Annotated in this window: 417 protein-coding genes, 8 tRNA genes, 1 other RNA gene, 4 pseudogenes and 1 riboswitch (1 of these 431 only partly in view); of the genes and pseudogenes, 228 read left to right on the forward strand and 202 right to left on the reverse strand. The window is 59.5% G+C overall.

All coding sequences use genetic code 11. From position 1 onward, the window contains the following. Positions 1-370: 370 nt before the first annotated feature. Positions 371-442: pseudogene (locus tag D3870_RS21935) on the forward strand (integrase core domain-containing protein); the annotation flags it as partial. 115 nt (positions 443-557) lie between these two features. Here D3870_RS21935 and D3870_RS04365 read toward each other — a convergent pair. The 5 genes from D3870_RS04365 to D3870_RS04380 all read right to left on the reverse strand — a co-directional run bounded on the left by D3870_RS04365 (position 558) and on the right by D3870_RS04380 (position 8,178). Continuing rightward, positions 558-2,003 carry a competence protein CoiA family protein gene (locus tag D3870_RS04365; RefSeq protein ID WP_147375702.1) on the reverse strand — a complete coding sequence of 482 codons (1,446 nt, stop codon included), beginning with the start codon at positions 2,001-2,003 and terminating at the stop codon, positions 558-560. Between the two features lie 80 nt (positions 2,004-2,083). Then, the gene (locus D3870_RS04370) at positions 2,084-2,626 is read right to left on the reverse strand and encodes a DUF4357 domain-containing protein (protein WP_119736977.1); all 543 of its coding nucleotides are present in this window, start codon (positions 2,624-2,626) and stop codon (positions 2,084-2,086) included. 1 nt (position 2,627) lies between these two features. Continuing rightward, entirely contained in the window at positions 2,628-3,005 is a 378-nt protein-coding gene (locus D3870_RS21940) for a hypothetical protein (RefSeq protein ID WP_147375703.1), read from the reverse strand. A gap of 80 nt (positions 3,006-3,085) precedes the next feature. Further along, positions 3,086-3,703 carry a J domain-containing protein gene (locus D3870_RS04375; protein WP_119736979.1) on the reverse strand — a complete coding sequence of 206 codons (618 nt, stop codon included), beginning with the start codon at positions 3,701-3,703 and terminating at the stop codon, positions 3,086-3,088. Continuing rightward, the gene (locus D3870_RS04380) at positions 3,703-8,178 is read right to left on the reverse strand and encodes an AAA domain-containing protein (RefSeq protein ID WP_119736981.1); all 4,476 of its coding nucleotides are present in this window, start codon (positions 8,176-8,178) and stop codon (positions 3,703-3,705) included. Before D3870_RS04380 ends, D3870_RS04375 begins: the two co-directional genes overlap by 1 nt. A gap of 433 nt (positions 8,179-8,611) precedes the next feature. Between D3870_RS04380 and D3870_RS04390 the strand changes: the two genes are divergently transcribed. The 4 genes from D3870_RS04390 to D3870_RS04405 all read left to right on the forward strand — a co-directional run bounded on the left by D3870_RS04390 (position 8,612) and on the right by D3870_RS04405 (position 13,401). Continuing rightward, positions 8,612-9,502: a BRCT domain-containing protein gene (locus D3870_RS04390; protein ID WP_119736983.1), complete on the forward strand. Its 891-nt coding sequence runs from the start codon at positions 8,612-8,614 to the stop codon at positions 9,500-9,502. Positions 9,503-9,615: 113 nt separating this feature from the next. After that, positions 9,616-10,914 carry a dsDNA nuclease domain-containing protein gene (locus D3870_RS04395; protein ID WP_119736985.1) on the forward strand — a complete coding sequence of 433 codons (1,299 nt, stop codon included), beginning with the start codon at positions 9,616-9,618 and terminating at the stop codon, positions 10,912-10,914. After that, positions 10,904-11,458, forward strand: coding sequence for a hypothetical protein (locus D3870_RS04400; RefSeq protein ID WP_119736986.1), 555 nt, complete (start codon positions 10,904-10,906; stop codon positions 11,456-11,458). Before D3870_RS04395 ends, D3870_RS04400 begins: the two co-directional genes overlap by 11 nt. Then, complete coding sequence (locus D3870_RS04405; RefSeq protein ID WP_119736988.1) at positions 11,455-13,401, forward strand: ATP-binding protein; 1,947 nt, start codon at positions 11,455-11,457, stop codon at positions 13,399-13,401. Before D3870_RS04400 ends, D3870_RS04405 begins: the two co-directional genes overlap by 4 nt. A gap of 765 nt (positions 13,402-14,166) precedes the next feature. Here the strand turns inward: D3870_RS04405 and D3870_RS04415 are convergent. After that, complete coding sequence (locus D3870_RS04415; protein WP_119736990.1) at positions 14,167-14,451, reverse strand: DUF6471 domain-containing protein; 285 nt, start codon at positions 14,449-14,451, stop codon at positions 14,167-14,169. Between the two features lie 112 nt (positions 14,452-14,563). Here D3870_RS04415 and D3870_RS04420 point away from each other — a divergent pair, with 112 nt between their 5' ends. The 4 genes from D3870_RS04420 (at position 14,564) to D3870_RS04435 (ending at position 20,475) form a co-directional block, all read left to right on the forward strand. Then, a complete protein-coding gene (locus D3870_RS04420) occupies positions 14,564-17,251 on the forward strand; it encodes a Mu transposase C-terminal domain-containing protein (RefSeq protein ID WP_119736992.1) in 2,688 nt (895 codons plus the stop codon). Between the two features lie 12 nt (positions 17,252-17,263). Continuing rightward, entirely contained in the window at positions 17,264-18,280 is a 1,017-nt protein-coding gene (locus tag D3870_RS04425; RefSeq protein ID WP_119736994.1) for an ATP-binding protein, read from the forward strand. After that, positions 18,277-19,557, forward strand: a complete 1,281-nt coding sequence (locus tag D3870_RS04430; RefSeq protein ID WP_119736996.1) for a TniQ family protein — start codon at positions 18,277-18,279, stop codon at positions 19,555-19,557. Before D3870_RS04425 ends, D3870_RS04430 begins: the two co-directional genes overlap by 4 nt. Before the next feature lie 92 nt (positions 19,558-19,649). Further along, positions 19,650-20,475 (forward strand): IS5 family transposase gene (locus tag D3870_RS04435; protein ID WP_199710509.1). Its coding sequence is split into 2 segments (ribosomal slippage): positions 19,650-20,018 and positions 20,020-20,475, totalling 825 coding nucleotides; the frame shifts between segments, so codons are not numbered across the junction. A gap of 227 nt (positions 20,476-20,702) precedes the next feature. Here the strand turns inward: D3870_RS04435 and D3870_RS04440 are convergent. Further along, positions 20,703-20,778: transfer RNA gene (locus D3870_RS04440), tRNA-Ala, on the reverse strand. A 176-nt stretch (positions 20,779-20,954) separates the two neighbouring features. On the opposite strand from D3870_RS04440, the gene D3870_RS04445 reads away from it, so the two are divergent. The 5 genes from D3870_RS04445 to D3870_RS04465 all read left to right on the forward strand — a co-directional run bounded on the left by D3870_RS04445 (position 20,955) and on the right by D3870_RS04465 (position 23,195). Further along, positions 20,955-21,209 carry a DUF904 domain-containing protein gene (locus D3870_RS04445; protein ID WP_422879639.1) on the forward strand — a complete coding sequence of 85 codons (255 nt, stop codon included), beginning with the start codon at positions 20,955-20,957 and terminating at the stop codon, positions 21,207-21,209. Continuing rightward, entirely contained in the window at positions 21,206-21,517 is a 312-nt protein-coding gene (locus D3870_RS04450) for a cell division protein ZapA (protein WP_119737002.1), read from the forward strand. Before D3870_RS04445 ends, D3870_RS04450 begins: the two co-directional genes overlap by 4 nt. Before the next feature lie 45 nt (positions 21,518-21,562). Beyond that, positions 21,563-21,745: non-coding RNA, 6S RNA (gene ssrS, locus D3870_RS04455), on the forward strand. A 63-nt stretch (positions 21,746-21,808) separates the two neighbouring features. Continuing rightward, positions 21,809-22,264 (forward strand): EVE domain-containing protein, encoded by a 456-nt coding sequence (locus D3870_RS04460; RefSeq protein WP_119737004.1) that lies wholly within the window; start codon positions 21,809-21,811, stop codon positions 22,262-22,264. A gap of 127 nt (positions 22,265-22,391) precedes the next feature. Next, positions 22,392-23,195 (forward strand): sulfite exporter TauE/SafE family protein, encoded by an 804-nt coding sequence (locus D3870_RS04465; RefSeq protein WP_119737006.1) that lies wholly within the window; start codon positions 22,392-22,394, stop codon positions 23,193-23,195. Positions 23,196-23,203: 8 nt separating this feature from the next. On the opposite strand, the gene D3870_RS04470 is transcribed toward D3870_RS04465, so the two are convergent. The 3 genes from D3870_RS04470 to D3870_RS04480 are packed head-to-tail and all read right to left on the reverse strand — an operon-like array spanning position 23,204 to position 26,409. Beyond that, the gene (locus D3870_RS04470) at positions 23,204-24,712 is read right to left on the reverse strand and encodes a malonate--CoA ligase (protein WP_119737008.1); all 1,509 of its coding nucleotides are present in this window, start codon (positions 24,710-24,712) and stop codon (positions 23,204-23,206) included. A 2-nt stretch (positions 24,713-24,714) separates the two neighbouring features. After that, complete coding sequence (lgt, locus tag D3870_RS04475) at positions 24,715-25,512, reverse strand: prolipoprotein diacylglyceryl transferase (protein WP_119737010.1); 798 nt, start codon at positions 25,510-25,512, stop codon at positions 24,715-24,717. Beyond that, a complete protein-coding gene (locus D3870_RS04480; RefSeq protein ID WP_119737012.1) occupies positions 25,513-26,409 on the reverse strand; it encodes a LysR family transcriptional regulator in 897 nt (298 codons plus the stop codon). A 104-nt stretch (positions 26,410-26,513) separates the two neighbouring features. Here D3870_RS04480 and ilvD point away from each other — a divergent pair, with 104 nt between their 5' ends. Further along, complete coding sequence (gene ilvD / locus D3870_RS04485) at positions 26,514-28,187, forward strand: dihydroxy-acid dehydratase (RefSeq protein WP_119737014.1); 1,674 nt, start codon at positions 26,514-26,516, stop codon at positions 28,185-28,187. A 75-nt stretch (positions 28,188-28,262) separates the two neighbouring features. On the opposite strand, the gene D3870_RS04490 is transcribed toward ilvD, so the two are convergent. Continuing rightward, positions 28,263-28,481: a TIGR04438 family Trp-rich protein gene (locus D3870_RS04490; RefSeq protein ID WP_119741668.1), complete on the reverse strand. Its 219-nt coding sequence runs from the start codon at positions 28,479-28,481 to the stop codon at positions 28,263-28,265. Positions 28,482-28,656: 175 nt separating this feature from the next. Between D3870_RS04490 and D3870_RS04495 the strand changes: the two genes are divergently transcribed. Then, a complete protein-coding gene (locus D3870_RS04495) occupies positions 28,657-28,965 on the forward strand; it encodes a c-type cytochrome (protein WP_119737016.1) in 309 nt (102 codons plus the stop codon). A 129-nt stretch (positions 28,966-29,094) separates the two neighbouring features. Here D3870_RS04495 and D3870_RS04500 read toward each other — a convergent pair whose 3' ends face one another. Further along, positions 29,095-30,240 carry a branched-chain amino acid ABC transporter substrate-binding protein gene (locus D3870_RS04500; protein ID WP_119737018.1) on the reverse strand — a complete coding sequence of 382 codons (1,146 nt, stop codon included), beginning with the start codon at positions 30,238-30,240 and terminating at the stop codon, positions 29,095-29,097. A 146-nt stretch (positions 30,241-30,386) separates the two neighbouring features. Between D3870_RS04500 and D3870_RS04505 the strand changes: the two genes are divergently transcribed. Then, positions 30,387-30,896: an Lrp/AsnC family transcriptional regulator gene (locus D3870_RS04505; RefSeq protein WP_119737020.1), complete on the forward strand. Its 510-nt coding sequence runs from the start codon at positions 30,387-30,389 to the stop codon at positions 30,894-30,896. An 84-nt stretch (positions 30,897-30,980) separates the two neighbouring features. Here the strand turns inward: D3870_RS04505 and D3870_RS04510 are convergent, their stop codons facing one another. The 6 genes from D3870_RS04510 to folD form a co-directional block, all read right to left on the reverse strand. After that, positions 30,981-32,297, reverse strand: coding sequence for a D-amino acid dehydrogenase (locus D3870_RS04510; RefSeq protein ID WP_119737022.1), 1,317 nt, complete (start codon positions 32,295-32,297; stop codon positions 30,981-30,983). 135 nt (positions 32,298-32,432) lie between these two features. After that, positions 32,433-32,810, reverse strand: a complete 378-nt coding sequence (locus D3870_RS04515; RefSeq protein WP_119737024.1) for a hypothetical protein — start codon at positions 32,808-32,810, stop codon at positions 32,433-32,435. Then, positions 32,807-33,232: a DNA polymerase III subunit chi gene (locus D3870_RS04520; protein WP_119737026.1), complete on the reverse strand. Its 426-nt coding sequence runs from the start codon at positions 33,230-33,232 to the stop codon at positions 32,807-32,809. Before D3870_RS04520 ends, D3870_RS04515 begins: the two co-directional genes overlap by 4 nt. A gap of 48 nt (positions 33,233-33,280) precedes the next feature. Further along, the gene (locus tag D3870_RS04525; RefSeq protein WP_119737028.1) at positions 33,281-33,913 is read right to left on the reverse strand and encodes a glutaredoxin family protein; all 633 of its coding nucleotides are present in this window, start codon (positions 33,911-33,913) and stop codon (positions 33,281-33,283) included. Between the two features lie 32 nt (positions 33,914-33,945). Further along, complete coding sequence (locus D3870_RS04530; protein ID WP_119737029.1) at positions 33,946-36,024, reverse strand: M3 family metallopeptidase; 2,079 nt, start codon at positions 36,022-36,024, stop codon at positions 33,946-33,948. 4 nt (positions 36,025-36,028) lie between these two features. Then, positions 36,029-36,874, reverse strand: a complete 846-nt coding sequence (gene folD, locus D3870_RS04535; RefSeq protein WP_119737031.1) for a bifunctional methylenetetrahydrofolate dehydrogenase/methenyltetrahydrofolate cyclohydrolase FolD — start codon at positions 36,872-36,874, stop codon at positions 36,029-36,031. A gap of 254 nt (positions 36,875-37,128) precedes the next feature. Between folD and aceE the strand changes: the two genes are divergently transcribed. The 4 genes from aceE (at position 37,129) to lpdA (ending at position 44,122) form a co-directional block, all read left to right on the forward strand. Further along, entirely contained in the window at positions 37,129-39,825 is a 2,697-nt protein-coding gene (gene aceE, locus D3870_RS04540; protein WP_119737032.1) for a pyruvate dehydrogenase (acetyl-transferring), homodimeric type, read from the forward strand. A 140-nt stretch (positions 39,826-39,965) separates the two neighbouring features. After that, a complete protein-coding gene (aceF, locus tag D3870_RS04545; protein ID WP_119737034.1) occupies positions 39,966-41,630 on the forward strand; it encodes a dihydrolipoyllysine-residue acetyltransferase in 1,665 nt (554 codons plus the stop codon). A gap of 113 nt (positions 41,631-41,743) precedes the next feature. Beyond that, the gene (locus tag D3870_RS04550) at positions 41,744-42,313 is read left to right on the forward strand and encodes an Ntn hydrolase family protein (RefSeq protein ID WP_119737036.1); all 570 of its coding nucleotides are present in this window, start codon (positions 41,744-41,746) and stop codon (positions 42,311-42,313) included. 45 nt (positions 42,314-42,358) lie between these two features. Then, positions 42,359-44,122: a dihydrolipoyl dehydrogenase gene (gene lpdA, locus D3870_RS04555; RefSeq protein ID WP_119737038.1), complete on the forward strand. Its 1,764-nt coding sequence runs from the start codon at positions 42,359-42,361 to the stop codon at positions 44,120-44,122. An 85-nt stretch (positions 44,123-44,207) separates the two neighbouring features. On the opposite strand, the gene D3870_RS04560 is transcribed toward lpdA, so the two are convergent. The 3 genes from D3870_RS04560 to D3870_RS04570 all read right to left on the reverse strand — a co-directional run bounded on the left by D3870_RS04560 (position 44,208) and on the right by D3870_RS04570 (position 48,284). Next, positions 44,208-45,530: a DUF1835 domain-containing protein gene (locus D3870_RS04560; RefSeq protein ID WP_119737040.1), complete on the reverse strand. Its 1,323-nt coding sequence runs from the start codon at positions 45,528-45,530 to the stop codon at positions 44,208-44,210. A 269-nt stretch (positions 45,531-45,799) separates the two neighbouring features. Beyond that, positions 45,800-47,002, reverse strand: coding sequence for an acetylornithine transaminase (locus D3870_RS04565; protein ID WP_119737042.1), 1,203 nt, complete (start codon positions 47,000-47,002; stop codon positions 45,800-45,802). Between the two features lie 253 nt (positions 47,003-47,255). Next, positions 47,256-48,284, reverse strand: a complete 1,029-nt coding sequence (locus D3870_RS04570; protein WP_119737044.1) for a CDP-6-deoxy-delta-3,4-glucoseen reductase — start codon at positions 48,282-48,284, stop codon at positions 47,256-47,258. Positions 48,285-48,320: 36 nt separating this feature from the next. Between D3870_RS04570 and D3870_RS04575 the strand changes: the two genes are divergently transcribed. The 6 genes from D3870_RS04575 (at position 48,321) to D3870_RS04600 (ending at position 57,940) form a co-directional block, all read left to right on the forward strand. Continuing rightward, on the forward strand, positions 48,321-49,226 hold the full coding sequence (locus D3870_RS04575) for an SDR family oxidoreductase (RefSeq protein ID WP_119741670.1): 906 nt from the start codon (positions 48,321-48,323) through the stop codon (positions 49,224-49,226). Positions 49,227-49,685: 459 nt separating this feature from the next. Continuing rightward, positions 49,686-51,566: a sensor histidine kinase gene (locus D3870_RS04580; RefSeq protein ID WP_119741672.1), complete on the forward strand. Its 1,881-nt coding sequence runs from the start codon at positions 49,686-49,688 to the stop codon at positions 51,564-51,566. Continuing rightward, positions 51,563-52,282, forward strand: coding sequence for a response regulator transcription factor (locus tag D3870_RS04585; RefSeq protein WP_119737046.1), 720 nt, complete (start codon positions 51,563-51,565; stop codon positions 52,280-52,282). Before D3870_RS04580 ends, D3870_RS04585 begins: the two co-directional genes overlap by 4 nt. A 214-nt stretch (positions 52,283-52,496) precedes the next feature. Further along, positions 52,497-56,132 carry an autotransporter domain-containing protein gene (locus D3870_RS04590; RefSeq protein ID WP_119737048.1) on the forward strand — a complete coding sequence of 1,212 codons (3,636 nt, stop codon included), beginning with the start codon at positions 52,497-52,499 and terminating at the stop codon, positions 56,130-56,132. 210 nt (positions 56,133-56,342) lie between these two features. Next, the gene (locus D3870_RS04595; RefSeq protein WP_147375705.1) at positions 56,343-57,119 is read left to right on the forward strand and encodes a glycosyltransferase family 25 protein; all 777 of its coding nucleotides are present in this window, start codon (positions 56,343-56,345) and stop codon (positions 57,117-57,119) included. 59 nt (positions 57,120-57,178) lie between these two features. Continuing rightward, on the forward strand, positions 57,179-57,940 hold the full coding sequence (locus D3870_RS04600; RefSeq protein WP_119737052.1) for a glycosyltransferase family A protein: 762 nt from the start codon (positions 57,179-57,181) through the stop codon (positions 57,938-57,940). A gap of 14 nt (positions 57,941-57,954) precedes the next feature. On the opposite strand, the gene D3870_RS04605 is transcribed toward D3870_RS04600, so the two are convergent. The 9 genes from D3870_RS04605 to D3870_RS04645 all read right to left on the reverse strand — a co-directional run bounded on the left by D3870_RS04605 (position 57,955) and on the right by D3870_RS04645 (position 68,662). Beyond that, the gene (locus tag D3870_RS04605; protein ID WP_158590380.1) at positions 57,955-58,803 is read right to left on the reverse strand and encodes a glycosyltransferase; all 849 of its coding nucleotides are present in this window, start codon (positions 58,801-58,803) and stop codon (positions 57,955-57,957) included. Continuing rightward, positions 58,800-59,645, reverse strand: a complete 846-nt coding sequence (locus D3870_RS04610; RefSeq protein ID WP_119737055.1) for a glycosyltransferase — start codon at positions 59,643-59,645, stop codon at positions 58,800-58,802. The genes D3870_RS04605 and D3870_RS04610 overlap by 4 nt, the downstream gene beginning before the upstream one ends. Before the next feature lie 65 nt (positions 59,646-59,710). Then, the gene (locus tag D3870_RS04615; protein ID WP_147375706.1) at positions 59,711-60,916 is read right to left on the reverse strand and encodes a glycosyltransferase family protein; all 1,206 of its coding nucleotides are present in this window, start codon (positions 60,914-60,916) and stop codon (positions 59,711-59,713) included. Between the two features lie 112 nt (positions 60,917-61,028). Then, entirely contained in the window at positions 61,029-62,213 is a 1,185-nt protein-coding gene (locus D3870_RS04620; RefSeq protein ID WP_119737059.1) for a glycosyltransferase family 32 protein, read from the reverse strand. 47 nt (positions 62,214-62,260) lie between these two features. Further along, on the reverse strand, positions 62,261-64,768 hold the full coding sequence (locus D3870_RS04625) for a tetratricopeptide repeat protein (RefSeq protein WP_119737061.1): 2,508 nt from the start codon (positions 64,766-64,768) through the stop codon (positions 62,261-62,263). A gap of 392 nt (positions 64,769-65,160) precedes the next feature. After that, a tRNA-Lys gene (locus D3870_RS04630) sits at positions 65,161-65,236 on the reverse strand. 50 nt (positions 65,237-65,286) lie between these two features. After that, the gene (tfpB, locus tag D3870_RS04635; protein ID WP_119737063.1) at positions 65,287-67,068 is read right to left on the reverse strand and encodes a type IV pilus assembly ATPase TfpB; all 1,782 of its coding nucleotides are present in this window, start codon (positions 67,066-67,068) and stop codon (positions 65,287-65,289) included. 66 nt (positions 67,069-67,134) lie between these two features. Further along, positions 67,135-67,956, reverse strand: a complete 822-nt coding sequence (locus tag D3870_RS04640; protein WP_119737065.1) for a spermine/spermidine synthase domain-containing protein — start codon at positions 67,954-67,956, stop codon at positions 67,135-67,137. Positions 67,957-68,152: 196 nt separating this feature from the next. Further along, positions 68,153-68,662 (reverse strand): DNA-deoxyinosine glycosylase, encoded by a 510-nt coding sequence (locus tag D3870_RS04645; RefSeq protein WP_119737067.1) that lies wholly within the window; start codon positions 68,660-68,662, stop codon positions 68,153-68,155. 278 nt (positions 68,663-68,940) lie between these two features. Between D3870_RS04645 and D3870_RS04650 the strand changes: the two genes are divergently transcribed. The 5 genes from D3870_RS04650 (at position 68,941) to D3870_RS04670 (ending at position 73,890) form a co-directional block, all read left to right on the forward strand. Beyond that, positions 68,941-69,690, forward strand: a complete 750-nt coding sequence (locus D3870_RS04650) for an SDR family oxidoreductase (protein WP_119737069.1) — start codon at positions 68,941-68,943, stop codon at positions 69,688-69,690. Positions 69,691-69,696: 6 nt separating this feature from the next. Further along, entirely contained in the window at positions 69,697-70,452 is a 756-nt protein-coding gene (locus D3870_RS04655; protein WP_119737071.1) for an AraC family transcriptional regulator, read from the forward strand. Positions 70,453-70,519: 67 nt separating this feature from the next. Continuing rightward, positions 70,520-70,963 (forward strand): Mpo1 family 2-hydroxy fatty acid dioxygenase, encoded by a 444-nt coding sequence (locus D3870_RS04660; RefSeq protein ID WP_119741674.1) that lies wholly within the window; start codon positions 70,520-70,522, stop codon positions 70,961-70,963. A 10-nt stretch (positions 70,964-70,973) separates the two neighbouring features. Continuing rightward, positions 70,974-72,008, forward strand: coding sequence for a 2-dehydropantoate 2-reductase (locus tag D3870_RS04665; protein WP_119737073.1), 1,035 nt, complete (start codon positions 70,974-70,976; stop codon positions 72,006-72,008). Positions 72,009-72,528: 520 nt separating this feature from the next. Next, on the forward strand, positions 72,529-73,890 hold the full coding sequence (locus D3870_RS04670; RefSeq protein ID WP_119737074.1) for a pyridoxal phosphate-dependent decarboxylase family protein: 1,362 nt from the start codon (positions 72,529-72,531) through the stop codon (positions 73,888-73,890). Between the two features lie 158 nt (positions 73,891-74,048). Here the strand turns inward: D3870_RS04670 and htpG are convergent, their stop codons facing one another. Then, positions 74,049-75,962, reverse strand: coding sequence for a molecular chaperone HtpG (gene htpG / locus D3870_RS04675; protein ID WP_119737076.1), 1,914 nt, complete (start codon positions 75,960-75,962; stop codon positions 74,049-74,051). A 217-nt stretch (positions 75,963-76,179) separates the two neighbouring features. On the opposite strand from htpG, the gene D3870_RS04680 reads away from it, so the two are divergent. The 5 genes from D3870_RS04680 (at position 76,180) to D3870_RS04700 (ending at position 83,073) form a co-directional block, all read left to right on the forward strand. Continuing rightward, complete coding sequence (locus D3870_RS04680; RefSeq protein ID WP_119737078.1) at positions 76,180-76,557, forward strand: hypothetical protein; 378 nt, start codon at positions 76,180-76,182, stop codon at positions 76,555-76,557. Positions 76,558-76,629: 72 nt separating this feature from the next. Continuing rightward, the gene (locus tag D3870_RS04685) at positions 76,630-77,940 is read left to right on the forward strand and encodes a TolC family protein (protein WP_119741676.1); all 1,311 of its coding nucleotides are present in this window, start codon (positions 76,630-76,632) and stop codon (positions 77,938-77,940) included. Further along, positions 77,937-79,475 (forward strand): efflux RND transporter periplasmic adaptor subunit, encoded by a 1,539-nt coding sequence (locus D3870_RS04690; RefSeq protein ID WP_119737080.1) that lies wholly within the window; start codon positions 77,937-77,939, stop codon positions 79,473-79,475. The genes D3870_RS04685 and D3870_RS04690 overlap by 4 nt, the downstream gene beginning before the upstream one ends. Further along, positions 79,472-82,636: an efflux RND transporter permease subunit gene (locus D3870_RS04695; RefSeq protein ID WP_119737082.1), complete on the forward strand. Its 3,165-nt coding sequence runs from the start codon at positions 79,472-79,474 to the stop codon at positions 82,634-82,636. The genes D3870_RS04690 and D3870_RS04695 overlap by 4 nt, the downstream gene beginning before the upstream one ends. 47 nt (positions 82,637-82,683) lie before the next feature. Next, positions 82,684-83,073, forward strand: coding sequence for a copper-binding protein (locus D3870_RS04700; RefSeq protein ID WP_119737084.1), 390 nt, complete (start codon positions 82,684-82,686; stop codon positions 83,071-83,073). Between the two features lie 48 nt (positions 83,074-83,121). On the opposite strand, the gene D3870_RS04705 is transcribed toward D3870_RS04700, so the two are convergent. Beyond that, entirely contained in the window at positions 83,122-84,600 is a 1,479-nt protein-coding gene (locus tag D3870_RS04705) for an aminotransferase-like domain-containing protein (RefSeq protein ID WP_119737086.1), read from the reverse strand. A gap of 97 nt (positions 84,601-84,697) precedes the next feature. On the opposite strand from D3870_RS04705, the gene D3870_RS04710 reads away from it, so the two are divergent. From D3870_RS04710 to D3870_RS04735, 6 genes are all read left to right on the forward strand, one after another. After that, positions 84,698-85,003, forward strand: a complete 306-nt coding sequence (locus D3870_RS04710) for an NIPSNAP family protein (protein ID WP_119737088.1) — start codon at positions 84,698-84,700, stop codon at positions 85,001-85,003. Between the two features lie 17 nt (positions 85,004-85,020). Then, a complete protein-coding gene (locus D3870_RS04715) occupies positions 85,021-85,611 on the forward strand; it encodes a LysE family translocator (RefSeq protein ID WP_119737090.1) in 591 nt (196 codons plus the stop codon). Between the two features lie 74 nt (positions 85,612-85,685). Further along, positions 85,686-86,318, forward strand: a complete 633-nt coding sequence (locus D3870_RS04720) for a LysE family translocator (protein ID WP_119737092.1) — start codon at positions 85,686-85,688, stop codon at positions 86,316-86,318. A 36-nt stretch (positions 86,319-86,354) separates the two neighbouring features. Next, positions 86,355-87,224 carry a DMT family transporter gene (locus D3870_RS04725; RefSeq protein ID WP_119737094.1) on the forward strand — a complete coding sequence of 290 codons (870 nt, stop codon included), beginning with the start codon at positions 86,355-86,357 and terminating at the stop codon, positions 87,222-87,224. Between the two features lie 117 nt (positions 87,225-87,341). Further along, positions 87,342-87,800 carry a RidA family protein gene (locus tag D3870_RS04730; protein WP_119741678.1) on the forward strand — a complete coding sequence of 153 codons (459 nt, stop codon included), beginning with the start codon at positions 87,342-87,344 and terminating at the stop codon, positions 87,798-87,800. Between the two features lie 100 nt (positions 87,801-87,900). After that, positions 87,901-89,094 (forward strand): aminotransferase-like domain-containing protein, encoded by a 1,194-nt coding sequence (locus tag D3870_RS04735; RefSeq protein WP_119737096.1) that lies wholly within the window; start codon positions 87,901-87,903, stop codon positions 89,092-89,094. Positions 89,095-89,186: 92 nt separating this feature from the next. Here D3870_RS04735 and D3870_RS21945 read toward each other — a convergent pair whose 3' ends face one another. The 7 genes from D3870_RS21945 to D3870_RS04770 form a co-directional block, all read right to left on the reverse strand. After that, a complete protein-coding gene (locus tag D3870_RS21945) occupies positions 89,187-89,642 on the reverse strand; it encodes a hypothetical protein (RefSeq protein WP_147375707.1) in 456 nt (151 codons plus the stop codon). Positions 89,643-89,707: 65 nt separating this feature from the next. Next, positions 89,708-90,829: a DUF6745 domain-containing protein gene (locus tag D3870_RS04745; RefSeq protein ID WP_147375708.1), complete on the reverse strand. Its 1,122-nt coding sequence runs from the start codon at positions 90,827-90,829 to the stop codon at positions 89,708-89,710. A 313-nt stretch (positions 90,830-91,142) separates the two neighbouring features. Next, the gene (gene parC, locus D3870_RS04750) at positions 91,143-93,455 is read right to left on the reverse strand and encodes a DNA topoisomerase IV subunit A (protein WP_119737102.1); all 2,313 of its coding nucleotides are present in this window, start codon (positions 93,453-93,455) and stop codon (positions 91,143-91,145) included. A 17-nt stretch (positions 93,456-93,472) separates the two neighbouring features. Beyond that, complete coding sequence (locus D3870_RS04755; RefSeq protein WP_119737104.1) at positions 93,473-94,240, reverse strand: lytic transglycosylase domain-containing protein; 768 nt, start codon at positions 94,238-94,240, stop codon at positions 93,473-93,475. Then, a complete protein-coding gene (locus tag D3870_RS04760) occupies positions 94,240-96,222 on the reverse strand; it encodes a DNA topoisomerase IV subunit B (RefSeq protein WP_119737106.1) in 1,983 nt (660 codons plus the stop codon). The genes D3870_RS04755 and D3870_RS04760 overlap by 1 nt, the downstream gene beginning before the upstream one ends. A gap of 284 nt (positions 96,223-96,506) precedes the next feature. Next, positions 96,507-97,409 carry a diguanylate cyclase domain-containing protein gene (locus D3870_RS04765; RefSeq protein ID WP_199710516.1) on the reverse strand — a complete coding sequence of 301 codons (903 nt, stop codon included), beginning with the start codon at positions 97,407-97,409 and terminating at the stop codon, positions 96,507-96,509. 102 nt (positions 97,410-97,511) lie between these two features. Next, on the reverse strand, positions 97,512-97,616 hold the full coding sequence (locus D3870_RS04770) for a universal stress protein (protein WP_199710518.1): 105 nt from the start codon (positions 97,614-97,616) through the stop codon (positions 97,512-97,514). A gap of 414 nt (positions 97,617-98,030) precedes the next feature. Between D3870_RS04770 and D3870_RS04775 the strand changes: the two genes are divergently transcribed. Then, positions 98,031-98,858 (forward strand): response regulator, encoded by an 828-nt coding sequence (locus D3870_RS04775; protein WP_119737110.1) that lies wholly within the window; start codon positions 98,031-98,033, stop codon positions 98,856-98,858. Positions 98,859-98,882: 24 nt separating this feature from the next. Here the strand turns inward: D3870_RS04775 and D3870_RS04780 are convergent, their stop codons facing one another. From D3870_RS04780 to D3870_RS04790, 3 genes are read right to left on the reverse strand one after another with little or no spacing between them, the layout of a single operon-like run. After that, positions 98,883-100,052, reverse strand: coding sequence for a vWA domain-containing protein (locus D3870_RS04780; RefSeq protein ID WP_119737112.1), 1,170 nt, complete (start codon positions 100,050-100,052; stop codon positions 98,883-98,885). 1 nt (position 100,053) lies between these two features. After that, positions 100,054-100,662 (reverse strand): GNAT family N-acetyltransferase, encoded by a 609-nt coding sequence (locus D3870_RS04785; protein ID WP_119737114.1) that lies wholly within the window; start codon positions 100,660-100,662, stop codon positions 100,054-100,056. Between the two features lie 6 nt (positions 100,663-100,668). Continuing rightward, positions 100,669-101,523, reverse strand: a complete 855-nt coding sequence (locus tag D3870_RS04790; protein ID WP_119737116.1) for an AAA family ATPase — start codon at positions 101,521-101,523, stop codon at positions 100,669-100,671. On the opposite strand from D3870_RS04790, the gene D3870_RS04795 reads away from it, so the two are divergent. From D3870_RS04795 to D3870_RS04805, 3 genes are read left to right on the forward strand one after another with little or no spacing between them, the layout of a single operon-like run. Beyond that, entirely contained in the window at positions 101,522-101,857 is a 336-nt protein-coding gene (locus tag D3870_RS04795; RefSeq protein ID WP_119737118.1) for a hypothetical protein, read from the forward strand. The two genes, D3870_RS04790 and D3870_RS04795, sit on opposite strands and share 2 nt — an antisense overlap. Next, complete coding sequence (locus D3870_RS04800) at positions 101,854-102,174, forward strand: c-type cytochrome (RefSeq protein ID WP_119737120.1); 321 nt, start codon at positions 101,854-101,856, stop codon at positions 102,172-102,174. The genes D3870_RS04795 and D3870_RS04800 overlap by 4 nt, the downstream gene beginning before the upstream one ends. Positions 102,175-102,185: 11 nt before the next feature. Continuing rightward, positions 102,186-102,539, forward strand: a complete 354-nt coding sequence (locus D3870_RS04805; protein WP_119737122.1) for a c-type cytochrome — start codon at positions 102,186-102,188, stop codon at positions 102,537-102,539. 91 nt (positions 102,540-102,630) lie between these two features. Here D3870_RS04805 and D3870_RS04810 read toward each other — a convergent pair whose 3' ends face one another. From D3870_RS04810 to rsxB, 3 genes are read right to left on the reverse strand one after another with little or no spacing between them, the layout of a single operon-like run. Beyond that, entirely contained in the window at positions 102,631-103,053 is a 423-nt protein-coding gene (locus D3870_RS04810; RefSeq protein WP_119737124.1) for a DUF1841 family protein, read from the reverse strand. Positions 103,054-103,084: 31 nt separating this feature from the next. Further along, positions 103,085-103,735 (reverse strand): endonuclease III, encoded by a 651-nt coding sequence (gene nth / locus D3870_RS04815; RefSeq protein ID WP_119737126.1) that lies wholly within the window; start codon positions 103,733-103,735, stop codon positions 103,085-103,087. Then, the gene (rsxB, locus tag D3870_RS04820) at positions 103,732-104,526 is read right to left on the reverse strand and encodes an electron transport complex subunit RsxB (RefSeq protein WP_119737128.1); all 795 of its coding nucleotides are present in this window, start codon (positions 104,524-104,526) and stop codon (positions 103,732-103,734) included. Before rsxB ends, nth begins: the two co-directional genes overlap by 4 nt. Positions 104,527-105,008: 482 nt before the next feature. On the opposite strand from rsxB, the gene D3870_RS04825 reads away from it, so the two are divergent. Further along, the gene (locus tag D3870_RS04825) at positions 105,009-106,025 is read left to right on the forward strand and encodes a LacI family DNA-binding transcriptional regulator (protein WP_242489865.1); all 1,017 of its coding nucleotides are present in this window, start codon (positions 105,009-105,011) and stop codon (positions 106,023-106,025) included. A gap of 14 nt (positions 106,026-106,039) precedes the next feature. Here the strand turns inward: D3870_RS04825 and D3870_RS04830 are convergent, their stop codons facing one another. The 9 genes from D3870_RS04830 to D3870_RS04870 all read right to left on the reverse strand — a co-directional run bounded on the left by D3870_RS04830 (position 106,040) and on the right by D3870_RS04870 (position 115,729). Beyond that, entirely contained in the window at positions 106,040-107,140 is a 1,101-nt protein-coding gene (locus tag D3870_RS04830; RefSeq protein ID WP_119737132.1) for a glycerol dehydrogenase, read from the reverse strand. Positions 107,141-107,152: 12 nt separating this feature from the next. Next, on the reverse strand, positions 107,153-107,923 hold the full coding sequence (locus tag D3870_RS04835; protein ID WP_119741682.1) for an SDR family NAD(P)-dependent oxidoreductase: 771 nt from the start codon (positions 107,921-107,923) through the stop codon (positions 107,153-107,155). Between the two features lie 2 nt (positions 107,924-107,925). Then, positions 107,926-108,762 carry a carbohydrate ABC transporter permease gene (locus D3870_RS04840; protein ID WP_242489866.1) on the reverse strand — a complete coding sequence of 279 codons (837 nt, stop codon included), beginning with the start codon at positions 108,760-108,762 and terminating at the stop codon, positions 107,926-107,928. Next, positions 108,759-109,646 (reverse strand): carbohydrate ABC transporter permease, encoded by an 888-nt coding sequence (locus D3870_RS04845; protein WP_119737134.1) that lies wholly within the window; start codon positions 109,644-109,646, stop codon positions 108,759-108,761. Before D3870_RS04845 ends, D3870_RS04840 begins: the two co-directional genes overlap by 4 nt. Before the next feature lie 242 nt (positions 109,647-109,888). After that, complete coding sequence (locus D3870_RS04850; RefSeq protein WP_199710520.1) at positions 109,889-111,247, reverse strand: ABC transporter substrate-binding protein; 1,359 nt, start codon at positions 111,245-111,247, stop codon at positions 109,889-109,891. Between the two features lie 63 nt (positions 111,248-111,310). Continuing rightward, positions 111,311-112,420: an ABC transporter ATP-binding protein gene (locus D3870_RS04855; RefSeq protein ID WP_119737136.1), complete on the reverse strand. Its 1,110-nt coding sequence runs from the start codon at positions 112,418-112,420 to the stop codon at positions 111,311-111,313. A gap of 5 nt (positions 112,421-112,425) precedes the next feature. After that, a complete protein-coding gene (gene xylB / locus D3870_RS04860) occupies positions 112,426-113,964 on the reverse strand; it encodes a xylulokinase (RefSeq protein ID WP_242489867.1) in 1,539 nt (512 codons plus the stop codon). Beyond that, positions 113,957-114,241: a hypothetical protein gene (locus D3870_RS04865; RefSeq protein ID WP_119737137.1), complete on the reverse strand. Its 285-nt coding sequence runs from the start codon at positions 114,239-114,241 to the stop codon at positions 113,957-113,959. Before D3870_RS04865 ends, xylB begins: the two co-directional genes overlap by 8 nt. Before the next feature lie 9 nt (positions 114,242-114,250). After that, on the reverse strand, positions 114,251-115,729 hold the full coding sequence (locus D3870_RS04870; RefSeq protein ID WP_119737139.1) for an FAD-binding oxidoreductase: 1,479 nt from the start codon (positions 115,727-115,729) through the stop codon (positions 114,251-114,253). 724 nt (positions 115,730-116,453) lie between these two features. Between D3870_RS04870 and D3870_RS04875 the strand changes: the two genes are divergently transcribed. Further along, positions 116,454-118,760 carry an NHL repeat-containing protein gene (locus D3870_RS04875; protein WP_158590381.1) on the forward strand — a complete coding sequence of 769 codons (2,307 nt, stop codon included), beginning with the start codon at positions 116,454-116,456 and terminating at the stop codon, positions 118,758-118,760. Between the two features lie 719 nt (positions 118,761-119,479). On the opposite strand, the gene D3870_RS04880 is transcribed toward D3870_RS04875, so the two are convergent. The 6 genes from D3870_RS04880 to D3870_RS04905 form a co-directional block, all read right to left on the reverse strand. Then, positions 119,480-119,914, reverse strand: a complete 435-nt coding sequence (locus D3870_RS04880) for a hypothetical protein (RefSeq protein ID WP_119737144.1) — start codon at positions 119,912-119,914, stop codon at positions 119,480-119,482. An 81-nt stretch (positions 119,915-119,995) separates the two neighbouring features. Further along, positions 119,996-123,181 (reverse strand): CusA/CzcA family heavy metal efflux RND transporter, encoded by a 3,186-nt coding sequence (locus D3870_RS04885; RefSeq protein WP_119737146.1) that lies wholly within the window; start codon positions 123,179-123,181, stop codon positions 119,996-119,998. Positions 123,182-123,199: 18 nt separating this feature from the next. Next, positions 123,200-124,774, reverse strand: a complete 1,575-nt coding sequence (locus D3870_RS04890) for an efflux RND transporter periplasmic adaptor subunit (protein ID WP_119737147.1) — start codon at positions 124,772-124,774, stop codon at positions 123,200-123,202. Positions 124,775-124,783: 9 nt separating this feature from the next. Then, complete coding sequence (locus D3870_RS04895; RefSeq protein ID WP_119737149.1) at positions 124,784-126,076, reverse strand: TolC family protein; 1,293 nt, start codon at positions 126,074-126,076, stop codon at positions 124,784-124,786. 87 nt (positions 126,077-126,163) lie between these two features. Then, the gene (locus tag D3870_RS04900) at positions 126,164-126,580 is read right to left on the reverse strand and encodes a hypothetical protein (protein ID WP_242489868.1); all 417 of its coding nucleotides are present in this window, start codon (positions 126,578-126,580) and stop codon (positions 126,164-126,166) included. A 199-nt stretch (positions 126,581-126,779) separates the two neighbouring features. Continuing rightward, positions 126,780-128,015, reverse strand: coding sequence for a polyhydroxyalkanoate depolymerase (locus D3870_RS04905; protein WP_119737151.1), 1,236 nt, complete (start codon positions 128,013-128,015; stop codon positions 126,780-126,782). Between the two features lie 463 nt (positions 128,016-128,478). Between D3870_RS04905 and D3870_RS04910 the strand changes: the two genes are divergently transcribed. The 5 genes from D3870_RS04910 to D3870_RS04930 all read left to right on the forward strand — a co-directional run bounded on the left by D3870_RS04910 (position 128,479) and on the right by D3870_RS04930 (position 133,456). Next, positions 128,479-128,847, forward strand: coding sequence for a DUF2946 domain-containing protein (locus tag D3870_RS04910; protein WP_119737153.1), 369 nt, complete (start codon positions 128,479-128,481; stop codon positions 128,845-128,847). A gap of 133 nt (positions 128,848-128,980) precedes the next feature. Further along, positions 128,981-131,389 carry a TonB-dependent receptor gene (locus D3870_RS04915; RefSeq protein ID WP_147375710.1) on the forward strand — a complete coding sequence of 803 codons (2,409 nt, stop codon included), beginning with the start codon at positions 128,981-128,983 and terminating at the stop codon, positions 131,387-131,389. Then, on the forward strand, positions 131,376-132,614 hold the full coding sequence (locus D3870_RS04920; RefSeq protein WP_119737156.1) for a sialidase family protein: 1,239 nt from the start codon (positions 131,376-131,378) through the stop codon (positions 132,612-132,614). Before D3870_RS04915 ends, D3870_RS04920 begins: the two co-directional genes overlap by 14 nt. Continuing rightward, a complete protein-coding gene (locus D3870_RS04925; protein ID WP_242489869.1) occupies positions 132,614-133,099 on the forward strand; it encodes a TlpA family protein disulfide reductase in 486 nt (161 codons plus the stop codon). The genes D3870_RS04920 and D3870_RS04925 overlap by 1 nt, the downstream gene beginning before the upstream one ends. A gap of 72 nt (positions 133,100-133,171) precedes the next feature. Beyond that, the gene (locus tag D3870_RS04930) at positions 133,172-133,456 is read left to right on the forward strand and encodes a putative quinol monooxygenase (protein WP_119737160.1); all 285 of its coding nucleotides are present in this window, start codon (positions 133,172-133,174) and stop codon (positions 133,454-133,456) included. Between the two features lie 397 nt (positions 133,457-133,853). On the opposite strand, the gene D3870_RS04935 is transcribed toward D3870_RS04930, so the two are convergent. The 4 genes from D3870_RS04935 to D3870_RS04950 all read right to left on the reverse strand — a co-directional run bounded on the left by D3870_RS04935 (position 133,854) and on the right by D3870_RS04950 (position 141,055). After that, positions 133,854-135,296, reverse strand: coding sequence for an efflux transporter outer membrane subunit (locus tag D3870_RS04935; RefSeq protein WP_119741692.1), 1,443 nt, complete (start codon positions 135,294-135,296; stop codon positions 133,854-133,856). A 35-nt stretch (positions 135,297-135,331) separates the two neighbouring features. After that, positions 135,332-138,505 (reverse strand): efflux RND transporter permease subunit, encoded by a 3,174-nt coding sequence (locus D3870_RS04940; RefSeq protein WP_119737162.1) that lies wholly within the window; start codon positions 138,503-138,505, stop codon positions 135,332-135,334. A 176-nt stretch (positions 138,506-138,681) separates the two neighbouring features. Beyond that, a complete protein-coding gene (locus D3870_RS04945) occupies positions 138,682-139,908 on the reverse strand; it encodes an efflux RND transporter periplasmic adaptor subunit (protein ID WP_119737163.1) in 1,227 nt (408 codons plus the stop codon). Between the two features lie 283 nt (positions 139,909-140,191). Then, a complete protein-coding gene (locus D3870_RS04950) occupies positions 140,192-141,055 on the reverse strand; it encodes an alpha/beta hydrolase (RefSeq protein WP_119737165.1) in 864 nt (287 codons plus the stop codon). A gap of 163 nt (positions 141,056-141,218) precedes the next feature. On the opposite strand from D3870_RS04950, the gene D3870_RS04955 reads away from it, so the two are divergent. Further along, complete coding sequence (locus D3870_RS04955; RefSeq protein ID WP_119737167.1) at positions 141,219-142,208, forward strand: LysR family transcriptional regulator; 990 nt, start codon at positions 141,219-141,221, stop codon at positions 142,206-142,208. Positions 142,209-142,271: 63 nt separating this feature from the next. Here D3870_RS04955 and D3870_RS04960 read toward each other — a convergent pair. The 3 genes from D3870_RS04960 to fdxA form a co-directional block, all read right to left on the reverse strand. Next, positions 142,272-143,097 (reverse strand): IS5 family transposase gene (locus tag D3870_RS04960; RefSeq protein ID WP_199710509.1). Its coding sequence is split into 2 segments (ribosomal slippage): positions 142,272-142,727 and positions 142,729-143,097, totalling 825 coding nucleotides; the frame shifts between segments, so codons are not numbered across the junction. A gap of 82 nt (positions 143,098-143,179) precedes the next feature. Continuing rightward, positions 143,180-144,280 carry an NAD(P)/FAD-dependent oxidoreductase gene (locus D3870_RS04965; RefSeq protein WP_242490038.1) on the reverse strand — a complete coding sequence of 367 codons (1,101 nt, stop codon included), beginning with the start codon at positions 144,278-144,280 and terminating at the stop codon, positions 143,180-143,182. A 140-nt stretch (positions 144,281-144,420) separates the two neighbouring features. Beyond that, positions 144,421-144,744, reverse strand: coding sequence for a ferredoxin FdxA (gene fdxA / locus D3870_RS04970; RefSeq protein WP_119737169.1), 324 nt, complete (start codon positions 144,742-144,744; stop codon positions 144,421-144,423). A gap of 511 nt (positions 144,745-145,255) precedes the next feature. On the opposite strand from fdxA, the gene D3870_RS04975 reads away from it, so the two are divergent. From D3870_RS04975 to D3870_RS04990, 4 genes are all read left to right on the forward strand, one after another. Continuing rightward, positions 145,256-145,918 carry a LutC/YkgG family protein gene (locus D3870_RS04975; RefSeq protein WP_119737171.1) on the forward strand — a complete coding sequence of 221 codons (663 nt, stop codon included), beginning with the start codon at positions 145,256-145,258 and terminating at the stop codon, positions 145,916-145,918. An 85-nt stretch (positions 145,919-146,003) separates the two neighbouring features. Next, entirely contained in the window at positions 146,004-147,410 is a 1,407-nt protein-coding gene (locus D3870_RS04980) for a sodium:proton antiporter (RefSeq protein WP_119737172.1), read from the forward strand. A gap of 21 nt (positions 147,411-147,431) precedes the next feature. Continuing rightward, positions 147,432-148,415: a 2-hydroxyacid dehydrogenase gene (locus D3870_RS04985; protein WP_119741696.1), complete on the forward strand. Its 984-nt coding sequence runs from the start codon at positions 147,432-147,434 to the stop codon at positions 148,413-148,415. Then, on the forward strand, positions 148,415-148,699 hold the full coding sequence (locus D3870_RS04990; protein WP_119737174.1) for a polyhydroxyalkanoic acid system family protein: 285 nt from the start codon (positions 148,415-148,417) through the stop codon (positions 148,697-148,699). Before D3870_RS04985 ends, D3870_RS04990 begins: the two co-directional genes overlap by 1 nt. A gap of 57 nt (positions 148,700-148,756) precedes the next feature. Here D3870_RS04990 and D3870_RS04995 read toward each other — a convergent pair whose 3' ends face one another. The 3 genes from D3870_RS04995 to D3870_RS05005 all read right to left on the reverse strand — a co-directional run bounded on the left by D3870_RS04995 (position 148,757) and on the right by D3870_RS05005 (position 149,818). Then, entirely contained in the window at positions 148,757-149,011 is a 255-nt protein-coding gene (locus D3870_RS04995; RefSeq protein WP_119741698.1) for an acyl-CoA-binding protein, read from the reverse strand. A 205-nt stretch (positions 149,012-149,216) separates the two neighbouring features. Beyond that, the gene (locus D3870_RS05000; RefSeq protein ID WP_199710522.1) at positions 149,217-149,456 is read right to left on the reverse strand and encodes a hypothetical protein; all 240 of its coding nucleotides are present in this window, start codon (positions 149,454-149,456) and stop codon (positions 149,217-149,219) included. A gap of 5 nt (positions 149,457-149,461) precedes the next feature. After that, positions 149,462-149,818 (reverse strand): FKBP-type peptidyl-prolyl cis-trans isomerase, encoded by a 357-nt coding sequence (locus D3870_RS05005; protein ID WP_119737176.1) that lies wholly within the window; start codon positions 149,816-149,818, stop codon positions 149,462-149,464. 483 nt (positions 149,819-150,301) lie between these two features. Between D3870_RS05005 and D3870_RS05010 the strand changes: the two genes are divergently transcribed. From D3870_RS05010 to D3870_RS05045, 8 genes are all read left to right on the forward strand, one after another. Next, positions 150,302-151,270, forward strand: coding sequence for a YVTN family beta-propeller repeat protein (locus D3870_RS05010; protein ID WP_119737178.1), 969 nt, complete (start codon positions 150,302-150,304; stop codon positions 151,268-151,270). Next, the gene (locus D3870_RS05015) at positions 151,270-152,070 is read left to right on the forward strand and encodes a polysaccharide deacetylase family protein (protein WP_119737179.1); all 801 of its coding nucleotides are present in this window, start codon (positions 151,270-151,272) and stop codon (positions 152,068-152,070) included. Before D3870_RS05010 ends, D3870_RS05015 begins: the two co-directional genes overlap by 1 nt. Then, the gene (locus D3870_RS05020; RefSeq protein WP_119737180.1) at positions 152,067-153,053 is read left to right on the forward strand and encodes a sterol desaturase family protein; all 987 of its coding nucleotides are present in this window, start codon (positions 152,067-152,069) and stop codon (positions 153,051-153,053) included. Before D3870_RS05015 ends, D3870_RS05020 begins: the two co-directional genes overlap by 4 nt. Beyond that, complete coding sequence (locus D3870_RS05025; protein ID WP_119737182.1) at positions 153,053-153,889, forward strand: EI24 domain-containing protein; 837 nt, start codon at positions 153,053-153,055, stop codon at positions 153,887-153,889. The genes D3870_RS05020 and D3870_RS05025 overlap by 1 nt, the downstream gene beginning before the upstream one ends. A gap of 77 nt (positions 153,890-153,966) precedes the next feature. Continuing rightward, positions 153,967-154,767, forward strand: a complete 801-nt coding sequence (locus tag D3870_RS05030; RefSeq protein WP_119741701.1) for a competence/damage-inducible protein A — start codon at positions 153,967-153,969, stop codon at positions 154,765-154,767. Between the two features lie 297 nt (positions 154,768-155,064). Further along, the gene (locus tag D3870_RS05035; protein WP_242490039.1) at positions 155,065-155,661 is read left to right on the forward strand and encodes a PadR family transcriptional regulator; all 597 of its coding nucleotides are present in this window, start codon (positions 155,065-155,067) and stop codon (positions 155,659-155,661) included. 5 nt (positions 155,662-155,666) lie between these two features. After that, complete coding sequence (locus D3870_RS05040) at positions 155,667-156,497, forward strand: siderophore-interacting protein (RefSeq protein ID WP_119737186.1); 831 nt, start codon at positions 155,667-155,669, stop codon at positions 156,495-156,497. Positions 156,498-156,501: 4 nt separating this feature from the next. Next, complete coding sequence (locus D3870_RS05045; protein ID WP_147375711.1) at positions 156,502-156,720, forward strand: hypothetical protein; 219 nt, start codon at positions 156,502-156,504, stop codon at positions 156,718-156,720. A 158-nt stretch (positions 156,721-156,878) separates the two neighbouring features. Here D3870_RS05045 and D3870_RS05050 read toward each other — a convergent pair whose 3' ends face one another. The 15 genes and pseudogenes from D3870_RS05050 to D3870_RS05120 form a co-directional block, all read right to left on the reverse strand. After that, positions 156,879-157,574: a hypothetical protein gene (locus tag D3870_RS05050; RefSeq protein ID WP_119737189.1), complete on the reverse strand. Its 696-nt coding sequence runs from the start codon at positions 157,572-157,574 to the stop codon at positions 156,879-156,881. 373 nt (positions 157,575-157,947) lie between these two features. Next, positions 157,948-158,190, reverse strand: a pseudogene (locus D3870_RS05055) (FAD-dependent oxidoreductase); the annotation flags it as partial. Positions 158,191-158,223: 33 nt separating this feature from the next. Then, positions 158,224-158,853: an urease accessory protein UreG gene (ureG, locus tag D3870_RS05060; protein ID WP_119737191.1), complete on the reverse strand. Its 630-nt coding sequence runs from the start codon at positions 158,851-158,853 to the stop codon at positions 158,224-158,226. 19 nt (positions 158,854-158,872) lie between these two features. Continuing rightward, entirely contained in the window at positions 158,873-159,553 is a 681-nt protein-coding gene (locus D3870_RS05065; protein WP_119737193.1) for an urease accessory protein UreF, read from the reverse strand. 1 nt (position 159,554) lies between these two features. Then, positions 159,555-160,079, reverse strand: a complete 525-nt coding sequence (gene ureE / locus D3870_RS05070) for an urease accessory protein UreE (RefSeq protein ID WP_119737195.1) — start codon at positions 160,077-160,079, stop codon at positions 159,555-159,557. A gap of 68 nt (positions 160,080-160,147) precedes the next feature. Continuing rightward, the gene (gene ureC, locus D3870_RS05075; protein WP_119737197.1) at positions 160,148-161,848 is read right to left on the reverse strand and encodes an urease subunit alpha; all 1,701 of its coding nucleotides are present in this window, start codon (positions 161,846-161,848) and stop codon (positions 160,148-160,150) included. Beyond that, on the reverse strand, positions 161,845-162,153 hold the full coding sequence (locus D3870_RS05080) for an urease subunit beta (protein WP_119737199.1): 309 nt from the start codon (positions 162,151-162,153) through the stop codon (positions 161,845-161,847). Before D3870_RS05080 ends, ureC begins: the two co-directional genes overlap by 4 nt. Positions 162,154-162,163: 10 nt before the next feature. Then, the gene (locus tag D3870_RS05085; protein WP_119737201.1) at positions 162,164-162,466 is read right to left on the reverse strand and encodes an urease subunit gamma; all 303 of its coding nucleotides are present in this window, start codon (positions 162,464-162,466) and stop codon (positions 162,164-162,166) included. 139 nt (positions 162,467-162,605) lie between these two features. Beyond that, entirely contained in the window at positions 162,606-163,484 is an 879-nt protein-coding gene (locus D3870_RS05090) for an urease accessory protein UreD (protein WP_119737203.1), read from the reverse strand. Between the two features lie 7 nt (positions 163,485-163,491). Continuing rightward, positions 163,492-164,190, reverse strand: coding sequence for an urea ABC transporter ATP-binding subunit UrtE (urtE, locus tag D3870_RS05095; RefSeq protein ID WP_119741703.1), 699 nt, complete (start codon positions 164,188-164,190; stop codon positions 163,492-163,494). Between the two features lie 25 nt (positions 164,191-164,215). Continuing rightward, positions 164,216-165,052 (reverse strand): urea ABC transporter ATP-binding protein UrtD, encoded by an 837-nt coding sequence (gene urtD, locus D3870_RS05100; RefSeq protein WP_422879663.1) that lies wholly within the window; start codon positions 165,050-165,052, stop codon positions 164,216-164,218. A gap of 5 nt (positions 165,053-165,057) precedes the next feature. Next, on the reverse strand, positions 165,058-166,143 hold the full coding sequence (gene urtC / locus D3870_RS05105; RefSeq protein ID WP_119737207.1) for an urea ABC transporter permease subunit UrtC: 1,086 nt from the start codon (positions 166,141-166,143) through the stop codon (positions 165,058-165,060). Beyond that, entirely contained in the window at positions 166,140-167,753 is a 1,614-nt protein-coding gene (gene urtB, locus D3870_RS05110; RefSeq protein ID WP_119737209.1) for an urea ABC transporter permease subunit UrtB, read from the reverse strand. Before urtB ends, urtC begins: the two co-directional genes overlap by 4 nt. A gap of 151 nt (positions 167,754-167,904) precedes the next feature. Continuing rightward, positions 167,905-169,158, reverse strand: a complete 1,254-nt coding sequence (urtA, locus tag D3870_RS05115) for an urea ABC transporter substrate-binding protein (protein ID WP_119737211.1) — start codon at positions 169,156-169,158, stop codon at positions 167,905-167,907. A gap of 566 nt (positions 169,159-169,724) precedes the next feature. Then, positions 169,725-170,822 (reverse strand): ABC transporter ATP-binding protein, encoded by a 1,098-nt coding sequence (locus D3870_RS05120; RefSeq protein ID WP_119737213.1) that lies wholly within the window; start codon positions 170,820-170,822, stop codon positions 169,725-169,727. Positions 170,823-170,910: 88 nt separating this feature from the next. Between D3870_RS05120 and D3870_RS05125 the strand changes: the two genes are divergently transcribed. Beyond that, positions 170,911-172,575 carry an ABC transporter permease gene (locus D3870_RS05125; RefSeq protein WP_119737215.1) on the forward strand — a complete coding sequence of 555 codons (1,665 nt, stop codon included), beginning with the start codon at positions 170,911-170,913 and terminating at the stop codon, positions 172,573-172,575. 110 nt (positions 172,576-172,685) lie between these two features. Here D3870_RS05125 and phaP read toward each other — a convergent pair whose 3' ends face one another. Then, a complete protein-coding gene (gene phaP / locus D3870_RS05130; protein WP_119741705.1) occupies positions 172,686-173,258 on the reverse strand; it encodes a TIGR01841 family phasin in 573 nt (190 codons plus the stop codon). A gap of 282 nt (positions 173,259-173,540) precedes the next feature. Between phaP and D3870_RS05135 the strand changes: the two genes are divergently transcribed. The 4 genes from D3870_RS05135 to D3870_RS05150 all read left to right on the forward strand — a co-directional run bounded on the left by D3870_RS05135 (position 173,541) and on the right by D3870_RS05150 (position 176,507). Next, a complete protein-coding gene (locus D3870_RS05135; RefSeq protein ID WP_119737217.1) occupies positions 173,541-174,440 on the forward strand; it encodes a histone deacetylase family protein in 900 nt (299 codons plus the stop codon). Positions 174,441-174,529: 89 nt separating this feature from the next. After that, positions 174,530-175,375 (forward strand): DMT family transporter, encoded by an 846-nt coding sequence (locus tag D3870_RS05140; protein WP_242490040.1) that lies wholly within the window; start codon positions 174,530-174,532, stop codon positions 175,373-175,375. Further along, positions 175,375-175,815, forward strand: coding sequence for an acyl-CoA thioesterase (locus D3870_RS05145; RefSeq protein WP_158590507.1), 441 nt, complete (start codon positions 175,375-175,377; stop codon positions 175,813-175,815). Before D3870_RS05140 ends, D3870_RS05145 begins: the two co-directional genes overlap by 1 nt. Beyond that, on the forward strand, positions 175,812-176,507 hold the full coding sequence (locus D3870_RS05150; protein ID WP_119737223.1) for a nitroreductase: 696 nt from the start codon (positions 175,812-175,814) through the stop codon (positions 176,505-176,507). The genes D3870_RS05145 and D3870_RS05150 overlap by 4 nt, the downstream gene beginning before the upstream one ends. Here D3870_RS05150 and D3870_RS05155 read toward each other — a convergent pair. Next, positions 176,497-177,408 (reverse strand): LysR family transcriptional regulator, encoded by a 912-nt coding sequence (locus D3870_RS05155; protein WP_119737225.1) that lies wholly within the window; start codon positions 177,406-177,408, stop codon positions 176,497-176,499. The two genes, D3870_RS05150 and D3870_RS05155, sit on opposite strands and share 11 nt — an antisense overlap. Positions 177,409-177,502: 94 nt before the next feature. Here D3870_RS05155 and D3870_RS05160 point away from each other — a divergent pair, with 94 nt between their 5' ends. The 3 genes from D3870_RS05160 (at position 177,503) to pbpG (ending at position 180,798) form a co-directional block, all read left to right on the forward strand. Beyond that, complete coding sequence (locus tag D3870_RS05160) at positions 177,503-178,384, forward strand: alpha/beta fold hydrolase (protein WP_119737227.1); 882 nt, start codon at positions 177,503-177,505, stop codon at positions 178,382-178,384. Between the two features lie 2 nt (positions 178,385-178,386). Continuing rightward, positions 178,387-179,460, forward strand: coding sequence for a tartrate dehydrogenase (locus D3870_RS05165; RefSeq protein ID WP_119737229.1), 1,074 nt, complete (start codon positions 178,387-178,389; stop codon positions 179,458-179,460). 201 nt (positions 179,461-179,661) lie between these two features. Then, positions 179,662-180,798, forward strand: a complete 1,137-nt coding sequence (gene pbpG / locus D3870_RS05170) for a D-alanyl-D-alanine endopeptidase (protein ID WP_119741707.1) — start codon at positions 179,662-179,664, stop codon at positions 180,796-180,798. A gap of 134 nt (positions 180,799-180,932) precedes the next feature. Here pbpG and D3870_RS21950 read toward each other — a convergent pair whose 3' ends face one another. Further along, positions 180,933-181,133, reverse strand: coding sequence for a hypothetical protein (locus tag D3870_RS21950; RefSeq protein ID WP_147375712.1), 201 nt, complete (start codon positions 181,131-181,133; stop codon positions 180,933-180,935). Positions 181,134-181,222: 89 nt separating this feature from the next. On the opposite strand from D3870_RS21950, the gene D3870_RS05175 reads away from it, so the two are divergent. Continuing rightward, positions 181,223-182,494, forward strand: a complete 1,272-nt coding sequence (locus tag D3870_RS05175) for an ATP-binding response regulator (RefSeq protein WP_242489870.1) — start codon at positions 181,223-181,225, stop codon at positions 182,492-182,494. A 72-nt stretch (positions 182,495-182,566) separates the two neighbouring features. Here D3870_RS05175 and D3870_RS05180 read toward each other — a convergent pair whose 3' ends face one another. Continuing rightward, positions 182,567-183,358 (reverse strand): IclR family transcriptional regulator, encoded by a 792-nt coding sequence (locus tag D3870_RS05180; protein WP_119737231.1) that lies wholly within the window; start codon positions 183,356-183,358, stop codon positions 182,567-182,569. 205 nt (positions 183,359-183,563) lie between these two features. Between D3870_RS05180 and D3870_RS05185 the strand changes: the two genes are divergently transcribed. Genes D3870_RS05185 through D3870_RS05195 form a run of 3 tightly spaced genes read left to right on the forward strand, consistent with a single transcriptional unit; the run spans position 183,564 to position 186,096 of the window. Then, positions 183,564-184,295: a (Fe-S)-binding protein gene (locus D3870_RS05185; RefSeq protein ID WP_119741709.1), complete on the forward strand. Its 732-nt coding sequence runs from the start codon at positions 183,564-183,566 to the stop codon at positions 184,293-184,295. Continuing rightward, complete coding sequence (locus D3870_RS05190) at positions 184,295-185,701, forward strand: LutB/LldF family L-lactate oxidation iron-sulfur protein (protein ID WP_119737233.1); 1,407 nt, start codon at positions 184,295-184,297, stop codon at positions 185,699-185,701. Before D3870_RS05185 ends, D3870_RS05190 begins: the two co-directional genes overlap by 1 nt. Then, on the forward strand, positions 185,698-186,096 hold the full coding sequence (locus D3870_RS05195) for a diacylglycerol kinase (protein ID WP_119737235.1): 399 nt from the start codon (positions 185,698-185,700) through the stop codon (positions 186,094-186,096). The genes D3870_RS05190 and D3870_RS05195 overlap by 4 nt, the downstream gene beginning before the upstream one ends. Positions 186,097-186,338: 242 nt before the next feature. Here the strand turns inward: D3870_RS05195 and D3870_RS05200 are convergent, their stop codons facing one another. From D3870_RS05200 to D3870_RS05215, 4 genes are all read right to left on the reverse strand, one after another. After that, positions 186,339-187,427, reverse strand: coding sequence for a HupE/UreJ family protein (locus D3870_RS05200; protein ID WP_340638434.1), 1,089 nt, complete (start codon positions 187,425-187,427; stop codon positions 186,339-186,341). Between the two features lie 59 nt (positions 187,428-187,486). Beyond that, entirely contained in the window at positions 187,487-188,656 is a 1,170-nt protein-coding gene (locus tag D3870_RS05205) for a tetratricopeptide repeat protein (RefSeq protein ID WP_119737239.1), read from the reverse strand. A gap of 154 nt (positions 188,657-188,810) precedes the next feature. Next, positions 188,811-189,116, reverse strand: coding sequence for a hypothetical protein (locus tag D3870_RS05210; RefSeq protein WP_119737241.1), 306 nt, complete (start codon positions 189,114-189,116; stop codon positions 188,811-188,813). A 10-nt stretch (positions 189,117-189,126) separates the two neighbouring features. Further along, a complete protein-coding gene (locus D3870_RS05215) occupies positions 189,127-190,683 on the reverse strand; it encodes a DUF4331 domain-containing protein (protein ID WP_422879640.1) in 1,557 nt (518 codons plus the stop codon). A 703-nt stretch (positions 190,684-191,386) separates the two neighbouring features. On the opposite strand from D3870_RS05215, the gene D3870_RS05220 reads away from it, so the two are divergent. Then, on the forward strand, positions 191,387-192,193 hold the full coding sequence (locus tag D3870_RS05220) for a cystine ABC transporter substrate-binding protein (protein ID WP_119741713.1): 807 nt from the start codon (positions 191,387-191,389) through the stop codon (positions 192,191-192,193). A 495-nt stretch (positions 192,194-192,688) separates the two neighbouring features. Beyond that, the gene (locus D3870_RS05225) at positions 192,689-193,354 is read left to right on the forward strand and encodes an amino acid ABC transporter permease (protein WP_119737243.1); all 666 of its coding nucleotides are present in this window, start codon (positions 192,689-192,691) and stop codon (positions 193,352-193,354) included. Between the two features lie 114 nt (positions 193,355-193,468). Here the strand turns inward: D3870_RS05225 and D3870_RS05230 are convergent, their stop codons facing one another. Further along, a complete protein-coding gene (locus D3870_RS05230; protein WP_119737245.1) occupies positions 193,469-194,476 on the reverse strand; it encodes a sulfate ABC transporter substrate-binding protein in 1,008 nt (335 codons plus the stop codon). A 338-nt stretch (positions 194,477-194,814) separates the two neighbouring features. On the opposite strand from D3870_RS05230, the gene D3870_RS05235 reads away from it, so the two are divergent. Then, complete coding sequence (locus D3870_RS05235) at positions 194,815-196,728, forward strand: ShET2/EspL2 family type III secretion system effector toxin (protein ID WP_158590382.1); 1,914 nt, start codon at positions 194,815-194,817, stop codon at positions 196,726-196,728. Positions 196,729-196,987: 259 nt separating this feature from the next. Here the strand turns inward: D3870_RS05235 and D3870_RS05240 are convergent, their stop codons facing one another. From D3870_RS05240 to D3870_RS05250, 3 genes are read right to left on the reverse strand one after another with little or no spacing between them, the layout of a single operon-like run. After that, entirely contained in the window at positions 196,988-197,395 is a 408-nt protein-coding gene (locus D3870_RS05240) for an ExbD/TolR family protein (protein ID WP_119737248.1), read from the reverse strand. Continuing rightward, the gene (locus D3870_RS05245) at positions 197,395-198,102 is read right to left on the reverse strand and encodes a MotA/TolQ/ExbB proton channel family protein (RefSeq protein WP_119737250.1); all 708 of its coding nucleotides are present in this window, start codon (positions 198,100-198,102) and stop codon (positions 197,395-197,397) included. The genes D3870_RS05240 and D3870_RS05245 overlap by 1 nt, the downstream gene beginning before the upstream one ends. A 2-nt stretch (positions 198,103-198,104) precedes the next feature. Continuing rightward, on the reverse strand, positions 198,105-198,314 hold the full coding sequence (locus D3870_RS05250; RefSeq protein ID WP_119737252.1) for an energy transducer TonB: 210 nt from the start codon (positions 198,312-198,314) through the stop codon (positions 198,105-198,107). 576 nt (positions 198,315-198,890) lie between these two features. Here D3870_RS05250 and D3870_RS05260 point away from each other — a divergent pair. The 8 genes from D3870_RS05260 (at position 198,891) to D3870_RS05300 (ending at position 207,432) form a co-directional block, all read left to right on the forward strand. Further along, positions 198,891-200,528 (forward strand): FAD-dependent oxidoreductase, encoded by a 1,638-nt coding sequence (locus D3870_RS05260; protein WP_119741715.1) that lies wholly within the window; start codon positions 198,891-198,893, stop codon positions 200,526-200,528. Between the two features lie 22 nt (positions 200,529-200,550). Further along, complete coding sequence (locus tag D3870_RS05265; protein WP_119737256.1) at positions 200,551-200,730, forward strand: hypothetical protein; 180 nt, start codon at positions 200,551-200,553, stop codon at positions 200,728-200,730. 131 nt (positions 200,731-200,861) lie between these two features. After that, a protein-coding gene (locus D3870_RS05270) for an IS3 family transposase (RefSeq protein WP_242489871.1) occupies positions 200,862-202,048 on the forward strand; the annotation gives its coding sequence in 2 pieces (ribosomal slippage) (positions 200,862-201,138 and positions 201,138-202,048; 1,188 coding nt in all). A gap of 253 nt (positions 202,049-202,301) precedes the next feature. Beyond that, positions 202,302-203,270: a Bug family tripartite tricarboxylate transporter substrate binding protein gene (locus tag D3870_RS05275; RefSeq protein WP_242489872.1), complete on the forward strand. Its 969-nt coding sequence runs from the start codon at positions 202,302-202,304 to the stop codon at positions 203,268-203,270. Between the two features lie 63 nt (positions 203,271-203,333). Continuing rightward, positions 203,334-203,789 carry a MarR family winged helix-turn-helix transcriptional regulator gene (locus D3870_RS05280; RefSeq protein ID WP_119741717.1) on the forward strand — a complete coding sequence of 152 codons (456 nt, stop codon included), beginning with the start codon at positions 203,334-203,336 and terminating at the stop codon, positions 203,787-203,789. A gap of 386 nt (positions 203,790-204,175) precedes the next feature. Continuing rightward, positions 204,176-205,474 carry a homogentisate 1,2-dioxygenase gene (hmgA, locus tag D3870_RS05290; protein ID WP_119737260.1) on the forward strand — a complete coding sequence of 433 codons (1,299 nt, stop codon included), beginning with the start codon at positions 204,176-204,178 and terminating at the stop codon, positions 205,472-205,474. Beyond that, entirely contained in the window at positions 205,471-206,772 is a 1,302-nt protein-coding gene (gene fahA, locus D3870_RS05295; RefSeq protein WP_119737262.1) for a fumarylacetoacetase, read from the forward strand. The genes hmgA and fahA overlap by 4 nt, the downstream gene beginning before the upstream one ends. A gap of 195 nt (positions 206,773-206,967) precedes the next feature. After that, positions 206,968-207,432 carry a carboxymuconolactone decarboxylase family protein gene (locus D3870_RS05300; RefSeq protein WP_119737264.1) on the forward strand — a complete coding sequence of 155 codons (465 nt, stop codon included), beginning with the start codon at positions 206,968-206,970 and terminating at the stop codon, positions 207,430-207,432. A gap of 277 nt (positions 207,433-207,709) precedes the next feature. Here the strand turns inward: D3870_RS05300 and D3870_RS05305 are convergent, their stop codons facing one another. Genes D3870_RS05305 through D3870_RS05315 form a run of 3 tightly spaced genes read right to left on the reverse strand, consistent with a single transcriptional unit; the run spans position 207,710 to position 208,997 of the window. Next, positions 207,710-208,270: a DUF4865 family protein gene (locus tag D3870_RS05305; protein WP_119737266.1), complete on the reverse strand. Its 561-nt coding sequence runs from the start codon at positions 208,268-208,270 to the stop codon at positions 207,710-207,712. After that, positions 208,267-208,668, reverse strand: a complete 402-nt coding sequence (locus tag D3870_RS05310; RefSeq protein ID WP_119741721.1) for a tautomerase family protein — start codon at positions 208,666-208,668, stop codon at positions 208,267-208,269. Before D3870_RS05310 ends, D3870_RS05305 begins: the two co-directional genes overlap by 4 nt. Positions 208,669-208,688: 20 nt before the next feature. After that, positions 208,689-208,997: a carboxymuconolactone decarboxylase family protein gene (locus tag D3870_RS05315; protein WP_119737268.1), complete on the reverse strand. Its 309-nt coding sequence runs from the start codon at positions 208,995-208,997 to the stop codon at positions 208,689-208,691. Between the two features lie 113 nt (positions 208,998-209,110). Here D3870_RS05315 and D3870_RS05320 point away from each other — a divergent pair, with 113 nt between their 5' ends. Continuing rightward, positions 209,111-209,986, forward strand: a complete 876-nt coding sequence (locus tag D3870_RS05320; RefSeq protein WP_119737270.1) for a LysR substrate-binding domain-containing protein — start codon at positions 209,111-209,113, stop codon at positions 209,984-209,986. A gap of 176 nt (positions 209,987-210,162) precedes the next feature. Here the strand turns inward: D3870_RS05320 and D3870_RS22485 are convergent, their stop codons facing one another. From D3870_RS22485 to D3870_RS05340, 6 genes are all read right to left on the reverse strand, one after another. After that, positions 210,163-210,318: a hypothetical protein gene (locus tag D3870_RS22485; protein WP_199710526.1), complete on the reverse strand. Its 156-nt coding sequence runs from the start codon at positions 210,316-210,318 to the stop codon at positions 210,163-210,165. Beyond that, entirely contained in the window at positions 210,319-211,098 is a 780-nt protein-coding gene (locus D3870_RS05325; RefSeq protein WP_199710528.1) for an LLM class flavin-dependent oxidoreductase, read from the reverse strand. Between the two features lie 317 nt (positions 211,099-211,415). Further along, positions 211,416-213,620, reverse strand: coding sequence for an OsmC domain/YcaO domain-containing protein (locus D3870_RS05330; RefSeq protein WP_119737272.1), 2,205 nt, complete (start codon positions 213,618-213,620; stop codon positions 211,416-211,418). Positions 213,621-213,958: 338 nt separating this feature from the next. Further along, positions 213,959-216,913 (reverse strand): autotransporter outer membrane beta-barrel domain-containing protein, encoded by a 2,955-nt coding sequence (locus D3870_RS05335; protein WP_242489873.1) that lies wholly within the window; start codon positions 216,911-216,913, stop codon positions 213,959-213,961. Positions 216,914-217,169: 256 nt separating this feature from the next. Next, positions 217,170-217,325 carry a hypothetical protein gene (locus D3870_RS22490; protein WP_199710526.1) on the reverse strand — a complete coding sequence of 52 codons (156 nt, stop codon included), beginning with the start codon at positions 217,323-217,325 and terminating at the stop codon, positions 217,170-217,172. Continuing rightward, the gene (locus D3870_RS05340) at positions 217,326-218,066 is read right to left on the reverse strand and encodes an LLM class flavin-dependent oxidoreductase (RefSeq protein WP_199710530.1); all 741 of its coding nucleotides are present in this window, start codon (positions 218,064-218,066) and stop codon (positions 217,326-217,328) included. Positions 218,067-218,264: 198 nt separating this feature from the next. Between D3870_RS05340 and D3870_RS05345 the strand changes: the two are divergent. The 11 genes and pseudogenes from D3870_RS05345 to D3870_RS05400 form a co-directional block, all read left to right on the forward strand. Continuing rightward, positions 218,265-218,486: pseudogene (locus D3870_RS05345) on the forward strand (nitroreductase family protein); the annotation flags it as partial. Between the two features lie 4 nt (positions 218,487-218,490). Further along, on the forward strand, positions 218,491-219,000 hold the full coding sequence (locus tag D3870_RS05350; RefSeq protein ID WP_158590383.1) for a GNAT family N-acetyltransferase: 510 nt from the start codon (positions 218,491-218,493) through the stop codon (positions 218,998-219,000). A 541-nt stretch (positions 219,001-219,541) separates the two neighbouring features. Then, positions 219,542-220,549 (forward strand): sulfate ABC transporter substrate-binding protein, encoded by a 1,008-nt coding sequence (locus D3870_RS05355; RefSeq protein ID WP_119741723.1) that lies wholly within the window; start codon positions 219,542-219,544, stop codon positions 220,547-220,549. Positions 220,550-220,576: 27 nt separating this feature from the next. Next, on the forward strand, positions 220,577-221,167 hold the full coding sequence (ssuE, locus tag D3870_RS05360) for an NADPH-dependent FMN reductase (RefSeq protein WP_119737278.1): 591 nt from the start codon (positions 220,577-220,579) through the stop codon (positions 221,165-221,167). 289 nt (positions 221,168-221,456) lie between these two features. Then, positions 221,457-222,437: a sulfonate ABC transporter substrate-binding protein gene (locus tag D3870_RS05370; RefSeq protein ID WP_119737282.1), complete on the forward strand. Its 981-nt coding sequence runs from the start codon at positions 221,457-221,459 to the stop codon at positions 222,435-222,437. Positions 222,438-222,500: 63 nt separating this feature from the next. Next, entirely contained in the window at positions 222,501-223,655 is a 1,155-nt protein-coding gene (gene ssuD, locus D3870_RS05375; RefSeq protein ID WP_119737284.1) for an FMNH2-dependent alkanesulfonate monooxygenase, read from the forward strand. Between the two features lie 9 nt (positions 223,656-223,664). After that, positions 223,665-224,492 (forward strand): aliphatic sulfonate ABC transporter permease SsuC, encoded by an 828-nt coding sequence (ssuC, locus tag D3870_RS05380; protein ID WP_119737286.1) that lies wholly within the window; start codon positions 223,665-223,667, stop codon positions 224,490-224,492. A 27-nt stretch (positions 224,493-224,519) separates the two neighbouring features. After that, positions 224,520-225,359, forward strand: a complete 840-nt coding sequence (locus D3870_RS05385; protein ID WP_119741725.1) for an ATP-binding cassette domain-containing protein — start codon at positions 224,520-224,522, stop codon at positions 225,357-225,359. Positions 225,360-225,596: 237 nt separating this feature from the next. Next, on the forward strand, positions 225,597-225,812 hold the full coding sequence (locus tag D3870_RS05390; RefSeq protein ID WP_119737288.1) for a TOBE domain-containing protein: 216 nt from the start codon (positions 225,597-225,599) through the stop codon (positions 225,810-225,812). 150 nt (positions 225,813-225,962) lie between these two features. Further along, complete coding sequence (locus D3870_RS05395; RefSeq protein ID WP_119737290.1) at positions 225,963-226,829, forward strand: EAL domain-containing protein; 867 nt, start codon at positions 225,963-225,965, stop codon at positions 226,827-226,829. Position 226,830: 1 nt separating this feature from the next. Further along, entirely contained in the window at positions 226,831-227,397 is a 567-nt protein-coding gene (locus D3870_RS05400; protein ID WP_119737292.1) for an RBBP9/YdeN family alpha/beta hydrolase, read from the forward strand. Here D3870_RS05400 and D3870_RS05405 read toward each other — a convergent pair. Next, a complete protein-coding gene (locus tag D3870_RS05405) occupies positions 227,372-227,806 on the reverse strand; it encodes a response regulator (RefSeq protein WP_119737294.1) in 435 nt (144 codons plus the stop codon). The genes D3870_RS05400 and D3870_RS05405 overlap by 26 nt on opposite strands. 521 nt (positions 227,807-228,327) lie before the next feature. On the opposite strand from D3870_RS05405, the gene cysT reads away from it, so the two are divergent. The 4 genes from cysT to D3870_RS05430 are packed head-to-tail and all read left to right on the forward strand — an operon-like array spanning position 228,328 to position 232,125. Next, on the forward strand, positions 228,328-229,194 hold the full coding sequence (cysT, locus tag D3870_RS05415) for a sulfate ABC transporter permease subunit CysT (protein WP_119737298.1): 867 nt from the start codon (positions 228,328-228,330) through the stop codon (positions 229,192-229,194). A gap of 11 nt (positions 229,195-229,205) precedes the next feature. Beyond that, positions 229,206-230,108, forward strand: a complete 903-nt coding sequence (gene cysW / locus D3870_RS05420; RefSeq protein ID WP_119737300.1) for a sulfate ABC transporter permease subunit CysW — start codon at positions 229,206-229,208, stop codon at positions 230,106-230,108. A gap of 2 nt (positions 230,109-230,110) precedes the next feature. Further along, positions 230,111-231,178, forward strand: a complete 1,068-nt coding sequence (locus D3870_RS05425; protein ID WP_119737302.1) for a sulfate/molybdate ABC transporter ATP-binding protein — start codon at positions 230,111-230,113, stop codon at positions 231,176-231,178. A gap of 20 nt (positions 231,179-231,198) precedes the next feature. Continuing rightward, a complete protein-coding gene (locus D3870_RS05430; RefSeq protein ID WP_119737304.1) occupies positions 231,199-232,125 on the forward strand; it encodes a CysB family HTH-type transcriptional regulator in 927 nt (308 codons plus the stop codon). A 267-nt stretch (positions 232,126-232,392) separates the two neighbouring features. On the opposite strand, the gene D3870_RS05440 is transcribed toward D3870_RS05430, so the two are convergent. Next, positions 232,393-233,218 (reverse strand): IS5 family transposase gene (locus D3870_RS05440; protein WP_199710509.1). Its coding sequence is split into 2 segments (ribosomal slippage): positions 232,393-232,848 and positions 232,850-233,218, totalling 825 coding nucleotides; the frame shifts between segments, so codons are not numbered across the junction. Positions 233,219-233,594: 376 nt separating this feature from the next. Between D3870_RS05440 and D3870_RS05445 the strand changes: the two genes are divergently transcribed. Beyond that, positions 233,595-234,781, forward strand: a protein-coding gene (locus D3870_RS05445) for an IS3 family transposase (protein WP_242489871.1) whose coding sequence is annotated in 2 segments (ribosomal slippage) — positions 233,595-233,871 and positions 233,871-234,781 — 1,188 coding nt in all. Because the reading frame shifts where the segments join, the coding sequence is not laid out codon by codon here. Between the two features lie 141 nt (positions 234,782-234,922). Here D3870_RS05445 and D3870_RS21960 read toward each other — a convergent pair. After that, on the reverse strand, positions 234,923-235,402 hold the full coding sequence (locus D3870_RS21960; protein WP_147375716.1) for a hypothetical protein: 480 nt from the start codon (positions 235,400-235,402) through the stop codon (positions 234,923-234,925). A 418-nt stretch (positions 235,403-235,820) separates the two neighbouring features. Here D3870_RS21960 and D3870_RS05455 point away from each other — a divergent pair, with 418 nt between their 5' ends. The 3 genes from D3870_RS05455 (at position 235,821) to D3870_RS05465 (ending at position 241,229) form a co-directional block, all read left to right on the forward strand. Further along, positions 235,821-236,573 (forward strand): peptidylprolyl isomerase, encoded by a 753-nt coding sequence (locus D3870_RS05455; protein ID WP_119741727.1) that lies wholly within the window; start codon positions 235,821-235,823, stop codon positions 236,571-236,573. A 295-nt stretch (positions 236,574-236,868) separates the two neighbouring features. Further along, on the forward strand, positions 236,869-239,934 hold the full coding sequence (locus tag D3870_RS05460; RefSeq protein ID WP_119737310.1) for a peptidase domain-containing ABC transporter: 3,066 nt from the start codon (positions 236,869-236,871) through the stop codon (positions 239,932-239,934). Continuing rightward, complete coding sequence (locus D3870_RS05465) at positions 239,931-241,229, forward strand: sigma-54 interaction domain-containing protein (protein ID WP_119737312.1); 1,299 nt, start codon at positions 239,931-239,933, stop codon at positions 241,227-241,229. The genes D3870_RS05460 and D3870_RS05465 overlap by 4 nt, the downstream gene beginning before the upstream one ends. 91 nt (positions 241,230-241,320) lie before the next feature. On the opposite strand, the gene D3870_RS05470 is transcribed toward D3870_RS05465, so the two are convergent. After that, on the reverse strand, positions 241,321-241,680 hold the full coding sequence (locus D3870_RS05470) for a DUF1428 domain-containing protein (protein WP_119737314.1): 360 nt from the start codon (positions 241,678-241,680) through the stop codon (positions 241,321-241,323). A 516-nt stretch (positions 241,681-242,196) separates the two neighbouring features. On the opposite strand from D3870_RS05470, the gene D3870_RS05475 reads away from it, so the two are divergent. Next, positions 242,197-242,640 (forward strand): CBS domain-containing protein, encoded by a 444-nt coding sequence (locus D3870_RS05475; protein ID WP_119737316.1) that lies wholly within the window; start codon positions 242,197-242,199, stop codon positions 242,638-242,640. A 191-nt stretch (positions 242,641-242,831) separates the two neighbouring features. On the opposite strand, the gene D3870_RS05480 is transcribed toward D3870_RS05475, so the two are convergent. The 6 genes from D3870_RS05480 to D3870_RS05505 all read right to left on the reverse strand — a co-directional run bounded on the left by D3870_RS05480 (position 242,832) and on the right by D3870_RS05505 (position 250,639). Next, the gene (locus tag D3870_RS05480) at positions 242,832-245,183 is read right to left on the reverse strand and encodes a heavy metal translocating P-type ATPase (protein WP_119737317.1); all 2,352 of its coding nucleotides are present in this window, start codon (positions 245,181-245,183) and stop codon (positions 242,832-242,834) included. Between the two features lie 146 nt (positions 245,184-245,329). Further along, positions 245,330-247,987 carry a serine/threonine-protein kinase gene (locus D3870_RS05485; protein WP_119737319.1) on the reverse strand — a complete coding sequence of 886 codons (2,658 nt, stop codon included), beginning with the start codon at positions 247,985-247,987 and terminating at the stop codon, positions 245,330-245,332. Positions 247,988-248,652: 665 nt separating this feature from the next. Beyond that, positions 248,653-249,423, reverse strand: a complete 771-nt coding sequence (locus D3870_RS05490) for a PP2C family protein-serine/threonine phosphatase (RefSeq protein WP_119737321.1) — start codon at positions 249,421-249,423, stop codon at positions 248,653-248,655. Positions 249,424-249,623: 200 nt separating this feature from the next. Then, positions 249,624-249,917: a hypothetical protein gene (locus tag D3870_RS05495; protein WP_119737323.1), complete on the reverse strand. Its 294-nt coding sequence runs from the start codon at positions 249,915-249,917 to the stop codon at positions 249,624-249,626. Positions 249,918-250,087: 170 nt separating this feature from the next. Further along, positions 250,088-250,264, reverse strand: coding sequence for a hypothetical protein (locus D3870_RS22255; protein ID WP_158590384.1), 177 nt, complete (start codon positions 250,262-250,264; stop codon positions 250,088-250,090). 75 nt (positions 250,265-250,339) lie between these two features. Further along, the gene (locus D3870_RS05505; protein ID WP_119737326.1) at positions 250,340-250,639 is read right to left on the reverse strand and encodes a hypothetical protein; all 300 of its coding nucleotides are present in this window, start codon (positions 250,637-250,639) and stop codon (positions 250,340-250,342) included. A gap of 488 nt (positions 250,640-251,127) precedes the next feature. Here D3870_RS05505 and D3870_RS05510 point away from each other — a divergent pair, with 488 nt between their 5' ends. Continuing rightward, positions 251,128-252,213, forward strand: coding sequence for a GGDEF domain-containing protein (locus tag D3870_RS05510; protein ID WP_158590385.1), 1,086 nt, complete (start codon positions 251,128-251,130; stop codon positions 252,211-252,213). 188 nt (positions 252,214-252,401) lie between these two features. On the opposite strand, the gene D3870_RS05515 is transcribed toward D3870_RS05510, so the two are convergent. The 9 genes from D3870_RS05515 to D3870_RS05555 form a co-directional block, all read right to left on the reverse strand. Further along, on the reverse strand, positions 252,402-252,620 hold the full coding sequence (locus tag D3870_RS05515) for a hypothetical protein (RefSeq protein WP_242489874.1): 219 nt from the start codon (positions 252,618-252,620) through the stop codon (positions 252,402-252,404). Between the two features lie 227 nt (positions 252,621-252,847). Continuing rightward, positions 252,848-253,123, reverse strand: coding sequence for a hypothetical protein (locus D3870_RS05520; RefSeq protein WP_119737332.1), 276 nt, complete (start codon positions 253,121-253,123; stop codon positions 252,848-252,850). A gap of 74 nt (positions 253,124-253,197) precedes the next feature. After that, the gene (locus D3870_RS05525) at positions 253,198-253,479 is read right to left on the reverse strand and encodes a hypothetical protein (RefSeq protein WP_119737334.1); all 282 of its coding nucleotides are present in this window, start codon (positions 253,477-253,479) and stop codon (positions 253,198-253,200) included. 55 nt (positions 253,480-253,534) lie between these two features. Further along, positions 253,535-253,819 (reverse strand): hypothetical protein, encoded by a 285-nt coding sequence (locus tag D3870_RS05530; RefSeq protein WP_119737336.1) that lies wholly within the window; start codon positions 253,817-253,819, stop codon positions 253,535-253,537. Between the two features lie 404 nt (positions 253,820-254,223). After that, positions 254,224-254,577, reverse strand: coding sequence for a hypothetical protein (locus D3870_RS05535; RefSeq protein ID WP_199710532.1), 354 nt, complete (start codon positions 254,575-254,577; stop codon positions 254,224-254,226). Between the two features lie 123 nt (positions 254,578-254,700). Beyond that, entirely contained in the window at positions 254,701-255,216 is a 516-nt protein-coding gene (locus tag D3870_RS23210; protein ID WP_119737340.1) for a lysozyme inhibitor LprI family protein, read from the reverse strand. Beyond that, positions 255,104-255,514 carry a GFA family protein gene (locus D3870_RS05545; RefSeq protein WP_119737342.1) on the reverse strand — a complete coding sequence of 137 codons (411 nt, stop codon included), beginning with the start codon at positions 255,512-255,514 and terminating at the stop codon, positions 255,104-255,106. Before D3870_RS05545 ends, D3870_RS23210 begins: the two co-directional genes overlap by 113 nt. Positions 255,515-255,790: 276 nt before the next feature. Then, positions 255,791-256,201 carry a DUF2784 domain-containing protein gene (locus D3870_RS05550; protein ID WP_119737344.1) on the reverse strand — a complete coding sequence of 137 codons (411 nt, stop codon included), beginning with the start codon at positions 256,199-256,201 and terminating at the stop codon, positions 255,791-255,793. 150 nt (positions 256,202-256,351) lie between these two features. After that, entirely contained in the window at positions 256,352-256,834 is a 483-nt protein-coding gene (locus D3870_RS05555) for an ecotin (protein ID WP_119737346.1), read from the reverse strand. 346 nt (positions 256,835-257,180) lie between these two features. On the opposite strand from D3870_RS05555, the gene D3870_RS05560 reads away from it, so the two are divergent. After that, the gene (locus D3870_RS05560; protein ID WP_119737348.1) at positions 257,181-259,331 is read left to right on the forward strand and encodes a serine/threonine-protein kinase; all 2,151 of its coding nucleotides are present in this window, start codon (positions 257,181-257,183) and stop codon (positions 259,329-259,331) included. An 87-nt stretch (positions 259,332-259,418) separates the two neighbouring features. Here the strand turns inward: D3870_RS05560 and D3870_RS05565 are convergent, their stop codons facing one another. Together D3870_RS05565 and D3870_RS05570 are read right to left on the reverse strand one after the other, a co-directional pair. After that, positions 259,419-260,324, reverse strand: coding sequence for a c-type cytochrome (locus D3870_RS05565; RefSeq protein ID WP_119737350.1), 906 nt, complete (start codon positions 260,322-260,324; stop codon positions 259,419-259,421). Positions 260,325-260,501: 177 nt separating this feature from the next. Then, positions 260,502-262,379 carry an SUMF1/EgtB/PvdO family nonheme iron enzyme gene (locus D3870_RS05570; protein ID WP_119741728.1) on the reverse strand — a complete coding sequence of 626 codons (1,878 nt, stop codon included), beginning with the start codon at positions 262,377-262,379 and terminating at the stop codon, positions 260,502-260,504. 290 nt (positions 262,380-262,669) lie between these two features. Here D3870_RS05570 and D3870_RS05575 point away from each other — a divergent pair, with 290 nt between their 5' ends. The 6 genes from D3870_RS05575 (at position 262,670) to D3870_RS05600 (ending at position 271,154) form a co-directional block, all read left to right on the forward strand. Then, a complete protein-coding gene (locus D3870_RS05575; RefSeq protein ID WP_119737352.1) occupies positions 262,670-263,095 on the forward strand; it encodes a DUF4399 domain-containing protein in 426 nt (141 codons plus the stop codon). A 45-nt stretch (positions 263,096-263,140) separates the two neighbouring features. After that, positions 263,141-263,560: a DUF4399 domain-containing protein gene (locus tag D3870_RS05580; protein ID WP_119737354.1), complete on the forward strand. Its 420-nt coding sequence runs from the start codon at positions 263,141-263,143 to the stop codon at positions 263,558-263,560. 170 nt (positions 263,561-263,730) lie between these two features. Next, complete coding sequence (locus D3870_RS05585) at positions 263,731-265,677, forward strand: HD domain-containing phosphohydrolase (RefSeq protein ID WP_119741730.1); 1,947 nt, start codon at positions 263,731-263,733, stop codon at positions 265,675-265,677. A gap of 20 nt (positions 265,678-265,697) precedes the next feature. Further along, on the forward strand, positions 265,698-267,224 hold the full coding sequence (locus D3870_RS05590) for an efflux transporter outer membrane subunit (RefSeq protein ID WP_119737356.1): 1,527 nt from the start codon (positions 265,698-265,700) through the stop codon (positions 267,222-267,224). Positions 267,225-267,247: 23 nt separating this feature from the next. Beyond that, positions 267,248-269,815 (forward strand): FHA domain-containing protein, encoded by a 2,568-nt coding sequence (locus D3870_RS05595; RefSeq protein ID WP_119737358.1) that lies wholly within the window; start codon positions 267,248-267,250, stop codon positions 269,813-269,815. Beyond that, complete coding sequence (locus D3870_RS05600) at positions 269,781-271,154, forward strand: beta-barrel domain-containing protein (RefSeq protein ID WP_119737360.1); 1,374 nt, start codon at positions 269,781-269,783, stop codon at positions 271,152-271,154. Before D3870_RS05595 ends, D3870_RS05600 begins: the two co-directional genes overlap by 35 nt. Positions 271,155-271,384: 230 nt before the next feature. On the opposite strand, the gene D3870_RS05605 is transcribed toward D3870_RS05600, so the two are convergent. The 9 genes from D3870_RS05605 to D3870_RS05645 all read right to left on the reverse strand — a co-directional run bounded on the left by D3870_RS05605 (position 271,385) and on the right by D3870_RS05645 (position 281,163). Next, complete coding sequence (locus tag D3870_RS05605; RefSeq protein WP_242490042.1) at positions 271,385-272,497, reverse strand: M48 family metallopeptidase; 1,113 nt, start codon at positions 272,495-272,497, stop codon at positions 271,385-271,387. Positions 272,498-272,526: 29 nt separating this feature from the next. After that, on the reverse strand, positions 272,527-272,976 hold the full coding sequence (gene dut / locus D3870_RS05610; RefSeq protein ID WP_119737362.1) for a dUTP diphosphatase: 450 nt from the start codon (positions 272,974-272,976) through the stop codon (positions 272,527-272,529). A 74-nt stretch (positions 272,977-273,050) separates the two neighbouring features. Beyond that, positions 273,051-274,241 (reverse strand): bifunctional phosphopantothenoylcysteine decarboxylase/phosphopantothenate--cysteine ligase CoaBC, encoded by a 1,191-nt coding sequence (gene coaBC, locus D3870_RS05615; RefSeq protein WP_119737364.1) that lies wholly within the window; start codon positions 274,239-274,241, stop codon positions 273,051-273,053. A gap of 170 nt (positions 274,242-274,411) precedes the next feature. Further along, positions 274,412-274,909: a signal peptidase II gene (lspA, locus tag D3870_RS05620; protein ID WP_119737365.1), complete on the reverse strand. Its 498-nt coding sequence runs from the start codon at positions 274,907-274,909 to the stop codon at positions 274,412-274,414. A gap of 50 nt (positions 274,910-274,959) precedes the next feature. Further along, positions 274,960-277,809: an isoleucine--tRNA ligase gene (ileS, locus tag D3870_RS05625; protein WP_119741733.1), complete on the reverse strand. Its 2,850-nt coding sequence runs from the start codon at positions 277,807-277,809 to the stop codon at positions 274,960-274,962. A gap of 59 nt (positions 277,810-277,868) precedes the next feature. Further along, complete coding sequence (locus D3870_RS05630) at positions 277,869-278,846, reverse strand: bifunctional riboflavin kinase/FAD synthetase (RefSeq protein ID WP_119737367.1); 978 nt, start codon at positions 278,844-278,846, stop codon at positions 277,869-277,871. Positions 278,847-278,925: 79 nt separating this feature from the next. After that, a complete protein-coding gene (locus D3870_RS05635; protein ID WP_422879641.1) occupies positions 278,926-279,813 on the reverse strand; it encodes a M90 family metallopeptidase in 888 nt (295 codons plus the stop codon). A gap of 105 nt (positions 279,814-279,918) precedes the next feature. Next, on the reverse strand, positions 279,919-280,335 hold the full coding sequence (locus D3870_RS05640; RefSeq protein WP_119737372.1) for a YidB family protein: 417 nt from the start codon (positions 280,333-280,335) through the stop codon (positions 279,919-279,921). A 102-nt stretch (positions 280,336-280,437) separates the two neighbouring features. Next, entirely contained in the window at positions 280,438-281,163 is a 726-nt protein-coding gene (locus D3870_RS05645; RefSeq protein WP_119737374.1) for a 16S rRNA (uracil(1498)-N(3))-methyltransferase, read from the reverse strand. A 255-nt stretch (positions 281,164-281,418) separates the two neighbouring features. Here D3870_RS05645 and tkt point away from each other — a divergent pair, with 255 nt between their 5' ends. The 3 genes from tkt to lepB all read left to right on the forward strand — a co-directional run bounded on the left by tkt (position 281,419) and on the right by lepB (position 285,423). Then, positions 281,419-283,413, forward strand: a complete 1,995-nt coding sequence (tkt, locus tag D3870_RS05650; protein ID WP_119741735.1) for a transketolase — start codon at positions 281,419-281,421, stop codon at positions 283,411-283,413. Between the two features lie 146 nt (positions 283,414-283,559). Then, positions 283,560-284,570: a type I glyceraldehyde-3-phosphate dehydrogenase gene (gene gap, locus D3870_RS05655; RefSeq protein WP_119737376.1), complete on the forward strand. Its 1,011-nt coding sequence runs from the start codon at positions 283,560-283,562 to the stop codon at positions 284,568-284,570. 172 nt (positions 284,571-284,742) lie between these two features. Beyond that, positions 284,743-285,423: a signal peptidase I gene (lepB, locus tag D3870_RS05660; protein ID WP_119737378.1), complete on the forward strand. Its 681-nt coding sequence runs from the start codon at positions 284,743-284,745 to the stop codon at positions 285,421-285,423. A 75-nt stretch (positions 285,424-285,498) separates the two neighbouring features. Here the strand turns inward: lepB and glnE are convergent, their stop codons facing one another. After that, positions 285,499-288,162 (reverse strand): bifunctional [glutamate--ammonia ligase]-adenylyl-L-tyrosine phosphorylase/[glutamate--ammonia-ligase] adenylyltransferase, encoded by a 2,664-nt coding sequence (glnE, locus tag D3870_RS05665; protein WP_242490043.1) that lies wholly within the window; start codon positions 288,160-288,162, stop codon positions 285,499-285,501. Positions 288,163-288,400: 238 nt separating this feature from the next. Between glnE and D3870_RS05670 the strand changes: the two genes are divergently transcribed. The 4 genes from D3870_RS05670 (at position 288,401) to aroG (ending at position 296,388) form a co-directional block, all read left to right on the forward strand. After that, positions 288,401-292,591 (forward strand): YhdP family protein, encoded by a 4,191-nt coding sequence (locus tag D3870_RS05670; protein ID WP_119737381.1) that lies wholly within the window; start codon positions 288,401-288,403, stop codon positions 292,589-292,591. Positions 292,592-292,602: 11 nt separating this feature from the next. Next, entirely contained in the window at positions 292,603-293,409 is an 807-nt protein-coding gene (locus tag D3870_RS05675; RefSeq protein ID WP_119737383.1) for a carbon-nitrogen hydrolase family protein, read from the forward strand. A 135-nt stretch (positions 293,410-293,544) separates the two neighbouring features. Then, positions 293,545-295,005, forward strand: a complete 1,461-nt coding sequence (tldD, locus tag D3870_RS05680; RefSeq protein ID WP_119737385.1) for a metalloprotease TldD — start codon at positions 293,545-293,547, stop codon at positions 295,003-295,005. A gap of 321 nt (positions 295,006-295,326) precedes the next feature. Further along, a complete protein-coding gene (gene aroG, locus D3870_RS05685; protein ID WP_119737387.1) occupies positions 295,327-296,388 on the forward strand; it encodes a 3-deoxy-7-phosphoheptulonate synthase AroG in 1,062 nt (353 codons plus the stop codon). A gap of 192 nt (positions 296,389-296,580) precedes the next feature. On the opposite strand, the gene D3870_RS05690 is transcribed toward aroG, so the two are convergent. Beyond that, positions 296,581-297,213, reverse strand: coding sequence for a retropepsin-like aspartic protease family protein (locus D3870_RS05690; protein WP_119737389.1), 633 nt, complete (start codon positions 297,211-297,213; stop codon positions 296,581-296,583). A gap of 72 nt (positions 297,214-297,285) precedes the next feature. Next, positions 297,286-297,771 (reverse strand): YajQ family cyclic di-GMP-binding protein, encoded by a 486-nt coding sequence (locus D3870_RS05695; protein WP_119737391.1) that lies wholly within the window; start codon positions 297,769-297,771, stop codon positions 297,286-297,288. Positions 297,772-297,891: 120 nt separating this feature from the next. Here D3870_RS05695 and murB point away from each other — a divergent pair, with 120 nt between their 5' ends. Further along, positions 297,892-298,920, forward strand: coding sequence for a UDP-N-acetylmuramate dehydrogenase (gene murB / locus D3870_RS05700; protein ID WP_119737393.1), 1,029 nt, complete (start codon positions 297,892-297,894; stop codon positions 298,918-298,920). Between the two features lie 59 nt (positions 298,921-298,979). Here murB and ppnP read toward each other — a convergent pair whose 3' ends face one another. The 6 genes from ppnP to D3870_RS05730 all read right to left on the reverse strand — a co-directional run bounded on the left by ppnP (position 298,980) and on the right by D3870_RS05730 (position 304,282). Beyond that, complete coding sequence (gene ppnP, locus D3870_RS05705; RefSeq protein WP_119737394.1) at positions 298,980-299,300, reverse strand: pyrimidine/purine nucleoside phosphorylase; 321 nt, start codon at positions 299,298-299,300, stop codon at positions 298,980-298,982. 30 nt (positions 299,301-299,330) lie between these two features. After that, a complete protein-coding gene (gene argG / locus D3870_RS05710) occupies positions 299,331-300,668 on the reverse strand; it encodes an argininosuccinate synthase (RefSeq protein ID WP_119737396.1) in 1,338 nt (445 codons plus the stop codon). A gap of 78 nt (positions 300,669-300,746) precedes the next feature. Then, complete coding sequence (gene argF, locus D3870_RS05715) at positions 300,747-301,664, reverse strand: ornithine carbamoyltransferase (protein ID WP_119737398.1); 918 nt, start codon at positions 301,662-301,664, stop codon at positions 300,747-300,749. Positions 301,665-301,773: 109 nt separating this feature from the next. Continuing rightward, positions 301,774-302,658, reverse strand: coding sequence for a ribosome small subunit-dependent GTPase A (gene rsgA / locus D3870_RS05720; protein WP_119737400.1), 885 nt, complete (start codon positions 302,656-302,658; stop codon positions 301,774-301,776). Positions 302,659-302,661: 3 nt separating this feature from the next. Next, entirely contained in the window at positions 302,662-303,012 is a 351-nt protein-coding gene (locus tag D3870_RS05725) for a 4a-hydroxytetrahydrobiopterin dehydratase (protein ID WP_119737402.1), read from the reverse strand. Between the two features lie 10 nt (positions 303,013-303,022). Further along, positions 303,023-304,282, reverse strand: a complete 1,260-nt coding sequence (locus D3870_RS05730) for a M48 family metallopeptidase (RefSeq protein WP_119737404.1) — start codon at positions 304,280-304,282, stop codon at positions 303,023-303,025. 112 nt (positions 304,283-304,394) lie between these two features. On the opposite strand from D3870_RS05730, the gene orn reads away from it, so the two are divergent. The 4 genes from orn to D3870_RS05755 all read left to right on the forward strand — a co-directional run bounded on the left by orn (position 304,395) and on the right by D3870_RS05755 (position 309,180). Then, a complete protein-coding gene (orn, locus tag D3870_RS05735; RefSeq protein ID WP_119737406.1) occupies positions 304,395-304,982 on the forward strand; it encodes an oligoribonuclease in 588 nt (195 codons plus the stop codon). 162 nt (positions 304,983-305,144) lie between these two features. Beyond that, the gene (locus tag D3870_RS05740; RefSeq protein ID WP_119737407.1) at positions 305,145-306,809 is read left to right on the forward strand and encodes a peptide chain release factor 3; all 1,665 of its coding nucleotides are present in this window, start codon (positions 305,145-305,147) and stop codon (positions 306,807-306,809) included. A gap of 137 nt (positions 306,810-306,946) precedes the next feature. Then, complete coding sequence (locus D3870_RS05750) at positions 306,947-307,693, forward strand: hemerythrin domain-containing protein (RefSeq protein ID WP_147375717.1); 747 nt, start codon at positions 306,947-306,949, stop codon at positions 307,691-307,693. A 155-nt stretch (positions 307,694-307,848) separates the two neighbouring features. Beyond that, positions 307,849-309,180, forward strand: a complete 1,332-nt coding sequence (locus D3870_RS05755; protein WP_119741737.1) for a TAXI family TRAP transporter solute-binding subunit — start codon at positions 307,849-307,851, stop codon at positions 309,178-309,180. 61 nt (positions 309,181-309,241) lie between these two features. On the opposite strand, the gene D3870_RS05760 is transcribed toward D3870_RS05755, so the two are convergent. Then, positions 309,242-309,700, reverse strand: coding sequence for a rhodanese-like domain-containing protein (locus tag D3870_RS05760; RefSeq protein ID WP_119737413.1), 459 nt, complete (start codon positions 309,698-309,700; stop codon positions 309,242-309,244). Between the two features lie 403 nt (positions 309,701-310,103). Here D3870_RS05760 and glnA point away from each other — a divergent pair, with 403 nt between their 5' ends. The 4 genes from glnA to ntrC all read left to right on the forward strand — a co-directional run bounded on the left by glnA (position 310,104) and on the right by ntrC (position 314,982). Continuing rightward, positions 310,104-311,519 carry a type I glutamate--ammonia ligase gene (glnA, locus tag D3870_RS05765; RefSeq protein WP_119737414.1) on the forward strand — a complete coding sequence of 472 codons (1,416 nt, stop codon included), beginning with the start codon at positions 310,104-310,106 and terminating at the stop codon, positions 311,517-311,519. A 184-nt stretch (positions 311,520-311,703) separates the two neighbouring features. Further along, positions 311,704-312,198, forward strand: coding sequence for a DUF4124 domain-containing protein (locus D3870_RS05770; RefSeq protein ID WP_119737416.1), 495 nt, complete (start codon positions 311,704-311,706; stop codon positions 312,196-312,198). 75 nt (positions 312,199-312,273) lie between these two features. Further along, positions 312,274-313,347, forward strand: coding sequence for a nitrogen regulation protein NR(II) (gene glnL / locus D3870_RS05775; RefSeq protein ID WP_119741739.1), 1,074 nt, complete (start codon positions 312,274-312,276; stop codon positions 313,345-313,347). A 72-nt stretch (positions 313,348-313,419) separates the two neighbouring features. After that, positions 313,420-314,982, forward strand: coding sequence for a nitrogen regulation protein NR(I) (ntrC, locus tag D3870_RS05780; RefSeq protein ID WP_119737418.1), 1,563 nt, complete (start codon positions 313,420-313,422; stop codon positions 314,980-314,982). Between the two features lie 33 nt (positions 314,983-315,015). Here ntrC and D3870_RS05785 read toward each other — a convergent pair whose 3' ends face one another. Both D3870_RS05785 and D3870_RS05790 read right to left on the reverse strand, forming a co-directional pair. Continuing rightward, entirely contained in the window at positions 315,016-315,804 is a 789-nt protein-coding gene (locus tag D3870_RS05785; RefSeq protein WP_147375718.1) for a hypothetical protein, read from the reverse strand. A 135-nt stretch (positions 315,805-315,939) separates the two neighbouring features. After that, positions 315,940-316,131, reverse strand: a complete 192-nt coding sequence (locus D3870_RS05790; RefSeq protein WP_119737422.1) for a DUF1289 domain-containing protein — start codon at positions 316,129-316,131, stop codon at positions 315,940-315,942. Between the two features lie 37 nt (positions 316,132-316,168). Here D3870_RS05790 and D3870_RS05795 point away from each other — a divergent pair, with 37 nt between their 5' ends. After that, positions 316,169-316,810 carry a glutathione S-transferase family protein gene (locus D3870_RS05795; protein ID WP_119737424.1) on the forward strand — a complete coding sequence of 214 codons (642 nt, stop codon included), beginning with the start codon at positions 316,169-316,171 and terminating at the stop codon, positions 316,808-316,810. Here D3870_RS05795 and prpR read toward each other — a convergent pair. Beyond that, positions 316,802-318,421, reverse strand: a complete 1,620-nt coding sequence (prpR, locus tag D3870_RS05800; protein ID WP_242489876.1) for a propionate catabolism operon regulatory protein PrpR — start codon at positions 318,419-318,421, stop codon at positions 316,802-316,804. The two genes, D3870_RS05795 and prpR, sit on opposite strands and share 9 nt — an antisense overlap. A gap of 243 nt (positions 318,422-318,664) precedes the next feature. On the opposite strand from prpR, the gene prpB reads away from it, so the two are divergent. The 6 genes from prpB (at position 318,665) to D3870_RS05830 (ending at position 328,387) form a co-directional block, all read left to right on the forward strand. After that, positions 318,665-319,555 carry a methylisocitrate lyase gene (gene prpB, locus D3870_RS05805; protein WP_119737428.1) on the forward strand — a complete coding sequence of 297 codons (891 nt, stop codon included), beginning with the start codon at positions 318,665-318,667 and terminating at the stop codon, positions 319,553-319,555. A gap of 52 nt (positions 319,556-319,607) precedes the next feature. Then, on the forward strand, positions 319,608-320,762 hold the full coding sequence (gene prpC, locus D3870_RS05810; RefSeq protein ID WP_119737430.1) for a bifunctional 2-methylcitrate synthase/citrate synthase: 1,155 nt from the start codon (positions 319,608-319,610) through the stop codon (positions 320,760-320,762). 150 nt (positions 320,763-320,912) lie between these two features. Then, complete coding sequence (gene acnD, locus D3870_RS05815) at positions 320,913-323,507, forward strand: Fe/S-dependent 2-methylisocitrate dehydratase AcnD (RefSeq protein ID WP_119737432.1); 2,595 nt, start codon at positions 320,913-320,915, stop codon at positions 323,505-323,507. Between the two features lie 126 nt (positions 323,508-323,633). After that, complete coding sequence (gene prpF / locus D3870_RS05820) at positions 323,634-324,848, forward strand: 2-methylaconitate cis-trans isomerase PrpF (RefSeq protein ID WP_119737434.1); 1,215 nt, start codon at positions 323,634-323,636, stop codon at positions 324,846-324,848. Positions 324,849-324,883: 35 nt separating this feature from the next. Continuing rightward, a complete protein-coding gene (locus tag D3870_RS05825) occupies positions 324,884-326,326 on the forward strand; it encodes a bifunctional 2-methylcitrate dehydratase/aconitate hydratase (protein ID WP_119737436.1) in 1,443 nt (480 codons plus the stop codon). Between the two features lie 171 nt (positions 326,327-326,497). Next, entirely contained in the window at positions 326,498-328,387 is a 1,890-nt protein-coding gene (locus tag D3870_RS05830) for a propionate--CoA ligase (RefSeq protein WP_119737438.1), read from the forward strand. A 161-nt stretch (positions 328,388-328,548) separates the two neighbouring features. Here D3870_RS05830 and xth read toward each other — a convergent pair whose 3' ends face one another. Together xth and D3870_RS05840 are read right to left on the reverse strand one after the other, a co-directional pair. Next, on the reverse strand, positions 328,549-329,313 hold the full coding sequence (gene xth / locus D3870_RS05835) for an exodeoxyribonuclease III (RefSeq protein WP_119737440.1): 765 nt from the start codon (positions 329,311-329,313) through the stop codon (positions 328,549-328,551). Next, entirely contained in the window at positions 329,310-330,836 is a 1,527-nt protein-coding gene (locus tag D3870_RS05840; RefSeq protein ID WP_119737442.1) for a leucyl aminopeptidase, read from the reverse strand. The genes xth and D3870_RS05840 overlap by 4 nt, the downstream gene beginning before the upstream one ends. Before the next feature lie 255 nt (positions 330,837-331,091). On the opposite strand from D3870_RS05840, the gene lptF reads away from it, so the two are divergent. The 3 genes from lptF to D3870_RS05855 are packed head-to-tail and all read left to right on the forward strand — an operon-like array spanning position 331,092 to position 333,727. After that, positions 331,092-332,225 (forward strand): LPS export ABC transporter permease LptF, encoded by a 1,134-nt coding sequence (gene lptF / locus D3870_RS05845; RefSeq protein ID WP_119737444.1) that lies wholly within the window; start codon positions 331,092-331,094, stop codon positions 332,223-332,225. Beyond that, positions 332,222-333,349: an LPS export ABC transporter permease LptG gene (lptG, locus tag D3870_RS05850; RefSeq protein WP_119741741.1), complete on the forward strand. Its 1,128-nt coding sequence runs from the start codon at positions 332,222-332,224 to the stop codon at positions 333,347-333,349. Before lptF ends, lptG begins: the two co-directional genes overlap by 4 nt. Next, a complete protein-coding gene (locus D3870_RS05855) occupies positions 333,350-333,727 on the forward strand; it encodes a sirohydrochlorin chelatase (RefSeq protein ID WP_119737446.1) in 378 nt (125 codons plus the stop codon). It begins immediately after the preceding gene. 21 nt (positions 333,728-333,748) lie between these two features. On the opposite strand, the gene cobA is transcribed toward D3870_RS05855, so the two are convergent. From cobA to D3870_RS05890, 7 genes are read right to left on the reverse strand one after another with little or no spacing between them, the layout of a single operon-like run. Next, positions 333,749-334,504: a uroporphyrinogen-III C-methyltransferase gene (cobA, locus tag D3870_RS05860; protein WP_119737448.1), complete on the reverse strand. Its 756-nt coding sequence runs from the start codon at positions 334,502-334,504 to the stop codon at positions 333,749-333,751. 8 nt (positions 334,505-334,512) lie between these two features. After that, positions 334,513-335,853: a sulfate adenylyltransferase subunit 1 gene (locus D3870_RS05865; RefSeq protein WP_119737450.1), complete on the reverse strand. Its 1,341-nt coding sequence runs from the start codon at positions 335,851-335,853 to the stop codon at positions 334,513-334,515. Beyond that, entirely contained in the window at positions 335,853-336,800 is a 948-nt protein-coding gene (gene cysD / locus D3870_RS05870) for a sulfate adenylyltransferase subunit CysD (RefSeq protein ID WP_119737452.1), read from the reverse strand. The genes D3870_RS05865 and cysD overlap by 1 nt, the downstream gene beginning before the upstream one ends. Positions 336,801-336,804: 4 nt before the next feature. After that, complete coding sequence (locus D3870_RS05875; RefSeq protein ID WP_119737454.1) at positions 336,805-337,524, reverse strand: phosphoadenylyl-sulfate reductase; 720 nt, start codon at positions 337,522-337,524, stop codon at positions 336,805-336,807. Next, entirely contained in the window at positions 337,521-338,042 is a 522-nt protein-coding gene (locus tag D3870_RS05880) for a DUF934 domain-containing protein (RefSeq protein WP_119737456.1), read from the reverse strand. The genes D3870_RS05875 and D3870_RS05880 overlap by 4 nt, the downstream gene beginning before the upstream one ends. After that, positions 338,035-339,729: a nitrite/sulfite reductase gene (locus D3870_RS05885; RefSeq protein ID WP_119737458.1), complete on the reverse strand. Its 1,695-nt coding sequence runs from the start codon at positions 339,727-339,729 to the stop codon at positions 338,035-338,037. The genes D3870_RS05880 and D3870_RS05885 overlap by 8 nt, the downstream gene beginning before the upstream one ends. A 9-nt stretch (positions 339,730-339,738) precedes the next feature. Then, positions 339,739-340,512: a sulfite exporter TauE/SafE family protein gene (locus tag D3870_RS05890; RefSeq protein WP_119737460.1), complete on the reverse strand. Its 774-nt coding sequence runs from the start codon at positions 340,510-340,512 to the stop codon at positions 339,739-339,741. 140 nt (positions 340,513-340,652) lie between these two features. Here D3870_RS05890 and D3870_RS05895 point away from each other — a divergent pair, with 140 nt between their 5' ends. Continuing rightward, positions 340,653-341,594: a CysB family HTH-type transcriptional regulator gene (locus D3870_RS05895; protein WP_119737462.1), complete on the forward strand. Its 942-nt coding sequence runs from the start codon at positions 340,653-340,655 to the stop codon at positions 341,592-341,594. Positions 341,595-341,686: 92 nt separating this feature from the next. On the opposite strand, the gene D3870_RS05900 is transcribed toward D3870_RS05895, so the two are convergent. Beyond that, the gene (locus D3870_RS05900) at positions 341,687-342,553 is read right to left on the reverse strand and encodes an IclR family transcriptional regulator (protein ID WP_119737464.1); all 867 of its coding nucleotides are present in this window, start codon (positions 342,551-342,553) and stop codon (positions 341,687-341,689) included. A gap of 118 nt (positions 342,554-342,671) precedes the next feature. On the opposite strand from D3870_RS05900, the gene D3870_RS05905 reads away from it, so the two are divergent. From D3870_RS05905 to D3870_RS05915, 3 genes are all read left to right on the forward strand, one after another. After that, entirely contained in the window at positions 342,672-342,818 is a 147-nt protein-coding gene (locus D3870_RS05905; protein WP_158590388.1) for a tripartite tricarboxylate transporter substrate-binding protein, read from the forward strand. Positions 342,819-342,872: 54 nt separating this feature from the next. Further along, on the forward strand, positions 342,873-343,871 hold the full coding sequence (locus D3870_RS05910; protein ID WP_119737468.1) for a fumarylacetoacetate hydrolase family protein: 999 nt from the start codon (positions 342,873-342,875) through the stop codon (positions 343,869-343,871). A 207-nt stretch (positions 343,872-344,078) separates the two neighbouring features. Beyond that, the gene (locus D3870_RS05915; protein ID WP_119737469.1) at positions 344,079-344,657 is read left to right on the forward strand and encodes a VOC family protein; all 579 of its coding nucleotides are present in this window, start codon (positions 344,079-344,081) and stop codon (positions 344,655-344,657) included. A gap of 36 nt (positions 344,658-344,693) precedes the next feature. Here the strand turns inward: D3870_RS05915 and D3870_RS05920 are convergent, their stop codons facing one another. From D3870_RS05920 to D3870_RS05930, 3 genes are all read right to left on the reverse strand, one after another. Then, entirely contained in the window at positions 344,694-346,496 is a 1,803-nt protein-coding gene (locus D3870_RS05920) for a chemotaxis protein CheA (protein ID WP_199710534.1), read from the reverse strand. After that, positions 346,496-347,269, reverse strand: coding sequence for a protein phosphatase CheZ (locus tag D3870_RS05925; protein WP_119737473.1), 774 nt, complete (start codon positions 347,267-347,269; stop codon positions 346,496-346,498). Before D3870_RS05925 ends, D3870_RS05920 begins: the two co-directional genes overlap by 1 nt. A 193-nt stretch (positions 347,270-347,462) precedes the next feature. Further along, on the reverse strand, positions 347,463-348,338 hold the full coding sequence (locus D3870_RS05930) for an alpha/beta hydrolase (protein WP_242489877.1): 876 nt from the start codon (positions 348,336-348,338) through the stop codon (positions 347,463-347,465). Between the two features lie 120 nt (positions 348,339-348,458). Continuing rightward, a riboswitch (cobalamin riboswitch) is annotated at positions 348,459-348,715 on the forward strand. 163 nt (positions 348,716-348,878) lie between these two features. Here D3870_RS05930 and D3870_RS05935 point away from each other — a divergent pair. From D3870_RS05935 to D3870_RS05955, 5 genes are all read left to right on the forward strand, one after another. Beyond that, positions 348,879-350,771, forward strand: coding sequence for a TonB-dependent receptor domain-containing protein (locus tag D3870_RS05935; RefSeq protein WP_119737475.1), 1,893 nt, complete (start codon positions 348,879-348,881; stop codon positions 350,769-350,771). 154 nt (positions 350,772-350,925) lie between these two features. Continuing rightward, positions 350,926-351,672 carry a substrate-binding domain-containing protein gene (locus tag D3870_RS05940; protein ID WP_119737476.1) on the forward strand — a complete coding sequence of 249 codons (747 nt, stop codon included), beginning with the start codon at positions 350,926-350,928 and terminating at the stop codon, positions 351,670-351,672. 24 nt (positions 351,673-351,696) lie between these two features. Beyond that, entirely contained in the window at positions 351,697-352,713 is a 1,017-nt protein-coding gene (locus D3870_RS05945; protein WP_119741743.1) for a FecCD family ABC transporter permease, read from the forward strand. Continuing rightward, entirely contained in the window at positions 352,704-353,432 is a 729-nt protein-coding gene (locus tag D3870_RS05950) for an ABC transporter ATP-binding protein (RefSeq protein ID WP_119737477.1), read from the forward strand. Before D3870_RS05945 ends, D3870_RS05950 begins: the two co-directional genes overlap by 10 nt. A gap of 20 nt (positions 353,433-353,452) precedes the next feature. Further along, the gene (locus tag D3870_RS05955) at positions 353,453-353,986 is read left to right on the forward strand and encodes a hypothetical protein (protein WP_199710536.1); all 534 of its coding nucleotides are present in this window, start codon (positions 353,453-353,455) and stop codon (positions 353,984-353,986) included. Between the two features lie 44 nt (positions 353,987-354,030). Here the strand turns inward: D3870_RS05955 and panC are convergent, their stop codons facing one another. From panC to metG, 5 genes are all read right to left on the reverse strand, one after another. Then, positions 354,031-354,870 carry a pantoate--beta-alanine ligase gene (gene panC, locus D3870_RS05960; protein ID WP_119737479.1) on the reverse strand — a complete coding sequence of 280 codons (840 nt, stop codon included), beginning with the start codon at positions 354,868-354,870 and terminating at the stop codon, positions 354,031-354,033. A 39-nt stretch (positions 354,871-354,909) separates the two neighbouring features. Continuing rightward, a complete protein-coding gene (locus tag D3870_RS05965) occupies positions 354,910-355,755 on the reverse strand; it encodes a segregation and condensation protein A (RefSeq protein WP_242490044.1) in 846 nt (281 codons plus the stop codon). 34 nt (positions 355,756-355,789) lie between these two features. After that, a complete protein-coding gene (locus tag D3870_RS05970) occupies positions 355,790-355,996 on the reverse strand; it encodes a DUF3460 family protein (RefSeq protein ID WP_119737480.1) in 207 nt (68 codons plus the stop codon). A gap of 143 nt (positions 355,997-356,139) precedes the next feature. After that, on the reverse strand, positions 356,140-356,619 hold the full coding sequence (locus D3870_RS05975) for a GNAT family N-acetyltransferase (RefSeq protein WP_119737482.1): 480 nt from the start codon (positions 356,617-356,619) through the stop codon (positions 356,140-356,142). 12 nt (positions 356,620-356,631) lie between these two features. Then, positions 356,632-358,713 (reverse strand): methionine--tRNA ligase, encoded by a 2,082-nt coding sequence (gene metG / locus D3870_RS05980; RefSeq protein WP_119737484.1) that lies wholly within the window; start codon positions 358,711-358,713, stop codon positions 356,632-356,634. A gap of 190 nt (positions 358,714-358,903) precedes the next feature. On the opposite strand from metG, the gene gltX reads away from it, so the two are divergent. The 6 genes from gltX to efp all read left to right on the forward strand — a co-directional run bounded on the left by gltX (position 358,904) and on the right by efp (position 362,691). After that, positions 358,904-360,295: a glutamate--tRNA ligase gene (gltX, locus tag D3870_RS05985; RefSeq protein WP_119737486.1), complete on the forward strand. Its 1,392-nt coding sequence runs from the start codon at positions 358,904-358,906 to the stop codon at positions 360,293-360,295. 61 nt (positions 360,296-360,356) lie between these two features. After that, positions 360,357-360,432 (forward strand) — tRNA-Ala (locus D3870_RS05990). 46 nt (positions 360,433-360,478) lie between these two features. Further along, a tRNA-Glu gene (locus D3870_RS05995) sits at positions 360,479-360,554 on the forward strand. Between the two features lie 49 nt (positions 360,555-360,603). Then, positions 360,604-360,679 (forward strand) — tRNA-Glu (locus tag D3870_RS06000). A 162-nt stretch (positions 360,680-360,841) separates the two neighbouring features. After that, on the forward strand, positions 360,842-362,047 hold the full coding sequence (gene earP / locus D3870_RS06005) for an elongation factor P maturation arginine rhamnosyltransferase EarP (protein WP_119737487.1): 1,206 nt from the start codon (positions 360,842-360,844) through the stop codon (positions 362,045-362,047). Between the two features lie 86 nt (positions 362,048-362,133). Continuing rightward, positions 362,134-362,691 carry an elongation factor P gene (efp, locus tag D3870_RS06010; RefSeq protein WP_119737489.1) on the forward strand — a complete coding sequence of 186 codons (558 nt, stop codon included), beginning with the start codon at positions 362,134-362,136 and terminating at the stop codon, positions 362,689-362,691. A 75-nt stretch (positions 362,692-362,766) separates the two neighbouring features. Here the strand turns inward: efp and cydX are convergent, their stop codons facing one another. From cydX to D3870_RS22260, 3 genes are all read right to left on the reverse strand, one after another. Continuing rightward, positions 362,767-362,931: a cytochrome bd-I oxidase subunit CydX gene (cydX, locus tag D3870_RS06015; RefSeq protein ID WP_119737491.1), complete on the reverse strand. Its 165-nt coding sequence runs from the start codon at positions 362,929-362,931 to the stop codon at positions 362,767-362,769. 226 nt (positions 362,932-363,157) lie between these two features. Continuing rightward, entirely contained in the window at positions 363,158-364,261 is a 1,104-nt protein-coding gene (locus tag D3870_RS06020) for a dienelactone hydrolase family protein (RefSeq protein WP_119737493.1), read from the reverse strand. 134 nt (positions 364,262-364,395) lie between these two features. After that, the gene (locus D3870_RS22260) at positions 364,396-364,701 is read right to left on the reverse strand and encodes a hypothetical protein (protein WP_158590389.1); all 306 of its coding nucleotides are present in this window, start codon (positions 364,699-364,701) and stop codon (positions 364,396-364,398) included. Here D3870_RS22260 and D3870_RS06025 point away from each other — a divergent pair. Next, the gene (locus D3870_RS06025; RefSeq protein WP_158590390.1) at positions 364,673-365,326 is read left to right on the forward strand and encodes an IS630 family transposase; all 654 of its coding nucleotides are present in this window, start codon (positions 364,673-364,675) and stop codon (positions 365,324-365,326) included. The genes D3870_RS22260 and D3870_RS06025 overlap by 29 nt on opposite strands. A gap of 99 nt (positions 365,327-365,425) precedes the next feature. Continuing rightward, a complete protein-coding gene (locus D3870_RS06030; RefSeq protein ID WP_119737497.1) occupies positions 365,426-366,751 on the forward strand; it encodes a winged helix-turn-helix domain-containing protein in 1,326 nt (441 codons plus the stop codon). Between the two features lie 13 nt (positions 366,752-366,764). Here the strand turns inward: D3870_RS06030 and D3870_RS06035 are convergent, their stop codons facing one another. Next, positions 366,765-367,790, reverse strand: a complete 1,026-nt coding sequence (locus D3870_RS06035) for an NADP-dependent oxidoreductase (RefSeq protein WP_119737499.1) — start codon at positions 367,788-367,790, stop codon at positions 366,765-366,767. Between the two features lie 352 nt (positions 367,791-368,142). Here D3870_RS06035 and D3870_RS06040 point away from each other — a divergent pair, with 352 nt between their 5' ends. Beyond that, entirely contained in the window at positions 368,143-368,676 is a 534-nt protein-coding gene (locus D3870_RS06040; protein WP_119737501.1) for a bactofilin family protein, read from the forward strand. Positions 368,677-368,944: 268 nt separating this feature from the next. After that, the gene (gene purU, locus D3870_RS06045) at positions 368,945-369,811 is read left to right on the forward strand and encodes a formyltetrahydrofolate deformylase (protein WP_119737502.1); all 867 of its coding nucleotides are present in this window, start codon (positions 368,945-368,947) and stop codon (positions 369,809-369,811) included. Between the two features lie 74 nt (positions 369,812-369,885). Here the strand turns inward: purU and D3870_RS06050 are convergent, their stop codons facing one another. The 3 genes from D3870_RS06050 to yjgA form a co-directional block, all read right to left on the reverse strand. Next, on the reverse strand, positions 369,886-370,557 hold the full coding sequence (locus D3870_RS06050) for an alpha/beta hydrolase (protein ID WP_119737504.1): 672 nt from the start codon (positions 370,555-370,557) through the stop codon (positions 369,886-369,888). Positions 370,558-370,693: 136 nt separating this feature from the next. Beyond that, positions 370,694-371,311 (reverse strand): molybdopterin adenylyltransferase, encoded by a 618-nt coding sequence (gene mog, locus D3870_RS06055; RefSeq protein WP_119737506.1) that lies wholly within the window; start codon positions 371,309-371,311, stop codon positions 370,694-370,696. Then, positions 371,289-371,876 carry a ribosome biogenesis factor YjgA gene (gene yjgA / locus D3870_RS06060; RefSeq protein ID WP_119737508.1) on the reverse strand — a complete coding sequence of 196 codons (588 nt, stop codon included), beginning with the start codon at positions 371,874-371,876 and terminating at the stop codon, positions 371,289-371,291. The genes mog and yjgA overlap by 23 nt, the downstream gene beginning before the upstream one ends. A 161-nt stretch (positions 371,877-372,037) precedes the next feature. Between yjgA and pmbA the strand changes: the two genes are divergently transcribed. Then, positions 372,038-373,402, forward strand: a complete 1,365-nt coding sequence (gene pmbA / locus D3870_RS06065; protein ID WP_119737510.1) for a metalloprotease PmbA — start codon at positions 372,038-372,040, stop codon at positions 373,400-373,402. A 170-nt stretch (positions 373,403-373,572) separates the two neighbouring features. Here pmbA and D3870_RS22265 read toward each other — a convergent pair whose 3' ends face one another. Continuing rightward, a complete protein-coding gene (locus D3870_RS22265) occupies positions 373,573-373,716 on the reverse strand; it encodes a hypothetical protein (RefSeq protein ID WP_158590391.1) in 144 nt (47 codons plus the stop codon). A gap of 137 nt (positions 373,717-373,853) precedes the next feature. Here D3870_RS22265 and D3870_RS06070 point away from each other — a divergent pair, with 137 nt between their 5' ends. Both D3870_RS06070 and D3870_RS06075 read left to right on the forward strand, forming a co-directional pair. Beyond that, a complete protein-coding gene (locus tag D3870_RS06070; RefSeq protein WP_119737512.1) occupies positions 373,854-374,933 on the forward strand; it encodes a TRAP transporter substrate-binding protein in 1,080 nt (359 codons plus the stop codon). A 254-nt stretch (positions 374,934-375,187) separates the two neighbouring features. Then, entirely contained in the window at positions 375,188-376,270 is a 1,083-nt protein-coding gene (locus tag D3870_RS06075) for a TRAP transporter substrate-binding protein (RefSeq protein ID WP_119737514.1), read from the forward strand. A 150-nt stretch (positions 376,271-376,420) separates the two neighbouring features. Here D3870_RS06075 and D3870_RS06080 read toward each other — a convergent pair whose 3' ends face one another. From D3870_RS06080 to argH, 5 genes are all read right to left on the reverse strand, one after another. Further along, complete coding sequence (locus D3870_RS06080) at positions 376,421-378,169, reverse strand: TRAP transporter large permease (RefSeq protein ID WP_119737516.1); 1,749 nt, start codon at positions 378,167-378,169, stop codon at positions 376,421-376,423. After that, entirely contained in the window at positions 378,166-378,708 is a 543-nt protein-coding gene (locus D3870_RS06085) for a TRAP transporter small permease subunit (protein ID WP_119737518.1), read from the reverse strand. The genes D3870_RS06080 and D3870_RS06085 overlap by 4 nt, the downstream gene beginning before the upstream one ends. A 30-nt stretch (positions 378,709-378,738) precedes the next feature. Next, positions 378,739-378,948: a hypothetical protein gene (locus D3870_RS21970; protein ID WP_147375720.1), complete on the reverse strand. Its 210-nt coding sequence runs from the start codon at positions 378,946-378,948 to the stop codon at positions 378,739-378,741. Positions 378,949-379,118: 170 nt separating this feature from the next. Next, on the reverse strand, positions 379,119-379,415 hold the full coding sequence (locus D3870_RS06090) for a hypothetical protein (protein WP_119737520.1): 297 nt from the start codon (positions 379,413-379,415) through the stop codon (positions 379,119-379,121). After that, complete coding sequence (argH, locus tag D3870_RS06095) at positions 379,416-380,810, reverse strand: argininosuccinate lyase (RefSeq protein WP_119737522.1); 1,395 nt, start codon at positions 380,808-380,810, stop codon at positions 379,416-379,418. Positions 380,811-380,961: 151 nt separating this feature from the next. Here argH and D3870_RS06100 point away from each other — a divergent pair, with 151 nt between their 5' ends. Beyond that, the gene (locus D3870_RS06100; protein ID WP_119737529.1) at positions 380,962-382,008 is read left to right on the forward strand and encodes a sensor histidine kinase; all 1,047 of its coding nucleotides are present in this window, start codon (positions 380,962-380,964) and stop codon (positions 382,006-382,008) included. After that, a complete protein-coding gene (locus tag D3870_RS06105) occupies positions 382,008-382,796 on the forward strand; it encodes a LytR/AlgR family response regulator transcription factor (protein ID WP_119737531.1) in 789 nt (262 codons plus the stop codon). Before D3870_RS06100 ends, D3870_RS06105 begins: the two co-directional genes overlap by 1 nt. Before the next feature lie 62 nt (positions 382,797-382,858). Here the strand turns inward: D3870_RS06105 and ppc are convergent, their stop codons facing one another. After that, positions 382,859-385,720, reverse strand: a complete 2,862-nt coding sequence (gene ppc, locus D3870_RS06110) for a phosphoenolpyruvate carboxylase (RefSeq protein WP_119737533.1) — start codon at positions 385,718-385,720, stop codon at positions 382,859-382,861. Between the two features lie 131 nt (positions 385,721-385,851). Between ppc and hemC the strand changes: the two genes are divergently transcribed. From hemC to ppa, 5 genes are all read left to right on the forward strand, one after another. Beyond that, a complete protein-coding gene (hemC, locus tag D3870_RS06115) occupies positions 385,852-386,796 on the forward strand; it encodes a hydroxymethylbilane synthase (protein WP_242489878.1) in 945 nt (314 codons plus the stop codon). Continuing rightward, the gene (locus tag D3870_RS06120; protein ID WP_119737536.1) at positions 386,789-387,559 is read left to right on the forward strand and encodes a uroporphyrinogen-III synthase; all 771 of its coding nucleotides are present in this window, start codon (positions 386,789-386,791) and stop codon (positions 387,557-387,559) included. The genes hemC and D3870_RS06120 overlap by 8 nt, the downstream gene beginning before the upstream one ends. After that, complete coding sequence (locus D3870_RS06125; protein ID WP_119737538.1) at positions 387,556-388,728, forward strand: uroporphyrinogen-III C-methyltransferase; 1,173 nt, start codon at positions 387,556-387,558, stop codon at positions 388,726-388,728. Before D3870_RS06120 ends, D3870_RS06125 begins: the two co-directional genes overlap by 4 nt. Before the next feature lie 18 nt (positions 388,729-388,746). After that, positions 388,747-389,943: a heme biosynthesis protein HemY gene (locus D3870_RS06130; protein WP_119737540.1), complete on the forward strand. Its 1,197-nt coding sequence runs from the start codon at positions 388,747-388,749 to the stop codon at positions 389,941-389,943. Between the two features lie 197 nt (positions 389,944-390,140). Then, positions 390,141-390,680: an inorganic diphosphatase gene (gene ppa, locus D3870_RS06135; RefSeq protein WP_119737542.1), complete on the forward strand. Its 540-nt coding sequence runs from the start codon at positions 390,141-390,143 to the stop codon at positions 390,678-390,680. Between the two features lie 108 nt (positions 390,681-390,788). Here ppa and D3870_RS06140 read toward each other — a convergent pair whose 3' ends face one another. Next, positions 390,789-391,829, reverse strand: a complete 1,041-nt coding sequence (locus tag D3870_RS06140; RefSeq protein WP_119737543.1) for a serine/threonine protein kinase — start codon at positions 391,827-391,829, stop codon at positions 390,789-390,791. A gap of 109 nt (positions 391,830-391,938) precedes the next feature. After that, positions 391,939-393,093 carry a GNAT family N-acetyltransferase gene (locus D3870_RS06145; RefSeq protein ID WP_119737545.1) on the reverse strand — a complete coding sequence of 385 codons (1,155 nt, stop codon included), beginning with the start codon at positions 393,091-393,093 and terminating at the stop codon, positions 391,939-391,941. Between the two features lie 41 nt (positions 393,094-393,134). Here D3870_RS06145 and D3870_RS06150 point away from each other — a divergent pair, with 41 nt between their 5' ends. Both D3870_RS06150 and D3870_RS06155 read left to right on the forward strand, forming a co-directional pair. Then, positions 393,135-394,748: an NAD+ synthase gene (locus D3870_RS06150; RefSeq protein ID WP_119737547.1), complete on the forward strand. Its 1,614-nt coding sequence runs from the start codon at positions 393,135-393,137 to the stop codon at positions 394,746-394,748. Between the two features lie 31 nt (positions 394,749-394,779). Continuing rightward, positions 394,780-395,118 (forward strand): P-II family nitrogen regulator, encoded by a 339-nt coding sequence (locus tag D3870_RS06155; protein WP_119737549.1) that lies wholly within the window; start codon positions 394,780-394,782, stop codon positions 395,116-395,118. 111 nt (positions 395,119-395,229) lie between these two features. On the opposite strand, the gene D3870_RS06160 is transcribed toward D3870_RS06155, so the two are convergent. The 3 genes from D3870_RS06160 to trxB form a co-directional block, all read right to left on the reverse strand. After that, positions 395,230-395,832 (reverse strand): trimeric intracellular cation channel family protein, encoded by a 603-nt coding sequence (locus D3870_RS06160; RefSeq protein WP_119737550.1) that lies wholly within the window; start codon positions 395,830-395,832, stop codon positions 395,230-395,232. A 75-nt stretch (positions 395,833-395,907) separates the two neighbouring features. After that, on the reverse strand, positions 395,908-396,546 hold the full coding sequence (locus D3870_RS06165) for a Smr/MutS family protein (protein WP_119737552.1): 639 nt from the start codon (positions 396,544-396,546) through the stop codon (positions 395,908-395,910). Positions 396,547-396,627: 81 nt separating this feature from the next. Continuing rightward, positions 396,628-397,584 (reverse strand): thioredoxin-disulfide reductase, encoded by a 957-nt coding sequence (gene trxB, locus D3870_RS06170; RefSeq protein ID WP_119741747.1) that lies wholly within the window; start codon positions 397,582-397,584, stop codon positions 396,628-396,630. A gap of 251 nt (positions 397,585-397,835) precedes the next feature. Here trxB and D3870_RS06175 point away from each other — a divergent pair, with 251 nt between their 5' ends. The 4 genes from D3870_RS06175 to serS all read left to right on the forward strand — a co-directional run bounded on the left by D3870_RS06175 (position 397,836) and on the right by serS (position 403,644). Further along, entirely contained in the window at positions 397,836-400,172 is a 2,337-nt protein-coding gene (locus tag D3870_RS06175) for a DNA translocase FtsK (RefSeq protein ID WP_119741749.1), read from the forward strand. A 57-nt stretch (positions 400,173-400,229) separates the two neighbouring features. Further along, complete coding sequence (gene lolA, locus D3870_RS06180) at positions 400,230-400,856, forward strand: outer membrane lipoprotein chaperone LolA (protein WP_119741751.1); 627 nt, start codon at positions 400,230-400,232, stop codon at positions 400,854-400,856. A 69-nt stretch (positions 400,857-400,925) separates the two neighbouring features. Beyond that, on the forward strand, positions 400,926-402,221 hold the full coding sequence (locus D3870_RS06185; RefSeq protein ID WP_119737553.1) for a replication-associated recombination protein A: 1,296 nt from the start codon (positions 400,926-400,928) through the stop codon (positions 402,219-402,221). Between the two features lie 127 nt (positions 402,222-402,348). Next, positions 402,349-403,644, forward strand: a complete 1,296-nt coding sequence (gene serS / locus D3870_RS06190) for a serine--tRNA ligase (protein WP_119737555.1) — start codon at positions 402,349-402,351, stop codon at positions 403,642-403,644. A gap of 26 nt (positions 403,645-403,670) precedes the next feature. Here the strand turns inward: serS and D3870_RS06195 are convergent. Further along, positions 403,671-403,874: pseudogene (locus D3870_RS06195) on the reverse strand (diguanylate cyclase); the annotation flags it as partial. Between the two features lie 95 nt (positions 403,875-403,969). On the opposite strand from D3870_RS06195, the gene D3870_RS06200 reads away from it, so the two are divergent. Further along, positions 403,970-404,059 (forward strand) — tRNA-Ser (locus D3870_RS06200). A 106-nt stretch (positions 404,060-404,165) separates the two neighbouring features. On the opposite strand, the gene D3870_RS06205 is transcribed toward D3870_RS06200, so the two are convergent. Next, complete coding sequence (locus D3870_RS06205; protein ID WP_119737557.1) at positions 404,166-404,390, reverse strand: hypothetical protein; 225 nt, start codon at positions 404,388-404,390, stop codon at positions 404,166-404,168. Between the two features lie 253 nt (positions 404,391-404,643). Here D3870_RS06205 and D3870_RS06210 point away from each other — a divergent pair, with 253 nt between their 5' ends. Then, complete coding sequence (locus tag D3870_RS06210) at positions 404,644-404,856, forward strand: hypothetical protein (RefSeq protein WP_119741753.1); 213 nt, start codon at positions 404,644-404,646, stop codon at positions 404,854-404,856. Between the two features lie 38 nt (positions 404,857-404,894). Here D3870_RS06210 and phnN read toward each other — a convergent pair whose 3' ends face one another. From phnN to D3870_RS06225, 3 genes are all read right to left on the reverse strand, one after another. Continuing rightward, positions 404,895-406,166, reverse strand: a complete 1,272-nt coding sequence (gene phnN / locus D3870_RS06215; protein ID WP_119737559.1) for a phosphonate metabolism protein/1,5-bisphosphokinase (PRPP-forming) PhnN — start codon at positions 406,164-406,166, stop codon at positions 404,895-404,897. Positions 406,167-406,442: 276 nt separating this feature from the next. Beyond that, positions 406,443-407,138 carry an IS630 family transposase gene (locus tag D3870_RS06220; RefSeq protein WP_119737561.1) on the reverse strand — a complete coding sequence of 232 codons (696 nt, stop codon included), beginning with the start codon at positions 407,136-407,138 and terminating at the stop codon, positions 406,443-406,445. After that, positions 407,135-407,596, reverse strand: a complete 462-nt coding sequence (locus tag D3870_RS06225) for a helix-turn-helix domain-containing protein (protein ID WP_119737563.1) — start codon at positions 407,594-407,596, stop codon at positions 407,135-407,137. Before D3870_RS06225 ends, D3870_RS06220 begins: the two co-directional genes overlap by 4 nt. A 205-nt stretch (positions 407,597-407,801) precedes the next feature. Between D3870_RS06225 and D3870_RS06230 the strand changes: the two genes are divergently transcribed. The 8 genes from D3870_RS06230 (at position 407,802) to phoR (ending at position 416,004) form a co-directional block, all read left to right on the forward strand. Further along, the gene (locus tag D3870_RS06230) at positions 407,802-409,034 is read left to right on the forward strand and encodes a DUF445 domain-containing protein (protein ID WP_242489879.1); all 1,233 of its coding nucleotides are present in this window, start codon (positions 407,802-407,804) and stop codon (positions 409,032-409,034) included. Between the two features lie 294 nt (positions 409,035-409,328). Next, positions 409,329-410,372, forward strand: coding sequence for a phosphate ABC transporter substrate-binding protein PstS (gene pstS / locus D3870_RS06235; RefSeq protein ID WP_119737564.1), 1,044 nt, complete (start codon positions 409,329-409,331; stop codon positions 410,370-410,372). Between the two features lie 189 nt (positions 410,373-410,561). Next, on the forward strand, positions 410,562-411,506 hold the full coding sequence (gene pstC / locus D3870_RS06240) for a phosphate ABC transporter permease subunit PstC (RefSeq protein WP_242490046.1): 945 nt from the start codon (positions 410,562-410,564) through the stop codon (positions 411,504-411,506). Continuing rightward, entirely contained in the window at positions 411,506-412,351 is an 846-nt protein-coding gene (gene pstA, locus D3870_RS06245) for a phosphate ABC transporter permease PstA (protein ID WP_119737566.1), read from the forward strand. Before pstC ends, pstA begins: the two co-directional genes overlap by 1 nt. A 1-nt stretch (position 412,352) precedes the next feature. Then, a complete protein-coding gene (gene pstB, locus D3870_RS06250; RefSeq protein ID WP_119737567.1) occupies positions 412,353-413,135 on the forward strand; it encodes a phosphate ABC transporter ATP-binding protein PstB in 783 nt (260 codons plus the stop codon). A 46-nt stretch (positions 413,136-413,181) separates the two neighbouring features. Next, the gene (phoU, locus tag D3870_RS06255) at positions 413,182-413,889 is read left to right on the forward strand and encodes a phosphate signaling complex protein PhoU (protein WP_119737569.1); all 708 of its coding nucleotides are present in this window, start codon (positions 413,182-413,184) and stop codon (positions 413,887-413,889) included. A gap of 2 nt (positions 413,890-413,891) precedes the next feature. Next, complete coding sequence (locus D3870_RS06260; protein WP_119737571.1) at positions 413,892-414,581, forward strand: response regulator; 690 nt, start codon at positions 413,892-413,894, stop codon at positions 414,579-414,581. Positions 414,582-414,708: 127 nt separating this feature from the next. Further along, positions 414,709-416,004: a phosphate regulon sensor histidine kinase PhoR gene (gene phoR / locus D3870_RS06265; RefSeq protein ID WP_119737573.1), complete on the forward strand. Its 1,296-nt coding sequence runs from the start codon at positions 414,709-414,711 to the stop codon at positions 416,002-416,004. 80 nt (positions 416,005-416,084) lie between these two features. On the opposite strand, the gene D3870_RS06270 is transcribed toward phoR, so the two are convergent. After that, the gene (locus tag D3870_RS06270; RefSeq protein WP_119737574.1) at positions 416,085-417,125 is read right to left on the reverse strand and encodes a Fe(3+) ABC transporter substrate-binding protein; all 1,041 of its coding nucleotides are present in this window, start codon (positions 417,123-417,125) and stop codon (positions 416,085-416,087) included. A 180-nt stretch (positions 417,126-417,305) separates the two neighbouring features. Between D3870_RS06270 and D3870_RS06275 the strand changes: the two genes are divergently transcribed. Next, positions 417,306-418,220: a patatin-like phospholipase family protein gene (locus D3870_RS06275; RefSeq protein ID WP_119737576.1), complete on the forward strand. Its 915-nt coding sequence runs from the start codon at positions 417,306-417,308 to the stop codon at positions 418,218-418,220. An 11-nt stretch (positions 418,221-418,231) separates the two neighbouring features. On the opposite strand, the gene D3870_RS06280 is transcribed toward D3870_RS06275, so the two are convergent. Then, on the reverse strand, positions 418,232-418,780 hold the full coding sequence (locus tag D3870_RS06280; RefSeq protein ID WP_119741757.1) for a C40 family peptidase: 549 nt from the start codon (positions 418,778-418,780) through the stop codon (positions 418,232-418,234). Positions 418,781-418,905: 125 nt separating this feature from the next. On the opposite strand from D3870_RS06280, the gene D3870_RS06285 reads away from it, so the two are divergent. From D3870_RS06285 to D3870_RS06310, 6 genes are all read left to right on the forward strand, one after another. After that, positions 418,906-420,111: a response regulator gene (locus tag D3870_RS06285; RefSeq protein WP_119737578.1), complete on the forward strand. Its 1,206-nt coding sequence runs from the start codon at positions 418,906-418,908 to the stop codon at positions 420,109-420,111. A gap of 72 nt (positions 420,112-420,183) precedes the next feature. Next, on the forward strand, positions 420,184-420,591 hold the full coding sequence (locus tag D3870_RS06290) for a GlcG/HbpS family heme-binding protein (RefSeq protein WP_119737579.1): 408 nt from the start codon (positions 420,184-420,186) through the stop codon (positions 420,589-420,591). 232 nt (positions 420,592-420,823) lie between these two features. Next, entirely contained in the window at positions 420,824-421,978 is a 1,155-nt protein-coding gene (gene carA, locus D3870_RS06295) for a glutamine-hydrolyzing carbamoyl-phosphate synthase small subunit (protein WP_119737581.1), read from the forward strand. Next, on the forward strand, positions 421,971-425,201 hold the full coding sequence (gene carB / locus D3870_RS06300; RefSeq protein ID WP_119737583.1) for a carbamoyl-phosphate synthase large subunit: 3,231 nt from the start codon (positions 421,971-421,973) through the stop codon (positions 425,199-425,201). The genes carA and carB overlap by 8 nt, the downstream gene beginning before the upstream one ends. A gap of 97 nt (positions 425,202-425,298) precedes the next feature. Beyond that, entirely contained in the window at positions 425,299-425,775 is a 477-nt protein-coding gene (gene greA, locus D3870_RS06305) for a transcription elongation factor GreA (protein WP_119737585.1), read from the forward strand. 6 nt (positions 425,776-425,781) lie between these two features. Next, positions 425,782-426,231, forward strand: a complete 450-nt coding sequence (locus tag D3870_RS06310; RefSeq protein WP_119737586.1) for a DUF4149 domain-containing protein — start codon at positions 425,782-425,784, stop codon at positions 426,229-426,231. Positions 426,232-426,296: 65 nt separating this feature from the next. Here D3870_RS06310 and yhbY read toward each other — a convergent pair whose 3' ends face one another. Next, a complete protein-coding gene (gene yhbY, locus D3870_RS06315) occupies positions 426,297-426,773 on the reverse strand; it encodes a ribosome assembly RNA-binding protein YhbY (protein ID WP_119737588.1) in 477 nt (158 codons plus the stop codon). A gap of 32 nt (positions 426,774-426,805) precedes the next feature. Here yhbY and D3870_RS06320 point away from each other — a divergent pair, with 32 nt between their 5' ends. The 26 genes from D3870_RS06320 (at position 426,806) to D3870_RS06445 (ending at position 448,487) form a co-directional block, all read left to right on the forward strand. Beyond that, positions 426,806-427,450 carry an RlmE family RNA methyltransferase gene (locus D3870_RS06320; protein ID WP_119737590.1) on the forward strand — a complete coding sequence of 215 codons (645 nt, stop codon included), beginning with the start codon at positions 426,806-426,808 and terminating at the stop codon, positions 427,448-427,450. 134 nt (positions 427,451-427,584) lie between these two features. Beyond that, positions 427,585-429,471: an ATP-dependent zinc metalloprotease FtsH gene (gene ftsH / locus D3870_RS06325; protein ID WP_119737592.1), complete on the forward strand. Its 1,887-nt coding sequence runs from the start codon at positions 427,585-427,587 to the stop codon at positions 429,469-429,471. 92 nt (positions 429,472-429,563) lie between these two features. Beyond that, on the forward strand, positions 429,564-430,406 hold the full coding sequence (gene folP / locus D3870_RS06330) for a dihydropteroate synthase (RefSeq protein WP_119741758.1): 843 nt from the start codon (positions 429,564-429,566) through the stop codon (positions 430,404-430,406). Between the two features lie 44 nt (positions 430,407-430,450). Continuing rightward, entirely contained in the window at positions 430,451-431,788 is a 1,338-nt protein-coding gene (gene glmM, locus D3870_RS06335; protein WP_119737594.1) for a phosphoglucosamine mutase, read from the forward strand. Between the two features lie 88 nt (positions 431,789-431,876). Then, a complete protein-coding gene (locus D3870_RS06340; RefSeq protein ID WP_119737596.1) occupies positions 431,877-432,764 on the forward strand; it encodes a pseudouridine synthase in 888 nt (295 codons plus the stop codon). A gap of 112 nt (positions 432,765-432,876) precedes the next feature. Further along, positions 432,877-432,953, forward strand: a tRNA-Pro gene (locus D3870_RS06345). Between the two features lie 278 nt (positions 432,954-433,231). After that, positions 433,232-433,308: transfer RNA gene (locus tag D3870_RS06350), tRNA-Arg, on the forward strand. A 27-nt stretch (positions 433,309-433,335) separates the two neighbouring features. Further along, positions 433,336-434,082, forward strand: coding sequence for a DUF302 domain-containing protein (locus D3870_RS06355; RefSeq protein WP_242489882.1), 747 nt, complete (start codon positions 433,336-433,338; stop codon positions 434,080-434,082). 259 nt (positions 434,083-434,341) lie between these two features. After that, positions 434,342-435,334 (forward strand): MBL fold metallo-hydrolase, encoded by a 993-nt coding sequence (locus tag D3870_RS06360; protein WP_119741760.1) that lies wholly within the window; start codon positions 434,342-434,344, stop codon positions 435,332-435,334. A 55-nt stretch (positions 435,335-435,389) separates the two neighbouring features. Next, the gene (locus tag D3870_RS06365) at positions 435,390-435,818 is read left to right on the forward strand and encodes a DsrE family protein (protein WP_119741761.1); all 429 of its coding nucleotides are present in this window, start codon (positions 435,390-435,392) and stop codon (positions 435,816-435,818) included. A 31-nt stretch (positions 435,819-435,849) separates the two neighbouring features. Next, positions 435,850-436,233, forward strand: a complete 384-nt coding sequence (locus D3870_RS06370) for an ArsR/SmtB family transcription factor (protein ID WP_242489883.1) — start codon at positions 435,850-435,852, stop codon at positions 436,231-436,233. A 111-nt stretch (positions 436,234-436,344) separates the two neighbouring features. Then, complete coding sequence (gene soxC / locus D3870_RS06375) at positions 436,345-437,709, forward strand: sulfite dehydrogenase (RefSeq protein WP_119737598.1); 1,365 nt, start codon at positions 436,345-436,347, stop codon at positions 437,707-437,709. Further along, on the forward strand, positions 437,693-438,760 hold the full coding sequence (locus D3870_RS06380) for a c-type cytochrome (protein ID WP_119737599.1): 1,068 nt from the start codon (positions 437,693-437,695) through the stop codon (positions 438,758-438,760). Before soxC ends, D3870_RS06380 begins: the two co-directional genes overlap by 17 nt. 98 nt (positions 438,761-438,858) lie before the next feature. After that, positions 438,859-439,293 (forward strand): pseudoazurin, encoded by a 435-nt coding sequence (locus D3870_RS06385; RefSeq protein ID WP_119737601.1) that lies wholly within the window; start codon positions 438,859-438,861, stop codon positions 439,291-439,293. 62 nt (positions 439,294-439,355) lie between these two features. After that, positions 439,356-439,817 (forward strand): thiosulfate oxidation carrier protein SoxY, encoded by a 462-nt coding sequence (gene soxY, locus D3870_RS06390; protein WP_119737603.1) that lies wholly within the window; start codon positions 439,356-439,358, stop codon positions 439,815-439,817. 79 nt (positions 439,818-439,896) lie between these two features. After that, positions 439,897-440,208 (forward strand): thiosulfate oxidation carrier complex protein SoxZ, encoded by a 312-nt coding sequence (soxZ, locus tag D3870_RS06395; RefSeq protein ID WP_119737605.1) that lies wholly within the window; start codon positions 439,897-439,899, stop codon positions 440,206-440,208. A 100-nt stretch (positions 440,209-440,308) separates the two neighbouring features. Next, the gene (soxA, locus tag D3870_RS06400; RefSeq protein ID WP_119737607.1) at positions 440,309-441,115 is read left to right on the forward strand and encodes a sulfur oxidation c-type cytochrome SoxA; all 807 of its coding nucleotides are present in this window, start codon (positions 440,309-440,311) and stop codon (positions 441,113-441,115) included. A gap of 11 nt (positions 441,116-441,126) precedes the next feature. Continuing rightward, the gene (gene soxX / locus D3870_RS06405; protein WP_119737609.1) at positions 441,127-441,741 is read left to right on the forward strand and encodes a sulfur oxidation c-type cytochrome SoxX; all 615 of its coding nucleotides are present in this window, start codon (positions 441,127-441,129) and stop codon (positions 441,739-441,741) included. 214 nt (positions 441,742-441,955) lie between these two features. Then, on the forward strand, positions 441,956-443,668 hold the full coding sequence (gene soxB, locus D3870_RS06410; protein ID WP_119737611.1) for a thiosulfohydrolase SoxB: 1,713 nt from the start codon (positions 441,956-441,958) through the stop codon (positions 443,666-443,668). A gap of 53 nt (positions 443,669-443,721) precedes the next feature. Continuing rightward, the gene (locus D3870_RS06415) at positions 443,722-444,279 is read left to right on the forward strand and encodes a rhodanese-like domain-containing protein (RefSeq protein ID WP_119737613.1); all 558 of its coding nucleotides are present in this window, start codon (positions 443,722-443,724) and stop codon (positions 444,277-444,279) included. 80 nt (positions 444,280-444,359) lie between these two features. Continuing rightward, on the forward strand, positions 444,360-444,878 hold the full coding sequence (locus tag D3870_RS06420) for a TlpA disulfide reductase family protein (RefSeq protein ID WP_119737615.1): 519 nt from the start codon (positions 444,360-444,362) through the stop codon (positions 444,876-444,878). 12 nt (positions 444,879-444,890) lie between these two features. Continuing rightward, positions 444,891-445,376, forward strand: coding sequence for a thioredoxin family protein (locus D3870_RS06425; RefSeq protein WP_119737617.1), 486 nt, complete (start codon positions 444,891-444,893; stop codon positions 445,374-445,376). A gap of 115 nt (positions 445,377-445,491) precedes the next feature. Then, positions 445,492-447,030, forward strand: a complete 1,539-nt coding sequence (locus D3870_RS23020) for a methyl-accepting chemotaxis protein (protein WP_119737619.1) — start codon at positions 445,492-445,494, stop codon at positions 447,028-447,030. A gap of 264 nt (positions 447,031-447,294) precedes the next feature. After that, on the forward strand, positions 447,295-447,621 hold the full coding sequence (locus D3870_RS06435; RefSeq protein ID WP_119737621.1) for an ArsR/SmtB family transcription factor: 327 nt from the start codon (positions 447,295-447,297) through the stop codon (positions 447,619-447,621). Then, a complete protein-coding gene (locus D3870_RS06440) occupies positions 447,618-448,049 on the forward strand; it encodes a YeeE/YedE family protein (RefSeq protein ID WP_119737623.1) in 432 nt (143 codons plus the stop codon). Before D3870_RS06435 ends, D3870_RS06440 begins: the two co-directional genes overlap by 4 nt. A gap of 9 nt (positions 448,050-448,058) precedes the next feature. Further along, positions 448,059-448,487: a DUF6691 family protein gene (locus D3870_RS06445; protein ID WP_119737625.1), complete on the forward strand. Its 429-nt coding sequence runs from the start codon at positions 448,059-448,061 to the stop codon at positions 448,485-448,487. A gap of 76 nt (positions 448,488-448,563) precedes the next feature. On the opposite strand, the gene D3870_RS06450 is transcribed toward D3870_RS06445, so the two are convergent. From D3870_RS06450 to wrbA, 4 genes are read right to left on the reverse strand one after another with little or no spacing between them, the layout of a single operon-like run. Next, on the reverse strand, positions 448,564-448,986 hold the full coding sequence (locus D3870_RS06450) for a DUF4124 domain-containing protein (RefSeq protein ID WP_147375721.1): 423 nt from the start codon (positions 448,984-448,986) through the stop codon (positions 448,564-448,566). 11 nt (positions 448,987-448,997) lie between these two features. Beyond that, positions 448,998-450,404, reverse strand: a complete 1,407-nt coding sequence (locus D3870_RS06455) for an FAD-binding oxidoreductase (RefSeq protein WP_119737628.1) — start codon at positions 450,402-450,404, stop codon at positions 448,998-449,000. After that, entirely contained in the window at positions 450,401-450,796 is a 396-nt protein-coding gene (locus tag D3870_RS06460; protein WP_119737630.1) for a DUF2069 domain-containing protein, read from the reverse strand. The genes D3870_RS06455 and D3870_RS06460 overlap by 4 nt, the downstream gene beginning before the upstream one ends. Further along, the gene (wrbA, locus tag D3870_RS06465; protein WP_119737632.1) at positions 450,796-451,404 is read right to left on the reverse strand and encodes an NAD(P)H:quinone oxidoreductase; all 609 of its coding nucleotides are present in this window, start codon (positions 451,402-451,404) and stop codon (positions 450,796-450,798) included. The genes D3870_RS06460 and wrbA overlap by 1 nt, the downstream gene beginning before the upstream one ends. 69 nt (positions 451,405-451,473) lie before the next feature. Here wrbA and D3870_RS06470 point away from each other — a divergent pair, with 69 nt between their 5' ends. Then, a complete protein-coding gene (locus D3870_RS06470; RefSeq protein WP_119737634.1) occupies positions 451,474-452,772 on the forward strand; it encodes a YihY family inner membrane protein in 1,299 nt (432 codons plus the stop codon). Here the strand turns inward: D3870_RS06470 and D3870_RS06475 are convergent. From D3870_RS06475 to D3870_RS06485, 3 genes are all read right to left on the reverse strand, one after another. Further along, entirely contained in the window at positions 452,769-453,086 is a 318-nt protein-coding gene (locus tag D3870_RS06475; protein ID WP_119737636.1) for an Mpo1-like protein, read from the reverse strand. The two genes, D3870_RS06470 and D3870_RS06475, sit on opposite strands and share 4 nt — an antisense overlap. Positions 453,087-453,202: 116 nt before the next feature. Beyond that, positions 453,203-454,009: an alpha/beta fold hydrolase gene (locus tag D3870_RS06480; RefSeq protein ID WP_119737637.1), complete on the reverse strand. Its 807-nt coding sequence runs from the start codon at positions 454,007-454,009 to the stop codon at positions 453,203-453,205. 1 nt (position 454,010) lies between these two features. Beyond that, positions 454,011-455,321: an O-acetylhomoserine aminocarboxypropyltransferase gene (locus D3870_RS06485; RefSeq protein ID WP_119737639.1), complete on the reverse strand. Its 1,311-nt coding sequence runs from the start codon at positions 455,319-455,321 to the stop codon at positions 454,011-454,013. A 169-nt stretch (positions 455,322-455,490) separates the two neighbouring features. Here D3870_RS06485 and D3870_RS06490 point away from each other — a divergent pair, with 169 nt between their 5' ends. After that, a complete protein-coding gene (locus tag D3870_RS06490) occupies positions 455,491-455,937 on the forward strand; it encodes a CBS domain-containing protein (RefSeq protein ID WP_119737641.1) in 447 nt (148 codons plus the stop codon). Positions 455,938-456,194: 257 nt separating this feature from the next. After that, entirely contained in the window at positions 456,195-458,081 is a 1,887-nt protein-coding gene (locus tag D3870_RS06495; RefSeq protein WP_119737643.1) for an MFS transporter, read from the forward strand. A 161-nt stretch (positions 458,082-458,242) separates the two neighbouring features. Here D3870_RS06495 and D3870_RS06500 read toward each other — a convergent pair whose 3' ends face one another. Next, a complete protein-coding gene (locus D3870_RS06500; RefSeq protein WP_158590392.1) occupies positions 458,243-459,934 on the reverse strand; it encodes a mechanosensitive ion channel family protein in 1,692 nt (563 codons plus the stop codon). A 371-nt stretch (positions 459,935-460,305) separates the two neighbouring features. On the opposite strand from D3870_RS06500, the gene D3870_RS06505 reads away from it, so the two are divergent. Further along, a complete protein-coding gene (locus tag D3870_RS06505; protein WP_119737647.1) occupies positions 460,306-460,989 on the forward strand; it encodes a lipid-binding SYLF domain-containing protein in 684 nt (227 codons plus the stop codon). A gap of 176 nt (positions 460,990-461,165) precedes the next feature. Next, on the forward strand, positions 461,166-461,373 hold the 5' portion of the coding sequence (locus tag D3870_RS06510) for a lipid-binding SYLF domain-containing protein (protein ID WP_158590393.1). Its footprint extends 479 nt past the window's final position; only the first 208 of its 687 coding nucleotides appear in the window; it begins with the start codon at positions 461,166-461,168; the stop codon falls past the right edge of the window.

The raw sequence follows: 461,373 nt of genomic DNA on the forward strand, positions 1-461,373 counted from the left end.
ATATCCTTAATATTCGTGCGTACATCTTTATTGATTGGATACTTTGAATTGATGTTTTGAAGTGTGCATACCTTTTAAAAATCCTGGTATGCATCCTGGTGAAGTTGAGCCCAGCCATCCTGACCCGCATAGCAGGGATGGCCTTCAGACCCAACCCCGCATCGTAAAGATGCATCCCGGAGCCAGCGTCACCCGTCAGCCGCTTCGTCCCGAGGTGCTAACTTCGCCGCCTCGCCCAGGTTCTCAGACTATCCCGCAGTCCCGGGGTATCCCGTAGCCGCTGCCGTTATTTTCCGACCAACTACGCGGCAGCCTTAAAAGGAAGACTGCACTCAGTATAGGCAGCCGACCTATGATGAAACGTGCGAATGTCGCATTCGAGCATTACAACGAGCAGCATCCCCACAGCGCATTGAAGTACTGTTCGCCACGCGAGTTTTGACGCAAGACAGATTTATCGACTTTGGTGTGATGTCGTGTCCTGAGATATAGGGGCAAGTGAGTGTCCACCCTTGCGACCCCGGCACCTGATACCGCGGCGGCAAGTAGACGCTCGACTACGCCGGCCTGAAAGCCCTTAGAGCCAACCCGAGCTCCACGAGAAAGTCCAAGGTGGTTTCCGGCGGCACGCCTTGGGTGCCTAGCCTATTTGCCAATATGACTGGCTCGGCCGGACAGTTCCCGCGCGTTAGAGTACGGGCGATATTGCCCAGAACTCCTTTATACGGAGAGCTGCTTAGAAGCTTTTCCGACGCCTCCAGCATTTCCTGCCTCGCCGGCCAGCTTGCACGCCACAACCAATGCGGCTTCCTGTTGGCTGGCTCTGCGCCAGGTTTTCTGAAGGAAACCGCTTTCCGATAGATGGGTGCCGAATTTGGTGCCTGCTCTCTATTCGACTGTCTTGGCGGTGGGTTTAGGCCATCATGCACCACTTTGTAATACGGCCTCCCGTAAGGGTCGTATGGCGACTTCTCCAAGAAACCGCACGCACTTAGATAGGCAAGAAATTTCCTTACCGCAGTCACCGCGTCGGTAGAACGATTGTCAACTTGGCCACAGCGTCCAGTGACCCAATCAACGAGGGTGTCCACATCAATTCGAGAGTCACTGTCTGCTTTGCCGAGTACGAAGCGAGCAAACAGAGTCGCCTGCCAAATGTAAGCTGGCGCGGCAATGGCGTTGGATTCTGGGCTAGGTTTATTCAAAAAATAGGGCCATGTCCCTTTTATGCCAAGCTTTTCGCGCACTAGACGTTCTTTTTCAGTCGATGGAAGGAGTCGATACTGCTCGTTTGCGTCCGCTATCGCCTGTCGAACGCGTTCCTTCTCGCGCTGGCGAGCTTCATCTTTTTGGCGCTGGGCAGCGTCCCGGCTGTCGTATGCGCGGTTCAGTGTCTCTACTTCCTTCTGGATTTCCAAATGTAGTTCCGCCGCTGCCTCTTCCTGGTTGGGATAGAAAAGCCACTCTTTATGTGACAAATTGTCCAGTACTCGCTCGCGGATTGCAGCGAAATCAGTATCAAAGGGGAGGTCCGAAAGGTCAATCTCGACTGCGGGCAAGCCAAGAGAAACAAGCTTCCGCCGTTTGACTTCGTCTACCTCATGCCTGAAGCATATCTCGACCAGCAAGCGTCGTGTGCCTCGATAGCCCACAACGTCCGGCCGGAGGCTTGAACCGGCCTCCCATACCTCGTCTCGGCTGTAGTCAAAGCGTATCACCCGGGCGGGTGACAGCATTCTGCTCTTTGAGGGGGAGGTGCCGAACTTGGTGCGCCCGATAACCGTAACTACCTTTTCAGGAACTTGCAGCCAATTGTTCTCAAGAAGAACTTGCTTTGCTGCGGCATGTACAGCTGTCTCAACACAAGACTGCGATGCAAGCACGACATGGTGTGCAAAGTGCCAAGCTAGCTTGGCTCCTTTCTTGGCAATTAGCCGGGCGCCGCACCCTACGCAGGTACAGCCGCAGTACAAGCCAGACTCAACGTCGGCCGGTGCAACCATCCGGCCATCCCTCAGGCCGAACGGCGTTCGTAGATGAAGTATAGGCCCGGGCTGCATGATTTTTATACGATGCTGGGCACTTAAGCCGCCGGTTGGTTCAAGGGTTGGCGTTTCAGCTCGTCGAGGGTTTTGCCTCCTTTAGTTTTCCAGAAGAGCCAGCCATTGGTGCTCATTCCTGACACCATGTCGGCTGCAGAGCCTAGTCTAAAAGCTTGAGCTTTTAGACTCTCACAGAGGTCAAATGCAACTGCGGGGACCTGCAAACTTTTTCGCGTCATCTCTTCAAAATAGGCGGAAGCTCCAGCCCCACCGGCCGTCCAGTCGCACGACTGATATGGATTCAGGGTTGCCCAAGCATTATAGGTTTGCTTATCATTTGTTCCCGACGCGTCCTTTCCGAGGTTTCTCAGAATGTTAAGCATCCATGCGATAAAGCCCAGTACGTATAGGGTCGCTGCGGTATCGTCGTAATCACCATTTGCGGCCGATACCAGTCCACCCGCAAGAATTGCCGGTGTTATCAGCAGCAGCACAAAACAGAACACGCCAAACGCAAGCATGCCGATACTCCGAAACGACGGATGTCTTTTTTCGGCGGGAAGAACGCACAGAAGGTGGTTCATTTCAAAGCGCTGCAGCGCAAGTAGAGCACGCCGGAGAAAGGCAGGGCTTGGCTACGCGGGAGATAATCAAAGCGGAAGGCGCCGACTGAACTTCACTGGCACTTGCTTCTGATGGGATAAGAGCGCCTTTTTCCGCGCGGTTCGGTAGTTTCGCTGCCACATAGCGATTGATTAGCCCAAGATTGAATTCAAGGTCTTCCACCTCTGAATCTGAGCTCTCGACTTGTACAGGCACGCCCCGGTCGTTATGAAGTCCAGAGTTCGTTAACCAGGTACGAGTCTTCGGATGCAGCTTACGCCAAGAACGGCAGATTTCTTTTATTCCTTCTTGCTGTGCCAAGCTGTAACTGTCGGCCACGCCATTGGCGACGTCGTTCATTTTTCTACTCCCTAAAGTTGAGTTGCTGCTTACTTCCTTTCGCTACGAGTGGTGGCCGAGACAGTATTCTGACCCTATCCCTAGTTGTCCCCAGTTCTGGTCTGAAGCAGCAATGCGTATGCAGCGTTGGCTCGTTTGGCGTCCGCCTGCACTTGCATGCGTCCCTCGGTGCTCAGGCCGGCCACTCGCTCTGGATGTGCTTGCTGCACCAGCTGACGGCGAGTTTGCTCAATGGCCTCCCATGTAGACCCGGGCGTGGCTTTTAAGACCTTATACGCTTCATCGACGCTCAGGGAAGCCGCGACTACTTGTGGATTTGACGCCAAGGCCGTTGATGCAGACGGTTTAGCTGGTGGCTCAACCGGTACGGGCGCGGGCGGTGGTTTCGCCGGTTGAGCCGTTGTCGTCCCCACGACATTATTTCGGGCGGACTTCGACTCCTCGCCCCATAGCGCGCCCTGCTGGCTTGGACAGGTTGCCGCGGACTTAGCCACCGGTTCGTTCGTTTCCGGCGCCTTGGGAGTTAGCTTTGCCCCACGAAGTGCCCGCTGGACCTTGTCCAAAAGCGTAACCGCGCGTGGGACGTTGCGGTGCTTCAGTTCACTTTCCAGCGCCCGCAGCTTTTTGGTGTCGCCCTTTGCGACCGAGAACATCTGTTCGAGCTCGACAATACTATGTCTTAACAGTGGCCGTGCCATTACTGCGCGACCTCCTGCTCATCCTCAACGCCGTAAGGGTCGACTTCCTTCGTATGTACCCACACCGTGTTGTCTACGGATTCTGCCCCCAGCGGCTCAATGCCCAGACGTTCTAGCGTCTGCAGCAGGTCTGTAAGCACTTCTTCCCGCTGGCGCACGAAACTGGATGCAAAACAACGCCAGAACGTCCATCCGGCGCGCTCGAGTACGCGTTGGCGGGCCATGTCATCAGCCCACTGGCCCGGCCCATGGAAGCGGTCGCCGTCGCACTCAATTGCTAGGCGTCGGCCCTCCTTTCCCTCCGCGACGAAGTCGATGCGGTATCCGCCGCAAGGAATCTGAGGCTGGACACGGTATCCCCGTTTCACCAGTTCATCGAACATCTCCAACTCAAAGCCAGACTCACATTTTTCCCGGAGAGCTTGCAGTTTCTGGCCATCATGGCGGAAGGGCTGCCGGAAGTGCCGGATAAGCCGGGAATTCAGCGTGTCCTCTTTGAACGTTGTTTCAGTCACCGACCGGAACAGGTACATGCGGTCTCGCGCACGTGACAATGCCACGTTGAAGCGCTGATACATGTCGGTCTTATTCTGTGCCGCGCGGTCGCCCGGAGCGAGCACCATGGAGACCATCATGATGTCCCGTTCGCGGCCTTGGAAGACTGGCGGTGGGCCAACCGCGATTTTCCTGGCAAGCACATCTGCCGGCGAAATACGGTTGCCGACCAATTCCTGAATGTGAGCTGCCTGGGCGGTGCCGAGCAACGTGACGACGCCAATACTGCGCCCATTGAACTGTTCGTCAGCAAGGATGCCTTCAATCTCGTTGACAATCGCTTCGGCCTCCGCTGGATTAAGGTCACCCTTCCGGTACCCGCCTTTGACGTAAACGTCGACAAGCGGAGGGTCAAGGCGCTCGTTTGCTTTCGGTAGCCGCAATGGTTTGATATCGCCTTCGTAGAACTCCCGATTCGAGAATTCGATGATGGCAGGAACGCACCGGAAGTGCTCTTTCAACATTATCGAGTTACCGGCGAATACCACCCGGGCCAAGTCGTAGATGGATTTGTCCGGGGTCATCTGGGCGCCGTGCGGCTGATTGCTTAGGAACCGGGTGCTGAGCTCCTTGATTTTCTCTTCTGCGGTTCCGACCGCGGATGGGGACACCTGCTTGTGGTCCCCGACGACGAGTAACTTCTTACCCCGCAAAAGTGCAGGTAGTGCCCATATGTCGGACTGCGACGCCTCGTCAATAACGACCAAGTCAAACAGGCCGACCTCAGACGGAATGGTTTCCGAGACGCGCCACTGGGGTAGCACCCAGCAGGGAACGGCCTGATACGCCCGCACCATCGCGTCGCGCGCAGTCTTCCGATGGCGTATCGCACGGACTCCAGTGCCCGACCCCATGGCCTGAACAGCATTCAGGTATGCCTGCAGGGCCTGCCGCACGCTGTCCGGGGAATTGTTGAATACCCCCAGCCACGTTTTCTCGGCTACGAGGTCCTGATACGTGCGGGCCAGCGCTGTCGTCAGCGTCTTTCGTTCTTCGAACAGTTCGCGCAGCTTATGGTGCCCGTCGATGCGCTCGAGGAACATGACCGCTTGCCGCCAGTTCCATGCTTCCAGCCACTTGGTCGGCACCATAGGGTCGAGGTCCGGGGTTGCAGGTTCGGTTCGGACGCGCGTTGCCCAATTGACAGCGCCGGCGGCTTCCACCGCGGACGAGGCGCGATTGATTTCGTCGAGCCAAGGGCGCTGGCTAACCAACCTGCCGAGCTCCGCTTGCAGTGCTCCCCAGGTCGTTTGCAGAACTGCTTCATCCGCCGAACTGCGTCCCAAGGACTCCGCAAGGAAGCTCCGAAGCTCGTCGACGATGCCGCCTTTGCGACCGTCCAGCTTGTTTAACAAGTCCTGGACGCGTTTCATTGCATAGCCCAGCCGCCCCTTGTCGACTTGCGCCTGAAGGCTGGAGGACACTACCGCTAGGAATGGCTCTCCCTCATCCCACATTCTGTCCGCGACGGGTTTGCCAAACACTTCCAGAAGCCGTTCGTGCAGTTTGGCATCGAACTCGAAGACGAGCCGGTGCACGTGCTCGATATGCCCCTGGGCTTGGACAACACCTTTGAAGGCGGCCTCCAGACCTTCGCCGACGGGCTCAAGTCCGAATTCTTCAGACATGGAGTTCCAACGGGCCAAAACCTTCCGCACTTCCATGCGCCAGGCGGCTGTGCGCTTGACCAACGTCCATTCATCCTTAGAGCCGGGCGCCATGCCAAGCACCTTGACGGCCTGGGTAAGCTTTCGCGCCTCGCCTTTCCCGAAAGGCAGTGCAAACGCACTTTTTCCCGCAACCAGCCGCGTGAGGGCATCGTTGAAGTCCTCATGCAGCTCTGCACCCGCAGGAAGTTCAATGGCTTTGGCGAGCAGTTCACGGCGAGTGCCTTCAAGCGTTCGAACATCGACGCATACCTGCTGCAGAGCGGGCCACAATGGGTCGTCCAGCTGCATATCCGCCAGGCGCTTGTGCAGGGCTTCAAGCCACGGCCGGGAGATGCCAGCCAGGTTTGTCTTGATTGCGTCGCGCTCGTCGAGGAATGCGACCAGCTTCTGTGCCTTCTCGAAGGTTTCGAGTCGGGAGTCCACTAGTCCCAGCACGCTTCCTTCTGTGACGTTCGCCTCAATGGCGCGTGCCTTTATCAGGTCGCGTTGGAGGCCCACAAGGTCTTGCCAGGCGGGGAACTCGTCCGGTGCAGGTAGAGACGAGCCCAGGTACCCGAGGTCGGCGCCAACCTTGAGCCGAGCTTGGCGCAGCGCGCTGATGTCGCTATCGTCAAACGGCAATTTCCCATCTTTGGTAGCCGGCGGCTCGTCATCGAACCACTGATGTTCTTCTGCCTGCTCCAGAACCAGCTTTGCCATTTCTTCCGGTGTCACCTCCTTGCCCTGGAAGGTGTAACTGCGCATGTGCTTCTCGGCGTATGTCGTCACGGCATGGTCGACATTGGCAATCTTGGCATGAAGCTGGTTGAGCTTCGCTTCTGCAGTGGCGATGGCGCTAGCGGCACGCGAAGGATTCAGGGAGGCGACGCTGGACGCAATGGTTTGAATCGAGTGTTCAAACTGTTTCATGCCGTCTCGTTCGTCCGAGAGCAAAGCTACGCTAAGCGGCCGAATACGTTCTGGCAGCTTCTCTTGCAGAACGGCTAACGCGGATTCGCCTTTGGCAGTGACTAGAACGCGTTTGCCTTGGGCGAGGTAGTGACAAATGACGTTGGCAATCGTATGCGTCTTGCCAGTGCCGGGCGGACCTTGGACAACGACACCGTCATTACTTTCCAGCTTCTGAACAATCGAGACTTGCTCGTCGTTGTACTGCATGGGGAAGTAGAGCTCAAAGGCTCCTGAGGGGCTGTCGCTCGATGATAGCCCTCGGAATGGCTGTTCCGGCTTTACGCGCACGGTGGAGTCGCCGTGCTCAACGAAGCTACGGACGACTCCGGGCAAAGCGGACGCAGTTTCGACGCTCTTCTTCAGACGTCGGATGTCTTCTAGGAAGATGTCTCCGGACCGCTTACGCCCGAACAGCACCCAAGTATTCGTAATCTTCAGATGGTCACCAGGTGCCGGAGGGGTAACGTCATCGGAACGCACCTCGTACGCACCGGAAGGGTCCAAGTGGCCAACAGCCGCTTTTAGGACCCCGTCGAAGGTAGACACCTCGAAGGGATTGACGCGGTGCGCGCCCGTGGCAAGGGTGCTCTTCCAGAACGCGTCAAGCGCCCGAACGCCCGGCAGCTCCATCTCCGCATAGCAGTCGGCTTCCAAGCGGGGTTCGATGTCGCGCGGCCGGATTTCGAGGTCAAACGACTTCTCGTTGAGCGTTATCTCGCAGGATTGCACCAGCAGCGGATGCTTGACTGCTGTTCCAAAACCTTCCTTCTTCCAAACGGCGTAGCCAATACCCCAAACAAGCTCAATCGGTGTTTCGGCGCCTTCGGATGAAATGGCTTGCTGCAGGGCGAACAGTTGGTTGTAGCGGGTAACCGTCTTCCGGCGTGGCCGTTCTGCTGCGGCCCAAGGTTCCCACTGGTTTTCCACGTACCAATCGAACAGTTCCTTAATTTCGGGATGGTCTTTCAGCTGCTCCCGGCTGGCTTCACGTTTGCCTTCAAAGATTACACATTCAATCTTTAATTCGGGCGTTTTTTCAGGGCTTTTGGGTAGCGTGACCCATGGTTTGAGCGTCTCATCCAGCTCCGGCGCCGGAATCTCTTGCAGGCGCGGCACGCGCAGCCAAATATCGTCTCCTTCTACCTGCAGGTTGAACTGCAGCTCCGGAAGGCCTCGAAGCTCGTGCTGGTACGCGAAAAAATAGTCGGTCGGGACCGAAAAAGCAGGCTTGGTTTTTAGTTTTTCGACCTGCTCGATGTACGTAAGCAGGTCAAGGACACGCGGTGCCGCCTCGTTCATTGTTTGGCTCCATTGTTGTTTTTGTTTGGAGCTTTCGCAGACTCCGCCCTGTCGCTTAGCCCGTGCTGGTCGCAGTACGCGAACAGCAACGTCTCAAGCATGTTCGTGAGGCTTCTGTGCTCCCGCGCGGCCGCGGCCTCCAGAAGCACCTTGAACCGGGGTGTGACCCGGAAGCTTATCGAGACATTTTTTTCGCCTGCCATCGTCTTCAGTCCATTTTTGTATAGAGGAACACAATACATTAAATTGTGACTTCCGGAAATATTTCGAGTGGGTTTCAGGCATACGACAGAATTCTTGAACTTTAAGTAGGCGCTATGGGCATATATGGCCGGGTTAGGGAACGCATGCATTGTTGTTGCATAGACATACTTTTGGTCTATATATTAGACTGAGCGTCTGTTACGCATTCATCCTCTTGAATGGAGCAAGCATGCACAGCGACCACTCGGCTTATTTCAAATTCACTGGTAAGGCTCGTCTTGAGAAGTCCATCAATTCGCTTCTCGGTATCGTAGAAGGAATCTCGGCTGATTCCAGAATTAACGCGAATGAACTTGAGTTCTTGAACCATTGGCTGAATGAGCATCGGGAGCTAGCGGGCCGTCATCCATTCAATGAACTCATGCCGCTCATAATCCAAGCTATTGAAGATGGGCTACTGTCGGACGAAGAACGACAAGACATTCGCTGGTTGTGTGAGCGACTTCGCAGCAGCGAATACTTTGATAGGATAACCGCCGACATTCAGCGCTTGCACGCTATAGCCGGAGCTATTGCCGCCGATGGTCGCGTGACCGAAGCGGAGCTTCGCGGTTTGTCTAATTGGCTGGCGGAGCATGACCATCTAAAGACCTGCTGGCCTTACGATGAAATCGACAGCCTCGTCACAAAGGTTATGTCTGACGGCAAAATCGACGATGAAGAACACCGTATCGTGCAAGGCTTCTTTTCCGAGTTCATCGTCTTATTCGATAATCGTACTATCGTTTCACCGTCGATGACAGACGGTATATCGCTCGTTGGCCTCTGTGCAGTGTGCCCAGAGATTTCATTCGCCAAATCGATATTTTGCTTCACAGGTACGTCATCAAAATACACGCGCACAGAGCTTGCTGGCCTAGTGAACAGGCTTGGAGGCGAGGTGGCGAACGGTGTTGGCGCAAAGCTGAACTATCTAGTAATCGGTGCCGATGGCAATCCCTGTTGGACGTATGCCTGTTACGGTAGAAAGGTAGAAAAGGCTGTAGAGCTTCGCAAGCAAGGGAAGAAAATCGTCATCGTGCATGAAAATGATTTTCATGACGCTCTTGCCGATAGCTAATAGGGCCATTGAACAGACATCCGCAAAGTCCTTAACCTTCAGGTCCGCATAAAGCCAAGATGTTGCAGACCATTGGCTATGACAATCTGCCTTATCGATAATTTGAATAATAAATGGGAAGACGACTACATAAAGCATTGTCGGCCGACATACTAGTCGATATACCGCTTCGGGATGCAACGCCAACCAACGATATGGGTGACGACGTTCAAAGGGCATTCCGATACCAGAATGCCTACGGCGTGATACTTCTTGCTGCGGCAGCTTCAGGGACGGCGAATTACCGAGCAATCTGGTGTGAACATCATGAAGACCTCCTCGGCGAGCGTAATGACGATTTGTTTGACGCCTACCAAGTCAAAACGAAGGCACCACACACCGGGCTGTGGAAGTCGTCAGACGAACAGTTCATAAAATCCTTGCGTCGATTCTGTGAACTCGAGCGCAAGCACGGACCAAAGGTTAATAAGTATTGCTTCGTATCGAACTGCCCAGTCTACATTCCGACAAAAGCGGCAAAGAAGGAAGATGCCATCCAAAGCAGTCCAGTTAAGTTCATAGATGCGGTGCAATCAGCGTCTACAGAATCTTCTATAACAATGCCGCACCAAACGACCTTTGGAAAGCTTAAAAAGAGCTTTGGAGGCGATGGGGTACTACTTTTCCAAGTGCTCAAGAGGACGTATTTCATTCTCGGCCCTAGCTTGAACGATTATGAAGATGTTGTTCTTACTCGATATGTCGCGGTCATTCCCAAGTGCAGCGGCCTAAACATTGAATCTTTAGCTGGAATCCGTGATGAACTGATTCAAAAAGTTTGGGAGGCATCCTCAAGTGCTTCTAGCGGCCCAGAAAAGCACCTGAGTCCTGTGGGGGCCGATGGAAAAACACCGTTCGAACTGCGGTCAAAAAGGGTGTCGCTCGAGGATGTCGAATTCATTACCAGCGAACGAAGTCACCACGTGTTTCGCTATTCGCCAGATTCTCTCGAAGTCTCTTATTCCGACGCAAAGTCCAAGATGGGCGTACTTCGAAGGAAGATGGAAGTTGGAGGAATTGGTCTGCACTTCGACTATGTGGAGACAAAGGCCATTGCAGCGCTAGAGCGCCTGTTTGAACAAGCCAACGTGCGCCCAGAACAAAGTCTTGAGACGCTCGGCCATCTTGAAAAGGTGGTCCTCTCTGAATGCCATGAGGCCAATATCGAAGTTGCCACCCAACCGGAGAACGAGCGAGGAATAAAGATGCTGGGAAACGTAGTAACGCGATTCCGGACGCTGGCTAAAGAAGAATTGCATAAAGTAGATGGCCAGCCATATGAAGTGTTGGTGGGATTAGCAGGTCTGCTTTCTGGAGAATGCAAGGTATGGTGGGGTATTCCTTTGCCAAAGGAGACTCCAGATGAGTCTTGAGCTAATTCGTGCCGCTGCGCGCACTGAGCTTGACGATAACCTACATCTAGGACGACTACTCGTTTTACTTGCAGAGGTCGACCGTGGAAAGGGCCGCCCGGTTGAGGGCATCACAAAGCTTGCTAAGCTTGATTTTCTTTTGCGGTATCCGATGTGCTTGGAGCGCGCACTGTCGGCCGCCGATAGACGCCCTGAGCTTGCAAAGGTAGACCCCCATGAGCGAACGACTATTGAAGCAAAGATGGTCCGCTTCAAATATGGTCCTTGGGACTCTCGGTACCGCCGTTGGCTTGGGCTCTTGGCCGCACGCGGCTTGGTGGACGTATTCATCAAAGGTCGGACCGTCAATGCCAAGCTGTCACCTGCAGGGATTGATGTTGCCTACCGCATGGAAGAGCAAGAAAGCTTTACGCAACTGAAGGAACGCGCCAAGTTAATCTCTACGGTATTCGGGAGCATGAGCGGCACGCGCCTCAAGGACTTTATCTATGAGACGTTCCCTGAACTTACTTCGATGAAGTGGGGCGAGGAAATTACACTATGAAAATCCTACTGAAATCGCTTGACCTCAGCTTCCGCCGAGCTCAAGTCGTCATTCCATTTGAACGTCTTACCTATTTTTGGGGAAAAATGGGTGCTGGTAAGTCGAGTATTGCTCGCCTTATTGATTATTGCCTTGGTGGCGACATGGAATCCACCACAGCTCTACAGAAGGAATTCGTTTCGGCTGCTCTTCGGCTAAACGTGGGGAATGCGCCGGTTGCGATTTTTCGTGACGCAGATAGCTCTAAGGTCATCGTTTCCTGGGAAAAGAACGACGAGCGATTCGAGGTATTGATTCCTGCAAGGACGAGTGAGGGTGAAGTTATTCCAGGGACGGGAGTCGAAAGTTTATCGGACTTGCTGTTCCATTTGGCTGGTGCCGAACCACCAAAGGTTCGGAAGAGCAAGCGAGATGAGGATACTCCGCTTATACGGCTTAGCTTTCGGGATTTATTCTGGTACTGTTACCTAGACCAGGATGAGATGGATAGTGACTTTTTTAACCTTGGCAGAGACGCAAATCCATTTAAACGTCTCAAGAGCCTAGACGCGTTTCGGTACATTCTCGGATTTCATCAAGAGCAAGTTGCATCGTACGAAAGCCAACTAGTTGAGCTACGGGAGCGGCGACAAGCGATATTGGCCGGCACAGAGGCCCTCAAGAGGATGCTGGAGCAATCCGGACTCTCAAGCCCTATCGAAATTGAGCAACGCATCGAAGTCTTGAAGGGCGAGCTGGCACGTGCCCAAGAAGCGGCACAAGCGGCACGTAGTAACAAGGGAAGCCATGGTCACGCTACCGACGAGCTCCAGCGAAGAGGTCGTTACCTTGCAAATGAAATCCAGGCACTGGAGAGTGCACATAGTGATGTTAAGAATCAGATAGAGGCTACGGAGCGACTGCGGAACGAGCTGCAAATGTTATCCGTGAAATTCCGCAGGACCTCTACAGCGCGCGAAGTGCTGGCTGGCGTTGCGTTCACAAGCTGTCCCCGTTGCGCCCAACGCTTACCTCCAAGAGAGCTAACCTGCTGTGCTGTATGCGGACAAGAAGATGTCGATACTGAGCTCGAACCAGCAAAAAATAAAATATTGGACGAGGACCTGCACGCTCGTGTCTCGGAAATCAACGATGCTCTTGCCCGGTTCAAACGACAGGAAGCAGGTATTCGAAACCGTTTGGCTGAGTACCGAAGTGAGAAGGCTCAGGTAGACCACCGTTTAACGGTAGCGATGCGCCAGTACGATTCGGCATTTTTGTCACAAGTTCTTGAATACGAGAGACAAGTCGCTTCCCTTCAACAAAGGATTGCGAATCTTGAGAATCAAAAGTTATTGCCGTCATCGTTAGATGAACAGTACGCTGAGGCCGACTCTATTGCGGAGGAAGAGGCTTCCATTCGTCGCAAGTTAAAGGAAGCGCGCGCAAAAGCTGAAAAGGACGTGACTAACCTAAAGCGGCTTGAAGAACTGTTTCTTGATTGTTTGTTACGGGCGAAGTTTCCTGGCATCAAAGACTCCGACCATGTGTCAATTGCATCACCGAACTTCCTTCCGGAGGTTCATAGTCCAGAGGTCGGCGAGCTAGCTGTTACATCATTTTCGAACCTTGGAAGTGGCGGGAAGAAATGTGTTTTTAAAGCTTGCTATGCCTTGACAATCCACCGTTTAGCGGAAGAAATTGGGGCGAACATTCCAACACTTCTCATCATTGACTCGCCGATGAAAAACATCAGCGAGAGAGAAAACGAGGATGTCTTTACTTCCTTCTACGAAATGGTCTACGAACTTGCCGCGACTGAGTTGAAGGGCACTCAACTTGTTATTATTGACAAAGAATTCAAGGCGCCCTCAGAGCTCCTTGACTTGATAGTACTTGAGCGGCATATGATGCCTGAGAGCGACGAATTTCCCCCTTTGATTCCATATTACCGGGGCTTATAACCCCATCTAAGTATGGGCGTTTCATAATTCAAGTATCTACTGGCTATTGGCATCGAGAACGCCCGGGTCGGAAGTAGCCATAACGGCTGAAAAGCAAGTTTAGGTTTGTTGCCATCGAAAAGGTCAAGGAGACTGGCTATCCCGTGGAAAAGCTGTACGCATACTGATGCCCGCACGCGCCGAAAGCGTGACTTGGTCTAGATTGCGACGCACGCGAAGCGTCTTCAAGAGGCTCCCCAAGTCCGCTTCCATCTCTTCTGGAGTTTGAGCCTGCGTCCATTGGTCCGCCTCTCCATCATTTCCTTCCTAAAGTTTCGTTAGGGTCACTTGCAATTACAGGCAACATGCTACCTGTAATGCTGGATATTGGCTGTAAGCGGCAGAATATTGCCTGTAATTTCATGCCAGTTTGTAACATAGAGTCTCATAGCCGTCTCGTTGCCAATGCGCTTTTGTGCCGATGCAAGGCATGGCTTACATGAGAAATTGCGCTGGAGCGAAGCGTAATTTCTACGCATTCAGCGCACCCCCAACAAATATGGCAAGTCATTACCGAGAACTTGATTGCGGCCAAAAGGTAGGCTAAAAAGTTGGGTTAACTTGAAGTTCAGCCATTGAGCTGACAACGTTCTGCGATTTCGTATCCTGTCTGCAACAGGCAGGACGGCCCCATTTTGTGAGAGGACCACAAAATGGGAGTCGCAGATGGACGTCGTCAGAAAATGGTTAACTAACACCTGTCCGGCGCTAATAACTCCTTGCCGGTCAAGGCTTTTCCGCTATTTCTGGGGCCTGCATTACGTGCAAGCAGGCCAGCAGGAATCCCGCACTGAAATTTCCCCTGTTGATGCGACGATTGATTGCCGTCGCACTTCGTTTGATGCCGAGCAGCGACAAGGCATCAGACAGCTCCTTGTAACTCCAGTCCCGTTCGTGCATCGCACGCTTCACCATCAGGCTGGCTGCCCACGACCATTCTTCCACGGCCACAGACTCCGTCTTTCGACCTGGTTTGCTCGACAGCGAAATCGGACGGCCTGGCTTCAGCATTTTCAAATTCGACTCCCTCGTGCGGCAAAGTGCTGGCCGCAATTAGAGTCAATTTTGGCACATACCTGCTCAGGATGCGTATACCTCTGCCCAACCATCACGGAGGCAGTAAATGCTTGAAACGTCCCAGCGGGAGCGATTGCTCGACCGACTCGGGCTCCCGACCGCCGGCTGTCGTCTGGTGCTAAATGCGGCGAAGTACGCACCGGTCCGACAAGTCCGCTCGAAAGGCGGTGGTAATGTCATCACGCCGTACCAGAGCCGCAAGATGCAGTGCACCGTCGAAACGGAAAGCCGCCATCTGGAATTTCCGGTCGCGGTCAGCCACGAACACAATCCGGAAGTGCTGGAGTATTTCCCCCAGCCTTGTCAGTTGAAGTTCGAGGTTACCGATGCCGACGGTGAAATCCACACTATCGACCATACGCCGGACTTCCTCGTCGTCACCGAGCGCGGTGTCTGCTTTGAGGAGTGCAAATCTTGGAGCAAGCTCGAGAGTTTGGCGCGTCGCCTCCCATGGCGCTACCAGCTCAGCCCAGACAACCTTTGGGAAGCCCCACTGATTGCGCAGTGGCTAGCCGAACGAGGCATCGGCTATCGCATCCGTACCGACCGTGAAATCCCCCAGCGTCGCATTGAGAACATCCTCTTCCTCGAGGACTATCTCGACCCGGCTGCACCGGCCTGTCCGGTTGAAGTCGCACTTCGTGTCCGCGATGCGTTAGCCCAAGAAGCTGTCCTGTATTTGGTTGAGCTTTACGCCAAGGCCGAGTGTCGGTCTGATGACGTGTTCAAGCTCATTGCCGATGGTGAGCTTGTTGCTGACCTGGATTGCACATCGTTGAGTGAGCCGACGCGCTGTCGCATCTTCCGCGACACATCAGTTCGGGAGTTTGAGTTCGCCAGAAAGCAATCGGCATCATTCACCTTGCCTGGCACGCTCGACATCACAGAGGGCGCACGTTTGACCTATGACCAGACACCGTACAGCGTCGTCATGGTGGGCGGCTCCAAGGTCATCCTGCAATCCGATACCGACAAGAGGCAGGTGGAAGTTTCTCTGAAAGCACTGGAGGAATTGGCGGCCCAACGCAACATCGTGATGGCGGATGGCTTTGCACTGGCGAGAACGCCAACGCGGCTGTCCGACTTCACGGAAGCAGAACTCAAAGTAGCGCTGCGCCGCAAAGTGGACCTTGAACAAGTTTCAGCGCCCAACCGGAGCCAGCGCAGACATCTGCAAGTCCTTTCCGCTGCAAGACTGGCAGGTTCTGACGAACTGGCCGCGCTGGTGCCGCGTCTGCGGGACCGGGGAAATCGCAAGCCACGTCTGACCTCGGCGCAGGAGGCGGCCATGGAGTACGTCATTCGCGAGACCTATCTCTCCAGCAAGGCACCTAATGCCAAGCATTGCTACCGGAGCTTGCGTGTGTACTGCGCTCAGCAGGATATCAAAGCCCCGTCATATCCGACGCTGATTGCGCGTATCAAATCCTTGCCGCAACAACAAGCTGACCGGGCGCGCCATGGCAACCGTATCGCGTATCAGAACAGCGAGTTCGTCAATGTACTGTACGCCGATACGCCGATTCATGGTTTGCGTGCTTTCCAGTACGTGCACATGGACCACACCCAGCTCGACATCGAACTCGTCTCGTTGCGCACCGGCAAGAGACTGGGCCGACCCTGGCTCTCGCTCGCCATCGATGCCTTCACGCGCCGGATTCTCGGCGTCTACCTCTCCTTTGACGCGCCGTCGTATCGCTCGAACATGATGTTGCTGCGTGACATCGTCTACCGCCATCGACGGCTTCCCCAATTCATTGTGGTTGACAACGGTGCTGACTTCCGTAGCGAGAACTTCGCGCTCGCGGCAGAGATGATGTGCATTCATTTGCGCTACCGCCCGGTCGGCCAACCTCGACACGGCGCGGTGATGGAACGCATCTTTGGGCATATGCACTCGACCTATATCTACAACCTTGCTGGTAACACCAAGGCGATGAAGGAAGTCCGCAGCACGACTGGCAAGTTTCTGCCGTCGCGACTGGCGGAGTGGACGCTGGAAGCGCTGTATTACGGCATCGAACATTGGGCTTTCACCTACTACGACACAGAGGTGCACTCCGCGCTCGGCATGAGTCCTCGCGACGCCTCCACGCAAAGCGTTGAGGCATCTGGCTTGCGTGCGCATCGCATCGTGACTTTGACAGAGGATTTCCTCATTTTGACGAGCCCTGCAGTCAAGCACATGGGTGGTCAGCGCATTGTGGACAGGCAGCGCGGCATCAAACTGCACAACACTTTTTACTACTGGTGCCCGGAGTTTCGTGACCCGAAGCTTCACGGCAAGAAGGTTCAGGTGCGCTGCGACCCGTGGGATGCCTCGACGGTCTATGTGCAGGTCGACAAACGTTGGATGCCTGCACGCTGCAAGACCCTAGCCAGTCTTGGTCAACTCACCGACAAGGAACGCGAATTAGTGTCCGGGGAGCTGCGCATGCGGTACCGCATGGCTGACAACGACGAGCCGTCATTGCAACGCTTGGCGGAGTTCATGCGCACCTTCACGCCGGAAGGCGCCATGGCGCTCGACATGGACCGCCAACAAGAGAACCGCGAGTTGTATGAGCATATCGGCCGCGGGGCAATTACCAGGCCAACGCCGATAACTCCCATGCTGCAGCGCGCAGAGCCAACTGTTGGCGTATCTAAGGCTGACAAGGTGCCACGCTTGGTGCCGGTCGCACTGCCTATGGACTTCACTGACATTGACCCTCTGGACTTCGACACATTCTGAAATTACAAAAATATGAACCACAACACCTACACAAACCCGGCGTCCGCTAGTTCGTCGCTCATTGGTCAACGGATTAAGCATCCGCGTATCGCCACAACTATCGAGGAGTGCCGCCTTATGCTCGCAGCGGGTAGCAATGCCAATCTGATTTTGCTATGTGGTCCGACGGGTGTCGGTAAAACCACGCTCGGCGACTTCCTCGTTGAGGCTGAACTCAAGAGCCAAGTCGAAGAGTTGGCAGCAAATCCGGGATGCATCCCCGCTATCCGCGTAGAAGCCCCGGCCTCCGGTGAGAGGGAGTTTTCCTGGCGCTTGTTCTACCAACGCATCCTGAATGCGCTGGAAGGAGAGCTCGATGCACCACGCACGGCCTACGGGGTCGACCCGGTAACTGGCCGTGTCGTGCGGCCCGCCGGTCCTCAAAGCAACCGGCTGTCCGGATTGCGAACGGCTGTAGAACGTTCGTTGCGCAATCGCGGCACCCGATTCATCGTCGTTGATGAGGCCGCTCATCTGATGCGTCAGTGCCACCCGACCCGGCTCGAGCAACAGCTGGATACGTTGAAATCGTTGTCGAATGAATACGGCGTCCAATGGATTCTGCTGGGCTCTTATGACCTGTTCGAATTGGTGTCGCTGAGCGGCCAACTGGCCCGTCGCACGCACGTCATTCACTTCGGTCGTTATCGAGAAGACGTTGTCGAGGACGTTCGCGCCTTCCGTGGCTGCCTGAAGAAGCTGGGAGAATGCATGCCGACCTTGAAGGACGTTGACTTGCTGCGCTACTCGGAGGTCTTCCATCAAAACACGTTGGGCTGCATTGGGACGTTGCGTACGCTGTTGATGCGACTTGACCTGTTGGTTGCCGAGAAAGACTGGTCGGAGGAGACGTTGTGCACCGGCCTGTTGACTGAAGCGCAAGTGACACAAATTTTGCGTGAAATCGTTGAGGGTGAAGAACGCATTGCGCCGGGACTAAAGCGTCACCTCCTCGCTCCCAAGAACCTCCAAGCTAAACGGGTGGCATGATGAATGCGATTCACAATCCCCGTTCTACCCTGCACGCAGTCACGCCCTATGGCGTTAGCACTTCGGACGTTGAAAGCCTGACCAGCTATTTCTGCCGTGTTGCACACTCGCATAGCATGACTGCGCAGAAGCTGGCCGAGTGGGTACTCAAACACTTTGAACAATCGGTCTGCGAAAAATATTACTGGTATCAACGCAACTTCTCGAGCATGTCGGTCGAGAGCGAGCAGTGGGCAGCTTGGCTGGGTGAGCTCACGGGTGTCGGTTCGCTGGACCAACTGACGCTTGCCCCGTTGCGGAATCTGGTTGGTACGCCGGGGCTCGCGCCGCGCGCTGACCGATGGTGCCCGTGCTGTATCGAGGAAGATAGGTACGAAGGCCGGGACACCTATTACCGACTGGCGTGGGACGTAGCACCGGTGACGGCCTGCCTGCGTCACAAGGTGCAGTTGGTCTCGACGTGCCCGCACTGCAATAAGGAAAATGTCCGCAACCGTGCGGCAATTGTGGTGCCGGGCTACTGCACGTCTTGTGGTGGGTTCTTGGGAGATGCGGAAGCTGAACCGGCCACGCCGGAAGAGTTGTGGGTGGTTCGCCAGGTCGGACAGACGTTGCAGCAGCGTCCGCAGGTGGCGGAGGATGGTCTGACTTCGTTGTTGGGTGTCGTCATCGAGCGCATGGCAGCCAACAATATGGCGACTTTCGCAAAGCAGTATGGCTTTTCGAAGAGCGGCGTATGGCACTGGATGAACAAAGGTGGGTTACCCAGCCTCAAGGCATGGCTGACGATTGCACTACATGGCGGTATTGGCCTCGACAAGTTATTTGCAGGTGACGTTGAGAGCTGGGTTGTTCCCCGCGAGAAGCCGCAGTTCGAGATGCCACTCTCGGAATCTCCGCGTGCCGGAATCCGTTCTCGGGAACTGGACTGGGACGAGATTCGTACCAGTCTGATGAAGATGCTGGAGTTGCCGGTGCCAATTTCCATCAACGAAGCGTGCGAGCGTGTCGGCGTCGGACGGAAGCATCTTTACTTGCGCGTCAATGCTGAGGCGCGAGCCATTGCTGACCGGTACAGTCGGTATCGGTCAGAGGTGAGGCTGCAGAAGGAAGTGCGGTTGCGAGAACAAATCGGCGAGATTCTCGATGCACGCCTGGCCGCCGGTTATGAAGGGATGAGTGCGCGCGACGTGTGGAGTCAGCTCGATGAGCAGGCGCGGTCAGTTGAAAGCGTGTTCCGACACATCAGCGTTGTGATGGCGGAGCGACAGAAATGACGCGCACTTAGAGCCTATCCCGGTAGGCCGTCGGCAAGGGAAATTGCGAGGTAAATGGTGGTCCAAGCGCATGTTGGCGAAGGAGGTTCGACATGGGCATGGTCAAGCAGGACGACGGCTGGCGTTTGCCAGACAGACTCTGGGCGCAAATGGAGCCGCTTTTACCGCCACGCAAGCCACATCCGCTGGGCTGCCATAACCCGCGTGTCTGCGACCGGGCAGCCATGGATGCGATCTTGTTCGTGTTGCGTACCGGTTGCCAGTGGAATGCATTGAACGGTACCGGCATTTGTTCCAGCAGTTCGGCGCATCGGCGCTTTCAGGAATGGGTTGATGCCGGCGTGTTCGAGGAGTTCTGGATGCATGGGCTGTTGTCGGCAGCGGCGTTGCGGGAAATCGACTGGTCCTGGCTGTCACTCGACGGCGCGATGACCAAGGCTCCTCTGGGTGGGGAAAAAAATCGGCCCCAATCCAACGGATCGCGGCAAAGGCGGCGTCAAGCGCAGCCTGCTGACGGACGCACACGGCATTCCCCTGGCCATCGTCATTGATGGTGCGAACCGCCATGACATGAAGCTGGCGCGACCGACACTGGAGTCGCTGGAAGTGGGGCGACCGTCATTGCTTGCGGTGTGGCCACAAGGACTGTGCCTGGACAAGGGCTATGACTATCCGCAGATCCAGCAGTTGGCGCTTGAATTGGGCTACCGGGCGCACATCCGGTCACGCGGGGAGGAAGCGCAGCAGCGGCAGACGGGAACGAGAGCCCGCCGCTGGGTGGTGGAGCGTACGCATAGCTGGCTGAACCGGTTTCGTGGCTTGCTGATTCGTTGGGCCAAGAAGGCGAAGAACCATCTCGCGTTCCTTCATCTCGCCTGCGGCATTATCACCTGGCGAAGCATAGGCCTACTGGGATAGGCTCTTAGTATCCCGGCTCAGCGCCGAAGAAAAACGGGACCCTTGGGTCCCGTTTTTTTACATCGTTAATCCGCAAAAATACCCAGTGCTCTAGGCAAAACCCATCAGGCTAGCACGCCACCCACGATAAAACATAATGTGACCAAACGTGAAATAAAGCATAACCCGGCCATCTGGCCACTTTATGCTTTACGGCACATGTTCGGTCATTCCTGCATGGCTGATGTTGGTGGAGCGGAGGAGGATCGAACTCCCGGCCTTCGCATTGCGAACGCGACGCTCTCCCAGCTGAGCTACCGCCCCATTCGAACCGATTTTATTAACTCATGTGTTCCAGCGCAAGTACCCGAATGCATTCAATACTACAATTCGGATTCAATCGGTAAGTGTCGTGTGAACGGCGCAGGCCATCGATTGACGGGGACTGCCCACCAAGCCAAGACGCATTCTGAAAAAAATCCGCCAAGTGATTGAATCTATTGACGGAAATTCGCTTGCACAACTATAGTTGCAGAATGGTTTCCGAATTTCATCAGCTCTCCGAAAAAATCAGCCAATTGGCTGAACTCGCTCATTCTCTGCGGCGCGAGAATGCGGATCTTCGTCTGGGCATGGCGGCGCTGACCGCCGAAAATGCCGATTTGTCCTCACGCATAGATGAGGCGTACCAGCGCGTCGCGGCGCTGCTGGAAAAGCTTCCCGCGTCCGATGAGCAGAATGAGGAGGCGGCATGATTCAGCTCGATGTCACCATCATGGGACAGGCTTACAAGCTGGCCTGCAAGGAAGGCGAAGAAGCGGCGCTGCAGGAAGCGGTTGCCTATTTGGACGGCAAGATGTGCGCGATTCGCGATGCGGGAAAAATCAAGGGCAACGACAGAATTGCAGTGATGGCGGCGTTGGGTATTGCGGCAGAAATGCTGTCCGCAAAATCGAGCGACGGGCCGTTCGCCGACATGACGAATGCGGAAGTGCGACAGAAAATTGCTGTGATGCATTCCGTTCTGGATGTTGCACTTGCACCGCAAGAAAATCTCTTTTAATTCCTCTCAAAGCCTTTGACAAGCGATTGGATTGGGGTACACTAAATGCTCCTGCCGTGTTCGTGATTGTCATATATTCCTTGAACCATTCATGCGCATAGGTCGCGGAAATTTGTCGATGGGCGTGTTTCGTCGCTAGTCCGATGAACCCGAAATTGCACTAACTGTGACCACCTTGGACCTTTCTAGGTTCGGGATGCCGGCAAAAACGGCACAGGCGGGACTGAACACTCTAGCGGCTGCATTCGTGCAGCCGCTTTTTTATGCCCGCTCCATTCATGCGAGGACAACATGCAGTATTGGCTGATGAAATCCGAGCCGGACGAGGTGAGTATCGACGATGCGCTGGAGGCGTCTGATCAGACGGTGCCCTGGACCGGCGTGCGCAACTACCAGGCGCGCAATTTCATGCGCGACGCAATGCAAGTGGGTGACGGTGTTTTGTTCTATCACTCCAGCTGTCCACAACCGGGAATCGCAGGCGTGGCAGAAGTTGCCAGCACGCCGTATCCCGACGACACGCAGTTTGATCGCAAGAGCAAATACTTCGACCCGAAAGCCACGCGCGAAAACCCGCGCTGGATGCTGGTCGATGTGAAGGCAATCCGGAAAACACGCTTGGTCACGCTCGATGAATTGCGCAGCCATGCCGATCTTGGCGGCATGCAGATACTCAAGCGCGGCAATCGCCTGTCGATCACGCCTGTCACACCCGATGAGTGGCGACACATCGCGCGCCTGCTGTAACTACACAAGCCCCAGAAATACCGGACGCGCACACCTCATTGGCGTTTTTGCAAAGCATGCATGCTCTGAAAGAGCTGTGGGGCACTGATATGATTCGCTGGACTTCAATCAATCAGAGCGTGTCTGGATGGATATCACATTGATCATCGCCTTGCTGGCGCTGGGTGCGGCAGTGGGTTTTGCGGCAGGTTTGCTGGGCATCGGCGGCGGCATGCTGCTGGTGCCGTTCATAACGATGATCCTCGCGGCAAAGCACTTTCCCCAAGAGCTTGTCATACATATGGCGATCGCCACCTCATTGGCGACGATCATGTTCACGTCGATCTCGTCGGTGCGCGCGCATCACGCGCGAGGTGCAGTGCTCTGGCGTGTCGTGAAACTGCTGGCCCCCGGTATTCTGATCGGTTCCTGGATCGGGCCATGGATCGGCGCCCAGATGGACTCCTCGACGCTGGCGGCGGCATTTGGCATTTTCGTCGCCTTTTCTGCGACCCAGATGCTGATCGATAAAAAACCGGCTGCCTCGCGCGACTTGCCGAGCGCTCCCGGGATGTTCGGGGCGGGCGGCGTGATTGGCATGCTTGCAGGATTGGTCGGTGCTGGTGGCGGCTTTGTTTCCGTGCCCTTCATGACCTGGTGCAACGTCAGAATCCACAATGCCGTGGCGACCAGTGCAGCGCTCGGCTTCCCGATTGCACTGGCCGGCACGCTGTCCAATATCTATTACGGAATGCGCGTGCCGGAGCTGCCTTCCGGTTCACTCGGCTATATCTATCTGCCAGCCCTGCTGGTGATTTCCATCGGCAGTGTGACCACCGCGCCGTTTGGTGCGAGGACCGCGCACAAGCTGCCCGTGAGATCGTTGAAGAAGGTGTTTGCCTTCACGCTGTATTCTCTGGCTGCGTACATGCTGTACAAGGCCTTGAGTTAAAGGGTGCTTCACGCGTCCTTGAACTGCTCCCTGAGCACGTTTTTCTGCACCTTGCCCATCGTGTTGCGGGGCAGGTCCGGCACGAAATGGACCCGCTTCGGCACCTTGAAGCCGGCGATCTTCAGCTTGAGCGCGCCGATCACGTCGGACTCCGACATCGCTGCATCGGGTTTGGTAACCACCACCGCTGTGACGGCCTCGCCGTAATCGGGATGCGGCACGCCGATCACGGCGGATTCAACCACGTCATCCAACTCGTCAATGAACGATTCGATCTCCTTCGGATAAACGTTGTAGCCGCCGGAAATGATCAGGTCCTTGCTGCGGCCGACGATGGACAGATAGCCCTTGTCGTCGACCCTGCCGACATCGCCGGTCTTGAAGTAGCCGTCCGCGGTGAATTCCTCTGAGGTCTTTTCCGGCATCCGCCAATAGCCCTTGAATACGTTCGGCCCCTTGACCTGTATGTCACCGATCTCGCCGACTCCGCATGGCGTGCCGTCGCTCTTGACGACGCGCACCGCAACACCCGGCAGCGGCAAGCCGACCGTCCCGCCGATGCGTTCGCCGTCGCAGGGGTTGGATGTTTGCATCGCGGTTTCGCTCATGCCGTATCGTTCGAGAATCGTGTGGCCGGTGCGACGGGTGAATTCTTCGAAGGTGTCGAGCAAGAGCGGCGCGGAACCGGAAACGAACAGGCGCATGTTGGCGCAAGTGTTCGTGCCGAATTCCGGTTCGGCCAGCAGGCGCACATAGTAGGTCGGCACGCCCATGAATACGGTCGCGCGCGGCAATTGACGCATCACTTGTGCGGCATCGAACTTCGGCAGGAAGATCATCTTGCTGCCATTGATCAGTGCGCCATGCGAGGCGACGAACAGGCCATGAATGTGAAACAGCGGCAGCGCATGCAGCAGCACATCGCCCTCCTGCCAGCGCCAGTAGTCGCGCAGCACTTTCGCATTGGAGGCGAGGTTGTCATGGGTAAGCATGACCCCCTTGCTGCGGCCCGTGGTGCCGGACGTGTACAGGATCGCGGCAAGCTCGTCCGGGCCTTTTTCCACGGTCTCGAAGGTGTCCGGCAAGTGCGCGGCGCGCGTCAGCAAGGAGCCATGCCGGTCGTCGCCCAGCGTGAACACATGGGTGGTGCCGGATTGGAACGCGATCTTCGACACCCAGCCGAAATTCTTCGGCGAACATACCACGACAGCCGGCTGAGCATCGTTGATGAAGTAATCGATTTCGGCTTCGCGGTAGGCGGTATTGAGCGGGAGATAGACATGGCCGGCGCGCAGCGTCGCGAGGTACAGGATCAAGGCTTCCGGCGATTTTTCCACTTGCACCGCGATGCGTGAATCCTTCGGCAGCTTCAGGTTGGCCAGCAGGTTGGCGATTTTTGCGGTGGCGCGCTCGACGTCGCCCCAGGAATAGAAAAGCCCGTCATGCGTTTCGATGCAGCATGCGGAACGGTCTTGCGGGAAATGCGATTCGAAAAGAGCGTAGAGATTGGCGTTCATGTTCAGCGCGGGTTTCTGCGATAGGTAACAAGCAGGGCGATCAGGCCGAAAGCGATCATCGGCAGCGACAGCAGCTGTCCGGCGGAGATCGTGATGCCCGCAAACGACACCAGGTAATCGGGCGTACGGAAATACTCGGTAAAGAAGCGCGCCATCCCGTAGAGCATCACGAACATCGCGCCGACAGCGAGCGGCGGACGCGCCTTGCGTGCATACAGCCAGACGATGATGAATACCAGAACGCCATCAACCAGCGCCTGATAGATCGGCGAGGGATGACGCGGCAGGCTGTCAACATTGGGCCAGAGCATCGCCCATGGCAGAGAAGGATCAGCGGCGCGACCCGGCAACTCGGCATTGATGAAATTGCCGATGCGGCCGGCGGCGTAGCCGAGCGGCACGAGCGGCGCAATGAAGTCGAGGACATCGACCAGATTACGCCCGGCCTTGCGCGCCCACAGCCACATCGCGAGAATGACGCCGAGGAATCCACCATGGAAGGACATGCCGCCTTTCCAGATCGCGATGATTTCCGCCGGATGCGAGAAGTAATAGCCCGGGTTGTAGAACAAGACCTCGCCCAGCCTGCCGCCGATCACCACGCCCAGCACGCCGTAGAACAGCATGTCGTCGAGGTCCTGATTCTTCCATCCCGCGGCCGCGATGTGCGGCTGGCGCACGCGCATTCTGCCGAGGACGAGGAATTGCACGAATGCGACCAGATACATCAGTCCGTACCAGTGGACGGACAGCGGCCCCAGTTTGAAGGCGATCGGATCGGGAAGAGGGTGTACAAGCATCTATCGTTTCTTTCGCAATAGTTCGAGGAAGGCACGCAGTATCGGCGACGCATTGTCGCGCCGCCAGGCAAGGCCGGTTTCCACCGACAGGGTCTTGCCGGTCAGGTTTTTGTATTCGACGCCGGGGCGCTTCAGATTCGACACCGATTGTGGCACAAGCGCGATGCCCATGCCGGCCGACACCAGGCCGACAATGGTCTGCATCTGAATCGCTTCCTGCCCGATGCGCGGCGTCAGGCCGGCGTCGCGGAAGGACGCCAGGATTGCATCGTGAAAGGCGGGGGCAATGCGACGCGGGAAAATGATCAAGGGCATGTCGGCGAGCGCCTGCAATGACACGCTGCTCTTGCTGCGCAATGGCTTGAGTCCCTGCGGCATCGCCACGATGAGCGGCTCGGACAGCACGGTCAGATAATCCAGTTCTGCCTTCGCCTTCTCCGGCAAGGGCGGGATCAGCAATCCCGCATCGATTCTGCCCTGCATCAGGTCGTCGAGCTGGATGTCGGTCGTCGCTTCGCGCAGGTCGATCTGCACTTGCGGATAGCGTTCGCGGAATTCGCGCAGCAGTGGAGGCAGCAGGCTGTAGTCAGCCGTCGAGACGAACGACAGCGACAACAGGCCCGATTCGCCCGAGGCCGCGCGCCGCACGAGATCGGGCAAGGTGCCGGCTTGCTGCAGAATGCGGCGCGCCTCGGGCAGCAGGGCGATGCCCGCCGGCGTCAGGGCCACGCTGCGCTTGGTGCGGGCGAACAGCGGCGTGCCCAGTGCAGCCTCAAGCGACTGAATGGTCTGCGACAGCGGCGGCTGTGTCATGTGCAATCGAAGCGCCGCACGACCGAAGTGACTTTCTTCTGCCACCGCGACGAAATAGCGCAATTGCCGAAGTTCAATATTCATATGCAATTCATATTAATCGGTAATGAATCATATATTTGACAGATGGCTTTGCGCAAGGCACCCTAACGCTCTTCATATTATTCACCTGCCATTTTGGAGGCCTCATGGCATTCAACCGCCGTTCGAAAAACGTCACGCAAGGCGTGGCCCGCAGCCCGAATCGCTCGATGTATTACGCGATGGGTTATCAGAAGGAAGACTTCGACAATCCGATGATCGGCATTGCCAACGGCCACTCGACCATCACTCCCTGCAACTCCGGCCTGCAAAAGCTGGCAGATATTGCCATCAAGACCGTCAAGGAATCCGGCGCGAATCCGCAAGTGTTCGGCACGCCGACCATTTCCGACGGCATGTCGATGGGTACGGAAGGCATGAAATTCTCGCTGATTTCGCGCGAAGTGATCGCCGACTGTATCGAGACGGCGGTCAATGGCCAGTGGATGGATGGCTGCGTGGTGATCGGCGGCTGCGACAAGAACATGCCGGGTGGCATGATCGCCATGGCGCGTACCAATGTACCCAGCATCTACGTCTACGGCGGCACCATCAAACCGGGCAAATGGAAGGGACAGGACCTGACCATCGTGTCTGCGTTCGAAGCCGTCGGTGAATTTACCGCTGGCCGCATGTCGCAGGAAGATTTCGAAGGCGTGGAAAAAAATGCCTGTCCGTCTTCCGGTTCCTGCGGCGGCATGTACACCGCCAACACCATGTCCTCGTCGTTTGAGGCGCTCGGCATGTCGCTGCTGTATTCCTCGACCATGGCCAACCCGGATGACGAAAAGGTCGGCTCGGCCGCCGAATCCGCGCGTGTGCTGGTGGAAGCAGTCAAGCGCGACCTGAAGCCGCGCGACATCATCACCCGCAAATCAATCGAGAATGCAGTCGCCGTGATCATGGCAACCGGCGGCTCGACCAATGCGGTGTTGCACTTTCTGGCGATTGCCCATGCCGCCGAGGTGGAGTGGACCATCGACGATTTCGAGCGGATGCGCCGCAAGGTTCCGGTGATCTGCGACCTGAAGCCGTCCGGCAAGTATGTCGCGACCGATCTCCACAAGGCCGGCGGCATTCCACAAGTGATGAAGATTCTGCTGAATGCCGGTCTGCTGCACGGCGATTGCATGACCATTACCGGCCGCACCATGGCGGAAGAGTTGGCGAACGTGCCGGACGTGCCGCGCGCCGATCAGGACGTGATTCGCACGATTGACAAGGCGCTGTACGATGAAGGACATCTCGCCATCCTGAAGGGCAATCTGTCGCCGGACGGCTGCGTCGCCAAGATCAGCGGTTTGAAGAATCCGGTCATCACCGGACCGGCGCGCGTGTTCAATGACGAATACTCTGCGATGGACGCGATCCTTGCCGACAAGATCAAGGCAGGCGACATCCTCGTGTTGCGCTACCTCGGCCCGAAGGGCGGACCGGGCATGCCGGAAATGCTGGCGCCGACTTCCGCCATCATCGGCAAGGGCTTGGGCGAGTCGGTCGGACTCATTACTGACGGTCGTTTCTCCGGCGGCACCTGGGGCATGGTGGTTGGTCACGTTACACCGGAGGCTTTTGCTGGCGGCACCATCGCCTTGGTGCAGGAAGGCGACAGCATCACCATCGACGCGCACCAGCAATTGATCCAGCTGAATGTGGCGGACGAAGAAATCGCCCGTCGCCGTGCGAACTGGAAAGCGCCTGCGCCGAAGTACACGCGCGGTGTGCTGGCGAAGTTCGCCGCGCTGGCTTCGCCGGCAAGCAAAGGGGCAGTCACGGGCTGATTGACTTTGTGCAAATGAAAAGGCCGGAGCGATTCCGGCCTTTTTTGTTTTGCATGTTGAAGTATGACGTGCAGTCTATTTTTTGAATGTCTTTTTGACACGCTCTTGTCGTGCTTTCTCCAGCTGCTCTGCCGCCTTGCGCTTGTCCAGTCCGAACATTTTCTCGATGAATTCGAACCACACGAAAGCAAGCGCAAACAGGCCCGCGACCCACCACCACGACAAATCGGCGAACAGTCCGATCTCGAAAAATCGCAGCAATGACAAAGCGACAATAAGAACAATTAACGGCATATGCATTCCTTTGAATCAAGCATATTGTGAACGAGTGTAACGGTCAATCGAGACTGTCAACGCGCTGTTTCGGCCCGGAGTTATAGGGAGGCATGCTGTGTTTTTTGCGCGAATGCCAAGCTTGATTAAAACAGAAACACGGTAGAATCACCCAGTCATCATTTTGGAGAAGGTAATGAAACGTTCCTTGTTGCTTTGTTTGGCTTTTGGCACACTGATTTCCAACGCGGCGATGGCGAATGCCGATCTGGCAAAAGCGAAGAACTGCATGGCCTGCCACGCGGTGGCAAACAAGGTGGTCGGCCCCTCATTCAAGGACATTGCCGCGAAATACGCGGGTCAGAAGGATGCGGAAGACAAATTGACACAGAAAGTGTTGAAGGGAGGCAGCGGTGTGTGGGGCGCGGTCCCGATGCCGGCTAACGCACAAGTCAGCGACGCCGAAGCGCGCACGCTTGTGAAATGGGTGATGTCGCAGAAATAACGATACCCGACCCGTTCAAAAAGCGCTCTGATGAGCGCTTTTGTTTTTTGCAGGACACACAAGAAAGCGCATAAAAAAACGCCCGATCCGAAGACCGGGCGTTTTCATGTCGAGGCGTGTGCTGATTGATTAGCGCACCACAGCGATCTGTTCGCGCTTGCCACCCTTGTAGGTGTACAGCGTCAGTGCGCCGTTCTTGATGTCGCCCTTGGGGTCGAACACGATCTGGCCGGTGACGCCCTTGTAGTTGATCTTCGCCAGTTCCGGCAGATACTTGGCCGGATCGGTGGAGTTGGCTTTCTTCATCGCTTCCACCATCACCAAGGTCGCGTCGTACACATACGGTGCATAGATCTGCACCTCGGTGCCGAACTTCTTCTTGTAGGCGGCACGGAAGTCTTCCATGCCTTTCTTCTGTGCGTCTTCCACGCCGCCGGCTTCGGCGCACACTACCTGTCCCTCGCCGAGTGCATCGCCCGCCAGCTTGATCAGGCCTTCGGTGCAGACGCCGTCGCCACCCATGAACTTGGCATTGATGCCCAGCGCCTTCATCTGGCGCAGCATCGGACCGGCCACTGCATCCATGCCGCCGAAGAACACGACGTCCGGATTCTTGGCCTTGATCGCAGTCAGAATCGCATTGAAGTCGGTCGCCTTGTCGTTGGTGTATTGCTGGGCCACCACTTGCACGCCCTTGGCCTTGGCACCCTTCATGAATTCATCAGCCACGCCTTGGCCGTATGCGGTACGGTCATCAATCACGGCCACTTTCTTGGCGCCCAGCTTGTCGGCTGCGTAGCGGCCCAGCGTGCCGCCCAGCTGGCCGTCATTGGCGACCACGCGGAACGCGGTCTTGAAGCCTTGTTGGGTGTATTTCGGGTTGGTAGCGGACGGAGAGATTTGCGGGATGCCGGCGTCGTGGTAAATCTTGGAAGCCGGAATGGTGGTGCCGGAGTTCAGGTGACCGATGACGCCGTTGATCTTGGCATCGACCAGTTTCTGGGCAGCGGAGGTACCTTGTTTCGGGTCGGCCGCATCGTCTTCGGCCAGCAGTTCAAACTTGACCTTCTTGCCGCCGATCGTCAGGCCCTTGGCATTCAACTCCTCGATGGCCATGCGAGCGCCGTTTTCATTGTCTTTTCCGAGGTGAGCGATGGGGCCGGAGATCGGGCCGACGTGGCCGATCTTGACGACTTGTTCCTGGGCGAAAGCAGCACCTGCAAAGGCAAAGGCCAGAGCGCCTGCCAGCGGGATCATTTTTGTTGTGACCTGCATAAAATACCCTCCTAAGGATTGAAAAAATACAAGGTTACTGCAACACTCACCTATTCAGATTTTCTGAACAAGCAGACGGTACAACATAAAAAACTGTTAGCAAAGAGTTTTCATATGGTTTTTTTGAAAATTCATGACTTTTCTCTATGCCTAAATTTCATGTCCTGGACAAGGTTGATCGCAAGCTGTTGAACCTTCTGCAGAAAGACAATCAGATCCCCACTCGCACTTTGGCCGAAAAAGTGCATATCTCCCAGCCCACCTGCCTGCGCCGCATTCGCGACTTGCGCGCGGCGGGGATTATCAGCGCGGACGTTGCCATGGTCGATCCATTTGCACTTGGCTACGGCATGCTGGCGTTTCTTGAAGTGTCGTTGAACAACCAATCCGACGAACACATGCAGGAATTCGAAGCGCGCATGGCCAAGGAGTCCGAGGTCATGCAGTGCTATTTCGTCTCCGGGGACTATGACTATTTCCTGGTGGTCCATGTCATCGATATGGATGCCTACTATCAATTCGTGCGGCGCGTCATCTCAGGATCGGGAAATGTGCGGCATTTCCAGTCCAGATTTCCGATGAAACGCGCCAAATTCGCCACCCGCGTCGCCTTTGACGAAAAGCTTGCAGAGGTGCAAGTGCGCGTCTCCAAATAATTCTTATACCCCTATAACGCAGATGCGCCCCGAGAGATGACAGATTCTCTCGGGGCGCATCGGTTTTTCAGCACTGCAAGCTTGTTATGCTTGCTGTGGCCGGGAAGCACTGATCTGGCCCGGTACTCGGCGCGGCATGCCCGTAAATGCGAAGTCCACTTCCGGTTGACGACCGGATACGATTTCCGCAATGGCGCGGCCGGAACCGCAGCCCATGGTCCAGCCCAGCGTGCCATGACCGGTATTGAGGTACAGGTTGCTGAATCTGGTCTTGCCGATGTACGGCACGTTGGACGGTGTCAGCGGGCGCAATCCGGTCCAGTAGGTCGGATTCTCATAGTCGCATGCGTCGGGGAACAGTTCGCGCGTGCGGCGGGTGATTGCCTCACAGCGCCTCGTGTTGAGCTCGCGTGTGTACCCGTTCAGCTCGCAGGTGCCGGCCACGCGCAGGCGATCGCCCAAGCGGGATACCACCAGCTTGTAACCGTCATCGGTCAGCGAAACGGTCGGCGCTGCGTCCGGATTGGTGACCGTATAGGTGGCGGAGTAACCCTTGCCCGGATAGATCATCAGGTCGACGCCCAGCGGCTTCAGCAGCGGCACGGAGAAGCTGCCCATTGCCATGACGAAAGCGTCGGCGCGCAGCACTTGATGGCGGCCTTCGGGGTCGATGATTTCGACGCCGGTGACTTTGGCCGATGCGCCACTGCCTTCGGTCAGCAAGCGGGTGATCGTGGTGTTGAAGCGGAAATCGACGCCGGCTTCCGCCGCTTTGCCGGCAAGGCCGGTTGTGAATTTGTAAACATCGCCCGACTCGTCGGTGGCGGTGAAATCGCCGCCGACGATCTTGTCGCGGATTCTTGCCAGAGCCGGTTCGATGCGCACGACTTCATCGGCGCTGATCGAGTCGCGCGGGCAGCCGAGATCGCGCATCAGCTTCGCGGCAGGCAGCGAATCGTCGAACTCCTTTTGCTCGGTATAGAAATGCAGAATGCCGCGTGTCAGTTCGTCATAGGCAATGCCGGTCTCCGCGCGAACCGCTTGCAGGGTCTGGCGGCTGTATTCGCAGATCGCGACGATCTGGCGGATGTTGTCGTCGGTGCGGGCCGGTGTGCACTCGCGCAGAAAGTTCAGGCCCCAGCGCCATTGCAGCAGTTCCGGGCGGAGGCGAAACAGCAACGGCGCGTCTTCCTTGCCGAGCCACTTCAGGACTTTCATCGGAGCGGCGGGGTTCGCCCAGGGTTCGGCGTGCGATACGGAAATCTGGCAACCGTTGGCAAAGCTGGTTTCCTGCGCCACGCCCGGCTGGCGTTCCAGTACCGTGACGTCATGCCCTGCCTTGTTCAAGAACCACGAAGAAGCCGTGCCGATAATGCCTGAACCTAATACGATGACTTTCATGAACAGCTCCGTAATGTGATGCCGGAATTGTAGAAAGTTATCGCTTGCTTATGTGTTCAATCCGGCGATTGAAATTTTCATGGATCGATAAAATTTCGCAGAGATTGTTTTAAAAAACAAAAAATACGGGGAATTTTATTTCTTTGAAGACTGGAGTTTTGATATTTCCTGCGAAACTGCGCGGGCGACGACGTCCCGAATGGTGTGATGCAAGCCGCTCCTGATGTCCGCAGTCAAACTTTCCACCGCAGTCTGCAGAACGTCGGCCAGACTGTCGCGCACGCGCTGTTCGAGCACGAAGTCGATGCGCTCCAGCACCTGTTGCAGAACGCGTTCCCTGATGTCGCGCTCGAGTTCGGTCCATTGCTCGCCGTCCTGTGCCGGCGATGTCTGCGTTTCCTGAGGGACATGATTCGGCCTGGCCATCGGGGCGGGGGGCGGGCTGCCATTGCCTGCGGCGGGAATGATTTCGGTCAGGACCGGAATGCCGGCGTCATGCGTGGAATTGTTCATGCTTGTTCGGCGACGAAATGGGTCAGCGGGTAGCCCCGCTGCTGATAATAGCGATACCGCTCGCGTCCGGCTGCCTTGTCCGCATCGTCTGCGGAAACGATCTCGAACATGCGTTCGAAGCTGGCAAAGTACGCCGGCGTGGTGACCGATAGATTGATCAGGATTTGGTGATGCGGCAGTTCGGCGCTGTCGCTGTCGGTCAGGATGATCGGCGTCGTTTGCGCGTTCGCATCGTCGGCCATCACATGCGGCAGGAAATCCAGTTCGGAAAAAGTCCAGAGCGCCTGATCCAGGGTTGCAAGCGCGGCTTTGTCATCGGCATATAGCACAATGCGGCAATCCGCGGCGCGCGCCTTGCGCACCAGCCGGCAGGCGTATGCGATCTTGTCCGGGACATTGCTGTGAAAATCGATTCGGGTCATGGTGCTGGTGAGGCGAAGGATGGCCAGCGCCTCGCTGGTTGCAAGAGGTCAGAAGCGGAAGCCAGGCGGCGCATTGCCTGTGGCGGGCGGCAATTCGCTCGCGGTGTTGTCTGCGGTTCTGCTTTCCCTGGCCGATGGCTTTTCCGTTTTTGCGGCAACGGATTTCGCCTGGCCGGCAGCGGCTTCGGCTTGCGGATTGCTGTAGCCCTTCGGCAGGCGATTCGTTTCCGGATAGCCTGCCGAAGTCAGGGCCGCATTCCACGCGTCCGTGTCGAACCCGCGTTCCTTGCCGCGGCCGACCAGCAGGAACGGCAGCTTGCCGTCAGCACTGATCTTCTTGAACTGTTCGGAGTCGTCCTTGCTCGTCACGGTCTTTTCAGTGAAGGGGATGCCGCGCTGGGAGAGCAGGGTGCGCCCTTCGTTGCACGGCGCGCAGTCCGTTGTCGTGTAGAGCGTGACAGGATGGTTCCTTGCGGCTTCTGCCAATTCGTAAGGGAGACCTGCGGTGTTGACGCCGCCGGCACTCAGCGATTTCGTTTCGACACGCGTTGCCGATTTGGGCGGCGGCGTGTCGCTGTAGGTGACTTTGCCGTCGGGCCCGACCCATTTATACATCTGTGCCTGGGCGCTTGCGGCGCACACCAGCAATACCAGTGAACACAATGGCAATGTGCGTTTCATGTCATCTCCCTTGTTTCGCCGTGTTTTCGCTTTTATGAAGTCATGCCGCTGTGGCGCAGCAGCGCGTCGATGCTGGGTTCGCGGCCGCGGAATGCCTTGAACGACTCCAGCGCCGGGCGCGAGCCACCCATGCCCAATATCTCTCGATGGAATTTCTCGCCGGTTTCGGCGGAGAGGATATTGCCGCTGAGGGTGCCTGCTTCCTCGAACGCGCTGTAGGCATCGGCCGACAGCACTTCCGCCCACTTGTAGCTATAGTAGCCCGCCGCATAGCCGCCGGCAAAGATATGCCCGAACGAATGCTGGAAGCGGTTGAATTCGGGCGGGATCACGACCGCCACCTGATGGCGCACATCCCGCAGCACATCCTGCACGGTCTCGCTGCCGTGCGGGTCGTGTCCATAGTGCAGATGCATGTCGAACAGCGCGAACTCGACCTGGCGCAGGGTCTGCAGGCCGGACTGGAAGTTCTTCGCCAAGATCATCTTGTCAAACAGTTCACGCGGCAGCGGCTTGCCGGTGTCGACATGCGCTGTCATGTGTTGCAGCACATCCCATTCCCAGCAAAAGTTTTCCATGAACTGCGATGGCAGTTCCACCGCGTCCCATTCCACGCCGGAGATGCCCGACACGCCGAGCTCGTCCACCTGCGTGAGCATGTGATGCAGGCCGTGTCCGAATTCATGAAACAGCGTGATGACCTCATCGTGCGTGAACAGCGCCGGCTTGGCCTTGCCGTTGACGACCACCGGTTCGGAGAAGTTGCAGGTCAGATAGGCGACCGGCGTCTGCACGCCCTTGCCGGTCAGGCGCCGCCCGCGCGCGTCGTCCATCCATGCGCCGCCGCGCTTGCCGCTGCGTGCATACAGATCGAGATAGAACTGGCCGACCAGCTGGCCGTTGCGCTCGATGCGGAAGAACTTCACGTCCTTGTGCCAGGTCGGTGCGTTGTCGGGCTTGATCTCGACGGCGAACAGGGTCTGTATCACGCGGAACAGGCCGTCGATCACCTTCGGTTCAGGGAAGTATTCCTTCACTTCCTGCTCGGAAAACGCGTACCTCTGCTCGCGCAGTTTTTCCGCGGCATAGGCCATGTCCCATGCTTCCAGCGTATCGAGCGCGAGTTCCTTGCCGGCGAAGGTGCGCAATTCGGCGAGGTCGCTTTCCGCGAATGGGCGTGCGCGTGTCGCCAGGTCTTCGAGAAAGTCGATGACCTGCTGCGGCGTTTCGGCCATTTTCGGCACCAGCGACACTTCGGCGAAATTCCTGAAGTCGAGCAGCTTGGCTTCCTCGTCGCGCAGTTTCAGGATCTCGACGATGTTCTGCGTGTTATCCCATTCAGCAAACTTGCTGAACACGGTGCCGAGTTCCGATGCCTTGGTCGCGTTGGCGCGGTAGATCGTTTCGCGCAGCGCGCGGTTGTCGGCGTACTGCAGGATCGGGAAGTAGGACGGGAAGTGCAGCGTGAACTTGAAGCCGGGCTTGCCATCCTTTTCGGCAGCGGTGCGTGCCGCCTGCTTGACGTCGTCCGGCAGACCGGCCAGCTCGGTTTCGTCCTCGACGAAGAGCGCGTAGTCATTGGTGGCGTCCAGCACGTTTTCCGAGAAGCGCGTGGTCAATGCGGCGTGCTTTTCCTGAATCTCGGCGTAGCGCACCTTCTTGTCGTCGGGCAGTTCCGCGCCGCCGAGGCGGAAGTCGCGCACGGCATTCTCGATGATCTTCTTGCGCGCCGGCGACAGGCTTGCGTATTCGGCGCTCGCGCGCAGCGCCTTGTACTTGTCGAACAGCGCGAGATTCTGTCCCAGCTCGGTCCAGAATTCGGTCACTTTCGGCAGGTTTTCATTGTAGGCGGCGCGCAGTTCCGGCGTGTCGACCACGGCGTTCAGATGCCCGACGATGCCCCATGCCCGGCCCAGTTTTTCAGTCGAGTTTTCCAGCGGTTCGACAAAATTGTTCCATGTGACCTCGTCCATCGGCTTTTCAAGGACGGCGACGACCGCCCGGTTCGCATCGAGCAGTTCGGCGATTGCCGGCGTGACATGTTCGGGCTTGACCGCGTCGAAACGCGGGAGGTCGGAAAAATCGAGCAGGGGATTCAGGGCGGAGTTCATGGCGTCAGGTTCTTTCTGCGGCTTCAATAGTGTTGACCAGCAACATCGTGATCGTCATCGGTCCCACGCCGCCCGGCACCGGCGTGATGTAACCGGCCGCTTCACTGGCACTGGCGAAATCAACGTCGCCGCACAACTTGCCGTTGTCGTCGCGGTTGATGCCGACGTCGATCACGACTGCGCCCGGCTTGACCATGTCGCCGGTCACGGTGTTGCGTTTGCCGGTGGCGACGACGAGGATGTCGGCCTGGCGCGTGTGATGACCGAGATCACGTGTTTTCGAATTGCAGATGGTGACGGTTGCACCGGCCTGCAAGAGCAGCATCGCCTGCGGTTTGCCGACGATATTGGAGGCGCCGACGACAACGGCGTGGGCACCGCGCACCGGATAGTTGATCGATTCCAGCATTTTCATTACGCCATAAGGGGTGCAGGGGCGGAACAGCGGTTGCCCTGTCATCAACAAACCGGCGTTGCTGATATGGAAACCATCCACATCCTTTTCCGGTGCGATGGCTTCGATCACCTTGTGTGCATCGATATGCGGCGGCAGCGGAAGCTGCACCAGGATGCCGTTGATTTTCGGATCGCGATTCAATGCATCGATACGGGCCAGCAATGCCGTTTCGCTCATGTCGGCGTCGTATTTCTCCAGTACCGAATGAATGCCGTTGTCCTCGCAGGCCTTGACCTTGTTGCGCACGTAGACCTGCGAAGCCGGGCTGTCGCCGACCAGAATGACGGCCAGGCCGGGTTGCTTGCCCTTGGCGGTCAGTGCGGCTGCGCGTTTGGCGACATCGGCGCGCAATTGGTGGGAGAGCTCGGTTCCGTTGATGAGTTGTGCAGGCATGGTTTGCGTTGGGATAAGAACGATGAAAAGGAGATTATATAAGTTGAACGTCTTGAGAACCTGTCCGGATTGGGTGACCTGAGGTGCGTGCGTGGTCGAAATAATTTCACATTATAAAAAGTAATACCGTATTTTGAAAAATTGAAAGAGTGCTGTTAGAATATTTTCACCGCGCACCGCCACGGCAAACGTTGTTAAAACAAATCCCGACCGCGATCCCGAATCGGGTAGGCCCTTATATCAGGAGACAAACCATGTCCGCCCAGCTCGACCAAGTGTTGGCGCAAGCCGCCAACGACCCCGATGTATTGGAAACACAAGAATGGCTTGATGCGCTCGAAGCCGTGATTGAAACCGAAGGTCCGGAGCGTGCTCACTACCTGATGGAGCGCATGGTCGATCTGGCCCGCCGTCGCGGCGCCCACATCCCGTTCTCCAGCAATACCGCTTACGTCAATACCATCCCGGCCCATCTCGGCGAACACTGCCCGGGCAATCTCGAATACGAAGAGCGCCTGCGCTCCTGGATGCGCTGGAACGCGATGGCGATGGTGGTCAAGGCCAACCGTGCCGATGGCGATCTCGGCGGTCACATTTCCAGTTTTGCTTCATTGGCCAACATGCTTGGCATCGGCTTCAATCATTTCTGGCATGCGCCGACCGCAGAACACGGCGGCGACCTGCTCTATATTCAGGGCCACTCATCGCCCGGCGTCTATGCGCGTGCCTTCCTCGAAGGTCGCTTGACGGAAGATCAATTGCTCAATTTCCGCCGCGAGGTCGATGGCAAGGGCCTGTCCTCCTATCCGCATCCGAAGCTGATGCCGGATTTCTGGCAATTCCCGACCGTGTCGATGGGACTGGGACCGCTGATGGCGATTTACCAGGCGCGCTTCCTCAAGTATCTGCATGCGCGCAACATCGCCGACACGGCATCGCGCAAGGTGTGGGCATTCTGCGGCGACGGCGAAATGGACGAGCCGGAGTCGATGGGCGCGATCGGCATGGCCGGACGCGAGCAGCTCGACAACCTGGTCATGGTCGTCAACTGCAATCTGCAACGACTGGACGGTCCGGTACGTGGCAACGGCAAGATCATCCAGGAGTTGGAGGCCGATTTCCGCGGCGCCGGCTGGAACGTGGTCAAGGTCATCTGGGGCAGCTACTGGGATGAGCTGCTGGCGCGCGACAAGGACGGCATCCTGCAGCGCGTGATGATGGAAACCGTGGACGGCGAGTACCAGAACTACAAGGCGAAGGACGGCGCCTACGTGCGCAAGCACTTCTTCGGCAAGCATCCGAAGCTGCTTGAACTGGTCAGCAAGATGTCCGACGACGATATCTGGCGTCTGAACCGCGGCGGCCACGATCCGCACAAGATTTATGCCGCTTTCAAGCAGGCGCAGGAGCACAAGGGCCAGCCGACCGTCTTGCTGGTCAAGACCATCAAGGGCTTCGGCATGGGCAAGTCGGGCGAGGCGCGCAACACTGCGCACCAGACCAAGAAGCTCGACGATGCGGCAGTGCGCGAAATGCGCGACCGCTTCGCGATCCCGATCCCCGACGACAAGCTGGCGGAAGTGCCGTTCTTCAAGCCGGCCGACGACGCGCCGGAAATGAAATACCTGCACGAGCGCCGCAAGGCCCTGGGCGGCTACCTGCCGCAGCGCCGCGTGAAGGCGGAAGAAACGCTGCCGGTGCCGGATCTGTCGACGTTCAAGGCAGTGTTGGAGCCGACCGCGGAAGGTCGCGAAATCTCGACGACGCAGGCTTACGTCCGCATCATCACCGCGCTGCTGCGCGACGCCAATCTCGGACCGCGCGTCGTGCCGATTCTGGTCGACGAAGCGCGCACCTTCGGCATGGAAGGCCTGTTCCGCCAGATCGGCATCTTCAATCAGCAAGGACAGCTGTACGAGCCGGTCGACCGCGATCAGGTGATGTACTACCGCGAAGACAAGGCCGGTCAGATCCTGCAGGAAGGCATCAACGAGGCGGGTGCGATGAGTTCGTGGATCGCGGCGGCGACCTCGTATTCGACCAACAACCGGGTCATGATCCCGTTCTACACCTTCTACTCGATGTTCGGCCTGCAGCGCGTCGGCGACCTCGCATGGGCGGCTGGCGACATGCGGGCGCGCGGCTTCCTGCTGGGCGGTACCGCAGGGCGCACCACGCTCAACGGCGAAGGCTTGCAGCACGAAGACGGTCACAGCCATGTGCTGGCATCGACGATCCCGAACTGCATTCCCTACGACCCGACTTTCGCGCATGAAGTTGCCGTCATCATGCACGACGGTCTGAAGCGCATGGTCGAAAATCAGGAAGACGTGTTCTACTACATCACCCTGATGAACGAGAACTACGCTCATCCGGGCCTGAAGGAAGGGCAGGAGCAGGACATTCTGAAGGGCCTGTATCTCTTGCAGGAAGGTGATAAGAAGGCGAAGCATCGCGTGCAGCTGATGGGTTCCGGCACGGTCCTGCGCGAGGTGATCGAGGCAGCCGAGCTGCTCAAGAACGACTGGGGCGTCGGTGCCGATGTCTGGTCAGCGCCGTCCTTCACGCTGCTGGCGCGCGATGGCCAGGATGCGGAGCGGTGGAACATGCTGCATCCGGTCGAGCAGCCGCGCGTCGCGCATGTCACGAAGTCGCTGCAATCCACCAAAGGCCCAATCATTGCGTCGAGCGACTACATGCGCACCTTTGCAGAACAGATTCGCGCCTTCATGCCGAAGGGACGCAGCTACAAGGTGCTGGGCACCGATGGCTTCGGCCGCTCCGACACGCGTGCAAAGCTGCGCGAGTTCTTCGAAGTGAACCGATACTTCGTGACCATCGCGGCATTGAAGTCGCTTGCCGATGAAGGAGCGATTGCACCCACGATCGTCGCCGAGGCGATTGCAAAGTACGGCATCAATCCGAACAAACCGAATCCGGTTACGCTGTAACTCGCATCAATAAAATAGAAGACAAATAATTCCCTCCCTTCAAGGGAGGGTCGGGGAGAGGTGGGTCCTTGGTCTTGAAGGAAACCCACCTCCATCCCGGCCCGGTCTCTGAAGCAGAGGGTGATAACGGAGCTAAAGCCATGAGCGTAATCGAAGTCAAAGTCCCGGATATCGGCGATTTCAAGGAAGTCGAAGTCATCGAGCTGCTGGTCAAACCGGGCGACAGAATCAAGATCGATCAATCGCTGATCACGGTCGAGTCCGACAAGGCCAGCATGGAGATTCCATCGAGCCACGCCGGTGTGGTGAAGGAACTGAAGGTCAAGGTTGGCGACAAGGTCGCGGAAGGAACACTGTTGCTGACGTTGGAGGCGGACGCCGCCGGTGCGTCGGCTCCGGCTCCTGCAGCAGAGGCCCCGAAAGAGGCCGCTGCGCCGGTTCCCGCCCCTGCAGCATCTCAGCCGGCGGCTGCACCCGCAGCGGCATCCATCGTGGAAGTGAAGGTCCCCGATATCGGCGACTTCAAGGAAGTGGAAGTCATCGAGCTGATGGTCAAGCCGGGTGATACGATCAAGGTCGATCAGTCGCTGATCACGGTCGAATCCGACAAGGCCAGCATGGAAATCCCCTCCAGCCATGCCGGCGTGGTCAAGGAAGTCAAGGTGAAGGTCGGCGACAAGGTTGCGGAAGGAACGCTGCTACTGGTTGTAGAAACCGCCGGGACAAACGGAACCGCGGCAGCAGCCAAGGCTGCAGCGCCGGCTGCTGCCAGCGTGGCGAGCGTATCGGCATCTGCGCCACCGGCCCCGCCGTTACAGGCCCAGGTTGAATCCAGGTCGGCACCGACCGCGTCGTTGGAGCCGGTCGAGCCAAATGGGACCAAGCCGCATGCGTCGCCCTCGGTACGAAAGTTTTCCCGCGAGCTCGGCGTCGATCTGGCGCGCATCAAGGGCACGGGTGTAAAGGGCCGGATCGTGCATGACGACGTCCAGAATTATGTGAAGGCAGTGATGTCGGGCGCCGCTGCTGCGCCTGCTGCTGCCGCGCCGGTATCCAGAGGCGGCGGCATGGATCTGCTGCCATGGCCGTCGCTCGACTTCTCCAAATTCGGCGCGACCGAGTTGCAGCCGCTGTCCCGCATCAAGAAAATCAGCGGCCCCAACCTGCATCGCAACTGGGTGATGATTCCGCATGTGACGCAGTTCGACGAAGCCGATGTCACCGAGCTGGAAGAGTTCCGCAAGGAATCGAATACAGCAATGGCGAAGTCCGGCGTCAAGCTGACCATGCTCGCTTTTGTCATCAAGGCCAGCGTCGCCGCGCTGAAGAAATTCCCTGCGTTCAACGCATCGCTCGATGCCAAGGGCGAGAACCTGATTCTCAAGCAGTATTGCCACATCGGCTTTGCCGCTGACACGCCGAACGGTCTCGTCGTCCCGGTGATCAAGGACGCCGACAAGAAAGGCATCGTGCAGATTGCGCAAGAGATGACGGATTTGTCGGCGCAGGCACGCGAAGGCAAACTGAAGCCGGCCGACATGCAGGGAGCGAGCTTCACCATTTCGTCGCTGGGCGGCATCGGCGGCACGGCGTTCACGCCGATCATCAACGCGCCGGAAGTGGCGATTCTCGGCCTGTCGAAATCCGACATCAAGCCGGTGTGGGACGGCAAGCAGTTTGCGCCGCGACTCATGCTGCCCTTGTCACTGTCCTACGATCACCGCGTGATCGATGGCGCGATGGGCGCCCGCTTCGCGGTCTATCTGGCAGAAGTGCTGGCTGACATGCGCAAGACATTGCTGTGACGCGACAGGTGGAAGAGGGGAGTGAGCGACATTAAAGGCATGAGAGCGGGTGCAAGCTTGTTCCGCTTTCTTGCCGTTGCCATCGCTGCTCGCCTTGATCACGGAGACTAACAATGACCACTTGCGTTGTCGTCAAAAAGCAGAACGAAATTGCGATCGCATCCGATTCGCTGGTGACGTTCGGCGACACTCGTCTCTCGCATGCGTACGAGGTGAACGAGAAAATTTTTCCGGTTGGCGAATCCTATGTCACGCTGGCAGGCACTGCCGCCCATTTCCCTGTCATGCGCAAGCTGTTGACCGGCATGGGTGAAGAATGCAGGTTGTGCAGCCGTGACGAGGTATTCGAAACTTTTTCGAAGGTGCACGAGATCCTGAAGGAAAAGTATTTCCTGAACACGAAAGAGGATGAGGACGACCCTTACGAATCGTCGCAGATCACCGCGCTGATTGCGAATCCGCACGGGATTTTCGGTGTGTATTCGTATCGCGAAGTGTTCAGCTTCGATCGCTTCTGGGGCATCGGCAGCGGGCGCAATTTCGCATTGGGCGCGATGTATGCCGCGTACGACCGCACCGAAACCGCAAGGGAGATCGCGGAAATCGGTGTGCAGGCGGGGGCGGAGTTCGACAAGAGTTCGTCGGCACCTTTCCGCATCTACAGTTTTCCAATGAAACAATAAAAATCGCTTTGCCATCGCGGCGAAGCGGCATATGGAGCCAACGCTATGAGCTTGATTGAAGTGAAAGTCCCCGACATTGGCGACTTCAAGGAAGTGGAAGTCATTGAACTGCTGGTCAAGCCCGGCGACACGATCAAGGTCGATCAATCGCTGATCACGGTCGAATCCGACAAGGCCAGCATGGAGATTCCCTCCAGCCACGCCGGTGTCGTGAAGGAATTGAAGGTCAAGGTTGGCGACAAGGTGGCTGAAGGTTCATTGCTGCTGTCGCTCGACGCTGCGGAAGCGACCGCAGCAACTACGCCGGCCGCTGCACCTGCACCTGCCGCTTCTCCGTCCGCCGCAGCCGCACCTGTCCCGGCGGCAGGCAGTTACGCAGGCACGTCCGATATCGAATGCGACATGCTGGTGCTGGGTGCCGGTCCGGGCGGATACTCTGCTGCGTTCCGCTCTGCCGACCTCGGCATGGCGACCGTGCTGGTCGAGCGTTATCCAACCCTGGGCGGCGTGTGTCTGAACGTCGGCTGCATTCCATCCAAGGCCTTGCTCCACGTTGCCGCAGTCGTCGATGAGGCGGCGACGATGGCAGAGCACGGCATCAGTTTCGGCAAGCCGCAGGTCGATCTCGACAAGCTGCGCGGCTGGAAGGATAAAGTTGTCGGCAAGATGACCGGCGGCCTGGCCGGCATGGCCAAGGCGCGCAAGGTGAACGTGGTGCAAGGCGTCGGACAATTCGTCAGCCCGAACCACATGGAAGTTGCCTCGCCTGATGGCAGCAAGAAAACCATCCGCTTCAAGCAAGCAATCATCGCCGCCGGTTCGTCGGTCGTGAACCTGCCATTCGTGCCGCAGGATCCACGCATTGTCGACTCTACGGGCGCACTCGAACTGCGTTCGATGCCAAAGCGCATGCTGGTCATCGGCGGCGGCATCATCGGTCTGGAAATGGCGACAGTCTATTCGACGCTGGGTGCGCGCATCGATGTGGTCGAGATGATGGATGGATTGATGCAAGGCGCTGATCGCGATATGGTCCGCGTGTGGCAGAAGTTCAATGAGAAGCGCTTCGACAAGATCATGTTGAAGACCAAGACTGTCGCCGTCGAAGCATTGGCGGAAGGAATCAAGGTATCGTTCGAAAGCGCCGATCCCTCAGTGACGGCACCCGAGCCGCAGCTCTACGACATGGTACTCGTCGCGGTGGGACGCAGCCCGAACGGCAAAAAGATTGCCGCCGACAAGGCAGGCGTTGCCGTTACCGATCGCGGCTTCATCGATGTCGATACACAGATGCGCACCAATGTGCCGCATATCTTCGCGATTGGTGACGTGGTGGGGCAGCCGATGCTGGCGCACAAGGCGGTTCACGAAGCGCATGTCGCAGCGGAAGCGGCGGCGGGCGAGAAATCGCATTTCGATGCGCGCGTCATTCCCTCGGTTGCCTACACGGACCCCGAAATCGCATGGGTCGGCATCACCGAAGATGAGGCGAAGAGCAAGGGGATCAAGCTGGAGAAAGGCCTGTTCCCGTGGGGCGCGAGCGGCCGGGCAGTGGCCAATGGCCGCGACGAAGGCTTCACCAAGCTGCTGTTCGATGCCGAAACGCATCGCATCGTCGGCGGCGGCATCGTCGGTACGCATGCCGGCGACCTGATCGGCGAAATCGCGCTGGCGATTGAAATGGGGGCGGATGCCGTGGACATCGGCAAGACCATACATCCGCATCCGACTCTGGGCGAGTCGATCGGCATGGCGGCGGAGGTGTTTGAAGGCGTTTGCACCGATTTGCCGCCAATGCGGAAGAAGTGATTCTGTCAACCTCCATGCATGAAGAAAAGGGCGATGCCAAGAGGCATCGCCCTTTTTATTTTTGTGTCGCCATGTTCACCGATAGCTATTTACTGTCGAAGCGCCAGACCGGACTGGTGCGCGAATCGATGTGCATGCCGCCGACCCACCGATCTATCCGGTTGAGTGCGAGCCAGTCGGCTGTTCCCGTCAGCAGCTCACGACCGAGTTGCGTGACGCTGACCATCCATTCAACAGGTTTGCTCCCTTTGCGGTCGATGACAATCGCCGCTCTTTCCGCATCGGCCAATCCGGAAAGAATTTTCCAGTACTGCAAGTCTCCAAGAAACGGCAAGGGCTCATGGTAATTGGTGTACCTGGTGAAGAGCCGGGACGCATTCATTGCGCCTTCTTCAGTCAGGGTTTTTAATGTCAGATGCTCCGTCAGGCTCAGGCCATTCCGCGTGGATGGTAGCTCCTCGAGGTGGCGTGCGAGTGCTTTCGCCATCACTGGAATGGCTGGTGTCTGCGTTGCGATCAGATCCCGCAATGGGGCCGGCGTTGGCGCAGTGATGGCATCCCAGGCTTGCTTGCCCAGTGACAGTTGAGCGGGACCTGCGTTCGAGAATTGATTCCATAGCACGCGCATTGCCTCTGCGGGCAGTTGACCGATGCCGTTGAAACGCTTGACGCCGGGGAACCGGCTCACGCAGATCAGGCGCAGTTGCTGCGGACGCTGCGCGGCATGCTGGAAAAAATGAAAGAGCTTTGCGAGGATCAGCTGATCGTATGAGTCATGCTCGAACCACAGCATGACTCGCGGATAGTCTGTCGCCATTTCAAGAGCTGCGTAATCCTGCGTCAGGCGTTCCAGTGCCGCTTCCGGCGATTCGAACCAGGGGCGAAGAAATCGCGCGCGGATGCGGATGAATTCCTGCAAGGAATCCGTGTGCGGCACCGGCCCTTGCACGTACGGGTCGGCAAAGGCAAGAAAGTCTCCGGTAAAGCCGGCGACCGCGAGCTTGTGCATGATGTCGTGACCGCAGCGGATATGCAGAGTGCGGACATCACCATCCAGCGCGGATGGGCTTCCTTCCGCAACGCTTTTGAACGCGATGCGGACATATTCGCAATGCGCATGCAACTCCGACCATTTGCAAAAGCCGTTTTCCCGCGCAACGATTTGCTGGGCATCGCATAAGCGCGGAGTTGCGTCTGCCGACAGCGTGACTTCCGGAAGATGCAAACGATGGCGACTGATCGCTTCCGGATCGGTGCGACGCAATCCGCGCAGCAACTCCTTTGCGCGTTTCTTCTGTTGTTCAAGCGAGAGGGGTTGCAGCTTGCGCGGATCGCCATCCTGAAATTCCGGAGACGAAAGTGGTGCGGAGGAAAATTGCTGACGGAGCTGGGCGAGACTGATGATCATGACGATCTCCTTAGGGTATCCCGTGCCCGCGATTCAGGATTCAAGGAAATCGAACGATTCGTTGAGAGTTTGATGGGCGCAGCCCTTCCCGCGGGCGGGACGCTGACAAACCAGCGTGAGCTTCGATACTAAGCGCTCCGCCGGCTGCTGGCAAGAATGGAAACCCTGGGGAGACGGCTGTTGCCGCCGAATTGAAGTGAAGCAGCGCAGTCACGATTGCCCGGATGTGATGCTTTCAACCGGACTGCGCCTTGTTGCATGAAACCGGATCAGTGTCCCAGTTTTTTCAGAACATCCGACAGCATCGAAATCATCTGGTCGATTTCCGCTGTCGTCACATTCAGTGCCGGCATGAAGCGCAGCAGATCGGGACGTGGCGAGTTCAGCAGCAGACCTTCCGGATTGATATCGCGAGCGGTTTCGACGATCTGCGCGCCGATATTCTTGCCGAGCTTGAGCGCGCGCAACAGTCCTTCGCCGCGATCGCCTTCCAGTCCGTGCTTCTCGCTCAACTTCACCAGTTCCGCGCCGAGGTAGGCACCCTTGTCCTTGACCGACTGCAGAAAGCCCGGCTTCAACAGTTCGTCCAGTACTGCACCGCCGACGGCGGTCATCAGCGGATTGCCGTTATAGGTGCCGCCCTGATCGCCCGCTTCGAATACGGCAACCTCTTCGCGGCACAGCATGGCCGCCAGCGGGACGCCGCCGCCGATGCCCTTGCCGAGCGTCATGATGTCCGGCGTGACGTCCGACAACTGGTAGGCAAACAATTCGCCGGTGCGACCCATGCCCGCTTGCACTTCATCGACGATCAGCAGCAGGCCATGCTGTTTGGTGAGCGCGCGCAAGGCTTGCATGAATTCGCGCGATGCCGGAATCACGCCGCTTTCGCCTTGCACCGGCTCCAGCATCACGGCGATCGTCTTGTCGGTGATCAGCTTCTCGACGCTGGCGAGGTCGTTCAATTCGGCTTTCGGGAAACCCGGCACCTGCGGCGCGAAGATCGTGTCCCAGCCTGCCTTGCCGCTGGCCGACATGGTGGCCAGCGTGCGGCCGTGGAAGCTGTGGTTGAAGGTGATGATTTCGTAGCGGTCGGCACCGGCTGCGTTCTTGTGCTTCTTGCCCCACTTGCGCGCCAATTTGATGGCGCTCTCGTTGGCTTCCGCACCGCTGTTGGCGAAGAACACGCGATCGAAGCAGGAGTGCTTCACCAGCGACGACGCCAGTGCGATCGACGGTTCGTTGTAAAACGCCGGCGACGGATTGATCAGCTTCCTTGCTTGTTCTGTCAGCGCGTCCTGAATGCATTGCGGCGAGTGGCCGAGGCAGTTCACTGCCCAGCCCTGCAGATAGTCGAGGTAGCGCTTGCCCTTGTGATCGGTCAGCCACATGCCGTGGCCTTCGGTGAAGACCAGCGACGGCCGGTTGGTGATGTTTAACAGTGCATCGACGTGATACTGGCTGAATTCCATATCGGGCTCCTGGAAAAGGGCAATTGATGAATTGGTTAAAAGGCGGGAAAAAAGTTCAAAAAAAAAGCCACAGGGAGGACCTGTGGCTTGATGATCAGCTAACGCTTACATGCACGGCATCCCTGGCTGAGGCAGCGAGGAAGGGCGTCGCAAGAGTCTGACTGTCGTTTTCATGCGGCCAATAGTAGGACTTTTTGCGCAATGCGTCAAAAGTTTTTCCTGCCGCTCGCATGACTTGAGGGAAAGGCGAGGTCTAGCCTTTGGCCAGATCGGCTTCCGTCGTGAATGCGTCGGCATAAAACTCATCCTCCGGCAGCCCGCATTGTGCGACGTAATCCTGCATGGCCGCATCCACCATCACCGGCGCGCCGCAGGCATACACCTGATGGCCCGACAGGTCCGGCAGGTCTTCCATCACGGCGCGATGCACGAAGCCGCTGCGCCCGGTCCATGCATCCTCCGGCAAGGCGTCCGACACGACCGGAACGTACTTGAAGTTCGGCAGCGTACGCGCCCACTCTTCGCACAGCGCATGCATGTACAAATCCTTCGGACGGCGGCCGCCCCAGTACAGCACCATTGGGCGCTCGGTTTTCTGATGGACGGCATGCTCGATGATGGCCTTGATCGGCGCAAAGCCGGTGCCCGATGCCAGCAGCACCATCGGCTTGTCGGAATCCTCGCGCAGGAAGAAGGTTCCTTGCGGTCCTTCGAAGCGCAGAATGTCGCGTTCCTTCATCGTGCCGAATACGTGATCGGTGAACGTGCCGCCCGGCAGATGACGGATGTGCAATGTCACATGCTCGTCGAGATGCGGCGCATTGGCCATGCTGTAGCTGCGGCGCTTGCCGTCCTTCAGCAGGAATTCGATGTATTGGCCAGCACGGTATTGCAGACGCTCGTTGGCGGGAAGCTGCAGCGACACGACCAACACGTCATCGGCCACCTTGTCCAGCTTCGCGACGCGCGTCGGCAGCTTCTTGATCGGGAATTCGCCGACGCCCAATACCTCGCGCGCCTCGATCACGATGTCCGAATGCGGGTGAGCGCAGCAGAAGAGTGCAGCACCTTTCTGCTCCTCCGCCTCCGACAGCGCCTTCTGCTGATGCGCGCTGTGCGTGACCGAACCCTCCAGCAGCTTGCCCTTGCAGGTGCCACATGCGCCGTTCTTGCAGCCGTAGGGCAAGCCCACGCCGGCGCGAATGGCGGCGGAGAGCACGGTTTCGCCTTCGTCGCAGGTGAATTGCCGACCGCTCGGCTGAACAGTAACTTCGAAAGACATACAATCCTGATGATGAAAAAGAATGAAATTAAGGAAATGGGTGCCCCGCGTTTTGGCAAACCGCGCCTGCTGATTCTCGGCTGCGGCGACGTCGGCATGCGTCTCCTGCCGCTGGTGCGCGAGCGTTTTCGCGTATTCGCCGTTACCAGCCAGGAATCACGTCGCGAAGAACTGCGCGCCGCCGGGGCCGTGCCGGTCATTGCCGATCTTGACCGGCCAGCCAGCCTCGCCCGCCTTGCCGGACTTGCATCCCGGATCATCCATCTTGCACCGCCGCAGGCGGAAGGCGCGAAAGACAGGCGCACCCGTAATTTGACCGCCATTTTACCCGAGCGGGCGCAGCTCGTTTATGTCAGTACGACTGGCGTGTACGGCGATTGCGGAGGTGCGCTGGTCGATGAAACCCGCTCCGTGAACCCGAAAACGGCCCGCGCCAGGCGGCGTGTCGATGCGGAAATTTCCCTGCGTCGCTGGGCCAGAAGGTCCGGTTCGCGGTTGGCAATTTTACGCACACCCGGCATCTATGCCGCCGATCGTCTGCCGCTCGAACGCTTGCAGAAGGGAATGCCTGCACTGGAGGAAAAAGACGACGTCTACTCGAATCACATTCATGCAGACGATCTGGCGCATATCGTTGCGCGGGCCTTGTTCCAGGCCTTGCCTTGCCGGGTCTATCATGCGAGCGATGATTCGGACATGAAGATGGGGGACTATTTCGACGCGGTGGCCGATGCCTGCGATTTACCACGACCGCCGCGCCTGCCCCGTGACGAATTGACGAAAGCGGTTTCGCCAATGTTGTTGTCCTTCATGTCGGAGTCGCGTCGTCTGAGGAATGCAAGAATGAAACAGGAGCTTGGCGTGCGGTTGCGGTATGCAAAGGTGGAAGATTTGCTGCAAGGCATTGGCCGCGGGCAAACTTGCTTTGCGATGACTCAATAAATAAATATAGAGAGTTGCGTCAATCAGTCGAACTCGCCGCGGCCTTTCAAGAATGTCGCGCTCTTCGGTCACGCGCTTGATCTGTGCCTTCAGATGCCGTATCTCCGCTTGTTGAGCCTTGGCAGCTTCCCGCCGCTGCCAGCGGAACGATGTATTGCTTGAGCCCCTGATACAGGTTGTGCATCGTTACCATCCGGTTGGCCGCTTCTGCCTTCGGATGGCCGCGTTTGGTGAGTGGCTTGACCGCTTCAATCTTGAACTCTTCCGTATCCGCTTTGCACTCGTCACGCCCCCATAAACAAAACTGATAGGTTCAAGGGTGTCTGGCAAGCCGGTGCGATGTACTTTCGCGGGTGCAACTTGATATGATGTGCCAGCCGCAAAGCGTGGCGTCCCTCGGCCCTGTTTTTCGAAATGAAATCAAAACGCCATGCAATAAAGCGATATCTGATCCTGCTCATGTTTGGCTTGATCTGTCTGCTTCCGGGCTTGAGAACGGCCTGGGCTGCTGTTGCCGATCCGTTGCGCTTGCAAGCGCCCAACGCGACCTGGCTGCGGGATTCCGGCGCTCGTCTGACGATAGACGAGGCAGCAGCGCGTGCAGACGAATTCCAACCGCTGTACCACAGTCTGAGCCGCGGCTACACACGCGACGCGTACTGGTTGCGCCTGACGCTTCCCGCCGATATGAAGGAAGGCGAACTCTGGCTGGAGGTGCCGTCGACTGTGCTCGACGATGTACGCCTTTACGAGCCACGTACCGGTGGCTGGACCGTGCGCCGCAGTGGCGACACGCTGCCGTTCGATACGCATGAAGGCCCCTATCGCACGGCCAGCTTCCGGCTGGCGCAGCCGCACCCGGGCGAAGTGATGTATCTGCGCATCGAGACCACCAGCGTCATGGCGGTGTCGCCACGCCTGTGGCGTGCGCCTGCGTTGCAAACCGCCAACAACGCTGCGAATCTGGGCTATGGCTGGTATTTGGGGTTCATGTTTACCGTGGCGCTGTTCAATCTGGTCAGTTGGGCAACGACCCGGCACGGTATTTACGGAATATTCGCGATGTCGGTGGTAGCCACGGCAACGCGCTGGTTTGCTGTCGATGGACTTGCCGGCGAATTCGTGTTCCCGCATGACGCCTCCGTGCCGGCACTGCTCACCAATTCGCTGCTTGGCCTGCAGGCGCTATGTGATTGCCTGTGTCAGGCGCGATTGCTCCAGTTGCGGGGCAACTTTCCGCGCCTGCTGCATTTTTACCGCCTCGTCATGCTGCTGGGCGTGCTGATCATTTTCTCGCCCTTGTATGGCTATTACGGCTTGCTGGCAACCATGGTCTTCATCTGCGCCATGTTGGCTCCCTTGTTATCGATACCAGCCTACCTGCGCCTGTGGCGAACCGGCAATCTGTCGGGTCGCCTGATCGCCGTGTCGCTGCCGCTCTATTTCGTTGTCATGCTGCCAAATTATCTGGGCTCTCTGGGCTTCATGCCCCACGATCCCGCAACCATGAACAGCGCCCACCTGGCCAGTCTCCCGCTGGTTCTAGCGCTGCATCTGAGCCTCGTGCTGCGCGCGCGCGATGTCGAGCGCGCACGCAATGAGGCGCAGCGCCAGGCCAACGATGCGTTGGCGACGTCGCGGCGCGAGCGCAGCGCACGCGAAGAGCAGGATCGCTTCCTTTCCATGATTACCCACGAGGTGCGCACGCCGGTGGCCGTGATCGACGCTGCCGCGCACAGCCTGCGTCTGCTTGATCAAATCGGTGCCGATCCTGCGCAGCGCAATAGCCGCTATCAAAGCATCAAGCAGGCCGTCGGACGCATGAAGACCTTGATGGAACTGGCTGAGGTGCAGGATCGTCTCCTGCCGGGGACATCTCAGAGCAACACAGGATCGCTCGACCTGGCAACGCTCAGCCGCGATGCCCTGAGCGCGCTCGAACCCGTGGCTGCCGCCCGTGTGGCGATCGAAGCCGATGTTGCCCTGCCTCCGCTCAAGGGCGATACCCGTCTGCTGTACTTCGCGCTGCTCAACCTGCTCGACAACGCCGTCAAGTACGCGCATCCAGACACGCTGATCCGGATAGGAATCGTTACCGATATGAAGACGCGCGGCGTGCTCTGGCGCATCAAGGATCACGGACCCGGCATCCCGACGGGCAAGGAGGAAGCCATCTTTGAAAAATATCGCCGCCTCGATGAAACCGCCGCCCAGTCGGGTCTTGGCCTGGGCCTGTCGCTGGCAAGGCAAATCGTCGAAAAACATGATGGCCATTTGCGGCTCGACCGCAGCTGGCCTCACGGCGCTTGCTTCGAGATCTGGCTGCCGGAGGCTGCATGAAAGCCGTGGCAGCTCCCATCGCGCTGGTGGAAGACAACGACAGCCTGCGCACCGAACTGGCCTTTCATCTGACATGCGCCGGCCATGCGGTCACCGGCTTGGCCGACGGCGCCGCGCTCGACTTGCACCTGGCTACTCAGCCGTGCCGACTGGTGGTGCTCGACCTGGGCCTGCCGGGTGAAGACGGCCTGTCCATCTGCGCGCGCCTGCGCCAGAGCCGGCCGGAAATCGGCATCGTCATGCTCACCGCGCGCGGCATGGCGCATGACAGGCTGGCAGGCCTGCAAGGCGGCGCCGATGCCTATCTGGTCAAACCGGCGCCGGCGGAAGAACTGCTGGCCGTGATTACCAACCTGCTGCGCCGTCTGGCCGCAGCCGGCAGCGTGCCTGCTGCGGCCCCCGCGCCTGCCTGGATTTTCAATCAGCGCAAGCTCACGCTCACTGCCCCGAACGGCGAAATGCTGACGCTGACCCATGCCGAGAGCCTGTTGTTGCAAACCCTGCAACGCAACGCCCCCGAACCGGCCAGCCGCCGGCAATTGGTGGAAGCGCTGGGCGGCAACTACCTCGACTTCGCCGAGCACCGGCTCGAAGTCGCCATCAGCCGTCTGCGTCGCAAGCTCTCGCAAGCCTGGCCCGAAGCCGAAGCAATCCGCGCCGCCCGTGGCGTCGGTTATCTGCTGACCCAACCCTGCCTGCTGCAAAACGACGAATAAGCTCCGGTGCGCGCCGTGCCGTCGAAGCGATCGCCCGATCGCAGGGAGACTGTTAGCTTTTGTGAGCATTTCCGGACGGCAATCCGATAGCATCGGGCCGTTGCGCCTTGGCTTGGAATCGTCCGGGATGCCGATGTGGCGCAGCTTGTTGCCGGCAAATCGCCATGATTTGGAACGGTAGCAATAGCTGGCTTTCAAAGATACCAACAACACTATGAATCACATTTATCGACTGGTTTGGAACAAGAAACGCAATATGCTCGTCGCTGTCGCCGAAGTGGCGAGTTCGCAAGGCAAGGATGCAAACGGAGAAACGACGTCGACCGGCGTGAAAAAGCAGGGGCGGGAGGAATCCGGGAAGTGCGCTCACCTGACAGGCAAGACAAGTCTTCTGGGAGCAGCGATTCTCTCGATCTTCCCGCTGGTTTCCCTGGCCCAGGCACCTGTCCCCCATTACAACGACGGGTACCTGACACTATCCGATGGCGACGGTTCCAATGCGACCGCAGCAAACTGGGCCCTGACCAACGACGGTATCCTGGATATCTCGAACACCAATAGCGGTTCCAGCCTCCAGAGCCTGGGCGGCTCTGGCGGCGTCATCCTGGGAGATATGACGCTGACCCTGAGCAATGCCAATGACACGTTCGTCGGCAGCTTGAGCGGTTCGGGCGGCTTGGCGATCACGGGCGGCACGGAGATCCTCAGCGGCAACAACGATTACATCGGCGTCACGACCATTGGCACCAATAGCGTTCTGGGGCTCTCGGGTAGCGGAGCAATTGCCCATTCCTTCGGACTCGACAATAACGGCATCTTCGACATTTCCGCGACCAATGCCGGTGCCAGCATTCAGAGCCTGTCCGGCTCGGGCGCTGTAATCCTCGGTGGCCAGACGCTGACCCTGACCAATGCGAGCGGCACGTTCGCCGGCAGCCTGAGCGGTTCGGGCGGCCTGGCGATCACGGGCGGCACGGAGGTCCTCAGCGAGATCAATAGCTATACCGGCGCTACCAATATTGGCCAAGGTGGGACGCTGGTGTTGGCCGGCAACGGCAGCATTGCCGATTCCAGCGGCGTGGCAAACAACGGCACGTTCAATATCGCGGCAACGGCCGGCGGCGCATCGGTGCAGAGCCTGTCGGGTTCGGGTGCGGTAATCCTCGGCGGACAGACCTTGACCCTGACCAATGCAAGCGGCACGTTCGCCGGCAGCTTGAGCGGCTCGGGGGGGCTGGCAATTACCGGCGGCATCGAGACCTTGAGCGGCAACAATACCTACACGGGCGGCACGACCGTGGCGAATGGTGCCATCCTCAAGGTGTCGTCCAATGCGAATCTCGGTGCGCCAAGCTCCGCGCTGACTCTGAATGACGGCACTCTCCAGGCCAATGGCAACATCACGATGGCGCGTGACATCACGCTGACCAATTCCGGTACGTTCGACGTGGGCAATACCTTCACGGTCACTAACACGAGTTCCGCGTCGGGAAGCGGCACGTTGATTAAAAACGGCGGCGGCACCCTTATCCTGGGTGGAAGCGTGTCGAACAGCGGCGGTGTTCAAGTCAATCAGGGCACATTGGGCTTGAATGGCAACAATACCTATACCGGCGGCACTACCATCAACGGCGGCACGGTGAAGGTCGGAGCAGACAACAATCTTGGAGCGGTCAGCAGCAATGTGACTCTGAATGGCGGCAGGCTGCAAACCACCGCCTCATTCACGTCGGATCGCGACCTCGCCATCACCAGCCAGAACGGCGCCATCGACACCGTGGGCGCGGACAACACGCTGACGTGGACCGGCAATCTCTCGGGCAGCGGACGACTGACCAAAGAGGGCGACGGGACACTGATTCTGGGCGGTGACAACGCCGGTGGCCAAGGATCGGGAAACACCGTGGGTTCCGGCTGGACCGGCGGTCTGACCCTCAATGGAGGGCTGGTCAAAGTCACCAATTCGTACGGGTTGGGTTGGGGCACCGTGATATGGAACGGGGGAACCATCCAGGCCACGGTGGATATTCTGACAGGGCAGAACCTCGCCGTCGGACTGGGTACGGGGATAGATACGGCGGCCAACACCACGACCACACTTTCGGGCAATATCGTTTCGACAGGCGGCGGCAGTGGCTGCTTCACCAAGACGGGGCTCGGCACGCTCAACGTCGCGGGCAATGCCGCGTTCAACTCCACTTGCGTGCTCGCTGGCCGATTGCTGGCGAACGGCAGCCTGGACAGCATGGTGACAGTCGAACAAGGCGGCACGCTGGGCGGTAGCGGCGTCATCAATGGCCCGGTCCTTGTCAGAGGCACGCTGTCTCCGGGTAACTCTCCCGGCATGCTGACGGCCAACTCGACGGTCACGATGGCCCCTGGCAGTACATTCAAGGAAGATATCGCCGGCACGCAGCAGGCGTCCGCAAGCACGCCGATCGGCGTCACCGGTTATTACTCGTACCTGCATGTGACGGGTAACAATCAATTTGTGATTCAGCCGGGAGTGACTCTGGCACCGGCGCTCAAGAATATCTTCAGTGTCGGCGAAGCCGGCTACGGTTCGACGCCATTCGTGCCATCGATTGGCCAGGGCTACCGCATCATTACTGCCGACGGCGGCATCTCGGGCCGCTTCGACACGCTGGCGCAGCCCGATGGTCTGGCGGCCGATACGCGCATGGCTGTGTTCTATAACGTCGGCGGCAGCAACAGCATCGACCTGAAGGTATTGCCCTTGTCGTACAGCGCCTGGCTCAAGGGTGCCAACGCCAACAGCCGCTCGGCTGCTGCGGCTCTCGATCAGATTACCGATCTGGAGCAATCCGGAACCGGCAGCACCGCACAAAGCCAATTGCTGTACGTTGCGGCGAGCCAGAACGCCGGCACACTGAGTAATTTTGTCAAAGGCTTGAGCGGTGAAGTCCACGGTGCCCTGGCAGCGGCAACGCCGCAGGCGGGATGGGCAGTCCAGAACATCGTCGGCAAACACCTGGCCGATTCCCAGGGAGCCGGCGCAAACCGCAACACCGACCGTGCGCTGTGGATCGACCTCAACGGCAACCACGGCAACTGGAGCGGAGACGACACCGCATCCGGATTCAGTGCGAACCGTACCCAGTTCACTCTGGGAGCGGACGTGCTGGAGACCGCAGGCGCACGACTCGGCTTCGGTTTCAGCCATGCCAACTCGAATGTGTCCGCCGATATGGGGTCAGGCTCGGTGAAGCAGAACATGGGCTTCGTGTACGGCCAGTATGGATGGAACGGGTTCATTGTGGATGGTCTGGCCAGCTACGGCAGGGACAATGCGGAGAGCAATCGTGCGGACCCCACCGCATCCGCTCCAGTGCTTGCGACCAACGCCGACGGCAACAGCAGTCTGATCGGCATCGGCCTGCGCGCGCCGTGGCAGTTCAACGGCGCGACCTATGAACCGTTTGCCCGCCTGACATTCCAGCGAGTGAAGCGCGACGCCGCCAATGAGGGAAGTGCTTCTGCGGCTGCATTGGGGCTGAATGGCTTCTCGTCCACGGGCACGCGCCTGGTGGCCGGTCTGGCCGGCGCATCCGGCAAGACCGATCCGCTGGCAACGCGCTACACCTACAAGTTCAGCGTAGGCGTCGGAGTGGATGGCGGCGATCTGTCGCGGGTGAGTCAGCAAGCCACCCTGGCGGGTGTGGCGACGACCATCAGCGCACCGAACGTCGGCCGGGTATTCTTGCAGGGCGGTGTCACGGGAACGATGCAACTTAACCGGCAGTCCTATGTCTATCTCGGGCTGACGGGGGAGGCACGCAGTGGCTATACCGACATCGGCGGAAATGTCGGGGTGCGTGTGTCCTTCTAAGCCACTTGTGCTTCAGCCTGTTCGCACAGGCGTGTGTGAAACAGGCCGACATTCGTCGGCCTGTTTTTTAGAGCGTCTAACAAAATGATTCTGAGGGTGTTGCGCCGCCTTGCCGTACAGTCGTACTGTCTGCGGCGGCGCGCCTACTCAGAACCGCTTCGCTTCATTTTGTTAGGCGCTCTTATATGGGTTATTTGACTGCTTGCCACCATGTTGAACGGACTTCCTCACTTCTGGATCAATCGACAATCCGACACGGAGCGGCGCATGCTGATCGAAGCCTACTTTGCGCGCGGTGGCGTGGCCAACAGTCGCGTCGAAGCGATCACGCCGGAGTCGCTCCCCAGGATCAGCGTACGCAAGCCGTTCGCCAACTCGATACCCGAGCTGGCGATTCTGACATCGCACCTTGATGCGATCGGCATGGCCTGCCAATCGGGCCATGAGACCGCCGTCATCATGGAAGACGATGTGCGTTCCCGTTATGTTTTCGATGCGCTGACGCTCATCTCTTCCGCGCCGCACGACTGGGAAATATTGCAGCTGCACGTCAGCAACCGGCCGGTCGTGCTGGAGCTTGGCGAGATGTATTTACGCCACGGCGTGTTGTGGCATGAATGGGAGCCGACCTGCTATTCTGCCGGCGCTTACGTGATCAACCGGAAAGGGGCGGCACGCATTCTTTCCCACTATCGTCCGAATGGAACGGACATCGATCTGACCGGAGTGCATGCGTTCGGCAAGCTCGTGGCGGATCATCTTCTTTACCGGCGCAGCTGCTGTTATACGGCGACGATTCCTTATTTCATGAACGATATCGCGCTGACATCGACGCATGCACCCCATCGAGACGAGACGCATCACCGGCCCGGCGCACTCGGTGTGGAGAGCATCATGCAGCAGATCGAAAGCCAGGCAGTTGCTGGTTCCGGCCACGCCCGTCCGCTGTTGCAAGCAGGATATCCTTTTGCACTGCGCGCGTTATGACCGGATTGACAATGGTCGGCGGCAGCAAGCTGAGTTGAAACGGCAGAATGATTTAAACAATGAGAAACAGTCTTGCAGTCGTGATCGTGACCACGTGTCGCGAAACCCTGTGCCGCTCCGTGCGCTCGGTATTCAATCAGCAGTTTTCGGGGCGCATGCAGATCTTGATCGGCGTGGACTGCGATCCGCACAAGAGGCTTGATGCGCTGTTGCCGGCCTTGGCGGCCGAATGCCCGAGTCATATCACGATCACGCTGATCAACCTGGGATACTCCACATCGCAACGTCACGGCGGTCCGCATGCGTCGTTCTATGGCGGCTCGCTGCGTTCGGCGCTCACGCTGCTCGCTGATAGCGACATCGTGATCTACCTGGATGACGACGACTGGCTCAAGGAAGACCATTGCGCCCGGATTCTGCGCGCCATCGAAGGAAAGAAGTGGGCGTACTCCTATTCCATTTACGCCGACGGCAACACGGGCGAAGGCTTGTGCGTGGACGAAATTGAAAGCGTGGGTGTAGGCAAAGGCATTTACGCCAAAAACTTCGGCGGCTTTGTGCGGCCGAGCGGCCTGGCCATCAATAAAATGCAGTTATTGCATATCGTCCATCTCTGGTCCTGTTCGGCATTTGCCACCGGAGACGGGGAAGACAGACTGATATTCGAGCAGTTGCGCAACGAGCCGCATGGCTGCACGGAGGCGGCGACCGTCTATTGCGCGCTGGACCCCAAGGATATGCTGCACGACTATCGCGTGTCTTTCATGCGTTCCAAGGGCGTGGAGTTCGTCAGCACAGCCAAGGCGGAATCGACGCGATGACGCGCAATCCAGCATCATCCAGCCACGGGCAGCATCGCTCCATGATGTGAAGCGCAAGCGTGCGCATAGGCCTGATGCGGCCCGGTCGATGCTGCCGCGAGCATGGCGGCCTCGTAATTTTCCGTCGTCTCCACAAAACTGGCCGCTTTCCAGATCGCATCGAAATGATTGTCCGACCAGGTATTCGCACCCGTCTGCACATAGGTGTACAGCCATGGCGCATCCGCCAGGACCACGCGGCCCGCCGCGATCATTGTCTGCGTGACCGCCGTATCCTCGCCTCGCGCAAGAGCGGGATAGGCAGGGATGCTGTCCTTTCTCGCCAACATCGATCCTTCCCATTCCCTGGCGCCCGATACGCCGATCTTGCGTGCAAGGGGCGACCAGAGCAGCCAGCGGCTCAGAAAGAGTGCGTCGGTCTGCATGGACTGGCAGATGGCCATCCCGAGGTCAAGCCGCTGCGGATGGTAAAGATCGTCGTCATCCCATTGGCAAATCCATTCGCCCTGCGCGGCCCGCAGGGACAGATTGCGCAGCTCGCCCAGGCTGGATGAGGGTGCGTCCGGATAGACGATGCGAATGCGCGGATCGTTCAATTCCCGGCAATGCCGCTCGATTTCCGTGCCGGGCGTATCGCATACCAGAACGAGTTCCCGGTTTGCATAGGTCTGCCGCTGGAAGCATTCCACCGCAAAGCGGGAAGGAAAGAGTCTGCCTCGCGTCACCATCAGACAGGAGACGAGAGGAAGCCGCCCGGGAAATACCACCAGGTCGAGTGATCCCCGCTGGATCAGGACATTCCTGATCCCGAGCTTGAAATCAATGCGGCGGTTGGTTTGCAGAAGATAGTCGGCGAGCTTCATGCGGCGTTTTGGATCGTCGGCAGGAACCGTCTGGCGAGCATGGCATACGTGGATGCGCCTGCGCGTACATATTCCTCGGTAAGAAGCCCGGCATGGAAACGGGTGAAATCGGTGCGGTGTTCGTCCCACCAGAGATGGCTGCACAGATGCAGGCTGAACACATCGCGCACGTCCGGGTCGCATCGCTCGAACAGGCTCTGGATGCCAGCCGGCGTCCACGGGTGGCGATAGAAATACCGGCGCGGCGCGACATGGACCAGTTCCGGGTGCGCCTCCCACAAGCGGGAGGCAAGCTGGCAGGAATGACTTGTCCATTTGCCGTCAAACGTGGCATACGCGGCATCCAGCCATTTCGCGACAAATGGTGCACCCGGCACAGCGACGATGAGCGCATTGCAAAGCGATGGCCGCAAGATTCCTCGCTCGTCCGGCAAGGCACCTTCCTCGCCCAGCACGCAATCGTACTGATAGAGATGGCTCGGCATGGGCGCGACAAAAAGGGTATCCATATCGGCATACACGCCGCCGTGCTTCAGTAGCACTTTGAGACGGATGAAGTCTGCTTCGTGCGCGTAACTCCAACCTTGCTGCGCGATCAGTTTCCCCTCCGCCGATTTGTCATAGGCGGCAAGCGGCAAAGGCTCGCGCTGGACAGGCAAGAGCGTCAGATGCGGCTTGATGGCGTCCCAAAGGGGACCATACGGCTCGTTGGCGTAATGAAAATAAATCGCTTCCGGCTGATTGACCTGGCGGCACGATTCAAGACACAGGTAATGCGCCAGATGGAAAGGCTCGGTTTGCTCTTTCAGGCCGAAGATGAAATGGAAAATGCGTGAAATCATGGATCAGGACTCGAAGTGTTCGATGCGATGGATATCGTTAATGCAGGCCGGCGATTGGCCGGCCATCACGCGCCGATAATCGCCCGGTACTGCCGCATGATGACTGCCTCGGAATACTGACTGCACATCTTTTCGCTCAGGCGCATGGCATGCTCATCGGGCTGGTTGCGGCGCTCGAACAGCTCGCGCATTTTCCTGCGTGTATCGTCGATGTCGGCAACAGCCCAGCGGTGATCCGGTCCATAAGAAGTGCCGGGCCAATCGATGGGCTCCAAGCTGTAATCGATCAGTCCGGGATGGTCATGACCGAGGAAATCCAGTTGACCGCTCCAGCCTGTCATCAGTACCGGCCGACCCAGCACCGTCGCTTCAAATGCGCCCATCCCCCATCCCTCGGCGCGAGACAAGGAGATATACGCGTCGCCGACCTGATGCAGGCAATCCAGCCAGGCCCCGCTGACTCCGTCGCCGGCCAACAAGGCGATGGTGGCGCGCGAGCGTTGATGCTTGCTGGCGAATGCCTGAATCGATTCCTGCACCAGTTGCAGGGATGTCTTTCCCTGTTCATGGGGCAGAGGAAAATGGACGGGCTTGCTCGACGTCTTCAGAAGAAGAGCAACTGGCTCATCTTCCCCGAACTCCTGAAGGAAGGCTTCGATCAGCCGGGGAAAATCCTTGCGCAGCATCCAGGCGCCGATGCTGTAAAACACGAATCGGTCTTCATCGATGCCTAGCTGGCGTCGCATGTCACTACGCTGCTCGGGGGTGATGTCTTCATGCGCATGACGCCGGATGTGCGGCACGACGTGGATCGGCACAGTAACCCCGCCCGCGCGAAAAACGTCTGCGTTGAACTGAGAAGGCACGAGGACAGCATGGAATTTATTCAGAATGGCCGGCCAGTGCGCCGGAATGGTATCGGACTCCCAGGCGCAATATGCAAAGTTCGTCTTGCCTTCTTCAAAGCAGCTTGGCAGGTATTCCGGGACGATATGCGAAATGACAATGTCGTAGTCCTTCGGAGCGGTCGTCAATTGCATGATGGCTTGCAGGTCGCGCAAGGATGGATCACCCTGGCTGGCGCGAACGGCTTCCAGCACATTCGCCCCCATCTCTGGCGACCAGAACTGCAACCCGTGGCTGCCCCAGAACACGGGCCGCCAATAGACGGAGAACCCGAGATTCAACAGGCCTCGGAGATATGCCAGGCCCGACAGGCCGTAGCCGGTGGTGTCGCCATAGGAAATGTACTTGATGGACGTGAGGGACATGATGGAATATGAAAGCAAGGTCAACAGGCCAACTCCCGGCCCGCATGAATTGTAATCGGCGTGTTGATCATGGTGTCCAGTGGATTGCCGGATTCAGGCACGTTCGCCGGCATCATCCATTGGTACAGACCATCGCCTGAGTCGGCTGCGTTTGCCCGCCGCCGTCATCATGCATTGCCGATGTGCGGTCGATGCGCAGCTGTTTGATGGACAGGGATGCGCAACGGTTAACCGCGACGCCGATAGAGATGTCGTTGCGGCTCGCAGGCAAATCGAAATGCATGGACAAGGTCGCGGGGCCGCTATGCTCGATCCTCAGGGTTGCGCGCGACAATTCCTTTCTGTCCTCGGCCTGGGCTGCAAACAATGTCAATACCGAACCGGCCGCGATTGCCGATAAATCCACAAAAATCGTATAGGCCCCGGCGGTGAAGGGGAGCAGATTGCCGAGCACCAAAAGTTTGTCTGTGGCGTCCGTCGGATTTTCGCCCTGATATGCCAATTCGCCATTGATCAATGCGCACTTCGTATGTCCGTGCTTTTGGAGATAGTCGGCAGGGACCGTCACCGGAAAATCATGCGCATATATGACTCCAGCGTAATAGAAATCGTTGTAGTTGTTGACGCCGTAGCGCAATCCCAACTCGCTCAGGCCTGCCTTGGTTTTGGATCGATAACCAATCATTCGGCCATCGGTAGTGTCGACAAACACCAGCGATTCTGTCGTTTCCCGAGCGGCGACGTTGGTCACTTCGCCCAGATGGATCTGTTCAGGAGCGCAGTGCATGGCGATGGCCTTGCCGAACAAGACTGGTCCTGTCGGGCAAAGCGGCGATGTGCCGCGATTGCGTGCATGGCAATTCGCCAGGATCATGCGGATCGCGGCTTCGATTGCCGGGAAGCGCGGCGGTGCAGCGATGATGGTATTGCTGACAATCCAGGGCGCGACATAGGCGCGGTCGCGGAAGATGGAAATCTTCCCCGGAAGGACGTTCCAGGGACCATGAAAGTAAACGGAAAGGTCGGCGTAAATGCCGCCAAATTCGTACAACAGGCATAGCCGCGCCAAGTCGGCCTTGTAGGCATAGGGCAGCAACTGATCGAATGCCCACAGGACGTCCTTGCCCATGCTGGCCGCCAGAAAATGCCGGATCGCGTGCTTGTCGAAAAACCGATGAGGCAAATCCGGGTGGCAAGCCTTGAAGGATGCGATATTCCGGGAAATGACCGGCGAGAGCGTTTCCGTTGACAAGTCTCCCTCGGGATTATCCGCAATGAGAATGCTGAAAAGATTCATATCAGGTGATGACGCGACAAAACGAATGATTTAGTGACGGGCAGAGTTTATCGGGCCCTGACCCATGCAGCGAGATCGGATGCAAGCACTTGAATCATGCCTGACCAGTCATCCGGTCTCGTTTGACGATACAGTTTCACGACCCCGGGATACCATGGCGAATCCGCTCTGCCATCCATCCAGCGCCAATCCGGATGCGTGAATGGCAACAGCACCCAACAAGGTTTGCCAAGGGCACCGGCCACGTGGGCCGCGGCGGTATCCACGCAAATGACCAGATCGAGCTGCGAGACGATGGCCGCCGTATCCGCGAAATCCTCGATATCCGCACCGAGATCGAGAAGGGGCAGTTCCGGATTCCGGACAAGGGCAGATTCCTTTTCCATGCCCCTTTGCAGACTGATGAAGGAGACTCCTGCAACAGACCATAGCGGCGCCAGGCAGCCGAGGTTCGGTAAGGACCGGTTCGCATCGTTGACGTGTCCGCCGAATCCCTTCCAGACCAGGCCGACCTTTACACTCTCGTCAGCCACTCTTTCACGCCAGTGCCCGACCCTGGCCTGGTCCGGCGCAAGATAAGGGAGTTTCGCCGGAATCGTTTCCACGGTGGTGCGGCAATGCAGCGGCAGGCTGAGGATAAAAGTCCAGTAGTCATGGGCTTGCAGTTGCCCTGTTGCCTCGCTATCTGCAAGCACCTGGTCCGCGCCCGCCGCAGATCGAAGAAGCGGCACCAGCGCTGCCTTGCACACCAGGGTAACGCGCGCCGCGCCGGCAGCCTTCAAGAGTGGAAGGTAACGGACGAACTGGATTTCGTCGCCGAAGCCCTGTTCCGGCCAAACAAGAATCGACTTTCCGGCGAGGTCTTCGCCGGACCATTGCGGAAACGGCAGATCGGGCTTGGCGGCAATCGGCTTGGCCAGCGCCTTGTCATAGCGCGTTTCCATGAGAGGCCATCCTTCGTCCAGGCGGCCAAGATACAGCAATAAAAAGCCAAGGTTCCATTTCGGCTCCGGATAATCCGGAGCGATGGAGATTGCACGCCGATAGCTCGCTTCGGCTTCCGGGAAGCGCTGCACCTGCTGCAGGAGCGTTGCCAGGTTGTTGAGTGTGGCGGCATGCTCAGGGCGCAATGCCAGGGCGCGGCGATAGGCCTCCTCTGCCTCGTGCGCGCGATTGGCACGCTGGAGTAAATTCCCCAGGCTGTTGCAGGCATCCGTGTCGTCCGGTTTGAAGCGAAGCAAAGTCCGCAGCGACGCTTCCGCGTCCTCGAACCGCTTGAGCTGCAGATACAGCAGCGCGAGATTATGAAGCGCCTCCGCATACTCCGGGCGAAGGGAGAGGGCGCGGCGATAAGCCGATTCCGCATCCGCGAAATGCTTCTGTTTCGCCAACAGCACGCCCAAGTTGTTGTGCAAGTCGGCGTTCTCGGGCCGGCAGGTGAGCGCACGGCGATAGCAGGCTTGTGCCTCGGGCAAGTGATTTGCCTTCTGCAGCAGGTTGCCCTGATTAAGAAGAGCCTCAACATAATCCGGGCGCAGGTCAATGGCGCGTTGGTACGCATCGAGCGCCTCCAATACATTCCCAGCCTCCTGATACACCAACCCCAGATTGTAGAAGGCCTCCGCATACTTCGGGCGAAGGGATAGGACGCTCCGGCAGGCGGCCTCGGCGTCGACGAAACGCTTCGTCTCCCGCAGAATCATGCCGAAATTGTTGAGTGCTTCGGCGTAGTCCGGCTTGATTGCCAAGGCGCGTCGATAACAGTTCTCTGCCTCGTCCAGGTGCCTTGTCCGGTGGAAGAGCTGCCCCAGGCCGAACAGGATTTCCGCGTTATCCGGTGCAAGGGACAAGGCCTGCAGATGAGCTGCTTGCGCCTCGGCGAAACGCTGCATCTCTTGCAGCACGAGTCCCAGATTATTATTTGCCGCAGCGAGATCCGGACGAAGGGCCACAGCCTGCCGACAGGACGTTTCCGCCTCACTCAGGCGCGTTAACTTCGCAAGGACAAAGCCAAGGTTGTTGTGTGCCTCCGCGTATGCCGGCTCGACGGCCACCGCTTGTCGAAAGCAGGCTTCAGCCTGCTCCCAAAGCGCCTGCTCCTGGAAGAGGATGCCTAGATTATTGTGCGCCTGCGCATAATGAGGCCGAACGCGCAAGGCGTTGCGGTAGCAGGCGTCGGCATCCTGAAGCTTTCCTGCCTCCTGGTAAAGAAGGCCGAGATTGTAATGCGCTTCCGCGTAATCCGGGCGCAGGGACAGGGCATGCCGGTAAGCTGCTTCGGCTTCGACAAGCCGCTTTGTTTGATGGAACAGAATGCCAAGATTGTTATGCGAGTGGGCATGACTTGGATCGGCCCGCAGAGCGCTTTCCCAGTATCGCTCTGCGTCCTGCAAGCTTCCCATCCCGCGAGCACACGCAGCCGCGATATTCAGCATCTCGGCAGATGCCAAATCGGAACCGGGCAATACATCGAGTAAGGCTAAAGCCTCCCTGAATTCTCCCCTTGAATAAAATGCAATCGCGGCGTCGAGAGAGCCGGCTTTTCTGATGGCCATGCGAACAAGGGGAGCAAATCAATCAGTATAGAGAGGAGCCATATTTTCTCACAGGTAACCAAAGACATACTTTGACCATCCCCGATTTTCCAGACGTTTCCGAGTCTTGCCATCTGGTTAAACGGAGGTGTTATGAGTGCGAAGCGGTGCACGGAAGAATTCGAGGTTGAAGCGGTCAGGCAAGTGGCCGAGCGCAGCCATTCAGTAGTGGAAATGGCAAGCCGTCTTGAGGTAACGACGCATGGCCCGCAACTAAAGCCTGTCAGCTCGCAGGAACATGCACGTCAGAAAGCGGATGGGAGCGGCAGAATTGCACGGCGAATTTTGCGAAGCAAATGCAGAATTGCGGAGCAAAAGAAAAAAGCCTCCATCGCTGGAGGCCTTGAATTCGTTGGTGGGTCGTGAGTGGCTCGAACACTCGACCTACGGATTAAGAGTCCGCTGCTCTACCAACTGAGCTAACGACCCAACGCGGCGTAGATTATAGCGCAATTAGCCAGTTGGGTTCAAGAAAATGCTTACGTCAGCGTGGAAGTGACCTTCAATACTTCTTCGGCAGTGGTTGCGCCTTCCGCAACCTTCATTGCGCCGGCCACGGCGAGGGTCTTCATGCCGTCTTTGATGCTTTGCTGCCGCAGCGCGTGGATGTCGGTTTCTTCCTTGATCAGCTTGGAGAAGGGTTGCGTGACGGTCAACAGCTCGTACAGGCCGGTGCGGCCGCGGTAGCCGGTCTGGCGGCATTCGGGGCAGCCGACGGGGCGGTAGGTCTTGTCAGGCTTGGGCATGGGCCAGCCGTCGGTCAGGCTTTGCCAGATATCGTCCGGCAATTCCTCCCCCGGTGTCTTGCAGTTCGGGCACAGGGTGCGCACCAGGCGCTGCGCCATGATGCCGATGAGCGTGGCTTCCAGCAGGTAATACGGGACGCCGAGTTCGAGCAGGCGCATCACTGCCGATGGCGCGTCGTTGGTGTGCAGGGTCGACAGCACAAGGTGGCCGGTCAGTGCGGCCTGGATCGCCATTTCGGCGGTTTCCAGGTCGCGGATTTCGCCGACCATGATGATGTCGGGGTCTTGCCGCATCAGGGCGCGCACGCCGTCGGCGAACGAGAGGTCGATGCCGTGCTGCACCTGCATCTGGTTGAACGAGCCTTCCACCATTTCGATCGGATCTTCGACCGTGCAGACGTTCACTTCCGAGGTGGCCAAGGCCTTCAGCGTGGTGTAGAGCGTGGTGGTCTTGCCGGAGCCGGTCGGGCCGGTGACGAGGATGATGCCGTGCGGGCGCTTGGTGAGCGCATCCCAGCGTTCGGCATCGTCCGGTGGAAAGCCGAGTTCCGGCAGGGTCTTGACGACGACTTCTGGATCGAAAATCCGCATCACGAGTTTTTCACCGAAGGCGGTCGGCAGGGTGGACAGGCGCAACTCGATCTCCTGACCGTCGGCGGTGCGGGTCTTGATGCGGCCATCCTGCGGACGGCGTTTCTCGATGACATCCATGCGGCCCAGCAGCTTGATGCGCGCCGTCATGGCAATCATGACGATGGCCGGCACCTGGTACACCTGATGCAGCACGCCGTCGATGCGGAAGCGGATCGCGCCGAAATCGCGCTTGGGTTCGAGATGGATGTCGGAGGCGCGCTGGTCGAAGGCGTATTGCCACAGCCAGTCGACGATGTTGATGATGTGCTGGTCGTTGGCATCGACCTGTTTGTTGCTTTTGCCGAGCTCGACCAGTTGCTCGAAATTGTTGCGCAGCGCGAGGTCCTGGCCGTTCTGCTTGTGCGCGCCCTTGATCGATTTGGCGAGCGCGAAGAACTGGGCGGTGTATTGCGCGATGTCGAGCGGATTGGCGATCACCAGCTTGACGTTGCGGCGTGTGATCTTCGAAATCTCCGCTTCCCATTCGATGATGAACGGTTCGGCGGTGGCGATGGTGACTTCGGTCGCGTTCATTTCCAGCGGCAAGATGTTGAAACGCGCCGCGTAAGTGGCCGACATCACGTCCGCGACGCGGGTGAAGTCGATCTTGAGCGGGTCGATGCGGTAGAACGGCAACTTGACCCTGGCTGCCAGCCATTCAGTGAGCCAGTCCAGCGTCAGCAGCTTGTTGGGCGGCAGCGTCGACTGAATCTTGCATTGCGCAATCACGCCCAGCGGATGCAGCGCAATTGCCGCATTCTTGTGCAGCGCTTGCGCCTGGTTGTACAGGGCCTTGACGCTCGCCTTTTCAACCACGCCGTCGGCCAGTAGCCAGGTGAAGAGTTGCTGCAAGTCGAGGTGTTTCGGCGCGGTTGCATTCATGGCGTTGTGCTCTCTTAATGCTCTGTGGCAACTAGTGGAACGATGCTAACACAGCCAACGCATGCGTCAGCGCGTCGATTGTCCGGCTTTCAGACCGTTGACCCAGGACTTGGCGGGGAGCTTCGTCGCTTCGGTGATCTGCGCGGCCGTTTCGTACAGCGCCGGGAAGTCAAGACTGGGTGGCGTCTTGAAAGCGACGGCGGCGACATTGCCTTCGTGGACTTCCGGCAGGCAGATGACTTCGGGAAATGCATAGCGCATTGCCTTCAGGTTCTTCGCGTAACTCGGATGATCGCCGAACAGATTGACGGTCATGATGCCGACGGATGTCAAGCAGGCCGCGCAGGCTTGATAGAACTCGGGCGTGTCCAGTACCGGACCTTTTACGGTGGCGTCGTACAGGTCCACCTGCAAGGCATCGAGCGTGTCGTGGTTGGCTGCATCGGTGACGAAATCCATCGCATCCATTTCGATGACCGACAGGCGTTCGTCATCGGCCGGCAGCTTGAACATGGAGCGGCAGATCGCGATCACGGAAGGGTTGAGTTCGATGGTGGTGACGCGCGTTTGCGGAAACTGGCGATAACAGAATTTGGTCAGTGCGCCGGTGCCGAGTCCGAGCTGGACGACATGCCGCGGATCGTCGTTGAACAGCATCCACGCCATCATCTGTTGCGCGTATTCCAGCTCGATCCAGTCCGGTTTGCGGATGCGCATCGCGCCTTGCACCCACTCGTTGCCGAAATGGAGGAAGCGCACGCCGTCCTGTTCGGAGAGCGTGACGGGCGCGAACTTCGGTTTGCGAGGCGGCTTGGGCGGCGCTTCGGATTTTCCGGGGCCGGATTTGCGGTTGGCTTGCGCTTCGATGGATTTGCGTTTGATGAGCATGAATGTGTCAATGCGCCTGCGTTCGCGCCGGCGGCTTGTCGTTCGTTTAACTTGTGTGCAGCGACGCTGCAAATTGCCACGCAATTCTACCGAATGATGTTCGCCCGCAACGGCGGTTTCCGGTCGATCGAGAATCGGGTGTCGGCTGCGCGACGGATCTCAAGCACGCGACGTGACCGTGTCTGGTCCGTTGTGCTTATCGCTCAAGTCCGGACATGGCGAGGGGGCGCAGGTGTCGCCACGCCGTCAATTTCTCCGCAAAGGGCAGGGTATATGCCGGACTGCTCGACGGCAGTTTGATGATTTGATAGCGATCGGCACACTCCGTGAGTGCCTTCAAGCCGATGCGGGCCGCGGTTCCGCCATTGAAGGCGATTGCCGACAAGTTGGGCAGGGTGGCCACCAGACTGACGAGATCATTGCGCGCATGACCACGGATTCTGCTGTCGAGACTGCCGTCCCGATACGCCTCGGCCACCACATCCCACAAGCCGATGCCGTTGGCCAGGAGTGCTTCCAGTCGCAGCGGGTAGGCGAGTGCGGGTAAATCCGTGCCGATGACATCGGACATCAAGGCCCAGAAACGATTCTGCGGATTGGCGTAATACTGATTGTGGGCGAGCGACAGTTCGCCGGGCAGGCTGCCCAGGATCAACAGGCGGATATGTTCATTGACAATGGGCGCGAAGCTGCGTTTGCGGTGCATTTGGTCAGCGTCGTTTCCTGAACCGGACATGGTCAATTTGATACCTGCCAAAGCCCCGCATTGTTGCGACGATGGACACAATGCAGCCGCGCGATGATGGCCGGGAGGCAGGTGGAGAAAGGATTGGGCGCAGTGATCGTGAGCATCGGCATATTTTACTGAAAGGCGGGCAAGGGTTATGCTCCACAGGCCCGTGCATGCATTCCTCCAATGCGCCGTCATCGGCAGCGGGCTTGTTGTTTATGCAATCATGACGCGATTCGAAGAACAGGTGACGCATGCGTGACAAGGTGATCCTCATTACGGGTGGCGGCCGCGGTATTGGCGCCGCGACTGCCGTGCTGGCGGCGGAACAAGGCTACACGGTGTGCGTCAGCTATCGGCAGAATCGCGATGCCGCGCACGCGGTCGTTGGCGATATCGAACAGCGCGGCGGCGAGGCAATGGCGGTTGCGGCAGACGTGGCCTCGGAGGCCGACGTGGTGCGCCTGTTCGAAACGCTCGATCGGCGCTTCGGGCCGCTCACGGCGCTGGTCAACAACGCCGGCATTCTGGAGCGCCAGATGCGGGTCGAGGACATGGATGCGGCGCGCCTGGCAAGGATTTTTGCGACGAACGGCACCGGCAGTTTCGTCTGCGCACGCGAAGCGATCCGGCGCATGTCGACAAGGCATGGCGGCAAGGGCGGCGCGATCGTCAATGTGTCTTCTGTTGCGGCGCGGCTCGGCGCACCCGACGAATATGTCGATTACGCGGCATCCAAGGCGGCCATCGATGCGCTGACCATCGGCTTGTCGAAGGAGGTCGCGGCGGAAGGCATCCGCGTCAATGCGGTTCGGCCCGGCGTCATCCATACCGACATCCATGCCAGCGGCGGCGAGCCGGGGCGGGTGGATCGGGTCAAGGATGCAGTGCCGATGAAACGCGGCGGACAGGCGGCGGAAGTGGCCAACGCCATCCTGTGGCTGCTGTCGGAGCAGGCCTCCTACACGACGGGCGCGTTCATCGATGTGGCCGGCGGCCGATAGCCCCGCATGAGTCTGCGGCGCTCCAGCCTGTTCCTGTGGCACGGCCGCGCGCTGGTGGTCGGGCCGGGCATCGACTCGACCCCGCATGCGCATTTTGCGGCGCAGCTGACACTGGCGCTGGAACGCCCGTTCCGGGCGCGGCTGGATGTGCAGCAAGCCTGGATCGAAACCGATGCGGCGATTTTTGCGCCCAACAGCGCGCATCAGCTCGACTGCGGCGGCGGCATGCTGGCGCACCTGTTCATTGAATTGCCGCTATCCATCGGCAGCGTGTTGAACGCGCAATATCATTGCCTGCAAGAGTTCATGCCCGTGCGCGAGGCGCTTGCCGCCGCGCAGCAGGGGCGCTTGGACATGGACGCCGCGCAACTGGCGGCGCAGCAATGGATCGCCAGCGCCTTGCCGGATGCAGCGATGCCTTGCGGTTACGACCCGCGCATCACGCGCTCGCTCGACTGGATCGCGGCGCATCCGGGCGCGCCGGTCAGCGGTGAATTGCTGGCATCGATCGTCCATTTGTCGGAAAGCCGATTCACCCATTTGTTCCGCCAGCAGACCGGGCTCTCGCTGTCGCGCTATCTGCTGTGGGCGCGCCTGCTGGACGGGGTGGCGGCGGTGGCGCGCGGGGAAAGCATGACGGCGGCGGCGCATTCGGCGGGATTCTCGGATCTCGCGCACATGAGCCGCACCTTTCGCGGCACCTTCGGCGTGGTGCCGTCGGAACTGCACAAGATGACGATTGCGTTCAAGCAGACGCAGTGATGGCGGCCTAAGATGTATTCATGCCGGGCAAAAGATCCCGCGCTGCAATAACAAACAGGAGATGACCATGGAACATGCCGCACAACGACAGATCAACGCGCTGCTTGCCACGTATGCCGAAAGCCATCGCAACGCCACCAACGAAATCATTCATTTCATCTGCATCCCGGCCATCGTCTTTTCCCTGCTCGGCCTGTTGTGGGCAGCCCATCCGTATCTTGCGCTGGGCTGCGTGATTGCATCGCTGCTGTATTACCTCAAGCTGTCGGTGCCGTTTGCGCTCGGCATGCTGCTGATGTCGGGCGCGATGCTGTGGGCGCTTTCCATCTTGCCGCAAGGGACGATCTGGCAGGTGTCGCTGGCGGTCTTCGTCGTTGCCTGGATCGGCCAGTTCGTCGGGCACAAGATTGAAGGGAAGAAGCCGTCGTTCTTTGACGACTTGCGTTTCCTGCTGATCGGGCCGCTGTTCGTGCTGAGTTTCCTGTATCGCCGCCTGCATATCGCGTACTGACGCAAGCAACATGAAAATCGCGGTCTTCGGTGCCGGGTCGATTGGCGTCTACATCGGCACGTCGCTGCTTGCCGCCGGCGGCGATGTGTTACTCGTCGGTCGGTCGCGCATGCGGGAACGCATTGCCCGGCATGACGTGCTGCTGACGGATCTGCAGGGGCGGCAGATGAAGGTGCATGGTTCACAAGTCCCTTATGAGGAAGATGCTGCCGCGATTGCCACCGCCGACTTGATTCTGGTGACAGTCAAAAGTGCCGACACGCCAACCGCCGCCAATGCCATTGCCGCGCACGCAAAACCGTCCGCGCTTGTCCTCAGTCTGCAAAACGGTGTCGGCAATGTCGATGTGATGCGGGCCCGGCTGTCCGACCGGACAGTACTGGGCGGCATGGTTCCCTTCAACGTGGTGCAGATGACGGACGGACGCTTGCACCGGGGCACGGCAGGAGAATTGATGGTCGAGGCCTCGCCCGCGATTGCACCATGGCATGCGTTGTTCCGTGCGGCGCATTTGCCGCTCATGGAGCGCGACGATTTTGCCGCGGTGCAGTGGGGCAAGCTGCTGCTTAATCTGAACAACGCCGTCAATGCGCTTTCCGGCTTGCCGCTGAAAACGGAATTGTCACAGCGCGCATACCGGCGATGTCTGGCGTTGCTGATCGAAGAAGCCCTGAAGGTGCTGCGTGCTGCCGGCATACGGCCGGCGAAAGTGGCGCGTGTGGCGCCGCATTTATTGCCGATGTTGATGCGCCTGCCCGATGCAATGTTCACGCGTATTGCAGCATCGATGCTGCGCATCGATCCGGAGGCGCGTTCTTCGATGTGGGAAGATTTGCAGGCAGGACGGCGGACCGAAGTGAACCATCTGAACGGTGCGGTAGTGGCGCTTGCGAAGCAGGCAGGCATGGATGCACCGTTCAATCGACGCATGGTGGAGTTGGTCCATGCGGTGGAAAGTCGCGGAGGGGAGATGCAAGGCCCGTCGTTGTATCGCGCGCTCAAAACCGGAATGGAGAATGGCGGGACGGCAACCGCGAGTAATTAGTGCTATGTCGTAGAACTGCACCAGCTCGTCCCTTGGCAGTTGGCAGCCTGCGAGAAGTCGTGCAGGGAGTAAGGTCTATTGCGCAATCCTCGTGCGCATCTTCTGCAAGCAGAGGCACTTTTTTTCGCATTCTTCCCGGCGGCGGCATGCCGTTCAGCCGTGTGCCTGAAACGCAAGTTTTTCTGTCAGGCACGGAATATTTCAAACACGGTTGACAAAAAGAGTGTGAACACTCGAACCAATAGTCCCGCGACCAAATAATCAGCAAACCTTTTGATCGGCGTCTCATTCAAGTCGCAGAATTTCTGCTTGTATTTGCTCAGACGTGATCAGACAAGCCGCATCGCTTCGGTCTGAATCCTAATCGCATTTGAGGCCGGGAGAGTGGTCGGTTGAACGGCAGCTTCAAGGCAGTCATTGCATCAAAAAATTCCATGTCAGAGAACATGTTTGACATGATGCATGTCGTCACGTATTGATCACTGAATATCCATTGAAAATTCATTGGTTGAGGGTTGGCATGAAAGAACTGTTGACAATGACTGCCGAGCGGGCAATTTGTTATCTCCAATCCCTGGAGGCCCGGCGTGTTGCACCAACAAGAGATGCAGTTGCCCGCCTCGCTTCATTTGACATGCCGCTTCAAGACGAGCCAACCAGTCCGGAATCGGTCTTGCAACAATTGGATGAAATAGGTTCGCCGGCGACCATGGCGATGGCCGGGCCGCGTTTTTTCGGCTTTGTTATCGGCGGTTCGCTTCCTGCTGCGTTGGCTGCCAACTGGTTGGCAAGCGCATGGGACCAGAATAGCGGTCTCTACAATATTACGCCGGCGACTGCGGCGCTTGAGCAGATTGCGCTTGGCTGGCTCCTTGATGTCCTGAAATTGCCCCCCGAGAGTGGAGGCGCATTCGTTACGGGGACGACAGTGGCTCATTTCACTGCACTTGCTGCCGCGCGGCATGCCATTCTGGAAAAGGTCGGCTGGAACGTGGAAGCGGATGGATTGTTTGGTGCTCCACCTCTTGCGGTTATCGTCGGCGAAGAAGCGCATCCCACCATGCTGAAGGCCTTGGGCATGCTGGGTCTGGGGCGTAATCGTGTCGTGAGGGTCCCTGTCGACGGTCAAGGCTGCATGCGCGTTGATGCATTGCCGCCCATGACCAATCTCACAATCGTATGCGCGCAGGCGGGAAACGTGAATACGGGCGCGTTCGATCCGATCCGGCAGATCTGCGAACGCGCACATGACGCGGGCGCATGGGTGCATGTCGATGGCGCATTCGGGCTGTGGGCTGCCGCCGCCCCGTCGCGCGCATGGCTTGTCGAGGGCATCGAAGATGCCGACTCCTGGGCAACCGATGCCCACAAGTGGCTTAACGTGCCCTACGACAGCGGCGTGGCATTTGTCCGAGACCAACATGCATTGCGCGCTGCCATGGCGATTACTGCCGACTATCTCCCGACGACAAGTGCGTGTCGTAACCCCGCAGACTTCACTCCGGAACTTTCGAGACGAGGGCGCGGCGTCGAGGTCTGGGCGGCTTTGCATTCATTGGGGCGAACCGGATTGAGCGATCTGATTGAACGGACGTGTCGCCACGCCCGGCGTTTTGCCGAGGCGCTTGCGGCTGCGGGATATCAGGTGTTGAACGAAGTCGTGCTCAATCAGGTTCTGGTTTCGTTCGGTACGTCTGAGATAACGATGCGCGTGATCGACGACATCCAGACCGACGGGACGTGCTGGTGCGGAAGCACAGTATGGCAGGGCCACACGGCGATGCGGATCAGCGTTGTATGCTGGGCCACAACCGAAGCGGACGTCGAGCAGAGCATCGACGCGATCTTGCGTATGGCAGCGAAGCACCGGCAACAGACATGACACTGCCGCTTTGGATCGCGCTTTGTAGCGATTTGCAACGTCGAGTCCTGACCTGTCCGGTCGCATCAAGTCACGATCCAGCTCGATGAAAAAACCGCTGTCCGTTCATCACGGGCAGCGGTTTTTTCTGTTGGTACTTCTGTTGGTATCAAGCAGACTTATTTCCCGGCCATCCCCAGCAGCATCTCATTCAAGCGCTTCACGAATCCCGCCGGATCGGCAAGGTTGCCGCCTTCGGCCAGCGTCGCCTGGTCAAACAGGATGTGCGTCCAGTCGCTGAACTTCGCCTCTTCATATTTCAGGCGCTGCACCAGTGGGTGATCCGGATTGATTTCGAGAATGGGCTTGGACTCCGGTGCGTTCTGGCCCGCAGCTTTCAACATGCGCAGCAGGTTGCCGGACAGTTCGTGCTCGTCGGCGACCAGGCAGGAAGGGGAATCGGTCAGGCGGAAGGTGACGCGCACGTCCTTGGCCTTGTCGATCAGGACGGTCTTCATCTTCTCGATCAGGTCCTTGTACTGCGCTTCGGTTTCCTCGTGCTGCTTCTTTTCGGCTTCATCTTCCAGCTTGCCGAGGTCGAGGTCGCCCTTGGCGACCGACACCAGTTCCTTGCCGTCGAAGTCCTGCAGGAAGGACAGCATCCACTCATCCACGCGGTCGGTCAGCAGCAGCACTTCGACACCTTTCTTGCGGAAGATTTCGAGGTGCGGGCTGTTCTTTGCTGCGGCATAGGATTCCGCCGCGACGTAGTAGATCTTGTCCTGGCCTTCCTTCACGCGGCCGAGGTATTCGGCGAACGAGACGTTCTGCACGTCGTTATCGTTGTGTGTGGACGCGAAGCGCAGCAACTTGGCGATGCGTTCCTTGTTGGTCTGGTCTTCGCCGATGCCTTCCTTCAGCACCTGGCCGAATTCCTTCCAGAAGGTCGCGTACTTGTCGCGCTGTTCCTGTTCGTCACTGTTGGCCAGTTCTTCCAGCAAGCCAAGCACGCGCTTGGTCGAGCCTTCACGCATCGCCTTGATGTCACGCGACTCTTGCAGAATCTCGCGCGAAACGTTCAGCGGCAGGTCGGCGGAATCGATCACGCCTTTGACGAAGCGCAGGTACACCGGCATCAATTGCTCGGCGTCGTCCATGATGAAGACGCGCTTGACGTATAGCTTGAGGCCGCCGCGCTTGTTGCGGTCCCACAGATCGAATGGCGCATGCGCCGGGATGTAGAGCAGCTGCGTGTATTCGCTGCGGCCTTCGACGCGGTTGTGAGTGTAGGCCAGCGGCGGGTCGAAATCGTGCGCGACGTGCTTGTAGAACTCGTTGTACTGTTCCGCCGTGACTTCGGAGCGGTTGCGCGCCCACAGTGCGCTGGCCTGGTTGATGGTTTCGAACTCATCCTTGATGACGTTTTCCTTCTTGTCCTCGTCCCATTCCTCCTTCTGCATCAGGATCGGCAAAGAGATGTGGTCGGAGTATTTGCGGATGATGGATTTCAGCTTCCAGCTCGACAGCAGCTCGTCTTCGCCTTCGCGCAGATGCAGGATGATGTCGGTGCCGCGCGCGGGCTTGGCGATGCTTTCCACGCTGAAGTCGCCTTCGCCGGCGGATTCCCAGCGCACGCCCTCATTGGCGGGCAGGCCGGCACGGCGGGTTTCGACAGTGATCCTGTCGGCGACGATGAAGGCGGAGTAGAAGCCGACGCCGAACTGGCCGATCAGCGCCGCATCCTTCTGCTGGTCGCCCGACAGGCGCGAGAAGAATTCCTTGGTGCCGGACTTGGCGATGGTGCCGAGATGCTCGATCGCCTCTTCGCGACTCATGCCGATGCCGTTGTCCGAGATCGTGATGGTGCGGGCGGCCTTGTCGTAGGTGATCTTGATCTTCAGGTCAGGGTCGTTTTCAAGCAGTTCGCCATGCTTGATTGCTTCAAAGCGCAATTTGTCGGCGGCATCGGATGCGTTGGAGATCAGTTCGCGCAGGAAAATTTCCTTGTTGGAATACAAGGAATGAATCATCAACTGCAACAGTTGTTTCACTTCTGCCTGAAAGCCCAGGGTTTGCTTTTCGGATACGGCCATTTTTACCTCGAGAGTCGATTGATGGAGTGCAAAGAAAACTTGTCTGATTGGAATGACAATGTTGATGTAAATAGGGACGAAGAGAGTGATTTCAAGTTCGCACCTTTTCAAGCTTGCGCCAAGCGCTTGTCATTTTTCCCATCATTTGCAGGCGATACTCTACCGTAGTTACAATGTTTGCTTTCATTGTTCGCAGCGTCATTGAGCGACTGTAACGATGCGCCACTTCTTTTCATCTTTTTGCCGCCTGATCGCGTGCCTGCTGGTGATGACGGTTCTAACATCCAGAATCGCCATGGCCGCATACGCCTGCCCACAGCTTGTGCAAGCACCAATGCAGGAGATGATGGAAGGGATGCCCTGTGCCGGGATGGATGCAGAAAAGCCTGTCCAATGTTCCGAGTACCAGGCAGGTGAAAAGCCGACGCTCAAGCATCTTGCGGGCGCACCTGACCTGCCACCCGTAACGATTTCCTTCGTCATGCCGGCACCAGCGCCGGTTGTGCCTGCTGACCTCGTTTCGTCATGGCCCGATGCACATGTTGAGACAGGTGCCGATCCGCCCTTCCTCCGAACGCGCAGACTGCGCATTTGATTTTCCCCCGTTGTTGTTTCGCCGGCCGGCGCTGTGCCGAGGCCGGTGTTCGTCATTTTCAACGGGGAAATCATGGTCCAAATCATCGAGACGCCGCTGCATGCAGATCATCGGCTGCGTCGTCTATATCAATGTGGCGTCCTGGCGGCGCTGATATTTAGCGGAAACACTACCCATGCCCAATCGCGCGGCCTCACGCTGGAATCTGCGCTGCAGTTGTCGCTGCAGCATTCCGCTCTGACCAAGGCTGCCGATGCATCGGTTCAGGCCAGCCGTGAGATGGTCGCGAAATCCGGCCAGTTGCCCGATCCGATGCTGAAGGTCGGCATCGATAACTTGCCGGTGAATGGGCCGGACCGCTACAGCGTGGACCGCGACTTCATGACAATGCGGCGAATCGGCGTCGAGCAGCAGTGGGTCTCCTCCGACAAGCGCGCGGCACGTACCGAACGAGCGCAACGCGTGGTAGACGTCGAAGAAGGCAATTACCTGACCAACGTCGCCAAGGTGCGCGAAGAAACCGCGATGGCGTGGATCAACACGCTATATGCGCAGCGCGGGTTGGCACTTTACAAGGCGCTGGAAAGCGAAACCAGCCAGGACTTGCTCGCGGCACAGGCGGCCTATCGCGGCGCCAAGGCTGCGGCGGTGGATGTCGGCCAGGCGCAATTGGTTTTGTCGCAGACACAAGACCGGATTCGCAAGGGCGAGCAGGCATTGAAAAGCGCCCGTATCGGATTGAGTCGCTGGACTACCGTGCCCGTTGAGTCGGTTGCCGCCGCGATGCCGCCGCTCGTATCTCATTTAGCGCGCCTGCCTGCAGAAGAGCTTGAAAAAATTCACCCGACATTGCTTACCGCGCGGCGTGCCGTTGCACTGGCCGACTCCGATGCCGCCGTTGCGACACGCGAACGCCGCCCCGACTGGACCTTCGAAGCCGCTTTCAGTCAGCGCGGCAGCCAGTATTCCAACATGGTGTCGGTTGGCGTCAGTATTCCGCTGCCGGTCAATCCATCGCAACGGCAAGACCGTGACATTGCGGAAAAATCCGCGCTCGCAACAAAGGCGAGATTGCAATATGAAGATGCAATGCGCGAGCTGCAAACCGATATTCAGGAGCAGTCATCGACGCTGGACAGCCTGAATCAACGTGTGTCGCAGCTGACGACCGAGCTGCTGCCACAAGCGAATCAGCAGGTAGAACTGGCGACCGCCGCATACCGTGCAGGTACCGGCAACCTCAGTGCCGTCTTCAATGCAAAGAAAGCGGCGCTGGAAATGCAACTGCAGATATTGGACGTCGAGAAAGAGGCGGCGTTGATGTGGACAAAGCTGGAGTACCACGTGATCCCCCACGACTTTATTCGGAGGGCCGCACCATGAAATCGGCATCCACATTGAAAGCTGTTAAAGCTGTTGCCTTGTTGTTTGCAGGCGCTGGATTGGCGTTTGGCGGCTATTGGACAGGCATGCACAAGAGTGCTGGCGACGCCCCGCCCTCCTCAGCAGTTGCAGACAAGATCGATCCCGCGACAGGCCGCAAGGTGTTGTACTGGCATGACCCGATGGTGCCCGGCCACAAATTCGACAAGCCGGGCAAGTCACCCTTCATGGACATGCAACTCGTGCCGGTCTATGCGGACGAAGCTGCGGCGGACGGGGTGAAGATCAATCCGTCACTGCAGCAGAACCTGGGGATCCGATTTGCCGCCGTGCGGCGCGAAGACGCACGCGATTCGTTCGAGATGGTGGGCACGACCCAATTCGACGAAAGCGTCGCGGAAGTCGTGCAGAGCCGCGTTACCGGCTATATCGAACGCCTTCATGCACGCGCGCCAATGCAGCGCGTGAAGCGCGGCGAGCCCATAGCTTCACTGTTTGTTCTTGACTGGATCGCGCCGCAGGAAGAATACCTGGCGCTCAAGCGAGCCGGCAATAACGATCTGGCCGCCGCGGCGCGTCAAAGGATGAGGGCGTTGTCCATACCGGATGGCCTCGTCGCCCAAGCGGAGCGCACCGGGCAGGCGCAGAAGCATTTCACGATCACGTCGCCAGTCACTGGCGTCATCACCGAGCTGGCGGTGCGCGACGGCGCGATGGTGTCCCCAGGCGTGACAATCGCGAAGGTCGCAGGCTTGCAAAAGCTGTGGCTGATCGCGGAAGTGCCTGAGCTGTTGGCTACATCCGTGCGCCCTGCAATGACCGTGGAAGCGACGTTCGCCGGCGACCCGAGCCATAAATACTCAGGCAAGGTGCGCGAAGTCCTGCCAGGCGTCAGCACGGCAACCCGTACGGTGCAGGCGAGGCTTGAGCTCGACAACCGTGACGGCAAGCTCACTCCGGGAATGCTCATGCGTGTTCGTCTGGGCGCGGAACAGTCGGTCAGCCGGCTGCTGGTTCCCACTGAAGCGGTGATCACGACCGGCAAGCGTTCGGTGGTGCTGGTGGCTGGCGACAACAACAGCATGCAGCCGGTGACTGTTACCACCGGGCGCGACATCAGCGGTGATACTGAGATATTGAGCGGACTGAGCGAAGGGCAGAGGGTGGTTGCCTCAGGCCAGTTCCTGATCGATTCGGAGGCAAGCCTGAAGGCGGTGTTGCCCAGGCTGGCCGTAGCGCAGGCAAATGCGCAGGCCGCCGGCACGAGCGCATCTCCCTCGTCCCCGAAGGCAAGCAGCGCACCTGCATACCACGGCGTTGGCAAGGTCGAGCGCATCGACAAGGATGCCTTCACCATTTCGCATCAGCCTATTCCTGCGCTGCAGTGGGGAGCGATGACGATGGGCTTCAAAAAGCAGCGGCCCGACGCTTTCCCCGACATCAAGGTGGGGCAGAGCGTCGAGTTCTCCTTTACCCAGGCCAACGACGACTATGTGCTGGTCGAAGTGAAACCCGCGTCCGGAGGTGCGAAATGATTGCGCGGATTATCCGGGGATCGATCGCGAACCGCTTTTGGGTATTGGCGGCGACGCTGGTGCTGGCCGGGTGGGGCTTGTGGTCGCTCGGCAGCACGCCGCTGGATGCCTTGCCTGACTTGTCCGACACGCAAGTCATCATCCGCGCCCAGTATCCGGGGCAGGCGCCGCAGATTGTCGAAGACCAGGTAACGTATCCGTTGACCACCGCTTTGCTCGCCGTTCCCGGCGCGAAAACGGTCAGGGGATACTCCTTCTTCGGCGATGCATTCGTCTATGTGCTGTTTGACGACGCCACCGACTTGTACTGGGCGCGCGCCCGCGTGCTGGAGTATCTGAACCAGGTGCAAAGCCGCCTGCCGCAAGGCGTGCGGGCCGAGCTGGGGCCGGATGGCACGGGAGTCGGCTGGATATACGAATATGCGCTGGTGGATCGCACGGGACATCACGATCTGAGTCAGTTGCGGGTGCTGCACGACTGGTTCCTGAAGTTCGAGCTGAAAACGGTTCCCGATGTGGCCGAAGTTGCCAGCGTCGGTGGCATGGTAAAGCAGTATCAGATCGTGCTTGATCCGGACCGGCTGCGGGCGTTCGGCATTTCCCATGCGAAGGTGCTCGATGCATTGGCAAAGGCGAATCAGGAATCAGGCGGCTCCGTCGTCGAGTTGGCCGAGACTGAATACATGGTGCGTTCGCGCGGTTATCTGCGTTCGCTGGAAGATTTCCGCAACATCGTGTTGAGCGCCAGTGAGGCAGGCACGCCGGTGCTGCTGCGGGATGTGGCGACGGTGCGACTCGGGCCCGAAATGCGTCGTGGCATCGCGGAACTCAATGGCGAAGGCGAAGTGGCAGGCGGCGTGATCGTCATGCGTTCCGGCAAGAATGCGCTGGAAACCATCAAGGCGGTCAAGGCCAAACTGGCGACGCTGCAAAGCGCGCTTCCCAAGGGCGTCGAAGTGGTCGCGACGTATGACCGCTCCAACCTGATCACGGCGGCGGTCGCCAACCTGCGCGACAAGCTCATCGAAGAGTTCATCGTCGTCGCCGTCGTCTGCGCACTATTCCTGTTCCACCTGCGCAGCGCGTTCGTCGCGATCGTGTCGCTGCCGCTGGGCATTCTTGCCGCATTCATCGTCATGCGCTACCAAGGCGTCAACGCCAACATCATGTCGCTCGGCGGCATCGCCATAGCGATCGGTGCGATGGTCGATGCCGCCATCGTGATGATCGAGAATGCGCACAAGCACCTGGAAATACATGCCCGTGAGCACCCGAATCAGGACTTGAGTCCGACGCAACGCTGGGAATTGATTACGGAATCGGCCATCGAAGTCGGTCCGGCGCTGTTTTTCTCGCTGCTGATCGTTACCTTGTCCTTCATCCCCGTATTCGCACTGGAGGCGCAAGAGGGCAAGCTGTTCGCGCCGCTTGCCTACACCAAGACCTATACCCTCGCGGCGGCGGCCGGGCTGGCGATCACGTTGATACCGGTGTTGATGGGTTACCTGATTCGCGGACGCATCCCGAGTGAAGCATCGAATCCGATCAATCGCATCCTGATCCGCGTCTATCGCCCGCTGCTGGAGATGAGCTTGCGTCACCCGGTCGCGACGATTGGCATTGCCCTGGTCGCGCTGGTGCTGACCGCGATACCTGTCTCACGTCTGGGCGGCGAGTTCATGCCGCCGCTCGACGAGGGCGACTTGCTGTACATGCCTTCGGCGCTGCCCGGTTTGTCCGCATCGAAGGCGAGCGAACTCTTGCAGCAGACGGACCGCTTGATCAAGACAGTACCGGAAGTTGCCACCGTATTCGGCAAGGCCGGGCGCGCGGAATCGGCGACGGACCCGGCGCCGCTGGAGATGTTCGAAACCACGATCCAGTTCAAGCCCAAGAGCCAGTGGCGACCCGGAATGACGCCCGAAAAGCTGGTCGAGGAACTGGATCGTGTGGTCAAGGTGCCGGGGCTTTCGAATGTCTGGGTGCCGCCGATCCGCAATCGCATCGACATGCTGTCCACCGGCATCAAGACGCCTGTCGGCATCAAGGTGTCCGGTGCCGATCTTGGTCAGATCGACCAGATCGCAACGCAAATCGAAGCGGTCGTGAAGACCGTGCCGGGCGTCACCTCGGCGCTCGCGGAGCGCGTCGGCGGCGGGCGCTATATCGACGTCAACATGGATCGGGCGAGAGCGGCGCGCTATGGCCTGTCGGTGGCGGATGTGCAGTCGGTCGTCTCGTCCGCCATTGGCGGTGAAAATGTCGGCGAAGTCGTCGATGGCCGTCAGCGCTTTCCCATCAATGTGCGCTACCCACGAGACTATCGCGATTCGGTGCAATCGTTGCGTGAGCTTCCTGTGGTGACGGAAAAGGGCGCGCAATTACGGCTCGGTGATATCGCGGCGATACAAATTACTGATGGCCCGCCGATGATACGCAGCGAAAACGCGCGGCTGTCCGGGTGGGTTTATGTCGATGTGCGAGGGGCCGACCTGCGTTCGGCAGTGACCACCATGAAGGCGCGTGTCGCCAAGGAGGTGAAGCTGCCGCCCGGCTATGCGATCGCCTGGTCCGGCCAGTTCGAATATTTGGAGCGTGCCTCGGCGAAATTGAAGACGGTGATTCCCGTGACGCTCGCTGTCATTTTCATCCTGCTGTTCATCATATTCGGCTCCTTCGCTGAAGCATTGCTGCTCATGCTGACCGTGCCCTTTGCCCTGGTGGGCGGCTTCTGGTTTGTATGGCTGCTCGGACATGCCGTTTCGGTGGCGACCGCAGTCGGGTTTATCGCATTGGCCGGCCTGGCCGCGGAGTTCGGTGTGGTGATGTTGATCTATCTGCGCAATTCCCTCGACAAGCGCTTGGCGGAAGGGCAGCCGCTTACGATCGCGGTGATCGACGAGGCGATACGCGAGGGCGCCGTCATGCGGGTGCGTCCGAAGGCCATGACGGCGGCGGTCATCCTGGCCGGCCTGGTTCCGATCATGTTTGGCGGCGGTGCCGGTTCCGAAGTCATGCAGCGCATCGCCGCGCCGATGGTGGGCGGCATGATCACAGCACCTCTGTTGTCGCTCTTCGTGATCCCGGCGGCATGGCGTTTGTTGATGGAATACAAGCTGGGCCCCGCAGTACGGATGAAATTCTCACGAACTGCGACGTGACTATTCGCGGTGCATTACCTCAGCTTTAGTCATCAAGGAGTAGTGAAATGAAAAAGTCGATTTATGCGGTAGCCACAACTGCAGCCGCAGTTTTCGGATTTGCCGCACTTGCAATGAACGCCCAGGCAGACCAGGAAAAAGGTGGCAAGGACATGGGCATGGATATGGGCGGCATGAACATGGACAGCATGAAGAGCCATTCGGCGGGACGGGCGTCAATGACGGAAGGCGTAGTGCGTGGTGTCGATAAGGCGAACAAGAGCATTCTGCTGAAACACGGCCCGATCGAGAACATGCACATGGGCGCCATGACGATGGCCTTTGTCGTCAAAGACGTCGCCATGCTGTCCAAGGTCAAGGACGGCGACAAGGTGAAATTCTCAGTCGAAAACATCGACGGTGTCGCGACTATCACTGCATTGAACGTTGAGCAGTGATAGGGATGTCTTCACCATGAAGCGCTGAGGCTTGATTGACCTCAGTGTTCAAGAAAGGCTGCCGATTTCCCGTTCAAAGAATCGCAGGATGCCGACATCGTGCATGTACCCCACATTCAGCCGCATCCGGGTGGACGGCAGCTGGCTGGGCGAGAACAGGCTGCCGGGCGCAAGCAGATAGCCGTGCTCCATGCCTCTTTCGGTCAGCACATTGGTATCGCAGCCGGCATCCACCCAGAGGAACATGCCGGCCGGCGGCGCGATATCGACTGTCAGGCCGACGCGCTCCAGTTGCTTGGCGGTCTTGTCGCGCACGCCGTCGAGCTTGCTGCGCAGGCGGTCGACATGCTTGCGGTAATGGCCTTCGGACAGAATCTTGTAGACGGTGCGTTCACCCAGGTCGCTGGTGGTCAGGGTGGACAGCATCTTGCGGTCGGACAGGCGTTTGGCCATGTCCTCCGAGGTCGCGATGAAGCCGACCCGCAGGTTGGCTGCCAGTGTTTTTGAAAAGCCGCCGAGATAGATCACGCGGTTCAACTGGTCGAGCGCCGCAATGCGCGTGGCCGGCTGGATCGCGCTGCCGGGATGCATGTCGCAGTAGATATCGTCCTCCACGATCGTGAAGTCGTGCTGCTCCGCGATTTTCAGTATCTGGAACGCCTTGGCCGCCGACAGGGAAGTGGAAGTCGGGTTGTGCAAGACCGAGTTGATCACATACAGCTTGGGCTTGTGCAAGGCGGCCAGCTCGGCCAGCTGCGCGACATCCGGTCCATCCGGCAGGCGCGGGATGCCGACCACCTTTGCGCCCAGCAGGGCGAACGAGCCGAACATCAGGAACCAGGCCGGATCGTCGACGAAGATCGTGTCGCCCGGTTGCAGGAAATGCCGCGCGACGATGTCCAGCGCCTGCGTCACGCCCGAGGTGGTGACGATCTGATCCGGGGTGGCGGCGATTTCCAGTTCCGCCAGTTTCAATTGCAGTTGCTGGCGCAGTGGCAAGAAGCCTTGCGGATTGCCGTACTGCAGCAGCAGGTTCTGGTTCTGTCGACTGATGGCACGCAAGGCATTGGCAACCAGCTCGCCGTCCAGCCAGTCGACCGGCAGCAGGCCGGAACCCGGCATCTTCTGCTGCGGATTCTGGCGGAACATGCTGCGCACCAGCCAGACCACATCGAGATGCGGCGGCGGCGCTTCGCTGGCGCGAGGGCTGGCGGCGTTCGTTGCCAGCATCGGCGAGCGTTCGCGCACATAGAACCCGGAACCGCGGCGCGATTCCAGGAAGCCTTTGGCGACCAGCCGGTCGTAGGCCTCCACCACCGTGAAGCGCGAAACGCGATGCGTGTCGGCGAATTGCCGGATCGAGGGCATGCGCGCGCCGGTGCGCAGCAGCTTGTCATCGATGCGCGTCTCGACGGAGCGCACGATCTGTTCGACCAGCGATTCCCCCGACTGGCGGGAAAGTGTCTGGGGCACGGCCGCGTTCAATTCGGTCACGCCGGCTTTGCGTGGAGAAATTGTATTGGTCATATTGCCGTAACAGTGGGTTGAATTATTTGGGTAATTGTACTGGTACTGTATCGGTTTTGTCGGCTAGGATACCTCATCGATACCGACAGAGGAAGCCATGATTACCTGCTACTTGCGCTACGTGATAGATCCGTACAAGCAGAAGGAGTTCGAGCATTACGGACGTTTGTGGATTCCGCTGGTGGAGAAATTCGGCGGCAAGCACCACGGCTATTTTCTGCCGTCCGAAGGCGCGAACAATATCGCGCTCGCGTTGTTCACGTTTCCGAGCATGGCTGAATACGAGCAATACAGGATCAGGTCGATGGAAGATGCGGACTGTATTGCCGCCTTCAAATACGCGGAAGACACGCGCTGCATCGTCAACTACGAACGCAGCTTCCTGCGCCCGGTCTTCTTCTGATACGGCGGAACATAGTCATGGAAACCCTGCTCCCGCTTGCGCTCTTTGCCTTCGTGTCCTCCATCACGCCGGGACCGAACAACATCATGCTGACTTCCTCCGGCATCCTGTTCGGCTTCGTTCGCTCGATCCCGCACATGCTGGGCATCACGGTCGGTTTCGGCGTCATGCTCGCCTTGTGCGCGACGGGCATCGGCGGCCTGATCCTGGCGGTGCCGGCGATCCAGGTCATCCTGAAAGTCCTCGGGTCCGGCTATCTGTTGTACCTGGCGTGGCAGCTGCGCCGCATGGCCTTCAGGCAGGACGACAGCGGCCGCGCCAAGCCGATGTCCTTCCTCGGCGCGGCCGCATTCCAGTTCGCCAATCCCAAGGCGTGGGTGATGGCCGTCACCGGCGTGTCGGCCTTTCTGCCTGCGATGCAGCCGGTGTGGTTCGCGATCACGATGTTCTGCCTCGTGTTCTGTGCCATCAACCTGCCATGCGTCGGCGTGTGGGCCGGTACGGGGGCGGCGCTGCGCCGTCATCTCGCACAGCCGAAATGGCAGCAGGTGTTTTGCATTGTGATGGTGTCGCTGACCGTCTATTCCGCTGTCGCCATCTGGATGTAAAAGCATCTGATGAACGTTCCGGGGGCCTTGCGTCGCTTTGCCGCTCGCAGGAATCCAATGAGGAGTGAACTGAAATGATCGATCCATCCACACTGTCGGTGTTCCTGTTTGCCGTGTTGATGCTGTTCCTGTCGCCGGGCCCGAACATGGCCTTCGTGCTGTCACATGGCGTGGCGCGTGGGCCGCGTGGCGGATTTGCTGCAGCCCTGGGCATCGGTGCGGCGGACCTTGTGCACACGGTGTTCTCCGCTACGGGGATCACGGCGCTGGTCGCTGCCTGGCCGCCCGCGTTCGATCTCCTTCGCTATGCCGGCGCGCTCTATCTGATCTGGCTCGCCGTCCAGGCCATCCGCTCGCCCGGAAGCGCCGGCATCTCCAGCCGAAAACAGGCCTCCATGACGCAGATATTCAGGATGGCGATGCTGAACAATCTGCTCAACCCAAAGGCATTGCTGTTTTTCATCGTGTTCCTGCCGCAGTTCGTCGATGTCGCGCGCGGCCACGTGGTGCTGCAGCTGGTGATGCTGGGCGTGATTCTGTCGATTGCCGCGGTGTTCTTCAACACCGCATTGGGTGCATTCAGCGGACAGGTCGGGAAGTTTCTGAACGGGAATCCGCGCGCGGCAAGGTATCAGGGCTGGTTCCTGGGCAGTGTGCTGGGTGCGCTCGCACTGCGTCTGCTGTTGCTGGATCGTCCGGGGCGGTGATGATTGCATGTATGGAGGAATGAAATGAGTGCGGTAATGACACAGGAAACCAGGGGCATGTGGCTGGGCATGGTCGGCGTTGCGATCTTCAGCCTGACACTGCCGTTTACGCGCATGGCGGTGGCTGAACTGAACCCGGTGCTGGTCGCGCTCGGGCGCGCGGTGGTTGCCGCAGCAGGCTCGGCCCTGCTGCTGTGGCGGATCGGCGCGACGCGTCCGACGCGCTCGCAATGGAAGGCATTGACGATCACGGCGCTCGGTGTCGTGGTCGGCTTCCCGCTGCTGTCGTCGATTGCGATGCGCTATGTGCCGGCGTCGCATGGCGCGATCGTGCTCGGCATCCTGCCATTGGCGACGGCCTTGTTCGGTGCACTGCGATTCGGCGAGCGGCCTTCAATCGGTTTCTGGCTGGCCGCCATCGCCGGCAGCGGCATCGTGGTTGCGTTTGCGCTGTGGCAGGGCGGCGGTGAACTGCATGTCGCCGACCTCGCCTTGTTCGGCGCGGTGATCGCGGCGGCCATGGGTTACGCCGAGGGCGGCCGCTTGTCGCAGACGATGGGCGGGCAGCAGGTGATCTCGTGGGCGCTGCTGCTGTCGATGCCGATCCTGATACCGGTGACGGCATGGCTCGGCTGGCGTTATGGCGTCAGCGCATCGCCGCAGGCCTGGCTGGGGTTCGCCTATGTGTCGGTGTTCTCGATGTTCATCGGCTTCTTCTTCTGGTACAAGGGCCTGGCACTGGGCGGCATCGCGCGCGTGGGGCAGGTGCAATTGTTGCAACCCTTCCTGACGCTTCTCGGCGCGGCGCTGATCCTCGACGAGTCGCTGGATGCGAAAAACATCCTGTTTGCCGTGGCCGTGCTCGCGGTCGTCGCCATCGGACGGCGCATGACGATCAAGCGATGACATGGACAATCAAGCTGATGCACGACCCTCGTTGAGGGTAAAATCGGGGCATCATTCACCCTGCCATCCCGATGCGGATCGACGTGCATTGCGATGGCATTATTTCTGGAGTCGCCGATGTCCTTTTACGACAAGCTCAAAGCCTTGAATATCGAATTGCCCGCAGTAGCGGCGCCCGCCGCCGCCTATGTGATGCATGCACAAATTGGCAACACCGTGTTTCTGTCCGGTCACATTGCCAAGAAGGATGGCAAGCCATGGGTCGGTCAGCTTGGCAAGAACGTCACGACCGAAGAGGGCAAAGAGGCTGCGCGCGCCGTCGCGATCGATCTGCTGGCGACCTTGCAGGCAGCGTGTGGCGGCGACCTGAATCGCGTCAAGCGCATCGTCAAGGTAATGAGCCTCGTCAATTCGACCGGCGACTACACTGAACAGCATCTGGTCACCAATGGCGCGTCGGAATTGTTCGTTGAAATCTTCGGCGAGCAGGGCAAGCATGCGCGCTCCGCGTTCGGCGTTGCGCAGATTCCGCTGGGCGCCTGCGTCGAAATCGAATTGATCGCAGAAGTCGCGTAGTAATCGACATTCCCTTGAATACAGCGGTGTTGTTCAATGCTGCTCCGTTCAAGGAATTGCCGCAAACAGGTCCATACAGCATTGATACCGTGAGATAAGCATGAAGCCAGAAAATCCCGCTCCCATCCAATGGCATTTCGCACAGCGTGTGCAGCAATTGCAAAGCTCCGTGATCCGCGAAATCCTGAAGATCACGGTGCGTCCGGAAGTCATCTCCTTCGCTGGCGGCTTGCCGTCGCCTGCGACCTTTCCGGTGGCGCAAATGCAGGCCGCATTCGACGCCGTACTGTCGCGCCAGGGCAAGGTGGCCTTGCAATACGGCCCGACCGACGGTTACGGACCGCTGCGCGAATGGGTTGCGGACCGCCTATCGCGCGGCGGCGCGAAAATCCTGCCGGAGCAGGTGCTGATGACATCCGGTTCGCAGCAGGCGCTCGATTTGCTGGCGAAGGTGCTGGTCGATGAAGGCAGCAAGGTGCTGGTCGAGACGCCGAGCTATCTCGGCGCCTTGCAGGCATTCTCGGTGTATCAGCCGCAATATATGTCGATTCCGACCGACGAGGATGGTTTGATACCGGAAGCGGTGCCGGCCATCGGGCAGGACGCCCGGTTGCTGTACGCGCTGCCCAATTTCCAGAACCCGACCGGACGCACGCTCTCGGTCGAGCGCCGCGCCGCATTGGTCGAGGCCTGCGCGCGCCTGGGCGTGCCGCTGATCGAGGACGATCCTTACGGTGAACTCAGCTATCGCGCCGCGCCGCTGCCCAGGATGATCTCGATGAACCCGCAGGGCGTGGTCTACATGGGCTCGTTCTCGAAGGTGCTGACGCCTGGCATCCGCCTCGGTTATGTTGTCGCGCCGCTGCCGCTGGTGCAGAAGCTGGAGCAGGCCAAGCAGGCCGCCGACCTGCACACCTCGCAGCTGACGCAGATGGTGGTGTACGAAGTGATCAAGGACGGTTTCCTCGATCAGCATATCCCGACGATCCGCAAGCTCTACGCCGAGCAGTGTCAGGTAATGGACGCGGCATTGACCGAGCATTTCCCGGCGGGCGTGACGTGGACCAAGCCGGAAGGCGGCATGTTTACCTGGGTCACCTTGCCGAAGCACATCGACAGCATGAAGTTGCTGGATGAAGCGATTGCGCAAAATGTCGCCTTCGTGCCCGGCGCGCCGTTCTATGCGAACGTGCCGGAGTCCAATACCCTGCGTTTGAGCTTCGTGACGGTGCCGCCGGAGAAGATTCGTGAGGGGATTGCGCGGCTCGGTGCCTTGATCAAGACGAAAGTGTGATCAGTGTGCGCGCCGGTATCACGAACCGCGGCGCGCGACAAATGTCACGCCGTGCAGCGTGCATGGCGTGACATTGCCGGCGAGGGGACCCGTCAAAAACCGGGTCGTTTCATGTCCTTGAAAGCCTCCGCTTCCTGACCCACGGTCCAACCGTTGAGGCCGCACACGAGTTTTTTCAATTCAGGGTGCTTCTCCAGCAAGCCCAGCGCGAGAGCTGTATTGCCGGATCCAGCCGCCGCATTGGCCAACGTGGCGGCGACCTTGACTGCCGGGGTGTTGCCGAAGGCTTTCGCTGCGATGTCGATGCCTGGCCCGCTGTTCTGCGCGGCGAGCTTTCCTGCCTGCCCCAACTTTTCCATGAGCGAGTTTTGCAAGGCGCCACCTGTGCCGCGGGAAAGTTTCGCAGTGGCTTCACCGCCGCCGATTTTTTGCGCGGATACTGGCGTCCCGGTTGTCGTCCCGGTTTTCGCCGTGGACGTTCTACGAGATGCTTCGGTCTCGTGCAGAGTGGTTGGCGACTGAAAATTGTGGGGGATTCTGTTGGTCATTGTGTTCTCTCCATGCTTGATGGGGTGTGCTGGTCAACCGATGGAAGCAGCCAGCATGTCCTTGTTTATTGCGGAACGCTCGAAAAGCGCAGCGCGCCATCCGTTGCATAGACCTGCCACCCATCCGGGTAAGTCAGCGCCGGCCCGTCGCTGGAATGCAGTTTTCCCTTGTCGTTCAGCGACAGCGTGCGCGGCCTTTCGCTGACCCAGCACACCCTGGCATGCGGGGTGAACCATCCCGCCGTCTTGGCCAGATCCAGCAGGCCGGTGATCTGCTCGGTTTCTTCCTCCAGACCCTCCACCTCGCGGAAGTAGGCATAGAACGATAGCCAGTACGCGTCATGTTGACCGTAGCCGCTCGCTTGCGCGCTGCCGCTGGCGCAGGTCTTCACGTGTTCGCCGATCGGGCTCGCGATGTTTTCCCAGATCGGTTTTTGCAGGACTTCCCACAGATTCTTCCACGCACTCACGCGCGCCTTGCTGTCGGCGCCGCTGCGGATGTTGGCCCATGCATTTTCCATCACGCCGTCCCAGACCGTCGTCTTGACCGAGTCACCGATGCATGCCGTGAGCCGGCTCCTGATCGTGTCTTCCAGCACTTGCTTGTCCTGCGCTTTCACTGCGGCGCGGATGCCGTCGCCGATCGCAGTCAGGATGCAGTCTTCGGTGCTTTCCCATACGCTGTGCCAGATGCTTTGCCACACGCTATCGGTTGCGCTGAAGCGCACGCTCTCGTTCATCGTGCCGAGCATGTGTTCATACATGCCTGCCGTGACATCGTTCTTGATCGCATTGATCAGCCTCTGCTTGACCGCGCCGGTGTCGAACAGGCGCATGCTGCTGCAGAAGGCATCCTTTATGTCGTCCCGGATACCGGGGCCGTTGGTTTTCTTTACGTTGACCCACATGCTGCTTACCACGCCATCGGCGAAGTGCGGGTCGAGCACAATGGCGCGTACCAGCGCCTGCGAGAATGGCGATTCGCACCAGACCACTTTTTCCGGCACGGCGAGGCCGGCCGCCTGGTAGGCCTTTCTGACTGCGGCCTCGGCGGCATCGCGTTCGGCGGGCTGCGTGGTCAGTCCGATGCGGACCCAGGCCTGCCGCAGCCTGGAAAAATCCAGAGTGGAGACGGCTTTCCGCGCCATCTGGTTGTTCAGTGATTTCTGCAGGAGTGATTGCTGCACGCTCGCGCCTTGTTGTTGTGTTGTCGGAGCGAGTCGCGGTGCGTATTGGAGGCGGTGACGTTGCCGGTTTGCCTGGCCGCCGCTGCCATCTCACTGCGATTTCGCTGTCATGATTGAGTGGCGTCGGGCGGGATTTGGTTCCATGCCGGAGCGAGGGCGGCTGGAAAGAGGGGGCGGAGGTACGACTATGCGTGCGGGGAGGCGCTGCGTCGAACCTGCGGTCGATCCGGCGTTTCTTTCGATGCTGCAGGGAACGGGAGCGTTGCCGTTGCACGCAACGCTCCCACCGGGTTTCGATGGATGGCGGCTGGCTTTATCGGGTTGCCGCCAGTCCCGCCGGCTTGATCTTCGCGTCCAGCACCTTGCCCTTGCGCGCGCGCTTGCCGATATGCGATGCCAGTCCCGATGCCGACAAGGCCACTTCCTGCTCCTTGCCGCCGCGGCCAGTGCCGGATACGGTCACGCCTTTCTGGCTGATGGCCTGCGCGGCAAGCAGCTTCTCGTCCTTTTCCAGCTCCATCAGGATCACGCCGCGTCCGCCGCCCGACAGGGTCTTGATTTCATCGAGGCCGAACACCAGCAGACGGCCTTTCTCCGACAGGCAGGCGATTGCGCTGGCATTGCTGCCGACCACGCCGGGTGCGAGCGGCTCGTCGCCTTCATCGAGCGTGACAAAGGCCTTGCCGGCCTTGTTGCGGCTGACCATGTCGCCCGCCTTGGCGGTGAAGCCGTAGCCGGCTGTGGAGGCAAGCAGGAGTGTCGTGTCGGCCGGCCCGGTGAAGTAATGCAGCAGGCGCGTACCGCTGGCCAGTTCGCATAGCGTGGTGACCGGGACGCCATCGCCGCGCGCCCCCGGCAGCGCCGCGACGGAAACCGAGTAGATGCGTCCGTTCGAGCCGAAGGCGAGCAGCGTATCGACCGTGCGGCATTCGAACGTGCCGTACAGGCCGTCACCCGCCTTGAAGGTGAATTGCGCGGAGTCGTGGCCGTGGCCGGTGCGTGCGCGCACCCAGCCTTTTTGCGAAATGACGACGGCCACCGGTTCGTCGATCACTTTCTGCTCGACGACGGCCTTTTCCGCTTCCTCGATCAGGGTGCGGCGCGCGTCGCCGTACTGCTTGGCGTCGGTTTCGATTTCCTTGATGATGAGTTTCTTCATCGACGCCGGATTGTCGAGCAGGTCGTGCAGCGTGGTCTTTTCGTTGCGCAGCTCGGCCAGTTCCTGCTGGATCTTGATCGATTCCAGGCGAGCCAGCTGGCGCAGGCGGATTTCGAGAATGTCTTCCGCCTGGCGGTCCGACAGCTTGAACGCCTGCATCAGCGCGGTCTTCGGTTCGTCCGATTCACGGATGATCCTGATGACCTTGTCGATGTTCAGCAGTACCGCTTCGCGGCCTTCGAGGATGTGGATGCGATCGTCCACCTTCTGCAGGCGGTGACGCGTGCGGCGCGTGACCGTGGTGAAGCGGAATGCGATCCACTCGCGCAGGATGTCGGACAGCGGTTTCTGGCGCGGACGGCCGTCGCCGCCGATCATCACCAGATTGAGCGACGCACCCGTTTCCAGCGAGGTGTGCGCCAGCAGGATGTTCATGAATTCGGTCTGATCCTGGTTCTTGGACTTCGGCTCCAGCACCAGGCGCACCGGCGCATCCTTGCCGGACTCGTCGCGCACCGTGTCGAGTACCGACAGGATCATCTGCTTCAGGGCCATCTGCTCGGGCGAGATCGTTTTCTTGCCGAGCTTGACCTTGGGATTGGTGAGTTCCTCGATTTCTTCCAGCACCTTCTGTGACGACGTCCCGGGCGGCAGTTCGGTAACCACTGCCTGCCACTGGCCACGCGCCAGCTCTTCGATCTTCCAGCGTGCGCGGACTTTCATCGTGCCGCGCCCGCTTTCGTACATTTCCGAAATGACCGAGGCGGGCGTGATGATCTGTCCGCCGCCCGGGAAGTCAGGACCGGGGATGAACTCCATCAATTCCTTGTGGGAGAGATGAGGATTTCGAATCAGGGCGACTGCCGCTTTTGCCACTTCCGTCAGGTTGTGCGACGGGATCTCGGTGGCGAGGCCGACCGCGATGCCGGATGCGCCGTTCAGCAGCACGAAGGGCAGACGCGCCGGCAGCAACTTCGGCTCTTCGGTCGAACCGTCATAGTTGGGCTGGAAATCGACCGTGCCCATGTCGATTTCATCCATCAGCAGCTTCGAAATCGGCGTCAATCGCGCTTCCGTGTACCGCATCGCCGCCGCACCGTCGCCGTCGCGCGAACCGAAATTGCCCTGGCCGTCGATCAGCGGATAACGCAGCGAGAAGTCCTGCGCCATGCGTACCAGCGCGTCGTACACCGACTGGTCGCCGTGCGGGTGCAGCTTGCCGAGCACGTCGCCGACCACCGCTGCCGATTTGCGCGGCTTGGCAGTCGAGTTCAGTCCGAGTTCGTTCATCGCGAACAGGATGCGCCGCTGCACCGGCTTCTGGCCGTCGGAGACGTCGGGCAGGGCGCGGCCTTTCACCACCGAGATGGCGTAATCGAGATAGGCGCGCTCGGCGAAGCTGGCGAGCGTCAGCGATTCGCCGTCGCCGGCGGGTGCTTGATCGAAGAGATTGGCTTGTTCAGTCATTGTGTTTCACTTTTATTCTATTCACTGGTCATCGTCGGCATGTTGCTGCGTCCGGGGATCGTCATGCGGATGCGCTTGACGACAGGGACGGCAACATCGGATGCGCCGACCGCAACCCGGTCGGATGATGGTTTGAAAAGCTGATAAAACTGCGTCACCACTTTCACGTAGTTGACCGTCTCGGGATAGGGGGGGATCTGGTTGTTGTACTTCTGCACCGCGCCTTCGCCGGCGTTGTAGGAGGCGATCACCAGGTGCGGCTTCAACGGGAACATGTCATGCAGGTCGCGCAGGTAACGCGCGGCGAGCCGGATGTTGATCCCCGGGTCGGCCAGTTTCTGTGTCAGCGTCCGGTTTCGGTCCGCCTGCAGGCCGTAGCGCTCGGCGGTGGCAGGCATGATCTGCATCAGGCCGACCGCGCCCTTGGGTGACACGGCGCTCGGGTTGAAGCCCGATTCCGCCGCCATCACCGCCTTCAGCAAGGCCGGGTCGAGCGAAAAATCCTGCGCCGCCTGATGCAGCAGCGGCTCGTATTTTTTCAGGTTCGGATGCTGAGCGAAATACTGCGAGGCTGGCAATTTTTTCGGCGAGCCCGGCGAAGAAGGTTCCGCGCGCGCGCTGTCGAACACCATGCCGCCTTTCATGAACAGGCGATAGCGGCCGTCCAGTTTCTCCGTCGAAAAATGCTCGACGCCGCCCGCATCGACATAGCCGTAGATGTCGGCCAGCGCCGGCAGCGCCACCGAGCCGACGGACAATGCGATGCAAAGCGGGACAAACCGCATCAGATATCCGCTTCCGCTTCGTTGCCGTGCTCTTCCAGCCAGGCGCGCCGCGCCGCGGCTTCGCCTTTGCCCATGAGCATGTTGAAGCGCGTTTCGGAGGCGGTCAGATCGTAATCGCCGAGCGATACCGGCAAGAGGCGGCGCGTATCGGGATTCATCGTGGTTTCCCACAACTGCTCCGCGTTCATCTCGCCCAGGCCTTTGAAGCGCGAGATGGCCCAGCCGCCATCCTTCACGCCATCCTTGCGCAGCTTGTCCTCGATCGCTTCCAGTTCGCCGTCGTCCAGCGCATACAGTTTCTGCGCCTGCTTCTTGCCGCGCGCCGGTGCATCGACACGATACAGCGGGGGCCGCGCGACGCAGATGTGGCCGCGTGCGATCAGTTGCGGGAAATGCTTGAAGAACAGCGTCAGCAGCAGTACCTGGATGTGCGAGCCGTCGACGTCCGCGTCCGACAGGATGCAAATCTTGCCGTAGCGCAGGCCGCTCAAATCCGGCGTGTCATTCGGCCCGTGCGGATCGACGCCGATGGCGACCGATATATCGTGAATTTCATTGTTGGCGAACAGGCGATCACGCTCGGTTTCCCACGAATTCAGCACCTTGCCGCGCAAGGGCAGAATCGCCTGAAATTCCTTGTCACGTCCCATTTTCGCCGAGCCGCCGGCGGAATCGCCCTCGACCAGGAACAGTTCGTTGCGCGACACGTCATCCGATTCGCAATCGGTCAGCTTGCCCGGCAATACCGCGACGCCGGAGGATTTCTTCTTCTCGACCTTCTGCGCTGAGCGCAGGCGGGATTGCGCCTGCTTGATGACCAGTTCGGCCAGCTTTTTGCCGTAATCGACGTGATGATTCAGCCACAGTTCCAGCGCCGGCCTGGTATAGGTCGCCACCAGCCGCACCGCATCGCGCGAATTCAGGCGTTCCTTGATCTGGCCTTGGAATTGCGGATCGAGCACCTTGGCCGACAGCACGAAGGAAACGCGTGCGAATACGTCTTCCGGCAGCAGCTTGACGCCCTTGGGCAGCAATGAATGCATTTCGACGAAGCTCTTCACCGCGCCGAACAAGCCTTCGCGCAAGCCGGACTCATGCGTGCCGCCGGCCGGCGTCGGGATCAGGTTCACGTACGACTCGCGCACGATGTTGCCTTCCTCGGTCCATGCCACCACCCACGCTGCGCCTTCGCCTTCCGCAAAACCTTCGGTATCGGCGCCGGCGTATTGCGCGCCTTCGAACAGCGGAATGAGCGGCTCGGCATTCGAGGTCTGCGCCAGCGATTCGAGCAGATAGCCGCGCAGGCCCTGATCGTATTGCCAGGTCTGGGTATCGCCGTTCTTCGCGTTGGCCAGCGTGACCCTGACACCCGGCAGCAGCACGGCCTTCGAGCGCAGCAGGCGCAGCAGTTCGGCTTGCGGGATGGCGGAGGAATCGAAATACTTCGCATTCGGCCACACCGTGACGCGCGTGCCGGATTTCTTGTCATCCCTGGTCGCAGCGCGCGATTTCAGTTTTTCCACCACATCACCGTCGGCGAAGGTGAGCTGATGCACACCACCTTCACGCCACACCGTGATTTCCAGCCGCGAGGAGAGGGCATTCGTGACCGATACGCCGACGCCATGCAAGCCGCCGGAGAAGGAATATGCACCGCCCGAACCCTTGTCGAACTTGCCACCCGCATGCAGGCGGGTGAAGACGATTTCGACCGTCGGTACCTTTTCCTCGGGATGAAGGCCGACCGGGATGCCGCGCCCGTCGTCCTCGACGCTGACGCTGCCATCGGTGTTCAAGGTGACGAGAATGTTCTTGCCATAGCCGCCTAGGGCTTCGTCGGAGGCGTTGTCGATGACTTCCTGGATGATATGCAGGGGATTCTCGGTCCGGGTGTACATGCCGGGCCGCTGCTTGACCGGTTCGAGTCCTTTCAGAACCCGGATCGAGGCTTCGCTATAGTCGGAAGTTTTTTTGGTAGCCATTCAGTTAAAACGCCAGATGATCGGAATGTTGCCTGATTTGTTGCTTTCGGGAATGAATTTAAACACAAACGGGCGGCAATGCCCAATGCGTGTGTCGGCCTTGATTGTAACCAGAGTGCCGTAACGGCATGCGAAGAAAACCGGAGGCAGGGCCGCATTCAAGGAAACTGCGGAGAAACTGCAGGGAAACGGAAGCAGGCGAAGCCGGCAGAGGCGGGATTGTTTCTTATATGCAACGCTGCGATGTCTCGCGATGCCCATCCTGCCTCATCACGTCGGCATCATCACGGCGTATGCCGATCCGGAAAGCGAAAGGTGTTGCCCCCGTTCTTTTTTGCGCGGTACATCGCTTCGTCCGCTTTTTTCATCAATTCCTCGGGCGTGTCGCCATCGTCCGGGTAGATGGCGATGCCGATGCTGACGCCGATGTGCAGTTCCCGTTCGGTGATTCTGAACGGCTGGGCGATGATGGCGGTCAGCTTGCGGGCAAGATTGACGGCGACGCCGGTGTCGGCGAGATTGGGGATAAGGATGGCGAATTCGTCGCCGCCGAAGCGCGCCACGGTGTCCGATTTCCGGATTGCGGCCATCAATCTTTCCGCCACGGCCAGCAGCAGGCGGTCGCCGACGATGTGCCCGAACACGTCATTGACTTCCTTGAAGCGGTCGAGATCGAGAAACAGCAGAGCCAGCGCAAGCTGCTCGCGTTTTGCGTAGGACAGAGCTTGCTGCTCCAGATTGACAAACATCGTGCGGTTGGGCAAACCCGTCAATACGTCATGATAGGCAAGGTAATGTTCCCGTTCATGCTCGCTCCCCTCCTTTTGCAGCGTCATGTCCAGCTGGATGGCGATGAAATGCGTGATGACACCTTGTTCGTCCCGCAGCGGCGTGATGGTTTCCTCGACTGAGTACAGCGCCCCGTTCTTGCGACGCTCCACCATCCGTCCGCGCCACGCATTGCCGGTCAGGATGGTGCGCCACAGGTCCGCATAAAAGCTGTCGCTTTGCATGCCGGAATTCACCATGGCGGGCGTGTAACCGAGGACTTCCTGCAGGGAATAGCCGCTCAATCGGCAAAACGCTTCGTTGGCCCAGACGATATGCCCGGTACGGTCGGTCAGGAAGATGGCATTGGCCGCACAGGAGAGCGCATTGGCGAGCATGCCAACAGGCAGTTGCTGCAAGGGCCGTTCCGATCTTGAGATGGGCGGTGACATTGCAAACCAGACCTTGTACCTTGTATTTGCGGCGAAGGCGCCGCGCCGCAATTCATCCAGCAAAAAAGCTCAACGCACGATCAGCACCGGGATGTCGGCATCCATCGCCAGCATCTTGGACGCGACCGAACCCATGATCAGTTTCTTGAATGCGCCGCGTCCGTGCGACCCCATGATGATCATGTTCAGGATGGGTTTTCTTTGGTGCGGTTTCCTTGATTTGGGTCAAATGCTTCTTACTCGGCACGATGACGATGCGCAAAGCCGGATCCTTGATTCAGGACATGCAAGTTGGTGACCCGCGATGAACAGCATGAGCTGGTGCTGAAGCAAGCTGATGGCACGCTGGCCATTCGGAGATGTTGGAGGCCGACCTGCAGTTGTCGGAATTCGTTTTGTAATCGCTGAGAATCGACGCCGGCGCGGCGGGCCGCATCGTCGATGGCGATCGCCGCATTACGATGTTGCGCGGAGATACGCAAGCGTGAAATTCCACTTGTGGTTCGAAAGATGAAAATTGCCCGGATATGGGCAAAAACCCCGCCAAGCTTGCAACAAGGCACGAAAAACTTTATAAAATGCAACACCATGTCACGCCCGTATTTTCCATTCGCCGTCCGCCTGATCGGCTTCTCCGAGCAGGAGCAAGCGGCATTCGAATCGATCTTTGCCACTGAACAAGGCAAGGGATACGGCTACTTCGCGCTGGCTGACGACAACCTGCAGGACCCCAACCTGTACCTCGTCAACGCCGACGATCTGAAAGCCCTGGCGGCATTGCCGAGCATGCACCCCAGCGTGATCCGGCCGGCGCTGTTGGTCGGTGTCCCGAAAATGGACTTGCCGTTTCCATGTGTGGAGCGGCCGATTTGCTGGCCAAAGTTGTTCGAGGTGCTGGATGAACTGGTGGAAAGGCGCGCCGATGCCTTGTCGCGATTGCAGGCGTCCGACATCGTGATCGTGCCGGAGCGCCGTCGCCGTGCGCGGCTCGATTCGAATGCTGATCCGGCTGAATATGAACGCATGCGCGTCAAGCGTCCCGACCAAGGCGCGGTGCTGGTGGTGGACAAGACGCCGGCGCTGCGCGATTTTCTGGCCGAACTGCTGACGCGTCACAACGTGCCTGTGGTCTGGACGGACTCTGAAGACCAGGCGCTCGACGCATGCCGGCAGCAAGTCGTGGCGGTCGCCATGATCAACACCTCCGCTCAGGAGGTGGACCCGTACCGTTTGTGCTGGGCCATCAAGGAAAAGGACGCGCCGGCGAAAAGCACGGTGATGCTGCTGGTCGGCAATGCTGCCGAATACGATATGCAGCAGGCGCGCCATGTCGGCGCAGACGGCTACCTCATCAAGCCGCTGGCGCCGCAGCACATGTTGAGCGCGCTCAAGAAGTTCATGCCCTTCCTGCGCTGAATCCGCGCCGAGGTTCGCCGCGTCCTACTTGCTCAACAAGCGCATCCCGCGTTCCAGCCCGTCGATCGTGACCGGGAACATGCGATTGTTCATGATCTGACGGATCACCGAAATCGACTGCCGGTATTGCCACAATCCTTCCGGTTCCGGATTGAGCCAGATGAACTTGGGGAAGGTGCTGGTGAATCGCTGCAGCCAGACTGCGCCCGCTTCCTCGTTGTTGTATTCGACCGAGCCGCCGGGCTGCAGGATTTCGTACGGGCTCATGGTGGCGTCACCGACGAAGATCAACTTGGTGTCGGGCGTGTATTTGCGCAGAATGTCCCAGGTCGGGAAACGCTCCGCATGACGTCGCCGGTTGTTCTTCCACACATAGTCGTACACGCAGTTGTGGAAGTAGAAAAACTCCATGTTCTTGAACTCGGTCTTCGCCGCCGAGAACAATTCTTCGGTGCGCGCGATGTGGTCGTCCATCGTGCCGCCGACATCCATCAGCATCAGTACCTTGATGTTGTTCTTGCGCTCCGGCTGCATCTTGATGTCGAGATAGCCGGCGTTGTGCGCGGTCGCGCGGATCGTGTCGTCCAGCGCGAATTCCTCTTCCGCACCTTCGCGCGCGAACTTGCGCAGACGGCGCAGCGCCACCTTGATATTGCGCGTGCCGAGTTCGCGCTCGTCGCCGTAGTCGCGATAGGAGCGCGCTTCCCACACTTTCACCGCCGAGCGGTTGCCGCCTTCGCCGCCGATGCGGATGCCTTCCGGATTGTTGCCGCCATTGCCGAACGGCGAAGTGCCGCCGGTGCCGATCCACTTGCTGCCGCCTTCGTGACGCTCCTTCTGTTCCTTCAGCAGCTCCTTCAGACGGTCCATCAGCTTGTCGTAACCGAACTTTTCGATCGCGGCTTTCTGTTCCGGCGTCAGCTCGCGCTCCATGCGCTTCATCAGCCATTGGAGCGGGATCTCCGGATTCTTCTCGAAGATCGCATCGACGCCTCGGAAGTACATGCCGAAGGCCTTGTCGAACTTGTCGTAATGTGCTTCGTCCTTGACCAGTGTCGTGCGCGAAAGGTAATAGAAATCGTCGAGCGACGGACTGATCACGTTCTTCTGCATCGCTTCCAGCAGGATCAGGAATTCCTTGATCGACACCGGGATTTTGGCGTCTTTCAGCGTGAAGAAAAAATCGATCAGCATGTCATGCCTCCAGGCGTTGCTGATTGCGGGCGAGCCGGTAGTGCAGTTGCGCGCGCACTTCTGGCCATTCTCCCGCGACGATGCTGTACATCACGGTATCGCGGATGGTGCCGTCGCGCCGCAAGGCATGATGCCGAATCACGCCATCGCGTTTTGCGCCAAGACGCTCGATCGCGGCTTGCGACGCATGATTGAAGTTGTCGGTGCGGAAGCCGACGACCTTGCATCCCAGCGTGTCGAACGCATGCTCCAGCAGCATCAGCTTGCAGCTCGCATTGACGTGTGTGCGCTGCCAGGATTTCGCGTACCAGGTATAGCCGATCTCGACGCGGTCTATCGTCGGCATGATGTCGTGATAGCTGGTGGTGCCGATGATCTTGTCGCCGGCCAGTTCACGCACGACGAAGGGCAGGCGGGAGCCGGCAGCACGCATCTCGAGCGCCGTGTTCACATAGGTGCCTTCATCGCCCGGGGCCGGTACCGATGTGACCCGGATATTCCAGAGCGCGCCATCCTGCGCGGCGCGCGCAAGCTCGGATACGTGCGCAGCCGTCATCGGTTCGAGGCGAACGCCGTTCGATTCCAGCGTCACTGGCTCAACGTTGATCATGGCTTCTTAACGATTCGTGCGCGACATGAACACCAGCCGCTCGAACAGATGCACATCCTGCTCATTCTTCAGCAGCGCGCCGTGAAGGGGCGGCACCACGCTTTTCGCATCCTTGCTGCGCAGCGCCTCGGCGGGGATGTCTTCCGACAGCAGCAGCTTCAGCCAATCCAGCAATTCGGAAGTCGATGGCTTCTTCTTCAATCCCGCCACGTCGCGCACTTCATAGAAGGTCTGCAGCGCCTGCGCCAGCAGATCCTTCTTCAGCCGCGGGAAATGCACATCGACGATCTGCTCCATCGTGTCCTTGTCCGGGAACTTGATGTAGTGGAAGAAGCAGCGGCGCAGGAAGGCATCCGGCAATTCCTTCTCATTGTTCGACGTGATGATGACCAGCGGACGGTGCCTTGCCTTGACCATCTCGCGCGTTTCGTACACGTGGAATTCCATGCGGTCGAGTTCGCGCAGCAAGTCGTTCGGAAACTCGATGTCGGCCTTGTCGATCTCGTCGATCAGCAGCACGACCTGCTCATCGGCGGTGAACGCCTGCCACAGAACGCCCTTGACGATATAGTTGTGAATGTCCTTGACACGCTCGTCGCCCAACTGCGAATCGCGCAGGCGCGACACGGCGTCATATTCGTACAGACCCTGCTGCGCCTTGGTGGTGGATTTGATATGCCACTGCAACAGCGGCATGCCGAGCGCGGCCGCGACTTCCTCGGCCAGCATGGTCTTGCCGGTGCCGGGTTCGCCCTTGATCAGCAGCGGGCGTTGCAGCGTCAGTGCCGCATTGACCGCCAGTTTCAGGTCGGCGGTCGCCACATAATTTCCGGAGCCTTCGAAGCGTGTCTCTTGTCGCATGGTTTTGTATCAGTTCGAGGAAAATGAAATCAAGTATAAGCGAGAAAGAGTGCGGCGTTTTCTGGCTGAATTCGGCGAAATTCGAAGCATGATGCAGGATGATTGCGTCGTCGAGACGTGCCCGGCAGTGAATGGTGAAGGCGGAAGATGTCAGTCGGTCAACATCGATCAAGCGCAATTCCGATACAAGAATCGCCATGGACTGCAAAACGGTCTTAAGGTAAAATTAAGCGTTTTTAGTGCAGCAAAGCAACTTTTAAAGTCGTTGCCCAAGCCCATGCAGTCCGCTGCCGCACTGAGCCAATTTCGCATTAAATTACCCCAGCTATCATGAAAAAACTAATTGCGCTTCTCGCGCTTGCGGGTGTCGCCAATCTCGCCGCAGCGGCGGATGTCGTCGGTAATGCCAAAGCAGCTGAGAACAAGGTTTCGATGTGCATCGGCTGCCACGGCATTCCGGGCTACAAGACCACGTTCCCCGAGGTTTATCAGGTACCGATGATCGGCGGTCAATCGGCCAAGTACATCGAGAATGCGCTGCGGGCCTACCAGAAAGGCGAGCGCAAGCATCCTTCGATGCGTGGCATCGCTGCTGGTTTGACGGATCAGGATATTGCTGACGTCGCCGCTTACTACGCCGAGCAGAAATAAGGGGATACGTGATGAAAAAGATTTTTGCATGCGCCGCCGTTCTGGCCACTTCCGCGATTTCGTTCAGCGCATTCGCTGCCGGCAATATCGCGGCGGGCAAGGCTGCCGCTGACAAGTACAATTGCTTTGCCTGCCATGGCAAGGATTACAACACACCGATCGATCCGAGCTATCCAAAGCTGGCGGGCCAGCACCAGGATTATCTCGAGCGTGCGTTGATCAGCTATCAGCGCGGCGGCGACGGTGCGAACGGCCGCAGCAACGCGATCATGGGCGCCCAGGTCAAGCCGCTGTCGCGTCAGGATGTTCAGGATATCGCTGCCTATTTGCACAGCCTGCCGAGCGTGCTCGTATTGCGCAGGTAAGCAATGAAATACGCGCTGCAATATGCAGCGCGATCGCAGCATGAAAAAGCCACGGTTTCCGTGGCTTTTTTGTTTTCGGAAGTACGCGGGCTTATCGCCGCTTGATGCAGTCAACATAGGCCGCGCCATCCGGCGGCAAGCCGCTGCGCTGCGATGCCCATACCATCTCGCCGAGGCATTCCATCATTTGATGGTGCGCTTCATGTCCGGAACCGAGCCGCTGCGCCAACGCCGTGAAGGCGGCGCGGATGCCCGGTGGTTGATCGATCGATATCTGCTCGGCAATGGACAAGTGCATCGACAAGTGCAGAAAGGGATTGCTCTGGCCGCGTTCGACCGAATAGTCGGCTGCCAGTGCCGCATCCACGTCTTTCAACGCATCGTCATATTCCGGGTGCTGCACGATCCAGTCGCGCGCGATGGCTTCGAGTGGCGTCAGGATTTCACCTGCGCGCTGCTTGCGGAAGGTCTCGCAAAAGAATCGGCGAACGTCGTGCTGGGATGGATTGAACATTGCTTCAAGAATATTGCGTTTGCGATAGCCCTTAGACGCCTTTCGACGGCAGGGATGTTTTCGGCTGATATTCGCACAGATCGGCAATGATGCAGTTCCAGCACTGCGGCTTGCGCGCGATGCAGGTGTAGCGTCCATGCAGGATCAGCCAGTGATGGGCATCATGCCGGAACTCCGCCGGCACGAATTTCATCAGCTTGCGTTCGACTTCGTCGACATTCTTGCCGGGCGCGATATTGGTCCGGTTGCTGACGCGGAAAATGTGCGTGTCGACCGCGATGGTCGGTTCGCCGAACGCGGTGTTGAGCACCACATTGGCGGTCTTGCGGCCGACGCCGGGCAGCGCTTCGAGCGCTTCACGCGAACGCGGCACTTCGCCGCCGTGCCGCTCCAGCAGCAGGCGGCAGGTTTCGATGACGTTCTTCGCCTTGGTGCGGTACAGGCCGATGGTGCGGATATAGGCGGTCAGTTCGTCGACGCCCAATGCATACATCGCGGCCGCCGTCGGCGCCACCGGAAACAGTTTGCGCGTCGCCTTGTTCACGCCCACATCGGTCGCCTGGGCCGACAGGATGACGGCGATCAGCAATTCGAATGGCGTGATGTATTCGAGTTCTGTGGTCGGATGCGGGTTTGCGGTGCGGAATCGCCTGAAGATTTCCAGTCGCTTTTCGGCGTTCATTGCTTGCCCTTTTGTTGTTCGAGTTTTTCCGCAATCTCTTCGATGCCTTTGCGCACCGAGCGCGACACGTCGACGAGCGAGGTCGAGGCTGGCGCGGTGGGCGTGGATTGTGCCGCCATCTGCTCCTTCTTCAGGCGGGCGCGTTCCATCGCGGCCTGGATGATCGCCTTCTTGCGTTCCTGTGCAGCTTGCTCTTCGGGCGATGATGCGGCTTCCAGTTCGGCCTGCTTCAGTTTTGCCGCCGCCTTGGCGGCAAGGCGCGCATCATTTTCTTCCTTTTCGCGCCGCAGGCGGAAGGTGCGGAAAGTGTGGCGCTCGCGCGCATCGTCGGCCTGCTGCTGTGACCACGCGGTCCATCCCGTCTTGCCGGGCGTGACCTCGACCATGTCGATGCAATCGACCGGGCAGGGTGCCACGCACAGGTCGCAGCCGGTGCAGAGGTCGGTGACCACGGTGTGCATCTGCTTGGCCGCACCGACGATCGCATCGACCGGGCAGGCCTGGATGCACAGTGTGCAGCCGATGCACAGCGTCTCGTCGATCACGGCCACCGGGCGCGGGCGCTCGATGCCGTTGACCGGATTGAGTGGGATGACCGGCTTGCCCAGCAAATGCGCGAGTTGGGCGATGCCTTCCATCCCGCCAGGCGGGCACTGGTTGTAATTCGCCGCGCCGGCCGCGACCGCTTCCGCATACGGACGGCAGGCGGGGTAGCCGCACTTGGTGCATTGCGTTTGCGGCAACAGATCCTCGATCCGGTCGGCCAGCGTTTTTGATGGGGATGAAGACAAGGCGGAATTCTTTGAGGTAAAACGAGATTATCCGAGTAAATCGACCATGCTTCAAATAAAAAGGGCGGCTTCCGGATGCCGCGCTTATTGGCGGAGGAGATGCAAGTCAGGTGCGGTGATAGCGCCTGAAAATGTGTTGTGTATTTGGAAAGCAAATACGATCAATCGCTTGTCATGTTTGTCATGTGAGTTCCGGAATGCTTTCTATTGTCGTTTTTGTGAATAAACGCTTTGAATTTGTTCAACGCAGCTGAGTAAAATCAGGTTTCACTTCCTTGAGAAAAAACGAGGAAGAGGGCGCTGGCGCATGGGACATTCAGCGCATCTCCACTGCGCCAATCCTGCATAGTTGAATCGGTACAGTACACGGGTTGGCAGTTGCCAATCCATAATTTCCGCGTGAAGCGGCATGGGCCACGTCAATGTCAAAAGATTTGCCAAGCGATAGTCTGTCTCCGCTTCCATCAAGTGCGCGCGCGACATTGAACGATGTCGCCTCCCATGCGGGTGTCGATGTTTCCACCGCATCGCGCGTACTGCGCGGCGATCAGAAACAACGCGTGGGAGAGGAAACGCGCCTGCGGATTCTGGAAGCCGCGAAAAGGCTTGACTACCAGCCGAACATCACGGCGCGCAGTCTGCGCGTGGCCAAGACATTTTCGCTGGGAATCGCCGTTCCCCAACTGGATAATCCCGTGTTTTCCCAAATGATCATCGGGGCCGAGCGGGGCGCTCGTGAACGCGGATATTCGCTGCTGATCGCGCATATCGAAGAAGGCTTCCCGGATGATGACGCTTATGAACGGCTGGCGAGCGCCAACCGCGTCGACGGGCTTCTGATCACGACACTGGACGACAACAGTGTCGTCTTGCGCGCGGCCCGGAAAGCCAGGGTGCCGGTCGTGCTGTTGAACCGCGCGATGCAAGGCATCGACAATTCGATTTACTTCGACAGCAGCGAAGCAGCCAGAATCGCGGTTCGACATTTGATCGATCTCGGCCATACCCGGATCGCGCATTTGTCCGGCCAACTCAATCCCTCTACCGGCATCGGGCGTTTCGCCGGTTATCGCGATGCGCTGGCCGAAGCGGGGATTCCTTTTGATCCCGGCCTCGTGGCGGTTTCCGGTTACACCATCAAGGGCGGAGCGGAAGCGATGCGCACCGTTCTCCGGCAAGCCGGGACGTCACCCACCGCGGTGTTTGCCATCACGCTGGCCGCTGCCGCCGGCGCCATCATGGCGATACAGCAATACGGCATACGGGTTCCCGAGGATCTATCGGTTGTGACCGTGCATGACGGGCCCATTGCAGAAGCGATGTTCCCGCCGCTGACCACGGTGCAGATGCCGGTCGAGCAGATGGGCTATGACGGTGCGATCGGTTTGATTGATTTGATCGAAGGGCGGAAAACGCAGATCAACTCCATGCTCCATCCTTTGCAACTGGTAGTGCGCGGCTCCACCGCTGCGCCCGGACAGCCGCACGACGTTGCCTGACGCGCCGACTACGACTACTGCATCAGGCTGTTGCCCAGGCGATCCGCGCGCTGCAGGCAATCGACGATACGCTCGGCATCCGCTGCCGGCTGCAGGTTGCCGATGTAGGGCGCAGCGCATGTTTTCTGGGCGATGTCGGCCAACTCGACATCGCTGATATGCGCCACATCCATGTCGGCAAAGCGTACCGGCAATCCCAGCGAATGACAGAAGCGCGCATGCTTGCGGACCTCGGCTGCCGACCGGTCCTCGGCAATGAGCTGAACAATCGTGCCAAACCCGACCAGTTCGCCATGCAGGAACCTGCTCAACTGCGCATGCGCGGTAAAGCCCCGCGTCAGCGCATGCGAAAGCGACAGGCCGCCGCTTTCGAAGCCCAGTCCACTCAGCAATACCGATGCTTCGACACAGCGTTCCACGGCTTCATTGGGCGTTCCATGCACTTGCACCTGAGCGACGGCATCCAGGCCGAATTCGAGAATGGTGTCATGGCAGCGATCCGCCAGCAGCCGCGCGGTGGACAGGGATTCGGTCCCGAAGAAGTTCTTTCCTCCGGCCAGATGGCATTGCGCTGCTTCAAATTTCTTGCTCAATGCATCGCCCAAACCGGCAATGAAGAATCGTGCCGGCGCGCGCGCGATGATCGCCGTGTCCACGAGGACGACATCGGGATTGCGCACCATCGTCTCGACGCCGGCCACCATGTGCTGTTCGTTGTAGAGAACGATCAGGCGACTGGTTGGAGAGTCGTTCGAGGCAATCGAGGGCACGATGAAAAGCCGGCAGCCGAGCGCTTTTGCCACGCCCTTTGCGGTATCGATCGTCTTGCCCCCGCCAAAGCCGATCACCATGTCGATGCCGCTGCTCGCAGCTTCCTCGGCAAGCCCGCCGATCACGGCAGCCGTGCATTCACCGGGAAAGCGTGCATGGCGGGCGGTGATGCCTGCGGATGCCAATGCCTCATCCAGTTCCCTGCCGGCCGCCTGCCGCACGATATCGTCCGCCACCACCAGCGGCAGCCTGCTGCCGAACTCGCGCAACAAGCTGCCGAGTTCGCGTATTGCTCCGGGACCTTGCAAGTAGCGTCCGGGAAAACCGATTGCCTTGACCGGCATGAGCCTCTCCTTTCAGTTGCCCCAATAAAAATCGCGTCTGCCGCCATCCATGCAGACAATCTCGCCATTGATAAACGCCGCCTGGCTTGAGCACAGGAATGTCACGAGCGCGGCGACTTCCGATGGCTTGCAGGTGCGGCCCACCGGATTCTGCTTGCAGAGACGTTCGCGCATGTCATCCGAAAACTGCGCAATCAAGTCGGTGTCGACGTAGCCGGGCGCGATCGCATTGGCGGTAATGCCGAACGGCCCGACTTCTCTGGCCAGGGTCTGCGTGAAGCCGAGGATACCGGCCTTGGCGGCGGCATAGTGGGAAACGCCGGGCCGGCCGCCGCCGGTGAAGTTCATCGAGGACGTATTGACGATACGGCCGAATCCGCCAGCCTTCATGTGCGGGATTGCTGCCCGCGACCACAGGAAGGTGCTTTTCATGTGCACATGAATCATGGCGTCCCACGCCTGGGCCGGCATGTCTTCCACCAGGTAGGCGGGCTTGACGCCGATGCCCGCATTGTTGATCAGGATATCGATGCGTCCGAAGCGCTTCACAACATCATCGACGGCATGCCTTGCCACCGTCTCGTCCGCAGCGTCGCCCACATAATGGAATGCGTTGACGCCGCTTTCTTTCAGCGTGGCCACGGCATGCTCCGCCGCTGTTTCATCGAGTTCAATGATGATGACGGTGACGCCTTCCGCGCCAAGCGCCCGTGCGTCCGCAAATCCGATGCCGCGTCCGCCGCCGGTAATCAGCGCGACTTTTCCCGCGAGTCCGAAATCCATGGTCATCCTTTCATGGCACCGGCCGCAAGGCCCTTGATGAAGTAGCGGCTGAGGAACATGAACATCACGAAGAGCGGCAGGGCAATCAGCGTCGCGCCCGCCATCAGCTCTCCCCAGCGCGCATCGAAGGTCCCGAGGATCGAGGCAAGTCCGACCGGGAGCGTCTTGTTGGCATCGCTGTTGACCAGCACGAATGAGAATACGTAATCGGTCCATGACAGCAGGAACGAGAAAATCGCAACCGTGATGATCCCGGGGGCCGACAGCGGCAGCACCATGCGGAAGAACGCGCCGGCACGCGAACAGCCATCCACCATCGCGGCTTCCTCCAGGTCGAACGGCATGGCCTTGAAAAATCCCCACAGCATCCAGACCCCGAGCGGAATGCTCAGGGTGCAATGCGCCAGCACCACGGATATCAGGTGGTCTGCCATCCCCAGACGCGCAAAAATCGATAGCAGCGGAATCGCCAGCAGCAGCGGAGGGAACATGTACGCATACAGCATGCTGCCGATGATCACGGTTTTACCGGGTATGCGATAGCGCGTCACGACATAGGCAATGACAACCGAAATCAGCAGCGTGATGACCACCACGGCCAGCGCCACCTGCACGCTGTTTGCAAATTGCACCGGATAGTCGGTCAGCTCAAGCAGGTTGCGGTAGGAGCCGAATTTCCAGTCGATGGTTTTCGGGATGAGTGTCGGTTCCGCGAACAGATCGCGCTCCGGCCGGAAGCTGGAAGCGATCATCCAGTAGATCGGAAAGAATGACCACAACCCCAGGAGCGCGGCGGCCACCAGGGTCAGTGCGCGCAGATGCAGGGAGCGTTCCATCATTGATTGCCATCCTTTCCGTCCAGCGGATAGAAATAGAAATACACGATGATCAGAAGCGACAGCACGGCAAATGACAGCGTGGCGATGGCCGCGCCGCCGCCGACATCGTATTGCATGAACGCGCGCCGGTAGGCAAGCACGGGCAAATGCTCGGTGGCCGACAAGGGACCGCCCTTGGTCATGAGCCAGATGATGTCGAATTTGTTGAACATCCAGATGCTGCGCAACAGAACGATCACCGTCAGCATCGGCACCAGCATCGGGATGGTCACATGCCAGAAACGGCTCCACGGGCCGGCGCCGTCGACGCGCGCCGCTTCATGGAGCGATTTAGGAATGGTCTGCAGCGCCGCGAGGAAGGAGATGGTCACGAACGGCGTCCAGGTCCATACGCTGGCGACGACCACGATCAGCATGGCCATCGTCGGATGCTCGAACCAGGCCGGCCGGCCGAACCCGAGACGCTCGGCCCAGATCGTCAACAGGCCGAGACTGCCGTCGAGCAGCCATTGAAAGGCAACCGCCACCACGACGGTTGGCAGCAGATAGGGCAGGATGGCAAGTCCGCGAATCACCGGTCGGCCAAAGAATGGCTGGTCCAGCAGCAGCGCGCAGGCAATGCCCAGCACGACTTGCAGCACGATGGTCAGGACGCTGAAATTGAGCCCGATGAGGAAGGCACGCCAGAAGCCGGGTTCGTTCAAGACCCGCAGATAGTTTCCGATACCGATCCATGTGCGTGCGGAAACGAAGGATTCGGACTGGTAAAAACTGAGCTGTATCGCGTGCAAAGCCGGGAACAGGATCAGCACCAGCGTGACCGCGACACTGGCAATGAAGAAGACGAGCAGGAGCTTGTCGCTGGTTGTACGGAAGGAAAGCATACGCGTCGCCGGCCTCAAGAGTCGATTGTCATGTGAGTCCCGTCCGGTCTGTGATGAGCGGGTGGGACGTGTGTTTCAACAGACTGCAAAGCAGGTCAGAAAAAGTCTTTGACAAAGCCCGGGCCGAATGCAGGTTTTCCATCCGTCCGAGGGATGTCAGCAGGGTGCGCATGGCGCATCCTGCCTTCATCAGGACACTGGATTCTTGCCAAAAAACTTTTGTGTGCCTGCCTGGAGATGCATCAGGCAGCGGGAAGCACTGCCCGGTACTTCGCAGACATGAGATCGACTGCTTCGGCGGAAGGCATCCCCTTGTACAAGACGTTCTGGATCGCGTCGCAGATCGCGAACGATTCAAACATCTTGCCGGGCCGCAGATCGACGGTCGGACCTTCGGTGTCGATGGAGCGGATGGCGATGTCCTTGCGCGTCAGCATGCTCTTCATGAAGGCAACGAGATCCGCATGCTTTTCGACCATCGGGTGCGCGCGCCAGCGGATGTCGTCGTACACATCCATGCGTGGCGGCTGGAAGTGCAATGGCGCAGAGTGCAGGAAATTGATGTAGTGGTTCTCGATGAACCATTCCATGAACTTGAGCGACTCGTCTTGCATCGGCGTGTTGAGCACCACCCAGCCGTCGTAGCCGTGATTGACCGCCGACCCCTTGCCGGCGCTGTCCGGGTACATGAAGAAGCCGGTCTTTGCCACCAGGTCCGGGGCCTTGTCTTCCAGCACCTCGATCAGGCGGCCTGCGTAAGGGGCATGCGCAATCTGTCCGCCGGAATACTGGCCGAGTACCGTGCCGAACAGAGCCTGGGTCATCCCCGGCGGCATGCTCGGAGACATTTTCTTCATGAAGTCGAGATACGCGATCATCTTCGGCTTCATTTCCGCATTGTCGGCAATCAGCTTGAAGTTGTTGTCCAGCAGGCGTACGCCATCGGCCCACATATAGCCGATCGACATCCATTGCGTTGCCGCGTTGCCGCCGACAGGGTGGCCGACGCCGAACTTTCCGCCTTCGGTCAGCGCCTTGCAGTTCTCCGCCATCTGATCCCAGGTGGTCGGAACCTTCAGCCCCTTCTGCTGGTACAGATCCTTGCGGTAGTACATCCAGCAGAAATTGTAGTCGTAGGGATACCAGTAATTTTCGCCATTGACGGGGAAGAGGATGTTGGGGCCCCAGGTGTTCTTTTTCACCAGCTTTGTGAGCGGAACCAGTTTGCCGGCCTGCGCGAGCAGCAATACATGTCCGGCAAATGCGAGCGTGCCGACGTCGTATGGCGCGCCGGCGGCGATGGAGCTTTGCAGCTTGTTGTAGGCATCATCCGGCGGCACCGTATCGATCACCACCTTGACGCCGAATTTCTTTTCATACTCGGCGGCTGCCACCCGCAGCGCACGCACGGAATCGCGGCCAGGTTCCGCGTTCAGAAAGCGAATCGTTTTTGGCTGGGCGAACACCGCCGGACTGCCGACGCTCATCAGCGTCAATCCCGCTGCGACCGATTTCAGCACATCGCGTCTGCGGACCGGGGCGGGCATTTGTGCGAGCCGGGCATCCTGCGTCAGTAAATCGTTGTTGTCATCCTGTTTCATTGTCGTCTCCTTGGTTATTGGATATGTCAGGACTGCATCAATCAACTGCATCAACTGCAATTACTACATCGCCAAATTGTTGCCCGATGCTGCATCGAATAAATGGATGCGGGACGGGTCCGGATGCACGCGGCAACGTTCCCCTGTGCGCACTTCGTCGCGCCGCGCGGACAGCACGCGAAAACGGGATGGAGCCGCGGAGGGGGAGGTCTTGTCGCAGTCCAGGTCAAGGACCGTGAGCGTATGCGGCCCCATTTGCTCGACCAGGGAGATTGTTCCGGCCGTGCCATCGCCATGGCCGCTCGTCATGCTTGCATGCTCGGGACGTATCCCGAGAACGACTTCCGTGCCCGGCCTGGCCTTGTTCGGCATCGCTGGCGGAACGGGCAGGGAAATGCCCGGTCCCTGGAACATGATGCGGCCCTGGACTTCCTGCAGCGTCCCCTTGATCAGATTCATTTCAGGCGCGCCGATGAAACCGGCGACAAACAGATTCGCGGGCTTGTCGTAGACGTCGAGCGGCTTGCCGACTTGCTGCACGCGACCCTGATTCATGATCACGATGCGGTCGCCCAGGGTCATGGCCTCGACCTGGTCATGCGTGACATAGATCATGTTGGTGCCGACGCGCTTGTGCAGTTGCCCGATTTCCTCGCGCATCCTGATACGGAGCTTGGCATCGAGATTCGACAGCGGTTCATCCAGCAGGAAGGCCTCGGGCGATCTGACCAGCGCTCGTCCGAGGGAGACGCGCTGCATCTGTCCGCCCGACAACTGGCGCGGCTTGCGGGTCAACAGATTCTCGATACCGAGCATCTGCGCCGCCCAGCGCACCTTGCTCTCGATCTCGGCCGCCGGAACCTTGCGCATGCGCAGGCCGAAGGCGAGGTTTTCGTAGACCGACTTGTGCGGATAGAGCGCGTAATTCTGAAACACCATCGCGATGTTCCGCTCACCGGGCTGGAGTCCCGTCACATCGCGGTCGCCGATCCGTATTGCGCCGCTGCTCACGTCTTCGAGGCCGGCGATCATGCGCAGCGTCGTCGATTTGCCGCAACCCGACGGCCCGACCAGCACGATGAATTCGCCATCCGCCATTTCCAGATCGAGGTTTTCCACGACGGCCTGTTCGCCGTAGCGCTTGCTTACCTGGGACAGAACAATTTTTGTCATCGTGGCTATCCCGTCATGCGTGAAAGAGCGTGATTGACCTGGGCCAAACCTGCCTGCGCATCCTTGTAGACGCGGAACAGTCTGTCGTAGAACGCCACATTTTCCGGATCGGGCAGCGAGCGGCCGACGATGCGCGCACAGCGTCCGGCAGCAGTCATTTCGTCGGCAAAAACGCCGACCCCGACGCCGGCAAGCAGCGCTGCGCCGAAGGAGGCATCCGTCGTTTCCGGCAAAAGGATTTCGACATTGAGAATGTCGGCAACGATTTGCCGCCAGGTCGCGCTTTTGGAGCCGCCGCCAATGATGCGCGCCGTCCTGATATCCATGTCCTGCGCGCGGAATTGCTCCAGCACGTCACGCAGCGAGAATGCGATGCCTTCGTAGATGGCGCGCGAGAAGTGCGCCTTGTCGTGACGGAAGGTCATGCCGACAAAATCCGCCCGCAACATCGGATCCCAGTAGGGCGCGCGCTCGCCCTGCAAATAGGGGTGGAACAGCAAACCTTCCGCGCCCGGCGCGACGGTGCCTGCCAATCGGTCCATCTCGGCAAAGGCGTCGCTGCCGCTGATGCCGGGCGTCATCAGAAAACGGTCGCGGAACCAGCGGTGCGCCGACGCGCAGCTGTTGGTTCCGGTGATCACATACCAGAGGCCGGGTACGGCCAGCGGGTAATTGATCAGTGTCGGATGGACGCGCGGCCTGCTGCTGACAACGCTCACCGTCCCGGCGGTTGCCAGTTTGATGGTGCCATCGCCGGCGGCGACCGAGCCTGCGCCGAAGGTTTCGATCGAGGTGTCCGAGGTGCCGCAGACGACCGGCGTGCCTTCGGCAAGACCGCTTTCACGTGCCGCGCTGGCGGTGACCTTGCCGACCACGGTGGTTGGCGCGACCACTGGCGGCAAGGTGTCGATATTCCATTGCGCGAGATCGCACAGTTCCCTTGACCATGCGTCTTGCGCGGGATCGAAGAGCAGGGTGCCTACCGCTTCGGTGCGGTCGGTTTCCCACGTGCCGGTCAGGCGCGAGCGCAGCCAGTCTTTGGCGATGTATACGCGAGCGGCCTTCTTCACGGCTTCCGGTTCGTTGCGAACGAGCCAGAGAAATTGCGGCATGGTCCAGGTCGGCGCGGGGCGGTTCAGGCCGAGGGCGAGAATCCGCTCGCCATGACGCTCCTGCAGTTCGCGCGATTCTTCGCCGCTGCGCTGGTCGTTCCAGAGAATGGCGGGCCGAACCAGATTGCCGTCAGCGTCTTCGAGGACCGGCGTATGCGCGCCCGCACTGAACGATACGGCCGCAATGTCGCCGGCCGCGATGCCGGCCTGCTTGAGCGCACGGGGGACGGTATCGCACACGGCCCGCCACCAGTCCTGCGGATTCTGTTCGCTCCAGCGCGGTTTGGGCGAGTGGGTCTCGATATCGACGGCGGCGCTTCCGCATACCTTGCCGTCGGCATCCACGATCATCGTCTTGAGACTGCCGGCGCCAATGTCGATGCCCATCAACCACGTTTTCATGCTGCCTGCGGCAAGTGCGTCGTCAGCCATGCGCGGTCCCCGTCAACAAGGCGGCATCGATCGCCGCCGGCATGTTCAATCCATAGGTGCATTGGCCGACGCTGGCCTCGGTCGGGCCGCGCCGGCCGAGCGTCTTGCGCGTTTCCTCGTCAAGGGACAGGCGTCCGTCGAGTACCGCCAGCGTGATCAAGGAGAGCGCGGAGGGTGTCTGCGATTCGATCTGCACGGGAGCCGCCGCAGCGTAACCGGAGCGGCAGGTATTGGGACAGTAGGCGCACGTGGTCAAGTCTTTGCGATATTCGCTCATGCTTCATCCTTATGATTGCCAATTGGAGCCGGCTGGTTGTCTCAGGGCGAGCTTTCCCGGATTGATCAGATTATCCGGATCGAGTCCATCCTTGAGGATTTGCAGCATGTTCAATCCCTCGTTCAGTTCCTTGCGTATCCAGGGATTGCGGAAAAGGCCTGCACCATGATGATGTGCCACCGAGCCGCCCAGTTCAAGGCAGAGGTTTTCGATTTTTTCCCATGCTAGCTGATGCAGCCGGATTGCCTCATCCTCCGGCATGGGCGGCAGCCGCACGGTCATGTACTGGCATGCGCCTTCGGGATAGATGTGCGACCAGTGCGCGCCGAAATGCATGTCCGGGTGAATCGCGTGTGCCGCGTCGCGCATCGCTTCGTACATCTGCGGCAGATGCGTCCACGTTCCCGTGACCTCGATCGTATCCATGTAGTAGCCGTCGCTCTGCCACTTGGTGGAGTAGGAGTGGAAACGGGTCTGCTCCCAATGCTCGTACGGGGCATTGCCGCAAACGACCGCGTCATGCTGTCTGCAGATGGCCAGAGTCAGCTCGCGCTCGACCGTCGCAAGGGCTTCCTTGCCCGAGAATTTCATGATGCACAGGATCGGGCGCTCGACAAATTCGGGCATGCCTTCGGTGCGCTGCACACTCTCCTTGATGTCATACAGGCGGATGACTTCGGGCCGCAGCTCGCTTTGCACGACTTCGCGCAAGGCGGCAAAGCCTGCCTCCAGCGAGCCGAATGCGAGCACCAGAGCGCTGGTGTGCTCCGGCTTGCGCCAGACGCGCAGCGTGACTTCCGTAATGAAGCCGAGCACGCCTTCCGAGCCCACCAGCAAATCCTTGATGCTCGGGCCGACCGCGCGACGGGCGACCGGCCGCACTTCCAGCAGCTTGCCGTTGGGGAGCACCGCTTTCAGGCCCAGAACGATGTCTTCAATCTTGCCGTAGCGGGAGGACGCCTGACCCGCGCCGCGGCACGCGACCCAGCCGCCGACGGTCGACATGGCGATGGATTGCGGCAAGTGCCCGGCGGTATAGCCGTTGCGCTCCAGCTCTTGCTCGAACTGCATGCCGTTCATGCCCGCTTGCACGGTCACGGTCCCATCGGTGGTGTTGAGGTCAACGATGCGATTGATGCGCTTGAGGTCGACCATGATCTCATTGACGAGCGGTATCGTCCCGCCCAGTACGCCCGAGCCGGCACCAAATGGAATCAGGGAAAGCTTGTTTTGCCGGGCATAGTCGACGATGGCTTTGACTTCTGCGGCTGTTGCCGGCGAGAGGATGGCGGAAGGCAGGGTGCCGGGCAGGTTGTTGGCGCGCAATTTGAACAGGCCATAAGGCAGGCGATCCCTGCAATACGCATATCGATCGGCAACCCCGGTCAAGACATTTTCCGGGCCGACTATTGCAGCAAACCCGGCAACGACATCTCTGTGCAGACTTGGGGTTTCCCCCTGCAGATGCGCCAAACTTGTAACGTTCATGATTTCTATCCTTAGGGGACTTCGATGAAAAACCACTTGAACAAACGTTTGTGCAGATTCTGAAGAAGGTTTTTTTGCTTGTCAATCCATTTCTTGCTTCCGCTCGGCGCATCGCAAGCTGGGCCAGGAAACGTTCGCTGCACGTGCGGGCATCAGCGTACGCGCGTTGCGCAATCTCGAAATTGGCAACGGCTCGTCGCTACGTGCTCTATTCAGGTAGTTCGCGCTTTTGGGTGCGAGCAATGGTTGGAAACCATTGCGCCTGTGGCGAGCATCAACCCGCTAATGCTGACCTAGTGTCCTGAGTTAGAAATTCGCTACATAAAAGATGACGAGAATCGCACCGATACTGCGTCAAAAATGCTCGCAAGGCCTCGGTGCGGGTGCGGGTCATCGTTGACCAGCAATCCGTTCGGAGCTGACCGGCGCACTTGAAATGACCACCAGCAGCAATCGACCCAAAGCGGACCCAGGCGGGCGGCGAAAGCGGACGCTCAACGTCCGCGATAGCCAGCAACGCAAGCTGCCGGTAGCAAAGCAAACCTTCCTGTTCCTGCGCCAGCGGCAAAACCTTACTTGTCTAAACGCAACCAGCTTTCTGGTTGGAATGCGCACTGGACTTTTGGCAAAACGCAAGTTGGAGATTGACCATCCTCATCGAGAAAGAGCGTCGCCCCCGTAGACTTTCGACATACAGGACGAAAACTTTCTATTGGAGATGGATATGGTCAAAGGCTTCACCCGTGCGTGGGGAATACGAGCATTGGTGCCGGTTTTAATTGGATTGTTATTAGCGGCGTGCGGTGGAGGTGGAAGATCGACTAGCGCCTCATCCGTTCAAGCTCCGATGGACATTTCTAATACAACTGGTTCAGGTACCTCAACGCCTAACCAACCTGAGCCACTCACTTCCGACTCATCGGCATCCCCCTCTCAGCCAAACACATCCGCTGCAAGCGCTTCGGCTCCCTTTTCTGTCTCCTATGTGGCCGGCATCATTACCGGCTTCGGAGACGTTGATGGCAACGGCGCCGAGGCTCGATTTGGTACGCCGGACCAAATGGTTGTCGATAAGTCCGGCAATGTCATCGTGGCCGAGCGCTGGGCGTCTCGTCTAAAACGAATCACCCCCGCTGGGGAAGTCAGCACTCTGGCGACTCAAATGCAGGTTTGTGGGCCTAGCGACACCGATCCCAACATCGCCAGATATTGCGCCATCGACTCACTGGCTTTGGACAACGAAGGAAATGTATTTTTTGCTGACGACTTCACGCTCAAGAAATGGAGCGCGTCCGGCAAGCTCACCGTCGTCGCCGGCGGCGGCACCGATACGTCGGCAAATACTTCAGCGCTTGCTCTCAAGCTTGGAAGAGTTGCCGGACTGTTGGTGGACCCATCGGGCAATATCTACGTGTCTGAGGGAGATAACTTCGTCGTCAGACGTATCAGCCCAAATGGCCAGGTCACGACCATCGCAGGCAAGTACCAGACACGCGGCTTCGCAGATGGGCAGGGAGCAGATGTCCTGTTCTTCGGCCCCGGGCCCATGACATTCGATCCGAGCGGGAACATTTACATTCTGGATGTCGGGAAAATTCCAGCAGTCGGTGGAGGCCCCGCCAGTGCCTTAGTCCGAAAAATGACGCCAAGCGGAACGGTGACAACGCTCGCCGGAAAGTACCTGCAACATGGTTACTTGGACGGGGCAGGAAGCGCAGCCCGGTTCGATATGCCGACCGCCATTGCTGCCGATACCGTCGGCAACCTGTATATCGCCGATCCCGAAAATAATGCAATCAGAAGGATGACACCTGAAGGCATCGTCAGTACGGTCATCCGGGATACCAGCCAGTTTGATACTCCTCATGGAATGAACTATCACCTCGACAGAGGAAGTTATGACAGTTTCGAGCCATTTGGCCTTGTGCTCGATAAGGCGGGCAATCTGGTTTTTTCCGACCCCAATCGCAGTTTCATAGGTAAGGTCGAGAATAACGGCACATATAGTGTCCTTGCTGGCGCTCCATGGGATGCAGCGCAATTTCCACTGGATGGAGGGCCTGTAGATCTCATCGCTAGTGCAGATGGCCTTCAATGGGACCCCAGCGATAGCACCCTACTCCTTTTAGTAAATTCTGGGAGTGACCCGAGTGGTTACAGCTCGACCAAGGCCATATCAAGAAAAGTGGCCCTTGATGGAGGTTTTAGTACCTTGCCGAGAGATCCGAATGGCATTCGAACAGACTATACCGGTACAACGCAGCGACAATTTAGTCAGACCGGGGGTTTTGTTGGATGGGGATGGAACTACGTCCAGCTCGGCATTCCAAATGCACAAGGGCTTTATTCCACCACCATGATTGCCGGGAAAATCGATGGGAGCATTCAAGAAAACTTCCGATACCAGACGGACATTGATGGCCCTGGAAAAGATGCCCAATTCAGCCATATCTATGCTGCCGCTGCCGACAAGGATGGCAATGTCTATGTCTCTCAAACGAATCGTTCCGTGATACGCAAGATCGACACCAACGGCGTGGTGAGCATCTTTGCCGGCGTTGCAGGCGTCAAGGGAAACATTGACGGACAAGGTGTGCAGGCACTTTTCAATGAGCCAAGGAATTTGGTAACGGGGCCGGATGGCTCGTTGTTTGTCTATGATTCGGCTAACAACAACATTCGCAAAATTACTCCGAGTGGAGTAGTCACTACGGTGCTGACATCGGCCGCGTCTTACGGGGTCGCCTATAACGGCGGCTACGTCGAGCCTGTCGCTTCCATGGTGGTTGACAGCGAAGGAAACCTATATGTCGCCGATGAATATTCAACCATCATTCGGAAAGTGACACCGTCAGGAAAAATCGTTGCTGTGGCAGATACCGGAACCCGGAGAGGCATCCATCTCGGTTCGAATGCACCAAGTTTCAATCCACCGAGAGCAATGACCCTCATTGGTCCGAATACCCTGGCGATCCTTTGCCAATACGCCATATTGACTGTGAAGTCTCCCCTCATTGGAAGGCCACAATGATGTCATCACCAACGCGGGGATATCGGATGTTATTAATGGTTCAGTCAGTCCGGCATCGTCATCACTGGCAGAAAAAGTTCAACAACAGTACATTGGCTGAGTATTCACACGAATACCGCCAGTGATAATCATCCAAAAGCAGCCATCGGTTCGCGCCTGAAAACCCCCACCCGGCATCTTCGACAAATAACTAATCCTGATCAGCTGTGAGTGGCCGCAACCGAAACAATTGAGAACCACTTGGCGGAGTCGCGTTGAATCGCCCCCACTTCCGTAGACACGCTCAAGTCGTTCGGAAAGTGCCGCTTTTGGGGATGATATGAATTCCGCTTTTGGCCGCACTCTGCCGGTCAGCACTAGTGAGCCGGTCAACCGTAACCAGCACAGGTGGTCATTTCAACCGGAATGCGTACTCGGCCTTGCTGTGCTTTTTTCCTTGCCTCGTCGCGATTTCATCACTTTTATTTGCAACGAATTTCAAACTCAGGACACCAGGCGGCAAAACCACGCTCACGCGCGAGCAAGCCGAGACTCAAGATGCCGGGCTGAGACAGCTTCGACTTCCTGCACGCAGTAGTGACGCGCGCTCATGAATCCTCAAAAAGGGAGTGCTCTCGTTGCCCCCTGGCGATTTACGACCTCGAGGCCGGAAATCTCCAGAGAGAGGGAGGGAAGAGGGAAAGAGGGAAAGAGAGAGAGCCGAACGATTGCTCAGATTTTTACTTGATAGAAAACTTTACGCTTTGCGCGGGCTGGTTTCCAATCTTCACGTTGCCGGCAACCTTGGTCCCCGCCTGTACCTTGAAGCTGCCCTTGGCCTGCAGCTTGTTTTCGCCTGCGGGTTCCAGCTTCACGTCGGACTTCTCTGCGGACGACAGAATCGTCAGATTGGCTGATGCGCCTTTCGTGTCAACCGGTTTGCCGTGGTCGGTTACATACAGCGTAATGGTGTCGGGTTTGGTGACAAGCTCGTAATTCACATCCTTCACCACGGACACGACGCCACCGTACACCGACTTGGCGTCGTGCGCATGTTCGGCGCCTTTCTTGTCATCGTGGTTGTGGCCTTTGTGGTCGTCGGCAGCTGCCGCGATGTTGGTCAACGACATTGCGAGAACGGCGACGGTAACAGAGGCATGTTTAAACAGTTTCATTTTCTCTCCTGAGAGTGACAAAAAATTGTGCTTCGCTGGAAATGGATGCCCCTGATCCGACTGAATCAGGGGCATCGCGGGTCAGGTTGGAAGTTGCTGTGGCACAGCCTTTACCGCAATAGCCTGTTCCTCTTCTGCTTCGTCCTTGCGATAAGCAAGGCGGTACAGAAGTGGAAGTACCAACAGCGTCAGCGCAGTGGAGGACAGGATGCCGCCAATGACAACGGTGGCCAGGGGGCGCTGCACTTCCGCCCCTGTTCCGGTAGCAATCGCCATTGGCACGAAGCCGAGCGAGGCGACCAGGGCTGTCATGAGTACCGGGCGCAAGCGGGTCAGCGCTCCCTCGCGAACTGCCTCGTCCAGCGAACGGCCTTCTTCGCGAAGCGTCCGGATGAAGGAAATCATCACGAGGCCGTTCAATACGGCGACACCAGAAAGTGCGATAAAGCCCACTGCCGCCGAAATGGACAAGGGAATGCCTCGCATCCAAAGCGCGACTATCCCACCGGTAAGAGCAAAGGGAATCCCGCTAAAGACAAGCAAGCCATCCTTGATGTTGCCGAACATGGCGAAGAGCAAAGTAAAGACCAGGAGCAATGCCACCGGCACGACGATTTGCAGGCGTTGGGCAGCTGACTGCAACTGCTCGAACTGTCCGCCCCAGGTCGTCCAGTAACCGGCCGGAACCTTTACCTGCTCCCGAATGACCTGTTCCGCTTCCGAGACAAACGAACCGATATCGCGGCCACGCACGTTGGCGCTAATCACGATGCGCCGCTTGCCATCCTCGCGGCTGATTTGGTTCGGACCGGGAGCCAACTCAAGCGTTGCCACTTCGCCCAATGGAATAAAGGCCGCTCGGTCATTGCCGTTTTCGGCGCGAGGCAGGGAGATGGGCAATCGCTTCATCGCTTCCAGGTCATTACGCAGACTTTCTGGAAGCCGGACGATGATGTCGAATCGGCGGTCTCCTTGAAACAATGTCCCCGCCTCTTTGCCACCGATGGCAGTCGCCACCATGTCTTGCACATCGCCGACGTTCAAGCCATATCGGGAAGCCTTTTCCCTGTCGATATTGACCGTCAACATGGGAAGCCCGGTGGTTTGCTCGACCTTCACCTCGGCTGCGCCCGCTACTCGTCCGAGTACAGACGAAATCCTGGCCGCCGTGTCGTTGAGCACGTCCATATCGTCGCCAAACAGCTTGACCGCCACGTCGCTGCGCACCCCCGATATCAACTCATTGAAGCGCAACTGAATCGGCTGCGAAAACTCGTAATTGCTGCCCGGTATCTTGGCCAGGGTTCGCTGCACCGCCGCCAACAGCTCGTCGCGTGACTTCTTCGGTTCAGGCCACTGGTCTTGCGGCTTGAGCATGATGTAGCCATCCGAGATATTCGGCGGCATGGGGTCGGACGCGATTTCCGCAGTGCCGGTACGAGCGAAAATGCGATCGATTTCCGGATGCTGCTTCTTCAACGTGCGCTCAAGTTGTTGCTGCATGGCGACCGACTGTGACAGGCTGGTACCCGGGATGCGTAACGCCTGGATGGCAAAGTCGCCTTCGTTCAAACTTGGCACGAATTCGCTACCCATGCGTGTCGCCAGCAGCGACGACAGGATGACAGTGACAGCCGCAAACGTCAGTACCACCGATTTGTTCGCCATCACAAAGTCCAGCACGGGGGCGTAGAGACGCTTTGCCCCCTGCATGACGACGTTCTCCTTCTCCGCAACCTTGTTACCGATGAATAGAGCTACCGCCGCAGGGATGAACGTTATCGACAGAATCATCGCGCCCAGCAGTGCAATGACCACTGTCAGTGCCATCGGATGGAACATGCGACCTTCCACGCCGGTCAGCGCGAAAATCGGCAGATACACGACCATGATGATGAGCTGCCCGTACAGCAGCGGCCGCCTGGCTTCCCTTGAAGCAGCGAACACCTCATGGAAACGCTCGGTTCGAGTCAAGGGTCGACCGTGGTGTGCCTGCGCATGCGCGAGCCGCCGCACGCAGCTCTCCACAATCACCACGGCGCCGTCAATGATGATCCCGAAATCGAGTGCTCCCAGGCTCAACAGGTTGGCGCTGACCTTGTTCGACACCATGCCGCTGAACGTGAACAGCATCGACAGCGGGATGACCATCGCGGTGATGAGCGCGGCCCGGATATTACCGAGGAAGAGAAACAGAACCGCGATGACCAGGACCGCGCCTTCGACCAGGTTCTTCTTGACCGTGTTGATGGCTTTGTCGACCAGGACAGTGCGGTCATAGACGGTGACAGCCTCCACACCTTCGGGGAGGGTGCGGTTAATCTCTGTCATCTTCTTGTCGACCGCCTGCGAAACCGTTCGGCTGTTTTGACCAATCAGCATGAACACGGTGCCCAGGACGACTTCCCGACCGTTCTCGGTAGCGGCGCCGGTACGCAGTTCACGGCCGATTTCGACCTCGCCGATATCGCGCATCCTGATTGGAACACCTTGGACGTTGCCCAGGATGATGTTGCGGATATCGTCAATCGTCTGCACCTGGCCAGGGGCGCGTATCAACAGCTGTTCTCCGCGCTTTTCGATATAGCCTGCGCCTGCATTGCTGTTGTTGCGGTCCATTGCATTCACAACGTCCTGAAGGGTCAAGCCGTATGAAGCCAGACGCTCGGGAACCGGAGCAATCTGGTATTCCTTGGCGAAGCCGCCAATGGAATTGATTTCAGTTACCCCGGGAACGTTACGCAACTGCGGCTTGATAATCCAATCCTGGATCTCGCGCAGGTCTGTCGGCGTATACGGCGTACCGTCCGGCTTTTTCGCGCCGTCCCTGGTTTCCACCGTCCACAGGTAAATTTCTCCCAGGCCGGTTGAGATGGGTCCCATTACCGGAGTCACCCCGGACGGCAGCCGCTCCTTCGCCTCTTGCAGGCGCTCGTTCACCAGCTGTCGCGCAAAGTAGATGTCCGTGCCGTCCTTGAAGATGACAGTAATCTGGGACAAGCCATATCGCGATAAAGAGCGCGTTTGCTCGAGATTGGGCAACCCCGACATCACGGTCTCAAGCGGGAACGTGATGCGCTGCTCCGTTTCCAGTGGCGAGTAACCCGGCGCCGACGTATTGATTTGCACCTGGACGTTGGTGATGTCAGGGACGGCGTCAATCGGCAGCTTCTGATAGCTGAATATGCCGACGATCGCCATGCCGAATACCGCCAGCAGGACTAGCCATCGCTGCTCGATGGCAAAACGTATGATGCGTTCAAACATAACGATAATCCTTCCGCATCAATGGGTATGTTCGGCGCTGGCTTTACCCTGCTCCGACTTGACGATAAAGCTGCCGGGGCCGGCGTACTTGCTACCGGCCTTCAGGCCCTTCACGACCTCGACCACCTTGCCGTCGGTGCGACCGAGGGTGACTTGTTGCGGGAGGAATCCACCCGGCACGCGGACGAAGATGGTCGGTTTGTCGTCGACCGTCTGGATGGCATCCGTCGTCACGGCAACCGGGACGTCGGCCTGGCTTGCCACGATTTCGACGTTCACGAACAGACCTGGACGCCAGGACATGTCCGGGTTCGGCAAGGAGACACGCGCCTTTGCGGTACGGGTTTGTTCTCCGAGCAGGGAGCCCACAAAGGAAATCGTGCCGGCCGCTGTCGCGTCGAACGCGGTGGCCTTCATCGTCACCTTTTCACCGACTCGCACCATGTTCAGGTCTTTTGCCGGCACAGCTACTTCGGCCCACACCGTCGACAAGTCCGAGATTGTGAAAATGTCGGCATCCTCCTTGATGGCTTCACCCAGGGAGATGTGTTTTTCCATGATCATGCCGTCAAACGGGGCGCGAATTTCGTAGCTGCTGAGCGAACCCTTGCCATTGGTACTGGCACCTAATGCGGCGAGTTTTTGCTGGACATTGCGGACGGCGATTTCTGCCTCGTGCATGGCTTGTTCTGCCTGCAGGTAGTCCTGTTCCGCCGAGATTTTGTCCTGCCACAGCTTCTTTTCACGTTCGTAGGTCGTCCTGGCTAACGCGAGCCGCTTCTGCGCCGCCAACAGTTCACTGCGTTGTTCCGACAGTCCGGAGCTGGCAATGACAGCCAGGACCTGTCCTTTCTTGACCTTCTGTCCCAGATTGACATGGACGCTTTCCACGACACCTGCCATTCGCGGCACAACGTGGGCGGTACGGTCTTCGTTGTAGCGAATTTCGCCAGGCAGTATCAATGAACTGTTTATCTTCGCCGGGCCTGCGGAATTGACGGTCACGCCTGCAGCTTTCGCCTGCTCGTCACCCATCTCGATGGTTCCTTCGGCCTGTTCAAATGTGAACAGATAGGGTTCCGTGCGGGTTTGCGCCGCAACTGTGGCTTCAAATACATGCGGCTCAGCCACGGGCGCAGCGCTCTTCAGGTAATCCTTCTCCGGCGTGAATGCCAACTCCTGCTTTTCGCCGTCCGGGCGCGTGAGGGTTATCGACACCTTTGCCGCATTGGGCGCGAGCGGCTTTTCCTTCTCGAACAGGTAAACGTGGAACCGTGGTTCGCCGCCTTCCTCGTTCAGGGCGACTTCCAGACCGAAGTCGCCTTCGGTGAATAGTTTGCCCCCATGCGGTCCTTTTGCCTGCTCTTCCTCGTGTCCGTGTTCATCGCCATGCTCGTCGTGATCGCCTTTTTCGGCGTGCGCATGCTTGTTGCCGTCTTTTTCTTCGGCGTGCTCGGCATGACCACCGTGCCCGTGTCCGTCTCCAGCGGGTTTTGCTTTCCCCATCGTCATGATAAGCACGCCAAGCAAGACGCCGATGACAACAATGGCGAGGATGGAAAATGACTGTTTCTTCGTAAGATTGGTTTTCATGGTTTGCTCTTAATGCTTGGAGGCAGACATTGGTTCGCCGAGAATGCGATCGATGTCTGCGGCTGCGCGATGCGCTTCGGACAATGCGCGCAGGTATTGGGATTTCGCTTGCAACAAGGTGCGTTGGCCATCAAGTACATCGAGGAAGCCGAACTTGCCGAACTCAAATCCTTTCGCGGCAGCGTCGTATGCGCTCTGGGCTCCCGGTACGACGTCTGTTCGCAATGACTCTGCATCCTGCCGCGCAACGCTCAACTTTTCATAGGCCTGCGCCAATTCGCCGTCCAGACGAATTTCAGTGGCGGAAAGCTCGTCGCGCGCCTTGTCGACACGTCGCAACGACTCCAGCACGTTGCCTTGGTTGCTATCGAACAGAGGTAACGGTATGGAGACTCCGACAATGGCTTGGTTGCGCCCCAACTCTTCGGAACGCTTGACGCCCAGGCTCATCGTCACATCGGGAATGCGGCGGCTGCGTTCGACTTGCGCCAGCGCCTGGCGCCGGTCCACTTCATGGCGTGCGCGTGCCAAGGCTGGAGCACTAACCAAACGTTGGGAAAGGTTGGGGAGCTCTGGTAGTTCTGGCAAGTTGTCGAGCTGTCCATCGGCCTTTTCAAAGCGAGGCGACGGATTACCCCACGTTGCGCTCAACCGCTTGCGCGCCGACACCAACTCGCTACGCGCTTGCGCCAACTCCAGGCGCACACTCGACTCCGCCACGCGCGCCTTGGTTTCTTCCACTGGCGACACCTTGCCGGCGGCTACGCGTTTGCTGGCAATCGTTGTCGCTCGCTGAGCCAGCTCCGCCGACTCCTGGGCAAGTCGCAGGCGTTCTTGCGCGGACAAGACATCGAAAAATGCGGCAATCACGCTGGCACGAACTTCCGCTCTCGTCGCGTTCAATTCGGCTGACGCGGCGTCACGGCCACGTTCCGCAGCACGCGTACGGGCCGAGCGCTTTCCACCCAGCTCGACAGGCTGGCTGAACAAGAGCGTTGTTTCCCGGGTTTCCCGGCGCTTGTCTTCTACGCCGAGCTCCATCGACGGGTTCGGAAGCACATTGGCTTGCAGAACAGAGGCCTCGACGGCTTGCAGTTCGTATTGGGCTGCAGACAAGTCCGGGCTGGACTGCATTGCCAATGCCAGTGCGGCATGGAGCGTTAGCGGGGCTGCCGGTTCCGCTGCGCGGGCTGTGTTCGACCCGGCAGCGACGTAGGTATTACCTGGTACAACAGAAGTAGTTTGCGCACTCCCTGGCAAACTGAATGCCACCAGACTCAGCGGCAAGAGATACCGATACATCAAATTCTCCTGACAAATGGGAAAGAATTTGACGAGACGTCACCTCAGATTTACGTTCTGATAGGCGTGGTAAAGCGTCTCGTCGCGTTATGCGACGAGTTGCCAATTGGGCTTTTGGGGCCCGTCTGGAATGTGCGAGGAATAGAAGTCGGGAAGACGCACTGCGTGCCCGATATCGCCGGGCGGAACGCCGGCAGGGAATGTAGTCAGAAAAGATGCCTGCGCAGAAAACTGGCAGACGCCGCAGTCACTGTGGACTTTATTAACCTTGCCTTGGTCGTCCGAGTCGCCATCCACGGTTTGATGCTCGTGGGGGTGGTGGCCAGGATGCGATGCCTGCACTTCCTTTTCATGCTCGCAATACGCTGCTGCCGCTGCCCAAGTGTATTGGAGCGGCAGAATCGCAAGCAGCAGGATGAGAAGGAATTTTTTCACGGGCCAAATAATAGCATTGAATTCTTGCTCCTTGACCTGCAAGAAATCGATAGATCCACCAATGATCAAGGCGTGAGGTGGATGGCAATACGAATGGCAAGGCGGGCATGCCCTTGCCTGCAGAACCGGCCATGGCTGCCGGATTGATCTGTTGGGTTCGGAAAGGAAAACGGGCCGCGTATTTGCGGCCCGAGAGGGAATGCCTTGCGTATCGAACGCTATCCGATGCAAGAGAAGGCTGCACGGCCTTCTCTTGCGAAAATCCGAATCAGGCGTGTTCCTTGATGAATGCACCGATCTTCGGGCAAATGATTTCGCGCCAGCGGCGGCCGGAGAAAATCCCGTAGTGCCCGCACTTTTCCGCAGTGAAGTGCTGTTTTTTGGATTCCGGAATGCTGGAGCACAGGTCCTGCGCTGCCTGCGTCTGGCCGGAGCCGGAAATGTCGTCCAGTTCGCCTTCAATGGTGAACAGGGCGACGTTCTTGATGTCCTGCGGCCGCACCAGCTTGCCTTCGACTTCCCAGGTGCCAAGCGGCAGGCGGAATTCCTGGAAGATGATCTTGATCGTTTCCAGATAATAGTCGGCATCCATGTCGAGCACGGCGTTGTATTCGTCGTAAAACTTGCGATGCTCCTCCGCCGAATCGTTGTCGCCTTCCCGCAGGTGCATGTAGAAATCCCAATGGCTCTGCGCATGGCGTTGCGGATTCATCGCGACGAAACCGGCGTGCTGCAGGAAGCCCGGATAGACCTTGCGGCCGAAGCCTGCATAGTTGGCCGGGACGCTGTAGATCACGGTGTTTTCAAACCAGGAGAACGGCTTTTCCGTTGCCAGGTTGTTGACCTCGGTCGGCGATTTGCGCGGATCGATCGGGCCGCCCATCATCGTCATGGACTTCGGCAGTTTCGGGTCATTGGCGCTGGCCATCAGGGAAATGGCGGCGAGCACCGGCACGGTCGGCTGGCAGACCGAGATCACGTGCAGGTCAGGGCCGAGGCGACGGATGAAATCCTGCACGTAGTAGATGTAGTCATGCAGATGGAATGCGCCTTCGGCGACCGGCACCATGCGCGCATCGGTCCAGTCGGTGATATAGACGTCGTGATCGGAAAGCAGGGCGCGCACGGTATCGCGCAGCAGGGTGGAATGGTGTCCGGACAGCGGCGCGACCAGCAGCACGACCGGCTGATGCAGGTTGGCGAGCTGCTTGTCGCTCATGTCCTTCTTGAAGTGAATCAGGCGGCAAAACGGCTTTTGTTCCGCGATTTCTTCATAGACACCGACGGTCTTGCCGTTGACGGCGACGGACCTGATGCCGAATGCGGGTTTTTCGTAGTCCTTGCCGAGGCGGTACAGCAGTTCGTAGCCGGCAGCGATGCGCTGCGCGAAGGGCGTGTGCGCGAGCGGTGAAACCGGATTCGTGAAGAGCTTGGCGGAAGCCTGCGCCCATTGGATCATGGGATTGAGGAAAGTACGGTTCAGTTCATGCAGTTGGTAAAGCATTGTGGCCTCTTTCAAGTGGTGCCTGTATTGAGTGATTCTCCAGCGAAACAATTATTGCTGCAATGCATCACATGCAATTTTCGGCATTTCCATGAAAAAATATTCTTGTGTTTCCATGTCTGTTTTCCAACCTTTCCGCAATCAGTGGACTGGCGCGCATTGGTATGTTGCCAATCAGTAATTTTGAAAATTACTGATTGGCAACATACCATGAATGTCGCGCCATTGCGCAAGATCGCTTGAACCGCTGATACTCCTTTCATCCGGCCATGTATATACATGTATATGGGAGCGTGCCATGTGAAAAACAATTTCATGGCTGCACCATGTGAACGCGATAGAGCATGATCCATGCCGGGAACTGCATCATGCATGTTTGTTCGATATCACAAGTTCAGCGATAATCCTGCCCTAATGTGTGTTCCATGCATTGAATTCGCGCAATTCTCATCCAAAAATCCCGATGACGTGGTCGATAGGCAATAAGCTCAAAAGCAAGGCGTGGGCAGCGATTTTTGTGCTGCTCATGCAGGCGTTGCTGCCTGCCGTCAGCTATGCCACCGCATCGAGGGGCGGCTTCCTGGCCGAAGTCTGCACGGCGTTCGGCATCAAGAAAATCGCGTCACCGGACAGCGATTCGCCGGACGGAATGGCGATGCAGCAGCATTGCCCCATCTGTTCGGTCGCGCAGATGCTCGCGTTGCCGAACAGTCATGCGGCGTTGCCTCTGCCTTCATCCATTGCGTTTGAAATTCCCCAACAGGTCGATAGCCAGGAGTATGCGGCTGTCCGACTGTCTCCCTGGTTGCGCGGTCCTCCTGCCTACGCCTGAGTTCTGAATCCGTCCGCCCCTGCGTGATGCAGCCGGATGGTTTGGCGTATCCGCACTTGCGATGCAGGTCGCGGATTTTTGAGTCCTGTCATTGATCTCGACCGGCGCGCTGCTGCGCTCCGTGCTGCGGATCATGGCGGACCGATTTCGGGATGGCGAATCGGCGAGTACACGCAAGTACGTGGTGCCGCGCGACGCTCTTTCCCGAAAGAACTTTCCGTTCTGGCGGAAGACCATGCACACATTCAACAAGAATATCTTCACGCCCCGGCGCTCGTTGCTGGCGGCTTCCCTATCCTCCGTTTTTGCCGCTTCCGCGCTGGCGCAGGGCGTTGCAACCGACAAGGCGCTGGAGCCGGTGGTTGTGACCGGTACGCGCTCGCCGCTCGATCCCAACCTGCCGACCACCACCGAAACCAGGACTGCCGATCAGTTGCGCGAACAAAACTTCGTCAACGTGGAGGACGCGCTCAAGTACATGCCGGCCACCACGATTCGCAAGCGCTATATCGGCGATCGCAATTCCCTGATCGGCGGACGCTCCTTCAGCGAACTGCAGGCGCCGCGCGGGCTGGTGTATGCGGACGGCTATCTGCTGTCGCAGTTTCTCGGCCAATTCAACGCGCCGCGCTGGAACGTGGTTGCGCCGGAGGAACTGGAGCGTATCGACGAGCTGTACGGCCCGTTCTCCGCGCTGTATCCGGGCAACTCGATCGGTACCACGGTCGTGATGACGACGCGGCAACCGCAGAAGTTCGAGGGTTCGGCACGCGTGCAGTACTTCACCCAGGATCTCGACGACGCCGGCTTTTCCGGCACCTACCGGGGCAATCAGGAAAGTCTGTGGCTGGGAGACAAGATTGGTGGCTGGAACTACACGATCAGCGCCAACCGGCTGAAAAACAGAAGCCAGCCGATGCAGTACGTGACGCTGCAGACGCCGTCGACTGCACCCGGTACTGCCATTCCAGTGACCGGTGTGTTTGCGACGCTGGATCCGACCGGCAAGCCGTGGCTGCTGGCGGGACCGGCCGGGAACAGCGGCGGCATCGAAGACAACACACAGGAACAGGTCAAGCTCAAGATGGGCTACGATTTTTCGCCTACCTTGTATGGAGAGGCGTTATACGTTTACTGGCGCAACGAAGGCAAGCGCAGCGGTGCAAGCATTCTGCGCGACGCCGCCGGCAACCCGGTGTATGCAGGACTGGTGTCGATCGACGGCGTGCGCTACAGCATTCCCGCGAGCGCCTATTCGCCGCAGAACGTGGAAGAGGGGCATGGCATGTTCGGCTTGCAGCTCAAGACGAAGAACAGGACCGGCTGGAACGCGTCTGCGGTGGCGACGATTTACGACATCAGCACCGATCTGACACGCTCCTCGACCACGCCGCCGCCGGCAGCCAATGCAGGTGGAGCGGGCACCTACGCCGACAACAGCGGTACCGGCTGGAAGACACTCGACCTGCAAACGACGTACACGCCGGGCAAGGACGAGGCGCACGCGCTGGCTTTCGGCTATCACATCAATCGCTACGACTTGCGCAATCTCACCTTCAATGCGGATGACTGGCTGAATGGCGGGCCGACCACCAAACTCTCGACATTCCTTGGCAAGACCAGCTTGCAGGCCTTGTTCGCGCAGGATACCTGGAAGCTTTCGCCACAGTGGCTGACGACGCTGGGCGTGCGCTACGAGCAATGGAGAGCGATGGATGGCCGGCGCGACAGCGCGACTGCCAGCGTGGCGTATCCCGGCCGTAGCGAATCGGCATGGTCGCCCAAGGCGTCGGTGTCGTGGCTGCCCGGCGGCGACATGGTGGTGAAGGCGTCAATCGGCAAGGGTGTGCGCTTTCCGACGGTGGCGGAATTGTTTCAAGGGACAATCGTCGGCAACACGCTGGTCAACAACGATCCGAACCTGAGGCCGGAACGTTCGCTGGCGAAAGAGTTGACGATGGAAAAGGGCTTTGAATTTGGTGCGACCAGCGGTTCGTTGCGTGCATCCGTGTTCGAGGATGACGTACGCGACACCATTCTCAGCCAGACCAATACGCTGATATTTCCCAACGTGACCAATGTCCAGAACATCGACCGCGTGCGCACGCGCGGGGTCGAATTGTCGGGAACGGCGAACGATGTCGGCATCAAGGGTTTCGACCTGACCGGCAACATCACCTACGCGCATGCCGTCACGCTGGAGAACACCAACAATCCGGCGACCGTGGGCAGGAACTGGGTACGTGTGCCGCGCGTGCGCGCCAACCTGATCGGCAGCTGGCGACCGAACGAGCAATGGACCACCAGCCTCGCGGTGCGCCATTCGGGGCGGCAATACAACACGCTCGACAACAGCGACATCAATCCGAACACCTATGGCGGCACCTCGACCTATACGGTGTGGGATGCGAAGGCGACCTGGCGTTTCACGAAGCAGATCGATGCGTCGTTCGGCGTCAACAATCTCACGAACCGGAAGTACTACGTCTTCCACCCCTATCCCGGCCGCACATTCGTTGGAGAACTCCATGCAAGTTTTTGATCAGAACCGCCGCACCGCCATTGCCGCCGGCCTCGCTGTCTTGTTCGGCCTGGCGCTCCCGGCCATGGCGCATGATGGGCCCCACCAGGCCGGTGGCACGAAGCCTGCAAAGGCGGGGGAATTGGGCGCCTCGGCCGCGATCGATGCGCAGGGTCGGCTGTGGATCGTCAGCAAGGAGACGGCAGGGGCCGACCAGTATGTGGCCGTGCAAACATCCATCGACATGGGACAGACCTGGTCCGCGCCGCGCCGCGTGCAGCAGCAGCCGGAAGCGGTATCGGCGGAAGGCGAAAATCGGCCGAAGATCGCCTTCGGCAGCAAGGGCGAAATCTACATCACCTACACCAAACCGCTGGCAAAGCCCTATACCGGCGACATCCGATTCGTGCGCTCCACCGACGGCGGGAAAACCTTTGCGCCGCCTGTCACCGTGCATGCGAACCGCGACCTCATCACGCACCGTTTCGAGTCCCTGATCGTCGACCGGGAAGGGCGGCTCTACGTCGCCTGGATCGACAAGCGCGATCTGGAGGCCGCCGCTGCGCGCAAGAAGAAATATGCCGGCGCGGCGTTGTACTACGCAGTGTCGGAGGATGGCGGCGCGAGCTTCAAGGGCGATTACAAGATCGCCGATCACTCCTGCGAATGCTGCCGCATCGCGCTGGCGCTCAATCCGCAAGGTCGGCCGGTCGCGTTGTGGCGGCACGTGTTCGAGCCCAACGTGCGCGACCATGCCTTGATCGAGTTGACGCCGGACGGCAAGCTGGCGCCGCTCACGTCAATGAAGCGCGCCAGCTTCGATGACTGGCGTGTCGATGCCTGTCCGCATCAGGGACCGGCGCTGGCGATTGCGGCGGATGGCACGCGGCATCAGGCCTGGTTCAACGTGAAGGATGGCGAAGGCGGCGTGTTTTATGCCGCCACCGATGCTTCCGGCGAACTCGGCAAACCAATCCGGCTCGGGTCGGCGCAGGCGGCGCATGCCGATGTGGCGGTAACGGGAAAGAATGTCCTGCTCGCGTGGAAACAGTTTGACGGCAAGTCCACCGCCATTCTCGGCAAGCTGTCGAACGACGGCGGACATACCTGGCAGGATCGCGAACTTGCGCGCACGCAAGGGGCATCGGATCAGCCGCGCTTGCTGAACACGCCGTCGGGGTTCATGCTGGTATGGCACACGCAGCACGAGGGTATGCGCACGGTCTTGTTGAAAGGGAGGCAATGATGGCAAGAAAGCTTTGCCACACGGGCATCGGGTTTCTGCTGATGCTGTGCGCGCTGACCGCGCATGCGGCGCAGGCGATCCAGGCATTTGAAGCGGACAGCATGGCGCGCCTCGTCGAGAGCAGGAAGGGGCAGCCGTTCGTGCTGATCGTGTGGTCACTGGATTGCACCTATTGCCAGCAGAGCCTCAAAACCCTGGCCGAGGAAAAGCGCAAGCGCAAGAACCTCCACGTCGTCACGCTGGCGACCGATGCGCTGGACGATCCGCAAGCCGCTGCATTGATGAAGAAGAAGCTGGCCGCTGTCGGCATGCGCGGCAATGCGTGGGCGTTTGGCGCCGCGCCGCCGGAGCAGTTGCGTTATGCAATCGATCCGAAGTGGCATGGAGAAATCCCCCGTACCTACTGGTTCAATGCGCGCGGCGAAAGCGTCGCGCACTCCGGTGTGGTAACGGCGGCAACGATAGAGAAGCTGATGGCGCGTTGAGAGGCCCGGTGCGCACCGTCATTCAGCGGTGGATGGACACAACGCAATTTGAGAGAGAAAAAGGAGACTGGCATGAGCATTTTGCGAATCAACGAATTTCGCGCGCACGAAGGCGGTGGCGACACGCTGCGCGACCGGCTCAAGGTTTTCGTGCCGGCGATCAAGGCATCGCTCGGCTGTCTCTCCTGCGAATTGCTTCAGAGTCAGAAGAATCCGGCGCACATCGTGCTGCTCGAAGTGTGGGAAAGCGCCGAGGCGCATCAGGCGTCGCTGAAGAACATCCCGCCGGACGAGTTCAAGGAAACGATGAAGCTGGTTGCAGTGCCGCCGACGGGGGAGTACTACGATTACACGTGATCGGCCAGGCGGATTCGTCCGAGCCGACAATGCAGCGACGGCATGCCTCGGTACGGCTTGCGCCAGACGCAAAAAAGCCCGCAAGCCTTTCGGCTGCGGGCACAAATCCAACTCTTGGAGAGAGTAGGCAAACATCGTGACGAGCGACGCGTCAATCGAATCAGCGTCTCTCTCGAATTCTGGCGATCATGCGCAACGATTCGGTCATGCATCCATGAACCACTGCCACAACATGTGCGCACCAAAGCGCAGCACGTCGATCGATCGCCCGAAGTATAGGCAGTGCGACCGACATGAAAAAGCGTGAATCACACAATGCATCATTGCTGATTACGAACCAATCCCGAGCAGTCGTCCTGCTGAATGCGTGCGAAGGGATGCCGCCACGGTGTCACGCTTACCACCCGCCGCCGAGCGAACGGATCAGCGCGACCGTCGTTGTCGCCCGTGCGCCGCGCAACTGCACTGCGCTGCGTTCGACCGTCGCCAGATTGCGCTGCGCATCCAGCACGTCGAGGTAGCCGGAGCGTCCCGCGAGATACAGCTTGTTCGCCAGTTCCGCCGAACGCCGTGCCGAGGCCACCGCGTCATCGATCGACTGCGCCTGTCCTGCCAGCGTGCGCAGGCCGACGAGGTTGTCTTCCACCTCGGCGAATGCGGCCAGCACGCTTTGCCGGTAATCGGCGACCGATTCTTCCAGTGCGGCTTCGCTGCGCGCGATGTTTGCCTTGTTGCGGCCGCCGTCGATGATCGGCAGCGACAGCAGCGCGCCGACCACCCAGGTGCGACTGCTCCACATGAACAGGTCGGCGATGTCCTCCGACTGGTAGCCGCCCGCACCCGTGAGCCGGAGAGCGGGGAACATGGCCGATCTGGCGACGCCGATGCGGGCATTGGCGGCGATCATCGCGCGCTGCGCGGCGGCGATGTCGGGACGGCGCTCCAGCAGCGCGGAGGGCAGGCCGGCCGGGATGCCCGGCAATACTGCAGATTCAGGCAGCGGATTGTTCTGTGCACTGAACGCGGCGGCCGGCTTGCCGAGCAGCACCGCCAGCGCGTGTTCCAGCAATGCGCGCTGACGTTCCATCGCGATGGCGTCGGAGCGCGTTGTCGACAGTTCCGTCTTGGAGCGCGCCAGATCGAGTTCGCCGAGATCGCCGAGATCGTAGCGGCGCTGGTTGATGCGCACATTCTCCTCGCGCAGGCGCACCGTCTCGTTGAGTACGGCCAGTTCGCCGTCAGCGGCGCGCAAGCGGAAATAGGTCTGCGCGACGTCCGCCTGCAGCGCCAGCAGCACGGAGCGGTAGGTCGCTTCGCTCGCCTGCGCATCCGCTTGCGCGGCGCTGATGTTGTTGGCGACGCGGCCGAACAGATCGACTTCATAGCTGGCGGTGAGGCGTCCCTGCCATGCCGTCACCGGCACAACCGCGGTATCCTGCGACAGGCCGAGCGAGACGGGCGAGCCTCGCCCGCGCTGCCCGCTGAATTCCACTCCCACGGTCGGGATGCGGTCGGCTTCGGCCACGCCCGCCAATGCGCGCGCCTGCTTCACGCGTGCTGCAGCGGTTGCGAGGTTGGCGTTGGCGGTGGTTGCGTCCTCGATCAGCTTGTCGAGCGTGCTGTCGTTGAATGCCTTCCACCATTCGCCGCGCGGCTGGGCTTCCGCCGGCTGCGCAGGCTTCCAGCGGGCGGACTCCGTCACGGCGGCTTCCTTGTATCCGGACGGCACGTCGAGCTCCGGTGCGCGCAGTTCGGGTGCCGCGCATCCGGCGAGGACCAGCGCGGCCACTAATGGCATCAATGAGGGCGATGCAAATTTCAGCAATGGATTTGTTTTCATTTTTTGCAATCCGTTCAATTTTTCATCAGCGGCCATCACAGCACCTCGTTATGCGTGGCGGGAATTGCCGGTGTGGATTTTTCGAAGCGCTTGGCGAACGTGCGCAGCAGCACGTAGAACACCGGCGTCAGGAACAGGCCGAAGAAGGTCACGCCGAGCATGCCCCAGAACACCGCGACACCCATCGCGTGGCGCATCTCGGCACCCGCGCCGGAGGAGTACACCAGCGGCACCACGCCCATGATGAAGGCGATCGAGGTCATCAGGATCGGGCGCAGACGCAGACGGCATGCTTCGAGCGCCGCCTGCACCACGGTGCGGCCATGGTCTTCCAGCTCGCGTGCAAATTCCACGATCAGGATCGCATTCTTCGACGCCAGGCCGACCAGCACGAACAAGGCGATCTGCGTGAAGATGTTGTTGTCGCCGCCGGTGAACTTGACGCCGAGCAGGGCGCACAGGATCGACATCGGCACGATCAGGATCACGGCCAGCGGCAGCGTCCAGCTTTCGTATTGCGCGGCGAGCACCAAGAACACCAGCAGCACGCACAGCGGGAACACGATCACCATCGTATTGCCGGCCAGGATTTCCTGGTAGGTGAGGTCGGTCCATTCATATGTAACGCCCTTGGGCAGAACTTCCTGCGCGATCTTTTCCATGATCGCCTGCGCCTGTCCGCTGGAAACGCCCGGTGCCGCGCCGCCGTTGATGTCGGCGGAAACGTAGGCGTTGTAGCGCTGCACGCGGTCCGGGCCGTAGCTGTCCTTGACACGCATCAGCGACGACAGCGGGATCATCTCGCCCTTGTTGTTGCGCACCTTCAGCTGCGCGATGTCTTCCGCATGCGAACGGAACGGCGCGTCAGCCTGGACCTTCACCTGGTAGGTGCGGCCGAACTGGTTGAAGTCGTTCACGTACAGCGAGCCGAGGTTGATCTGCAGGGTCTGGTAGATCGTCGACAGCGGCACGCCGAGCTGCTTGGCCTTGGTGCGGTCGATGTCGGCGAACAGCTGCGGCACGTTGATCTGATAGCTGGAGAAAATGCCTGCCAGCTCCGGCGTCTGCCATGCCTTCATCTGAACTGCCTGTGTCGCCTTGTACAGTTCGTCGTAGCCGAGGTTGCCGCGGTCTTCGATCATCAGCTTGAAGCCGCCAATGGTGCCGAGACCGTTCACCGGTGGCGGCGGGAACACCATGATGAAAGCGTCCTCGATGCTGCCGAGTTTGGCATTGATCTGCTGCGCGATCGCGCCGCCCGACAGCTCCGCCGACTTGCGCTCATTGAACGGCTTCAGGCTGACGAAGACGATGCCGGAGTTCGGCGCATTGGTGAAACCGTTGATCGACAGGCCGGGGAAGGCGATCGAATCTTCCACGCCCGGCACCGATTTCGCGATGTCGGACATGCGGCGGATCACCGCATCGGTACGCTCCAGTGAAGCGGCGTCCGGCAATTGCGCGAAGCCCACCAGATACTGTTTGTCCTGCGCCGGCACGAAACCGTTCGGCACCGACTGGAACACGAACACGGCGGCCACTGCCAGCGCAGCATAGACTGCCAGCGCAGCAGTCTTGCGGCCCAGCACGCTCTTGACGCCGCCTTCGTAGCGATCGGATGCGCGATGGAACATGCGGTTGAACCAGTTGAAGAAGCGGCCGAATACCTTGTCCATGCCGCGCGTCAATGCATCCTTCGGCGCATCATGCGGCTTCAGCAGCGCGGCGGCGAGAGCCGGCGACAGCGTCAGCGAGTTGAAGGCAGAGATCACCGTCGAGATCGCAATCGTCAGTGCGAACTGGCGATAGAACTGACCCGACAGACCGGAGACGAAGGCGATCGGCACGAACACCGCGCACAGTACCAGCGCAATCGCGATGATCGGGCCGCTGACTTCCTTCATCGCCTGCACCGTCGCGTCTCGCGGCGACAAACCGTTCTGGATGTTGCGCTCGACGTTTTCCACCACCACGATGGCGTCATCGACGACGATACCGATCGACAGCACGAGGCCGAACAGCGTCAGCGTATTGATCGAAAAGCCGAACATCAGCAGCACCGCGAAGGTGCCGACGATGGACACCGGCACCGCCACCAGCGGGATGATCGATGCGCGCCATGTCTGCAGGAACACGATCACCACCAGTACCACCAGCGCGACAGCTTCGAGCAGCGTCTTGATCACGGCGTTGATCGACTCGCGCACGAACTGCGTCGGGTCGTACACCACGCTGTATTCGACGCCTTCCGGGAAGTCCTTTTTCAGTGTTTCCATCGTGGCGCGCACGTCCGACGACAGTTGCAATGCATTTGCGCCCGGTGCTTCGAAGATGCCGATCGCGGCAGCGGATTTGTTGTTCAACAGCGAACGCAAGGCGTAGTCGGTGGAGCCGAGTTCGACCCGCGCCACATCCTTCAGCAGCGTGACCGAACCGTCCGCGCCGGTGCGCACGATGATGTTGCCGAATTCCTCTTCCGATTGCAGACGACCTTGGGTGTTGACGGTGAGCTGGAACTCGGCGTTCTTCGACGGTGCCGCGCCGATCACGCCGGCGGCCACCTGCACGTTCTGTTCGCGGATCGCGTTGACCACGTCGCCGGCGGTCATGCTGCGCGCCGCGACCTTCTGTGGGTCGAGCCAGACGCGCATCGCATAGTCGCCCGCGCCGAACAGCAGCGTTTCGCCCATACCGGGAATGCGCGACAGTTGATCCTTGATGTTCAGCACCGCGTAGTTGCGCAGGTACACATCGTCATAGCGGCCGTTGGGCGAGGACAGGTGCACCACCATCGTCAGGTTGGGCGAACTCTTGGCGGTGGTCACGCCGATCTGCCGTACTTCTTCCGGCAGGCGCGGCAAGGCGCGCTGTACGCGGTTCTGCACCTGCGTTTCGGCCTGCTCGACGTTGGAACCGACCTTGAAGGTGACGGTCAGTGCCAGCGCACCGTCGGAGGTCGCCTGCGATGACATGTACAGCATGTTCTCGACGCCGTTGATCTGTTCTTCCAGCGGCGCGGCGACGGTTTCCGCAATCACTTTCGGATTGGCGCCCGGATAGACGGCGCGCACCACCACCGATGGCGGCACCACGTCGGGATATTCCGATATCGGCAGCTTGAACAAGGCCAGCACGCCGGCCACGAATATGAGGATCGACAGGACCGCCGCGAAGATCGGGCGGTCGACGAAAAATCTGGAGAAGTTCATTTGTGTTCTCTCTTGGTGTTTTGCTGAACGTCGTGTCGTTGCCATTGTTCCGGCAATAGACCGGACTTGCCCGGGGAATGCCGGGGTTGCTCGCGGTATGACACTGGCTTCCGGCTTGCCGGAATGGTGACGCTGCTTATTTGTGCATGCTATTGCTGCCTACGGTCAGCCTTGCATCAGGACTTCGAAGCGGCGGTATCGGCCTTCACTTCCGCCTTGGGCGCGGCCTGCGGCTGGTTCTGGTCGGCATCCATCGATACCATCTGCGCCGTGACCGGCGCGCCGGGGCGAACGCGCTGCAAGCCGTTCACCACGATTTTTTCACCCGGCTTGACGCCGTCGCGCACCACGCGCAAGCCATCGACCACCGGACCCAGTTTGACCGCGCGATACTCGGCCTTGCCATCGGCAGTGACTACATACACGAACTTGCGGTTCTGGTCGGTACCGACTGCGCGATCGCTGATCATCGCCGCATTGCTCGCGCCAGCCATGCCGTTGCCGCTGGCCAGCTGCACGCGGGCAAAGAGGCCGGGCGCCAGTGCATTGTCGGCGTTGGCGAACACCGCACGCATGCGCACGCTGCCGGTGGCCGGATCGACGCGGTTGTCGACGAACTCCAGCCTGCCTTCGTGCGGGAAGCCGCTTTCATTGGCAAGGCCGATGCGTACCGTGACCGGCGTGCCCTTGCGCGCCAACGCACCCACGCGCAGGAACGATTCTTCATCGCCATCGAAGCTGGCGTAGATCTGCTTGTTCGACACCACCGAAGTCAGCACGACGCTGCCATCGACCAGGTTGCCGGTCGTGATTTCCGCCTTACTGACACGGCCGTTGATCGGCGAATGCACCTTGGTGAAGCCGAGGTTCAGCTTCGCCGCCTCGTAGGTCGCCTGGGCGGCGCGTGCGCCGGCTTCCAGCTCCTTCATGCTGGAAGCCTTTTCATCGGCTTCGCGCTGCGCGATGGCTCTTTCCGCAACCAGTTTTTCGGCGCGCACCAGTTCGATTTTCGCCAGATCAGCCTTGGCGCGTGCTGCCAATGCCGCGGCTTCGGTGCGGCTTGCCTCGGCTTCATACGGGCGCGGGTCGATGACGAACAGCACATCGCCTTTCCTCACTTCGGCACCCGGCTTGAAATTGACCGAGGCGATGAAACCGGACACGCGCGGACGGATTTCGACGTGGTCCACCGCTTCAAGCCGGCCGGAAAATTCCTGCGTCTCCACCACTTGCTTTTCGATGACGGTGGCGGCGGTAATCGGCGGCCCGCCTGCGGGCTGCTGGCCGACTTCCTGCGCAGACGGCTGGCCGCAGCCGGACAGCACCAGTGCTGCGGTGCCGCTCAACAGCAGGGCGGTGGATGCGGAGCGTGCGGCGTGAGTGAATGCGGATACGTTTTTCATGTTGTTTTTCCCCAGCTGGTTATGGATTGTTCGGTAATGCCTTGAATTCATTTACGCACTACATCGATGGATGAAAGTGTTCATCGATGCATGCAATGCCGATTCTGCTGCTCATCGTTTTCTCTCCGTAAAAGAGGTGACGGCCCATTATCAAACCTGAAGTTAGCTTGAGGTCAAGCGGTCGCGGATGTCTGATTCGGTACACGGTGCCGTGCCGCAAGGCGGCAGGTGACTACAGATATTGCAAGCTGACGTCAGCCTCGGGCTTCCCGTAACGGGAAGGTCAAGCACTTTTTGCTGCATCCAGCCCTGCCACGAAGGCGGCGATTTCCTGCAGCACGCTTTCCTTGCGCACACAGCTACATCGCGCATCCGGCTGTTCCAGCTCGATCGGCGGCAGTCGCTTGACGACGGCCCTGATGCCGGCCGCAAGCAGCTTGGCGCCGTACTGTTCCGCCTCGTCGCGCAAGGGATCGTCGTCCGCCGAGAGAATCAGGGCCGGCGGTAAACCCTTCATGCGGCTCGACTGCAGCGGCGACGCATACGGATGGGTGCGGTCAATTGCACGCGGCAGATAGTCGCGATAGCCGGCGGCGCATTCGCCGGCTGCCCGCGCCGCGCCGCCGTCATCGGCAATGGTGCGCATCGAGCAACTGGTCAGGCCGGGATCCAGCATCGGCATGATCAATATCTGCGCAGCCAGTGCAGGACCGCCCCGGTCGCGCGCCATCAACGCAGACACTGCGGCAAGATTGCCGCCTGCCTCGAGGCCTGCGGTAATCAGGTGTTTGCCATCCCAGCCCAGCTTTGCCTTGTGCCTGGCAGCCCACTTCAGCAACGCATGCGCGTCTTCAACGGCTGCCGGAAACGGTTGCACATCGGCCACCGTGTAGGTCGACGCAAGTACTTTGCAACCGGTGATTTCCGCCAGCCCGCGCACGAAGGGATCGATGGCGTCCAGTTCTGAGGTGACGAACCCTCCCGGCGGGAAAAACACGATCAATTTCTGATCATCATGTCGCGCAAGGGCAGGCTCAGGTGTCGGTGTATACAGGCGCGCGTCGAGCTTGTTGCGCTCGCCTTGCACGACCAGCGTACCGACGGTCACTCCATCGGCAACGACATCCTTGCGGCTGCCAGGGTTCATTTGAGAGCCTTGTCTTTCCTTGCGTGAATATCCGCAGCAAAGCGGAATTGCTGCACCCGTTGCATCATGGAGCGAACTATAGCTTTACTCTAGAATGTGAATAAATAGGCAAATTCGGAATTGACTGTTCAGTATTCTGAACAATCAAACAAGGCGGTGTGTGATGGACAAATTGCAGGCGATGGAAATCTTCGTGAAGGTGGTTGATGCAGGCGGTTTCACGCGCGCGGCGGACAGTATGCAGCTGCCGAAGGCAACGGTGTCGACGCTGATACGCAATCTGGAAGCAGGGCTGTCCGTCAAGTTGTTGAACCGGACGACGCGCCAGATCAGCCTGACCGCTGATGGCGCGGCCTACTATGAACGCTGCCTGAGAATCCTGGCGGATGTGCGCGATGCGGAAGAGTCACTATCAAAGACGCATGCCAGCCCGAGCGGGCGCTTGCGGGTCGATGTGCCGACCGGACTCGGGCGGCCGCTGATCATTCCGGCGCTGCCGGCATTCTTCGAGCGCTATCCGGAGATCGACATGGAGCTCGGTTGCAGCGACCGCCCGGTTGACCTGATCGAGGAGGGCGTCGATTGCGCCGTGCGCGTGGGCTCGCTGCCGGATTCGACGCTGATCGCGCGCCGTATCGGCACCGTGCATTCGGTCATCTGCGCCGCGCCATCCTACACGGCGCGCCACGGGCGACCGCAGCATCCGCAGGACCTGATGCAGCATCGCTGCGTGAACTATTTTTCCGCCAAGACGGGCAAGCTGTTCGACTGGGATTTTGCCAAGGACGGCGAACGCTTCCAGTTCAGGCTGCCGGGGCGCATTGCCATCAACGACTCCGATGCCTACACCGCGGCCGCGCTGGCCGGGATGGGCGTGGCGCAGTTGGCGTCGTTCATGATCTGCCCGTACCTGCAGTCCGGCCAGCTGGAGATTCTGCTGGAAGACTGGCGCGTGGACCCGATGCCGATGCATGTGGTGTACCCGCAGAACCGGCATCTGTCGGCGAAGGTGCGCGTATTCGTCGAGTGGATCTCCGAACTGTTTGCCGATCACCCCGCGCTGCAGCTGCATGCCGCGTACTGTCCAAAGGCCGAAGAGGCCTCGGCTGCGTCATCGCTTGCCCTCCAGTCGGTTGCCGAAAGCCGAGCCTGAAATGCAAAATGCCCCGGCCTTCGCAGGCCGGGGCATTTTTCCGTGAGCGCTACCGCTTAGAGCCTATCCCAGTAGGCCTATGCTTCGCCAGGTGATAATGCCGCAGGCGAGATGAAGGAACGCGAGATGGTTCTTCGCCTTCTTGGCCCAACGAATCAGCAAGCCACGAAACCGGTTCAGCCAGCTATGCGTACGCTCCACCACCCAGCGGCGGGCTCTCGTTCCCGTCTGCCGCTGCTGCGCTTCCTCCCCGCGTGACCGGATGTGCGCCCGGTAGCCCAATTCAAGCGCCAACTGCTGGATCTGCGGATAGTCATAGCCCTTGTCCAGGCACAGTCCTTGTGGCCACACCGCAAGCAATGACGGTCGCCCCACTTCCAGCGACTCCAGTGTCGGTCGCGCCAGCTTCATGTCATGGCGGTTCGCACCATCAATGACGATGGCCAGGGGAATGCCGTGTGCGTCCGTCAGCAGGCTGCGCTTGACGCCGCCTTTGCCGCGATCCGTTGGATTGGGGCCGATTTTTTTCCCCACCCAGAGGAGCCTTGGTCATCGCGCCGTCGAGTGACAGCCAGGACCAGTCGATTTCCCGCAACGCCGCTGCCGACAACAGCCCATGCATCCAGAACTCCTCGAACACGCCGGCATCAACCCATTCCTGAAAGCGCCGATGCGCCGAACTGCTGGAACAAATGCCGGTACCGTTCAATGCATTCCACTGGCAACCGGTACGCAACACGAACAAGATCGCATCCATGGCTGCCCGGTCGCAGACACGCGGGTTATGGCAGCCCAGCGGATGTGGCTTGCGTGGCGGTAAAAGCGGCTCCATTTGCGCCCAGAGTCTGTCTGGCAAACGCCAGCCGTCGTCCTGCTTGACCATGCCCATGTCGAACCTCCTTCGCCAACATGCGCTTGGACCACCATTTACCTCGCAATTTCCCTTGCCGACGGCCTACCGGGATAGGCTCTTAGTCGAACACCGGCGTTTCCACGCCAAGAATCTTGTGCAGCTTCGGCGAGGTGGTGGTGTACTGCATGTGGATCTTCTTTTCCGGGAAGATGTACGGCGCGGCACCAAATGCGGCCAGCGCAGCCTCATGGAAGCCAGACAGGATCAGCTTTTTCTTGCCCGGGTAGGTGTTGATGTCGCCCACCGCGAAAATGCCTGGCACATTGGTTTCGAACTTCTCGGTATCGACGACTTTCAATTGCTTGCGCTCGATGTCCAGACCCCATTCGGCGATCGGGCCGAGCTTCGGCGACAGGCCGAAGAACACCAGCAGCATGTCCAGCGGCAGGCGGCGCGTGACGCCGTCGGCGCCGGTCACCTTGACCTCGGACAGCTGGTTATCCTTGGCTTCGAAGCCGGTCACCTGACCGACCAGGAACTGCATCTCGAAGTTCTCGCACAATTCCTTCATCTTCGCGACCGAAGCCGGCGCGGCGCGGAAATCCTCGCGGCGGTGCAGCAGCACGACCGATTCCGCCTTGCCGACGAAGTTCAGCGCCCAGTCCAGCGCGGAGTCACCGCCGCCGCAGATGACCAGGTTCTTGCCCTCGAACAGGCTCGGGTTCTTGACGCGGTAGAACAGCTGCTTGCCTTCGAACTGCTCGATGCCCTCGACCTTGATGGTGCGCGGCTGGAACGAGCCGACGCCGGCGGCGATGAAGATGGTCTTGGTGATGAAGCGAGTGCCGGTGGAGGTTTCGACATTGAAGCGGTTGTCTTCGCGGCGCTCGACCAGCGTTACTTCCTGACCGAGGTGGAAAGTCGGGTCGAAGGGCTCGATCTGCTTCAGCAGGTTGTCCGTCAGTTCCTGACCGGTGCAGACCGGCACGGCCGGGATGTCGTAAATCGGCTTGTCGGGATACAGCTCGACGCATTGTCCGCCCACGCTGGGCAGGGAGTCGATCACATGTGCCTTGATCTCCAGCAGGCCCAGTTCAAAGACCTGGAAGAGGCCGACCGGACCGGCGCCAACGATCACTGCATCGGTTTCGATGGGGCCCTTGCCTGCGTTGGACGCGGTATTCGGAGTGGATGCGCTGATGCCGTTGCCGGTTTCCATACGACTGTCGAGTTCCTGTTTCATTTCAAGTTTTTTCCAAAAAGCGCCGCCGCTTCTGTTCAGCTGTTTGCGGCCTTCAATGGCTTTCCGGCATGTTGCCGGTATGGTTCTTGTCAAAGGGGTGAGTGCTTAGAGAGTGCTTATCTGGCGAGCTGATCCAGCTTGTCCTTCACGTCTTTCCAGTCGTCGGCGTCGGCCAGCGGCGCCTTGGTCTTGGTGATCGACGGCCAGCTGCGCGCCAGTTGGACGTTCAGCTGGATGAACTGCTGCTGATCGGCCGGCACGTCTTCCTCGGCGTAGATCGCATTGACCGGGCATTCGGCCACGCACACGGCGCAGTCGATGCACTCGTCCGGGTCAATGGCGAGGAAATTCGGGCCTTCCCTGAAGCAATCCACCGGGCATACATCGACGCAGTCGGTGTAACGGCAGCGAATGCAGGATTCGGTCACAACGTGGGTCATAACGGTCCTATCTTTAAATATTCGGAATCGGGTTTGGAGCTGATGCGGCGTTCGGCCGGATCGCAGTGCACATGCGCGGTGCATGTATGGGCAAGCTGCTGCAAAGCCTTGTATTTTAAGGCAATTTCGTGCTTCTAACAAACCGCACTTAGACAGATTATGAATAAGCAAATGCGCTGAATCCGCCTGGCTTCCCGCGCGGCGGGCGTTGCAAAGTCGGTCTTGAGTGCGGACGGAATTCCAGGCGGTACGCGCAATGCAAACAGGTATTACTCGCGAACGTCATCAGGGTTTTTGCTAAAAGTGATTATCTTCGGTCATCATGTTCGTTGATCCGCATCCGGTATCCTCGCAAGACTTCTTGTCATAATTGAAAGGCAGAATCACGCCACGCGTGAATTATTTGCGTTCGCAGTTTGAATTTAAATCACGCTGCGAATGCGCCAACGATGGCGGCACTACGGTTAGACTTTCGCTGGACCAATACAAGCGCAATCACTGAGAGATGCACATGGATACATCGGCAGCCCGCAAGGCCATTTTCAGCCGGATTCGCAAGGCGCAGAAGCGTCCCGACCAGCCGACCCAGGACGAGCGCGATGCCGTCGCCGACTACCTGCGGCAACATTCGCAAGGGCCGCGGCCCGCCATCGGACAGAATCTCCTCCGGCATTTCAAGGAACAGGCGCTGCGCATGTCCGACACGGTGGAGGAAGTGGCCGCACTGAGCGACGCGCCGCATGCGGTAGCGCGCTATCTGGACAGCATCGGCGTGCCGAAGACGGCAATTGCGTGGAAAACCCTGGCCGATCTGGATTGGGCCGATGCCGGCATGCAGGTGGAATTCCGTCCGCCGCAAAACGAAGACCTGGTCGGCATCACCGGTGCGTTCTGTGCCGTGGCCGAGACCGGCACGTTGATGCTGCTCTCCGGGCCGCAAACCTATGCATCGGCCAGCCTGCTGCCGGAAACGCATATCGCCATCGTGCCGGCGTCGCGCATCGTGGCCGGGATGGAGGATGCGTTCGCGCTGGCGCGCGACGAGCGGGGCGAACTGCCGCGCGCGACCAATTTCATTTCCGGTCCGTCCCGCACCGGCGATATCGAGCAGACCATCGTGCTCGGTGCGCATGGGCCGTACCGCGTGCACGTCATCGTGATTCTCGATGCCTGATGCTTGAAGGAGCGTATTGCCTCCGTGCAATGGTCGTGCCGGCAGCGATAGAATATGCGCAGTTTGATTTCATCCGGGATTCCAATTGCAAGCAAAATTCCTCGTCGGACTGGCCGGACTGTTCCCTCTCCTGTGCCACGCGGCCGAACTGGATGGCTCCAAACTGACTGCCTGGTGGGCCGTGCCTTTTGTCGGGCTGCTGCTGTCGATCGCCATTTGCCCGCTTTGGATCCCGGCCTTCTGGCATCATCATTTCGGCAAGCTCACGATCGGCTGGGCGCTCGCCTTTCTGCTGCCGTGCGCCGCATTCTTCGGCGCAGACATCGCCATGCACGTTGCGGTGCATGCCTTTGCGGCGGAATATTTTCCCTTCATCATTCTCCTGACCGCCTTGTTCGTGGTTGCCGGCGGCATCTGTATCCGCGGCAATCTGCGCGGCACGCCGGAGTTGAATACCGGCTTGCTGGCACTCGGCACGGCGCTGGCGAGCTTCATGGGTACCACCGGCGCCTCGATGTTGATGATCCGGCCGCTGATCCGGGCCAACGACAATCGCCGCCATGCCGCGCATATCATCGTTTTTTTCATCTTCCTGGTGGCAAATGCAGGTGGCTCGCTGACGCCGCTGGGTGATCCGCCGCTGTTTCTCGGTTTCCTGAAAGGCATCGATTTCTTCTGGACGATGAAGAACATTTTTCCGGAGACATTGTTCCTCTGTGTGGCGCTGCTCGTGATCTTCTACGTGCTGGACCGTCACTACTATCGGCAGCGCGAAGAGCAGATGCCGCACCACCTCGACCCGACGCCGGAGCGGACGATATCGGTGGAAGGGAAGGTGAATTTCATCCTGCTGGGCGCGATCATCGGTCTGGTCCTGATGAGCGGATTCTGGAAATCCGGCATCGCATTCTCGATCCTCGGCACCATGGTCGAACTGCAGAATCTGGTGCGTGATGTGGCCCTGATCGCGGTGATTTTCATTTCCCTGTGGATCACGCCGAAGCGCGCGCACGACGGAAACGACTTTTCCTGGGGCCCGATCAAGGAAGTCGCGAAACTTTTCGCCGGAATCTTTATCACCATTGCTCCGGTCATCGCGATGCTGCGTGCCGGTACGGATGGCGCATTTGCTCCCGTGGTGCGTGCCGTGACCGATGGCAACGGCCAGCCGATCGATGCCATGTATTTCTGGGCAAGCGGCATCCTGTCATCCTTCCTCGATAACGCGCCGACCTACCTCGTCTTCTTCAACACGGCCGGTGGCGATCCGAACGTGTTGATGACGGGGCTGGCCGGCACGCTGGCAGCCATTTCGTGCGGTGCGGTATTCATGGGGGCAAACAGCTATATCGGCAATGCGCCGAACCTGATGGTGAAGGCGATCGCGGAGGAGCGCGGCATCAGGATGCCCTCGTTCTTCGGCTACATGGGATGGTCATGCGCGGTGCTGGTGCCGCTGTTCATCGTGATGACCTTCATTTTTTTCCGTTGATTTTCCATTGATGGAGCGATGATGAAAGCCAGAATATTCGTGACACGCGCCGTGTTTCCCGAGGTGCTTGAGCGCCTGTCGCAGCACTTCGAGGTCGAGTCCAATCAGGACGACGACATCCTGAGTGCGGATGAGTTGAAACAGAAATTGCGCGGCATGGATGGCGTTTTCGCCACGTCGAGCGAACGCATCTCGGCGGACGTCATCGCGGCAGCTCCCGGCCTGAAAGCGATCTGCAACATGGCGGTCGGCTTCAACAACATCGACATCGAGGCGGCCACGTGCGCCGGCATCATGGTGACGAACACGCCGGAAGTGCTGAACGAGACGACGGCGGATTTCGCCTGGGCCCTGCTGATGGCGGCCGCACGCCGCGTCTCCGAATCGGAACACTGGCTGCGCGCCGGCAACTGGACGAAATGGCGTTACGACACCCTGCTTGGCGCCGATGTGCATGGCGCGACACTCGGCATCATCGGCATGGGACGCATCGGGCAGGCAATCGCGCGCCGCTCGACCGGTTTCAACATGAAGGTGATCTATCACAATCGCACCCGTCTCGCGCCGGAACTGGAAGCGCGCGCCAACGATGCGCAGTACGTGAGCAAGGAGGAACTGCTGCGCACTGCCGACCATGTGATGCTGGTGCTGCCGTATTCACCCGCCACGCATCACACGATCGGCGCGGCGGAACTTGCGTTGATGAAGCCGAGTGCGACGCTGGTGAACATTGCGCGCGGCGGCATCGTTGACGATGCTGCGCTGATCGTCGCGCTGCGCGCCAATCGTCTTGCGGCAGCCGGACTGGATGTGTTCGAGAACGAGCCGGCATTCGACCCGGAGTTCCTGACCCTGTCGAATGTGGTGCTGACGCCGCATATCGCCAGCGCGTCGGAACCGACACGCCGCGCGATGACCGATTGCGCGGCCGACAACCTGATCGCTGCACTGTCCGGCGCAACGCCCCCCAATATTCTCAATCCCGAAGTTCAAAGAAAAATCTGATGGCCGATATCCGCATTACCCAAACACACGAACTGCCGCATGACGCGGCCAGAAACGCCGCGCAGCAGATCGCGCACCAGATGGCGAAGGAATACGACATGAGCGCGAATTGGGACGGCGATGTGCTGCTGTTCAGCCGCAGCGGTGTGTCGGGGAGGCTTGCGCTGCTCGAGAAGGAGGCGCAGCTCGAAATCCAGCTCGGATTCCTGTTCAAGGCATTTGCCTCGACGATCGAGGAGAAGGTCGCGGCGAAGATGAGGAAGGTATTCGCCGCCGCTGCCTGAACCGCTGCCTGAAAGTGACGCCGCCGGAACCAATCCGGCGGCAGCGGGGCGCTACTGTCAGCCCTTCAGGTCTGTCACCAGGTCCACATACTGCTGCATCGCGTCCTCTTTCGTGATGCCCTTGAGTGCATCCCACGCATCCCACTTCGCGCGTCCGATCATGTCGGTGAAGCCGGGGCGTTCGCCCTTGGCGTCGCCTTCGCTTCCCTGCTTGTAGAGTGCGTAGAGTCTCAGCAAGGTCATGTTGTCCGGACGTTCGGCAAGGGTTTTCGAATCGGCCATGGCTTGTTCGAATTGGCTTTGCAAAGTCATGTTTTTCTCCTGATGGTCGAATGGATAGGCGGTGATCGCATCTTGTGTGCGCCGCAAAAAATAACATGGATGCGATCGCGATGACAGCGAACCTTTAGAGGGCTTGCTCGATGTTGCAAGCCTGTGCGATGCCGGGGATGAAGCGCGGCTGTTTCAATCGACGCGGTGGGGGGAAGCGGGATGCGCGCGCAATGCGGCGGCAGAACTATTGCGGGATTTCTTCGTTGTCGCTCAAGGCATCGACGACGGCACCGCCGGCGCTGACAGCGCCCCTGGCTGCCGTGCTGGCGACGCTGACCGCAGCCGACCCGACCGTCACGCCGACGCTGACTGCGGTGCCGGCCACGGATACTGCCGTGCCGGCCGCCGACACGACGGCGCACCCCGAGGCAGACAATACCATCGCCGCCAGGCTGCTGGCGGCGAATGTCCTGTTGAGGCGCAAGATTGTTATACGCCCAACAACTCGACTTCGAAAATCAGCGTCGCGTTCGGCGGAATCACGCCGCCCGCGCCGCGTGCGCCGTAGCCGAGCGAGGCGGGGATGATGAGCTTGCGCACGCCGCCGACTTTCATGCCTTGCACGCCTTCGTCCCAGCCCTTGATGACATGTCCCGCGCCGAGCGGAAAATCGAACGGGTCGTTGCGATCCTTGCTCGAATCGAATTTGCTGCCGGCGCTGCCATCATCATTTTGCAGCCAGCCCGTGTAGTGCACAGTGACGCGATTGCCTGCCTTGGCTTCGTCGCCGGAACCGACGGTGATGTCTTCGTATTGCAGGCCGGAGGCGGTCATGGTGGTGGACATGTTCTTCCTTATTGGTTGAGTTAAAGAGTGGCGCGATTGTAGCAGGTGAAAAAGCGGTGGTTCTGCCACCACTATTCGGACGGGCAGGGAAATATGGCTTCGACAAGACGCCGCGAAAATGGTTTTTGGATGGACGTTTCAGGCGTGTTTTTGAGTCAACGGAAAGGCGGGGAGAGCCGTTACACCGATACTTTCTCTCGCGCATGTGACTGTCACCGCTTTCGCCGAAATGCCGTCCGTCGTTGATAGCGCAGCGATACTGCAATCGTTGATGCAGAAACCATGTCTTTATGGTAATGCGAAGGCAATGCGGTGTATTCGTGTAGATGCCTTGACTTCACCCGGCCACATTGCGCGAGGCAACACCAGTCGCGTCAATCAGCCAAGAGGGGACATGGCTGCAAAAGTGCAAAACACGGCAATGAATCAAGGTTTCCACACGGTAAAATGACTCCCTCTCTTCCACTCAAGAAAAATATACCGATGCTGCGTCGTTCAGGCTTGTTCCTTGTCGCATTACATGCCTTGCTGGCAAGCACGGCGGCCTGTGCAAACGTGGTGGTTGTGCTGAATTCGCGCGACGCGAGTGTCAGCCTGCTCGATCAGGCGACCTACAAGGAAATCGGCACGATCCCGGTCGGCAAGGAGCCGCATCATTTGATGGCGACGCCGGACAGCAAGTCGCTGATCGTGGCCAGCGCGGTCGGCAATGAGCTGATCTTCCTCGACCCAAAGACCGGCCAGATACAGAACCGCATCAAGGACATCGTCGATCCATATCAAATCGGTTTCTCGCCGGACCAGAAATGGTTTGTCGCCAATGCGCTGCGGCTCGATCATGTCGATATTTACCGCTACAACGGCAAGGACTTCTCGCTCGCGAAGCGGCTGCCATTGGCGAAGCTGCCGAGCCACATGGTGTTTACTTCCGACAGCACGACCGCCTTCGTCACGCAGCAGGGCAGCGATCAGATCAGCGCCATCGACCTTGCCACGCAACAGATCAAGTGGACCATGCCCGTCGGCAAACTGCCGGCGGGGATCGCGATCACGCCGGACGACAGGTATCTGCTGGTGGGCATCATGGGCAGCGACTATGTCGAAGTGATCGACTGGAAAACGCAAAAGACGGTCAAGAAAATCAAGGCCGGCGATGGCGCGCACAACTTCCGCGCGATGGGCGACAAGCGCCATATCTTCGTGTCGAACCGCGTCTCGAACACGATCAACATCATCGACCAGCAGACGCTGGAGAACGTCGGCACCATCAACGTGCCGGGCGGCCCCGACTGCATGGAACTGACCGATGACGGCAAGACCCTGTGGGCCACGCTGCGCTGGATCAAGAAAGTCGCGGTGATCGACGTTGCTTCCAGAAAGGTGGTCAAGCTGATCCCGGTCGGACGCTCGCCGCACGGTGTCTACTTCAACAACCACGCTCCGCGCATGTGATGAAGGCTGCTGCAACCGTCCGCGCTTTCCTGCTTGCGGCTGCAGCGGTCCACAGCGGGCTGGCTGGCGCAGCATCATCCGTAACGTCGGCCCCCGCGTCATGCAAGGGAACGATCTACCTGAGCTTCGACACCGGCAGCCAGTCGCAGGCGGAATTCATCGCGCAGACGCTGAAGAAACACAACGTCAAGGCGACCTTCTTCCTCGCCAATGAAAAAACCGTCAACGGCGACTACTCGCTCGATCCATCCTGGGTGTCATACTGGAAGGCGCGCGTCGCGGAAGGGCATGCATTCGGCACCCATACCTTCGATCATGTGTACGTGCTGCGCGACCTGCCGGATGGACGCATGGAAATGAAACCGCAGTTCGGCAAGAGCGCCGGCAGGAAAATCGCGTGGACCGCGCAACAGTACTGCGATGAATTGAAGCGCGTCGATCAGCGCTTTCATGAATTGACGGGCGCGGCGCTCGATCCTCTGTGGCGTGCGCCAGGCGGCCGTCTGACGCCGCATTTGCGGGCAGCCGGCGAGGCATGCGGCTACAGGCACGTCGGCTGGGCCGAGGCCGGCTTTTCCGGCGACGAGCTGCCCAGCGAAAAATGGCCCAACGACAAGCTGCTCAAGCGCGCGCTGGACGGCTTGAAGGACGGCGATATCTTCATGGCGCATCTGGGCATCTGGTCGCGCAAGGACCCGTGGGCGCCTGCCGTGCTCGATCCGCTGATCGCCGGCTTGAAGCAGAAAGGTTTCTGTTTTGCGACGATGCGCGCGCATCCTGATTATAAAAAGCATCCATGATCCAGACTTTCATCGACCTGTTTTACAACACGCAAGCCTGGCTGTTCCAATCCGTGGTGCAGCCATTCCTGTTTGTTACCGGCCTGGGCGACATCGCCGAAGAGGCATTTGAAGGGACCGAGTGGTTCCTGATCGGCTTGCTGGAGCTGGCGCTGCTGTTCGCGATCCTGCGTCCTCTGGAAGCATGGATTCCGGTCAAGCGCAACCTCGACCCGGCGGCGCGGCGCATCGACTTCCTCTACACCTGCGTGCACCGGCTGGGCGTGTTCACGCTGACGATCTTTTTTGTGCTCGATCCCTTGTTCGATGCGATCGCGTCCGAGTTGCGCATGCTGGGCGTGACGCATTTCAATCTGGAACAGCTCTGGCCCGGCGTGACAGACATTCCGCTGGTCAGCTTCATCCTGTATCTGGTCGTTCTCGATTTCTTCGACTACTGGTACCACCGCAGCAGCCATCAGTTCAACTGGTGGTGGGGGCTGCACAGCCTGCACCACAGCCAGCGCGACATGAACCTGTGGTCGGACAACCGCAATCATCTGCTGGACGATCTGATGCGCGACAGCTGCATGGCAGTGATTGCGCTGATCATCGGCGTCGAACCCGCGCAGTACATGATGTTGGTAGTCGCCTCGCGCATGCAGCAAAGCCTGCAGCACGCCAATGTCCGCCTGCATTTCGGCGCGATCGGCGAGCGCCTGCTGGTGTCGCCGCGCTACCACCGGCTGCATCATGCAATCGGCATGGGGCACGAAGCGCCGAGCGATGGAAAGCCGAGGGGATGCAACTTCGCCGTGCTGTTCCCGGTCTGGGACATCCTGTTCCGCACCGCGCATTTCGGCAAGACCTTTGAAGCCACGGGCATACGCGACCAGCTCCCCGCGCCGCACGGCGAGGGGCGCGACTACGGGCGCGGCTTCTGGGCGCAGCAATGGCACGGCGTGAAGCGCGTTGTCGAGTTCTCGAAACGGAGGCCATCCTGATGCGTGCGGTATTGGTTGCCTTCGGGCGCGCGGTGCTGTCGCAGCTGCATTACAAAATGCTGCTGCTGACGGTGCTTCCCTTCGCGCTGTCGATCCTGATCTGGGGCGTGATCCTGTGGCTGGGGTTGCAGCCGACGATTGACTGGCTTCATGCCTTGTTCGTCGATAACGGCTGGTTCGCCGCCATGGACGGCATCCTCGGCTGGCTCGATCTCGACGCGATCAAGACGGTCGTGGTGCCGCTGATCGCGATGTGGGTCCTGCTGCCGTTGATGATCCTCACCGCACTCATCTTTGTCGGCACGCTGGCGATGCCGGTCATCGTCAAGCATGTGTCGCAGCGCCAGTATCCCGAACTGGAAGCGCGCAAGGGCGGCACCCTGTTCGGCACGCTCTGGATTTCCACTTACTCGTTTGTCATCTTTGCGGTGCTGTGGATCGTGACGCTGCCCCTGACTGTGATTCCGCCGCTGACCTTCGTCATCCAGCCGCTGCTGTGGGGATGGCTGACCTACCGTGTCATGGCCTACGACGCCTTGGCCGAGCATGCGAGCGCGCAGGAGTTCAAGGAGATCATGCGCATCCATCGCTGGCCCCTGCTGCTGATCGGTGCGATTGCCGGCGCGATGGGGGCGGCACCGACGCTCCTGTGGCTTGGCGGCGCGCTGTCCGTGATCTTCTTCCCGATTCTTGCCGCCGGCGCGATCTGGCTGTACGTGCTGGTCTTTGTTTTCAGCGGCTTGTGGTTCGAGCATTACTGCCTTGAAGCGTTGGTGCAAGTGCGGCAATCCACAGCGGGGCGGGCGATCGCACCGCAGTTCAAGGACATCAACTAAAAAACCGAAAATGTCCGTTGCGGCATAATGAATTCCTTGATGCGCACCGGCGCGACTTCAACTCAAGAGACATCATCATGCCCATCGGACTCATCATCATCGGCGACGAAATCCTCTCCGGAAAACGCATCGACAAGCATTTCCCGAAAGTGGTCGAACTGCTGAAGGAACGCGGCCTGCACCTCGACTGGGCCGAATATGTCGGCGACGATCCGGCGCGCATCACCGCGACATTGAAACGCACGATGGCCGGCAACGACATCGTCTTCTGCACCGGCGGCATCGGCGCCACGCCAGATGACCACACCCGCCAGTGCGCCGCTGCGGCGCTCGGCGTGCCCGTCGTGTTGCATCCCGAAGCCAAAGCCAGGATCGAGGAACGCATGACCGACGTGGCCCGCGAAGCAGGACGGGAACCGAACCTCGATACGCCGGAAAATATGCATCGCCTGAAGATGGGCGAATTCCCGCAAGGCGCGGGAATCATTCCCAATCCCTACAACAAGATTCCCGGCTTTTTCATCAGGCACAAGGAAGGCGGCGCGCATTACTTCACGCCGGGCTTCCCGGTGATGGCATGGCCGATGATCGAATGGGCGCTCGACACGCATTGCAGCCATCTGTTCCGCAAGACCGCATGGGCGGAAAAATCGGTGCTGGTCTATGAAATTGCGGAATCGACGCTGACGCCGATGATGGAGGCGATCGAGGCGGCGTACCCGCTTGTCAAGGTATTCAGTCTGCCGAGCGTCGGCGACGAAAACACGCGCCGCCACATCGAGTTGGGCGTCAAAGGCGATCCGGTGCAGGTGGAGGGCGCGTTCGGGAAGATGCGTGCAGAGCTGGATCGCTTCAAGGCAGAGTACAGGAGCGTGTGAAGGCGCGCCGATTGCCATGCGCAGGTCCGCCATGGACCCAATGAGCGGCAACGTCCGTGCTTTTCTCGGAGCACGGCTATTTCTGTGTCAAAGAACCGGCAAGACAAGCGGCAAAACCACTGGATTTATCCCTTTCAGCATCTGACATTTCTATTTTTCCCTGCCCTGGTCTTTTGCCTCTCGCTTGACTATCTTTAGATATATATCGTAAGATATGAGTCTTAAGATATATAGGAGGTTGTCATGAGACATGATTTTTTGCATCCGCATTCGAAGTTTCGCCATGCTTTGCAAGCCATGGGCCGCGGGCATGGCGATGGCAGTCATCACCGAGGCGGCGGTCGGCGAGGTTCTGGCGGCGGCGATGACATGCCGCGCGGAAGGAAATTCTCTTCCGACGACTTGCAACTGTTACTGCTGGCCCTTCTCGCAGAGGAGCCGCGCCACGGTTATGAATTGATCAAGGCGCTGGAAGTCCGCTCGAACGGCTTTTATACGCCCAGCCCGGGAATGATCTATCCGGCGCTCACCTATCTGGAAGAACTCGGCTATGCCACCGTCGAGATGGACGGCAGCCGCAAGCGTTACGCGATTTCCGATTCAGGCCGCCAATATCTGGAAACGCATCGCGAACGGGTGGACATGATGTTTGCCAAACTCAAGCACTTTGCGCTCAAGATGGATTCCGTACGCCGTGCATTTTCCGGTGAAGAATCGGACGAAGGGCAGGACGGTCGCAGCTGGATTCCTGAGTTATTGCAAGCGCGGCATGCAATCAAACGCGCGCTCTACAGTCGAAGCGATGCGGCTCCTGGCGAACAGTTACGCATTGCACAGATTCTCGCAAAGGCAGTCGCAGAAATAGAAAATGCTCAGGAACAAAAGGATAGGTAAGCACCATGGAAGAAAGCAAAATGGAAAGCAAACCGGATCTGACGGTCGTTCGCGTTCGGCATCCCGTCAAGTTCAGAATGCTGCAGGTGAAAGCCGTCAAGCCCCTTTCATCGAACCTCGTCCGCGTCACCTTGAGCGGTGAAGACTTGCAGGATTTCGAATCCGCGTCGTTCGACGATCACGTCAAGCTCATCGTCCCGAATCCCGGGGAAGAAAAGCCACTTGTGCCGACACTTGGCCCGGATGGCCCTGTTTTCCCGCAGGGACAGGCGAGGCCGGTGATGCGCGATTTCACGCCGCGCCGGTTCGACCGCCAAGCGAGAGAGCTGGACATTGAATTTGCCTTGCATGAAGCGGGCCCCGCAACACAATGGGCGACGCAGGCGAAAGTCGGCCAGTATCTCGGCATCGGCGGTCCGCGCGGGTCGATGATCATCCCGACGGGCTACGACTGGCATTTGCTGATTGGCGACGAGACGGCATTGCCGGCAATCGCCCGCCGCCTGGAGGAGCTGCCGAAAGGAGTCCGTGCAATCGCCATGCTGGAAGTCGAGAATGCCGGTGCGCGAATCGATTTCGCTTCAAAGGCTGACGCCCATGTTCAGTGGTTCTACCGTGATGCGACAGGCCAATACGGCGAGGCGCTTCTGGAAGGGTTGAAACATCTGCAGATTCCCGCAGGCGAGGGATATGTGTGGGCGGCCGGCGAAGGCTCGGTCATGCGCGCAGCCCGCCAATTCCTGACAGCGGAGCGCGGCATCGACAAAGGCCGGATTCGCGCAGCCAGCTACTGGAAACGCGGAGAGCAGGGCGTGCACGAGAATATCGACGACTAGCGGGATGATTTCATCGGCGGGCTCGTCGGTGATGTCGATGATGGAAGCGATTGAGGCGGCATACCCGCTCGTCAAGATGTTCAGCCTGCCCGGTGTGGGTAACGAGAATACGCGTCGCCATATCGAGCTTGGCGTGAAAGGGGAGCCGGAGCAGGTCGAAAGCGCGTTTGGGAAGATGCTGGCGGGGCTGGATCGGTTCAAGGCGGAGTATGCAAACGGTTGATGCTTCGACGGGCGTGCCCAATGCGATAGGCTGTCCGCGTGGGCACGTTGTGCCCACCCTACCCGGCTCGATCCCGATAGTGCCGGCGGCGATCAGCTGATCCGCGAATAAAAAAGGCGACGCTTTAGCGTCGCCTTTGCCGTCCGAGACTTGTTCATTTACAAATCCGCCTCGGGCACCAATCCCATTTTTCGAATAAGCACTGCAACTTCCAAGGGAATCTTGAACCCCTGGACCGGTTGATATGTTGCGACCGCCGGATCGTAAATTTGCTGCAGCAAATCGTCCGCACCCATAGGAAGCACCCCTTTCTTCTGGAGGCTCGCCTTTACCCGCGCCGTTGGCTTGGTGAATCCCTTGAGGGAGCGGTCCGGCGCGCGCCGCGTCGCTTGATACACAGCCACCCGGCTCAACGGGCCGCCTGCGGCGGCGGCATGCAAGACGACATTCTTCTGCGGCTCTGGCAGCATGTCGAGCACTTGGCGGATGGAGTCTTCATTCCAGCCACTGGACGGGATCTGGTTCGCAGCCAAGAGCCGTTTGCTTTCTTCCTGCGCCTTGCGGAGGATGTTGTCGTTCCGCGGACGGCTCCGATCCTTTTTCGCCTGGTCTTCAGTTGATGCATCGCCTTCGGCCTCGGAAGAAGAGGTGTCATCATTTTCGTTATCTTCTTCAACGGCCATTTCTGCTATCAAAACGGGATTTGGTTTCAAGGCAGCATGGGTACTCTTCAGTGCCTCAATCGCCTGTTTAGAGTATCCAGTGATATCTACACCTAGAAATTTTCGCTCCGCCCCCATTTTGTCTTCAATAGTGAAGACAATTGTTCCATATTCTCCAGCATTCAGTTCCATAAACTCTCCATAAGAATAAGTAATCATTTATAGCGACATAAACAAGTGACGCGGCACTATAAACTCATAATATACATATACGCGAGAATTTAAAGTATTTATTTTATTATTGAGCGTTTACAGTTTGTTGTGTGGTGTTTTGTTGAATCTCTATTATTGTGTTCACTTTTTACTTCTTGTCGGAAATCACTCCCATTTTGCAGGGTTTGAAATCGGTTTCAATAACTGAACAAGTCCACACCTCCGGGCCGCTGTCTGTCTCAGTCCTTTTTCGTAAGTCTTTGACTTCGTTGAAACTCCCGCGCCATATTTGGAACCACTTCAAGTCGTCCACCCATGGCTTCAATATTTTTCGTCATTAGCGACCGCCGCCTCAGGCACAGGTGTGCGTACGCACCTGTGCGTTTGGCGACAAACCTGTATAACGCGCAATGGACAGATTGTCTGCGCTGACGGCCGGCCGTTTGGCACTGATGATGTCGGCCAGCAGTTGTCCCGAGCCGCAGGACATGGTCCAGCCAAGCGTGCCATGGCCCGTATTGAGGAACAGCTTCTTCACACCGGTCGGGCCGACAATCGGGGTGCCGTCCGGCGTCATTGGGCGCAGACCAGTCGTGTAGGGTGGGCACGTAGTGCCCACGCGGCGGCATTATCGCCCCCTCACCTCATCCAGCAACCCCTGCCTGCGAATGAACTCCACCACCTTTTGCACTCCATCTCCGCTGCGCAGGTTCGTGAAAATAAACGGCCGCTCCCCACGCATCTTCTTCGCATCGCTTGCCATCACATCCAGATTCGCGCCGACATAGGGTGCAAGGTCGGTCTTGTTGATGATCAGCAGGTCGGAGCGCGTGATGCCGGGTCCGCCTTTACGCGGAATCTTTTCGCCGCCTGCCACGTCGATCACGTAGATCGTCAGGTCGGACAGTTCCGGGCTGAAGGTTGCGGCAAGGTTGTCGCCGCCGGACTCCACCAGAATGAGATCGAGGTCGGGGAAGTCGGCGCTCATGCGGGCGATCGCTTCCAGATTGATTGATGCATCTTCGCGGATCGCGGTGTGCGGGCAGCCGCCCGTCTCCACACCCATCAGGCGCTCGGCGGGCAGGGCGTCGGCGCGCAGCAGGATTTCCATGTCTTCCTTGGTGTAGATGTCGTTGGTGATGACGGCCATGTCGTAGTGGTCGCGCATCGCCTTGCACAGCATTTCGCACAAGGCTGTCTTGCCGGATCCGACCGGGCCGCCGATGCCGACGCGGAGGGGATTGGATGGAGTTGTCATGTTCGTGAATCCTGAAAGGTTAAGAGCGATAAAGCCGGCTGTATTGCACTTCGTGCTGCATCGACAGCAACGACAGGCCGGGTGACCAATTGGACAATTCGTGATCGGCAAGCTGCCGGGCCGTTTGCGCGGCATTCTCCAGTTCCTGGCGCAGCGAGAGCAGGAGCCGCTGCCCGGATACCTGTCCGAGCGGTACGGATTTCACGCAGACCAGCACCTGATTTTCCGCCCATGAAAACAGCATGCCGAGCAGGGCGGCGTCGTGCGGCACGTCCAGCGCCACCGCGGCACAGGCCATTGCGGTCGGCAAGGGCGTGTCCTTCTGCGCTTGCAGGATGTCGAGCAGTGCGTCGTCCGCGAGTTTCAGGTCGATGACCAGCTTGCTCAATGAGTAGCCCATCTGAATGGTTTCAGCGCGAAACTCGGCGGTGTCGCGGGCGGCGACGAAGCGTTCCGTCCACTCCGTGACCGCTGCGGCATCACGGGCGGCGAAGGCATGCAGCAGGCGCCACAGGATCGGTGCTTCGAAGCGGGCGACGACGTGATGCAACGTATCGAGAATCCATGTCCGTGCCGAGACTTCGTCGCGCACCGTGCCGTTTTCCAGCGCCGCTTCCAGTCCTTGCGAATAGCTGTACGCGCCGATCGGCAGCGACGGGCTGGCGAGTTGCAGCAGGTGGAGCAGGGCGGCGGCTTGCATCTTACGATTGCTTGTCGGACGGGCGGTGAATCTTCTGGCGCAGGGGGATCGGCGCGAGAGGATGGTGATGGTCGTCGCCGTGATGGTGATGTCCGCCGCCATAGGCGCCGGACTCGGGCTCGAAAGGCGCTTCTTCTCCCGTCACGGTCGCGCCGAGTCCTTCAAGCATGTCTTTCAACACGGTGTCCTTGCGGATGCGCAGGAATCCTGTGTTGGCATCGCCGGCGACCTGGGCTTGCGTGTGGCGGTTGCCGAGGTGGAATGCGCAGCGCAGCAGGTCGCGTGGCGTCGCGCACTCGACGCGATAGGTGGCCTCTTTGGCGGCGAGGATTTTCACGATGCGGCCATCGTCGCCGCGCAGCAGGTCGCCGTGGCGCAATACGGTGCCGCGTACGGTGAAGACCGCGACTTCTTCGCCCGAGGCGAGCTGCGCGCGCAGGCGGCTCTTTTCGCGCAGCTCGTAGGGGAGAACGAGTTCGCCATCGATTTTTTCTGCGTGATCTATTTTTGTGGTGAGTGTGAGCATTGTGTTTGGCTTTGTATTTCCCTCCCCTTCAAGGGGAGGGAACTGAGAGGTGGGGCAAGCAATGTTGGTCAAAAAAGAAAATACCTCTGTGCCATCGGCAATACCTTCGCCGGTTGGCACACCAGCAACTCGCCGTTCGCGCGCACTTCATACGTTTCTGAATCGACTTCCATCTTCGGTGTCGCGCCATTGTGAATCATGTCGCTCTTGCGCAAGTTGCGCATGTTCTTCACGGCGATCAGCGGCTTGTTCAGCTTGAGCCTCTCGCCGATTCCGGCATCGAATGCTGCCTGCGAGACGAAGGTGAATGAGGTTTTCAAGCCGCCACCATACGCGCCGAACATCATCCGGTAGTGCACCGGCTGCGGCGTCGGGATCGAGGCATTCGGGTCGCCCATCTGCGCCGCCGCGATCATGCCGCTCTTCAGGATCATCGACGGCTTGACGCCGAAGAAGGCCGGTTTCCACAGCACGATATCGGCGATCTTGCCGACTTCCAGCGAGCCGACGACGTGCGAGATGCCGTGCGTGATGGCGGGATTGATCGTGTACTTGGCGATGTAGCGCTTGGCGCGGAAGTTGTCGTTGCGGCTGCTGTCTTCCGCAAGGGTGCCGCGCTGCACCTTCATCTTGTGCGCAGTCTGCCAGGTGCGCATGATGACTTCACCGACGCGGCCCATCGCCTGCGAATCCGACGACATCATGCTGATCGCGCCGATGTCGTGCAGGATGTCTTCTGCCGCGATGGTTTCGCGCCGGATGCGTGATTCGGCGAAGGCGATGTCTTCCGCTATCGCGGGGTCGAGGTGATGGCAGACCATCAGCATGTCGAGATGCTCGTCCAGCGTGTTGACAGTGTAGGGCCGTGTCGGGTTGGTGGAAGAGGGCAGCACATTGCCTTCGCCGACCGCCGCGATGATGTCCGGCGCGTGGCCGCCGCCCGCGCCTTCGGTGTGGAAGGTGTGGATGGTGCGGTCCTTGAATGCAGCCAGCGTGTGTTCGAGAAAGCCGCCTTCATTCAGCGTGTCGGTGTGGATCGCGACCTGCACATCCATCCTGTCCGCGACCGAGAGGCAGTTGTCGATGGCGGCGGGCGTGCTGCCCCAGTCCTCGTGCAGCTTGAGGCCGATGGCGCCGGCGCGTATCTGTTCCTCCAGCGGCGTCGGCAGGCTGACGTTGCCCTTGCCGAGAAAGCCGAGGTTCATCGGGAAGGCATCCGCCGCCGACAGCATGGAGTGGATGTGCCACGGTCCCGGTGTGCAAGTGGTGGCGGCGGTGCCGACCGCCGGGCCGGTGCCGCCGCCCAGCATGGTGGTGACGCCGGACATCAGCGCCTCCTCGATCTGCTGCGGGCAGATGAAGTGGATGTGGCTGTCGATGCCGCCGGCGGTGACGATCATGCCTTCGCCGGCGATGATCTCGGTCGCGCCGCCGATCGCCATGGTCACATCCGGCTGGATATCCGGGTTGCCGGCCTTGCCGATGGCCGCGATGCGGCCTTCCTTCAGTCCGATATCGGCCTTGACGATGCCCCAGTGGTCGAGGATGACCGCGTTGGTGATCACGGTGTCCATCACGTCCTTGTGATTGCGCTGCGACTGACCCATGCCGTCGCGGATCACCTTGCCGCCGCCGAACTTGACTTCCTCGCCGTAGGTGGTGAAATCCTTTTCGATCTCGATGAACAGTTCCGTGTCGGCGAGACGAATGCGGTCACCGGTGGTCGGGCCGAACATTTCGGCATAGGCCTGGCGCGATATTCTTGTCATTTCAATGCTCCCATCACCTTGGCGTTGAAGCCGTAGACCTTGCGCTCACCGGCCAACGCGACCAGTTCCACCGTGCGTTCCTGTCCCGGCTCGAAGCGCACCGCCGTACCGGCTGCGATATTGAGGCGCATGCCGTATGCGGCGTCGCGGTCGAATTGCAGCGCGGGGTTGGTCTCGAAGAAATGAAAGTGCGATCCGACCTGGATCGGACGGTCGCCGCTGTTGGCCACTTTCACCGTGACGGTGGGGCGTCCGGCATTGAGTTCGATCTCGCCGGGTTCGATCAGCATTTCGCCAGGAATCATCGCGCTCTCCTCAGGGAATCGGGTGATGGACGGTCACCAGCTTGGTGCCGTCGGGGAAGGTGGCTTCCACCTGGATGTCCGGGATCATTTCCGCGACGCCTTCCATCACGTCGTCGCGGCCGAGAATTTTCGCGCCTTCACTCATCAGTTCGGCGACCGTGCGTCCATCCCGCGCGCCTTCCATGATCGCTGCGGTGATCAGCGCGACCGCCTCCGGGTAATTGAGCTTGAGGCCGCGCGCCTTGCGACGTTCGGCCAGCAGGGCGGCGGTGAAGATCAGGAGTTTGTCTTTTTCTCTTGGAGTCAGCTCCATGGGTTCTCCGGTTTTTATTCAAAGGGGTATTGCAAAGAAAGCGCTACGGCCTGTCATTCCGAACGCAGTGAGCAATCTCGGGCATCAGCAGCACGTGGATACGTTGAGATTCCTCATTGCATTCGGAATGACACAGTAACTATGTATTCCAGATGCGCGGTACGACGGCCTCTCGTCCCATCAGCTCAGGACGAATGCGATGCCATGCGCGTGTCATCAATTGTTTGGCCGTCTCGCTGGAGGTGCCGAGATAGCGCACGACCAATACCGATTTCAGTTGCGTCGCGCCGAACAGGTCGCCGTTACTCATTGCCTCGTCGCGTATTCCGGCAATGACGGATGCAGGCAAGACCTTGCCTGCTGCAATCAGCGTGGCACAGACGGTTTTTCCAGCCAGGGCCAGCGGACTATGCATCGATGCTTCGTCGCCGCCCAGCGCGCCTTGTTCGAACCAGATCAACTTGCTGTCATACCGAATGCTGGTGCGCTGCTCGATGCGACCCGTGTCGAAGATTTCTCCCGACGCGGTACGGCCAAAGCACAGCACTTCGCAGCCGATGTAGCTGGCGTCCCGTTCAAGCGAGATGTGCTGGTCGAGCCGCACATGCGCCGCATTGAAGAAGATGGTTTCCTGCGGCAACCATTCCAGCGAAGCGCCTTGTGCGACGTCGAGCCGCACCTTCTGATGCGACACGCTACCGTTCGCCTTGTACCATTTCGCCGCGCCCGGCGTCGTGATGAATGCATGCGCATGCGCGCCCACGTTCGCCGTGATCGTCAGTTCGTCACCGCCGACCACGCCGCCCGGCGGATGGATGACGATGGCATGGCAGATGTCGCTCCCCTCGGGATAAAGCGGTTTCTGCACGCGCAAGGGGCCGAAGTGGCTGCGCTCCACCAGACGCGTCGTGCCAGCATCGTCGGCAAAGCCGAGCGACAGCCGTGCCTTCCACCGCGTGGACGCGGCCGCGTCATCGACGGGCAGTTGGTCGACAGGTTCTTGTGCGATTCGTTTCATGCCAAAACTATACTGCCAGATGCCGCTTCACGTCCTCGTGATCCATCTGTTCCTGCGAACCGGATGCGACCACTTCGCCGCGCGACAGCACCACGAACTTGTCGGCCAGCGCATGGGCGAAGTCGAAATACTGTTCGCACAGCAGGATGGCAATGTCGCCGCGCTGGCGCAGCAGACGGATCACGCGTTCGATGTCCTTGATGATCGATGGCTGAATCCCCTCGGTCGGTTCGTCGAGAATGATCAGCTTCGGGTCGGCCAGCAGGGCGCGCGCGATGGCCAGTTGCTGCTGCTGTCCGCCCGAGAGGTCGCCGCCGCGTCGATGCAGCATCTCCTTCAATACGGGGAACAGTTCGTATACTTCGTCGCGTATGGTGGACGCCTTGCGGGCGGATTTTGTCGCCATGCCCATCATCAGGTTTTCTTCGACCGTCAGCCGCGCGAAGATTTCCCGTCCCTGCGGCACATAGGCAATGCCGAGCGCGGCGCGTTCATGCGGTTTGAGTTTCGTGATGTCACACCCTTCCAGCGAGACGTGCCCCTTCGCCACCGGCAGCACGCCCATCAGGCATTTCAGCAATGTGGTCTTGCCCACGCCATTGCGGCCCAGCAGGGCGAGACACTGCCCTTGTTCCAGTGACAGCGAAACGCCGCGCAGGGTGTGGGAGGAGCCGTAGTATTGATTGAGTTGGCCGACTTGCAGCATCGCATTTCCTTGCATGTTCCCTCCCTTAGCGGCCCAGATACACTTCGATCACGCGTTCATCCGCCTGCACCTGCTGCATTCCGCCCTCCGCCAGCACCGAGCCTTCATGCAACACCGTCACCTTGCCGTCGCGTGCAATTTCGGTCACGAAGGCCATGTCATGCTCGACGACCATGATCGAATGCTTGCCGCGCAACTCGTTCAGCAATTCCGCCGTGCGCGCAGTCTCCGCGTCGGACATGCCTGCCACCGGCTCGTCGAGCAGCAGCAGCTGCGGCTCCTGCATGAGCAGCATGCCGATTTCCAGCCACTGTTTCTGGCCGTGCGACAGCAGGCCGGCCAGCCTGTGTTCCTGCCCGTTCAGACGGACCAGTTTCAGGATGTCATCGATCCTGCCCTTCTGTTCCGAGGTGAGCTTGAAGAACAGCGTCGGCTTGACGCGCTTGTCCATCTTCATCGCCAGTTCGAGATTCTCGAAGACGGTGTGCTGCTCGAACACGGTAGGACGCTGAAATTTGCGGCCGATGCCGGCGTGCGCGATCTGGTATTCGGCCATCGTCGTCAAGTCCATGGTCTGGCCGAAGAACGCGGTGCCGGAGGTCGGTCGCGTCTTGCCGGTGATCACGTCCATCATGGTGGTCTTGCCCGCGCCGTTGGGGCCGATGATGCAGCGCAATTCGCCGACCGAGATATCGAGTGTCAGCTTGTTCAGCGCCTTGAAGCCATCGAAGGACACGGTGATGTCTTCCAGATACAGAATCGCGCCGTGCGTGGTATCGACGCCTTCCTGTTTCGGACGCGCATAGGAAGTTCCGTAGTCGGCATGGCCTTCAATATCGAACGGCTCCCTGTTCTTCAACATGTCGTTCATGCCGCCTCCCGCTTTCTCTGGAATTGTTTTGCCAGTCCGAGCACGCCCTGCGGCATGAACAGCGTGACCAGAATGAAGATCAGGCCGAGCGCATACAGCCAGAGATCGGGGAACGCGCCGGTGAACCAGCTCTTCAAGCCATTCACCGAAAACGCGCCGATGATGGGGCCGAGCAGCGAGCCGCGTCCGCCGACCGCTGCCCAGATCACCATTTCGATGGAATTGCCAGGCGACATTTCAGACGGATTGATGATGCCGACCTGCGGCACATACAGCGCACCGGCGATGCCGCACAAGACGGCGGACAGGGTCCACACGAACAGCTTGAACCACAGCGGGTTGTAGCCGATGAACATCAGGCGCGATTCGGAGTCGCGCACCGCCTGCAGCACGCGTCCCAGTTTCGAAGTGACGATCCAGCGGCACAGGACCACCGCGCCGAGCAGGGCGGCGAGCGTGATCAGAAAAAGCGCCGCCTTGGTCGTCGGCGCGGTGATGCTGAAGCCGAGAATGCGCTTGAAATCCGTGAAGCCGTTGTTGCCGCCGAAGCCGGTGTTGTTGCGGAAGAAGAGCAGCATGAAGGCGAAGGTCATGGCCTGCGTGATGATCGAAAAGTACACGCCCTTGATGCGCGAACGGAAGGCGAAGTAGCCGAACACGAAGGCCAGCACGCCGGGCACCAGCACCACCAATGCCATCGCATACCAGAAGTGCTCGGTGAACGACCAGTACCACGGGTACGTTTTCCAGTCGAGGAACACCATGAAGTCGGGCAGGTTGCTTTGATACACGCCATCCTTGCCGATGGCGCGCATCAGGTACATGCCATGCGCGTAGCCGCCGAGCGCGAAGAACACGCCGTGGCCGAGCGACAGGATGCCGGTGTAGCCCCACACCAGATCGAGCGCCAGCGCGGCCATGGCGTAGCACATGAACTTGCCGACCAGCGCCACGGTATAGGACGACACATGCAGCGCATGATCCGGTGCGAATGTCAGATTCAATATCGGTAACAAAGCCAGCACGATGGCGCAGACGATGATGGCGGTCCACGCCGGGCGGGAAAAGAGAGATGGCGTCATTCCACGCTCCTGCCTTTCATTGCGAACAGCCCTTGCGGCCGCTTCTGGATAAAGACGATGATGAAAACGAGGATCGCGATCTTGGCCAGCACTGCGCCCGCGACCGGTTCGAGGAACTTGTTGACTTCGCCCAGGCCGAATGCCGCGATCACGGTGCCGGCCAGTTGCCCGACACCGCCGAGCACCACGACCATGAAGGAATCGACGATATAAGCCTGGCCGAGGTCCGGGCCGACGTTACCGAGCTGCGACAGCGCCACGCCGCCCAGTCCGGCGATGCCGGAACCGAGGCCGAAGGTCAGCATGTCCACCTTGCCGGTGGAGACGCCGACGCAGTCGGCCATGCGGCGGTTCTGCGTCACGGCGCGCACAAACAGGCCGAGCCGCGTCTTGTTCAGCATCAGCCACACCACGGCGACCACGAACAGCGCGAAGAAGATGATGACGATGCGGTTGTACGACAACACCAGCGAACCCATCACCGTCACGCCGCCCGACATCCACGAGGGATTCGCCACCTCGACGTTCTGCGCGCCGAAGATCGAGCGCACCAGCTGCATCAACACGAGGCTGATGCCCCATGTCGCCAGCAGGGTTTCGAGCGGACGGCCGTACAGCCAACGGATCACTGTGCGTTCGAGCACGATGCCGACCAAACCGGCGACGATGAAGGCCGCCGGCAACGCGACCAGCAGATAGGCATCGATATAGGCAGGCAGGAATTGCCGGAACAGCATCTGGCACACATAGGTCGTGTACGCACCGATCATCAGCAGCTCACCGTGCGCCATGTTGATGATGCCCATCAGCCCGAAGGTGATCGCCAGTCCCAGCGCCGCCAGCAGCAGCACGCTGCCCATCGAGATGCCGTAGAACAGGTTGCCGATGAATTCGGTGCGGGCAAGACGTGCATTGATTGCATTGAGGGTATTGACGGCGGCGATACGCACCGACTCGTCCGGCTCGACATGACTGCCGTCCGGGTTCTTGTCGAGCATGCGCGTCAGGACCGGTTTCAGATTGGCGTTGGAACTGTCCGCCAGCGATTTCACGGCTTCCCTGCGCGTGGCGGCATCCTCGGATTGCAGGTTCGCTGTCGCTGCTGCCATTTGCAGAATCGATTTGATCTTCGGATCGGTTTCCTTTTGCAGCGCCTTGTTGATCAAGGGAAGCTGCGCAGCGTCGGCACCTTTCTGCATCTCAAGCGCCGCCGCCATGCGCTGATTCGGGTCGTCCGACAGCAGCTTCAATCCCGACATCGCTGCATCGACTGCGCCGCGCAGGCGGTTGTTGACGGTGATGCCATCCACGCCATCGGGTGTCGCGATGGTTTTCCCGGTTGCGGGATCGAACGCCTGGCCGTTTTCAACGATGAACACCTGGCCATCGGGATTGGCGTAAAGCGTGTCTTCTTTCAGCGCTTTCAATACCTTCAGCGCATCTTCCGAGCCCAGTGCGGCCATCTTGTTGACCGCTTCGATACGGGCATCGGGGTCGTCTCCTGCCAGCGGCTTCAAGAGCGCGGCATCGATCGCGGCGTGCGCTGCTACCGATGCCATTGCAGCCATGCACAACCAGCCGACGGCGATGATTCTTTTTATAAGTTTCATGTTTTATGTCTTGGTGAAGACAAACAATGGAAATGCCAACACTGCGAAATCTGCGGACGATAAAAAGCCGGAGTGTGGGGACCCACGCCCCGGCTCGTGCTGCGGCTTGTTTTGCCTTCCCCGCGATTGCCGGGGAAGGGCACAGGCGGCATTACATGTTCTGCTTGGCCTCGTTACCTGTGATGAACGGGCTCCAGGGTTGTGCGCGCACCGGGGCCTTGGTCTTCCACACGACGCTGAACTGACCGTCCGGCTTGATCTCGCCGATCATCACCGGCTTGTGCAGGTGATGGTTGGTCTTGTCCATCGTCAGTTCAAAGCCCGACGGTGACTTGAAGGTCTGGCCGCCCATCGCCGCGATCACCTTGTCGGTGTCGGTCGACTTCGCTTTCTCGACCGCCTGCTTCCACATGTGGATGCCGACGTAGGTCGCTTCCATCGGGTCGTTGGTGACGACCGTGCTGGCGTTCGGCAGCTTCTTCGCGACGGCGTAGGCTTTCCATTTCTTGATGAAGTCGTCGTTCACCGGATTCTTCACCGACTGGAAATAGTTCCATGCGGCCAGGTGGCCGACCAGCGGCTTGGCATCAACACCGCGCAATTCCTCTTCGCCAACCGAGAACGCGACGACCGGCACGTCGGTTGCCTTCAAACCGGCATTGCCGAGTTCTTTATAGAACGGCACGTTGGAGTCGCCGTTGATGGTCGAGATCACTGCGGTCTTGCCGCCGGTCGCAAACTTCTTGATGTTGGCGACGATGGTCTGGTAGTCGGAATGGCCGAAGGGTGTGTAGACCTCGTCGATATCGGATTCCTTCACGCCTTTCGATTTCAGGAAGGCGCGCAGGATCTTGTTGGTCGTGCGCGGATACACGTAGTCGGTGCCGAGCAGCACGAAACGCTTCGCGCCGCCGCCTTCCTTCGACATCAGGTATTCGACGGCCGGAATCGCCTGCTGGTTGGGCGCGGCGCCGGTGTAGAACACATTCTTCTCAAGCTCCTCGCCTTCGTACTGCACCGGATAGAACAGCAGGCTGTTCAATTCCTTGAACACCGGCAGCACCGACTTGCGCGAGACCGAGGTCCAGCAGCCGAACACAACCGCAACCTTGTCCTGTGAGACCAGCTGACGCGCCTTCTCGGCGAACAGCGGCCAGTTGGAGGCCGGATCGACAACCACCGGCTCCAGCTTCTTGCCCATCACGCCGCCCTTGGCATTGATCTCTTCGATCGTCATCAAGGCCACGTCTTTGAGCGACGTTTCCGAGATGGCCATCGTGCCGGACAGCGAGTGGAGAATGCCGACCTTGATGGTATCGGCGGCCAGTGCCTGCGGCATCCAGGCAGACGCAACAAGGGTCAAAGCGCCGGCAGCGGTCGCTTTCAAAAGGGTGCGACGGGACATTGGTTGCTCCTTCTTTTAAAGGGTCATGGGAATGCGATAACTCGCGGAGCAACATTTAGCAGTTTGTGTGCCAATCAATGCATGCACGGATCAGTGCGGTTTGATGGGTCGCATGCTGCATTGACGTGCGATGAGAGTGCGTTGGTGACTTGATATGGTGCCTTGCGCACCAAGCTTGATCGGCGACGCTGTGCATTGGTGCGTCGCCGATGGGGCGGAAGAAAATCGATGGATGCGATTCAGGAGCGCCTGGCGGCAGACCAAGAGCATCTAACAAAATGATTCCGAGGATGTTGTGCCCCTTGCAGGGCGCGCCTTGGCTGGCAAGCCAAGGCCGCTACGCAGGCGCAACGCATACGTTGCGAATCCCCTGCTTCGCCCTTGCCGTACCGGTCGTACTGTCTGCGGCGGCACCCTTGCAGGGCGCGCACAGGCTTGCATGCCTGTGTCGTTACGCAGGCGGGCAGTAGGCCGCCCGAATTCCCTGCTCAACCCTACTCAGAACCGCTTCGCTGCATTTTGTTAGACGCTCTGAAACAATGCGAGAGAAATCGAACCGTGACGGTTCATTGTTCGACCGGGAAGGTCACCACATGATCGGCACTCAACTTGATGCCGATCTTCTCGCCGATCGCATGATCATGGTGGGAGGGGACGAGCGCGAGCAACTGCTGGCCGCTGGGCAGCTTCAAGGTATACAGGAACTCTGCGCCGCGAAATGCCTTGCGCACGACTTCCGCCTGCAAGGGGCTCTCGTCGTCGTGGATCACATCGTCGGCGCGCAGCAGCACGTCGACTTGCTGCTCGTCTCGGTCATTGGTGATGCAGACATCGACGCCCTGGCATAGCGGCAGGCTGCCCAGTTCGATATTGACAAGCTGGCGCGGCAGATCGACCACGCCCGGCGTGAAGACGCCCTGACCGATGAAATCGGCGACGAAGCGATCGGCGGGGCGGTGATACAGGTTGTAGGCGCTGTCCCATTGCACGATCACGCCGTTGTGCATCACGCCGATGCTGTCGGCGATGGCGAACGCCTCATGCTGGTCATGCGTCACAAGGATCGCCGTGGTGCCGAGTTCCTTCAGGATGTCGCGCACTTCCAGCGCGAGGCGTTCGCGCAGATCGACGTCGAGATTGGAAAACGGCTCGTCGAGCAAAAGCAGGTCCGGTTGCGGCGCCAGAGCGCGAGCCAGCGCGACACGCTGCTGCTGTCCGCCGGAAAGTTCATGCGGATACTGCCGTGCGTGCGAAGACAAGCCGACCAGCGCCAGCAAGGTGTCCACCCGCGCCTTGCGCTCGGTCGCATTCAGCTTGCGCAGGCCGAAGCCGATGTTGTCCCATACCGACAGGTGCGGGAACAGTGCGTAATCCTGAAACACCACGCCGACCTGGCGCGTTTCCGGCGGTGCGGTTGTGCCGGCCTGGCTCAATTCCCGGCCGCCCAGCACGATGCAGCCATCGAGCAGCGACTCGAACCCCGCGATCGCGCGCAGTACCGTCGTCTTGCCGCAGCCGGACGGGCCGAGCAGGCAGCCGATTTCGCCGCGCGCGAGCGAGAACGACAGACCGTGGACGACTTCATGGACGTTGCGACTCTGGCGATAGCCAACGCGAATCGCGTCAACCGAAAGGTAGGCAGGGGAGGGAAGTGCGGCTTTCATGGAACAAAATTCAACAATTGCACGGATGTAATACTCAATTGATTATAATTCTCATTCAGTAAACAAGTGCACAAATATTGTGGAGTTCATGCGCAATCACAATCCGGCCCCGGCCGGACCGCAGCAAACCGGCAGCGTTCATCCCTTGTTGCTCGCTTCCCTTGCCATCGCCTTCCTGGTCGGCGTCCCCATCGCCGGCGTGCTTTCCAACCTGGTCGTCGGCACGGATCCGGCCGCGACCGACCCGACTGCGGCAACTTTTTCCCATTTATGGGCGACCGTGCTGCCCGAATACATCGCCAACAGCCTCGCGATTGCCGCCATCGTCGCCGTACTGGGCGCGATCGGCGGCATCGGCTGCGCCTGGCTGGTCGCGGTATTCCAGTTTCCCGGCAAGCGTGTATTCGAATGGGCGCTGGTGCTGCCGCTGGCGATGCCGTCCTACGTTGTCGCCTATGCCTACACCGATTTCCTGCAGTTTTCGGGGCCGGTGCAAAGCGCCTTGCGCGAAGCCTTCGGCTGGCGTGCGCACGATTACTGGTTCCCGCAGATCCGTTCGGTCGGCGGCGCCGGCGTGCTGTTCGCGTTCGTGCTGTATCCCTATATCTATCTGCTGGCGCGCAATGCATTTCTGGAGCGCAGTCCGCGTATGTGGGATGCCGCGCGCACGCTCGGCATGGGACCGTGGGCGAGCTTCTTCAAGATCAGCCTTCCGCTGGCGCGGCCTGCGGCGGCGGCGGGCATTGCGCTGGCCCTGATGGAAACGCTGGCGGACTACGGCGCGGTTGCCTATTTCGGCGTGCCGACCCTGACCACCGGCATCTACAAATCCTGGTACACCTTTTCCGATCATGCTGCCGCTGCGCAAATCGCCGCCGTGTTGCTGATCGCGATCGTGTTTCTGATGCTGCTGGAACACAAGAGCCGCGGCCGGGCGCGCTATTACGCCGTCGGCAGCCGCGTCAAGGCGCAGGCGTTGCTGCCCCTCACCGGCGCGCGCGCCTGGACCGCATCACTGTTCTGCGCGATTCCCGTGCTACTCGGATTCCTGCTGCCGTTGGCGATCCTGCTGCATTTGCTGGCAGGGGAAGATACGGTGGAGCTGAGTTTTCGCTATGTCGGCTGGCTGCAAAACAGCGTCGTGCTGGGGGTGGTGACGGCATTGATCGCGATTGCAATCTGCGTCTTGCTGGCCTACGCGGCGCGCGTGACCAGGAGTCGTCTGCAGGCGGCATCCAACCGCATCGTGAGCATGGGTTACGCCGTGCCCGGCGCGGTGATCGCGGTGGGGATCCTGATCCCCTTGTCACGCATCGACGCATGGGGCGCGGAACGCGGAATGGCATTTGTGCTGACCGGCAGTGTGGCGGCCCTCATCTATGCCTATCTGGTGCGCTTTCTCGCGGTTTCCTACCAAAGCGTGCAGTCCGGCCTGGACAAGATCACGCCCAGCATGGACGCCAGTGCGCGCAGTCTCGGCCATGGCCTGGGTTCGATGCTGATGCGGGTGCATGCGCCGCTGCTGTGGCGCAGCGTGACGACGGCGGGCCTGCTGGTGTTCGTGGACGTGGTGAAGGAGTTGCCGGCGACACTCACCGTGCGGCCTTTCAATTTCGATACCCTCGCCGTCATCACCCATCAACTCGCATCGGATGAGCGGCTCGGCGAAGCGGCCTTGCCCGCGTTGACCATCGTGCTGATCGCCTTCGTGCCTGTGGTTGCGCTGGCGCGGGCGATCGCGAAGGGCAAGTAGCGGGGGAAACCGAGGACATAAAAAAGCCCCGGATCGTCCGGGGCTTTGCTTGACCCTGCGCGGCCCGAGTCAGGCAGATGCCGAACTCGCAGCCTTGCCGGTTCTGGCTCTTACTTCTTGACGCTGGCACGGCCCGCTGCCTTGGTTGCGGCGGGTTGTGCGAACTGGCTGACCGCATTGTTGAGGTTTGCTTCGAGCGATTCAACGGCTTGCTTGGTGTTCTTGGTGAACTGCTCGTAACCGGCATTCGCATTGCCGATGGCCGACTTCAGCAGTGCGATGGCGTTTTCCGACCCGGCAGGCGCGTTCTTTGTCAGTTCTTCAACCAGTTCCAGCACCTTGCGGCTGGACTCTGAAATCTGCGATTCGGCAGCCTTGGTGAGTTCTGTCTGCACGTCGGTGGCGATGCCGGCCAGATGACGGGCATAGGCTTGCGCTTTTTCAGCAGCCGGTTGTGCAAATGCAGCACTCACCGACAGCCATTCCTGCGGGTCTTTTGCTGCGAATAATTGCTTCGCTGCAACATTGGATTCTTCGAGGGCGGTTTTTGCAACGGCGATGTTCAGGTCGGCGATCTTGCCGACGCTTTCAAATGCCTTGTTGGTCAGGCTGGAAATCAGGGCCAATTGAGCTTCAACGCTTGCTTTGGATGCTGCGGAAAATTGCTCAGGAATGGTAAACATGTACTTCCCCTTATGAGAAAAGAATCGGTCGATGAGTTGTGTCGATGAAGAGGTGAAAATCACGTCGCCCAGCATATTTTTGTGCGTCGCAACGAAAGGTATTTTAAGGATTGCCGGGGGCAAGTCAACTGCAATTGTTGCGAAGCACCAAAATACCACATTGACAACAAATGGTGCGAATGACAACGCAATCCGATTGACAAAAACCTGACCAAATGGCTGGGATATGCGTGCGTGCTACACTCGGCCCACTCCCACTGTTCGTCCTCTTTGCCTCGTTCCTTGAAAGCCTTCTACAGCGACCACTTCGTGCTGCCTCTCCCCGAGGGCCATCGCTTCCCGATGCAAAAGTACAGTCTCATCCGGCAAGGAGCGTGCGATGCGGTTCCTGGTCTGGAATTTCATGAGGCACCCTACACGAGCGATGGTGTGCTCGCGCTGGCGCATCATCCTTCCTATATAGAACGCGTTTCCACCGGCGCGCTGTCGCCTGCGGAACAAAAGGCGATCGGCTTCCCGTGGACGCCGAGAATGGTCGAGCGTTCGCGCCGCTCCGCCGGCGCCACCATCGAGGCGTGCCGTGCGGCATTGCAGGCCGGTGCGGCAGTCAATCTGGCCGGCGGCACGCACCACGCGCATGCGGATCGTGGCGAAGGATTTTGCGTGTTCAATGACGCCGCCATCGCGGCGCGGTTGATGCAGGCGGAGCGCCGGGTTCGGCGGGTTGCGATTGTCGATCTGGACGTGCATCAAGGCAACGGCACCGCGTCGATTCTTGCCTGCGACGATTCGGTATTCACCCTGTCGCTGCACGGCGAACGCAATTACCCGTTCAGGAAGGAAACCAGCGATCTCGATGTCGCGCTACCCGACGGCACCGGCGACGATGCCTATCTGGCTGCATTGCAAGAGGCGCTCGCCGAACTGTTCCGTCGCTTTGCGCCGCAACTGATTATCTATCTGGCCGGCGCGGACCCGCATGAAGGCGACCGGCTGGGCAGGCTGAAACTGACCATGAGCGGCCTTGCCGCACGCGATCATCTGGTGCTGGCCACGGCGCGGCAGCGCGGGATTCCGGTCGCGGTGGCAATGGCAGGCGGCTACGGCAAGAATATCCAGGACACCGTGGCAGTCCATGTGCAAACTATCGCCATTGCCTCTCAATATGCTATCGGCCCCTGAGCCCTTATCCGAATATGCGTTTCCTGAAATCGACTGACACTGTACCGGCTGCCACTGCAAGCGCCACGCAAAACGCGCTGGTGGCCGCCATGCCTTTCCTCTTCGTGCTGATCTGGAGCACGGGCTTCATCGTTGCCAAATTCGGCTTGCCGTATGCGCCGCCATTGACCTTCCTGCTGCTGCGATTCACCGGCGTGCTGGTGATTCTGCTGCCGGTCGTGTTGCTGATGCGCGCCCCCTGGCCGGTGGGCCGCATCCGGCATATCGCGCTCGCCGGCATCCTGGTGCAGGCCGGTTATCTGGCAGGCGTGTGGTGCGCGATCAAGCTGGGCATGCCGGCCGGCCTGTCGGCGCTGATCGTCGGCTTGCAGCCGATATTGACCGCCTTCGCCGCGCCCATGGTCGGCGAATCGGTGCGTGGCCGCCAATGGATCGGACTGGCGTTCGGCTTGTGCGGCGTCGGCCTCGTGGTTGCAAACAAGATCTCGCTGATCGGCTTGTCATGGCCGAGCATTGCGCTGTGCATCTTCGCCTTGCTGTCGATTACAGTTGGGACGCTGTATCAGAAAAAATATTGTGCGAACTTTGACCTGCGTACCGGCACGATCATCCAGTTCGCGGCATCGATCGTGGCGGTGCTGCCGTTTGCGATGGCGTTCGAGGGATTGACCCCGGCGCTGGATGCGGTGCAATGGACGCCGGAATTCATCGGCGCCTTGTTGTGGTCGATACTTGCACTGTCGATCGGCGCGATTTTCCTGTTGTTCGCGCTGATACGCAAAAGCGCGGCGACGCAAGTCACCAGTTTGTTGTACCTGACCCCGCCGACGACGGCTGTCATGGCGTGGCTCATGTTTGGGGAGGCCTTCAGCATGGTCGGCATGGCCGGCATGGTGCTGGCTGTCATTGGCGTAGCTCTTGTAGTGAGAAAATGATGCGGGCAGAAGCGAAAAATCGAAGCGACTATAAGCATTTCCATGCAATTACCACGCGCTGGATGGACAACGATGCGTACGGACACGTCAACAACGTCGTCTACTACAGCTGGTTCGACACGGTGGTCAATCAGTTCCTGATCGCCAATGGCGCGCTCGATATCGAACGCAGTCCCGTCATCGGTTTGGTGATCGAAACGCAGTGCACCTATTTCGCGTCGGTCGCCTTCCCGGACCGCGTGACGGCGGGACTGCGCGTGACCAAACTGGGCAACTCCAGCGTGCGTTACGAAGTCGGCATTTTCCGCAACGATGAGGAAAGCGCAGCGGCGCAAGGCCACTTCATCCACGTCTATGTCGACCGCGAAACGCGCAAGCCGAGCGCAGTGCCCGACAAGATGCGTGCGCTGTTGCAAACCATCGAAATGCCAGCATCATGATCGATACGCCGGAACAGAGAATCGTCGATGCGGCCATCACGTCGCGCCGCTCGATACGCGCCTTTCTGCCAAAGGAAGTCGCGCGGGAAGACATCGAAACCATCCTCGAAGTCGCCGCCCGCGCACCGTCGGGCACCAATACGCAGCCGTGGAAAGTGTACGTGCTGACCGGAGAAATCAAGCAGCGCCTATCCGACGAAGTCATGCGCGCCCATAACGATCCGGATATCAACAAGCAGCACATCGAGGAATATCACTACTACCCGAGCGCGTGGGTGTCGCCCTACATCGACCGCCGCCGCAAGGTGGGCTGGGACCTGTATTCCCTGCTCGGACTCACGCGCGAAAACAAGCATGGCATGCACGAGCAGCACGGACGGAATTACAGCTTCTTCGATGCGCCGGTCGGCATGATGTTTACCATCGACCGCGTGATGGAGAAAGGGTCCTGGCTCGACTATGGCATGTTCCTGCAGAACATCATGGTCGCCGCGCGCGGACGCGGACTGGACACCTGTCCGCAGGCGGCCTTCACGCAGTATCACAAGATCATCGCCGGGATGCTGCAGCTGCCGCCGACCGAGATGGTGGTGTGCGGGATGTCGCTTGGCTACGCCGATCCGGACAGGATCGAGAACACGCTGGTGACCGAGCGCGAGCCCTTGAGCAGCTTCGTCAAGTTCATCGAATAGCGGCCTTGGCCCATGGCGGTGCGGCGAAGGACTCGACGAGAAAGTCGATGAACACCCGCACCTTCGCCGACAGATGCAGCCGCTGCGGAAACACGGCATGAATGTCGGCGTCCGGCCCGCGCCAGCCGGGCAGCACTTCCACCAATTCACCCCGCTGCAGATGGTCTGCCAGGTCCCACTCCGAGCGCAGCATGATGCCGTGGCCGGCCAGCGTCCAGTTGCGTACCACTTCGCCGTTGTTCGATGACAAGCTGCCGCTCACGCGCACGGTTTCCGTGCCGGATTTGCCGGTGAATTTCCACACGCCATACGCATCATTCTCGCGAATCACGAGGCAATCGTGCTCGCGCAATTCGGCAGGATGCTTCGGCTTGCCATGCTGCTTCAGATAGGCGGGTGAGGCCACCAGGATTTGCCGGTTGGACGCGATGCGGCGCGCCACCAGTTGCGCATCGTCGAGCGTGCCGAGACGGATGCCGACATCGAAGGCTTCATCGGCGAGATTGATCGGCTTGTCGGTCAGCTGCAATTGCACGCGCACTTCGGGATACTGCCTCACGAAGCGTGAAACCGCCGGTGCGATGTGGCGATGCCCGAAGCCGAACGTCGCGTTCACCCGCAGCAAGCCGCGCGGGGCGGCGCGGCGGCTGGCAATGGTCTGTTCCAGCTGCTCGATGTCCGACAGGATGCGCGCCGCTTCGCGGTAATACAGCTCGCCTTCCTCGGTCAGGCTGATCCTGCGCGTGGTGCGATTGAGCAGGCGCACGCCCAGCCGCGCCTCGAGTTGCGCCAGCCGCTTGGATATCGCCGGCGGCGTCAGGTTCAGCTCGCGTGCGGTCGCGGTAAGGCTGCCGCTTTTCGCCAGCCGGTGGAAAAAGGCAAGTTCCGAACTCAAATCCATTGTGTCGCTCAGGTTAATAATGTAATTGATTCAGTTTAATTAAAAACAAATGAGAAGGCATTAGAATCGTCACATTGCGTCCAGAAAGGAAGCCATGTTTGCCGGATTTGAAGAAGCGACCATCGAGTTGGACGGCGTGGCCATCCACTACCGCGTGCACCGGAGTGCGGGCCCGGCGTTGCTGCTCTTGCACGGTCATCCGCAGACGCATGTCATCTGGCACAAGGTCGCGAACAGGCTGGCGCGCGATTACACCGTGGTCTGCGCCGACCTGCGCGGCTATGGCGATTCCGGCAAGCCGGAAGCCGTCGCGGATCATGCCAATTATTCCAAGCGTGCGATGGCGCTCGATATGGTCAAGCTGATGTCGCACCTCGGCTTCGAGGAGTTTTTCGTGGTCGGGCACGATCGCGGCGGCCGCGTCGCCCATCGCCTGGCCGCCGATCACCCGCAGCGGGTGCGCAAGCTCGCGGTGCTGGACATTGCGCCGACGCTGACGATGTATGAACAGACGTCGATGGCGTTTGCGCAGGCTTACTATCACTGGTTTTTCCTGATCCAGCCTGCGCAGTTTCCCGAGACGCTGCTCGGCGCGGATCCGGAGTTTTATCTGCTGAACACGATAGGCGGACGTTCGTCGGGCATGGCGCCGTTCGCTCCTGAGGCAGTGGAAGAATACAAGCGTTGCATCAAGTTGCCCGGCACGATTCGCGGCATCTGCGAGGACTATCGCGCATCCGCCACGATCGATCTTGAGCATGACCGCGCCGATATCGCCGCCGGACACAAGCTGGCAATGCCCTTGCTGGCGCTGTGGGGCGCGCATGGCGTGGTCGAAAAATGCTTCAAGCCGCTCGACGAGTGGCGCAAAGTCGCAAGCGATGTGCGCGGCTGCGCGTTGCCGTCGGGCCATTACATTCCGGAAGAAGTGCCGGAACTGCTGCTGAATGAATTGACTGGATTTCTGGAGGAATGAAAATGACGACACATCGGATCGCGGTGATTGCCGGCGACGGCATCGGCAAGGAAGTGGTGCCGGAAGGCTTGCGCGTGCTGGATGCCGCCGCGCGCAAGTTCGGCATCGATTTCAAATGGGACCATTTCGATTTTGCGTCGTGCGACTACTACGCGAAGCACGGACAGATGATGCCGGATGACTGGAAGGATCGCATCGGCGGCCATGACGCGATCTTCTTCGGTGCGGTGGGCTGGCCCGACATCGTGCCCGACCACATTTCGCTGTGGGGTTCGCTGCTCAAGTTTCGGCGTGAATTCGACCAGTACGTGAACCTGCGTCCGTGCCGGCTGATGCCGGGCATTCCATCGCCTCTGGCCGACCGCAAGCCGGGCGACATCGACTTCTACGTCGTGCGCGAAAACACCGAGGGTGAGTATTCCTCGGTCGGCGGCAAGATGTACGAGGGCACGGAGCGCGAAGTCGTGTTCCAGGAAAGCGTGTTCTCACGCAAGGGCGTGGATCGCATCCTGAAGTTCGCGTTCGAGCTGGCGCAGCATCGTCCGAAGAAGCATCTGACCTCCGCCACCAAATCCAACGGCATCTCGATCACGATGCCCTACTGGGACGAGCGCGTGACCGAGATGGCGAAATCGTACCCCGATGTGAAATGGGACAAATTCCACATCGATATCCTGACCGCGCATTTCGTCAAGAATCCGGATTGGTTCGACGTCGTGGTCGCCTCCAATCTGTTCGGCGACATCCTGTCCGACCTCGGTCCTGCCTGCACCGGCACGATCGCAATTGCACCGTCGGCCAACATCAATCCGGAACGCACGTTCCCGTCATTGTTCGAACCGGTGCACGGCTCGGCGCCGGACATCGCCGGCAAGGGCATCGCCAATCCGATCGGCCAGATCTGGTGCGGCGCCATGATGCTGGAGCATCTCGGACATGCGGAGGCGGGCGCTGCGGTATTGCGGGCGATTGAAAAGGTGCTCGAAGCCGGCCCGAAAAACGCCCCGTTTACCCGGGACATTGGAGGCACGGCAAATACCATCGATCTGGGCAAGGCCATTGCCGAAGCATTGTAAAAATTTCCATGAATTAACTGATCTCATCCATTTCGCCTTCCGGTCATTTCGAAAGGCGAAATGGGGTTTGTGTATTGTCAATTAGCATTAAGAAAACCGTTTAATTCCACGCGCTAACTCCTTAATTTGCTTGCTGAAACTCACTATTTTGCTAGACTGCAAGATATAATGTTGCACCAGCGAATCAGGGAGGAAGTGCAGATGAGGAAGTCCGCGCTTGGATTAGTGTTGTCGTTATGTTCAGTGTTGGCGGCTCCGGCAATGTCGGCGCAAGATTCGGCTAGGGCTGCGCCATCTGCAAAAAAACAGGTGGCTCAGAACAAATCGGCAGCCAAGCGCAAGGGTGGCGTCAAGGCGCGTTCCGTCAAAACCGCCACCGTTCGCAGTGGCGATGACACATCCCTCGATCCCAAGGAAAGGCTTGTCCGGAAAGTCATCGTTTCGCACGGCAAGCGCAAGGTCGTCTATCAGCGCGTCGCTTACCGTCCGGCGATCCCTGTTGTGCCGCCAGTGATGAGTGCGGGCGATCTGGCAGGACTTAACGCAACGCGCGATCCGCTCGCGCTGGCGTCCAACGTTGCACTGGTGGTCGATCAAAGCACCTCCCAGGTGTTGTTCGAAAAAAATTCCAATATCGCATTGCCGATTGCATCGCTGACGAAGCTGATGACTGCACTGGTTGTGGTGGAAGCGCGCCAGAACATGGACGAGTTGCTCGAGGTAACGGCAGATGATATCGATCGCGAAAAGAACAGCGGTTCGCGTCTGCGCGTCGGCGCGCAATTGACGCGTGCGAACATGCTGCATATCGCCCTGATGAGTTCCGAAAATCGTGCGGCATCGGCGCTGGGTCGACACTATCCCGGCGGTTTCCCGGTATTTGTCGCGGCAATGAATGCAAAGGCGAGGGCGCTCGGCATGACCGACACGCACTATGTCGATGCGACCGGACTTTCCAGCCAGAATGTGGCAAGCGCGCGTGACCTTGCAAAACTGGTCGCTGCGGCATATCAGCACCCGCTCATCCGCGAGTATTCGACCGATCCGAAATACATGGTCGATGCAGGCGGACATCTGCTGCAGTATTTCAACTCCAACCGCTTGGTGACGAATACAGACTGGGAAATCGGCTTGCAAAAGACCGGCTATATTTCCGAAGCGGGACGCTGCCTTGTCATGCAGGCAAGAATAGAAGGCCGCCCGGTTGTCATGGTGTTTCTGGATTCCAAGGGCAAGCAGTCGCGTCTTGCCGACGCAAGCCGCATTCGCAAATGGCTGGAAAGCAGCAGCAACAAACCTCAATTCCTGCAAGTCAACGCCAACGCGCAGCAGAGCTGACAAGAGATGATAGAGGTACAGACAATCTGGTTTTCTTGACGGGCCGCAAATCGCGGCCCGTTTTCATTTCGGTCGCCGCATCATCGAAGTTGCACAGAAAGAATCAAACCCTGAACGCAGCATGATGCTCAACATCATGTTGATATGAGGAATGGGCGCGCCTTTGCCAGCGTTACAATTTTTCTGTTCATTTCCGGTTGTTCTGCATTGAGGTTTGGAACAGAATGGAAACGATACCATTTCGAAAACAACTCGCAGTTACAAACAAGCTCGGCGCGTGCGGTCATGCCTTGAGCGTCGTGCCATTGTTTTTTAACGTGCATTTCGTGCAGCATAACTTCTTGCAGCGTCGGTCCAATTGCATATTCCTGAAATCCTTCTCGTCAGCGATGATTCCGTCCGCCCACTGGCTTTGAGCAGTCTGTTGAGCGAAACAAATCATGCAATCAATACGGCCGGGTACGCGATTGCGTTTGCCCGCTCGGCCTCGGAGGCGCTGCGCCGGATAGCCGAGCGCGATTTCGCGCTGGTCTTGCTGGATGCCGGGATGGCGGCTGTGGATGTGTGCGAGACGGCGCGCACCATCCACTCGCATCCGCGTTCCGCCATGGTCCCCATCATTTTTGTCACCGCGGAACAGGCAAGCGAAGACGACAGGTTGCGGGCCTATCAGGCAGGTGCGGTCGATTTCATTTCTGCCCCGATCGTTGCCGCGATATTGCAAGCCAAGCTTGCGGTCTTTGCCGGGCTTGCAAAGCAGAAGCTGGAGATGCAATCGCGCGCCGAGCACTTTGTGCGATTGAATGGCGAACTGCAGCAACAGCGCAAGCGCAATCTCGAACAGCTCAACGAACACAAGCTGGTTGAAGACGCGTTGCGCCAGTCGCGCGAGGAGTTGCGCCAGCTCGCCAGTTATCAGGACCGCGTCAAGGAAGACGAGCGCAAGCGTATCGCGCGCGAAATTCACGATGATCTGGGGCAGAATCTGCTGGCGCTGCGCATCGATGTGTCGATGCTGTACGCGCGCACCGGCAACACCCATCCCAAGCTGAACAGGAAAGTCCATGCGGTGCTCGATCAGATCGACGTCACCATGAAGGCCATGCGTTCGATCATCAACAACCTGCGTCCGACCGTGCTGGATCTCGGACTGAATGCGGCGATCGAATGGCAGGTAAAGGACTTTCAGCGGCGCAGCGGCATCGAATGTCATTTGCACATGCAGGGCAGGGAGCTTGTGCTTGACGACAGCCGCGCGACGGCACTGTTTCGCATCCTGCAGGAGTCATTGAACAATGTGCTGCGCCATGCGCAGGCGACGCGTGCGGATATCAAGTTGCAGCAGAATGGCGACACCTTGTTCATGCAAGTGGCAGACAACGGTATCGGAATATTTCCGGGCTGCCGGAGAAATGCGAACTCGTTTGGCCTGGTTGGCATCAGAGAGCGTACCGGCGCACTGGGCGGCCGTCTTGTCATCGATAGCGGACAGCACAAGGGCACCACATTGATTGTCTCGATCCCTGTCGAAAGCGAGGGCGCGGATGGTTCGGACGAGGGGGAAACGCGGACCGATGTGGTCGCCGAACTGTCGATGCTGCGCGGGAGTGACGGTGTCTTGGCGTTGCCGGTCAGCGCTTCGGTCGAGAACCTGGATGCGGCAGGGCCGCGTGGCAAGGTCGGTGGAATTGCCTAGACGGATCATTCAATGCAGGCAGTCGCACCGCGCCGCCTGCATCTCGCGTCCGCCGGACCGAAAAGGGAAATGCTATGCGGCGGCGCCTTGCGGCACATGTCCCAGCACTGCGGAAATCTGGGTGGCGGTGCTCACGAGATCTTCCACCCATTCCTCCTGCAAGCGATCGGCCGGGGCGGAAATCGACAAGCCGGCGATCAGTTTGCCGGAGTCGTCATGGATGCCGGCGGCCATGCAGCGCACGCCCAATTCCAGTTCTTCATTGTCGCGCGCATAGCCGCGCGCGCGTACCAGGCTCAATTCGCGTTCCAGCTTGGCAAGCTCCGTAATGGAATTCTTGTTGTGGCCGGCAAGGCCGGTGCGCGTCGCATAGGCGCGCACGGATTTGGGATCATCCACGGAGAGGAAGAGCTTGCCCGTGGACGTCAGATGCAAAGGCGCACGTCCGCCGATCGCGCGCACCACCTGCATGCCGGAACGTTCGGAGAACGAGCGATCGATATAAACGATCTCGTCGCCTTGGCGGACGGACAGATTGACGGTCTGATGCGTCTTGCGGTGCAGGGCGCGCATGAAATCCAGTGCAGCTTCGCGTACATTCAGACGGCTTTTCACGATATTGCCCAGTTCCAGCAGGCGCATGCCGAGACGGTAGGAACCTGCCTCGGCACGGTCCACGAATCGCTTGACCACCAGATCGTTGAGGATGCGGTGCGCAGTCGATGGATGCAGTCCGGTGACGGTCGACAGTTCTTTCAGGCTGACTGGATCGGGATAGTGGGCCAAGGCGTCCAGCAGCGAGATCATGCGCTCGATCACCTGGATCGAAATCTGTTCGTTCTCGGAAGGTTGTGCAGGCTTCATAAGGAAATTGGTGCGTTGCAATATCGACGTTATACCACATTGTGAAAAATAGTACGAAAAAAATTGCGCCGCCAGTCCAAATTATTTCATCGGGAAATCTCAAGTCTTTTCGCCGGGGCAGCACCATAATGACGGCATCATCATGGCGCAGCGGGCTCCCGTGCGCGCCATGTGCCCGTGTGGAATCGACAGGAGAGGAATGGACATGCACGTCGGATTATTTGTTACCTGTCTGGTGGACATGATGCGGCCCGAAATCGGCTTTTCGGCGCTCAAGCTGCTGGAAGCCGCCGGCTGCGAAGTGGTCGTGCCCGACATGCAGACCTGCTGCGGCCAGCCTGCCTACAGTTCCGGCGACCGCAAGGCGGCGCGCGATCTGGCGGAGAAGTTCGTCAATGAATTCGAACACTTCGACTATGTGGTGATTCCCTCCGGCTCGTGCGGCGGCAATGTGAAGGTGCATTACGCTGATCTGTTTTCCGACGATCCTGCTCTCGCGGCGCGCATGGCGCGTCTGGCGCCGCGCGTGTACGAGCTGACCGATTTTCTATACTCTGTGGCAAAGATCGAGCAACTGCCTTGCGGCAAGAATGGCTTCAAGGGTGCGGTTACCTATCACGATTCCTGCTGCGGCCTGCGCGAACTCGGTGTACAGGCGCAGCCGCGAGCCTTGCTCGACAAAGCGGGAGTGCAGGTAACGGAAATGCACGACAGCCGCGCCTGTTGCGGCTTCGGCGGAACCTTTTCCATCAAGTACGGTGATATATCGAGTGCGATCGTCGACGAGAAATGCGCGAACATCCATGACTCCGGCGCGGATGCCGTGGTGCTGGGCGACCTCGGTTGCATGCTGAACATAGAAGGGCGCTTGCGCCGTACGGGCGATGACAAGACACGCGTGCTACACGTGGCGCAGGTACTGGCAGGAGACGCGTGATGGAAATCCGCTCCATGCATTTCAAGGAACGCGCCGGGCAAAAACTGGCCGACCAGCGTCTTCAGCAAAACCTGAAAAAATTATCGACCAAGTTCGTCACCGGACGCGCGTCGGCAATCATCGAGCTGGACGATTTCGAAGGCACGCGCGAGGCTGCGAAGGAACGCCGCATGCGCGCCATCGAGAATCTCGATGTGTGGCTGGAAACCTTCGAGCAGGCGGCCACGCGGCGCGGTGCGACCGTGTTGTTTGCCGAGAGCGCGGACGATGCGTCGCGGCTGGTGGTGGAGATCGCGAAGAAGCACGGCGTGAAGAAAGCGATCAAGTCGAAGTCGATGGTGTCGGAAGAGATGGCGCTGAACGCCGCGCTGGAAGCGGCCGGCGTGCAGCCCATCGAAACCGATCTCGGCGAGTACATTCTGCAGATCAACAACAACGAAGCGCCGTCGCACATCATCGCGCCGGTGGTACACAAGGACAAGGAAGAAATCTCGGACCTGTTCGCGCGCGTGCATCACAAGCCGCGTCTGACCGACATTCCGCAGATGACGCGTGAGGCGCGCGAGGTATTGCGCCCGCAATTCCTGTCGGCCGACATGGGCATCACCGGCGGCAATTTCGTCATCGCCGAAACCGGATCAGTGGCGGTCGTCACGAATGAAGGCAACGAAGGCATGTGCACGGTGATGCCGCCGAAGGTACACGTGGTCGTGACCGGCATCGAAAAGGTGCTGCCCACACTGGAGGACTTCGCCACCGTCATGCGGTTGCTGCCGCGTTCTGCCACCGGCCAGTCGATTTCGAATTACGTCTCGCTGCTCACCGGTCCGCGCGCGGAAGGCGAGCTGGACGGCCCGGAGCACATGTACTTCGTGCTGGTCGATGGCGGACGGACGGGGCTGGTCGGTACCGAGTTTCAGGAGATGATGCGCTGTATCAAATGCGGCGCATGCATGAACCATTGCCCGGTATACCAGAAGATCGGCGGCCACAGTTACGGCTGGGTGTATCCGGGGCCGATGGGCAGCGTGCTGACACCGTTGTATGCGGGCCTGGAAAAGGCGCTCGACCTGCCGCAGGCCTCCACCTTGTGCGGCGAATGCCATGTGGTGTGCCCTGTTAAAATCCCGCTGCCCGACCTGCTGCGCAAGCTGCGCGAAAAGGAAGTGGAGCGGCATCTGCGGCCGATGCATGAACGGCTCGGTTTGACGCTCTGGGCCTTTGTCGCGAAGCGCCCCGCCTTGTATCGGCTGGCAACGAAAGTCGGCGTGCGTGTCCTGCGCATGATGGGCGGCAGCAAGAAGTCGATCTCCAGCTTGCCGCTCGGCGCAGGCTGGACCGATTATCGCGAGATGCCCGCGCCATCCGGCAAGACATTCCGCGAGTTATACAGACAACGCAAATGATGGACAACGACAAGCAGATCAGCGAGTTCAAGAGCAAAAGCGGCGTGAAGCGGATTCTCGCCGCTTTTTTCTATTCCATCGAAGGATTGAAGACCGCGTGGAACAGCGAGCACGCGTTCCGCCAGGAGTTGATGCTGGCCGTGCCGGCGGCGATCGTTGCCTTGCTGCTGCCGGTGTCGCCGCTGGAAAAGCTGGGCTTGATCGCGGTGCTGATACTGGTGCTGATTGTCGAGCTGATCAACTCGGCGCTTGAGGCAGTGGTGGATCGCATCTCGCTGGAGCGTCATCCGTTGTCGAAGAATGCGAAGGATTTCGGCAGTGCGGCGGTGTTTCTGGCGTTACTGGTGGCAGCCGGGACGTGGGGCGTTATTGTTCTTCCTGTGATGTTGCGGTAAGCGTGGTTCGGTGCCGGTATCGACTCGTGCACGACCCGATACGCACAGTGATAAACCTGCACACAATTCGATCGAGCAGTGAATGTACATCGCGCCTTCGGCCATATTTCCAACCAGTCCGCCCCGCCGCGAGATTCAGGGCGTGCTCGGAAGGTGCATGGGAAAAGGATGATTTCCGCGCGGCGTACCCTACCTCCATCAGCTTGGCGTAGATCCTTGCCAAAAAGCCTTTCCATGCCTGCTCAGGAAGAAATCAATCTGAGATCAAACACGCGTTCCACCAGCCAGATCGCCGCGATGGCGGCGATCAGTGTCGAGCCGGTGCCGAGTATGACGCCACGGTAAAACCAGGTCTGCCGCAACGCATAGGCAATCGGCAGGAAGGCGGCGACGATTGCAAGCTGCCCGATCTCCACACCGACGTTGAAGCCGACAAGGGCAAGCAGCAGCGCGTTCTGAGGCAGGCCGAGATCGCCGAGAACGCTCGCAAAGCCGAAGCCGTGAATCAGCCCGAAGACAAAAGCGGCAATCCAGCGACTGCCCTGGAACAAGGGAAAAACGTTGTTCAACGCTGCAATGACGACCGACAACGCAATCGCGGACTCGATCCATCGAGACGGCAGGGAAATGAATTGGAGGGTTGCCAGCGTCAATGTGATCGAATGCGCGAGCGTGAATGCGGTGACGATCTTGAAAACGTCGAGGAACGATGCCTTGAAGCTTTCCGCCGGCTGCCATGTCTTTCCATTGAAGGAAAGCACCGCCGGGAACAACAGCGACAGCAGGAACAGGATATGGTCGAAGCCGATCCATATATGCCAGATGCCGTGCTGTACATAATCCGCGAATTGTCTCAGCCTGGTTTGCTCGCTTGAACGAAAAACCTGTCGCGGGTTGTCGGGCCCGAAGATTGCAGTGATGGTTTGTCCATTGCCTTCCAGGCGCAACAGTCCCTTGTGCTGTGGATCGAGATCGGCAAACAGGCTGTATTGCACGGTCAGCGATTCCACCTGGTGCGCGCAGTCGGCGCGAAAGAGCAGTACCGCATAGGCGCCGTCGCTATGGTCGTCGATCAAGTGTTGTACCGGCTTTGCCTGGCACGGGCCGTCCTTGTTCGACAGATTCAGGCGGGACAGGGCGTATGCGGCGATCTCTGGATGCCTGGCCCGGACTTCATCCCAGACGATTTCGCCGTTGCCGTCAGTATCAAGCCCGATCGCAAAATCCAGGTCACGCAGAGCGATGTCCCATTGGCCGTCGATGGTGTTCCCATTTATCGTCAACGTGAGATAGCTGTCGCTCGGCTTGTGCGCGTGGGACGGAAGGATCAAACAGCAGAATGCGAGAAGGGCAATTCGCGACAAGCTCGGCAGCAATATCCGCAGCAGCATCAAGCCTTCTCCTTCGCTTTCTCCAGTAGAGCTTTCAGCGTCCGGTCTTCCAGCCGGGTTTTCTGCATCCATTCCATGACCTGCGTGATCGCTGTCTTGTCCTTTGCCGCAACTGCGGATTCGAGAAGCACCCGCAGGTCTGCCGGTTCCTTCTGCACCTGCCAATTGCGCTGCGCCGTCTGAAGGGCGGCTTTCGGATCTCCCAGCAGGTGCAATTCAAAGCGGGACTGTTCGCGCTGATGGATGGTATCGCCGCGCATCGACGCAGCCGCAAATCGCTGGCGCAGGATTTCGGTTTGTTCGTCGGTCAGAGAGGAACGCTGGGCCTTCAATGCGATCGCATACCGCAACAGCAAGGCATCATTGCGTCCCTTCGATTTGAGCAGGGCCGCGACTTCCGATGGTCGATCGCGGTCAAGCAGAAAGTCGGAGTACGCGCCGAGGAGATAGCCGTCGGGCGAAGCCAATGACATCGCCTCGCGGAAGTGATTTTCTGCAGCGACATCGTCGCCGAGACGGGCGGCAATTTCGCCAAGGAGAGTAAACGCCCATATGCGCACCCCTGCATCGGTGTCAGGATGACTGTCCAGTGCCCGGGACAGCGCCAGATAGCTATCGGATGCCTTGCCGCTCAAGCTGCCCACATTGGCCAGACAGGTTTGCGTTACCAGGTCGGCGGCAAGCCGGAACAGGCGTGCACAACTTTTTCCGGCCTCATCGTAGTTGCCGAGTACCGTCATGACAGTTGCCCGCGTCAGCCACGCCTGCCCGTTGTCGCGATCGGACTCGAGCACGGTGTCGAGGTCCGCCAGCGCCTGTTGAAACTGGTGGTTGCTCTGGAGGATGGTCGCCCTGAGGATCAATACCTCTTTGGGCGGACGCGGCAGATCCCACCATGGCCGCAGCGCCGCTTGCGCATGGCCGAGATAACGCGGGTCGCCATCGATGCGTGACGTGTTGATATACAGGCGCGCGAGCCTGGTCGCCACGGAAAGATTGTCCGGGTTTTGCGAAAGCTGGGCGCGCAATCGGGAGGAGGCTTGCTGTGTCGGGTCATTGCGGCTTGGCAGTTTTTCCAGAACCTGTGATCCGCTTGCGGGAATGTACGGCGCGGCATGTGCAAACGGACAGATCAGGAGCAGACCGAAGATGAGCTTGTCGAAACGCATATGTCATTCCCGGTTCAGGAGGAGAACGATGAGGCAGGTGCCACGGAAGCGGACAGGCAGGCCTTGTGCGATAAAGCCCGCCTTTGACGGCGGGCTTCCACGCTGCGGCATGAGCACGAAGCGCCGATTGCCGACAGCGACAAGCAGTGGCGAGTCAGCTGACCGGCTCGGGTTCCGTGGTGTCGGAGGTGGCGGCGCTTGCCGCATCCACCGCCACAGGTTCGGCAGTATCGGATGTGCCTCCGATGATGGCGATCACCTGGCTGAGGAACGAGCCCGTCATTGCAGTGCCATTGGCGGCACCATTGTTGCCGGAAGTGCTGCTGCCGGTCGTGCCTGCAGCGGTGGAAGTGCCGCCTCCGGTCGCCATGGCTGGAGAGCCGCCGTCATCCCCGCCACAACCGGCAAGCGCCAGCACCAGCATGGTCGACGTCAACAGGAGAATGCGTTGGTTTGTCATGGCATTCTCCTTATTGCGAAGTGGAGTCCGGCTGGGTACCGGATCCATTGCCTGGCAGTGGTGTATTGAAGTACGGGAACTGCGGCTGGAAATCCTGTGCTGTCTTGCGCACGCCATCAGTCAGCGCGAGTCCTCCCGCCGGCGCATCGGACGGTTTGCAACCGACCTTCAGCGCATCGCCGTCGCCGGTCAAGACGCACAGCGCACCCATGGCAACACGTAGTGACAGATCGACGACATCGTCGCCCGGGCGTCGGCCGTTGGGGAAGCCTGCCTGGTCGCCACCTGCGACACCAAGCGGATTCTGATCACCCTGGTTTGTCGGAGGAGTGGACGTGTTCAGGCGCATCATTTCTGCCGGAACCACGTTCTTCGGCTGATTGAGTCCTTCAATGCCTTTCAGGAACACGGTGACCAGATCCGTTCGCGGGAAATTGGTTGGCGCTTTTGCTGAAGGGAACAGCGTTTCCACCAATGCCGGAAGCGCAGGATTGGTGACGTAGTCAATGAACTGCGCATCATCCTTGGGCTTGGCTGCATTGAACCGATCCTTCTCGTCCATGCCGATGACGACTTCATTTACCAAGGGCATGCCGATGCGCGACACTTGTGCCCAGGGACCACCTTCCTTGACCGCGTTGTTGATATTCGTTCCAGGCAACGGATTGATCAGCCGCCCCTGGCGCATGCTGGCCGTGGTCCACGCACCGATCACCGGCTCGGCCTGCGTCGCGACGCAAGCGATGGGCAGTTCCATCGCGATCGAACTGATATTTTTTCCTTCGAGATCGTTCTTGTTGCCCCCCACCTCCGGTCCGAGAGGATTCAGGTTGAACAGATCAAAAATCTTGCCGACGGCAATACTGAAGGACTCCTTGCGCTGCCCGACGAACACCCGGCCGTTGCCGCAGCCAGGAATGGCAACGTCGTAGATATGCTGATTCGCATAGGTTTCGTATGCGCTTGCACTGCCGAAGGTCTTGTCGCCGATATTGTCGACCGGCTTGTCGAATTCGGTCGCACCGCCAGCCATGTTCGTCAAGTTGCCTTTCGTCCCGCTGCGGCGGTCGCCGCGCACGATATCGACCGTGTAGGTTTCTCGCACATTGAGGGTTGCGGGATTGACACCGTTGATCGTGCCTGAGTTGATCAGGGGGATCAGAGTCTGCTTGTCGCCGACAGGCAAGGCGGTTTTCTTCGAAGTGTTTTTAAAGCGGAACTGGAACGTGATGTCTTCCGTGCCGTCGCCATTGTTATCGATATGAATTTCATACAGCGCGTTCGGATCGAACTGATAGAAATTCGGCCCGCCTTGAGGATCCTGAAACGGGATGTAACTGGCGATCACCGTCACATAGTCCTGCCGGCCGGCAGCATAACTGCGAAACATGTAGAGGTCGGTTCCATCGACCTTGGGGGCATTGCTGATGAATGGCGCCTCTCGATGACTGGATGCCCATGCGGGCGGACCCAGCGGCAGGCTGGCGATGATCAAACCTGCGATGCCTGCAATGCGCATGGTCGTCTGCATGGCCGTGCAAGGTGATTTGTTTTTCAGTACTGACATGGCTTTCTCCTGAACGAATGAGGTGCCGGGATGAATCAATTGCACAAATCCTGCTCCCTGATGCTGCACTGATGACAGCTTTGAGCGGGTATGCTGTTCTTTCTGAAATCCTTGATCCGGGAGAGTCCGCTGAAGGCGGCGAGCAAGATGACTTTCATCGAAACAGCATCTCGCGAGCGAAGACGGTTCGCTCGGTCCGTTGGACAGATGGAGGAGGGCAGATGAAGCTCCTCATTCAATATACGTACGGAATATGGAATCGGATTCGCGATCCGGCGGAACAAAAGCATCGGTTTGATGTATCTCAATAGAGCTTGCAGTAGCAAGTAAATTGCAATCGGGACAATCGAGATTCAGCGAGCGTTCCGGGTGCTGGCAGCGTATGCCTGATGCCTGGTTTTGATTACATCGCAATGTCTCAGTCATGATCCGATCGTCGCCATTCCCTCTGGTCGGTGGCTGCGACTGCCGCTGGTGCCAGCGCCAGCGCGAGAACGGCGCCTCGTTCGCGCTCAATGCCATGATCGAAGTCGACAGGGTCTCGGTGCCGGATGCGGAACCTGAGGCGCTCGGTCGGAACATTGACGTTCGTTACTTGGTCATAGCATTACGACAATGGTGCGTTCCATGCAGTGTTTCAGTGTGTATGGGCATTCTCAACAAGGCATCCTCGACAAGTCGTGACGTTGCGAAAGGGCATGCAATGAAGAAGCAAGGAATAGTCAGTCTCGGCCAGTACCTGATTGCTGCAGTCTTGGCTGCCGGCGCGGTCGATGTCGGTGCCGCCGACCTGCTCGATACGGTGAAGTCGCGCGGTACCTTGCGCATTGCGCTGGAGGGCACATATCCGCCGTTCAACTTCAAGGACAAGCAGACCAACGAACTGACCGGCTTCGATGTCGATGTCGCCAAACTGGTCGCGGCCAAACTCGGCGTCAAACCCGAATTCATTGCCACCGAATACAGCGGCATCCTGGCCGGGCTTGCCGCCGGCAAGTACGACGTGATCGTCAATCAGGTGGGCATCACTCCCGAACGGCAGAAGGCGTTCGACTTCTCCGATCCGTACACGATCTCCAGTCCGCAGTTGATCATCAGAAAGGACGAGACGCGCAAGTTCGACAGCCTGGACGCTTTGAAGGGGAAAAGACTCGGCGTCGGGCAGGGAACCAATTACGAGCAGAAGGCCAGGAGCATTCCGGGCATCGAGGTGAAGAGCTATCCCGGCGCACCGGAATATTTGCAGGATCTGGCGTCGAACCGGATCGATGCGGCGCTCAATGACAGCCTGATGGTTTCCTACCTTCTGAAAACGTCTCCCTTGCCGGTGAAGGCGGGCGCGCCGGTCGGCGACGTGGAGAAAATGGGAATCCCGTTTCAGAAGGGCAATCCGAAATTCAGGGAAGCGGTGAACAAGGCGCTGGATGATTCGTTCAAGGATGGCAGCTTCAAGCAGGTATCGATGAAGTGGTTTGGAACTGATGTGAGCAAGGCACCGGGTGCTCGCTAGTGTTCTGAGTTGGGAATTCGTTGCAAATAAAAGTGATGAAATCGCGACGAGGCAAGGAAAAAAGCGCAGCAAGGCCGAGGCCTTGCGAGTATTTTTGACGCCGTATCGGTGCGATTCTCGTCATCTTTTATGCAGCGAATTTTCAACTCAGGACACTAGGGTCTGTTTACATGCAATTCGGGGGATGCGTTCTTTCCAGAAGGCGTGTTGCGGGTGGCGCGTGGCACCGCAAAGACTGGACGTCTTTGCCAGCCATGCAACGCCCGCAGCGCGCCTTCTGGAAAGAACCCGGAGGGAACGGGCCGTATGCGCCGCATGCCGGCGTTGCGGCTCCTTGCCGTGGCACCGCCACGACGCGTCGCCGCGCCTTGGCCTGCAACGCATACGGCCCGTTCGCACTCCCGAATTGCATGTAAACAGACCCTAACACTCCGCATGCTTGTCGAATAACACGATCCCCGCACTGCGTTGCGGGGATTTTTTTGTCGAGTTGCCATGGAACTTGCCGAACTTCTGGAGTTGTTGCGTCGCGCGGCACCGGTCATGCTGACCGGTACGACTTACACGCTGCTGTTTGCGCTGGCGTCGATGGTCGGCGGCCTCGCGCTGGGTTTCCTGCTGGCGGTGGCGCGCATCGTGCCGTGGCAGCCGCTGCAATGGACCGCGACCGCCTATGTCAGCCTGATGCGCGGCACGCCGCTGCTGGTGCAGATTTTCGTCATTTACTATGGCTTGCCGAGCGTCGGCATCGAATTCACACCGATGACGGCGGGGGTACTGGCCTTGAGCCTGAATGCCGGCGCCTATCTGTCGGAGAGCCTGCGCGGCGCGATACTCGGCATCAGCAAGGGACAGTGGGCCGCGAGCTTCAGTCTTGGCCTGAACTATGCGCAGACGCTGCGGCATATCGTCGTGCCGCAGGCATTGCGCACCGCCGTGCCGTCGATGGGCAACACCTTGATCAGCCTGTTGAAGGATACGTCGCTGGTGTCGGTCATCACCGTGACCGAACTGATGCTGGCAACCAAGGAGGTGATTGCGGTGACGTTCCGGCCCTTGCCGCTGTATGTGGCGGCGGCGGTGATTTACTGGGGTCTGAGTCTTTGCTTTGAAGCGTTGCAGCATCGCATGGAGAGGCGGCTGCGGCAGGGGCATGTGTAGGGCATCGCCGCTCATGCGCGCAGAACATGGCGCGGCAGGCACAGATCCGGCGCACATGAAAAAAACGGGAGAGGATCGATCCTCTCCCGTTTCATTTCCATCGCAACGATCCGCTTACTTCTTCTGGAAGATCTTGTCGAACTCGCCGCCATCGTCGAAATGCTTCTTCTGCGCCGCTTTCCAGCCGCCGAACACTTCATCGACGGTGAACAGGGCGATCGGCTTGAACGTCGCTTCGTACTTCTTGAATGCCGCAGCCGAGCGCGGACGGAAGTAATGCTTCGCGATGATGTCCTGCGCCGGTTCGGTGTACAGGAATTGCAGGTAGGCGGTTGCCTGCTTGCGGATGCCTTTCTTGTCGACGACCTTGTCAACCACCGACACCGGCGATTCGGCGAGGATCGAGGTGCTCGGATACACGACTTCGAAGTTGTCGCCGAACTCCTGGCGTACCAGTTGCACTTCGTTTTCGAAGGTCACCAGCACGTCGCCGATTTCACGCTGCGTGAAGGTGGTGGTTGCGGCACGGCCGCCGCCATCGAGCACCGGCACGTTCTTGAAGATGCTGGTCACCAGCTCGCGCGCCTGCGCTTCGGTGCCGCCTTTCTTGATCACGGAACCCCATGCTGCAAGGTAGCTGTAGCGGCCGTTGCCGGTGACCTTCGGATTCGGGATCACGACTTTCACGCCGGGCTTGGCGAGATCATCCCAGTTGCGGATCTGCTTGGGATTGCCCTTGCGCACCAGGTAGACCATGGTCGAATAGAAGGGCGCGGCATTGTTCGGCAGGCGCTTGGCCCAGTCCTGCGGCACCAGGCCCTTGTCGGCGAGGAAGTCGATGTCGTTGGCCTGGTTCATCGTCACGACAGAGGCTTCGAGGCCGTCGGCAACTGCGCGGGCCTGCTTGCTGGAGCCGCCATGCGACTGATTGATGGTGAGCGTTTCGCCGGTGTTCTTTTTCCAGTCGGCGATGAAGACGGGGTTGATGTCCTTGAACAGTTCGCGGGCCACGTCGTAGGAAACGTTCAGCAGCGTGGTTTGCGCGTGGACTGGCGTCGTGAAGCTCAAAGCCAATGCAGCAGTACCAATCAGGCTGCCGATGCGCAGGGTGATTCGTCGCATCGCGGTCGATTGATGTGAGGTTAACGGAATGACATTGAAAACTGGAGACATTATTACCCCGCATATGGAAATGAATAATGCGTCATTGTCCATAAAAGTTCTTGCCATGCGTACTAATCTTTTTTCATTTGCTTATATCGCTCTCTTTCGGCGACCGTACCCTTGTTATGGTCAGGCATGGAACCAAAGGAAATGCCGGCACCACTCAGTACAGCCAAGGATGCCGCACATCAGTGCGCGTTTCATGTTGCCACGAGGAGATGTACATGTTTGGTTGTTGTTTTCCCGGGAGTCGATCCAACAGGCACAGTACGTCTTCGACGGAGGAGACGCAGCCCTTGCTGCGACCAGGAACCGCTTTCGGTGCGGGAGATAGAGGCTCGTCGCCCGATACGCTGGAGCATGCCATCCAGCGGAATGATGTTGTGCTGGTCAAAGCGCTGCTGGCGAATGGTGCCGATGTGTCCGGCGTGTGGGATCGTGTCAAGCACTTGCTTGCACGTCCTGAGTTCAAGGCGATACAGGATGCGCTGACTTACGACCGGCGATTGAAAATCCTGTATCCGGAAGGAGCTTCGCAGCAGCACAGCGCGCTCGACAATGCATTGCACGGAGGCCGCCTCGAACAGGCAAAGGCAATCATGGAGCGCGAGATCAGCACGGCGGGCGGCATAGACAGGCTTTGGGCGCGTGCCGCCGCAAGCGGCCAGAGGGATATCCTGCGTGCGTTGCTGTTGCTCGGATATGCAGAGAGGAGTTGCACATACAGGCGCTTTGAAAAGACATCGATTGACGACGCCGGGATTCGGACGGTAATGAAGGAAATTCCTTATATTTCCCCTCGTTTTGGCGGAAGGATAAATCTCAACGGGAAGGCGAGATTCCGCGGCACGGACGAGGAGATCGATTGCTCGCCGATTGCGATGCAATACATGAAGGACGCGAAGCCGGTTGGAGATAAAGGACGCGTCAAGCCCGATTACACCCACCTTGCGAGCAAGGATGCGATCGAAGCCGGGATCACTCCCGACATACGGATCGAGCATGAACGCCTGAAGGCACACGCGACCGACACTCATTTAATTCCAAATGGGCAGTTCGGCGCATTTCTCGTCGGGCAGTTTCAGAAAATGGAACTGCTTGGCGAGGAGGGCAGGCAGATGTTGATGGAGTCGCCCAATCACTCGATGAGTCTTGAATTGGCGATCAAGAAGAAAGATGGAGTCACTTCGTACGTGGTGCGCTTCTTCGACCCCAATGATTCAGTGCGACATGTACGCGCCGCGTCGAGCAGCGCAAGAACATTCGAGTTCCATGACGTCGGCGCCTATGTGGCGGAATCTCGCTTGATGAAAGGCTACTACCCTCACGAAGAAAAGCTGTCGATGCTGTATGTACGTCCCAGGGATGGTATACCCGCGAATGCCCCGCATATCGCCAACCGTACGTTGACGAGCTGCGTGCCCGACGCCGCCATTGGTCCTTGGGCGATGCATTGCTTGCTGGAGAATGGCTTCGCCGGGAACATCTTGCAATTGGAAGAAACCTTCGTCCGGATGTCGGAGGAAGAGCAGGTCGCCCTTCTGTCATCCATGGACGAGGATGGTACGCCCGGTCTGTTCTCGGCATCGAAAGGTGGACACGCCGATGCGATTCGCGCCTTCGGACGGCTGCTGTCGCACGTTCCCGAATCGCGGCGTGCAAGCCTGGTGGCGGCGATTCAGGAAAACGGAATTTCTGGACTTGCCGTCGCGCTGTTCATGGGACATGCCAATGTCATCCACGCCTATGGGGAATTGCTATCGCTGATCCCGGACGACAAAAAGGTGGAGCTGGTGATGGCAACTGTAGGCGGAATGCCGGCACTTCACGCAGCGATGGCGGAAGGACATGGCGATGCGATAGCGGAGTATGGTCCGCTGCTTTCAGAGGTACGGCGAATAGCCCCGGGAAAACTGATGGATATCCTTGAGGCAAAGGAGTCTGACGGGATTTCCGCCTTTGGTGCTGTCATGGAGAAGGAAAATCCGAACGTTGAAGTGGCCTGCCGCTATCTTCAGTTGGTCAAGGATTGTTGCGGCGCTCTGGAGCCGGATGAACGAACGAGATTGCGGACGCTTGTCGAATCGAGCTGTTTCGTCGAGACGGACGGTGTGCGGCGTCCGTCCGAACGTTTTGCGAGAATGCGGGAAGAATCACCTGCGTTCGCACGGTTGTTCGATGAAGTGCTCAATAAATTAAGTGTTCAATAAATTGCATGGATGAGGCGGCTGTCCGTTATCTCTTTCACCCAGCCGCGGAATGGGATGGACGACGCGATTGATGACGTCTGTCACCGTCAACACGCCGTCGTTGCATGTCGGACATGGAACCGCGTGAGGCAAGCGTGACGCTCCTGGAATCGGAACCCCGGATTGACATTGAAGGTCTTGTGAAAAAACGCCCCGGACACGTTGTGTTGCCTTGCCACCTGTACCGTCTGAGGCAACACGCCTTGCCGGGACTTTCGAGTTACTGACTTGCCGTAATGACGGCAAGTCGCGTGCCCCCCGCGCGCTCGATCACTGCCATTACCTTCGCGACCGACTTGTAAGGCACATCCTGGTCCGCCTGCAGATGCAACGTGAGTTCCGGGTTATCGGTGCGTAGCGCCTTTAACTCTGTTCCCAGCGCCTCCGCACCGATCTCCTTGCGGTCCAGATAGACCTTCGAGGCAGCATCAACCGTCACGCTCACCGGCCTCCTGTTTTCCGGCGCTTGCGTGGTCGCGGTCTTGGGCAGATTGACCTTGACGGCATTGGTCATCAGCGGCGCGGTGACGATGAAGGCGACGAGGAGCACGAGCATCACGTCGACCAGCGGGGTGATGTTGATCTCGCTGATGACGTCGTTGTCGTCGTTTTGGGTGGAGAAAGCCATTATGCGAATACCTCTTTGGATATGCTGACGACGGCGTCGTTCCTGACTGCGGCCGGGCGTTCGATGCGGAATGTGGCGCGCTGGGCGAGATTGATGAAGTCGGCGGCGAAGTCGTCGAGATCCGCCCACACCAGTTTCAGGCGGCGCGAAAAGAAGTTGTAGGCGAGCACGGCGGGCACCGCGGCGGCGATGCCGGTCGCGACCAATGCTTCACCGATGGGACCGGCGACCACATAGAGACTGGCGGAGCCGGTGCGGCTGATGTCGGTGAGCGCATGCATGATGCCCCACACCGTGCCGAAGAGGCCGACGAAGGGCGCGGTGCTGCCGATGCTTGCCAGTACCGCGAGGCCGCTTTCCAGCGAGCGGCGCTCCTTGTGAATCTGCTGGCGCAGATGGCGCTCCAGCAATTCCTGGCGGTCGCCGGAATGTTCCAGATCATGCGTCGATACGGCGGCGCGCAATGCGCCGAAGCCTGCGTTGGCCAGCCGCGCGGCCGGGCCGGTCGCGCTTTCGCCATTGCCGAGATCGGCGGCGGCCTGGAAATCCTTCGCGCTCCAGAACAGCCGCAGATAGCGCCGGTTCTGGCCGCCCAGGCGCAGGTGCTGGATGCCCTTGACGAGGATCAGCGTCCAGGTGGCGACGGAAAATGCGACCAGCGACCAGAGGGTGCCGTCGACGATTGCAGTGGTGTTCACGATAGACATGTTCACGACCTTTCAAGTTTGAATTCGACCGGGACGGTGGCCCAGCCTTCGATGGGGGGTTGTCCGCGTTTGGCGGGCGCGAAAAGCCAGCCATGGACGGCGGCGATGGCCGCTTCGTCCAGCATCTTGCGGCCGCTGCTGGTCTGCAGTTCCACCTGCGCGTGCTTGCCGCTGGCCAGCACGCGCAGGATCACCTTGCCCTCGATGCCCATCTGTTCGCGTTTTCTCCACGAATGCCAGCACCTCGTCGTTGAGTTGTTTTTCTGCCGCCGGCTTGTCCGTCGGATGCTTTGCTGCTTCCACTGTTCCAGTCATGTCCATGACCTTTATCAAGAAGAAAATGCGAGCCATATATCCTGCGCTGTGCGCGGCGGCCCATGCAAGTTTCTTTCCGCAAAGGGTGTGCCATGTGTGGAAGGCGGGTATCGATGCGCTGGAAGCCCTTATACGGAGCGGAATTTCGGCGGATGCGCGGTGGTTGGACTACGGCCGCTTGTTGTAACGCGCACGCAGCAACTGTTGAAATTACAGCAGATGAAACGGTGCATTCTGCAGCGTCGTCAACACAGGCTCGTCGCTCCTGTCAGACGGTGTCCTGCATGAAATCTGTGGAGATACCGGTCACCGACGTCAAGGAAAGGATGTCTTCGGCCACGCAAATTCAGGCAGCGAAAACAAGGAAGAATGCCGCATGGAAAGGCAGCTAACATCAAGGAAAATTTTGGTTGCGCGCGCAACGATGAGGGCATATAGTTGTGCGCACAACGATTATTTTGAGATGCGTGATGATGCCTCTTTCATCTTCTTCCAAACCCGCCGGATTGCCGGTGCTGATCGCCGGTGGCGGGCCGGTCGGGCTCACGCTGGCTGCACTGCTGGCCGAACATGGCGTGGCCTCGCTGGTGATCGAGGCCGATGACGGGTATTGCAGCGGCAGCCGCGCGATCTGCATCTCGCGCCGTTCCCAGGAAATCCTCGGTCTGATCGGCGCCGATCGGCAGCTGGTCGAGAAAGGCTTGTCCTGGGCAGGAGGGCGCAGCTACTTCCGCCATGACGAGGTTCTGCATTTCCGCATGCCCAGCGAACACACCGAGCGTTTCGCGCCGATGGTCAATATTCAGCAGTACTACATCGAGCAGTACGCACACGAGGCGATGCAGCGCCGTGCCGGTCTTTGCGATGTGCGCTGGTCCACCAGAGTGGTGGAAGTGCGGCAGGGATCGGACGGCGTCGAGGCCGAGGTGGAAGCGGCCGACGGCACGCGCGAAACCTTGCGCGCGGCGTGGCTGGTGGCCTGCGATGGCGGACGCAGCACGGTGCGCGACAAGCTGGGCCTGCAATTGCGCGGGATGCAGTACGAAGGCCGCTACGTGATCGTTGATATCGAGCAGGACACGAAACGCGAAGTGGAGCGTCTTGCCTGGTTTGATCCGCCTTCCAACCCCGGTTCCACCATCCTGATGCACCGCCAGCCGGACAACGTATGGCGCATCGATTATCAAATCCGCGATGACGAAGATCCGGCGGAAGCGGTCAAGCCGGAGAACGTGCTGCCGCGCGTGCAAAGCCATCTCGACATGATCGGCGAGACCGCGCCGTGGAAGCCGTTGTGGATATCCATCTATAACGCGAAGTGCCTGACGCTGGACAGCTACCGCCACGGACGCGTGCTGTTTGCTGGCGACGCCGCGCATCTGGTCCCGATCTTCGGCGTGCGCGGCCTCAACTCCGGCCTCGATGACGCGGCCAATCTTGCGTGGAAACTGGCACTCGTATCGCAAGGCCATGCCGACGATGCCTTGCTCGATTCCTATTCGGCGGAACGCGTGCATGCGACGCGCGAGAACCTCGCCTATGGTGCGAAGAGCACCGAGTTCATGGCGCCGCCCAACTTCGGTTTCACGCTGATGCGCGAGGCGGCGCTGCGCCTGGCCGGCGAGGATGAGCGAGTGCGTCAACTGGTGAACCCGCGCCAGTCCACGCCGATCCGCTATGTTGCTTCACCGCTGAACGTGGCCGCGCAGGACGATGCGTTCAATGGCGGCGCGTGTGCCGGCGCAGGTCCTGGCGATATTGCGCCGGAAGCGGCAGTGCAAACAGTTGACGGCGCAGGATATCTCACCGAGCGTTTCGGCCGCGGCTTTGTCGCGCTGTATTTCAGTGATCAGCGCGAACTGCCGCCGCTCGCGCAAATGGCGACTAGCGTCGACATCATTCGCATCTTGCGTAGCGGCAATGCCGATGAGCAAACCCTGATCGACTACCTCGGTCAAGCCTGGGACCGTTATGATGCGCAGGAAGGAACGCTGTACCTGATTCGTCCCGACGGCTATGTGCTGGGTCGTTGGCGCTCGCCTGACTGGGCGGAAGTCGCCGCCGCTCTTGCACCGTATCAATTGCAACGCGCGCTTGCCGCCACTCTGTAAGTTTCGCCCCTGGAGATTCCTCATGACCGACCACGATCTCGATCGCGCCTATACCGCACTCAGCAACGCGCTGGCGCAAGTGGGCGAAGACAAGGCCGCATTGTTTCTCGCGACCTTCAGTCTGGCGCTGCTTGCCCGCCAGAGCGACGCCGAGGCCGTACTGCCCCTCATTGCGCAGGCCGAACGGCTGGCCCTTGTTTAGAGCGTCTAACAAAATGATTCTGAGGGTGTTGCGCCCCTTGCAGGGCGCACCTTGGCTGGCAAGCCAAGTGTAGTGGTCTAATTTACACAGACACCTCGATAGGTGGATCATTCACCTATCGAGGGAGTTATATGAACAAGAAACGCAGGGAGCGCCGGGACTTCGACGCGAACTTCAAGCTGGAAGTGGTGCGGATGGTAAAAGACCAGGGTTTGAGCATTGTCCATGTTTGCCAGAGCATGGACCTGGTGGACTCAGTCGTACGACGCTGGATCAAGCAGCATGAAGCCGAGTTGGAAGGCCAGCCGGGTATCGGCAAGCCGCTGACGGCGGAGCAGCAACGCATCCGCCAGTTGGAAGCCGAGAACCGTCAATTACGCGCGGATAACGACCTATTAAAAAAAGCCTCGGCCTTCTTTGCGCGCGAACTGAAATGACTTATCGCCTGATTCATCAGTTGCAACAGAAGGCCGTTCCTGTCCAGCAGGCATGCCGGGTATTGGCGGTCAGCCGTGCCGGTTACTATCAACATCGGCGGCGTGGCGAGCGCAAGGCCGACGTCGTCGCCAGCGTTCAGCTCAAGGCGGCCTTTGTTGCCAGCGGCAAGTCTTACGGCAGCCGTCGCCTGTGTCGCGCGTTGCAAGCGCAAGGCGTGATCATTGGCCGCTACCGCGTGCGGCGCTTGATGCGGGAGGCCGCAGTACGCCCTGTGTGGAAGCGCAAGTTCATCCACACCACCGACAGCAGGCACGCGTTGCCGGTGGCGGACAATGTGCTGGATCGCCAATTCGACGTGGCCGCGCCGAATCGCGCCTGGGTGTCGGACATTACCTATGTGCGCACCCGGCAAGGCTGGCTGTATCTGGCCGCCGTGATGGATCTGTTCTCGCGCAAAGTGGTGGGCTGGGCGATGGCACCGACCATGCCGGCCGAACTGGTCGCGTCGGCGTTATGCATGGCACTGCAACAACGCCAGCCGCCGCGCGGATTGCTGCTGCATTCAGACCGGGGAAGCCAGTATGCAAGTCTGGGGTACCAGGCGCTGCTTGAGCAGCACGGCATCGTCTGCAGCATGAGCCGCAAGGGCAATTGTTGGGACAATGCCGTGATGGAGCGCTTCTTCCTGAACTTGAAAATGGAACGGGTATGGCAGCGCGATTATGCCAATCATGGCGAGGCCCAACGCGACATCGCCGATTACATCGTCAGCTTTTACAACTGCACCCGTTTGCATTCAACCTTGGGTTATCTGCCACCCGCCGCTTATGAACAGAAAATGGCCGCAATTTTACCTATCGGGGTGTCTGAAAATACTTGACCACTACAAAGGCTGCTACGCAGGCGCAAAGCATGCTTTGCGAATTCCCTGCTTCGCCCTTGCCGTACAGTTTGTACTGTCCGCGGCGGCGCCCTTGCAGGGCGCGCACAGGCTTGCATGCCAGTGCCGTTTGGCAGGCGGGCAGCAGGCTGCCCGAATTCCCTGCTCAACCCTACTCAGAACCGCTTCGCTTCATTTTGTTAGACGCTCTTAACCATTTACCCCCCTCAACTACATAAAACAGGAGACAACAATGAATCTTTCCAGAATGAGCCGCCGCGCTTTCACCGTCCTCGGCCTCGCGCTGCCGCTTGCCGCTTTCGCCTTCCCCAACCAGACTATCGAGTGGGTTGTGCCTTATGCGGCCGGCGGCGGATCCGATGTCGTGGCGCGCGTGATTGCGGCGGAAATGAGCAAGACGCTCGGCCAGCAGATCATCATCAACAACAAGCCGGGTGCGGCCACCAATATCGGTGCGGATTACGCGGCGAAGGCGAAGGCGGATGGTCACGTGGTATTGACCGCCGACACGGCCACGCTCGCGGCCAATCCTTTTCTTTACAGCAAGCTGGGATACAACGCGGAAAAGGACTTCGCGCCCGTCGGCTTGATGGCGCGCTTTCCGATGATTCTGGTAGTCAATCCCCAGGTACCGGCGAAAGACCTCAAGGAATTCATCGCCTGGGCCAAGGCGCAGCCCAATCCGGTCAACTACGGCACGCCTGGCGCAGGCAGCCCGCACCATCTCGCGACCGAGCTGTTCAGCCAGGTCAGCGGCCTGAAATTGAGCCATGTGCCTTACCGCGGCGCAGCGCCGGCGGTGCAGGACGTGATCGGCGGACAGGTGCCTTTCATGTTCGTCGACAGCGCCACCGGCGCTCCGCACATCACTGCGGGCAAGCTGCGTGCGATCGGCATCGCCAGTGCGGCGCGCGTCAAGAACTTCGACGCCATCCCGACGCTCTCCGAGCAAGGCATCAAGGGCTTTGAAGCCTATGCATGGCAGGGCATGGTTGTGCCGGTGAAGACGCCGCAGGACATCGTGAACACACTGAACAAGGCATTGGTCAAGGCAATCGAGTCGGACACGGTGAAGGCGCGTTTCCAGACGCTCGGCCTGGAAGCCATCCCCAGCACGCCGCAGCAGATGGCCGACTATGCGAAGGCCGAGCGCGAGAAGTGGGGCAAGGTCATTCGCGCCAGCGGCATCACGCTCGACTGAACGATGGGCGCGAGCAACGCATCCTCGAAGCGGGCCGTGGCGGCCACCGCCGCCGGCAGCGGCATGCGGCTCGACCGCACCATGACGTACCGGCTGCACCTGCTGCACAAGCTGAGCGACCGCGAGAGCCAGCGCGCCTATCTTGAGGATGCCGGCCTGCCGATGAGCGAAGGACGCTGCCTGTCGGCGATTGGCTCGTTCGCGCCCTTGTCGATCAATGATCTCGCGCAACGCGCAAACCTCAACAAGGGACAGGCAAGCCGCGCCGCCCAAACCCTGGTCGAAAAGGCGCTGGTGCAGAAAGAGGCCAGCGAGACGGACGGGCGCGGCGTCGTGTTGACGCTGACCCGCAAGGGCGCGCAAGTGTGGGAACGCGTGATGCAGGTGGTCGCACGGCGCAATGCGGAGATTTTCGGTTGCCTGAGCACAACCGAACAGAAGCAACTCAGCGAAATGTTCGACCGCATGATCGCGTACGCGCAGGCAGGCACGGGCGAAGCGATCGACGACAGTGAATGAGATACGGAACAAAAGCGGAATAAACACGGAAGTCGGTAACCTGGGCTGCGAAGTACTTTCATGTTCCCTCCCCTTCAAGGGGAGGGTTAGGGGTGACACAGGGGTTTCGAGGAGCATGCTCCTCGCCTGCGGAACAACAGAGGCTTGCAAGCCTCTGTGCGCCCTGCAAGGGGGGATGGGTTGAAAGCCGGAGCATGAAACCCATCCCCCTCCCCCTTGCAGGGCGCACCTGCGCTGGTAAGCGCAGCTCGTTCCGCAGGTGGACGGCATGCCGTCCGAATTCCCTGCTACACCCTCCCCCTTGAAGGGGGAGGAGACGGCGCGATCGTCGTCTTGATTTCTGACTTCCGAGCAATACGGAACAACACACGAACAGGAGTAATCCGGTGAGTAATCCAAATCTGAACTATCAGTCCGGCTTCGGCAACCAGTTCGCCAGCGAGGCGGTCGAGGGCGCATTACCGATCGGTCGCAACAGCCCGCAGCGCGTCGCACATGGTCTGTACGCCGAGCTGCTGTCCGGCACCGCCTTCACCGCGCCACGCGCCGAGAACCTGCGCACCTGGATGTACCGCCGCCAGCCCTCCGTGGTAATCGGCGCTTACCAGCCGCTGCCGCAGCCATATCTGAAGACGGGCGCGAAAGACGGTGTGGCAACGCCGCCCGATCCCTTGCGCTGGCACCCGGTCGACGTGCCGGAACAAGAGACCGACTTCGTGCAGGGCTTGCGCACCGTCGTCGTCAATGGCGACCCCGATGCGCAAACCGGCATGGCCGCGCATCTGTACCTCGCCAATCGCTCGATGACCGACAGTGCCTTCGTCAATGCCGACGGCGAAATGCTGCTGGTGCCGCAGCAGGGCACGCTCACCATCACGACGGAACTTGGCATGCTGGAAGTCGCGCCCGGCGAGATTGCACTGCTGCCGCGCGGCATGGCGTTCAAGGTGGCGGTCGATGGACCGTCGCGTGGTTATGTATGCGAAAACTATGGCGCGCATTTCCGACTGCCGGAACTCGGACCGATCGGCAGCAATGGCCTGGCGAACGCGCGAGACTTCCTCGCCCCCGTAGCGGCCCATGAAAAGGAAGGGACGCCATACCGTCTCATCAAGAAATACAACGGCGCGCTGTGGAGCGCGCCGGCAAAGAGTTCGCCCTTCAATGTCGTCGCGTGGCACGGCAACCTGGTGCCGTTCAAATACGACACCAAACATTTCATGACCATCGGTTCGATCAGTTTCGATCATCCGGACCCGTCGATCTTCACGGTGCTGACCTCGCCGAGCGACACGGCAGGCACCGCGAACTGCGACTTCGTGATCTTCCCGCCGCGCTGGATGGTGGCCGAGGATACCTTCCGTCCGCCCTGGTACCACCGCAACGTGATGAGCGAATTCATGGGCCTGGTGCAAGGCCAGTACGACGCCAAGCCGGAGGGATTCAAGCCGGGCGGCATGAGCCTGCACAACTGCATGGTGCCGCACGGACCCGATGCCGAAGCGTTCGATGCCGCGAGCAGTGCCGCACTGGCGCCGCGCAAGCTCGACGACACACTGGCCTTCATGTTCGAAAGCCGCTGGCGTTTCCACGCGACGGAATTTGCACTGAACGGCGGTGCGCTGGACAGCGGTTACGCGAGCTGCTGGGCCAACCTCAAAGACAATTTCAAGGAGCAGGCATGAACAACCCAACCAATGATCCCGACCTGCGCAGCTGGGTCGCATCGGCGAACGCAGCCGGCACCGATTTCCCGATACAGAACCTGCCCTACGGCCGCTTCCGCCGTGCGGGCACGCAGGAAAGCTGGCGCATCGGCATCGCGATCGGCGACCAGATACTCGACCTGAAACTCGCCTTCGGGAAGACGGTATGGGAAGCGGCAGTGCAGTCATCGCTCGCATCGCTGACGGCCGGCGACCTGAATGCCTTCATGGCGCAAGGTCCGTCGGTCTGGCGCGGACTGCGTGCGGCGCTGTCGCAGGCATTGCGTGAAGGCAGCAAGGCGCAGGCGCAGCTTGAAGCCTGTCTGCTGCCGCAAGCGCAGGCCGAGTTCTCGGTCCCCTGCGAGATCGGCGACTACACCGATTTCTACGCCGGCATCCACCACGCGACCACAGTCGGCAAGCTGTTCCGTCCCGACAACCCGCTGCTGCCCAACTACAAATGGGTACCGATCGGCTATCACGGCCGCAGTTCCTCCATCGGCGTGAGCGGCCAGTCGTTCCGCCGCCCGCGCGGCCAGATCAAGGGCGAGGGCGACACACCGCTGTTCGGCTCCAGCAAGCGGCTCGACTATGAACTCGAACTTGGCATCTTTGTAGGCCAGGGCAATGCGCCCGGCGAATCCGTGGGCATGGAGCAGGCGGAGCAGCATCTGTTCGGCATCGGCCTGCTGAATGACTGGTCGGCACGCGATGTGCAGGCATGGGAATATCAGCCGCTCGGCCCCTTCCTTGCAAAGAATTTCGCGACGACGATTTCCCCCTGGATCGTGACGATGGAAGCACTCGAACCCTTCCGTTGCGAATTCACGCGCGAGGCAGGCGAGCCGCAGCCTTTACCTTATCTCGATTCACAACAAAACCGCGACCGCGGCGCCGTCAACATCACGCTCGAAGCATGGCTGCAAACCGCTGCCATGCGCAAGGCCGGGCAGGCGCCGGTCCGGCTGTCGCAAGCGAATTTCCGCGAAAGCGCGTACTGGACGCTGGCACAGCTGCTTGCGCACCACACGGTCAACGGCTGCAACCTGCGGCCCGGCGATTTGTTCGGCTCGGGAACCATGTCGGGCCCGCAAGCGGATCAGGCCGGCTCGCTGCTGGAACTCACCCAGGGCGGCAAGCAGGCAATCCAGCTTCCCAATGGTGAAAGCCGTACCTTCCTCGCGGACGGCGACACGGTCATCCTGCGCGGCTACTGCGAAGCTGCCGGTGCAGCCCGCATTGGCCTGGGTGAAGTGGCCGGGACGGTGGTGGCATAGATTTGGCGAAGGATTCCCTCCCCTTCAAGGGGAGGGGTAGGGTGGGGATGGGTTTGGACCGGTGGAATCAAAACCTATCCCCATCCCGGCCGGGGAAGGGAAAATCAGTAATGCGACCACCGGTTTCCCGATCCCCCGCCGGCCACGTCGGCTATAGTTGCGATGCAGTAACTTCACAATCCGACGGAGAACCCTATGACGACATCCCATGCCCGCATGGAGTACAACGATTTCACCCGGATCGCGCCGGCGGTCAGTGCAGCACTGAGCGAGATGGGCAAGGCCGTGTCCCAGTCAGGACTCGACAAGGATCTGACCGAACTGATCAAAATACGCGCGTCGCAGATCAATGGTTGCGCGTTCTGCGTGCAATTCCATCTCAACATCGCGCGCAAGCTCGGTGTGGCGGCGAGCAAGCTGGACATGGTAGCGGTATGGAGAGAGGCGGGCATCTACACGGCGCGGGAACAAGCGGCGCTCAAGTGGACGGAAGTGCTAACGGACGTGGCACGGCGAGGCAGCCCGGACGATGTGTATGGCGAAGTCCGCGAGCAATTTTCGGAAGTCGAGCTGGCGCATTTGACGGCGGCCATCGCCAACATCAATGCATGGAACAGGATCGCGATGGGGTATCGCTTTTCTCCGCAGATACCGGCGTAAATACCTTTAATGAATAAATCGTGATTCGATCTGACAGGATGTGTCAGATTCGGTAGGTCCGGTTTCGACCCAAAGCGGTCTTTCTCTCCGCCCGACAGCAGTCATCCCGAATCAAATGTCGAGCCCATGATTCACCGCCGCAAAATGATATATACAAGCGTGCTCGCCAGCGGAATTGGAAGCATCTCGATGAAATGCCGCTTGAATTCTCACCAAGGAAATTGACCATAGATACTGAGCGGCTTTTCCACCCATCACGGAACTCAGGAGCTATTGCTCAACCGGTCGACACGTGGCCGACGCCATAGATTTGCGCCTGTCCGTCCAATGGCCGGTCTGGTATTTTGCTCCAGAGCTGGAACCGAACCAGGCTCCAGCTCGTCGGCTCGAAGCCGGCGACGGTTGCAAGAATGTCGCGGCTCGATAGCAGTTCCCTCGAACGTTCGCTTTCGACACGACGCAATGAGGAAAGATCCGCATGCGGCGTAATCAACACCGTTTCGCGCATCGCATACTGCGCCCGTGCGACCTCTTGCGACATCTCCGCATGCCACACCGACCAGGTGCGCACCGATGGCCAGCCGAACGATTGAGTGAGGCCCAGAAAACCGGGGCCGCACAGGAATTCGTTCATGCCTTCGGTCGTATTCCAGAGATAGAAAGGCGCGTACAGGTTGTCAGAGGTCGAAGGCATGCCCTGTTTTCTTGCGTGCAGATAGGCCTTGAACGCCAGGCCGGGAAAGCCATCCGTCAAATGACCGCGCTCGGCGATGCGCCGGTCGATGGTGCCCATGTCGTAATCGGCCGGCAGCAAGAGACTGTATTGCATCGCGATCATTGTGTAACCTCCTGCTGCGGGAACAGCGCCGCGACGCTGCCACTAAATGACCAGCCGTCGAAACTCGTCATGTTGATGATGACCATGACATCTTCCGGACGGATGCCAGGCGATTCGGCGAGCACTTCGGTCAGACGGCGATAGAAGGCTTCCTTCATCGACGTGCTGCGCGGCTTGCCGGCCGTAATGCAGATCAGCACATAGTTGTCCGAGCGCGGTCCACCCATGTAATTCCTGTCGAACACGAGCTCTTCCAGTTCATGCTGATGTATGACTTGGAAGCGGTCGTCGGGCGGTACGTCGAACGCCTCGACCATCGCGCGATGGACGCCGTCCGACAATGCCTTCACGTATGACTGAGGCTTCCCCTTGAGTAGCGAAATACGAGCCATTGGCATGTTGACCTCCTTGAAAAAGTTCACATTTTGTCGATCAGACTCACGGCGCTAGCGGCTGCGGGCCATCCGGCATAGAACGCGAGATGTGTGACAGCCTCGGCCAGCTCCTCGTGCGTCAACCCGTTCTCGAGCGCCTTGGCAAGGTGGAAGGGCAACTGTTCGAGCCGGTACAGCGAGACAAGCGCGGCCACCGTAATTAGGCTGCGGTCGCGCTTCGACAAACCGGGCCGCTCCCAGATATCGGCGAACAGCACGTTGTCAGTCACCTCGGCCAGCTTCGGCACAACGTGTCCGAATGCCTTCTGCCCCAGCCCCACCATTGAAGTCATAGCGCTTTCTCCTCGTGTGAATGACTTGATTGACAATGGCAGTATATGGCGCGATGATCATTTCGAAAATCGGGATTTTTTAAACAGACATTTCAGTTTTTCGGGATGATTAAATGCGGCGAGTCAACTTCGACCTGGATGCCTTGAGGAGCTTTGCGGTCGGGATGGAGCTTGGCAGCTTCGCCAAGGCAGCGGACCGGCTTGGGCGATCGACGTCTGCGGTCAGTGCGCAATTGAAGAAGCTCGAAGACCAGGCCGGGATCGCGCTCCTGCGCAGGTCTGGCCGCGGCATGGCATTGACGGATGCCGGCGAAGTCATGCTCGGCTATGCGCGGCGGATGCTCGAACTAAACGACGAAGCAGCAATGGCTGTCGGTGTCGCCGGACTCGAAGGATCCGTGCGCCTCGGATTGCAGGAAGATTTCGGTGAGCATTTGCTGCCCGCTGTGCTTGGCCGTTTCGCGCGCAGCCACCCGGGTGTACGCATCGAGGCGAAAGTGGCACGCAATGCGGAGCTGGTGTCCGACATGATGGGCGGCCGGCTCGACCTCGCGCTGACATGGCAAGGAGCGCAGGACACGCCGCACATGGAAGAAGTGGGGCGCTACCAACTGCAGTGGATCGGGCCTGCGGACGCACGCCCCGAATCGTGGAGAGACCAAAGTATGCCACTGCCCTTGGTGGCATTCGACGCGCCCTGCCTCATGCGCACGATCGCGACCGAGGCGCTGGATCGTGCCGGCATTCCGTGGCGGCTTGCGTTCACGAGCCACAGCCTCGGGGCCGTATGGGCGGCAGTCGCCGCCGGGCTGGGCGTGACGGTGCGGACGGGATTCGGACTGAGGAACAATTTGCGCACGCTGCCGGCCGCAGAGTACGGCTTGCCGGCGTTGCCGAAGGTCGGCCTTGTACTTCATCGTTTGGAGGCGGAACCTGACGAGACATGTGCATTGCTGGCAGCCGACATCCGCGAAAGCGTTTCGGCTTGATAGCGGCTCTTGGTAAAGGGCCGCTATTGGCCGAACCCAGACTATCGGATCATGTTGAAGTCGCAACGAACTCCGACACGACTCATCAAGTTAAATCACATTCACTGTAGATTTACAGGACAGTAAAAAATACGTGGCGCAGCAAGTATCAGCTGCGCCCCGATTTCACTGAAAGACTATCCGACTGCACGCAACACTTGTGTGCTTTCATGTCTCCGCACCAGCGGCAACACTTCTTCGCCGACCCGATAGGCTTCTTCCAGATGCGGCGTGCCCGCCAGGATGAAGGCATCGGCACCCAATTGCACCAGTTCATCGAGCCGTTCCGCCACCTACTGGTAGCTGCCGACGATGCCTTGCGTCTGACCGCCGTGCAGCAGGCTGAAGCCGGACCAGACGTTCGGTTCGATGATCAAATCCCTGTAGCTGTTGATCGTGGTCGGGCGGTTGGCGCGCTGACGGCTCGCGCCGACGGAATCGCCCGCGCCATTGCCGAAAAAGTTCTCCAGCGTGGCCTTGTCGATCTGTTCGAAACCGCGCCGCACTTCCGTCCATGCTTCTTCTTCCGTCGGGCGGGCGACGATATCGACGCGCACTGCACACTTGATCTTGCGGCCCAGCACTTCGGTCCTTTCCTTCACGCGGCGGAACTTCTTGCGCAGCGCATCGAAGGGCTCCAGCCAGGTCAGGTAATGGTCGGCATGCTTCGATGCCGAGGCCAGCGCCGCGTCGGACGAGCCGGAGAAATAGATTTCCGGGAATTCCTCCAGCGACAGCGGATCGGGCAGGCCGGCATTCTCGACCTGATAGAACTTGCCTTGATAGGAGAAGGGGCCGCCGTTCCACACGTCGCGTACGACATCGAGGAATTCGGTGGTGCGGGTGTAGCGGTCGTCGTGACCCGCCGAGTCGCCCCACCAGAGCTGTGCCGGGCCGCCACCGCCGGTGATGACGTTGTACAGCGCACGTCCGCCGATCGCGCGTTGCAGTGTGGCGGTCATGCGCGCCGCCACCACCGGATTCAGAAAGCCCGGCTGGAACGGGATCATGAAGCGGAAGGTTTTTGTCTCGCGTGCGAGGAAGGACGAGATTACCCATGGCTCGTCCGTCATCGGGAAGGATGGAATCAGTCCACCCTGGAAGCCGGACAGGTCCGGTTTCGACCTGAAGCGGTCTGTCGACCAAGTGGAAAGCGGACGTCCGCGGTGGTGCGCAAGAAGCTCACGGAAGCTGATTCTCAGGGGCGAGCCTGGCCGTTGCTCGGCTTGACCAAAGCAGCGCCACTGCACCGAAAAATGAGGCCACCAAGAGAACTCCGCAAGTCACCATATTTTCAAACGTATGTGGGGAAACTGTGCCAACGACGAGAACGGATTTCTCAGGGTGATCAGGATCCACGTACACGTTGATCCAGCCATGACTCGTAACTCTAACTGGATATAGCCGCCACATTGGCCCGCGCCATGTGCAGTTTTTTGTAGCTGTCGAGCAGGCGCAGGTGCCTATCGAGCCCCTCCAGTTTCATACTCGCAGGGCTTAAGCCGAAGAAGCGCACGCTGCCGTCCACTGACCCGATCACCGCGTCCATCCGCGGGTTGCCAAACATCCGGCGGAAATTGACCACGTAATTGTCCAGTTCCAACTCGTCATCCAGCAGTACCTCCAGCACCACATTCAAGGCCTGATAAAACAATCCGCGCTCGACCGTGCTGTCGTTGTACTGCAGGAAGGCGCCCACCAGTTCATGCGCCTCCTCAAATTGTTGTAACGCTAGATTAATCAGCAGCCTCAATTCCAGAACTGTGAGCTGGCCCCATTCCGTATTCTCGTCAAATTCAATGCCGATCAAGGTGGCGATGTCGCCGTACTCATCCAGCTCGTTGTTCTCCAGACGCTCAAGCAGTGCTTCCAGGGCGGCATCGTCCAGGCGATGCAGGTTCAAAATATCGGCGCGGAACAACAGCGCTTTGTTGCTGTTATCCCAGATCAGATCTTCTACCGGATAAACTTCCGAATAACCCGGCACCAGAATCCGGCAGGCAGTGGCGCCTAACTGGTCATACACCGCCGTGTAGACCTCTTTGCCCATGTCTTCGAGAATGCCGAACAAGGTCGCGGCTTCCTCGGCATTGGAGTTTTCACCCTGGCCAGAGAAATCCCATTCAACAAAATCGTAATCAGCCTTGGCACTGAAGAAGCGCCACGACACCACACCGCTGGAATCAATGAAGTGTTCAACAAAGTTATATGGCTCAGTGACAGCCTCACTTGCAAAGGTGGGCCGAGGTAAATCGTTCAGGCCTTCAAAACTGCGACCCTGCAGCAATTCCGTCAGACTGCGTTCCAGCGCCACCTCGAAACTTGGGTGCGCGCCGAACGAGGCAAACACACCGCCTGTCCGCGGGTTCATCAAGGTGACGCACATCACTGGGTACACTCCACCCAGCGACGCATCCTTCACCAGCACCGGAAAGCCCTGCTCTTCCAAGCCCTGAATGCCGGCCACAATGCCAGGGTATTTCGCCAGCACTTCCTGCGGCACATCAGGCAAGGCGATTTCACCTTCCAGAATTTCGCGTTTGACCGCTCGCTCGAAAATCTCCGACAGGCATTGCACCTGCGCTTCGACCAGCGTATTACCGGCACTCATGCCATTGCTGACGAATAGGTTTTCGACCAGGTTGGACGGAAAATACACCACCTCGCCGTCCGACTGCCGCACATACGGCAGCGAACAGATACCACGCTGGACATTGCCGGAATTGGTGTCGACCAGATGCGAGCCACGCAACTCGCCATCGGGATTGTAAATTTGCAGGCAGTACTCATCCAGAATTTCGGCCGGCAGCGCATCTTTACGGCCGGGCTTGAACCAGCGCTCGTTCGGATAATGTACAAACGCCGCGTTGGCGATGTCTTCGCCCCAAAACGTACCGGCATAGAAATGGTTGTTATTGAGCCGCTCGATATACTCTCCCAACGCCGACGCCAACGCGCTTTCTTTGGTCGCTCCCTTGCCATTGGTAAAACACATCGGCGAGTGCGCATCGCGGATATGCAGCGACCACACATTGGGCACAATATTGCGCCACGAAGCGATTTCAATCTTGATGCCCAGGTCCGCCAAAACGCCCGTCATATTGGCGATGGTTTGCTCCAGCGGCAGATCCTTACCCGTAATATAAGTGCTCGCTTCAGAAGCCGGATTCAAGGTCAGCAACGCCTGAGCATCGGCATCTAGATTCGCTACCTCTTCAATCACAAACTCGGGCCCGGCTTGCACCACTTTTTTCACCGTACAACGCTCGATGGAGCGCAAAATACCTTGGCGATCTGTGGCAGAGATATCCTCTGGCAACTCGACCTGAATCTTGAAAATCTGCTGGTAACGGTTTTCCGGATCAACAATATTGTTCTGCGACAGGCGGATATTCTCGGTAGGAATATTGCGAGTGTTGCAATACAGCTTGACAAAGTAAGCCGCGCACAAGGCCGATGAGGTCAGAAAGTAATCGAACGGACCAGGTGCCGAGCCATCGCCCTTATAGCGGATAGGCTGATCGGACACGACCGTGAAGTCATCGAACTTGGCTTCCAGACGAAGCTTGTCGAGAAAGTTAACCTTGATTTCCATGCATGAATTCCAAAATAGCGAGCAAAACGATTGAGCCGCTATTATCCGATTTTTTCAGCCGGAATCCTGTGCTTCTCATGGATGGAAGAAGCCTGTGTCTAGTGCCAATCCGGAGTTCCTTTGCCAGATCCATGCTTTGATAAGCGATTTGTCATGCCCAATGAACTCGCTCGCCAAGTTGTAGCAGTCATGAGCGAGCGACCAGAGGTCATTGAGCAAGCGCGCCGAAGTGCTAATGACCGGGGTGCAATGGCGACTTATCTCGCACTCGCAGTTACGAATAAATCGCCTATACAGATTTCTCCAAAGCGGCCGCTCGCGTCACCGGAATTCAGCTGTCAGAACTTCCAGTTCAGGCTGGCCTTGAACCCATGGTCTTCGAGCCCGTCACCGAACTGCCCTGAGTAGGAGGCTTCCAGCGTCAGGTTCGGCCGCAGCTGCGTCTCGATGCCCGCGTCAAACGCCGCGACGTTCTTTGCCAGCGGCACGCCGGCAAGGGTGAACGGCAGGCTGCCGCTGAAGGTGTGCGTGCTTGTGGGCGCGGTATCGCCGAACGCATGGCGCCAGCCCAGCATGCCGCGCAGGCGTGTGCTTTCACCCGCCTGCATGCTCGCGCGCAGGCCGATCGTCGAGAAGGTCGCATTGGTGCTGTCGCCCTCGCCGTACATCGCAGCGGGTCCACCACGCTCCAGGAACGCGTCACTCTTCAGTCTCACATGGGCCAGCCCGGAAAAAGGTTCGAGAACAGCGCGCCCCATGTCGATCTGGTGGCCGAGTTCGCCGAACACCTGCGTCGTCGTGCTGTCGTATTCGGCGTTCAAGCCCCCGGCGAAGCCCGCGAAGGCGACGGAGCGATTCGTTTCCGTCTTGTTCCAGCTATGGCTGGCGCCCAGACGCAGCGCTGTGGCGTCCCACTGCGTGCCGCCGTACGCGCCAAGGTGATAGCTGTCGGTCTTGCTGCCGCTGTTGCGCGCGCTGGTGTCCGCGCTCGCGCGGCTGTAGCCGCCGAGCATGCCCACACGCCAACCCGCACCCACGCCGGTATCCGCGCCGACCAAGAAGCCGCCGATGTCGCGCTTGAGCTTGGCTGCATTGCCGTCGCTGTCGATGCTGCCCCAGGAGCCGAATACATGGATCCAGGCCGAGTGCTTCTGGAGGTCCTCCGGGGTGCAGCCGGCGCGCATCTGCTGCGGCGTCTGCGCTGGGCTGGCCGCCGCACTGCCCGGCGCGCAGGCCGAGCCGCGCAGCCGATCAATCGCAGCTTCGCGCACGAAGCGGCTGTCTTCCAGCAACGCCGTCTTCGTGGATGCATGAATGTCCGCCGACAGCTGGTTCAGTGCATCGCGTGCCGCGGAGTCGTTGGGCAGCCATGTCACCTCATTGGCGAAACCGTTGCTGCCGGGCAGGCTGTCCAGTGCTCCGCCCACGGCCCCTTCGTTGGGTGTTTCTGCGGCATCGGTGATGTCGCGAAGTTTTTCTGCTGTCAGATAGACATGGTTTGCGTCATAGCTGTCAATCAACCGCGCGAAAGCGCTCTGCGTATTGCCCGCCAGGCTGTAGGTGCCTGCCACGCCACCATCGGCGCTGAGCACGGTGTAGCGGGTGCCCACGCTGTAGCTCACGGCCCCGGCTCGCACGACCTCGAGACGTGACCCGGTCCCGATGCTGGCGCTGCCGCTTACGCGAATCAGGTCTGATGCGGTGGACGCCGGGTCGACTTCGACTTGATAGGTCGAGCCCGCCAGCTGGGCGAAATTGCCATTGACGCTGAGGATACCGATGGAATTCCCCGGTGCGACCGTGCCCGCGATGGTCGTGCTGCCCACCGAACCCGAACCCTGGAGCCGCCCCGGGGCGAGCACGTTGAGCGTGCCGCCGAGCGTGCCGTTGACGGCGAGTGTGCCGGCTTCCACGGTGGTGCCGGCCGAGGCGGCGCTGTTTCCGTTCAGCACTATCGTGCCGCCCTTCACGGTGATCGTGTTGGCGCTGATGGTGCTGTCGATCTGCGCCAAGCCCGAGTTCATGACGATGGCGTCCATCCCGCTGATGGCATAGGCCCCTCCATGGACGAAGCTGTTCGAGCCGAGGTTGAAGTTGAGCGCGTCGACGCCGTCGCCGGTGATGTTGCCGTTGATCGCGCCGCCGGTGACGTTGAGCGTGTCGGTGCCGCCGCCGAGCAGCACGGCGCCGTTCAGGGTGCCGGCGATGGTGATGGTCGCGTTGCCGCCGATTTCGTCGATGCCGTCGCGGTTGAAGTCGCCGTCCCGGATCGCCACGCCGGAAGAGCCCGCATTGATCACGGCACCCGTGCCGATGTTGACGATGCCGCCGGCAGCGGCCGAGGTGTGGATCGCGGCGCCGAAGCCGCCGCCCCCGGTCACAGTGCCACCGGAGACATCCACCGCGTAAGTGCCGGTGTTGCTCGAGGCGAAGACGCCGTCGCTGTTGGTCCCGGTGGCGGCGACCGTGCCGCCGCTCATCTGCACCTGGGCCAAGCCTTTTCCGGTGTGTCGCGCCCACAAACCGGTGGCTCCTGTGGACAGAACGGAGCCGCCACTCATGGTGATGCTTGCCGTACCTGTGTGGTTGGTCCCCGAGATCGACGACGTGACGCCTGTGCCGGATGCCTGGACCGTGCCGCCGGTCATCACGACGGTCGCGTTGCCGGTTCCGGCAACGCTGGCTGTCGACGCGACGATCCCGCCCCCTGTCCCGGTATTCAAGACCTGTCCGCCGGTCAGCGTCACCTGGGCACTGGCACCCGCACTGCCGCCGTGGGCTGACACGGTGTTGGTCGCACCGGTCGAAGTGAGCGTTCCGCTGCCGATGTTCACGGAGGCGAGCCCGCCGACTGCTGAATTGGTGACCGTCACAGCCGAACCCGTGGCGGTGATCGACTGGATATCTGTCACATTGACCGTCAGATTGAGGCTCGGCACGGCGGGCGGAGCCTGAAGCGATACGCCTTGCGTGCCCGAAACCACCATGCTCGGGTTGGCGAGGTTGAGCGTCAATCCGTTGGACCCGGCGTAGGAGATCCCTGTCGCATAGCTCGCGCCCGAGCAGGTGAGGGTGTCCTGCCCGGCTCCATCCGCTCCACACTCCCATGCAGCACGCGAGATTGAGGGTGCTGCGGCGAGAAGCGCTACGGCGAGCGCGGTGGCCGAGACAGAAAACGCGGAAGTGTTTGTTTCAGCGGCGCTGAACGGCCCTGCTGCCGGGCGTTCCACCTTATTGACGGGGCGTTTGCCGCTCGACTTGCCATTGCACGATTTCATCAGGAAAGCTTTCACAAATTGATACTTCCCGATTATCTATGCCAATGACTTCATACAACCCCCGGAATAGCAGCTGTATGTGTGCCCAATTTAAAATGCGAGAGCGGCCCAATGTTCGCAGTAGGCCGAACCCAGACTATCGGATCATGTTGAAGTCGCAACGAATTCCGACACGACTCATCAAGTTAAATCACATTCACTGTAGATTTACAGGACAGTAAAAAATACATGGCGCAGCAAGTATCAGCTGCGCCCCGATTTCACTGAAAGACTATCCGACTGCACGCAACACTTGTGTGCTTTCATGTCTCCGCACCAGCGGCAACACTTCTTCGCCGACCCGATAGGCTTCTTCCAGATGCGGCGTGCCCGCCAGGATGAAGGCATCGGCACCCAATTGCACCAGTTCATCGAGCCGTTCCGCCACCTACTGGTAGCTGCCGACGATGCCTTGCGTCTGACCGCCGTGCAGCAGGCTGAAGCCGGACCAGACGTTCGGTTCGATGATCAAATCCCTGTAGCTGTTGATCGTGGTCGGGCGGTTGGCGCGCTGGCGCCTCGCGCCGACGGAATCGCCCGCGCCATTGCCGAAAAAGTTCTCCAGCGTGGCCTTGTCGATCTGTTCGAAACCGCGCCGCACTTCCGTCCATGCTTCTTCTTCCGTCGGGCGGGCGACGATATCGACGCGCACTGCACACTTGATCTTGCGGCCTAGCGCGTCGGTCTTTTCCTTCACGCGGCGGAACTTCTCGCGCAGCGCGTCGAAGGGCTCCAGCCAGGTCAGGTAATAATCGGCATGCTTCGATGCCGAGGCGAGCGCCGCGTCGGACGAGCCGGAAAAATAGATTTCCGGGAATTCCTCCAGCGACAGCGGATCGGGCAGGCCGGCATTCTCCACCTGATAAAACTTGCCTCGATAGGAAAAAAGGCCGCCCTTCCACACGCCGCGCACGATGTCGAGAAATTCCGTGGTGCGGGTGTAGCGGTCGTCGTGGCCCGCCGAGTCGTCCCACCAGAGCTGTGCCGGGCCGCCACCGCCGGTGATGACGGCGATGCATGTGCGTGTTCGGCAAGGTGCTGCTTTCTCAGCGTCCGGCGCATTGCTCTGCTGGTCACGCAACAGTGGGTGATGATCGGCAATCAGGTGGAAGCCGGATGGATGCGGCACCGGAACCGGCGAGGGATCATGCGAAATATGGATAAGCTACTTCGGCTTTATTCGTTCACGGCTGGATGTTTGTCACGCTAAAGTCAAAGCATGGAACTTCTAGCGCACAATTTCTTGTCCGAGTTCGCGCGCAGCGTCAATGCGGAGAAGGGCGTGGATGAACAAGAAGACCCGCTGATCGCGTTTCGCGACGCGCGCAACAGTTCGCTGCAGGGCGCGTATCTCATCCTTGCCGCCCGCGCTCTTGGTCTGGATGTGGGGCTGATGTCCGGCTTCAATGCGGATCGCATCAACCAGGAGTTCTTCCCGGATGGTCGTTACCGCGTCAACTTTATCGCCAATCTCGGTTATGGCGATCCGGCATCGATTCATCCGCGCGGACCACGTCTTGAGTTCGAGACGGCGGTGCAATTGCTTTAATCGCATGGAATTCGAGATTCGCACGGCGGTGTCGGAGGATGCAGCATCTGTCTGCAAGGTACTGTGCCGCTCCATCTCGGAATGCTGCATTGAAGACCATCGCAACGATGGCGCGATTCTCGCTGCATGGCTGGGCAACAAGACGCCGGGGACCGTGGGGACGTGGCTACTCGCGCCGGATCATTATTCACTGGTCGCGGTTGCGGATCATGAGCCGGTCGGCGTCGCGATGCTGACGCGGGCAGGAAAAATTGTGCTGTGCCATGTCACGCCGGAAGTGCGTTTCACCGGGATCGGCAAATCCCTGCTGCAGGCGATCGAAGTGCAGGCCGGACAGTGGAATCTTAATGAGCTGCGAGTGGCGAGCACGGTCACCGCACGAGACTTCTATCGCCGCAACGGCTACCGTCAAATCGGCAAGACGACATCCGTGTTCGGCATCGAAACATTCACGTTTTCGAAACGGCTGTGCGACAGCTATCAAAAGAGAGTGGTTTGCAAATGCGCCTTGTAGGCACACATTGGCAGTAAGAGCGCCTAACAAAATGATTCTGAGGGTGTTGTGCCGCCTTGCCGTACCGGTCGTACTGTCTGCGGCGGCACCCTTGCAGGGCGCGCACTGGCTTGCATGCCAGCGCCGTTTCGCAGGCGGGCAGCATGCTGCCCGAATTCCCTGCTGCACCCTACTCGGAACCGCTTCGCTTCATTTTGTTAGGCGCTCTAAATTTCATGAATCTCGTGTCACCCCCGCGAAGATTGCAGCAGGGGATGAACTGTTCATCAAATGCGCTCATGGAAGATTTTCGAATATCCATATTCGAATCATGCACAGGCATGCATGCGCATGGATATTTCTTCAATTGCTTGCCTCCCGGAATTGCGCCACCGGAATTGCGCCACCGGAATTGCGCCACCGGAATTACGCCACCGGAATTACGCCACCGGAATTGCACCATATACGCAATTCAAATAAGGAACCGCAAAACTATTCGTTCTTTTTCAAGAAGCATTTCCTTAATCTGTTGACTTCGGAAATCATCTTGAGGGAGAACGAAATGTTGTTGAAGAAACTGATCCAGTCGGCAGTTGCATTGGCACTTGTCGCGCAATCCGCCTATGCGGCCGACGTCAATCTGTTGAACGTGTCCTACGATCCGACGCGCGAGTTGTACCAGGACTTCAACAAGTCGTTCTCCGCGCAGTGGAAGGCGAAGAACGGCGACAACGTGACCGTCAAGCAGTCGCACGGCGGTTCCGGCAAGCAGGCGCGTTCCGTGATCGACGGTCTCGATGCGGATATCGTGACGCTGGCGCTGGCTTACGACATCGACGAAATCGCCGATCGCGGTCTGCTGGCGAAGGATTGGCAGAAACGTCTGCCGCACAACAGCGCACCGTACACCTCGACCATCGTGTTCCTCGTGCGCAAGGGTAATCCGAAGGGCATCAAGGACTGGAACGATCTGGTCAAGCCGGGTGTCGCGGTGATCTCGCCGAACCCGAAAACTTCCGGCGGCGCGCGCTGGAACTATCTGGCCGCATGGGGCTATGCGCTGAAACAGCCGGGCGGCAACGACGCGATTGCGAAAGAGTTTGTGGCAAAGCTGTTCAGGAATATTCCTGTGCTTGATTCCGGTGCGCGCGGTTCGACGACGACTTTCGTCGAACGCGGTATCGGCGACGTGCTGATCGCCTGGGAGAATGAAGCGATCCTTGCGATCAAGGAACTCGGTCCGGACAAGTTCGAAGTGGTTGCACCGACCATCAGCATCCTGGCCGAACCGCCGGTTGCCGTGGTGGACAAGGTCGTGGACAAGCGCGGCACGCGCAAGGTCGCGGAAGCCTATCTGCAATATCTGTACAGCGACGAAGGACAGGAAATCGCGGCGCAGAATTACTACCGTCCGATCTCGGACAAGGTGGCGAAGAAATATGCCGCGCAATTCCCGAAGGTCAATCTGTTCACGATCGACGCCGTATTCGGAGGCTGGACCAAAGCGCAGAAGGCGCACTTCTCCGACGGCGGTTCGTTCGACCAGATCTATCAGCCGGGCAGGAAGTAATCGCGCGCCGCTTTCAGGGACAAGACAATGACGATTCTTCTGCTGGCCGGCAGCCCCTCGATTCCATCGCGTTCGACCCGATTGCTGCACCACATCGGCGAGAAGCTCGCGTTGCAGGGACACCGCTATTCCAGGCTGCACGTGCTGGACCTGCCGGCGCAGGCGCTGCTGCAAGCCGATTACAACAACGCCGACATCAAGCTGGCGAAGGCGCAGGTGGAACAGGCCGAGGCGGTGATCGTGGCCACGCCGGTGTACAAGGCGGCGTACAGCGGCGTGCTGAAGGCCTTTCTCGATCTGCTGCCGCAGGATGGTCTGGCCGGCAAGCTGGTGCTGCCGATCGCGACCGGCGGCAGCCAGTCGCACATGCTGGCGCTGGACTATGCCTTGCGCCCCGTGCTGTCGGCGCTCGCCGCGAAGCACATCCTGCCGAGCATCTATGCCACCGAGGCACAGGTCCAGTGGGCCGCCGACAAGGGTTTGACACTCGATCCGGCGATTGCGCAGCGCGTCGCCGACGCTGTCGAGAATCTGTCGACGAACCTGCTGACCTTGCGTTCGTCTTCCGCCACCGCTTTCACGCCGGTGCCGTTTTCCCAGGTGCGATGTAGCGTCTGAGCACAAAGCCCGACGGCGGGTGGGACCCGCCTACGGGAACTTGCCGGAGTATTCCCTCCCCTTCAAGGGGAGGGCAGGGTGGGGATGGGTTGTATCGCGAGGACTTAAACCCATCCCCATCCCAACCTTCCCCTTGAAGGGGAAGGAGCAGAACCGCAAGTCGCGAAACAAGCAGGTAGCAGGTAGGGCGGGTCCCACCCGCCATTTCACTCCCGGTTAGACAGAAGCTGCTCCAGAGAGCGGCGGGGGACTCTCTTTCTCCAATTTCGACAAAGCACAAGGAAAACAAATGACGATCTCGAATGAAAAACGCAACGCAAAACGCCGCACCCTGAGCCTGTTATCCGCCACGGCAGCAGGTGTGCTGGCTTCCACTCTGCCAGGCTTCGCGCTGGCGCAATCCAAAGGCACGCTGCGCATCGGCTTCCAGAAGTACGGCACGCTGACCATCCTGAAGGCGCGCGGCACCTTGGAGAAACGCCTCGCTGCGCACGGCGTCGATGTGAAGTGGGTGGAATTTCCCGCCGGTCCCGTCTTGCTGGAAGGCTTGAACGTCGGCAGCATCGACTTCGGCACGGTCGGCGAAGCGCCGCCGATCTTCGCGCAGGCCGCTGGCGCCAACCTCGTGTACGTCGCCAACGAACCGCCCGCGCCATCCTCGGAAGCCATCATCGTGCCGAAGACATCGACCCTGAAAACGGTCGCGGAACTGAAGGGCAAGAAGGTGGCGCTCAACAAGGGTTCCAACGTCCACTACCTGCTGGTCAAGGCGCTGGAAAGGGCGGGCCTGCAATACAAGGACATCGAAACCGTCTACCTCGCGCCGGCCGATGCGCGCGCTGCATTCGAGCGCGGCAGCGTCGATGCATGGGTGATATGGGATCCCTTTTTCGCGGCGGCGGAGAAGCAGCTCGGTGCGCGGATCCTCACCGACGGCAAAGGCATCGTCAGCAACCATCAGTTCTTCCTCGCGTCGCGTCCCTACGCGGAGAAAAGTCCGGACATTCTCAAGATCGTCACCGAGGAACTCGACAGCACCGATGCCTGGGCAAAGAACAATCTGAAAGAGGCGGCGGCTATCCTGGCGACGCAGATCGGACTGGAGCCGGCGGTCGTCGAACTGGCCGCGGCGCGCTATAGCTACGGCGTCAAGCCTGTGAGCGACGCGGTGCTCAACGAGCAGCAGAAAATCGCCGACGTGTTCGCCAACCTGAAATTGATCCCGAAGAAGATCAAGGTCAAGGACGCGACCCTGGCGGCAAAGCTGTAACCAGTACGGTGGGTGATAGTACAAGCCAACCCGAATCGAATCGATAACGACAGGAAAACGAGCATGAGTCTCAACGTCTTCTGGTTTCTCCCCACGCATGGCGACAGCCGCTACCTCGGCACATCGCGCGGTGCGCGCCCCGTCAATTACGACTATCTGAAGCAGGTCGCGGTCGCCGCCGACACCAACGGCTATGACGGCGTGCTGATCCCGACCGGACGCTCCTGCGAGGATCCGTGGGTGGTCGCATCGAGCCTGATCGGCGTCACGCAAAAGCTGAAGTTCCTGGTGGCGATCCGCCCTGGTCTGAGCACGCCGGGACTGGCGGTGCGCACGGCGGCCACCTTCGATCGCCTCTCCAATGGCCGTCTGCTGGTGAACGTCGTGACCGGCGGCGATCAGGGCGAACTGGAAGCGGACGGCCTGTTCGCCGATCACGCGGAGCGCTATGAGATTTCATCGGAATTCCTGCGCGTGTGGCGCGCCGCGCTGGCGGGCGAGGGCGGCGATGCCGGGTTCGATCTCGATGGCAAGCACATCAAGGTGAAGGGCGCGAAAACCCTGTTCCCGCCGGTCCAGAAACCGTATCCGCCGCTGTACTTCGGCGGTTCGTCGGCAGCGGCGCACGAACTCGCTGCGGAGCAGGTGGATGTGTACCTGACCTGGGGCGAGCCGCCCGCCGCCGTCGCGGAAAAGATCGCCGACATCCGGGCCCGTGCCGCGAAGCACGGACGCACGGTGCGCTTCGGCATCCGCTTGCATGTGATCGTGCGCGAGACGAACGAGGCTGCATGGAAGGCGGCGGATGAACTGATCAGCCATCTGGACGACGATGTGATTGCGCAAGCGCAGGCCGCATTCGCGAAGATGGATTCGGAAGGCCAGCGTCGCATGGCGGCGTTGCATGGCGGGCGGCGCGACAAGCTGGAAGTGTCGCCCAATCTGTGGGCCGGTGTCGGACTGGTGCGCGGCGGCGCAGGCACGGCGCTGGTCGGCGATCCCGAAACCGTGGCGGCGCGCATGCAGGAATATGCCGCGCTCGGCATCGAGACTTTCATCCTGTCCGGTTACCCGCATCTGGAAGAGTCCTACCGCTTTGCCGAACTGGTGTTCCCGCTGATCGGCAAGGGCAGGCAGGCGGAAGTCGGTGGTTCGTTGACCGGCCCGTTCGGCGAGGTGGTTGCGAACAGCATCCTGCCGAAGGTTTCGCAAAGCTGAGGAGGCTTCATGAGCGCAACGATAGTCAGTCTCGACACCGTGGTGTCACTCGAGAAGCGCGCCGCTCCCCTGTGGCGCAGGGAAGTGCTTGCCAGGCTCGCGCCGTGGGTCGTGCCGGCCCTGCTGATCGCGGTCTGGCAACTGTCGGCGCAGGCGGGCTGGCTGTCCAGCCGCATCCTGCCCGAGCCGCTCGCCGTGCTGCGGGCCGCATGGGAATTGACCGTCTCCGGCGAGCTGTGGCAGCACGTGCGGACCAGCGCATGGCGCGCGCTGTCGAGCTTCGCGGTCGGCGGCGGGCTGGGCCTGCTGCTCGGGCTCTTGACCGGCACCTTCAAGCAGGCCGAGACGCTGCTCGACACCACGCTGCAGATGATCCGCAACATCCCGGCACTGGCGCTGATCCCGCTGGTGATCCTGTGGTTCGGCATCGATGAAACCGCCAAGCTCTTTCTGGTGTCGGTCGGCGTGTTCTTCCCGGTGTATCTGAATACCTTTCACGGCATCCGCTCGGTGGACAAGGGGCTGATCGAGATGGCGAAGAGCTACGGCCTGTCCGGCTGGGCGCTGTACCGCGACGTGATCCTGCCCGGCGCGCTGCCGTCGATTCTGGTCGGCGTGCGCTTTGCGCTCGGTCTGGTGTGGGTGCTGCTGATCGTGTCGGAAACGATTTCCGCGCAGTCCGGCATCGGCTACATGACGATGAATGCGCGCGAATTCCTCCAGACCGATGTGGTGCTGGTCGGCATCCTGCTGTACGCGCTGCTGGGCAAGCTGGCCGATGTGCTGGCGCGCACGGTTGAACGGTACACGCTGCGCTGGCATCCGGGCTATCGCTGAATGCTGTCATCCATCAAGGAGAAAAACATGAAAAACAATCCGCTTGAAAACGCGAAGGTCGCAGCCGCTTCACGCTTGCCGGCAAAGCGCGGCGTGCGCGTGGAAGTACAGGACTTATCGAAATCCTATGCGGGGCGCGAGGTATTGAAATCCGTCGCGCTGCACATCGAAGCGGGCGAATTCGTCGCCATCGTCGGGCGCAGCGGCTGCGGCAAGAGCACGCTGCTGCGCCTGCTGGCCGGTCTGGAACATGCCGACGGCGGACGCATCGCGTTCGGCGAAAGCACGGAGAGCAAGCCGCAGACACGCATCATGTTCCAGGACTCGCGCCTGTTGCCGTGGAAGCGTGTGCTCGACAACGTGGCGCTGGGCTTGCAGGCAGCGTCCGGCAAGGCCGTACAGGCATTGCAGAACGTCGGGCTGCAGGAGCGCGCGAAGGAATGGCCCGCGGTGCTGTCCGGCGGGCAGCGTCAGCGCGTCGCACTGGCGCGTGCGCTGGTGCATGACCCGGAGCTGCTGCTGCTGGACGAGCCGCTCGGCGCGCTCGATGCATTGACGCGCATCGAAATGCAGCAATTGATCGAAACGCTGTGGCGCGAACGCGGCTTCACCGCCGTGCTGGTGACGCACGACGTGCAGGAAGCGATCGCCCTGGCCGACCGCGTGATCCTGATCGAGGATGGCCGGATCACGCTGGACGAGCGCATCGACCTGCAGCGCCCGCGCAGCCGCGGCAATGCCGCGTTCGCGCAATGGGAAGAGCGCATTCTGGCGCGCGTGTTGCAGCATCCCGCGTCGGCACCGGACGAGGTGCTGGGCGATGTGTCCTTGTTGAAAACCGTGACCCAGGTTGCATGGGCGATCTGAGTTTCACATTCTGTTCCGCTACAGAGGAGGCAGTGGTTTTTCCGATAACGCAATTCCCTCCCCTTCAAGGGGAGGGGTAGGGTGGGGATGGGTTACAGCAGTCGCATCAAACCCATTCCCATCCCGACCTTCCCCTTGAAGGGGAAGGAGATTGCAGGAACTGCATGACGCATCCCGATGCACCATGCACCCCCGATTTTCACCCCGTTCTCAAACCCGCTCACACAAGGAGAAATCATGAGCATCCAGGCAATCAACGTTCGCAATCAGTTCAAAGGCAAGGTCAAAGCCATCATCGAAGGACCGGTCGTGTCCGAAGTCGATGTCGAAACGCCTGCCGGCATCGTAACCTCGGTCATCACCACGCGTTCCATTCGCGACCTCGGCCTCGTTCCGGGCACGGAAGTTGTCGCGCTGGTCAAGGCAACCGAAGTCTCGATCGCCAAGCTCTGAGGCGCTGTGCGCTTTGCAGTGCTTCACGGTCGATCTCGTAGCTGATCCCGTAGTCGATGGACGCCACCGCGGTCATTCCGGTTTTTTCCTGAATGGCCGCACTTCGGCCCGTCGTTCACTCATCTGGAATGACCTGCAAGGAGAACATGCATGCCGCATCCTGCTCTGGAAGACTACATTGCCCGTCTGCATGACACCCCGCAGCCCGAAACGCGTGTGTGGAAGGATGCGGAAGGGCGGGCGCAAGGGCGCTATTTCAATTCGACGCTGACCAGCGCGTTTCAGTCGATCCGCCGGCTTGATTCGCACATGGTGACCGGCTTCGAAGGCTTCATCCGCAGCTATTCGAGCACCGACGACGGTCTGTCGCTGTGGAAGCTGCTGGACCTCGCCGCCAGCGACGACGAGTCGATCGAACTCGATCGCTTATGCCGCCTGCTGCACGCGATCAACTTTTTCCGCCAGCCTGCGGCTGCAGGCCGCGACCTTTACCTGAGCGTCCATGCCCGTCTGCTGGCCGCCGTGGATGGTAACCATGGCATCGCGTTCCGACGCATTCTGGACATGCTGGGCGTGCCGCAGCAAAGGGTGGTGCTGCAACTGCCCGCCATCGTCGAGCAGCAGGGCTGGCTCCTGAATTACGTGGCGGACAACTACCGCCGCAACGGCTTTCGCGTGGCGATCAATGCCGCCGATGCCGCCGAGGCGCTGGACCTGCTGCATCGCGTCCGCGCCGATGTGGTGAAGGTCGATGGCCGCGAGATTGCGGATGAGGTCGCCGCGCTGAGGCTGGCGCACGAATGCGCGAACCTGAATCTGCAGTTGATCTTCAAGCGCGTCGAGAACCGGCGGACGTCGGAGCTGATTCAATCCCTGGGCGAGCAAAGCGGCCACGTCATGCACGCACAGGGCTATTTGTGGGATATCCCGAAGGCATCGCTCGATGCGACCGATGCAGGCACGCCTGCCGCGCAACACGAGACTGTCATCCCTCGTGCAATCGCTGGAGCAGTGTGACATGGCAATCTGTTCGCTCACCGATTTTCGCGTGCTGATCGTTCCCGGCCTGCACGGTAGCGGACCGGACCATTGGCAGACGCGCTGGCAGGAACTTCATCCTGCGTTCGAGCGCGTGCATCAGGAGCGCTGGGACGTGCCGGATCTGTTGGTCTGGTCGGCACGGCTGGATCAGGTGCTGCGCCGATCCGCACGGCCCACGCTGATCATCGCGCACAGTTTCGGCTGCCTGACGACCGTGCATCGCGCCAGCCACGGTGCGACCAACCTGCATGGCGTCTTGCTGGTCGCGCCGGCCGATCCGGTGAAGTTCGGCGTGGACAGGATGTTGCAGGATGCCGCACTGCCATGCCCGGCTATCGTGGTCGGCAGCACGAACGACCCGTGGATGGAAAGTGATCGAGCAGTGGTTTGGGCCGAAAGATGGGGCGGCGTCTTCGTGAATGGCGGTGCGCTGGGGCACATCAATGCCGAGTCGGAGCTGGGCGACTGGCCGTACGGACAGTCATTGCTGCAGCGCTTGGTGCAGCAGTCGGAGGACTTCAGCGCGGCTCGCGCGCCTGTTTGACATCGGACTGGAAACTTCCGGCCACATCCGTTGTCGGGTAGGCGTGGCCTGAGACGATCTGCTTGATCGCTGCGACGAATTGCTCTCCGGCATGTTCCTTCGCGAGCAAGCCGTTGGCACCGGCCAGGACCGCCTGGCGCACGTCGCCCTCATCTTCGTACATCGTCATCAGCAGCAATGGCAGCGTCGGCGCTTCGTGCCGGATGCGCTGAACCAGTTCGCGGCCACTCAGACCCGGCATCGACAGGTCGAGCACCAGCAAGTCGAATCCGCCTTTTCTGGCGTGGTCGAGGGCGGCAAAACCGTTGACGGCTTCGCCGACGACTTCGATGTCGGCTGCCACTTCGACGATGCGTTTCAATCCTTCACGCATCATTGTGTGGTCGTCTGCGATTACGACTCGAATCATGATTGACCTCCGCATGTTCCATTAAAACGTATTCCGGATCGCCGGCAGGATAGGCTGGCGATCTATGTGCAATACGAGACGGGTGATCCGGCGGGACTCTGTCGAGTCTGCATCCGCCGTAGTGGAACTTTGCCAATGCCGGGACGATGCAATCAACCCGGTATATATGGCAGGACAAGCACCTGCATTCTGCGAATGCAATGTTCAGATGCAATGAAATCAATCGATTGTGCAGTGCACGATCGTCTGCAAGCTGCACAGTACCAGAATCGCTGCCAATTGGAATCCCATAAACGGAGTAGTCAAAACCACATTCTCTGTCTGTAACTTCCTGCTTCGATCGCGATTGCAATGCAGCAAATATCCTTTGCCCGATATTTCCTCCATCCGGCTTGCAAGGGCAACGCCCATTTCCTTATTCAAAATATTTCTAATGACATGCAAAAAAAATCGTTCTGTTTATAACAAACGAATGCAATTATTCGACCTCGATAGCTGAAATTGTAATAAAGAGGGACTATATGGGCAGTGCCATAACAAAATCTGCAAGGAGCAAAGCGCCATCGCGGGTGATGCCCGGCTTTTCGCTGTCGCTCGGCTTCACCGTCTTCTATCTCGCGCTGATCGTGCTGATCCCGCTGTCCGCCGTGTTTCTGAAGACCTTCACGATGACATGGGACGCGTTCTGGACAGCGGTGAGTTCCGAGCGCGTGGTGGCCTCGTACAAGTTGAGCTTCGGTGCGTCGCTGATCGGCGCCTTTCTCAACGTCATCTTCGGCGGCATCGTGGCGTGGGTGTTGGTGCGCTACCGCTTCCCTGGCAAGAAAATCATCGACGCCTTGGTCGATTTGCCATTCGCTTTGCCGACGGCGGTCGCGGGCATTGCCTTGACTGCCCTGTATTCCTCGAACGGCTGGATCGGCCGCTACCTTGAACCGCTCGGCATCAAGGTGGCGTTCACGCCGCTGGGCGTGGTGGTGGCGCTGACCTTCATCGGCCTGCCCTTCGTGGTGCGCACCGTGCAGCCGGTGCTGGAGGAAGCGGAGCGCGAGCTGGAAGAAGCCGCCGCCAGCCTCGGTGCGACGCGCCTGCAAACCTTCTTCAAGGTGATTTTCCCGACGATCCTGCCAGCACTTTTGACCGGCTTTGCGCTTGCCTTTGCACGTGCAACCGGCGAATACGGCTCGGTGATCTTCATCGCCGGCAACATGCCGATGGTGTCGGAAATCACGCCGCTCTTCATCATCACCAAGCTGGAGCAATACGACTACACCGGCGCGACCGCGATTGCGGTGGTCATGCTGATCGTGTCCTTCGTCCTGCTGCTTACCATCAACCTGTTGCAAGCCTGGACCCGCAATCGCGGCCGCAGGTTTGAGAAAATCTGAGAAAGTCTGATATGGCTGGAGCTGTTTCCACATTACCCGTCGCAACGCAGGCACGCGGAGAACCGGCTTACGCGCCGGCCGCAACGGTCGAGCCGGCATGGGTGCGTACACTGCTGATCGGCGTGGCGCTGGCGTTCCTGACGCTGTTTCTGTTCATTCCGCTGATCGCGGTGTTTACCGAGGCGCTGAAGAAGGGCTGGGATGCGTATGTCGTGGCCATCGTCGAGCCGGATGCCGTGGCCGCCATCAAGTTGACGCTGCTGGTCGCGGTGATCGCGGTGCCACTGAATCTGGTGTTCGGTGTGGCCGCCGCCTGGAGCATCGCCAAGTTCGAGTTTCGCGGCAAAAACCTGCTGCTGACGCTGATCGATTTGCCGTTCTCGGTGTCGCCGGTGATTTCCGGCCTGATCTACGTGCTGCTGTTCGGCGCGCAAGGCTGGTTCGGCCCGTGGCTGCGCGAGCATGACATCAAGATCCTGTTCGCCGTGCCCGGCATCGTGCTGGCGACGATCTTCGTCACCTTCCCGTTCGTCGCGCGCGAATTGATTCCGCTGATGCAGGCGCAGGGCAACGAGGAGGAAGAGGCGGCGCTGGTGCTCGGCGCATCGGGCTGGAAGACCTTCTGGCATGTCACGCTGCCCAACATCAAATGGGGCCTGCTGTACGGCGTGATCCTGTGCAATGCGCGCGCGATGGGCGAGTTCGGTGCGGTGTCGGTGGTGTCCGGCCATATTCGCGGTGAGACCAACACCATGCCGCTGCAGGTGGAAATCCTCTACAACGAATACAACTTCACGGCGGCCTTCGCCATCGCATCGCTGCTCGCCTTGCTGGCGCTGGTGACGCTGGCGATCAAGAGCTTCATCGAATGGCGCGCGCAGCATGCGCAAACACAACGGCTTGAGGACAATTAATCATGAGTATCGAAGTCAGGAATATCAACAAACGGTTTGGCGATTTCGTCGCGCTCGATGATGTGTCGCTGAATTTTCCTCAGGGGGAACTGACCGCGTTGCTGGGACCGTCCGGCTGCGGCAAGACCACGCTGTTGCGCATCATCGCGGGACTGGAGCAGCCGGATGCCGGCCAGGTCTTCCTCGATGGCGAGGATGCGTCGGCGCATCATGTGCGCGAGCGGCAGGTCGGTTTCGTGTTCCAGCACTACGCCTTGTTCAAGCACATGAGCGTGTTCGAGAACATCGCGTTCGGATTGCGCGTCAAGCCGCGCAACGTGCGTCCGTCCGAATCCGAGATCCGCAAGAAGGTCATGCAGCTGCTGGAACTGGTGCAGCTCGATTGGCTGGCCGACCGCTATCCGCCGCAACTGTCCGGCGGTCAGCGTCAGCGCATCGCCCTGGCGCGTGCGCTCGCGGTTGAGCCGCGCGTGTTGCTGCTGGATGAGCCGTTCGGCGCGCTCGACGCGAAGGTGCGCAAGGAATTGCGCCGCTGGCTGCGTCGCCTGCATGACGAGTTGCACGTCACCAGCATTTTCGTCACGCACGACCAGGAAGAGGCACTGGAAGTGGCCGACCAGATCGTGCTGATGAACAAGGGCAAGGTCGAGCAGATCGGCGCACCGAACGATGTCTACAACCATCCGGCATCACCTTTCGTCTACGGCTTTCTCGGTAACGTCAACCTGTTCCACGGCCGCGTGCACGAAGGCGTGCTGGAAGCAGGCGGCGTCACCTTCGATGCGCCGGACCATGCGACCGCACAGGATGCCAAGGGCGTCGGCTTCGTCCGTCCGCACGACATCGAGATCGACCGCTATACCGCCGACGCCGAAGGCATCGTCGTCAAGCTGCGGCGCGCACACGCGATCGGCCCGCTGGCGCAGCTTGAACTGGAGCGCGTGGACAATGCGCAACTGATCGAAGCGGTGATTTCCACCGAGCGTTACAGTCACCTCGCGCTGAAGGACGGCGAAACGCTGGTTGTGCGCCCGAAACGCCTGCACGTCTTCGTCGACGAGGCGGTTTAAGCGAAAAGAAGGAGCTTGCCATGAATTTTCAGCAATTGCGTTCCATCCGCGAAGCCGCCCGCCGCGGCTACAACCTGACCGAGGTTGCGAATGTCCTGTTCACTTCGCAGCCAGGTGTGAGCCGGCAGATACGCGAGCTGGAAGACGAGCTGGGCGTGGAAATCTTCGAGCGCAACGGCAAGCGCCTGACCGGCCTGACCGAACCGGGAAAGGGCATTCTGCAGATCGTCGACCGCCTCCTGCTGGAAGCGGAAAATCTGCGGCAGGCAAGCCAGGAATACACGGGCGAACAGAGCGGCACGCTGACGGTCGCCACCACGCACACGCAGGCGCGCTATGTGCTGCCGAAAGTGGTGCAGGCGTTTCGCAGCGCCTTCCCTGAAGTGCGGATTGCCTTGCAACAGAGTTCGCCCGAGCATATCGCCGAATGGGTGATGTCGGGCAAGGCCGATATCGGCATCGCCACCGAAGGTCTGAGCCAGTTCGAGGATCTGGTGTCTTTCCCGTGCTACAGCTGGAGTCACGTGATCGTCGTGCCGGAAGGTCATCCGCTGGCGGAAAAGCCCCATGTCAGCCTGGAAGATCTGGCCGCGTACCCCTTGATCACCTACGACGTCGGCTTCACCGGCCGCAGCCATATCGACGACGCATTCAAGAAGGCCGGCATCGACACTGACATTGTGCTGACCGCGATGGATTCGGACGTGATCCAGCAATATGTGTCGCTCGGCTTGGGCGTGGGCATCGTCGCATCGATGGCGATCGAGAAGAATCGCTCCAACGGCTTGCGCGCGATTGAAGCTGCGCATCTGTTCGCGCCGAATGTCACGCGGCTGGCGGTGCGGCGCGGAGCGTACCTGCGGTCCTACACCTATGAATTCATTCTGCGGTTTGCGCCGGAACTGAAGCGTTCGGATATCGAGAATGTGTTGAATCCGGGGGCGTGAGGGTGCGAATGCGGCGGGTTACGCTGCGCTAATCCGCCCTACGAGTTCTACTTGGAAAGTATTCGAAATGGCACAAGTACGATGATGCCGACAACGATGAATATCCATGTTGCTCGTTTAAGCCAAAGTGCCTCACTGTCCCCTGTCTTTGCCAAGCGAAGAATGTCAGTGTTGTCTGTAGTCCCAATCCGCTTCATCAGCTTGATCTTTCGCGGCAACAGGACGACCAAGCCCGCGATCAACCAAATCCCGGACGCGACTAAGAGCCTATCCCAGTAGGCCTATGCTTCGCCAGGTGATAATGCCGCAGGCGAGATGAAGGAACGCGAGATGGTTCTTCGCCTTCTTGGCCCAACGAATCAGCAAGCCACGAAACCGGTTCAGCCAGCTATGCGTACGCTCCACCACCCAGCGGCGGGCTCTCGTTCCCGTCTGCCGCTGCTGCGCTTCCTCCCCGCGTGACCGGATGTGCGCCCGGTAGCCCAATTCAAGCGCCAACTGCTGGATCTGCGGATAGTCATAGCCCTTGTCCAGGCACAGTCCTTGTGGCCACACCGCAAGCAATGACGGTCGCCCCACTTCCAGCGACTCCAGTGTCGGTCGCGCCAGCTTCATGTCATGGCGGTTCGCACCATCAATGACGATGGCCAGGGGAATGCCGTGTGCGTCCGTCAGCAGGCTGCGCTTGACGCCGCCTTTGCCGCGATCCGTTGGATTGGGGCCGATTTTTTTCCCCACCCAGAGGAGCCTTGGTCATCGCGCCGTCGAGTGACAGCCAGGACCAGTCGATTTCCCGCAACGCCGCTGCCGACAACAGCCCATGCATCCAGAACTCCTCGAACACGCCGGCATCAACCCATTCCTGAAAGCGCCGATGCGCCGAACTGCTGGAACAAATGCCGGTACCGTTCAATGCATTCCACTGGCAACCGGTACGCAACACGAACAAGATCGCATCCATGGCTGCCCGGTCGCAGACACGCGGGTTATGGCAGCCCAGCGGATGTGGCTTGCGTGGCGGTAAAAGCGGCTCCATTTGCGCCCAGAGTCTGTCTGGCAAACGCCAGCCGTCGTCCTGCTTGACCATGCCCATGTCGAACCTCCTTCGCCAACATGCGCTTGGACCACCATTTACCTCGCAATTTCCCTTGCCGACGGCCTACCGGGATAGGCTCTAAGAATAGCTGGTTAAAAGCAACTGAATACATCAACGATCCTTGATGAAGTTGTGGGTGAAGTTTGGACACATGTATGTATCCGCGTCGAATGCTGTTTGGCAGATCAGTAGATCAGCTCGGTAGGGCGGAAAAGCGAAGCGCCTTCCGCCGTTTGGCACATAACGTGATGTTTCTGCCATTACGGTAATAACTGCATATCCATTGATGAAGCGTACCGAAAATGATGTCTGTAGTGGTCTAATTTACACAGACACCTCGATAGGTGGATCATTCACCTATCGAGGGAGTTATATGAACAAGAAACGCAGGGAGCGCCGGGACTTCGACGCGAACTTCAAGCTGGAAGTGGTGCGGATGGTAAAAGACCAGGGTTTGAGCATTGTCCATGTTTGCCAGAGCATGGACCTGGTGGACTCAGTCGTACGACGCTGGATCAAGCAGCATGAAGCCGAGTTGGAAGGCCAGCCGGGTATCGGCAAGCCGCTGACGGCGGAGCAGCAACGCATCCGCCAGTTGGAAGCCGAGAACCGTCAATTACGCGCGGATAACGACCTATTAAAAAAAGCCTCGGCCTTCTTTGCGCGCGAACTGAAATGACTTATCGCCTGATTCATCAGTTGCAACAGAAGGCCGTTCCTGTCCAGCAGGCATGCCGGGTATTGGCGGTCAGCCGTGCCGGTTACTATCAACATCGGCGGCGTGGCGAGCGCAAGGCCGACGTCGTCGCCAGCGTTCAGCTCAAGGCGGCCTTTGTTGCCAGCGGCAAGTCTTACGGCAGCCGTCGCCTGTGTCGCGCGTTGCAAGCGCAAGGCGTGATCATTGGCCGCTACCGCGTGCGGCGCTTGATGCGGGAGGCCGCAGTACGCCCTGTGTGGAAGCGCAAGTTCATCCACACCACCGACAGCAGGCACGCGTTGCCGGTGGCGGACAATGTGCTGGATCGCCAATTCGACGTGGCCGCGCCGAATCGCGCCTGGGTGTCGGACATTACCTATGTGCGCACCCGGCAAGGCTGGCTGTATCTGGCCGCCGTGATGGATCTGTTCTCGCGCAAAGTGGTGGGCTGGGCGATGGCACCGACCATGCCGGCCGAACTGGTCGCGTCGGCGTTATGCATGGCACTGCAACAACGCCAGCCGCCGCGCGGATTGCTGCTGCATTCAGACCGGGGAAGCCAGTATGCAAGTCTGGGGTACCAGGCGCTGCTTGAGCAGCACGGCATCGTCTGCAGCATGAGCCGCAAGGGCAATTGTTGGGACAATGCCGTGATGGAGCGCTTCTTCCTGAACTTGAAAATGGAACGGGTATGGCAGCGCGATTATGCCAATCATGGCGAGGCCCAACGCGACATCGCCGATTACATCGTCAGCTTTTACAACTGCACCCGTTTGCATTCAACCTTGGGTTATCTGCCACCCGCCGCTTATGAACAGAAAATGGCCGCAATTTTACCTATCGGGGTGTCTGAAAATACTTGACCACTACAGTCTGGCAACGCATGCGGCGGAAGGCGCTGCGCTTTTCCGCCCTACGTGCTACGTGCTACGTGCTACGTGCTACGTGCTGACCGGCGCATATCGACCGTGTCGAGCGATATATTGGATACGAGATGCGTAGAATTAGTACTTAAGGCCATGGTTCCGCAACACTCTCTTGATCACATCTTCAGCAGAATACCCAGAAGAATAAATTCCTTGGGCAAGAGCATCTCGCGCCGATGGCGAGTTCATAGCCTTTTGAAACTTGCGATATACCGGCTGTGAAATCAAGGAATCAAGCTGTTGGATCTCTTTGTCAGATAGCTCGCTCAGCGCAACAGCGAGATTTTCATACCCCGGACTTCCTTTGCCGATCATCGCCTTTTGTAAAGAGGACGCAAGTTCCCGAGCAATTGAATTCCACACTTCGTCCTTAATTGCTGGATTTAATGATCTCGCCAGTGTAAGTGGCTCCTGGACTATTGGAGAATCAATCGATACTGGATCCCCAAGATATTTGGCAATAATCCGTTCGGTGCGTTTCTCTCGCTCAGCGCATTCGGCAGATGCAACGTTCCACAAAACGAGTACACAACAAAAAAATATGGTCTTGTATTTCATATCAATATAAAACGGTCTTCTCTAGAGATACGTAGGATTCCAACTTGAATTAGATGTCGCTTCCTTTTAACCCGACTTCGTGACATCTAACCTCGGAAGTCGAACGGGTGAAACCGTTGTCACATGGTCGTTTCAGCCATGCAATGATCAAAAGCACAGCACTAAATGACCGTGAAAGACGGCAGTCAGTTTATACCGTCGGTTAAAAATTCTGCAAGACCGGTACGCGATGTCACGGTGGCGCGGGCGCATGTCTTTCATCAACGCATCGTTTCAGCAAGCCAATCCAATCGCAACTTCTATCTCTGTTGCGCCAACTCCAAACTCCTGCTTCACCACCGCGAACCACAATCCTTCCCCGCACCTCTAATCTTGTTTGCCAGACCTGCGCCAAACTCGGTGCGAAGGAGTGGACAAGATGGCGGCGATTGTGCGTATTGATGACGAGAGCATCGGCATTGAGGATTTCCTGAGGGCACTGAAGCTCACGGGGCAGTTCGAAGGGCTTATCGAGCAGCTCGTGCGGGATCGGCTCACGGTGCATGCAGCGAAGAAGCACGGTATCGCCGTGTCGCCGGAAGAGATTCAGGAGCGCGCCGATCAGTTCCGGCGGGTGCAGGGGTTGCACCGCGCGACTGAGATGAACAACTATCTCGATGCGCTCGGCGTCAGTCTCGACGAGTTCGAGACCTTCATCACCGACGGCTTGTACCAGGAAAAGATGATGGAGCTGGTGTGCAACGACAAGGCGGTGGATGAGTATTTCAAGTTGCATTCACCCAGGTTCGACAGCATCGAAGTGAGCCACATCGTTGTCGATTCGGATGGCAAGGCGAAGGAATTGATTTCGTTTCTTTCCGAGGACCCGGACAGCTTTGCGGAAATGGCCGAGGAGCATTCGCTGGCCGATACGCGAGAGCACGGCGGCATGATCGGCAAGGTGCTGCGCGGTTCGCTCAAGAGCGATGTCGAGGCGAAAGTGTTCAATGCGGCGGCGGGCGATCTGCTGGGGCCGTTTCCGTCGCCCGACAAGATGTTCTACGAGATATTCATGGTGAATGCGAAATACCCGGCGGCGCTGGACGAGGATACGTCGGCCGAGGTGCGGCGCCTGCTGCGCGAGGAATGGCTGCTCGCGCGGGCGCAGGAACATGTGATCGAGGCGCGCTGATGGTGCGGAGCTACGAGGTTTCTTTCCTGCGAGTAGGGCTAAGGACTGAGAAGCGCCCACAGCTTCGCGATGTGCAGGTGCTCCTTCCCCTTCAAGGGGAAGGTCGGGATGGGGATGGGTTTCAGTGAGGAGCAATTCTTCACTTAAAACCCATCCCCACCCCAACCCTCCCCTTGAAGGGGAGGGGCTTCAGATCACAGGCGATTTGCGCGTAACTCTCAGCGGAGTGACGCTACGGAATTGATGAAATGACTTCGAGATAGCCCGATTTCGGACATACCCTCGTCACTGACCCATGGACGCACCGGCTTCTTCCGCTCCGCAATCCGTCGCCGAGTTCCTGGCGTCCGTGGAAATATTGTCGCCTTTCACTCGTGAAGAACTGGAACGGCTGGCCGAACATGCCGAGTCGCGCTTTCATGCCTTCGGCGATACGGTGTGCAATGCCGGCGATCCGGCCGACGGCTTGTTCGTCATCAAGACCGGCTCGGTGCGCATGTTCACCGAGGAGAGCGGCAAGGAAGTCAGCATGGGCGTGCGCAAGGCGCGCGAGGTGTTCGCGGACATCGCCATGCTGCGCGAATACCGGCACGAATCCTCGGTGCGCGCGTCGGCCAAGACCGAATTGCTGTTTATCCCGCGCAAGGTGATCCAGCCGATTGCGGCGCGCAATCCGGCGGCGCAGAACTTCATAGTCAGTTATGTCGCAATCAGTTCCGCAGGCGGCCTCGTCACCCGCTTGTTCGACCTGCGCGGCAAGGTCAACAAGAGTGAGCTGGAAGAGTTCGTGCGCAGCGTTGGCGTCAAGCGCGCTCCGGCAGGCAAGGAAATTCTGAAGCAGGATTCGAAGGAGGATCGCCGGCTGTACGTGGTGCGCCATGGCGAAGTGCGCATCGTGCGGACCGAGGAAGGCAGCGAATACACGCTGGCGACGCTGCGGCAGGGCGAGATTTTCGGGGAAAAGGCCTGCCTGTTGCGGCAGGAACAGATGGCCTCCGTCGTCGCGACCGCCGACACCACCTTGCTGGTGATTCCCGAAAAGACCGTGCACATGATTCTGGAGCGCAATACGAAGTTGCGCGAAGTGCTGGAAGACCGCATCCGCTTCATCGAACGGGAATTGCAGCGGCAGAAAAAACTGGCGGAGCGGCGCAAGAGTCCGGTCCGGCTCGACCTGTATTCGAAGCCGGAGTTCGGCGAAAAGATCATCAAGCGTTTTCCGCTGGTCGAGCAGGCGGAGGAAATGGATTGCGGCGCGGCATGTCTGGCGATGTTGTGCCGGCATTACGGCATTTCGATGACGCTGGGCAAGCTCCGTGAACTGGCCAATGTCACGACCCAGGGTGCGACGCTCGACAGTCTGGCGCGCGCCGGCGAATCGCTCGGCTTTACCACGCGCGGCGTGCAGTGCACGTATGAGGCATTGCTTGGTTTCGAGCTGCCTTTCATCGTGCACTGGGAGGGCTACCACTATGTTGTGGTGTATGGGGTTTCGAAGCATCAGGTGTGGATGGCCGATCCGGCGGTCGGCTTCAGGAAGATGAGTGTGGAGGATTTCGAGCGCGGCTGGAGCGGCACCTGTCTCGTCTTCACGCCGGGCGAGAATCTGGTGCAACTCGCGGTGGCGCGCTCGCCGTGGATCCGCTTCGTCGCCTATCTGAAGCCGTACAAGAAGATCCTGGCGCACCTGTTCCTCGCCACCTTCGTGATCCAGATGCTGGGCGTGGTGCCGCCGCTGATCATCCAGAACATTCTGGATGGCGTGATCGTGCACCAGAACGTCAGCCTGCTGCATCTCCTGATCGTTGGCCTGATCATCTCCAGTCTGTTTACCCAGATCATGTCGACGATCCGCGCCTACCTTGCGAACTTCATGATGCGCAACATGGACTTCGCGATGATGTCGCATTTCTTCAAGCACACGATGTCGCTGCCGTTCTCCTTCTTTGCCAAGCGCAAGACCGGCGACATTCTCGCCCGTTTCGAGGAGAACGCGACCATCCGTGCCTTCCTGACGGAATCGACCGTCACCACCATGCTCAATCTGCTGATGGTGTTCATCTACTTCACCATCATGTTCATGTACAACGTCAAGATGACGCTGGTGCTGATTGCCTTCGTCATTCCCATCATGGGACTGACGGTGCTGGTCACGCCGAAGCTGAAGAACTATGCGCGCGAAATGTTCACCACCGCCACCGATGCCAAGGCCTATTTGATGGAAGCACTGGGCGGCGTCGAGACCATCAAGGGCATGGGCAGCGAGCGGCCGGTGCGATTGAAATGGGAAAAGAAATACGCCAAGGCGCTGGACGTGCAATACCGCGCGCAATCCTTCAATATCCTCGCCGGCCTCTGCAGCCAGTTGCTCAATGCGGCCACCACCATCTCCATCCTCTGGGTCGGCGCCAACCTCGTGCTGTCGCGCGAACTCTCCATCGGACAGTTGATCGCATTCAATGCATTGATGGGCAGCGTGCTTTCGCCGCTGATGGGACTGGTTGGATTGTGGAGTCAGCTCAACGATGCCGGCGTCGCGATGGAACGTCTTGGCGATGTGCTCGACATGGAGCCCGAGCAGAAGCCGCAGGACCTGCCGTCACGCATCGTGCTGCCCGACTTGCAGGGCGATATCCGCCTCGACGGCATTTACTTCCGCTACGGCGGCAACGACACCGCCTACGTGCTCGAAAACATCAGTCTCGAGATCAAGCCGGGCGAACTGGTCGCCATCGTCGGCCGCAGCGGCTCAGGCAAGACGACGCTGGCGAAGCTGCTGGTGGGTTTCTATCCGCCCAGTGAAGGGAAGATCATCGTGGACGGCTACGACATGAGCATGATCGACAAGGAGTACTACCGCGCCCAGGTCGGCTACGTCATGCAAAGCAATCTGCTGTTCTCCGGCACCATCGCGGAGAACATCGCCAGCGGCGACGAGAGCCCCGACCGCCGCCGCATCGAGGAGGTCGCGAAGATGGCGGATGCGCATGCCTTCATCAGCAAGCTGCCGCTGACCTACGAACAGGTCGTCGGTGAACGCGGCATGGGTTTGTCCGGCGGCCAGATCCAGCGGCTGTGCATCGCGCGCGCGCTGTATCACGACCCGCGCCTGCTGGTGTTCGACGAAGCAACCTCCGCACTGGATACCCAATCCGAGAGCAACATCATCGGCAACATGCACGACATTCTGAAGGGCCGCACTGCCGTGATCATCGCGCACCGCTTGAGCACGATCATGCGCGCGGACAAGATACTCGTGCTGTACGAAGGCGCGATCGTGGAGCAGGGGCGGCATGAAGAGCTGGTGGACCGCAGGGGCATGTACTACCAGCTGGTGCAGAAACAATTGAGTGCGGCATGAAGATACTGAACCAGAGCCTGCAGGCGCAATCCTCGGTGTCCTATGCCGGATTGCTGGAACGGATAGAAATTCTGCGTTCGACGCTGCGCTGGTCGTCGCGGCTGGAGCGTCCGGAGATCGAGAAACTGCTGCGCCAATCCAGCGCGCTGCGCGATGAAGTGATGCAGCTGTCGCACAAGGAGCGCTTCGTCAAGGCTGCCAGCACGGCGGCCGATGAGCCTGCGCCGGTGAACCTGTCATCCGGCGAACGGCGCCGCGCCTTGCTCGACCGCAGCTTCGTGTTCGAAGGCACCTTCGGCGACAATCCGAAATTGCTCGACGCACTGGAAGTCGCGGAGAAGGCCGCACCCACCGATCTGCCGGTGCTCATCGACGGCGAGAGCGGTACCGGCAAGGAATTGATGGCGAAAGTCATCCACGCCAACGGCGCGCGCGCCGACAAGGCCTACATCTCGGTCAACTGCGGCGCGATTCCCGAGAACCTGCTGGAGTCAGAATTGTTCGGCCACAAGCGCGGCGCATTCACCGGCGCAGCCAATGATCGCAAGGGCAAGTTCGAGAGCGCGCACAAGGGCACCATCTTCCTCGATGAAATCGGCGAACTGCCGCTGCCGGGCCAGGTCAAGCTGCTGCGCGTTTTGCAATCGCACGAAATCCAGCGCGTCGGCTCCGACGAAATCATTTCCGTCGATACGCGCATCGTTGCCGCCACCAACAAGAACCTGCGCCGCCTGATCGAGGAGGGCGCGTTCCGCGAAGACCTGTTCTACCGTCTCTCCGTCATCCACGTCACCCTGCCGCCACTGCGCGAACGCAAGGACGAGATTCCATTGCTGCTCGCCTACTACGGCGACGAGGCGGCGGAAGCGCTGAAGCGGCGCCCCGTGAAAATGACGCCGCGGCTGCGCGACTATCTGCTGAACTATGCCTACCCCGGCAACATCCGCGAGCTGCGCAACCTGATCTACCGCCTGTCATGCCTGGCCGGCGACACGGCGGATGTAACGCATTTGCCCGAAGACATCCGCCCGAAGGCCGCTGCCGTGCAGCTCGACACGCCGGCTGCTGCCGTGGCGATCCCGCATTCACTGAGCGATGCCAAGCGCGCCGCCAGCGACGAGGCGGAACGCGCCTTCCTGGAACGCGGCTTGAAGGAAGTCGGCGGCACGGTGGCGGAACTAGCGCGCCGCTGCGACATGAACCGCTCGCATCTGCAGATGCTGTTGAAGAAACACGGGATTCATTCGAAGGATTTTCGGCATCAGGGAGACGGGCATGGCGAGAAGAGGACGTGACTCGACGCGATGCTCACGGTCTCCAGGCGACCAGCCATCGCGTGGAGCAGCCGGAATGCGATTCGCGGCCGCCTTTTGTTCTCACGCCTGATCAAAGATCCACCAGCATCTCGAAGCCGCCATAAATCATGCGCTTTCCATCGAAGGGCATGTTCTCCGGCTTCATCATGTCGGCCATGCGCGGATCCTTCATCACCTTGTCGTTGACCTCGTCGCGATGGGCGCGCGACTCATACACGATCCAGGAGAAAACGACGGTTTCGCCGTCTTCCAGATTGACACTCTGCGGGAACGAAGTGAGCTTGCCGGGCTTCACGTCATCGGCGACGCATTCGCGAAACTGCAATGCACCATGCTCGCGCCAGATATCGCCGCACTTCTTCGCGACGGCAAGATAGGCGTCGATGTTCTTCTTGGGAACAGGCAAAACAAAACCATCAACATAGGCCATGACACTCTCCTTGAGGAAATGAGTTTCTCGGGCATGCGGCGCATGCCGTGATCGGAAATTACAGACTAGTCGCAGCTTGGCTCATGGACAAGGTCAGGTGGCCAGCGTGGGAATGAGCAGGTACGGCGCAGCAAAGCGTGCCGAGTGTCACGATAAGCTCGGTGCAGCACATGACGCTTGAATTTTTCCGACAACGCACGCAAGAAGCATGGATGCCTTCGCAGAACAATCGACATGCGGGATGGAGCGTATGCTTCTCGCCTAGCTCGTTACTGACGGGAAAGCAGTGATCCACGCTTCGAATTTGCCCGATGAGAGATCACAGGGAATAAATTTCGAAAGGCCTGCTCAACGGGCTCTTCGCAGGAACTTCACCCCTTCCGCTATCTCAAAAATTCAGGGACCCTGCATTGCAAAGGTCAGGGTGTTTTTCGTCCCGATGCGTGCCGCTCTGCTCGGCACGCAAAATGGTTTTCGTGCAGGGATTTGATTGCATTGCATAAAAGGAGAAATATCATGCGAGTAGCCGAAGCAATGACGCGCGATGCGCGTATAGCAAATCCGGACCAAAGCATTGTCGAGGCCGCGAAGATGATGGCCGACTGTGATTGCGGTGTGTTGCCGGTGGGAGAAAACGACCGGCTGGTGGGGATGGTTACCGATCGCGATATCGTGATCCGTGCGCTGGCCAAGGGAAAGGGCGACGCGAAAGTGCGCGATGTGATGAGCAAGGACGTGAAGTATTGTTTCGAGGAAGACGATGTGGACGATGTCGCCAAAAACATGGGCGATCTGCAAGTGCGGCGTCTGCCGGTCCTCGACAAGAGCAAGCGCTTGACCGGCATCGTGTCGCTTGGCGATATTGCGACGACCGAAGAAGTCGATGCGGCAGGAGAAGCCTTGTCCTGCATTTCCGAGCCGGCATCCAAACATGTCAGCACCGGACAGCGTCCGCATTGAGCGGGGCTTGTGCAATGTTCAATATCAACATGCAGTTGTAGAGCAGATGCGTCGGCGGGTGGGACCCGCCCTACGGACAATCAGGGTAGGGCGGGTTCCACCCGCCAAGCGCTCGCATTGAATCTTGACAGCCCATGGAGACGCTCTCTGCATGGCGCTTGCCGGAAGGCACGGCAACGCCATGAGCCCCTTCAAATCTCCGCGTGCCGCAGCCGCAGGGCATTGGTGATCACCGACACCGAACTCAGGCTCATCGCCAGCGCCGCAATCATCGGCGACAGAAACTGCCCGGTGAAGGGATACAGCAGGCCGGCGGCGAGCGGGATTCCGAGCGAGTTGTAGACGAACGCAAAGCCGAGGTTCTGCCGCATGTTGCGCACCGTCGCCACCGACAGCGCACGTGCACGCGCGATTGCGCGCAGGTCGCCCTTGACCAGCGTGACGTGCGCGCTGTGGATCGCGACATCGGTGCCGGTGCCCATCGCGATCCCGACGTCGGCCCGCGCCAGTGCCGGCGCATCGTTGATGCCGTCGCCCGCCATCGCCACGACCTTGCCTTGTGCCTGCAGGCTTTCCACCAGGTGCAGCTTGTCGTGCGGCGTGACTTCGCCGTGCACTTCCGCGATGCCGAGTTTCGACGCCACCGAGCGCGCGGTCGTCAGGCCGTCGCCGGTCGCCATCACCACGTTCAGCCCGGCGGCGCGCAATCCTGCGATGGCGTCGGGCGTGCCCGGCTTGATCGGATCGGACACTGCCGCCAGGCCGACCAGCTTTCCATCGGATGCGAGATACATCACGCTCGCGCCTTCCTTGCGCAGCGCCTCGCTTTGTTCGGCCAGCGGCTGCCAATCAACCTTCTCCGACTCCATCAGCGCGGTATTGCCGAGCGCGATGCGATGGCCGGCGACGTCACCGCGCACGCCGATGCCGCTGGATGATTCGAAGCTGTCGGGCTTCGTCAACGCCAGCCCGCGCCGCCGTGCCTCGGCCACGATTGCATGCGCCAGCGGATGCTCGCTGCCCTGGTCGATGCTGGCCGCAAGTTGCAGCACCTCCTGTTCGCTGAAGCCGGGGGCGGCAATCACGCGGTCGAACGCGGGCTTGCCCTCGGTCAGCGTGCCGGTCTTGTCCACGATCAGCGTGTCCACCTTGCGCATCGCCTCGATGGCCGCCGCGTCGCGGAACAGGATGCCCCTGGTCGCGGCGAGGCCGGTGGCTGCCATGATCGACATCGGCGTGGCCAGTCCCAGCGCGCAGGGGCAGGCGATGATCAGCACCGCCACCGCGTTGACGAAGCCGTACACCCAGCTCGGCTGCGGCCCGAACAGGCCCCAGCCCAACAGCGTCAGCACGGCGACTGCCGCCACCGCGACGACGAACCAGCCGGCGACGGAATCGGCGAGCCGCTGCATGGGCGCGCGCGAGCGTTGCGCCTGCGCCACCAGTTGCACGATCTGCGACAGCATGGTTTGCGCACCGACCTTTTCGGAACGCATGACCAGGCTGCCGCTGGTGTTGATCGTGGCGCCGATGAGTTTGTCGCCGGGACGCTTGGTGACCGGCAGCGGTTCGCCGGTGAGCATGGATTCATCGACCGCGCTTTCGCCCTCCGTCACCACGCCGTCGACCGGCACCTTTTCGCCGGGACGCACGCGCAGCGTGTCGCCGATATGCACATGGTTGAGCGGGATGTCTTCCTCGCTGCCGTCATCGTGGATGCGGCGCGCCGTTTTCGGCGCAAGCCCAAGCAGTGACTTGATCGCCGCCGAGGTTTGCGAGCGCGCGCGCAACTCCATGATCTGGCCCAGCAGCGTCAGCGACACGATCACGGCCGCCGCTTCGTAATACACGCCGACGCGGCCATGCATGGAGAAGGCCGCCGGAAAGACTTCGGGCGCGAAGGTCGCGACCAGGCTGTAGCCGTAGGCGGCACTGACGCCCAGCCCGATCAGCGTCCACATGTTGGGACTGCGATGCGTGATCGAGTGGACGCAGCGTTGCAGGAAGGGCAGGCCGGCCCACAACACCACCGGTGTGCTGAGGGCGAGCTCGATCCAGTTCTGGTACGGAATGCCGGCCGGGAAGAAGCGGTGGCTGCCCATCGCCAGCAACATGACCACGACCGAAAGCGGCAGGGTCCACCAGAAGCGGCGGCGAAAGTCGGTCAGCTCGGGATTCTCGCCTTCGTCGAGGCTGGGCATCTCCGGTTCCAGCGCCATGCCGCAGATCGGGCAGCTGCCGGGAGCCGGCTGGCGGATTTGCGGATGCATCGGGCAGGTGTAGATCGTTCCTGCCGGGGCCGCCACCGGCTCGCGTGGTTCCGGCTTCAGCCAGCGTTGCGGATCCGCGCGGAACCTGGTCATGCAGCCTGTGCTGCAAAAGTGATAGTCCGTGCCGTTGTGCGCGATGGTGCGTTGCGGGTCGGCAGCCACCTTCATGCCGCACACCGGATCGGTGAACGGCTTGTCCGGTGCTGCTGTCACGGCAGCGTGATGGTGGGCGTGGTGATCGTTGTGTTCGTGCGAGGAATGACGATTGTCCATACGCTCCTTTGGAATTGTCGCAAGGCGGTGGCCATATTACGCTTGCGCTCCCCTTGAAGGGGATGGGGAAAGAATCAATGTGACGATCCGCGCCCGCGTCGCAATGTTCCTTCGGGGGAACGACTCATGCATGCAATGAACCTCCGTCATTGCGCGGGCTTTCCCTCCGCTTCCTTCTCGGCCGCCGGCTGCGGTGCTGGCTTCGCCTCGCTCATGGACGATGTCGAACCGCTGGAGCCGGATGTGCGATCCGGCCTTACCATCGTGCCGTTTTCGGTGCGCTTGTCGTCCTTGAATTCGCCTTCCCAGTAGCCGCCGTTGGCCCAGGTGTAGCGGCCTTGGCCCTCGCTCTTGCCCCTGTCCCACGCACCGGAATACCTGTCGCCGTCCTTGAAGTGGATCACGCCCTGGCCGTGCGGGATGCCGTCCTTCACGTCGCCGGTATAACGGCTGCCATTCGGGAAAGTGATCGTGCCTTTGCCGTTGGGCATGTCCCGCGCCCAGTCGCCGCTGTAGCGCTGGCCGTTGTTCCATGCGAACTGTCCCTTGCCTTCCTTGCTGCCGCGCACCAGCGTGCCTTCGAAGCGGTTGCCGTTACTCCACACGATCTTGCCCGTGCCGGACACGATGCCGCTGACCGGATCAAGCGTGAAGTCGCCGGTCATGGTCTGGTCAGCCAGTTTGAAGGTCTTGCTGCCGGTGGCTGCCGGCGCTTCGGCTGCGGGCCTGGATGGCGGTTCCGGCTGTACTTTCTGGTCCGGTTCGGGCGTGCTCCTGGACGGCACTTCCGGCGGCGCTGCCGGGGCAGTCGGGGTGGCCGGTATCTTCTGCGCCTGATCCGTTGGCATTGCCGGCGTTGACGGCTGTTTGCTCAAGGCCGCTTGCGGCGCCGGTTCCGGTTGCGCGGCCTGTTCCGATGGCTTCGGTTGCACCGGCTTGAGAGTCGTCAGCCTGTCCTTCGCTACCGCCGCGTAGCGGCCCTTCGGATATTTCTTCAGATACGTCTCGTAGGCGGTGGGCTGGTTGAGCGTCTTGGCGGTATTCCAGAGCGCATCCTCCGGCGACGGCACGGGTGGAGTCTGCGCTGCCTTCGGTTTCGTGTCCGGTGGCGGCAGGGACGGGATTGCGGCCAGCGGCGCAGAAGGAGGCGTAGAAGGAGGCGTAGAAGGAGGCGTAGAAGGAGGCGTAGAAGGAGGCAGGGCCGCCGTCTTCGGCTGCCGGTCTTCCAGCCGCAGTCTCGCCGCCGCGGCATACAGCCCGTTCGGATAGGCCTTCAGATAATTCTCGTACGCGTCCGCCGTGTCGGCGGCGCTGGCCTTGCGCCACGACTCCTCGTCCGCCGATGGGCGCGGAACGGATGGGGGCGGCGAGACTTGCGGGCTGGCCGCTTCCTCCTTCGGCGGCTCTGCGGGGGCGGCCGGCTTTTGCGCGGCAGGCGCGGACGGCGGCGTTGCCATGCCTGGCGGCGCGGCGGCAATGACCGGCGGTTCCGGACGTTCTTCCTCCGCCGTGCCGCTGGCGCCGGAGGATCCCGGTACCGGCTTGCTTCCGGTCACGGCCAGCAAGGGTTCGCCCAAGGACTTCAAGGAGTTGTGCGAACCCCAGTAGACGCCGGTCACGATGCCGGCCGTCAGCAGCAGGCCGAGGCCGATCCACGCCGCCTTGCCCAATCGGCGCGCGCCGAAGGCCGCAGTGTCCGTTCCCGCCTCTGGCTGCCATTCGCGCTGCGACGCTTGCGCTCGCTGCCGTTGCGCGGAGCGTTCAACCGTGTGCCGCGGCTCCGCGATGCGGGTCATCGGCTCGTCGCCTTCTCCCCAGCGCAGGTTGGTGTGCGGCAGCGTGCGTGGCACGGTTTCCATGATGTCGAGCGCGCGGCGCAACTCGTCGATCGACGCATATCGCTGTTCCGGCTTCACCGACAGCGCCTTGTCCAGTACCGTGAGGAATGCATTGCTGTAGCGGCCCTTGCCGGCCTCGCGCGCCGGCACCATTTCGTCGTGTACCATGCGCGCCACTGCCGGCGGCGGGGCCTTGCCGGCGACGAGGTAATACACCACCGCCGCCAATGCGTAGATGTCGGTCCACGGTCCTTGGCGCAGGCCGGCGATGTCCGCATACTGTTCGATCGGCGCGAATCCCGGCTTCAGGATCACGGTCAGGCATTGCGTCAGATCGCCGATCACGCGTCGCGCCGCGCCGAAATCGAGCAGCAGCGGACGGCCGTCGCGCAGCAGCAGAATATTGTCAGGTGCGATGTCGCGATGAAAACATTGCGCGTGGTGAATGGTTTCGATCGCATCGAACAGATCGGCCAGCAGCAGCCGGATCCAGCTCTCGGTCGGCGTGATGCGACGCTCCTTCAAGGCTTGCTTGAGCGTGACGCCCTCGTAGTAAGGCATCACCATGTAGGCGGTGCCGTTGCCTTCCCAGAAACGATGCACCTTCACCAGGGACGGCGAATCGAACTGCGCCAGCATCTTGGCCTCGTTGATGAAGCTGCGCAGGCCGGCGGAGAAGGTCGCGGCATTGTTTTGCGAGCGCACCGTCACCGCCATCCTGGTCGTGCGCGTCGCGAGTCCCGAGGGCATGTATTCCTTCAGCGCCACATGCCGCTCCAGCGAGTGGTCGTACGCGAGATACACGATGCCGAATCCGCCTTCGCCGATCAGCCCCACGATCTCGAACTCCCCGAGATGCGTGCCAATGGGGAGAACGTTCATGCTCTGTTCCGCGTCGTTGCCCGGGTCTGCCTTGAACGGCATTCTCCGGGTGCGCACTGCGGTCTTCTCGTTGTACTGGTTCATCGTCGAATTCCATCGGGTCAGTCAAGACATCGCAGCGTGCAGCGCAGGTAGCAGCGCAGGTAGCAGGGAAGGCGGCGCGCTTCGCCGTGGTCTGTCTTCACTAGCACCTTTAGTGCCAGCGGCACGCATGGCTGCCGGTGCGTGGGACGAACCGATGTCCACCAGTCCTGCGTCGGGTACCGGGAATCGGGACCCGACGTTCGCGGGCCGTTCTGACCGTTCACGAACCGGCAGGGAAGGGCGTGATATGGCGTGGTTCCGGACATCTTCCCGGCACAGGCCGGAGTCCCCGGTCACCGCCGGCTTGCTGCTGACAAACAGATCGATGACGCGGCCCCACAAGCCATGTGAAGAAAGTGCCGGCCGGACGCGAATGAATGTCGGATGTCACACAACATCTCAACTTCCGATTTTGCAGAAAAGTCGTGGAACAAACGACACATCGCGTCACGGAAACTTCTTGCAACCACCTTGCGGCAGCCCGCCGCTCTACGCATGCACTGCCTGCTTTCATCTTCGTCGCGGGCCGCGCAAAGAGCTTGATCTGCATCGCAATGTGGTCGATTTGTACGGCCGCAGACACGCATCTTCCTGCATCGCGGCAACAGTGGCGCAATGCCGATGGCGGCAAAGAAGGGAGTTGGAGGAAGCGGCTTGAACGTGGATTACAGCGTGGGATTCAGGACCGTCTGCTCGATGGAGGACAGGTCTTCCGCGCGCACCAAAACCACCGAGATGTTGTCGCGCCCGCCTTGTTGCAGCGCCATGTCGATCAGTGCCTGCGCCGCGTACCGGCAGTCACCCGCAGGCAGCACGCTGCACATGTCCTGCTCGCTGACTTCGTTGCTCAGACCGTCGCTGCACAATAGAAAGATATCGCCGTCCTCGACCACGATCGTGTCTGCGTCGATATCCAGCGTCTCGGCTGCGCCGACCGCCCGCGTGATCAGATTGCGGGCAGGGTAAAAGGCGGCGTCTTCGGGGCTGATGCTGCCGCTGGAAACGAGTTCCTCGATCTGGCTGTGGTCGCGCGTGAGCCGCCTTAGGCGGGCGTCGCGGTACAGGTAGATGCGGCTGTCGCCCGCCCACAGGTAGCCGCACTGGTCATCCCACGCGACGAGGACCACCACCGTGCTGCCGATGATGTGCGCGCCGCGCGCCGCTGCTTCTTCGCGCAACTGCTGATTCACCGCGAGCAGCCGGTCGCGCGCATCGGCCATGAAGGTGGCGAGGCTGTCGGGCGCGGGTATGGCGTCGAGCGCGTCCACCACCATGCGGCTGGCGACGTCGCCCAGCGCGTGACCACCCATGCCGTCGGCCACGGCCCACAGCCCGCGCTCGGGCCGGTCGAGGCAGGCGTCCTCATTGATCCGCCGCACCAGTCCGACGTCGGTGCAGGCGGCCGATGACCATTGAATTTGCGTGGCGTCCGTCACAAATACCTCTGAGTTCTCCGCGTGCAGTGGATCGGATTTGCTTGTCTATGATGAGTATATAACCTGTTGCACAAACCGCAGCCGCAATGCGGTTGAGGAAAACCGACAAAACCGCTGTTCACTGCCATGCCCCATGCCCGCCGCGCGGGAGTCCTGACCGCCGGCCAGGAGGGCCGAGGCCGGAATCACGGAGCGACCTCTTAATGCTTGAAATTCGCCGCCTGCTGATTCGCGGCCAGGCTGATGTTCGAGTTGGCCGCCGTATTGTTCACGTTGATCGACTGAAACTGGTTGTTCATCTGGTCGGCATAGAAGTTGTTGATCTCATAGACATTCACGATCTGGCCGAAGCTGGCGTTGGCCGGCACCGACGGCCTGTAGGGAGCGAAGGCGCCGAACACCCACGGCGCACCGCCCGCGCCACGGATCGCGGACATTGCCTTGCGGTCGAGCGTGCGATCCGAGTGCAGATCATTGATGACAATTGCGGCCATGGTGTGTCTCCGAATAATGGGTGGTGGTGAATGCCTGAAAGCCTCTGAAAAAATCAAGAATCGCGATCGATCTGCTGTCGTTCCTTGCTGCGACGCGCTGTTAAACAAGCTGTCGGTTCACCGCATACACATGACACGAAACGCTTCACATGCTGCAAGTGCCATGCCAGTCATCGCACCGTCGGCATCGACTGTTCAATCGTCACTGCCGGAAGTATCGGATCGCCGGGAGCCATCGGTTGCGGGAAGGCCTGCACGAATCTGTACTGCGCGAAGCTGCCGATGGCCATGCCGCCACCCACCGTGCACATCGCCTCGCGGTCGAGTTCCTTGGATGACAAGTTCATGCGGGTTGCCTGCGTCACATCAAGGAGCGCCGCTTCATTGCGGCGCTCCCTGGTGCGCATCAGAAGAACCCGCTATCAGACCGGAACCGGAATGCCGTAGCCACCGAATCCGCCGACCGAATTGAACCCTTGCTGGTTGTTCCATGCCGAGATGCCGCCGCCGAACACAGCCGAGCCGTTGCCGGTCGGGTTGCTTTGCACCTGGTTGTTCTGCTGCGAGATCTTGACGTCGGTGGTCGATGAATAGGATGAATAGGAGGGCAGAAGATGGCTCTTGGTCCAGCTGCCGTAGCTCGTGCCGCCGCGCACCGCGCTCATGGTCTTGCCGTCGAGTTCCGCAGCGATGATGAGGTCTTTGATGATCAGTGTTTGCATGGTAGTTCTCCTTGAATGGAAGTCGTGAGGTTTGGGTTTGAGTCGAACATTCTGTCGCGCTCGACAGACATATTGCAGGGAGCATGCCAGCCCGCTCCGGTCGCTGAGGATGATGCGCAAGTCATTGAAAAATATGGATATTTTTCGTTATGGCAGATTCTTGTGCAGGTGTGCCGAGATTGCTGCCGGGAAGGGTGGCGGGTCCGGCCAAACAGTTCACAGGCAGCCTGTTCGGAAAACTGAAACACCTGTTGTCCTTCGGTGCGGGACTGTTGCGTTCAGACGGAGGCCCCGCATCCTGAATACGGGATACACCGTATTGCGAAGTGGATATTGTGACTGCTAGTATGTTACGTAAAAATCATTGCAGGTCCCGTACCGGGCCTGCCGGGGACGCAGACATGTTCGGTACCAAAGAAGTTTTCCTGATAGCAGCCTTGCTTTGCTTCATCACGTTTCTCGTACTGTTTTCAATGAATGAAAGCCGTGTGAACGGGGTCAGGCCGCTGTTGCTGTCCAGCGTGCTGGGGATGGCGGGCAACGTTCTGTATGCCTTCGGCAAGGAGCTGCCGCCCCTCATTGCCTACGAAGGGGCCAATGCGGTCTATGCCGCCGCCTCCGCCGCCACATTGGTTGGATACCGGCAGCTCTTCAACACCAGGCCATTCATATCGCTTCTGGCAGCCGCAGTCGCGCTGCTGACGTGCCTGGTCGCCTATTTTCACTACTTCGTGGATTCGTTCATCGGCCGCACCTGCGTAGCGTCGCTATTCCAGGTCGGCATCGCGGCTGGAATCGGATGCACGGTGCTCCAGGCACGCGATGAAGGCGAGCAGTCCCGATACGCAAGAATGTTCATTCTGGCGATGTGCGGCCTTGTCGCCGGCGGCCATCTATTGCGGGTGGTAAGGCAATGCATCGTATCCGACGCGCCGAAGTCCTTGCTGGAGCCTTCCGGATGGAACGTGTTTTTGCTGTCCGGCGGGGCCTTCGTATTGCCGGTGCTGATCCTGGGCGGCCTGCTCCTTGCGCACCGCAGGTTGATCTCGGATGTGCAGCATGCGGCGAATCATGATTTCCTGACCGGAGCATGGTCGCGGCGGGCATTCTTCGATGCCGGCGAACGCGAAGCCGTCCGTGCGAAACGGCATGGCAAACGATTGGCATTGCTCCTCATCGACCTCGATAACCTGAAGCCGGTCAATGATACTTACGGCCACGCGGCCGGCGATGAAGCACTCATTGCCTTTGTCCGCACGGCGCAAACCACCCTGCGCTCCATTGATTGCCTGGCGCGCCTGGGCGGGGATGAATTTGCCATCTTGATGCCGGAAACAGACCTGTCCGGCGCAGTCAGTGCTGCTGAACGGCTCAAGAGCCGGTGGAAATCCGCAGGTGGCGCCAGTCAGGCGGCAAGCGTCACGTTCAGCATCGGCGTTGCAGTCTTGCGGGACGATGACAGCTTCAATACACTGATCAGCCGCGCCGACAAGGCCTTGTATGAAGCAAAGGGCGAAGGCCGCGACCGGGTCATGGCACAACGCGATGTTGATCTTGCCCCCGCGATGATCTGAACGCGATGCTGGCGCTTGTGCAGCTGCACGGGGGCATGAAATGCATTCTACGCACGCACGGACGACAGACAGGGCGCACCATGTGCGCCCGTGCCTTCAAACCGGCTATCCGACTGATTGACCGGCTTTCTCTCACGTGACTTCGTGAGTCCTGGCCGGGAGAAAAACGCCCGACTCAAACGGCTTTTCTATTTGCGGGACTTGCTTCCCGCGGCTTGCTTTCCAGCATCCGTCTGCGAAGGCGAAACAAATCCCTTCGGGAAATTGACGATGCGGTTGTCACGCGCGACCATGCGTCCCGCGAAGGGACGATGCATGCCGGATCGTGCGCCTCCGGTGACCGCAAGCATGGCATCGCGGTCGAGATCGATGCTGTCCGGCAAATCCTTGATGACGATGTGAGACATATGCTGCTCCTCAGGATGAAAATCGAAGTGGTGTGATCCGATGGTTAGCATGAGCATTCCAGGAGTCAGAGTGCCCGCGCGTCCGGAGATTCAATAAAAATGCCTCCCCTTGAAAGCAGAAACATCGAAGCGGAAACAAGGGCAAGACGCATCGGGATGCGCCGGACGGTTGTCTCAATCCATCCGGCGCATCCCGATGCGTCCTGCGGCGGCCGCGCATTGCTGAATCAGGCGAAATGCGTGGGCAACGACGACAGTTGCAGGTAGTTCATTCCCACTTGTGTCGGGCTGACCTTCAGGCCGGGCAGGTAGGCACCGGCACCGATGGCGCTGCCATTGAGGACGTTGGTGTTCTGAACCATATAGTTTTGCTGGTTCACGCTGACCGGCACGTTGATGTTGATGCTCGGGCTGCCCATGGCGGTGCCCCCGTGGACGACGGACATGGCCTTGCGGTCAAGTTCCGTGCTGTGGGACAAGTTGCGAATCATGATGGTGGACATGGCTGTTTCCTTTGATGAAGTTGAGTGCTTGAGGGTTGTGGGGGAGTCTTGCCGCTCCCCCGATTCGTGAGCGATTACTTGACGCCGTAGCCGAAGCCGCCGATCGAGTTGCTGCCCTGCTGGTTGTTCCATGCTTCGATGTTGCCGCAGAACACAGCCGAGTTGTTGCCGGTCGGGTTGCTTTGCGCCTGGTTGTTGACCTGGTCGATCGAAATGTTCGTGGTCGATGTGGATCCATACGAATCCGGTAAGTAAGGCATCTTCGGCATTTTGTAGGTGCCGCCGCGCACGGCGCTCATGCCTTCGGCGTCGAGTTCTTCGGCAATGGCGAGGTCTTTGATGGACAGGGTTTTCATGTCGGTTCTCCTAAGGAATTGGATAAGTCGATATTCAGGGCAAGGCGGTCGACGATCAGCCGATCGAGTTGAAGCCTTGCTGGTTGTTGAAGGCGAAAATGCCGCCACCGAATACTGCAGAGCCGTTGCCGGTGGCGTTGCTCTGGAACTGGTTGTTGGCTTGATCGATCGAAACGTTCGTCGTGGTCGTGGACGACGGGTAGGAGGGGGTGGACGGTTGCTTGTAAGAGCCGGGGTGAGGCATCTTCACGCCGCCGTAGCAGCCGCCGCGCACGGCGCTCATGCCTTTGACGTCGAGTTCTTCAGTGATGGACAGGTCTTTGATGGTCAGTGCTTTCATGGTAGTTCTCCTGGATGGAAGTATGAGGTTTGGGTTTGAGTCGAACATTTTGTCGCGCTCGGCAGACATATCGCATGGAGTGTGCCAGCATGGTCCATGCATGCCGAAATGCGACGCAAGTCATTGAAAAACAAGGAGTATTTTCTCGTTCGCCGGAGTGGTGGCGAATGTGGCGGGGTGTCTGAAAAAGCCGGGTGACGGCTTTCACCAAACATCTGTACGGGGCGCTGTTGGGAGCTGCGCGACACTTCGCGCTTCGTTCAGTGGAGAGGGGCGGCGACACGTGCCGGATGATCAACGCCAGCCATGCAGTGGTTTGCGACGTGCCTGCGCGTCCTGTCCTTGCGTCAGTTGCCCTTGCGTCAGCTGCCGCTGCATGAGGAGTGATGGCCGATCATGCCAAGTCAGGCATCGTCGTAGGGCAGCGCATCAGGATGAACGTCCACGTAATCCGGCGCCGGCGTCTCCTCAAAGCGCACGGCCATGATGTGCGAGTGACCGAGCAGCACGGCCTTGGCAACCCGATGCATGCCATCCATGACACGCATGTCGGCGGAGAGAATAATCGGATAGGCAAGTTCTGCCGCCTCGATCAGACGCATATGCTCGATCACGTTTCGGCACGTCGGCGGCGGACCGCCATGATCGAACCAGTAGGCTTCATCCACTTCACGAATATCGGCTAGCGGAATTTCCTGCGCCACAAGATGGCGGGAGAGTGCAATCAGACGATGAACGTCCCATGCCAGCAAGCCCATCCCGCTTTTGCGAAAGTGATATTGCTTACGCATGGAACGATGTCCATCGCTGCGACAGCGGACGCGGTCTTGCGTCCCGGTTCTTCATGTCAGGTGCCGGTTTCGACAGGTTTTCCGCGTGCACTACCTGTGTCCTTTCAAATCCTCACTCCGACGCCTGGTATGACGTTCCATGCACGAGAAATACGCCAGCGGCCAGATTGAACCGGATTCTTCCCTCGGCCCGGCCTCATACAGACAGTCTTTATCCCGGAACGCCAGCCACGCGCGCTGCGCGGCCCGCAATCGCTCCCTGGCCCCGGAAGCATCGAGTCGATCCCTACGCTGTTTGAAAAGACTGTTCAACTCCTTGTCGGCCAGATCAAACCTGTGCCGCGCGCAAAAATTCATCGCAAGCTGATTTTTGTCGCAATCCTTCAGCGATTCTTCCAGCAGATCGGCTTCCGCGGCAAAGGCATCCAGGAAGACAAAAAGAAAGGCAAATGCCAGAATCGCTCGCATGGATATGCCTGATGCTATTTTGCGTTCATGAAAACGGCGGGAGCTCGGGGTGACGAGGCAAATTGTCCGAGAATTCCACCCAGGACAGATGGTTGCTGTGCCAGTAATGCAATGTCGGCTGGACGGATTCCGGGTCATCAAGGCTGCCGATAGTGACGTCGATCAACTCAGGCAGAAATGTCGCCGTGAAGCTGATTTGCGTTCCGCAGCGCTCACAGAAGCCACGCTGCGCTTCCGATGAGGAGGCGTAGGTTTTCACTTCTCCCTTGCTGAAACGAAGCTGGCTCTCATGGAACATCGCCCAAGCGACGGCGGGTGCCGCGTTTGCGCGACGACACATGCTGCAATGGCAGATCGCGGCGAAGATTGGCTCACCGCTGATCTCATAGCGCACCTCACCGCACTGGCAACCGCCTTCACGTTTTTTCTCTGTCATTTTTCATGCACTCCAAGAGGTCAGGGAATCGGGTTTATCTTGTGCTTCAACGAACTTGACGAAGACCGCCATCGCGCAGCGACAGACAAGCGCCGCCGGAAGAAACAAACTCGCAGATGGTGGTTGTCGAAATTGTAAGCCCGACGAGGGCCGTGCGGGGAAGTCCTGTTTGGGCGGCATCAATTGGACCTCTCGGCGCATTGCGTGCCTTGCGAATGACAGGCGCGCATTCAAGCATGCCGCGCTGGTCATCACGGAAACCTGTGATTCCGCGCATCATCGCGTGTGTCGATGGAGCCGTGGCGGAAAGTACCACCAGGCGGCGACGACGGCCAGCCCGAACAGGGAATAGCCCATGGTGAAAACCCAGGCGGGAGCCTCGTAGTAGAGAAGGCTTTGCAGCCAATGATCAATGAAGCTGCCTTCGTAGACGCTGGCGCCAGCGCGGTCCCGGAGCCACATTTCAAGCGTGGTGAGCGGACACACTGCGCCGAGCCAGGCTTCCGCGACGACCACGGCGATGGCGGCCAGATGCGCGAGACGGAACCACAATGCATTGACCCAGTGCCAGGCGCGCAGATTGCCGACAAGGATGAGGACAAGGCCGCCGACGACGAACAAGACGATGGCAACATGCACCGACAGCACCAGATCGGCGAGGGATTGATATGGAAGCTGGGGGCTCATGCTGATGCACGTTGGTGTTGGTTAGTCAGTCAGGATTGACGGACAAGGTGGAATCTACGGGCGGGCTCGAGTTGGCCGATATTGCGTGCGAGAAATGGCTGCACACGGAGCTGACTTGCGCGGCTTGGCAAGCGCAGCCAGCTCATCTCATCACCCCTTCTCAATGGACTTCACTTCCGCGCCGGCAGCCCAGATCCGGTAGCGCACTTCAACGCCTTCGGGCGCATAGACCACGATGGGAAGACGGCTGTTGTAGCGGATGAAATAGGGATCGCCGCCAAGCGTGACAAACCGGGCGACTTTCGGCGCGTTTGGATCTACCGCCATGAGTGTGCCTGCCATCGGCCCGAGTTGGCTGACCTTGTATCGTGTGTATCCCCAGCCACTGATGATGTCTTCTTCAATCTTGCCGCCGAAGAAGTAGGTGTTTCGCGCGTCAACCTGCACCGTCTTGCCGACAAGCAGTTCCACCTTGAAGGCATATTCATCCGTTTGTTCCGGGAGTTGCAGAACGTATCGAACCATTCCCGCTTCGGCCGGCGGAAATGCCCGCATGTTGTCCGCGGCCTGGCTGGCTGGTGCTGCAAACAGAAACAGCAGGGCTGTGATTGCCCATATCCATGGCGTTCTCATGTTTCTCCTTATGTCGAAATCTGTGTGTGCAAAAACACGGTACTACATAAGCACGAAAAACATCATCGGATTTACATCTTGAATTGATGGCGCTGCAATGCCGGGCAGGTGCCAGAACTGACTGCCAAAGTGGCCGGCACTTCAGCTGCTCACGCCGGATTTTCGCCGCATTCCATTCTTCAATATCCGTTGCTTGTTGTTGCTTGTTGCGACGATGGCACATCGCAACATACCTCTCCGCATTGTTTGAATTTACAGAGACAGTTCGTGTCTGAAACCATGTATTCCGGCATGAGGCGGAGTTTGTTGCATGCCTGCGTGAAACACACTCACTCAATGACAAGCCATGGCCAATCTTGCGCATGCAATTCATTCCTTGCAAAGCGGTGCCTTGTCGCACCATGAGTTTCTGGCGCAGGTGGATCGTGCGCTGGTGACGGATGAGGCCAATACAGTGCGCTTGCTGGAGATTCTCGGCGATGAGCATACGCGGATTCAGCTGCCGCCTGATGTGTATCTGGAATTGCGCCGCCGTGTCGAGCATGTGCTGGCTTCGCGGCAAGGATTCGGCGGCGATGAGACGCGCGTGCAGACCAATCCGCGCGACCGCTGGCCTTCGCACACGATGCCGCCGCAGGTGATCATGCCGAACGACACGGCAGGTTCCGACCCGGAGCGGATGAAGGGCGTGGGTGATACCTTGAACGGGCGCTTCGTGCTGGAGGAGTGCATCGGCTTCGGCGGCATGGGCACGGTGTACAAGGCGCTCGACCTGCGCAAGCTGGAGGCGTCCGACCGCAAGCCCTACATCGCGATCAAGGTCTTGAACGTGCAGTTTCGCGGCCACCCGAAGTCGCTCATCGCCTTGCAGCGCGAGGCAAGGAAGGCGCAGTCGCTGGCGCATCCGAACATCGTGGCGGTATACGACTTCGACCGCGACGGTTCGATGGTCTATCTGACGATGGAGTATCTGTCGGGCAAACCCTTGAGCCAGACGCTGCGCACGCGCGGGTTCACGGGCATGCCGCATGCCGACGCGATGCGTATTGTCGGCGGTATCGGCAAGGCGCTGGCCTATGCGCATGAACGTGGTTTCGTCCATTGCGATCTCAAGCCGGCCAATGTGTTCGTGACCGATGCGGGCGAGATCAAGGTGATCGATTTCGGCATCGCGCGCGTGTTCCGCAAGCCGGAAGAGGATGCCGAAGCGACGGTGTTCGATCCGGGCAGCCTCGGCGCGCTGACGCCGGCGTACGCGAGCCCGGAAATGATGGAGCATCTGGAGCCGGACCCGCGCGATGATGTCTACGCGCTGGCCTGCATTACGTACGAGCTGCTGACGGGCAAGCATCCCTTCGACCGCTTATCCGCCTTGCAGGCGCGCGGCGCGCAGATGAAGGTGCAGCGGCCGAAGATGCTGGGGCACAAGCAATGGCGCGCGCTGAAGCACGCGCTGTCGTTCGACCGCGAATCGCGCACGCCCGACGTGGCGCATTTTCTGCAGGAGATGAGCGGAGACAGCCGGACCAGGAGGTTTGCCGCGCTGGCCGCATCGCTGGTGGTTCTGACGGGGGGCGTGGCCGCAGGACTTTATTACTATCAGCAGTCCCGCAGCGGCGATGCCGAGCGCGAGGAGGTGGCGAGCGCCGAGCCGCCGGCGAAAGCCGCGCCTGCCACTCCGGAAGCCGCGCCTGCCACTCCGGAAGCTGCGCCGCCGGCGACTCCGCAAAGCGTACCGCAAACCCCGCCGCAAACCGCCGCGCCGGCACCACCACAGGCCGCGCCAACGTCGCCGCCTGCGCTGTCGCTGGCTGCGGTCGCACCGATTCTTGCCCGCGTGCCGTGTTCGGCTCTTCTGCCCACGGTGCGCGAGCGTGAATTGCAGGTGAAGGGATATCTGCCCGCGAGTTTCGGCGTGCCGCGGCTGAAGGAAATGCTGGGCAAGGTGCCCGGCATGAACAGCCTGAACCTTGAGGTGCAGGAGGTCGGTGACGACAAATGCAACGTGATCCAGGCATTCGCGCCGTACTGGTTGAAGAACCGGCAGGCCGCAACCGCCACGTCCGCAACGTCCGCCGCATCCGCCGCGTCGGTCCGTGCGCGCTCGCCGGACGCGGTCTTGACCGAAGGCGAGCCGCTGATCGTTGATATCACGACCCCCGCATACGCGTCGCACGTCTATGTCGATTACTACGTCCTCGATGGCAGCGTCGCGCACCTGGTGCCGAATCCGCGCGCGCGCGCCAACCAGGCGCCCGCCAATTACAAGGCCGCCATCGGCAGCCTCGGCAACTGGGTCATATCAAAACCGTTCGGAACGGAATTGATCGTCTTGCTCGCCACGCCGGCACCTTTGTTCGACAGCATTCGCCCGGAGTCGGAGTCGGGAGCGGCATATCTGAAGGCGGTGGAAAAACAGCTGCAACAAATGGCCGCAAAGCACGGGGCGGAAAAGATTGCCGTGGATTTCCTGCAGATCACGACGAAGGCGAAATAAGCCTGGGCGATCGGGCGTGCCGGATTGTCCGGGCATGCGGCGGGTTAGGGCTGGGGCTGCACCTGACCCGCCCGGCGGCTTCGCTCCTCAGCTCTTCCCATCCGGCCGCGCCGGCAAGGACTTCAAGAACAGGTGCAGCGCGCCGACATCCGTATCGTCCAGTTCCTTCAAGCTGTTGAACGGCATCACCTTGCTGACCGCGCTACCGTCGGGGCGCTTGCCGGTGCGGATCATGACGGTGAACTTGTCGGCGCTGTCGTAGCGGACCATCGCTCCCCTGGGGCCGGGCGTGAGGTCGGTGGCAGGCGGCCAGTCGGGCGGGGAGCCGGGGATCTTGCCGCCGGTGAGTCCATCGCCGTGGCAGCCGATGCACATGTTGGCGACATACGCGCCATGCTCGACCGTGACAGCCTTCGCGACCGGCCGGGATGGCGGCAGCGCGTGGTTGATCTTTTCCGCCGCGTCCCTGACTTCGCCGACCGCATACAGCGCCCGCACGATGAGCGGCAGACGTACTTCGCCTGCATCACCCGTAGCCGGTGGCATGCTGCGCAGGTAGGCGATCAGGGAGGCCATGTCGGCATCGGTCATGCGGTTGTAGTCCTCGGACGGCATGATCAAGGCAGGTTTGCCGTTCGGCTTCACGCCGTGGCGCACCGTGCGCACCCAGTCGCGCTCGGCATAGGCGGCGACCACGCTGTCGGGCGCGGGCGTGATGTCGGGCGCTTTCACATACAGACCGTTCGGGTCGTCGATGAAGACGCTGCCCTGGCCGCTCGCGCCGTGGCAATCCGCGCAGCCGCGCGACTGGAACAGATAGCGGCCGCGCTCGACCGTCGCCGCGCCCGCTGCATGGGCCAGCGGTGCGATCTCGACTTGCACCACGCGGTGCATTTTTTTGTCGCTGACGATTTTGGCGGCAGCCGCCGCGATCCCGACCAGCAAGGCGATCGATGCGACGGCGATGATCGGTATGCGATAGCGTTTTTTCATGTGTGAGTCTCCCTGACTGATGGAACGGCAATGAACGGGTGCTGCAGTACACGCCACTTGCATTGCAAGTGCCACGATGGGTATTGCAAATATTACCCACGATGATTACGTACTTCGATGAACGCACGGCGCGGCTTCCCGCTGCCGATGTTGCGCAGACATGATGGCTGTTCTTTGTTATTTCATGTCGCGTGCGACGCGAAAGCCGTTCTGCGACTGGCGCACGTTCGCGTCGTACTTGAAGCGCGTCGAGGACGGCATGTAGCTTGCGCCTTCGCGCCACGATCCGCCGCGTATCACGCGAATCCGGCAGTTCGGATCGTCCCACGCGCGGGCGTCGGCGGGAGCGCCCTTGTAGGAGTTGTGCCAGCAGTCGCTGACCCATTCCCAGACGCTGCCGTTCATGTCGTACAGGCCGAACGGGTTGGGAGCGAAGGAGCCGACCGGCGCTGGGCTGTCCTGCTGCCACGGCTCGCCGCAGTCCTTGCAGTTGGCGGTGCCCTTGCGCATCTGCTCGCCCCACCAGTATTGGGTCGAGGTGCCGCCCCTGGCCGCGTATTCCCATTCCGCTTCGGTTGGCAGCCGGTAGCTGTGGCCGCTGGTCTTGCTCAGCCACTTCACGTATTTTTGCGCGTCGTCCCAGCTCACGTCGCGCACCGGCGTGTTCTTCGGTTGGCTGTTCGGGTTGCCCCCATTGCGCGGGCATTCGCCGGCTTCGATGCAGGCATTCCATTGCTCGACCGTCACTTCGTATTTCCCGATGGCGAAGGGGGTACTGATTGTCACGCGGCGCGGCGGCTTTTCCGACGGGTCGCCGGTGGTGCTCCCCATCGTGAACGTGCCGCCCGGCAGCGCGACCATGGCGGGGCAGCCGGCGCAATCGTTGAGTTCGCTGACGCGCGCGCTTGCGGCCGCCGGCTTGTCGGGCGGCGGCGCTGCCTTCGGCGCGGGGCTCGCCTGTTCAGGCGCTGGCTTCGGAGTTGGGCGTGCCTGTTCGGGCGGCGGCTGGATCGCGGGTGCCGGACGCGGTCGCTCGGGTGGCGGCTTGGCGACCGGCGCATCCTTGGGCGCGGCGGCGCGCAGACGCTCGATGCGCGCACGCGCGAGCGAGGCGAAACGACCGTTCGGATACGCCTGCAGATAGGCCTCGTAGTCGCTCACATGCGTGCTGTTCTTGATCGACTCCCAGAAACTCAGTTCGTACTGCTCGTCGCTGTCCTTCGGCAGCACGCCGCGGCTTTGCAATACCGCGACCGTTTCAGGTTGCGGCGCCAGCGCCAAGGCCGGTGCCGGTGCGTCTTGCCCAGCCGGGATGAAGCGGAACGACTGCCGCAGCGACGACAGCAGCAGCGGAGTCTGACGGCCCTCGCTGGTGTGCCGCACCGCAGAGGCCGTGCGCCGGAACATTTCCTCGACGCTCAGGCCGGGGACCGGCATGGCATTGAGCAAGGCTGAGGTAAATACGCCGTGACGCTTGCCATCCGCCGCAAACGATCCCGGTGCGGCGGCAGTGGCGATGATGGTGTCGGCAGCGGCCGGCAGCGGTCCCGCGGCAGTCGGGGATGGCGCGGCGAGGCAGGTGTCGAGGATGACGATATTCAATTTGCCGGGGCGTGACACCGACATCGCGTCCAGCACCGTGCGCAGGTCGATGGCTTCGGCTTGCATCACCGCGGCAGCGCGGTTGTCCGCATCCACCGGGAGCAGCAATGTCTTGCCTGCAAGCTGCACGCCATGCCCGGCGAAATACACCAACCCGACACCGCCCGCGTCGAGGTGTTGGCTGAATGCAAGCAGCGCATCCAGCATTTGCCGGCGCGTCGCGTTTTCGTGATGCATCACATCGAAGCCGAGCGCATCGAGCATGATGCTCATGGCGCGTGCATCGCCGGGAGGATTGGCAAGCGGATCGTGCTGGTAGCCGCCGTTGCCGATGATGAGTGCGACGCGCCTGTCGGCTGGTTCCGCGTCGTTGCGAGGTGCAGGCTGCGCCGCCGCAGCCGTGATCCAGCCGAAGGCTCCCAGCAAGCAGGCAATCAACAGTTTTCGCCACATGGACTGACCTTTGCTTTTGCATTCAAGGACGGCATCGGCGGGGTGCGCCATCCCTGCTGCATCACGACGATGCCAGCGATCCTGCGGATATGTTGCAGATGGCGACGGCGCATCCAACCGCCATGCATTGCGGTTTACGCTCTTTGTTCATCTTTGAGCGCTTGAGCATATTTATCTCTGTTCGATATCAAGGATAGGTGCCTTTCCGACCCGCTGCCGAAAAATTCTGCTCTAACCTGAACGTGGCACCGCCACTATAAAAAACGCAACAATCCTGTGGAAGGCACGGTATGCAAAAAGCTATCGTCTCCGCCGCTCTGGCAGCAGCGGCCTTGGGTTTCGTCCCCGCGCATGCCGCCGGCACGCCATCGCCGAAGGATGCGCTTGTCTATTTCATCTGGCCGTCCGACGGCACCGTCATTACCGGCGGCAAGTTCTGGGTGCGGATGGGATTGCGCAACATGGGTGTGTGTCCCAAGGGAGTGAACCTGCCCAACGTGGGCCACCATCACTTGCTGATCAACACGGCGCTGCCTGCCATGGACCAGCAGATTCCTTCCGACAGGAATCATCTGCATTTCGGCGCGGGCGAAACCGAGGCGCGCATCGAACTGCCGCCCGGAAAGCACACACTGCAACTGCTGCTTGGGGACCACGACCACAAGCCGCACGACCCTCCCGTGTATTCGACGAAGATTTCGATCATCGTGAAATGAATCGCGGGCAGATGTCTTGCATCGGAACAACGCGGAGCACATGCCATGTTCAAGTCTTTCGCCGCTGTCGCTGTCTTGCTGCTGGCCAACGCCGCTTTCGCAGGCGACACGCCGGCTCCCGCCAATGCCTATCTCTACATCGGCTGGCCCAATGATGGGCAGGTGATTGCGGCGGGCAAGCCGTTCCGCGTGTGGTTCGGATTGCGCAGCATGGGCGTTGCCCCGAAAGACGTCACGTTTCCGAACACCGGTCATCACCATCTGCTGATCGACACCGAACTGCCGGCAGCGGACCGCGAGATTCCGTCGGACCGGAACCACCTGCATTTCGGCGCAGGCGAAACGGAAACCATGGTGGAACTCCCGCCGGGCAAGCACACCTTGCAGTTGATCATGGGCGATGCCAAGCATATTCCACACAACCCGCCCGTCTATTCGAAAAAGATCACGATCTTCGTCAAGTAATGCACCCGGGCGCGCCCGGCCTGCCGCCGCATTGAAGCCCGCCGGATGTTGTCATCTGCTCCGGCGGCGCATCCCGGTCTGCCGGAACTGCCGTATTGCCTCAAGGTCGAACAGTCCACGGCAATGGCGAATTGACCTTCCTCATCCGGCAGCGGGGTGAATGCAGCAAGATGGACAACACGACAACATTTGCGGAATCGGTGGGCGGGGTGACGGCGTATCTGGAAGTCACCGGGGACGGCTCGGCCAGACCGGTGGTATTCCCGATCCACGACGAGGTGGTCATCGGCCGCGATCCGCAGGACTCGCTGGCATCCGACAAGTTTCTCTGCATACCGGAACACACCGTGAGCCGCCGCCATGCGCGCATCCGGCGGCGCGGCGACGGCTATTTCGTGGAGGACCTGCATTCGTTCAACGGCACCTTCGTGCTCGGCGAAAGGCTCACCCCAGGCAGCTGGCATCCGCTGCATGATGGCGACGAGTTCAGCGTCGCCTCTGCCCAGATCGTGTTCCATTCGCTGGTGGTGCCGGCGCAGGACAGCATGCCGACCATCATTGCCAAGGCGGTCGATGCGACCGAGTTCACGCGCATGATCGGCACGCCGCCGGTGGCGACGCACGGCGACGTGCAGCGCACCGTGCAGAAGCTGCATGCGATGGCGCAGGTAAGCATCGCGCTCGGCGCGGTGAAGGATCGCGACACGCTGATCGAAAAGATCATGAACTTCATCTTCGACCTGTTTCCGCTGGCCGAACGCGCTTTCATTCTCCTGCGCAAGAACGAGGGCGAAGCGCCGGTGCCGGTGGCCGCGCGCAGGCGCGACGGCACGATAGAGGATCCGGATCACGTCAAGATATCGCGCACCATCGTGGGCGAAGTGCTCGACCGGAAGCAGTCGATCCTGTCGGTCGATACGCTGTCCGACCGCCACTTTTCGTCGCAGGTCTCGATCATTTCGCAAGCCATACGCAGCGCCATGTGCGTCCCGCTCGTCATCGGCGGCGAGTGTCTCGGCCTGATCCAGGTGGACACCTCGTCGGACCCGCATGCGTTCAAGGAGCAGGACCTGGAAATGCTGACCGGCGTGTGCGCGGAAGCCGCCGTCGCGCTGAAGAACTTCCAGCTGTACTCGGAAATCGAGAACCTGCTGGACGGCTTCGTGCGGGCGTCGGTGCAGGCGATCGAGGAACGCGACCCGGTGACCGCCGGCCATTCATTCCGCGTGGCCGGCTATGCGGAGCATCTGGCGATGGCGGTGGATCGCGACAGCGGCGCGGCGCTGCGGCATGTCAATTTCACGCACGACCAGCTGCGCGAGATTCGCTATGCCGCGCTGCTGCATGACTTCGGCAAGGTCGGCGTGCGCGAACACGTGCTGCGCAAGGAGAAGAAGCTGCATCACGCCGACATGCGCATGCTGGAGCAGCGCTTCCTGTATGCGCGTGCGTGCCTGGAGCGGGAGGCCTACCGGCAACTGGCGGAGCTGCATGGCGAGCATGAATTGAGCATGGCGGAATTTCGCGACGTCAAGCGGCAGGTGGAACAAGACTTGCACGAGGAATTCAGCCGGCTGGACGGCTTCCTTGCCTCCATCCGGCACGCGAACGAACCGGCGATTTCGTTCACGGAGTGCCCGCCCGATTTGCAGAAGGTGCTGGATTACGCGTATCCCGCGCTGGACGATCCGGCGGCGCCGCTGCTCAACGAGTTCGAGTTTTCCGCACTGTGCATTGCCAAGGGCTGCCTGACGGCGGATGAGCGCAGACAGATCGAGGCGCATGTGGCGGATTCGTATTCCTTCCTGATCCTGATCCCGTGGACGCGCGACCTCGGCGGCGTGCCCGCGATTGCGCACGGCCATCACGAGAAGCTGGACGGCTCCGGTTACCCGATGGGCCTGCACGGCAATCAGATCAGCATGCAGACCCGCATCCTGACGATCTGCGATATCTACGACGCGCTCACCGCCGGCGATCGTCCCTACAAGAAAGCGCTGCCCTTGGAGCGGGCGCTGGATCTGATCGCGATGGAATGCCGGGCGGGACATCTCGATCAGCGGTTGTTCGATGTGTTTGTCGCGTCCAAGAGCTGGCTGGTGGCCGAGCATCCCTGACGGCGGATGATGGTGATGACATGGATGGTGTTCATTTTCTTGCAAATCCCGGTCGCGGCGCATCAGGGCAGCTGCCCGCATTGCGCAGCGGAGCGCAGGCGCTGCACGAGGCGTATTGGCCGCTGAAGAGCGTGCTCTCCGCCGGAACCTGGGGCCTGTGCGCCGCGCTGCTGTGCGCCTGCGCCGACATCAGCATGCCGGCATACCAGCGTCCGGAGACGCCGATCAAATCGACATGGACCGGCCCCGAGGCCACTGCGGAGCCGGTGGTGTCCGCATCGGAAACCATCGCTCCCGACTGGTGGAAGGAGTTTCGCGATCCCTATCTGGACGGACTGGTGAACAAGGCCATCGAAGGCAACTTCGACGTGCGGATTCTTGCCGCCCGCATCAAGGTCGCGGAGGCGGAAATCGGCGCGGCGCGCGCAGGCGCGTTGCCGACGCTCGACGCCGGCGCGGGTGCAAGCTTCGAGAAATCCACCGGGCAGAACTTCTCGAAGCAGTTCAACCTCGGTACCCAGGTCAACTGGGACATCGACATCTGGGGCAAGGTCGAGAAGGGCGTGCAGGCGCAGAAGGCGGCATACCGCGCATCCGAGGCCGACTGGCGCGCCGGCTATCTGACGCTGGTGTCGAACGTATCGACGACCTACTTCCAGATTCTGCAACTGGACGAGCAGCTCGACCAGCAGCAGAAGACGCTGGACAAGAACAAGCAGATTCTTTCGACCTACGATGCCATGCACAAGGCCGGCCTCTTGCCCAATACGCGCGTGCTGCAGCAGCGCGCCGAGATCAACAAGCTGACCACCGACCTGCTGGAACTGCGCCGTTCGCGCGATCTGGCGGGCAATGCGCTGGCGACCCTGCTCGGCGTGCCGGCGGGCGAATTCAGGATGCCGACCGGACACCTGCAGGACAAGGTGCAGCTGCCGCAGGTGCCGCCGGGTCTGCCGTCGCAATTGCTCAAGCGCCGGCCCGACATCGTCGCGGCGGAGTTTCGCGTGCTGGAAGCGTATGACCTCGTCGGCCAGGCCAAGCTCGCGCAACTGCCGTCCATCAGCCTGACCGGGCGCGGCGGCTCGTCCAGTTTTGCGCTGACCGATTTGCTGAAATCATTCACCGTCGGCTTCATGCCCAGCATCAATATCCCCTTGCTCGACCCCAGTGTGAAGGCGCGCGTGAAGACCAGCGAGGCGCAGACGAAGGTCGTCGAGGAGCAGTATCGGCGCACGGTGATGGGGGCTTTCGAGGAGGTCGAGAATTCGCTCGTCAATCTCGATGCGCACAAGAAGCAGCGGGTCGAACTGCAGCAGCAGACCGACCAGTTGCAGGTGGTGGCGGCGCAGATCCAGGCGCAGCTCAAGGAAGGTGTCGTCTCGCAGCTGGAGGTGTTCGAGACCGAACGCTCCTTGCTGGCCGCGCAGCTTGCTCTGCTGGCCAACCACCAGCAGCTGCTGTCGGACACGGTGACGCTGTACAAGGCGATGGGCGGAGGCTGGGGCCCGGTTGAAGTCCGCAATGCGGCAAGCGAGGCCGGCAAATGAAGCAGTCGATGAGCGAGTAATGCATGCTGCCGCGCCATTCAGCTCCGGGCGAAGCAACAGTCGCCGATCACGCAGTCGGGGGGCGGGCATTCGACATCATATTGAAGCAGCTCTCCCATCCCGAGCTGGGCGACATCCGCATCGATGAAAACCTGTTTGCGATCGGACGCAACGAAGCGCCGTTCGAGTCGTATGCGCCTGACGTCATTGCCGACCTGTCGCGCCGCCATGCAAGAATCTTCTCCGAGGATGGCGCGGTCTACATCGCGGACCTGGGCAGCAAGAACGGGACGACCGTCAACGGCCAGGATATCAGCCAGAAAACCAGCCGCCTGAACGACGGCGACGAAATCTGTTTCGGCAAGGCGCTGTCATACCGTGTCCGGCTTGGCGCGCGCGCCCAGACCTCGGCACGGAAAGAGAAACTCATCAGTCTGACGCTGACACCAGAGCGCGGCGATCTCGGCATCCAGCCGATCGTCATCACGCAATTTCCCTTCCTGATCGGCAAGACCGACGAGGCATTCGCCCGCTACAAGGACAAGTACCCGCAGCAGGTGAACTATCTCTCGCGCCGGCACGCGCACATCTTCCTGAAGAGCGGCTCGCCCTTTGTCGAGGACCTCGGCAGCACCAACGGCACCTTCGTCGCGGGAAAGCGGCTCGACGAGCACGCCGTGCGGCTGGGAAACGACGAGGTGATCGCGTTCGGCGGCCATCACTTCGTGTACCGGATCAGCATGCAAACGGAAGCGGCCGAGATCGACCCGACCGTGACGAAGCTGAGTCCGACGGCGCGCGGTGCGGTGACCAGCGGTGCGAGCGCGGCGCATGCTGCCGGTGCTGCCGGTGCGGTGAATGCGGACAAGACCACCTTCGTCGGCGCCGCAGGCTCCTTCCTCGATATCTTCTGCGTCGACCAGGTGCCGCCGCAGGACGAGGAAGTCAACGAGGATGCGCAGAACCAGCCCGCGGATGCGGCCAGGGAAACGGGCAAGCGCAAGGCGCGCGGCAAGCTCGCGCTCTTCGTGTCCGAGCTGGGCGAGGCCTTCGCCGGAGGGGAAGCCAAGGCTGGCAGGCGCGGCATGCTCTGGAGCGCAACGGCCGTGATCGCAGCGGGCATCGTCGCGCTGGCCCTGTACACGACCGGCGGTGCGGAACGCAACCTGAAAAGCCTGGTGGAAAAGGGAGAGTACGAGCGCGCCGCGACGATCGCAGCAGAACGTCTGGCACAGGAGCCGGACAACGCGGAGATCAAGGCGCTCGGTACCGAGGCATTGCTCAAGGCGCACTTGCCCGGATGGCTGAACGCATTGCAGGCTGGCGAATTCGATCGCGCCGATGCGATTCTGTCGGGCATGAAACGGCTCGGCGGCAATAACGCCGATGCGCAGCCGCTCCTCGACGAGCTGGAATGGATCGGTAATCTGGAGCGCTTCGTGCTGGGCCGGGGCGGGCCGGACGCGCCGATCCGCATCTATGCGGACGAGGACAGGCTCAAGACGCTGGTCAAGCGCTGGGACGACGACACGCAGGCGCACCAGCGCGCATTCACCGCCATTTCGTCCTATGTGCCGGAGTTCAGGGATCGGTATGCCGAGGCGCTCAGTCATCTGCGCAAGTTGAAGAACGACGATTCGGTGTACCTGTCCGCGATCGAGCGCCTGAAGACGAGCATGGTCACGGAGTTGAACCGAGACAAACCCGAAGCGCTGGACGCCGTGCTGAAGGAGTTTGAGGAGAAGTATCCGAGGATAGGCGGCCTCGACAGCGTGCGCGAGGACCTGCGCCAGTACACCGCGATCAGCAACGAAGCCGGTGCGCGCAACCTGCGTCCGCTGGCCGCGCTGCTGCAACGGGCGAAATTTTCCACGCCGCCGTTTCAGGCGAAGTTCGATGCGTTGAAGAAGAGCGGCGCGCTGCCACCGGCCGAAGTCGTGCAGCAGTATCAGACGGTATCGAAGGCATGGCGGGCGGGAGACACGCAGCAGGCATTCGTCGAGCTGCAGAAGATCACCGCTGCGCCGTGGGCGGGCGCGGCCGCCACGGAACTGGAACGCAAGAAGTCGCTCCTGGAGCAGTTCACGCAGCTGCAGAAGATGCGCGGCGCGCAGGGTTACGACGAGCGCCTGCTGGCGTTCCACGGATCGCTCGATGCCGACGAGGACGTGTATTTCATCCGTGCCACGGCGCAGGATATCGCCGCGTACAAGGACAAGGCGCTGGCCCGCGCGCAGGAGTCGCTGAACCGCGCCCAGGAGTCGTGGCGGCAGTATCGCGAGAACGGCGGGATCGAAGCGGCCCAGCGGCTGGAACGGGCGATCTCGAACCGCTTCCGCTCGCAGAGTCGCTTGCTGGCCGAAGCGCATGCCAACGCGCAGCAGGGCACGCTGATCTATACCCAGCTGAAGATCCAGCCAGCGGCGCAGTGGAGCAAGCTCCGCGACGAAATCGGCGCAGAGGCGGAACAGCAGCGCGCATCGCTGGAAGAGTCGCGCGCGGTGCTGGAGCCATCGCTGCTGAAGGCAAAACTGGCATTGCTGAAGGGGCAGGTCAATGAAGAACGACAATCGTCTAAAACCGCTGACTGAGGCGCTCGAAGATCACAGCGCCGAAGGCATCGCGATACTGACATCGGAGCCATGGCGCTTCACGCAGGCCGCCGTGATTGCGATGGTGGGGCTGGTGCTGGTGGCACTGATCTGGTCATTCTTCGGGCGCGCCGACGTGATCGTGACGGCGCAGGGTGCGCTCCAGCCCGATTCGGAAGTGCGGCGCATCTACACGCCCGTCGATGGCGAACTGGCGAATCTCTACATCGCGGAGGGGCAGCCGGTGTCGAAAGGGGATGTGCTTGCACGGCTCAATGCCAGAGGCGCGATCGAGGCCGCCACCAATGCGCTGGAGGCGCAGCTGAAGCTGGAAGATGCGGAGCGCGAGTGGAGCCAGTTTCCCGACAAGAAGGCGCTGATGGAACGCAAGGCGGTGGCGCTGAAGCGGGCGGTCGAGCTGGAAGAGCACCAGCACGAGCAGCGCGTGGCGGAAGGCACCACCAGACTGGCGGAAGGGCAGAAGGCGCAGGTGCAGGAAGCGCGCACCAATCTCGAGGATGCGCGCCGCGCCCGCGAAGCCGCGCGGGATGAGGCGGACAAGTATGCGCGCCTGTTCGCGCTGCCGGGCGGCGGCGGCGTCTCGCAACTGCAGGTCGAGGGCAAGAAGAATGCCCTGCTGGCCGCCGACAATGCCTATCGCGTGGCGCAGTCGCGATTGAGTGAACTGTCTGCACGGCAAAGCCAGGAGTTCACGCAGGCCCGGTCGCAGCTGGAAACGAGCGGCCAGGAACTCACGAAACTGCGTCTGCAGCACGACGCCGCCGCGCGGGAAATCGCCGGCACCGAGGACAAGCTGCGCCTGCAGGTGCAAACCGCGCGCCTGGTGGCCGACGCCGCAGCCAGAATCCGCTTCGAAAACATCGACAAGGACAACTTCCTCCTCATCGTCGCCCCCGTGGACGGCGTCATCACCGATGTCACTTCCACCCAGTCAGGGGACAAGATCCAGGCCAATGCGCCGCTGGGCGGCATCGCGCCGAAGAATGCGCGTCCCATCCTCAAGGTCGAGATCGCCGAGCGCGACCGCGCCTTCCTGCGCGAAGGATTGCCGGTCAAGCTGAAGTTCAATGCCTTTCCGTATCAACGCTACGGCCTCATCAACGGCACGCTCGCCTTCATCTCGCCCGCCACGAAGCCTTCGCCGCAAAGCAAGCAACCGGTGTACGAAGGGCGCGTCACGCTGGAGCGCGATCACTACCTCGTCGGGGATACCCGATACCCATTGCGTTACGGAATGACGGCGACGGCGGAAGTGGTGGTGCGCGAGCGCCGCTTGATCGACCTCGCGCTGGATCCGTTCAGGCAGATCGGGGGATGAGGGAAGGCCGCGTACGGCATGCGTCGTGTCTGCTGGCGGGCGCCGCAATGGCATCGCCAAGTGGTCGGAATGTGCCGCAGGGGCGTCTTGACGCGCAGGATGTGTGATGAGCCGTTGCGGCTCGGACCATGTTGCTCGTCAGTCACCAGAAGTGTATCGACAGGACGCTCCAAGCTCCTGTCATTCCGAGCGCAGCGAGGAATCTCGCCCGCTCATGACAACCCCGGCCTTCACGGAAACAGAGGCTTCCTCGCGGCCTGCTTCGCCTTGATTTCCGCCACTGTCTTGTCCATCACGGAAACGCGGTACGCCGTCGCCGGATGCAGTGCCGTGTAGCCGTTCAGCACGCTGGCCGGATACTGGCCCGCCAGCCGCTGCCAGAACGCCGAAGCGCCGTCGATGCTGTATCCGGCGCGCGCCAGCATGTAGAGCGACAGCTTGTCGGCCGCCGCATCGAGTTCCTGCGGCATCGGCTTGACGCCGGCCATGCCGCCCATCGTGCTCATGTCGGGACGAATCCGGATCAGGTTGTCGATGATGCCGCCGACGGTGGCGCTCATCCTCTGCCGGCTGGCGTGGGACAGTGCGTTGTGCGCCATTTCCTTCGCCATCACGTACGCCACTTCGTCGTCCGTGCGGGTGAAATTCAGCATGCCGCGCGTGATCAGCACACGATGGCCGTCGCCGTACGCGATGATGTTGTCGGTATTGCCCAGTTCGATGCCGAAGGCGCAGGCGTAGGTGAGCGGGACGACCATCGCAACATTCCGGCCGTCGCGCATGACGGTCAGCTTGACGTTGGAGCGGCCGCTGACCAGCGGCGCGAGAATGGTCGCTGCCTGGCGTTCCGCATTCGGCCCGGTCGGCATGGTCTTGTCTTCGATCGAGATCAGGTCGTCGCCGCGCCGCATGCCCGCGCGTGCTGCGCCGCTGCCTGCCAGCACGCCCATGACCTTGAGATGGTCATTCATGCCGAATGCCGTTTTCGCCGCGGCGGCGTATTCGCCGGTATAGGAATACATGTTCTTGGCGGTGAAGCCGAGCAGGTTGCGGGCATTGCTGCGGCACAGGTCGGGGTTGCTCACCAGCAGCGGAGCTGCGACGCGGTACAAGCGGTCTTGCAGGGAGACCAGCGACCGCAGCGCCTGCTCTTCCGGCGTTGCGATCTGTGCCGGATCCGGAGCGGGGCGCGCCGGTTCAGCGGCTGCTCCCGGAGCCGGGCGGGACGGCGGAAGTTCGACTGTTGCGCACGCGCTCAACAGCAATGCCGCCGGCACCAGATGCAGCACATGCAGCCGGCGAGATACCTTCATGCGTTTCAATATCGAACCGAGTCTTGCCATTCCAGCCATGATTGCCTCCACAAGAGCGATTAGTGTTTTCCGGTGCTGCCGAATCCGCCGGCGCCGCGCTCGCTGCTGTCGAATTCATCCACTATGTTGAAGCCGACCTGCAGAACGGGCACGACCACCAGTTGCGCCAGCCGCTCCAGCGGATTGAGGGTGAACGCGGCCTGGCCGCGGTTCCAGGTGGAGACCATCAGTTGCCCCTGGTAATCGGAGTCGATCAGCCCGACAAGGTTCCCCAGCACAATGCCGTGCTTGTGGCCCATGCCGCTGCGCGGCAGGATCATCGCGGCGTACGCCGGATCGCCGATGTGGATCGCGAGTCCGGTCGGTACCAGATGCGTTTCGCCCGGCTGGATGGTGAGCGGCGCATCGATGCATGCGCGCAGGTCGAGGCCGGCGCTGCCTTGCGTGGCGTAGGCCGGCATTTGTTCCTTCATGCGCGGATCGAGGATTTTTACGTCTATTGTTTTCATGGATGTAGCGATCAAATATGTAGCGTCAAATCACGCGCCCGGCTTTGCGCGGGCGCTACAAAAAAACGGCGGAATCAGATCCGCCGCGCAATTTCTGCAACCAGCTGTCGCGCCAGCACCTGCTTGTCCGCGCGCGGCAGTTGCGCATGGCCGGCGTCATCGAACAGCACCAGTTCGTTTTCATCCCTGCCGAAAGTCTGGTGGCCGATGTTGCCGACCAAAAGAGGGATGCCTTTCTTTCTGCGTTTTTCTTCGCCGTGCCGCAGCAATTCTTCCGACTCCGCCGCGAAGCCCACGCAGTAGGGCCTGCCCGGCATCGCCGCAACGGCGGCGAGAATGTCGGGATTCTGCTCGAAGGCCAGCTGCGGCACGCCGCCGTCCGCGTTCTTCTTGATCTTCTGCGCACTGGCATTCGCGACGCGCCAGTCCGCCACCGCCGCAACGGCGACGAACACATCCTGTCCGCTGGCATGCGACATCACGACGTCATGCATCTGCTGCGCGGTCTGCACGTTGATGCGATGCACGCCGTAGGGCGTGGCCAGTGCCGTCGGGCCCGATACCAGCGTGACTTCCGCGCCCGCTTCGCGCGCGGCGCGCGCAATCGCGTATCCCATCTTGCCGGAAGAGAGGTTGGTAATGCCGCGCACAGGATCGATCGGTTCGAACGTCGGCCCCGCCGTGATCAGCACCTGCCTGCCTGCGAGCAGCTTGACATGGAACGCCGCAATCACTTCCTCGACCAACTGTTCCGGCTCCAGCATGCGGCCCATTCCGGTTTCGCCGCATGCCTGGTCGCCCGCATCGGGGCCGAAAACATGAATCCCGTCTTCCTTCAGCTGGCGCACGTTGCGCTGCGTGGCGGGGTTTTGCCACATCTCCACGTTCATCGCCGGCGCAACCATCAAAGGCAGGGTCATCGGCCGCGCGACGCACAGGGTCGACAGCAGATCGTCGCATGCACCGTGCGCCAGCTTGGACATGAAATCCGCCGAACAGGGCGCGATCACGAGCGCGTCGGCATCGCGGGTGAGATCGATATGCGGCATGTTGTTGCCGATGCGCGCATCCCATTGGTCCGTGAATACATGACGCCCGGACAGCGCCTGCATTGTCACCGGCGTGATGAACTGCGTCGCCGCCTGCGTCATCACGACCTGCACCGACGCCCCCGCCTTGGCGAGCTGGCGCGTGAACTCCGCAGCCTTGTAGCAGGCAATGCCTCCGGTCAGACCCAGGACGATTTTCTTGCCGACGAGATCCATGTGGACTCCAGAACAAATTCGTATCAATTGGCGCTTCGGAAAAAGCAGGCGCAACCGCCACTGGCCGCGTGCTGCGACACGGTCAGCACGCGTGGCCGGCAGGCTGATGCAGCAATGCCGGAGGCATTTTGACAGACACGGCGAGTGTAGCAGTTGCCAAAACGCAAGGCTTACTTCCCGACCCGGCGCAATTCGTCGATGATGAACAGCACCGCACCGATGCAGATCGCGCTGTCGGCGATGTTGAACGCGGGCCAGTGCCAGCCGCGGAAGTGCAGATCGAGAAAATCGACCACATGGCCGTACATCACGCGGTCGATCAGGTTGCCGATCGCGCCGCCGAGAATCAGCGCCAGCGCCCAGCAGAACATCCGCTGCCCCGCATGCCGCTTCAACAGATACACGATGAATATCGCGGCAGCCACGGCAATCGCCGTGAAAAAGTAGCGCTGCCAGCCGGACTCGGTTGCCAGAAAACTGAATGCGGCTCCCTTGTTATACACCAGCACCAGATTGAAGAAGGACGTCACCGGGCGCGATGCGCCGTAGGCGAAGGTCTTCAGGATCGTGATCTTGGTGATCTGGTCGAGCAGCACGACGATGGCGGCGATGCCGAGCCACGGGATCAGGGTGGAGTTGGAGGAGGTGAGGCTGTTTTTCTTGGCCATATGGGTATGTAGTCAAGGTCATTCCCGCCGCGGCGGGAATGACTCGGGAGTTATGCGAACCGGCGTGCCTCGCCGCTGCCGAACAGATTGCTGACGCAGCGTCCGCAGATGTCGGGATGTTCGGCATGTGCGCCGACATCGGCGCGATAGTGCCAGCACCGCTCGCATTTCTGATGGGCCGACGGCGTGACGATAACAGCTTCCTCCGCTTCGCTTCCCACCTGCGTGACCGTTGCTTGCGATGTGATAAACACGAACTTCAAGTCATCGTCCAGGCTTTGCAGTAGCGCATGCTTCTTGCCGCTGGCCTTGATCTCGATTTCGGCCTGCAGCGATGAGCCGATGCCGCCGGCCATGCGCACCTCTTCCAGCTGCTTGGTGACCTCGGCGCGTAACTCGCGCAGCACCGCGAACTTGCCCAGCAAGGCATCGGCGTCCGCCACCGTCGGCAGCGTGTAATAGATCTGCGTGAAGATCGTTTCGTCGCTCGCGGCATACGTCTCCTTGTCCGCGAACACCGTCCATGCTTCCTCCGCCGTGAACGACAGCATTGGCGCCATCACGCGCAGCAGCGCATGCGTGATGTGCCAGATCGCGGTCTGCGCCGAGCGACGTGCCGCCGAAGTCGCGCCGCAGGTGTACAGCCGATCCTTCAGGATGTCGAGGTAGAAGCCGCCGAGGTCCTCCGAGCAATACATCTGCAGCTTGGCAACGACCGGATGGAATTCGTAGACTTCGTAATGCCGGCCGATTTCCCTCTGCAGTTCGGTCATGCGCGCGATGGCATAGCGGTCGATTTCCAGCATGTCTGCCACCGGCACCGCGTCCCTGACCGGATCGAAGTCGGAGGTGTTGGCCAGCAGGAAGCGCAAGGTGTTGCGGATACGGCGATACGCTTCCACCACCCGCTTCAGGATTTCCTCCGAAATCGATAGCTCGCCGGAATAGTCGGTTGATGCCACCCACAAGCGCAGAATTTCCGCGCCGAGCGTGTCGGAGATTTTCTGCGGCGCGACGGTGTTACCCACTGACTTGGACATCTTCTTGCCCTCGCCATCGACCACGAAGCCGTGCGTCAGCAGCGCCTTGTACGGCGGGCAGCGGTTGATCATCGAGGATGTCAGCAGCGACGAATGGAACCAGCCGCGATGCTGGTCCGAACCTTCCAGATACAGGTCGGCCGGGAACTGCGATTCTTCCGCATGTGAACCGCGCAGCACCGTTTGGTGCGTGGTGCCGGAATCGAACCAGACATCGAGTGTGTCCTTGTTCTTCACGTACATCTCGGCGTCGGCGCCCAGCAACTCCTTCGGATCGAGCGCCTGCCACGCTTCGATGCCGCTCTTTTCGACGCGCTTGGCGACTTCTTCCAGCAGTTCGGGCGTGCGCGGATGCAGCTCGCCGCTTTCCTTGTGCACGAAGAAAGCCATCGGCACGCCCCACTGGCGTTGGCGCGACAGCGTCCAGTCCGGACGGTTGGCGATCATGCCATGCAGGCGCGCCTTGCCCCAGCTCGGATAGAACGCAGTGGCGTCGATGCCATCCAGTGCAGTCTGACGCAGCGTCGGGCCGTCATCCTTGGGTGTCACGTCCATGCCGGCGAACCATTGCGAGGTCGCACGGTAGATGATCGGCTTCTTGTGCCGCCAGCAGTGCATGTAGCTGTGGTCGAACATGACCAGCTTGAACAGCGAGCCGACTTCTTCCAGCTTGGCGCAGATCGGTTTGGATGCTTCCCAGATCGTCATGCCGCCGAAGAAGGGCAGCCACGACGCGTATTTGCCGTCGCCCATGACCGGGTTGATGATGGCGTCGTCCTTCATGCCGTGCGCCTTGCACGACACGAAGTCGTCCACGCCGTAGGCTGGCGAGGAGTGCACGATGCCGGTGCCGGTGTCGAGCGTCACGTACTCGCCGAGATAGATCGGCGACAGGCGGTTGTAGCCCGGATCGGCATCGGCGAACGGATGCTTGAAGCGGATCATCGACAGCGCGGAGCCGGCGCAAGTGGCGATGATTCTGCCTTCCATGCCATAGCGTTGCAGGCAGCTCTCGACCAGATCCTTCGCCAGCAGCAGCAACAGCGGTTCGCCGTTGCGCGAAGTTTGCACCAGCGCGTATTCGAATTCCGGGTGCACGTTCAGCGCCTGGTTGGCGGGGATGGTCCACGGCGTGGTGGTCCAGATCACCGCATAGCCCTTGTCGGCCGGCAGTTTCGGCAGGTCGAAAGCTTCTGCGATCCGCTCCGGCTCGGCAAACGGGAAGCCGACATCGATCGCCGGATCGCGCTTGTCCTGATATTCGACTTCCGCTTCGGCCAGCGCCGAGCCGCAGTCGAAGCACCAGTTGACCGGCTTCAGCCCGCGATAGACGTAACCTTTTTCGAGGATGGTGCCGAGCGCGCGGATTTCGTCGGCCTCATTGCGGAAATCCATTGTCTTGTATGGACGATCCCACTGGCCCAGCACGCCGAGGCGGATGAAGTCCTTCTTCTGGCGCTCGATCTGTTCGCTCGCATAGGCGCGCGACTTCGCCAATACTTCTGCCGTCGGCAGGTTCTTGCCGTGCTGTTTTTCGATCTGGATCTCGATCGGCATGCCGTGGCAATCCCAGCCCGGCACGTATTGCGCGTCGAAGCCCGCCATGTTGCGCGCCTTGACGATCATGTCCTTCAGGATCTTGTTGACCGCGTGACCGATGTGGATGTCGCCGTTGGCATACGGCGGGCCGTCGTGCAGGATGAATTTCGGGCGGTTCTTCGACGCCTTGCGGATCTTTTCGTAGACCTTTCTCTCCTGCCACTCCTTCACCCATTTCGGTTCGCGCTTGGCCAGATCGCCGCGCATCGGAAAAGCGGTTTCGGTCAGATTGACCGGATACTTGTTTTTTTGTTCGGACATGGTGTTTTCAATCGTAAAAATCGGTGGATCAAACAATGCGGACGACGCTGGTTTGATCGTCAAATTCGATCGGTCGCGGAGATGGCGGAAGCGTCCGGTTGCCTGAAATACGCGCGGGCATTCGCCTCGTCGCGCGCGATGGCGTCGGTCAGCGCCGGCAGGTCGATGAACTTTTCCTCATCGCGCAGCTTCTTCATGAACTCGACCCGGATCAGCTTGCCGTAGCACTGTTGCGCATAGTCGAACACATAGGTTTCCAGCAGCACGCGCCCGCTGTCCTCGATGGTGGGCCGCACGCCGAGGCTGGCGACGCCGGGCAGCGGCTTGTCCGCGAGGCCGTGCACCTGCACCACGAAGATGCCGGACAGCGCGGGCCGCTTGTGGACGACGCGCAGATTCATGGTCGGGAAACCGATGGTCCGGCCGAGCTTCTTGCCGTGGACGACGTGTCCCGATATCGAATAAGGATGCCCGAGCAGTTGTGCCGCGTGTTCGAAATCGCTCTGTGCCAGCGCGGCGCGGACGGAGGAGGAGGAGATGCGCGTGCCGTTGTTCGTGACAGTGGGCATGGCTTCGACATGGAAACCGAACTTCTTCCCGGCTGCAGTCAGCGATGCGATATCGCCCGCGCGCTTCGCCCCGTAACGGAAGTCTTCGCCGACCATCAGCCACTTCACGTGCAAGCCCTGCACCAGCACCCTTTCAACGAAATCATCGGGAGACATGGACGCGAAATGCGCGTTGAAATGCTCGACGATGACGCGATCGATGCCGGCATTCTGCAAGGACTGCAGCTTGTCGCGCAGACTGGCGATGCGGGTCGGCGCCTTGGACAGGTCGCCTGCGAGCCGTGCGAAAAACTCGCGCGGATGCGGCTCGAAGGTCATGACCGCAGCTTCCACTCCCAGTTTCGTTGCCGCTTCCCGCACGTGTGCCAGCAGCGCTTGATGTCCGCGATGCACGCCGTCGAAATTGCCAATCGTCAATGCGCAGGGCGCACGCGATGCGGCATTGGGAAGTCCGCGAAATACCTTCATACAGGTGATAGGAGAAAACTGCCGCAAAACTTTGAATTATAAATGCTTTCCTTCGGTTTTCCTTGCGGCAAGAACGCGCTTACGAGGCATCGTGCCTGGCCGCGCCCAAGGGGTCTTGGCGGTAATACCGGGAGAGCAGACGATAAATTTCCGGGTAGGCATCCGCCAACGGCTGCGGCAAAACGAAAAACGCTTCCGAGGCCACGGCAAAGAATTCCGCCGGATGACTGGCCGCATAAGGGTCGAGCGGCAACTCCGCGAACAGCGCCTCATGCAGGCTTGCATGAACGTCATCGTTTTCATCGAAGTCATCCGGCAACTGACGGTCGAGCGCATCCACTTGCCTGGTAAAGTCTTCATACGCCGCCGTGAATTCCCGTTGCCATGCCTGCGGTCCGATGTCGCGATGATAGTCCGCAAGAAACGGCGGGCAGCCGTTCGCTCCGCCATCCCCCATATCTATTTTGTGGGCGAATTCGTGGATAACAACGTTGTAGCCGGGCGCATCGGATGCTTCGACGTCTTCCCAGGACAATACGACTGCGCCGCCCGCATCCAATGCCTCGCCGGAGACGGGAGCGCGCCACTCATGCACCACGCCGGCCTCGTCCATTTCGCTCTGCGGCACGACGAAGGCGGCCGGATAAACGATGATGCCTGCCATGTCATCGTACAAGTCGAGAGTCAGATTCAATACCGGCAAGCTTGCCTGCAGCGCAATCAGAACGGCGATTTCGTCGGTCAGTTCAAGTCCGCCGGCGGAGGTGAATGTTTTTTTGTCAAGCAATGCTTCGCATAAACGCTTGAGGCGCTCCAAGTCATGGGGCGGCAGTCGTTGGAGAAAGGGAAGGCGGGCAACGCAATCCCGCCAGAGCGCGTCGGGGATGCGAGGAACATGTCGATGAAAGAGTCGGCGCAGCCATTGCATGGGCCTATTGTCACGGAAATCATTCATCCGCGACAACACTCTTTTTCGCCATGCGGGCGACAAGTATCGCCATGTGTTGGGGCGCGCTGGTTTCCCGTCGCGCCCAGCATGGCTGGATACTGCAGTTTCGGGATGAAAACGGACCTAACGCTTGCTCATGAATTGCTCCAGCAGCGATGCGACATCGCCGAAGCCGCCCTGCGGCGCTTGTCCGTTGGGCGTCAACTTGTCCACCAGTCCAGGCAGCAATTCGCTCAATTGGCTGGCGGTTTCATTCTGCGACAGGCCGGCGGTCTCCGAAATCTGTTCCAGCTCGCCGCCGCCCAGTGCTTGCTGAATCTGCTCGCTGGAGATCGGCATGTTCTGGCCGCTGCCGATCCAAGAGTTGACGACATCGCCCAGCCCGGCTTCCTGAAATTTCCCTGCCAAGCCGGACAGGCCGCCAGTCTGGCCATCGTTCGACAGCATGGAAAGCGCGGCTTGCAGCAGCCGCATTTTCGGATCGGCCATTTGTGCCTGGCCGCCGCCGAACATACCGAGTGCACTGTCCAGAAGTCCCATGGTTTACCTCCTTTTAAGGTGATCGACTGAATGGTCAAGTGACCACAATAGGGGCAGGACGCTGCGTTGCAAATACAAACCGGGGCGATGTTTGATTTCGATTTACATCTCGCCCCAAATCGCATTCATGGCGGAAACAGCTGCCAAGCCTGCGGTTTCCGTGCGCAGCACTCGTTGTCCAATCGACAATGCCAATACGCCTTGCGCGCGCGCGGCATCTTCTTCCTGTTTCGTGAAGCCGCCTTCCGGCCCGATCAACAGGCTCACCGACTGTGGCGAATGGTGCCGTGCCCAGTCGGAAAACGATTGCTCGGCGCGCGGCGTCAGGAGAATGCGCGTGTGCAAGTCTTGCTGGCCGACCCATTGGTGAAAATCCAACGGTTCGGCCAGATGCGCCAGCCGGTTGCGGCCGCTTTGCTCCGAGGCCGCGACGATGATTCCCTGCCAATGCGCGGCTTTCTTTTCCGCCCGCTCCGCTGAAAGCCGGACTACGCAGCGTTGCGCGGTCAGCGGTTGAATCGCGGTGACGCCGAGTTCAACAGCCTTTTCGATGATCCAGTCCATCTTGGACGCTTCCGGCAGCGCCTGGGCCAGCTTGATCGCGTAGGGCAATTCGGCCTCACGCGGTGAAAAGGTCTTGATCTCCGCGCTTGCGCGTTTCTTGTCAATCTCCGTCAGTGTGGCGGTATATTCGCCGCCTTCGCCATTGAACAGCGTGATGTTGTCGCCATGCGCCATGCGCAGCACGCGCACGTGGTGGGCGACGTGATCGGGCAGGGAAATTATGGCGCCGACCTGCAGAGATTGGGGATCGAAGAAGCGTGGCATGTATCAATATGTCATGGAGGCGGAATCGAACGTCCGGGGCGGGAAATGAATATACATGAGGGAGGCTGCCGAGTGCATTTCGGAAACGTGGTTTCCCGTTGTCCGGTGCAACGAGCGATGCGCGGGCAAAGGATGCTTCACGGCCGATATCGAATTGCCAATTCTAATTCGGGGTGCGTCTGTCTGGTAAAATATGCGGCTTTGCACCATACCGTTCCAACCGGTCGCCACGACCCGCCACTTACGCTGAAAAACATGACTTCCACGCTCCCGACTACCAAGATGGCCAATGCAATCCGCGCATTGGCAATGGATGCAGTACAAAAGGCAAATTCCGGCCATCCCGGCATGCCGATGGGGATGGCGGAAATTGCCGTTGCACTGTGGGGCAAGCATTATCGTCACAATCCGGCCAATCCGCACTGGGTCAATCGCGACCGCTTCGTGGTGTCCAATGGCCACGGTTCGATGCTGCACTATGCATTGCTGCATTTGACAGGTTACGACCTGTCGATGGAGGAAATCAGGAATTTCCGTCAACTGCATTCGAAGACTCCGGGCCATCCGGAAGTGCACATCACGCCAGGCATCGAAACCACGACCGGCCCGCTGGGACAGGGCTTGACCAATGCGGTCGGCATGGCGCTGGCGGAAAAATTGCTCGCCGCCGAATTCAACAAGCCGGGTTTCGACGTGGTCGATCACCACACCTATGTGCTCCTTGGCGATGGTTGCCTGATGGAAGGCATCTCGCATGAGGCATGCTCGCTGGCCGGCACGCTGCGCCTGTCCAGGCTGATTGCCCTGTACGACGACAACGGCATTTCGATCGACGGCAAGGTGGATGGCTGGTTCCTGGATGACACGCCGAAGCGTTTCGAGGCATATCACTGGAACGTGATCCGCGATGTCGATGGACACAATGTCGATGCGGTCAACGCTGCCATCGCGCAGGCGAAGACATCGGACAAGCCGACCTTGATCTGCTGCAAGACGGTCATCGGCAAAGGCGCGCCCAATATGCAGGGTACCGACAAGGTGCATGGTGCCGCGCTGGGCGACAAGGAAATCGCCGCAACGCGCGAAGCGATCGACTGGGCCAATGCACCATTCGAGATTCCGTCCGATGTCTATTCCGCATGGAATGCGAAAGAGACAGGCAGCAAGCTGGAAGGGGAGTGGGACGCCTTGTTCAAGGCCTATGGCGAGCGCTATCCGCAAGAAGCCGGCGAGTTGGTGCGCCGCATGAAAGGCGAACTGCCGGGCAATCTCGATGCTGCGGTCGAGGCATACATCGCCTCCTGCGTCGAGAAGAAGGAAACGATTGCCACTCGCAAGGCCAGCCAGAACGCGATCCAGGCGTTGGCACAGGTATTGCCGGAGTTTCTCGGCGGTTCCGCCGACCTGACCGGCTCGAACCTGACCAACTGGAAGGAGTCCGTTGCCGTCCGCGCCGACCAGCCGGGCAATCACATCAATTACGGCGTGCGCGAGTTCGGCATGTCGGCCGTGATGAACGGCATCGCGTTGCATGGCGGTTTCATTCCGTTCGGCGCTACCTTCCTCACGTTCTCGGATTACAGCCGCAATGCGATCCGCATGGCGGCGCTGATGAAGACGCGCTCGATCTTCGTGTTCACACATGATTCGATCGGCCTGGGCGAAGACGGCCCGACGCACCAGTCGGTCGAGCACGTGTCGAGCCTGCGCCTGATCCCGCAACTGGACAACTGGCGTCCGTGCGACACCGTGGAATCGGCAATCGCATGGAAAAATGCAGTCAAGCGCAAGGACGGTCCGAGCACCTTGATCTTCTCGCGCCAGAACCTGCCGTTCATGGAGCGCAATGCGGATCAGATCGCGAACATCGACAAGGGCGCTTACGTGCTGCGCGATGCGGCAGGTGCGAAGGCGGTGCTGATCGCCACAGGGTCTGAAGTGGAGCTGGCGGTCAAGGCAGCAGATGAACTGGCGAAGCAGGGAATCCCGGTGCGCGTGGTGTCGATGCCGAGCACGGACGTATTCGATCGCCAGGATGCGGCATACAAGACCAGTGTGTTGCCGAAGGGCCTGCCGCGTGTCGCGGTGGAAGCCGGCGTGACCGCCTTCTGGCACAAGTATGTCGGCCTTGAAGGTGCAGTGGTGGGTATCGATACCTTCGGCGAATCCGCACCGGCGGGTGTGCTGTTCAAGCATTTCGGCTTCACGACCGAGCGCGTCGTGGAGACTGTGAAATCGGTTTTAGTTTGATTTGATATTTCCAGCTCCTCCCCCTTCAAGGCGGAGGCTGGGTGGGGGATGGGTTTTCAGCCATGCGTGACCCATCCCCACCCAACCCTCCCTTTGAAGGGGAGGGGGCTGAATGATTACCTTGCTTTTTCATTCAGGAGAAAACCATGACCATTCGCGTCGCAATCAACGGCTATGGCCGTATCGGTCGCAACATCCTTCGTGCGCATTACGAAGGCGGCAAGAAAAATGACATCCAGATCGTTGCGATCAACGATCTCGGCAATGCGCAATCCAACGCGCACCTGACCCGCTACGACACGGCGCACGGCAAGTTCCCGGGCACGGTTGAAGTCGATGGCGATTTCATGATCGTCAACGGCGACAAGATCAAGGTCTTCGCGCAACGCAATCCGGCTGAAATCCCATGGGGCGAGCTGAATGTTGACGTCGTGCTCGAATGCACCGGCTTCTTCACCACCAAGGAAAAGGCATCGGCCCACCTGAAAGGCGGCGCGAAGAAAGTCATCATTTCCGCACCGGGTGGCAAGGACGTGGATGCGACCGTCGTGTTCGGCGTCAACGAGAAGGTGCTGAAGGCCTCCGACACCGTGATCTCCAACGCATCGTGCACCACCAACTGCCTCGCGCCGCTGGTCAAGCCGCTGCACGACAAGATCGGCGTGGTCAACGGCTTGATGACCACGGTCCATGCTTACACCAATGACCAGGTGCTGACCGACGTGATGCACGAAGACCTGCGCCGCGCCCGTTCCGCCACCCAGTCGATGATCCCGACCAAGACCGGTGCCGCAGCCGCTGTCGGCCTCGTGCTACCGGAACTGAACGGCAAGCTGGACGGCTACGCGATCCGCGTTCCGACCATCAACGTCTCCATCGTTGACCTGTCCTTCATCGCCGCGCGCGACACGACCGTCGATGAAATCAATGCGATCATGAAGGAAGCGTCCGACGGTGCGTTGAAGGGCATCCTGACCTATCAAACCGAACCGCTCGTCTCCGTGGATTTCAACCACAATCCGGCATCGAGCAATTTCGACGCGACCCTGACCAAGGTGTCCGGTCGTCTGGTGAAAGTGTCCTCGTGGTATGACAACGAGTGGGGCTTCTCCAACCGCATGCTGGATACCACTGTTGCATTGATGGCTGCAAAATAATCTCTGACAGCAAGCATGGATGCCTCCATGCGTAGCGACGGATGACAAACGCCCCACACGATGGGGCGTTTTGTTATTTTGATATATTGAATCGTTGTTTGGGCAACGCTGGCGTGGGCAGCGCCATGCTGTATCGATGTGACGTTGCCGCGCCGTTCATCACGGGACGCGTATGCGGGCAATCAGAGAGCTGATCGCGGAACACAAGTGGTTTATAGCCCTGGTCCTCTGCATGATCATGCTTCGCAGCGCCATCGCTGACTGGTATGGCGTTCCGTCTGGCTCCATGTACCCGACCGTACTGATCGGCGACCGGGTACTGTCCAACCGGTTGGCATACGACCTCAAGATTCCCTTCACTGATGTGATCGTCAAGCGCATCGCCGACCCGCAGCGCGGCGATATTGTCACGTTTACCTCGCCCGAAGACGGCATCCGTCTCGTCAAGCGCGTGGTGGCCGTACCCGGCGACGTGGTGGAAATGCGCGACGACGAATTGCTCGTCAATGGCGTGCAAGCGACCTATACCGTTGCCGAAGAAACCGTCGCTGCCCGACTTGTCCCGGACTATCGCGATCCGCAAGTGACGCTGAATGAACGCATCTTCGGTCATCAACGCACTATCCTGCTGATGCCGCAGCGAAAAGCTCTGCGTTCCTTTCGTGCGGTGACGGTGCCTGCCGGTGCCTACCTTGTATTGGGCGACAACCGCAACAACAGCAAGGATTCGCGCTACATCGGCTTCATCAAGCGTGAGCTGCTGACGGGGCAGGTCGAGCGCGTGATACTTTCGCTTGATGCGGAGAATTATTATTTGCCCCGAATGGAAAGATTCGGCGTGGCGCTGAATTGACCGCACGGATTGATACTGCGTGCCATTGGCAACGGGATCGGATACCGCCGCCGTCAACTCGGTGCTTGCGCAGAATCAGTCGAATATCGATGCCCAAAGCCGCTTGACCGTCGCCGCCTCGCTTGCAATCCTGTCACTCGCGACCCGCGCGCGTTCTTCCCCTTGCAGTCTGATCTGGTGTTGCAATTTCCGATACGTGCGGTACGCATCTGCGGTATCGCCCGCCAATCCGCGATCGATCAAGCCCAGCTCGCCGCACAGTTTCAGCAATGCGATATTGCCGATATCAGCCGTCAATTGCGGATATTGCGCAGCATGGCGCAGCACCAGGAACTGGACGATGAATTCGATGTCGATCATGCCGCCGTCGTCATGCTTGAGGTCGAATTGCGCCGAGCGGTTCGGATGCCCCTCGTGCATCTTCTTGCGCATCGACAGGACTTCTTGCCTGAGCTTTTCCGCTTCGCGGGGCTGGCGCAAAACCGTTTCACGAATTGCCTCGAAACGGGCCCCGATGGCCGCATCGCCCGCGCAGAAGCGGGCGCGCGTCAGCGCCTGATGCTCCCATACCCACGCGGATTCCATCTGGTATTTTTCGAAGGCGGACAGTTTTGACACCAGCAAGCCGCTCGCGCCGTCGGGGCGCAGCGCGATGTCGATGTCAAACAGGATGCCGGCGGGCGTGTGGCTGGTCATCCAGGTGATGAAACGTTGCGCCAGTTTGGCGTAATGCATGGGTGCATCAGGATGGTCGTCGTCGAACAGGAAAATCACATCCAGATCGGAGACGTAGCCAAGTTCCTTGCCGCCGAGCTTGCCGTAGGCGATGACCGCGAATCGCGGCGTTTCACGGTGCCGGTGCGGCATTGTCTGCCAAACAGCCTGGATCGTCGCCGCCACCAGCACATCGGCCAGTGCCGACAGGTGGTCGGCCAGCTTCTCCACCGTCAGATCGCCTTCCAGATCCTGCGCCAGCAGGCGGAACAGTTGCGCATGATGCAGATCACGCAACACGTTCATCTTGTGTTCGGTATCGTCACCCGCGGCATCCAGCTGGCGCTGGCATTCCAGCGCGAACGATGGCCAGTCGGGTGCCGCCTTCAGCGTACGGTCGTCCAGCAACTCGTCGAGCAGAATCGGATGTCGCGTCAGATATTTCGCCGCCCAATCACTCGCATTCATCATGCGGATCACGCGTTCCAGCGTATGCGGATATTCGGTGAGCAATGCGAGATACGCTGCGCGGCGCGCGATCGCTTCAAGGAAATCCAGTAAACGGCCCAGTGTCGCATCGCGCGCGCTCGCATTGGCGTCGATGCTGTGCAGAGCGGTATTGATCAGCCCGATCAGTTTGTTTCGGCTGTTCTCCGGCAATGACTGCAGACGTGGGGATTGCAATGTCAGTTGCAGCCGGTGTGCGGCTGAAGCCGGTTCCTGGAAACCGAGTGCGCTCAGGCGCGCTTCGATGTTTTCCCGGGTGTCCGTCTCGGACAAGTGCGCTTGCGCGGCAACGGCGTCGTGCGGTGCGCTGGAAGCGGGCTGTCCCTTGTCGCTGAAGATGGAATCGAATTGCGCGGCGACGACTGCGCGATGGGCGTCCAGTTCTTCCAGCAGCGATTCCACGTCGGTAAAGCCCATCATCTGCGCCACCGTCAGCCGGTCGGCGGGGTTTGCCGGGAAGGTGTGGGTCTGCGCATCGTCGAGATATTGCAGACGATGCTCGAGATTGCGGAGAAAAGTGTACGCATCCAGCAATTGCTCTACTTCCGCGGTCGTCAGCAGGTTCTTCCGTGCCAGCGTGTTCAGCGTGATGCGCGTCGAACGGTCGCGCAGTTCGCTGTCGCGGCCGCCGCGAATGAGCTGAAACACCTGCGCCAGGAACTCGATCTCGCGTATGCCGCCGCGTCCGAGCTTCACGTTATTGCTGCGGTCCGGATGGCGGACTTCCTGTCGCGTGACTTCGGCGCGGATCTGCGCATGCATCTTTCGCATTGCCTCGATCGCGCCGTAGTCCAGATAACGGCGGTATACGAACGGCCGCACGATCTGGTCGAGGACCGCGATGTCGGAGGGAAGGCCGGTGATGGCACGCGCCTTGACCCATGCGTAGCGTTCCCACTCGCGGCCTTGCACGATCAGGTATTCCTCGACCATGCCGAAGCTGGCGGCGAGCGGGCCCGACGCGCCGTTCGGACGCAACGCCATGTCCACACGGAAAGTAAAGCCGTCTTCCGTGATTTCGGAAATTGCGCCGATCAGCTTCTTGCCCAGCAAGGTGAAAAATTCGTGATTCGACAATTGCCGTTGATCCGGCGACGTGGTCTGGGTTTCGCCATTCTCCGGGTAAACGAAAATCAGGTCGATGTCGGAGGACACGTTGAGCTCGAAGCCGCCGAGCTTTCCCATTCCGAGCACGATCAATTCCTGCGGTGCACCCGATTCGTTGCCGATCGGCGTGCCATGCGCCGTGATCATCTCCGCAGAGAGGGCGGCGACATGTGTCTGCACCGCAAAATCGGCGAACGCGCTGATTGTCGTCAGCACTTCCTCCAGATTGGAACGGCCGCTCAACTCGCGTTCGATCAAGCTTGCCAGTACCAGATTGCGCACCCGTCGCATCGCGCGCGGCAAAGGCAGGCCGGCGTCTGTTTCCTTTTGTAAGAGATCGGAAAAATCCGTAGGGCCGATGGATAATTTGCTACGATTCGCCACCGCATCTGCGCGGGCAGGATCGCCCATCAGCCAACGCGCATAGAACCGGGAGGCAATGTTGCTGGTCAAAAGAGATCGGATCACGAATGTCAGGGGATAATTGTTAAGATGACCTTGGCAGGCCGATTTGGCTACCCATATTAATGCCTGCGTCACATCATAACTGAGCCGACGCAACCTGAGCCGGCGCGGTCATGTGAACATGTTGTTCGCGCTTTAACAAAATTCATTTTACGCCTGGTACAGGTGCACGCTTTTCTGCCTGATGTCCAACGATCAACCTATTTCAAATCAGACGATCGGTCGCGCCGCCGCTTGCTGGAAAGTCATACAGCAGCAATACCGCGCTTTCAATGCCGTTACGCACCATGCCTTGGGCTTCCTGCTCAAGTCGCTGGTGGTCGTCTATTTTGTGTTTTGCGCGCTTTTCCTCGGCTTGCGGTACGTCGTTCTGCCCAATATCGACAACTACAAGGCGGATGTCGAGAACATGGCCACGCATGTCATCGGCAACAAGGTATCGATTGCCGGCATCAACGCGTCATGGGATGGCCTGAGGCCGCAACTGGCGCTGGACAATGTCGCCATCCATGATAAATCCGGCAATGAAACACTGAGATTGCCGAAAGTTTCCGTGACGGTGTCGTGGCTGTCGGTGCTGGTCGGCGACTTGCGGCTCCACAGGCTTGAAGTGCGCCAGCCCGAAATGGATGTGCGGCGCGATGCAGCGGGCAATCTTTACGTCGCAGGCATCTTCATCGACATGCACAAGAGCGGCGGTGATTCGACGGCGGCGGACTGGGTCCTGTCGCAGCATGAAATTGCAATCCGCGGAGGCACCCTGCGCTGGAAGGACGACAAGCGCGGCGCGCCCGAAGTCGTGCTCAACGGTGTCGATCTCGTGTTGCGAAACCAATGGCGTCACCATGAGTTTGCCTTGAAGGCAACGCCGCCCGCCGGGTTTTCCGCGCCGCTCGACGTCCGTGCCGCGTTCGTCCATCCGCGCTTCAGCCGCAGCATCTCCGACCCCATGCGTTGGAAGGGCGAGCTGTATGCCGATCTGGAGAACGCCGACTTGACCGCCTGGAAACCCTATGTCGATTATCCGATTGAACTCGGGCAGGGCAGGGGCTCGGTGCGCGCATGGCTCGATTTCGATCACGCCAAGGTGGCCAATTTCACGGCGGATCTGTCGCTGGCAAACGTTTCTGCCCGCCTGCGAAAGGACCTTGCGCCGTTGAATCTTGCGCAAGTCGATGGACGAGTATCGGTGAAAGAGGACTTCAATCCGGATAGCGAGGATGGCACGCCAACCTTCGGCATGAATGGCCATGCGATCGCGTTGACGGACTTTTCCCTGCGCACTGATGACGGACTGGTGTTGCCGCCGACAACCATCAGCGAAAGCTTTACGCCGGAGCGGAAAGGCAAGCCGGAAAAGACGGCGATCATCGCCAGGCGGCTTGATCTGAAGACCCTGGCTGAGTTTGGCGAGCGCCTGCCGATATCTGCAGAGCAGAGGCAGATGCTGACGGACTTTGCACCGCAAGGAGTTTTGCAGGATTTTTCGGTGCAGTGGCAGGGCAAGTATCCGCAGATTTCCTCGTACAGCGCGAAGGGCCGGTTTGAGGGGCTTTCCCTGGCCCCGCAAGCGCCGCGCCCGGCCAGGCCCAGGAGCGGCAAGACTGCGGCCCAGGCCGCAGTGCCCGGCATACCGGGTTTCGAGAATCTGACGGGCGAGGTGGATGCGAACGACAAGGGAGGCAGCATCCGTCTCGTCTCCGACAAGATCCAATTGCAGTTTCCCGGATACTTTGCCGAGCCGAGCATGCCGTTCGACCGCTTGAACATGCAGGCCAATTGGGCGTTCCAGGACAACGACCAATTGCTGCTCGATGTGCGCAACCTTGAATTTGAGCAGGGCACCTTGTCGGGTTCGCTGTCCGGCAGGCACCTGATGCCGCTGAATTCGCAGCAAGCGAAGACGCCGGGTGTCATCGATATGACAGGAAAGGTGACGGGACTGGACGTGACACGCGTGGGGAGTTTTCTGCCCTTGAATACTCCGGCGAGTCTGCGCGAGTGGCTGACCGGTGCGCTGGTCGGTGGTGCGGCGGAGGACGTGCGAATCAAGGTGAAAGGCGATCTGGCGGATTTTCCTTTCCATGCGCGCGTTGCCGGCGAAAAACCGAAGGGCGAATTCAGCGTGTTCGGCAGGATCAAGGACGGCAAGTTGAATTACACGCCCGGCCATTTTGCGAAGGATGGCAAAGCGCCATTCTGGCCCTTGCTGGAAGACATCAATGGCACCATCGCCTTCGACCGCAGCCGAATGGAAATCCGCGGCGATAGTGCCAAGACCCATGGCGCCGCACTCTCCAACGTGATCGCGGTGATCGATGATCTGGCGGTGCCTGAGGGGCTGCTCGAGATCAGCGGCGATGCCGCCGGGTCGCTGCAGGATTTCGTGGGCTATGCCAACGACAGTCCGGTTGCAGAATGGATCGGGCACTTCACCGAAGAGACGAAGGCGAGCGGGAACGCCAAACTCGCGTTGAAGCTCGAACTGCCGCTGGCGCACATGGACGAGGCCAGAGTCAAGGGCACGCTGCAATTCATCAACAACAACGTGACGCTGTTCAATGCCATGCCGTCGCTCGCCGGTACCAGCGGCAAGCTGGAATTCCATGAAAAGGGATTCAACTTGAACGGCATCAAGGCCAGTTTCGTCGGCGGGCCCGTCGCACTCACCGGCGGCATGCAGCGCGACAGTGGCGTGTTGGTCAAGGCCGAGGGTACTGTGACGTCCGACGGGCTGCGCAAGGCGTACCCCACGTCGGCGATGCAGCGCCTGTCGGAGCGTATTGCCGGCAGCGCCCGCTACAGTACCGCGATCAGGGTCAGGAATCATCAGCCCGAGGTCGTCGTCGAGTCGAATCTTGCCGGGCTGGCGCTTGATTTCCCCGCGCCGCTGCGCAAGGGGGCGCACGAAACCATGCCGCTGAAGTTCGAGCTGACCGGAGTGTCCTCGAATGAGGCGTCGTTCTTGCGCGACGAAATGAAACTCGCTTTGGGTTCCGCGATTGCGGTCCGCTACGAGCGCCAGAAATCGACCGAGAAAGGTGCGGAATGGCGCGTCGTGCGGGGCGGTATCGGGGTGAATGTTCCTGCCCCGCAGCCGGACAATGGCTTGATCGCCAACGTCAACCTGAAGACGCTCAACATCGATGAATGGGGACGCGCCGTGGAGGCGATCGTGGGCGAGGGGCTGCCGGCTGAGCAGGACAGGCAGGCCGACGTCCTGGGTATCGGTCAATACATCGAACCGGAAGTGCTGGCCGCGCGCGCCACCGAGTTGATCGTTATGGGCAAGAAGCTCGACAACGTGGTGGTCGGCGCTTCGCATCAAAAAGGCGTGTGGCAGGCCAACATCGATTCGGAGCAGGCCTCCGGTTATCTCACATGGAATCAGTCGCGCTCCGGCCGCGGCCTGGGGCGCGTCACGGCGCGCCTCGCCTCGCTCGTCATTCCGAAATCGGCTGCATCGGACGTCAGCGAACTGCTGGAAGGCAAGAACGAAGCGACGCAGATGCCGGGGCTCGATATCGTTGCCGAGAACTTCGAGCTGTTCGGCAAGAAGTTCGGTCATATCGAGTTGGCTGCCGACAATGCACGCGGCAGCGCCGGGCGCGAATGGCGCATCAGCAAATTGTTGATCAGCAATCCCGATGGCGAACTGAAAGCCTCCGGCAAATGGGCGAAGCAGGATAACCACAGCGTCTCCAACCTGTCATATACGCTCTATGTCGCGGATGCCGGCAAGCTTCTGGAACGCTTCGGTTTTGCCAATGTGCTGCGCGGTGGCAAGGGGAAAATGGAAGGTGAAATCAGCTGGAAGGGGCAGCCTTTCGCTCTCGATGTGCCAAGCCTGTCGGGTAATTTTCATATGGATATCGCATCCGGCCAATTTCTGAAAGTCGACCCGAGTGCTGCCAAGCTGCTGGGCGTGTTGAACATGCAGGCCTTGCCGCGCCGCTTGGCCCTCGATTTCCGCGATGTGTTTTCAGAAGGCTTCGCATTCGATGGCATCACTGCGGCGGCATCGATCACGAACGGTGTGGCGAAGACCGACAGCTTCAAGATGCGCGGTGTCGCCGCCACCGTCCTGATCGACGGCACGGCGGATATCGGAAGGGAATCGCAAAATCTGCATGTCGCGGTCATCCCGGAAATCAATGTCGGTGCGGCATCGGTTGTCTATGGGCTCGCGGTCAATCCGGTCATCGGTGTGGGGACTTTTCTTGCGCAGCTGTTCCTGCGTGACCCCTTGATGAAGGCATTCACGTTCGAATATCAGGTGACCGGTCCGTGGAAGGAGCCGGTCGTGACCAAGCTTGCGCGAAAGATGGGCAGTCCGGCGGCCGATCCGGTGACGGAATCCGCAAAGCCCGGTTAAGGAGAGGTTCGATGGAAGGTGTGATCAAGCTTGCTGCGGTACAGATGGTATCCACGCCACATGTTGACGAGAATCTTGCCGTGGCACGCCGACTGATCGCACAAGCGGCGCAGGAGGGCGCGCAGCTTGTGCTGCTGCCTGAATACTGGCCCGTGATGGGCATGCAGGAAACCGACAAAATCGCTCACGCCGAACGGCTCGATGCCGGCCCCATCCAGAAATTCATGTCGGATGCCGCGCGCGAGAACGGCGTGTGGCTGATCGGCGGAACCATGCCGATGGTCGCGCCCGAAGCCGGCAAGGTGCTCAACACCATGATGGTCTACAACCCGTCTGGCGAACACGTCATCCGGTATGACAAGATTCATCTGTTCAGCTTCACGAAGGGGGCGGAGTCGTACGATGAGGCGCGCACCATCGTCCACGGCGCCAAGGTCGCGACGTTCGATGCGCCGTTCGGGAAGGTCGGGCTGTCGGTGTGCTACGACCTGCGTTTTCCCGAACTCTATCGCGCCATGGGCGATTGCACGTTGATCGTGCTGCCCGCTGCCTTCACCTGGACCACCGGCAAGGCGCATTGGGAAATACTGCTGCGCGCCCGCGCCATCGAGAACCAGTGCTATGTACTCGCGTCCGCGCAGGGCGGCGTGCATCCGAACGGTCGTCGCACTTGGGGGCACAGCATGCTGATCGATCCGTGGGGCGACATCAAGTCCGTGCTGCCCGAGGGAGAGGGTGTGGTGATCGGGGAGATCGAGCTGCAGCGTCTCGGTAATGTGCGTGAAAGCTTGCCGGCGTTGAAACATCGCAAGCTGTGACCGCTGCGATGCAGCGGATGCAGAGTGATTCCTCTCGGCACTTCCCGATGTGGATATACCCTTGCAAGACAGATGCTCTACAATCCATGAATCCATTGAATCGAATTCAACTTCCCACCGAAGTACGCACACACCATGAATCTATTTGAACCGAACCTCCAGACCCTGGCGACCGCACGTGAAATCCTGCTGACGCCGTTCGGCCTCGACGAATCGAAATTGAATCAGGCGCTGGGTGCAATCTTCACGCACCGCGTCGATTATGCGGACCTGTATTTCCAGTTCACCAAGAGCGAAGGCTGGAGTCTGGAAGAAGGCATCGTCAAGACTGGCAGCTTTTCCATCGACCAGGGCGTCGGCGTACGCGCCGTGTCGGGCGACAAGACCGCGTTTTCCTATTCGGATGAAATTTCCGAGCGCGCATTGCATGAAGCCGCAGAGGCAACACGCACCATCGCGCGTCAGGGCGCAGGCAAGGTGAAGGTCGCTTCCTCCATCCGGACGGTAGGAGGACGTTCGTTGTATCTGCCGCAAGACCCCTTTACATCGCTCGATGCCACCGAGAAGGTCAAGTTGCTCGAAAAAGTGGAACGCATCGCGCGCGCCAAGGATCCGCGTGTCGTGCAGGTGATGGCGGGACTGGCCGGTGAATACGACGTCGTGCTCGTCGTGCGCAGCGATGGCGTGCTCGCAGCGGATATCCGGCCGCTGGTGCGCGTATCGGTGACGGTCATTGCCGAGCAAAACGGGCGGCGCGAAATGGGATCAAGCGGCGGCGGCGGGCGCTACAGCTACGGCTATTTCACCGACGAATTGCTGGAGACGTACGCGACCGAAGCGGTGGATGCGGCGCTGGTGAATCTGGAAGCGCGCCCCGCCCCGGCAGGACCGATGATGGTCGTGCTTGGTCCGGGCTGGCCGGGCGTGCTGCTGCATGAAGCGATCGGTCACGGGCTGGAAGGCGATTTCAACCGCAAGGGCTCCAGTACTTTCTCCGGCCGCATCGGCGAGCGCGTTGCTGCCAGGGGCGTGACGGTGGTGGACGACGGTACGATTGCCGATCGCCGCGGTTCGCTCAACATCGACGACGAAGGCAACCCGACCCAATGCACGACGCTGATTGAAGACGGCATTCTGAAGGGATACATGCAGGACACCATGAACGCGCGCCTGATGAATATGCCGGTCACCGGCAATGCGCGTCGCGAATCCTTTGCTCATCTGCCGATGCCGCGCATGACGAATACCTACATGCTGGGCGGCGACAAGGACCCGGCGGAAATCATCGCTTCCGTGAAGAACGGTTTGTATGCCGTGAATTTCGGCGGTGGTCAGGTCGACATCACCAATGGCAAGTTCGTGTTCTCCGCCAGCGAGGCCTACATGATCGAGGACGGCAAAGTGACCTATCCCGTCAAGGGCGCAACCCTGATCGGCAATGGCCCCGACGTGCTCAACCGCGTATCGATGATCGGCAACGACATGCGGCTCGACAGCGGCGTCGGCGTCTGCGGCAAGGAAGGACAAAGCGTGCCGGTCGGCGTCGGCCAGCCGACTCTACGCATCGACGGCGTGACTGTGGGTGGAACGGCGTAAGCTTGCAAAGTGCCGGGAAGGATCGTGCGGACCATTTGACGCGATCCTATCCGGAAACAGCAATTTTGCTTGCAGCGCCTTGCCAAATCCCGTGATTTATTGCACTATTAAATCTCATTCCGCTTCAAAACCTGAAACAGCAATGACCTTCGCACGCTTTTACTTTTATTTTTACTTTAGCTATTCCAGCCCAACGGCGGTGGAGAAGCGGTAAGCGCGCGAATAAAAAAGCCAACCGAATTTCTTGAAAAAACCGCCAGCGATGGCGGTTTTTTCATTTATACAGTTTCAACTTTTCAAGATATTGACTGGAGAAAAAACATGCCGCGCACAGATGACCTACGCATACGTGAAATGAAGGAACTGACCCCACCATCGCATCTGATCCGTGAATTCTCCTGCGCGGACAAGGTTGCAACCACCACCGCCAATGCCCGCACCGCATTGCATCGCATCCTGCACGGCCAGGATGATCGTCTGATGATCGTCATCGGCCCTTGCTCCATCCATGACACCAAGGCCGCGATGGAATATGCACGCCGTCTCGTCAAGGAGCGCGAACGCTTCGCCGGCGAGCTGGAAATCGTGATGCGCGTCTATTTCGAAAAGCCGCGCACCACGGTCGGCTGGAAAGGGCTGATCAACGATCCGTACATGGACAACAGCTTCCGCATCAACGATGGCTTGCGCATGGCGCGGGAACTGCTGATGAACATCAACGAACTCGGTCTGCCCGCCGGTACCGAATTTCTCGACGTGATCAGCCCGCAGTATGTCGCCGATCTCATCAGCTGGGGCGCAATCGGTGCGCGTACCACCGAATCCCAGGTGCATCGCGAACTGGCATCCGGCCTGTCCTGCCCGGTCGGCTTCAAGAATGGCACGGACGGCAACGTCAAGATTGCGGTCGACGCCATCAAGGCCGCCTCGCAACCGCACCATTTCCTCTCCGTGACGAAGGGCGGGCATTCGGCAATCGTTTCCACCAATGGCAACGAGGATTGTCACATCATCCTGCGCGGCGGCAAGGCACCCAACTATGATGCCGCGAGCGTCGAGGCCGCATGCAAGGACATTGCAGCGAACGGCCTCGCATCGCGCCTGATGATCGATGCTTCCCATGCCAACAGCTCGAAGAAACCGGAGAACCAGATTCCGGTTTGTGCCGATATCGCCGGACAGGTCGCGGCGGGCGACACGCGCATCGTTGGCGTGATGGTGGAATCGCACCTGGTCGCAGGCCGTCAGGATCTGGTTGCCGGCAAGGAGCTGACCTACGGCCAGTCGGTCACCGATGGCTGCATCGACTGGGAATCGAGCGTGAAAGTGTTGGAAGGATTGGCGGAGGCGGTGAAGCAGCGCCGCTTGCAGAATCAGGATTGATCTGACTGTGTCCAATCCGAAGACCAGTCATTCCGGGCGCAGCGAGGAATCTCGAACGTTAATGAGGATTCATGGACATGAGACCTTGCCGCGCTCGTAATGACGGAGGAACGTGATCTTGTCGCGTGCTCCAGGCGTACAAATACAAAATGCCGTCCTGTAAAGCGACGGCATTTTTCTCGTTGAGCGCTCTCAGAATCGTTTGGTCAACGTCATCATTTCCCCCTCGCGGCGCATTTCGGTGCGGTTGAGGAAAGACATGCCCAACAGGACAATTGGAAGGCCTTGCTCCATGACCGTCCCGTCCACCTGATTGAGCTCGATATCGCCGACCTTCACGGTGTTGAGTTTGACCCGATACGCCGACACGACGCCGTTGGCGGTGCTCACCTGGCCAAGCTGACCTTTCCTGTAGTCGATGCCCAGGCGCATGGCTTCCGACGCGGGCAGTGCGACCGAGGTGGCTCCAGTGTCCAGCAGCATGCGCACCGTTCCGCCATTGATCTGTCCTTGCATGACAAAGTGGCCCTGGCCATCCGCCTTGAGCGTGGTGCTGGCAATGCCGCCTGACACCGAGCGATTCACATGCCCGCCAAGCGCAATCGTCTGCCGTTTTCCATTCGATTCCAGCGTGGCGCCGGAGTCATTCACTGCCACCAGCTTCATGCCATCGGCGACCGTGCTGCCGACAGAATAGGTCTTGGGCGAGCCGCCGTCGATGACCAGCACGGCCTTGTTGGGGAACAATCCCACTACACTGATATCGGCTCCGCTGACAGTGTTGGAGATGGCAAGCAGAAGGACGGACAGGGAAATTGCGCGCATGGGGACGATATCAGTCAGTGAAAATGAATGTGGTCACAATGATGCGTTGGAGCGCCTGCACCGGCCACGTTCTCAATCGCGGAAATTATTGAATTCCAGCGGCAGATCGGTGACATCCTTGCGCAGCATGGCCATTGCCGATTGGAGATCATCCCGTTTCGCACCGGTCACGCGCACGGCGTCACCCTGGATCGATGCCTGCACTTTCATCTTGCTGTCCTTGATGATGCGCACGATCTTCTTGGCGGCGTCCGATTCGATGCCGTTCTTGATCTTGATGACTTGCTTGACCTTGTCGCCACCGATCTTCTCGATTTTCCCCATGTCGAGGAAACGCACATCGACATTGCGCTTGGTCATTTTGCCGGTCAGGACGTCTCGCACCTGATTCAACTGGAATTCGCTGTCGGCAAATGCAGTCAGTTCGCGTTCTTTCTGTTCGACGCGCGCATCGCTGCCCTTGAAATCGAAACGGGTGGAGATTTCCTTGTTGGCCTGATCGACGGCGTTTTTCACTTCGACGGTATTGGCTTCTGATACGACATCAAAAGATGGCATGGTTGTTTCCTCTCGTGCACACAATTGCGCTTGCTTATTGACTAACGGCTCATTCTATCGGACAAAAAACAGGGTGGCTAGGGCAACGCCATTGATGGCTGCGACTATAATCGTCCCGCTATGAAAGATACTTTGCCGATTCAATACGATTATTCTTTGCGAGCCAACAACACTTTCGGTATCGATGCCAAAGCGCATGCCTACTTGCCGGTGGACTCAGTGGAAATGCTCGAGTCTGTGCGGCGCGACGCATCATTGCGCGCACTGCCGCGCATGGTATTGGGTGGTGGCAGCAATATCGTGCTGACGCGCGATTTTCCGGGAATCGTGCTGCATATGTGCGGCAAGGGAATTGAAGTCGTTGGTCACGACATGAACGCAACCCATGTTCGTGCGGCGGCCGGCGAGAACTGGCACGGCTTCGTGCAGTGGACGCTGCAGAATGGCTTGAACGGGCTGGAGAATCTCTCGCTGATTCCCGGCAGCGTCGGTGCTGCGCCGATCCAGAATATCGGCGCCTATGGTGTCGAGATCAAGGATTGTTTTCATGAGCTGACCGCGTTCGATCTCGAGAGCGGGCGGACTTTCACAATCGACAAGGCTGGCTGCGCATTCGGCTATCGCGATAGCATATTCAAGCGTCAACTGCATGATCGCGCAGTCATTCTTGACGTTACTTTCGCATTGCCAAAACAATGGCGGCCCAATCTGCAATATGCCGATGTGGTGCAAGAAATCGACGCGAGAAAAATCGCCACGCCGACTGCGCGCGACATCAGCGATGCCGTCATTGCCATCCGCACGCGCAAGCTGCCGGACCCGGCCGTGATTGGCAACGCGGGCAGTTTCTTCAAGAATCCGATCGTGTCTGCGGCGCAGCGCGACGCGCTGCTGGAACGCTATCCGCGCATGGTCAGCTATGCGCAATCCGATGAGAGTTGCAAACTCGCAGCCGGTTGGTTGATCGATCAATGTGGCTGGAAGGGCAGGAGCCTCGGCAGGGCGGGCGTGTACGAGAAGCAGGCGCTGGTGCTGGTCAACCGTGGCGGCGCGAGCGGGCGGGAGGTGGAAAGACTGGCTTCGGCGATTCAGGCGGATGTGAAGGCGAAATTTGGTGTGATGCTGGAGCCTGAACCCGTGTTTGTATAGGGAATAAAAAACGACGGCGCAAGGCCGTCGTTCTTCACGCAATTGTTGCTGCGCCTGGGTCAGGCCGCCACAAAGTGGCAAACGTAATCCAGTGTTTCGATCGTCTCGATGTCAAAGCTGGAATTGCCGGGGACATCGAAGCTTTGACCGCCTTGGTAGCTCTTCCATTCGGATTCGCCCTTCAAGCGGATGCGGCATTTACCTGCGTTCAGTTCCATCAATTCCGGTGCGCCCGTATTGAATGTCAACGAAGACGGGAAAATCACGCCGAGGGTTTTCTTTGTGCCGTCTGCGAACAGGATGGTGTGCGAAACACACTTGCCGTCGAAGTAAACGTTGGCCTGCTTGATGACGCTGACTTGATCGAATTGTTTGCTCATGGTGTCGTGTTTGATGTCGAAACGGCGTTGTTATTCGTCGCTGTTCTTGCCGAGGCGCGGCAGCGCAACCGACGGGTTTGCCGTCAGCAAGCCGGCTTTACCGTAGATGCCAAGCTTTTCGCGCGTGTCGGCGATGTCCAGGTTGCGCATCGTCAGTTGTCCGATGCGGTCTTGCGGCGTGAATGCACCTTCGCCTTTTTCCATCGTCAGGCGTTCCGGTTGGTAGGTCAGGTTGGCCGATTCGGTATTCAGGATCGAGTAATCGTTGCCGCGGCGCAGTTCCAGCGTGACTTCGCCGGTGATCGCGCGCGCGACCCAGCGTTGGGATGCTTCGCGCAGCATGATCGCTTGCGGATCGAACCAGCGGCCCTGATACAGCAGGCGTCCGAGCTTGCGGCCGTTGTCGCGGTATTGCTCGATCGTGTCTTCGTTGTGGATGCCGGTGACCAGACGTTCGTAGGCGATGAACAACAGCGCCAGGCCTGGGGCTTCGTAGATGCCGCGGCTCTTCGCTTCGATGATGCGGTTTTCGATCTGGTCGCTCATGCCGAGTCCATGGCGGCCACCGATGCGGTTGGCTTCCATCATCAGGTCAACCAGGTTGGAATAGACGACGCCGTTGAGCGCGACCGGACGGCCTTCCTCGAAACGCACGCTCACTTCTTCACGCTTGACCTCGACGTCGTCGCGCCAGAAGGCGACGCCCATGATCGGTTCGACGATCTTCATCCCGCTGTTCAAGTGCTCGAGGTCTTTCGCTTCATGCGTAGCGCCGAGCATGTTGGAGTCGGTCGAATACGCCTTCTCGACCGACATCTTGTAGTCGAAGCCGGATTTGATCAGAAACTCCGACATTTCCTTGCGGCCGCCGAGTTCCTGGATGAAGCGGTCATCGAGCCAGGGCTTGTAGATGCGCAGCGCCGGATTCACCAGCAAGCCGTAACGATAGAAACGTTCGATGTCGTTGCCCTTGAACGTGCTGCCGTCACCCCAGATATCGACCTGGTCTTCCTGCATCGCGGCGACCAGCATGGTGCCGGTTACTGCGCGGCCCAGTGGCGTCGTGTTGAAGTAGGTGATGCCTGCGGTCGAGATGTGGAACGCGCCGCTTTGCAGCGCAGCGATGCCTTCTGCGACCAGTTGTTCGCGGCAATCGATCAGGCGTGCCTGTTCGGCGCCGTACAGCTTGGCTTTTTTCGGAATCGCGTCATAGTCTTCTTCATCGGGCTGACCAAGATTGGCAGTGTAGGCGTACGGAATCGCGCCTTTCTGGCGCATCCAGTGCAGCGCTGCGCTGGTGTCGAGCCCGCCGGAAAAGGCGATGCCCACTTTTTGATTGGCGGGAACGGATTGGAGTATGGTCGACATGATTTCTGCTTCGCGTGCTTGGAGTATGGTTGTTGGTAGGGTGATGAGGAACTGAGCGATAAGCAACCGGGTCGATGATTAATGATTGAGCCTGCCCAGGACCAGGTATTCGAGTAGCGCTTTCTGGACGTGCAGCCGGTTTTCCGCTTCATCCCACACGACGGATTGCGGTCCGTCGATGACTTCTGCTGCGACTTCCTCGCCGCGATGGGCGGGCAGGCAGTGCATGAACAAGGCATCCGGCTTGGCGCGCTTCATCTTCGCGCCATCGACGATCCAGCCGTCGAAGGCTTTCAGGCGAGCGGCATTTTCTTCTTCGTAACCCATGCTGGTCCAGACATCGGTCGTCACCAGGTTCGCGCCTTCACAGGCGGCGGACGGATCGGCGAAGACGGTGTAACGGTTATTTGTCGCAGACACGAGTTGCTGGTCGATTTCGTAGCCTTTCGGTGTCGAGACATTGACGTGGAAGCCGAATACGTCGGCCGCTTGCAGCCATGAATACAGCATGTTGTTCGCGTCGCCGATCCACGCGACGGTCTTGCCGGCGATGGAGCCGCGATGCTCGATGTACGTGAAAATGTCCGCGAGCACCTGGCACGGATGATGTTCATTGGTCAGGCCGTTGATCACCGGCACGCGCGAATGCGCGGCGAAGCGGTCGATGATTTCCTGGCCGAAGGTACGAATCATGATGATGTCGCACATGCGTGACATGACTTGCGCCGCATCTTCGACAGGTTCGCCACGGCCAAGCTGACTGTCACGCGTGTTGAGGTAGATCGCCGCGCCGCCCAGTTGATGCATGCCCGCTTCGAAGGACAGGCGCGTGCGTGTCGAGTTCTTCTCGAACACCATCACCAGCGTGCGATCGAGCAGCGGATGGTAGGGCTCGTAATTCTTGAACTTGCGCTTGATGATTCGAGAACGTTCGATCACGTACTCGAATTCATCAAGCGTAAAGTCAGAAAACTGGAGGAAGTGTTTGATTGCCATAAATGAAAACGGCGGCAAGTGGCGCCTGCCGCCGGAGTTTGTAACTTGTTCAATTATAAGAGATTTTCGCTGAAAAGATAGCTGAAGCGCCGCCCGCATGCCCGGCTGTTCAGTACAGCTTTTGCGACGCTTCATGCACAAGCTGGCGGTACAGGGCATGCCGCATCGATGCGATTTCATTGTTGTCGAGGCCGGTCAGTACTGCGCATCCGGGCTCGTTGAAGTGGTGGCAGTTATAGAAACGGCAATGCCCAAGGTGCGGCTTGAATTCCCGGAACGCGCGTTCCAGCATGCCTTCGGTCAGATGGTAAAGGCCGAACTCCTGAAAACCGGGCGAATCGATGATATCGGTATCCGGGCCCATCATGTAGAGCCGGGTAAAGGTCGTCGTGTGCTTGCCAGAATCGAGCGCGGCAGAAATTTCACGCGTGGCAATGTCGGCGTCCGGTACCAGCAGATTGATGAGGGACGACTTGCCCATGCCGGATTGACCGATCAGGATGGTGGAATGTCCCTTCAGCAAGGGATTGAGCGTTGCAATCGTCTCGGTCGGATGACTGCGTACCGATACTTCGTGCACCGGATAGCCGAGATCTTCATACAGTTTCAGGCGCTCCCGGGCTTTGGGGAGCAGATCAGTCAGGTCAGTCTTGTTGAGCAGCAAGCGGGCTGTGATGCCGGCCGCCTCCGCCGCAATCAGCGCGCGCGATACGAGATCGTCCGAAAATCCCGGTTCCGTCGCGACAACGATGAACAGTTGCGTGACGTTGGCCGCCAGCAGCTTGGACTTGTACTGATCAGACCGATAGAGCAGGGTTTTGCGCTCGGCGAACGACTCGATCACGCCTTGATCAGGCGAAGTGTGCTTGAAGTTGACAATATCGCCGACGGCGATGTCGCTCTTCTTGCCTCTGGTGACGCAGTGCAGTTTGGTGGATTCAGCTTGAACCAGGTAGTGGCGACCGTGTGCCGCGATGACGATTCCGGAAAGCATCAATCAGGCAGCAGCTTGCTGAAGAACGGCATCGACTTTTGCCGCGCAGATGAAGTCGTTTTCCGAAATGCCGCCGCGGCCGCCATTCACCGAATGCGTGTCGAATTTCACGGTACACCGGTTGTAAGTCACGACCAATTCCGGATGATGATCCTCGGCGTGGATCACCCAGGCAATGGCATTGACGAAGGCCATGGTGTCGTAATAATTCTTGAATGCGAAGGTCTTGACGATCTTGCCATCCTGCAGCGTCCAGCCATCTATGGCCGGCAGGTATTGCCGGATTTCGTTCTCGCTCAGGCCGGTTTCCAGATGGCGGCTTTTTTTCTGCAGCAGTTCGTTTGTGGTGACCATGGAAGCTCCTTTATTGGCTTGCGAGCAGGTGATGGATGCGGATGCTTGCAGGTGGGTGCGAATCATAAAACGCGGAATGGATCGGATCGGGCGTCAATGTCGAGGCATTGTCCTCGTACAGCTTGACCAGGGCCGATACCAGATCCTGCGCATTGGTGTACTGCGCCGCGAAGGCGTCGGCTTCGAACTCGTGCTTGCGCGAGGTGATCGACGACAGCGGCGAAAAGAGGAAAGTGAAGACCGGCAGCGTCAACATGAACAGGATCAGCGCCATTGCATCATTGCTGCCGACCAGCAGCGGGTCGACGCCCAGTCCCGTGTAGAACCACGCCTGGTTCTTCAGGAAGCCGAGCAGGGCCAGCATGCCGAGCGAAATTGCGAACATCACCGCGATGCGCTTGATTATATGCTTCAGCTTGAAATGACCGAGCTCGTGCGCCAGCACCGCCTCGATCTCATGTGGTGCGAGGCGTGCCAGCAGCGTGTCGAAGAACACGATGCGCTTGGCTGCGCCAAAGCCCGAAAAATAAGCATTGCCGTGGGAGCTGCGTTTCGAGCCATCCATCACGAACAGCCCCTTGGAAGCGAAGCCCACGCGCTGCATCAGGCCTTCTATCCGCGCGCGCAGCGTGTCGTCCTGCAGCGGCGTGAATTTGTTGAACAGCGGCGCGATCACGGTCGGATACAGGACCAGCATCAGCAGCTGGAAACCCGTCCATACCAGCCACGCGTACAGCCACCACAGGTCGCCTGCCTTCTCCATCAATGTGAGAATGACCCAGACCAGCGGCAGGCCGATGGCGATCCCGATCAGAGCGCTCTTGATCAGATCGGTGAAAAACAGCCGGGGCGTCATCTTGTTGAAACCGAATCTGGCTTCCAGTCTGAATTGCTTGTAATACTCGAAGGGCAGGTCGATCAGTCCGGAGATCACGGCAAATGCGGCAAGCAATCCCAATTGATACGTCATGCCCGCTCCGATGAACTTGAACAGCGTAACGGAAATCCATTGCAAGCCGCCCAGCAGCGTGAAGCCGATCAGCACGGCAGTATTGACGATCAGCATGAACAGGCCGAACTTCGTTTTCGCGATCGTGTAGTCCGCTGCCTTTTGATGTGCATGGAGCGGAATTTTCTCTGCAAATTCCGGCGGCACTGCACTACGATGGGAAAGGACATGGCGAATGTGCCGCGATCCCAGCCAGAAGCGAACGATCAGGGTAATTGCGAGAAAGCTGACGAACAAAACCGAAAACGCAAGTGAATACATTCTGTGCCTGTGAGAAAATGGCGGATTGCCATGGCGTGTCCGAAGCGCGCTCCTGACTGTGTGTCGGAGCCGACTGTCACGCTTTATTACGCCCTATTAGAGAATACAAATTATGTCACAAGCTACCGAGTCACATGCCGCCGTTGGCGAGGCAACCCGCCCGAATGAATTCAACCTGATCTGGGTCGATATGGAAATGACAGGCCTCGATCCGGACACCGATCGCATTATCGAGATTGCGGTCATCGTGACCGACTCGGACTTGAACGTGCTGGCCGAAGGCCCGGTGTTTGCAATCCATCAATCGGATGAAGTGCTCAACGGCATGGATTCATGGAACAAGGGCACACATGGCCGCTCCGGTCTGATCGACCGGGTCAAGGCGTCGACCGTCACCGAAGCCGACGCGGAAATGGCGCTGATCGATTTCCTGAAGCATTTTGTACCGACGGGCAAGTCGCCGATGTGCGGCAACACGATTTGCCAGGATCGTCGCTTCATGGTGCGCGGCATGCCCAAGCTCGAAGCGTTTTTCCATTATCGCAACCTCGATGTGTCTACCTTGAAAGAATTGTGCAAGCGCTGGAAGCCGGAACTGGCAAACGGTTTCAAGAAGCATCAGAAGCACACTGCATTGGCCGACATCACCGAGTCGATCGAAGAGCTGCGTTACTACCGCGAACATTTCATCAAGATTTGACGAGCGTCTTGCCGGCCGCGGCGACGCGCCACATCTCCGAATCGCGGAGCGCAAGACCATCCCGCGCCTTGCCTTGATTGTTGAAAATGCCTTGTAGATCAAGGCATTACACTCCATCGGCAAGAGCCCTTAGACTTTAGTCCTTTTTTCCGAGCTTTCACCATGGCCGCCGAACTTCCCCCGACCGAAACCGTCGAAGCCGCCGTACCTGACTCCCGCAATGTGCCGACCGAGCTGATTGCGCGCGAAGTGGCACGGCGCCGTACCTTCGGCATCATTTCCCACCCGGATGCGGGTAAAACCACGCTGACCGAAAAACTCCTGCTGTTTTCAGGCGCCATTCAGCTTGCCGGCACCGTGAAGGCGCGCAAGAGCGGCCGCCACGCGACATCGGACTGGATGGAAATCGAAAAGCAGCGCGGTATTTCGGTCGCCAGTTCGGTGATGCAGTTCGAATACCGTGACCACGTTGTCAATCTGCTGGACACGCCTGGTCACCAGGACTTCTCGGAAGACACCTATCGCGTGTTGACTGCGGTCGATTCCGCCTTGATGGTGATCGATGCCGCCAAGGGCGTGGAAGAGCAGACCATCAAGCTGCTCAACGTGTGCCGCATGCGCGACACGCCGATCCTGACCTTCATGAACAAGATGGACCGCGAAACCCGCGATCCGCTGGAGCTGCTGGACGAAGTCGAGTCGGTGCTGAAGATCCAGTGCGCGCCGGTGACATGGCCGATCGGCATGGGCAAGACTTTCCGCGGTGTGTATCACTTGCTGCGCGATGAGATTCTGCTGTTCACCGCTGGTAGCGAGCGTGCCGACCAGGAATTCGAAGTCGTCAAGGGCATCGACAATCCGCGTCTTGCGGAAATGTTCCCGCTCGAAATCGAGCAGCTCAAGATGGAAGTGGAACTGGTGCATGGCGCCTCGCATCCATTCGATCTGGATGCCTTCCTTGCGGGTACGCAGACGCCGGTATTCTTCGGCTCCGCCATCAACAATTTTGGCGTGCGCGAAATCCTCAATGCGCTGCTCGACTGGGCACCCGCGCCGCGCTCGCGCGATGCAACGGTGCGCGCGGTCGAACCGACCGAAGCGCCGTTCTCCGGATTCGTCTTCAAGATCCAGGCCAACATGGATCCGGCGCACCGCGACCGCATCGCGTTTCTGCGCGTGTGTTCGGGGCGTTTCGAGCGCGGCATGAAGATCAAGCATCTGCGGCTGGGGCGCGAGATCAAGGTGTCTTCCGTCGTGACCTTCATGGCATCCAGCCGTGAACAGGTGGAAGAGGCTTACGCCGGCGACATCATCGGTCTGCCGAACCACGGCAACATGCAGATCGGCGACAGTTTTTCCGAAGGCGAGTTGTTGCAGTTCACCGGCATCCCGTATTTCGCGCCTGACTTCTTCCGCTCGGTGCGGATTCGCAATCCCTTGAAGATCAAGCAATTGCACAAGGGGTTGCAGCAGCTTGGCGAAGAAGGCGCGGTGCAGGTATTCAAGCCGGTGCACAGCGGTGACCTGGTGCTCGGCGCGGTCGGCGTGCTGCAGTTCGAAGTGGTAGCCAGTCGCCTGCTCAACGAGTACGGCGTCGATGCGGTGTTCGAAGGCACAAGCATCAGCAGTGCGCGCTGGATTTCGTGCGACGACAAGCGTGTGCTGGCTGATTTCGAAAAATCCTCGGCCGGCGGCAATATTGCCTACGACGCTGCCGGTAACATGGCTTACCTTGCGACCTCAGGCGTCAATCTCAAGCTCACTCAGGAGCGTTGGCCGAAGCTGACTTTTCACGCGACCCGGGAACATGCCGCGAAGCTTGATTGACAAAATTGCCGTGACACGATGAAAAGAGGGCCGCCAATAGTGCGGCCCTTTTCTTTTTCTTATTTGAAAAGCGTTGATAAGAAGTATTACATTTTTGATGAGGAACCATGTCGGTGCATGTGTGATCAAATCGCCAATTGCCATCAATCCCTGAAATATTGAGTGCGGTCAAAAGACGCAGGGGTGTTGCGACTTACACTCATCGACAGATTTTTCAACCGGTTCAACCGTTTCATTTCCCCTGCTTTATCTTCGTATCGATCCGAAAGATTCGGAGGGTTAGTGCTTTTCATTGTCAAGGAGTTCATATGCTGACTGCCACTTATTCGCTGGTAGCGATTGTCAACGAACAGAATAATTTGCGGCGCGCACTTCATTCGCTGCAGCAATATATTCAAAATGCGTGGGACGGCATGTTGCATCACGTTGATCTGGATCGGATCGAACATGCGTTCAACTCATTGACCGAATTTGACAGTTACTGTCACAGCCGCAAGGTGGAACAGCATCTGATCCCGGCAATCCGCCGCGCAACCAGCGAGGCTGATACCTTGCTCGCCGAACTGGACGCGATCAGCGCGACGGGCCTGCATCTGCTTCGCTCGGTCGGCGATCAACTCAGGCATGCGATCGATCTGGGTGAGACGTGGTTGCATGAGGTGAGCAATTCCCTGGTGCAGTATTGCCGCAAGCTGCTCAAGCGGCTGGCGAAAGAGGAGGCTGAGTTGTTTCCGATTGCGCACAGGGTCTTGTCGGTTGATGAATGGTTCGCAATCGCGGAGAAATTCCTTTCCGCCGATGGGCAAACCCATGGTGGCCGTCTCTCCTCGCAACCGCCACCGGTCCTCGCGGCGATGCCGGAGCAGCGCTTCGCTGCGCATTGAGCGACACGCTGTTCATGTCTTCCAACGCGGAGATGGTCACAGAAAGGGCGCTTCAAATTGAATCTGGCGAAGGAGGCCGTCAAGCAGGCGGATAGTTGTTGCATCGCCTGCTGTTTCCGGGCATGGTGTGGCCCACGATTTTTCTCAGGTCGCACATGCCACGACTATTCAAGTTCACGAGTTTCTCGATACGCGATTTCCTTGTCGCTGCCGCGCCGACGGCGAGTCTGGTCGCATTGATCTGCCTGCTTGCCTATTGGCTGGCCGATCCTGCGCCGCCCAGGCATGTGACGATTGCGACCGGGCAGGAAAACAGCGCCTATGAAATGTTCGGCAAGCAGTACGCGAATGCGCTGGCGAAATTCGGTATCACGGTGAGTGCAAAACCCTCACTCGGTTCTCAGGAAAACCTGCAGCACTTGAAGGATCTGGGATCGGGAGTCGACATCGCATTCGTGCAGAGCGGTTCGACCGAGCAGGCCGAGGCGGAGCGCAAGGGACTGATCTCGCTCGGGAGCTTGTTCACCGAGCCTGTCTGGCTGTTCATGCGCGACAAAAAATATGTCACGCAACTCACGCAGCTCAGGGGCCTGAAGATCAACGTCGGCCCGGAAGGCACCGGCGTCCCCGGCCTCTTCAAGCGCCTGTTGTCCGTCAATGGTGTCGAGCCGAATGAACTCACGCTGAGTGCCCTGGAAAACACGCCGGCGACCGTCGCGCTGCTGGAGGGGCGCATTGATGGTTTGGTATTCAGCTCTGCCCCCGATGCGCCGCTGATTCAAATGTTGCTGCAAACGCCGGGCATCAAGCTGTTCAACTTTGCGCAAGCGGAGGCGTACACACGGCGTTTTTCGTTTCTGTCGCACGTCGTGCTGCCGCACGGGATTGTGGACCTCGGGCGCGACTTGCCGGCAAAGGACTATCACCTGATCGCGCCGACTGCCACGCTGGTTGCGCGCGACAACTTGCATCCGGCATTGATTGACTTGTTTGTGCAGGCGGCGATGGAGATACATGGCGGCGTCGGCTGGTTTCGCAGGCAGGGAGATTTTCCGTCGGCCAGCTATACGGAGATACCGGTATCTCCGGCCGCGCAAAAGCTGTACAAGAATGGGCCGTCGCTATTGCAGCGCTATCTGCCGTTCTGGCTTGCCAATTTCTTCGAGCGCATGGGGGTGTTGGTCGTTGCGCTCGGCGCATTGATTTTTCCCTTGTCGCGGATCGTGCCGCCGTTGTACGTGTGGAAGGTGCGGTCGCGCGTCTATCGCTGGTATGGACAATTGCGGGCGGTGGAACAGGCCATCGAGGACGTGCCGGCGGATAGGAGGACGGCCGTGTATTCGGAGCAGTTGAAGCGCCTGAGCGATATCGAGAGCGGCGTGAACCGGGTTTCGATTCCCCTGTCGTTCGCGGAAGAGCTGTATGGGCTGCGCAGCCACATCACTTCCGTACGCCAACGCCTGATGTGGCTGATGGCCGGGGATTGACACCGCATTCAATTGCGGCTGGCGAACGGCGGCAGTGTGCGCGGCAAGCCGCGCAGTGCCCTTATGCGCCCAGCCATGGCAAGCCGGCCTTGCACCAGCCGCTTACCGTCTTGCGGTGACCTTGCGCATCCTTGTCGCCTTCAAAGCCTTCCAGAATGTCGAAGCAATTGGCGTAGCCGTTTTCCGTGGCGAGCTTGGCAGCGTGGCGCGAACGTACGCCGGAACGGCACAGGAACAGCAGCACATTGTCCTTGCCGGCGACTTGTGCCAGTTGCGCCAGGAATTCCGGATTCGGCGTGCCGCCAGGGTAAACATTCCACTGAACCGCCGCATGCTGCGATTCGGGCACGGCGACGCGTCCGACCCAGTCGCGTTCCGCATTGGTGCGGACATCAATCAGCCTGGCGTTGGGGTTGTGCTGCAGAAGGGCATGGGCTTCGGTCGGGGTTATCGCTCCGGCATATGGGAGCTTGTTTTCCGTTCCGCGTTGGCGCGCTGTCGAGAGGATATCGGCGGTCATGTCTTGTCCTTTGGAAGTGGATACTCGAGCCTGATTTTCATTATAGTGATTTACCCTGCAACACATGATTGCACCAAAAAAGTGCTTTGAAGAATAGTGCTGCACGGTATTGCGCCAAATGTGTGCGAGTTGGGTATTTTGCACACTTTTGGTGAATTTACGCGAGTGCGTTCATGCGCTAAAAAGTAACGAACAGCGCATTATTTGCGCAAACTTGCCGGCATCCTCGCGGTAGGGTAATTTTGTCTTCCATCAAGTTCATGGCATGGAACCTGCTATCATTCCCGCCTGTGTTTCGGTCGCCTTGAAGGCGGTGTCGCGTTTGCCGCGCCACTGCGCCATGGTCGGCTCACCACCAATTCACATTACCCCGTACCACTTTGCTTATTATTAGGAGATTCGCATGGCAATGACGGCCGCAGAGGTCTTGAAAATGGCGAAAGAAAACGAAGTCAAGTTCGTTGATTTTCGTTTTGCAGACACCCGAGGCAAGGAACAGCACGTCACCGTTCCGGTTTCGCAGTTTGACATGGATAAATTCGAATCCGGCCATGCATTTGACGGTTCGTCGATCGCCGGCTGGAAGGGCATTGAAGCATCTGACATGTTGCTGATGCCGGATCCGAACACGGCCAACATCGACCCGTTCATGGAAGAAACGACGCTGTTCATGCAGTGCGACGTGATCGAGCCGTCCGACGGCAAGGGTTATGACCGTGATCCGCGCTCCATCGCCAAGCGCGCTGAAGCGTATCTGAAATCCTCCGGCCTGGGCGATACCGCCTACTTCGGCCCGGAACCCGAATTCTTCATCTTCGACAGCGTGCGCTGGAAGGTGGACATGTCCGGCTGCTTCGTGAAGATCGATTCCGAAGAGGCTTCCTGGAGCACCGGCGAAAAGCTCGAAGGCGGCAACACCGGTCACCGTCCGACCGTCAAGGGCGGCTATTTCCCGGTTCCGCCGGTCGACAGCTTCCAGGACATGCGTTCGGAAATGTCGCTGATCCTCGAAGCGATGGGCATCCCGGTTGAAGTTCACCACCACGAAGTGGCCGGCGCAGGCCAGAACGAGCTGGGCACCAAGTTCTCCACGCTGGTTGAGCGTGCCGACTGGACCCAGAACCTGAAATACGTGATCTGGAATGTCGCCCACACTTACGGCAAGACCGCGACCTTCATGCCGAAGCCGATCGTCGGCGACAACGGTTCGGGCATGCACGTGCACCAGTCCGTCTGGAAGGATGGCAAGAACCTGTTCGCAGGCGACGGCTATGCCGGCCTGTCCGAGTTCGCGCTGTACTACATCGGCGGCATCATCAAGCACGCTCGCGCGCTGAACGCGATCACCAACCCGGGCACCAACTCCTACAAGCGTCTGGTTCCCGGCTACGAGGCACCGGTCAAGCTGGCTTACTCGGCACGCAACCGTTCCGCATCGATCCGCATTCCGCACGTCGCGAACCCGAAGGGCCGTCGCGTCGAAGCGCGCTTCCCGGATCCGCTGGCGAACCCGTACCTGTGCTTCTCCGCTCTGCTGATGGCAGGTCTGGATGGCGTGCAGAACAAGATCCATCCGGGCGAAGCAGCGTCGAAAGACCTGTACCACCTGCCGCCGGAAGAAGATGCGAAGATCCCGACCGTCTGCTCCTCGCTCGAACAGGCGCTCGAGTACCTGGACAAGGATCGCGAGTTCCTGACCCGCGGTGGCGTGTTCAGCGACTCCATGATCGATGCTTACATCGAACTGAAGATGCAAGAAGTGCAACGCTTCCGCATGACGACGCATCCGATCGAGTTCGACATGTACTACTCGCTGTAAGAATGGTGTAGTCTGCCTTCGGGCAAACAAGGCGGGGAATGCTTCGGCTTCCCCGCTTTTTTATTGTGTGCAATGCTTCGGCCCGACTGTTGCGTGTTACACGATTCTGCAGATGAACGTTTGTAAAGCCTTGTTTCTTATCCTAAACTACTACTCGCTCCAATTGTTTCCGTATAGAAAGATCATGAAGCGACAACTTCCAGTAGTGCTATTGCTTGCGGCAGCCGCCGGCTACGTCCATGCGCAAAGCGACGTCTACCTGTGCGTCGACGAGAGCGGCAAGAAGGAATACAAGAACACCGGCACAACCAAGGGTTGCAAGAGAATCGACTTGCCGAGCCTGTCGATGGTGCCCGCGCCGGCAGCGGCGAAGAAACCCGCTGTGCAAACCGCCTCGGCAAAGTCGTCATCGTCGCCGTCCGATTTCCCCAAGGTGGACAGCGGAACCCAGAAGGCGCGCGACAGCGACCGCAAGCAGATATTGCTCGACGAAATGAAGGCGGAGGAACAGAAGCTTGCCGCGATGAAGAAGGAATTCAACGATGGTGAGCCGGAGCGTCGCGGGGATGAGCGCAATTATGCGAAATACCAGGAACGCGTCGCGTCCATGAAGGAAGACATCGGCCGCACCGAGAAAAATATCGAAGCGCTGAAGCGCGAGATCGGCAACTTGAAGTAAAGTTGGTATGACGCTTGCTTGGACAGGGCCGCGCAAGCGGCCTTGTTTTTTTGCGGCCTTGATTCCTGGACCTTCGTGAAAACATCATTGACATCTCTGGACGGACTGGACCTGCTGTCGTCGGCGGTCATCATCCTCGACGACGAGAGCCGCGTGACCTATGCGAACGCGGCGGCGGAGAACCTGCTGGAAAGCTCCTTCAAGACGCTGGCCAGCCGCAAGCTGGAGGAGCTGTTCCTCAATGGCGATGGCCTCGCCGAGATTTTCCGGGAAGCGGTCGAGCATCGCTTTGCCGACAAGCGGCTGGACCTGACCCTTGAGCGCATCGGCCGCGAGCCGCTGCAGGTACACGTGATCGTGACCGCGCTCGACAATCGCGACATGCCGGTGCTGATCGAGTTGCGCGAGAACGTGCAGCAGTTGAAGCTCGATCGCGAGGAACGACTGCTGGATCAAAGCCAGGCGAACAAGGAATTGATCCGCAACCTCGCGCATGAAATCAAGAATCCGCTGGGCGGCATTCGCGGTGCGGCGCAGTTGCTGGAGTTCGAGCTGCCCGAGCGGCAGCTGAAGGAGCTGCGCGAATACACGCAAGTCATCATCAAGGAGGCCGACCGCCTGCAGACGCTGGTTGACCGTTTGCTGGCGCCGCACCGGCGTCCGCATATCGTCGGCGACGTCAACATCCACGAAGTGTGCGAGCGCGTGCGCAGTCTGATCGTGGCGGAATTTCCGAACGGGCTGGCGATCAAACGCGATTACGATCTGTCGGTGCCTGAATTCCGCGGCGACAAGGAGCAGCTGATCCAGGCAGTATTGAACATTACGCACAATGCGGCGCAGGCACTGTCGGAGCGCATCGGGACGGGGGATGCATTGCTGACATTCCAGACGCGCGTTGCGCGCCAGGTGACGCTGGCGAAGGTTCGTTACAGGCTGGCACTGGATTTGCATATCATCGACAACGGACCGGGTATCCCGCCGGAGATTCAAGACCGCATTTTCTATCCGCTGGTATCGGGACGGGATGGCGGTAGCGGATTGGGATTGACGCTCGCGCAGACGTTCGTGCAACAGCACATGGGAGTGATCGAATGCGAGAGCCGACCGGGATATACCGACTTCCGGATATTGATACCACTGCCTTGACGGATGCCGTCGGACGTCCGTCGAGGCTGGCCGAAGTACCAATGCACTATCACGCAGGATGCAGACCAAAATATGAAGCCAATCTGGATTGTTGACGACGACGAATCGATTCGTTGGGTGCTTGAAAAAGCGCTCGCACGAGAAAACCTTGCCACCAAAAGCTTCTCCAACGCGCGCGATGCGATGGACGCGCTGCAGACCGGCACGCCGCAGGTCCTTGTCTCCGATATCCGCATGCCGGGCGAATCGGGGCTCGAGCTTCTGCAGACGGTAAAGGCTCGGTATCCCGGTCTGCCCGTCATCATCATCACCGCATTCTCCGATCTGGATTCGGCTGTCGCCGCATTCCAGGGCGGGGCTTTCGAATATCTCGCCAAGCCCTTCGACATCGACAAGGCGGTCGAGCTGATCCGGCGCGCGCTGGAAGAGAGCCTGCGCGAGGCCGACGTGGAACAAGCGTCCGCCGAAACGCCGGAGATACTCGGGCAGGCACCGGCAATGCAGGATGTGTTCCGCGCCATCGGTCGCCTGTCGCAATCGAACGTGACCGTGCTCATTACTGGTGAGTCAGGCACCGGTAAGGAGCTTGTGGCGCGCGCCTTGCACAAACATAGCCCACGCGCCGCACAGCCGTACATCGCGTTGAATACCGCGGCGATTCCGAAGGACTTGCTGGAGTCGGAACTGTTCGGCCACGAGCGCGGTGCATTCACCGGCGCGCAGGCGATGCGGCGCGGCCGCTTCGAGCAGGCGGAGAACGGCACGCTGTTCCTCGACGAGATCGGCGACATGCCGTTCGACTTGCAGACGCGTCTGTTGCGTGTTCTGTCGGATGGTCACTTTTATCGCGTCGGCGGCCATCAACCGCTGAAGGCAAATGTGCGCGTGATCGCGGCGACGCATCAGAATCTCGAGCAGCGCGTGCGCGAAGGGCTGTTCCGCGAAGACTTGTACCACCGCCTGAATGTCATCCGTCTGCGCCTGCCGAGCCTGCGCGAGCGGCGCGAAGACATTCCGCTGCTGACCCGGCATTTCCTTGCGCAGAGCGCGAAGCAGCTCGGGGTCGAAGTCAAGCGCATGTCGGACACCGCGATGCAGTTTCTCGTCAATCTCGACTTGCCCGGCAACGTGCGCCAGCTGGAAAACCTGTGCAACTGGATCACGGTGATGGCACCGGGGCAGACGGTGGAAGCCAAGGATCTTCCGCACGACCTGACGCACGGTCAGGAAACGGCGTCCGCACCGCAAGTCAGTGCAGCGACTTCCGCGCCGATCATCGTTGCGCCGCCGACTTTCTCTGCCCATGCGGATACGCCGGCGTCGAACGGCGCGTTCGAGAGCAATGGCCACGGTGCGGCCGCGATGACCTCTTTGCCGCTGCATGCCAACGGCGCGGGCGACCACAAGGCAAGCTGGATTGCCCTGCTGGAATCGGAAGCGGCGCAGATGCTTGCCGCCGGCCAGCCGGAGGTGATGGACGCACTGGGGCGCAAGTTCGAATCGGCACTGATCAAGACCGCGTTGAAGCATACCCACGGCCGCAAGAACGATGCCGCGATCCGTCTCGGCATCGGGCGCAATACCATCACGCGCAAGATTCATGAGCTGGGGATCGATGGCGCGAAGGATGAATGAGGCATCCCTGCGGCCTTGAGTCGGCTTATGTGATCATGATGTGATTACGCCGACTACGGAGGCCGACACGGGCTTCACCCGTCGGATCAGACATCGGACGATGGTCGCGGCTGCCGCGGCGGCCAGCAGATGCTTGATGGTATGGCCGCTGATGCCGCCAAAGAAGAGCATCAGTTCACGGTCGTGCAATTCGGCCGCTTTCGCCGCGACATACAGCGCAATGGCGATGCCGAATGCCAGCCGGTCTTCGCGGGGCGCGGGATGGATGGCCTGCCACAATGGGATGAGCAGCAGTGGCAGGCCTTGCAGCAGCAGGTAAGGCCGCAGGTCGCCGCTGCCATCGCTTCCGCTGAAATGCCACCATGCCACGCTCAAGACAGCCGCCAATGACAGCAGGATGATGCCGCTTGCGTCATCCGCACCGGGCTTCGTTTCGGCGCGTACTGCCGCCAGCAGTCCCGCGCATGCCAAGGCAATCGGCAGCCGGTCCCAGATCAGGCGGGAATTGTCGGGCTCCAGATGGTAGAAAGCGGAACCCGCCGCTGTCAGTATCAGCGCAATCAGGAACAATCGGTAGCCCGCCCAGCCGGACCTCAGCTGACAATGTCGCCGTGCGGGTGACAGCGCCAGCCATCCCCACACACCAACCAGGGCAAAAGCGGCGTTGGACAGTACATCTGCTGCACGCGCAATGCCGAACGCGATGCGCTGGTCGGCGAAATGATGATAGTCCTGCGGCTGGGAAATCGACCCGTGCAGCAACATCAGCAAAGCGGCAAGCAGGGTAAGGGTCGGGGGGAGGTGAACGAGGAAACGTTTCATGGCACATGGGCTGATTGAAAACGTTTGCAGCGTGCGGCATTGCGCTGGCGGTTGATACCTTGGTGTGGAAAGTGACGCGATCGTTACTCGGAGTATCGTTGCACGCAACCTGTGCGGGTCAGGTGGCTGCGCTGATCAGGAATTGCGTCTCGGATATCCTTCCGCCGTTATCCTTTCCCACACGCACTCTTTCTCCTCGTCGCTCATGAAGACCCATTGGGCCACTTCATCTACCGTGCGTCCGCAGCCGCGGCAGACTTCGTCGAAAGTCGTTGAGCAAACGGCAACACAGGGCGTGTCGGGACGGGTTGAACGGGAATTTTGCATAATGGTGCCTTTGAAAAGAGCAATGATAGGTCAATCAATGGTCAAACTCTACTATTACCCCGGGAACGCCAACCTTGCGCCGCACATGCTGCTGGAGGAGCTGGGCGTGCCGTACGAACTCGTGCTCGTCGATCGTGAGCAGAATGCGCAGCGCAGCCCCGAGTACCTGAAGCTGAATCCGAACGGGCGCGTGCCGACGCTGATCGATGGCGATCTCGTGCTGTATGAAGCGGCCGCGATCTGCCTGCATCTGGCGGACCGCCATCCCGAGGCGGGATTGGTGCCGCCGTTCGGTACTGCCGAGCGGGCCGGGTTCTACAAGTGGCTGATCTATCTCACCAATACGCTGCAGGCGGAATTACTCACGTATTTCTATCCCGAGCGGCTGACCGATGACGATGCCGCCACTGCGCAGGTCAAGTCACACGCGGAAGCGCGGGTCGGCACCATGCTCGATCTGATCGAGGCCGAGCTTGCGGCACATGACGGCCCGTATCTTCTTGGTGCGCGTTACAGTGCCGTCGATCCCTATTTGTTGATGCTGTCGCGCTGGACGCGGATGATGCAGCATCCGGCACGCGCGCGTCCCCACCTTGGCCGCTATCTGGAAAGGCTGATCGCCCGCCCGGCGATTCAGCGGACATTCGCAGCTGAAGGGCTGCTTGCGCCGCTATTCTGAATTGCCGGCCAGGCCGGCCTGGCGCAGCTTGCGCCACAGCGTCGTGCGGCTGATGCCAAGATGCCTGGCGGCGGCTTCGCGGTTGCCGTCGAAGCGTGCGAGTACCCGTTCCAGTGACTCCGCAGCCGGCGACGGACTCCGCGCGGGCGACGGCGCTGCCGAGGCATGCGTTCCGCCAGTCAGTTCCGGCGCGATCGCCATCACGAAGCTGGGAGACAAGGCCTGCAGCGGTTCGGCTGCGAGAAAGAGCGCAAGGCGTTCCATCAGATTGCGCACCTCGCGCACATTGCCGGGCCATGCATAGCTCTGCAATAGCGGCGCGCAGGCGACGACCTCGGCATGCAGGTTGGCATGGGGACGCGCACCGACCGAGGCGAGCGCGTTTTTGAGACACCATTCCGCCAGTGATATCAGATCGTCCGTCCGCTCGCGCAGCGGCGGCAGGGCAAGTCGCAATACGCCGAGCCGATAAAACAGGTCGGCGCGAAACCGGCCATCCTTCACGCGCTGGTCGAGATCGCAGTGCGTGGCGCTGATGATGCGCACATTCACCGGCACCGGACGCGTGCCGCCGACACGCACCACTTCGCGCTCTTCCAGCACGCGCAAGAGCCGCGTTTGCAAGGCAAGCGGCATTTCCCCGATTTCGTCCAGAAACAGCGTGCCGCGATTGGCGGCCTCGAACAGTCCCGCATGTCCGCCGCGCCGCGAGCCGGTGAATGCGCCTTCTTCGTAGCCGAACAGTTCGGATTCCAGCAGCGACTCGGCCACTGCGCCGCAGTTGATGGCGACGAAAGGCTGTCTTGCGCGCGTGCTTTCGCGATGGATGGCCTGCGCAGCAAGTTCCTTGCCGGTTCCTGTCTCGCCCTGTATCAGCACGGTGGCAGGCGATTTCGCAAATAGCACGATGGATTGCCGCACGGCCTGCATGACGGGCGACTCGCCGCGCAAGTCATTCACGCCGTGCTTGGCGCGGCGGGTGTCCGTGGCGGCGTGCGCCCGGTTGCCGCCCGATTCCAGGCGCGTGAAGCGGGCGATCTCCAGCGCGTCGTCAAAGGCCTGCCGGATCGATGCCGCCGAGTACACGAATACGCCGGCAAGGCCGGCTTCCTCAGCGAGGTCGGTGACCAGTCCGGCGCCGACAACGACCTTGATGCCGCCGGCCTTCAGTTCGCTGATCTGCGCCCTGGCATCTTCTTCCGTGACATAGGTCTGCTGCACAATCCGCAGCCCGAAGGTTGCCTGAAACTCGGCCAGTTCCGGCATGGTTTCCTGATATGTCACCAGCCCGATCTCGGGCGTGATCTTGCGCGCCCGGGCCAAAGCCTGCATCACGTCAAAACCGCTTGCCTTTGCGATGACGACCGGCACTGATAGCCGGCTCTTCAGATAGGCGGCATTGGAGCCGGCAGCGATCACCGCGTCGCAGCGTTCGGTCGCAAGGCGATCGCGGATGTGGCGCACGGCCTCTTCGAACCCGAGGTGAATCGGCTCGATGAGCGCGCGGTCGTCGAATTCCAGCGTGATGTCGCGGAAAAGATCGGACAGGCGTGAAATCGAGACGGTCCAGATGATTGGCCTGTCGGTGATGTCGGGAGGAGGGAGTTGCATCATGTTTCAAATTGGTGTTTCAGCGTTTCAAGTGTAACGTAAATTGAAACGCGCGAATGTGCTTGCGTAAATGTCAATTCATGTGGGAAGGGGAGCTTAACTGATTGATTCGGAAAGAGAATTTCCCAGTCGAAAAGCCGCCGGTGCGCGGCAGTCCTGGCGTGATGCAAGATGGCACGCTGATTGCACTAGGGATAGTTGACTTCGATTGTTGAAACATTTCGTCATTCTTAAGGTGAATCCATGAGTTTCCATTCCGCAGGCGCTGCATTCCGGCAAGCCGTCAAGGAAGAGTCGCCGCTGCAAGTGGTGGGCGCGATCAATGCCAACCATGCGCTGCTGGCAAAGCGCGCCGGTTTCAAGGCGATCTATCTGTCCGGTGGCGGCGTTGCCGCAGGTTCGCTGGGCTTGCCCGATCTGGGTATCTCCAATCTCGACGATGTGCTGACGGACGTGCGCCGGATTACCGACGTGTGCGACCTGCCCTTGCTGGTGGACGTGGATACCGGCTTCGGCGCGTCTGCCTTCAACGTGGCGCGTACCGTGAAGTCGATGATCAAGTTCGGCGCGGCGGCCATGCACATCGAGGACCAGGTCGGCGCGAAACGCTGCGGCCACCGCCCGGGCAAGGAAATCGTCGGCAAGCAGGAAATGGTCGATCGCATCAAGGCGGCAGTGGATGCACGCACCGACGAGAATTTCGTCATCATGGCGCGCACCGATGCGCTCGCGGTCGAGGGATTCGATGCCGCATTGGACCGCGCGATGGCGTGCGTCGAGGCCGGGGCCGACATGATCTTCCCGGAAGCGATCACCCAGCTCGATATGTATAAACGCTTCTCCGATGCGGTGAAGGTGCCGGTGCTGGCCAACATCACCGAGTTCGGCGCGACGCCGCTCTATACCGTTGACGAACTCAAGGGCGCCGGAGTGGGACTGGTGCTGTATCCCTTGTCTGCCTTTCGCGCCATGAACAAGGCGGCGGAAAACGTCTATACGGCAATCCGTCGCGACGGTACGCAGAAAGGGGTGGTCGATACCATGCAGACCCGCATGGAGCTGTACGAGCGCATCAACTATCACGATTTCGAACAGAAGCTGGATGCGCTTTTCGCGCAGCAGAAGGCGAAGTGAGCAGGGTGGGGCACGGTGTGCCCACTCTACCAATGATTCATCAGGAGATTCCATGAGCGAGCAACAGGCAGCAGGCTTCAAACCGAAAAAATCGGTCGCACTGTCCGGTGTGACGGCGGGCAATACCGCACTTTGCACGGTTGGCAGAACGGGCAACGATCTGCACTATCGCGGCTACGACATTCTCGATATCGCGACGACGTGCGAGTTCGAGGAAATCGCGCATTTGCTGGTGCACGGCAAGCTGCCGAATGCCGCTGAACTGAAAGCCTACAAGACCAAATTGAAAGCACTGCGCGGCCTGCCGGCGAACGTGAAAGCGGCGCTGGAATGGTTGCCGGCGGCATCCCATCCGATGGACGTGATGCGTACCGGCGTCTCCGCGCTCGGTTGCGTGCTGCCCGAGAAGGACGATCACAACACGCCAGGTGCACGCGATATCGCCGACCGCCTGATGGCCTCGCTCGGCTCGGTCCTGCTGTACTGGTATCACTACAGCCACAACGGCAAGCGCATCGAAGTCGAAACCGACGACGATTCCATCGGCGCGCATTTCCTGCATCTGCTGCATGGCGAGAAGCCGTCGGCGATGTGGGAGCGGGCGATGCACACTTCGCTGATCCTGTATGCCGAGCACGAATTCAACGCATCGACTTTCACCGGACGGGTGATTGCCGGCACGGGTTCCGACATGTATTCCGCGATCACCGGCGCGATCGGTGCATTGCGCGGTCCGAAGCACGGCGGCGCGAACGAAGTGGCGTTCGAAATCCAGAAGCGTTACGACAATCCCGATGAGGCGGAAGCCGACATCAAGAAGCGCGTCGAGAACAAGGAAGTCATCATCGGCTTCGGCCATCCGGTGTACACCGTTTCCGATCCTCGCAACAAGGTGATCAAGGAAGTGGCGCGCGAGCTGTCGAAGGATGCAGGTTCGAGCAAGATGTTCGACATCGCCGAGCGGCTCGAATCGGTGATGTGGGACATCAAGAAAATGTTCCCGAACCTCGACTGGTTCTCTGCCGTGTCGTATCACATGATGGGCGTACCGACCGCGATGTTCACGCCGCTGTTTGTGATCTCGCGTACCTCAGGCTGGGCTGCGCACATCATCGAGCAGCGCATCGACAACAAGATCATTCGTCCGAGCGCGAACTACGTCGGTCCGGAAGATTTGAAGTTTGTGCCGATCAACAAACGCAAGTAAAGAGTAGGGTGCGCCGTGCGCACCATTGCCCGCCATTGAACGGCGGTGCGCCGTGCGCACCCTACTCAACTACACGACTCCTTCCCCTTCAAGGGGAGGGAGCATCTGCAGAGCGAGCATCGCTTTGCTTAACAGATTTTTTTGCCGCCCATGAATACCGCAAACCGCAAACCCCTGCCGGGCACCCAACTGGATTACTTCGACGCGCGTGCCGCAGTCAATGCGATCCAGCCCGGTGCCTGGGACAAACTGCCGTACACCTCGCGCGTACATGCCGAAAACCTGGTGCGCCGCTGCGATCCCGCCATCCTCACGGAATGCCTGACCCAGATCGTCGAGCGCAAGCGCGAGCGTGACTTCCCGTGGTTCCCGGCGCGCGTGGTCTGCCACGACATCCTCGGCCAGACCGCGCTGGTCGACCTCGCCGGCCTGCGTGACGCCATTGCCGAACAAGGCGGCGACCCGGCCAAAGTCAACCCGGTCGTGCCGGTGCAACTGATCGTGGACCATTCGCTGGCCGTCGAGTGCGGCGGCTTTGACCCCGACGCCTTCGAGAAGAACCGCGCCATCGAGGATCGCCGCAACGAAGACCGCTTCCACTTCATCAACTGGACCAAACTCGCGTTCAAGAACGTCGAAGTGATCCCGCCGGGCAACGGCATCATGCATCAGATCAATCTGGAGCGCATGTCGCCGGTGATCCACGCGAAGGGCGGCGTGGCCTTCCCTGATACGCTGGTCGGCACCGACAGCCACACGCCGCACGTGGATGCACTGGGCGTGATCGCCGTCGGTGTTGGCGGCCTCGAAGCCGAGAACGTGATGCTGGGTCGCGCGTCCTGGATGCGCCTGCCCGATATCGTCGGCGTGGAACTCGCCGGCCGCCCGCAGCCGGGCATCACCGCAACCGACATCGTGCTGGCCTTGACCGAATTCCTGCGCAAGTCGAAGGTGGTCGGCGCCTATCTCGAGTTCTACGGCGAAGGCGCCGCCGCGCTGACCCTGGGTGACCGCGCGACCATCTCCAACATGGCACCCGAGTATGGTGCGACCGCTGCGATGTTCTCCATCGACCAGCAGACCATCGACTACCTGAAGCTTACCGGCCGTTCCGACGAGCAGGTCAAGTTGGTGGAGATCTACGCCAGGGAAGCTGGCCTGTGGTCGGACAGCTTGAAGAATGCCGAATACGAGCGCGTGCTCAAGTTCGATCTGTCCAGCGTCGTGCGTAACATGGCTGGTCCGTCCAACCCGCATGCGCGCGTGGCAACCGCCGATCTGGCCGCCAAGGGCATTGCCGGCAAGTGGGAAGAAGTCCCCGGCCAGATGCCGGACGGCGCCGTGATCATCGCGGCCATCACCAGTTGCACCAACACCAGCAACCCGCGCAACGTGATCGCCGCAGCCTTGTTGGCACGCAATGCCAACAAGCTGGGCCTGACCCGCAAGCCCTGGGTGAAATCCTCGCTGGCCCCCGGATCCAAGGCCGTAACGCTGTACCTGGAGGAAGCCGGTCTGATGGGCGACCTGGAAAAGCTCGGCTTCGGCGTGGTCGCCTACGCCTGCACCTCGTGCAATGGCATGTCCGGCGCGCTCGATCCGAAGATCCAGCAGGAAATCATTGACCGCGATCTGTACGCGACCGCTGTGCTTTCCGGCAACCGCAACTTCGACGGCCGCATCCACCCGTATGCGAAGCAGGCCTTCCTCGCCTCGCCGCCGCTGGTCGTGGCGTACGCGATCGCCGGCACCGTCCGCTTCGATATCGAAAAGGATGTGCTGACCGTGGTCGATGGCAAGGAAATCCGCTTGAAGGATATCTGGCCGACCGACGCGGAGATCGACGCCATCGTCAAGTCCAGCGTCAAGCCGGAGCAGTTCCGCAAGGTCTACGAACCGATGTTCGCGATTCAGGCGGATACCGGCGAAAAGGTCACCCCGCTGTACGACTGGCGTCCGCAGTCTACCTATATCCGTCGTCCGCCTTACTGGGAAGGCGCGCTGGCAGGTGAGCGCAGCTTGAAGGGCATGCGCCCGCTGGCCGTGCTGCCGGACAACATCACCACCGACCACCTGTCGCCGTCCAACGCCATCCTGCTTGATTCGGCCGCTGGCGAGTACCTGGCCAGGATGGGCTTGCCGGAAGAGGACTTCAACTCCTACGCCACGCACCGCGGCGACCACCTCACCGCCCAGCGTGCCACTTTCGCGAATCCGACGCTGAAGAACGAGATGGTGCGCAAGGAAGACGGTACGGTGAAGGCCGGTTCGCTGGCCCGTGTCGAACCTGAAGGCAAGGTCATGCGCATGTGGGAAGCCATCGAAACTTACATGGAGCGCAAGCAGCCGCTGATCATCATCGCCGGTGCCGACTACGGTCAGGGCTCGTCGCGTGACTGGGCTGCCAAGGGCGTGCGTCTGGCGGGAGTGGAAGCCATCGCGGCAGAAGGCTTCGAGCGCATCCACCGTACCAATCTGATCGGCATGGGCGTGTTGCCGCTGGAGTTCAAGCCGGGCGTCAACCGCCTGAGCTTGAACATCGACGGTAACGAGACCTTCGACGTGATCGGTGAACGCCAGCCGCGCGCGGATTTGATCCTCGTGATCCATCGCAAGAACGGCGAGCGCGTGGAGGTTCCGGTGACCTGCCGTCTCGATACGGCGGAAGAAGTGTCGATCTACGAAGCGGGCGGCGTGTTGCAGCGCTTTGCCCAGGATTTCCTCGAATCGGCGAAGACGGTTTAAACAGGTGCGTAGGGCGGGTCCCACCCGCCAAATGAACGATGCACGGCGGGTAGAACCCGCCCTACGCGTACCTTCCCTTTGAAGGGGAGGGAATATATTGCCCGACATCACCAAGACAACATTCCCATGAGCCATCCACCCCAGATCAAAATCCCCGCCACCTACATGCGTGGCGGCACCAGCAAAGGCGTGTTCTTCCGCCTGCAGGACTTGCCCGAAGCCGCACAAGTGCCGGGCGCGGCGCGTGATGCGCTGCTGCTGCGCGTCATCGGCAGCCCGGACCCATACGGCAAGCAGATTGACGGCATGGGCGGGGCGACCTCCAGCACCAGCAAGGCGGTCATCCTGTCCAGGAGCAGCAAACCCGATCACGACGTCGATTACCTGTTCGGCCAGGTATCCATCGACAAGGCATTTGTCGACTGGAGCGGCAACTGCGGCAACCTTTCCGCCGCTGTCGGGCCCTTCGCGATCAGCAACGGCTTGGTCAATGCCAGCCGCGCATTGGAAAACGGCGCGCAGAACGGCATGGCCACCGTGCGCATCTGGCAGGTGAACATCGGCAAGACCATCATCGCGCACGTGCCCATTACCAACGGCGCCGTGCAGGAAACCGGCGACTTCGAGCTCGACGGCGTCACTTTCCCCGCTGCCGAAGTGCAGCTCGAATTCATGGACCCGGCAGCCGAGGAGGAGGGTGCGGGCGGGTCAATGTTCCCGACCGGCAACCTGATCGACGATCTCGAGGTTCCCGGCGTCGGCACGCTCAAGGCCACCATGATCAATGCCGGTATCCCGACCATTTTCGTGAACGCGGACGCCATCGGTTACACGGGCACCGAGTTGCAGGACGCCATCAACAGCGACACCAAGGCTCTGACCATGTTCGAGACGATACGCGCCCATGGCGCGCTGCGCATGGGCCTCATCAAGCACATCGACGAAGCTGGCAAGCGCCAGCACACGCCGAAGGTCGCCTTTGTGGCGAAGCCGACCGATTACGTCTCTTCCAGCGGCAAGCCGGTGGAAGAGGGCGACATTGACCTGCTCGTGCGCGCGCTGTCCATGGGCAAGCTGCATCACGCCATGATGGGTACGGCAGCCGTCGCCATCGGCACCGCCGCCGCGATACCGGGCACGCTGGTGAACCTCGCGGCGGGCGGCGGTGCGCATAATGTACCTAAAGCGGCGGTGCGTTTCGGCCATCCCTCGGGCACCTTGCGGGTGGGCGCGGAAGCAACGCAGGTCAACGGCGAATGGAGCGTGAGCAAGGCCATCATGAGCCGCAGCGCGCGGGTCCTGATGGAAGGATGGGTACGCGTACCGGGCGACGCGTTCTGAGGAACAATGCTGCGGACGTTCGTGTCTCACCCGACATGAAATCCGCCAAGCGCCCCGACTGGGACAAGGTTCTGGTCGATATCGTCGATTACGTCCAAACGGTCGAGATCAAGTCCAGGCTCGCGTATGACACGGCGCGCAACTGCCTGATCGATACGCTGGGCTGCGGGCTCGAGGCATTGGAATATCCTGCATGCACCAAGCTGCTCGGACCGATCGTTCCAGGCACAGTCGTGCCGCACGGTGCAAAAGTGCCGGGAACGCAATTCCAGCTCGACCCGGTGCAGGCCGCCTTCAACATCGGCACGATGATCCGCTGGCTCGACTTCAATGACACCTGGCTCGCCGCCGAATGGGGCCATCCGTCGGACAACCTCGGCGGCATTCTCGCCGTGGCCGACTGGCTGTCGCGCAATGCCGTCGCCGCAGGCAAGAAACCGCTGACGATGAAAGACGTGCTGACCGGCATGATCAAGGCGCACGAAATCCAGGGGTGCATCGCGCTGGAAAATTCCTTCAACAAGGTCGGCCTCGACCACGTCGTGCTGGTGAAGGTGGCGTCGACCGCCGTCGTTGCGCAAATGCTCGGCTTGTCTCGCGACGAAATCCTCAACGCCGTCTCGCTGGCATGGGTCGATGGCCAATCGCTGCGCACCTATCGTCATGCGCCCAACACCGGTTCGCGCAAGTCGTGGGCGGCGGGTGACGCGACTTCGCGCGCGGTGCGTCTGGCGCTGATCGCGAAGACCGGCGAGATGGGTTATCCCTCGGTGCTGACGACGAAGACATGGGGCTTCTACGACGTGCTGTTCAAGGGCCGGCCCTTCGAGTTTCAGCGTCCGTACGGCAGCTATGTGATGGAAAACGTCTTGTTCAAGATTTCCTTCCCCGCCGAGTTCCATGCGCAGACCGCCGTCGAAGCAGCGATGCGCTTGCACAAGGAACTCGCGAAAACCGGCAAGTCAGCCGCCGACATCAAGACGATCACGATCCGCACCCACGAAGCCTGCATCCGCATCATCGACAAGAAAGGCCCGTTGAACAATCCGGCCGACCGCGATCACTGCATCCAGTACATGGTCGCCGTGCCGCTGATTTTCGGTCGACTGACCGCCGCTGACTACGAGGACGATATCGCCGCCGACAAGCGCGTCGATGCGCTGCGCGACAAGATCGTTTGCGTGGAAGATCCGGCATTCACCGTCGATTATCACGATCCGCAAAAACGCTCGATCGCCAACGCCTTGACGGTCGAACTGAGCGACGGCGAAGTGCTGCCCGAAGTCATGGTCGAATATCCGATCGGTCACGCGCGCCGCCGCAAGGAAGGCATTCCCTTGCTGGAAGCAAAGTTCAGGATCAACCTGGCCCGCCGCTTCCCGCTCAAGCAACAAAAGACGATTCTGGACGTGTCGCTCGACCAGAATGCACTGGAGGCAATGCCGGTTCACGAGTATGTCGACCTGTACGTCATCTGATCGTGTCTGGATGACGCATGAAAGCAAGCGCAGCCGCAGCAATGCCGTTGCGCTTTTTGCATCGCAACGTGAACACGCGTAAGGAGAAAGTAAGCCGGCGCAGCCATACTTGATTCGCAGGAACCCCACCGCTGCACAGACATGCGGGTACCCATGAGATTTGGAGGCAACATGAACTTCGCAGATTTCTACAGGCAATCCATCGACGATCGGCAAACCTTCTGGGCCAATGAGGCGAAGCTGATCGACTGGCATCAACCGTTCTCGCAGGTGCTTGATTATTCGCGCCCGCCATTCGCCAGATGGTTTGTCGGCGGTCAGACCAATCTTTGTCACAACGCGGTTGACCGCTGGGTTGCCAGCCAGGGTGAGCAGCCTGCGCTGATTTCGGTTTCCACCGAAACCAATCGCGAGAAGGTCTATTCGTTCAAGGAATTGCAGAGCGAGGTGATGCGCACCGCCGCAGTGATGCAATCGCTCGGCGTGGGCAAGGGCGACCGCGTGCTGATCTACATGCCGATGATTGCCGAAGCGACCTTCGCGATGCTGGCCTGCGCACGCATCGGCGCGATTCACTCGGTGGTGTTTGGCGGCTTCGCCTCCAACAGTCTGGCGACACGCATCGACGACGCGAAGCCGAAACTGATCGTGTCCGCCGACGCGGGCATGCGCGCCGGAAAAAGCATTCCCTACAAACCGCTGCTCGATGAAGCGATCAACCTGGCAACGCACAAGCCGGACCATGTGCTGCTCGTCAATCGCGGCCTCGTGGCAATGAGCCTGAAGGCGGGCAGGGATGTCGATTATGCAGCGCTGCGCGAGCGGCACATGGATGCCCGGGTTCCCGTCACCTGGCTGGAATCCAACGATACCTCCTACATTCTCTACACCTCGGGTACGACAGGCAAACCCAAGGGCGTGCAACGCGATGTCGGCGGCTATGCGGTCGCGCTGGCATCGTCGATGAAACACATCTTCTGCGGCAATGCAGGCGAAACCTACTTCTCGACCTCCGACATCGGCTGGGTCGTGGGGCATTCCTACATCGTCTACGGGCCCTTGATCGCCGGCATGGCGACCGTCATGTACGAAGGTTTGCCGATCCGGCCCGATGCCGGCATCTGGTGGAGCATCGTCGAGAAATACAAGGTGACGCGCATGTTCTCCGCGCCGACCGCGGTGCGCGTATTGAAAAAGCAGCCTCCGGAATTCATGAAGAAGCACGACCTCTCTTCATTGAAGGCGCTATACCTCGCGGGCGAACCGCTGGACGAAACCACCTCGTCGTGGATTGCGGGAGAACTCGGCGTACCCGTGATCGACAATTACTGGCAAACCGAAACCGGCTGGCCGATTCTTTCAGTCGCCAAGGGCATCGAGGATATGCCGACCAGGCTGGGCAGCCCCGGCGTGCCGATGGTCGGCTACGACGTGAAAGTGGTGAATGAAACCAGCGGCGCGCTGTGCGGCCCCGGCGAAAAAGGCGTGGTGATGATCAAGGGGCCGTTGCCGCCAGGTTGCATGCAGACGGTGTACGGCGACGACGAGCGTTTCGTCAAAACCTACTGGTCGAGGGTCAACGGCGAGCAGGTCTATTCGACCTTCGACTGGGGCATCCGCGATGCCGACGGCTACTACTTCATTCTCGGCCGCACCGACGACGTGATCAACGTTGCCGGCCATCGCCTCGGCACGCGCGAGATAGAGGAAAGCATTTCCAGCCATCCCAACGTTTCCGAGGTGGCGGTGGTAGGCGTGGAGGACAATCTGAAGGGGCAGGTCGCGGTTGCCTTTGCGATTCTGAAGAACGCGGAGCCCGCAGCGACGACGGAAGGAAGGCTGGCGCTGGAAGGCGACATCATGGCGGTAGTGGACAGGCAGCTCGGAGCGGTTGGACGACCGTCCCGCGTGTATTTCGTCACGCTGCTGCCGAAGACGCGATCCGGAAAATTATTGCGCCGCTCGATTCAGGCGATCTGCGAAGGCCGCGATCCGGGTGACCTGACGACGATCGAAGATCCGGCTTCGCTGCAGCAGATCAAGGACGCGCTCAGTTTTTGAGGTGCTTGAGGCGAGCAGTTTGCGACGCCGTACATGAAGCCGCAGCCCTCGATCCTGTTATTCCGAACGCAGTGAGGAGTCAGCGAGGAATGACAGCGTCGCGTGAAACCGGAAGTTGGGCGCGTACACGTCACGCCCAACGCCGAGCGAGCTGCACGATATCAATCCAGCGTGGCAATCACCGGCGTATGGTCCGACGGCTGCTCCCACTTGCGCGGCACCTTGTCGATCACGCAGGACGTGCACCGTGTCGCCAGCGGATTGGTCAGCAGGATATGGTCGATGCGCAGCCCCATGTTGCGGCGGAAGGCCATCATCCGGTAATCCCACCAGCTATACAGCTTCTCCGGTTGTTCGAACAGCCGGAACGCATCCTTGAAGCCCAGTGCGATCAGGCGCTGGAATTCCGCGCGTTCCGCATCCGACACCAGCACCTGGCCTTGCCACGCGGCCGGATCGTGCACGTCGCGATCTTCCGGCGCGATGTTGTAATCGCCCAGCAGTGCGAGGTTGTCATGCACCTTGCCTTCCTCCGCCAGCCAGTTGTGCAGCGCGTCCAGCCACCGCAATTTGTATTGGTACTTGTCCGATCCAACCGACTGCCCGTTCGGGATGTAGGCACACACCACGCGCATCCCTTCGATGGTGGCGGCGATGATGCGCTGCTGCGCATCCTCAAAGAGCGGATTGTTCTTGACCACTTCGCTCATCGCATGCTTCGACAGGATGGCGACGCCGTTGTAGGTCTTCTGCCCGGTAAACACGACCTGGTATCCGGCTGCCTCGATCTCGGCAAGCGGAAACTTGTCGTCCGTCAGTTTCGTCTCCTGCAGGCACAACACGTCAATCGGATTCTCCGCCAGCCACTGCAACACCTGCGGCAGGCGGACCTTCAGCGAGTTGACGTTCCAGGTGGCGAGTTTCATGCGGCCTTCTTGCCGTTGGCGGACTGCGCTCGATTCATAAGGAATGTGGTCAACAGCGGTACCGGCCGGCCGGTCGCGCCCTTGGCCGCGCCGTTCTTCCAGGCGGTACCGGCGATATCCAGATGCGCCCAGGTGTATTTCTTCGTGTAGCGTTCAAGGAAGCATGCCGCCGTGATGCTGCCGGCCGGCGGGCCGCCGATATTGGCCATGTCGGCGAAATTCGATTTGAGCTGCTCCTGATACACATCCTCGATCGGCATGCGCCACGCGGTATCGCCACTGGACTTGCCGGCCACCAACAATTCGTCCGCCAGCGCGTCATGCGCATCGTCGTGCCGCGTGAACAGGCCGGAATTGTGATGGCCGAGTGCAGTGATGCAGGCACCGGTCAGCGTCGCGATATCGATCACTGCAGCCGGCTTGAAGCGTTCGGCATAGGTCAGCGCATCGCACAGGATCAGGCGACCTTCGGCATCGGTATTGAGGATTTCGATGGTTTGTCCCGACATCGAGGTGACGATATCGCCCGGCTTGGAGGCGCGGCCCGACGGCATGTTCTCGCAGGACGGGATCACGCCGATGACGTTCAGCTTCAGTCCCATTTCCGCGATCGCGCGGAAGGTGCCGAGCACCGACGCTGCGCCGCACATGTCGTATTTCATTTCATCCATCGCCGCACCCGGCTTGAGCGAAATGCCGCCGGTGTCGAAGGTGATCCCCTTGCCGACCAGAACGACCGGCGCATCCTTGGTCTTGCCGTTCAGGTGCTTCAGCACGATGAATTTCGGCGGCTCTTCGCTGCCTTTCGTGACGGACAGGAAGCTGCCCATCTTCAGCGCTTCAAGCTGTTTGCGATCGAGCACTTCGACGCCAAGCTTGAATTCCTTTGCCAGTTTTTTTGCCGTGTTGGCAAGATAGGTCGGCGTACAGACGTTCCCCGGCAGATTGCCGAGTTCCTTTGTCAAATCCATGCCGTTGGCAAGTGCGACGCCTTGCGCGACTGCGACCTTGGCCGAAGCAGCCTTTGCGCTGGTTGCCGCAAAGGCAATCTTTCGCGCGCCGGTTGGTGCAGGCTCCTTCTTGCTCTTCATTGTGTCGGAGCGGTAATTGCCTTCGCGCATGGCAAGCACGCAGGTCTGGATTGCCCAGGCGAGATCGCGGCCTTTCACGGCATCAAGCGGCAACGCGACCACGGCATCGTTTGCGCCGAGCGTTGACAATACACGAGCAACCGCTTTCGCCGCCGAAGTGAAATCCTTGTCGCCGGCAAGCGCGTCGCTGCCCAATCCGACCAGCAGGATGCGCTCTGCCGCAACGCCGTCCACGCTGCGCAGCAGGAGAGTGGAACCGGGCTTTCCCGTGATGTCGCCGGACTTCAGCGCGGCTGTGATTTCGCCCTTGCGGTCCAGTTCACGGGCCGCATCGGACAGCTTCTTGTTCTCGTACACGCCTACAGCGATACAGCCAGTCTTGACGCCGGCCGCGCCGGTTTTTGCGTCGAAAGTTTTTATGCTAAAGTCCATGGGTCGCTCCTTATCCAGACGCAATTATAGAGCGTATCCCGATCTGAAATGCGCCGTGCGGCCGGGTAAAATACGATACGCGCAAGGCGCAAAAACCCGGCATGGACATGGCTGCATTGCGTGCCGCAAACATCCATCCGTAACACAACATCGGTAACACAAGCACCATGCGGCAAGACCCTGCCGCATCCTGACCTCGTATCCATTCCACTCGGATACATCATTGAACTTGCATTGACATAGGCTCTACCAACGATGATTTTTCAGCGCGCACTTCGACGCGAATTGGTAAGCACCGCTGGCGCTGTCTTCACCACGCTATTCACGATCACGATCACGATCATGCTGATCCGCATTCTCGGACAGGCCGCGGGCGGTCGCGTTGCGTCGCAGGATGTCATCGCGCTGATCGGATTTGCGGCATTGAATTACCTGCCGATCATATTGATCCTCACCGGCTTCATTTCCGTGCTCCTCGTCATCACGCGCAGCTACCGGGATTCCGAGATGGTGGTCTGGTTTTCATCAGGCCTGAGTCTGGCCCGATGGGTCAAGCCGGTCCTGATGTTCAGCCTGCCTATCGTTGTGCTGACCGCGGTGCTGAGTTTTTATGTGACGCCGTGGGCGAACAGGCAAAGCGCGGAATACAAGGAGCGCTTTCAAAAGCGTGACGACATATCCAAAGTCTCGCCGGGCAAATTTCAGGAGTCGGCAAGGGCCGACCGCATCTTTTTTGTCGAAGCCATCGCCGGCGACGAAGCGAAGGTGCAGAACATCTTCGTCAACAGCGTGAAGGATGGCAGGAGCAGCGTGGTGGTCGCCAAGGAGGGCACGATCGAAATCGACAGCCGGGGCGACAAGTTTCTCGTGATGAGCAAGGGCAGACGCTACGACGGGATGCCGAGCGAGCCGGATTTCCGCATGATGGAGTTCCAGCGCTACGGCGTGCTGGTCGCGCAGCAGGCGGCTGCGCTGGTCGGCGACACATCGGCGCGTTCTCTGCCCACCACGCTACTGGTGGCAAATCCGAATAATTTCAACAAGGGCGAATTGCTCTGGCGGCTGTCGCTGCCGCTGATGTGTCTGTTGCTGATAGTGCTCGCCATTCCGCTGGGATTCGTCAACCCGCGCGCCGGCCGCTCGGGCAACCTGATGGTCGCGTTGCTGCTGGCGGTCGTCTACAGCAACATGGTCAGCGTGTTTCAGGCCGCAGTGGTGCAGGGGCGCATGCCGCTGCATCTGGCATGGTGGCCGATCCATCTTTTTGCGGTGCTGATGATCATGCTCTTGTTCTCGTGGCGGCTGGCGGTCAATAGCCCGTATCACCCCGCCAGCATGTGGGGCGCATTCAAGCGGGCATGCATGCCGAAGAAAGCGAGCGCGCAGTGAAAGTCATTGAAAAGTACGTTGCCAGGGAAATTCTTGGTGCAGTCCTGTTTGTGCTGCTCGCCTTCCTTGCCCTGTTTGCCTTCTTCGATCTGATGGGCGAATTGCAGGATATCGGACGTGGCGACTACCGGCTGCAGCATGCGTTTCTGTACATTTTCATGCGCTTGCCGGGATACACCTACGACCTGATCCCGATCGCGGCATTGATCGGCACCATCTACGCATTGGCGCAGCTTGCCGCGCGCTCCGAGTTCACGATCATGCGCGTGTCGAGCATGTCGACCAGAATGGCCGGCTTGATGCTGGCGAAAGTCGGGCTGGTATTTGTCGTCCTTACCTTCGTGTTTGGCGAATTGATCGCGCCGACCACGAACGCGATGGCCGAAAAGATGCGAACGGAATTGCAGAACGCCTCGCGCTCGGCCGGATTCCGGTCCGGCCTGTGGACCAAGGATGTGATCCGGCAGGGAGGCATGACGGGCGAGATAGTCGGATCGCGTTTCGTGAATGTGCGGCAAGTGCTTGCCAGCGGCCAGCTGAAGGGCGTGAAACTGTATGAGTTCGATCACGATTTCCGTCTGACTGCGGTGGTCACCGCAGACCATGCCGAGTATCGCGGCGAGAATACATGGCGGCTGGTGAACGTCGCGCAAACGAGCTTTTCCGTCGAGGCGCTGGACAGCAATACGGCTGTCTCCAGCAAGAGCTTCGAGAGCAAGGATGTGACGTCGGAGATTACACCGGGGATCGTGTCGGTGCTGTTTGCGGATCCCGACCGGATGTCAGCCAGGGACCTTGCGGCATACACCAGATATCTTGACGACAACAAGCAGAACTCGGAGAGGTATGCGATTTCGTTCTGGAAGAAGATCGTGTATCCGTTTGCGGTTTTTGTGATGATGGCGCTTGCGCTGCCATTCGCTTATCTGCATTTCCGCGCCGGCGGCGTAAGCCTGAAAATTTTCATCGGCATCATGATCGGCGTGAGCTTTCAGCTGATCAACAGCCTGTTCTCGCATATCGGCTTGTTGAATACCTGGCCTGCTCTGGTGACCGCGCTGCTGCCCAGCACGGTGTTCCTGACGGCGGCAATCGGCGCCCTGTGGTGGGTGGAAAGGCACTAGATGAATACGCGTGCGCTCATTCTGTTTGGCCATGGCGCCAGGGATGCTCGATGGGCCGCGCCGTTCAAGCGCCTGCAGCAGATTGTGCAACAGCAGCTGCCTGATGTGACGGTAACGCTGGCATTTCTGGAACTGATGCCGCCTCAACTGCCGGAGCTTGTGGAGCAGCTCGAGGAGGGCGGACATACCGAAGCGACAATCGTGCCGGTGTTCTTCGGACAGGGCGGCCACGTGCTGCGTGATCTGCCCCTCATCATTGAAAAACTGCGCCAAGATCACGCGGAAATGACGATCAAGGTCGCGGGTGCGGTTGGCGAGGATGCTGATGTGTTGAACGCGGTGGCGACCTATTGTGTCGCCAGTCTGGCGCGTCAGTAGGTCGCGCTCACTTGGTCTCGCTCACTTTGTGGCAGATTCGTGAATGCGTGCTGCCAGCGCCTCGCCGATCATGACCAGCACCGGCCCGTGACACTGGGTCAGCCCCTGCTCCAACTCACCCAGATGCAATCGCAGGATGCGTTCATTGCGACGGCTGCAGTTCTCGATCACCACCACCGGCAGCTGCGGTGAGCGTCCCTGGCTCAGGAGTTTGCGGGCGGTTGCAATCGCCTCCTTGCCGCCCATGTATTGCACCAGCGTGTCGCAGTCGGGCAGCGTGGTTTCTTCCGGATGATCTGGGGCGGTGCTGGAGGTGAACAGCGCGACGCTGCGCGCAACGCCGCGCTTGGTCAGCGGTTGCCTGGTGGATGCGGCGGCGGCCAGCGCGGCGGTGATACCCGGAATGATTTCCACGTCGATGCCTTCCGCTTCCAGCGCGTGCAATTCCTCATCCGCGCGGCCGAACAGCATCGGATCGCCTCCCTTGAGACGCACTACGAGCTTGTATTTCTTCGCAAACGCGACGAGCTGCTGGTTGATCAGCACTTGCGCCGTCGAGCGCTGTCCGGAGCGCTTGCCGACGGAAACCTTGAGTGCTTGCGGGCACAGCTCCAGCATCTCTTCCGTGACGAGCGCATCGTACAGCACGACTTCCGCCCGAGCCAGGATGCGGGCGCCGCGTACCGTGATCAGGTCGGCGGCACCCGGACCCGCGCCAAGCAGATAGACCTTGCCGTGCTTGCCTGTGCCCTGTGTTTCCTGTTTGAATGACGACATCAGCGGGGTCAGTCGATCCGGATCATGCCCGCGGCGACGGTCTGGTGCGTGACCTCGTCAATCAGGATGAATGCGCCGGTCGAACGGCTCGCATCGTACGCATCCGCAGCGAGCGCCTGCTGCACGTTGATCGATACCGTGGCAATGTCGTTCAGTTTCAGCGCGTCGGCTGCGCGCCTTTCCTGCGTGTTGATGTCGAGCAGGGTGTCGATCTTCGTGACGCGGGCGGCAACCTGCTTGGTCGTGTGTTTCAGCCAATATTTCCGGCGCATGTCGAGCGGCTCTTCCGACAGCCAGCAGATTTCGGCATCGACCGTCTTCAGCAGCGTTGCAGGCCTGTCGGCGGCAGCGAGCATGTCGCCGCGCGAAATGTCCACATATTCGTCAAGCAGCACGGTGACGGACTGGCCGACCACGGCGGAGTCCAGCGAGCCGTCCAGCGTGAGAATATCCTTCACGGTCGCACTCTGGCCACCGGGTTGTACGACCAGCTTGTCTCCCTTGCTTACCTTGCCCGCCTCGACACGGCCCATGTAGCCGCGGAAATCGTTGGCTTCATGACCGTTGTGGCGCGCCACCAGTTGCACCGGGAAACGGAACGGCTCGTCGTGCGATTCGTCATACACGGAAAGCGATTCCAGCAATTCGATCAAGGTCGGTCCGCTGTACCACGGCATCTTGTCGCCGCGTTCCACTACGTTGTCGCCGGCCAGCGCGGACAGCGGGATCGGGCGAATGTCCGTCAACCCCAGCTGCTGCGCGAACTGCTGATAAGCATTGACGATGCGGTCGTACACGACTTGGTCGTAGTTGACCAGATCCATCTTGTTGACCGCCACGATCACGTGTTCGATGCGCAGCAAATGCGCGATGGTCGAGTGGCGCTTGGTTTGCGTCAGCAGCTCGACGCTGCCGTCGTCGTTCAGCTTCACCTTCGACACGTCGATCAGGATGATCACGGCGTCGGCAGTCGATGCGCCGGTCACCATGTTACGGGTGTACTGCTCGTGTCCCGGCGTGTCGGCGATGATGAACTTGCGCTTGGGCGTCGCGAAATAGCGGTAAGCGACGTCGATGGTGATGCCTTGTTCGCGTTCGGCTTCCAGGCCGTCGGTCAGCAGCGACAGGTCGATGGTGTCGCCCACAGTACGCTTGTGCCTGGCGCGCGAAATCGCATCGAGCTGGTCGGCGAAAATGCCCTTGCTGTCGAACAGCAAGCGGCCGATCAATGTGCTCTTGCCGTCATCCACCGAGCCGGCCGTAATGAAGCGCAGCAGTCCGCGCTCGGACGAAACAGCGTTCGACAGGTTTTGTTCCGCGACTACGGCCGCCGTTACGTTCCCACTCATCAGAAATATCCTTCCTTCTTGCGTTTTTCCATCGATGCTTCCGATGTCTGGTCGTCCATGCGGGTCGCGCCGCGTTCGGTGATCTGGGTCACGGCGGTTTCGGCAATGATCGCGTCAACGTCTGCCGCGTCCGATGCAACCGGGCAGGTGCAGGAGATGTCGCCGACGGTGCGGAAGCGCACGACGCGGGTCTCGACCGTTTCCCCTTCCTTCGGCGGCGTCAGATCGGTCAGCGGCACCAGCAGCCCATTGCGCGGGATCACCTGGCGCTCGTGCGCAAAGTAAATCTGCGGCAGCGTCAGCTTTTCGCGCGCAATGTATTGCCAGACGTCGAGTTCGGTCCAGTTCGAGATCGGGAACACGCGCATGTTTTCGCCCGGATGCACGCGGGTGTTGTACAGGTCCCAGAGTTCGGGACGTTGCGCCTTCGGATTCCACTGGCCGAATTCATCGCGGAAGGAAAAGATGCGTTCCTTCGCGCGGGCCTTTTCTTCATCGCGGCGCGCGCCGCCGATGCAGGCGTCGAACTTGTACTCGGCAATTGTCTCCAGCAAGGTCACCGCTTGCGCCGCATTGCGCGAATCGGTTTGCGGATTGCGCAGACGCACCGTGCCGCGCTTGATCGAGTCCTCGACCGAGCCGACGATCAATTTTTCGCCCAGTTCGGCCACGCGCTTGTCGCGGAAGGCGATGACCTCCGGGAAGTTGTGGCCGGTATCGATATGCACCAGCGGGAAGGGGAATTTTCCTGGACGGAAGGCCTTTTCCGCTATGCGCAGCAGGACAATCGAGTCCTTGCCGCCGGAGAAGAGCAAAGCCGGATTCGTGCATTCGGCTGCGACCTCGCGCATGATGTGGATCGCTTCCGACTCCAGCCAATCGAGGTGGCGCTCATTGACTGAGCCTTTGGCGGTATTCAGAAAAGGATTTTCGACTGCTGTATTCATAGTTTCACGCTACCGATTTGGTTCTAACGAGCTTGCCATCGACCACATGCAGGCCGCATTCCTTTGTTTCCGGATTTTCCCACCACCAGCGTCCGGCGCGCACGTCTTCACCCGGCTGGATCGCACGCGTACAGGGTTCGCAGCCGATCGACGGATACCCCTTGTCGTGCAGGGGGTTGTACGGCACGTTGTTGCTGCGGATGTAATGCCACACGTCTTCTTCCGACCAGTCGGCCAGCGGATTGAATTTCGTCATGCCGTGCGCTTCGTCGTTTTCCTGCACGTCGAGCGCGGCGCGCGTCGTCGATTGCGCGCGGCGTTGTCCGGTGATCCACGCCTTGTTACCGGACAGCGCGCGCTTCAATGGCTCGACCTTGCGAATGCGGCAGCATTCCTTGCGCATCGTGACGCTGTCGTAAAAGGCGTTCAGGCCGTTCTGCTGCACGTAGGCATCGACGGCAGCCTGCTCCGGCTTGTACAGCGCAACGTCATAGCCGTAGGTTTCCTTGATACGGTCCAGCACGCCCAGCGTTTCCTTGTGCAGGCGGCCGGTCTCCAGCGAGAAGATGCCTATCTTGTCCTGCAGCTTCGCGCGCAGGATCAGGTCGGTCAGCACCATGTCTTCCGCCGCCAGGCTGGATGCGAACACGGCAGGCGAAAAATCGCATGCAATGCGCTCCAGCGTGGCTTGTGTATCGGCTACGAGCTGGTCGTAGTCGCTCATGCGGGGACTCCGGCGCGTTTCGCGCGGCGGAACAGCGGATTCTTCTGATCCCACGAGTTCTGGTAGGTTTCCGAAAAGTCGGTCAAGCCCTTCACGGCATCGTGAATGTCCTTGTCTTCGCGCACGGCAAATGCATCGAAGCCGACGCGCTGCATGTAGAACAACTGGTCGCGCAGGACGTCGCCGATGGCGCGCAGTTCGCCGGCATATCCGAGGCGCACGCGCAGATTGTAGGCAGTGGAGTAACCGCGGCCATCCATGAATTTCGGAAAATCGACAGCGATCAGCTTGAAATGATCAAGTTCGCCCTTGAGCTCTTCCGCGCGCTCGCTGCTGGCCAGCCATATGCCCAGGTCGGCGCGGCCCTGCAGCTTTTCACGCTGCACCTTCCATACAGCGAGCGGCACGATGACTTTGCCGGCGGGAACGGCGATCGCTTCGGGCGCATCGCCTTCCGCCAGCCGCAACACGGTCCAGTCGTCGGCGACAACCGTGCGGTTCTTGATGATGTTACGCATATGCATCCTCTCCTGCGGGATGGGCAATCTTGATGGGTGTTGCATAGACATGCTCCTTGAACGGCGCGATGCCGATGCGGCGCGCCGTGTCGATGAAGCGCTCGTCTTCGATCCGGTCGCGCAGGTAGACCTGCAGCAGACGGTCGATCACTTCCGGCATCTGGTTGGCCGCGAACGAGGGGCCGATGATCTTGCCGATGCTGGACTCATTGCCCTGGGAGCCGCCGATCGACACCTGGTACCACTCGCTGCCATCCTTGTCGACGCCGAGAATGCCGATGTGACCGATGTGATGGTGACCGCAGGAGTTGATGCATCCCGAGATGTTCAGTTCGATCTCGCCGATGTCGTGCTGGAAATCGAGGTTGTCGAAACGTTCCGCGATGTCGGCCGCGATCGGAATCGACTTCGCGTTCGCCAGCGAGCAGAAGTCGCCGCCGGGGCAGCAGATGATGTCGGTCAGGAGGCCGATATTGGGTGTGGCCAGACCGTTCGCCTTCGCTTCCTTCCACAGTGCAATGAGGTCGGACTGCTTGACGTCGGCCAGCACCAGGTTCTGCTCATGTGTCACACGCAGCTCGCCAAAGCTGTAGCGGTCGGCCAGGTCGGCCACCAGTTCGATCTGGTCGTCGGTGGCGTCGCCCGGCGGCACGCCGGTCTTCTTCAGTGACAGCACGACGGCCTTGTAGCCGGGAGTCTTGTGCCCTTTGACGTTGCGCTTGATCCAGTTCGCAAATGCCTTGTCTTCTGCTTTCAACTGCTCCACTGCCGCATCGGTGGCTGGCAGGGATTCGTAGTTGGGCGGCGCGAAATAGGCCGCCACGCGGTCGACTTCTTCCTGCGGAATGGTGCTGGGGCCGTTCTTCAGGTCTTGCCATTCTTCCTCGGTCTGGCGCTGGAATTCCTCGATGCCGATTGCCTTCACCAGAATCTTGATGCGCGCCTTGTAGATGTTGTCGCGGCGGCCATGCTGGTTGTATACCCGCATGATGGCTTCGATGTAGGAGAGCAGGTGCTGCCACGGCAGGAACTCGCGGATCACGCTGCCGAGGATGGGGGTGCGGCCCATGCCGCCACCGACCAGCACCTTGAAGCCGACTTCGCCTTGCTCGTTCTTCACGGCGTGCAAGCCGATATCGTGCAAGGCGGTCGCTGCGCGGTCTTCCACCGAGCCGTTGATCGCGATCTTGAATTTACGCGGCAGGTAAGCGAATTCCGGATGGAAAGTGCTCCATTCACGCAGAATCTCGGCGAATGGGCGCGGGTCGACGATCTCGTCCGGTGCGATGCCGCAGTACTCGTCCGAAGTGATGTTGCGGATGCAATTGCCGGACGTCTGGATCGCATGCATTTCGACCGAGGCCAGCTTGTCGAGAATGTCGGGTGTTTCTTCCAGCTCGATCCAGTTGAACTGGATGTTCTGGCGCGTGGTGAAGTGGCCGTAGTTGCGGTCATGTTCGCGCGCGATGTGCGCGAACATGCGCATCTGCGCCGACGACAGCAGGCCGTACGGGACGGCGATGCGCAGCATGTAAGCGTGACGCTGCATGTACAGGCCGTTCTGCAGGCGCAGCGGGCGGAATTCGTCTTCACTCAGCTCGCCTGACAGGCGTCGGCGAACTTGATCGCGGTATTGTGCAGCGCGTTCCTTGACGATCTGGAAGTCATATTGGTCGTAGCGATACATCTTCAGTCCTTAAAAAACCAGTTTTGCGGCGACAGCCGTCAGCGTTGCCGCCAGCAAGGCACGCATGAATTTTTCGGGCATTGCGCGAGCGGCGAGGGAGCCGATGGTGATGCCTGGAACCGACCCCAACAGCAGGGTTGCCAGCAGCATCCAGTTGATTGATCCCAGCCACCAGTGACCGGCGGCGGCGATGGCCGTCAATGGTACGGCGTACGCGATGTCCGTGCCAGCGATTTCCGCCGGCGATAGTCGCGGGTAGAGCAATACGAGCAGCGTGGCGCCGACCGCGCCGGCACCGATCGAGGAAATGGTCACCAGGGCGCCAAGCACGGCGCCGATGATGATGGTTGCAGCGGCGAGGCCGCGGCCTTGCAGCTGTTTTTCGGGATGCGCGAGCACCCATGCCTGCATGCGGCCTCTGAATAACAGCGCAAAAACCGTCAGCAGAACAGAGCCTGCGATGGAGTAGCGAATGATCTTGCCGATTTCCTTGTCAAGCTGGCCGAAATACTTGAGCGCCAGCGTGGTGGCAAGCGCCGCCGGCAGCGCGCCGAGGCACAGGTGGCGGACGACGTCCCAGCGTACGGTGCCGCGGACCCGATGCGCAAGCGTGCCGACCGCCTTGGTGGTGGAGGCAAATGCGAGGTCGGTGCCGACCGCGACAGTGGGAGATACGCCGAACATGAGAGTCAACAATGGTGTCATCAGCGATCCGCCGCCGACGCCGGTCAGTCCGACCAGCAGCCCGACAGCAAAACCGGAGAGTACATAAGTTACAGTCATATGATCCTTCGCAAACGAGCATGAATCGTAATAAACTTATTTCTTATTCCAAACTACAGAGTATTTATTTGCTTATATGCTCATTCGGCATAAACAAAAGCGAAAAATGGATGCTGAATAGACAATAAACAGAGGATGCGATGAACCTCCATCAATTGCGCTTCGTTCGCGAAGCCGTGCGGCAGAACTTCAACCTGACGGAAGCGGCCAAAGCGCTCTACACGTCGCAGCCGGGCGTGTCCAAGGCGATCATCGAGCTGGAGGAAGAGCTGGGCGTGGATATATTCACGCGCCACGGCAAGCGTATTCGCGGCCTGACCGAGCCGGGCAGGGCCATCCTGAAATCGGTCGAGCTGATCATGCAGGAAATCGATGGCTTGAAGCGCATCGGCAAGGAATTCGCGGCGCAGGACAGCGGCAGCTTCACGATCGCGACCACGCATACGCAGGCGCGCTACACCTTGCCCAAGGTGGTGCAGGCGTTTACACAAAAGTATCCGAAGGTTCGGCTTTCCCTGCTGCAAGGTAATCCCAAGCAGGTTGCGGAAATGGTACTGAAGGATCAGGCCGATCTCGCCCTTGCGACCGAATCGATCGCCAATGCGGACGGCTTGATCACGATTCCCTGCTATCAATGGGAGCACGTCGTCGTCGTCCCGCTGGACCACCCTCTGCTCAAATCCAAGGCGCTGACGCTGGAAGAGATCGGCACGTATCCGATCATTACCTACGACGCGGCGTTTGCGGGGCGCGCCAAGATCGACCATGCCTTTTCGTTGCGCGGACTCAACCCCGACGTATTGCTCGAAGCCATCGATGCCGACGTGATCAAGACCTATGTCGAACTCGGGCTGGGGGTCGGCATCATTGCCGGGATGGCATACGATCCGGAGCGCGACAGGAACCTGCGGGCGATCCCGGTCGGCCATCTGTTCGGTACCAATGTGTCGCGCGTGGCGCTGAAGCAGGGCGCTTATCTGCGCGGTTATGTATACACATTCATCGAGCTGCTGACGCCGACGCTCAATCGCAAGCTGATCGAGCAGTTGATGAGCGGCGAGAAGGATGCGTACGAATTATGAAGCCGCCGGGGCTTTGGCCCCGGCAGGATAGGCACGAATTAGGCACGCATTCGTGCATATGCCATTCCGGCAAGCCGGCGTCAGCCCGCCTGTCAAACTGCGCGATACCCCAGCCGCTGCGAGAGTTGTTGCGCATGCGCTTTTGTCGCCTGCGCGATGTCCCCGTCCCACGCCCCATCGATATGCGCGGACGACCCGACCACGGTCAGGCAGAAGCGCATGCGAGCTTCGTGATCGAAAACAGGCGCGGAGAATGCATTGAATCCCGCCAGCAGGCGCTCCGCCGTCCGGCTGATGCTGGGTCTCCGTACTTCCGATGGATCGAGATGCCCGATCATGCGGGCCATGCCGTGCTGCCGCGTTTCCGCAAGCAGCGGGGCAAGCGCTTCCATGGTGGAGGGGGCATTCAGTTTCTCGTCGCGGTTGCGCATCAATTCCTTGTCCAGCATGTCCCGCGTTTCGCTTTCCGGCATGAAGGCGGCGAAGCAGAGGCCGCTGGCGGTATAGGTCAGCGGCATGACGCTGCCGATCTGCAGGTTGACCGTCACCGGGCCGCGCGATTGCAGCAGCCGGATATAGGTCGGCCCGAAATTGCCCCAGGTCGCAAGCGCCACCGTTTCGCCGGTTGCGTCGCGCAGGCTGGTCATCGCCTCGTCCGCCAGCTTGACCGCGTCGAGCCGGCCGAGCGCGGCCAGACCGAGTTCCAGCGCCAGCGCCCCCAGATCGTACAAGCCGGTGGCGGCATCCTGTTCCACCAGGCCGACACGGATCAGGCTGACCAGATAGCGATGCGCCTTGGCGGACGGCATGCCCGCATTTCTGGCCAGTGCCGACAAGGCAAGCGGGCCGGGTGCATTGGCCAGCGCGAGCAGCAAGGGGGCCGCGACTTCAACGGATTGAATGCCTTGCTGCTCGCTGGAATGGCTCGTTTCGTCCTTGATCCTGGGTGATTGCTTCATTGTTCTTTGATGGTAGTATTACGATATGGTGAATAAATTTCATAAAGCGTAATATCGAGCGATGATAGATCAGTTTTTGATATTTGACCATCAGCGAACAAGCCCAATAGGAAGCAAGATGCGCAATGTGAAACTGGTTCGCAAACTGACTGATTTCGGCGTCGAGCCGCTGGCGGGCACGACGGAACAGATGGCGAACCACATCAAGACCGAAACGGCGCGCTGGCATGCGCTGATCAAGGAGCGTCAGCTGACGCTTGATTGATTTTGCTCGACTGATTCCGATTGATTCATTGACGCAGAACTACAGGATAGACACATGAAACTTGCCACTCTGAAAGACGGCACGCGCGACGGCCAGCTCGCCGTTGTTTCCCGCGACCTGAAGACCGCACATCTGGCCGACGGCATTGCGCCGACGCTGCAGCGTGCGCTGGACGACTGGGCCTTCATGGAGCCGCAATTGCAGGCGCTCTATGAACAACTCAACGCCGGCAAGGCGCATCGCCCCTTCGATTTCGATCCATCCCGTTGCATGGCGCCGCTGCCGCGCGCCTACCAATGGGCGGATGGTTCGGCCTACGTCAATCACGTCGAACTGGTGCGCAAGGCGCGCAATGCGGAAATGCCGGAATCGTTCTGGCACGATCCGCTGATGTACCAGGGCGGCTCCGACGATTTCATCGGGCCGACGGACGACATCGTGCTGGCGTCGGATGAGTGGGGCATCGATTTCGAGGGCGAGCTCGCGGTCATTACCGACGACGTGCCGATGAGCGCGACGCCGGAACGGGCCGCATCGCATATCAAGCTGCTGATGCTGGTCAACGATGTGTCGCTGCGCAACCTGATCCCGGCGGAACTGGCAAAGGGCTTCGGCTTCTTCCAGTCGAAACCGGCGTCGAGCTTTTCGCCGGTCGCGGTGACGCCCGACGAACTGGGCGATGCATGGCGGGAAGGTAAGGTCAATCTGCCGCTGCGCGTGACCTGGAACGGCGCACAAGTCGGACAGCCGAATGCCGGCATCGACATGGTGTTCAGCTTCCCGCAACTGATCGCGCATCTGGCCAAGACGCGCCGCGCCCGCGCCGGCTCGATCATCGGTTCGGGAACGGTGTCGAACAAGGATGCAGGCAAGGGCTACAGCTGCATCGCGGAAAAACGCTGCCTGGAAATGATCGCCAATGGCGAAATGAAAACGCCGTTCATGAAGTTTGGCGACACGATCCGGCTCGAAATGATGGACGGCAACGGCAAGTCGATTTTCGGTGCGATCAACCAGCAGGTTGTGCAGCTCGGGGCGAAGAAGGGCGAGTGATTTGCTGCGCGAGTGGAGATGAAATTCACGCGCCCGGCAGGATCGCGATACCTCGTCATTCCGATCGCAACGAGGGAACGCATGTCCGGCCGGCATTCCAGCCTCGGGGATTCCTCAGTCGCTGCGGAATGACAGCCTGTCGGAGCAGCAGCAAGTCATGCGCAATTCCAGCGACTGTTACTGACGCATGAAATACAGGAGGTCACGATGACTACACTAGCAGCCACTCCCATCGGTCAGACAGCCGATATTCCCGCCGCTGTCTCCATCAGCGGCCTGCATCACCTGGCGTACCGCTGCCGCGACGCGGAAGAGACACGGCATTTCTACGAGGACATTCTCGGTCTACCCTTGTTTCACTACATCCGCAACGACATCGTGCCGTCCACCGGTGAGTTTTGTCCGTACGTGCATATTTTCTTTCGCATGACCGACGGTTCCTGCATCGCCTTCTTCGATCTCGGTGACGATGTGATGCCGGCGCCTTCGCCGAACACGCCGGCATGGGTCAGCCACGTTGCCTTCAGCGTCGCGTCGGTGGCGCAGCTGGAAGCGATGAAAGCGCGATTGGTGGCGCATGGCGTCGATGTGCTTGGCGTGACCGATCATCGCATCTTCAAGTCGATCTACTTCTTCGATCCGAATGGCGTGCGTCTGGAATTGTGCGCGCAGCTTGCGCCGGAGGCGCAGATGGCGAGCGAGCAGCAGGGCGTGCGAGAGAAACTGGCCGCGTGGACGAAGGAAAAGGCTGAACGTCTGGCGCAGAAGAAACAAGGCAGAGAATGAAAAGATGCGCGGCAATCCGCGCCTCTTTTCACAATGTCACGCAGCCAGTCGAGTGGCGTTGACCTGGCAGCCGTCGAGCAGGAAGGCGAGGCTGATCACCAGCACCAGTTCGCCTTCGGCCGAACGTCCGGTGCCGTTGATGCCCGGCACAGCCAGTGCGGTCAGCGGCTTGATCACGAGGTCGGCTGTGCCATCGACGCCATCCACGGCGAGGATGTAGGGTTGCGGCGCGGCGATGACGACGCCGACCTTCTCTCTGCCCGGCTCGTAACCGAGAATGCTTGCCAGCGATCGCACCGCCAGCGGACGGCCCTGATCGCGCAATACCGGCGCGCCGCCGACACCGTCGAACGTGTCCGGCAATTCCACCACGCGCTCCACCACGGCCATCGGCATGGCCAGCGCAGCGCCTGCGGTACGGACCAGCATGGTCGGCACGATCGACAGTTCGATCGGCAGGCGGATCGTGAAGCGGGTGCCTTCCCCGAGTTTTGAGTCGATGCGGATCGCGCCGCGATGCTTTTCGACGGCGGTCTTGACGACGTCCATGCCGACGCCGCGGCCCGATACGCTGGACGCGACTTCCTTGGTGGAGAAGCCCGGCAGGAAAACGAGTTGATAGGCTTCTTCCGCCGTCTGCGCGGCATGTTCGCTGATCAATCCCTTGGAGATCGCTTTGGCGCGCAGCTTGTCCGGGTCCATGCCCTTGCCGTCGTCGGCCAGCTCGATCATCACGCTGCTGCCTTCCTGCCATGCCTTGAGCAGGATGGTGGACTTGGGTGGCTTGCCTGTGCCGAGGCGATCGTATGCTTCCTCGATGCCATGGTCGAGCGCATTGCGCAGCATGTGCACGAGAGGATCGTACAGGCTGTCGACCACTACGCGGTCCACTTCGGTTTCCGCACCCTCGATCACCAGCTCCACTTCCTTGCCGAGATCCTTGGCAAGTTCGCGCACCAGTCGCGGGAATTTCTGGAACAGCCGGCCCACGGGCTGCATGCGCGTGGACAGCGTTGCGCGCTGCAGTTCGGTCGAATAGCGCGAGGCTCGGCCTAGCGTTTCGGCCAGCGCCGACATCAGTGCGGCAGCCTGGCCATCGAACTTGAATTGCGCGAGTTTTTCCAGCAACACGCTGGCCTGGTTGGCGGCCTGGACGGATTCGCCAGCCACTTCGAGCAGAGCGTCCAGCTTGACCGCATCGATGCGGATGCTGTCTTCCTTGACCGCAGCAGTAATCGGTCGGGCGCCGTCTTCCACCGAAGTCCTGGCGGGTGACGCGGCGGCTGGTTTCGCATTGCTGGAAACGAGCTGGACGCCCGCCGGCACGACGGCACGGTACAACGCTTCCCAATCGAGACCGTCGTCCGAGTCGGCGATAGTGGCGATGGCAGCGTTGCCGGTGTTGTCAGTATTGATGGCGGGTTCGGCTGCGGCTGCAACAGCGGGCTGCGCTTCGCGGCCTTCGATCGCCTGCGTCAGAATGTCTTCCAGTTCGCCCGGCATCGCCGGCAGGCTTTCAGGCGCGTCGCCGTGCGCGAGCTTGGTCAACTGATCCGCGACGAAACCGCTGGCCTGCAAGCCGGCTTCGATAGCGGTCGGCGTCACCGGCACCTGGCCGGTGCGCAGTGCATCGAACAGGTTTTCCGTCAGATGGCAGGCGGACACGATGGCCGGCAGATTCATGAAACCCGCACCGCCCTTGATGGTGTGGAAGGAGCGGAACAAGGCATTGAGCGCATCCGTGTCATCGGGGCGTCGCTCCAGCGAGAGCAGGTGCTCCTCTACGTTCGTCGCGAGATCGAGCGCTTCGACGACGAATTCTTTGAGCATGTCATCCATCAGAACCCCAGATCGGCAAGCAGACTGTCCACGTCATCCTGCGCCATCGCCTTGCCGTCGGTCGCCGGACCCTGCATCAGCTCCACAGGCTTCTGCTGTTCGGCGGCCATGGCGGCCTTGACTTCGGGAGGCGCGTTGTCGCGCAGCAGCTGCGCCAGCTCGCGCTCGGCGGCGCTGGTGATGGCGACGATTTTCTTGATCAGCTGGCCGGTGATGTCCTGGAAGTCCTGCGCCATCATGATGTCCAGCAGACGCGCCTTCTCGGCATCGGTCGCCGCCGTGACGGTTGCCGCGAACTGCTTCGAATCGCCGGCCAGTCGCTTGAATTCCTCGATGCTGAGCTTGCCCTCGAACAGCTGCGTCCAGCGCACATCCATGTCCTTGGCGGTTTTCGCCAGTTCATCCTGTTCCGGCATGCCGCTATCGACAGCATTCAATACCTTGTCGGCGGCCTGCTCGGTGAGTGTGGCGATGTATTCGAGTCTGCCCTGTGCATCCGTGATCTGGCTGGCAACATCCGACAGCGAGCGGTCGTAGCCCAGCTCGCGCAGCGAATCGTGCAGCAGGCGGACGATGTTCCCCAGGCGCTCGTACATCGGTCTGCCGGATTGCTCCTCGAGCGGGGCGTCGCCGGTCTGCTGTTCCGATTGCGCCTGTTCCGGTTCTGCGACGGCGGCTGCCTGCGGCGCAGGTTCCGATATTGCGGCTGGCTCGGGGCGCTGTGCCGCTATTTCGTCAAACAAGGCTTCCAAATCGTCTGCTGCGTCGGTCATGTCAATACTTCCCCATATCTTTTAGTGAGCCTTGAACTATCTCAACGGCGGCAGCTCACTGATTCTTTAGTGTTTTTGCGCCCTGAGCGCAGAAATATTCCCGCTTATTTCCGCAAGGCAACATTCGCATGATAATACCGGCGATGGAAATGAGCCAAGCTGAAAGAAACGCAAGTGTTGCGTCCGAAGCGCATCAATCCCTGCGCTTTACCGCAGACTTTTCCACATCGGCAAGCAAGGCAAGCGTCGCTTCGAACAGCGGATTGCCGGGCGTGGCAAAGGCATCGCATATCGTCATGTGATTGATGCCTGGCAGCGCGATATCGGCGCGATGGTTGGCACTCCAGTTGTCGGACAACAGCTTCGATTGACGGCGGAACTCATCCGACTCCAGACCGCCGACGGCGGTGATGAAGGGCGCATTGTGCGCCTGCGGCATCCATGCCGGTGACAGCGGCGCGACATCCTGTTCGGTCAGTTTCAGGTCGGCTTTCACGAAATCGACATGCCGCACCGATTCCAGCTCGAACAGGCCGGACATCGTGACACCGCCTTTCACCAAGTCCGATGGCAAATCCTTTTCCCACGCCGGCCACACGGCTGCCAGCATCATTGCCGTCAGATGACCTCCGGCGGAATGTCCGGCGACCACGATCCGTTCCGGATCGAAGTCGTACTGCTCCGCGTGGCGATACAGCCAGGCCAGCGCACGCAATTGCTGGCGCACGATCTCGTCCAGCGATGCCGCCGGCGCCAGCGTGTAATTCGTCAGTGCGACGTTGTATCCGGCGTTGACATAACCCGGCGCGACGAAGGAAAAATCGGATTTGTCCAGCGAGCGCCACCAGCCGCCGTGGATGAAGACGAGCAGCGGCGCGCCGCTGCGATTGGTCGGGAAGAAGTCAAGTCGTTCGCCGCTCGATTCGCCATAGGCGAGATCGAACAGGGCGGCGGTCGTGCGGCGCACATGCGCGGAGTCTTTCGCCCAGCGCGTGAAGATGTAGGGATGATCTGGAATGGCGGCACGTGCGTTGTATTGCTGGCTGTAGTATTCGCTGGGATTTTTCATTGATCGGGAATGCATTGGTTGGTCGGTAATGTGGCGCACAGTGTAATGCCTTGCGTCTGAATCGGGCACGCAGAGATGGACGGGATTGACCGCTCAATTTGACGCAATGCGATGCTGCGAATACACTGCCTGCGTTTTGGTGCCCGCGCGCATGTTCATGCGCGCAGTTAAACGGGAAACACGGAGCCGGAGCTTGTCCTGATGATTCAGGTCAAGCTCTTGTTGTTTGGTTAACGTGTGCTGCCCCCGCAACGGTAAAACAAGCGTCGCTGAATTTGTTCAGCGACAAGATGTTTCGATCAGCCACTGTGCACTATGCATGGGAAGGCGAAATATGACTTGTTAGCCCGGATACCGGCCAAGACAGGGGGAAGTGAGCGAACGGGGTGAGTCGCAAGCACGAGATACGGCATGAACGCATGAATGAACGAACCATGCGAACGTCGCTGCATCTTTCGTCTTGCGATCTGATCCGGGCCAGCTTCCATTGAATTCGGCTTGCGGGGAGGCAAGCCGAGGTTTCATTCGAAAATCATCATCATGCAACGCCAGACACACTGGATGCCGACTGTGATCGCATCCGCACTTTCCTTTGCCTTTTCCTTTCCCATTTCGGGCGCTGCGCAGGCGGCGGAACCCATGTTGTCGCCGGTGGTGGTGACAGCCACCCGCCAGGAGACGCGCGCTTCCGATCTGCTATCCGATGTGACGGTCATCGACCGCGAAGAGATCGAACGCAACAGCGGCGACACCATCGTCGAACTGCTGACGCGCCAGGCGGGCATCCAATCCTATCGCTCGGGCGGTCAAGGGGCGCAGACGGGGTTCTTCGTCCGTGGTGCCAATACGAATCAGGTCAAGGTTTTGGTCGATGGTCTGCCGCTGAACGGCGCCGCCGACCAATCCGGCAGCTCGGCGCTGTACAACCTGCCGCTGGCCAATGTCGAGCGCATCGAGATCCTGCGCGGCCCGGCATCGACGTTGTATGGCGCCGATGCGATCGGCGGCGTGATCCAGATTTTCACGCGCAAGGGCGAGCCAGGAGTGAAGGCGGACGGCTTCATCGGCTACGGCACGCACAACACTTATCAGGCGAATGCCGGCATTTCCGCGGGCGGCGAACAGTGGCGTTTGCGGGTGGACGGCAGCCGCGATTCGACGCAGGGTATTTCCGCGCAGACTAACGCGACCCGTCAGGATGCCGACAAGGAGGGCTACTACAACAACGCCGGTTCGGTGGCATTTTCCTTCCTCCCTGCGCAGGGGCAGGAGCTGGGCGCGAGCGTGCGCCACAACGAAGGCCGCAGCCATTTCGACAGTGGTAATGTGCCGGCAAACAGCAATTACGATTTCTACAACGACTTCCGCTCCTCGCAATGGCAGGTGTTTTCCAAGAACCGGATTACCTCGTCCTGGCGCAGCAACCTGCTGTATGGGCAGACGACCGAGTGGACATCGATACATTCGCTCGACTTCATGGGCAGTCCAGAAGTCTCGACGTTCGAAACGCAAAACCGCCAGTTGAGCTGGCAGAACGATATCGATCTGTCGCTGGGAAAATTGCTGCTGGCGGCGGAGCATCTGGAGCAGCAAGGTTCGCCGAGCCAGAACTTCGACGGACGCGACAGCATGAGGAACAACTCCCTGTTGGCCGGCTGGACGGGTAATTGGAACCGCCATCGTTGGCAGCTCAATGCGCGTCACGACGAGCATTCTGCTTTCGGCAGCAAGGACACTTATGGACTGGCCTATGGTTATCAGTTGACGCCGCAATGGCGTGCGCAGGCCAGCTACGGCACGGCCTTCAAGGCGCCGAGCCTGTCGCAGCTCTACATGCCGATCTATGGCAATCCCGCCTTGCAGCCGGAAGAGGCGAAGAACCGCGAAATCGGTCTCGTGTGGGAGCAGGGCAAACACAGTGCGTCCGCGACCTACTATCGCAACAACGTCACCAACCTGATCGGCTATGACCCGTTCACCTTCCAGAGCATCAATATCGGACGTGCTTCGCTGGAAGGCGTCACGCTGGCGTATTCCGGTAAATTCGGTGACTGGAACCTGCGTGCGTCCTACGATTGGCTCGATGCCGTCAACGAAGAAAGCCGCAAGCAATTGCCGCTGCGCGCGCGCAACAAGGCGCAGGTCGCAGTGTTGCGCAGGTTGGGCTTGCTGGAAACTGGGGTGGAACTGAACAGCGTGGGAAGCCGGTATGCTTCGACGAGGGAGACCGGACGGATGGGCGGCTATACCTTGGTCAACCTGACGGCACGTTACGCGCTCAGCAAGAACTGGTCGCTGGAAGGCAGGATCGACAACCTGTTCGACAAGCAGTATGAGACGAGTCGTGCCGATTATTTCAACTACACCAACCTCAACACCTATGGCACGCTGGGTACCACGGCTTTCGTCGGGATTCGCTACACGCCGAACTAAGAGACCGTTTCAAAAAGATTCTGGCGTCGTTGCTGTGTCCTCAGCGTACTTCTTGTACTTTTCGTACTGTCTGCGGACACAGCGTCTAGCCAGAACCGCTTCGCTTCATTTTGAAACAGTCTCCAAGCGAACTAAAGCCGCCCTGCTGTTGGCGATGGCAATGCTTGCCGGCCCGGTGGCCGGCGAGCCGCCACGCCGGGTGGTGTCGCTCGACCTTTGTACTGACTGGTTGCTGGCGCGCTATGCACCGCACGACCGGGCGGTCGCGTTATCGCCGCTCAGTCAGCGGTGGCGGCTGGATGGAATGGCGATGCCGTGGCCGGCGCATGACGGCACGCTGGAGCAAGTCCTCCAGTTCCAGCCCGATTTCGTCATCACCGGCCAGTACAACGCCTTGCTGTTGCGCGGGCGGCTGCAGGCGCTCGGCAAGCAGGTCGAGGTGTTGCCGTTGCCGACGCAGTTGTCGGACGTCGCGCCTTATGAAAAGCGCGTGCTGTCCCTGCTCGGATTGCCCGAGGCGCTGGCGAGCGAGCCCGTCGCGCCTGCAGCGCGAACAGGCAGTAAGCGGCTGCTATTGTTGGGTGCCAATGGCATCGGCACCGGACGCGGCACGCTGGAAGATGAAATCCTGCAGCGTGCCGGCTGGACCAACTATTTGCAGGACAGCGGCTATGTGCGGCTGGACCTCGAACGCATCGCCGTCGATCCGCCGGATGCCGTACTCTGGGCGGCACCGGCCAGTCCGGCGTTGGCAAACCGCTTTGCCGAGCATCCGGTGCTGAAGCGGTCGGTGCCTGCCTCGCGCTGGCTGACGAGCGATCCCTGGCGCTGGCAATGTCCCGGCCCGTGGACATGGGAGCTGGTGCGGGAATTGCGCCATGCCCTGAGCGAGAATGAGTAAATGGATGAATGCGTGAATGAGGCGATGACACGACCGACCGCTGACGGATTGACCGCTTCCGCATTGGCCGTTCCCGCGCTGGGCGCGGTGCTGCTGATGGTCGCCGTCCTGTCGCTGGCGGTCGGCTCGGTGCCGGTGCCGGTGTTCGACGGCTTGTGCGACTGGCTGGCCGGACGCCCGAGTGTCGCCGCGATGATCGTGGGCGAGATCCGGCTGCCGCGCACCTTGTTATCCCTACTGGTAGGCGCCTGTCTCGGCTTGAGCGGTGCGGCCTTGCAGGGCCTGCTGCGCAACCCGCTGGCCGATCCGGGACTCACCGGGGCGAGTCAGGGCGCAGCGCTCGGCGCGGCGGCGGTGTTCTATTTCGGCCTGTTCCCCGGTCTCGGCGAGATGGCTCCCGCCATGGCGGGCCTGATCGGCGCCGGACTGGCGCTCTTGCTGATGCTGGCGCTGGCGGGTGCTGCGCGGCCTTCCCAAGTGATCCTCGCCGGGCTGGCGATTTCGACCCTGACTGGCGCGGCGCTGGCGGCGGTACTGAACTTCGCGCCCAATCCCTACGCCATGCAGGAACTGGTGTTTTGGTTGCTGGGCTCGGTTTCCGAACGCGGCCTGGGGCAGTTGCGGATATTGCTACCTGCATTGCTCGTCGGTGGCGTGCTGATCTGGGGGCAGCGCCGCTTGCTGGCGGCCTTGAGCCTGGGGGAGCAGGCGGCGCAAAGCATGGGCCTGTCGTTTGCGCGGGGCGGGCGGATGCTGGTGCTGGGAGTGGCTTTGTTGGTTGGCGCGTCGGTATCGATTGCTGGCAGCATCGGTTTCGTCGGGCTGATCGTGCCGCATCTGATGCGCCCGCTGGTGCGGCATCGCCCTGAGCGCCTGCTGCTGCCATCGGCGTTGGCCGGCGCGATCCTGGTCGGTCTGGCGGACATGGTGGTGCGCCTGTTGCCGCCCGGACGGGAAATCAAGCTCGGCGTGCTGACTTCGCTGATCGGCGCGCCGCTGTTCATCTGGCTGGTCTGGAGGGAGCGCAGGCAATGGCTCTGATCGACGTGCGTCATCTGCATTGCGCCCGTCGATTAGCCGACGTGTCCTTCGCGCTGGCGCCGGGGGAAATCCTCGGCGTCATCGGTCCCAACGGCGCAGGCAAATCGAGCTTGCTGCAATGTCTTGCGGGCATCCTCGACTACCAGGGCGAGGTCGATTTCGAAGGGCATGCCTTGGCCGGGCTGGCGATGCGCCAACGGGCACAACGCATCGGCTTCCTGCCGCAATCCTCCGGCAGCGCGTGGGCGCTGCAGGTGGAAGACGTGGTCGCGCTGGGCCGCTTGCCTTGGGGCGATAACAATCCTCAAGCCCTGCGGGACGCCGCCCGGCAAGCCGGTATCGAAACTTTGTTGGGACGGCGGGTCGATCGCTTGTCCGGCGGCGAGCAAGCCAGGGTGTGGCTGGCGCGCGTGCTGGCGGGGCAACCCCGGCTGCTGCTGGCCGACGAGCCCATTGCCAGCCTCGATTTGCTGCACCAGCGCAGCGTGATGGAAGCGTTGCGAACTTATGCCGATGGCGAACGCGGCGTGATCCTGTCGATCCACGATTTCGGCCTGGCAGCGCGCTACTGCGACCGGCTTTGCCTGCTGCGCGAGGGCGCTATCCATGCGCTCGGCCGGCCCGCCGAAGTGCTGACCGAGCACCATCTTTCCGAGGTTTTCCAGGTGCCCGTCCATGTGGACCTGGTGGCCAATCCACCTGTTGTTGCGCTGAAGTAGATATCCATGAGTAGATGCCCATGAAACCAGGCAAGAATCGGGACGAGCTCTGCTATCCCTTCATCTACGAAGTGTCCAGCCTGTGCGATTTCGAAGTCGTGACCGACGAGCTATGCGGTCACATCGGCGCAGCCTTGTCGCTGCTGCCAGAAGCGGAGTCGTCGATGCGCGACATCGCCGCCGACCTGGATCGCGTGCAGCCCTTGGCGTTCCATGTCAACGGCTCGATACGTGGGCGTATGGCGATCGGGGAGGAGGATATTCAATGGTTGCAGGGACGGCTGGCGCACTATCGCGATGAACTCGCGGACCGCGTGCAAGGCTTCGTGCTGCCGCGCGGACAGATGCCGGTGCCGCAGTTGCACATGGCGCGTTCGGCTGCCAAGAAGGCGATCCGCTGCATGGTGCGGGTGGAGCAGGAGGGGTGGGCGGTACCGATGGAATTGCCCAGAATGTGCAACCTGATGTGCAACTTCTTTTTCACCCTGACGCTGGTCATCAACCAGCGCCGGGGATTGATGGAAACGCCCTTCGTGAGCAAAAGCTACGGCTGAAGCCATCTCACGGTTGCGCTGAGTTGCCGCAACCGTGAGGAGTCCTAAATTTCCAGATTGTCGATCAGGCGCGTATTGCCCAGCTTGGCCGCTGCGACCACAACCAGCGGCTCGCCCTTTGCCAAGTCGCCGGCCGCCGGCGGCTGCAGGTCCGAACGCTTGCGAATCGAGATGTAATCCGGTTTCCATCCGCGTCCGGCCAGTCTGGACATCGCGTCCTTTTCCAGCGAAAAGATATCGAGATGGCCGGAGCGGACTTCATCCGCGACCTCGTTCAGCAATTTGTACAGGGCCGGCGCTTCGGTCCGTTCCTCTGCCGACAGGTAGCCGTTGCGCGATGACAGCGCGAGTCCGTCGTCGGCACGCCAGGTTTCCGCCCCGATGATTTCGGTCGGCAGGGCAAACTGCCTTGCCATGTTCCGCACGATCATCAGCTGCTGATAATCCTTCTTGCCGAACACCGCCACGCGCGGCTGCACGCAAGAGAAGAGCTTCAGCACCACGGTCGTCACGCCGGTAAAGAAACCGGGGCGGAATTCGCCTTCCAGAATGTTGCCGAGATCGTCAGGCGGGCGCACACGGTATTCCTGCGGCTCTGGGTACAAGTCCTTTTCGGTCGGCGCGAACAGCACATACACGCCTTCCTTTTCCAGCTTCTCGACGTCGGCCTGAAAAGTGCGCGGATACTTGTCGAAATCCTCGTTCGGCCCGAACTGCAGCCGGTTGACGAAGATCGACGCCACTACCGGGTCGCCATGCTTGCGGGCAAGCCGCATCAGCGACAAATGGCCCTCGTGCAGGTTGCCCATGGTGGCCACAAATGCGGTGCGCAGTTGGCCGCGCAGCTGATCGCGCAGTTCGTCGATGGAGGAAATGATTTTCATGAGACTGACTTGGAAAGTTGCGGCGTGGATTGGCCGGGATCAGGCAGGCGAGTATGCCAGGCGGACGTAGATCGGCGCAAACGCTTCGGCCTGCGTGATCTCGATCAGGGTTTCCTTCGCAAGCTCAAGCAGCGCGATGAAATTGACGACCAGCACCGGCACGCCGCGCGAGGGGTCGAACAGATCGGCAAACTCGACAAAGCGGGATGATTGCAGCCGCCGCAAAATGCCCGTCATGTGCTCGCGTACGGACAGCTCTTCACGGCTGATGGTGTGATGCGCAGTCAGCTTGGCGCGCTTGAGCACGTCTGCCCAGGCGGATTGCAGATCGACGACGTTGACATCGGGCCAGCGCGTGACCATGTTTTGCTCGATGAAAATCTGCGCACGGAGATAATCGCGGCCGAGCTGCGGCAGCGTGTCGATCTGCTGTGCCGCCAGTTTCATCTGTTCGTATTCCAGCAGGCGCCGCACCAGTTCGGCGCGCGGATCTTCGGCTTCTTCACCGGTGTCCACCTTTTTCACCGGCAGCAGCATGCGCGACTTGATCTCGATCAGCATCGCCGCCATCAGCAGATATTCGGCGGCAAGCTCGAGATTGCGCACGCGGATCTGATCGACATATTCCAGATACTGACGCGTGACCTGCGCCATCGGGATATCGAGGATATTGAAGTTCTGCTTGCGGATGAGATACAACAGCAAGTCCAGCGGACCCTGGAATGCTTCCAGGAATATTTCGAGTGCGTCCGGCGGGATGTACAGGTCCGTAGGCAGCTTGAACAGAGGTTCGCCGTACAGCTTGGCAAATGCCATTCCATCGACCACATCCGGCGTCGAATCAGGCTGCGCCGCCAGCGCAAGCTCGGGCGCATCGGGTGGCAAATGCGCTAGCAGCGCGTCCTGCTGAGTGCTCACTTTATTTGCTTTGATAGACGTAGGCTTGCTGCTGTACGCGGGATTCCGTCGAGCGCCGTTGCGTGTCGAGATCGATCGGTTCCTTGTCCCACAGGAGGGCGCGGCCGACACGCTGTTTCTGTTCCAGGTTCGGGTCTTTTTGCTTCAGTTCCTTGATGAATCTGGTGATGTCCGATTCGTAGGCGTGATTGTGCTTGCTGAGTATCATGGTCTATTTGCCAACAGTGGGAGGTCGCTCGATATTCTACCTTGTCTTCGAGGGAATTCCGCCAAAGACACGGCCGGCCAGGTGGTCGAATTCCCTGCGTCACCCGGCTCAAAATCGTTTCATTTCATCTTGCCGGATGTTCCTTAATAGCCGAGCATCCTGCGCATGACCATGGGGGCCGGTTCCGCCGGATTGGCGTGGGTGTACTCCAGTTCCGGTGCAAGTTCGAAACCGTACGCCGCGTACAGGTCAAGCAATCGCGTCTGATCCGCACGCACGCCCAGGCGAAGTTCGTTGATGTCGGCAGCCTGTGCGCGATGGATGACCGCCTCCAGCAAATGCTGCGACAGGCGTTCGCCGCGATAGGCAGGCAGCACGCCCATGCGCATGATTTCCCAGACATGCGGTGCGGTTTCGACGGGAATCCAGCGCACCGAGCCGATCGGCTTGTCATTCAGCATCAGTACGAATCCGCCGCCGTGTTGCAAGTCATGGAGAGTGCGCTCCGCCGACTCGTGATGTCCGCTCGAGGTCGGTGCAACCTTTTCCGCCCACGCCGCACGGGTCAGGTCCGCGATCAATTGCGCATCGTCGGTGACGGCTTCTCTGATGACAATGTCCATGTGACGATGCGGTTAACGAACCCGCATGCCGGGTTCGGCACCGGGCCACGGATTGAGCACGTAAATTCCGGGATTGTTGTTCTCGTCGGCGGCAGAGGCAGCCAGCACCATGCCTTCCGACACGCCGAACTTCATCTTGCGCGGCGCGAGGTTGGCGACCATCACGGTCAGCTTGCCGATAAGGTCTTCCGGCTTGTATGCCGATTTGATGCCCGAAAAGACATTGCGCATGCGTCCTTCACCAGCATCCAGTGTCAGACGCAGCAGTTTGTCGGAACCTTCGACGTGTTCGCAATTGACGATCTTTGCAATGCGCAGATCAATCTTGGCGAAATCATCGATCTTGATTTCCGGTGCGAGTGGTTCGATGGTGTCATCTGTTGCAGACGCTGGCGCAGGCGCAGACGTAGCGGCCGCAGGAGCAGGCGCCTCGAACAACGCATCCAGCATTTTCGGATCGACACGTGTCATCAGATGCTCAAAATTCCGGATTGACGAAGGTGTCGATTGCAGGTCTGCCCAGTTGAGATCGCGTTCGACATGGAACAGCGTCGCGACCTTTCTTGCGAGCGAGGGAAGAATTGGCGCGAGATAAATCGTCAGACGGTAGAACGACAGCAGCAAGTCACTGCAGACATCTTGCAGCGCTTCATTGTTCTCCGAATCCTTTGCCAGTTCCCAGGGTTTTTTCGTGTCGACGAATTGATTGACCTCGTCGGCCAGTGCCATGATCTGACGGATTGCCTTGCCGTATTCTCTCGCTTCGAATGCGTCGCGGATGGCCGTTTCTTCGCCGGCGGCAATCAACTGCCAGAATTTGTTGGTCGACTTGCCCGATGCAACCGGGTCGCTCAACTTGCCGTCGAAGCGCTTGGTGATGAAGCCCGCAGCGCGGCTCGCGATGTTCACGTACTTGCCGATCAGATCCGCATTCACGCGGGCAACGAAGTCGTCCGGATTGAAATCCACATCCTCAACCTTGGCATTGAGCTTTGCCGCAATGTAATAGCGCAGCCATTCCGGGTTCATGCCGACGTCGAGATAGCGTAGCGGTGAAATGCCCGTGCCGCGCGATTTCGACATCTTCTCGCCGCTGAGGGTGATGAAGCCATGGACGAACACATTGTTCGGCACCTTGCGTCCGGCGAAGTGCAGCATGGCCGGCCAGAACAGTGTGTGGAAATACATGATGTCCTTGCCGATGAAGTGATACTGCTCGGTATCTGGCGAAGCCATGAAGGCGTCAAAATCAACCCTGGTCTTGCCGAAATAATTCTTCAGCGATGCGAGGTAGCCGATCGGCGCGTCCAGCCAGACGTAGAAATACTTGCCCGGTGCATCCGGGATCTCGATGCCGAAATAGGGAGCATCGCGGCTGATGTCCCAGTCGCCCAAACCATCGCCACCTTCCAGCCATTCGCGCGCCTTGTTGGCGACTTCGGGCTGAAGGCGGTTCGAGTCGAGTGCCCACTCGCGCAGGAATTCAATACATTTCGGATCGGACAGCTTGAAGAAAAAGTGTTCGGACGACTTCATCACCGGTGTCGCGCCGGACAGCGTCGAGTATGGATTCTTCAAGTCGGTTGGCGCATAGACGGCGCTGCAGTTCTCGCAGGAATCGCCGTACTGATCCTTGGTGCCGCATTTCGGACATTCGCCCTTGATGTAGCGATCCGGCAGGAACATGTTCTTGACCGGATCGAAAAATTGCTCGATGGTCTTTGTCGTGATCAGTTTCGCCTCGTCGCGCAAGTGGCGATAGATCTCCTGTGACAGCTCGGAGTTTTCAGGGCTGTCGGTGGAGTGCCAGTTGTCGAATTCGATGTGAAAGCCATCGAGGTATTGCTTGCGGCCGGCGGCGATATTCGCCACGAACTCCTGCGGTGTGATGCCCGCCTTTTCCGCCGCGATCATGATCGGCGCGCCATGCGCATCGTCCGCACCGACGAAATGCACCTCATTGCCTTGCATGCGCTGAAACCGTACCCAGATATCGGCCTGGATGTATTCCATGATGTGGCCGATGTGGAACGCGCCGTTGGCGTAGGGAAGGGCGGTGGTGACGAACAGCTTGCGATGCGATGTGGTGCTCATGTGGCAATCGTTGTGAGGTAAAACCGTCATTTTAGCAGTGTGGCTCATCATCGATTGCTGTGGCGGAAAAGACATTATTTCCTGCCAATTTCCTGTGTCCTGCCGCGTCACCGCGCTTGGTGACGCTGTAAAATAACGGCTTCTCATTCATCCCCACGGCTTTGGCGACCCAAGGCCGTTTTTCATTGCCATGACAGTCCGTACCCGCTTCGCTCCCAGCCCGACAGGTTATCTTCATCTAGGCGGTGCCCGTACCGCGCTATTTTCCTGGGCCTATGCCCGTCATTTCGGCGGCACATTCATTCTGCGCATCGAAGACACCGACCTCGAACGCTCGACGCCGGAAGCGGTGCAGGCGATTCTCGATGGCATGGAATGGCTTGGGCTGCAGCATGACGAGGGGCCGTTCTATCAAATGAAGCGGATGGACCGCTATCGCGAAGTCGTCATGCAAATGCTCCAATCCGGCACGGCTTATCACTGCTATTCCTCGCCGGAAGAGGTCGAAGCCATGCGCGAGCGCCAGCGCGCCGCAGGCGAGAAGCCGCGCTATGACGGTACCTGGCGTCCGGAGCCGGGAAAAACCTTGCCGCCGGTGCCGGAAGGGCGCAAGCCGGTAGTGCGTTTTCGTAATCCGCCCGAAGGCGACGTGACGTGGAACGATCTGGTCAAGGGGCCAATTACCATTTCCAACCGCGAGCTGGACGACCTGATCATCGCGCGTCCCGATGGCACGCCGACCTACAATTTCTGCGTCGCGATCGACGACTGGGATATGCAGATCACTCACGTGATCCGCGGCGACGATCACGTCAACAACACTCCGCGCCAGATCAACATCCTGCAAGCGCTCGGTGCGCCGCTGCCGCAATACGGCCACGTGCCCATGATTCTCGGCGCGGATGGCGAGAAGCTGTCCAAGCGACACGGCGCGGTCAGTGTGATGGAGTACCCCGCACAAGGCTATTTGCCGGAGGCAATGCTGAATTATCTGGCACGTCTGGGCTGGAGCCATGGCGATGATGAAATTTTTTCGACAGAGCAATTATGCGAATGGTTTGATCTCGATCACTTGTCGAAGTCGCCGGCGCAATTCAATCCGGAAAAGCTGGCCTGGCTCAACAATCACTACATCAAGCAAGCCGACAATGCCCGCCTTGAAGGGCTGGTGCGTCCATTGATGGAAAAAGAAGGGGCGCAGTTCGACGGTGCACCCGAGCTGCAGTCGGTCATCGCCTTGATGAAGGACCGTGCCAACACGATCAATGAACTGGCTTCCGGCGCGATGCTGTTCTATCGTCAACCGTTGCCGGATGCCGCGCTCTTTGCGCAGCACGTGACGGAAGTGGTGAAGCCGGCGTTGCTCCAGTTTGCGGAAGGCTGCAAGAGCGTCGAATGGAACAAGGCGGCATTGTCTGCATTGATGAAAGAAACATTGGCTGCGCACAAGTTGAAAATGCCGCAATTGGCAATGCCGCTGCGCTTGATCGTGACGGGACAATTGCAGACACCGGCGATCGATGCCGTACTCGAATTGTTCGGACGTGAGGTCGTCGTGGCTCGTCTGGCGAAATTTCTCTGAGGTGTCGAAAAGGTGATTTACACCAGAGAAAAACCTTTGCTATAATCTCGTTTCTTCGCACGGGGGTATAGCTCAGCTGGGAGAGCGCTTGCATGGCATGCAAGAGGTCAGCGGTTCGATCCCGCTTACCTCCACCAGCGAAAAGTGCGGTAAAAGTAATAGGCTGCAGTTCGACAGGTTACTGTCCCCATCGTCTAGAGGCCTAGGACATCACCCTTTCACGGTGAGTACCGGGGTTCGAATCCCCGTGGGGACGCCAGATAAAGGCGCTACGCGAAAGCGTGGCGCTTTTTGTTGGCAAGGTCACTGTCTCCATCGTCTAGAGGCCTAGGACATCACCCTTTCACGGTGAGTACCGGGGTTCGAATCCCCGTGGAGACGCCAGATAAAACGCCACGCATTTGCGTGGCGTTTTTCTTTTCTGCGATACCATTCCGTGCATTGCCCCGATCGCGCATTGTCTTTTCTTTACCTGTATCTGTTTTCGTGTCGTCGCCCCCTCGGGGTGATAGGCGTGTAACGACTGGTGCGCTTAACTCATCAAAAATGTTCCTGAATCAAAATCAAGCAACATCCCTCGCTATTTTTTGCAAAGTCGTCGATAACTTTGGGGACATTGGTATCTGCTGGCGCTTTGCAAGGCAAATACAACAAGAGCACGGCATCGCCGTCACTTTGTGGGTGGATGATTTGCGGAGCTTTCAGCGGATTTGTCCAGGTGTCGAGACTGATGCTGAAGTGCAGCAGCTTGCCGGTGTGACGGTGCGCCACTGGCGCAATCAGGAGGGGGTGTTTTCGCCTGACGATGTCGCCGATATAGTCATGGAATTTTTCGGTTGCGATATCCCGCCAGGCTACATTGCCGCAATGGCAGAATGCAATCCGCGTCCGGTGTGGCTCAATCTTGAAGGCTTGACCGCCGAGGAATGGGTTGAAGGTTGCCATACCTTGCCCTCGCGTCATCCACGCATGCCATTGACGAAATATTTCTTCTTCCCTGGCTTCACCGGCAAAACGGGCGGCTTGCTGTGCGAATCGTCCCTAGAAGAGCAACGTCGGCAATTTCAATCAGATCAAGCGGCCATGACGGCTTTTCTTGTGCAGTTTGGCATGACGCCGGCGGAAATGGCATCGTTGAAGGTGTCCTTGTTTTGTTATCCGCACGCCCCAGTCTCGGCACTGTTCGACGCATGGCAAAGCAGTGATGCCGCAATCACTTGTCTGGTGCCTGAAGGAGTTGCGACCGAGGCGGTTCAAGCATTTTTGGATGGGGAGGCAAAACCGGGGGCGGTACGCACCTGCAGTGCGCTCACCGTGCGTGTCTTGCCTTTTGTCGCACAACCGGATTACGACAGGCTGTTATGGGCGTGCGACCTCAATTTCGTGCGTGGAGAGGATTCCTTTGTTCGCGCGCAGTGGGCAGGCAAGCCGTTCATCTGGCATATCTACCCGCAAGACAAAAACCTGCATCATGTGAAATTGCGTGCATTCTTGCAGCGTTATTCAGTCGACATGGAAAGCTTGAATGTCTTCTCTTTGGGTTGGAATGACGCCAAGGTAGATGGCGTGGAAGAGCAGGTCGACTGGTCTGCACTGTGGCTGTCCTTTCAGGCGGACATGCCAGAAATTGCATGTCGCTCTATTGATTGGCAGAGGCAAATATTGGAAAACGGAGACTTGGCGTCCAATTTTCTCAGGTTCGCAGGCCGCGTTGTCAGTGACTTCGGAAAACAAAGTATAATGCGCGGTTAATCCTATAGCGCCTTTCGATCAAGCGTGAACGTGCGGTGCTGTTGACCATGTAACGTTTAGCAACCTGTTTTTTACGTACCTTCTCTATGAAAACTGCAAAAGAAATTCGTGTTGGCAACATCATCATGGTTGACAGCCAGCCTTTTATTGTGCTTCGTTCCGATGTCAATGGTTCGAGCCGCACGGGCTTCACCTACAAGTGGAAGATGAAAAATCTCCTGACGAACTCGCCTATGGAAAACGTATTCCGTGGTGATGACAAGTTCGACGTCGTCGTGCTCGAGAAGAAAGAAGCCACTTATTCGTATTTCGCCGATCCACTGTATGTGCTCATGGATGCCGAATACAACCAGTACGAAGTCGAAGGCGAGAACATGGGCGATGCGCTCAACTATCTCGAAGACGGCATGGCATGCGAAGTCGTGTTCTACAACGGCAAGGCGATTTCGGTTGAACTGCCGACCACGATCGTTCGTGAAGTCACCTACACCGAACCGGCTGTCAAGGGCGATACTTCGGGCAAGGTGCTGAAGCCCGCGAAGATCTCGACAGGTTTTGAAATTCCTGTGCCGCTGTTCGTTGGAATCGGCGACAAGATCGAAATCGATACACGCACCGGCGAATACAAGAGCCGCAGCAAGTAATCATTTTCGCTCCGAAAAAAGCGCTGCCGGATTTCCCGCAGCGCTTTTTTCATGCATGTTTCAAACGCGTTTCGTTCAACGTCGCTGTGATGTGTTCCGTTGGCGCGCCTGCTCAAATCGCTGTTTCGTCTGTTCTTCGTCGCGAACGGCGAAGGCGTAGTTCGCTTCAAGCCACATCACATTGATGATGCCGAAGGCGAGCGCGAGGTCGATGTCCAGAACCCACGTGAAATACCTCATGAGGTTCTCCTGGTCAATCTCGCAATGCGCTATCACGGCAAGAGTTGATCAAGATGGGTAATCCGGATGGCTTGGCGAAAAGGCGCTTGCCTTTCTGGTACTTGCAGCGATGCACGCAACCGCAGGGGTGGCGGTTTGCGCGGATTGGATGACTTGTGGCGCAGACCGGCTTGAGCGGAAGGGGAGTCCGCTCAAGCCGGAACATGGAACGCTTGCAGCCTTGTGCTCAAGGCTGCTGCAACCGGTCCTTGAAGAAGTCCAGCATCTCCTGGGAAAACTCCGCTGCCTGCGTGCCGTCGCTGCCGATGGTCACGCCTTTGCGCAGGAAGCCGCCTTTCACGGCATAGGTGTCGAACACCGCCTTCGTCAGGGCAGGATCGACCTTGCCGGTACGCATGTTGTAGTAATGGCCAGCGTCATCCATATAGACGGTCGGATAGATCGTGGATGTGACGGCTTCCGGGATCGGGGTACGGGGAACACCTTCGCGGTCGAAGGAATGCAGCGCGCCGGGGAAGAGCTTCATGCTGACGTTCTGGCCGGCGATCTTCATCGCGTGCGTGGCATCCTGGCACTGCTGGACCGAGACCCAGTCATCCTTGTCGCCTTGCAGTACCAGCAGCGATGCCTTGTCCGCTAGTTTTGCGGAATGGAACTGGGCGCCGCACCAGGGATATCCCGCGACCACGGCGCTCAGTCCTTTGCCGGGGCCCAATATCGCATTCGACAAAGGCGCGGATGCCGCCATCATGACTGCCGTGCCGCCGCGGCTGCCGCCGGTTGCGCCGATCCGCGCGCCGTCGATGCCCGCTTGCGCGCGCAAGACCTTGATCGCGGCAAATACGTCATAGGTGCTGGCCGCCCAGCTGACGAGACTCTGGTCGGCGACCGTGCTGGTGACTTTGCGCGCCGTGAACGGATCGAGTACCAGGGCGGCGATTCCGGCCGAGGTCAACGTCGCTGCATGGGCGATATGGTGCGGTCCGATGTTGCCGCTACCGGGCGTCACGATCACAGCCGGGATCGGACCGCGCGCATTCTTCGGCATGAACAGTTGTGCCGTCAGCGTGACTTCCTTGCCCAACTCTCCCTTGAGCAGCGGACCGTAATCGACCGGGTCGCGGCTCGGCACGTTCACCACCGTGCCCTGGATGCCATTGGAGAGAGTCAGGGGCGTTTGCGCAAACTGCACCGGATCGACCGTCTTGATTGCGTTGTCGGCGATTGCCGATGGCGTCATCCACGAACCGGCCGCGATCAGCCCGGCACAGACAACGGTTCTCATCTTGGTCGGCAGCGGACGCGCTTGCCGGATCAATACCTGTTTCATATAGTCTCCTTGAGTCTCTTTATCGTTAGAGCGAATTTCATAACGGCAAAAGGAACGTAAAACCAGAATGCGGGTCCCATGGGCATATATGCAATGCCGAAGGTGCAATCATGGCGGCTCCCTATTCTGAGGATTTACGGCGGAAAATCGTGCAGGCGTGCGAACGAGGAACACAATCGCAACGCGAAGTGGCCGGGTTTTTCAATGTCAGCCTGTCCTTTGTCGAAGCGCTGTTGAGCCACTATCGCCGCAGTGGCGGCGAGCTGGTTCGACAGCGGCATAAATCCGGACGACGCGTACTGCTTGATGAGGCTTGCCGAGAGCAATTGCGGCAGTGGCTGCTGGAACAGTCCGATCTGACTTTGAAAGAGTTGATCGGACGATTGCAGGCCGGTACCGGCATTGCCGTCAGTGAACCCACCATGTGCCGGGTTCTGCATCGGATGGGCCTGCGCCGAAAAAAAGACCGTACATGCCACAGAACGGGACACGGCGCGCGTACGTCTGGCACGTCGTCGCTACCGCAAGCAGATCGCATCCTGTCCTGTCAAAAGGCTGAAATTCATCGACGAGTCCGGCCTGAACATTGCCATGACGCGTCGTTATGGACGGGCGATGCACGGCCAGCGGGTGCATGACGCGGTACCGGGAAACTTCGGGCGCAATGTCAGCATTCCCGGTTCGCTTTCCTGCCATGGCATGGAGGCCGTCATGACGGTCGAAGGCGCGGTCGATGCGGCGGTATTCCGGGCTTGTGTTGCCCATGCTCTGGTGCCGACGCTGCGCTCAGGTGACGTGGTGGTGATGGATAACCTGAGCGTCCACAAGGTCCCGGACATTGAAGCCATGATTGCTGGCGCCGGCGCGCAACTGATTTACCTGCCGCCGTACTCTCCCGACTGGTCACCGATCGAGCCTTGCTGGTCCAAAATCAAAACCCGCTTGCGCGGCATGAAGGCCCGGACACGTGAGGCGCTTGATCAGGCGCTCACCAAAGTGATCGGCAGAATCAGCAACAGCGATGCCAGCGGCTGGTTCGCCCACTGCGGTTATTCCATTCATTGATTTGAAAATCGCTCTAGGGCGCACGAACTTCGCTTTTCAAGGCCAGGTTCGTTGTGCGATCATAAATTGCATGAGTCGCCACATCCTGATCAGATTCTGATGGCCTTCCACCAGCCCGATGGCGTTGCGCCGGATTACGCCGCGAGCGGATTGCGTGCTGGCGAGGATGGCTGTGTTTATTACGGCTTGCAGGCATTGGCGCTGCCGCCGAAGGAGCAGGCGGTGCTGCACTTGTTGCTCACCAGATCGCCGTTGTCAGTGAGCAAGGACGACTTTGCCGAGCAGGTATGGGGCGGTCGCAGCATGTCGGATGAAAGCCTGACGCGCTGCATTCACAAGATACGACATCTGTTGCGCACGCTGCCGGGTGCCGGCAACGTCACATCGCTGTATGGCCGCGGCTATCGCTTGACCGCAGTTTCCGCCGCTTCGACGCCGAATCAACGCCTGTTGTCGGCGGCGCAGGCGCCATCGCCCATTTCCGAAGCCTTCCTGTACGCGCGACATCTGACGCTGCAACGGACGCCGGCCGCGCTGGCGCAGGCCGAGCAAATCCTGCGCACCACCATTGCCGCTGCACCCGACTATGCGGCAGCGCGAATTGCGCTGGCTGAATGTCTGGGAGGCGGGAGCAGCTGGGGAGTCAATCCGCAGCCGGAATTGCTGGAAGAGGGGTTGCAGCATCTCGACGCGGCAGAACGGCTCGCGCCGGTGACCGTCGGCTTGAATTCGGCGCGCGCCGCGCTGCTCGATCGCGCGTGGCGCTTCAGGGAAGCCGAAGCAGCGTGCATGCGGGCCTTGCGCGACAACCCGGACGATGCGGACAGCAATTTCCATTACGGCTGGCACTTGCTCGCGGTCGGACGGTCCGAGGATGCGAGAACGGCATTGCGCGCGGCCGTGCAATTGCATCCTTACGCCGTATTGATGCGGATCACGCTGGCGCGCGCACATGCGCATGCCGGCTATCCCGACGAAGCATTGCGCGAAGCCGAAGCGACCTGCGCGCTGGCACCCGACAACGAGATGGCCGAGCTGTATCTCACCGCATTGCAGGCATGGCGTCAGCCGACGGCTGAAGTCGTCGAATCCGCGTGGAAGCTGGCGCTGTCGCGGCAAGCCCTGACACTGGCGCCCGCGATACTGAGTTATGCATTGGCGCGCACAGGAGATACGGAGGGCGCGCTGGATGTGATCGGCATTTGCACCCGCTGCGGTGCCGGCAATGCCTGTACCAATGCGATGCACGCGGCTTCACTGCTTGCGCTGGGCCGCGCGGACGACGCCATGGTGCTGCTGCAAGCTGCAGCGGTGGCTCGCTGCAGCCTGTTGCCGATTGCCTTGCACGATCCGGCCAACGCGGCCTTGAAGCAGCATCCGGCCTGGCCGGCGCTGCTCTCCGCCATCTTCGGCAGTCAGGCCTGAGTGTTTGCCAGACTCAGTCTTTCGCCACCTGCAGAATGAGCTTTCCGAAGTTCTTTCCTTCGAACAACATCAACAGCGCCTGCGGAAATGTCTCCAGCCCTTCGACGATATCTTCGCGCGTCTTGAACGAGCCTTCCTGCATCCACTTCGCCATTTCGGCTACACCCAGATGGTAGCGGTCGGCGTAGTCGAAGACGACGATGCCTTCCATCCGCGCGCGGTTTACCAGCAGCGACAGGTAGTTGGCCGGTCCCTTGACTGGCGTCGTGTTGTTGTACTGTGAGATCGCGCCGCAGATGATGATGCGCGCCTTCATGTTGATCCGCGTCAGCACGTCGTCGAGGATGTCGCCGCCGACGTTGTCGAAATAGACATCGACGCCTTTGGGGCAGTTTGCCTTCAATCCTTCCTTGACCGAGCCGGCCTTGTAATCGATGCAGGCATCGAAACCGAGTTCGTTGACGACGAAATCGCACTTCTCCTTGCCGCCGGCAATGCCGACCACGCGGCAGCCTTTCTGTTTCGCAACCTGGCCGACCGTCTGGCCGACCGCGCCTGCCGCGCCGGACACCACGACGGTTTCGCCCGCTTTCGGCTGGCCGACTTCCAGCAGGCCGAAATAGGCCGTCATGCCGGGCATGCCGAGCGCATTCATGTATTTCGGCAGCGGTGCTGCCTTCGGATCGACCTTGTAGAAATTGGCCGTCTTGTCATCCGCCGGCCCCGCCCAGTATTCCTGCACGCCGATGCCGCCCGAGACGTAATCGCCGACGGCAAACTTCGGCGACTTCGACGCGATGATTTTGCCGATGCCGCCGGCGCGCATGACTTCGTCGATCGCGACCGGGCGGATATACGATTTGCCCTCGTTCATCCAGCCGCGCATTGCAGGGTCGAGCGACAGGTACTGCGTCTTGACGAAAATCTCGCCGTCCTCGATGTCGCGCACCGGCTCGGTCGTGAATTTCCAGTCTGTGGGTTTCGGCATGCCGATGGGACGCGCTGCAAGACGGAACTGCCTGTTCGCCATGGTGCTCATGGTTGTCTCCAATTTTGTGGTCTGAGGAATGTGTTTCATGAATGCTCATTCGGACGATGCTGGAGCCGTGCTTGCGCTGCGCGTGTGCAGCGATGCCATTCATGAAATCGAATTTGACTATACCCGAATTTGAACGACCGTACTTTTTTATAAAATGTAACAGCAGGAACTTTCTCCATGGCATGGCCTCGAAGCTGAGAATCGGCAATATTGCTTCGGTTCAAGCGAGGGAGAGTCCGCTTTCCATAGTGAAAATGGCTGTCCAGAGTGGCATTGACAAATGCAACTGCTGACAACGTTTTCTTTTTGATGCAACCGCCACGTCATCCGTCCACCATATTCAGGAGATCACATGCTTCGTTCCGAAACGCTTTTTGGCAAACGCGAAAATACAACGCCGAATTCTCCCCTCAATACTTCCAGCGGCATCATGCCGGCAGGCAGTTCCGGTATTGCCAAGCCAGCCACTCCGCTCGGTTCCGGCCCGGCGGCTTCCGCGCTGAACCCCGCTCCAGCTACCACCAACGAAGGCGGCAGCAAGCTGATCGTCGGCCCGAACATCAAGCTCAAGGGCGTTGAAATCACCGATTGCGACACGCTGGTCGTCGAAGGCCGCGTTGAAGCGACGATCGACTCGCGCGTGATCCAGATCGCCGAGCGCGGCGCATTCAAGGGCTCCGCCGAAATCGACATCGCCGAAATCCATGGCGAATTCGACGGCGATCTGACCGTGCGCCAGAAGCTGGTTATCTATTCGACAGGCAAGGTGACCGGCACTGTCCGCTATGGCAAGGTCGTGATCGAGGAGGGCGGCCAGCTTTCCGGCGACATCCAGGTTGGCACTGCTTCCGTGTCGAAGGGCTTGTCGGTTGCCAAGGCTGGCTGATTGAGGCCTGCCCGAAAGTAGAAAAACTCGAACATGCGGATCGCCGGCGCTCGGGGAAGTGCGCCGGCGGCATCTTTTCCGCAAACGGCATTGCTGCGGCGCTCGCGTTCGCAGCGGTCATGGATCCATGATTCGTGATCTGCCATTCCTGAAAAGCCCGGGGCACGCCATGTACGCCCGGGCTTTTGTTTGTGTCTGCAAGCCATGCGACAATAACGGCCTCCCGCTTGCAACATCGTCAAGCGCCTTGCACACACATTCGACATCCATGCATCCGGAATACATCCTCACCTTATCCTGCCCCGACCACCGCGGCATCGTTCATCGTGTATCGGGCTTCCTCGCCGAGAACGGTTGCAACATCATCGATTCCGCCCAGTTCGGCGATGCGCAGTCGAAGCTGTTCTTCATGCGCGTGCATTTTGCGGCGGAAAATCCGGAAGTCAGTGACGGCAAGCTGCGCGCCGATTTCGCGACGCTGGCCGCGTCCATGCAGATGAATGCGCAACTGCACGATGCGCGCAAGAAACCCCGCATGATGCTGATGGTGTCGAAGATCGGCCACTGCCTGAATGACTTGCTGTTCCGCTACAAGAGCGGTTTGCTGCCGGTGGAAATTCCGGCCATTGTTTCCAATCACACCGATTTTTACCAGCTGGCGGCCAGCTACAACATTCCATTCCACCATCTGCCGCTGGCAACAGGTGCTTCAGTCGAAGCCAGGCAGGCACAGGAAGCGCGCATCCTGGAGATCGTGACGTCGAACGATATCGACCTCGTGGTACTGGCGCGCTACATGCAGATTCTGTCGCCGCCGATGTGCGAGGCGCTGAGAGGGCGCGCCATCAACATCCACCATTCATTCCTGCCGAGCTTCAAGGGTGCCAAGCCCTACTATCAGGCGCACGAACGCGGCGTGAAGCTGATCGGCGCAACGGCGCATTTCGTGACGAGCGATCTGGACGAAGGGCCGATCATCGAGCAGGATGTGGAACGCGTCGATCACGCGATGGAACCGGACACGTTGACCGCGATCGGGCGCGATGTCGAATGCGTGGTGCTGGCGCGCGCGGTGAAGTGGTTTGTCGAACACCGTATCCTGCTGAACGGTCACAAGACCGTCGTGTTCAAGTAAGTCGTCTGACAGTCTGGCAGACCGATAATTTGGCAAGAGGGGCGGATCGCCGCTCCCTCATCGAACAATGGCGCTTACGCCAGCACGCGGCGCAGCCACTTGCCGATATCCTCAATTTCCGCTTCGCACACCGAGTGCGGCATCATCATGTACTCGTGCCATTCCACCTTGTAGCCGAGCGACTGAAGGAGGTCGCGCGACTTTTCCGCACGGTCGATCGGGATCACCGGATCGCCGCGGCCATGCGCCATGAAGATCGGCGTGTCATGGTTTGCACTATGGCGTTCCGCCGGGATCGTGGTGTGGATAGGTACATAACCCGACAGACACAACAGGCCGGCCAGCCTTTCCGGATGGCGCAAGCCGGTTTGCAGCGTCATCGCGCAGCCTTGCGAGAAGCCGGCGAGGATGATGCGTTCGGCAGGGATGCCGCGCGATTTTTCCTGTGCAATCAGTTGCTCGACCATTTCCTGCGATTTGCGCAGGCCCGCTTCATCCTCGCGTTTGACGAGGTCGGTACCGAGGATGTCGTACCAGGCGCGCATCACGTAGCCATTGTTGATCGTCACCGGCATGGTGGGTGCATGCGGAAAGACAAAGCGGATCGCCGGGCAACCATTCAAGTCCAGTTCGTTGACGATCGGTACGAAGTCGGACCCGTCCGCGCCGAGGCCATGCAGCCAGATAACGGCGACGGAGGGATTGGCAGCGGTTTCGATCTGAATGGTTTCAAGCAGGTTGGCCATGATGATTTTCCAGGCGGATTGAGAGTGTCAAGAAAACTTGGGGCAATGTGATGAGGGCTGCGCTTTGGACGTTTGAGCGGCAGCGCTGAACACTGTCGCTCCTCGCTTCGCTCGGAATGACGTCGGTGAATCGGCTTCAGCGCTGCCGGATTGCCGACTTCGGGCGGAATGCCTTGCACACCGCTTCATGGGTTTCGATGTACGGTCCGCCGATCAGGTCGATGCAGTAGGGTACGGCGGCAAAAATGCCGGCGACGACCTGCTTGCCGTCCGCATCCTTCAATCCTTCCAGCGTTTCCTTGATCGATTTTGGCTGGCCCGGCAGATTCATGATGAGTGCCGCGTGATCCGGTGTTTCCCGGATTACTGCAACCTGACGCGACAGGATTGCGGTCGGGACGAACTTCAGGCTGATCTGCCGCATCTGTTCGCCGAAACCGGGCATCTCCTTGGTACCGACTGCCAGTGTTGCTTCCGGCGTGAGGTCGCGCCGCGCGGGGCCGGTACCGCCGGTAGTCAGCACCAGATCGCATCGCATGTCGTCCACCAATTCGATCAATGCCTTCTCGATCGCCGCACGCTCGTCCGGAATCAGGCGTGTCTCCATCTTCCACGGGCTCGCGAGCGCAGAGGTGAACCAGTCGCGCAGCGCCGGAATGCCCTGGTCTTCGTAGACGCCGCTCGAGGCGCGGTCCGAGATCGACACCAGGCCGATCAGGACTTCGTCCGGATTACTCTTGTTCTTCGTCGTCATCTTGTTCCGCCGTTTGCGCCGGAGTGGGAGATTGCAGCTGCTTCAAGATCTGGAAGATTTCGCGATAGGCCTTGGGCGGCTTGTTCTCTGCCTGTTCCTTGCGCGCATTGCGGATCAGCGTGCGCAGGTGCTGCATGTCGATGTCTGGATGTTTCGCGCGCAATTCCGTCAGTGCATCGTCGTTGGCGAGCAGTTTTTCACGCCGCCGCTCCAGTGCATGCATTGCGGCGGTTTCCGCCTTCGATGCGCCTTTCCAGCTATCGAGCACCTTGTGGATCGCGGCGATCTCGTCTTCTTCCAGTGTGCGCATCTTCTTGCCGACATATTGCAACTGGCGGCGGCGGCCTTCATGGTCCTTGATCTTCTGGCACTCAAGAATGGCGTCGCGTACATCTTCCGGCATCGGCACGCGCTTGACGCGGTCTTTCGGCTGGTCGACGAGCTCTTGCCCCAGATCTTGAAGCGCGGTCATTTCACGCTTCAACTGCGACTTGGAAGGACGATCGTATTCCTGTTCGAATTCGTTGGATTGGAAGCCGCACGAGCCTCGGTTGGGATTTGGCATGGTAGGTATTGAGTAAGACGAAGTGTTCGGATCGTACTGTGCCGCGTGCCTGTGTTGATGCGGATGCCGCGGTTTTCAGCCGGACGCAGGGGGATCACGACGTGGCATCAGTAAACGACTGCTATGATAACTGTTTTAAATGCCTTCCGAAGAATAAGCCCATGAGCGCACCCGTATTTACCCATAGCCAGGACCAGTTGAAGCAGATCGCGCAGGATGTGCTGCGTTTCGCCAGGGAAAAAGGCGCATCGGACGCGGCGGTGGAGATCAGCGAGGGGAGTGGCTTGTCGGTTTCGGTACGCAAGGGCAAGATCGAGACGATCGAGCAAAACAAGGACAAGGGCATTGGCGTCACCGTCTATCTCGGCGAGGAGAAGCACATCCGGCGCGGCAATGCCAGCACCTCGGATTTTTCGCGCCAGTCGCTGCAGGCGACGGTGGAGGCCGCCTATAACATCGCGCGTTTCACAGCAGAAGACGATTGCGCCGGCTTGCCGGATGCGGACATGCTGGAAATGTCGCCGCGCGATTTGCAACTCTGTTATCCATGGCTGCTGTCGACGGAAGATGCGGTCGCGCTGGCGACGCGTTGCGAAGCGGCGGCCTTCGCAGTCGACAAGCGCGTGACCAATAGCGAAGGCGCGGGTGTGTATGCGCAGCAATCGCATTTCATCTCGGCCAATACACGCGGCTTCATGGGCGGCTATGCCTATTCGCGGCACACCTTGTCCGTTGCGCCTATCGCCGGCAAGGGCAGCAACATGCAGCGCGACGATTGGTACTCGTCAATGCGCGATCCGGGCAAGCTGGCGGATCCGGAAGCGATCGGGCGCTATGCGGCAGAACGGGCGATGGCGCGGCTCAACGCGCGCAAGCTGGACACGCGCAAGTGCCCGGTACTGTTCGAAGCGCCGCTGGCAGCCGGACTGCTCGGCGCGTTCGTGCAGGCGGTGTCGGGCGGTGCACTGTATCGCAAGTCCACCTTCCTGCTCGATTCGCTCGGCACGCAGGTGTTCCCGTCGCATATCCGGATCGTGGAAGACCCGCATGTGGCAGGCGCGGTCGGCTCTGCACCATTCGACGAAGAAGGTGTCAGGACCAGCAGGCGCGACGTGGTGAAGGACGGCGTCGTGCAAGGATATTTCCTGTCGACGTATTCCGCGCGCAAGTTGGGCATGAAAACCACCGGCAACGCAGGCGGCTCACACAATCTCGCATTGACTTCCTCGTTGACGACGCCGGACGACAGCTTCAAGGCCATGCTGAAAAAACTGGGTACCGGCTTGCTGGTGACCGAATTGATGGGGCAGGGCGTGAACTACGTGACTGGCGACTATTCGCGCGGCGCATCGGGCTTCTGGGTGGAAAATGGCGTGATCCAGTATCCGGTCGAGGAAATCACCATCGCCGGCAACATGAAGGACATGCTCCGGCAAATCGTTGCGGTCGGTGCCGACACGCTGATTCGCGGCACGAAACAAACCGGCTCGATACTGCTCGAAAACATGACGATCGCCGGCAATTGAGATTTACGGCAGAGGCGCAGTGATCGCTGTGCCTCTGCGCGCTGTTTCGCCTATGACTTGATTGGTGGTAGACGCACTTCCTCCTGATCCACCGCTTCATACGGTTCTTCCGCTCCTTCCTGCGTTTCGTTCGCGCGGCCACTCCTGCAGCCGTACCGAAGCGAAATTGCCTAGCCATATTTCTCCCATCCTGCTGGCTCTGCACCCTTGTCGACGACATGACCTTGGCCCATGCCGGGCCCAGCAATGGCGAAGATGAAAAACGCGCCGAAGCCGCATGAAAATTTTGAATGCATCGAGGTAAGTAGTTTCACGAATGTTAAGGTTTTCCTGTTGCAAACCTTGCACATCGTCCCTAGAATCGTGGGCTCGTAACACGAGCCAATAGCCCGGCTACGAACAATCCTTACAAAGAAGAGTTTTTCGGGTATTTAACTTTCCAGGAGGCAAAATGGAACGTCGTTCCTTCCTTAAAAAAGCAGCCGTAGGCGCATCAGTAGGGGCAATCGCAGCCCCGGCATTAGCACAATCATTGCCAACCATTAATTGGCGTCTTGCATCAAGTTTCCCCAAATCACTGGATACGATTTACGGTGCTGCCGAAACATTTTCGAAGCGTGTTTCCCAACTGACCAACGGAAAGTTCAATATCCGCGTTTTCGCCGGCGGCGAAATCGTTCCGGCCTTGCAGGTGATGGATGCCGTGCAGGCAGGCACTGTCGAAATGGGCCACAGCGCGTCCTACTACTACTACGGCAAGGATCCTTCCTTCGCATTTGACGGCGTTGTGCCGTTCGGCCTGAATTCTCGTCAGCAAACTGCATGGTTCGACCAAGGCGGTGGCCAGGCGCTGATGCGCGAGTTCTTCAAGGACTACGGCATCGTCAACTTCATGGGCGGAAACACCGGCGCACAGATGGGCGGCTGGTTCCGCAAGGAAGTCAAGACGGTCAAGGATCTCGATGGTCTGAAAATGCGCATCGGTGGCTTTGCGGGGCGTGTGCTGCAGCGCTTGGGCTCGGTGCCGCAACAGATCGCGGGTGGTGATATCTATCCGGCGCTGGAAAAAGGCACGATCGATGCTGCTGAATGGATCGGACCGTATGACGATGAAAAGCTCGGCTTCAACAAGGTTGCGCCGTTCTATTACGCACCGGGTTGGTGGGAGCCAGGCCTGCAACTGTCCTTCTACATCGGCGTGAAAGAATGGGAAAAACTGCCGAAGGAGTATCAATACGCAGTCGAGGCTGCTTCCTACGAAGCGCACGTCGTCATGCAGGCGGAATATGATGCGCGCAATCCGGCAGCGCTCGCACGCTTGCTGAAGAACGGTGTGAAGCTGCGCAGCTTCTCCAGGGAAATCATGGAAGCTTGCTACAAGGCGACCAATGAGGTCATGGAAGAAGAATCCGCGAAGAACGCCAAGTTCAAGAAGATCTACGAACCATGGAAGCGTTTCCGTCAGGATCAGAACCAATGGTTCTCGGTGTCCGAATTGCCGATGCAGAACTTCATGATCAACCACAAGTAATCATCTTGCGATTGGCACAGCCCGCAGCGCGAAAGCCCTGCGGGCTTTTTCATTTCGAGAAAACGTGCGCTGTCAGACGGTGGTTGGCATATGCTGAAAGGATGATGCGCACAGGGATGGTGCGTTGCCGCACGATTTTGTGTTGCAGTGAATCAATCCCAACTCTACAATTTGCGACGCTTGATGCATTGTTTGGTTTTTGCATCCCCAGGCAAATGACCGTACAGGTGTCTTTTAATCCTAGAGGAGATCAAATGGAACGTCGTTCCTTTCTTAAAAAAGCGGCCGTAGGTGCGTCTGTCGGCGCAATCGCCGCACCCGCGCTGGCTCAGTCACAACCCACGATTAACTGGCGTCTGGCATCGAGTTTTCCAAAATCACTGGATACGTTGTTTGGCACAGCGGAAGTGTTCAGCAAGCGCGTGTCGCAGCTCACGAACGGCAAGTTCAATATTCGCGTCTTCGCAGGCGGCGAAATCGTGCCCGCGTTGCAGGTAGTCGATGCGGTGCAGGCTGGCACCGTGGAAATGGGGCATACGGCACCGTATTACTATTTCGGCAAGGACGCGACATTTGCATTCGATTGCGCAGTCCCGTTCGGTATGAGTTCGCGTCAGCAGACCGCATGGTTCGACCAGGGCGGTGGCAGAGAGCTGCTGCGTGAGTTTTACAAGGACTACGGGATCGTCAATTTCCTCGGCGGGAATACTGGCGCACAGATGGGCGGCTGGTTCCGCAAGGAAATCAAGACCCTCAATGACCTCAAGGGCCTCAAGATGCGTATCAGTGCATTCGCCGGCAAGGTCATGCAGCCGCTGGGATTGGTGCCGCAACAATTGGCCGGCGCGGACATTTACCCAGCCCTCGAAAAAGGTACGTTGGACGCTGTGGAGTGGACCACGCCCTATGACGACGAAAAGCTTGGCTTCCATAAAGTGGCTCCGTACTATTACGCTCCCGGATGGTGGGAAGCCGGCGCGCAGCTTTCGTTCTATGTCGGGGCGAAAGAGTGGGAAAAGCTGCCGAAAGAATATCAGCACGCAATCGAGGCAGCGTCATATGAAGCGCACGTGGTGATGCAGGCTGAATACGATGCAAAGAATCCGGCGGCCCTCGGACGTTTGATCAAGGCCGGCGCGAAATTGCGTTTCTTCTCGAAAGAGATCATGGAGGCGTCTTACAAAGCTGCGGTCGCAACGATGGAAGAGGAAGCCTCCAAGAACGCCAAGTTCAAGAAGATTTACGAGCCATACAAACGCTTCCAGCGCGACCAGAACCAATGGTTCTCGGTGGCTGAAACACCGATGCAAAACTTCATGATCAACCGTAAGGCCTGATTAGTTTCGATCTTTACCTGGAACCCGCAGTGTGAAAACACTGCGGGTTTTTTATTTTCTGCGTTTTGAGCATTGATCCCGTATCAAAATGGGTAACAAAAAACCCCGCAGGGAAATCCGTGCGGGGCTCTGGAGGGGATATTTATCCGACTAATTTTTGTCGGTATCCGTGGAGAAATTCAGCTGTGGAGCTTCCTCTCCTTTCTTGTCGCTTTCAGTGGAGAAGTCCAGCTGCGGCGCATCTTGCTCCTTGGTTCCCTCGTCGGTCATCGGCCGTTCAATGACCAGGCCTTCGGAGGATGACGAGGCGACGCCCTTGTCAAGGAAGCTGGTGACCATTTGAGGAAATGCGATCACCAAAGCGACCATGACGAGTTGCAGCGCAACCCATGGCAATGCGCCCCAATATATGTCCGAGCTTTTCACTTCCTTGGGCGCTACACCGCGCAGATAGAACAGAGCGAAACCGAACGGTGGGTGCATGAAGGATGTCTGCATATTCACGCACAGCATGACGCCAAACCACACCAGTGCAGCGGATGCTGCGGCTTCCGGGCTTCCCATGCTTTCGAGCAATACCGGCGACAGGACCTTTTGCGCAACTGGCGCGATCATCGGTACGACGATGAAGGCAATCTCAAAAAAGTCGAGGAAAAATGCCAGGAAGAAAATGAAGAGGTTCACAACGATCAGGAAACCGATCCAGCCCCCCGGCAGCGATGTGAACAAATGCTCGACCCACATTCCACCGTCTACGCCCATGAACACCACTGAAAAGCAGGTGGAACCGATCAGGATGTATACGACCATCGAAGTGAGGCGCATGGTCGATTGATAGCCGAGCACAATCAAATTACGCAACTCGCTAATGCGGCTCGCGCGCACGATCAGCCAGACGATGCCAACGTAGGCTGCGACGAGCCCTGCCTGCAAGAACGGCATTGCCGATTTGGCTACCCCGATTTCTGGCGCATAAAAAATCAGTCCGACCACTGCCGCCGCGCTTAAACCGAGTATGCCGATGCGAGCCACCAGCCGATCCTTGCGCGTGAACTCCTTGTTGCGCATGACAGCCAGTACGACTGCGCCGAGCGCACCCATGGCGCCCGATTCCGTTGGCGTTGCAACGCCAAGCATCATTGTTCCCAGCACCATGAAAATCAGCACGGCCGATGGAATGATGCCGTGCAAGCATTTTTTCCAGAGAGCCCAGCCTTGGAGTGTACGTGCTTCTTTCGGAATGGCCGGCAACCAATCAGGTTTGATGCGTGACAGGAAGAAGGTATAGAGCATGAACAAGGCGATCTGCACCAGGGATGGACCCCAAGCACCCAGATACATGCTGCCGACATCGGCGCTGGCGGTCGGGGTTCGGAGCTGATCTGCGAGAACCACCAAGACCAGTGATGGCGGCACCAGCTGCGTGATCGTCCCGGATGCTGCGAGCACGCCGGTGGTGTATCGCATGTTGTAGCCGTAGCGCATCATCACCGGCAATGAAATCATCGCCATCGTGATCACCTGGGCAGCAACGGTTCCAGTAATCGCACCCAGAATGAAGCCGACGAGGATGACGGAATAACCCAGCCCGCCACGGATGGGGCCGAACAACTGCCCCATGGAATCCAGCATCTCTTCGGCCAGACCGCATTTCTCAAGAATGGCGCCCATGAAGGTGAAGAATGGAATCGCCAGCAGCAAGTCGTTGGCGAGGACGCTGCCGAAAATGCGTTGTGGCACCGCCTGCAGGAAGTTGACTCCAAAGAAGCCTAACTCAATCGACACAATGCCGAAAAACAGTCCGAGTGCCAGTAACGAAAAGGCGACCGGGAAGCCTATCAACATGAACAAAACAAGGCCGCCGAACATCAGCGGCGGCATATACTCGAGCGGAATCATTGGACAGGTCTTTCGTATTTAGAGTCGAGGCGCACGATGCCGGCAATCGCGGCAATACGCTTGATCAGTTCAGAGATGCCTTGCAAGGCAAGCAGCGCGAATCCAATCGGGACGACCAACTTGATCGGGTACAGCGGCAGGCCGCCAGCATTGGACGATTGTTCGAGAATGTCCCATGAGGGAAGGAACAATACTTTCCACGAAAGCCAGGTGAATAGCAGGCAAGCCGGAAGCAGAAAGACGATGACGCCGAACGTGTCGATCCAATGCTTGGTGCGCTCCGATACGTGGCCGTATATCAGGTCGACCCTGACATGTTCGTTCTTCTGGAACGTATAGGGAGCGCCCAGCATGACCGCCGCGCCAAACAGATGCCACTGCAGTTCAAGCGGCCAGTTGTTGCTCCAATTGAAACCATATCGGACCAAGGCGTTGGTAGCGCTAACGATGCAGGAAAGCAGAATTGCGATACTTGCCAGCCGGCCTACGCGCTCACCCAACACGTCGATCCATCGGGATAGACGTAAAAGTAGTTGCATGAATTTCCCCTTTTGATTGATGACAGGTTTTCAGTAGTTACGAGAAAGACGTTTTGCCGCCATGCGAGTTTTCGGCACGAGAATCGATGCGAATGGATGATGCCGCTGCATTGTCAAAGCCATGCGCTGGAACGGAAATGTTGAAGCCGGAATGGGGGGAGGCGCCGCACAAATGTGGTGCCGATACAGGGCGGAATAGAAAAGAGAAGTGTCGGCTGACGCCGTTTGCTGCTTTTTCATTGCGCTTGCCGATACACTTCGGTAGTGCGTGTAAGAAAAACATTTTTGCTTGTCCCCGTAAATGAAAATCTTCTGCCCTGTCGCTTTTTCTTATTGAATGGTTGCATCTGCGACAATTTTTTCGTACGCGGGAGTATATGGCATTTCAACTTCAAAACGTACTTCGGTTTTTACGGATGCGCGAATTTTCTCGTGATGCAGTGCAAGGTCACGACCACCGTGATCGCATTGTTATTGAGTTCATGTGCGATCCTGGTGGCGGGCAGGCTGGAGCAACATGCATCCCATGATGCGACCGGATTTTTTACTTTCGGCAGTCGCAACTTCAGTAAATATTGGTTCTCATTCAAATGTTCACGGACGGATGCGGACGGACGAAACGCACCGGACCGGCCGCTTGCGCATGGCGGCGGCCATCTGATGTGTTCCAGGATGGCCGCTTTACCTGTTCCTGCTTCGATGCGCAATCAGGCCAGTTGCTTTCTAAGGTGCGCGATTGCGGCGCGCACCTGATTGGGCGCTGTGCCGCCGATATGGTCACGCGCGGCGACCGAACCTTCCAGCGTCAGAACGGTGAAGACATCTGCCTCGATCAGCGTCGAGAAGGTGCGCAACTCATCCAGTGACAGATCGCTCAAGTCGCAACCGCGATCCACGCATGCCCGCACTGCCAGCGCGACAGCTTCATGCGCGTCACGGAAAGGCAGGCCTTTCTTGACCAGATAATCGGCCAGATCCGTCGCCGTTGCGTAACCCTGCAAGGCGGCGGCGCGCATCGCGTCGGGCTTGACGGAAATGCCGCGCGCCATGTCGGCGAAAATGCGCAGCGTGTCGGTGACTGTGTCGACCGTATCGAACAGCGGTTCCTTGTCTTCCTGATTGTCCTTGTTGTAGGCCAGCGGCTGGCCCTTCATCAGGGTCAGCAGGCCGATCAAATGGCCATTCACGCGTCCGGTCTTGCCGCGTGCAAGTTCAGGCACATCCGGATTCTTCTTTTGCGGCATGATGGACGAGCCGGTGCAGAAGCGGTCTGCAATGTCGATGAAGCCGACGCGCGGGCTCATCCAGATCACCAGTTCCTCCGACATGCGCGAGACATGGGTCATCACCAATGCGGCGGCCGCGCAGAATTCGATCGCGAAGTCGCGGTCCGACACCGCATCGAGGGAATTGCGGCAAACGTCTTCAAAGCCCAGCGTTTTCGCGACTCGCTCGCGGTCGATCGGGAAGGTGGTGCCGGCCAGAGCGGCCGCGCCCAGCGGCAGGCGGTTGACGCGCCTGCGGCAATCGGCCATCCGTTCAGCATCGCGACCGAACATTTCGACATACGCCAGCATGTGGTGGCCGAAGGTGATCGGCTGGGCGACCTGCATATGGGTAAAACCGGGCAGGATGGTGTCCGCATGCTGGTCCGCCAGATCGACCAGTGCAATGCGCAGGTCGCGCAGCAAGCCGAGGATGTCGTCGATGGCCGCGCGCATGTAGAGACGGATGTCGGTTGCCACCTGATCGTTGCGGGAACGGCCGGTGTGCAGCCGCTTGCCGGCGTCGCCGACCAGTTCGGTCAGCCGTTTTTCGATATTGAGGTGGACGTCTTCGAGGTCAAGCAGCCATTCGAACTTGCCGGCTGCGATTTCGGATTGAATCTGCGTCATGCCGCGCTGGATGTCGGCGTAGTCTTGCGCGCTGATGATGCCCTGGTGGGCCAGCATCTCGGCATGCGCCAATGAGCCCTGGATGTCGGCATCCGCCAGTCGTTTGTCGAAAAAGACCGATGCGGTGTAGCGTTTTACCAAATCGGAGACGGGTTCGGAAAAGCGCGCCGACCAGGCCTCGCTTTTTTTGGAAAGTTGTGCTGTCATAGTTGTATCCCGGTGAATACGCGATTATAAAACAAGCCCCATGCGACGCTCACGCAAATGGGGTGATCGATGAGCGGAATCCTGCCAGTCGTGCGTGACCGCCGGTTTCGGCTCATCGAATCGGTGCTTTTCAATAAACAAAAAACAATAAATGCCCTTATCCCTTGCCACGTTTGCCAAGCCGCCGGTCGAGATCGTCATTCCCGACTGCTGCAATATCGGGGTGATTTTCAGGGCGCTGTTGGTCGCCAACGGTGCGGTTCTGGTCGGGATACTGCTGCGAACGAGTAATTTTCATCTTGGCTTGATGGAGTTCGTCGAATCCACCATGCTGATTGAGCTGTCATGTCTGGCATCGCTGCTGGCGTTGTGCGGAATGCGGCGCGCCATCCGCACGATTCCGGCGTGGGGGCAGCGCGTCGCCTGCGCACTGGTGCCTGCTGCCGTGACGGGAGTCATCATCCATTTCCTCTCGTCGCTTGAATGGCTGTGGAGCAGCTTCGAGAATTTGACTGCGCTGAAAGGAATGCTGGCCGCCGCGTTATTGGGCAGCGTGCTGCAGCACTATTTCGAGCTTCGCACGCGGGCTTTTTCACCGACCTTGCTGGAAGCGCGACTGCAGGCATTGCAGGCCCGGATCCGGCCGCATTTCCTGTTCAACAGCCTCAATGCGGTGCTGTCGCTGATCCGCACGGAACCGCGCCGCGCCGAGACGACACTGGAAGACCTTGCGGATCTGTTTCGCGTGCTGATGCGCGATCCGCGCAGCATGGCGAGCATGGAGGATGAAATCCGCCTTTGCCAGCAGTACCTGTCCATCGAAAAAATCCGGCTCGGCGACCGGCTCCAGGTGGAGTGGCGAACAGAGAACCTGAGCGACGAAGTGCAGAGAAAGGCGCAAATTCCGGTTCTGCTTCTGCAACCGCTGCTGGAAAATGCGGTGCACCATGGCGTAGAGCCCGCCGACTCTCCGGTGTCGATATGCGTGCACATGAGCCGTTCGCTCGATCGCATCGAGATCGTGGTGATCAATCCCTATCACGGTGAAGCGCCGGCGGAAGCGGGCAACCACATGGCACTGAACAACATCCGCGAACGTCTGGCCCTGCTTTACGACGTCGAGGCGCAATTGACGACTTCGGTTGCGCGCGGCTTTTTCGAAGTACGCTTGCGCTTTCCTTTCATGACGAGCTCCTGATGATCCCGCGACTTTTTATTGTGGATGATGAAGCGCCGGCACGGTCGCGGCTGAAGACGCTGCTGGCCGATATCGCGGCCGATTGTCCGCACGAACTGACGGGTGAAGCGGGTCATCCGAAGGAGGGGCTGGAAGCGATCGTCGATACCCGGCCGGACATCGTGTTGCTCGATGTGCAAATGCCTGGCATGACGGGTATCGAACTGGCTGCGCACCTGATGAAAGCCTTGCCAAATGCGCCTGCGATCATCTTCATCAGTGCATACGATGAATATGCGCTCAAGGCCTTCGACGTGCATGCTCTCGATTACCTGCTCAAGCCGGTGCGCTCCTCGCGGCTGGCTGATGCGCTGCGGCGTGTGGCCGCGCTGCGTTTGCAGTCACAGCACGAGGCAATTGCTGCAGCAACCGCCATGCTCCAGACCAGGCGGCAGCATTTTTCCGTGCAGGAGCGCGGACGGCTTTTGCTGGTGCCGGTAGCCGACGTGCTTTACCTGAAAGCCGAATTGAAGTACGTCACGCTGCGCACGCGGACGCACGATTACTTGATTGAAGAATCATTGACCTCGATCGAGGATGAAATGGCCGCGGTCTTTGTGCGCGTGCACCGCAATGCGCTGGTTGCGCGCAATGCGATTGCCGGCGTCGAGCGCGGCGTGCAGCCGGTCGATGCGGAGGGCGAGCACGACAAGGCGCAGGAATCCTGGCAAGTCATTCTGCACGGCGTCGACGAACGTCTTCCGATTTCACGGCGGCAGTGGCCAGTCGTGAAGGTGCTGGTGAAATAGCCGCTGCGCCCACGTGCTCCCGTCGTGAAAACGAGAGCACCATCCGTCACACGTCTGACAACTCAACCCGTATTGCGCAAGCCTGCAGCGATGCCGTTGATCGACAGATGAATCCCGCGCCGCACACGTTCATCGATCTTGCGTCCTTCCATCGCCGCTGCGCGGTGCCGCTTGATCAGTTCCACTTGCAAGTGATTCAGCGGATCGAGATAGGCAAAGCGATTCTTGATCGACCGGGCCAGCAGCGGGTTGCCAGCCAGCCGGTCCTTTGCGCCGGTGATCACCGTCAGGCAAGCCGCGACGCGTTCATGCTCGTCCACGATGCGTTTGAAAATGCTGTTTCGCAGCTTCCTGTCGGCGACCAGCTGGGCGTAACGGGATGCGACCGCGAGGTCGGTCTTCGACAAGACCATGTCCATGTTCGACAGCAAGGTGGCAAAGAACGGCCATTCCTTGAACATCGCGCGCAGCGTCGCAACGCGCTTGTTTCTTTCCTTGGCGTCGTCGCTGTCGTCCAGCCAGGATGACACTGCGTTGCCGAAGCCGTACCAGCCCGGCAACAGCAGGCGGCACTGGCCCCACGAAAAGCCCCACGGAATCGCGCGCAGGTCTTCAATCCGGCGCGTCGATTTGCGCGATGCCGGACGGGAGCCGATATTCAGTTCGGCGATTTCTGCGATCGGGGTCGAGGCGAAGAAATAATCGGTAAAGCCCGGCGTCTCATACACCAGATTGCGATAGGCCTTGTATGCCCGCTCCGACAGTTCTTCCATCACGCTTTCGAATGCCGCGAGCTTTTTCGCGCGCCGGCCTTCCGTCGATTGCGGTGTCAGGCTGGCCTCCAGCGTGGCCGCGACCAGCAGCTCCAGGTTGCGGCGTCCGATTTCAGGGTTGGAGAATTTCGACGCGATGATTTCGCCTTGCTCGGTCAGCCGTATCTGTCCGTTCACCGTGCCTGCGGGCTGCGCGAGGATGGCCTCGTAGCTCGGGCCGCCGCCGCGTCCCACGGTGCCGCCACGGCCGTGGAACAGGCGCAGCTTGACGTTGGCGTTATCAAACACGTCAACGAGACCCGTTTCCGCCTTGTACAGCTCCCAGTTCGACGTGAGGAAACCGCCATCCTTGTTAGAGTCGGAATAGCCGAGCATGACTTCCTGCAAATTGCCTTTCCTTGCGATCAATGCTCGAACTGGCGGCAAGGACATCAGGCTTGCCATGATGTCGGCCGCGCATCGCAGGTCCGGGATGGTTTCGAACAGCGGGATGACCATCAGCTCCAGTTCCGCATTCGTGACCCTGTCGCCCTTGTCGTTCCATTCGATGCGCAGCAGGCCGGTTTCCTTTTGCAGCAGCAAAACCTCCAGCAGGTCCGATACGGTTTCCGTATGCGAAATGATGTAGTTGCGTATCGCACGATCGCCGTAGCGTTGGCGGATCTCGCGTGCCGCGCGCAGGATCTCGAGCTCGGAATCGGTCTCGGTCGAATAGGCGATGTAGGGCGAATGGAGCGGACGCGGTTTCGACAGCTCCGTCAGCAGCAATTCCACCTTCGCTTGTTCCTCCAGATTCGCGTAATCCGGCTCGACTTTCGCGCGCGCGAACAATTCAGCCAGCACGCGTTCATGCACGTCGGAGCTTTGACGCATGTCGAGCGTTGCGAGATGGAAGCCGAAAATTTCCGACGCGCGTTTCAGCGTCGCCAGCCGCCGTCGGGCAAGCATGGCGCCGTGATGCGCGTTGAGCGAATCGACCAGTATCTGCAGATCCTGCGTGAACTCGCCGGCGCTCGCATACGGCGCCGCCGGGCCGACTTCCTGCCGCAGGACGTGCGCTGCGCCCAGCGTGCGCGCAGTGGCGGCAAGGCGCGCATACAGGCCGATCAAGGCGCGGCGATACGGCTCGTCGGTGCGGTGCTCCGATTGATCCGGCGACGCATCCGCCAACGCCTGCAGCTCCGGGCTGACACCGATCAGCAGGGTGGAGATCGACAGTTCCGCGCCCAGCGTGTGCACTTCTTCCAGATAGAAATCGAGGATCGCGGTGGATTGACGTGTCAGCGCATGCCGCATCGTTCCGGCATTGACATTGGGATTGCCGTCCCGGTCGCCGCCTATCCAGCTGCCCATCTGCACGAAGGGCGGCAACGCGTGGCGCGCACGGTCGTGCCGTTGCGGGAACTGCGTTGCAATTTCGCTTTCGATGTCGTCGTACAAGCCCGGCAGCTCGCGCAGGAAGGTGATGCGGTAGTAGGACAGGGCGTTTTCGATTTCGTCCGCGACGGTGAGTTTCGAATACCGCAGCATGCGCGTCTGCCACAGCGTCGCGACGCAGGCGTGCAGCAGTTCGGTGTTCTGCGCCAGTTCCTTCGGTGTCAGTTGCCGGTCACGTTCCGCCAGCAGTTGCGCGATTTCACGTTCGGCATCGAGGATGCTCTTGCGCTGGACTTCCGTCGGGTGCGCCGTCAGGACGGGGGAGATCAGTGCCTCCTTGAAAAAGCCGCGTACAGTCGCGCCCGATACGCCGGCCTCATCCAGCTTGCCGAGGGCATAGGCAATGCTGCCTTGCTGCGGCGTCGAGCCTGCCAGCAAATGTGCGCGGCGACGGCGATTGTGATGCTGGTCTTCGGCGATATTGGCGAGGTGCGAGAAATAGGAGAAGGCGCGGACCACGGAAATGGTCTGGTCGCGCGTCAGTTTTTTCAGCAGCTTGTTGAGGTCTGCGCCCGACTGCGCATCGGACTCGCGGCGAAAGCGGACGGCCGTCTGGCGGATCGTTTCCACCACCTGGAAAACGGCTTCGCCTTCCTGGTCGCGCAGCACATCACCGAGCAGGCGGCCGAGCAGACGGATATCTTCTTTCAGTGGTGCATCTTTGTCGTTCGCGGATCTGGCGGTGCGCGCCAGGCTATTCGGTTGTTTTGCCATGTTGAATGAATGCAATCAGATGGAGAATGACAGTGCGGCCATGGGGCATGGTCCATAGTCGGGTGCATGATAAAATCTGCGCCTTGACTGCTTGGCGCTTCTTGCGTCAGCGAACATCGAAAGAGCACGTTTTGAAAGTATCTTTTCCCTCCAGATTGGTGATTGCGTCGCGTGAAAGTCGTCTTGCGATGTGGCAAGCGGAACATGTCCAGAACAGGCTTCGCAAATTATATCCGCAGTGCAATGTCGAAATTCTCGGAATGACAACGAGAGGCGATCAGATCCTTGACCGCACGCTGTCGAAGGTCGGGGGCAAGGGCTTGTTTGTCAAGGAGCTTGAAGTCGCAATGTCCGAAGGGCGCGCTGATTTGGCCGTGCATTCGCTGAAGGATGTTCCGATGGAGTTGCCGGAAGGCTTTGCACTGGCAGCCGTGCTGGAGCGCGAAGATCCGCGAGACGCATTCGTGTCGAACGACTACGCATCGCTGGACGCGCTGCCGGACGGGGCGGTCGTCGGCACCAGCAGCTTGCGGCGTCAGGCATTGATCGCCGCGCGCTATCCCAAGCTGGTGGTGCGTCCCTTGCGCGGCAACCTCGACACGCGCCTCGCCAAATTGGATCGTGGCGAATATGCGGCAATCATTCTGGCCGCCGCAGGATTGAAGCGCCTCGGTTTGCCGCAGCGGATTCGCGCATTGATCGAACCGGAGCAAAGCCTGCCGGCACCGGGGCAGGGCGCGATGGCGATCGAAATATTGGCCGGGCGCGATGATCTGCGCCAGCTCCTTGCACCGCTTGATCACGAAGCGACTGCACAGGCGGTGGCGGCGGAGCGTACCGTGTCCAGATCGTTTGGCGGCAGCTGCCAGATACCGCTGGCCGCCTATGCCACGGTCGATGCGGGAACCATGCGCCTGCGCGCAATGGTCGCGACCCCCGATGGTCAGCGCATCGCGACTGCGGAAGCCTCCGGTCCGGCGGATGCGCCCGGCGCGCTTGGCGAACAGATTGCAAAGGCAATGCAGGCGCAGGGCGCGGAGTTCATCCTCGCCGCATGCAAAGCGATGGATGTCTAGGAAAGTCGTCATCACTCGCCCGACGGCACAAGCACTCCCGCTCGCACAACAGGTAACGGGCGCAGGGCGCGACGCCATTGTTTTTCCCTTGCTTGAAATTCATCCTCTGCCGGACCTCGCGCCGCTCAGGATGGCTCTGCAGGATTTGAGCGGCTACGCCATGGTGGTGTTTGTCAGTCCGAATGCCATCGATGCCGCGTTCGGCGTATTGCCAGCCTGGCCGGACAACCTGCCGATTGCCGTCGTCGGCGAAGGCAGCCGCAAGGCACTTGCCCAGCATGGTGTGACTTCGTCGAATGCCACCATTTTCAGTCCTGTCAACAAACTGCGGACCGATTCGCAAACCTTGCTCGAAGTGCTCGATCTCGATGCCCTGCGTGGCAAGCGCGTATTGATCGTTCGTGGTGAAACCGGACGCGAGCTGCTCACCGATGCATTGCGTTCAAGCGGCATCGAAGTCATTCAACTTTCCGCCTATCGCCGCGCGGCGCCTGAACTGGATCAGGCACGGCGCGTCCAATTGACGCAGTTGCTGGAATCGCAGAATGACTGGATCGTGACAAGTTCGGAAGCATTGCGCGTATTGATGCAGATGCTGAATCAACTCGATAACAACGATGCAGTCGCGAAAATGCAACATCAACGAATCATAGTGCCTCACGTCCGCATCGCCGAAACGGCGCAAATGCTGGGCTTGACGAATATCACCCTGACCGGATCAGGGGACGAACAGTTATTTGCCGCGTTACAATCCCGAGCATGAACGAATTGCCATCTTCCTCCGAGCCTGCAGGTTCCTCGACTTCCCGATTGAATCCTCCGCCACCCCAAACGAATGCTGGCGCGCCGGACAGGGCTCTTCAAGCGGACAATGCCTCCAATGCAGGCCGTATTCACCGCGCGATCTTCATCGCGTTGGGCGTCCTTGCCGTACTGCTGCTGACACAGTGGTGGATGTCTCATTCACGGATTTCAAGCCTGCAAGAGGAAACGGCGCAACGCCTCAAGAGTGGCGATGCCTTGAATGCCGAGACGAAAGTGCTGGTGAAATCGGTGCAGGAGGGCATGAAGGAGTTGCAGGGCAAGGTCAGCGTGCTGGAAAACAAGCAGCAGGAAGCCCAGAGCCAGCAATTGGCACTTGAGCAACTCTACCAGGATCTATCGAAGAACCGTGACGACTGGGCGCTGGCCGAAATCGAACAGGTATTGTCCACCGCCAGTCAGCAGCTGCAGCTGGCCGGCAATGTGCAAGGGGCACTGATCGCCTTGCAAAATGCCGACACGCGCCTGTCCAGTTCCGACAGGCCGCAATTCATCACGATCCGCCGTGCGATTGCACGCGATCTCGACAAACTGAAATCGCTGCCCAGCGTGGACCTGCCGGGGCTGGCGGTGCGCCTCGATAGCGCCATCGGACAAGTCGATGCGATGCCCTTGTTATCGGATGAAAAGCCGGTGCAATCGGTGACGCAGCCCAAGACTGCACGCAGTGCGAAGAAGGCTGCCAATACGACCAGGACCACCGAGGAAAAAGGCAGTGCGGTGTCGGAATGGATGTCCCGGCTGGAAGAGAAATGGCAAAGCTGGAGCAATGAAATGTGGACCGAGGTGCGCCAGCTGATCCAGGTCCGCCAGGTCGATACGCCGGACGCACTCCTGCTGTCGCCGACGCAAGCATTCTATGCGCGTGAAAATCTGAAACTGCGGTTGTTGAATGCGCGACTGGCTTTGTTGAGCCGTAACGAAAGCGCGTTCCGCAGCGACCTGATCGCGGCCCAGGACACGATTGCGAAGTATTTCGATACGCGTGCAAAGCAGACCCAGACGACGCAGGCCCTGCTGCGTCAGGTCCAGGCGAGCGACTTGTCGATCGAAATGCCGACGCTCGCCGACAGCCTGAATGCCGTGCGCAATTACAAAGCAAAACCATAATACGTAGCCGTAGCCAATATGCGCATATTCATTTCGCTACTGATCCTGCTCGCCGCCGCAATCGGTGTCGCCGTGGGAGCCCGTTTCAATCACGGCAATGTCGTGCTGTTTTACGCGCCGTATCGGGTTGACCTGTCGCTCAATCTTTTTCTCGTTCTGCTCGTCCTGTTGTTCGTGCTGATGTACGTCATTCTCAACACGATCCGCGATGCGCAACGCATGCCACAGCGGGTCGCGGCATATCGCAACGCAAAACGCGAGCGCGAAGGCAACCGGGCGATGCGCGATGCGCTGAAGGCCTTGTTTGAAGGCCGCTTCGGCCATGCCGAGAAAGCCGCCACCCGTGCTGCGGACAGTCCGGACAACGCCGGATTGTCCGCCTTGATCGCCGCGCGTGCCGCGCACAGACTCGGACAACCGGATCGCCGGGACGGCTGGCTGACCAGGGTTGGCGAGGAAAGCGCATTGAAGACTGCACGCTTGATGACCACCATCGAATTGCTCACCGATGAGCGCCAGCCGGAAGCGGCGCTGGAAGCAGTGAATGAATTGCAGGGCAGCGGCACGCGGCATATCCATGCGCTGCGCCTGGCGCTGAAGGCCAATCAGCGGGCGGAAAACTGGCCGGAGGTATTGCGCCTGGTGCGCCTGCTCGACAAGCGTAATGCGATTCATCCGGCCTTGTCGCGCAAGCTGCGCGAACTGGCATATCGCGACTTGCTGTCCGATCGCGCGCACGATGCCGAGTCGATTCGCCGCGTATGGTCAACGATTCCCGCAGAAGACAGGGTGCAGCCTTTCGTTGCGGTGCTGGCGGCGGGGGCATTCAATTCAAGAGGGTTGCATGACGAAGCCCGCAATGTGATCGAGAAGGCGCTTGCCATCGAATGGGATGAGCGCCTGGTGCGCGTCTACGGCGACTCGTCTGCTCCCGAAGGTTCGCCTGCATTGCTGGCGCAGATCGAGCGCTGCGAGGAATGGTTGGCAAAACGGCCGACCGATGCTGAACTGGAACTGACGCTCGGAACGTTCTGCCTCAAGCAAAAGCTCTGGGGCAAGGCCCAGCGTCATCTGGAGCAGGCGTTGTCCGACGCAACCGATGCCGAGACTGTGCGTCAGGCGCATTTGAAGCTGGCGCAATTGCATGAAGCCTTGAATCAGCCGGAACAGGCCGCATTGCATTATCGCCAGTGCGCGCTGGCGACCATGCTCTGATTCGGGCCGGTCAATGGTCGTTTCATTCTCTCGTCAATGCCTTCTTTGAGCAGCTTTTCCATGGGTGACGCGGAGTGCTGAAATGCATCGTTGCCATGAGTAAACGCGGCTGGAACGCGTGCTGCGGCGCACAAGATGGCTTGGAAAGCCGATATAATCTGCCGATCTGAAATTTCCCTTACCACTGAGAGAGCAACATGAGTCTGAACAATGTTCCTGCCGGGCGCGATTTGCCGAACGATTTCAACGTCATCATCGAAATCCCGATGAATGCGGATCCGATCAAGTATGAAGTTGACAAGGAAACAGGCGCGATTTTTGTTGACCGCTTCATGGGCACGGCGATGCACTATCCGTGCAACTACGGCTACATTCCGAACACGCTGTCCGATGATGGTGATCCGGTTGATGTGCTGGTTGTGACGCCGTTTCCGTTGTTTCCCGGCGTTGTCGTGCGCTGCCGCCCGATTGGCGTGTTGAAGATGACTGACGAAGCCGGCGAGGATGCGAAACTGCTGGCGGTGCCGGTAGACAAGATTCTGCCGATCTATACGCACTGGCAAAAACCGGAAGACCTGAACGAACTGCGCCTGAACCAGATCCAGCACTTCTTCGAGCATTACAAGGATCTTGAAAAAGGCAAATGGGTCAAGGTGGAAGGCTGGCATGGCCCGGACGAGGCGAGAAAGGAAATCCTCGCCGGTGTTGCGGCATACAAGAAGCAGCAGGGTGAGTGAGCCGCAGGCGTCAATCGACTTGCCGCTGATGTGCAGGTGAAAAGCGCGCCGAAAGGCGCGCTTTTTTTCTTCTTGTCTTCGGCGTAACGGGCCGTTATTCGCGGGCCGTCATAAAAGGCGCATCGCCACGATGGCAACGGCAAGCGCTACCGCCGTGCAGCCGAGCCAGAACAGGCGGCTCCGCTCCAACGGATGGCTTCCCTCCTCATTTTTGTCGAGGCCGGCAAGCGGCAATTGCATGCGTCGGCGCGCGCGCCTTTCGCGCACAAGGTAACGCTTGATATCCAGCGCCATCTGTTCCGCAGTCGCATAACGCTTTTCGGGACGCTTGCTCATCGCCTTCATCACGATCTGCGACAGGATCACGGGAATCTGCGGATCGATCTCGCGGGGCGCGCGAGGCGCCTTGTGCGCGACCTGCTGCAACAGCAGGTCCGCGTCCTTTGTCGCGAATGGTTTGCGGCCGACCAGCATTTCATACATCACGGCACCGAGCGAATAGATGTCGGTGCGTGCATCGACCGGCTTGCCGCAGGCTTGCTCGGGAGACATGTAATTCGGTGTGCCCAGCAGATTGTTGCGGAACAAGGTGTAGGGCTGATCATCGTTGACGAGTCGCGCAGCAACGCGGTTGGGCGAGCGCGCGATGCCGAAATCAACCAGCTTGGGATGGTCATCATTCACCATGAAGATATTGGCCGGCTTGACGTCGCGATGAATGACCTCGTTCTTGTGCGCGTGATCCAGGGCATCGGCGACTTTCCAGGCGATCGATGCGACCTCGTGTGGCGTGAAGCGGTGCCCGCCATCCAGCATCTTGTTCAGTTCGCGGCCCTGCAGGTATTCCATCGCGATATAGGTCGTCCCGTTTTCGCTGGATGCGTCGTAGATGGTGACGATATGCGGATGCGACAGGCGACCGGCTGCTCTGGCCTCGTTGATGAATTGTTGCTCGTATTTGTTCTTTTCCACCGGCGTCAGGCGCGGGTTGAAAGTCTTGAGCGCAATGTCGCGTCCGACGACAGGGTCATGTGCGAAATAGACGCAGCCGGCAGATCCGCGTCCCAGTTCGCGCGTGATGTGAAAACGTCCGATTCTGTTGACAGATGGAGTGACTGAGGCGAGAGGGGGGGAGGCTTCAAATGTCATGACGCGAAAAGGAAGCCCTTGCGGCTTGTTGCTGTCAGAACATTATAAAACAGCCAACCTTTGATTGATAAAGTTTTAACTGTGGAAATGCCGCAGTGTTCCGGCCCGCTCAAGACTGAAAACCGGCCTGTGCGGCCTTGAACGGATTGCGGTCGTTCAGTTCGCCGATATACGAATCGATGCCATCTTTTTCCTGCCGCAGAAAGCGTTCGATCGCGTCGGCGAAGGCGGGATGAGCGAGCCAATGAGCGGACCAGGTTTTCTGCGGCAGGAAGCCGCGCGCCATCTTGTGTTCTCCCTGGGCGCCGCCTTCAAAGCAGCGTATGCCTTGCGCGATGCAGAATTCGATCGGCTGATAGTAGGCTGTTTCGAAATGCAGACAAGGTACATGCCTGACAGCGCCCCAGTAGCGCCCATACAGCGTGTGGCGGTCGTGGATCAGCAATGAAGAAGCGACCGGCTTGCCATCTTGTTCGGCGACGACAAGCAATACGTGCTGCGGCATCGCGGTGCCGATGCGCAGGAAGAAATCCAGATTCAAGTAAGGCGTCGAATAATGTTCCGCATAGGTGTGGTCATAGCAACGCTTGAAGAAGCGCCAGTCCGCCTCCGTGGCCTGCTCACCGGTCACATGGCGAAACGTGACGCCGGCATCGCTGACCTTGCGCCGCTCCGCCCGGATATTCTTCCGTTTCTTTTGCTCCAGGGTGGCGAGGAATTCTTCAAAATTCTGGTAGCCCGGATTGAGCCAGTGGAACTGCACGCCGGTGCGGAGCATGAAGCCTGCATCGCGCAACGCCTGTGCCTGTGCTTCGGGCGCATAAAGAACATGCGCCGACGATACGTCGTTACCTACCTGCAATGTGCGCATTGCATTGATCAGCGCGGTCTGCGCCGGTGCGTCGCGCGCCAGAAGGCGGCTGCCGGTGACGGGCGTGAACGGAATTGCGGAAAGCAGCTTCGGATAATAGTCCAGACCGTTTCGCTGATATGCATCGGCCCAGGCCCAATCAAATACATATTCGCCGTAGGAATGGCTTTTCACATACAGCGGAAGCGCGGCTTCGAGCCAATCGCCGCGCCACAGAGTGAGGAATTGCGGCTGCCATCCGGTCTTCGACGAGGCCGAGCCGGATTCGTGCAATGCATGCAAAAATGCAAACGAAAGAAAAGGGTTGCCGTCGGCCTGTGCCTGAAGCAGTCCATCCCAGGCGGCCTGTCCGATTTCAGACAAAGAGGGAACGATTCGCGTGCGATAATTCACAGGTTATCAATGCATCAAACAGATTCGGTTCGCACTTCATCATGACAGTCAAAGTCGCCATCGCGCAAATCAACAGCACCGTAGGAGATCTCGCCGGCAACCGCGCAAAAATCGTCGAATTTGCACGCCGCGCTGCCGCCGAGGGCGCCGACATCGTATTGACGCCGGAACTGTCGCTTACCGGCTATCCGCCGGAGGACTTGTTGCTGCGTGAAGCATTTTACGCAAAAACCGCAGAGGCGTTCGATGCGCTGACTGCGGACCTCGCGACGTTGAATGGCGTGCATGTGGTGGTCGGCCATCCGGTGTTGCAGGAAGGGAAACGTTTCAATGCGGCTTCCGTCATCGCCGACGGCAAGATGCTTGGCACATACCGCAAGCACGACTTGCCTAACGACACCGTGTTTGACGAGAAACGCTATTTTTCCTCTGCTGATGAGCCGTTTGTGTTCGATGTGAAGGGCGTCAGGTTCGGCATCAACATCTGCGAAGACACATGGTCGCAACATGCGCCGGAGCGCGCCAGGAAGGCAGGTGCGCAAGTCCTGCTGGTGCCGAATGGCTCGCCGTATCACATGCGAAAGCAGCACCTGCGGCAGGAGGTCATGCGCGCCAACGTCATGGTGCATGGCATGTCGCTGGTCTATGCAAATCTGGTCGGCGGCCAGGATGAACTGATTTTTGATGGCAATTCGTTTGTGCTGGATGAGAAGGGCGAGGTTTGCGCGAGGCTGAAGCACTGCGAAGAAGATTTGCAGCTCATCGACTTCGAAAACGCGCGGCCGCTGCATGGAGCTATCGCAGCGGAACTGCCGGTTGAAGCGCAGGTGTACAAGACCCTCGTGCTTGGTGTGCATGATTATGTCGTCAAGAACGGATTCCCCGGCGTGATCATCGGTTTGTCCGGCGGGGTCGATTCCGCGCTGACGCTGGCGGTCGCGGTCGATGCGCTGGGTGCCGACAAGGTGCGCGCGGTGATGATGCCGTCGCCCTATACGGCGGAAATTTCCTGGCTGGATTCGCGCGACATGGTGCAGCGGATCGGCGTGCGCTACGACGAAATTCCGATTGCGGAATGTTTTGCTGCATTCCGCAATACGCTGGCTGATGAATTCAAGGGCTTGTCGGAAGACACCACCGAAGAAAACATCCAGGCGCGCATACGCGGCACGCTGCTGATGGCGCTTTCCAACAAGTATGGCGCCATCGTGCTCACGACCGGCAACAAGAGCGAAATGGCGGTCGGTTATTGCACCTTGTATGGCGACATGGCCGGCGGTTTCGCGGTCATCAAGGACATCGCGAAAACGCTGGTGTACCGTCTGTGCGACTACCGCAACACGCTGTCCGACGTGATCCCGAAACGCATCCTGACGCGTGCGCCGTCGGCGGAATTGCGGCCAGATCAAACCGATCAGGATTCCTTGCCGCCTTACGAGGTTCTCGATGCAATCATGCAGATGTACATGGAAGAAAATCGCAGCATTGCCGAGATTCTTGCGGCGGGTTATCGTCAAGAGGATGTGGAGCGCGTCACGCGCCTGATCAAGATCAACGAATACAAACGCCGTCAGGCACCGATCGGCATTCGCGTCACGCATCGCGCGTTCGGCCGCGATTGGCGCTATCCGATTACGTCGAAATTCCGCGAGTGATATCAACCAGAATCCAAACCAAGGAGTGTTCATGAAACTGATTACGGCAATCATCAAACCCTTCAAGCTCGATGAAGTCCGCGAAGGGCTGGGCGAGATCGGCATCACCGGCCTGACGGTCACCGAAGTGAAAGGCTTCGGACGCCAGAAGGGCCATACCGAGCTGTATCGCGGCGCGGAGTATGTCGTGGATTTCCTGCCGAAAGTGAAGATCGAGGCGGTGGTGGACGACAATGCGGTTGAGCAGGCCGTGGATGCGATCATCAAGGCTGCGCGCACCGGCAAGATCGGCGATGGCAAGATTTTCGTGCGAGACGTGGAGCAGGTGATCCGTATTCGCACCGGTGAAACGGGTGCCGAGGCGGTTTGAGGTCGGCACACAATTGCATTAACAACAGCAGCGCCGCATGTGCGACGCGCTCATCTTCCTTCGACAAAGCCCGGCATCGCATGAACCGGGCTTTGTTTTTCCCTGAAGTTTTCAGCCGAGGCGAATGTCCCCGGCCCAGGTGACGAGCCGCATCGCGGTAATGCTCAATGCGCTGACCCACAGCGAAAAATCCGACGGGACACCGACATACTGCATCGCCAGATACATCCAGCATCCGGCAAAGGCGCAGACCGCATAAGGCCTGCCATCGCGCAGTACCATGGGTACTTCATTGCATATGACATCGCGCATCACACCGCCGAAGATGCCGGTGATAACGCCCATCATCGACGCGATGAACACCGGCATGCCTGCCTCGAGCGCAGTCGAAACTCCGACGATCGAAAACAGTCCCAGCCCCAGTGCATCGGCGATGACAATCAAGCGCTGAGGCAGGAATTTATGCGAGGCGTTGAGCACCGGAGTGGCAATCAGGGAAAGTACGGCGATCAGGATGGCGTATTCCTGGTGGAGAACCCAGAACAGCGGCCGCTTGTCGAGCAGGATGTCGCGCAGCGTGCCGCCGCCGAAGGCAGTGATGAAGGCGACGATGAAGACACCGACCAGATCCATTCGCTTGTTGCGCGCTTCCGCAAAGCCCGACAGGGCGCCGACAAGAATCGCCAGAACTTCGAGGAATGTGGTCAGTGTCATGCGCCCGGGGCAGGAGTGTTGCCTGTCCCCATGATACTGGCGCAAGCAGGGAAAGCAAGCCGGGCGCGCAGCCCCTTAGGCTTTTAGCAAAACAATCAATGCGCCGGCTCCACCATCGTTCGCCCTCGCCTGGCAAAACGCGATGACTTCTTCTTTCTGCACCAGCCAGTTGCGCACCTTCCCTTTGAGGACGGGCTCCTTGTTGATCGAGCCGAGTCCCTTGCCGTGAATGATGCGCACGCAGCGCTGGCCGCGCTTGACGGCGTTGCGGAGGAATTCCACCAGTGCTTCCCGTGCTTCTTCGCGCCGCATGCCGTGCAGGTCGAGCTGACCCTGTACGACCCAGTGACCGCGCCGCAGCTTGCGCACAATTTCCGGCCCGATGCCGGGGCGCGAGAAGCTCAATTCCTGGTCGGTATCAAGCAGGGTATCGACATTGAATTCGTCCGACAGCGATTCCTGCAAGGCGGCTTGCTCATCCGCGAGGCGGTGGCGGGCAATTGGAAGTGGACGTGAGGCAGGAGCGGGAGCCCGCTGCGAGGATGAAACTGGCGTAACGTTGCCGATACTTTGGCGGAACAGGTCTGCATCCAGCCTGTGCTGTTTTTCGCGACGAAGGCGTTCGGCTTCCTTCGCCTTGCGCTCCTCTTCCTGTGTCTTCAGCTTGCTTTGCAGCGACTTGAGGGCGGCGAAATCCTTGATGGGGGCAGACATGCTTGCTGTCTCCTGTTGCCGTTCGCATCTCGTATCCAAGGCTCGATGCGAACGGTGTGCTGCTTGTTGCGGCGGAACGAATTATTCCGACAGCGTTTCCAGATAGCGTTGTGCATCGAGCGCTGCCATGCAGCCGGTTCCGGCGCTGGTGACCGCCTGCCGGTACACGTGGTCCTGCACGTCGCCGGCGGCAAAAACGCCTGGCAGGCTGGTCGATGTCGCGTAGCCTTCCAGACCGCTCTTGGTGTCGATGTAACCGTTATGCATCGCAAGCTGGCCTTCGAATATCCCTGTGTTGGGCTTGTGGCCGATTGCCACGAACACGCCGTGCAAGGTGATCGGGGTGATGCTGTCATCCTTGGCGGACTTGATCCGGATGCCCGTCACGCCGCTGGCGTCGCCGGTGACTTCTTCCAGCGTGTGATTCCACTTGATCTCGATCTTGCCTTCCTCGACCTTGGCCATCAGGCGATCGACCAGAATCGGCTCGGCGCGGAACTTGTCGCGACGGTGGACCAGCGTCACCTTGGTCGCGATGTTGGACAGATAGAGCGCCTCCTCGACAGCGGTATTGCCGCCGCCGATGACCGCCACTTCCTGGCCGCGATAGAAAAAGCCGTCGCAAGTCGCGCAGGCCGACACGCCTTTGCCCATGAATTCTTCTTCCGAAGGCAGGCCGAGATATTGCGCGGAGGCGCCGGTGGCGATGATCAGCGCGTCGCAGGTGTACTCGCCGGCGTCGCCGATCAGGCGCATCGGTTTTTCCGAGAGTTTCGCGGTATGGATGTGGTCGAAAACGATTTCCGTGTTGAAGCGTTCCGCGTGCTGCAAGAGACGTTGCATCAGTTCCGGTCCTTGCACGCCGAGTGGATCGCCTGGCCAGTTCTCGACATCGGTTGTCGTCATGAGCTGGCCGCCTTGCTCGACACCGGTGATCAGGACCGGATTCAGGTTGGCGCGGGCGGCGTAAACAGCTGCGCTGTAACCGGCGGGACCGGAGCCGAGAATCAGTACTTTTGCGTGTTTGGGGGTAGTCATGGGAATAGGATTGGCAATGAATTTGGTGAGCGGCAGGGGATAGGCAAAGAGGGAAAACCGTTTTTCATGCGTTGCATATATCGCTGTTGCGCGAAATTTCAACCGCATCCCGATTTAATCGGTATTGCTCCTCAAAAACTGGTTAAGATTATAGACGAACCTGCCACGCGAGCACGGTCAGCCTCTCGGGCAATGCGGGGCCGGTAATGACCGACAACAGCCTCGCCGCTGACGCAACGACACCTGCATTTATGACAAGAACCGCTCAAGCCTATACCCGCAATACCAATCCGCAGGAGGCACAGCCGTTGCCCGGTCGATTGGTGCGCCTGTTGTCCGAAGCGCGCTGGCTCGTGCTTGCGGTCGTCAGCACCTATCTGATCCTTATCTTTTTGACATATTCAAAGGCCGATCCTGGCTGGTCGCAGGCGAATGTGATCCCGGAACTCAATAACTGGGGCGGCCGCATCGGTGCCTGGCTGGCGGATCTGACGCTGTTCATTTTCGGCTTCTCTGCATGGTGGTGGTGCGTGATGCTGCTGCGGTCAGTATGGGCCGGCTATCGCCGCTTGTCGCAGCGATTCCTGCTGCAAAAAGAACCGGAGCCGGTGCATCACCATGAGGTATGGATTCGAGGCATCGGCTTTGCGCTGCTGATGACAGGCAGTGTCGCGATCGAGTATCTGCGCATGTACACGTTGAAAGCGCAGTTGCCGCGCGCGCCGGGCGGCGTGCTGGGCGAAGTGATCGGACGTGCGGCGCAAAGCGCCTTCGGTTTTACCGGCGCGACCCTGTTTCTGTTGTTGATCTTCGGTATCGGCTTCAGTCTGTTTTTCCACGTGTCGTGGCTGGCGGTGGCCGAGCGTATCGGTGCGGCGATTGAGAGCGTGATCGGCCGCCTGCAGACTCTGTACGCCGCGCGCGAGGATCGCAAAGTGGGGCACGTCGCGGCAGTCAAGCGCGAAGAGGTGGTGGTGCAGGAGCGGGCGAAGATCGTCGAGGCGCCGCCGATCCGCATCGAGCCGCAAGTTGTCTCGGTGCCGAAATCCGAGCGCGTCGAAAAGGAAAAGCAGGTATCGCTGTTTGCCGACCTGCCCGATACCAATCTGCCGCCGCTGTCCTTGCTGGACGATCCGCCCGCAGCGCAGGAAACGGTCAGCGTCGAAACGCTCGAATTCACCAGCCGCCTGATCGAGAAGAAATTGTCGGACTTCGGCATCGAGGTCAAGGTGATCGCGGCGTATCCGGGTCCGGTGATCACGCGCTACGAGATCGAACCGGCGACCGGCGTGAAAGGCAGCCAGATCGTCAATCTCGCGCGCGACCTTGCGCGTTCGTTGTCGCTGACCTCGATTCGCGTGGTCGAGACGATCCCCGGCAAGAATTACATGGGACTGGAATTGCCGAATCCGAAACGGCAGATCGTGCGCCTGACAGAGATTCTCGGTTCAAAGGTCTACAACGACAGCGCATCCAGCCTGACCGTCGCGCTCGGCAAGGACATCGCGGGTCATCCGGTGGTGGCCGACTTGGCGAAGATGCCACACTTGCTGGTTGCGGGTACGACCGGCTCCGGCAAATCGGTGGGCATCAACGCGACCATCCTGTCGCTGCTGTACAAATCCGATCCGAACTTCGTGCGCATGATCCTGATCGACCCGAAGATGCTGGAAATGTCGGTCTATGAAGGCATTCCGCATCTGCTCGCGCCGGTCGTCACCGATATGCGTCAGGCAGGGCACGCGCTCAACTGGGCAGTGGCCGAGATGGAGCGCCGTTACAAACTGATGTCCAAGCTCGGCGTGCGCAACCTTGCCGGCTACAACAGCAAGATTGCGGAAGCGGAGAAAAATGAACACAAGATTCCGAATCCGTTCAGCCTGACGCCCGACGCGCCGGAGCCGCTGGAGAAACTGCCGACCATCGTGATCATCATCGACGAATTGGCGGACCTGATGATGGTGGTGGGCAAGAAGGTGGAGGAGCTGATTGCGCGCATTGCGCAGAAGGCGCGTGCCGCCGGCATTCACCTGATTCTCGCGACGCAGCGGCCGTCGGTCGATGTCATCACCGGCCTGATCAAGGCCAACATCCCGACACGTATCGCCTTCCAGGTCAGCAGCAAGATCGATTCGCGCACGATTCTCGATCAGATGGGCGCGGAAGCGCTGCTCGGCATGGGCGACATGCTGTACATGCCCCCCGGTACCGGCCTGCCGATTCGCGTGCATGGCGCGTTTGTGTCGGATGACGAGGTGCATCGCGTGGTCGAACACCTCAAGGCGCAAGGGGAACCGAATTACATTGAGGGAATCCTAGAAGGTGGCGTGGCCGAGGAGGGCGCGGATGGTGCAGTGGGAGGCGGTGAAGGCGCGGGCAGCGGCGAAGCCGATCCCATGTACGATCAGGCGGTCGCCGTCGTGCTGAAGAATCGGCGCGCCTCGATCTCGCTGGTGCAGCGGCATTTGCGCATCGGCTACAATCGCGCGGCCCGCTTGCTGGAACAGATGGAGCAAAGCGGCCTCGTATCCACAATGCAATCCAACGGCAACAGGGAAATTCTTGTGCCGGCCGGAAATACAGAATAGGGAAACACTTTGGATCAAGCTTGCAAGGGTCATTTTCGTTGGGTTCGACAACACACACTGGCAAAACTCCTGGCAATCGTTGTCGTGACATTGCCTGTTCTTGCGCAGGCTTCGGCCTTGGATCAGTTCAAATCCTTTGTCGCCACCACTAAAACAGCCAAGGGCGAATTCACGCAGCGTCAGGTCAAGATGGACGAGGCAAACAAGGGGGCGGCAAAGCTGTCGAATGCGTCCTCCGGCACCTTCATGTTCGCGCGTCCGGGGAAGTTCATCTGGACTTACCAGAAGCCATACGAACAATTGCTGCAAGCCGATGGAGAAAAGCTCTACATCTACGACAAGGACCTGAACCAGGTCACGGTCAAAAAACTCGGTAATGCGCTCGGTTCGTCGCCGGCGGCCATCCTGTTCGGCAGCAACGAGCTTGAAAAGAATTTCACGCTGAAGGAAGCGGGTACGAAGGACGGCCTGGAATGGTTGCAGGCCACGCCGAAAGCGAAGGACACGAACTTCGATCAGATCGGCATTGGCCTGAAGGATGGCGTGCCGCACGCGATGGAACTGCGCGATTCGTTCGGCCAGGTGTCGCTGCTGACCTTCAGCAAGTTCGAAAAGAATCCGCAGATGCCGGCGGAACAGTTCAAGTTTGTCGTGCCGAAAGGCGCAGACGTCTTCCAGCAATAGAGTAGGGCGGGTCAAGACCCGCCTTGTTCCTTGATTCCAAGATAGGCGGGTCTTGACCCGCCCTATGACATGAACGCCATCCCCCTCGCCGAAAGGCTCCGACCACAATCGCTGGATGACGTGCTCGGCCAGCAGCATCTGCTCGGCCCCGGCAAGCCATTGCGCGTCGCCTTCGAATCGGGCGAGCCGCATTCAATGATTCTTTGGGGTCCGCCCGGCGTTGGCAAGACCACGCTGGCGCGCCTCATGGCCGACAGCTTCAATGCCGAATTCATCGCCTTGTCCGCCGTGCTGTCCGGCGTCAAGGACATCCGCGAGGCGGTCGAGCGGGCGCAATTGGTGCGTGCCAATTCCGGCCGCCGCACCATCCTGTTTGTCGATGAGGTGCATCGCTTCAACAAGAGCCAGCAGGATGCCTTCCTGCCGCATGTGGAGAGCGGCTTGTTCACCTTCATCGGTGCGACGACCGAGAATCCCTCGTTCGAAGTCAACGGCGCGTTGCTGTCGCGGGCCGCGGTATATGTGCTGAAGTCGCTGTCGGACGAGGACCTCGACATGCTGGTCGATCGCGCCTGCATCGAGGAACTCGATGGACTTTCCTTCACCGACGACGCGAAAGCCACGCTGATCGCCAGCGCGGATGGCGATGGCCGCAAGCTGCTGAACAATCTGGAGATCGTTGCACGTGCCGCCGCGACCAGCGAGCTGGAAGAGGTGGATGAGAATCTGCTGGCTGCGGCATTGTCCGAAAACCTGCGCCGCTTCGACAAGGGCGGCGATGCCTTCTACGACCAGATTTCCGCGCTTCACAAATCCGTGCGCGGTTCCAATCCGGATGCCTCGCTGTACTGGTTCGTGCGCATGCTCGATGGTGGCGCCGACCCGCGCTACCTTGCACGCCGCATCATCCGCATGGCGGCCGAGGATATCGGTCTGGCCGACCCGCGCGCGCTACGGCTTGCGCTGGACGCGACGGAAACCTATGAACGCCTTGGTTCGCCGGAAGGCGAGCTGGCGCTGGCAGAGGCCGTGGTGTATCTCGCCTGTGCGGCCAAATCCAACGCCGTCTACAACGCCTACAACGCGGCCCGCGCATTTGTCGCCAAGGACAAGTCTCGTCCGGTGCCCGAGCATTTGCGCAACGCGCCGACCCGGCTGATGAAGGAACTGGGTTACGGCAAGCTCTACCGTTACGCGCATGACGAACCGAATGCCTATGCGGCAGGCGAAACCTATCTTCCGGACGGGATGCGCGAGCCGAACTGGTATCAGCCTGTGCCGCGCGGGCTCGAAACGAAAATTGCAGACAAGCTGGCGTATCTGAGATCGCTGGACGAGGACGCGTTGAAAAACAGCAAAAAGTAACAGCCTCGCGTGCCGCGCGGAAAGAGACATGTCTTTTCAATAAGGCTTGCTCCACGCTGCAAGAGCGAATGCACCGCTTGGTACAATGGCGCTTTCGCAATCAGACAATCAGAACCCCGCACTCCCCATGATCGACATTCAACTTCTCCGCAAAGACATCGACACGGTCGCCGCCCGTCTGGCCGCGCGCAAGTTCCAGCTTGATGTCGCCACATTCAATGCACTCGAAGCCGAGCGCAAGCAGATCCAGACGCGCACCGAGGAATTGCAAGGCAAGCGCAACACGCTATCCAAGCAGATCGGCATGTTGAAGGGCAAGGGCGAGGATACGTCGGCGGTGATGGCGGAAGTGGCCGGCATCGGCGATGAGCTGAAATCCTCCGCCGAGCGGCTGGACGTGGTGCAGGCGAAGTTGAGCGAGTTCATGCTTGCGATTCCCAATCTGCCGCACGAATCGGTGCCCGTTGGTCAGGACGAAGCCGCCAATGTGGAAGTGCGCAAGGTCGGCACGCCGCGCAGCTTTGATTTCGAAGTGAAGGATCATGTGGATGTCGGCGCTGCGCTCGGCCTCGATTTCGACGTCGCGGCAAAGCTGACCGGCTCTCGCTTCGCGCTGATGAAGGGCGGCATTGCACGCCTGCATCGCGCACTGGCGCAGTTCATGCTCGATACGCATACCGCCGAGCACGGCTACACGGAGTGCTATACGCCCTACATCGTCAACGCCGATTCGTTGCACGGCACAGGCCAGTTGCCGAAGTTCGAGGCGGACCTGTTCGCGGTCAAGAAGGGTGGGCAGGAAGGCGAGGGCGAAGCGCTTTATCTGATCCCAACCTCGGAAGTACCGCTGACCAACACCGTGCGTGACGAGATCGTTGCAGCTGATGCGTTGCCAATCAAGTTGACCGCGCATACGCCATGCTTCCGCTCCGAAGCAGGCAGCTACGGTCGCGACACGCGCGGCATGATCCGCCAGCATCAGTTCGATAAGGTCGAGATGGTGCAGATCGTTTCTCCCGAAAAGTCCTACGAAGCGCTGGAGGAAATGGCCGGCCACGCGGAAAACATCCTCAAGAAGCTCGGTCTGCCATATCGCGTCATCACGCTGTGCACCGGCGACATGGGCTTCGGCGCAGCCAAGACCTATGACCTCGAAGTATGGTTGCCGGCGCAGAACACCTATCGGGAAATCTCCTCGGTGTCCAACTGCGAGGCTTTCCAGGCGCGCCGCATGCAGGCACGCTTCCGTAATGCCCAAGGCAAACCGGAGCTGGCCCACACTCTGAACGGCTCCGGCCTTGCGGTCGGCCGCACGCTGGTGGCGATTCTGGAAAATTACCAGCAGGCCGATGGCAACGTCGAGATTCCTGAGGTCCTGCGGCCATACATGGGCGGCTTGACGCGCCTGACGCCGCAAGGCTGAAGTCGGTTCGAGGGCCCCGGTCCGGTTCAACCCTCGTTCCTGTATGTAGACAATCCCTGGCGCTGTTCGATGAACAGGCTGTTGCCGGGGATTTTTTTCGCCTGCCGCTTTGCCTCTGCCGCAGCCGCCGCAATCTGGTGATGCGAGGCATACTGTCCAGGTTCGATCTTCACCACGCCGAGCGAAAGGCTGATCAATGTCTGGAACACTTTCTTGCCGCGCCGGTCATCGCAGATGCCATTGTTCGACTCGGATTCCCGACTCAAAAATACTCTGCTATAATCTCGTGCTTTGCGGCACGTCGGTGCCGCAATCGACCGAATCAGGAGAGGTGGCAGAGTGGTCGAATGTACCTGACTCGAAATCAGGCGTACGTGTAAGCGTACCGAGGGTTCGAATCCCTCCCTCTCCGCCAGAAGCAAGAAAAAAGCCGCGCAATGCGGCTTTTTTCACGTCTGCAGGGTTTGCGACGTCAATTTCGGATGGGCTTCACGCCCGATGCTCCGTTGGTATATCGGTATTTACCTGGCTTTGGACAGGATCACGAGCCATTTGCGCAACAGCAGGATTTCAAGGTGCCCCGGCTCGACTCCTGTGCTGCAATCAATGATCGGGTTGACATGGTAATAACGTTTGCGGAAGTCCTGGCAGACGAAGATTTCGCGCTTGCCCAGGCGGATCAGGAATGATGTGGGCGCGTATTCCAAACCAAATCGTGTGCCGAAGGTGTTATTCAAATGTGCCATGGCCGAGTCCTTTCTGATTATTGATTGGTATTGCAGCAGGGGTACTTTAGCATAATTACTGTATGGAAATACAGTGGTTTTGAAATTCTGTTCCGCCTGCGTTGCCGTTGTTATCGATACGTGGCTGGGAAGGGCCAATTTGTTCCATCCATGCGTGCTGGATTGGACTTGTCACGACGGCATGTCGTCGAACGTCAGGCACGGCATGCAGTCATATCTCAATCCGGATGGGAACATTGGACAGGAGGCAAGCATGGCTGCGGTGAGGTACACCAAAGGCGAGCAGGTCGCGGAGGTGGACATACTGGAATTGGAGGATGGGAAATTTCAGGGCGTGGTGCTGATCACGCGCAACCACGGTTCGTCCAGCAAGCAGTCGCAGCATACGGTGCAGGTGGTATCCGACACGCCTGCGGAAGCGCTGGAAGAAGCGAAGGCGCTTGCGCATCGGCTGCTGGCAAATTAGGATTGCGCGAATTGCGCCTTTGCAAGTATGCGGTGCTGTTATCGCGGTTGAAGCAGGACGTCGAGCAGATGTCGGCCGGCAATTTCCGGCAGGCCGCTGTTGTCGAGATGGATGACTGACTGCTCCCGGATTTCGTCGAATTGGTCCAGTCGCTCGAGCCGGCCGGACAGCGCCTCGCCGCTTTCGCGATGCCGTGTTTCGATGCGCTGGCGGATCGCGTCCGTGTCGGCGCCGATCCAGACGACCAGTGCATCCGGAAACGATTGCCGCAATTGCGGCACGTATTCTCGCGATCCGACCACGACCACGTCGCGCCCGGCCTTCAGGTCGGCTTCAATGCCGCGCCGGATTCCATAGCACAGGCCGTTGGCCTGCCACATCATCGCAAAGTGGCCGGCTTTTTCAAGCTGCCAGAAATTTTCCGTGTCGGTCGGATCATGCATTTCGGTACCGTGCCGGGGGCGTGTGACGGTCCGGCGCGCGAACACGATGCCTGCGTGTGGCGGCACATGGTCCTTCACCCATTGCACCACCGTATCCTTGCCCACGCCGGACGGTCCGACCAGATAGAACAGGCGTCCGGCTGCGGGGAGCGAAGAATTGCGGCGCGATGCGTTGAACGGAAAGCGCTGCCAGATCGTCAACGGCGCGCCGGGACGTTCCTCTCGAAAAATGCTGAGCGCATCGATCATCAGCGGTGTCGCCGCCATCGCGGCGGCAAAGCAGACGTTGGCTTCCCTGGTGAGCGCATGCACCACGTCGGCGTTCACGCCGCGCAGGGCATCGGTCAGCGTCATGTGAAAGCGGAACTCATCGTCCGTGTATGGATAGCCCCACTGCAGCAGAAGCGTGCTCTGCCGCGCGGTCAGCGGGCGGGATGTGTATCTCTCGAGCTCTCTGGCGGCGGGCGGGGCGCGCAGGATGTCGAAGTAGCTTACGCAGCGCATCGCCAGTGCTTCGATGTCATGCTGCGGTCCAGACGGGCAGAGCGCGAGAAATCCTCTGACGGGTGAAACATGCATGCCCAACAGCGGCACGGGCCGCTGCAGCCGGGCGAAAGCCGCCGCCATCGTCAGCAGGTGCGATTCGGAAAAACCCGCCGCGAGATGGAACGGCGCTTTCAGCGTCGCGTGAAAACCGTAGCGTCTGGCTTCGGTGGTGATCCGGGCCAGCAAGGGGGGCGCAATGCTCGATGGCTGGTGCCGCATGCCTGTCTCGCCCGTCGCAGCATTCCGTCCCAGCCAGCGGCAGCCGGCGGCCGACCAGGGGGAATCCGGCGGAGGAGCAAAGTAGAGTGCGTAGCGTGCCATGCCCGTGTCGAGGGACGAATCGAATCCTCATCCTATCGGCGCAGGGCGGGCGCTTGTTGATTTAAAACACTGGCGCAGCACTGCGCGTGTTGATCCTGGTTAAATCCTGGTGTCCTGAGTTAGAAATTCGCTACATAAAAGATGACGAGAATCGCACCGATACGGCGTCAAAAATGCTCGCAAGGCCTCGGCCTTGCTGTGCTTTTTTCCTTGTCTCGTCGCGATTTCATCACTTTTATTTGCAACGAATTTCCAACTCAGGGCACTAGTGTTCCGTCAATCTAAAAATTTCGGGTAGAGGTATTTCAGTTTAATCCGAGCATCTTCGGTACGAAATTGCCAGTCAATTCCGGTTTGATCCTGATTGCGCTGCTGCGCCCATGTTTGCGCCCGAGCTGCGATCAGGCGCATATCGCCTATGCGGTCGCGCAGACATTGTCGGGTCAACACGCTCAATTCCGATTCGGCCATGTTGAGCCAACTGCCATGCTTGGGCGTGTAGACCAATTCCAACCTGCGCGCAATCCGCATCGCTTCGGGCGCCTCAAATGCCTGATACAGCGAGGCGAGCCGATGCGTATTCAAGTTGTCGCAGACGAGCGTGATGCGCTCCGCTTGTGCATGGCGCGGCGCATCCACCAACGCCCGCACTTGCTGTGCCCACGCAATGCTGGTCTTCTGTGCCGTGGCCGTCGCGTCGCGCCATCCTCCCAAGGGTTCGACAAACATCCATACGCAACACATGCCATGACGGATGTATTCGTAATCCACTTTCTCCGGCTGCCCCGGTTGCATCGGCAAAGGGGGACGCACTTCTTCAATCAATTGCCTGGGCTGTTCATCCATGCACACCACCGGATGCGCAGGATCATAGGGCCGCCGATACACTTCCAGCACCTGCTCCATCTGGCAGGCGAACTCCGCATCCGCATGCGGTGCGATACACCATTGCTGCTTCAGCCACGGTTTCAGGTCGCTTTTTTTAACGCCTGCCGTACTGTTTCACGCGAAATCGTATCGACAATATGCAACTCCACCAGCTTGTTTGCCAACAAATTCAACGTCCAGCTTGCGCGGCCATCCGGCGCTGTCGAGCAGGCCAGCGCCGTCAGGCGCGCTTGTCCTTCACCGTCGAGCTTCACTGCCCGCGGTCGTGGCGCCCACTGGTGTTCCAGCAAGGAGTCCGGCCCTTCTTCCACCGCTTGCTTGCGCCAATTTTGCAGACTGCGCGTGGTCACCCCAAAGGCTTCGGCAATGCGGGCGTCATCCCATCCTGGCCCTTGCGCCCCTTGATCCGCCTTCAGCAGCGCCTGCGCCCGCTGGATCTTCCACGCAGCAGACTTGCCTGTATGCACAAGATGTTCGTACCGCGCTCGTTCCTCGGCGGTCAACTTCACCACATACTTCTTGTTTATCACGATCTCCTTCAAAAGCTGGCTACGGTTAGATCGTTTTGAACTAGAAAAATTTAGAGTGTCTGACCACTAGATGAAATCAATGTGCAAAGCGATCACGCCGCGAGTTGCCAAGCGGGAAGCATGCTATTGCTCAAGCGCCGGTTGTGCGGCATGAACCAAACGTGCGCGGCGATGCTCGAAACGGATATTTCAACTTGTCAGAACATCAACCAAATCAATGCAGGAACAAGTCCAGGCTGCGCAATTGGCCCGCATGCGAAGGCTGGCGACGGGCCTGCTTCTGTTCATGGGGCTTGTTTTTGTCGTTTCCCGGATTTTTGTTCCGCAATATCCCTTCCTTTCCTTCGTCGGCGCATTCGCCGAGGCGGCCATGGTTGGCGCGCTCGCCGACTGGTTTGCGATCACCGCATTGTTCCGTTCGCCGTTCGGCTTGCCGATCCCGCACACCGCCATCATCCCGCGGAACAAGGACCGCATCGGGGAGAGCTTGTCGGATTTTCTTGAACACAATTTCATGACGCCGGAAATCATCCGGGACGAACTGCATTCCATCGATTTCGCCGGCATCGCCGCTGGCTGGCTGGCCCATCCCGACAACAGCGCGGCGATTTCGCGTCAGGTCATCAAGGGCATCCCGACGATGCTGCGCGTGATCGAGGATGACGATGTGCGCCAGTTCATGCAGAACCGGCTGACGGCGGCGCTCGACAATGTGCGCTTTGCGCATGTGCTGGCCGAGGTGATGTCGTTGCTGGTTGCGCGTCAACACCATCAGAAGCTTTTTGACCATCTGATCGGGATAGCGGATCGTGCGCTGGAACACAACAAGCCGTATATCCGCTGGAAAATCCATGAAAGCAGCCCGCGCTGGCTACCCAAAGCGATCGACCAGAAGCTCTACGAGCGTCTGCTGGAGGCCTTGCAAGGCACGCTGGCTGAAATGAAGGAAGACGACAGCGAATGGCGCATGCGCTTTCACCTCGCGACAGACGAGCTGATTGCGCAGCTGGAGTCGTCGCCGGAATATGGCGCGAAGATCGACAGCGTGGTGCGCGATGTGCTGGGGCATCCGCTGTTTCGCAATTATTTGATTGATATCTGGCACGACATCAAGTCGCGGCTGGAGGCGGATGCGGCGTCCGAGGATTCGCAGATGGTTGCCAGGCTCAATCGTGCGTTGAATGCCTTCAGCGACGAACTGTTGGGGGATGCGGCGATCCAGCACAAGCTGAATCAATGGATACGCACCGTTGTCGGCGAAGCGATCGTGCAGCGGCGGGAAATGATTGCTGACCTGGTGACACGCGTGATCCACAAATGGGATGCCGAAACGATCTCGCACAAGCTGGAATTGCATGTGGGCAAAGACCTGCAATACATACGCATCAATGGCACGCTGGTCGGCGGGATGGTGGGGCTGGTGCTGCATGTGATTTCCCTGGCATTGTAGGCAGCCGATAGGCAGCCGATAAGCACCTGCATCCGGCCACCTGCATCCGGCCACCTGCATCCGGCGTGGCCGGTCTGACAATGAACAGTCATGTCATTTATATGTCACACATGTCATAAAACTGAAATGAGATGGCAATTCCAGACGCTTTTTTCATGCGCAATTGATTTTCATAACTCGATGATTTAAAAAGACTTTTATCCACGTCACATAAATTTCCTGCGTTGTCATTGGCCTGTCACATTTGTTGATTACAGTTCGCCCTGTCCTGTTTTGACAACCAAAGGAGCAGATATGCGACTGAACAAATTCCTGAAATCGGCAGTAGTGGCAACGAGTGCAAGCATCGCGTTTTCTTCCGCATGGGCCGCCGACATCACCGGCGCCGGTGCGACGTTTCCCTACCCGATTTACGCGAAATGGGCGGAGGAATACAAGAAGGCGACCGGTACCGGCCTGAACTACCAGTCGATCGGCTCCGGCGGCGGCATCAAGCAGATCAAGGCAAAGACCGTGGACTTCGGCGCATCGGACATGCCGCTCAAGGCGGAAGATCTGGAGCAGGAAGGCCTGATGCAATTCCCGGCCATCATGGGCGGCGTGGTGCCGGTCGTGAATCTGGAAGGCGTCGCTCCCGGCCAATTGAAGCTGACCGGCGAGGTGCTGGCTGACATCTATCTCGGCAAGGTCGCCAAGTGGAACGCTCCTGAAATCGCTGCGCTCAACGCCGGCGTCAAGCTGCCGGCCGACGACATCGTCGTGGTGCATCGCTCCGACGGCTCCGGCACATCATTCCTGTTCACCGATTTCCTGTCCAAGGTCAACCCGGACTTCAAGACCAAGGTGGGTTCCGGTACGGCCGTCAAATGGCCGACGGGCATCGGCGGCAAGGGGAACGAAGGCGTCGCCGCAAACGTGCAGCGCACCAAAAATTCGATCGGTTACGTCGAATACGTCTACGCCAAGCGCAACAAGATGAGTCATACCCAGCTCAAGAACAAGGATGGCCAATTCGTGCAGCCTGACGACGAAACCTTCAAGGCCGCAGCAGCAGGTGCCGACTGGTCGAAAGCTCCGGGTTTCGGTGTCGTGCTGACGAACCAGTCCGGCAAGACCAGCTGGCCGATCACCGGCGCATCCTTCATCCTGCTGCACAAGACGCAGGCCGATGCGGCCAAGGGCAAGGAAGTGCTGAAGTTCTTCGACTGGGCCTACAAGAACGGCGGCGCGATGGCGACCGAACTGGACTATGTCGCGATGCCAGGCGCGGTGGTGAAGTCGGTGCAGGATGCATGGAAATCGCAGGTCAAGGATGCGGCCGGCAAGGCGCTCTGGTAAGCCTGCAGTGTCATGGAACGCAAGCCTCCTTCCCCCGTTCACGGGAAGGGGGTTTTTCGTGATGCAATGTTGGACCGACTATCTGCCGCGCGCGGCATCGACCTTATGAGTGCAAACATTACTTCGACTGCCGTGCGCATTACGGATACGACTCAAGCTGCCAGTGCGACGCATGCCGCCGATCTGGCAATGGCTGCGGCCATGCGTCGCCAGCGGCTTCAGGATTTCCTGTTTCACAAGATCACGCTCGCATTCGCATTGAGCGTGCTGCTGGTGCTGGCAGGAATCATCATCTCGCTCATCATCGGCGCATGGCCGGCTTTCAAGGAATTCGGCCCGGCTTTCATCACCACGATCGAGTGGGATCCGGTCAACGACCAGTACGGCGCGCTGATTGCCATTGCCGGCACGGTGTCGACATCGCTGATCGCGCTTCTGATCGCATTTCCGATCAGCTTCGGGATCGCGCTCTTTCTCACCGAGATTTGTCCGGCAGTGCTGCGGCGGCCTTTGGGCACGGCAGTCGAGTTGCTGGCGGGCGTGCCCAGCATCATCTATGGCATGTGGGGCTTGTTCGTGTTCGCGCCGCTGTTTGGCGACTATGTGCAACCGCTGTTGAAGAACACGCTGGGCCAGTTGCCTCTCATCGGCCAGCTTTTCAGCGGGCCGGCCATGGGCATCGGCATACTCACCGCCGGCTTGATCCTGGCAGTGATGATCATTCCCTTCATCGCATCCGTCATGCGCGATGTGTTTGAAATCGTGCCGGCAGTGCTGAAGGAATCCGCCTATGGACTTGGATGTACCAAATGGGAAGTGGTGCGCAAGGTGGTCCTGCCGTACACCCGGACCGGCGTCGTCGGCGGCGTCATGCTCGGACTCGGCCGCGCGCTGGGCGAGACGATGGCCGTTACCTTCGTGATCGGCAATGCGCACAAGCTGTCGTGGTCGCTGCTGGCGCCGGGCAACAGCATTGCATCGACGCTGGCCAACGAATTTGCCGAAGCCGAATCGACGCTGCATGTGTCATCGCTGTTTGCGCTCGGCCTGATCCTGTTCGCGATCACCTTTATCGTATTGTCGTCGGCCAAGCTCATGCTGATGGGAATGTCCCGCAAAGAAGGGAGCACATAATGAATCCGGTCTACCGCAAGCGTCTGTGGCAGCACCGCGTCGGTATCGCGTTGTCCTTTGCGGCGATGGCGATCGGTCTCCTGTTTCTGGGCTGGATACTGTTCACGCTGATCCTCAAGGGCGTGGGCGCATTAAGCCTTGCCATGTTCACCCAGACCACGCCCGCGCCCGGCAGCGATGGCGGCGGCTTGATGAATGCGATCGTCGGCAGCTTGATGATGGTCGGCGCCGCGACGCTGATCAGCACGCCGATCGGCATCCTGGCCGGCATCTACCTGGCCGAGTATGGCGAAAAGAGCTGGCTGGCGCAGGTGACGCGCTTCATCACCGACATCATGCTGTCGGCGCCATCGATCGTGATCGGCCTGTTCGTCTATGCCCTCTATGTCGCCAACGTGAAGCACTTTTCCGGCTGGGCCGGCACCTTCTCGATTTCGCTGATTGCCGTGCCGGTCATCGTGCGCACCACCGACAACATGCTGAAGCTGGTGCCGAACAGCCTGCGCGAGGCAGCGTTTTCGCTGGGCGCGCCGCGCTGGAAAGTCGCCATGATGGTGCGCCTGCGCGCGGTGAAGGCGGGTGTCGTGACCGGCGTGCTGCTGGCGGTTGCCCGGATTTCAGGCGAAACAGCGCCGCTGTTGTTCACCGCCTTGAACAACCAGTTCTTCAGCGCCGACATGAATGCACCGCTCGCCAACCTGCCGGTCGTGATCTACCAGTTCGCCATGAGCCCGTACGATAACTGGCGTTCCCTGGCATGGGGCGGCGCATTGCTGATCACCGTCAGCGTACTCGGTTTGAATATCCTTTCCCGCACCTTGTTCAGTCAGAGGATGCCGAAATAACATGAATGATCAAATGATGACCATGGCCGACAAGACCACCCTCCAGATTTCCGGCCTGAATTTTTACTACGGGGCGTCGCATGCACTGAAGGACGTCAACCTGAATATCCACGAGAAGAAGGTCACCGCCTTCATCGGTCCTTCGGGTTGCGGCAAGTCCACGCTGCTGCGCACGCTCAACCGCATGTACGACCTGTATCCGGGCCAGCGCGCGGAGGGGACGATCATGTACCACGGGCGGAACATTCTCGATCCGGGGCAGGACGTCAACATGCTGCGTGCCAAGGTCGGGATGGTGTTCCAGAAGCCGACGCCGTTTCCGATGTCGGTCTACGACAACATCGCGTTCGGTGTGCGCCTGTACGAGAATCTGTCGCGCGGCGAGATGGATGAACGCGTCGAATGGGCGCTCAGGAAGGCGGCTCTGTGGACCGAGGTCAAGGACAAGCTCAACAAGAGCGGCCTCAGCCTGTCGGGCGGCCAGCAGCAGCGGCTGTGCATTGCTCGCGGTGTCGCGGTCAAGCCCGACGTGCTGCTGCTGGACGAACCGACTTCCGCGCTGGACCCGATTTCGACCGCGAAGATCGAGGAACTGATCGCCGAACTGAAGCAGGATTACACCATCACCATCGTGACGCATAATATGCAGCAGGCTGCGCGCTGCTCCGATTACACGGCGTACATGTACCTCGGCGAGCTGGTGGAGTTCGGCGAGACCGATCAGATTTTCATGAATCCGGCGAAGAAGGAAACGCAGGATTACATCACCGGCCGTTTCGGCTGAACATGCATTCGCAGACTGCCAATCTTGAATCATTAAGGAGAGCCTGATGCCGGGCGACCATTCTTCAAAACAATACGACATGGACCTGGAAGCGATCCGCTCCAAGGTGTTGCTGATGGGTGGACTGGTGGAACGCCAGTTCAACGACGCAATTGAATCTTTTCGCACGGGGAACGTCGCGCAGGCCGATGGCGTCATCAAGGGCGATGAGGAAGTCAACCGCCTCGAAGTCGCTCTGGACGACACCTGCAGCCACTTGATCGTCAAGCGCCAGCCGGCCGCGAACGACTTGCGCACCGTGATGGCGACCATCAAGGTGATTACCGATCTGGAACGCATCGGCGACGAGGCGACCAAGGTCGCGCGTAGTGCGAAGAATATGCAGGAGCGCGGCTCGACCGGCGCGCTCAACCACTACGAATCCATCCGCGTGATCGCCGCCAACACGGCGAACCTGTTGCACGATGCGCTCGATGCATTTGCGCGCCTCGATGAAAAGCAGGCGGCCAGGATCATCGCGCAGGACGAGGTGATCGATCACGAATTCCGCTCCATCATGCGCTCGATGATCACCTTCATGATGGAAGATCCGCGCACCATTTCGGCGGCACTGGACACCTTGTGGGTCGCCAAGGCGCTGGAACGGATCGGCGATCACGCCAAGAACATCGCCGAGTACGTCATCTACGTGGTGGAGGGCAAGGACATTCGCCATACCGATTACGTGTACACGAAGCTGGACAGTTCCATTTGACCATGGCAGCAGACAAAACCACCATTCTGATAGTCGAAGACGAACCGTCCATCGTTGAGCTGGTGACATTCACGCTGCAGGGAGCGGGCTGGAATGCCTTTGCGGTGAATACCGCAGGCGACGCATGGGAATTCATCCAGCGCCGCACGCCGCACATGATTCTGCTGGACTGGATGCTGCCGGACCAGACCGGTCTGCGCCTGCTGTCGAGAATCCGATCCGATCGCCAGCTGCAAGGCATCCCGGTGATCATGCTGACGGCCAAGAGCATGGAAGAAGACAAGATCGCGGGACTCGATACGGGGGCCGACGACTACATCACCAAGCCGTTTTCGCCGCGCGAGCTTACCGCGCGCATGAAGGCGCTCTTGCGCCGGAAGAGTCCCGAGCATGCGCAAAGCATGATGACGGCGGGTGCCGTCACGCTGGATCCGGTCAGCTGCAGCGTCATGCTGCACGAAGAAAAGATCGAGATCGGGCATGCGGAATACAAGCTGCTGAAATTCTTCCTGGCGCATCCCGAGCGCGTCTTTTCGCGCAGTCAGTTGCTCGACAAGGTATGGGGCGATCATGTCGTGATCGAAGAGCGTACCGTCGATGTCCATGTATTGCGCCTGCGGAAGGCGCTCAAGGATGCCGAATCGCTCATCAAGACCGTGCGTAGTGTAGGTTACATGCTGTCTGAAAAATAAGAGCGTCTGACAAAATGATTTCGAGGGCGTTGCGCAGCCTTGCCGTACCATATGTACTGTCTGCGGCTGCGCGGCCACTCGGAAACGCTTCGCTTCGTTTTGTCAGACGCTCACATCTTCTTTTCTTATGAATCCCAAGCTGCTGTTCTGGGTTCCGGCCATCTTGCGGCTGTCGTTCGTGCTGGTCGGCGTCGGCATACTCTGGTATTTCTTCGGCCCCATCGCCGGATTGCTCGCCGGCCTTCTTGCCATGTGCGTCTTGCTGGTCGTCCAGCTCCAGTATCTGTATCGCCTCGCCGAATGGCTCGACGAACCGTCCAGCAGCGCGCTTCCCGATGGCTGGGGTGCCTGGACCGATATTTTTTCGCGGCTCTACAAGATGCGCCGCGGCGATGAGAAGAACCAGGCGGAACTGACCGAGTGGCTGGCGCGCTTCCGCCAGGCGATGAGTCTGCTGCCGGATGGCGTCGTGATCATGGACGACGTGCTGTTCCTGGAATGGTGCAATCCGGCGGCGGAAAAGCATCTCGGCCTCAAGCTCGACCGCGACAAAGGCATGCGGGTCACGAATCTTGTCCGCAGCCCGGAATTCATGGACTACATCATCCTCGGACGTTACGACCAGCCGCTTTCTCTCAGCCTGAGAGACCGCAAATTGATCGCGCATATCATCCCGTTCGAAAACCGTCGGCAGATTCTGGTGACGCACGATGCGACGGAATCGGAACGGATTGAAATGATGCGGCGCGACTTCATTGCCAACGCGTCGCACGAATTGCGCACACCGCTGACCGTGATCAACGGTTTCCTCGAAATCGCCCTGGGCCAGCCGAAACTCGATGCGCAAACCAGATTGGCGCACGTGAAATTGATGAGCGAACAGGGACACCGCATGCAGAACCTGGTCGAGGACATGCTGACATTGACGCGTCTGGAGTCGGTTGACTATCCGCTTCGTCCCGAGCGGGTCAACATTCCGGCCTTGCTGGAGCAGGTCTTGCAGGAGGCGAAGGCGCTGTCAGCAGGCAGGCACGACATTTCGCTCGAAGTGGATGGGCCAGACATCAAGGGCAGCACGGAAGAGCTGCGCAGCGCGTTCGGCAATCTGACGTCGAATGCAGTGCGCTACACGCCGGGGCAAGGGCGCATCGAGATGACGTGGCGGCAGACTGCGGCCGGTCCGCAGTTCGAAGTGCGTGACACCGGCATCGGCATCCGACCCGAACATATATCGAGGCTGACCGAGCGTTTCTACCGCGTTGACAAGAGTCGCTCGCGGGAGACGCAGGGAACCGGGCTGGGCCTGGCCATCGTCAAGCATGTGCTGTTGCGGCATGATGCATCGCTGACCATCGAGTCGCAGCCGGAGCAGGGCAGCTGCTTCGCCGTGAAGTTCCCGCAGAAGGTGGTGTGGGGGGATTAGGACGGGCGCGAATGGCGGACTGTGCCGCCATCGCAGGTCAGGATTCGAACAGTCGATTCCTGACCCTTTGCTGATGAGACTTACTTGTAGCCGACGCGATCCAGAATCTTCTGTGCCGCGATCTGGTTCTTGCCGATGGTGGCGATCGAGACGGTTTCCATCTTGAACTTGCCGAGCGATTCCAACGCCGGGTTCTTCGCCACCGCACTCTTCACGACAGGCCATTCATTGTTGCCGTTGGCCAGATAGGCTTGCGCGTCATCGCTGGCGAGGTACTCCAGGAACTGGACAGCCGCATCGCGATGCGGTGCATTCTTCGCGACGCCGCCGCCGGAAATATTCATGTGTGTTCCCGACGTCTTCTGGTTCGGCCAGAGGAAGCCGACCTTGCTCATCATTTCCTTTTCATCCGGCTTCGTGGAGCGCAGCAGGCGAACATAGTAGTAGGAATTGGCGAGCGCTACGCCGCATTCACCGGTTGCGACACCCTTGATCTGGTCCGTGTCGCCGCCGCGCGGAGGACGCGCGAAGTTCGTGACCATGCCTTGCGCCCATTGTTCCGTTGCCTGTTCGCCGTTGCGGTCGATCATGGAGCCGATCAGCGACAGCATGTAAGGATGGGAGCCGGAACGGGTGCAGACCTTGCCCTTGTTTTTCGGATCGGCAAGCGATTCGTACGTCGCCACATCTTCCGGCTTTACCGTGTCCTTGTTGTAGACAATGATGCGAGCGCGCGTCGAAAAGCCGTACCATTCCGCGCCGTTGCCGTCATCCTTGCCGCGCAGGTTGGCAGGGATGCGCGCATCCAGCACCTTGGACTTGACCGGCTGGAACATGCCGTTGATCTGGGCGCGCCACAGACGTGCGGCATCCACCAGCAGGATGACATCGGCCGCGCTGTTCTTGCCTTCATTCTTCAAGCGTTCGAGCAAGGCATTGTCGTCGGCTTCGATCCGGTTGATCTTGATGCCGGTTTGCTTGGTGAAGTTCGAATACAACTGTTCGTCGGTCTGATAGTGACGGGCAGAGTAGAGGTTCAATTCCTTCTCTTGCGCCTGAACCGAACTTGCGGCAAGCGATACAACAGCAGCGCCCATCAATGTGGAAGTCAAACGTTTCATGTTGCTCCTTATTGAGAATGATTTTCAATTGCAAAAATTATACGCGTATTTGGCAAATCGAAATCGTTCTCATTGAGGCTGCAAGCGCCTTTCGCAGCTTCCGCTACAATCCTTGATGCAGCGCAATGAAACGTCATTGCCCATGCATCTGTTCCCGAGTCTTTTTTGCTTCCTTGTCACATGTTTCCTGTGCGTTTACTCCTGATCACTTCATCCGCGGTGTTATTACTTGCCGGCTGTGCGGCCACGACCGCACCCATCGCCACGCCGAATGCGCCGGTAGCGGTGCAGCAAAAACCGCCGCGCAGCGTAAAAATCGGTCTCGCGCTCGGCGGCGGCGCGGCGCGCGGCTTTGCCCATATCGGTGTCATCAAGGCGCTCGAAGCGCAGGGCATCGTGCCCGATGTTGTGGTTGGAACAAGTGCCGGCAGCCTGGTCGGCGCCTTGTACGCGGCAGGGAACAATGGCTTCGCGTTGAACAAAATGGCACTGGAAATGGAAGAAGCCGCCATCTCGGATTGGTCGGTACCGCTGTTTTCCAAAGGCACTGGCGTTCTGAAAGGCGAGGCATTGCAGAATTACGTCAACAAGGCCATCAACGGGGTGCCGCTTGAAAAGCTGAAAATTCCATTTGGTGCGGTCGCCACCGATCTCAACAACGGACAACCGATCCTGTTCCAACGCGGTAACACCGGACTCGCCGTGCGCGCCTCATCCGCTGTTCCCAGTGTTTTTCAACCAGTCAAGATCGGTGATCACGCCTACGTGGACGGCGGACTGGTTTCACCGGTGCCGGTACGCTTTGCGCGGCAGATGGGGGCGGATTTCGTGATTGCGGTGAACATATCGGCGCAACCCGATGCGCAACCGGCGTCAAGTTCACTGGATGTTCTGCTGCAAACCTTCGCCATCATGGGGCAGAGCATCAACAACCATGAATTGAAGGAAGCCGACATCGTCATCCAACCGCGTCTGGGAACCATGAAGGGCAATGACTTCCCCGGACGTAATGTCGCAATCCTGGCGGGAGAGCAGGCGGCCGTCGCGGCCATACCGGAACTCAGGCAGAAGTTGAAACAGAAAAGGGAACAATAGGATGCAATATCCTATTTGTGCTCCGGTTCGCTGATGCGGCGCGCGCCGTTGAACCGGCTGCGCCAGTAACCGACGTCCATGCTTTCGATGCGGACCTTGCCGCCAGCCGAAGGCGCATGGATGAACTTGTTATCGCCAAGATAAATGCCGACGTGGGAAAAGCCGCGTCTCAAGGTGTTGTAGAAGACCAGATCGCCCGGCTGCAAGTCCTTGGTTTCAACCTGCTGACCCACTTGGCTGATTTCTTCCGACGTCCGCGGCAGATTGGTATTCCATACCTCCTTGAACAGATAGCGCACCAACCCGCTGCAGTCCAGCCCGCTTTCAGGTGCGGTGCCGCCGTACTTGTAACTGATGCCGATCATGCTCATGGCCTGCATCGCAAGCTCGGATGCGCGACCGGACAGATTCTGCAATTTGCTCAAGGCCGTGTTCAGCGGAGGCGACTCCTCCAAAGGATAGTCCGCACCATATGCGAGGGGCGACAAGCAGATGCCAACGGCGATGACACACATCGGAGGCAATGCTCGCAGCCGAACGAGGTAATCGGAAATTGGCATTTTGATCAATTCAGTGCGGTGTACCAATCGACTGTAAGTGAATCTCGCAGTACTGTCAAAAACTGTTGCCTGCGAGTATGCTTGCTCAATGGCATCTCATGATCAAAACTGCATGATCACATAGCATGACCGCGAATACTTCCATCGATATTCATGTCAAGCCTCGTGTATTGATCGCGGACGATTCACGGATCGTGCGCGCGACGCTGATCAAGCATATCGAGGGTATGTTCGAATTTCGCGAGGCACTGGATGGCGAGCAGGCGTGGGAAACGCTGCTGGTCGATCCGAGCATCCGCGTCGTGATTACCGACCTCACCATGCCGAAGCTGGACGGTTATGGATTACTGCAAAGGATTCGTGCATCCAAAGTTGCCCGCATCCGCGATATTCCGGTGGTGGTGGTATCCGGCAGCGATGTGCAGGAAGAGCGTGATCGCGCGAAAGCCGCCGGTGCGACCGATTTGATTACAAAGGGTATCGCCACGCCGCAACTTCTTTCGAGGCTGGACATTCTGGCTCGGCTGGTCAGCACGCAAGGCGAATTTGAACGCAGCCTTGAGGCGCTTGCGCGCAATCGTGCAAATTCGACCGAGGCCATGGATGATTTGGACTCGCCTGAATTGTTCCGGAACCAGGCCGGGTTACTTCTTGCAAACGCAATCAGGAACAAGAGAAATTTTGTCATTCTTGGCATCCGCATCGGACTGAAGCATGCTGGTTTGGAAGGGCTTGCCGCATGTCCTCCATCAAGCGTTGTCGATGCGGTCGGTCGCCTGTTGCGTCATACCGTGCGCAAGAGCGATCGTGTGGCGAGGACAGGCGAGGCCGAATTTGCCGTCGCAACTGGAAGCATCAATTTCGATTCAGCCCGTTTTTTTGCGCAGCGTGTTTGTCAGGCAATTGCAAACGCGAATTTGAGCGAGCACGAGCAGATGTCATTTGTCGCGAGTTGCGGCGTCGTTTCGCTGTCTGATTTTGGAAACGAATCTGATGCGGTTTCGCTGGAGACATTATGCGAAGTCGCCCGCCAGCGTGCGACGCTCGGGTTGGATCACGCCATTACCGGCGTCGTCGGCCAGGAAGAAGAGGTAGCTCTCCAGTCGCGGCCGGTCGATACATCGCTGCTGTGGCTGTCTGCCAGGGATGGCGAGGTAATTCAACAAAAAATGACAGGAAGCGGTGACGGCTGCAATGCAGATCGCCCGGCGGCTGAAACATTGCTGCAATGGTTGCAAGAAGGTCGGCAGGATCAAGTGTTGCCGCATCTCGAAAGGCTGGCAGCAGACTTGCAACCATTGATGGAGCTTGTGTTGCAACAACGCAAGTAGTGGCCCAGTCGTGGCAAACACGTCGCACACCGTCTATCGTACAATCCGTTCTTCTTTTTACGAGGAGAAGCGATGCAATCGAAACAAATTCTGACGCTTGACGACGTCAAGAAAATCGCTGCTGCTGCAGAGGCGGAAGCGAAGGCAAACAACTGGGCAGTGACAATTTCCATCGTCGATGACGGCGGGCACCTTTTGTGGTTGCAACGTCTTGATGACGCGGCACCGATCTCTGCCGATATCGCTCCGGCAAAAGCCAAGACTGCTGCACTTGGTCGCCGCGAAAGCAAGATTTATGAAGACATGATCAACAATGGTCGCGTGTCCTTCATTACCGCGCCAACGCTGCAAGGCCTGCTTGAAGGCGGTGTGCCGATCATGGTTGGCGGCCAATGTGTTGGCGCAGTTGGTGTCTCTGGCGTGAAATCGTCGGAAGACGTGCAAATTGCGAAAGCAGGGATTGCAGCGCTGGGCGTCTGATTCCGCAAAAATGCGCTGTCGGCAGTAGCTGGAAAGCGCTCTTCACGAGGTCCTGCGGATTGCGGTGAAGGGCATTTTCGGCTATAATTTTCGGGTTTAACTAATTTATCCCGCCGTAGCGCATACCCCTTCCATCTCGTCCCACGAAGACCCGCACATCCAAAGCGCAAGCCGTTTGGTTGACGGTCGTTCTGGCGCGGCGCAGCGGCGGTAATCACCTCAGGAGTTACCCTTGCTGCCATTTTTCTCTGGCTCCACCCCTCCGGCCGTGCTCGCCTTGGCGGACGGTTCGCTTTTCACCGGCATGTCGATCGGCGCCTCCGGGCGGACGGTGGGGGAAGTGGTGTTCAACACGGCGATGACGGGCTATCAGGAGATCCTGACGGATCCGAGCTACAGCCGCCAGCTGGTGACGCTGACGTACCCGCACATCGGCAACGTCGGGGTCAATGCGGAAGACGTGGAGGCGGGCCGGGTGCACGCGGCCGGGCTGATCATTCGCGACCTGCCGGCGCTGGTGTCGAACTTCCGCGCCACGCAGAGTCTGTCGCAGTACCTGCAGGCGCAGAACGTGGTGGCGATCGCCGGCATCGACACGCGGCGGCTGACGCGCCTGCTGCGCGAGAAGGGCGCCCAGAGCGGCGCGATCGTGGCCGGCGACGGTGCCGATGCCGACGAGGCGCTGGCGCTGGCGCGCTCGTTCGGCGGGCTGGCCGGGATGGACTTGGCGAAGGTCGTGTCGACCCCGGTCGCCTACGAATGGAGCGAGACCGAATGGACGCTGGGCGCAGGCCATGGCCGGCAGGAGGCGGCGCAGTACCACGTGGTCGCGTTCGACTACGGCGTCAAGCGCAACATCCTGCGCATGCTCGCCGCACGCGGCTGCCGGATCACGGTGCTGCCGGCGCAGGCCTCGGCGGCCGACGCCATCGCGCTGCAGCCGGACGGCATCTTCCTCGCCAACGGCCCGGGCGACCCGGAGCCGTGCGACTACGCCATTGCCGCCACGAAGGAGCTGATCGAGCGCGGCTACCCCACCTTCGGCATCTGTCTCGGCCACCAAATCATGGCGCTGGCCTCGGGCGCAAGGACGCTCAAGATGAAGTTCGGTCACCACGGCGCGAACCACCCGGTGCAGGACCTCGACACCAAACAGGTGATGATCACCTCGCAGAACCACGGCTTCGCGGTCGACGCATCGACCCTGCCAGCCAACTGCCGCGTCACCCATGTGTCGCTGTTCGACGGCTCGCTGCAGGGTTTCGCCCGCACCGACCGCCCCGCCTTCTGCTTCCAGGGACACCCGGAAGCCTCGCCCGGTCCGCACGACGTGGCCCCCCTGTTCGATCGCTTCGTGGCGATGATGGAGACCAAGAAACATGCCTAAGCGTACCGACCTCAAAAGCATCCTGATCATTGGCGCCGGCCCGATCATCATCGGCCAGGCCTGCGAATTCGACTATTCCGGCGCGCAAGCCTGCAAGGCGCTGCGCGAAGAGGGCTACCACGTCATCCTGGTCAACAGCAACCCGGCCACCATCATGACCGACCCCGAGATGGCCGACGTCACCTACATCGAGCCCATCACGTGGCAAGTGCTCGAACGCATCATCGCCAAGGAATGCCCGGACGCCATCCTGCCCACCATGGGCGGCCAGACCGCGCTCAACTGCGCGCTCGATCTGCACCGGCACGGCGTGCTGGCCCGGTACGACGTCGAACTGATCGGCGCCTCGCCGGACGCCATCGACAAGGCCGAGGACCGCTCCCGCTTCAAGGAGGCGATGACGAAGATCGGTCTCGGCTCGGCCCGCTCCGGCGTGTCGCACACGCTGGAGGAATCGTGGGCGGTGCAGAAGGAACTGGGCTTTCCCGTCATCATCCGGCCCTCCTTCACCATGGGCGGCACCGGCGGCGGCATCGCCTACAACCCCGAGGAATTCGAGGCCATCTGCAAGCGCGGGCTGGAAGCCTCGCCCACCTCCGAACTGCTGATCGAGGAATCCCTGATCGGCTGGAAGGAGTTCGAGATGGAAGTCGTGCGCGACCGGGCCGACAACTGCATCATCGTCTGCTCGATCGAGAACCTCGACCCGATGGGCGTGCACACCGGCGACTCGATCACGGTGGCGCCGGCGCAGACCCTGACCGACAAGGAATACCAGATCATGCGCAACGCCTCGGTCGCGGTGCTGCGCGAGATCGGGGTCGATACCGGCGGCTCCAACGTGCAGTTCGCGATCAACCCGCAGGACGGGCGCATGATCGTGATCGAGATGAACCCGCGCGTGTCGCGCTCCTCGGCGCTGGCGTCGAAGGCCACCGGTTTCCCGATCGCCAAGGTCGCGGCGAAATTGGCGGTCGGCTTCACGCTCGACGAATTGCGCAACGACATCACCGGCGGTGCCACCCCGGCCTCGTTCGAACCGACCATCGACTACGTCGTCACCAAGATCCCGCGCTTTGCCTTCGAGAAATTCCCGCAGGCCGACAGCCATCTGACCACGCAGATGAAATCGGTCGGCGAAGTCATGGCGATCGGCCGCACCTTCCAGGAATCGTTCCAGAAGGCGCTGCGCGGCCTCGAAGTCGGGGTCGACGGCATGAACGAGAAGACCACCGACCGCGAAACCATCGAGGAGGAGCTGGGCGAACCGGGACCGGAACGCATCTGGTACGTCGGCGACGCCTTCGCCCAGGGCTTCAGTCTGGAGGAGGTGCACCAGCTGACGCACATCGACCCGTGGTTCCTGGTGCAGATCAAGGAAATCGTCGACATCGAGCTGTGGCTGGAAACGCAGACGCTGGACAGCCTCGACAAACCCACCCTGTTCCGCCTGAAGCAGAAGGGCTTCGCCGACCGCCGCCTGGCCCGGCTCCTGAAGACCAGCGACACCGCGGTGCGCGACAAGCGGCGCGCACTGGGCGTGCGCCCGGTCTACAAGCGGGTCGACACCTGCGCCGCCGAATTCGCCACCCGCACCGCCTACATGTACTCCACCTACGAGGAAGAGTGCGAATCGCAGCCGACCGGCAACAAGAAGATCATGGTGCTGGGCGGCGGCCCCAACCGCATCGGCCAGGGCATCGAGTTCGACTACTGCTGCGTGCACGCCGCGCTGGCCATGCGCGAGGACGGCTATGAAACCATCATGGTCAACTGCAACCCGGAAACCGTGTCCACCGACTACGACACCTCCGACCGCCTGTACTTCGAGCCGCTCACGCTGGAAGACGTGCTGGAAATCGTCGACAAGGAACATCCGGTCGGCGTCATCGTCCAGTACGGCGGCCAGACCCCGCTCAAGCTCGCGCTCGACCTCGAGGCCAACGGCGTGCCCATCATCGGCACCAGCCCCGACATGATCGACGCCGCCGAGGATCGCGAACGCTTCCAGCAGTTGCTGCACAAGCTCGGCCTGCGGCAGCCGCCCAACCGCACCGCGCGCACCGAGGCAGACGCCCTGCGCCTGGCGCAGGAGATCGGCTACCCGCTGGTGGTACGTCCCTCGTATGTGCTGGGCGGACGCGCGATGGAAATCGTGCACGAGCAGCGCGACCTCGAGCGCTACATGCGCGAGGCGGTCAAGGTCTCGCACGACTCGCCGGTGCTGCTCGACCGCTTCCTCAACGACGCCATCGAGGTCGACGTCGACTGCCTGTCCGACGGCAGCCGCACCTTCATCGGCGGCGTGATGGAACACATCGAGCAGGCCGGCGTGCACTCGGGCGACTCGGCCTGCTCGCTGCCGCCGTACTCGCTGTCGCCGGAGACGATCGCCGAACTCAAGCGCCAGACCGCGCTGATGGCGCAGGGCCTGAACGTGGTCGGCCTGATGAACGTGCAGTTCGCGATCCAGCAGCAGGAGATCGACGGCAAGCTGCAGGACATCGTGTACGTGCTGGAAGTCAACCCGCGCGCCTCGCGCACGGTGCCGTTCGTGTCCAAGGCCACCGGCCTGCCGCTGGCGCGGATCGCGGCGCGCTGCATGGCCGGGCAGACGCTCGACAGCCAGGGCATCGGCAGCGAAGTGGTGCCGGCCTACTACAGCGTCAAGGAAGCGGTGTTCCCGTTCGTCAAGTTCCCCGGGGTGGATACCATCCTCGGCCCCGAAATGAAGTCCACCGGCGAAGTCATGGGCGTGGGAAGGACCTTCGGCGAAGCCTTCGTCAAGTCGCAGCTCGGCGCCGGCATCAAGCTCCCCGCCTCCGGCCGTGTCTTTCTTTCCGTCAAGAACAGCGACAAGCCGCGTGCGGTGCAAGTCGCGAAAGACCTGGTTGAAATGGGCTTCTCGGTTGCGGCGACCAAAGGAACCGCCGCTGCGATCAGTGCTGCCGGCATCCCGGTCACGACCGTCAACAAGGTTGTCGAAGGCCGCCCGCATGTCGTTGACATGATCAAGAACAACGAGATTGCATTGGTCATCAACACGGTTGAGGAAAAGCGGTCTGCAATTGTGGACTCGCGCGCCATCCGGACGTCCGCACTTGCCGCACGTGTAACAACCTACACAACTATTGCCGGTGCAGAAGCCGCAGTGGAAGGCATGCGCCATCTTGATGAGCTGCATGTCTACGATTTACAAGGCCTGCATAAAACCTTACACTGACCTCACAATTCAGCTTCAACCACAGAGGTCACAGAAAGCATCGGCTTTTCCCGGTGCTGTTTGTGACCTCTGTGGTTTTCATTTCATCAATTAAATCATGAGCACAGTCCCGATTACAAAACGCGGCGCAGAACTGTTGAAGGAAGAACTGCATCGCCTGAAAACCAAAGACCGCCCGGCGGTGATTAATGCGATTTCCGAAGCACGCGCCCAAGGCGACCTGTCGGAAAACGCGGAATACGATGCAGCAAAAGAGCGCCAAAGCTTCATTGAAGGGCGCATTGCAGAACTCGAAGGCAAGCTGGGTGCGGCGCAGATTATTGATCCCGAACTGTTGGATGCCGAAGGCCGGATCGTGTTTGCTTCCACGGTTCATCTGGAAGATCTAGAGTCGGGGCAGAAGGTGACGTATCAGATCGTCGGAGAAGACGAGGCGGATCTCAAGGAATTGAAGGTGTCCATCACTTCCCCGATTGCCCGCGCATTGATCGGCAAATATGCCGGTGACGTGGTTGAAGTGCAAGCGCCCTCCGGCATCCGGGAATATGAAGTTCTTGACGTACGTTACGTTTGAGCCGCGATGTTCTGGGCGCGTACCAGGTTGCTGATTGTTACTCTGTGGGTCGGAAGCCTGTGGACGGTGGGATACCTGGTTGCACCGACCTTGTTTTCCACCTTGCCTGACAGAGTGCTGGCCGGCTCGATCGCCGGAAGTTTGTTTCGCATCGAGGCATGGCTATCGGTTGCCTGTACCGTCATATTGCTGATATCGGTGAGGTGGGGTGGCAGCAATCCGAATTTCACTCCGACCAAACCCTGGATCGGCCTGGTACTCGGCATGCTGGCTTGCACATTGGTCGGATATTTCGCCTTGCAGCCATTCATGGCGGCACTGCGAGAGGCGGCCGGGCCTGGGGGCGTAATGAGTTCCGACGCACGAATGCAATTTGGCATCCTGCACGGTATTTCAAGCGGTATCTATTTGATGCAGAGCCTGCTGGGTGTGGCTCTGGTGCTCAAATCGAAATAAGGGAACTGACGGAGCCGATAATGACTTGTGGGCAGCTGTGAATTCGCTGCCAAAGCGGGCATCAATCAGCGGCTTCTGCCCAAGGCGGATTTCTTGCTGCTGGCTTGACGGGGTTTTGCGCGCTTGATCGAGCCGCCAGCCGTGACGCGTTCATTGCCTTTGAGAAGCACTTTGGTCACGGTAGGACGCTTGGTGCCACTGGGGCTTGGTTTGACGATGGTCACTTCACGCAGACCTTTTCCCTTTTTTCCGCTGCGTTCCTTGGGTTCTTCCTTTTTGGGTCTGTACAGGACCAAAAGCTTGCCGATGTGCTGTATCGGTTCAGCCTCGAGTTTGTCGCAAATGGTTTCGTAAATTTCGATACGCGCTTCGCGCTCATCACCGAAGACGCGAACCTTGATCAAACCGTGGGCATTCAGGCTTGCATCGATTTCCTTGAGCACGGCGGGCGTCAGGCCGGCTTCGCCGATCATCACGACCGGATTCAGCGCATGTGCTTCTGAGCGGAGCGCACTGCGCTCGGCGGGAGTGAGTTTCAACATGGTGTATTCCTTAAAAGCGGTATTCTACGCGAATGGCAAAGAACAAATTAAACAAAAACTGGCTGCACGACCATATCAACGATCCGTACGTGAAGCTGGCGCAGAAAGAAGGCTATCGAGCCAGGGCCGTCTATAAGTTGAAAGAGATCGACGAGAGCGAAAAACTGATCAGACCTGGTCAGGTGATTGTCGATCTGGGCTGCACTCCTGGAAGCTGGGCGCAATATGCCCGCAACAAGCTGGCAGGAAAAGAGGGCGGGGGAATCCATGGCACCATCATCGGACTGGACATGCTTCCCATGGAGCCGATCGCCGATGTGCATTTCATCCAGGGCGACTTTCGTGAAGAGTCCATATTGCACCAGTTGGAAGACGTGCTGGAGGGGCGAAAAGTGGATGTGGTCCTCTCCGACATGGCTCCGAATCTGTCGGGCGTTGCGATCACCGATGCCGCCCGCGTCGAACATATCATTGATCTGGCGATTGAATTTGCGCAAGCACACATGAAACCTTCCGGAGCGCTCCTCGTCAAATGCTTCAACGGGTCGGGTTACACCCAGCTTCTCGAAAAGTTCAGGCAGGAATTCAAAATTGTCGTTTCGAAGAAGCCCAAAGCCAGCAGGGATAAATCGTCGGAAGTCTTTTTGCTGGGGAAAATACTCAAAAACCCCGCTTAAGCGTTCGAAAGTCGTTTCTTCCCCTTGATACTCAAGGGTTTTGCCCTATATGCAACCTAGTAAGCACTGGTTATTGCGGGTAGAATCAACTTTACAAGTCACGTAACGGACGCGCCCGCGTTCAAGGAGTTCTGGTGAATAACATGTTTTCCAAAGCCGCCATCTGGGTGGTGATCGCCTTGGTGCTTTTCACTGTCTTTAAGCAATTCGATGGCCGTACACTGTCGGGCGGGGCAACGTCGGTTCCGTACTCGGACTTCTTGGATGAGGTTAAATCCAAACACATCAAGGAAGCGACAATTGAAGACCGTACCATTGTTGCTACCACTCAGGACGGCAAGCGCATAAAGACTTCGGTTACATACCTTGATCGCGGCTTGATCGGCGATCTGGTCAACAACGGCGTCAAATTTGACGTCAAGCAACCTGAAGAACAATCCTTTCTCTCACAGGTATTCATCTCCTGGTTCCCCATGCTGCTGTTGATCGGCGTGTGGGTTTTCTTCATGCGGCAGATGCAGGGCGGCGGGAAGGGCGGCGCATTTTCGTTCGGCCGGTCCAAGGCACGCATGCTCGACGAGGCCAGCAATACCGTCACCTTTGCAGACGTTGCCGGCTGCGATGAGGCCAAGGAAGAAGTACAGGAGTTGGTGGACTTCCTGCGTGATCCGACCAAATTCCAGAAACTCGGCGGCCGCATCCCGCGCGGCGTGCTGATGGTGGGCCCGCCGGGAACGGGTAAAACCCTGCTGGCGCGCGCCATTGCGGGCGAAGCAAAAGTGCCGTTCTTCACGATTTCCGGTTCGGACTTCGTCGAGATGTTCGTCGGCGTGGGTGCTTCGCGCGTGCGCGACATGTTCGAAAATGCGAAGAAACATTCGCCCTGCATCATCTTCATCGATGAAATCGATGCCGTTGGCCGTCATCGCGGCGCGGGCATGGGCGGCGGCAACGACGAGCGCGAACAGACGCTGAACCAGTTGCTGGTCGAGATGGACGGCTTCGAGGCGAATTCCGGTGTGATCGTGATTGCCGCGACCAACCGTGCCGATGTACTCGACAAGGCGTTGCTGCGTCCGGGCCGCTTCGACCGCCAGGTGATGGTCGGTCTGCCGGACATTCGCGGCCGTGAACAGATCCTCTATGTGCATATGCGCAAAGTACCGATCGCGCCGGATGTCAAAGCCGATATTCTCGCTCGCGGCACGCCGGGTTTTTCTGGTGCCGACTTGGCAAATCTGGTCAATGAAGCCGCCTTGTTCGCCGCGCGACGCAACAAACGTCTGGTGGAGATGCAGGACTTCGAGGATGCCAAGGACAAGATCGTGATGGGGCCGGAGCGCAAGTCCGCCGTCATGCGCGAAGAGGAGCGCCGCAATACCGCGTACCACGAATCGGGCCATGCAGTCGTGGCGAAATTGCTGCCGAAAGCCGACCCGGTGCACAAGGTCACCATCATGCCGCGCGGCTATGCACTCGGTTTGACCTGGCAGCTGCCGGAACATGATCGCGTGAACATGTACAAGGACAAGATGCTGGAGGAAATCGCGATCCTGTTCGGCGGACGCATCTCGGAAGAGATCTTCATGGGCCAGATGTCGACCGGCGCATCGAATGACTTCGAGCGTGCGACCAAGCTGGCACGCGCGATGGTGACGCGCTACGGCATGTCCGAGACACTGGGTACGATGGTTTATGAAGACAGTGAGCAGGATGCCTACTTCGGCCGTATGACTGCGAAGACGGTTTCCGAGGCAACGCAGCAAAAGGTGGATACCGAGATCCGGTTGATCCTGGATGCGCAGTATGCGCTGTCGCGCAAATTGCTGGAGGAACACCGCGGCAAGGTCGAGATCATGGCGAAGGCATTGCTTGAGTGGGAAACTCTCGATGCGGAGCAGGTCAATGACATCATGGAAGGAAATGAGCCGCGTCCTCCGAAAGCGGGGATCCCGCCGAAAAAATCTTCCACCGACAATCCATCTGGCGGCGTTTCTCCCAACGCGACTGCGCCGGCATAATAGCTGCGGCCGCGCCTAGGTTCCGGCGTGGTTTGCTTTGCAAGGGTGAGGACAATTCCTCACCCTTTTTGTTGGTCAATCGAAAAATGGACATGACGCCAAGGCATTTGCAATTCGGACGGTACCGCTTCCCAATGGCGGGTGAAAAATTCCGGCCGCTGGTGATGGGCATCCTGAATGTGACGCCTGACTCGTTTTCTGATGGCGGCGAATTCCATTCGCTGGACATGGCCTTTTCTCATGCGGAGCAAATGATTGCGGATGGCGTCGATATCATCGACATCGGCGGGGAGTCGAGCCGCCCGGGAGCGCCTCCGTTGCCATTGGACGAAGAACTGAAGCGAGTAATGCCTGTGCTGTATGCGTTGCGTGACTGTGGCAAGCCGCTGTCGATTGATACGTACAAGCCGGAAGTCATGCGAGAGGCCATACTGGCCGGTGCCGACATGATCAATGACATCAATGGCTTCCGCTCTGCGGATGCATTGCATGCCGTCAAGGACAGCGACTGTGCGCTATGTATCATGCATATGCAGCGCGATCCTGCGACCATGCAAATCGCGCCGCAGTATCAAGACGTTACGCGGGAAGTGATCGCCTTCCTGCATGGCCGGGTGCGAGCGATGGAGCATGAAGGAATCGGGCGCGATCGCATATGCATTGATCCGGGTTTCGGCTTTGGCAAAACGCTGGAACATAATCTCGCTTTGCTGAAAAATATCGGTTTGCTGCAGCAGGAGCTCGAACTGCCGTTATTGGCCGGTTTGTCGCGTAAATCCGCGATTGGCGCAATTACCGGCAAGCCTGTCGAGCAACGGCTGGCTGGGAGTCTCGCAGCGTCGTTGGCGGCGGTTGCGCATGGCGCGCAGATTGTGCGAGTCCATGATGTGGCGGAGACGGTGGATGCGCTGAAAGTCTGGCAAGCGGCCGTGTGAGTATTCAAAGAGTGGAAAGAGATCAAGAAAGGGATGGGATAAAAATGACACGCAAATATTTCGGTACCGATGGCGTACGCGGGCGAGTGGGCGACGCGCCGATCACCCCCGATTTCGTCATGAAGCTCGGTTATGCCGCGGGCAAGGTGCTGACGCAAGCAGGGGCGGGGACGGACAAGCCAACGGTATTGATCGGCAAGGACACGCGCATTTCCGGTTACATGCTTGAAGCCGCTCTGGAAGCGGGTTTCGCCGCCGCCGGCGTCGATGTGATGATGGCCGGCCCGGTGCCGACGCCGGCAATCGCTTACCTGACGCGCGCCTTGCGGCTGTCTGCTGGCGTAGTCATCTCCGCCTCGCACAACCCTTATCACGACAACGGCATCAAATTCTTTTCCGCGCAAGGCAGCAAATTGCCTGACGCTGTCGAAGCGGCGATCGAAGCGGAGATCGATATGCCGATGCAATGCGTGTCTTCCGAGAAGCTTGGCAAGGCAAAACGGCTGGACGATGCACAAGGGCGCTACATCGAATTCTGCAAAAGCACTTTCCCGAACGAGCTGGATTTGCGCGGACTGAAGATCGTGGTCGATTGCGCGCATGGCGCGGCATATCACATCGCACCCAACGTATTTCACGAGCTTGGCGCTGAAGTTATCGCGATTGGCAACCAGCCCAATGGCTTGAACATCAATGACAAGGTGGGGGCGACAGCGCCGGCGGCGCTTTCGGCGGCAGTGCGCGAGCATCAGGCAGACATCGGCATCGCACTGGACGGCGATGCCGATCGGCTGTTGATGGTGGATTCGACCGGACGTGCCTACAACGGCGATGAACTGCTCTACATCATGGTCAAGGATCGCATGGCAGTCGCGCCGATTCAGGGCGCGGTGGGAACCTTGATGACCAACATGGCGCTTGAGGTCGCGTTCAGAGAGATGGGGATCGGCTTTGCGCGCGCGAAGGTGGGTGACCGCTATGTGCTGGAGATTCTGCAGGAACGCGGCTGGCTGGTGGGCGGCGAGGGATCGGGACATCTGCTCTTTCTCGACAAGCACACCACGGGAGATGGCATTGTCTCGGCGTTGCAGGTCCTGTCTGCATTGAAGCGCTGCGGCAAAAGTCTGGCGCAATGTACCGAAGAGTTGACGCTTTTCCCGCAGAGCCTGATCAATGTGAAAGTCACACCTGGCTTCGATTGGCAAAAAAACGCGGCGGTACTTGCCGAGAAAGAGATTGTCGAGTCCGAGCTCGGTGAGGCCGGGAGAGTATTGATTCGCGCATCGGGCACCGAGCCGCTGATTCGTGTCATGGTCGAAGCGAAGAATGGCGAACTGGCAGAGCAAATGGCGCGCCGTATCGCGGACAAGCTCGCGGCGTGAATGCGGTCTGCGTGAGTCCGCATCGCAGCCGTCGTGCGATTGGTGCTGCGCTTTCCGTGAGGGCTGCCGCCATTGAATCGTCGGGGTCGTGTTGAAGGCCCCGCTCCCGATACGAGAGGGCGTCAGCCCGAGTTATCTGTGGCTCCCGGAAGGGACCTGGGAGAATCTGCTGGCGTTTCTGGATGCGCGCTTTCCCGATGTGGGCGCAGCGACGTGGATTTCTCGCATGAACCGAGGAGAGGTGGTCGATGCGAGCGGAATTCGCCTCAGTCCTGCCAGTCCGTATCGCAGCGGAGCATGCATTTTCTATTATCGCGAGATTGAAGGTGAGACCCCGATACCGTTCGAGGAGAATATCCTGTATCGGGATGATCATATTCTGGTCGCCGACAAACCGCATTTCCTGCCGGTGATCCCTTCAGGCCGGTTCCTTCACGAAACTCTGCTGGTCCGTCTGAAAAAGAAAACCGGCCTGGAATGCCTCACTCCCATCCATCGCATCGACAGAGAAACGGCTGGCGTGGTCATCTTTTCTCATAACGCTGTAACACGAGGCGATTATCAATCGATGTTCCAGAAGCGCAAAGTCCGCAAAGTGTATGAAGCATTGGCCGGCACGCTTGAGGGTGCGCGCTTTCCTTTCACCTACCGCAGCCGCATGGTGGAGGGCAAGCCATTCTTTCGCATGATGGAAATCGCGGGTCTGCCAAATTCCGAAACACTCATTGATGTCCTGGAAAACATGGGAGATACAAGTCTGTATCGCTTGAGTCCCGTGACAGGGAAAAAACATCAATTGCGGGTACATCTTGCGGCGCTGGGCATTCCGATAGCGAATGACGCCTTTTACCCGGTGGCGCTGCCATGCAAGGGTGATGATGTATCTTTGCCGCTCAAGTTATTGGCGAGGTCGATATCGTTCGAGGATCCTCTGACCGGTCGGGAGCGGTATTTCGAAAGTGCGTTGAGGTTATGAAAGGCTGTACTATTGGCGTGCCTCCCTCCGCTTGATCCGGACAGGATGGTCGCGCCGATAATGCGTGGCATGGTTTGACCGGAGCGCCGCAGTTCTGTATCATTGTTGTATTCGGAGTGTGGCGCAGCCCGGTAGCGCACCTGCTTTGGGAGCAGGGGGTCCAAGGTTCGAATCCTTGTACTCCGACCAATATCAAAGCCTGTTGGCGAAAATGCCAACAGGCTTTTTGTTTTCTGGATTTCGTGGCTATTAGTCTGTTGTTGATCGGCGGCATTCACTTTGCCTGACGATTCACCGCTTTTGCGCGGTGCGATATTTTGCGTTGGATGCAGCCGTTGAAACCATTCGTTATTAGATGTAATATCCGCAAACCCTTGAACTGAGGGGCGCAAGTCATGCAGTCACTGCTTGCGAAGCAACTCAAAGATCGCCGTGTTCGCGGCATCTCTTCTGGAAGTTCTCACATTCTGCCCATAGCTCAGTTGGATAGAGCAACGGCCTTCTAAGCCGTAGGTCGCACGTTCGAATCGTGCTGGGCAGGCCAAATTCCCTTTAATTCTGACGATCCACCATGAGCTTTGTGCCATTGGGTGCGCATTGTGCTATTCAAATCGCTATGGCAGAGGGCTTGCACGGCGGCGATGTTCAGTCGGTACAATCCGCTACGATGCAAATTTCACTGCTGCGCGCAGTGCCGTTGGGGGAAATATATGAGCCTTTTCGCAAATTCAAGCGGGTTGCGACGATGAGTGTGATACGTAGGGCGAGGGTGTTTCTGCTGGTCGCTTTGCTTGTTGTGCTGAATGGTTGTGCAACATTGCGTGCCATGAGCAACGCCGAGGATGGCGCAGGCGCGGAAGCGATGGCGGCATGGGCTCGCTGGGTGGATTCCGGGGGAGATATTGCCGCAGCCACTACCTGGACGCGCAAGGTGAAGAATGGCGTCACGATCACGGAAGTCGAGGAAGCGTTCGCAAGCGTTGCGGCGGAAGACAATATCCGTGCGGTCGGCGAGTTGTCGCCCTCCGGAGATACTGCTGGCAGTTGGCTAGGCAGTGAAAAATTCCTGAAAATCTATTCCTACTGCAGTCCCGCTGTCGCGCGGGCAATGGTGGAATTCAGTCCGCACATGGCGGCTTATTTGCCATGTCGCATCACGGTGCTTGAAAAAGAAGATGGCCTCTGGATATACACGATGAACATGGACATGCTGATCAAAATGGGACGAAAGCTGCCCCCGGACCTGAAAAAATCAGTCCTGCAAGTCCGCAATACCATTTGGAAAATGATGGAAAAAGGTGCTGAGGGCGAGTTTTGACACTGTGTGCATTCCGATATTCAGCACATCGATGCGTTGAATTCACCTTGTTCTTTCCTTTTCAAGAGATCTATTCCTCCTGGTAAGTTGAGGGCAGGCACGCTTCGTTCCTGCCATGTCATTTCAAAAAACTGTGTCATCGCCATGGATTTCTCTGTGAGGCTTGCTCAATCGTCTTTCCTTATATGAATATATAAGCATATAATTGATCAATCAGTACTTTTGGTTGCATCGAAAATTCAGGTGCTCGCGTTTCATCATGAAAAGAAGTCCGGCATATAAGTTGATCAAGGTTTGCGTTGCATCGCTTGCCGTGGCGGCGTGCGCGGCATTCCATGGTTCCTCGCTGGCGGCATCCGGGATTGAACTGCAGCCCGCCAAGGTTGCACCGCATGTGTATTACTTCCGCGGCGAGGCTGGCATGGCCAGTGCGGAAAACAAGGGTTTCATGTCGAATGCCGGCTTCATCGTCACCAAGGATGGAGTTGTTATTTTCGATGCGCTGGCAACGCCTGCGCTTGGCGAGGCGATGCTGCGCGCGATTGCGAAGGTCACGTCGCAACCGGTCAAGCGGGTCATCGTCAGTCATTATCACGCCGACCATTTCTACGGCTTGCAAGCATTCAAGAATAAAGGCGCGGAAGTCTGGGCGCACGTGAAAGCGCAGGATTCGCTGAAGTCGGATTCTGCGCTCGAGCGCCTCAAGCAGCGTCGCACGGCCCTCGCGCCTTGGGTGGATGAGAAAACCCGATTGGTTGCGGCCGATCGCTGGCTTGATTTCGAGAGCGGAAAGGCGATCCAGTTCGAAATGGGCGGCATCCGCTTCCGGATCATCGAGGCAAGCGGCGCGCACTCGCCGGAAGACATCATGCTGTTTGTCGAAGAGGATAGCGTGCTGTTCGCTGGCGATCTGTTCTTCACGGGGCGCATCCCGTTCGTGGGCGAGGCGAACAGCAGGAATTGGCTGGTCACGCTCGAGCGCATGCTGGAGGTCAAGCCTGCAATTGTCGTTCCCGGTCATGGCCCCGCCTCGGACAAGACGCTGCAGGACATGCAGTTGACGCGCGACTACCTGATTTTTCTGCGCAAGAAGATGGGCGAGGCAGTCGCCGATATGGAGCCCTTCGATGTGGCCTACCAAAAGGTCGATTGGTCGCAGTTCGAGAAGTATCCGGCATTCCAGCAGGCCAACCGGCTCAATGCGTATGGCACCTATATCCTGATGGAAAAGGAAAGCCTGGAGAAGAATTGATGGCGAATTGAAGGTCGCCATTCAACAATAGGTACAGATAACAGGAGGCATCATGATGAAATTCTTGAGCAAGACGCTGCTGGCCGTTTCGCTGGTCCTGATCGGCGTGAGCGTCGCAAGTGCAGCCGATCGCGAAGAAAAGGCCGTTTATCACGTCAACGATAGTGCCAACGCAATGGCGGCGCTCAACAACATCCGCAATCATCTGAATGCCAGCCCGAAGGCGAAAATTGTCGTCGTTACGCACGGTCCTGGAATCGATTTCCTGCTCGATGGGGCGAAGAACAAGAACGGCAATCCCTACGATATCGTCGTGCAGGAGCTGGCCGACCGCAAGGTGGAATTCCGTGTCTGCAACAACACGCTGGAAACGCGCAAGATTGACAAGAGCAAGGTGATTCCCGAAGCAACGATTGTTCCATCCGGTGTTGCCGAGGTCAGCAGGTTGCAGGTGCAGGAAGGCTACGCCTATCTGAAGCCGTAATGCGCCGCCGGCAATCCTTCCAAACCCATCATTGACCCAACACATCGTGGACCAGAACCTCAACAAAGAGCAAATGGGCGAAATCTTCGAAGAAGTGGCGAACTACTTCTCCCTGCTCTGCGAGCCGACTCGCCTCAAGATCCTGTATGCCGTGTGCAATGGCGAACGTTCGGTCGGCGAGATCGTGACCGAGGTCGAGTCCACGCAGGCGAATGTCTCGCGCCAGATCAACATGTTGTATCGCGCCAGAATTCTCGCGCGGCGCAAGGAAGGCACGCAGGTGTATTACCGCATCGAGGACCAAAAGACGATTGCGATGTGCAAGACAGTCTGCAGTCAGATCGCCACCAGAATCGCGGGCAATCAGCTTCCAGTGAGCCGGGAAGCGGCGGTGGACGTGAAGGCGAATCACTGAACATCGCGGTGAAAGAGGATCGGCACGGTATTTTTTGTTATAAATATGCGTATGTAGCTATATACGTTAATAGTTAATTAATAACTGGTGAGATGTTTGAGGGGGAGATGCATGTCGAATGACACCAAGACCAGGGGGCGCATCCTGCGTGCGCCGGAAAATTTCGTGGACCGTTCGCTGGCGCACGACATCACGACACTGGGTTTGAACGAGGAGAGGCGGGGCTTTTTGCGCAAGGGTTTTCTTGCGGCCGGCGCGGCGCTGGCGAGCGGATCGGCATTGGCGCAGGCAGCGAAGGGGACTGCATTCGAAGGCGATCCGAATATCCTCAAGCTGCCGGAACACGCCACGACGCTGGGCAAACCAGTCGCCACCAACGCCTATGGCATGCCCTCCAAATTCGAAACGAATCTCCTGCGTCGCGAATCGCCCGGGCTGACCCGCGTGTCGGCCGCATCGGTTTCGTTCACGCCGCTGCAAGGCCTGTTCGGCATCATCACGCCCAGTGGTCTGCACTTCGAGCGTCACCATCAGGGCTGGTACGACATCGATCCGGCCACGCACCGCTTCATGATCAATGGGCTGGTGAAAAATCCCAAGGTCTACACGATGGATGACCTGATGCGCCTGCCGTCGGTATCGCGCATGCATTTCATCGAATGCGGCGCGAACACTGCAATGGAATGGGGCAATGTCGCCGTGCCGACGGTGCAGTACTCGCACGGCATGCTGAGCTGCAGCGAGTTCACGGGCGTGCCGCTGTCGGTGCTGCTGGAGGACGCCGGCTACGACAAGAAGAACGCCAAATTCATCCTCGCCGAAGGCGGTGACGGTTCCGGCATGACCCGCACCATTTCCATCGAGCGCGCGCTGGACGATGTGATTGTCGCGTGGGGCATGAACGGTGAAATGCTGCGCCCGGAAAACGGCTATCCGCTGCGTCTGGTCGTGCCCGGCGTGCAGGGCGTGTCGTGGGTCAAATGGCTGCGCCGTATCGAGGTCGGCGACAAGCCGTATGCGACCAAGGATGAGGCGATCCACTACATCGACGCCATGCCGGACGGCATGTATCGCCAATACACCTCCATCCAGGAATGCAAGTCGGTGATCACCACGCCTTCGTCCGGCCAGACGCTGCTGGACAAGGGCTTCTACAACATCACAGGCCTGGCCTGGTCGGGGCGCGGCAAGGTCAAGCGCGTCGATGTGTCGGTCGATGGCGGACGCAACTGGCGTACCGCGCGGCTGGAGACGCCGGTGCTGTCGAAGTGCCTGACCCGCTTTAACATCGATTGGGTATGGGATGGTTCGCCGGTGGTACTGCAATCGCGCGCAATCGACGAAACCGGCTACGTGCAGCCCAAGATCAACGAACTGCGCGCCGTGCGCGGCACCAAGTCGATCTATCACAACAACGCAATCCAGTCGTGGAAAGTCGCGGAATCAGGAGAGGTGTCGAATGTCCAGGTCTATTAAATCTCTCGTCGCGATTGCGCTTGCGATAGCGGCCACGGCCAGCCTTGCGCAGGGCTATCCCAACATCGGCCGCGCGGCGACCGAGAAGGAAGTCGCCGCATGGGACATCGACGTGCGGCCGGATTTCAAGGGTCTGCCGAAGGGATCGGGAACTGTCGCCAAAGGCATGCAGGTATGGGAAGGCAAGTGCGCGCAATGCCACGGCACCTTCGGCGAATCGAATGAGGTGTTCACGCCGATCGTTGGCGGCACCACCAAGGAAGACATCAAGACCGGCCGCGTCGCCGCGTTGGCGGACAACAAGCAGCCGCAGCGCACGACCATGATGAAGGTCGCCACCGTGTCGACCCTGTGGGACTACATCAATCGCGCGATGCCGTGGACTGCGCCGAAGACGCTGACGACGGAAGAGGTCTATTCGGTTACGGCCTACATCCTCAACATGGCTGAGGTCCTGCCGGATGAATTCACGCTGTCGGACAAGAACATCGCCGAGGTGCAGAAGCTGATGCCCAACCGCAATGGCATGACGCAGAACCATGGCATGTGGGACGTCAAAGGCAAGCCGGATGTGAAGAGCGTCGCCTGCATGAAGGATTGTCCGGTTGGCGAGCACCCGCGTTCGACACTGCCGGAAGCGGCGCGCAACGTGCACGGCAACGTCGCGGAGCAGAACCGCAGCTTCGGCGCGGTGCGTGGCGCCGATACCAGCAAGCCGGCACCGACTGCGCCGATCTCCGCTGCCAAGCGTCAGGAAGTCGCAGTCGCCCCTGCAGCGGCGCCCGCGACAAGGCAAGGAGATCCGCTCGGTCTGGCGAAGCAATACGCCTGCGTCGCCTGTCACGGCGTTAGCAACAAGATCGTCGGCCCGGGCTTCAACGAAATCGCGGCGAAGTACAAATCCGACAAGTCTGCCGACGCCACGCTGTTTACCAAGGTGAAGAACGGCTCCAGCGGTGCATGGGGCCCGGTCCCGATGCCGGCGCAGGCGCACGTCAAGGATGAAGACATCAAGATGTTGGTGAACTGGATTCTGGCAGGCGCGAAGTAGATTCGGACGCGTGTCGTGTCCCGAATAAAGAGGCAAGCATCGCGTTGCTCCATGCATATGAACGCGCGATGACAATTACGTTAACAAGGGAGAGATGCATGAAGAAAGTTGTACTGGCTACCGCATTGTCACTGTTGTCGCTCGGCGCATTCGCTGCCGAGCATCAGGTGAAGATGCTCAACAGTGGCAAGGAGGGCACGATGGTGTTCGAGCCTTCCTTCCTCAAGGTGGCAAAGGGCGACACGGTCAAGTTCGTCAAGGTCGATGCGTCGCACAACAGTGCCTCCGCGATCGTGCCGGCCGGCGCGAAACCATGGAAGGGCAAGATGGACGAGGAAATCGCGGTGCAGCTCGATCAGGAAGGCGTGTACGTCTATGTCTGCGACCCGCACAAGATGATGGGCATGGCCGGCGTGATCCAGGTCGGCAAGCCGACCAACCTCGACGACGCGAAGAAGGAATCAGAAAAGCTCTCCAAGACTTTTGTGATGAACAAGGATCGTTTGACGAAGGCGCTGGAGCAGGTAAAGTAAATCGGCAACTGAAAACATTGGCGGGGCAGGTCGCCTCGTCAATTCATTGAGAGGAGAAAGTAATGAACCAGAATCGACGCGACATGCTGCGCATAACCTCTGTGCTCGGACTGGCAATCACGGCCGGCCTGATCAATCCTTCCGAGGTGTTCGCCGCCGAGTGGAAGGCTGGCGTATTCGAAGCCAAGAGCCTGGAAGATGCGATCAAGGCGATTGGCGCCGACAAGTTCGCGGTCAGCAAGGATGTCGCGGTGAATGGTCCGGACATCGCAGAGAATGGCGCGGTCGTGCCGGTTTCCGTCACGAGCGCGGCGCCGAATACCGAATTCATCGCCATTCTGGTGGAGAAGAATCCGAACCCCTTGTCGGCAAGCTTCAACATCCCCGCCGGCACCGAAGCGGCGGTCAGCACGCGCGTGAAGATGGGCGGCACATCCAATGTGCATGCACTGGTCAAGGCCGACGGCAAGTGGCTCATCGCCAGCAAGGAAATCAAGGTGACGCTGGGCGGCTGCGGCGGCTGATGGTCGCTGACTGGCGCTGATTGGTGCTGACAAGCACGGCAGGCTTGCATCTTCAAACTATCAAACTAAGGAATTCATCATGGCAAATCCGATGCGCATTCGCGCAAACGCAACTGGTGACGTCGTCGAGGTAAAGGTATTGATCCGTCACGACATGGAAACCGGCCAACGCAAGGACTCGTCCGGCAAGGCGATCCCGGCGCACTTCATCCAGACACTGGTCGCGAAATGCAACGACAAGGTGGTGCTGGACGCGCAAATGGGCACATCGGTGTCCAAGGACCCGTTCCTGTCCTTCAAGTTCAAGGGCGGCAACAAGGGCGACAAGATCGCGGTCACCTGGGTGGACAACAAGGGCGACACGCGCACCGACGAAGCTGTGGTTGCGTGATCGGCTCCACGCAATTCAATCCGGTATCAGGCGCAGGCTGGTCCGCGCTTGACCGAAAAAAGTGGCACAGACCGCGTTATTTCTAATCCAAGGAGACGTGATGAGACGCAAAGGATTGTTCATTTTCATGGCGGCGGCACTGGGCGCGGCCGCACCGGCGATGGCCCAGACTTCGACCACCGACGAGATCGCGAAGTACCGCCAGTTACTGGCCGACGGCAATCCCGCAGAACTGTGGGAGATGCGTGGCGAGGAACTGTGGAAGACGGCGACCGGTCCCAAAAAGGTTTCTCTCGAACAGTGCGATCTGGGCAAGGGGCCCGGCGTCGTCAAAGGCGCATATGTGGAACTCCCGCGCTACTTCAAGGACGTCAACAAGGTGATGGACCTCGAGCAGCGTCTCATGCATTGCCGCATGAGCTTGCAGGGATTGACGCGCGAGCAGGCGACGAAGACACCGTTCGGCTCCGCCGGCAACCCTTCCGACATCGAGGCGCTGGTGTCCTACATCACCGCCGAGTCGCGCGGCATGAAGATGAGCGTCTCGACCGCACATCCGCAGGAAAAGCGCGCATACGAAATCGGCCAGAAGATTTTCTTCCATCGTGGCGGCGCGCATGATTTTGCCTGCGCCACCTGCCACTCCGTCGATGGTCAGCGCATTCGCCTGCAGGAGCTGCCGAACATCCTGAACAAGACCAATGCGCAGGCAGCGTACACCACGTGGCCGGCGTATCGCGTCTCGCAGGGCGAGGTGCGGACCATGCAGCATCGCCTGTATGACTGCTTCCGCCAGCAGCGTTTCCCCGAGCCTGCATACGCTTCCGACGTGATCACGGCGGTCACGATGTTCCTCGCAAAGAATGCAGACGGCGGCGTGTACAACGCTCCCGCGCTGAAACGATAAGGAGACGCGACATGAAACGTATTGGCATCGTATTGGCAGTTGCCGTCACTGCGGCGGGCTGCGCGACCATGGCGGCCGACACCGATTACGGCAAGGCGGCGCTGGACCTGATGAAGGCAGACTTCAAGTCGAAGGGGCCGGCCACGCTCGATCGCATCGTCAACCAGGATGAGGCGCAGCGTCTGTGCAGTGAATACCCGACCGAACGACCGAAGGAAGTCGCGGAGAAGATCGAAGCCGAGCAGCTGAAGCTGGTGAAGTATCCGGCCGACGGCAAGTACCTCGGCAAGTGGCAGGAAGGCGAGAAGATCGCGCAGAATGGCAGGGGCATGCAATCGTCGGACAAGGTCGGCAGTCCGAACGGTGGCAACTGCTACGCCTGCCACCAGATCACCAAGGAGGAAATCTCTTTCGGCAACATCGGGCCGTCGCTCTATCAGTACGGCAAGCTGCGCGGACAGAGCGAAGAGATTCTGAAATACACCTGGGCCAAGATCTACAACGCTCAGGCTTTCAGCGCCTGTTCCAACATGCCGCGCTTCGGTCACAAGGGCATTCTGGACGAGAAGCAGCTCAAGGACGTGATGGCCTTGCTGCTGGATCCGGCGTCGCCCGCGAACAAGTAAGCGCACTGTGCTGCGTCATGTCGAGCGCGGCGAGGAATCTCAATGCCCAATGCATTCGCATATGCATGAGATTCCTCGTTTCACTCGGAACGACAGCATGTAGAAAAATCACTGAATGCTCTCCGTAGATCAAGCAGACGCCGCGTGGACACTGCGTGCCCACCTACTGCTTGGAAGAATCAATTTTGTTTAAGGAACAGGAACAGACATGGGTATGAATCGTCGTGAATTCATGCAGGTGATGGGAATCGCGGCAGCCGGCGGCATGGCGCTCAACGCCAAAACCGCATTGGCGGCGCCATCAGCCGACAAGCTGTACGACGTGCCGCGCTTCGGCAATGTGCACTTCCTGCATTTCACCGACTGTCATGCCCAGCTGCAGCCGATCTATTTCCGCGAACCGAGTGTCAATCTGGGCGTGGGCGAGGCGGTCGGCCGCATGCCGCATCTGGTTGGCGAGAAGCTGTTGAAGCAGGTCGGTGTGCAGCCCAATACGGCGCAGGCCTATGCGTTCTCGTATCTGAATTTCGAGAAGGCTGCGCAAACCTACGGCAAGGTCGGCGGATTTGCGCATCTGGCCACGCTCGTCAAGCGCATGAAGGCTTCGCGACCGGGTGCGCTGTTGCTCGACGGCGGCGATACCTGGCAAGGCTCGGCGACCGCACTGTGGACCAACGGTCAGGACATGGTCGACGCGTGTCTGAAACTCGGCGTCGATGTGATGACCGCGCACTGGGAAATGACGCTTGGCGACAAGCGCGTGATGGAAATCGTCGAGAAGGATTTCAAGGGCAAGGTCGATTTCGTCGCGCAGAACATCAAGACGACCGACTTCGGCGACCAGGTGTTCAGCCCGTATGTGATGAAGGAAATGAACGGCGTACCCGTCGCGATCATCGGTCAGGCATTCCCGTACACGCCGATCGCCAACCCGCGCTACATGGTGCCGGAATGGAGCTTCGGCATCCAGGACGACAACATGCAGAAGGTGGTGGACGAAGCCCGCGCCAAGGGCGCAAAGGTGGTGGTTGTGCTGTCGCACAACGGCATGGATGTCGATATCAAGATGGCGTCGCGCGTGCGTGGCATCGATGCGATCATGGGTGGCCATACGCACGACGGCATTCCGGCACCTGTCATCGTCGACAACGCCGGCGGCAAGACGCTGGTGACCAATGCTGGCAGCAACAGCAAGTTCCTCGGCATGCTTGACTTCGACGTGCGCGGCGGCAAGGTGCAGGGTTTCAAATACCATCTGCTGCCGGTGTTCTCCAACTTCCTGACGGCCGACAAGGAAATGGATGCGCTCATCAAGAAGATTCGCGCGCCGTTCGAGTCCAAACTGAATGAACAGCTTGCGATGACCGAAGGCACGCTGTACCGCCGCGGCAACTTCAATGGCACCTTCGACCAGTTGATCGTCGATGCGCTGATGGACGTCAAGGGTGCGGAAATCGCGTTCTCGCCGGGCTTCCGCTGGGGCACTTCACTGCTGCCGAACAGTCCGATCCTGATGGAGCATCTGATGGATCAGACCGCGACTACTTACTCGTACAGCACGCTCACCGAGATGAGCGGCGACACCATCAAGACCGTGCTGGAAGACGTGGCCGACAATCTGTTCAACCCGGACCCGTATTACCAGCAGGGCGGGGACATGGTGCGCGTCGGTGGCATGAGCTACACCATCGATCCGAAAGCGAAGATGGGGGCGCGTATCCAGGACATGCGTCTGAACGGCAAGCCGGTCGAAGCCGGCAAGACATACAAGGTGGCCGGTTGGGCACCGGTGGCAGAGGGTGCCAAGGGCGAACCCGTATGGGATGTCGTCGCGCAATGGCTGCGCACCAACAAGACGGTCAAGGCACGCAAGCTCAACACGCCGCGCATCATCGGGATGGAAGGCAATCCCGGCATCGCGTTGTGAGGTCAATGATGCATGCAAAAAGAATCGCGCTTGTTTCGACGCTTTGGTTAAGCATGGCAGGCGCATCGCTCGATGCGCTTGCGGTGGACGCCGCACGCGTTCCCGAAATCAAGCAGACCAAAGCGGCACTGTATCTCGACGCCGGAGAGGCTTACGCACTCAAGCAGAAACTGGGCGACAAGGCTTACTTCGTCGATGTCCGCACCCGCGCGGAAATCGCTTATGTCGGCATGGCGACCGTAGCCGATGCGCACATTCCTTATGTCGAGCATTCGGACGATGCGCCTTGGGATGACAAGAATGGGCGCTTCAAGCTTGATGTGAACAGCGACTTCGGCCCGGAACTGGCGCGCCGTCTGGCGGCAAAGGGACTCGGCAAGGACGACACGATCATCCTGATGTGCCGCTCCGGCGATCGCAGCGCACGTGCCGCCAACTTGCTCAAGGATCTCGGCTACGCCAAGGTGTACAGCGTGGTGGATGGATTCGAGGGCGATCTGGCGAAGGACGGGACGCAGTCAGGACAGCGTGTCGTGAATGGATGGAAGAATGCGAGTCTGCCGTGGAGCTACAAGCTGGACAAGAACAAGCTGTATTTTCCGAAGTATTGATTGACGGCCGTGATGCCGTTATCCCGTCGTTCGCCTGGATAACGGCTTTTTGCAAAGTGGCGCGGTGAGGAAACAATGACATGAAAGCCGATATCGTCAAACGCATATGTGCGTTTCTCGTCTTGCTCCCTTTGTTGATGTTTGTAGGCGGGCTTCACGCTGCCGGGGCGCGAGTGGGTGATGTACCGGTTCTGCCGGCACTGCGCACGCTGGATGGGACGATCATCAATCCGGCGAAGCTGCGCGGCAAGGTCGTCGTCCTCAGTTACTTTTCATCCACCTGCCCGTTCTGCATGAATGAAGCGCCCAAGCTTCAGAAACTGTACCGCGACAATGCCGACAAGCTGATCGTGATCGGCGTCAACATTGAGGACAAGGATCCGGAGCAAAAATCGAAGGCCTTGATATGGGTGGAGAAGTACAAGCTGATGCATCCGGTCACGACCGATTTTTCGGCGCTGGAACGTGTCCTCGGCAAGCGCAAGGGATTGCCGGTCAACTATGTTTTTGACAAGCAGGGCAGGCTGCACCGCGTTGACGTTGGCGAGATATTCGATGAAGACTTCGACGACATCGCGCGCTTCGCTCGAGAGAAATGAAAGGATTCGCACATGATCCGTCGCTGCTTCATTGCATTGCTGGCCTGCGGGATCTCGGGTGCGTATACATATGCGCAAGGCGGCGCGCCCGCGATTCCGGCGCCTGTCGATCTGCAGCGTGACGGCGCGCAATCGCGCCGCGAGGGCAAGCCTGTCGTCATCCTTTTTTCTCTGCCGGGCTGTGCATTCTGCCAGGTGGTGAGGCAGAACTACCTGTTGCCCCTGCTGCGCGACAGCACGCAAAAAGAGCGGCCGATCATCCGCGAAATTGACATCACCAGCACGAAGAGTCTTGTCGGTTTTCATGGCGAGCAGGCCAGCCACCAATCGATCGCGAAAGAGTTGCATATCCGCTTCGCGCCGACCGTCGTGTTTCTCGACGCGTCGGGCCGTTTGCTGACGCAGCCGATCATTGGCGGCGACACTGCGGGACTGTATGGCGGCTATCTGGAAAATGCCTTCGACGAGTCGGCAAAGAAACTCGGGTTTGCGCAATGAAGGGATCAGGCGCACTCCGAATCACTGCGGAAAATACGTGGCCGGACTAAATATGCGTACTGCACTGCCGTAATCAATTTACCGAAACTGTAATCAGTAAATTGAAGAGACAAACATGAAACTGAAAACCAGATTGATTCTCAGCACGGGACTGTCATTCCTGCTCTTCATCCTCGCACTGGGATTCGCGCTCACCGGCATGCAAACCACCAAGGCGCGATTCGAGACATTTCTCGATGAAGACCTTGCATTGCTGCAGGCGACATCCAGCATGTATGCGCAGGGCCTGCAGATGGGACAGGCTGTGCGCAACATCGTGATGGACCATACGAACAAGCTTGCGTACAAGAACCTTGAAGACGCCGGCAAGGAATTTGCGCAAGCCCACCAACTTGCCATCAAGCTGGCACAAGGCGAGCCGCCGGTTCTGAAGATGCTGAACGAGGTCGCCACGCTGCGCGAAAAGCAACGCCCCCTGCATGAGAAGATCGTCGCCGCTGCGGCACAGGATCGCGCAGCGGCAATCGAGATCATCAGCAAGGAAGAAACGCCGGTATGGCGCGAGATGCGCATGCGGCTCATGGAATTCGTGAAGACCAAGAACGCTGACGTTGCAGGCGAGAAGTCCGGCATGCTGAGCTTCACCAACCGCATGCTGGTCACGAGTGTGGTGTTGGCCGCACTTGCGGTCATCGTGGGTGGCGCGCTGCTCGCCTGGCTCATTGCAAATGTGATGAAGCAGCTTGGCGGCGAGCCGGATTATGCGGCAGGCATTGCGCGCGAAATCTCTTCCGGCAATTTCGGTTCGGCCGTGATGCTTGGACCAAAGGACCGATCGAGCCTGCTCTTTGCAATGGATGCGATGCGACAGAAATTGAGCCAGACGCTCACCGACATCAAGCGGGCGGCCGATACCATCGATACCGCTTCGCGCGAGATCGCGACCGGTAATGCCGATCTTTCTGCACGCACGGAGTCGCAGGCGTCGAGCCTCGAAGAAACCGCGAGCTCGATGGAGGAACTGACAAGTACCGTGCGCCAGAACGCCGAGAATGCGCGTCAGGCCAATCAACTCGCCGCGAGTGCATCCGATGTGGCGGTGAAGGGCGGGGATGTGGTGTCGAAAGTGGTCGATACCATGGGTTCTATCAAGGATAGTTCGCGCAGGATCGTCGACATCATCGGCGTGATCGATGGCATCGCGTTTCAGACCAATATTCTCGCGTTGAATGCTGCAGTCGAGGCGGCACGCGCCGGCGAACAGGGACGCGGCTTTGCCGTCGTCGCAACGGAAGTGCGGAATCTTGCACAGCGTTCCGCAAGCGCGGCAAAGGAAATCAAGGAACTGATCGGTGACTCGGTCGAGAAGATCGATGCCGGCAGCAGCCTGGTCGACGAAGCCGGTCAGACCATGGAGGAAATTGTTGCTTCGGTCAAGCGCGTGACCGACATCATGAACGAGATCACTGCGGCAAGCGACGAGCAGAGCGCGGGCATCGAGCAGGTCAACCAGGCTGTCACGCAGATGGACGAGGTGACGCAACAGAATGCCGCACTGGTGGAGCAGGCGGCTGCGGCGGCGCAAAGCCTGCAGGATCAGGCGGCCACCCTGACCGCAACCGTGGCGCGTTTCAGGCTCGCCAGGCACGCATAGTAGCGACCGCTAATTCGAGCAGGCAGGGGGCCGGTTCCGGCTTTCCTGCACATGTTCCCGCCCCGGTTTGCAGTGTCGGCCCGCGGCTTCTCTTTTTCCTTCCCTCACATCCAATCCCGGCTTCGGTTGTGCCAGCACACCGGTGCGTCGCAGGCTATCCCGACCAGCATGTCGTTCGTCAGGACGCGGCAGTTCCGATACAAATCACCGCAAAACATAATATAAAATGATATAGTGTATGCAGCTTAAATAATTTGAATCGGCATGCCTGAAAAACTCGATCTGGATAAATTGAGAGGGGCCGCGTCACAAGCGTGCGGCCTGTTGAAAACACTGGCGAATCCTGACCGGCTGCTGCTGCTCTGTCAGCTTTCGCAGGGCGAGTATTGCGTGAGCGAGCTGGAAGAGCTGCTCGGCATACGGCAACCCACGCTGTCGCAGCAGCTTGGCGTGTTGCGCGACGAGGAACTGGTCATTACCCGCCGCGACGGCAAGCAGATTTACTACGCTCTCGGCAGCGACGATGCAAGGGCAGTCATCCAGGTTCTGTACCAGCGATACTGCGCAAAAACAAAAGGGAAACGAGCATGACGATAGATTGGAGCAACTTTACTCCGTGGTCGTCGCTGGCAGGAGGCATCCTGATCGGTATCGCCGCCGCGATGTTCATTCTGTTCAACGGACGGATCGCCGGCATCAGCGGAATACTGGGAGGCTTGCTGCGCCCGAGGAAGGGCGATGTCGGCTGGCGCGCGGCATTCATCATCGGCTTGATCCTTGCCCCGCTGGTGTATGGCTTCTTTGCGCCTTTGCCAGCCGTACATATCGATACTGGCGCCGGGCTGATTGTGCTGGCCGGCATCCTCGTTGGTGTTGGCACCCGATACGGATCTGGTTGCACGAGCGGTCACGGCGTGTGCGGCCTGTCGCGGCTGTCGCCTCGTTCGATGGTGGCCACGGCGGCATTCATGAGTGCCGGTTTTCTTACTGTGTATGTTGCAAGACACGTAGTCGGATAAGGAACGGACATGCAATTGTTATTCGCATTGCTGGCAGGCCTGGTATTTGGCGGAGGCTTGATCCTTTCCGGCATGGCAGACCCGTCTAAAGTCATCGGCTTTCTCGATCTGGCCGGGAAGTGGGATCCATCGCTGGCATTCGTGATGGCAGGGGCGATCGGTGTAGGCTTCCTGGCATTTCGTCTTGCAGGCCGGCGGGCGAATTCGCTGCTGGGCGAGCCGATGCAGCTACCGACTTCACGGCATATTGACCGCCGCCTCGTTCTCGGCAGTCTCGCGTTTGGCGTTGGCTGGGGGCTGGCGGGGTTTTGCCCGGGGCCTGCGCTGCTCAATGTTGCGGTAGGCGGCGGGAAGGTGATTCTGTTTGTGCTTGCGATGCTGGGCGGGATGGCACTCTTTGAATTGAGCGCGAAGATGTTTGCACGCAGGGCAGGCTGATCGGGTTGATTGCCGGGTTGAGCGACTCCAGCGCAGGCTGTTGGAGTGCCCGATTCCCCGATTTTCGGTCATTCAGCTACAGGCCGCACTCCAGGTTGTATTGCTCGCCTGCGCGTCGCGCCTTGATCCTTGCCTTCTCGCTTGCCTTGCCAGCCGTCGCGGCAAAGTCTTCGTCGGCCCACCGTTTGCGCTGTGCAAGAGAGCTGCATTTTTTCCGCTGCGCTGCATTGGCACGCGCGATCTGGTTCTGCTCTCGCTCTTCCCTTGCTTCGCGCTTGTGGCGTTGGTCTTCCAGACGCTTCAGTTTCTTTTCATCCTCCGTCAACTGCCGCTTCGCTGCAGTGCCATCTGTCGAAGGCATGCTGTTGATGTTCAGCGCCTTGCCGCCCGGGCATGTCTCGTCGCTGTAAGTCACCTTGCCATTCACGTCGCATTTGTAGATCGCGAAGACGGGAGCGGAAACCGAAACAAGCAGCGATAGCAACGCGGTACGCATCATGTGGCTGATCCTCATACAACTTTACCCGGGTTCATGATGTCCAGCGGATCAAGGCTGCGCTTGACGGCTTGCATCAGATGCATTTCGACTTCGGACTTGTAGCGGCGAATTTCATCGCGCTTCAATGCGCCCAATCCATGTTCGGCAGAGATCGAACCATCGAACCGATGCACGCTGTCGTGCACCACGCGATTGATCGCCTCCTGTTTCTCGATGAAGGCATCGGCGGGATCGTGTTCTGGCGGCGATACGTTGTAATGCAGATTGCCGTCGCCGAGATGGCCGAAGGTGACCAGCCGGCAGCCGGGGAACTGTTCCTGCAGCTGAACATCCGTTGCGCGGATGAAGTCGCCGATCCGCGAAATGGGCACCGATACATCATGCTTGATGTTCTTGCCTTCTTCCGCCTGCGCCAGCGGAATATGCTCGCGCAGATTCCACAGCGCCTTCGATTGCGCGATCGAGGAGGCGACTGCTGCATCTTCGATCATGCCTTGCTCCAGCGCGTCGGTGATGACCGCTTCCAGCATTTCGTTCGCGTGCGTCTCCGATTCGCTGTCGGAGAGTTCCAGCAGCACATACTGCGGATAGTTCTGCGGGAAGGGCGGGCGCATATGCGGGAAGTGCTTCGCAACCAGTTGCAGGCAAAAGTCCGACATCAATTCAAAGCCGGTCAGCGCTGCACCGCATTTTTCCTGCGCCAGTGACAACAGCTTCAGGGCATCGTCAGGTGTTTGCATGGCGGCAAACGCCGTCAGCTGCGCGCGTGGCTGCGGGAACAGTTTCATCACCGCAGCGGTGATGATGCCCAGCGTCCCTTCGGCGCCGATGAACAGGTCGCGCAGGTCATAGCCGGTGTTGTCCTTGCGCAGTCCGCGCAATCCGTTCCAGATTTCGCCTTGCGCGGTGACAACTTCCAGTCCCAGACAGAGTTCACGCGTATTGCCGTATCGCAGCACGGCCGTGCCGCCGGCATTGGTTGACAGGTTGCCGCCGATGGTGCAGCTGCCTTCGGCTGCCAGCGACAAGGGGAACAGACGATCGGCCTGCGCTGCCGCATTCTGCACATGTTCCAGAATGCAGCCGGCGTCCACCGTCATGGTGTTGTTGATCGTGTCGATCGCCCGGATGCGGTTGAGCCGGTTCAGGGAAAGCACGATCGCCTTGCCGCTCTCGTCCGGCACGCTGCCGAGGACGAGTCCGGTGTTGCCGCCTTGGGGCACGATAGGCACCTTGAACTGGTTGCACAGCTTGACGAGGGCCGCAACTTCATCAGCGGAGCCGGGGCGCACGACCGCCAGCGCCTTGCCGGTAAAGCGTCGCCGCCAGTCGGTGAGAAAAGCTGCGGTATCGGCGGGATCGGTCAAGACAAAGGCGGCCCCGATCGCCTCGCGGCACTTATTGAGAAAGTCGTTCATTTGGATGCTTTTTGAATAGCCTGCCGCGCCAGTTCTTTCGCGGCGCGCTTGTACGGCCGCAAATAGAGAATCGAGCAGAAGAAGAACACGCATGTCAGCGCAACCTCGATCCAGCCGAGTGTGGCCGACAACCCGGCATCGCTCGTCGCGCGCACGATCCCTTCGGTGAAGTACAGCAGAATGAGCATCGACGACCATTGCATGGTGTAGATGTCGCGCTTCAATACGCCGCGTAACGGTATCAACAACGGAATGACTTTCAGCACGAGCCATGATCCGCCCGGACGCAATGGCGCCAGCACCAGTTCCCACGCGACACATAGCGCAATCAGGGCAACCAGGCTCGTCACTGCGCCGGTGTAAAGGATTTTTTGCAAGGAATTCTGTTGCATCAGGAGCCTCTCAATTTGCAAGCGGCTTCCGCCAGTCGTTTGCCGAGCGCGATGGTCAGCGCCCTCGTATCTTCAGATATCGGATGTGTGCCGTTGATCCCCGACCAGTGTGTGGCACCGTAGGGGGAGCCGCCGCTGGCGGTCGTCATCAAGGCAGGCTGGGTGTAAGGCAAGCCGAGCAGCAGCATGCCGTGATGCATCAGCGGCAGCATCATCGACAGCAGGGTCGATTCCTGGCCGCCATGCAGGCTGCCGGTGGAGGTGAACACGCAGGCGGGTTTGCCGGACAGTGTGCCGGAGAGCCATTGGGAACTCGTGCCGTCCCAGAAATACTTCATTGCCGCCGCCATATTGCCAAAACGGGTCGGCGATCCCAACGCCAGGCCCGCACATTCTTCGAGGTCTTTCAATTCAACGTAGGGCGAGCCTTCCTTCGGCACCTCCGGTTCGGTCGCTTCGATCACGGTCGACACCGCAGGTACGGTGCGCAGGCGGGCATCGCAGCCTGCGACGCTCTCCACGCCTTGCGCAATCAGCTCCGCAAGCCTGCGCGTGGCACCATGTCGTGAGTAATATAGAACAAGGATAGTCGGATTGGATGCTTTCATCTTGGTATTATAGGATGCTTTACAGCCCGGACATTTCAGTACGGACCAACCTCATCGCATCAAACTACCATGTCGTATCGATCGATTGCACATCGCCTGTTGCCGGAAGATTCGCCGGCATTCCGCCAGGTTTCATGGAGCGACGTGCGCGATCTCCTGCATTTCGCGCGACGCCGCCTCAACGAGGAACGCCTGCCCCAAGTTGCCGGCAGCCTGACCTTCACGACCGTGCTGGCGCTGGTGCCGATGCTGACGATTGCATTTGCGATCTTCACGACTTTTCCCCTGTTCAATACGTTCCGCACCTCGCTGGAAGCCTATTTCATCCAGAGCCTGATGCCGAAAACGATCGCCAACACGATCCTCGGCTATCTGAACCAGTTCGCCAGCAAGGCGACGCGCCTGTCCGCATTCGGCGCAGTGGCGTTGATCGTCACGGCTGTCGCGATGATGCTGATGATCGACCGGGTGTTCAACCTGATCTGGCGCGTCAAGGCATCGCGGCCGTTTGCGCAGCGCCTCGTTGTGTACTGGGCGGTGGTGACGCTCGGGCCGTTGTTCATTGGCGTATCCATCAGCGTGACGTCGGATCTTTTCACGGTAACCGATGGCGTCGTGCGCAATGCGCCGCTGCTCGGTACGGTGTTCTACACGCTGATTTCGATCCTGCTGACAACAGGCGCCTTCACGCTGCTGTATATCGCGGTGCCGAATCGGATCATCGACTGGCGCGATGCGGCATGCGGTGGTTTGGTGGCGGCGGCGGCCTTCGAAATCGCGAAGCGTATTTTCGTTGTATTCGTGGCGAAATTTCCCACTTACACGGTCGTCTACGGTGCCTTGGCGGCGATGCCGATCTTTCTCGTGTGGATTTATCTTTCCTGGTTGATCATTCTTCTTGGTGCCGTCATCGCCGCGGCGCTTCCGGTCGTCAAGTATGAGCGATGGTGGCATGTGGCCGCACCCGGCAGCGCTTTCGTCGACGCAATGTCAGTGCTGGGTGTGTTGTACGAGGCACGAGAGAATGGCAACATCGCCGCCGTCGATGCGGAAGCCATCCGCGCCCGGACGCATCTGGGCTTTGACGAATCGGAAGCCTTGCTGGAAAAAATGCTCGACGCCGGCTGGGTCGGACGGCTCAAGGCGGAAGGGGCCAAGCGCGCGCAATGGGGAAAGCGCATCACGCAAGGACTGGATCACTGGACCTTGCTCGCCAACCCGCATCAGCTGACATTGGCGGAGATTTACCGCATGTTTGTGTTCAATCCGCCGGGCAATCCGAAACTTGTCGTGCACGTCGAGGAAGTCGTGGCGCGGGGCTTGAATCAGCCGCTTGCCGACTATTTTTCCAGGACGAAAACCGTCTAGAAAGTGTCCTGCCCCGTCAGCATTTGCCAGTACATCACCCAATCGCCCATCAGGGAATAGAGCGGGTGCTTGAAGGTCATCGGCTGATTTTTCTCGAAGGCGAGATGCCCCAGCCATGCAAAGCCGTAACCGCATGCAAGTGCGCCCAAGAGCCACCACGGATTGGCTGTCAGCGCCAAAACAACCAGGCAGATCAATGCCAGGGTTGAACCGACGAAGTGCAACTCGCGGCAGGTTCGATTCGAATGCTCGCTCAGATAAACCGGATAAAAATCGGCAAACGATTCGAACTCATTCTTCAGAACGGTCGGCATGGACGTCTCCTCGATGTTGTTCTGATTTCAATGTAGTCGTGCATCGCGATTTTGCAACCGGAATTCCTGCCAACAATTCGGGCATGCCATGCACATGCACATGCATTGCCGTATTGCTATTTTTTTGCGAAGGCGAACAAGGTATCGAGGACTGCATCGGGCTGCTCCGCCATGAGCGCGTGGCCGCAGTTGTCGAGCTGAACCATCTCTGCATGCGGCATGGCCTTCACCAACGTGCCGGCATGTCTGGGCATGGTCATCATGTCATTTTTTCCAAGCAGAAAAAGCACTGGACACTTCACGGATTGCGCCGCCGCTTCGCCATTCGCATAGGCATTGCATGCGGAGAAATCGGTATGAAAAACGCGTTCGCCATGTTGCTGTGCAATCCGCTGCATCAAGCGCAGGTCACCGTTCATCGCATAAAAGCCGGGACCGGGAAACGACGGTTTCTGCGCGATGGAGGAGTGCGACCAGATCGTCACCATGTCGATGGCTTTCTGCTCATCATTCTTCGATGCATCGAGCAGCACATCGGACACCTTCATCGGATAGGCGGTGCCGACCATGGCGATTTTTCTGACGCGATCAGGGTTCTGGAATGCGGCTTCCAGCGCGACCAGCGAGCCCATGCTGTGTCCGATCAACGTGGCTTGACGCACGCCGGCAGCGTCCAGCACGGCAAACAGCCAGGCGGCCATCGCCTCGACGCTTTGCAGCGGCGAGCCGGTGCTGCGACCGTGGCTCGGCAGATCGAGCGCGAGTACGCCGAACCCGTGATGCGCGAAATAGCGCGTCTGCAATGCCCAGACGGAATGGTCGTTTTGCACGCCGTGGATGAATACGGCGGTCGGCAATGCCGGATTGAATGCCTTGCCACCGGTGTAGCAATACGCCTGCTGTCCTTGAATATTGAATTGCATGTCAGGCTCCCTTTTGCGACGCCTTCAGGCCGCGCCCGAGGTCTTTAATCAAGTCGTTCGCATCTTCCAGTCCGATCGATAGCCGCATCGTTCCCTCGGTGATGCCGGATGAGGCAAGTTGTTCGGTTGGCACGCGGAAATGCGTGGTCGACGCGGGGTGAATCACCAGCGATTTGGCATCGCCGACATTGGCGAGGTGGGAAAAAATCTTGAGTGATTCGACAAAGCGGCGTCCTGCCGCACGGTCGCCTTTGATGCTGAACGAAAACACCGCGCCGCAGCCCTTGGGCAGCAGTGTCTTCGCCAGCGCGTGGTCGGGGTGCGATTCCAGTTCGGGATAGGACACAGCCTCAACGGCGGGATGAGCGGCGAGGAATTCGACGACCTTGCGCGTGTTGGCCACATGCTTTTCCATGCGCAAACCCAGCGTTTCGATGCCTTGCAATATCGCGAAGGCATTGTGCGGGCTCATCACCGCACCGAAGTCGCGCAGGCCTTCGCGCCGGGCCCGCAGCGAAAATGCCGCGACCGACGATTCCTCGGAAAACACCATGCCGTGAAAGCCGTCGTACGGCTCGCACAATTCCGCGAAGCGGCCGGTTTTTTCATAGGCCTTCTGCCAGTCGAAGGTGCCGCCATCCACCAGCAAGCCGCCGATCGCGGTGCCGTGGCCGCACAGGAACTTGGTCGCGGAATGGAAAATCAGGTCTGCGCCATGATCGAAGGGGCGCAACAGCCAGGGCGTGGTAAAGGTCGCATCGACCATCAGCGGCAGATAATGCTCATGAGCAATCGCGGCGACTTCCGGGATATTGAGCACGTCCAGTCCCGGATTGCCGAGCGTTTCACCGAAAAGCGCCCTGGTATTCGGGCGGATCGCATTCCGCCATGCATCGAGATCACGCGGATCGACGAAGGTCGTGTCGACGCCGAAGCGCTTCATGGTGTACGCCAGCAGGTTTTGCGAGCCGCCATACAACGCGCGTGACGCCACGATGTGCGAACCGGCTCCCGCGATGGTCGCCAGTCCGAGATGCATCGCCGCCTGTCCGCTTGCCGTGGCAATACCCGCCACGCCGCCTTCAAGCGCCGCAATGCGTTCTTCCAGCACGGCATTGGTCGGATTGGAGATACGCGAATAAACATGCCCGGCGCGCTCCATGTTGAACAGCGACGCGGCATGGTCCGAGTCCTTGAAGACGAACGAGGATGTCAGGTAAATCGGCGTTGCGCGCGCTCCGGTTGCCGGATCGGGGGCCGCACCGGCATGCAGGGACAGGGTGTCGAACCCCGGATATTTGGGCGTGCTCATGAGGATATTTGTCTCCGGATGGTTGTTCTGTGTTGAGTCAACTCAATCGTAGCATTGAACGCTGGCGCGAATCGAAGCGGATTTGCGCCAGCTCGACGCTGGATTTTTCCTGCCGCTTAAGCTACATTTCAAAGGTCATAATGACTCATTACCCACTGGGGATCGCTCCATGAAAGTATCCGAAATCCTGAAAGTCAAAGGCAATATTCTTTACACGGTCACGCCCGATACGCCGATGCTCGATGCGGTCAACACCATGGCGGAAAAGGATATCGGCTCGTTGGTCGTGATGGAGTTCGGCGAACTGGTCGGGATGCTGACCTTCCGCGAAGTCATGAATACGCTGCATCGCAACAAGGGCGAGGTCGGCTCCGACACCGTGCGCAAGCACATGGATGACCACCCGATCACGATCACACCTGACACCGAGGTCAATGAAGTGCGGCGGCTGATGCTGGAAAAGCATGCGCGGTATGTCCCCGCGGTGGAGGCGAAGACCCTGCTCGGCGTGATCTCGTTTTACGATGTCGCAAAAGCCGTGCTGGAGGCGCAGAGCTTCGAAAACAAGATGCTCAAGGCGTATATCCGCGACTGGCCGGCGGAAGGCGACGAATAGCCCGTCCCGGCCGAACAAGACCGTTCCCGATGCGACAGCAGCCGGAACGGTTTTTTTATCCCTGAATGGTCCGATCCGCAAGCGCACGGCAGGCGGTACTCCTTGAAACCAGCGGTATCAATATCCGCCACTCTCTCGTAAATGCAGACAATGTTCTGCGCGTCTTCTACACTTACGCCATAAAAAATCACAAGCAAATGCATGCGTGTCATGGACGCGCTTTGCACTCGACTTCCACATTCCACGAAAACAAAGTCATGAGCCAATCAAGCCAGTTTGCCTTACTTGCTCAACGCCGCTTCGGGCCGTTCTTCTGGACGCAATTCCTTGGCGCATTCAACGATAACGTATTCAAGACGGCGCTCCTGACGATCCTCACCTATGAAGCATTGAGCTGGACGACGCTCGATCCAAGCTTGTTGAACAACCTGATTCCCGGCTTGTTCATTCTGCCGTTTCTGCTGTTCTCCGCGACAGCGGGACAGCTGGCGGACAAGTTCGAGAAGTCGCGCATCGCGCGCTACGTCAAGGTGCTGGAAATCGCCATCATGACGATTGCGGCAGCGGGCTGGATGACGCATAACCTTTGGCTGCTGGTGGCTGCGGTGGCTGGCATGGGTCTGCATTCGACGCTGTTCGGGCCGGTCAAATATGCCTATCTCCCGCAACAGCTCAAGCCCGAAGAGCTGGTGGGCGGCAATGGCGTGATCGAAATGGGAACCTTCGTCGGCATTCTGCTGGGTGAGGTGCTCGGTGCGGTACTGGTGCTGCACAAGCCATGGGGTGTCGAACTGGTGGCGGGCGGCACGATTGCGATTGCAGTGCTTGGCTGGCTCACCAGCCGTCGCATCCCGCTGTCGCCCGCACCGGAGCCGGATTTGAAGATCAACTGGAATCCCGTCACCGAGACAATCCGCAACATCAACTTCACGCGCCAGAATCGTCCAGTCTTTCTTTCGGTGCTTGGCAATTCCTGGTTCTGGTTCTATGGCGCGATTCTGCTCGCGCAGTTCCCGGTGTATGCAAAGGATTACCTGCATGGCGACCACAGCGTTTTCGTTCTCCTGCTGACGGTGTTCTCGCTTGGCATCGGGGCCGGTTCGCTGTTGTGCGAGCGGCTGTCGGGACACAAGGTGGAAATCGGGCTGGTGCCGTTCGGCTCGATCGGCTTGTCGGTATTCGGCTTCGACCTCTATCTGGCAAGCCTTGGCTACACCAATACGGCAACGGTCGATATGGCGGGCTTCATCGCGCAACAGGGCAGCTGGCGCATCCTCTTCGACTGCGTGATGATCGGTGTGTTCGGCGGTTTCTATATCGTGCCGCTGTTTGCGCTGATCCAGACGCGCTGCGACCGCAATCACGTGTCGCGTACGATTGCCGGCATGAACATCATGAATGCGATGTTCATGGTGGTGGCCGCGCTGGTGGCGATGGCGCTGCTGAAGGCCGGATTCACGATTCCGCAGATTTTCATGGCGACGGCGCTGCTGAACGCCGTGGTCGCGACCTACATCTTCTCGCTGGTGCCGGAATTCCTGATGCGCTTTCTCGCCTGGCTGCTGATTCATACCGTCCATCGTGTGCATACGGTCGATACCGCCCGCATCCCGGAAGAAGGCCCCGCAGTGCTGGTGTGCAACCATGTCAGCTATGTCGATGCGATCGTCATCATGGCGGCCAGCCCGAGGCCGATTCGCTTCGTGATGGACCATCGCATCTTCAAGATTCCCGTGCTGTCGTGGATTTTTCGTACCGCCAAGGCGATCCCGATTTCCTCGGCCAAGGAGGACCCGTGGCTGATGGAAAAAGCCTTCGTCGATATCGCGCAGGCGTTACACGAGGGTGAACTGGTATGCATCTTCCCGGAAGGCAAGTTGACGTCGAATGGCGAAATCAATCCATTCAAGACCGGCATCATGAAAATCATCGAGCGCTCGCCGGTACCCGTCATCCCGATGGCGCTCAGGGGATTGTGGGGCAGCATGCTGACACGCAGCGACGGCAATCCTTTCCATCGCTCCTTCAAGCGCGGACCGTTTTCCCGTCTGTCGCTCGTGGTGGGCACTCCGGTTCCGCCGGCGCAAGCGACACCTGAATCGCTGCAGGCTCAAGTGGCGTCGCTACGCGGCGATTGGAAATAAGATTGACGCGCGGCAGATCGGAAATGCGCCGGTGCGGCACCGATCTTGCATGGTTCCGAATCTCATGCAAGTACGGGCAATCGTGGCAAAGGCGGAATCTCCTGCATGGTCCGATGCCGGGGATTCCTCATCTTCGTCAGGAATGACAGCATGAGCCGTTGTCAGCGTGTTGCTGCCGTGCTTTGGTCGGAATCGGGCTTCATGGCTGGGGGCCTCACCCTCGGGACGATCACCTTGTAATCGGGCTGCGCGTCGAATCTCGGCGACATGATCTGCACTTCATGCTCGTTGAATACATCCACGATGTTGCCGTACAGCGCGTGCAGCAATTCATAACGCTGTTCCGGCTGTTCGATATAGGAAACCAGTTCGTACATGATGTCAAAATTCGCAAGCTCCAGTTGCAGCACGTGCGGTTCGATGTCCTGCCGCACGCCGACCGTGCGCCGTGAAGCTTCGATCAGCATGGCCTCGACCTGCCGCCATGCGGTGTCGTAGCCGATGGAGACTTTTGCGACGATGGTGGCGCCTCGGGAAGCCTGCAGGCGCGAATAATTCTTGACCTTCTTGCTGACCATGAGCGCGTTGGGAATCGTGAGTTCTTCGTGGGCATGGGTTTCGATCTTGGTGGACAGCAATCCGATATAGGTGACGACTCCTGTCGTATCGTCTATCGCGACCATGTCGCCCTCGGCCAGCGCGCGCGAATACACCAGCACCAGGCCGCTCATCATCTGGTTGATGACGCCCGTCCCGCCCAGCGTGAGCATGAGGCCGGCGATGACACTGATGCCCTGGAACGCCAGGCTGTCGGACCCCGGTATGTGCGGATAGGCGAGCGCCAGCGCAAACAGCCATATGAGAATGATCACGAGCAGGCGCGTCGCGCCGGCGGTGTCGGGATGCATGAAAGGTACCGACAGCGTGGCATCCTGAACTGCGCGGAAGAATGTGTTCAGCAACTGAACCACCATGCGGGTAATGGTGAAAATCACGATGACGGTCAGGATGCCGGGTGCCGAATCGATCGCGCCCTGCGCCAGATTCTGGATCACGTGGATCACGTTGGCGGCAAGCTCGTCACCCCATGGCGCGGTATAGGGGAAGCTGCGCAGTACAAAGGCAAGCCACACATAGCCGACGACAAACAGCAGCACCCACAGCACCAGCATCGTGATGCGCTCGATGAAGATCCTTGTCATCGCCATCACGTCGATGCCGCGCACCACATACTTGTCCAGCGAGCGCAGCGTGCGGCGTTCCAGCGCCTGGCGTATGTGGTTTTTCAAACGCATGATGAGCCATATCGCGAGCAGGAATGCCGCGGTTGCCGCAATCGACAGGAGGATGCCGTTGATCCATGTCTTCGGCTCGTACTGTTCGCGCATTGCCTTCAGTGCCGAGGAAAGCCTGCCGGCGGCTGCCGATGCCGCGTCTTCGAGTGACTCTTCGGCGAGCGGATCAAGATCGGCTCTGGTCAGCACGAACAGCGTGGCCGATCCCAGCACCACGCCGATGCCGGACTGATCGCCGATGATGATTTCCTTGAGGGATATTGGAGCGCCCAGTTCCGCGTCAGTCAGGCGGTCGATGCGCGCGTTGGCATATTGCGCCCGCTGCAATGGCGTTGTGTCTGCGAGGGTGCTGCGCAGAATGACGATGTCGCGGTTGGCAACGCGCAGCCAGACGGGGCTGCTTGCGGCATCGTAGTAGGCGGCCTTGCCATGGGCGTAGGCGTCGGGAACGTAAGGGGCGGCCGCGATGGCCGACGGGAAGCAGAGGATCAGCCATGTCAGCCATGACAATGCCGCCATGAGCCGGCATGATCTGTTGAGGATGCGTTTGTCGCGCATGACATGTTCTATCGGCAGAAAAGCGTTTGATCGTGCGGCATCCCGCCGCTTCCCGGCGGGATATGGCGTACGGGGCATGTCGGCATCATGCGCGGCAGACATGACTGCGGGGATTGCTGATGGGTGGCATCAGCCGCCGCATGTTTTGCATTCTGCCGGCGGCGGTAGCGTTTGCCTATTGGACCTAGGTCCAACAGCAAGACGTGGTGGTTGATGCCGGCGGTCATGCATTTTCATGCTGCTGCGCATGGCGGCGAATTGTCCCAAAGTCCAATAGGCTTTCATGGCTTGCGCATCTAAGCTGTAACAGGCAGGCGAGAGGCAAGCACGCGCGGCGCTTTGCCAACAGACGGTAACGTATCGGGGGTGCCATGCATGACATCATTTCTCGCAGAATCGGATGGGCGGCCATCGGTCTGCTTTTTCTTCTCGGCGGTTGCGCCTCCACGGCGCCCACCGCGAATCCTCAGAGCAGCGTCAACGCGGCTCTCGCGACTGTAAGCGCTTTCAAGAACGATGCCGAAACCCAATGGCTGTGGGACAACCTGAAACGCGCCCGCGCGGTCCTGATCGTCAGTCCGCGATTCAATACGGGAGTGGCGCTGACGCTCGACTCAGGCAGCGGCATCTGGTCCGGTCCGGCCTTCTATAACGTGGTGCGCATCGATGCGACAGGAGCCGGCATGCGGGTGGGCGAGCAGAACACGGAGATGATCGCCGCCGTGATGAGCCAGAAGGCATTGAACTGGCTCTTGTCGCCCTCATTGCCGCGCGGCGAGTTGAACATTGTTACCGGACCTTACGAGCCGGGCAACAGTGTGCCTGCCAACGCGGACGTGGTTGTTTTCTCGAGGACGAAAGGCGAATACGGCCCGCTCAATCTGGCGGGCATGCTGATCGCCATCGACAAGGCAGCCAACCAGACCTACTACGGACTTGCTGTCACGCCCGAAGAGATTCTCATGCGCCGCCGCGTCAGCCGACCGGAGGCGCTGCCCTTGCAGAAAGCCCTGACTGCCGCGGCTGCCAATTCGACGGCGACCGATGCGAAATGATCGTCGTCAATGGAAGTGTATTTAGGCGGTTTTTCAGTGCCGCATTTCCCCAAGGTCCAATAGGCCATCGTCGTCAATTACCGTAATCTGATAGAAGCCGTGCTGGTATGCCGCTCGGCGCTGGTAGCGTCATCTTCGTTGACTTGTGGCTCAAAGCCAGAATCCTGGGGGCAATCATGCTTGAAATAAATTTTCGCAAATTCAGTTTAATCGCCGTCTGCTTCTCCTTTCTTCTCGCCGGCTGCGCCGCAACGGGAACGAAGGAAGATGCGACCGCCAGCGTACGTGCGGCAGAAGCCACGTTGACCAATTTCCAGAACGATCCGGAGATGCGATGGATGCGTGATCACCTGAAGGATGCACGGGCCGTTCTGATCAGTCCGC

The sequence above is a fragment of the Noviherbaspirillum cavernae genome, from assembly GCF_003590875.1.
Classification (GTDB): Bacteria; Pseudomonadota; Gammaproteobacteria; order Burkholderiales; family Burkholderiaceae_D; genus Noviherbaspirillum; species Noviherbaspirillum cavernae.

Coding starts and splice junctions, on each gene's coding strand:
- D3870_RS04365 (WP_147375702.1), bottom strand. CDS start 2,003: ATGGTTGCACCGGCCGACGTTGAGTCTGGCTTGTACTGCGGCTGTACC.
- D3870_RS04370 (WP_119736977.1), bottom strand. CDS start 2,626: ATGAACCACCTTCTGTGCGTTCTTCCCGCCGAAAAAAGACATCCGTCG.
- D3870_RS21940 (WP_147375703.1), bottom strand. CDS start 3,005: ATGAACGACGTCGCCAATGGCGTGGCCGACAGTTACAGCTTGGCACAG.
- D3870_RS04375 (WP_119736979.1), bottom strand. CDS start 3,703: ATGGCACGGCCACTGTTAAGACATAGTATTGTCGAGCTCGAACAGATG.
- D3870_RS04380 (WP_119736981.1), bottom strand. CDS start 8,178: ATGAACGAGGCGGCACCGCGTGTCCTTGACCTGCTTACGTACATCGAG.
- D3870_RS04390 (WP_119736983.1), top strand. CDS start 8,612: ATGCACAGCGACCACTCGGCTTATTTCAAATTCACTGGTAAGGCTCGT.
- D3870_RS04395 (WP_119736985.1), top strand. CDS start 9,616: ATGGGAAGACGACTACATAAAGCATTGTCGGCCGACATACTAGTCGAT.
- D3870_RS04400 (WP_119736986.1), top strand. CDS start 10,904: ATGAGTCTTGAGCTAATTCGTGCCGCTGCGCGCACTGAGCTTGACGAT.
- D3870_RS04405 (WP_119736988.1), top strand. CDS start 11,455: ATGAAAATCCTACTGAAATCGCTTGACCTCAGCTTCCGCCGAGCTCAA.
- D3870_RS04415 (WP_119736990.1), bottom strand. CDS start 14,451: ATGCTGAAGCCAGGCCGTCCGATTTCGCTGTCGAGCAAACCAGGTCGA.
- D3870_RS04420 (WP_119736992.1), top strand. CDS start 14,564: ATGCTTGAAACGTCCCAGCGGGAGCGATTGCTCGACCGACTCGGGCTC.
- D3870_RS04425 (WP_119736994.1), top strand. CDS start 17,264: ATGAACCACAACACCTACACAAACCCGGCGTCCGCTAGTTCGTCGCTC.
- D3870_RS04430 (WP_119736996.1), top strand. CDS start 18,277: ATGATGAATGCGATTCACAATCCCCGTTCTACCCTGCACGCAGTCACG.
- D3870_RS04450 (WP_119737002.1), top strand. CDS start 21,206: ATGATTCAGCTCGATGTCACCATCATGGGACAGGCTTACAAGCTGGCC.
- D3870_RS04460 (WP_119737004.1), top strand. CDS start 21,809: ATGCAGTATTGGCTGATGAAATCCGAGCCGGACGAGGTGAGTATCGAC.
- D3870_RS04465 (WP_119737006.1), top strand. CDS start 22,392: ATGGATATCACATTGATCATCGCCTTGCTGGCGCTGGGTGCGGCAGTG.
- D3870_RS04470 (WP_119737008.1), bottom strand. CDS start 24,712: ATGAACGCCAATCTCTACGCTCTTTTCGAATCGCATTTCCCGCAAGAC.
- lgt (WP_119737010.1), bottom strand. CDS start 25,512: ATGCTTGTACACCCTCTTCCCGATCCGATCGCCTTCAAACTGGGGCCG.
- D3870_RS04480 (WP_119737012.1), bottom strand. CDS start 26,409: ATGAATATTGAACTTCGGCAATTGCGCTATTTCGTCGCGGTGGCAGAA.
- ilvD (WP_119737014.1), top strand. CDS start 26,514: ATGGCATTCAACCGCCGTTCGAAAAACGTCACGCAAGGCGTGGCCCGC.
- D3870_RS04490 (WP_119741668.1), bottom strand. CDS start 28,481: ATGCCGTTAATTGTTCTTATTGTCGCTTTGTCATTGCTGCGATTTTTC.
- D3870_RS04495 (WP_119737016.1), top strand. CDS start 28,657: ATGAAACGTTCCTTGTTGCTTTGTTTGGCTTTTGGCACACTGATTTCC.
- D3870_RS04500 (WP_119737018.1), bottom strand. CDS start 30,240: ATGCAGGTCACAACAAAAATGATCCCGCTGGCAGGCGCTCTGGCCTTT.
- D3870_RS04505 (WP_119737020.1), top strand. CDS start 30,387: ATGCCTAAATTTCATGTCCTGGACAAGGTTGATCGCAAGCTGTTGAAC.
- D3870_RS04510 (WP_119737022.1), bottom strand. CDS start 32,297: ATGAAAGTCATCGTATTAGGTTCAGGCATTATCGGCACGGCTTCTTCG.
- D3870_RS04515 (WP_119737024.1), bottom strand. CDS start 32,810: ATGAACAATTCCACGCATGACGCCGGCATTCCGGTCCTGACCGAAATC.
- D3870_RS04520 (WP_119737026.1), bottom strand. CDS start 33,232: ATGACCCGAATCGATTTTCACAGCAATGTCCCGGACAAGATCGCATAC.
- D3870_RS04525 (WP_119737028.1), bottom strand. CDS start 33,913: ATGAAACGCACATTGCCATTGTGTTCACTGGTATTGCTGGTGTGCGCC.
- D3870_RS04530 (WP_119737029.1), bottom strand. CDS start 36,024: ATGAACTCCGCCCTGAATCCCCTGCTCGATTTTTCCGACCTCCCGCGT.
- folD (WP_119737031.1), bottom strand. CDS start 36,874: ATGCCTGCACAACTCATCAACGGAACCGAGCTCTCCCACCAATTGCGC.
- aceE (WP_119737032.1), top strand. CDS start 37,129: ATGTCCGCCCAGCTCGACCAAGTGTTGGCGCAAGCCGCCAACGACCCC.
- aceF (WP_119737034.1), top strand. CDS start 39,966: ATGAGCGTAATCGAAGTCAAAGTCCCGGATATCGGCGATTTCAAGGAA.
- D3870_RS04550 (WP_119737036.1), top strand. CDS start 41,744: ATGACCACTTGCGTTGTCGTCAAAAAGCAGAACGAAATTGCGATCGCA.
- lpdA (WP_119737038.1), top strand. CDS start 42,359: ATGAGCTTGATTGAAGTGAAAGTCCCCGACATTGGCGACTTCAAGGAA.
- D3870_RS04560 (WP_119737040.1), bottom strand. CDS start 45,530: ATGATCATCAGTCTCGCCCAGCTCCGTCAGCAATTTTCCTCCGCACCA.
- D3870_RS04565 (WP_119737042.1), bottom strand. CDS start 47,002: ATGGAATTCAGCCAGTATCACGTCGATGCACTGTTAAACATCACCAAC.
- D3870_RS04570 (WP_119737044.1), bottom strand. CDS start 48,284: ATGTCTTTCGAAGTTACTGTTCAGCCGAGCGGTCGGCAATTCACCTGC.
- D3870_RS04575 (WP_119741670.1), top strand. CDS start 48,321: ATGGGTGCCCCGCGTTTTGGCAAACCGCGCCTGCTGATTCTCGGCTGC.
- D3870_RS04580 (WP_119741672.1), top strand. CDS start 49,686: ATGTTTGGCTTGATCTGTCTGCTTCCGGGCTTGAGAACGGCCTGGGCT.
- D3870_RS04585 (WP_119737046.1), top strand. CDS start 51,563: ATGAAAGCCGTGGCAGCTCCCATCGCGCTGGTGGAAGACAACGACAGC.
- D3870_RS04590 (WP_119737048.1), top strand. CDS start 52,497: ATGAATCACATTTATCGACTGGTTTGGAACAAGAAACGCAATATGCTC.
- D3870_RS04595 (WP_147375705.1), top strand. CDS start 56,343: ATGTTGAACGGACTTCCTCACTTCTGGATCAATCGACAATCCGACACG.
- D3870_RS04600 (WP_119737052.1), top strand. CDS start 57,179: ATGAGAAACAGTCTTGCAGTCGTGATCGTGACCACGTGTCGCGAAACC.
- D3870_RS04605 (WP_158590380.1), bottom strand. CDS start 58,803: ATGAAGCTCGCCGACTATCTTCTGCAAACCAACCGCCGCATTGATTTC.
- D3870_RS04610 (WP_119737055.1), bottom strand. CDS start 59,645: ATGATTTCACGCATTTTCCATTTCATCTTCGGCCTGAAAGAGCAAACC.
- D3870_RS04615 (WP_147375706.1), bottom strand. CDS start 60,916: ATGTCCCTCACGTCCATCAAGTACATTTCCTATGGCGACACCACCGGC.
- D3870_RS04620 (WP_119737059.1), bottom strand. CDS start 62,213: ATGAATCTTTTCAGCATTCTCATTGCGGATAATCCCGAGGGAGACTTG.
- D3870_RS04625 (WP_119737061.1), bottom strand. CDS start 64,768: ATGGCCATCAGAAAAGCCGGCTCTCTCGACGCCGCGATTGCATTTTAT.
- tfpB (WP_119737063.1), bottom strand. CDS start 67,068: ATGAATGCAACCGCGCCGAAACACCTCGACTTGCAGCAACTCTTCACC.
- D3870_RS04640 (WP_119737065.1), bottom strand. CDS start 67,956: ATGCTCATCAAACGCAAATCCATCGAAGCGCAAGCCAACCGCAAATCC.
- D3870_RS04645 (WP_119737067.1), bottom strand. CDS start 68,662: ATGCACCGCAAACGCAGCTTCGCGCCCATTGTCAATGAACATATCCGC.
- D3870_RS04650 (WP_119737069.1), top strand. CDS start 68,941: ATGCGTGACAAGGTGATCCTCATTACGGGTGGCGGCCGCGGTATTGGC.
- D3870_RS04655 (WP_119737071.1), top strand. CDS start 69,697: ATGAGTCTGCGGCGCTCCAGCCTGTTCCTGTGGCACGGCCGCGCGCTG.
- D3870_RS04660 (WP_119741674.1), top strand. CDS start 70,520: ATGGAACATGCCGCACAACGACAGATCAACGCGCTGCTTGCCACGTAT.
- D3870_RS04665 (WP_119737073.1), top strand. CDS start 70,974: ATGAAAATCGCGGTCTTCGGTGCCGGGTCGATTGGCGTCTACATCGGC.
- D3870_RS04670 (WP_119737074.1), top strand. CDS start 72,529: ATGAAAGAACTGTTGACAATGACTGCCGAGCGGGCAATTTGTTATCTC.
- htpG (WP_119737076.1), bottom strand. CDS start 75,962: ATGGCCGTATCCGAAAAGCAAACCCTGGGCTTTCAGGCAGAAGTGAAA.
- D3870_RS04680 (WP_119737078.1), top strand. CDS start 76,180: ATGCGCCACTTCTTTTCATCTTTTTGCCGCCTGATCGCGTGCCTGCTG.
- D3870_RS04685 (WP_119741676.1), top strand. CDS start 76,630: ATGGTCCAAATCATCGAGACGCCGCTGCATGCAGATCATCGGCTGCGT.
- D3870_RS04690 (WP_119737080.1), top strand. CDS start 77,937: ATGAAATCGGCATCCACATTGAAAGCTGTTAAAGCTGTTGCCTTGTTG.
- D3870_RS04695 (WP_119737082.1), top strand. CDS start 79,472: ATGATTGCGCGGATTATCCGGGGATCGATCGCGAACCGCTTTTGGGTA.
- D3870_RS04700 (WP_119737084.1), top strand. CDS start 82,684: ATGAAAAAGTCGATTTATGCGGTAGCCACAACTGCAGCCGCAGTTTTC.
- D3870_RS04705 (WP_119737086.1), bottom strand. CDS start 84,600: ATGACCAATACAATTTCTCCACGCAAAGCCGGCGTGACCGAATTGAAC.
- D3870_RS04710 (WP_119737088.1), top strand. CDS start 84,698: ATGATTACCTGCTACTTGCGCTACGTGATAGATCCGTACAAGCAGAAG.
- D3870_RS04715 (WP_119737090.1), top strand. CDS start 85,021: ATGGAAACCCTGCTCCCGCTTGCGCTCTTTGCCTTCGTGTCCTCCATC.
- D3870_RS04720 (WP_119737092.1), top strand. CDS start 85,686: ATGATCGATCCATCCACACTGTCGGTGTTCCTGTTTGCCGTGTTGATG.
- D3870_RS04725 (WP_119737094.1), top strand. CDS start 86,355: ATGACACAGGAAACCAGGGGCATGTGGCTGGGCATGGTCGGCGTTGCG.
- D3870_RS04730 (WP_119741678.1), top strand. CDS start 87,342: ATGTCCTTTTACGACAAGCTCAAAGCCTTGAATATCGAATTGCCCGCA.
- D3870_RS04735 (WP_119737096.1), top strand. CDS start 87,901: ATGAAGCCAGAAAATCCCGCTCCCATCCAATGGCATTTCGCACAGCGT.
- D3870_RS21945 (WP_147375707.1), bottom strand. CDS start 89,642: ATGACCAACAGAATCCCCCACAATTTTCAGTCGCCAACCACTCTGCAC.
- parC (WP_119737102.1), bottom strand. CDS start 93,455: ATGACTGAACAAGCCAATCTCTTCGATCAAGCACCCGCCGGCGACGGC.
- D3870_RS04755 (WP_119737104.1), bottom strand. CDS start 94,240: ATGCGGTTTGTCCCGCTTTGCATCGCATTGTCCGTCGGCTCGGTGGCG.
- D3870_RS04760 (WP_119737106.1), bottom strand. CDS start 96,222: ATGGCTACCAAAAAAACTTCCGACTATAGCGAAGCCTCGATCCGGGTT.
- D3870_RS04770 (WP_199710518.1), bottom strand. CDS start 97,616: ATGGGGTCGCACGGACGCGGCGCATTCAAGAAACTGATCATGGGTTCG.
- D3870_RS04775 (WP_119737110.1), top strand. CDS start 98,031: ATGTCACGCCCGTATTTTCCATTCGCCGTCCGCCTGATCGGCTTCTCC.
- D3870_RS04780 (WP_119737112.1), bottom strand. CDS start 100,052: ATGCTGATCGATTTTTTCTTCACGCTGAAAGACGCCAAAATCCCGGTG.
- D3870_RS04785 (WP_119737114.1), bottom strand. CDS start 100,662: ATGATCAACGTTGAGCCAGTGACGCTGGAATCGAACGGCGTTCGCCTC.
- D3870_RS04795 (WP_119737118.1), top strand. CDS start 101,522: ATGGTTTTGTATCAGTTCGAGGAAAATGAAATCAAGTATAAGCGAGAA.
- D3870_RS04790 (WP_119737116.1), bottom strand. CDS start 101,523: ATGCGACAAGAGACACGCTTCGAAGGCTCCGGAAATTATGTGGCGACC.
- D3870_RS04800 (WP_119737120.1), top strand. CDS start 101,854: ATGAAAAAACTAATTGCGCTTCTCGCGCTTGCGGGTGTCGCCAATCTC.
- D3870_RS04805 (WP_119737122.1), top strand. CDS start 102,186: ATGAAAAAGATTTTTGCATGCGCCGCCGTTCTGGCCACTTCCGCGATT.
- D3870_RS04810 (WP_119737124.1), bottom strand. CDS start 103,053: ATGTTCAATCCATCCCAGCACGACGTTCGCCGATTCTTTTGCGAGACC.
- nth (WP_119737126.1), bottom strand. CDS start 103,735: ATGAACGCCGAAAAGCGACTGGAAATCTTCAGGCGATTCCGCACCGCA.
- D3870_RS04830 (WP_119737132.1), bottom strand. CDS start 107,140: ATGCCGGTCAAGGCAATCGGTTTTCCCGGACGCTACTTGCAAGGTCCC.
- D3870_RS04835 (WP_119741682.1), bottom strand. CDS start 107,923: ATGGATTTCGGACTCGCGGGAAAAGTCGCGCTGATTACCGGCGGCGGA.
- D3870_RS04840 (WP_242489866.1), bottom strand. CDS start 108,762: ATGATGGAACGCTCCCTGCATCTGCGCGCACTGACCCTGGTGGCCGCC.
- D3870_RS04845 (WP_119737134.1), bottom strand. CDS start 109,646: ATGCTTTCCTTCCGTACAACCAGCGACAAGCTCCTGCTCGTCTTCTTC.
- D3870_RS04850 (WP_199710520.1), bottom strand. CDS start 111,247: ATGAAACAGGATGACAACAACGATTTACTGACGCAGGATGCCCGGCTC.
- D3870_RS04855 (WP_119737136.1), bottom strand. CDS start 112,420: ATGACAAAAATTGTTCTGTCCCAGGTAAGCAAGCGCTACGGCGAACAG.
- xylB (WP_242489867.1), bottom strand. CDS start 113,964: ATGGCTGACGACGCACTTGCCGCAGGCAGCATGAAAACGTGGTTGATG.
- D3870_RS04865 (WP_119737137.1), bottom strand. CDS start 114,241: ATGAGCGAATATCGCAAAGACTTGACCACGTGCGCCTACTGTCCCAAT.
- D3870_RS04870 (WP_119737139.1), bottom strand. CDS start 115,729: ATGAACGTTACAAGTTTGGCGCATCTGCAGGGGGAAACCCCAAGTCTG.
- D3870_RS04875 (WP_158590381.1), top strand. CDS start 116,454: ATGGTCAAAGGCTTCACCCGTGCGTGGGGAATACGAGCATTGGTGCCG.
- D3870_RS04880 (WP_119737144.1), bottom strand. CDS start 119,914: ATGAAACTGTTTAAACATGCCTCTGTTACCGTCGCCGTTCTCGCAATG.
- D3870_RS04885 (WP_119737146.1), bottom strand. CDS start 123,181: ATGTTTGAACGCATCATACGTTTTGCCATCGAGCAGCGATGGCTAGTC.
- D3870_RS04890 (WP_119737147.1), bottom strand. CDS start 124,774: ATGAAAACCAATCTTACGAAGAAACAGTCATTTTCCATCCTCGCCATT.
- D3870_RS04895 (WP_119737149.1), bottom strand. CDS start 126,076: ATGTATCGGTATCTCTTGCCGCTGAGTCTGGTGGCATTCAGTTTGCCA.
- D3870_RS04905 (WP_119737151.1), bottom strand. CDS start 128,015: ATGCTTTACCAACTGCATGAACTGAACCGTACTTTCCTCAATCCCATG.
- D3870_RS04910 (WP_119737153.1), top strand. CDS start 128,479: ATGACGTGGTCGATAGGCAATAAGCTCAAAAGCAAGGCGTGGGCAGCG.
- D3870_RS04915 (WP_147375710.1), top strand. CDS start 128,981: ATGGCGGACCGATTTCGGGATGGCGAATCGGCGAGTACACGCAAGTAC.
- D3870_RS04920 (WP_119737156.1), top strand. CDS start 131,376: ATGCAAGTTTTTGATCAGAACCGCCGCACCGCCATTGCCGCCGGCCTC.
- D3870_RS04925 (WP_242489869.1), top strand. CDS start 132,614: ATGGCAAGAAAGCTTTGCCACACGGGCATCGGGTTTCTGCTGATGCTG.
- D3870_RS04930 (WP_119737160.1), top strand. CDS start 133,172: ATGAGCATTTTGCGAATCAACGAATTTCGCGCGCACGAAGGCGGTGGC.
- D3870_RS04935 (WP_119741692.1), bottom strand. CDS start 135,296: ATGAAAACAAATCCATTGCTGAAATTTGCATCGCCCTCATTGATGCCA.
- D3870_RS04940 (WP_119737162.1), bottom strand. CDS start 138,505: ATGAACTTCTCCAGATTTTTCGTCGACCGCCCGATCTTCGCGGCGGTC.
- D3870_RS04945 (WP_119737163.1), bottom strand. CDS start 139,908: ATGAAAAACGTATCCGCATTCACTCACGCCGCACGCTCCGCATCCACC.
- D3870_RS04950 (WP_119737165.1), bottom strand. CDS start 141,055: ATGAACCCTGGCAGCCGCAAGGATGTCGTTGCCGATGGAGTGACCGTC.
- D3870_RS04955 (WP_119737167.1), top strand. CDS start 141,219: ATGGACAAATTGCAGGCGATGGAAATCTTCGTGAAGGTGGTTGATGCA.
- D3870_RS04965 (WP_242490038.1), bottom strand. CDS start 144,280: ATGGAAACCGGCAACGGCATCAGCGCATCCACTCCGAATACCGCGTCC.
- fdxA (WP_119737169.1), bottom strand. CDS start 144,744: ATGACCCACGTTGTGACCGAATCCTGCATTCGCTGCCGTTACACCGAC.
- D3870_RS04975 (WP_119737171.1), top strand. CDS start 145,256: ATGGATACATCGGCAGCCCGCAAGGCCATTTTCAGCCGGATTCGCAAG.
- D3870_RS04985 (WP_119741696.1), top strand. CDS start 147,432: ATGAAAGCCAGAATATTCGTGACACGCGCCGTGTTTCCCGAGGTGCTT.
- D3870_RS04990 (WP_119737174.1), top strand. CDS start 148,415: ATGGCCGATATCCGCATTACCCAAACACACGAACTGCCGCATGACGCG.
- D3870_RS04995 (WP_119741698.1), bottom strand. CDS start 149,011: ATGACTTTGCAAAGCCAATTCGAACAAGCCATGGCCGATTCGAAAACC.
- D3870_RS05005 (WP_119737176.1), bottom strand. CDS start 149,818: ATGTCCACCACCATGACCGCCTCCGGCCTGCAATACGAAGACATCACC.
- D3870_RS05010 (WP_119737178.1), top strand. CDS start 150,302: ATGCTGCGTCGTTCAGGCTTGTTCCTTGTCGCATTACATGCCTTGCTG.
- D3870_RS05015 (WP_119737179.1), top strand. CDS start 151,270: ATGAAGGCTGCTGCAACCGTCCGCGCTTTCCTGCTTGCGGCTGCAGCG.
- D3870_RS05020 (WP_119737180.1), top strand. CDS start 152,067: ATGATCCAGACTTTCATCGACCTGTTTTACAACACGCAAGCCTGGCTG.
- D3870_RS05025 (WP_119737182.1), top strand. CDS start 153,053: ATGCGTGCGGTATTGGTTGCCTTCGGGCGCGCGGTGCTGTCGCAGCTG.
- D3870_RS05030 (WP_119741701.1), top strand. CDS start 153,967: ATGCCCATCGGACTCATCATCATCGGCGACGAAATCCTCTCCGGAAAA.
- D3870_RS05035 (WP_242490039.1), top strand. CDS start 155,065: ATGGGCCGCGGGCATGGCGATGGCAGTCATCACCGAGGCGGCGGTCGG.
- D3870_RS05040 (WP_119737186.1), top strand. CDS start 155,667: ATGGAAGAAAGCAAAATGGAAAGCAAACCGGATCTGACGGTCGTTCGC.
- D3870_RS05045 (WP_147375711.1), top strand. CDS start 156,502: ATGATTTCATCGGCGGGCTCGTCGGTGATGTCGATGATGGAAGCGATT.
- D3870_RS05050 (WP_119737189.1), bottom strand. CDS start 157,574: ATGGAACTGAATGCTGGAGAATATGGAACAATTGTCTTCACTATTGAA.
- ureG (WP_119737191.1), bottom strand. CDS start 158,853: ATGACAACTCCATCCAATCCCCTCCGCGTCGGCATCGGCGGCCCGGTC.
- D3870_RS05065 (WP_119737193.1), bottom strand. CDS start 159,553: ATGCAAGCCGCCGCCCTGCTCCACCTGCTGCAACTCGCCAGCCCGTCG.
- ureE (WP_119737195.1), bottom strand. CDS start 160,079: ATGCTCACACTCACCACAAAAATAGATCACGCAGAAAAAATCGATGGC.
- ureC (WP_119737197.1), bottom strand. CDS start 161,848: ATGACAAGAATATCGCGCCAGGCCTATGCCGAAATGTTCGGCCCGACC.
- D3870_RS05080 (WP_119737199.1), bottom strand. CDS start 162,153: ATGATTCCTGGCGAAATGCTGATCGAACCCGGCGAGATCGAACTCAAT.
- D3870_RS05085 (WP_119737201.1), bottom strand. CDS start 162,466: ATGGAGCTGACTCCAAGAGAAAAAGACAAACTCCTGATCTTCACCGCC.
- D3870_RS05090 (WP_119737203.1), bottom strand. CDS start 163,484: ATGAAACGAATCGCACAAGAACCTGTCGACCAACTGCCCGTCGATGAC.
- urtE (WP_119741703.1), bottom strand. CDS start 164,190: ATGCTGCAAGTCGGCCAACTCAATCAATACTACGGCTCCTCCCACACC.
- urtD (WP_422879663.1), bottom strand. CDS start 165,052: ATGTTGAAGAACAGGGAGCCGTTCGATATTGAAGGCCATGCCGACTAC.
- urtC (WP_119737207.1), bottom strand. CDS start 166,143: ATGACGCCATCTCTCTTTTCCCGCCCGGCGTGGACCGCCATCATCGTC.
- urtB (WP_119737209.1), bottom strand. CDS start 167,753: ATGAAACTTATAAAAAGAATCATCGCCGTCGGCTGGTTGTGCATGGCT.
- urtA (WP_119737211.1), bottom strand. CDS start 169,158: ATGTCCCGTCGCACCCTTTTGAAAGCGACCGCTGCCGGCGCTTTGACC.
- D3870_RS05120 (WP_119737213.1), bottom strand. CDS start 170,822: ATGAAAGCCGCACTTCCCTCCCCTGCCTACCTTTCGGTTGACGCGATT.
- D3870_RS05125 (WP_119737215.1), top strand. CDS start 170,911: ATGCGCAATCACAATCCGGCCCCGGCCGGACCGCAGCAAACCGGCAGC.
- phaP (WP_119741705.1), bottom strand. CDS start 173,258: ATGTTTACCATTCCTGAGCAATTTTCCGCAGCATCCAAAGCAAGCGTT.
- D3870_RS05140 (WP_242490040.1), top strand. CDS start 174,530: ATGCCTTTCCTCTTCGTGCTGATCTGGAGCACGGGCTTCATCGTTGCC.
- D3870_RS05145 (WP_158590507.1), top strand. CDS start 175,375: ATGCGGGCAGAAGCGAAAAATCGAAGCGACTATAAGCATTTCCATGCA.
- D3870_RS05150 (WP_119737223.1), top strand. CDS start 175,812: ATGATCGATACGCCGGAACAGAGAATCGTCGATGCGGCCATCACGTCG.
- D3870_RS05155 (WP_119737225.1), bottom strand. CDS start 177,408: ATGGATTTGAGTTCGGAACTTGCCTTTTTCCACCGGCTGGCGAAAAGC.
- D3870_RS05160 (WP_119737227.1), top strand. CDS start 177,503: ATGTTTGCCGGATTTGAAGAAGCGACCATCGAGTTGGACGGCGTGGCC.
- D3870_RS05165 (WP_119737229.1), top strand. CDS start 178,387: ATGACGACACATCGGATCGCGGTGATTGCCGGCGACGGCATCGGCAAG.
- pbpG (WP_119741707.1), top strand. CDS start 179,662: ATGAGGAAGTCCGCGCTTGGATTAGTGTTGTCGTTATGTTCAGTGTTG.
- D3870_RS21950 (WP_147375712.1), bottom strand. CDS start 181,133: ATGCTGCACGAAATGCACGTTAAAAAACAATGGCACGACGCTCAAGGC.
- D3870_RS05180 (WP_119737231.1), bottom strand. CDS start 183,358: ATGAAGCCTGCACAACCTTCCGAGAACGAACAGATTTCGATCCAGGTG.
- D3870_RS05185 (WP_119741709.1), top strand. CDS start 183,564: ATGCACGTCGGATTATTTGTTACCTGTCTGGTGGACATGATGCGGCCC.
- D3870_RS05190 (WP_119737233.1), top strand. CDS start 184,295: ATGGAAATCCGCTCCATGCATTTCAAGGAACGCGCCGGGCAAAAACTG.
- D3870_RS05195 (WP_119737235.1), top strand. CDS start 185,698: ATGATGGACAACGACAAGCAGATCAGCGAGTTCAAGAGCAAAAGCGGC.
- D3870_RS05205 (WP_119737239.1), bottom strand. CDS start 188,656: ATGCGTTTCGACAAGCTCATCTTCGGTCTGCTCCTGATCTGTCCGTTT.
- D3870_RS05210 (WP_119737241.1), bottom strand. CDS start 189,116: ATGACAAACCAACGCATTCTCCTGTTGACGTCGACCATGCTGGTGCTG.
- D3870_RS05215 (WP_422879640.1), bottom strand. CDS start 190,683: ATGTCAGTACTGAAAAACAAATCACCTTGCACGGCCATGCAGACGACC.
- D3870_RS05220 (WP_119741713.1), top strand. CDS start 191,387: ATGAAGAAGCAAGGAATAGTCAGTCTCGGCCAGTACCTGATTGCTGCA.
- D3870_RS05225 (WP_119737243.1), top strand. CDS start 192,689: ATGGAACTTGCCGAACTTCTGGAGTTGTTGCGTCGCGCGGCACCGGTC.
- D3870_RS05230 (WP_119737245.1), bottom strand. CDS start 194,476: ATGCGACGAATCACCCTGCGCATCGGCAGCCTGATTGGTACTGCTGCA.
- D3870_RS05240 (WP_119737248.1), bottom strand. CDS start 197,395: ATGGCTTTCTCCACCCAAAACGACGACAACGACGTCATCAGCGAGATC.
- D3870_RS05245 (WP_119737250.1), bottom strand. CDS start 198,102: ATGTCTATCGTGAACACCACTGCAATCGTCGACGGCACCCTCTGGTCG.
- D3870_RS05250 (WP_119737252.1), bottom strand. CDS start 198,314: ATGGGCATCGAGGGCAAGGTGATCCTGCGCGTGCTGGCCAGCGGCAAG.
- D3870_RS05260 (WP_119741715.1), top strand. CDS start 198,891: ATGCCTCTTTCATCTTCTTCCAAACCCGCCGGATTGCCGGTGCTGATC.
- D3870_RS05265 (WP_119737256.1), top strand. CDS start 200,551: ATGACCGACCACGATCTCGATCGCGCCTATACCGCACTCAGCAACGCG.
- D3870_RS05275 (WP_242489872.1), top strand. CDS start 202,302: ATGAATCTTTCCAGAATGAGCCGCCGCGCTTTCACCGTCCTCGGCCTC.
- D3870_RS05280 (WP_119741717.1), top strand. CDS start 203,334: ATGCGGCTCGACCGCACCATGACGTACCGGCTGCACCTGCTGCACAAG.
- fahA (WP_119737262.1), top strand. CDS start 205,471: ATGAACAACCCAACCAATGATCCCGACCTGCGCAGCTGGGTCGCATCG.
- D3870_RS05300 (WP_119737264.1), top strand. CDS start 206,968: ATGACGACATCCCATGCCCGCATGGAGTACAACGATTTCACCCGGATC.
- D3870_RS05305 (WP_119737266.1), bottom strand. CDS start 208,270: ATGATCGCGATGCAATACAGTCTCTTGCTGCCGGCCGATTACGACATG.
- D3870_RS05310 (WP_119741721.1), bottom strand. CDS start 208,668: ATGCCAATGGCTCGTATTTCGCTACTCAAGGGGAAGCCTCAGTCATAC.
- D3870_RS05315 (WP_119737268.1), bottom strand. CDS start 208,997: ATGACTTCAATGGTGGGGCTGGGGCAGAAGGCATTCGGACACGTTGTG.
- D3870_RS05320 (WP_119737270.1), top strand. CDS start 209,111: ATGCGGCGAGTCAACTTCGACCTGGATGCCTTGAGGAGCTTTGCGGTC.
- D3870_RS05325 (WP_199710528.1), bottom strand. CDS start 211,098: ATGACGGACGAGCCATGGGTAATCTCGTCCTTCCTCGCACGCGAGACA.
- D3870_RS05330 (WP_119737272.1), bottom strand. CDS start 213,620: ATGGAAATCAAGGTTAACTTTCTCGACAAGCTTCGTCTGGAAGCCAAG.
- D3870_RS05350 (WP_158590383.1), top strand. CDS start 218,491: ATGGAATTCGAGATTCGCACGGCGGTGTCGGAGGATGCAGCATCTGTC.
- D3870_RS05355 (WP_119741723.1), top strand. CDS start 219,542: ATGTTGTTGAAGAAACTGATCCAGTCGGCAGTTGCATTGGCACTTGTC.
- ssuE (WP_119737278.1), top strand. CDS start 220,577: ATGACGATTCTTCTGCTGGCCGGCAGCCCCTCGATTCCATCGCGTTCG.
- D3870_RS05370 (WP_119737282.1), top strand. CDS start 221,457: ATGACGATCTCGAATGAAAAACGCAACGCAAAACGCCGCACCCTGAGC.
- ssuD (WP_119737284.1), top strand. CDS start 222,501: ATGAGTCTCAACGTCTTCTGGTTTCTCCCCACGCATGGCGACAGCCGC.
- ssuC (WP_119737286.1), top strand. CDS start 223,665: ATGAGCGCAACGATAGTCAGTCTCGACACCGTGGTGTCACTCGAGAAG.
- D3870_RS05385 (WP_119741725.1), top strand. CDS start 224,520: ATGAAAAACAATCCGCTTGAAAACGCGAAGGTCGCAGCCGCTTCACGC.
- D3870_RS05390 (WP_119737288.1), top strand. CDS start 225,597: ATGAGCATCCAGGCAATCAACGTTCGCAATCAGTTCAAAGGCAAGGTC.
- D3870_RS05395 (WP_119737290.1), top strand. CDS start 225,963: ATGCCGCATCCTGCTCTGGAAGACTACATTGCCCGTCTGCATGACACC.
- D3870_RS05400 (WP_119737292.1), top strand. CDS start 226,831: ATGGCAATCTGTTCGCTCACCGATTTTCGCGTGCTGATCGTTCCCGGC.
- D3870_RS05405 (WP_119737294.1), bottom strand. CDS start 227,806: ATGATTCGAGTCGTAATCGCAGACGACCACACAATGATGCGTGAAGGA.
- cysT (WP_119737298.1), top strand. CDS start 228,328: ATGGGCAGTGCCATAACAAAATCTGCAAGGAGCAAAGCGCCATCGCGG.
- cysW (WP_119737300.1), top strand. CDS start 229,206: ATGGCTGGAGCTGTTTCCACATTACCCGTCGCAACGCAGGCACGCGGA.
- D3870_RS05425 (WP_119737302.1), top strand. CDS start 230,111: ATGAGTATCGAAGTCAGGAATATCAACAAACGGTTTGGCGATTTCGTC.
- D3870_RS05430 (WP_119737304.1), top strand. CDS start 231,199: ATGAATTTTCAGCAATTGCGTTCCATCCGCGAAGCCGCCCGCCGCGGC.
- D3870_RS21960 (WP_147375716.1), bottom strand. CDS start 235,402: ATGAAATACAAGACCATATTTTTTTGTTGTGTACTCGTTTTGTGGAAC.
- D3870_RS05455 (WP_119741727.1), top strand. CDS start 235,821: ATGGCGGCGATTGTGCGTATTGATGACGAGAGCATCGGCATTGAGGAT.
- D3870_RS05460 (WP_119737310.1), top strand. CDS start 236,869: ATGGACGCACCGGCTTCTTCCGCTCCGCAATCCGTCGCCGAGTTCCTG.
- D3870_RS05465 (WP_119737312.1), top strand. CDS start 239,931: ATGAAGATACTGAACCAGAGCCTGCAGGCGCAATCCTCGGTGTCCTAT.
- D3870_RS05470 (WP_119737314.1), bottom strand. CDS start 241,680: ATGGCCTATGTTGATGGTTTTGTTTTGCCTGTTCCCAAGAAGAACATC.
- D3870_RS05475 (WP_119737316.1), top strand. CDS start 242,197: ATGCGAGTAGCCGAAGCAATGACGCGCGATGCGCGTATAGCAAATCCG.
- D3870_RS05480 (WP_119737317.1), bottom strand. CDS start 245,183: ATGGACAATCGTCATTCCTCGCACGAACACAACGATCACCACGCCCAC.
- D3870_RS05485 (WP_119737319.1), bottom strand. CDS start 247,987: ATGAACCAGTACAACGAGAAGACCGCAGTGCGCACCCGGAGAATGCCG.
- D3870_RS05495 (WP_119737323.1), bottom strand. CDS start 249,917: ATGGCCGCAATTGTCATCAATGATCTGCACTCGGATCGCACGCTCGAC.
- D3870_RS22255 (WP_158590384.1), bottom strand. CDS start 250,264: ATGAACTTGTCATCCAAGGAACTCGACCGCGAGGCGATGTGCACGGTG.
- D3870_RS05505 (WP_119737326.1), bottom strand. CDS start 250,639: ATGCAAACACTGATCATCAAAGACCTCATCATCGCTGCGGAACTCGAC.
- D3870_RS05515 (WP_242489874.1), bottom strand. CDS start 252,620: ATGTCTCACATCGTCATCAAGGATTTGCCGGACAGCATCGATCTCGAC.
- D3870_RS05520 (WP_119737332.1), bottom strand. CDS start 253,123: ATGTCCACCATCATGATTCGCAACTTGTCCCACAGCACGGAACTTGAC.
- D3870_RS05525 (WP_119737334.1), bottom strand. CDS start 253,479: ATGAAAACCCTGTCCATCAAAGACCTCGCCATTGCCGAAGAACTCGAC.
- D3870_RS05530 (WP_119737336.1), bottom strand. CDS start 253,819: ATGAAAGCACTGACCATCAAAGACCTGTCCATCACTGAAGAACTCGAC.
- D3870_RS05535 (WP_199710532.1), bottom strand. CDS start 254,577: ATGGGCTTGCTGGCATGGGACGTTCATCGTCTGATTGCACTCTCCCGC.
- D3870_RS23210 (WP_119737340.1), bottom strand. CDS start 255,216: ATGACCCGGAATCCGTCCAGCCGACATTGCATTACTGGCACAGCAACC.
- D3870_RS05545 (WP_119737342.1), bottom strand. CDS start 255,514: ATGACAGAGAAAAAACGTGAAGGCGGTTGCCAGTGCGGTGAGGTGCGC.
- D3870_RS05550 (WP_119737344.1), bottom strand. CDS start 256,201: ATGAGCCCCCAGCTTCCATATCAATCCCTCGCCGATCTGGTGCTGTCG.
- D3870_RS05555 (WP_119737346.1), bottom strand. CDS start 256,834: ATGAGAACGCCATGGATATGGGCAATCACAGCCCTGCTGTTTCTGTTT.
- D3870_RS05560 (WP_119737348.1), top strand. CDS start 257,181: ATGGCCAATCTTGCGCATGCAATTCATTCCTTGCAAAGCGGTGCCTTG.
- D3870_RS05565 (WP_119737350.1), bottom strand. CDS start 260,324: ATGAAAAAACGCTATCGCATACCGATCATCGCCGTCGCATCGATCGCC.
- D3870_RS05570 (WP_119741728.1), bottom strand. CDS start 262,379: ATGTGGCGAAAACTGTTGATTGCCTGCTTGCTGGGAGCCTTCGGCTGG.
- D3870_RS05575 (WP_119737352.1), top strand. CDS start 262,670: ATGCAAAAAGCTATCGTCTCCGCCGCTCTGGCAGCAGCGGCCTTGGGT.
- D3870_RS05580 (WP_119737354.1), top strand. CDS start 263,141: ATGTTCAAGTCTTTCGCCGCTGTCGCTGTCTTGCTGCTGGCCAACGCC.
- D3870_RS05585 (WP_119741730.1), top strand. CDS start 263,731: ATGGACAACACGACAACATTTGCGGAATCGGTGGGCGGGGTGACGGCG.
- D3870_RS05590 (WP_119737356.1), top strand. CDS start 265,698: ATGGATGGTGTTCATTTTCTTGCAAATCCCGGTCGCGGCGCATCAGGG.
- D3870_RS05595 (WP_119737358.1), top strand. CDS start 267,248: ATGCTGCCGCGCCATTCAGCTCCGGGCGAAGCAACAGTCGCCGATCAC.
- D3870_RS05600 (WP_119737360.1), top strand. CDS start 269,781: ATGAAGAACGACAATCGTCTAAAACCGCTGACTGAGGCGCTCGAAGAT.
- D3870_RS05605 (WP_242490042.1), bottom strand. CDS start 272,497: ATGGCAAGACTCGGTTCGATATTGAAACGCATGAAGGTATCTCGCCGG.
- dut (WP_119737362.1), bottom strand. CDS start 272,976: ATGAAAACAATAGACGTAAAAATCCTCGATCCGCGCATGAAGGAACAA.
- coaBC (WP_119737364.1), bottom strand. CDS start 274,241: ATGGATCTCGTCGGCAAGAAAATCGTCCTGGGTCTGACCGGAGGCATT.
- lspA (WP_119737365.1), bottom strand. CDS start 274,909: ATGGCCAAGAAAAACAGCCTCACCTCCTCCAACTCCACCCTGATCCCG.
- ileS (WP_119741733.1), bottom strand. CDS start 277,809: ATGTCCGAACAAAAAAACAAGTATCCGGTCAATCTGACCGAAACCGCT.
- D3870_RS05630 (WP_119737367.1), bottom strand. CDS start 278,846: ATGAAGGTATTTCGCGGACTTCCCAATGCCGCATCGCGTGCGCCCTGC.
- D3870_RS05640 (WP_119737372.1), bottom strand. CDS start 280,335: ATGGGACTTCTGGACAGTGCACTCGGTATGTTCGGCGGCGGCCAGGCA.
- D3870_RS05645 (WP_119737374.1), bottom strand. CDS start 281,163: ATGCCACGCTTCTTCGATCCCCAATCTCTGCAGGTCGGCGCCATAATT.
- tkt (WP_119741735.1), top strand. CDS start 281,419: ATGACTTCCACGCTCCCGACTACCAAGATGGCCAATGCAATCCGCGCA.
- gap (WP_119737376.1), top strand. CDS start 283,560: ATGACCATTCGCGTCGCAATCAACGGCTATGGCCGTATCGGTCGCAAC.
- lepB (WP_119737378.1), top strand. CDS start 284,743: ATGCGGGCAATCAGAGAGCTGATCGCGGAACACAAGTGGTTTATAGCC.
- glnE (WP_242490043.1), bottom strand. CDS start 288,162: ATGGGCGATCCTGCCCGCGCAGATGCGGTGGCGAATCGTAGCAAATTA.
- D3870_RS05670 (WP_119737381.1), top strand. CDS start 288,401: ATGTCCAACGATCAACCTATTTCAAATCAGACGATCGGTCGCGCCGCC.
- D3870_RS05675 (WP_119737383.1), top strand. CDS start 292,603: ATGGAAGGTGTGATCAAGCTTGCTGCGGTACAGATGGTATCCACGCCA.
- tldD (WP_119737385.1), top strand. CDS start 293,545: ATGAATCTATTTGAACCGAACCTCCAGACCCTGGCGACCGCACGTGAA.
- aroG (WP_119737387.1), top strand. CDS start 295,327: ATGCCGCGCACAGATGACCTACGCATACGTGAAATGAAGGAACTGACC.
- D3870_RS05690 (WP_119737389.1), bottom strand. CDS start 297,213: ATGCGCGCAATTTCCCTGTCCGTCCTTCTGCTTGCCATCTCCAACACT.
- D3870_RS05695 (WP_119737391.1), bottom strand. CDS start 297,771: ATGCCATCTTTTGATGTCGTATCAGAAGCCAATACCGTCGAAGTGAAA.
- murB (WP_119737393.1), top strand. CDS start 297,892: ATGAAAGATACTTTGCCGATTCAATACGATTATTCTTTGCGAGCCAAC.
- ppnP (WP_119737394.1), bottom strand. CDS start 299,300: ATGAGCAAACAATTCGATCAAGTCAGCGTCATCAAGCAGGCCAACGTT.
- argG (WP_119737396.1), bottom strand. CDS start 300,668: ATGTCGACCATACTCCAATCCGTTCCCGCCAATCAAAAAGTGGGCATC.
- argF (WP_119737398.1), bottom strand. CDS start 301,664: ATGGCAATCAAACACTTCCTCCAGTTTTCTGACTTTACGCTTGATGAA.
- rsgA (WP_119737400.1), bottom strand. CDS start 302,658: ATGCTTTCCGGAATCGTCATCGCGGCACACGGTCGCCACTACCTGGTT.
- D3870_RS05725 (WP_119737402.1), bottom strand. CDS start 303,012: ATGGTCACCACAAACGAACTGCTGCAGAAAAAAAGCCGCCATCTGGAA.
- D3870_RS05730 (WP_119737404.1), bottom strand. CDS start 304,282: ATGTATTCACTTGCGTTTTCGGTTTTGTTCGTCAGCTTTCTCGCAATT.
- orn (WP_119737406.1), top strand. CDS start 304,395: ATGTCACAAGCTACCGAGTCACATGCCGCCGTTGGCGAGGCAACCCGC.
- D3870_RS05740 (WP_119737407.1), top strand. CDS start 305,145: ATGGCCGCCGAACTTCCCCCGACCGAAACCGTCGAAGCCGCCGTACCT.
- D3870_RS05755 (WP_119741737.1), top strand. CDS start 307,849: ATGCCACGACTATTCAAGTTCACGAGTTTCTCGATACGCGATTTCCTT.
- D3870_RS05760 (WP_119737413.1), bottom strand. CDS start 309,700: ATGACCGCCGATATCCTCTCGACAGCGCGCCAACGCGGAACGGAAAAC.
- glnA (WP_119737414.1), top strand. CDS start 310,104: ATGGCAATGACGGCCGCAGAGGTCTTGAAAATGGCGAAAGAAAACGAA.
- D3870_RS05770 (WP_119737416.1), top strand. CDS start 311,704: ATGAAGCGACAACTTCCAGTAGTGCTATTGCTTGCGGCAGCCGCCGGC.
- ntrC (WP_119737418.1), top strand. CDS start 313,420: ATGAAGCCAATCTGGATTGTTGACGACGACGAATCGATTCGTTGGGTG.
- D3870_RS05785 (WP_147375718.1), bottom strand. CDS start 315,804: ATGAAACGTTTCCTCGTTCACCTCCCCCCGACCCTTACCCTGCTTGCC.
- D3870_RS05790 (WP_119737422.1), bottom strand. CDS start 316,131: ATGCAAAATTCCCGTTCAACCCGTCCCGACACGCCCTGTGTTGCCGTT.
- D3870_RS05795 (WP_119737424.1), top strand. CDS start 316,169: ATGGTCAAACTCTACTATTACCCCGGGAACGCCAACCTTGCGCCGCAC.
- prpR (WP_242489876.1), bottom strand. CDS start 318,421: ATGCAACTCCCTCCTCCCGACATCACCGACAGGCCAATCATCTGGACC.
- prpB (WP_119737428.1), top strand. CDS start 318,665: ATGAGTTTCCATTCCGCAGGCGCTGCATTCCGGCAAGCCGTCAAGGAA.
- prpC (WP_119737430.1), top strand. CDS start 319,608: ATGAGCGAGCAACAGGCAGCAGGCTTCAAACCGAAAAAATCGGTCGCA.
- acnD (WP_119737432.1), top strand. CDS start 320,913: ATGAATACCGCAAACCGCAAACCCCTGCCGGGCACCCAACTGGATTAC.
- prpF (WP_119737434.1), top strand. CDS start 323,634: ATGAGCCATCCACCCCAGATCAAAATCCCCGCCACCTACATGCGTGGC.
- D3870_RS05825 (WP_119737436.1), top strand. CDS start 324,884: ATGAAATCCGCCAAGCGCCCCGACTGGGACAAGGTTCTGGTCGATATC.
- D3870_RS05830 (WP_119737438.1), top strand. CDS start 326,498: ATGAACTTCGCAGATTTCTACAGGCAATCCATCGACGATCGGCAAACC.
- xth (WP_119737440.1), bottom strand. CDS start 329,313: ATGAAACTCGCCACCTGGAACGTCAACTCGCTGAAGGTCCGCCTGCCG.
- D3870_RS05840 (WP_119737442.1), bottom strand. CDS start 330,836: ATGGACTTTAGCATAAAAACTTTCGACGCAAAAACCGGCGCGGCCGGC.
- lptF (WP_119737444.1), top strand. CDS start 331,092: ATGATTTTTCAGCGCGCACTTCGACGCGAATTGGTAAGCACCGCTGGC.
- D3870_RS05855 (WP_119737446.1), top strand. CDS start 333,350: ATGAATACGCGTGCGCTCATTCTGTTTGGCCATGGCGCCAGGGATGCT.
- cobA (WP_119737448.1), bottom strand. CDS start 334,504: ATGTCGTCATTCAAACAGGAAACACAGGGCACAGGCAAGCACGGCAAG.
- D3870_RS05865 (WP_119737450.1), bottom strand. CDS start 335,853: ATGAGTGGGAACGTAACGGCGGCCGTAGTCGCGGAACAAAACCTGTCG.
- cysD (WP_119737452.1), bottom strand. CDS start 336,800: ATGAATACAGCAGTCGAAAATCCTTTTCTGAATACCGCCAAAGGCTCA.
- D3870_RS05875 (WP_119737454.1), bottom strand. CDS start 337,524: ATGAGCGACTACGACCAGCTCGTAGCCGATACACAAGCCACGCTGGAG.
- D3870_RS05880 (WP_119737456.1), bottom strand. CDS start 338,042: ATGCGTAACATCATCAAGAACCGCACGGTTGTCGCCGACGACTGGACC.
- D3870_RS05885 (WP_119737458.1), bottom strand. CDS start 339,729: ATGTATCGCTACGACCAATATGACTTCCAGATCGTCAAGGAACGCGCT.
- D3870_RS05890 (WP_119737460.1), bottom strand. CDS start 340,512: ATGACTGTAACTTATGTACTCTCCGGTTTTGCTGTCGGGCTGCTGGTC.
- D3870_RS05895 (WP_119737462.1), top strand. CDS start 340,653: ATGAACCTCCATCAATTGCGCTTCGTTCGCGAAGCCGTGCGGCAGAAC.
- D3870_RS05900 (WP_119737464.1), bottom strand. CDS start 342,553: ATGAAGCAATCACCCAGGATCAAGGACGAAACGAGCCATTCCAGCGAG.
- D3870_RS05905 (WP_158590388.1), top strand. CDS start 342,672: ATGCGCAATGTGAAACTGGTTCGCAAACTGACTGATTTCGGCGTCGAG.
- D3870_RS05910 (WP_119737468.1), top strand. CDS start 342,873: ATGAAACTTGCCACTCTGAAAGACGGCACGCGCGACGGCCAGCTCGCC.
- D3870_RS05915 (WP_119737469.1), top strand. CDS start 344,079: ATGACTACACTAGCAGCCACTCCCATCGGTCAGACAGCCGATATTCCC.
- D3870_RS05920 (WP_199710534.1), bottom strand. CDS start 346,496: ATGGATGACATGCTCAAAGAATTCGTCGTCGAAGCGCTCGATCTCGCG.
- D3870_RS05925 (WP_119737473.1), bottom strand. CDS start 347,269: ATGACCGACGCAGCAGACGATTTGGAAGCCTTGTTTGACGAAATAGCG.
- D3870_RS05930 (WP_242489877.1), bottom strand. CDS start 348,338: ATGAAAAATCCCAGCGAATACTACAGCCAGCAATACAACGCACGTGCC.
- D3870_RS05935 (WP_119737475.1), top strand. CDS start 348,879: ATGCAACGCCAGACACACTGGATGCCGACTGTGATCGCATCCGCACTT.
- D3870_RS05940 (WP_119737476.1), top strand. CDS start 350,926: ATGGCAATGCTTGCCGGCCCGGTGGCCGGCGAGCCGCCACGCCGGGTG.
- D3870_RS05945 (WP_119741743.1), top strand. CDS start 351,697: ATGACACGACCGACCGCTGACGGATTGACCGCTTCCGCATTGGCCGTT.
- D3870_RS05950 (WP_119737477.1), top strand. CDS start 352,704: ATGGCTCTGATCGACGTGCGTCATCTGCATTGCGCCCGTCGATTAGCC.
- D3870_RS05955 (WP_199710536.1), top strand. CDS start 353,453: ATGAAACCAGGCAAGAATCGGGACGAGCTCTGCTATCCCTTCATCTAC.
- panC (WP_119737479.1), bottom strand. CDS start 354,870: ATGAAAATCATTTCCTCCATCGACGAACTGCGCGATCAGCTGCGCGGC.
- D3870_RS05970 (WP_119737480.1), bottom strand. CDS start 355,996: ATGATACTCAGCAAGCACAATCACGCCTACGAATCGGACATCACCAGA.
- D3870_RS05975 (WP_119737482.1), bottom strand. CDS start 356,619: ATGGACATTGTCATCAGAGAAGCCGTCACCGACGATGCGCAATTGATC.
- metG (WP_119737484.1), bottom strand. CDS start 358,713: ATGAGCACCACATCGCATCGCAAGCTGTTCGTCACCACCGCCCTTCCC.
- gltX (WP_119737486.1), top strand. CDS start 358,904: ATGACAGTCCGTACCCGCTTCGCTCCCAGCCCGACAGGTTATCTTCAT.
- earP (WP_119737487.1), top strand. CDS start 360,842: ATGTTCCTGAATCAAAATCAAGCAACATCCCTCGCTATTTTTTGCAAA.
- efp (WP_119737489.1), top strand. CDS start 362,134: ATGAAAACTGCAAAAGAAATTCGTGTTGGCAACATCATCATGGTTGAC.
- cydX (WP_119737491.1), bottom strand. CDS start 362,931: ATGAGGTATTTCACGTGGGTTCTGGACATCGACCTCGCGCTCGCCTTC.
- D3870_RS06020 (WP_119737493.1), bottom strand. CDS start 364,261: ATGAAACAGGTATTGATCCGGCAAGCGCGTCCGCTGCCGACCAAGATG.
- D3870_RS22260 (WP_158590389.1), bottom strand. CDS start 364,701: ATGCAGAACCCGGCACATGGTGGGTTCACTGACGGCAATGCCGGTACC.
- D3870_RS06030 (WP_119737497.1), top strand. CDS start 365,426: ATGGCCTTCCACCAGCCCGATGGCGTTGCGCCGGATTACGCCGCGAGC.
- D3870_RS06035 (WP_119737499.1), bottom strand. CDS start 367,790: ATGAGCACCATGGCGAACAGGCAGTTCCGTCTTGCAGCGCGTCCCATC.
- D3870_RS06040 (WP_119737501.1), top strand. CDS start 368,143: ATGCTTCGTTCCGAAACGCTTTTTGGCAAACGCGAAAATACAACGCCG.
- purU (WP_119737502.1), top strand. CDS start 368,945: ATGCATCCGGAATACATCCTCACCTTATCCTGCCCCGACCACCGCGGC.
- D3870_RS06050 (WP_119737504.1), bottom strand. CDS start 370,557: ATGGCCAACCTGCTTGAAACCATTCAGATCGAAACCGCTGCCAATCCC.
- mog (WP_119737506.1), bottom strand. CDS start 371,311: ATGACGACGAAGAACAAGAGTAATCCGGACGAAGTCCTGATCGGCCTG.
- yjgA (WP_119737508.1), bottom strand. CDS start 371,876: ATGCCAAATCCCAACCGAGGCTCGTGCGGCTTCCAATCCAACGAATTC.
- pmbA (WP_119737510.1), top strand. CDS start 372,038: ATGAGCGCACCCGTATTTACCCATAGCCAGGACCAGTTGAAGCAGATC.
- D3870_RS06070 (WP_119737512.1), top strand. CDS start 373,854: ATGGAACGTCGTTCCTTCCTTAAAAAAGCAGCCGTAGGCGCATCAGTA.
- D3870_RS06075 (WP_119737514.1), top strand. CDS start 375,188: ATGGAACGTCGTTCCTTTCTTAAAAAAGCGGCCGTAGGTGCGTCTGTC.
- D3870_RS06080 (WP_119737516.1), bottom strand. CDS start 378,169: ATGATTCCGCTCGAGTATATGCCGCCGCTGATGTTCGGCGGCCTTGTT.
- D3870_RS06085 (WP_119737518.1), bottom strand. CDS start 378,708: ATGCAACTACTTTTACGTCTATCCCGATGGATCGACGTGTTGGGTGAG.
- D3870_RS21970 (WP_147375720.1), bottom strand. CDS start 378,948: ATGAAAAAGCAGCAAACGGCGTCAGCCGACACTTCTCTTTTCTATTCC.
- argH (WP_119737522.1), bottom strand. CDS start 380,810: ATGACAGCACAACTTTCCAAAAAAAGCGAGGCCTGGTCGGCGCGCTTT.
- D3870_RS06100 (WP_119737529.1), top strand. CDS start 380,962: ATGCCCTTATCCCTTGCCACGTTTGCCAAGCCGCCGGTCGAGATCGTC.
- D3870_RS06105 (WP_119737531.1), top strand. CDS start 382,008: ATGATCCCGCGACTTTTTATTGTGGATGATGAAGCGCCGGCACGGTCG.
- ppc (WP_119737533.1), bottom strand. CDS start 385,720: ATGGCAAAACAACCGAATAGCCTGGCGCGCACCGCCAGATCCGCGAAC.
- D3870_RS06120 (WP_119737536.1), top strand. CDS start 386,789: ATGTCTAGGAAAGTCGTCATCACTCGCCCGACGGCACAAGCACTCCCG.
- D3870_RS06125 (WP_119737538.1), top strand. CDS start 387,556: ATGAACGAATTGCCATCTTCCTCCGAGCCTGCAGGTTCCTCGACTTCC.
- D3870_RS06130 (WP_119737540.1), top strand. CDS start 388,747: ATGCGCATATTCATTTCGCTACTGATCCTGCTCGCCGCCGCAATCGGT.
- ppa (WP_119737542.1), top strand. CDS start 390,141: ATGAGTCTGAACAATGTTCCTGCCGGGCGCGATTTGCCGAACGATTTC.
- D3870_RS06140 (WP_119737543.1), bottom strand. CDS start 391,829: ATGACATTTGAAGCCTCCCCCCCTCTCGCCTCAGTCACTCCATCTGTC.
- D3870_RS06150 (WP_119737547.1), top strand. CDS start 393,135: ATGACAGTCAAAGTCGCCATCGCGCAAATCAACAGCACCGTAGGAGAT.
- D3870_RS06155 (WP_119737549.1), top strand. CDS start 394,780: ATGAAACTGATTACGGCAATCATCAAACCCTTCAAGCTCGATGAAGTC.
- D3870_RS06160 (WP_119737550.1), bottom strand. CDS start 395,832: ATGACACTGACCACATTCCTCGAAGTTCTGGCGATTCTTGTCGGCGCC.
- D3870_RS06165 (WP_119737552.1), bottom strand. CDS start 396,546: ATGTCTGCCCCCATCAAGGATTTCGCCGCCCTCAAGTCGCTGCAAAGC.
- trxB (WP_119741747.1), bottom strand. CDS start 397,584: ATGACTACCCCCAAACACGCAAAAGTACTGATTCTCGGCTCCGGTCCC.
- D3870_RS06175 (WP_119741749.1), top strand. CDS start 397,836: ATGACAAGAACCGCTCAAGCCTATACCCGCAATACCAATCCGCAGGAG.
- D3870_RS06185 (WP_119737553.1), top strand. CDS start 400,926: ATGAACGCCATCCCCCTCGCCGAAAGGCTCCGACCACAATCGCTGGAT.
- serS (WP_119737555.1), top strand. CDS start 402,349: ATGATCGACATTCAACTTCTCCGCAAAGACATCGACACGGTCGCCGCC.
- D3870_RS06205 (WP_119737557.1), bottom strand. CDS start 404,390: ATGGCACATTTGAATAACACCTTCGGCACACGATTTGGTTTGGAATAC.
- D3870_RS06210 (WP_119741753.1), top strand. CDS start 404,644: ATGGCTGCGGTGAGGTACACCAAAGGCGAGCAGGTCGCGGAGGTGGAC.
- phnN (WP_119737559.1), bottom strand. CDS start 406,166: ATGGCACGCTACGCACTCTACTTTGCTCCTCCGCCGGATTCCCCCTGG.
- D3870_RS06230 (WP_242489879.1), top strand. CDS start 407,802: ATGCAGGAACAAGTCCAGGCTGCGCAATTGGCCCGCATGCGAAGGCTG.
- pstS (WP_119737564.1), top strand. CDS start 409,329: ATGCGACTGAACAAATTCCTGAAATCGGCAGTAGTGGCAACGAGTGCA.
- pstC (WP_242490046.1), top strand. CDS start 410,562: ATGGCTGCGGCCATGCGTCGCCAGCGGCTTCAGGATTTCCTGTTTCAC.
- pstA (WP_119737566.1), top strand. CDS start 411,506: ATGAATCCGGTCTACCGCAAGCGTCTGTGGCAGCACCGCGTCGGTATC.
- pstB (WP_119737567.1), top strand. CDS start 412,353: ATGAATGATCAAATGATGACCATGGCCGACAAGACCACCCTCCAGATT.
- phoU (WP_119737569.1), top strand. CDS start 413,182: ATGCCGGGCGACCATTCTTCAAAACAATACGACATGGACCTGGAAGCG.
- D3870_RS06260 (WP_119737571.1), top strand. CDS start 413,892: ATGGCAGCAGACAAAACCACCATTCTGATAGTCGAAGACGAACCGTCC.
- phoR (WP_119737573.1), top strand. CDS start 414,709: ATGAATCCCAAGCTGCTGTTCTGGGTTCCGGCCATCTTGCGGCTGTCG.
- D3870_RS06270 (WP_119737574.1), bottom strand. CDS start 417,125: ATGAAACGTTTGACTTCCACATTGATGGGCGCTGCTGTTGTATCGCTT.
- D3870_RS06275 (WP_119737576.1), top strand. CDS start 417,306: ATGTTTCCTGTGCGTTTACTCCTGATCACTTCATCCGCGGTGTTATTA.
- D3870_RS06280 (WP_119741757.1), bottom strand. CDS start 418,780: ATGCCAATTTCCGATTACCTCGTTCGGCTGCGAGCATTGCCTCCGATG.
- D3870_RS06285 (WP_119737578.1), top strand. CDS start 418,906: ATGACCGCGAATACTTCCATCGATATTCATGTCAAGCCTCGTGTATTG.
- D3870_RS06290 (WP_119737579.1), top strand. CDS start 420,184: ATGCAATCGAAACAAATTCTGACGCTTGACGACGTCAAGAAAATCGCT.
- carB (WP_119737583.1), top strand. CDS start 421,971: ATGCCTAAGCGTACCGACCTCAAAAGCATCCTGATCATTGGCGCCGGC.
- greA (WP_119737585.1), top strand. CDS start 425,299: ATGAGCACAGTCCCGATTACAAAACGCGGCGCAGAACTGTTGAAGGAA.
- D3870_RS06310 (WP_119737586.1), top strand. CDS start 425,782: ATGTTCTGGGCGCGTACCAGGTTGCTGATTGTTACTCTGTGGGTCGGA.
- yhbY (WP_119737588.1), bottom strand. CDS start 426,773: ATGTTGAAACTCACTCCCGCCGAGCGCAGTGCGCTCCGCTCAGAAGCA.
- D3870_RS06320 (WP_119737590.1), top strand. CDS start 426,806: ATGGCAAAGAACAAATTAAACAAAAACTGGCTGCACGACCATATCAAC.
- folP (WP_119741758.1), top strand. CDS start 429,564: ATGACGCCAAGGCATTTGCAATTCGGACGGTACCGCTTCCCAATGGCG.
- glmM (WP_119737594.1), top strand. CDS start 430,451: ATGACACGCAAATATTTCGGTACCGATGGCGTACGCGGGCGAGTGGGC.
- D3870_RS06355 (WP_242489882.1), top strand. CDS start 433,336: ATGAGCTTTGTGCCATTGGGTGCGCATTGTGCTATTCAAATCGCTATG.
- D3870_RS06360 (WP_119741760.1), top strand. CDS start 434,342: ATGAAAAGAAGTCCGGCATATAAGTTGATCAAGGTTTGCGTTGCATCG.
- D3870_RS06365 (WP_119741761.1), top strand. CDS start 435,390: ATGAAATTCTTGAGCAAGACGCTGCTGGCCGTTTCGCTGGTCCTGATC.
- soxC (WP_119737598.1), top strand. CDS start 436,345: ATGTCGAATGACACCAAGACCAGGGGGCGCATCCTGCGTGCGCCGGAA.
- D3870_RS06380 (WP_119737599.1), top strand. CDS start 437,693: ATGTCCAGGTCTATTAAATCTCTCGTCGCGATTGCGCTTGCGATAGCG.
- D3870_RS06385 (WP_119737601.1), top strand. CDS start 438,859: ATGAAGAAAGTTGTACTGGCTACCGCATTGTCACTGTTGTCGCTCGGC.
- soxY (WP_119737603.1), top strand. CDS start 439,356: ATGAACCAGAATCGACGCGACATGCTGCGCATAACCTCTGTGCTCGGA.
- soxZ (WP_119737605.1), top strand. CDS start 439,897: ATGGCAAATCCGATGCGCATTCGCGCAAACGCAACTGGTGACGTCGTC.
- soxA (WP_119737607.1), top strand. CDS start 440,309: ATGAGACGCAAAGGATTGTTCATTTTCATGGCGGCGGCACTGGGCGCG.
- soxX (WP_119737609.1), top strand. CDS start 441,127: ATGAAACGTATTGGCATCGTATTGGCAGTTGCCGTCACTGCGGCGGGC.
- soxB (WP_119737611.1), top strand. CDS start 441,956: ATGAATCGTCGTGAATTCATGCAGGTGATGGGAATCGCGGCAGCCGGC.
- D3870_RS06415 (WP_119737613.1), top strand. CDS start 443,722: ATGGCAGGCGCATCGCTCGATGCGCTTGCGGTGGACGCCGCACGCGTT.
- D3870_RS06420 (WP_119737615.1), top strand. CDS start 444,360: ATGAAAGCCGATATCGTCAAACGCATATGTGCGTTTCTCGTCTTGCTC.
- D3870_RS06425 (WP_119737617.1), top strand. CDS start 444,891: ATGATCCGTCGCTGCTTCATTGCATTGCTGGCCTGCGGGATCTCGGGT.
- D3870_RS23020 (WP_119737619.1), top strand. CDS start 445,492: ATGAAACTGAAAACCAGATTGATTCTCAGCACGGGACTGTCATTCCTG.
- D3870_RS06435 (WP_119737621.1), top strand. CDS start 447,295: ATGCCTGAAAAACTCGATCTGGATAAATTGAGAGGGGCCGCGTCACAA.
- D3870_RS06440 (WP_119737623.1), top strand. CDS start 447,618: ATGACGATAGATTGGAGCAACTTTACTCCGTGGTCGTCGCTGGCAGGA.
- D3870_RS06445 (WP_119737625.1), top strand. CDS start 448,059: ATGCAATTGTTATTCGCATTGCTGGCAGGCCTGGTATTTGGCGGAGGC.
- D3870_RS06450 (WP_147375721.1), bottom strand. CDS start 448,986: ATGATGCGTACCGCGTTGCTATCGCTGCTTGTTTCGGTTTCCGCTCCC.
- D3870_RS06455 (WP_119737628.1), bottom strand. CDS start 450,404: ATGAACGACTTTCTCAATAAGTGCCGCGAGGCGATCGGGGCCGCCTTT.
- D3870_RS06460 (WP_119737630.1), bottom strand. CDS start 450,796: ATGCAACAGAATTCCTTGCAAAAAATCCTTTACACCGGCGCAGTGACG.
- wrbA (WP_119737632.1), bottom strand. CDS start 451,404: ATGAAAGCATCCAATCCGACTATCCTTGTTCTATATTACTCACGACAT.
- D3870_RS06470 (WP_119737634.1), top strand. CDS start 451,474: ATGTCGTATCGATCGATTGCACATCGCCTGTTGCCGGAAGATTCGCCG.
- D3870_RS06475 (WP_119737636.1), bottom strand. CDS start 453,086: ATGCCGACCGTTCTGAAGAATGAGTTCGAATCGTTTGCCGATTTTTAT.
- D3870_RS06480 (WP_119737637.1), bottom strand. CDS start 454,009: ATGCAATTCAATATTCAAGGACAGCAGGCGTATTGCTACACCGGTGGC.
- D3870_RS06485 (WP_119737639.1), bottom strand. CDS start 455,321: ATGAGCACGCCCAAATATCCGGGGTTCGACACCCTGTCCCTGCATGCC.
- D3870_RS06490 (WP_119737641.1), top strand. CDS start 455,491: ATGAAAGTATCCGAAATCCTGAAAGTCAAAGGCAATATTCTTTACACG.
- D3870_RS06495 (WP_119737643.1), top strand. CDS start 456,195: ATGAGCCAATCAAGCCAGTTTGCCTTACTTGCTCAACGCCGCTTCGGG.
- D3870_RS06500 (WP_158590392.1), bottom strand. CDS start 459,934: ATGCGCGACAAACGCATCCTCAACAGATCATGCCGGCTCATGGCGGCA.
- D3870_RS06505 (WP_119737647.1), top strand. CDS start 460,306: ATGCATGACATCATTTCTCGCAGAATCGGATGGGCGGCCATCGGTCTG.